The sequence below is a fragment of the Aeromicrobium sp. Root472D3 genome, assembly GCF_001426485.1.
Classification (GTDB): Bacteria; Actinomycetota; Actinomycetes; order Propionibacteriales; family Nocardioidaceae; genus Aeromicrobium.
The window spans coordinates 912790-1320004 of sequence record NZ_LMET01000001.1; the positions used below are offsets into that span (position 1 = coordinate 912790).

Annotated in this window: 402 protein-coding genes, 4 tRNA genes, 6 pseudogenes and 3 riboswitches (1 of these 415 cut by a window edge); of the genes and pseudogenes, 291 read left to right on the forward strand and 121 right to left on the reverse strand. The window is 71.4% G+C overall.

Features of this window, described 5'->3' with window-relative positions; all coding sequences use genetic code 11:
• The 4 genes from ASD10_RS04525 to ASD10_RS04540 form a co-directional block, all read left to right on the forward strand.
• Positions 1-164, forward strand: partial view of a haloacid dehalogenase type II gene (locus ASD10_RS04525; protein WP_200938122.1) — the end only. Its footprint begins 562 nt before the window's first position; 164 of the gene's 726 nt are visible here — the last part of the coding sequence; the start codon falls outside the window, past its left edge; it ends in the stop codon at positions 162-164.
• A gap of 76 nt (positions 165-240) precedes the next feature.
• On the forward strand, positions 241-3057 hold the full coding sequence (locus ASD10_RS04530; protein ID WP_369797576.1) for an FAD-binding and (Fe-S)-binding domain-containing protein: 2817 nt from the start codon (positions 241-243) through the stop codon (positions 3055-3057).
• A complete protein-coding gene (locus tag ASD10_RS04535; protein ID WP_056605280.1) occupies positions 3054-4547 on the forward strand; it encodes an NAD-dependent succinate-semialdehyde dehydrogenase in 1494 nt (497 codons plus the stop codon). Before ASD10_RS04530 ends, ASD10_RS04535 begins: the two co-directional genes overlap by 4 nt.
• A complete protein-coding gene (locus ASD10_RS04540) occupies positions 4544-5800 on the forward strand; it encodes an aspartate aminotransferase family protein (protein WP_056605283.1) in 1257 nt (418 codons plus the stop codon). The genes ASD10_RS04535 and ASD10_RS04540 overlap by 4 nt, the downstream gene beginning before the upstream one ends.
• 145 nt (positions 5801-5945) lie before the next feature.
• Here the strand turns inward: ASD10_RS04540 and ASD10_RS04545 are convergent, their stop codons facing one another.
• Positions 5946-7970, reverse strand: a complete 2025-nt coding sequence (locus ASD10_RS04545) for an FAD-dependent oxidoreductase (protein ID WP_056605287.1) — start codon at positions 7968-7970, stop codon at positions 5946-5948.
• Positions 7971-8424: 454 nt separating this feature from the next.
• On the opposite strand from ASD10_RS04545, the gene ASD10_RS04550 reads away from it, so the two are divergent.
• The 7 genes and pseudogenes from ASD10_RS04550 to ASD10_RS04575 all read left to right on the forward strand — a co-directional run bounded on the left by ASD10_RS04550 (position 8425) and on the right by ASD10_RS04575 (position 14226).
• Entirely contained in the window at positions 8425-9246 is an 822-nt protein-coding gene (locus ASD10_RS04550) for a transporter substrate-binding domain-containing protein (RefSeq protein WP_162248822.1), read from the forward strand.
• Positions 9243-10205 (forward strand): amino acid ABC transporter permease, encoded by a 963-nt coding sequence (locus tag ASD10_RS04555; RefSeq protein WP_082556018.1) that lies wholly within the window; start codon positions 9243-9245, stop codon positions 10203-10205. Before ASD10_RS04550 ends, ASD10_RS04555 begins: the two co-directional genes overlap by 4 nt.
• A 41-nt stretch (positions 10206-10246) precedes the next feature.
• Positions 10247-11032 (forward strand): amino acid ABC transporter ATP-binding protein, encoded by a 786-nt coding sequence (locus tag ASD10_RS04560; protein ID WP_056605293.1) that lies wholly within the window; start codon positions 10247-10249, stop codon positions 11030-11032.
• Positions 11033-11273: 241 nt separating this feature from the next.
• Positions 11274-11891: electron transfer flavoprotein subunit beta/FixA family protein (locus tag ASD10_RS04565; protein ID WP_235501931.1), on the forward strand; the 618-nt coding region annotated here is incomplete at its 3' end.
• Between the two features lie 376 nt (positions 11892-12267).
• Positions 12268-12426: pseudogene (locus tag ASD10_RS19295) on the forward strand (electron transfer flavoprotein subunit alpha/FixB family protein); the annotation flags it as partial.
• Positions 12427-12460: 34 nt separating this feature from the next.
• The gene (locus tag ASD10_RS04570; RefSeq protein WP_369797577.1) at positions 12461-13156 is read left to right on the forward strand and encodes an electron transfer flavoprotein subunit alpha/FixB family protein; all 696 of its coding nucleotides are present in this window, start codon (positions 12461-12463) and stop codon (positions 13154-13156) included.
• 2 nt (positions 13157-13158) lie between these two features.
• On the forward strand, positions 13159-14226 hold the full coding sequence (locus ASD10_RS04575; protein ID WP_056605297.1) for a zinc-binding dehydrogenase: 1068 nt from the start codon (positions 13159-13161) through the stop codon (positions 14224-14226).
• Positions 14227-14231: 5 nt separating this feature from the next.
• On the opposite strand, the gene ASD10_RS04580 is transcribed toward ASD10_RS04575, so the two are convergent.
• Positions 14232-14975, reverse strand: coding sequence for a GntR family transcriptional regulator (locus tag ASD10_RS04580; RefSeq protein WP_056605300.1), 744 nt, complete (start codon positions 14973-14975; stop codon positions 14232-14234).
• Positions 14976-15102: 127 nt separating this feature from the next.
• Here ASD10_RS04580 and ASD10_RS04585 point away from each other — a divergent pair, with 127 nt between their 5' ends.
• The 9 genes from ASD10_RS04585 to ASD10_RS04625 all read left to right on the forward strand — a co-directional run bounded on the left by ASD10_RS04585 (position 15103) and on the right by ASD10_RS04625 (position 22588).
• A complete protein-coding gene (locus tag ASD10_RS04585) occupies positions 15103-15984 on the forward strand; it encodes a class II fructose-bisphosphate aldolase (protein WP_056605302.1) in 882 nt (293 codons plus the stop codon).
• Complete coding sequence (locus ASD10_RS04590) at positions 15981-16787, forward strand: HAD-IA family hydrolase (RefSeq protein ID WP_056605305.1); 807 nt, start codon at positions 15981-15983, stop codon at positions 16785-16787. The genes ASD10_RS04585 and ASD10_RS04590 overlap by 4 nt, the downstream gene beginning before the upstream one ends.
• 2 nt (positions 16788-16789) lie before the next feature.
• Positions 16790-17434: a dihydroxyacetone kinase subunit DhaL gene (dhaL, locus tag ASD10_RS04595; protein ID WP_056605308.1), complete on the forward strand. Its 645-nt coding sequence runs from the start codon at positions 16790-16792 to the stop codon at positions 17432-17434.
• A 40-nt stretch (positions 17435-17474) separates the two neighbouring features.
• Positions 17475-18470, forward strand: a complete 996-nt coding sequence (gene dhaK, locus ASD10_RS04600; protein WP_056605311.1) for a dihydroxyacetone kinase subunit DhaK — start codon at positions 17475-17477, stop codon at positions 18468-18470.
• 81 nt (positions 18471-18551) lie between these two features.
• Entirely contained in the window at positions 18552-18989 is a 438-nt protein-coding gene (locus ASD10_RS04605) for an RpiB/LacA/LacB family sugar-phosphate isomerase (RefSeq protein WP_056605314.1), read from the forward strand.
• Positions 18986-19843: a transketolase gene (locus ASD10_RS04610; RefSeq protein WP_056605317.1), complete on the forward strand. Its 858-nt coding sequence runs from the start codon at positions 18986-18988 to the stop codon at positions 19841-19843. Before ASD10_RS04605 ends, ASD10_RS04610 begins: the two co-directional genes overlap by 4 nt.
• Complete coding sequence (locus ASD10_RS04615) at positions 19840-20799, forward strand: transketolase family protein (RefSeq protein WP_056605319.1); 960 nt, start codon at positions 19840-19842, stop codon at positions 20797-20799. Before ASD10_RS04610 ends, ASD10_RS04615 begins: the two co-directional genes overlap by 4 nt.
• Before the next feature lie 31 nt (positions 20800-20830).
• Positions 20831-21733: a pyridoxal 5'-phosphate synthase lyase subunit PdxS gene (gene pdxS, locus ASD10_RS04620; protein ID WP_056605323.1), complete on the forward strand. Its 903-nt coding sequence runs from the start codon at positions 20831-20833 to the stop codon at positions 21731-21733.
• A 114-nt stretch (positions 21734-21847) separates the two neighbouring features.
• Entirely contained in the window at positions 21848-22588 is a 741-nt protein-coding gene (locus tag ASD10_RS04625; RefSeq protein WP_082556253.1) for an SDR family NAD(P)-dependent oxidoreductase, read from the forward strand.
• A gap of 42 nt (positions 22589-22630) precedes the next feature.
• Here the strand turns inward: ASD10_RS04625 and ASD10_RS04630 are convergent, their stop codons facing one another.
• The gene (locus ASD10_RS04630; RefSeq protein ID WP_056605329.1) at positions 22631-23560 is read right to left on the reverse strand and encodes a LysR family transcriptional regulator; all 930 of its coding nucleotides are present in this window, start codon (positions 23558-23560) and stop codon (positions 22631-22633) included.
• A 93-nt stretch (positions 23561-23653) separates the two neighbouring features.
• On the opposite strand from ASD10_RS04630, the gene ASD10_RS04635 reads away from it, so the two are divergent.
• On the forward strand, positions 23654-23959 hold the full coding sequence (locus tag ASD10_RS04635) for a hypothetical protein (protein ID WP_056605332.1): 306 nt from the start codon (positions 23654-23656) through the stop codon (positions 23957-23959).
• 159 nt (positions 23960-24118) lie between these two features.
• The gene (locus tag ASD10_RS04640) at positions 24119-24724 is read left to right on the forward strand and encodes a hypothetical protein (RefSeq protein WP_056605335.1); all 606 of its coding nucleotides are present in this window, start codon (positions 24119-24121) and stop codon (positions 24722-24724) included.
• 141 nt (positions 24725-24865) lie between these two features.
• On the opposite strand, the gene ASD10_RS04645 is transcribed toward ASD10_RS04640, so the two are convergent.
• The gene (locus tag ASD10_RS04645; RefSeq protein ID WP_157432457.1) at positions 24866-25249 is read right to left on the reverse strand and encodes a helix-turn-helix transcriptional regulator; all 384 of its coding nucleotides are present in this window, start codon (positions 25247-25249) and stop codon (positions 24866-24868) included.
• Between the two features lie 377 nt (positions 25250-25626).
• On the opposite strand from ASD10_RS04645, the gene ASD10_RS18280 reads away from it, so the two are divergent.
• Positions 25627-26469, forward strand: coding sequence for a DNA N-6-adenine-methyltransferase (locus tag ASD10_RS18280; RefSeq protein ID WP_082556019.1), 843 nt, complete (start codon positions 25627-25629; stop codon positions 26467-26469).
• A gap of 140 nt (positions 26470-26609) precedes the next feature.
• Here the strand turns inward: ASD10_RS18280 and ASD10_RS04655 are convergent, their stop codons facing one another.
• Genes ASD10_RS04655 through ASD10_RS04665 form a run of 3 tightly spaced genes read right to left on the reverse strand, consistent with a single transcriptional unit; the run spans position 26610 to position 29316 of the window.
• Positions 26610-27566 (reverse strand): enoyl-CoA hydratase/isomerase family protein, encoded by a 957-nt coding sequence (locus ASD10_RS04655; protein WP_056605341.1) that lies wholly within the window; start codon positions 27564-27566, stop codon positions 26610-26612.
• A 10-nt stretch (positions 27567-27576) separates the two neighbouring features.
• Positions 27577-28371, reverse strand: a complete 795-nt coding sequence (locus tag ASD10_RS04660) for an SDR family oxidoreductase (RefSeq protein WP_056605344.1) — start codon at positions 28369-28371, stop codon at positions 27577-27579.
• Positions 28372-28383: 12 nt separating this feature from the next.
• Positions 28384-29316, reverse strand: coding sequence for an alpha/beta hydrolase (locus tag ASD10_RS04665; protein ID WP_056605347.1), 933 nt, complete (start codon positions 29314-29316; stop codon positions 28384-28386).
• Positions 29317-29405: 89 nt separating this feature from the next.
• Between ASD10_RS04665 and ASD10_RS04670 the strand changes: the two genes are divergently transcribed.
• The 4 genes from ASD10_RS04670 to ASD10_RS04685 all read left to right on the forward strand — a co-directional run bounded on the left by ASD10_RS04670 (position 29406) and on the right by ASD10_RS04685 (position 36490).
• A complete protein-coding gene (locus tag ASD10_RS04670) occupies positions 29406-29945 on the forward strand; it encodes a TetR/AcrR family transcriptional regulator (RefSeq protein ID WP_056605351.1) in 540 nt (179 codons plus the stop codon).
• Between the two features lie 911 nt (positions 29946-30856).
• Positions 30857-31381 (forward strand): hypothetical protein, encoded by a 525-nt coding sequence (locus ASD10_RS04675; RefSeq protein WP_157432458.1) that lies wholly within the window; start codon positions 30857-30859, stop codon positions 31379-31381.
• A gap of 723 nt (positions 31382-32104) precedes the next feature.
• Positions 32105-35467 carry a glycosyl hydrolase gene (locus tag ASD10_RS04680; protein WP_056605357.1) on the forward strand — a complete coding sequence of 1121 codons (3363 nt, stop codon included), beginning with the start codon at positions 32105-32107 and terminating at the stop codon, positions 35465-35467.
• A 120-nt stretch (positions 35468-35587) separates the two neighbouring features.
• Complete coding sequence (locus tag ASD10_RS04685; protein WP_082556020.1) at positions 35588-36490, forward strand: LysR family transcriptional regulator; 903 nt, start codon at positions 35588-35590, stop codon at positions 36488-36490.
• A gap of 36 nt (positions 36491-36526) precedes the next feature.
• Here ASD10_RS04685 and ASD10_RS04690 read toward each other — a convergent pair.
• The 3 genes and pseudogenes from ASD10_RS04690 to ASD10_RS04700 all read right to left on the reverse strand — a co-directional run.
• Positions 36527-36916: pseudogene (locus tag ASD10_RS04690) on the reverse strand (substrate-binding domain-containing protein); the annotation flags it as partial.
• Positions 36917-37365: 449 nt separating this feature from the next.
• Positions 37366-38532 carry an acyl-CoA dehydrogenase family protein gene (locus ASD10_RS04695; protein ID WP_056605364.1) on the reverse strand — a complete coding sequence of 389 codons (1167 nt, stop codon included), beginning with the start codon at positions 38530-38532 and terminating at the stop codon, positions 37366-37368.
• A gap of 7 nt (positions 38533-38539) precedes the next feature.
• Positions 38540-39406 (reverse strand): 3-hydroxybutyryl-CoA dehydrogenase, encoded by an 867-nt coding sequence (locus ASD10_RS04700; protein WP_056605367.1) that lies wholly within the window; start codon positions 39404-39406, stop codon positions 38540-38542.
• A gap of 103 nt (positions 39407-39509) precedes the next feature.
• Here ASD10_RS04700 and ASD10_RS04705 point away from each other — a divergent pair, with 103 nt between their 5' ends.
• Positions 39510-40181 carry a TetR family transcriptional regulator gene (locus tag ASD10_RS04705; protein ID WP_056605370.1) on the forward strand — a complete coding sequence of 224 codons (672 nt, stop codon included), beginning with the start codon at positions 39510-39512 and terminating at the stop codon, positions 40179-40181.
• A 13-nt stretch (positions 40182-40194) separates the two neighbouring features.
• Here ASD10_RS04705 and ASD10_RS04710 read toward each other — a convergent pair whose 3' ends face one another.
• Genes ASD10_RS04710 through ASD10_RS04720 form a run of 3 tightly spaced genes read right to left on the reverse strand, consistent with a single transcriptional unit; the run spans position 40195 to position 43108 of the window.
• On the reverse strand, positions 40195-40797 hold the full coding sequence (locus tag ASD10_RS04710; protein ID WP_056605373.1) for a DedA family protein: 603 nt from the start codon (positions 40795-40797) through the stop codon (positions 40195-40197).
• Complete coding sequence (locus tag ASD10_RS04715; protein WP_056605376.1) at positions 40794-41585, reverse strand: phosphatase PAP2 family protein; 792 nt, start codon at positions 41583-41585, stop codon at positions 40794-40796. The genes ASD10_RS04710 and ASD10_RS04715 overlap by 4 nt, the downstream gene beginning before the upstream one ends.
• Before the next feature lie 14 nt (positions 41586-41599).
• The gene (locus ASD10_RS04720; RefSeq protein ID WP_082556022.1) at positions 41600-43108 is read right to left on the reverse strand and encodes an MFS transporter; all 1509 of its coding nucleotides are present in this window, start codon (positions 43106-43108) and stop codon (positions 41600-41602) included.
• Positions 43109-43243: 135 nt separating this feature from the next.
• Between ASD10_RS04720 and ASD10_RS04725 the strand changes: the two genes are divergently transcribed.
• Entirely contained in the window at positions 43244-43909 is a 666-nt protein-coding gene (locus tag ASD10_RS04725; protein WP_082556023.1) for a TetR/AcrR family transcriptional regulator, read from the forward strand.
• A gap of 31 nt (positions 43910-43940) precedes the next feature.
• Here the strand turns inward: ASD10_RS04725 and ASD10_RS04730 are convergent, their stop codons facing one another.
• Positions 43941-44837, reverse strand: coding sequence for a type IV toxin-antitoxin system AbiEi family antitoxin domain-containing protein (locus ASD10_RS04730; protein ID WP_056605381.1), 897 nt, complete (start codon positions 44835-44837; stop codon positions 43941-43943).
• Between the two features lie 142 nt (positions 44838-44979).
• On the reverse strand, positions 44980-46347 hold the full coding sequence (locus tag ASD10_RS04735; protein ID WP_056605385.1) for an FAD-dependent oxidoreductase: 1368 nt from the start codon (positions 46345-46347) through the stop codon (positions 44980-44982).
• 171 nt (positions 46348-46518) lie between these two features.
• Between ASD10_RS04735 and ASD10_RS04740 the strand changes: the two genes are divergently transcribed.
• The 10 genes from ASD10_RS04740 (at position 46519) to ASD10_RS04785 (ending at position 59691) form a co-directional block, all read left to right on the forward strand.
• Positions 46519-47919, forward strand: a complete 1401-nt coding sequence (locus ASD10_RS04740) for an NAD(P)/FAD-dependent oxidoreductase (RefSeq protein ID WP_056605388.1) — start codon at positions 46519-46521, stop codon at positions 47917-47919.
• Between the two features lie 132 nt (positions 47920-48051).
• The gene (locus ASD10_RS04745) at positions 48052-48540 is read left to right on the forward strand and encodes an FMN-binding protein (protein ID WP_056605392.1); all 489 of its coding nucleotides are present in this window, start codon (positions 48052-48054) and stop codon (positions 48538-48540) included.
• 1 nt (position 48541) lies between these two features.
• Entirely contained in the window at positions 48542-49399 is an 858-nt protein-coding gene (locus ASD10_RS04750; RefSeq protein ID WP_056605395.1) for an FAD:protein FMN transferase, read from the forward strand.
• On the forward strand, positions 49396-50970 hold the full coding sequence (locus ASD10_RS04755) for a ferredoxin--NADP reductase (RefSeq protein ID WP_056605398.1): 1575 nt from the start codon (positions 49396-49398) through the stop codon (positions 50968-50970). Before ASD10_RS04750 ends, ASD10_RS04755 begins: the two co-directional genes overlap by 4 nt.
• A 360-nt stretch (positions 50971-51330) precedes the next feature.
• Positions 51331-52479 (forward strand): ice-binding family protein, encoded by a 1149-nt coding sequence (locus ASD10_RS04760; RefSeq protein WP_056605401.1) that lies wholly within the window; start codon positions 51331-51333, stop codon positions 52477-52479.
• Between the two features lie 206 nt (positions 52480-52685).
• Positions 52686-55268 (forward strand): ATP-dependent chaperone ClpB, encoded by a 2583-nt coding sequence (gene clpB / locus ASD10_RS04765; protein ID WP_056605404.1) that lies wholly within the window; start codon positions 52686-52688, stop codon positions 55266-55268.
• 52 nt (positions 55269-55320) lie between these two features.
• A complete protein-coding gene (locus ASD10_RS04770; RefSeq protein ID WP_157432459.1) occupies positions 55321-56334 on the forward strand; it encodes a hypothetical protein in 1014 nt (337 codons plus the stop codon).
• Positions 56335-56407: 73 nt separating this feature from the next.
• Positions 56408-57844 carry an NAD(P)/FAD-dependent oxidoreductase gene (locus ASD10_RS04775; RefSeq protein ID WP_082556024.1) on the forward strand — a complete coding sequence of 479 codons (1437 nt, stop codon included), beginning with the start codon at positions 56408-56410 and terminating at the stop codon, positions 57842-57844.
• A 10-nt stretch (positions 57845-57854) separates the two neighbouring features.
• Positions 57855-58607: an enoyl-CoA hydratase/isomerase family protein gene (locus ASD10_RS04780; protein ID WP_056605411.1), complete on the forward strand. Its 753-nt coding sequence runs from the start codon at positions 57855-57857 to the stop codon at positions 58605-58607.
• A 55-nt stretch (positions 58608-58662) separates the two neighbouring features.
• Entirely contained in the window at positions 58663-59691 is a 1029-nt protein-coding gene (locus tag ASD10_RS04785) for an iron-siderophore ABC transporter substrate-binding protein (RefSeq protein ID WP_056605414.1), read from the forward strand.
• A gap of 3 nt (positions 59692-59694) precedes the next feature.
• Here ASD10_RS04785 and ASD10_RS04790 read toward each other — a convergent pair whose 3' ends face one another.
• From ASD10_RS04790 to ASD10_RS04810, 5 genes are read right to left on the reverse strand one after another with little or no spacing between them, the layout of a single operon-like run.
• Positions 59695-60438 (reverse strand): helical backbone metal receptor, encoded by a 744-nt coding sequence (locus tag ASD10_RS04790; protein ID WP_056609885.1) that lies wholly within the window; start codon positions 60436-60438, stop codon positions 59695-59697.
• On the reverse strand, positions 60435-60935 hold the full coding sequence (locus tag ASD10_RS18675; RefSeq protein WP_056605418.1) for a thioesterase family protein: 501 nt from the start codon (positions 60933-60935) through the stop codon (positions 60435-60437). Before ASD10_RS18675 ends, ASD10_RS04790 begins: the two co-directional genes overlap by 4 nt.
• Complete coding sequence (locus ASD10_RS18680) at positions 60932-61324, reverse strand: nuclear transport factor 2 family protein (RefSeq protein ID WP_056605422.1); 393 nt, start codon at positions 61322-61324, stop codon at positions 60932-60934. Before ASD10_RS18680 ends, ASD10_RS18675 begins: the two co-directional genes overlap by 4 nt.
• Before the next feature lie 53 nt (positions 61325-61377).
• Positions 61378-61767: a hypothetical protein gene (locus ASD10_RS04805; protein WP_056605425.1), complete on the reverse strand. Its 390-nt coding sequence runs from the start codon at positions 61765-61767 to the stop codon at positions 61378-61380.
• Between the two features lie 5 nt (positions 61768-61772).
• On the reverse strand, positions 61773-62270 hold the full coding sequence (locus ASD10_RS04810) for an NUDIX domain-containing protein (RefSeq protein WP_056605428.1): 498 nt from the start codon (positions 62268-62270) through the stop codon (positions 61773-61775).
• Positions 62271-62394: 124 nt separating this feature from the next.
• On the opposite strand from ASD10_RS04810, the gene ASD10_RS04815 reads away from it, so the two are divergent.
• Positions 62395-64500, forward strand: coding sequence for a PhoX family phosphatase (locus ASD10_RS04815; RefSeq protein WP_056605431.1), 2106 nt, complete (start codon positions 62395-62397; stop codon positions 64498-64500).
• A 21-nt stretch (positions 64501-64521) separates the two neighbouring features.
• Here the strand turns inward: ASD10_RS04815 and icmF are convergent, their stop codons facing one another.
• On the reverse strand, positions 64522-67758 hold the full coding sequence (gene icmF, locus ASD10_RS04820; RefSeq protein WP_056605433.1) for a fused isobutyryl-CoA mutase/GTPase IcmF: 3237 nt from the start codon (positions 67756-67758) through the stop codon (positions 64522-64524).
• Positions 67759-67865: 107 nt separating this feature from the next.
• Here icmF and ASD10_RS04825 point away from each other — a divergent pair, with 107 nt between their 5' ends.
• Positions 67866-68369 carry a MarR family winged helix-turn-helix transcriptional regulator gene (locus tag ASD10_RS04825; protein WP_056605435.1) on the forward strand — a complete coding sequence of 168 codons (504 nt, stop codon included), beginning with the start codon at positions 67866-67868 and terminating at the stop codon, positions 68367-68369.
• A gap of 55 nt (positions 68370-68424) precedes the next feature.
• On the opposite strand, the gene ASD10_RS04830 is transcribed toward ASD10_RS04825, so the two are convergent.
• From ASD10_RS04830 to ASD10_RS04840, 3 genes are all read right to left on the reverse strand, one after another.
• Positions 68425-69153: a hypothetical protein gene (locus tag ASD10_RS04830; RefSeq protein ID WP_056605438.1), complete on the reverse strand. Its 729-nt coding sequence runs from the start codon at positions 69151-69153 to the stop codon at positions 68425-68427.
• Positions 69154-69339: 186 nt separating this feature from the next.
• Positions 69340-69786, reverse strand: coding sequence for a hypothetical protein (locus ASD10_RS04835; protein ID WP_056605441.1), 447 nt, complete (start codon positions 69784-69786; stop codon positions 69340-69342).
• Between the two features lie 86 nt (positions 69787-69872).
• Complete coding sequence (locus ASD10_RS04840) at positions 69873-71777, reverse strand: acyl-CoA dehydrogenase (RefSeq protein WP_056605444.1); 1905 nt, start codon at positions 71775-71777, stop codon at positions 69873-69875.
• A gap of 72 nt (positions 71778-71849) precedes the next feature.
• Between ASD10_RS04840 and rraA the strand changes: the two genes are divergently transcribed.
• From rraA to ASD10_RS04865, 5 genes are all read left to right on the forward strand, one after another.
• Complete coding sequence (gene rraA, locus ASD10_RS04845) at positions 71850-72329, forward strand: ribonuclease E activity regulator RraA (protein ID WP_056605447.1); 480 nt, start codon at positions 71850-71852, stop codon at positions 72327-72329.
• A 200-nt stretch (positions 72330-72529) separates the two neighbouring features.
• Positions 72530-72733 (forward strand): cold-shock protein, encoded by a 204-nt coding sequence (locus ASD10_RS04850; RefSeq protein ID WP_056605450.1) that lies wholly within the window; start codon positions 72530-72532, stop codon positions 72731-72733.
• A 101-nt stretch (positions 72734-72834) separates the two neighbouring features.
• On the forward strand, positions 72835-73404 hold the full coding sequence (locus tag ASD10_RS04855) for an antibiotic biosynthesis monooxygenase (protein ID WP_157432460.1): 570 nt from the start codon (positions 72835-72837) through the stop codon (positions 73402-73404).
• Positions 73401-74915, forward strand: a complete 1515-nt coding sequence (locus ASD10_RS04860) for a cobyric acid synthase (RefSeq protein WP_056605457.1) — start codon at positions 73401-73403, stop codon at positions 74913-74915. The genes ASD10_RS04855 and ASD10_RS04860 overlap by 4 nt, the downstream gene beginning before the upstream one ends.
• Entirely contained in the window at positions 74912-75649 is a 738-nt protein-coding gene (locus tag ASD10_RS04865) for a cobalt-precorrin-6A reductase (protein WP_056605460.1), read from the forward strand. The genes ASD10_RS04860 and ASD10_RS04865 overlap by 4 nt, the downstream gene beginning before the upstream one ends.
• Here the strand turns inward: ASD10_RS04865 and ASD10_RS04870 are convergent.
• Positions 75597-76547 (reverse strand): cobalamin biosynthesis protein, encoded by a 951-nt coding sequence (locus ASD10_RS04870; protein ID WP_056605463.1) that lies wholly within the window; start codon positions 76545-76547, stop codon positions 75597-75599. The two genes, ASD10_RS04865 and ASD10_RS04870, sit on opposite strands and share 53 nt — an antisense overlap.
• A gap of 53 nt (positions 76548-76600) precedes the next feature.
• Between ASD10_RS04870 and ASD10_RS04875 the strand changes: the two genes are divergently transcribed.
• Entirely contained in the window at positions 76601-77131 is a 531-nt protein-coding gene (locus tag ASD10_RS04875) for a bifunctional adenosylcobinamide kinase/adenosylcobinamide-phosphate guanylyltransferase (protein ID WP_056605467.1), read from the forward strand.
• 89 nt (positions 77132-77220) lie between these two features.
• Here ASD10_RS04875 and ASD10_RS04880 read toward each other — a convergent pair whose 3' ends face one another.
• The 13 genes from ASD10_RS04880 to ASD10_RS04940 form a co-directional block, all read right to left on the reverse strand.
• Positions 77221-78249 (reverse strand): enoyl-CoA hydratase/isomerase family protein, encoded by a 1029-nt coding sequence (locus tag ASD10_RS04880; RefSeq protein ID WP_056605470.1) that lies wholly within the window; start codon positions 78247-78249, stop codon positions 77221-77223.
• Complete coding sequence (locus ASD10_RS04885) at positions 78246-79001, reverse strand: adenosylcobinamide-GDP ribazoletransferase (protein WP_056605473.1); 756 nt, start codon at positions 78999-79001, stop codon at positions 78246-78248. Before ASD10_RS04885 ends, ASD10_RS04880 begins: the two co-directional genes overlap by 4 nt.
• Positions 79001-80041: a nicotinate-nucleotide--dimethylbenzimidazole phosphoribosyltransferase gene (cobT, locus tag ASD10_RS04890; RefSeq protein ID WP_056605476.1), complete on the reverse strand. Its 1041-nt coding sequence runs from the start codon at positions 80039-80041 to the stop codon at positions 79001-79003. Before cobT ends, ASD10_RS04885 begins: the two co-directional genes overlap by 1 nt.
• Entirely contained in the window at positions 80038-80901 is an 864-nt protein-coding gene (locus ASD10_RS04895) for an energy-coupling factor ABC transporter ATP-binding protein (protein ID WP_056605479.1), read from the reverse strand. The genes cobT and ASD10_RS04895 overlap by 4 nt, the downstream gene beginning before the upstream one ends.
• Positions 80898-81656, reverse strand: coding sequence for a cobalt ECF transporter T component CbiQ (gene cbiQ / locus ASD10_RS04900; RefSeq protein ID WP_056605482.1), 759 nt, complete (start codon positions 81654-81656; stop codon positions 80898-80900). The genes ASD10_RS04895 and cbiQ overlap by 4 nt, the downstream gene beginning before the upstream one ends.
• On the reverse strand, positions 81653-81991 hold the full coding sequence (locus ASD10_RS04905) for an energy-coupling factor ABC transporter substrate-binding protein (protein WP_056605485.1): 339 nt from the start codon (positions 81989-81991) through the stop codon (positions 81653-81655). Before ASD10_RS04905 ends, cbiQ begins: the two co-directional genes overlap by 4 nt.
• 1 nt (position 81992) lies before the next feature.
• Positions 81993-82715: an energy-coupling factor ABC transporter permease gene (locus ASD10_RS04910; RefSeq protein ID WP_056605488.1), complete on the reverse strand. Its 723-nt coding sequence runs from the start codon at positions 82713-82715 to the stop codon at positions 81993-81995.
• A 25-nt stretch (positions 82716-82740) separates the two neighbouring features.
• A riboswitch (cobalamin riboswitch) is annotated at positions 82741-82874 on the reverse strand.
• 22 nt (positions 82875-82896) lie between these two features.
• Positions 82897-83358, reverse strand: a complete 462-nt coding sequence (locus ASD10_RS04915) for a histidine phosphatase family protein (RefSeq protein ID WP_056605491.1) — start codon at positions 83356-83358, stop codon at positions 82897-82899.
• Positions 83355-84335, reverse strand: coding sequence for a uroporphyrinogen-III C-methyltransferase (gene cobA, locus ASD10_RS04920; protein WP_056605494.1), 981 nt, complete (start codon positions 84333-84335; stop codon positions 83355-83357). Before cobA ends, ASD10_RS04915 begins: the two co-directional genes overlap by 4 nt.
• Positions 84326-86797: a cobyrinate a,c-diamide synthase gene (locus ASD10_RS04925; RefSeq protein ID WP_056605497.1), complete on the reverse strand. Its 2472-nt coding sequence runs from the start codon at positions 86795-86797 to the stop codon at positions 84326-84328. The genes cobA and ASD10_RS04925 overlap by 10 nt, the downstream gene beginning before the upstream one ends.
• Positions 86791-87405 carry a cob(I)yrinic acid a,c-diamide adenosyltransferase gene (gene cobO / locus ASD10_RS04930; RefSeq protein WP_056605500.1) on the reverse strand — a complete coding sequence of 205 codons (615 nt, stop codon included), beginning with the start codon at positions 87403-87405 and terminating at the stop codon, positions 86791-86793. The genes ASD10_RS04925 and cobO overlap by 7 nt, the downstream gene beginning before the upstream one ends.
• Complete coding sequence (locus ASD10_RS04935) at positions 87405-89474, reverse strand: VWA domain-containing protein (RefSeq protein ID WP_056605503.1); 2070 nt, start codon at positions 89472-89474, stop codon at positions 87405-87407. Before ASD10_RS04935 ends, cobO begins: the two co-directional genes overlap by 1 nt.
• A gap of 45 nt (positions 89475-89519) precedes the next feature.
• Positions 89520-89665, reverse strand: a riboswitch (cobalamin riboswitch).
• The gene (locus ASD10_RS04940) at positions 89664-90326 is read right to left on the reverse strand and encodes a DUF2975 domain-containing protein (protein ID WP_157432461.1); all 663 of its coding nucleotides are present in this window, start codon (positions 90324-90326) and stop codon (positions 89664-89666) included. Its footprint overlaps the riboswitch before it by 2 nt.
• Before the next feature lie 163 nt (positions 90327-90489).
• Between ASD10_RS04940 and cbiE the strand changes: the two genes are divergently transcribed.
• Complete coding sequence (cbiE, locus tag ASD10_RS04945) at positions 90490-91707, forward strand: precorrin-6y C5,15-methyltransferase (decarboxylating) subunit CbiE (protein ID WP_056605509.1); 1218 nt, start codon at positions 90490-90492, stop codon at positions 91705-91707.
• A complete protein-coding gene (cobM, locus tag ASD10_RS04950) occupies positions 91704-92462 on the forward strand; it encodes a precorrin-4 C(11)-methyltransferase (RefSeq protein WP_056605512.1) in 759 nt (252 codons plus the stop codon). Before cbiE ends, cobM begins: the two co-directional genes overlap by 4 nt.
• Before the next feature lie 9 nt (positions 92463-92471).
• Here the strand turns inward: cobM and ASD10_RS04955 are convergent, their stop codons facing one another.
• Positions 92472-93041, reverse strand: coding sequence for a TetR/AcrR family transcriptional regulator (locus ASD10_RS04955; RefSeq protein ID WP_056605515.1), 570 nt, complete (start codon positions 93039-93041; stop codon positions 92472-92474).
• Positions 93042-93143: 102 nt separating this feature from the next.
• Between ASD10_RS04955 and ASD10_RS04960 the strand changes: the two genes are divergently transcribed.
• On the forward strand, positions 93144-93575 hold the full coding sequence (locus tag ASD10_RS04960; protein WP_056605520.1) for an organic hydroperoxide resistance protein: 432 nt from the start codon (positions 93144-93146) through the stop codon (positions 93573-93575).
• Positions 93576-93581: 6 nt separating this feature from the next.
• Here the strand turns inward: ASD10_RS04960 and ligD are convergent, their stop codons facing one another.
• Both ligD and ASD10_RS04970 read right to left on the reverse strand, forming a co-directional pair.
• Positions 93582-94517, reverse strand: a complete 936-nt coding sequence (ligD, locus tag ASD10_RS04965) for a non-homologous end-joining DNA ligase (RefSeq protein ID WP_056605523.1) — start codon at positions 94515-94517, stop codon at positions 93582-93584.
• 9 nt (positions 94518-94526) lie between these two features.
• Entirely contained in the window at positions 94527-95141 is a 615-nt protein-coding gene (locus tag ASD10_RS04970) for a TetR/AcrR family transcriptional regulator (protein WP_056609888.1), read from the reverse strand.
• Positions 95142-95218: 77 nt separating this feature from the next.
• Here ASD10_RS04970 and ASD10_RS04975 point away from each other — a divergent pair, with 77 nt between their 5' ends.
• Positions 95219-98194, forward strand: a complete 2976-nt coding sequence (locus ASD10_RS04975; protein WP_056605526.1) for a crotonase/enoyl-CoA hydratase family protein — start codon at positions 95219-95221, stop codon at positions 98192-98194.
• A 21-nt stretch (positions 98195-98215) separates the two neighbouring features.
• On the opposite strand, the gene ASD10_RS04980 is transcribed toward ASD10_RS04975, so the two are convergent.
• Positions 98216-99031: a hypothetical protein gene (locus ASD10_RS04980; RefSeq protein ID WP_056605529.1), complete on the reverse strand. Its 816-nt coding sequence runs from the start codon at positions 99029-99031 to the stop codon at positions 98216-98218.
• A 23-nt stretch (positions 99032-99054) separates the two neighbouring features.
• Positions 99055-99897: a hypothetical protein gene (locus ASD10_RS04985; RefSeq protein ID WP_056605532.1), complete on the reverse strand. Its 843-nt coding sequence runs from the start codon at positions 99895-99897 to the stop codon at positions 99055-99057.
• A gap of 38 nt (positions 99898-99935) precedes the next feature.
• Here ASD10_RS04985 and ASD10_RS04990 point away from each other — a divergent pair, with 38 nt between their 5' ends.
• Positions 99936-100973 (forward strand): NADP-dependent oxidoreductase, encoded by a 1038-nt coding sequence (locus ASD10_RS04990; protein WP_056605535.1) that lies wholly within the window; start codon positions 99936-99938, stop codon positions 100971-100973.
• Positions 100974-101007: 34 nt separating this feature from the next.
• Here the strand turns inward: ASD10_RS04990 and ASD10_RS04995 are convergent, their stop codons facing one another.
• The 7 genes from ASD10_RS04995 to ASD10_RS05025 form a co-directional block, all read right to left on the reverse strand.
• Positions 101008-102525 (reverse strand): precorrin-2 C(20)-methyltransferase, encoded by a 1518-nt coding sequence (locus ASD10_RS04995; RefSeq protein ID WP_056605538.1) that lies wholly within the window; start codon positions 102523-102525, stop codon positions 101008-101010.
• Positions 102522-103187, reverse strand: coding sequence for a precorrin-8X methylmutase (locus ASD10_RS05000; protein WP_056605541.1), 666 nt, complete (start codon positions 103185-103187; stop codon positions 102522-102524). The genes ASD10_RS04995 and ASD10_RS05000 overlap by 4 nt, the downstream gene beginning before the upstream one ends.
• Positions 103184-104062 (reverse strand): sulfite reductase subunit beta, encoded by an 879-nt coding sequence (locus ASD10_RS05005; RefSeq protein WP_056605545.1) that lies wholly within the window; start codon positions 104060-104062, stop codon positions 103184-103186. The genes ASD10_RS05000 and ASD10_RS05005 overlap by 4 nt, the downstream gene beginning before the upstream one ends.
• A 40-nt stretch (positions 104063-104102) precedes the next feature.
• Positions 104103-104474 carry a hypothetical protein gene (locus tag ASD10_RS05010; protein WP_235501752.1) on the reverse strand — a complete coding sequence of 124 codons (372 nt, stop codon included), beginning with the start codon at positions 104472-104474 and terminating at the stop codon, positions 104103-104105.
• An 88-nt stretch (positions 104475-104562) separates the two neighbouring features.
• On the reverse strand, positions 104563-105030 hold the full coding sequence (locus ASD10_RS05015; RefSeq protein WP_056605551.1) for a universal stress protein: 468 nt from the start codon (positions 105028-105030) through the stop codon (positions 104563-104565).
• 134 nt (positions 105031-105164) lie between these two features.
• Positions 105165-105350 carry a YbdD/YjiX family protein gene (locus tag ASD10_RS05020; protein ID WP_056605553.1) on the reverse strand — a complete coding sequence of 62 codons (186 nt, stop codon included), beginning with the start codon at positions 105348-105350 and terminating at the stop codon, positions 105165-105167.
• Positions 105347-107524 carry a carbon starvation CstA family protein gene (locus ASD10_RS05025; RefSeq protein WP_056605556.1) on the reverse strand — a complete coding sequence of 726 codons (2178 nt, stop codon included), beginning with the start codon at positions 107522-107524 and terminating at the stop codon, positions 105347-105349. The genes ASD10_RS05020 and ASD10_RS05025 overlap by 4 nt, the downstream gene beginning before the upstream one ends.
• Before the next feature lie 187 nt (positions 107525-107711).
• Positions 107712-107895, forward strand: a riboswitch (cobalamin riboswitch).
• A 59-nt stretch (positions 107896-107954) separates the two neighbouring features.
• On the opposite strand from ASD10_RS05025, the gene ASD10_RS05030 reads away from it, so the two are divergent.
• From ASD10_RS05030 to ASD10_RS05050, 5 genes are all read left to right on the forward strand, one after another.
• The gene (locus ASD10_RS05030; protein ID WP_056605559.1) at positions 107955-108977 is read left to right on the forward strand and encodes an ABC transporter substrate-binding protein; all 1023 of its coding nucleotides are present in this window, start codon (positions 107955-107957) and stop codon (positions 108975-108977) included.
• Between the two features lie 168 nt (positions 108978-109145).
• Entirely contained in the window at positions 109146-112763 is a 3618-nt protein-coding gene (locus ASD10_RS05035) for a cobaltochelatase subunit CobN (protein WP_056605562.1), read from the forward strand.
• On the forward strand, positions 112763-113512 hold the full coding sequence (gene cobF, locus ASD10_RS05040) for a precorrin-6A synthase (deacetylating) (RefSeq protein ID WP_056605565.1): 750 nt from the start codon (positions 112763-112765) through the stop codon (positions 113510-113512). Before ASD10_RS05035 ends, cobF begins: the two co-directional genes overlap by 1 nt.
• Before the next feature lie 9 nt (positions 113513-113521).
• Positions 113522-114211 carry a hypothetical protein gene (locus ASD10_RS05045; RefSeq protein ID WP_157432462.1) on the forward strand — a complete coding sequence of 230 codons (690 nt, stop codon included), beginning with the start codon at positions 113522-113524 and terminating at the stop codon, positions 114209-114211.
• A gap of 138 nt (positions 114212-114349) precedes the next feature.
• Positions 114350-114556: a hypothetical protein gene (locus ASD10_RS05050; protein WP_056605570.1), complete on the forward strand. Its 207-nt coding sequence runs from the start codon at positions 114350-114352 to the stop codon at positions 114554-114556.
• 253 nt (positions 114557-114809) lie between these two features.
• Here ASD10_RS05050 and ASD10_RS05055 read toward each other — a convergent pair whose 3' ends face one another.
• Positions 114810-115091 carry a helix-turn-helix domain-containing protein gene (locus ASD10_RS05055; protein ID WP_056605573.1) on the reverse strand — a complete coding sequence of 94 codons (282 nt, stop codon included), beginning with the start codon at positions 115089-115091 and terminating at the stop codon, positions 114810-114812.
• Entirely contained in the window at positions 115088-115492 is a 405-nt protein-coding gene (locus tag ASD10_RS05060) for a VOC family protein (protein ID WP_056609895.1), read from the reverse strand. Before ASD10_RS05060 ends, ASD10_RS05055 begins: the two co-directional genes overlap by 4 nt.
• Positions 115493-115615: 123 nt before the next feature.
• On the opposite strand from ASD10_RS05060, the gene ASD10_RS05065 reads away from it, so the two are divergent.
• Positions 115616-116737 carry an HNH endonuclease signature motif containing protein gene (locus tag ASD10_RS05065; RefSeq protein ID WP_056605576.1) on the forward strand — a complete coding sequence of 374 codons (1122 nt, stop codon included), beginning with the start codon at positions 115616-115618 and terminating at the stop codon, positions 116735-116737.
• On the opposite strand, the gene ASD10_RS05070 is transcribed toward ASD10_RS05065, so the two are convergent.
• Complete coding sequence (locus tag ASD10_RS05070; RefSeq protein WP_056605579.1) at positions 116722-117201, reverse strand: SRPBCC family protein; 480 nt, start codon at positions 117199-117201, stop codon at positions 116722-116724. The two genes, ASD10_RS05065 and ASD10_RS05070, sit on opposite strands and share 16 nt — an antisense overlap.
• A gap of 177 nt (positions 117202-117378) precedes the next feature.
• Between ASD10_RS05070 and ASD10_RS05075 the strand changes: the two genes are divergently transcribed.
• The 8 genes from ASD10_RS05075 to ASD10_RS05110 all read left to right on the forward strand — a co-directional run bounded on the left by ASD10_RS05075 (position 117379) and on the right by ASD10_RS05110 (position 125824).
• Positions 117379-118515, forward strand: coding sequence for an efflux RND transporter periplasmic adaptor subunit (locus ASD10_RS05075; protein ID WP_162248823.1), 1137 nt, complete (start codon positions 117379-117381; stop codon positions 118513-118515).
• Positions 118515-119204: an ABC transporter ATP-binding protein gene (locus ASD10_RS05080; protein WP_056605585.1), complete on the forward strand. Its 690-nt coding sequence runs from the start codon at positions 118515-118517 to the stop codon at positions 119202-119204. Before ASD10_RS05075 ends, ASD10_RS05080 begins: the two co-directional genes overlap by 1 nt.
• The gene (locus ASD10_RS05085; RefSeq protein WP_056605588.1) at positions 119201-120424 is read left to right on the forward strand and encodes an ABC transporter permease; all 1224 of its coding nucleotides are present in this window, start codon (positions 119201-119203) and stop codon (positions 120422-120424) included. The genes ASD10_RS05080 and ASD10_RS05085 overlap by 4 nt, the downstream gene beginning before the upstream one ends.
• Before the next feature lie 27 nt (positions 120425-120451).
• A complete protein-coding gene (locus ASD10_RS05090) occupies positions 120452-121258 on the forward strand; it encodes a hypothetical protein (RefSeq protein WP_056605591.1) in 807 nt (268 codons plus the stop codon).
• Positions 121255-122868 carry an HlyD family efflux transporter periplasmic adaptor subunit gene (locus tag ASD10_RS05095; RefSeq protein ID WP_056605594.1) on the forward strand — a complete coding sequence of 538 codons (1614 nt, stop codon included), beginning with the start codon at positions 121255-121257 and terminating at the stop codon, positions 122866-122868. Before ASD10_RS05090 ends, ASD10_RS05095 begins: the two co-directional genes overlap by 4 nt.
• A gap of 48 nt (positions 122869-122916) precedes the next feature.
• Positions 122917-123303, forward strand: coding sequence for a MerR family transcriptional regulator (locus ASD10_RS05100; RefSeq protein WP_056605597.1), 387 nt, complete (start codon positions 122917-122919; stop codon positions 123301-123303).
• Positions 123300-124286 (forward strand): aldo/keto reductase, encoded by a 987-nt coding sequence (locus ASD10_RS05105; RefSeq protein WP_056605602.1) that lies wholly within the window; start codon positions 123300-123302, stop codon positions 124284-124286. Before ASD10_RS05100 ends, ASD10_RS05105 begins: the two co-directional genes overlap by 4 nt.
• 80 nt (positions 124287-124366) lie before the next feature.
• Positions 124367-125824, forward strand: a complete 1458-nt coding sequence (locus ASD10_RS05110; protein ID WP_056605605.1) for a diguanylate cyclase — start codon at positions 124367-124369, stop codon at positions 125822-125824.
• Here ASD10_RS05110 and ASD10_RS05115 read toward each other — a convergent pair.
• On the reverse strand, positions 125809-126441 hold the full coding sequence (locus ASD10_RS05115) for a DUF2461 domain-containing protein (RefSeq protein WP_056605608.1): 633 nt from the start codon (positions 126439-126441) through the stop codon (positions 125809-125811). The genes ASD10_RS05110 and ASD10_RS05115 overlap by 16 nt on opposite strands.
• 36 nt (positions 126442-126477) lie before the next feature.
• Positions 126478-127323 (reverse strand): helix-turn-helix transcriptional regulator, encoded by an 846-nt coding sequence (locus ASD10_RS05120; RefSeq protein ID WP_235501753.1) that lies wholly within the window; start codon positions 127321-127323, stop codon positions 126478-126480.
• A 101-nt stretch (positions 127324-127424) separates the two neighbouring features.
• Here ASD10_RS05120 and ASD10_RS05125 point away from each other — a divergent pair, with 101 nt between their 5' ends.
• The 5 genes from ASD10_RS05125 (at position 127425) to ASD10_RS05145 (ending at position 134975) form a co-directional block, all read left to right on the forward strand.
• Complete coding sequence (locus tag ASD10_RS05125) at positions 127425-128429, forward strand: aldo/keto reductase (protein WP_157432463.1); 1005 nt, start codon at positions 127425-127427, stop codon at positions 128427-128429.
• A gap of 466 nt (positions 128430-128895) precedes the next feature.
• A complete protein-coding gene (locus tag ASD10_RS05130) occupies positions 128896-129810 on the forward strand; it encodes a DUF559 domain-containing protein (RefSeq protein WP_056605614.1) in 915 nt (304 codons plus the stop codon).
• 79 nt (positions 129811-129889) lie between these two features.
• A complete protein-coding gene (locus ASD10_RS05135; RefSeq protein ID WP_304439551.1) occupies positions 129890-131329 on the forward strand; it encodes an aspartate aminotransferase family protein in 1440 nt (479 codons plus the stop codon).
• On the forward strand, positions 131329-132645 hold the full coding sequence (locus tag ASD10_RS05140; protein ID WP_056605620.1) for a lysine N(6)-hydroxylase/L-ornithine N(5)-oxygenase family protein: 1317 nt from the start codon (positions 131329-131331) through the stop codon (positions 132643-132645). Before ASD10_RS05135 ends, ASD10_RS05140 begins: the two co-directional genes overlap by 1 nt.
• Positions 132642-134975, forward strand: a complete 2334-nt coding sequence (locus ASD10_RS05145; RefSeq protein ID WP_056605624.1) for a GNAT family N-acetyltransferase — start codon at positions 132642-132644, stop codon at positions 134973-134975. Before ASD10_RS05140 ends, ASD10_RS05145 begins: the two co-directional genes overlap by 4 nt.
• Before the next feature lies 1 nt (position 134976).
• Here the strand turns inward: ASD10_RS05145 and ASD10_RS05150 are convergent, their stop codons facing one another.
• Together ASD10_RS05150 and ASD10_RS05155 are read right to left on the reverse strand one after the other, a co-directional pair.
• The gene (locus tag ASD10_RS05150) at positions 134977-135936 is read right to left on the reverse strand and encodes an NADPH:quinone oxidoreductase family protein (protein ID WP_056605627.1); all 960 of its coding nucleotides are present in this window, start codon (positions 135934-135936) and stop codon (positions 134977-134979) included.
• Between the two features lie 32 nt (positions 135937-135968).
• Entirely contained in the window at positions 135969-137423 is a 1455-nt protein-coding gene (locus ASD10_RS05155; protein ID WP_056605630.1) for an MFS transporter, read from the reverse strand.
• 99 nt (positions 137424-137522) lie between these two features.
• Between ASD10_RS05155 and ASD10_RS05160 the strand changes: the two genes are divergently transcribed.
• Positions 137523-138206 carry a TetR/AcrR family transcriptional regulator gene (locus tag ASD10_RS05160; RefSeq protein ID WP_056605633.1) on the forward strand — a complete coding sequence of 228 codons (684 nt, stop codon included), beginning with the start codon at positions 137523-137525 and terminating at the stop codon, positions 138204-138206.
• A gap of 29 nt (positions 138207-138235) precedes the next feature.
• Positions 138236-140779 (forward strand): RNA helicase, encoded by a 2544-nt coding sequence (locus tag ASD10_RS05165; RefSeq protein ID WP_056605636.1) that lies wholly within the window; start codon positions 138236-138238, stop codon positions 140777-140779.
• Between the two features lie 226 nt (positions 140780-141005).
• Here ASD10_RS05165 and ASD10_RS05170 read toward each other — a convergent pair whose 3' ends face one another.
• Positions 141006-142472: an NAD(P)/FAD-dependent oxidoreductase gene (locus ASD10_RS05170; RefSeq protein WP_082556028.1), complete on the reverse strand. Its 1467-nt coding sequence runs from the start codon at positions 142470-142472 to the stop codon at positions 141006-141008.
• 77 nt (positions 142473-142549) lie between these two features.
• Here ASD10_RS05170 and ASD10_RS05175 point away from each other — a divergent pair, with 77 nt between their 5' ends.
• On the forward strand, positions 142550-143158 hold the full coding sequence (locus tag ASD10_RS05175) for a TetR/AcrR family transcriptional regulator (protein WP_056605640.1): 609 nt from the start codon (positions 142550-142552) through the stop codon (positions 143156-143158).
• Positions 143159-143167: 9 nt separating this feature from the next.
• Here ASD10_RS05175 and ASD10_RS05180 read toward each other — a convergent pair whose 3' ends face one another.
• The 3 genes from ASD10_RS05180 to ASD10_RS05190 all read right to left on the reverse strand — a co-directional run bounded on the left by ASD10_RS05180 (position 143168) and on the right by ASD10_RS05190 (position 146274).
• Positions 143168-144337: a PQQ-dependent sugar dehydrogenase gene (locus tag ASD10_RS05180; RefSeq protein WP_056605642.1), complete on the reverse strand. Its 1170-nt coding sequence runs from the start codon at positions 144335-144337 to the stop codon at positions 143168-143170.
• A 26-nt stretch (positions 144338-144363) separates the two neighbouring features.
• Entirely contained in the window at positions 144364-145716 is a 1353-nt protein-coding gene (locus ASD10_RS05185) for an endonuclease/exonuclease/phosphatase family protein (protein WP_056605645.1), read from the reverse strand.
• A 66-nt stretch (positions 145717-145782) separates the two neighbouring features.
• Entirely contained in the window at positions 145783-146274 is a 492-nt protein-coding gene (locus ASD10_RS05190; RefSeq protein ID WP_056605648.1) for an inorganic diphosphatase, read from the reverse strand.
• A 77-nt stretch (positions 146275-146351) separates the two neighbouring features.
• Between ASD10_RS05190 and dacB the strand changes: the two genes are divergently transcribed.
• The 11 genes from dacB to ASD10_RS05245 all read left to right on the forward strand — a co-directional run bounded on the left by dacB (position 146352) and on the right by ASD10_RS05245 (position 156353).
• Complete coding sequence (gene dacB / locus ASD10_RS05195; RefSeq protein WP_082556029.1) at positions 146352-147767, forward strand: D-alanyl-D-alanine carboxypeptidase/D-alanyl-D-alanine-endopeptidase; 1416 nt, start codon at positions 146352-146354, stop codon at positions 147765-147767.
• Positions 147768-148365: 598 nt separating this feature from the next.
• On the forward strand, positions 148366-149412 hold the full coding sequence (locus ASD10_RS05200) for a zinc-dependent metalloprotease (protein WP_056605654.1): 1047 nt from the start codon (positions 148366-148368) through the stop codon (positions 149410-149412).
• Positions 149413-149419: 7 nt separating this feature from the next.
• Complete coding sequence (gene tilS / locus ASD10_RS05205; protein ID WP_056605657.1) at positions 149420-150397, forward strand: tRNA lysidine(34) synthetase TilS; 978 nt, start codon at positions 149420-149422, stop codon at positions 150395-150397.
• Positions 150398-150401: 4 nt separating this feature from the next.
• The gene (gene hpt / locus ASD10_RS05210) at positions 150402-150959 is read left to right on the forward strand and encodes a hypoxanthine phosphoribosyltransferase (RefSeq protein ID WP_056605660.1); all 558 of its coding nucleotides are present in this window, start codon (positions 150402-150404) and stop codon (positions 150957-150959) included.
• Between the two features lie 138 nt (positions 150960-151097).
• On the forward strand, positions 151098-153113 hold the full coding sequence (ftsH, locus tag ASD10_RS05215) for an ATP-dependent zinc metalloprotease FtsH (protein ID WP_056605663.1): 2016 nt from the start codon (positions 151098-151100) through the stop codon (positions 153111-153113).
• Entirely contained in the window at positions 153110-153676 is a 567-nt protein-coding gene (gene folE, locus ASD10_RS05220; protein ID WP_056605667.1) for a GTP cyclohydrolase I FolE, read from the forward strand. The genes ftsH and folE overlap by 4 nt, the downstream gene beginning before the upstream one ends.
• Before the next feature lie 34 nt (positions 153677-153710).
• Positions 153711-154514 (forward strand): dihydropteroate synthase, encoded by an 804-nt coding sequence (folP, locus tag ASD10_RS05225; protein WP_056605670.1) that lies wholly within the window; start codon positions 153711-153713, stop codon positions 154512-154514.
• Positions 154511-154939 (forward strand): nuclear transport factor 2 family protein, encoded by a 429-nt coding sequence (locus ASD10_RS05230; RefSeq protein ID WP_056605673.1) that lies wholly within the window; start codon positions 154511-154513, stop codon positions 154937-154939. The genes folP and ASD10_RS05230 overlap by 4 nt, the downstream gene beginning before the upstream one ends.
• The gene (gene folB / locus ASD10_RS05235; RefSeq protein ID WP_056605678.1) at positions 154940-155317 is read left to right on the forward strand and encodes a dihydroneopterin aldolase; all 378 of its coding nucleotides are present in this window, start codon (positions 154940-154942) and stop codon (positions 155315-155317) included. It begins immediately after the preceding gene.
• Entirely contained in the window at positions 155314-155877 is a 564-nt protein-coding gene (gene folK / locus ASD10_RS05240; protein WP_056605681.1) for a 2-amino-4-hydroxy-6-hydroxymethyldihydropteridine diphosphokinase, read from the forward strand. Before folB ends, folK begins: the two co-directional genes overlap by 4 nt.
• Positions 155874-156353, forward strand: a complete 480-nt coding sequence (locus tag ASD10_RS05245; protein ID WP_056605686.1) for a DUF3180 domain-containing protein — start codon at positions 155874-155876, stop codon at positions 156351-156353. Before folK ends, ASD10_RS05245 begins: the two co-directional genes overlap by 4 nt.
• Before the next feature lie 6 nt (positions 156354-156359).
• Here ASD10_RS05245 and ASD10_RS05250 read toward each other — a convergent pair whose 3' ends face one another.
• From ASD10_RS05250 to ASD10_RS18685, 5 genes are read right to left on the reverse strand one after another with little or no spacing between them, the layout of a single operon-like run.
• Positions 156360-157706, reverse strand: a complete 1347-nt coding sequence (locus ASD10_RS05250) for a DUF885 domain-containing protein (RefSeq protein WP_255355142.1) — start codon at positions 157704-157706, stop codon at positions 156360-156362.
• An 18-nt stretch (positions 157707-157724) separates the two neighbouring features.
• Positions 157725-158012 carry a hypothetical protein gene (locus ASD10_RS19300; RefSeq protein ID WP_235501755.1) on the reverse strand — a complete coding sequence of 96 codons (288 nt, stop codon included), beginning with the start codon at positions 158010-158012 and terminating at the stop codon, positions 157725-157727.
• 31 nt (positions 158013-158043) lie between these two features.
• A complete protein-coding gene (locus ASD10_RS05255) occupies positions 158044-159186 on the reverse strand; it encodes an NADH-quinone oxidoreductase subunit D (RefSeq protein ID WP_056605691.1) in 1143 nt (380 codons plus the stop codon).
• Positions 159183-160646, reverse strand: coding sequence for a polysaccharide pyruvyl transferase family protein (locus tag ASD10_RS05260; RefSeq protein WP_056605694.1), 1464 nt, complete (start codon positions 160644-160646; stop codon positions 159183-159185). Before ASD10_RS05260 ends, ASD10_RS05255 begins: the two co-directional genes overlap by 4 nt.
• On the reverse strand, positions 160643-161569 hold the full coding sequence (locus ASD10_RS18685) for an SAM-dependent methyltransferase (protein WP_235501756.1): 927 nt from the start codon (positions 161567-161569) through the stop codon (positions 160643-160645). Before ASD10_RS18685 ends, ASD10_RS05260 begins: the two co-directional genes overlap by 4 nt.
• 57 nt (positions 161570-161626) lie before the next feature.
• Between ASD10_RS18685 and ASD10_RS19125 the strand changes: the two genes are divergently transcribed.
• The 6 genes from ASD10_RS19125 (at position 161627) to lysS (ending at position 167725) form a co-directional block, all read left to right on the forward strand.
• On the forward strand, positions 161627-163090 hold the full coding sequence (locus ASD10_RS19125) for a glycosyltransferase family A protein (protein ID WP_056605700.1): 1464 nt from the start codon (positions 161627-161629) through the stop codon (positions 163088-163090).
• Between the two features lie 132 nt (positions 163091-163222).
• A complete protein-coding gene (locus ASD10_RS18695) occupies positions 163223-164125 on the forward strand; it encodes a Rossmann-like and DUF2520 domain-containing protein (RefSeq protein ID WP_235501757.1) in 903 nt (300 codons plus the stop codon).
• Positions 164126-164127: 2 nt separating this feature from the next.
• On the forward strand, positions 164128-164976 hold the full coding sequence (panC, locus tag ASD10_RS18700; RefSeq protein ID WP_056605703.1) for a pantoate--beta-alanine ligase: 849 nt from the start codon (positions 164128-164130) through the stop codon (positions 164974-164976).
• 8 nt (positions 164977-164984) lie between these two features.
• A complete protein-coding gene (panD, locus tag ASD10_RS05285; RefSeq protein ID WP_197984115.1) occupies positions 164985-165407 on the forward strand; it encodes an aspartate 1-decarboxylase in 423 nt (140 codons plus the stop codon).
• Complete coding sequence (locus tag ASD10_RS05290; protein WP_200938127.1) at positions 165404-166183, forward strand: type III pantothenate kinase; 780 nt, start codon at positions 165404-165406, stop codon at positions 166181-166183. Before panD ends, ASD10_RS05290 begins: the two co-directional genes overlap by 4 nt.
• Before the next feature lie 84 nt (positions 166184-166267).
• Positions 166268-167725, forward strand: coding sequence for a lysine--tRNA ligase (gene lysS / locus ASD10_RS05295; protein WP_157432630.1), 1458 nt, complete (start codon positions 166268-166270; stop codon positions 167723-167725).
• 4 nt (positions 167726-167729) lie between these two features.
• Here the strand turns inward: lysS and ptsP are convergent, their stop codons facing one another.
• Entirely contained in the window at positions 167730-169370 is a 1641-nt protein-coding gene (gene ptsP, locus ASD10_RS05300; RefSeq protein ID WP_056605711.1) for a phosphoenolpyruvate--protein phosphotransferase, read from the reverse strand.
• Positions 169371-169547: 177 nt separating this feature from the next.
• Between ptsP and ASD10_RS05305 the strand changes: the two genes are divergently transcribed.
• The 5 genes from ASD10_RS05305 (at position 169548) to ASD10_RS05325 (ending at position 176331) form a co-directional block, all read left to right on the forward strand.
• Positions 169548-170315 carry a DeoR/GlpR family DNA-binding transcription regulator gene (locus tag ASD10_RS05305; protein ID WP_056605713.1) on the forward strand — a complete coding sequence of 256 codons (768 nt, stop codon included), beginning with the start codon at positions 169548-169550 and terminating at the stop codon, positions 170313-170315.
• Positions 170312-171310 carry a 1-phosphofructokinase family hexose kinase gene (locus tag ASD10_RS05310; RefSeq protein ID WP_056605716.1) on the forward strand — a complete coding sequence of 333 codons (999 nt, stop codon included), beginning with the start codon at positions 170312-170314 and terminating at the stop codon, positions 171308-171310. The genes ASD10_RS05305 and ASD10_RS05310 overlap by 4 nt, the downstream gene beginning before the upstream one ends.
• Positions 171288-173354 (forward strand): fructose-specific PTS transporter subunit EIIC, encoded by a 2067-nt coding sequence (locus tag ASD10_RS05315; protein ID WP_056609910.1) that lies wholly within the window; start codon positions 171288-171290, stop codon positions 173352-173354. The genes ASD10_RS05310 and ASD10_RS05315 overlap by 23 nt, the downstream gene beginning before the upstream one ends.
• 49 nt (positions 173355-173403) lie before the next feature.
• Positions 173404-173664, forward strand: a complete 261-nt coding sequence (locus tag ASD10_RS05320; protein WP_056605717.1) for an HPr family phosphocarrier protein — start codon at positions 173404-173406, stop codon at positions 173662-173664.
• Positions 173665-173811: 147 nt separating this feature from the next.
• Positions 173812-176331, forward strand: coding sequence for an ATP-dependent Clp protease ATP-binding subunit (locus ASD10_RS05325; protein ID WP_056605720.1), 2520 nt, complete (start codon positions 173812-173814; stop codon positions 176329-176331).
• 57 nt (positions 176332-176388) lie between these two features.
• On the opposite strand, the gene ASD10_RS05330 is transcribed toward ASD10_RS05325, so the two are convergent.
• Positions 176389-176718 carry a multidrug efflux SMR transporter gene (locus ASD10_RS05330; protein WP_056605724.1) on the reverse strand — a complete coding sequence of 110 codons (330 nt, stop codon included), beginning with the start codon at positions 176716-176718 and terminating at the stop codon, positions 176389-176391.
• A gap of 62 nt (positions 176719-176780) precedes the next feature.
• On the opposite strand from ASD10_RS05330, the gene ASD10_RS05335 reads away from it, so the two are divergent.
• Positions 176781-177320, forward strand: coding sequence for a TetR/AcrR family transcriptional regulator (locus ASD10_RS05335; protein WP_056605725.1), 540 nt, complete (start codon positions 176781-176783; stop codon positions 177318-177320).
• On the opposite strand, the gene ASD10_RS05340 is transcribed toward ASD10_RS05335, so the two are convergent.
• A complete protein-coding gene (locus tag ASD10_RS05340; protein WP_056605727.1) occupies positions 177303-178208 on the reverse strand; it encodes an A/G-specific adenine glycosylase in 906 nt (301 codons plus the stop codon). The genes ASD10_RS05335 and ASD10_RS05340 overlap by 18 nt on opposite strands.
• A gap of 46 nt (positions 178209-178254) precedes the next feature.
• Here ASD10_RS05340 and ASD10_RS05345 point away from each other — a divergent pair, with 46 nt between their 5' ends.
• The gene (locus ASD10_RS05345; protein WP_157432464.1) at positions 178255-179028 is read left to right on the forward strand and encodes a hypothetical protein; all 774 of its coding nucleotides are present in this window, start codon (positions 178255-178257) and stop codon (positions 179026-179028) included.
• Here the strand turns inward: ASD10_RS05345 and disA are convergent, their stop codons facing one another.
• Both disA and radA read right to left on the reverse strand, forming a co-directional pair.
• The gene (gene disA / locus ASD10_RS05350; protein WP_056605732.1) at positions 179029-180129 is read right to left on the reverse strand and encodes a DNA integrity scanning diadenylate cyclase DisA; all 1101 of its coding nucleotides are present in this window, start codon (positions 180127-180129) and stop codon (positions 179029-179031) included. It abuts the gene before it with no gap.
• Between the two features lie 42 nt (positions 180130-180171).
• The gene (gene radA, locus ASD10_RS05355) at positions 180172-181563 is read right to left on the reverse strand and encodes a DNA repair protein RadA (protein ID WP_056605733.1); all 1392 of its coding nucleotides are present in this window, start codon (positions 181561-181563) and stop codon (positions 180172-180174) included.
• An 82-nt stretch (positions 181564-181645) separates the two neighbouring features.
• Here radA and ASD10_RS05360 point away from each other — a divergent pair, with 82 nt between their 5' ends.
• Positions 181646-182302 carry a hypothetical protein gene (locus ASD10_RS05360; protein WP_157432465.1) on the forward strand — a complete coding sequence of 219 codons (657 nt, stop codon included), beginning with the start codon at positions 181646-181648 and terminating at the stop codon, positions 182300-182302.
• A gap of 18 nt (positions 182303-182320) precedes the next feature.
• Here ASD10_RS05360 and ASD10_RS05365 read toward each other — a convergent pair whose 3' ends face one another.
• A complete protein-coding gene (locus ASD10_RS05365) occupies positions 182321-182959 on the reverse strand; it encodes a VOC family protein (protein WP_056605737.1) in 639 nt (212 codons plus the stop codon).
• Positions 182960-183001: 42 nt separating this feature from the next.
• A complete protein-coding gene (locus tag ASD10_RS05370; protein WP_056609911.1) occupies positions 183002-183745 on the reverse strand; it encodes a hypothetical protein in 744 nt (247 codons plus the stop codon).
• A gap of 65 nt (positions 183746-183810) precedes the next feature.
• Here ASD10_RS05370 and ASD10_RS05375 point away from each other — a divergent pair, with 65 nt between their 5' ends.
• From ASD10_RS05375 to ASD10_RS05405, 8 genes are all read left to right on the forward strand, one after another.
• On the forward strand, positions 183811-184722 hold the full coding sequence (locus ASD10_RS05375) for a Ppx/GppA phosphatase family protein (protein ID WP_056605741.1): 912 nt from the start codon (positions 183811-183813) through the stop codon (positions 184720-184722).
• A gap of 25 nt (positions 184723-184747) precedes the next feature.
• Complete coding sequence (locus ASD10_RS05380) at positions 184748-185533, forward strand: sugar phosphate isomerase/epimerase (protein WP_056605743.1); 786 nt, start codon at positions 184748-184750, stop codon at positions 185531-185533.
• A 36-nt stretch (positions 185534-185569) separates the two neighbouring features.
• A complete protein-coding gene (gene proC, locus ASD10_RS05385; protein ID WP_056605746.1) occupies positions 185570-186376 on the forward strand; it encodes a pyrroline-5-carboxylate reductase in 807 nt (268 codons plus the stop codon).
• A 10-nt stretch (positions 186377-186386) separates the two neighbouring features.
• On the forward strand, positions 186387-187583 hold the full coding sequence (locus ASD10_RS05390) for an acetoin utilization protein AcuC (RefSeq protein WP_056605748.1): 1197 nt from the start codon (positions 186387-186389) through the stop codon (positions 187581-187583).
• A 156-nt stretch (positions 187584-187739) separates the two neighbouring features.
• A complete protein-coding gene (locus ASD10_RS05395) occupies positions 187740-187925 on the forward strand; it encodes a helix-turn-helix domain-containing protein (RefSeq protein WP_157432466.1) in 186 nt (61 codons plus the stop codon).
• A 209-nt stretch (positions 187926-188134) separates the two neighbouring features.
• A complete protein-coding gene (locus ASD10_RS18300; RefSeq protein WP_019143756.1) occupies positions 188135-188236 on the forward strand; it encodes a 30S ribosomal protein bS22 in 102 nt (33 codons plus the stop codon).
• Positions 188237-188248: 12 nt separating this feature from the next.
• Positions 188249-189229 carry an NAD-dependent epimerase/dehydratase family protein gene (locus ASD10_RS05400; protein WP_056605755.1) on the forward strand — a complete coding sequence of 327 codons (981 nt, stop codon included), beginning with the start codon at positions 188249-188251 and terminating at the stop codon, positions 189227-189229.
• On the forward strand, positions 189226-190515 hold the full coding sequence (locus ASD10_RS05405; protein ID WP_235501760.1) for a lysophospholipid acyltransferase family protein: 1290 nt from the start codon (positions 189226-189228) through the stop codon (positions 190513-190515). Before ASD10_RS05400 ends, ASD10_RS05405 begins: the two co-directional genes overlap by 4 nt.
• 64 nt (positions 190516-190579) lie before the next feature.
• Here ASD10_RS05405 and ASD10_RS05410 read toward each other — a convergent pair whose 3' ends face one another.
• The 3 genes from ASD10_RS05410 to ASD10_RS05420 all read right to left on the reverse strand — a co-directional run bounded on the left by ASD10_RS05410 (position 190580) and on the right by ASD10_RS05420 (position 193401).
• Complete coding sequence (locus ASD10_RS05410; protein ID WP_056605756.1) at positions 190580-191659, reverse strand: DUF5667 domain-containing protein; 1080 nt, start codon at positions 191657-191659, stop codon at positions 190580-190582.
• 106 nt (positions 191660-191765) lie between these two features.
• Positions 191766-192467 carry a sigma-70 family RNA polymerase sigma factor gene (locus ASD10_RS05415; RefSeq protein WP_235501761.1) on the reverse strand — a complete coding sequence of 234 codons (702 nt, stop codon included), beginning with the start codon at positions 192465-192467 and terminating at the stop codon, positions 191766-191768.
• Positions 192468-192525: 58 nt separating this feature from the next.
• Positions 192526-193401 carry an HAD family phosphatase gene (locus tag ASD10_RS05420; RefSeq protein ID WP_056605760.1) on the reverse strand — a complete coding sequence of 292 codons (876 nt, stop codon included), beginning with the start codon at positions 193399-193401 and terminating at the stop codon, positions 192526-192528.
• Positions 193402-193453: 52 nt separating this feature from the next.
• On the opposite strand from ASD10_RS05420, the gene ASD10_RS05425 reads away from it, so the two are divergent.
• The 7 genes from ASD10_RS05425 to hemB all read left to right on the forward strand — a co-directional run bounded on the left by ASD10_RS05425 (position 193454) and on the right by hemB (position 200973).
• The gene (locus tag ASD10_RS05425) at positions 193454-195022 is read left to right on the forward strand and encodes a class I adenylate-forming enzyme family protein (RefSeq protein WP_056605761.1); all 1569 of its coding nucleotides are present in this window, start codon (positions 193454-193456) and stop codon (positions 195020-195022) included.
• On the forward strand, positions 195019-195285 hold the full coding sequence (locus tag ASD10_RS05430) for a glutaredoxin family protein (RefSeq protein WP_197984011.1): 267 nt from the start codon (positions 195019-195021) through the stop codon (positions 195283-195285). Before ASD10_RS05425 ends, ASD10_RS05430 begins: the two co-directional genes overlap by 4 nt.
• Positions 195286-195403: 118 nt before the next feature.
• Positions 195404-196099: a redox-sensing transcriptional repressor Rex gene (locus ASD10_RS05435; protein WP_082556033.1), complete on the forward strand. Its 696-nt coding sequence runs from the start codon at positions 195404-195406 to the stop codon at positions 196097-196099.
• Positions 196096-197388, forward strand: a complete 1293-nt coding sequence (locus ASD10_RS05440) for a glutamyl-tRNA reductase (protein WP_056605763.1) — start codon at positions 196096-196098, stop codon at positions 197386-197388. Before ASD10_RS05435 ends, ASD10_RS05440 begins: the two co-directional genes overlap by 4 nt.
• Positions 197385-198326: a hydroxymethylbilane synthase gene (gene hemC / locus ASD10_RS05445; protein WP_056605765.1), complete on the forward strand. Its 942-nt coding sequence runs from the start codon at positions 197385-197387 to the stop codon at positions 198324-198326. Before ASD10_RS05440 ends, hemC begins: the two co-directional genes overlap by 4 nt.
• Positions 198327-198361: 35 nt before the next feature.
• Positions 198362-199993: a bifunctional uroporphyrinogen-III C-methyltransferase/uroporphyrinogen-III synthase gene (locus tag ASD10_RS05450; protein WP_200938301.1), complete on the forward strand. Its 1632-nt coding sequence runs from the start codon at positions 198362-198364 to the stop codon at positions 199991-199993.
• Between the two features lie 2 nt (positions 199994-199995).
• Positions 199996-200973 (forward strand): porphobilinogen synthase, encoded by a 978-nt coding sequence (gene hemB / locus ASD10_RS05455; RefSeq protein WP_082556035.1) that lies wholly within the window; start codon positions 199996-199998, stop codon positions 200971-200973.
• A 79-nt stretch (positions 200974-201052) separates the two neighbouring features.
• On the opposite strand, the gene ASD10_RS05460 is transcribed toward hemB, so the two are convergent.
• A complete protein-coding gene (locus ASD10_RS05460; RefSeq protein ID WP_056605772.1) occupies positions 201053-202276 on the reverse strand; it encodes a lytic transglycosylase domain-containing protein in 1224 nt (407 codons plus the stop codon).
• A 184-nt stretch (positions 202277-202460) separates the two neighbouring features.
• On the opposite strand from ASD10_RS05460, the gene hemL reads away from it, so the two are divergent.
• The 8 genes from hemL (at position 202461) to ASD10_RS05500 (ending at position 210552) form a co-directional block, all read left to right on the forward strand.
• Positions 202461-203777, forward strand: a complete 1317-nt coding sequence (gene hemL, locus ASD10_RS05465; RefSeq protein ID WP_056605775.1) for a glutamate-1-semialdehyde 2,1-aminomutase — start codon at positions 202461-202463, stop codon at positions 203775-203777.
• A 67-nt stretch (positions 203778-203844) separates the two neighbouring features.
• The gene (locus tag ASD10_RS05470) at positions 203845-204495 is read left to right on the forward strand and encodes a histidine phosphatase family protein (protein WP_056605790.1); all 651 of its coding nucleotides are present in this window, start codon (positions 203845-203847) and stop codon (positions 204493-204495) included.
• A 1-nt stretch (position 204496) separates the two neighbouring features.
• On the forward strand, positions 204497-205090 hold the full coding sequence (locus ASD10_RS05475; RefSeq protein WP_056605793.1) for a TlpA disulfide reductase family protein: 594 nt from the start codon (positions 204497-204499) through the stop codon (positions 205088-205090).
• Positions 205087-205839 carry a cytochrome c biogenesis CcdA family protein gene (locus tag ASD10_RS05480; RefSeq protein ID WP_056605802.1) on the forward strand — a complete coding sequence of 251 codons (753 nt, stop codon included), beginning with the start codon at positions 205087-205089 and terminating at the stop codon, positions 205837-205839. The genes ASD10_RS05475 and ASD10_RS05480 overlap by 4 nt, the downstream gene beginning before the upstream one ends.
• Before the next feature lie 10 nt (positions 205840-205849).
• Positions 205850-207415: a cytochrome c biogenesis protein ResB gene (locus tag ASD10_RS05485; protein ID WP_056605803.1), complete on the forward strand. Its 1566-nt coding sequence runs from the start codon at positions 205850-205852 to the stop codon at positions 207413-207415.
• Positions 207412-208353, forward strand: coding sequence for a c-type cytochrome biogenesis protein CcsB (gene ccsB / locus ASD10_RS05490; protein WP_056605804.1), 942 nt, complete (start codon positions 207412-207414; stop codon positions 208351-208353). Before ASD10_RS05485 ends, ccsB begins: the two co-directional genes overlap by 4 nt.
• A 241-nt stretch (positions 208354-208594) precedes the next feature.
• Positions 208595-209497, forward strand: a complete 903-nt coding sequence (locus ASD10_RS05495) for an ABC transporter ATP-binding protein (protein WP_056605809.1) — start codon at positions 208595-208597, stop codon at positions 209495-209497.
• Complete coding sequence (locus tag ASD10_RS05500) at positions 209494-210552, forward strand: ABC transporter permease (RefSeq protein WP_056605812.1); 1059 nt, start codon at positions 209494-209496, stop codon at positions 210550-210552. The genes ASD10_RS05495 and ASD10_RS05500 overlap by 4 nt, the downstream gene beginning before the upstream one ends.
• Positions 210553-210564: 12 nt before the next feature.
• Here the strand turns inward: ASD10_RS05500 and ASD10_RS05505 are convergent, their stop codons facing one another.
• Positions 210565-210852 (reverse strand): PLD nuclease N-terminal domain-containing protein, encoded by a 288-nt coding sequence (locus tag ASD10_RS05505; RefSeq protein WP_082556037.1) that lies wholly within the window; start codon positions 210850-210852, stop codon positions 210565-210567.
• A gap of 69 nt (positions 210853-210921) precedes the next feature.
• Here ASD10_RS05505 and ASD10_RS05510 point away from each other — a divergent pair, with 69 nt between their 5' ends.
• Entirely contained in the window at positions 210922-211188 is a 267-nt protein-coding gene (locus ASD10_RS05510; RefSeq protein WP_056605816.1) for a DUF4229 domain-containing protein, read from the forward strand.
• Entirely contained in the window at positions 211169-212263 is a 1095-nt protein-coding gene (locus ASD10_RS05515) for a PLP-dependent cysteine synthase family protein (protein WP_056605817.1), read from the forward strand. Before ASD10_RS05510 ends, ASD10_RS05515 begins: the two co-directional genes overlap by 20 nt.
• On the opposite strand, the gene ASD10_RS05520 is transcribed toward ASD10_RS05515, so the two are convergent.
• A complete protein-coding gene (locus tag ASD10_RS05520) occupies positions 212253-212750 on the reverse strand; it encodes a metallophosphoesterase family protein (RefSeq protein WP_235501764.1) in 498 nt (165 codons plus the stop codon). The genes ASD10_RS05515 and ASD10_RS05520 overlap by 11 nt on opposite strands.
• A gap of 1 nt (position 212751) precedes the next feature.
• Positions 212752-213639, reverse strand: coding sequence for a 1,4-dihydroxy-2-naphthoate polyprenyltransferase (locus ASD10_RS05525; RefSeq protein WP_056605818.1), 888 nt, complete (start codon positions 213637-213639; stop codon positions 212752-212754).
• 76 nt (positions 213640-213715) lie between these two features.
• Here ASD10_RS05525 and ASD10_RS05530 point away from each other — a divergent pair, with 76 nt between their 5' ends.
• Together ASD10_RS05530 and ASD10_RS05535 are read left to right on the forward strand one after the other, a co-directional pair.
• Positions 213716-214300 carry a hypothetical protein gene (locus tag ASD10_RS05530; protein ID WP_200938129.1) on the forward strand — a complete coding sequence of 195 codons (585 nt, stop codon included), beginning with the start codon at positions 213716-213718 and terminating at the stop codon, positions 214298-214300.
• Entirely contained in the window at positions 214297-215322 is a 1026-nt protein-coding gene (locus ASD10_RS05535) for an AMP-binding protein (protein WP_235501765.1), read from the forward strand. Before ASD10_RS05530 ends, ASD10_RS05535 begins: the two co-directional genes overlap by 4 nt.
• Positions 215323-215385: 63 nt before the next feature.
• On the opposite strand, the gene ASD10_RS05540 is transcribed toward ASD10_RS05535, so the two are convergent.
• Positions 215386-216045 (reverse strand): SDR family oxidoreductase, encoded by a 660-nt coding sequence (locus ASD10_RS05540; RefSeq protein WP_056605819.1) that lies wholly within the window; start codon positions 216043-216045, stop codon positions 215386-215388.
• A gap of 37 nt (positions 216046-216082) precedes the next feature.
• Here ASD10_RS05540 and ASD10_RS05545 point away from each other — a divergent pair, with 37 nt between their 5' ends.
• The 7 genes from ASD10_RS05545 to ASD10_RS05575 all read left to right on the forward strand — a co-directional run bounded on the left by ASD10_RS05545 (position 216083) and on the right by ASD10_RS05575 (position 226231).
• Positions 216083-217027: an o-succinylbenzoate synthase gene (locus ASD10_RS05545; protein ID WP_082556039.1), complete on the forward strand. Its 945-nt coding sequence runs from the start codon at positions 216083-216085 to the stop codon at positions 217025-217027.
• Positions 217024-218580 (forward strand): 2-succinyl-5-enolpyruvyl-6-hydroxy-3-cyclohexene-1-carboxylate synthase, encoded by a 1557-nt coding sequence (menD, locus tag ASD10_RS05550; protein ID WP_056605823.1) that lies wholly within the window; start codon positions 217024-217026, stop codon positions 218578-218580. Before ASD10_RS05545 ends, menD begins: the two co-directional genes overlap by 4 nt.
• Positions 218581-218647: 67 nt before the next feature.
• On the forward strand, positions 218648-220228 hold the full coding sequence (locus ASD10_RS05555) for a GMC family oxidoreductase (protein WP_056605826.1): 1581 nt from the start codon (positions 218648-218650) through the stop codon (positions 220226-220228).
• Between the two features lie 14 nt (positions 220229-220242).
• Positions 220243-221766 carry an aldehyde dehydrogenase family protein gene (locus tag ASD10_RS05560; protein WP_056605828.1) on the forward strand — a complete coding sequence of 508 codons (1524 nt, stop codon included), beginning with the start codon at positions 220243-220245 and terminating at the stop codon, positions 221764-221766.
• A 368-nt stretch (positions 221767-222134) separates the two neighbouring features.
• Positions 222135-225017 (forward strand): helix-turn-helix transcriptional regulator, encoded by a 2883-nt coding sequence (locus ASD10_RS19540; RefSeq protein ID WP_162248824.1) that lies wholly within the window; start codon positions 222135-222137, stop codon positions 225015-225017.
• 16 nt (positions 225018-225033) lie between these two features.
• Positions 225034-225795, forward strand: coding sequence for an SGNH/GDSL hydrolase family protein (locus tag ASD10_RS05570; protein ID WP_056605832.1), 762 nt, complete (start codon positions 225034-225036; stop codon positions 225793-225795).
• Positions 225796-225805: 10 nt separating this feature from the next.
• A complete protein-coding gene (locus tag ASD10_RS05575; protein ID WP_056605834.1) occupies positions 225806-226231 on the forward strand; it encodes a hypothetical protein in 426 nt (141 codons plus the stop codon).
• Here ASD10_RS05575 and ASD10_RS05580 read toward each other — a convergent pair.
• A complete protein-coding gene (locus ASD10_RS05580; protein WP_157432467.1) occupies positions 226228-227481 on the reverse strand; it encodes an isochorismate synthase MenF in 1254 nt (417 codons plus the stop codon). The two genes, ASD10_RS05575 and ASD10_RS05580, sit on opposite strands and share 4 nt — an antisense overlap.
• 124 nt (positions 227482-227605) lie before the next feature.
• Here ASD10_RS05580 and ASD10_RS05585 point away from each other — a divergent pair, with 124 nt between their 5' ends.
• The 16 genes from ASD10_RS05585 (at position 227606) to ASD10_RS05660 (ending at position 245199) form a co-directional block, all read left to right on the forward strand.
• Positions 227606-228298, forward strand: a complete 693-nt coding sequence (locus tag ASD10_RS05585; protein WP_056605835.1) for a demethylmenaquinone methyltransferase — start codon at positions 227606-227608, stop codon at positions 228296-228298.
• A 168-nt stretch (positions 228299-228466) separates the two neighbouring features.
• Positions 228467-228826 carry an NADH-quinone oxidoreductase subunit A gene (locus ASD10_RS05590; protein ID WP_056605836.1) on the forward strand — a complete coding sequence of 120 codons (360 nt, stop codon included), beginning with the start codon at positions 228467-228469 and terminating at the stop codon, positions 228824-228826.
• Positions 228826-229380, forward strand: coding sequence for an NADH-quinone oxidoreductase subunit B family protein (locus ASD10_RS05595; RefSeq protein WP_056605838.1), 555 nt, complete (start codon positions 228826-228828; stop codon positions 229378-229380). The genes ASD10_RS05590 and ASD10_RS05595 overlap by 1 nt, the downstream gene beginning before the upstream one ends.
• A 13-nt stretch (positions 229381-229393) precedes the next feature.
• Positions 229394-230143: an NADH-quinone oxidoreductase subunit C gene (locus ASD10_RS05600; RefSeq protein WP_056605841.1), complete on the forward strand. Its 750-nt coding sequence runs from the start codon at positions 229394-229396 to the stop codon at positions 230141-230143.
• The gene (locus ASD10_RS05605; protein ID WP_056605843.1) at positions 230140-231468 is read left to right on the forward strand and encodes an NADH-quinone oxidoreductase subunit D; all 1329 of its coding nucleotides are present in this window, start codon (positions 230140-230142) and stop codon (positions 231466-231468) included. The genes ASD10_RS05600 and ASD10_RS05605 overlap by 4 nt, the downstream gene beginning before the upstream one ends.
• Positions 231469-231488: 20 nt before the next feature.
• Positions 231489-232244 (forward strand): NADH-quinone oxidoreductase subunit NuoE, encoded by a 756-nt coding sequence (gene nuoE, locus ASD10_RS05610; protein WP_056609928.1) that lies wholly within the window; start codon positions 231489-231491, stop codon positions 232242-232244.
• A complete protein-coding gene (nuoF, locus tag ASD10_RS05615) occupies positions 232237-233550 on the forward strand; it encodes an NADH-quinone oxidoreductase subunit NuoF (RefSeq protein WP_056605851.1) in 1314 nt (437 codons plus the stop codon). Before nuoE ends, nuoF begins: the two co-directional genes overlap by 8 nt.
• Positions 233551-233725: 175 nt before the next feature.
• Entirely contained in the window at positions 233726-236125 is a 2400-nt protein-coding gene (locus ASD10_RS05620) for an NADH-quinone oxidoreductase subunit G (RefSeq protein WP_056609929.1), read from the forward strand.
• 76 nt (positions 236126-236201) lie between these two features.
• Positions 236202-237461: an NADH-quinone oxidoreductase subunit NuoH gene (gene nuoH, locus ASD10_RS05625; RefSeq protein ID WP_056605852.1), complete on the forward strand. Its 1260-nt coding sequence runs from the start codon at positions 236202-236204 to the stop codon at positions 237459-237461.
• Positions 237458-238039 (forward strand): NADH-quinone oxidoreductase subunit NuoI, encoded by a 582-nt coding sequence (gene nuoI, locus ASD10_RS05630; RefSeq protein WP_056605853.1) that lies wholly within the window; start codon positions 237458-237460, stop codon positions 238037-238039. Before nuoH ends, nuoI begins: the two co-directional genes overlap by 4 nt.
• Positions 238036-238821, forward strand: coding sequence for an NADH-quinone oxidoreductase subunit J (locus ASD10_RS05635; RefSeq protein ID WP_056605856.1), 786 nt, complete (start codon positions 238036-238038; stop codon positions 238819-238821). The genes nuoI and ASD10_RS05635 overlap by 4 nt, the downstream gene beginning before the upstream one ends.
• 20 nt (positions 238822-238841) lie before the next feature.
• A complete protein-coding gene (gene nuoK / locus ASD10_RS05640; protein WP_056609932.1) occupies positions 238842-239111 on the forward strand; it encodes an NADH-quinone oxidoreductase subunit NuoK in 270 nt (89 codons plus the stop codon).
• 14 nt (positions 239112-239125) lie between these two features.
• Complete coding sequence (gene nuoL, locus ASD10_RS05645; RefSeq protein ID WP_056605858.1) at positions 239126-241003, forward strand: NADH-quinone oxidoreductase subunit L; 1878 nt, start codon at positions 239126-239128, stop codon at positions 241001-241003.
• Positions 241000-242550 (forward strand): NADH-quinone oxidoreductase subunit M, encoded by a 1551-nt coding sequence (locus ASD10_RS05650; RefSeq protein ID WP_056605861.1) that lies wholly within the window; start codon positions 241000-241002, stop codon positions 242548-242550. The genes nuoL and ASD10_RS05650 overlap by 4 nt, the downstream gene beginning before the upstream one ends.
• Complete coding sequence (gene nuoN / locus ASD10_RS05655; protein WP_056605872.1) at positions 242550-244175, forward strand: NADH-quinone oxidoreductase subunit NuoN; 1626 nt, start codon at positions 242550-242552, stop codon at positions 244173-244175. Before ASD10_RS05650 ends, nuoN begins: the two co-directional genes overlap by 1 nt.
• 34 nt (positions 244176-244209) lie before the next feature.
• Entirely contained in the window at positions 244210-245199 is a 990-nt protein-coding gene (locus ASD10_RS05660; RefSeq protein WP_056605875.1) for a polyprenyl synthetase family protein, read from the forward strand.
• A 128-nt stretch (positions 245200-245327) separates the two neighbouring features.
• Here the strand turns inward: ASD10_RS05660 and rarD are convergent, their stop codons facing one another.
• Complete coding sequence (rarD, locus tag ASD10_RS05665; protein WP_056605877.1) at positions 245328-246236, reverse strand: EamA family transporter RarD; 909 nt, start codon at positions 246234-246236, stop codon at positions 245328-245330.
• A 33-nt stretch (positions 246237-246269) separates the two neighbouring features.
• Between rarD and ASD10_RS05670 the strand changes: the two genes are divergently transcribed.
• The 13 genes and pseudogenes from ASD10_RS05670 to ASD10_RS05730 all read left to right on the forward strand — a co-directional run bounded on the left by ASD10_RS05670 (position 246270) and on the right by ASD10_RS05730 (position 256929).
• Complete coding sequence (locus tag ASD10_RS05670; protein ID WP_056605879.1) at positions 246270-246857, forward strand: bifunctional 2-polyprenyl-6-hydroxyphenol methylase/3-demethylubiquinol 3-O-methyltransferase UbiG; 588 nt, start codon at positions 246270-246272, stop codon at positions 246855-246857.
• Positions 246858-246964: 107 nt separating this feature from the next.
• Positions 246965-247798 carry an SDR family oxidoreductase gene (locus tag ASD10_RS05675; protein WP_056605882.1) on the forward strand — a complete coding sequence of 278 codons (834 nt, stop codon included), beginning with the start codon at positions 246965-246967 and terminating at the stop codon, positions 247796-247798.
• Between the two features lie 80 nt (positions 247799-247878).
• Positions 247879-248622, forward strand: coding sequence for a TIGR02206 family membrane protein (locus ASD10_RS05680; RefSeq protein ID WP_056605885.1), 744 nt, complete (start codon positions 247879-247881; stop codon positions 248620-248622).
• A gap of 10 nt (positions 248623-248632) precedes the next feature.
• Positions 248633-249013: an NADH-quinone oxidoreductase subunit A gene (locus ASD10_RS05685; RefSeq protein ID WP_056605888.1), complete on the forward strand. Its 381-nt coding sequence runs from the start codon at positions 248633-248635 to the stop codon at positions 249011-249013.
• Positions 249014-249033: 20 nt separating this feature from the next.
• A complete protein-coding gene (locus tag ASD10_RS05690) occupies positions 249034-249585 on the forward strand; it encodes an NADH-quinone oxidoreductase subunit B (protein WP_082556260.1) in 552 nt (183 codons plus the stop codon).
• Complete coding sequence (locus tag ASD10_RS05695; protein ID WP_056605896.1) at positions 249582-250115, forward strand: NADH-quinone oxidoreductase subunit C; 534 nt, start codon at positions 249582-249584, stop codon at positions 250113-250115. The genes ASD10_RS05690 and ASD10_RS05695 overlap by 4 nt, the downstream gene beginning before the upstream one ends.
• Positions 250108-251076, forward strand: coding sequence for a complex I subunit 1 family protein (locus tag ASD10_RS05700; RefSeq protein WP_056605902.1), 969 nt, complete (start codon positions 250108-250110; stop codon positions 251074-251076). The genes ASD10_RS05695 and ASD10_RS05700 overlap by 8 nt, the downstream gene beginning before the upstream one ends.
• 122 nt (positions 251077-251198) lie before the next feature.
• Positions 251199-251423, forward strand: a pseudogene (locus ASD10_RS19315) (4Fe-4S binding protein); the annotation flags it as partial.
• 167 nt (positions 251424-251590) lie between these two features.
• Positions 251591-252088 carry an NADH-quinone oxidoreductase subunit J gene (locus tag ASD10_RS05710; protein ID WP_056605907.1) on the forward strand — a complete coding sequence of 166 codons (498 nt, stop codon included), beginning with the start codon at positions 251591-251593 and terminating at the stop codon, positions 252086-252088.
• Positions 252088-252384: an NADH-quinone oxidoreductase subunit NuoK gene (gene nuoK / locus ASD10_RS05715; RefSeq protein ID WP_056605910.1), complete on the forward strand. Its 297-nt coding sequence runs from the start codon at positions 252088-252090 to the stop codon at positions 252382-252384. Before ASD10_RS05710 ends, nuoK (ASD10_RS05715) begins: the two co-directional genes overlap by 1 nt.
• Positions 252381-254111 (forward strand): NADH-quinone oxidoreductase subunit L, encoded by a 1731-nt coding sequence (locus ASD10_RS05720; RefSeq protein ID WP_082556041.1) that lies wholly within the window; start codon positions 252381-252383, stop codon positions 254109-254111. The genes nuoK (ASD10_RS05715) and ASD10_RS05720 overlap by 4 nt, the downstream gene beginning before the upstream one ends.
• Positions 254108-255535, forward strand: coding sequence for a NuoM family protein (locus ASD10_RS05725; RefSeq protein WP_056605915.1), 1428 nt, complete (start codon positions 254108-254110; stop codon positions 255533-255535). Before ASD10_RS05720 ends, ASD10_RS05725 begins: the two co-directional genes overlap by 4 nt.
• Positions 255532-256929, forward strand: coding sequence for an NADH-quinone oxidoreductase subunit N (locus ASD10_RS05730; protein WP_056605917.1), 1398 nt, complete (start codon positions 255532-255534; stop codon positions 256927-256929). Before ASD10_RS05725 ends, ASD10_RS05730 begins: the two co-directional genes overlap by 4 nt.
• A gap of 28 nt (positions 256930-256957) precedes the next feature.
• On the opposite strand, the gene ASD10_RS05735 is transcribed toward ASD10_RS05730, so the two are convergent.
• Complete coding sequence (locus tag ASD10_RS05735; protein ID WP_056605919.1) at positions 256958-257449, reverse strand: YajQ family cyclic di-GMP-binding protein; 492 nt, start codon at positions 257447-257449, stop codon at positions 256958-256960.
• Positions 257450-257540: 91 nt separating this feature from the next.
• On the opposite strand from ASD10_RS05735, the gene ASD10_RS05740 reads away from it, so the two are divergent.
• Positions 257541-257622 (forward strand) — tRNA-Tyr (locus ASD10_RS05740).
• A gap of 61 nt (positions 257623-257683) precedes the next feature.
• Here the strand turns inward: ASD10_RS05740 and ASD10_RS19130 are convergent.
• Complete coding sequence (locus ASD10_RS19130) at positions 257684-258091, reverse strand: DUF2510 domain-containing protein (protein ID WP_056605921.1); 408 nt, start codon at positions 258089-258091, stop codon at positions 257684-257686.
• Between the two features lie 160 nt (positions 258092-258251).
• Between ASD10_RS19130 and ASD10_RS05750 the strand changes: the two genes are divergently transcribed.
• The 12 genes from ASD10_RS05750 (at position 258252) to ASD10_RS05805 (ending at position 272491) form a co-directional block, all read left to right on the forward strand.
• Positions 258252-258788, forward strand: a complete 537-nt coding sequence (locus ASD10_RS05750) for an RNA polymerase sigma factor (RefSeq protein ID WP_056605924.1) — start codon at positions 258252-258254, stop codon at positions 258786-258788.
• Positions 258785-259870 (forward strand): CU044_5270 family protein, encoded by a 1086-nt coding sequence (locus tag ASD10_RS05755; protein WP_056605928.1) that lies wholly within the window; start codon positions 258785-258787, stop codon positions 259868-259870. The genes ASD10_RS05750 and ASD10_RS05755 overlap by 4 nt, the downstream gene beginning before the upstream one ends.
• Positions 259871-260039: 169 nt before the next feature.
• Positions 260040-261134, forward strand: coding sequence for a glutamate--cysteine ligase (locus ASD10_RS05760; protein ID WP_056605930.1), 1095 nt, complete (start codon positions 260040-260042; stop codon positions 261132-261134).
• Positions 261135-261353: 219 nt separating this feature from the next.
• Complete coding sequence (locus ASD10_RS05765) at positions 261354-262364, forward strand: ABC transporter substrate-binding protein (RefSeq protein ID WP_056605933.1); 1011 nt, start codon at positions 261354-261356, stop codon at positions 262362-262364.
• A 73-nt stretch (positions 262365-262437) separates the two neighbouring features.
• Positions 262438-264051, forward strand: a complete 1614-nt coding sequence (locus ASD10_RS05770) for a sugar ABC transporter ATP-binding protein (protein WP_157432469.1) — start codon at positions 262438-262440, stop codon at positions 264049-264051.
• Positions 264044-265081 carry an ABC transporter permease gene (locus ASD10_RS05775; protein WP_235501766.1) on the forward strand — a complete coding sequence of 346 codons (1038 nt, stop codon included), beginning with the start codon at positions 264044-264046 and terminating at the stop codon, positions 265079-265081. Before ASD10_RS05770 ends, ASD10_RS05775 begins: the two co-directional genes overlap by 8 nt.
• Positions 265078-266082, forward strand: coding sequence for a galactofuranose ABC transporter, permease protein YjfF (gene yjfF / locus ASD10_RS05780; protein ID WP_056605939.1), 1005 nt, complete (start codon positions 265078-265080; stop codon positions 266080-266082). The genes ASD10_RS05775 and yjfF overlap by 4 nt, the downstream gene beginning before the upstream one ends.
• Positions 266079-267116 carry a LacI family DNA-binding transcriptional regulator gene (locus ASD10_RS05785; protein ID WP_056605941.1) on the forward strand — a complete coding sequence of 346 codons (1038 nt, stop codon included), beginning with the start codon at positions 266079-266081 and terminating at the stop codon, positions 267114-267116. The genes yjfF and ASD10_RS05785 overlap by 4 nt, the downstream gene beginning before the upstream one ends.
• On the forward strand, positions 267113-268858 hold the full coding sequence (araB, locus tag ASD10_RS05790) for a ribulokinase (RefSeq protein WP_056605944.1): 1746 nt from the start codon (positions 267113-267115) through the stop codon (positions 268856-268858). Before ASD10_RS05785 ends, araB begins: the two co-directional genes overlap by 4 nt.
• On the forward strand, positions 268855-269529 hold the full coding sequence (locus ASD10_RS05795; RefSeq protein WP_056605946.1) for an L-ribulose-5-phosphate 4-epimerase: 675 nt from the start codon (positions 268855-268857) through the stop codon (positions 269527-269529). Before araB ends, ASD10_RS05795 begins: the two co-directional genes overlap by 4 nt.
• A gap of 22 nt (positions 269530-269551) precedes the next feature.
• The gene (araA, locus tag ASD10_RS05800; protein WP_056605949.1) at positions 269552-271072 is read left to right on the forward strand and encodes an L-arabinose isomerase; all 1521 of its coding nucleotides are present in this window, start codon (positions 269552-269554) and stop codon (positions 271070-271072) included.
• Positions 271073-271378: 306 nt separating this feature from the next.
• Positions 271379-272491, forward strand: a complete 1113-nt coding sequence (locus ASD10_RS05805; RefSeq protein ID WP_056605952.1) for a hypothetical protein — start codon at positions 271379-271381, stop codon at positions 272489-272491.
• A gap of 19 nt (positions 272492-272510) precedes the next feature.
• Here ASD10_RS05805 and ASD10_RS18705 read toward each other — a convergent pair whose 3' ends face one another.
• The gene (locus ASD10_RS18705) at positions 272511-272675 is read right to left on the reverse strand and encodes a hypothetical protein (protein ID WP_157432470.1); all 165 of its coding nucleotides are present in this window, start codon (positions 272673-272675) and stop codon (positions 272511-272513) included.
• Positions 272676-272759: 84 nt separating this feature from the next.
• Complete coding sequence (locus ASD10_RS05810; protein ID WP_056605955.1) at positions 272760-273185, reverse strand: Hsp20/alpha crystallin family protein; 426 nt, start codon at positions 273183-273185, stop codon at positions 272760-272762.
• Positions 273186-273347: 162 nt separating this feature from the next.
• On the opposite strand from ASD10_RS05810, the gene ASD10_RS19135 reads away from it, so the two are divergent.
• Genes ASD10_RS19135 through ASD10_RS05825 form a run of 3 tightly spaced genes read left to right on the forward strand, consistent with a single transcriptional unit; the run spans position 273348 to position 276330 of the window.
• Complete coding sequence (locus ASD10_RS19135) at positions 273348-273782, forward strand: SRPBCC family protein (protein ID WP_056605957.1); 435 nt, start codon at positions 273348-273350, stop codon at positions 273780-273782.
• On the forward strand, positions 273779-274732 hold the full coding sequence (locus tag ASD10_RS05820) for an SDR family oxidoreductase (RefSeq protein ID WP_192167605.1): 954 nt from the start codon (positions 273779-273781) through the stop codon (positions 274730-274732). Before ASD10_RS19135 ends, ASD10_RS05820 begins: the two co-directional genes overlap by 4 nt.
• Positions 274729-276330, forward strand: coding sequence for an NAD(P)/FAD-dependent oxidoreductase (locus tag ASD10_RS05825; protein ID WP_056605960.1), 1602 nt, complete (start codon positions 274729-274731; stop codon positions 276328-276330). The genes ASD10_RS05820 and ASD10_RS05825 overlap by 4 nt, the downstream gene beginning before the upstream one ends.
• Positions 276331-276395: 65 nt before the next feature.
• On the opposite strand, the gene ASD10_RS18710 is transcribed toward ASD10_RS05825, so the two are convergent.
• Complete coding sequence (locus ASD10_RS18710) at positions 276396-276533, reverse strand: hypothetical protein (RefSeq protein ID WP_157432471.1); 138 nt, start codon at positions 276531-276533, stop codon at positions 276396-276398.
• Positions 276534-276618: 85 nt separating this feature from the next.
• A complete protein-coding gene (locus ASD10_RS05830; RefSeq protein ID WP_056605963.1) occupies positions 276619-277689 on the reverse strand; it encodes a YihY/virulence factor BrkB family protein in 1071 nt (356 codons plus the stop codon).
• A gap of 340 nt (positions 277690-278029) precedes the next feature.
• Here ASD10_RS05830 and ASD10_RS05835 point away from each other — a divergent pair, with 340 nt between their 5' ends.
• The 3 genes from ASD10_RS05835 (at position 278030) to ASD10_RS05845 (ending at position 283022) form a co-directional block, all read left to right on the forward strand.
• A complete protein-coding gene (locus ASD10_RS05835) occupies positions 278030-281794 on the forward strand; it encodes a SpoIIE family protein phosphatase (protein WP_056605966.1) in 3765 nt (1254 codons plus the stop codon).
• Complete coding sequence (locus ASD10_RS05840; RefSeq protein WP_056605969.1) at positions 281791-282105, forward strand: STAS domain-containing protein; 315 nt, start codon at positions 281791-281793, stop codon at positions 282103-282105. The genes ASD10_RS05835 and ASD10_RS05840 overlap by 4 nt, the downstream gene beginning before the upstream one ends.
• Before the next feature lie 80 nt (positions 282106-282185).
• Positions 282186-283022, forward strand: a complete 837-nt coding sequence (locus ASD10_RS05845) for an SDR family oxidoreductase (RefSeq protein ID WP_056605972.1) — start codon at positions 282186-282188, stop codon at positions 283020-283022.
• A gap of 81 nt (positions 283023-283103) precedes the next feature.
• Here ASD10_RS05845 and ASD10_RS05850 read toward each other — a convergent pair whose 3' ends face one another.
• The 4 genes from ASD10_RS05850 to ASD10_RS05865 form a co-directional block, all read right to left on the reverse strand.
• Complete coding sequence (locus ASD10_RS05850; protein WP_082556264.1) at positions 283104-285395, reverse strand: catalase; 2292 nt, start codon at positions 285393-285395, stop codon at positions 283104-283106.
• Positions 285396-285483: 88 nt separating this feature from the next.
• Complete coding sequence (locus tag ASD10_RS05855) at positions 285484-286443, reverse strand: hypothetical protein (protein WP_056605975.1); 960 nt, start codon at positions 286441-286443, stop codon at positions 285484-285486.
• Between the two features lie 88 nt (positions 286444-286531).
• A complete protein-coding gene (locus tag ASD10_RS05860) occupies positions 286532-287413 on the reverse strand; it encodes an SDR family oxidoreductase (protein ID WP_056605978.1) in 882 nt (293 codons plus the stop codon).
• A 67-nt stretch (positions 287414-287480) separates the two neighbouring features.
• Entirely contained in the window at positions 287481-288245 is a 765-nt protein-coding gene (locus ASD10_RS05865; protein WP_056605981.1) for a sigma-70 family RNA polymerase sigma factor, read from the reverse strand.
• 279 nt (positions 288246-288524) lie between these two features.
• On the opposite strand from ASD10_RS05865, the gene ASD10_RS05870 reads away from it, so the two are divergent.
• From ASD10_RS05870 to ASD10_RS18715, 9 genes are read left to right on the forward strand one after another with little or no spacing between them, the layout of a single operon-like run.
• Positions 288525-289589 carry a glycosyltransferase gene (locus ASD10_RS05870; protein ID WP_056605984.1) on the forward strand — a complete coding sequence of 355 codons (1065 nt, stop codon included), beginning with the start codon at positions 288525-288527 and terminating at the stop codon, positions 289587-289589.
• Positions 289586-290605, forward strand: coding sequence for a glycosyltransferase (locus ASD10_RS05875; RefSeq protein ID WP_056605987.1), 1020 nt, complete (start codon positions 289586-289588; stop codon positions 290603-290605). The genes ASD10_RS05870 and ASD10_RS05875 overlap by 4 nt, the downstream gene beginning before the upstream one ends.
• Positions 290602-291465, forward strand: coding sequence for a glycosyltransferase family 2 protein (locus tag ASD10_RS05880; RefSeq protein ID WP_056609944.1), 864 nt, complete (start codon positions 290602-290604; stop codon positions 291463-291465). Before ASD10_RS05875 ends, ASD10_RS05880 begins: the two co-directional genes overlap by 4 nt.
• Positions 291462-292442: a hypothetical protein gene (locus ASD10_RS05885; protein WP_056605989.1), complete on the forward strand. Its 981-nt coding sequence runs from the start codon at positions 291462-291464 to the stop codon at positions 292440-292442. The genes ASD10_RS05880 and ASD10_RS05885 overlap by 4 nt, the downstream gene beginning before the upstream one ends.
• Positions 292435-293130: a PIG-L deacetylase family protein gene (locus ASD10_RS05890; protein ID WP_082556045.1), complete on the forward strand. Its 696-nt coding sequence runs from the start codon at positions 292435-292437 to the stop codon at positions 293128-293130. Before ASD10_RS05885 ends, ASD10_RS05890 begins: the two co-directional genes overlap by 8 nt.
• Positions 293127-293687 carry a class I SAM-dependent methyltransferase gene (locus tag ASD10_RS05895; protein WP_056605994.1) on the forward strand — a complete coding sequence of 187 codons (561 nt, stop codon included), beginning with the start codon at positions 293127-293129 and terminating at the stop codon, positions 293685-293687. Before ASD10_RS05890 ends, ASD10_RS05895 begins: the two co-directional genes overlap by 4 nt.
• A complete protein-coding gene (locus tag ASD10_RS05900) occupies positions 293680-294432 on the forward strand; it encodes a glycosyltransferase family 2 protein (protein WP_056605997.1) in 753 nt (250 codons plus the stop codon). Before ASD10_RS05895 ends, ASD10_RS05900 begins: the two co-directional genes overlap by 8 nt.
• 51 nt (positions 294433-294483) lie before the next feature.
• Complete coding sequence (locus tag ASD10_RS05905; RefSeq protein WP_056606000.1) at positions 294484-295662, forward strand: alcohol dehydrogenase catalytic domain-containing protein; 1179 nt, start codon at positions 294484-294486, stop codon at positions 295660-295662.
• A 50-nt stretch (positions 295663-295712) separates the two neighbouring features.
• Positions 295713-295877, forward strand: coding sequence for a hypothetical protein (locus tag ASD10_RS18715; protein WP_157432472.1), 165 nt, complete (start codon positions 295713-295715; stop codon positions 295875-295877).
• Positions 295878-296022: 145 nt separating this feature from the next.
• On the opposite strand, the gene ASD10_RS05910 is transcribed toward ASD10_RS18715, so the two are convergent.
• Both ASD10_RS05910 and ASD10_RS05915 read right to left on the reverse strand, forming a co-directional pair.
• On the reverse strand, positions 296023-296904 hold the full coding sequence (locus ASD10_RS05910) for a hypothetical protein (RefSeq protein WP_056606004.1): 882 nt from the start codon (positions 296902-296904) through the stop codon (positions 296023-296025).
• Positions 296905-296966: 62 nt separating this feature from the next.
• Positions 296967-297227 carry a hypothetical protein gene (locus tag ASD10_RS05915; RefSeq protein ID WP_056606007.1) on the reverse strand — a complete coding sequence of 87 codons (261 nt, stop codon included), beginning with the start codon at positions 297225-297227 and terminating at the stop codon, positions 296967-296969.
• A 101-nt stretch (positions 297228-297328) separates the two neighbouring features.
• On the opposite strand from ASD10_RS05915, the gene ASD10_RS05920 reads away from it, so the two are divergent.
• Positions 297329-298852 (forward strand): catalase, encoded by a 1524-nt coding sequence (locus ASD10_RS05920; RefSeq protein WP_056606010.1) that lies wholly within the window; start codon positions 297329-297331, stop codon positions 298850-298852.
• 50 nt (positions 298853-298902) lie between these two features.
• The gene (locus tag ASD10_RS05925; protein ID WP_200938133.1) at positions 298903-300132 is read left to right on the forward strand and encodes a GGDEF domain-containing protein; all 1230 of its coding nucleotides are present in this window, start codon (positions 298903-298905) and stop codon (positions 300130-300132) included.
• Between the two features lie 13 nt (positions 300133-300145).
• Here ASD10_RS05925 and ASD10_RS18720 read toward each other — a convergent pair whose 3' ends face one another.
• Positions 300146-300286, reverse strand: a complete 141-nt coding sequence (locus tag ASD10_RS18720; RefSeq protein WP_157432473.1) for a hypothetical protein — start codon at positions 300284-300286, stop codon at positions 300146-300148.
• A gap of 108 nt (positions 300287-300394) precedes the next feature.
• Here ASD10_RS18720 and ASD10_RS05930 point away from each other — a divergent pair, with 108 nt between their 5' ends.
• Positions 300395-300667, forward strand: a complete 273-nt coding sequence (locus ASD10_RS05930; RefSeq protein WP_056606018.1) for a Rho termination factor N-terminal domain-containing protein — start codon at positions 300395-300397, stop codon at positions 300665-300667.
• Positions 300668-300732: 65 nt separating this feature from the next.
• Positions 300733-301305 carry an RsmD family RNA methyltransferase gene (locus tag ASD10_RS05935; RefSeq protein ID WP_200938136.1) on the forward strand — a complete coding sequence of 191 codons (573 nt, stop codon included), beginning with the start codon at positions 300733-300735 and terminating at the stop codon, positions 301303-301305.
• A gap of 170 nt (positions 301306-301475) precedes the next feature.
• Here the strand turns inward: ASD10_RS05935 and ASD10_RS05940 are convergent, their stop codons facing one another.
• Both ASD10_RS05940 and ASD10_RS05945 read right to left on the reverse strand, forming a co-directional pair.
• Positions 301476-301691, reverse strand: coding sequence for a CDGSH iron-sulfur domain-containing protein (locus tag ASD10_RS05940; RefSeq protein ID WP_235501767.1), 216 nt, complete (start codon positions 301689-301691; stop codon positions 301476-301478).
• Positions 301688-302632, reverse strand: coding sequence for an iron-containing redox enzyme family protein (locus ASD10_RS05945; RefSeq protein WP_157432474.1), 945 nt, complete (start codon positions 302630-302632; stop codon positions 301688-301690). The genes ASD10_RS05940 and ASD10_RS05945 overlap by 4 nt, the downstream gene beginning before the upstream one ends.
• 339 nt (positions 302633-302971) lie before the next feature.
• On the opposite strand from ASD10_RS05945, the gene ASD10_RS05950 reads away from it, so the two are divergent.
• Together ASD10_RS05950 and ASD10_RS05955 are read left to right on the forward strand one after the other, a co-directional pair.
• Positions 302972-303652 carry a GAF and ANTAR domain-containing protein gene (locus ASD10_RS05950; protein WP_056606024.1) on the forward strand — a complete coding sequence of 227 codons (681 nt, stop codon included), beginning with the start codon at positions 302972-302974 and terminating at the stop codon, positions 303650-303652.
• 56 nt (positions 303653-303708) lie between these two features.
• Positions 303709-303954, forward strand: a complete 246-nt coding sequence (locus ASD10_RS05955; RefSeq protein WP_056606030.1) for a hypothetical protein — start codon at positions 303709-303711, stop codon at positions 303952-303954.
• 70 nt (positions 303955-304024) lie between these two features.
• Here ASD10_RS05955 and ASD10_RS05960 read toward each other — a convergent pair whose 3' ends face one another.
• Together ASD10_RS05960 and ASD10_RS05965 are read right to left on the reverse strand one after the other, a co-directional pair.
• Positions 304025-304213, reverse strand: a complete 189-nt coding sequence (locus tag ASD10_RS05960; RefSeq protein WP_056606034.1) for a hypothetical protein — start codon at positions 304211-304213, stop codon at positions 304025-304027.
• Positions 304214-304255: 42 nt separating this feature from the next.
• Positions 304256-306631 (reverse strand): excinuclease ABC subunit UvrA, encoded by a 2376-nt coding sequence (locus tag ASD10_RS05965; RefSeq protein ID WP_200938138.1) that lies wholly within the window; start codon positions 306629-306631, stop codon positions 304256-304258.
• A gap of 135 nt (positions 306632-306766) precedes the next feature.
• Between ASD10_RS05965 and ASD10_RS05970 the strand changes: the two genes are divergently transcribed.
• From ASD10_RS05970 to ASD10_RS05990, 5 genes are all read left to right on the forward strand, one after another.
• A complete protein-coding gene (locus ASD10_RS05970) occupies positions 306767-307777 on the forward strand; it encodes a quinone-dependent dihydroorotate dehydrogenase (RefSeq protein WP_369797578.1) in 1011 nt (336 codons plus the stop codon).
• Positions 307778-307882: 105 nt separating this feature from the next.
• Positions 307883-307955, forward strand: a tRNA-Thr gene (locus ASD10_RS05975).
• A gap of 65 nt (positions 307956-308020) precedes the next feature.
• Positions 308021-308094 (forward strand) — tRNA-Met (locus tag ASD10_RS05980).
• 84 nt (positions 308095-308178) lie between these two features.
• The gene (gene rpmG / locus ASD10_RS05985) at positions 308179-308349 is read left to right on the forward strand and encodes a 50S ribosomal protein L33 (RefSeq protein WP_056606042.1); all 171 of its coding nucleotides are present in this window, start codon (positions 308179-308181) and stop codon (positions 308347-308349) included.
• Between the two features lie 77 nt (positions 308350-308426).
• Positions 308427-309446, forward strand: a complete 1020-nt coding sequence (locus tag ASD10_RS05990) for a UDP-N-acetylmuramate dehydrogenase (protein WP_056606045.1) — start codon at positions 308427-308429, stop codon at positions 309444-309446.
• Here ASD10_RS05990 and ASD10_RS05995 read toward each other — a convergent pair.
• Together ASD10_RS05995 and ASD10_RS06000 are read right to left on the reverse strand one after the other, a co-directional pair.
• Positions 309443-309922 (reverse strand): DUF4190 domain-containing protein, encoded by a 480-nt coding sequence (locus tag ASD10_RS05995; protein WP_056606047.1) that lies wholly within the window; start codon positions 309920-309922, stop codon positions 309443-309445. The two genes, ASD10_RS05990 and ASD10_RS05995, sit on opposite strands and share 4 nt — an antisense overlap.
• Positions 309923-309974: 52 nt before the next feature.
• The gene (locus ASD10_RS06000; RefSeq protein WP_056606050.1) at positions 309975-311045 is read right to left on the reverse strand and encodes an adenosine deaminase; all 1071 of its coding nucleotides are present in this window, start codon (positions 311043-311045) and stop codon (positions 309975-309977) included.
• Positions 311046-311222: 177 nt separating this feature from the next.
• Between ASD10_RS06000 and ASD10_RS06005 the strand changes: the two genes are divergently transcribed.
• From ASD10_RS06005 to ASD10_RS06100, 20 genes are all read left to right on the forward strand, one after another.
• Positions 311223-311295: transfer RNA gene (locus ASD10_RS06005), tRNA-Trp, on the forward strand.
• A gap of 61 nt (positions 311296-311356) precedes the next feature.
• The gene (gene secE, locus ASD10_RS06010) at positions 311357-311578 is read left to right on the forward strand and encodes a preprotein translocase subunit SecE (protein WP_056606053.1); all 222 of its coding nucleotides are present in this window, start codon (positions 311357-311359) and stop codon (positions 311576-311578) included.
• An 85-nt stretch (positions 311579-311663) separates the two neighbouring features.
• Entirely contained in the window at positions 311664-312428 is a 765-nt protein-coding gene (gene nusG / locus ASD10_RS06015) for a transcription termination/antitermination protein NusG (RefSeq protein ID WP_056606056.1), read from the forward strand.
• A 73-nt stretch (positions 312429-312501) separates the two neighbouring features.
• Positions 312502-312930, forward strand: a complete 429-nt coding sequence (gene rplK, locus ASD10_RS06020; RefSeq protein WP_056606059.1) for a 50S ribosomal protein L11 — start codon at positions 312502-312504, stop codon at positions 312928-312930.
• 94 nt (positions 312931-313024) lie between these two features.
• On the forward strand, positions 313025-313738 hold the full coding sequence (gene rplA, locus ASD10_RS06025) for a 50S ribosomal protein L1 (RefSeq protein WP_056606060.1): 714 nt from the start codon (positions 313025-313027) through the stop codon (positions 313736-313738).
• A gap of 312 nt (positions 313739-314050) precedes the next feature.
• Positions 314051-314716, forward strand: a complete 666-nt coding sequence (gene rplJ / locus ASD10_RS06030) for a 50S ribosomal protein L10 (RefSeq protein ID WP_056606063.1) — start codon at positions 314051-314053, stop codon at positions 314714-314716.
• A 54-nt stretch (positions 314717-314770) separates the two neighbouring features.
• Positions 314771-315160 (forward strand): 50S ribosomal protein L7/L12, encoded by a 390-nt coding sequence (rplL, locus tag ASD10_RS06035; protein ID WP_056606066.1) that lies wholly within the window; start codon positions 314771-314773, stop codon positions 315158-315160.
• Between the two features lie 342 nt (positions 315161-315502).
• Positions 315503-316453 (forward strand): ABC transporter ATP-binding protein, encoded by a 951-nt coding sequence (locus tag ASD10_RS06040; RefSeq protein ID WP_056606069.1) that lies wholly within the window; start codon positions 315503-315505, stop codon positions 316451-316453.
• Positions 316454-316518: 65 nt separating this feature from the next.
• Positions 316519-317226: an ABC transporter permease gene (locus tag ASD10_RS06045; protein ID WP_197984055.1), complete on the forward strand. Its 708-nt coding sequence runs from the start codon at positions 316519-316521 to the stop codon at positions 317224-317226.
• A 65-nt stretch (positions 317227-317291) separates the two neighbouring features.
• A complete protein-coding gene (locus tag ASD10_RS06050) occupies positions 317292-318056 on the forward strand; it encodes an ABC transporter permease (RefSeq protein WP_197984051.1) in 765 nt (254 codons plus the stop codon).
• A 3-nt stretch (positions 318057-318059) separates the two neighbouring features.
• The gene (locus ASD10_RS06055; RefSeq protein ID WP_056606076.1) at positions 318060-319511 is read left to right on the forward strand and encodes an MCE family protein; all 1452 of its coding nucleotides are present in this window, start codon (positions 318060-318062) and stop codon (positions 319509-319511) included.
• Positions 319508-320602 (forward strand): MCE family protein, encoded by a 1095-nt coding sequence (locus tag ASD10_RS06060; protein WP_056606079.1) that lies wholly within the window; start codon positions 319508-319510, stop codon positions 320600-320602. Before ASD10_RS06055 ends, ASD10_RS06060 begins: the two co-directional genes overlap by 4 nt.
• A 23-nt stretch (positions 320603-320625) precedes the next feature.
• Positions 320626-321603, forward strand: a complete 978-nt coding sequence (locus ASD10_RS06065) for an MCE family protein (protein WP_235501768.1) — start codon at positions 320626-320628, stop codon at positions 321601-321603.
• Positions 321600-322817, forward strand: a complete 1218-nt coding sequence (locus ASD10_RS06070) for an MCE family protein (protein WP_056606083.1) — start codon at positions 321600-321602, stop codon at positions 322815-322817. The genes ASD10_RS06065 and ASD10_RS06070 overlap by 4 nt, the downstream gene beginning before the upstream one ends.
• Positions 322817-324259 carry an MCE family protein gene (locus ASD10_RS06075; protein WP_056606086.1) on the forward strand — a complete coding sequence of 481 codons (1443 nt, stop codon included), beginning with the start codon at positions 322817-322819 and terminating at the stop codon, positions 324257-324259. The genes ASD10_RS06070 and ASD10_RS06075 overlap by 1 nt, the downstream gene beginning before the upstream one ends.
• A complete protein-coding gene (locus ASD10_RS06080) occupies positions 324256-325488 on the forward strand; it encodes an MCE family protein (RefSeq protein ID WP_056606092.1) in 1233 nt (410 codons plus the stop codon). The genes ASD10_RS06075 and ASD10_RS06080 overlap by 4 nt, the downstream gene beginning before the upstream one ends.
• Positions 325458-326111 carry a hypothetical protein gene (locus tag ASD10_RS06085; protein WP_056606096.1) on the forward strand — a complete coding sequence of 218 codons (654 nt, stop codon included), beginning with the start codon at positions 325458-325460 and terminating at the stop codon, positions 326109-326111. The genes ASD10_RS06080 and ASD10_RS06085 overlap by 31 nt, the downstream gene beginning before the upstream one ends.
• Positions 326111-326989: a hypothetical protein gene (locus ASD10_RS06090; protein ID WP_056606101.1), complete on the forward strand. Its 879-nt coding sequence runs from the start codon at positions 326111-326113 to the stop codon at positions 326987-326989. The genes ASD10_RS06085 and ASD10_RS06090 overlap by 1 nt, the downstream gene beginning before the upstream one ends.
• A gap of 279 nt (positions 326990-327268) precedes the next feature.
• A complete protein-coding gene (gene rpoB, locus ASD10_RS06095) occupies positions 327269-330730 on the forward strand; it encodes a DNA-directed RNA polymerase subunit beta (protein ID WP_056606103.1) in 3462 nt (1153 codons plus the stop codon).
• A gap of 122 nt (positions 330731-330852) precedes the next feature.
• Positions 330853-334674: a DNA-directed RNA polymerase subunit beta' gene (locus ASD10_RS06100; RefSeq protein ID WP_056606107.1), complete on the forward strand. Its 3822-nt coding sequence runs from the start codon at positions 330853-330855 to the stop codon at positions 334672-334674.
• 99 nt (positions 334675-334773) lie between these two features.
• On the opposite strand, the gene ASD10_RS06105 is transcribed toward ASD10_RS06100, so the two are convergent.
• Positions 334774-335571: a cutinase family protein gene (locus tag ASD10_RS06105; RefSeq protein ID WP_056606113.1), complete on the reverse strand. Its 798-nt coding sequence runs from the start codon at positions 335569-335571 to the stop codon at positions 334774-334776.
• Complete coding sequence (locus tag ASD10_RS06110; protein WP_056606116.1) at positions 335568-336692, reverse strand: acyltransferase family protein; 1125 nt, start codon at positions 336690-336692, stop codon at positions 335568-335570. Before ASD10_RS06110 ends, ASD10_RS06105 begins: the two co-directional genes overlap by 4 nt.
• A 78-nt stretch (positions 336693-336770) precedes the next feature.
• On the opposite strand from ASD10_RS06110, the gene ASD10_RS06115 reads away from it, so the two are divergent.
• On the forward strand, positions 336771-337232 hold the full coding sequence (locus ASD10_RS06115) for an NUDIX hydrolase (protein ID WP_056606119.1): 462 nt from the start codon (positions 336771-336773) through the stop codon (positions 337230-337232).
• Here ASD10_RS06115 and ASD10_RS06120 read toward each other — a convergent pair.
• Entirely contained in the window at positions 337211-338356 is a 1146-nt protein-coding gene (locus ASD10_RS06120; RefSeq protein WP_056606121.1) for a hypothetical protein, read from the reverse strand. The genes ASD10_RS06115 and ASD10_RS06120 overlap by 22 nt on opposite strands.
• Before the next feature lie 190 nt (positions 338357-338546).
• On the opposite strand from ASD10_RS06120, the gene ASD10_RS06125 reads away from it, so the two are divergent.
• From ASD10_RS06125 to ASD10_RS06165, 9 genes are all read left to right on the forward strand, one after another.
• Positions 338547-339278: a GntR family transcriptional regulator gene (locus ASD10_RS06125; protein ID WP_056606124.1), complete on the forward strand. Its 732-nt coding sequence runs from the start codon at positions 338547-338549 to the stop codon at positions 339276-339278.
• 39 nt (positions 339279-339317) lie between these two features.
• Positions 339318-340604, forward strand: coding sequence for a hydroxyacid-oxoacid transhydrogenase (locus tag ASD10_RS06130; RefSeq protein ID WP_056606127.1), 1287 nt, complete (start codon positions 339318-339320; stop codon positions 340602-340604).
• 106 nt (positions 340605-340710) lie between these two features.
• Positions 340711-343539, forward strand: coding sequence for an FAD-binding and (Fe-S)-binding domain-containing protein (locus tag ASD10_RS06135; RefSeq protein WP_056606130.1), 2829 nt, complete (start codon positions 340711-340713; stop codon positions 343537-343539).
• Between the two features lie 4 nt (positions 343540-343543).
• Positions 343544-344281 (forward strand): maleylpyruvate isomerase family mycothiol-dependent enzyme, encoded by a 738-nt coding sequence (locus ASD10_RS06140; protein WP_056606134.1) that lies wholly within the window; start codon positions 343544-343546, stop codon positions 344279-344281.
• Positions 344282-344458: 177 nt separating this feature from the next.
• Positions 344459-344833, forward strand: coding sequence for a 30S ribosomal protein S12 (rpsL, locus tag ASD10_RS06145; RefSeq protein WP_056606137.1), 375 nt, complete (start codon positions 344459-344461; stop codon positions 344831-344833).
• Entirely contained in the window at positions 344833-345303 is a 471-nt protein-coding gene (gene rpsG / locus ASD10_RS06150; protein WP_056606140.1) for a 30S ribosomal protein S7, read from the forward strand. Before rpsL ends, rpsG begins: the two co-directional genes overlap by 1 nt.
• An 80-nt stretch (positions 345304-345383) precedes the next feature.
• Positions 345384-347495 carry an elongation factor G gene (gene fusA / locus ASD10_RS06155; protein WP_056606144.1) on the forward strand — a complete coding sequence of 704 codons (2112 nt, stop codon included), beginning with the start codon at positions 345384-345386 and terminating at the stop codon, positions 347493-347495.
• A 91-nt stretch (positions 347496-347586) separates the two neighbouring features.
• Positions 347587-348780 carry an elongation factor Tu gene (gene tuf / locus ASD10_RS06160; protein WP_056606147.1) on the forward strand — a complete coding sequence of 398 codons (1194 nt, stop codon included), beginning with the start codon at positions 347587-347589 and terminating at the stop codon, positions 348778-348780.
• A gap of 175 nt (positions 348781-348955) precedes the next feature.
• A complete protein-coding gene (locus ASD10_RS06165; protein ID WP_056606149.1) occupies positions 348956-349870 on the forward strand; it encodes a cation diffusion facilitator family transporter in 915 nt (304 codons plus the stop codon).
• Positions 349871-349939: 69 nt separating this feature from the next.
• On the opposite strand, the gene ASD10_RS06170 is transcribed toward ASD10_RS06165, so the two are convergent.
• Both ASD10_RS06170 and ASD10_RS06175 read right to left on the reverse strand, forming a co-directional pair.
• Positions 349940-350551 (reverse strand): hypothetical protein, encoded by a 612-nt coding sequence (locus ASD10_RS06170; RefSeq protein ID WP_056606151.1) that lies wholly within the window; start codon positions 350549-350551, stop codon positions 349940-349942.
• Positions 350552-350649: 98 nt separating this feature from the next.
• Entirely contained in the window at positions 350650-351894 is a 1245-nt protein-coding gene (locus ASD10_RS06175) for a YeeE/YedE family protein (protein WP_056606156.1), read from the reverse strand.
• 352 nt (positions 351895-352246) lie between these two features.
• Between ASD10_RS06175 and rpsJ the strand changes: the two genes are divergently transcribed.
• The 26 genes and pseudogenes from rpsJ to ASD10_RS06300 all read left to right on the forward strand — a co-directional run bounded on the left by rpsJ (position 352247) and on the right by ASD10_RS06300 (position 365350).
• Complete coding sequence (rpsJ, locus tag ASD10_RS06180; protein WP_012923688.1) at positions 352247-352555, forward strand: 30S ribosomal protein S10; 309 nt, start codon at positions 352247-352249, stop codon at positions 352553-352555.
• A 16-nt stretch (positions 352556-352571) separates the two neighbouring features.
• A complete protein-coding gene (gene rplC / locus ASD10_RS06185; protein ID WP_056606159.1) occupies positions 352572-353228 on the forward strand; it encodes a 50S ribosomal protein L3 in 657 nt (218 codons plus the stop codon).
• 5 nt (positions 353229-353233) lie between these two features.
• The gene (gene rplD / locus ASD10_RS06190; RefSeq protein ID WP_056606164.1) at positions 353234-354235 is read left to right on the forward strand and encodes a 50S ribosomal protein L4; all 1002 of its coding nucleotides are present in this window, start codon (positions 353234-353236) and stop codon (positions 354233-354235) included.
• Positions 354235-354540 (forward strand): 50S ribosomal protein L23, encoded by a 306-nt coding sequence (gene rplW, locus ASD10_RS06195; protein WP_056606167.1) that lies wholly within the window; start codon positions 354235-354237, stop codon positions 354538-354540. Before rplD ends, rplW begins: the two co-directional genes overlap by 1 nt.
• A 13-nt stretch (positions 354541-354553) precedes the next feature.
• The gene (gene rplB, locus ASD10_RS06200) at positions 354554-355381 is read left to right on the forward strand and encodes a 50S ribosomal protein L2 (protein WP_056606170.1); all 828 of its coding nucleotides are present in this window, start codon (positions 354554-354556) and stop codon (positions 355379-355381) included.
• 23 nt (positions 355382-355404) lie between these two features.
• A complete protein-coding gene (gene rpsS / locus ASD10_RS06205; RefSeq protein ID WP_056606173.1) occupies positions 355405-355686 on the forward strand; it encodes a 30S ribosomal protein S19 in 282 nt (93 codons plus the stop codon).
• On the forward strand, positions 355683-356141 hold the full coding sequence (rplV, locus tag ASD10_RS06210; protein WP_082556053.1) for a 50S ribosomal protein L22: 459 nt from the start codon (positions 355683-355685) through the stop codon (positions 356139-356141). The genes rpsS and rplV overlap by 4 nt, the downstream gene beginning before the upstream one ends.
• Entirely contained in the window at positions 356141-356980 is an 840-nt protein-coding gene (gene rpsC / locus ASD10_RS06215) for a 30S ribosomal protein S3 (RefSeq protein WP_056606178.1), read from the forward strand. The genes rplV and rpsC overlap by 1 nt, the downstream gene beginning before the upstream one ends.
• Positions 356980-357399, forward strand: coding sequence for a 50S ribosomal protein L16 (rplP, locus tag ASD10_RS06220; RefSeq protein ID WP_056606181.1), 420 nt, complete (start codon positions 356980-356982; stop codon positions 357397-357399). The genes rpsC and rplP overlap by 1 nt, the downstream gene beginning before the upstream one ends.
• Positions 357399-357623: a 50S ribosomal protein L29 gene (gene rpmC / locus ASD10_RS06225; RefSeq protein ID WP_056606182.1), complete on the forward strand. Its 225-nt coding sequence runs from the start codon at positions 357399-357401 to the stop codon at positions 357621-357623. The genes rplP and rpmC overlap by 1 nt, the downstream gene beginning before the upstream one ends.
• Positions 357620-357907: a 30S ribosomal protein S17 gene (rpsQ, locus tag ASD10_RS06230; protein ID WP_056606185.1), complete on the forward strand. Its 288-nt coding sequence runs from the start codon at positions 357620-357622 to the stop codon at positions 357905-357907. Before rpmC ends, rpsQ begins: the two co-directional genes overlap by 4 nt.
• Before the next feature lie 10 nt (positions 357908-357917).
• Positions 357918-358286 (forward strand): 50S ribosomal protein L14, encoded by a 369-nt coding sequence (gene rplN / locus ASD10_RS06235; protein WP_056209423.1) that lies wholly within the window; start codon positions 357918-357920, stop codon positions 358284-358286.
• A gap of 1 nt (position 358287) precedes the next feature.
• Complete coding sequence (rplX, locus tag ASD10_RS06240; RefSeq protein ID WP_056606188.1) at positions 358288-358650, forward strand: 50S ribosomal protein L24; 363 nt, start codon at positions 358288-358290, stop codon at positions 358648-358650.
• Position 358651: 1 nt separating this feature from the next.
• Positions 358652-359230 (forward strand): 50S ribosomal protein L5, encoded by a 579-nt coding sequence (gene rplE, locus ASD10_RS06245; RefSeq protein ID WP_056606190.1) that lies wholly within the window; start codon positions 358652-358654, stop codon positions 359228-359230.
• Between the two features lies 1 nt (position 359231).
• Complete coding sequence (locus ASD10_RS06250) at positions 359232-359417, forward strand: type Z 30S ribosomal protein S14 (protein WP_056209415.1); 186 nt, start codon at positions 359232-359234, stop codon at positions 359415-359417.
• A gap of 120 nt (positions 359418-359537) precedes the next feature.
• Positions 359538-359945 (forward strand): 30S ribosomal protein S8, encoded by a 408-nt coding sequence (rpsH, locus tag ASD10_RS06255; protein ID WP_056606194.1) that lies wholly within the window; start codon positions 359538-359540, stop codon positions 359943-359945.
• A gap of 14 nt (positions 359946-359959) precedes the next feature.
• Positions 359960-360502, forward strand: a complete 543-nt coding sequence (rplF, locus tag ASD10_RS06260; RefSeq protein WP_056606197.1) for a 50S ribosomal protein L6 — start codon at positions 359960-359962, stop codon at positions 360500-360502.
• A gap of 3 nt (positions 360503-360505) precedes the next feature.
• Positions 360506-360889: a 50S ribosomal protein L18 gene (rplR, locus tag ASD10_RS06265; RefSeq protein ID WP_056606200.1), complete on the forward strand. Its 384-nt coding sequence runs from the start codon at positions 360506-360508 to the stop codon at positions 360887-360889.
• Positions 360890-360938: 49 nt separating this feature from the next.
• Positions 360939-361556, forward strand: a complete 618-nt coding sequence (rpsE, locus tag ASD10_RS06270; protein WP_056606204.1) for a 30S ribosomal protein S5 — start codon at positions 360939-360941, stop codon at positions 361554-361556.
• Positions 361556-361738, forward strand: coding sequence for a 50S ribosomal protein L30 (gene rpmD, locus ASD10_RS06275; RefSeq protein WP_056606208.1), 183 nt, complete (start codon positions 361556-361558; stop codon positions 361736-361738). Before rpsE ends, rpmD begins: the two co-directional genes overlap by 1 nt.
• A gap of 2 nt (positions 361739-361740) precedes the next feature.
• A complete protein-coding gene (gene rplO, locus ASD10_RS06280; protein WP_056606211.1) occupies positions 361741-362181 on the forward strand; it encodes a 50S ribosomal protein L15 in 441 nt (146 codons plus the stop codon).
• Positions 362182-362308: 127 nt separating this feature from the next.
• On the forward strand, positions 362309-363125 hold an 817-nt coding region (locus ASD10_RS06285), incomplete at its 3' end, for a preprotein translocase subunit SecY (RefSeq protein ID WP_235501769.1).
• A gap of 1 nt (position 363126) precedes the next feature.
• A pseudogene (locus ASD10_RS19320) lies at positions 363127-363553 on the forward strand (preprotein translocase subunit SecY); the annotation flags it as partial.
• Between the two features lies 1 nt (position 363554).
• Positions 363555-364118, forward strand: coding sequence for an adenylate kinase (locus tag ASD10_RS06290; RefSeq protein WP_056606216.1), 564 nt, complete (start codon positions 363555-363557; stop codon positions 364116-364118).
• A 13-nt stretch (positions 364119-364131) separates the two neighbouring features.
• Entirely contained in the window at positions 364132-364968 is an 837-nt protein-coding gene (gene map / locus ASD10_RS06295; protein WP_192167559.1) for a type I methionyl aminopeptidase, read from the forward strand.
• Between the two features lie 4 nt (positions 364969-364972).
• Positions 364973-365350: a hypothetical protein gene (locus ASD10_RS06300; protein ID WP_056606222.1), complete on the forward strand. Its 378-nt coding sequence runs from the start codon at positions 364973-364975 to the stop codon at positions 365348-365350.
• 10 nt (positions 365351-365360) lie between these two features.
• On the opposite strand, the gene ASD10_RS06305 is transcribed toward ASD10_RS06300, so the two are convergent.
• Together ASD10_RS06305 and ddaH are read right to left on the reverse strand one after the other, a co-directional pair.
• Positions 365361-367208, reverse strand: a complete 1848-nt coding sequence (locus ASD10_RS06305) for a CHAP domain-containing protein (protein ID WP_056606225.1) — start codon at positions 367206-367208, stop codon at positions 365361-365363.
• Between the two features lie 79 nt (positions 367209-367287).
• On the reverse strand, positions 367288-368160 hold the full coding sequence (gene ddaH, locus ASD10_RS06310; RefSeq protein WP_235501770.1) for a dimethylargininase: 873 nt from the start codon (positions 368158-368160) through the stop codon (positions 367288-367290).
• Between the two features lie 156 nt (positions 368161-368316).
• Between ddaH and ASD10_RS06315 the strand changes: the two genes are divergently transcribed.
• The 10 genes from ASD10_RS06315 to ASD10_RS06360 all read left to right on the forward strand — a co-directional run bounded on the left by ASD10_RS06315 (position 368317) and on the right by ASD10_RS06360 (position 375884).
• Positions 368317-368799 carry an Lrp/AsnC family transcriptional regulator gene (locus ASD10_RS06315; RefSeq protein WP_056606232.1) on the forward strand — a complete coding sequence of 161 codons (483 nt, stop codon included), beginning with the start codon at positions 368317-368319 and terminating at the stop codon, positions 368797-368799.
• Positions 368800-369009: 210 nt separating this feature from the next.
• Positions 369010-369231, forward strand: coding sequence for a translation initiation factor IF-1 (gene infA / locus ASD10_RS06320; RefSeq protein WP_007078610.1), 222 nt, complete (start codon positions 369010-369012; stop codon positions 369229-369231).
• A gap of 51 nt (positions 369232-369282) precedes the next feature.
• Positions 369283-369396, forward strand: a complete 114-nt coding sequence (gene rpmJ / locus ASD10_RS06325) for a 50S ribosomal protein L36 (RefSeq protein ID WP_056606235.1) — start codon at positions 369283-369285, stop codon at positions 369394-369396.
• A gap of 196 nt (positions 369397-369592) precedes the next feature.
• Positions 369593-369961, forward strand: a complete 369-nt coding sequence (gene rpsM / locus ASD10_RS06330; RefSeq protein ID WP_056606237.1) for a 30S ribosomal protein S13 — start codon at positions 369593-369595, stop codon at positions 369959-369961.
• Positions 369962-369967: 6 nt separating this feature from the next.
• Complete coding sequence (rpsK, locus tag ASD10_RS06335; RefSeq protein ID WP_056606241.1) at positions 369968-370363, forward strand: 30S ribosomal protein S11; 396 nt, start codon at positions 369968-369970, stop codon at positions 370361-370363.
• A 42-nt stretch (positions 370364-370405) separates the two neighbouring features.
• Complete coding sequence (gene rpsD, locus ASD10_RS06340) at positions 370406-371014, forward strand: 30S ribosomal protein S4 (RefSeq protein WP_056606243.1); 609 nt, start codon at positions 370406-370408, stop codon at positions 371012-371014.
• 88 nt (positions 371015-371102) lie between these two features.
• Positions 371103-372113 (forward strand): DNA-directed RNA polymerase subunit alpha, encoded by a 1011-nt coding sequence (locus tag ASD10_RS06345; RefSeq protein WP_056606245.1) that lies wholly within the window; start codon positions 371103-371105, stop codon positions 372111-372113.
• 50 nt (positions 372114-372163) lie between these two features.
• Positions 372164-372736: a 50S ribosomal protein L17 gene (gene rplQ / locus ASD10_RS06350; protein WP_056606248.1), complete on the forward strand. Its 573-nt coding sequence runs from the start codon at positions 372164-372166 to the stop codon at positions 372734-372736.
• Between the two features lie 215 nt (positions 372737-372951).
• Entirely contained in the window at positions 372952-374772 is a 1821-nt protein-coding gene (locus ASD10_RS06355) for an amidase family protein (protein ID WP_056606252.1), read from the forward strand.
• Positions 374773-374825: 53 nt separating this feature from the next.
• Positions 374826-375884, forward strand: a complete 1059-nt coding sequence (locus ASD10_RS06360; RefSeq protein ID WP_056606255.1) for a cohesin domain-containing protein — start codon at positions 374826-374828, stop codon at positions 375882-375884.
• 49 nt (positions 375885-375933) lie between these two features.
• On the opposite strand, the gene ASD10_RS06365 is transcribed toward ASD10_RS06360, so the two are convergent.
• Entirely contained in the window at positions 375934-376536 is a 603-nt protein-coding gene (locus tag ASD10_RS06365) for a class I SAM-dependent methyltransferase (protein ID WP_056606258.1), read from the reverse strand.
• Positions 376537-376656: 120 nt separating this feature from the next.
• Here ASD10_RS06365 and ASD10_RS06370 point away from each other — a divergent pair, with 120 nt between their 5' ends.
• Genes ASD10_RS06370 through ASD10_RS06380 form a run of 3 tightly spaced genes read left to right on the forward strand, consistent with a single transcriptional unit; the run spans position 376657 to position 378811 of the window.
• Positions 376657-377511 (forward strand): DUF4394 domain-containing protein, encoded by an 855-nt coding sequence (locus ASD10_RS06370; protein WP_056606260.1) that lies wholly within the window; start codon positions 376657-376659, stop codon positions 377509-377511.
• 59 nt (positions 377512-377570) lie between these two features.
• Entirely contained in the window at positions 377571-378125 is a 555-nt protein-coding gene (locus ASD10_RS06375; RefSeq protein WP_235501771.1) for an RNA polymerase sigma factor, read from the forward strand.
• Entirely contained in the window at positions 378122-378811 is a 690-nt protein-coding gene (locus ASD10_RS06380; protein ID WP_056606263.1) for an anti-sigma factor, read from the forward strand. The genes ASD10_RS06375 and ASD10_RS06380 overlap by 4 nt, the downstream gene beginning before the upstream one ends.
• A 12-nt stretch (positions 378812-378823) precedes the next feature.
• On the opposite strand, the gene ASD10_RS06385 is transcribed toward ASD10_RS06380, so the two are convergent.
• Genes ASD10_RS06385 through truA form a run of 3 tightly spaced genes read right to left on the reverse strand, consistent with a single transcriptional unit; the run spans position 378824 to position 380806 of the window.
• Positions 378824-379609 (reverse strand): endo alpha-1,4 polygalactosaminidase, encoded by a 786-nt coding sequence (locus ASD10_RS06385; RefSeq protein WP_056606267.1) that lies wholly within the window; start codon positions 379607-379609, stop codon positions 378824-378826.
• Positions 379606-379959: an MmcQ/YjbR family DNA-binding protein gene (locus tag ASD10_RS06390; protein ID WP_056606271.1), complete on the reverse strand. Its 354-nt coding sequence runs from the start codon at positions 379957-379959 to the stop codon at positions 379606-379608. The genes ASD10_RS06385 and ASD10_RS06390 overlap by 4 nt, the downstream gene beginning before the upstream one ends.
• 52 nt (positions 379960-380011) lie before the next feature.
• Positions 380012-380806 carry a tRNA pseudouridine(38-40) synthase TruA gene (truA, locus tag ASD10_RS06395; RefSeq protein WP_056606274.1) on the reverse strand — a complete coding sequence of 265 codons (795 nt, stop codon included), beginning with the start codon at positions 380804-380806 and terminating at the stop codon, positions 380012-380014.
• A gap of 96 nt (positions 380807-380902) precedes the next feature.
• Here truA and ASD10_RS06400 point away from each other — a divergent pair, with 96 nt between their 5' ends.
• On the forward strand, positions 380903-382513 hold the full coding sequence (locus tag ASD10_RS06400) for a S8 family serine peptidase (protein WP_056606277.1): 1611 nt from the start codon (positions 380903-380905) through the stop codon (positions 382511-382513).
• A 60-nt stretch (positions 382514-382573) separates the two neighbouring features.
• On the opposite strand, the gene ASD10_RS06405 is transcribed toward ASD10_RS06400, so the two are convergent.
• Positions 382574-383872, reverse strand: coding sequence for a citrate synthase (locus ASD10_RS06405; RefSeq protein WP_056606278.1), 1299 nt, complete (start codon positions 383870-383872; stop codon positions 382574-382576).
• Positions 383873-384139: 267 nt separating this feature from the next.
• On the opposite strand from ASD10_RS06405, the gene rplM reads away from it, so the two are divergent.
• The 5 genes and pseudogenes from rplM to ASD10_RS06425 all read left to right on the forward strand — a co-directional run bounded on the left by rplM (position 384140) and on the right by ASD10_RS06425 (position 387493).
• On the forward strand, positions 384140-384583 hold the full coding sequence (gene rplM, locus ASD10_RS06410; RefSeq protein ID WP_056606281.1) for a 50S ribosomal protein L13: 444 nt from the start codon (positions 384140-384142) through the stop codon (positions 384581-384583).
• A gap of 19 nt (positions 384584-384602) precedes the next feature.
• Positions 384603-385106 carry a 30S ribosomal protein S9 gene (rpsI, locus tag ASD10_RS06415; protein ID WP_056606284.1) on the forward strand — a complete coding sequence of 168 codons (504 nt, stop codon included), beginning with the start codon at positions 384603-384605 and terminating at the stop codon, positions 385104-385106.
• A 6-nt stretch (positions 385107-385112) separates the two neighbouring features.
• A pseudogene (locus ASD10_RS19325) lies at positions 385113-385350 on the forward strand (phosphoglucosamine mutase); the annotation flags it as partial.
• 1 nt (position 385351) lies between these two features.
• Positions 385352-386396 (forward strand): annotated as a pseudogene (locus tag ASD10_RS06420) (phosphoglucosamine mutase); the annotation flags it as partial.
• A 131-nt stretch (positions 386397-386527) separates the two neighbouring features.
• The gene (locus ASD10_RS06425; protein WP_056606290.1) at positions 386528-387493 is read left to right on the forward strand and encodes a GNAT family N-acetyltransferase; all 966 of its coding nucleotides are present in this window, start codon (positions 386528-386530) and stop codon (positions 387491-387493) included.
• Positions 387494-387511: 18 nt separating this feature from the next.
• On the opposite strand, the gene coaA is transcribed toward ASD10_RS06425, so the two are convergent.
• A complete protein-coding gene (coaA, locus tag ASD10_RS06430) occupies positions 387512-388453 on the reverse strand; it encodes a type I pantothenate kinase (RefSeq protein ID WP_056606293.1) in 942 nt (313 codons plus the stop codon).
• A 127-nt stretch (positions 388454-388580) separates the two neighbouring features.
• Here coaA and glmS point away from each other — a divergent pair, with 127 nt between their 5' ends.
• From glmS to ASD10_RS06490, 12 genes are all read left to right on the forward strand, one after another.
• On the forward strand, positions 388581-390425 hold the full coding sequence (gene glmS / locus ASD10_RS06435; protein ID WP_082556057.1) for a glutamine--fructose-6-phosphate transaminase (isomerizing): 1845 nt from the start codon (positions 388581-388583) through the stop codon (positions 390423-390425).
• A gap of 6 nt (positions 390426-390431) precedes the next feature.
• Positions 390432-390785, forward strand: a complete 354-nt coding sequence (locus tag ASD10_RS06440; protein ID WP_056606299.1) for a holo-ACP synthase — start codon at positions 390432-390434, stop codon at positions 390783-390785.
• Positions 390779-392227 carry a bifunctional ADP-dependent NAD(P)H-hydrate dehydratase/NAD(P)H-hydrate epimerase gene (locus tag ASD10_RS06445; RefSeq protein ID WP_056606302.1) on the forward strand — a complete coding sequence of 483 codons (1449 nt, stop codon included), beginning with the start codon at positions 390779-390781 and terminating at the stop codon, positions 392225-392227. Before ASD10_RS06440 ends, ASD10_RS06445 begins: the two co-directional genes overlap by 7 nt.
• Before the next feature lies 1 nt (position 392228).
• A complete protein-coding gene (gene alr, locus ASD10_RS06450; protein WP_056606306.1) occupies positions 392229-393353 on the forward strand; it encodes an alanine racemase in 1125 nt (374 codons plus the stop codon).
• Positions 393350-394345 carry an alpha/beta fold hydrolase gene (locus ASD10_RS06455; RefSeq protein ID WP_082556058.1) on the forward strand — a complete coding sequence of 332 codons (996 nt, stop codon included), beginning with the start codon at positions 393350-393352 and terminating at the stop codon, positions 394343-394345. The genes alr and ASD10_RS06455 overlap by 4 nt, the downstream gene beginning before the upstream one ends.
• Positions 394342-395346 (forward strand): tRNA (adenosine(37)-N6)-threonylcarbamoyltransferase complex ATPase subunit type 1 TsaE, encoded by a 1005-nt coding sequence (gene tsaE / locus ASD10_RS06460; protein ID WP_056606312.1) that lies wholly within the window; start codon positions 394342-394344, stop codon positions 395344-395346. Before ASD10_RS06455 ends, tsaE begins: the two co-directional genes overlap by 4 nt.
• Positions 395347-395355: 9 nt before the next feature.
• Entirely contained in the window at positions 395356-395991 is a 636-nt protein-coding gene (gene tsaB / locus ASD10_RS06465; RefSeq protein WP_056606315.1) for a tRNA (adenosine(37)-N6)-threonylcarbamoyltransferase complex dimerization subunit type 1 TsaB, read from the forward strand.
• Positions 395988-396428 (forward strand): GNAT family N-acetyltransferase, encoded by a 441-nt coding sequence (locus ASD10_RS06470; RefSeq protein WP_056606318.1) that lies wholly within the window; start codon positions 395988-395990, stop codon positions 396426-396428. Before tsaB ends, ASD10_RS06470 begins: the two co-directional genes overlap by 4 nt.
• A gap of 10 nt (positions 396429-396438) precedes the next feature.
• Entirely contained in the window at positions 396439-396849 is a 411-nt protein-coding gene (locus ASD10_RS06475; RefSeq protein ID WP_056606321.1) for a RidA family protein, read from the forward strand.
• Positions 396846-397238: a DUF5709 domain-containing protein gene (locus ASD10_RS06480; protein WP_056606324.1), complete on the forward strand. Its 393-nt coding sequence runs from the start codon at positions 396846-396848 to the stop codon at positions 397236-397238. The genes ASD10_RS06475 and ASD10_RS06480 overlap by 4 nt, the downstream gene beginning before the upstream one ends.
• A gap of 89 nt (positions 397239-397327) precedes the next feature.
• Positions 397328-398092 (forward strand): 1-acyl-sn-glycerol-3-phosphate acyltransferase, encoded by a 765-nt coding sequence (locus ASD10_RS06485; protein WP_056606327.1) that lies wholly within the window; start codon positions 397328-397330, stop codon positions 398090-398092.
• Between the two features lie 9 nt (positions 398093-398101).
• Positions 398102-398407, forward strand: coding sequence for a DUF427 domain-containing protein (locus ASD10_RS06490; protein ID WP_056606330.1), 306 nt, complete (start codon positions 398102-398104; stop codon positions 398405-398407).
• A 12-nt stretch (positions 398408-398419) separates the two neighbouring features.
• Here ASD10_RS06490 and ASD10_RS06495 read toward each other — a convergent pair whose 3' ends face one another.
• Together ASD10_RS06495 and ASD10_RS06500 are read right to left on the reverse strand one after the other, a co-directional pair.
• The gene (locus ASD10_RS06495; RefSeq protein WP_056606333.1) at positions 398420-398923 is read right to left on the reverse strand and encodes a DinB family protein; all 504 of its coding nucleotides are present in this window, start codon (positions 398921-398923) and stop codon (positions 398420-398422) included.
• 22 nt (positions 398924-398945) lie between these two features.
• A complete protein-coding gene (locus tag ASD10_RS06500; RefSeq protein WP_056606336.1) occupies positions 398946-400289 on the reverse strand; it encodes an LLM class flavin-dependent oxidoreductase in 1344 nt (447 codons plus the stop codon).
• A gap of 152 nt (positions 400290-400441) precedes the next feature.
• On the opposite strand from ASD10_RS06500, the gene tsaD reads away from it, so the two are divergent.
• Together tsaD and ASD10_RS06510 are read left to right on the forward strand one after the other, a co-directional pair.
• Positions 400442-401488, forward strand: coding sequence for a tRNA (adenosine(37)-N6)-threonylcarbamoyltransferase complex transferase subunit TsaD (gene tsaD, locus ASD10_RS06505; RefSeq protein WP_235501772.1), 1047 nt, complete (start codon positions 400442-400444; stop codon positions 401486-401488).
• A gap of 1 nt (position 401489) precedes the next feature.
• Complete coding sequence (locus tag ASD10_RS06510) at positions 401490-403157, forward strand: glycoside hydrolase family 3 N-terminal domain-containing protein (RefSeq protein WP_056606342.1); 1668 nt, start codon at positions 401490-401492, stop codon at positions 403155-403157.
• Positions 403158-403271: 114 nt separating this feature from the next.
• Here the strand turns inward: ASD10_RS06510 and ASD10_RS06515 are convergent, their stop codons facing one another.
• From ASD10_RS06515 to ASD10_RS06530, 4 genes are all read right to left on the reverse strand, one after another.
• On the reverse strand, positions 403272-404120 hold the full coding sequence (locus ASD10_RS06515; protein WP_056606345.1) for a biotin-dependent carboxyltransferase family protein: 849 nt from the start codon (positions 404118-404120) through the stop codon (positions 403272-403274).
• Entirely contained in the window at positions 404117-404695 is a 579-nt protein-coding gene (locus ASD10_RS06520; RefSeq protein ID WP_056606348.1) for an allophanate hydrolase subunit 1, read from the reverse strand. Before ASD10_RS06520 ends, ASD10_RS06515 begins: the two co-directional genes overlap by 4 nt.
• A complete protein-coding gene (locus ASD10_RS06525; protein ID WP_056606349.1) occupies positions 404692-405402 on the reverse strand; it encodes a LamB/YcsF family protein in 711 nt (236 codons plus the stop codon). The genes ASD10_RS06520 and ASD10_RS06525 overlap by 4 nt, the downstream gene beginning before the upstream one ends.
• Positions 405403-405552: 150 nt before the next feature.
• A complete protein-coding gene (locus ASD10_RS06530; protein WP_056606350.1) occupies positions 405553-406707 on the reverse strand; it encodes a class I SAM-dependent methyltransferase in 1155 nt (384 codons plus the stop codon).
• A gap of 203 nt (positions 406708-406910) precedes the next feature.
• Here ASD10_RS06530 and groES point away from each other — a divergent pair, with 203 nt between their 5' ends.
• Positions 406911-407204 carry a co-chaperone GroES gene (gene groES / locus ASD10_RS06535; RefSeq protein ID WP_056606353.1) on the forward strand — a complete coding sequence of 98 codons (294 nt, stop codon included), beginning with the start codon at positions 406911-406913 and terminating at the stop codon, positions 407202-407204.
• The last annotated feature ends 11 nt before the right edge of the window (positions 407205-407215 follow it).

A 407215-nucleotide genomic window follows, 5' to 3' on the forward strand; every position in this document is an offset into this window, starting at 1 on the left:
ACGTCCCCGCGAAGCGTCACGGCCTGCCGTCGGTCTGGATCAACCGGCGCCACAACCGTCCCGGATGGGGCGCAACCCCCGAGCCCTCAGCTGAGTTCTCGTACGACGCCGAGTACCACTCCATGATCGACTTCGCAGAAGCGGCTCACGCCGCCAAGCACTGAGATGACGGGGACTCTTGCAGCGTCCCCGGACACAGATGTCCGGGCGCGCCTCACCGCGGCCTGCCCGGACATCCTCATCGACACCTCGGTTGCCAGCCGAGCGATGTACTCGTACGACGCCTCGAACTACCGTGTGTCACCGCTCGCGGTGGCCTTCCCGTCCAGCGTTGAGGACGTGCAGACGCTCCTGCGCGCCTGCCACGAGCTGGCGGTACCGGTGACCGTGCGCGGCGGCGGCACCAGCATGGCCGGCAACGCGATCGGCGAGGGGCTCGTCATCGACGTCTCGCGAGGGTTGCGCAACATCGTCGACATCGACCTCATCGCCAAGACAGCGGTCGTCGAGTCTGGCGTCATCCTCGACGACCTCAACCGCGAACTGGCTGCCCACGGTCTGGCGTTCGCGCCCGACCCGTCCTCGAAGTCACGCGCCACCATCGGCGGAATGCTTGGCAACGACGCGTGCGGCAACCACTCGGTCCGCTGGGGCAGAACGTCACGGCACGTCGTCGGCGTCGACGTGCTCCTCGCCGACGGCACCATGCTGCGCATCGGACAAGACGGCATCACCCCGGTCCACCGACGTGACGCAGCAGCCTACGAACGCGCTGCCGCTCTGGAGTCCGAGCTGCGAGCGATGACCCAAGACAACCTGGCGATCATGCGCACCGAGCTCGGCCGCATCGGGCGCCAGGTCTCCGGCTACCACGTCGACCAGATGCTGCCGGAGAACGGGTTCAACGTGGCGCGAGCCCTCGTCGGGACCGAAGGGACATGCGCGATCATCGTTCGCGCGACCGTCCAGCTAGTCGAACCGCCGGCGGCTACGAGCCTTCTTGTTCTCGGCTACGCGGACGTGGTCGATGCGGCTACCGACGTGCCCTTGATCCTGCCGTTCGAGCCGACCGCGACCGAGGGCATCGACGACGCGATCGTCGCGACCATGATCGCTAGGCGAGGCGCAGACTCCGTGGCAGCCCTCCCGGAAGGTCGCGCCTGGCTGTACGTCGAGCTCGACGGTGCGACGCAGCAAGAAGTCCACGTCAAGACCGAGAACCTGCTCCAGGAGCTCCGCGAGGCCGGCCGGCTGCTGGACGGGTTCGTCGTCGACGACCCCGACCAGCGAAAGTCGCTATGGCGAGTGCGCGAGGACGGTGCAGGACTGTCCACCCGACCGGACGTCAACACCCAGACGTGGGCGGGGTGGGAAGACGCCGCAGTCGATCCGCACGTCCTCGCTGACTACCTGCGCGACTTCAAGGTTCTGACAGCCGAGTACGGGCTCTCCGGCGTTCTCTACGGGCACTTCGGCGCGGGATGCGTGCACGTGCGCCTCACCTTCGACATCGCCACGGCCGAAGGGCGCGACCACATGGTCAGCTTCGTCCACGCCGCCGCCGAGCTCGTTGTCCGGCACGGCGGGTCCCTGTCGGGCGAGCACGGCGACGGACGCGCCCGCAGCGAGCTGCTCAGCACGATGTACAGCCCGCAGATGCTCCGACTTTTCAGACGCTTCCGCCAAGCGTTCGACCCGGACGGGCTTCTGAACCCAGGGATCATCGTCGACCCGCGCCCGCTCGGAGAAGACCTCCTGCCTCTCAGTACAGAAGGCTTCGTTGAAGCCGGCGGTCGTGACCTCCTCTTCACCTACCCGCACGACGGTGACTTCGGGTCAGCGGTGCAGCGGTGCGTCGGCATCGGCCGCTGTCGCAGCGACCACGGGGGGTTCATGTGCCCCTCCTACCGCGCGACGCACGACGAGAAGGACTCCACCCGCGGCAGGTCTCGCGTCCTGCAAGACATGGTCAGCGGGGCACTGGGCAAGGACGGATGGTCATCCGACGCCGTCCACGACGCCCTCGACCTGTGCCTGTCATGCAAGGCGTGCTCGTCGGACTGTCCCGTCGGCGTCGACATGGCGACCTACAAGTCGGAAGTGCTCCAGCAGAAGTACCGCCGCAAGCTCCGGCCGGTGTCGCACTACTCCCTCGGTTGGTTGCCACGATGGATCGCCATCACCGGGCGCATCTCAGGCCCGGTCAACGCCCTCCTTGCCGTGCGACCGATCCGCCTTCTGGCGATGCGACTCGGCGGGGTCACGACGGCACGTCGCCTGCCACGGTTCGCTTCAGCACGTAAGGCGCGCCTGACAGCCAGCGACGCGAACGCCGACGTCCTGCTCTTCGTCGACAGCTTCACCAAGGGGTTCCGCCCAGACCTGGTTCAGCACGCCGAGACCGTCCTTCGCGCTACGGGAACGACGGTCGGAGCCGCACCGGCAGGTTGCTGCGCCCTCACCTGGACGACCACAGGGCAGCTGACGGCAGCACGCCGGATCCTCACCGAGACCGCGCGCGTCCTCGACGAGTCTGGCGATGCGCCGATCGTGGTCCTGGAGCCCAGCTGTGCAGCCGCGCTGAAGAAGGACCTCCCCGAGCTGGTTCCGACCGACGCGGCGCGTCGTGTGTCGGCGCGCGTGATCACGTTCGCGGCGGCAGTCGACGCACGACTCGATGCCGGCTGGCAACCGCCCGTCCTGCCCGACTCGGTGCTCACGCAGACGCACTGCCACCAGCACGCCGTCTTCGGAGCCACCAGCAGCACCAAGGTCATGAACAGGCTCGGTATGAAGACCGTGGACGTCGAGGGATGCTGCGGACTGGCCGGCAACTTTGGCTTCGAGGCACAGCACTACGAGACCTCCATGGCCGTCGCAGCCCACGACCTTCAGCCCAAGATCGAGGCGCTCAACGGCGGCATCGCGGTCGCCGATGGCTTCAGCTGCCAGACCCAGATCTCACACGTGTCGGACAACGGCGTCCGAGCACATCACCTTGCCGACGTTCTCCACGCGGCACTGACTGACAATAACCCCCAGGAGGGCGCTTCATGACCATCGTCGACCACACGCACACGGGAAGGTCAGCCCTGGCCGCAGTGCCGACCGACCTGCTCATCGACGGGACCTGGCGGCCAGCGTCCGACTCCGCCCGCATGGACGTCATCAACCCGGCCACCGAGCAGGTCATCACCCAGGTCGCCGACGCCTCGCTCGTCGACGTCCAGGCAGCCGTTGCCGCGGCCGTGAAGGCGCAGGCCCCATGGGCCGCCACCGCCCCTCGAGCACGTTCGGAGATCCTCTACCGCGCGTACGAGGAGATGATGCGCCGTCAGGACGACCTGGCCCTCATCATGACGTCCGAGATGGGCAAGCCCTTCGCCGAGGCCAAGGGCGAAGTCGCCTACGCGGCCGAGTTCTTCCGCTGGTTTGCGGAAGAAGCGGTCCGCATCGACGGCGGCTTCAGCCAGCGTCCCGACGGCACGTCACGCACCATGGTCCTGCGCCAGCCCGTCGGCCCTTGTCTACTCCTGACACCATGGAACTTCCCGGCCGCCATGGGATCTCGCAAAATGGGCCCCGCAATTGCTGCCGGTTGCACCATGGTGCTCAAGCCCGCACCGCAGACCCCTTTGACGAGCTTGGCCCTTGCGCAGATCCTGCAGGACGTCGGTCTGCCCAAGGGCGTGCTGAACGTGGTGACCACATCACGGGCAGCCGAGGTCATTGAGCCGGTCCTAACTGGCGGCGACATCCGCAAGCTGTCATTCACCGGGTCCACGGCTGTCGGCAAGACCCTGCTCGCCCAGGCGGCCAAGCAGGTCGTCCGTTGCTCGATGGAGCTCGGAGGGAACGCCCCCTTCATCGTCATGGCCGACGCCGACATGGACGTGGCAGTCGAGGCGGCGATGCAGGCAAAGATGCGCAACATGGGGGAGGCCTGCACCGCAGCCAACCGGATGTTTGTCCACTCCTCCGTCGTCGACCAGTTCGCATCGCGCCTCGCAGAGCGCATGGGCGCCCTGAAGGTCGGCAACGGGATGGACGACGGCGTCCAGGTGGGACCCATGATCGACGCCGCCAGCCGCGACAAGGTGCTGCGACTGGCGGAAGACGCCATCCAGCGCGGCGCTCGCGTCGCGGGCGGAGGAAACGCTTCCGGCGGCACCGGCTTCTTCGTCGAGCCGACTGTCCTCACCGACGTGAAGCCCGGCTCCGACCTGCTGTCGGCCGAGATCTTCGGCCCCGTCGCTGCGATCCAGACCTTCGAGACCGTCGACGAAGTCCTGGCGATCGCCAACGACACCGAGTGGGGGCTGGTCGGCTACGTCATCACCCAGGACGTCGACCTCGCCTTCGAGATGAGTGAGCGGCTCGAGGTCGGCATGATCGGCCTGAACACCGGACTGGTCTCCACCCCGTCGGCACCGTTCGGCGGTATCAAGCACTCAGGACTGGGCCGCGAAGGCGGCCGCCTAGGCATCGAGGAGTTCCTCGACGTCAAGTACATCGCCATGCCCATCCGAGAGCGAGGCCGCGCATGAGCGCATCCCTGTCCCCCCTTCTTACCCCCGCCACCCCCGTGGTGGTCGACTACGGCGCCGGAAGCTACGTCTACGACGCTGACGGCCGTTCCTGGCTCGACTTCACGACCGGGATCGGTGTCACCAGCACGGGCCACTGCCACCCAGCAGTCGTCGCCGCGGCGCGCGAGCAGGTCGGGAAGCTCATCCATGGCCAGTTCACCACCGTCCGACACAACCCGATCCTGCGCCTCACAGAAATGCTCGGAGACGTGCTGCCGACCGGGTTGGACAGCGTCTTCTACGCCAACAGCGGCAGCGAAGCCGTCGAGGCAAGCCTGAGGCTCGCCAGGATGGCAACGGGCCGCAACAACATCATCGCGTTCCAAGGCGGCTTCCACGGCCGCACGTTCGCCGCGGCCACCCTGACGACAGCCGGCACCAAGTTCCGCACCGGCTTCGGGGCACTCGTGCCCGGTGTCTACTCCGCGCCCTTCCCGTACGCCCTGCGTTACGGGTGGGACGAGGAGACCGCGGTCGACTTCGCGCTGCAGGAGCTCGACTTCTTGCTGAGCACCACGTCGGCCGTGGTCGACACGGCGGCATTCATCATCGAGCCAGTCCTCGGCGACGGCGGATACCTGCCCACACCGGTGCGCTTCCTGCAGGGACTGCGCGAACGCGCGGACCAGCACGGCATCGTGCTCATCATCGACGAGGTCCAGACCGGTGTCGGCAGGACAGGAACCTTCTGGGGCCACGAGCCCTCGGGCATCCTCCCGGACATTCTCATCACTGCCAAGGGGATCGCGAGTGGCTTCCCCATTTCCGCCATCGCCGCTTCGACGTCGTTGATGTCCAAGGCGTGGCCCGGTTCGCAGGGAGGCACGTACGGCGGCAACGCAGTGTCGTGCGCTGCGGCGATCGCGACCCTCGGGGTCGTCGAGTCCGAGGGCCTGGTGCAGAACTCCGCGGCCCAGGGCGAGCGACTCATCGCCGGGCTCCGCGAGGCAGCCGCATCGGTCTCGACGATCGCCGACGTGAGGGGACGTGGCCTCATGATCGGCATCGAGTTCACGGACCCTGACGGCACCCCGAGGCCCGACCTCGCAGCCGGCTCCCAGCAGGCCGCCATCGACGAAGGTTTGCTGCTGCTCACATGTGGCACGCGCGGGAACGTCGTCCGCTTCATCCCGCCGCTCATCGTCACATCGGAGCAGGTCGACGAGGGCGTCGCCGCCTGGTCGAAGGCAGTCGCCGCAGCCGGAGCATGACGCGCTGAAGAGCTGACGACAAGGAGGGATGCGCCCCAGGGGGCGCATCCCTCCTTGTCGTCTTGTGCCAGGCGTCGTCTCCAAGCGTTCAGACAACACAGAAGGGGCCGGGCATCATGCCCGGCCCCTTCTTCGTCTCAGATGTTCACAAGTTCTGGCAGAGGCGGCGCGCGTCGTAGATGGCCGAGTGGATGCCGCGGTGCGAGATCGCGTCCCCGACTCGGTAGAGCCTGAAACGTCCCTCCCGGTCGTCGTGCGTGGGCTGCGCCTGTCCGAACCGGAAGAGGTCCAGGTCGGTCTCGCCGTTGTTGCGCGAGTGAGGCTTCAAGGCCAGATACACGTCGTCCATCGCGATGGTGCCCTGCTCGACGACCACGACATCGGCTGTGCGCTCGTCCATGGTGTCGGACAGCACGTTGCGGAGCGTGGCCTTCAGCTGTCCGTTGGCGCGCTCGACCGAGAGGACCTCGGTATCCGGCGTCGCAGTGACGCCGCCTCGGAGGAGTCGGGTCTTGTAGCCGGGGATGATCGTGTGTCCGACGTCGTGACCGATGTGCTCGTCGACCGTCACGATCTCCACGGTGTTGCCCTCGCCTTCGAGGAAGTGCTCAGCGGCGACCAGCGCCTGCTCGGCACCGTGGTCATCGACGATCAGTACCGACTTGTTCGAGGGCGCAGCCTTGCTGAGGACGTCGACGACGCTGAGGGTCAGGTCGCCGCCTCCCTGGGGCAGGTCCGTGTTGGGCATGCCGCCCGTGGCGATAATGAAGACGTCCGCGTCGAGCTTGAGGAGATCGTCCTCATCGACGTAGTGGTTTGCCAGCAGACGCGCACCGGCGTGCTTCGCCTCGCCCACGAGCCACTCGGTGATGGAGCGCTTCTCGGACTGCCGCGCCGATCGCGACAAAGGGAGGACCTGGCCGCCGAACTGGCTGGCCGCCTCGTACAAGGTGACGTCATGGCCTCGCTCGGCCGTGACCCTTGCGGCCTCCAAGCCCGCCGGGCCTCCGCCGACGACGACGACACGAAGCCGCTCGGAGGTGGGGGTGGTCAGGTGTGGGATGAAGGCCTCACGGCTGGTGGCCGGGTTGTGGATGCACAGGGTCTCGACCCCGGTCAGGCAGTGACTCGCACCGACGCAGGGACGGATACGCTCCTCTTCACCGGCTTCGAGCTTCGTGACGATGTGCGGGTCGGCGATGTGGCTGCGGGTCATGCCGATGAGATCGACGAAGCCCTCGCGCAGCGCGTATCGGGCGGTGGCCAGGTCGGCAACGCGGCCGGCATGGAAGACGGGCACGTCGACTGCCTGGCGAATGGCCAGCGCCAGGGGCAGCTTCTCACCGAGGGGAGTGCCGGCGGACGGGATCAGATCGGCGAGCTCGCGGTGCGTGAACCCGCTCCCGTAGAGAACGTTGAGGAAGTCGATCTGACCGGTTCCGGCCAGCAACCCCGCCATCTCGACGCAGTCCTCACCCTGCAGGCCGTCGGGGGAGGGTTCTTCGCCCGGGATCCGCGCGCCGACGGCCCAGTCGTCCCCGACCTCTGCGCGGATGGCCCCGACGATCTCGATGAGGAACCGCGCGCGGTTCTCCACAGATCCTCCGTACTCGTCGGTGCGCGTGTTGCCGCGCTTGGCGAAGAAGGTGTCAGGCAGGTGCCCCGAGCTCGCCATGATCTCGACGCCGTCCAGCCCGCCGTCCTTCGCGTAACGCGCGGCGCGCGCGTAGGCAGCAAGGATGCGGGTGAAGTCGAAGTCCTCCATCACCTTGGGGAAGGTGCGGTGAGCGCGCTCGCGTATGGCCGACGGCGCGACGGTGGGGAGCCAGGTCGCGTGGTCGTCCGCGCGCCGACCGAGGTGGCTGATCTGGACCATCGTCTTGGCGCCGTGCCGGTGCAGCCTCTCGGCCAGGTCGGCGTAGTTCTCCACGATGCGAGGGTTGCCGGCGTTGATGCTCTCGAAGAAGCTGTGCGCGTCCTCGGCGACGAAGCTCGACCCTCCGAACATCACCAGTCCAATGCCACCGATGGCCTTCTCCTCCTGGTAACGGAGGTAGCGATCGGTCATCAAGCCGTCACGGGTGTATCCGAGCGGGGCATGCGCCGTCGTGATCACACGGTTCTTGACCGTCAGGTTGGCGAAGCTGAAGGGTTCGAGCAGAGGGTCCACGGGGGATGCCTTTCGAGCTGGGGTGTGTGCCTAACGGCGCTGCAGGTTGCGAGATGAAGGACTTTTCGCCATTGAAGTGCACAACACTTCAACAGTCGGTAAGACGATGGTAGCTCGCCATGGAGCGTTTGTAACCTCATCGGTGAGACGTGCGCCACTAGGCCGTGCCTAAGGTGTCAGAGACGTTTCGTGCGAGAAACATTCTCGGCAACCTGTTGTCAAGGGGTTGTGATGTGAGGTAGAACTGTCCCACACTTCAACAGTACGACGATCACCTTCTCGGGGTCCCTCCACCAGAAAGAGTCCTGCCATGAACCGCACCTCTGTGCGTAGCACCCGCCTCATCGGCGCAGCTGCTGTCGCCGTACTGCTCTCTTCCGTCGCCGCCTGCGGTGGATCGTCCGACAGCTCCAGCGCCTCCGCAGCGGCCGGCGGCGGCTCGGGATCAGAGAAGGTGGACAAAATCGCAGCTCTGCTGCCCTCGTCCGTGACCAAGGACGGGTCGGTCAAGATCGCCGCCGCGGCCTACGCCCCGGCTGTCGTCGCTCCCTCCAGCGGCTCGAAGGTGCCGTCGGGCTGGGACGCCGACCTCATGACGGCTGCGGCCGACGTGCTCGGGGTCAAGGCCGACTACGTGATGATCCCGTTCGACGGCATCATCACCGGCCTGCAGGCTGAGCGCTACAACGCGGCCGTTGGCGACATCGGCATCAACGACGATCGCCTCAAGTCGGTCTCGTTCGTTCTCAACCACACCACGCGCGACCTGTTCGTGGTGCCGACCGACAGCAAGGTGCCCGACACCGTCGAGACCGCCACCGACGCGTGCGGCCTGTCCGTCGGCGTTCTGCTGGGGTCCCAGGAAGCTGGCTTCGCAACTTCGGCCAAGGCCGACTGCAAGGCGGCGGGCAAGGACCTGACCATCAAGACCTTCCAGGACCAGGCCACCGTCAACCTCGCCGTGGCGCAGGGTCGTGTCGACGCCAACCTGACGGACGAGGGAACCGCCGGCCTGCTCCTCGAGAAGTCGCCGGGCAAGTTCAAGACCGTCGAGGTCCCCTTCGTCCCCGTGCTCCCGACAGGCTTCGCCTTCCCGAACAACGACGACACCGCGAAGATCACCGAGGCGTTCGCCGCAGCCATCAACCACCTCATCGAGACCGGCGAGTACGACAAGATCACGGCCAAGTACTTCAAGGACGGCGACGAGGGCAAGGTCGACAAGGCCGAGGTCTATTCGACGACCGTCACGGGCGCGAAGACGTCGACCAAGTGAGCATCACCTCCCAGGCAGCCGCTCGTGGGACGTCGTCCCACGAGCGGCTGGCCGCCCAGGACCAGCCGCCGACGGACGTCGTCCAGCTGAAGCATCCGCTCCGCATCGCGTCGGCAGGGCTGGTCATCTTCACTGCGGTCGCAGGCGGTTACTCAGTCGTCACGAACGAGAACTTCCAGTGGGACCGTGTCGCCTTCTACGCGTTCAACCCGCAGATCCTCGCGGGACTGCGGTCGACGCTGATCCTGACGGTCGCAGCGGTGACCATGGGTCTCGTCCTCGGCATCATCCTGGCGACCTTCCGCATCTCGCAGAACCGCGTCCTGTCCGGCGTGGCCGGGTTGTACCTGTGGTTCTTCCGTGGCACGCCCCTGCTCATCCAGCTGATCTTCTGGTTCAACTTCGCCGCCCTCTATCCCCGGCTCGGTATCTCGATCCCGTTCGGCGGTCCCGAGCTGGTCGGCGCCAGCACGAACGACGTCCTGACCGTCTGGTTCGTCGCACTGCTCGGCCTGACCTTGAACGAGGCGGCCTACATGGCCGAGATCATCCGCGGCGGGCTGCTGGCGGTCCCGAAGCAGCAGACCGAGGCGGCCCAGGCGCTCGGCATGAGCCAGCTCCTCCTGTTCCGCCGCGTGGTCCTCCCGCAGGCGCTGCGCGTCATCATCCCGCCGACCGGCAACCAGGTCATCGGCATGCTGAAGTACAGCTCGCTCGTCAGCATTATCGCGCTGCCCGACCTGCTGTACTCGGCCCAGCTGATCTACTCGCAGAACTTCGAGACGATCCCGCTGCTCATCGTGGTGTCCCTCTGGTACCTGCTGTGCACCAGCATCCTGACGGTCATCCAGCGTCGGGTCGAGAAGTACTACGGCAGGGGCACGGCGAGTGCTCCCACGCCCAAAGCGGCGAAGGCGATCCGCAAGGAGAAGGCCCGACTGTCAGAGGTGCCGGCATGAGCATCGGAACCACAGAGATCGACCAGACAGGAGCCGCTCCCATGGAGTCGAGCAACAACAGTCCCCGTGAGCCCATCGTGAGGGTCGTCGACCTGACCAAGAGCTTCGGCGGGCTGGACGTCCTCAAGGGCGTCAACCTCGAGGTGGAACGCGGCGAGGTCGTCTGCATCCTCGGACGATCAGGGTCGGGAAAGAGCACGCTGCTGCGATGCGTCAACCACCTCGAGCGGCCCGACTCCGGCGCAGTCGTCGTCGACGGCTTCGTCATGGGGTACCGCGCCAAGGGCGGCAAGCTCCACGAGCTTCGGACCGGCGATGCAGCCAAGCAGCGGCAGACGGTCGGGATGGTCTTCCAGTCGTTCAACCTCTTCCCGCACATGACGGTCATGGAGAACCTGATCGAAGCGCCGCGCAAGGTGCAAGGTCGTGGCCGCGACGAGCTGGTTGGTGAGGCGCGGGCTCTGCTCAAGGACGTAGGCCTGCTGGAGAAGGAGAACGCCTACCCGGGAACGCTCTCGGGCGGTCAGCAGCAGCGTGTCGCTATCGCTCGGGCACTCATGATGCAGCCGAAGGTGATGCTGTTCGACGAGCCCACCTCCGCCCTCGACCCAGAATTGGTGGGGGAAGTGCTCGAAGCGATGAAGCGCCTCGCGGCGACAGGCATGACGATGATGGTCGTCACCCACGAAGTCGGCTTCGCGCGCAATGTGGCCGACCGCGTCATCTTCATGGCCGACGGAGTGGTCGTCGAAGACGGGCCGCCGTCGCAGGTCATCGACAACCCCCAGGCACCCGAGACCAAGACATTCCTGAGCACGCTGCTCTGACCGGGTCGCGGAACGACGTGCTGCGCCCGGACGCCCGGGCCAGCCGTCCTTCGCGACCGCCGAGCCAACGCATCTGACAGTCCGGGGATCACAGAGGTCCGGGCTGCCCATCAACTGGACTGATAGTCCGTAGGAGGGTCCTCGTGACCAAAATCGTTGTCGCTGTGAAGTATGTCCCGGACGCCACGGCCGACNGGACGGTCTGCTGTCGGAGCTCGACGAGTACGCGGTCGAGCAGGCGCTGCAGACGGTCGAGGCCGGTGACGGCGAGGTCGTCGTGCTGACCGTCGGTCCCGAGCAGGCCGCCGACGCGGTGCGCAAGGCACTGCAGATGGGTGCCGACTCGGGCATCCACGTGCAGGACGACGCGATCCACGGCTCGGACGCGTTCGCGACGTCCGAGGTCCTGGCCAAGGCCATCGAGAAGGTCGGCGACTACGACCTGCTGTTCTTCGGCATGGCGTCCACCGACGCCGGTCTGGGCGTCGTCCCGACGCTGGTCGCCGAGCGCCTCGGCCTGCCGGCCGTCACGTTCGCCTCGGAGATCACGGTCGACGGCGACACGGTCAAGATCCGCCGCGACGGCGACGTCGCGACGCAGGAGATCGAGGGCACGGGCAAGCTCGTGGTCTCGGTGACCGACCAGACCGGTGAGGCGCGCTACCCGTCCTTCAAGGGCATCATGGCCGCGAAGAAGAAGCCCGTCGAGGAGTGGTCGCTGGCCGACCTCGGTCTCGACGCGAGCAACGTCGGCCTCGACAACGCCTGGACCAAGGTCGAGTCGTACGAGCCCCGACCGCCGCGCACGGCCGGCGAGATCGTCACCGACGAGGGAGACGGCGGCACCAAGCTCGTCGAGNACATGGCGTCCGACAAGACGAGGACCATCGCGCTGAAGCACGCGGGCGAACAGCTCAGCGACCAGGCGTACGCGGCCTTGACGTACGAGGAGCTGCTCACAGCCGAAGAAGCATGCGCCCTCATGTCGGACATGTCTCCGCGACGCCTGGCACGCCTTCGCAGCGAGGGCAAGGTCGTGGCTATCCGAGTCGGAAACGGCCACCTCTACCCGCGATACCAGATCGACGTCACACGACGGACGCTCGACGCTGGTACCACCTCAACGACGGCGTCACTCCCTACCGAGTCGCTGCCGTGGGCCGCGCTCGAGCGACAGCTCGGTGGCAGCGCCCTTCGCCAACCACCTTCACGTACCGACCTGAAAGTCCTGTCACATGACTGAAGTTCTCGTTCTCATCGACGCCCCCGACGGCAAGGTCACCAAGCCCTCGCTCGAGCTGCTGACGATCGCCCGCCGCATCGGCGAGCCGTCGGCCGTCGTCTTCGGCTCCGCCGACACCGGCGTGCTGGCCGAGTACGGCGCCGAGAAGATCNACGCAGCTGGTCAAGGAGACCAGCCCCGCGGCGGTGCTGACCGGCTCGTCCACCGAGGGCAAGGAGATCAGCGCCCGCGTGGCGCTGAAGACCGAGTCCGGCTGGATCGGCGACGCGGTCGACGTCCAGGCCGACGGCGGCACCGTCACCACGACGCAGTCGGTCTTCGCCGGCAACTTCACGGTGAAGTCCAACGTGACGCAGGGTGCGCCGGTCATCTCGGTCAAGCCCAACTCCGTGGCCCCCGAGGCCGCCGCCGGTGCGGGCACGGTCGAGGCAAAGACGGCCGAGATCACCGACGCCGCCAAGGGCGCCAAGATCACCTCGTCCAAGGAGAAGGCCGCCTCGGGCCGTCCCGAGCTGACCGAGGCCGCCATCGTGGTCTCGGGTGGTCGTGGCACCGGTGGCGACTTCACCGAGGTCGAGGCGTTCGCCGACAGCCTCGGCGCCGCGGTCGGCGCGTCGCGTGCTGCGGTCGACTCGGGCTGGTACCCGCACAGCTTCCAGGTCGGCCAGACCGGCAAGACGGTCTCGCCGCAGCTGTACGTCGCCAACGGCATCTCCGGTGCGATCCAGCACCGCGCCGGCATGCAGACGTCCAAGACGATCGTCGCGGTCAACAAGGACGACGAGGCGCCGATCTTCGAGCTCGTCGACTTCGGCGTCGTGGGCGACCTCAAGACCGTCCTGCCCCAAGCGACCGACGAGGTCAAGAAGCAGAAGGCCTGACCATGAAGACAGTGCACGTGCGAGGTGACCGCCTGGTCACTGTCGAGGAACGAGATGAGCCGCAGCTCCTAACCGGTCCCGGTGCGAGCGGACTTGACGCCATCGTGAGGGTAACGGCCGCCTGCGTGTGCGGCTCCGATCTGTGGACCTACCGAGGGTTCCGCAAGCCCTCCCACGACCACGGCATGGGGCACGAGTTCGTCGGCGTCGTGGAAGAGGTCGGCGCCAACGTCCGCGCCGTCCGTCCGGGCGACTTCGTCATTTCGCCGTTCTACATCGCCGACGGCACGTGTGCCGTGTGTCGCTCTGGGTTCACCGCTCACTGCCTGAACGGCGGCACCTTCGGCGCCGAGATCCCCGGCGAGGGCCACGCCAACGGGACGCAGGCCGAGGCGGTGCGCATCCCCTTCGCCGACGGCACACTGACTATCGTGCCGAGCGGCGCTGCGAGCGACACTAACCTGGCCGGCCTGTTGGCGCTGTCGGACGTCATGGGAACCGGCCACCACGCGGCGATCTCGGCAGGTGTCCGACCTGGCTCGACCGTGGTCGTGGTCGGCGACGGCGCTGTTGGACTGTGTGCCGTCATCGCGGCCAAGCGGATGGGTGCTGAGCGCATCGTGGCGATGTCGCGTCACCCCGACCGACAAGCGCTCGCGCGCGACTTTGGCGCTACGGACGTGGTCGCTGAACGAGGTGACGAAGCCATCGAGATGGTGAAGGAGATGTTCGACGGGATCGGGCCGGAGATGGCACTCGAGTGCGTCGGTTCTGTGGAGGCGATGACGCAGTCCATCAGGTCGGTGCGTCCAGGAGGCAACGTGGGCTTCGTCGGCGTGCCAGTCACCGGTGGGGAGCTCTCCGTGCAGACGATGTTCCGCACGAACGTCGGCGTCCGTGGTGGCATGGGCACAGTCCGGGACTACATGGCAGATCTGCTGCCAGCAGTGCTCGAAGGGTCCATCCAGCCAGGACGGGTCTTTGACAAGGAGCTGCCGTTGGCTGATGCCGCCGAGGGATACGCACTCATGGACGAACGACGCGCCATCAAGGTCATGCTGCGGCCATGAGAGCCCTAGAGCTCGTAGTCGAACTGGAGGCGGACAGTGTCGCCTCGAAAGACGATGGACGAGTACTCGAACGGTCGACCGGTGGGATCGGAGATGACGTCGGTGAGCATGAGGGCAGGCGCACCACGTCTCAGCTCGAGCAGCGTGGCGTCAGTGCCCTCGACCGCGACGGCCTCCAGGTTCTCCGCCACCGAAGCCATGGGCAGCGCGTACTGGTCCTTCAGCACCACGCACAGCTGCTGTCCGACGAGATCGTGGTCGGCGAGGTCGGGAGCAAGGTTCGCCGGGACGTAGGACCGGTGGAGGCTGACGGGCGAGCCGTTCGCCGAACGAAGCCGGACGACGGCAACTACGTCCTGGCCTTCCAGGCGAAGGCCCTCGCGGACAGCGCGCGGAGCAGCAGTGGTCTCGACCGACACCAGCGTCGTCGAGATGGCGTACCCCTGAGCCTCGAGCTGTTCGCGCACACCCTTGTAAGCAGGCGACCGCGCCGTGATCTTCGGAGGCGCGACGTACGTGCCCTTGCCAGGGACCCTCACGAGCAGCCCCTCGGTTGCCATCTTGCTCAGGACGCCTCGCACCGTCATGCGGCTGAGCCCGTAGATCCGGTTCATCTCGTTCTCGGACGGCACGCGCTGGTTGGGGACCCACTCTCCGCCGGTGATCTTGGCGTACAGGATCTCCTCGAGCTGCTGGTACAGCGGAATCGCTGAGTCGCGGTCGAGAGTCTCGGTCACGGGTTCCTCCATCAGACAAGCCTAGGACATCTGTACCTCAACGTACTTGTACAAGCCTGTCTATACAGGTACGGTGAAGTGCCAGTTGTGAGCCGCGACACAATGCTCGCTACGACCAGAACCACCGAGGAGCCAACAGATGCAGGTGTCAACAGCCACCCTGACCCGGGTCGCCAGAGACCACGGATACGCCGTCCCGGCCGTCAACGTTTTCGATGAGATCGGTATGCGAGCCGTTGTCGAGGCCGCCGAACTGCGATCAGCGCCGCTCATCGTCCAGGTGTCGGTCAAGACGACACGCTCCGTCGGCACGGGCCTCCTCACCGACACGTTCCGAGCCCTGACCCGGGATGCTTCCGTTCCGTTGGCCCTTCACCTCGACCACTGCCCAGACCGCGCCGTCGTCGAGGAAGTCATCGCGGCGGGTTGGTCGTCTATCCTGTTCGACGCCTCCGACCGCGACCTTGCCACTGCGGAGCGAGAGACGACTGAGGTCGTCACGGCAGCCCACGCCGCCGGCGTCGACATCGAGTCGGAGATCGAGAACATCCTCGGCGTCGAAGACGGCGTCGGGTCCGATGAAGCGCAGCACGCCTACAGCGTCGAGCAGCTCGCAGAGGTGGCCGAACGTACAGGAGCCGACCTGCTGGCGCCGCAGCTCGGAACGAGCCACGGCATGTTCACGGCCAAGCCGACGTTGCTGCCGGAACGAGTCACGGCCCTGGCCGCTCTGACCGACAAGCCCATCGTTCTGCACGGTGGAACTGGTCTGTCCGACCAGGAGTTCCAGTCCTTCATCTCCGCCGGCGTCTCCAAGATCAACATCTCGACCGCCGTGAAGATGTCCTACATGCGGGCCGCCGCCGCGCACCTGGACGAGGCCCGTCGCACGGACCGCTGGGACCCGCCGGCGATGTTCAGGACTGTCTCGGACGCTGTCCGGTCAGAGATCGTCGCGCACATCGACGCGTTCGGCGCGGCCGGTCGCGCCGAAGCCGCGGCGAAGGCGATGCAGCCATGACCTCGGACTTCCTCATCTTCGACTGCGACGGCGTCCTCGCCGACACGGAGAGAGATGGACATCTTCCGGCCTTCAACGAGACTTTCGAGCATTTCGGAGCACCCATCCGATGGAGCCAGGACGACTACGCCGAGCTTCTGAAGATCGGCGGCGGCAAGGAGCGCCTCGCCTCCGTCCTGACCCCCGAGCTTGTGAAGGAAGCAGGGCTCCCCACCGACCCGCAGCAGCAGCGCGATGTCGTCCTGTCCTGGCACAAGTACAAGACCGCGCGCTACACCGACATGGTCCGAGCCGGCCGCCTGCCCGGACGGCCCGGAGTCGCGCGCCTCGTCGCGAAGGCGCACGACGCGGGATGGGGGCTTGCCGTCGCTTCGACGTCAGCCGAAGAGTCGGTGCGAGCTGTGCTCGAGCACGTCGTCGGCGCCGATCTTTCCAAGCAGTTCTCGGTATTCGCCGGAGACGTCGTCGCGGCCAAGAAGCCTGCACCGGACATCTATCAGCTGGCGCTGAGGAAGCTCGACGCGTCGCCGACGCAGGCTCTCGTCGTCGAGGACAGCCACGTCGGCCTGACCGCGGCTCTGGCGGCTGGACTAGTCACCGTCGTCACCCAGAGCAGCTACACCGCTGACGAGGACTTCTCGGGTGCAGCTCTTGTCGTTAGCTCTCTGGGCGACTACCCGGCAGACGCGACGGTCGTCATCGACTCGCCCCACGGCGTCGCGATCGTCGGCCACGTGGGACTCGACGACCTCATCCGCGTGAGGGCAGCCGCCTTCTCGTCCAACTCAACACCCGGTAGGTGACCATGAACTACAGCGCGAGCGCGACCGGGACGACCCGGCTCGAGAACACCGTCAAGACCATCGCAACAACCTGCGTGGCCAACGAGCAGTACTTCTGCGATCTCGACTCCGTCTTCGGTGACGGAGACTTTGGCTACTCCCTCGCTCGGGGGTTTGAGAAAGTCCTCGAGGACTGGGAAAGCTACGACCGTTCCGACCTCTCCACCTTCCTGCAGGGCGTCGCGATGACGATGAGCAGTCGCATCGGCGGCACCTCAGGGCCGATCTGGGGAACAGCTTTCCTCCGGGCCGCCACCGCCATCAAGTCCAAGCAGTCGCTGGAGGGCGCGGACGTGGTCGCCATGCTGGACGGCGCCATCGCCGGCATCAAGAAGCGCGGCGGAGCCGAGGTGGGCGACAAGACCCTGCTCGACGCCCTCGTGCCGCTCAACGACGAGATCCGCGAAGGCGTTGCGGAGAACGCGGAGCCCCGGGCGATCGCCGAGCGGGCGGCCAAGGTCGCTCGCGAGTCGGCCGAGGCAACCAGCACCCTGACGGCACGGCGAGGCCGCGCCTCGTACACCGGCGATCGAAGCATTGGTTCTCCCGACCCGGGCGCCATCGCCATGGCCGTGCTTGCCGAGCACATCGTCGACTCCTGGGCCTGACCGCCTACCCAACCGCCCCGTCAAGACCGAAGGAACCAGCATGAAGAAGTTCATCAACGACCCCCAGGCTTTCGTGCCCGAGATGCTGCAGGGACTCGCGCTCGCCAACCCGGACACCCTCACGTACGTGCCTGAGTACAACCTGATCCTGCGAGCCGACGCCCCCAACCAGGACCGCGTCTCCATCATCCAGGGATCCGGATCAGGCCACGAGCCTGCTCACGTCATGCTCGTCGGTGAAGGCATGCTCGACGGCGCCTGTCCCGGCGACGTCTTCGCAGCACCTCCGACGGAGTACGTGCTCGAAGCGGCTCGACGTCTCGCGAGTGACAAGGGCGTACTTCTCCTGGTCAACAACTACACGGGCGACAAGATGGCGTTCGAGATGGCTGAGGAGCTGGCCGACGCCGAGGGCATCAAGGTCCGCACCCTGTTCATCAACGACGACGTGGCCGTCGAGGACTCGCTTTACACGATCGGCCGACGGGGCGTGGCCGGCAACTTCTTCGTCATCAAGGCCGTCGGTGCCGCGGCAGCAGGCGGCGCAGACCTGGACGAGATCGTCCGCATCGGCGAGAAGGTCAACGCCGCCACCCGCACCATGGGTGTCGCGTTGACGGCCTGCACCCCGCCCGCGAAGGGGACGCCGCTGTTCGACATCGGCGACGACGAGATGGAGGTCGGCGTCGGCATCCACGGCGAGCCGGGCCGCCGGCGGACCAAGATGACCTCCGCGAACGAGATCGTCGATGAGCTGCTGGAGGCCATCGTCCCGGATCTCCCGTTCTCGTCCGGCGACGACGTCGCACTGATGGTCAACGGCCTCGGCGGCACGCCGATCAGCGAGCTCTACCTCCTGTACGGGATCGCCCACGCGCGCCTCGCCGAGAAGGGCATCTCCATCGGACGAAACTACGTCGGCTCGTACTGCACAGCGCTCGACATGGTCGGGACCTCCTTGACCCTCGTCAAGCTCGACGACGAGATCCGGTCCCTGCTCGAAGCGCCGGCCCACATCCCGGTTCGCATCTTCTGATCCCCTCTGCGTGACGTGTCGTCCTCCGTGCACGTCACGCAGAGGCCCCGCCTCACCAACACTGCACAGAACAGGAACGTCATGCTCATCGGACTCGGCTGCGACCCGAACGCGCAAGACCTCAAGCAGACCCTCGCCGACTACGCGGTCGAGCTCGGCCACGAGGTCAAGGACTTCGGCTCAGATGATCCGCTGTACTCCAACACGGCCGTCCGCGTCGCCGAGAGCGTCGTAAGAGGAGACATCGATCGCGCCGTCGTCCTGTGCGGGACGGGCATCGGCGTCTCCATCGCGTCGAACAAGGTCAAGGGCGCCTACTGTGCACTGGTCACTGACGCCTACCAGGCAGAGCGCGCCCAGCTCAGCAACAACGCCAACATGATCGCCCTGGGCTCCCAGGTGACGGGTGTGGAGTCCGCGAAGCGCATCCTGGCGACCTACTTGGGCGCGACGTATGTCGAGTCACCGCGCAGTGCGCCCAAGCTGGCCGAGATGTACAAGTACGAGGTCTCCACGTGAGGAGGCTGGCGCCGCAGGATCTCCGGATTGAAGCCGAGGAGGCCCGTCTACTCATCCTCAGGATGCTGAGGGGCGGACGCTCCGGTCACGTCGGCGGGGCTCTGTCGTGCGTCGACATCTTGACGACGCTCTACTTCGACGAGATGGACATCGACCCGCTCGAACCCACTCGACCGGACCGCGACCGGTTCATCCTGTCGGCCGGGCACAAGGCCCTCGCGCAGTACGCAGTGCTGGCCCGACGGGGCTACTTCCCGGAGCCGTGGGTTGACACCTACTCCGACCTCGGCAGTCGTCTCGCGGGGCACCCGGACATGCACAAGCTGCCTGGTGTCGAGGCGAACACCGGCGCCCTGGGCCACGGGCTCTCGATCGCTTGCGGCATCGCACTCGGCCTCAGGCTGCAGGAACGCCGCAGCAGGGTGTTCGTGGTGCTGGGCGATGGGGAGCTCCCGGAAGGGTCCAACTGGGAAGGCGCGGCGATGGCCGCGCACCACCAGCTCGGCAACGTGGTGGCGTTCGTCGACGTCAACGACCTGCAGATCAGCGGACGCACCGCGGACGTCATGAACATGGAGCCGATCGCCGACAAGTTCGCAGCCTTCGGGTGGAAGGTCCGCACCATCGACGGCAACGACGTCGAGCAGATCCAGGGTGTTCTCGCCGAGGTGGACCGTGACTCGAGCAGCCCCACGGCGGTCGTTGCGAAGACGACGAAGGCGAAGGGTGTCAGTATCTTGGAGGACACCGCAGCTTCTCACTACTGGAAACCTGCTGCGGCTGAGATGGCTGAGGCCGAGGCGGAGATCCGCGCGCGCATTCAGCTACTCAGCCTTCAGGCGGTCGCCCGATGACCGCCGCACCTGAGCTCGTCGACCCTCGCAAGACGTTTGGCCAGGCGGTCACCGAGTTCGCGGCAGACGACTCTCGTGTGGTCGTGCTGTCCGCCGACAGCGGAGTGTCCTCCGGTTTCGGTACGTTTCGTGACCGGTTCCCGGGGCGCTACATGGAGTTCGGCATCCAGGAGCACGGCGCCACCGGCGTCGCCTCAGGTCTGGCGACCACCGGACTTGTCCCGGTCTTCGCCGCCATCGCGGCGTTCGTGACGAACCGCAACTACGAAGCCTTCCGCAACGACGTCGCGTACATGGGCCAGAACGTCAAGATCGTCGGGCGAAACGGCGGGATGACGTACTCCGACCTCGGGCCGACCCACTACTCGCTCGAGGACTACGCCATCATCCGGATGCTCCCCGGCGTGGTGGTCCTTTCCCCGCAAGACCCCGGAGAGATCAGGGCAGCCGCCAGGGCCATGCTCACACACGAGGGCCCCGTCTACATGCGCATAGGTGGGCCCGCGATCCCGAACCTGTTTGCCGAAGGCCCCTTCGTCATCGGCAAGGGACGGGTTCACCGCTCGGGCGACTACGCCACGGTGGTCAGCACCGGGCCTGCGACGGCAAACACCATCACGGCGGTCGACGCGCTGCGAGCAGAAGGGCTGACGGTCGATCTGCTCTGCATGCCGACCGTTGAGCCGGTGGACTCCGAGCTCATCATCGAGTCTGCGACGCGCACCGGCCACGTGATCACGGTCGAGGAGCACTACGACCGGGGCGGTCTTTCCGCGGCGGTTTCAGAGTGCCTCGGGCCGCTCAGGGTGCGGCACGACGCGATTGGGTTGCCGCACCAGCACGTGATCACGGGAACTTACGAAGGGCTCCTAGCCACGTACGGACTGGATGCCCAGGGTCTCACTCGCCAGTTGCGTGACATCGTGGCGGCCGGACAGCCTGCGTCAACTAGGTAGCTATGCGCCAACATTCTGTGAGGACACCGCAGTGACCAACGAAGCAACGTCAGTCGGCACCGGTACGTCACGCGTGAAGCGCGGCATGGCCGAGATGCTCAAGGGCGGCGTGATCATGGATGTCGTGAACGCCGAGCAGGCGCGGATCGCCGAGGACGCCGGTGCGGTGGCTGTCATGGCGCTCGAGCGGGTTCCGGCCGACATCCGCTCGCAGGGCGGCGTGGCGCGCATGTCCGACCCCGACCTGATCGACGGCATCGTGGCCGAGGTCTCGATCCCGGTGATGGCCAAGGCCCGCATCGGCCACTTCGTCGAGGCGCAGGTGCTGCAGAGTCTGGGCGTCGACTACATCGACGAGTCCGAGGTGCTGACCCCGGCCGACTACGTCAACCACATCGACAAGTGGAACTTCACCGTCCCGTTCGTCTGCGGTGCCACGCACTTGGGCGAGGCGCTGCGTCGCATCACCGAGGGCGCGGCGATGATCCGCTCCAAGGGCGAGGCCGGCACGGGCGACGTGTCGAACGCGACGGGTCACATGCGTAAGATCGGTGGCGAGATCCGCCGCCTGCAGTCGCTGTCCGAGGACGAGCTGTACGTCGCGGCCAAGGAGCTGCAGGCCCCGTACGACCTGGTCAAGGAGGTCGCCGAGGCGGGCAAGTTGCCCGTGGTGCTGTTCACGGCCGGCGGCATCGCGACCCCGGCCGACGCGGCGATGATGATGCAGCTGGGCGCCGAGGGCGTGTTCGTCGGCTCGGGCATCTTCAAGTCCGGCAACCCGGCCGAGCGCGCGGCCGCGGTCGTCAAGGCCACGACGTTCTACGACGACCCCGACGTGATCGCCAAGGTCTCGCGCGGTCTGGGCGAGGCGATGGTCGGCATCAACGTCGACGACATCCCCGAGCCCCACAGGTTGGCCGAGCGCGGCTGGTGATCGGCGGACCACTCCCGACGCACCTGGACCGTGGGTAGCGTCCTGGTCAGGGTGGTAGGGACGCGCTGGCCCGTGGAGGTGGTCAAGCCCAGACGAGGGAAGTGAAGTGGAGTGGTGAGTAGACGAGCAGCAGTCGTGACTGGGTCGACTTCCGGCATCGGCGAAGCCATTGCCCGTCGCCTGGTCAGCGATGGCCTGGACGTGCTTGTCACCGGGCGCGACCAAACGCGCGGGCAAGAAGTCGTTCGTGCCCTCGGCGCTCGCAGCATGTTCGTTCCGTTCGATCTGACTGAGGACGGTGCGGCCGATGCGCTGGCAGACGCAGCGATCGACAAGTTCGGCCGCCTCGACGTCCTGGTCAACAACGCCGCACTGGACCACACGGACGACCTTCTCGCTGTTTCGGTGGCAGATGTCAGAAAGGTCTTCGAGGTCAACAGCATCTCCGCGATCGCCGTCCTCCAACAGTGCGCGCAACGGATGGACCGCGGTGGATCCGTCGTCAATGTGACATCACGTCTGGCGTCCATCGGTGTGCCGTCGATGGCCGTGTACTCGGCAACGAAGGGGGCGCTCAAGGCTTTGACGACGGCGGCGGCGGTAGAGCTCGCGCCGCGCGGCATCAGGGTCAACGCCGTCGCGCCGGGCATGACACGAACGCCGCTGTACGAGGCATGGTTGCGCGATCAACCTGACCCAGCGCACAGCGAACGCGAGGTGCTCGAAGCGATCCCCATGGCGCGTCTGGCAATGCCTTCCGACGTCGCAGCAGCCGTCAGCTTCTTGGCACCTGACGAGGCGGCCTACATCACCGGCGCCTCCATTCCCGTAGACGGCGGGTACACGGCGCAGTAAGTGGCGGCGCGGGGCAGCTCGACCGGTCAGGGGGCAGCCAGTTCAGTCGACCTGGGTACTGCGGCCCTCAAGGTCGACGGTAGCGACGGCCTCGTGGATCAGCTCTCGCGCCGCCCTGACCATCGCATCGTTGGTGCGCTTCTTGGTACTCCGCATGACGATGCGGCGAGTGCCCAACCCGTGCAGGTCAAGAACATCGACGCCCTCCGGCACGGCCTCGCCGAGGGCCAAGGCGGGCACGAGAGCCATGCCCTCTCCGGCTGCCACGAGCGCGAGCGCGGTCGTTGTCTCGTAGTACCGGTGCAAGGTTTCTGGCGCCGAGCCGCTGCCACGCCGCAGCCTGCTTGACGCGGCAGAACTTGCCGACGTCTCGTCGACCCCGAGCCAGGGCACAGCCAGGCGGTCGAGGTCGATGCCGTCGTCTCGAAGGACGGTTCCGGCCGGCACGACAAGCCGCCACGGCTCGTCCAGCAGGGGTTCCTCGATCACTCCTGGGGGAAGGTCCGGTGGGTCGCCGGAGGCGTCTAGCTCCACGACCAGGACGTCGAGCTCTCCGCGGCGCAGGAGCTTGCTGAGCTGCGGCAGGTCGTCTTCGACGAGCCCCACCCGGATGTGCGGGAACCTGGCCCTCCAGTCAGCCAGGCTCGGCACGAGAACGGAGCGCAGGAAGCTGGTGAATGCCCCGATGCGCATCGTCCCATCGGGTCCGGCGGGCCGGTCAACAGCGAGCAGTGCGGCCGCCATGACGCGTTCGATGTCCTCGGCAGCTTGGGCCATCGTGAGGCCCGCCGACGTCAGGGTCGTCCCACGCGTGGTCCTGTGAACCAGCGCTTGGCCAACCTCTAGCTCCAGCTTGGTCAGCTGCTGGGAGATGGCTGACGGCGATACCCGGAGCTCGTCGGCAGCCGCAACGACTCCGCCGTTGCGAGCGACTGCGAGCAACGCGCCAAGCCGTTTTGGGTCCACGTCCATGTGAAGCAATGCTAACCGTCATCTAAACCAGAGTGCAATTGTGCTGAAGTCGTCGGGTCGGCAGAATTGGTCGGGACACGAAGGAAGAGGGAGATGACTGCCGCACTGCTCGGCTGGCTGGGGACGGCCGGCACACTCGCCGCTTACGGTCTGCTGTGGCGTGGACGTCTGACGTCAACCTCGCGGAGGTACGCCCTCCTCAACCTCGTTGGAGGGTTGCTGGCGGGAACTGCGAGCGGGCTGTATGGCGCCTGGCCGAGTGCTGCTTCCAACTTCATCTGGGCCGCGCTGGGCCTGCACTCGATGTTGGCCCGGGGTGTCGGTGTGGGTGGCGGCGAGTTCGACAAGGCCACCGCCGACGAGGCTGTTCAACGGGGCTCTCTCGCATCCGTCGCCTAACGTCGCCGACCGGTATGCATGCCGTCGCTGTAGGTCAGTGCCCCCGGGAGTGGTCCGCGAGAACCCCGTCAGCAAGCGATCGGGTGCCGAAGAACGCTCACGTTGCGGGAGTCCCACGGCTATGGTGACCATCAGTCACCATCCGTCGCAGGAGTACCCGTGAAGCGCACCGCCACCCGCACCATCATCGGCGTCACGACCGCCATCCTCATTCTCGCGACCACCCCCGCCCACGCCGGCGCCCGCACCTTCGCCGACACGGTCGGCGACACCAGTCAGGACGGCATCGCGGACATCTCCACGGTGAAGGTCGCCAACACGAAGAAGAGCACGACCGTCACTGTCCGCATCCCTCACGAACAGCCGGAGATGCGCGCCATCGGCGCGACCCGCATCTACCTGGACACCGACCGTAAGAAGTCCGGACCCGAGTACCTGTGGTTCGTGTCCTACCCCGGCGAGGCGTACTTCGTACCAGTCAACAAGGGCACGGAGCAGCACTCCAAGGTCTGGTACAACGTCGCCAAGGCCACCAAGTGCGCTAAGACAGTCCGCGAGACGTTCTCCCCGTCCGACGGCGTCTTCGGCATCAAGATCAAGCACAAGAAGGGCTGCCTGGGCAACCCCAAGTCCGTGCGCGTCAACATCCGCACAACCGTGTTTAGCCACTTCGACGAGGACGACTACGAGCAGACGACGTACCCCTCGCCCGAGAACGACTACTACCCGAGCCACTCCGGGTACACGCGCTCCGTCAAGCGCTAACCGCTAGAGCCGCCGCAGCAGGAGCCGCCGGGTCATCCGACGAGTTCAGCGAGCGTAGAGGGACTCGCCACGCTTGCCCAACCCTGCCCCACGGCTTGCCGGCCGGCTGTCACGGTCGATGACTGCCGCTTGGAAGGGCCGCTAGGGCTGACGCACACGGTCCAGATCCATGGTCTCGTCGCACCATTCCGTCAGGGCCAAGACCGTTGCGGCGGACGGTGATCGGTCTCCTCGGGTCATCTCCAGCAGTGTGTCCGGTCGAACACCTATCTCCCGAGCCACCGACGACAGGGTCCGTCCCCGGTCGCTGACCATGAACGGCAGCTCGTACAGGGGAGGGGAGTCGATGTTGCCGATCCGTAGCTTGTGACCGAGAGCCTCCGCGAGAGCCTCTATCGTGTTCCAACGCGGCCAGCAGCTGCCAGTCAGCGCATCTGACGTCACCCCCAGCGACAAGCCAGCTGCCTTCGCAAGCTGGCGCATCGTCATGCCCTGGAAGCGGCGCTGCAGGTCCATGTTGCGCATCAAGTACCGGTAGTTCTCAACTGCCCAGTGGTCATCCTCGGCCTGGGCAGAAGGCCGCTCCTGCAGCGTCCACCGCCACGTCCCGTCGGCGTGCCTGGTCCCGCGGGGCGCAGCCCACGTGCCCGGTTCGCCACCAACATGACGGACCATTTCCACCCGCCATTTCAGTGCCAAAAAAGTTGTACCGGAAAACCGAGTGTACGTGGTTTGGTGCGCACGGTCGCCATCGCACCCCGCAGAGACACCTCAACGGGGTGCGGCGACTGCCACCCGGCAGGACGCCCCAGCACCGCCGCAGAGGAGCCACAGGCTCCCACGGCGAGAGCTGCCCTATGGCCACCGCGGCGCATGGGAGCAAGCGCCCTCAAGGACGACCCATGTCTACTCGTACCGCTCTGTACTCCTCGGCCACCGACAACTGGCCCACCCCGCAAGACTTCTACGACCGCCTCGACGCCGAGTTCAACTTCGCGCTCGACGTCTGCTCCTCCAAGGCCAACCACAAGGCGCCCGTGTTCTACGCCCTCGACCACGACAACCCCAACTTCCGCGACGGACTTGCCGGGGACTGGGCCGCCGACGCCGCAGGCCAGACCATCTGGTGCAACCCGCCCTACGGCCGAGGCATCCGAGCCTGGATGGAAGCCGCGCTCCACGCCGCTCAGACCGGCGGCGCCACGGTCGTCTGCCTGGTGCCGGTCCGAGCCGACTCGGCCTGGTGGCACGACCTCGTCCTGTCTACCGGCGCCGAAGTTCGCTACGTCCGCGGCCGCCTCAAGTTCGGAGACGCTAAGAACAGCGCTGCGTTTAGCTCGGCAGTCGTCATCTACCGGCCCACCGACGTCATCGGTGCCGCCGGCCCCGTCCACACCGTCCCGAACAAGCTCCCGGCACCGGCACCGGCGCCGGTCACCGACCTCGACGAAAACAGCTCTGCCGTCCCGAGTCCAACCGTCCTCCACGTCAGCCTCCCGGTGGCTGGCACGAGCACACCACGCCGGTGCGACGCTCCTGCCGCAGCAGGCGGGTCGTCACAGAGTCCTGCGGCGGACGGCCGCGACGTTCATGCTGCCTCGGTGCAGTTGTCAGTGGAAGCTTGGTTCCGGATCAGGGAGGCGGCCGCCATCCGTGCACGGCTGCTCGCCGGCGCCGACCCTCTGGGCGTGCGTGGCGGAAGGCGTGGCGCGACCACAGTCGAGGCTCAGCTGTCACGCACCTAGGCGCACGCCGCCCCGCAAGCTCGCCGTGACTCCGTTCTAAAGGCTGCTGGCGCCTGGGTAGCTCGTGTTCCGCTGGCGTGCCGGCGGCTGTCGGATGAGCCAGGTCGAGCGGTACGGGACGAGGTCGTGCTCGCGTGCGCTCAGTCGGAGAACTCGGTGACGGTTCCTTCGATGAGCTGGGGCAGGAGGTCGGTGACGAAGGAGTCCATGGCGTCCGGTTCAGTGCCGGCAGCTACGACGGCGGCCGCGTAGGAAGCCATCGCCCGCTGCGAGGAGGTAGTAGACGCGGACGCGAGGAAGCCGGACCGCTCGATGTGCAGGCCATGTTCTAGGGGGAGCGAACCGCCCTCGTGGACGGCTCTCTTGATGGCCTTGACTGCTGTCGGCGAGCGGCGAGCCAGACGGGCCGCCACTGCTTGGGCCTCGGCCAGCAGGTCCTGCTTGGGCAGCAGTCGGTTGACCAGGCCCATCTCGAGCGCCTGATGCGGGGTGATGGGGGCGCCTTCCAGGCACAGCTCAAGGGCGCGACCCGCGCCGACGACCCGGGTCAGCATCTGCGTCCCACCACCGCCCGGGATCAGGCCGAGCAGGACTTCGGGTTGCCCGATGCCGTGCTCGCCGTCGGCCATCAGCCGGATGTCCGCGGACAGCGAGAACTCGCACCCGCCACCTAGAGCCCGCCCGTTGATTGCGGCAACGACGACGAGGCTGGACTGTCGCATCAGGGCGCACACGGCATGGAACCGTCGCAGGTCGGCCACACCTCCTGCTCCCATGCGGGCCAGGGCAGTCGCTCCTCCGGGCAGTTGGTCGGCTACCTGGCTGGCGCGCAGGGCGGCGCTGGCTGTGCGGGGGGTGAGTGTGACGGGAGCCGCCTGGGCGCTGGCCAGGATCTCCGCGACGTCGAAGTGGCTGACGAAGACGTTCTCCATCGCACTGGTGATGACGACCGCGCCGATCTCGGGGTCGTCATCGAGGGACATGAGCAGTTCGTGGAGCTCGGTCATCAGGGCGGTGGTGAGGAAGTTGAACGGCGGGTTGTCGAACCAGATGGTCTGGACGCGTCCAGTTCGTTCGGTCTTCAGCAGGGATGTCATGGCGTGCCTCTCAGTGTGCGAGCGGATTGAGGTTCTTGCCCATCAGGTACTGGGCGCGGAACGGCACGGGACGCATCGCGTGCGACAGGACCTTGTTGATCGCGCCGGGGACGCACACCGGCTTGCCCGCGTTCACGGCTGCCCATCCGGTCTGCGCGACGTCGTTGGCGTCCTGCCACAGGGCGGCGGGCAGTTTGGAGGCGGCGTCCCGGCTACCCATGGCGTCGTGGAACTCGCTGCGGGTGAAGCCGGGGCACAGGGCGGTGACGTGTATGCCGTGGGGCTTCAGCTCCATGTCGAGTGCCTGGGACATGTTCAGGACGTAGCTCTTGATGCCGGTGTACAGCAGGCTCTCGCCGGGCGGTGCGAAGGCGGCCAGCGAGGAGACGTTCACGATCCGGCCCCACGCGCGGCTCTTCATGCCCGGGACGAAGAGGTGGGACAGCTCGGTCACGGCGGTCACCATCACCTGGATCTCACCGGCCAGCGATTCCCAGGAGGTGTCGGCGAAGGTGTCGTTGCCCGACAGGCCGGCGTTGTTGATGAGCACGTCGACAGCCAGACCACGCTCGGCCGCGAAAGCCGCGATCGCCTTCGGTGCAGCGGGGTCGCCGAGGTCTGCGGGAAAGACCTCGCAGCGGATCCCGTGGGCGGTGGTCAGCTCCTGGGCCAGCTCGTCTAACCGTTGCTTGCGTCGGGCGACCAGCACGAGGTCGAGCCCGTCGGCGGCGAGGGTTCGGGCGAACGCGGCACCGATGCCAGCGGAGGCGCCGGTGATGAGGGCGGTGCGGGTGGTGGTGCTCATGGTTCTCCTTCGTCAGGCGGGGATCGGGGCGACGTTGCGAGTGAGGAACTCGAGCTGGTCGGCGACGACGGTCTCGAACAGCGGGTCGACGTAGGGGTCGAAGTGACCGCCCTCGTAGACCTTGACCGTGGAACGGGGGATCTTCGCGGCGGCGGCCTCTGCGACCGGGCGGGGCGTGATGGTGTCGTGCGTGACGATCTGGACGAGGGCAGGGCACTGGATGCGGGCGGCCCACCGCTTTGGCGAGTAGGTGCCGATGCTCAGGGCGATGCGCGCGGCAACCGTCTGCGGGTAGTCACCGTCGGTCAGGCCGGACTCACGGATGAGGGCGAGCATGCCCGGGCGGGCGTCCGGCGACGTCATCATTCCGACGCGGCCAGGATCGTTGACGCTGTCGACCAGCATGGGAGCGCGGCCCAGCCACGATCCCACTAGGTCGACGACTCCGAGCACCGAGACCTTCAGGGCCGCCTTCAACCCGGTTGACCGGACGGCCGCGGGTCCGCTGACGTGAGGAACCTGCGCGACGATCGCGGCGAGGGGCTCACCCTGTCCCGCCAAGGAGATGACGTGGCCGCCGGCGAACGACGTCCCCCAAGCCACGACCTTGCGCGGGTCGACATCGTCCAGTGCTCGGGCGTAGGCCAGGGCGGCGCGCCAGTCCTCGTGCTGCCTGCGAATGCTCAGCACCTGGCGCGGTTCACCCTCGCTGTCACCGAAGCCGCGGTAGTCGAAGACCACCACGACGTAGCCGGCCGCCGCGAAACGTTCGGCGTAGGCGTACAGCCGCAGCGCCCGCACCGAGCCGAACCCATGCGCCATCACCACCACGGGGCATGCGCTGCCCCCGGTTGTCGGCCGGTAGACGCGAGCTGCGCAGCGTACGCCGTGGGAGGAAAATGACTCCTCAACGAACGTGTACGTGACGTCGGGTGTCGCAGTCATCTGTCGTCTCCTTCAAGGCGCGTCTACTTTCTTGAATGCTGATCAAGAAGCTACGTCCATCTTGATCGACGTGCAAGATAGAGTGACGTGTGCCTCGAAACCGCCGACCTCGCGACCGCGAGGAGAAGTCTGCGGAGATCGTCGCGGCCGCAGCGACACTGTTCACCGATGTCGGCTTCGAGAAGACGTCCCTCGTCAGCGTCGCGAAGGCTGCCGGGGTCACGACCACCACGATCTACTGGTACTTCGACAGTAAGGAAGCCCTGCTGGTCGCGGTCCTGGACCATCTCCTCGCCGAGGCGCTGGCCGGCATCGACGAGCAGGCCGAGGCGCTTTTGCTCGACCGTCTGCTCTGGGTCGTGGACAAGCTCGAGCAGCACGCGAAGCTCGTCACGACCGTCCACGCGCTGGCCACAACCTCACCGGTCGTCGAGGAATGGCACGACGGCTTCCACGCGCTGACCAACGACATCCTCGCCGACGGCCTCAGGCAGTCAGGCGTCGCGGAGTCGGCCGTCCAGCCCAAGACCCGCCTCGGGGTCTTCGCCATCGAGGGCCTGCTGATGCACCCGCTGCCCGTGGCAGAGCGTCAGGCCGTACTCCGCTTAGTAGTGGACCCGGCCAGTTGAGATGGGAAGGGCCCCGGCTGCAGACCGGGTCCCTTCGGGGTGTCGCACTCTTTGCTTCTCACGAGGTGATCCACGGCAACCGTGGCTGTGCCGTCGTGAGCAGTGGTGGCGCTCTGGCGATGACAGAGCGCCCGGGCCCCGCGCCGTCGAGCATCCCGCTTGACGAAGCTGGCGCTGGGTCTCGTGGTGGTGGCCAGGATCGGCGGGTCAGTACGGGTCGTCTCGGGGTGTGTTGGGGTTGGGGTGGCATGGCCGCAGTCGGTCGGCGGGGAACCATCTGTGGACAACGGGTGTCCCGTCCTGGGTGTCGTCAGCGAAGACGACCAGTGCTTCCCAGTGCTTGCCGGTGAGCTTCCAGTTGATGATGAAGCCTTGCCACGGGCGGGCGTACCGGTAGTCGGTCCGGCGGACTAGGACGTGCCGTGTGGGTTGGTAGGGCGGCCAGGTGTCGCGTCGCGATCGGTTCATGCCCACCCACTCAGGGTAGAACAGGCGTTCGATCAACAGGTGTGAGTAAGCCTGTGGAAAGTCAGGTCAAGAGATGTCCGGCAGGTCGGTGACGGTCCCGTCGGGGTGGTACTCGCGGAGGTGCCCGCGGTCGTCGACTGCGACGTGTCTGACGGCCTTCGGTGGTGACGTGAGGTCCCATTTGGTGGTGGTGGTGGCGGCATGGGCGAGGTGCTGGCGAGCTTCCCGACCATGCCGCCGAGCTCGGCGTCGTCCGAGGGCGAGAAGTCCGAGCTCTAACTAGCGCTTACAGTGCCGGTTTCAAGGCTGGTGGCCCCAACTACCTCCTTGGGCTCGGGTCGTGGCAGGCGTCCGCATCGGCGGTCGACGACGAAGTCGTCTTGGACAGGCCCGTGGCACAAATGCTGGGCGCGGCGCATGAGCTTCGGCTCCCTAGGGCTGACTTGGACCGGATCGAGCGGTCCTTCTGCGCGGACGAGCAGGCATGGGCGCGTGGCCTGGGGCAGGTACGCGACGTCAGCGCGCTGTTCGCTGAACGCAAGGTGTTCCGCTACCTGCCGGCAGAGGTGGACGTGCGACTGGGCTCCGGCGGCGTCGTGAGCGACCTCCTGCGAGTCGTCGGCGCCGGTCTGCGTGCTCGCGCGCAGTTCACTGTCTCTACCCAGGCACCTCTTCCACCATCGCTGGAGGGGGCGCTCGAAGCCGTCGGCGTGACTGTCCGCCACGAAAGCGACAAGGAGTGGAGCATCAGGGCCGCGAGTGGCGCTGTCGGCAGAGTTCGCCTCATCGGAGGATCAGCGGCCGAGCTGGCGCGGTCGACGAACGGTCGGGTCGAGCTGGCCGTCTTCGATCACCCGGCCACCGAGTTCGGGCGCCTAGAGCTGCTGCCGTTCTTGAAGGAGCAGTCCGTCAGCATCACGGCCCACCGCTTCGGCACCCCGGACGGTCTGACCGACGCAGTCATCTGACGGCAGACCGCAGAAGCCGACCTGTGTTCCACTCGCAACGTCAGCGGGCCGTCCTGGCCTGCTAACGGCGTGTTCGGATGTGACAAACCGAGCCGCCGGCAAGTGCCTCGGCCTCGTCCTGCCCCGAAGCAGCACGGTGTGCACCAGGCATGACCTGGTCGGACGCCCGAGGTCCAGGTATTCGATCTGCCGATGTTCGCTATCGCCAAAGGTGATCTCCTTCCGTCAAAGGGTGTTGGCGCCGCGTCCGGGCGGAACCGGGCGGATCGAAAGACCGCCTGCCTCCTGAAATAACAGCGTTATCTTGCTGCCACGCCAGTGCCGGGCTCGGTCGATGCGCCCGGCGGGGTGCGTGATCCGACGAAGGTGACGACTGTTGACGTGACTGCTGTCACAAACCTACGCTCGCACGACTATCAGCGGTTGAATCGATTCATCTCGAGCGGTTGTGTGTACCGGTCGAAGGTTCGCCGGTCATGCACTCACTCAGGAGTACACGTGCGAGAAGCAAAAAGGAGGCAGTCCAGGCCTCTACGCCTGGCAGCGGCGGCATGCGCCGCAGGCCTCGTCATCCCCCTGTTCGGCTCGGCTGCGAGCCTTCCCAGCTCGGCAGCGCCGGCAGTATCGACGGCCGAGGCCGGCTCGATCACGGCGGCGCAGTTCAAGGACCCGTCCCAGAAGTTCAAGCCTTCGATCCGTTGGTGGTGGACCGCGACGCTGTCGGTGGCAGAGACGGAGCGCGAGCTCCAGGCGATCGCAGACCAAGGCTTCGGTGCCGTCGAGATCGCGTTCACGACCGGCGGCTGGGCCAATGAGGCCCAGCGCGCGAACCTGCGAGCCGCGCTCGCCCTGGCACGAAAGCTCGGCATCGACGTCTCGATGACGATGGGCGCAGCGTGGCCCGTGCAGACGCCGAACACCAGCACCGGGACGCCCTACGTCCAGAAGGAGCTGCAGTACGGGTACACAGAGCTCAAGGGTGGGGCGCCCTTCAACGGCGCCGCTCCCAAGGCTCTGGACGATCCGACCTCGGGTCGAACCATGACTGGCGTCAAGCTCGTCGGCGCCTCGGCCGCCAAGGTGAAGACCCGCCACGACGCAGCCACCCTCCTGCCGCAGGCGGAGCGGCCCCGCTTCGGCACGCCGATCAAGAGCCCGAGCAAGTCGACCGTCCTCGAGGCGGGGTCGCTCGTGGACCTCACGTCCTCGATCGGCACCGACGGAACGATCACGTGGACGCCGCCCGACGGCGACGACTGGATGCTCTTCACGTACTGGGAGCGCGACGCGGTCAAGCCCGTCACCTCCGCCTTCGCGAAGGACGGCGCGGCCAAGGCCTCGGAGTACCTCGACGAGTATCAGGTGGGCAACGGCAAGCAGGCCGACGGTGTCGACAACTCGTCCCTGCTGGGCGACGTCGGTGACTCGATGTTCGAGGACTCCCTCGAGCTCAACGCCGACTCCCTGTTCTGGTCCGAGGACTTCCAGCGCGAGTTCGAGAAGCGCTTCGGGTACTCGATGACGACGTACCTCCCCTTCATGTTCCAGCACGGCATGAGCCGCTACTGGGTCCCGACCACGGCGCCGACGGCTGACTTCGACCTCGACGACGGCGAGGGCGAGAAGGTGCGCAACGACTACTACAAGCTGCTCACAGACCTCTACATCGAGCGCATGGGCGTCTTTGTCGACTGGGCGAAGAAGTACGACATGACGTACAAGGCGCAGGCTGCCTTCGGGCAGGACCTCGACGCGATCCGCAGCGCGCGCGAGCTGGCCGAGATGGGAGGACGCGTCGAGGGCGAGTCGTACAACTCCGGCGACCGGTTCCCGGTCAACATCAAGAACTACGGCTGGCGACAGGCACTCGACTGGCAGCGCTTCGTCTCCTCCGGTGCCCACCAGGGCGGGACGAACCGCGTGTCGACCGAGCTGGGAGCCCAGCGCGACTACACGCGCATGGTGACGATCGGCGACTACAAGGAGATGATGGACAAGGAGTGGGCAGCCGGTTTCACCATGCCCGTCGTCCACGGCTTCTCGTACCAGTCGGGCGGCTCGGCGTACCCGACCGGCACCGCGTGGCCGGGTGCCGCACGCTTCGGCGACACGACGACCGAGAGCTGGAACGACCTCACGTTCCCGCAGTGGTCCTCCTTCAAGACCCTCACGAAGTACTGGTCGCGCGGCAACATGGTGCTCGAGACCGGAACGGCCAAGGCCGACGTGGTGGTGCTGAGGAGCTCGACCGACTTCCTGACCACCGCAGCCCGGACCGCGACCGACGACGGCGCGCAGGACGCCCGCCAGTTCGACGGCATCAGGCTCGAGAAGCGCGGCTACACGCTCGAGTACATCGACCCCGAGGGTCTGGCCGAGGACGGCGCCATCAGCCAGGGTCAGCTGTTCGCCAAGGGCCCGGGGTACCGAGCACTGGTCGTCGACGAGCGGTCGGTCCCGGTCGAGACGGCGGAAGCCATCAAGAAGGCGGCCGACAGCGGCGTGAAGGTGGTCTTCGTCGGCCAGACGCCGACGACCGCCACCAGCCTGAAGTCGGGCGCCACCGGTGACCAGAAGGTCAAGGACCTCATCGCCTCGGCGCTCGCCTCACCGAGCTCCGTCAAGGTCGCGACCCAGGCGGATGTGGCCGACGCTCTCGACGAGGCCGGCATGAACCCGCGCGTGGGGTGGAAGAGTAACTCGCACGTCCTGACGCAGCTGCGCCAGATCGACGGGGTGACCTACGCGTACATGTACAACCCGACGAACGACAAGATCGACTTCTCGCCGTCCTTCGAGGGCACGGGTCTTCCGCAGAAGCTCGACCTCGCCTCGGGTGACATCGAAAACGTCGGACTGTTCAGCGCGGAGAACGGCAGGACCGTCATCCCGACGACCCTCGGCGCCAAGGAGACGGCGGTCTACGCACTCGACAGCACCAAGGTGGCGCCGCTGCACGTGGTGTCCTCCAGCAACTCCGACGACAGGTTCGAGTTCGGCGTCGGCACGATCAAGCTCAAGACGGCGCAGGCCGGCACACGCACGATCAAGCTGAGCGACGGGACCACCAAGAAGGTGGTGGCGAACCCCGTCGAGAAGACACAGGCGAACACCGGTCCGTTCGACTGGTCCATCTCGGTGGACTCCTACACGAAGGACGGGATCACTACGCTGCCGACTCAGCCGCTCACCACGTTCTTCAACCAGCTGTACGGGTGGAAGAGCATCAAGAGCCTGGCGGGAGTCTCCGGCGTCGGAACCTACAACGGAACCGTCACGGTGCCCGACGACTGGAAGGGCGACGGCAAGGGCGTGTACCTGACCCTGGGCAGGATCTCGGGTGGCACCGCCGAGCTGTTCGTCAACGACCAGCGCATCGGGCAGGCCATCAGCTCCGACGTCCGATGGGACGTGTCATCAGCGCTGAAGGGCGGGAAGAACGCGATCAAGATCGTCTTCCGGACGACGCTGCGCAACGCGGTGACGGCCGGCGGCACAGGTCAGCTGACCCAGGAGACAGGCGTCCTCGGACCCTTCACCTTCGACCCGTACGCCTCCGTGACGGTGTACGACCAGTCAGACCCTGTGGCACCGACGATCGGGCAGCAGCCCGCGAGCGTGACCGTGAAGACCGGTAAGACGACGTCCTTCACCGCCAGTGCCAACGGTTCGCCGCCGCCGACGGTCCGTTGGCAGAGTGCCCGCCCTGGCGGTGCTTGGCAGGACGTCCCGGGTGGCCAGCTGGCCAACGGCGTGTCGGTCCTGACCGTGGCCGGGGTGAAGGCGGGTGCCTCGGGCACGCAGTACCGCGCGATCTTCGAGAACATCGGAGGCTCGGTCGCGTCCGCCCCGGCGACGCTGACCGTCAGCACGACCACGAGAGTCACCGTGAAGTCGAAGAGGGCGCCGCTCAAGGCCAAGGCGTCGTCGAAGTCCAAGACCGTGGCCACGGCGAAGAAGGGCAAGTCGTGGACTGTCGTCAAGAAGGTCGATCGCAAGGGTGCCAAGAATGACTGGTACCAGATCTCGTCCGGAGGGAAGCTGAGGTGGATCAAAGGCACCTATGTGACCGTCACCACCAAGTGACGGCATAGTCGAGAGCGGTGGCTCCCGGGCGAACACGGCTCGGGGGCCACCGCCTCGCGCATCGGGCTACAGCCATCGCGACGCGTCTCGCACGTGGTCTTGAACGAGGAGAGGTGAATCATGGACCAACTGCAGTTCAGGCGACTGGACTTGAACTTGCTGTACTCGTTCGACGCCTTGCTGCGAGAGCGCAACGTCTCGAGAGCCGCCGAGGCCATTGGCGTCAGTCAGTCCGTGATGAGTGCCGCGTTGGGGCGACTGCGCCGGCACTACGGTGATGAGCTCCTTGTGCGACATCGCGGGCAGTACGACCTGACCCCCCTCGCCCGCCAGCTCCGGCCGGCGCTGGTCGACGCCGTGCAAGGTCTGGGCCGTGTCGTTAGCGCGCGTACGACCTTCGACCCGGAATCGGCGCAGGAGTTCACCGTGGTGTGCGGCGAGGTCGTGGGAGCGCTTCTTCTTCCGGGACTGCGCCGACGGATGGCGGAGGACGCACCTCTCACGACCCTGAGGATCCTCGACCCCCACGGGTCGAGGCGCGACCACCAGGCGGCAGAGAGCCTCCTGGAGTCGGTCGACGGGGTGTTTCTCCCGCACGGATGGGTGTCGGGCATGGAAAGCATCGACGTGCTGGAGGATCAGTGGGTCTTCGCGGTCGCGGCAAGCGATCCAACGGCTCGTCTTACCATCGACGACTTGGACCGTCGCCCGTGGCTCGTCGCGACGGTCGGGGACGGGGACTTGGTCCGGGGCATGCACCAGGTCCTCGCCGCTGGAGTGCGACCGAGGATCGACGTCAGGGTGGCCGGCTCCATGGCGATGCCCTTCTTCCTGCGCGGCACCGATCGGGTCGCCGTGGTGGGACGTCGTCTCATCGAGGAGTTCGGCGACGCCATGGGGGTGCGGGAGATACCCGGGCCGTTCGAGCTCGAGGCGCTCAAGACGGCGTTCTGGTGGCACCCCAGTCGACACGAGGACCCATCGCACGCCTGGTTCCGGTCGCTAGTCAGCGATCTGAGCTGAGCGGGTCGCGCTGAGGGTGAGTGAGGTGGCAGCGGTTCAGGCGACGGTAGAGCGGCGGACCACGAGCTCCGGCTCAAGGGTGACGTGGCGCACCGCCGAGCCGGGAGGGTTGGCGATGACCTCCAGCAGCATCGTCGCGGCGGTCGAGCCTATCTGATGCGCCGGCTGCCGCACGGAGGTGAGCGGGATCGCCGCCGACGACGCGAAGCCGATGTTGTCGCAGCCGACGATCGCGATGTCATCGGGCACGCGGACGCCTCGGAGGGTCAGCGCCTGCAGCACGCCGAGGGCGACGAGATCGTTGGCTGCGAATATCGCGTCGGGACGCTGCGAGCGGGGCAGCTCTTTGACGCCGGTCCTGCCGGCCTTGCCGTTCGTCGCTTTGGTCTCGATGAAGATGATCTCGCCGTTGCCGTACTCCTCTACCGCTGCGCGCGCTGAGGACGTCGACGAGACGCGCCCACGCGCGACGGAGTCGACCTGCCCGAGCTCGTGGCTACTGCTGGCGCGTGCTTGTAGGCATGACGTCGTCGACCCTTTCGCTCAGGAGGGCACTGAAGTGGTGTCGAGCGCGTGTACCGACGCTGACGGAGAGGAATCTGCTGGGGTTTGAGCACCCGACCTGGGAGTTCTCCCATGTTTACGCCTACTACTCCCTCTCGCACACCCGGTGTTGGGAGTGCTCCCTGTGCGGCTCCGCTAGCGCCCGTCGTGGGCAGCGCCAAGAGTCTCAGACGCTGTCACACCGCTGTCACACCACATGAGCCGACGCATGCCGACTAGTGCTTACTCTTGCCGATCCCTCAAACGGCATGGACCGCCTCAAGAGCGTTGGCGATAACGCTCTTGCAACCGAAATGCCTGCAATGACAGCGCTAAAGCGTCGACTGGATCCCGGCGTAGAGCTGCTTGGCCATGACGACCCGCTGCACCTGGTTGGTGCCCTCGTAGATCTGCGTGATCTTGGCGTCGCGCATCATCCGCTCGAGCGGGTAGTCGGACGTGAAGCCGTAGCCGCCGAGCAGCTGGACGGCGTCGGTCGTGACCTGCATCGCGGTGTCGGAGGCGAAGGCCTTGGCGGCGGCGCCGAAGAACGTGAGGTCCTTGTCGCCGCGCTCGGAGCGTCCGGCGGCGGCGTACGTCAGCTGGCGGGCGGCCTCGATCTTCATGCCCATGTCGGCGACCATGAACTGCAGGCCCTGGAAGTCGCTGATCGGGTGACCGAACTGCTTGCGCTCCTGGATGTAGCCGAGCGCGTAGTCGAGGGCGCCCTGTGCGACGCCGACGGCCTGGGCCGCGATCGTGACGCGCGTGTGGTCGAGGGTCTTCATCGCGATCGAGAAGCCCTCGCCGACCTCGCCGATGATGCGGTCGCCGGGGATGCGCACGTTGTCGAGGTACACCTCGCGGGTCGGGGAGCCCTTGATGCCGAGCTTCTTCTCGGGCGCGCCGAACGAGACGCCCTCGTCGGACTTCTCGACGACGAACGCCGTGATGCCCTTCGAGCGCTTCTCGGGATCGGTCTGCGCCAGGACGGTGTAGTACTCCGAGACGCCGGCGTTGGTGATCCAGCGCTTGACGCCGTTGAGCACCCAGTCGTCGCCGTCGCGGACGGCGCGCGTCTTCTGGTTGGCGGCGTCCGAGCCGGCGTCGGGCTCCGACAGGCAGTACGAGAACCCGCCCTCGCCGGCCGCGAGCTTCGACAGGTACTTGGCCTTGATCTCCTCGCCACCGCCGATCTGGACGGGCAGCGAGCCGAGCTTGTTCACCGCGGGGATCAGCGACGCGGAGACGTCGACGCGCGCGACCTCCTCGATGACCAGGACGGTCGCGAGCGCGTCGGCGCCGGCCCCGCCGTACTGCTCGGGCACGTGCGGCGCGTGGAAGTCTGACGCCAGCAGGGCGTCGGCAGCCTCCTGCGGGAACCGTGCCTGCGCGTCGACGTCGGCCGCGTAGGGCGCGATCTTGTTCTCGGCGACGGCGCGGACGGCCTCGCGGATGGCCTGGTGCTCCTCGGAGAGCACGAACATGTCTTCACTCATGGCCTGGTCACTTTCCTTCGTAGCCGTAGAAGCCCTGGCCGGACTTCTTGCCCAGCAGGCCGGCGTCGACCATGCGGTCGAGCAGCGGCGGGGGCGAGTAGAGGGGTTCCTTGAACTCGTCGTACATCGACGTGCCGATCGCCTTGATCGTGTCGAGGCCGATGAGGTCCGACAGCGCGAGCGGGCCCATGGGGTGCCCGCAGCCCAGCACCATGCCGCGGTCGATGTCGGCGGCCGAGGCGTAGCCCGCCTCGTACATGCGGATCGCGCTCAGCAGGTACGGCACGAGCAGGCTGTTGACGACGAAGCCGGCGCGGTCGGTCGCGTCGATCGGCTTCTTGCCCAGCGCGTCGGTGACCCAGCCGCGCATGCGGTCGAGCGTCTCGGGGGTCGTGGTGAGCGACGGGATCAGCTCGACGAGCTGCATGACGGGCGCGGGGTTGAAGAAGTGCACGCCCATGACGTGCCCGGCGCGGCCCGAGACGGCGCCGAGCTTGACGATCGGGATCGACGACGTGTTGGACGCCAGGATCGCGTCGTCCTTGGTCAGCACGCGACCGAGGGTGCGGAACAGCTCGAGCTTGACCTGCTCGTCCTCGCTGGCCGCCTCGACGACGAGGTCGCGGTCGGCGAGCGTCTCGAGGTCGGTCTCGAAGCGGATGCGCTCGAGGACGGCCGTCACCTCGGCCGACTCGATCTTGCCGCGCGCCTCGGCCTTGCGCAGCGAGCTCTCGACCCGCTCGGACGCGGCCTTCGCGGCGTCGGCGCTGACCTCGATGCCGATGACGTCGAGCCCGGCGCGGGCCGCGACCTCGATGATGCCCGAGCCCATCAGCCCTCCGCCGATGACTCCGACCTGCTGGATCCCGCTCATGCCGTACCTCCGTGATGCGCACGCCCGATTTACTTGGACGTAAAAAGATGTGGTACTCAGTACCGTACTGGCCAGACTGGATACCAGCAAGTAGCCTCGGCCCATGCCCACCGCCCCGGTCTCCGCGCGCGACCGGCTCGTGGCGGCGGCCTTCGACCTGTTCGACGTCCGGGGATTCGACGAGACGACGGTCGACGACATCGCCAAGGCGGCCGGTGTCGGGCGCACGACGTTCTTCCGCCACTTCGGGTCGAAGGAGTCGGTGATCTTCCCCGAGCACGACGACCTGCTCGCGCGCATCGCCGGCCGCCTCGACGCGGGCGACGCGGCGTCGAGCGACGTCGCGGTCTCGGAGGCCGCCCGCCTGGTGCTGCGCTACTACGTCGGCGAGGGCGACCGGGCCCGCATCCGGTACCGCCTGATCTCGTCGGTGCCCGTGCTCAAGGCGCGCGAGATCGCGAGCATCCGGCAGTACCAGAGCCTGTTCGCGCGGGCGCTGTCCGGCTGGGCCGAGGACGACGTCGACGCGGTGCTGCGGGCCGAGCTGCTCGCGTCGGCGATCGTGACGGCCCACAACCACGTGCTGCGGCGGTGGCTGCGCGGCGAGGTCGACGACCCCGAGGACGCGTTCGGGCACGCGATGTCCGTCGTGCTCGAGCAGGCCCGCGGGGCGGGGCAGGGCGGCGCCGGCGAGACGACGGTCGTTGTCGTGCGCGGCGGCTCGACGCCCGAGCAGGTGGCCGCCGCGGTCCAGCGCACGCTGAAGGGGCAGTGACGAGGCCTCCCGGTCAGACCTCGTGGCAGACCGCGGGCACCGGACGGACGCGGGGCGCCGCGGGACGCGCGCGGTGGCGACGGACCAGCGTCCGGGCCGCCACGGCGAGCAGCCCCACGGCGAGGACCCCGCCGATGACCCACGGGTGACCGAGGACGCCACTCGCGCCGATGCCGGCACCCGCCCCGACCCACAAAGCCGCCCAGGCCGCCCCGCCGATGACGGACGCGGCGAGGAACGAGCGGTAGCGCAGGCCCGCGGCACCGGCGACGACCGGCATGACGGTGCGCACGAACGGCAGCATCCGGCTCGCCAGCACCGCCCAGAAGCCGTGACGCTGCACGAGGTCGGCGGCGCGGTCCCAGCGGTCGACGCCGGCGCGCGCGATGAGCCGCGACTCGCGCAGGCGTCCGCCGCCGAGACGTCCGATCGTCAGCCCCAGGTGGTCGCCGGCGACGGCCCCGAGCATCACGGCCAGACCCAGCGCGAGCGTCGGGAGCAGCCCGTCGACGCTCGCCGCGAGGCCGGAGATCGCGACCTCGCCGGGCACGATCGCGCCCAGGCCGAGACCCGACTCGGCCAGGGCGAAGGCGAAGGCCAGCAGCAGGCGGGTCACGTCGACGCCCTCGTCGACTCGCGCGCTGCGATCCAGCCGGAGATCGCGACACCCGCCGCGATCACGAGGCCGCCCGCGACGGCGTCCAGCACCCAGTGGTTGCCGGTCGCCACGACGACGAGCGTCGTGCCCAGCGAGTAGAGGACCGCGAGCGACCGACCCACGACGCCCACGTGCCGCCAGACGGCCCAGGCCACCCAGACGGTCCAGCCGACGTGCAGCGACGGCATCGCCGCGAGCTCGTTGGCCATCTGCCCGAGCCCGTTGGGCAGCGACGTCTGCCCGCTCCACCAGCCGACGTCGGAGGTGCTCACGAGCGTGTCGAGGTAGGCGCCGCCGGGCATCAGGCGCGGCGGAGCGGTCGGCCACAGGACGTAGCAGACCAGCCCGATCGCCGAGCCGATCACGATCGCGTTGCGGGCGCGGGCGTACTCACCGTGGTGGCGGACGAACAGGAAGACCAGCACGGCGGGCGTGACGAGGTAGTGCAGCGAGGCGTACCAGAACGACATCGGGACGGCGACCTGCGACAGCGGCGTGAGGGCGTGGTTGAGCCACGACTCGACGTCGAGGTGCAGCAGGGTCTCGAGGTGCAGCAGGTCGGCGGCGCGCGAGCGGGCCGCCTCGAGGTCGTCGCTGGCCACGACGCGGCTCACGGCGTACGTGGTCCAGAGCGCCGCCAGCAGGACGATCTCGCGGAGGCCGGGAGCCAGCAGGCCGGGTCGGCGCGACGAGGTCGTCGTCGCGCCGACCTCGTCGCGCCGCGGGTGCCCGGTGTGGGTGGACACGGTGGGGTCTCGTCTCAGTGGGCGAGGACGGGAGCGTCCGGGTTGACCGCGACGGGGCCGGGACGGAACAGGGCCCCGCAGATCACGGCGCCGACGGCGAAGACGCCGGCGGCCCACCAGAAGACCGTCGTGTAGCCGTCGACCGCGGCGAGCTGCGTGTCGAGTGTCGAGGGCGCCCGGCCGAGCCCGCCCAGGTAGTCGCTCGTCGCCGTCGCGGCGAAAGCGCTCAGCACCGCGGTGCCGATGGATCCACCGATCTGCTGGAACGTGTTGACCGAGGCCGAGGCGACGCCCGCGTGCTCGGCGTCGACGCCGGACACGGCGGCGCTGAACGCCGGCGCGATCGACAGGCCGATGCCGAGGCCGGTGATGATCAGGCCGGGTAGGATGTGCAGCGCGTAGGAGCTGTCGACCTCGAGCTGCGCGAACAGCACCATGCCGACGGCGGCGAGCATCATGCCGACGAACACGGGGATCTTCGGGCCGATGCGCGCGACGAGACCGGCCGAGCTGGTCGCCGTGGCCATGATGCCCAGGATCATCGGGACGAACGAGAAGCCCGTCTTGAGCGGGGAGTAGCCGAGCGTCAGCGACACGTAGTACGTCAGGAACAGGAACACCGCGAACAGGCCGATGCCGACGAAGGCCACGACGAGGAACGAGGCACCGCGGGTGCGGTCCCACACGATGTGCAGCGGCAGCAGCGGATCGCTGACGCGGCTCTCGATGACGGCGAACGCGGCGAGCAGGACCAGTCCGGCGCCGATGCAGATCAGGGTCGTCGCGGCACCCCAGCCGTCCGACTCGGCGCTGGCCAGGCCGTAGACGAACGAGACCAGACCGGCCACGACGACGACGGTCCCGGGCACGTCGATGCCCTTGGCGTCCTCGGAGCGCGGCTGCTTCTTGAGCAGCAGCACCGCACCCACGACGGCGATGACCGCGAGGGGGACGTTGACGTACAGGCACCAGCGCCACGACAGGTACTCGGTGAGGGCGCCACCGAGGATCAGGCCGAGCGCGCCGCCTCCACCGGAGATCGCACCGAAGATCGCGAACGCCTTGGCCCGCTCCTTGGAGTCGGTGAAGGTGACGGTGAGCAGCGACAGGGCGGCCGGTGCGAGCAGGGCGCCGAAGACGCCCTGGGCGACGCGGGCGCCGACGAGCAGCTCGAAGTTGTGCGCCGCGCCGCCGACGGCGGACGCTGCGGCGAAGCCGATCAGGCCGGTGATGAACATCGGCCGGCGACCGATCAGGTCGCTCAGGCGGCCGCCGAGCAGCAGCAGCGATCCGAAGGCGAGGGCGTAGCCGGTGACGATCCACTGGCGGTTGTCGTTCGAGAAGCCGAGGGCCTCCTGCGCGGACGGCAGGGCGATGTTCACGATCGTCGCGTCCAGCACGACAATCAGCTGGGCCAGCGCGATGACGCCGAGGATGATCCAGCGTGTCGCGTGGTGCGGGTTGTCCGAGGGACCGGGTTCGACGGGTTCGCGCGCCCGGTCGTCGGTCAGTGTCTCTGCCATGGGATCTCCAGGTCTGTGAAGCGGAAAGAAAGTTCCGTTTCACTGTAGACCCTTAAGCGGAGAACACCTTCCGGATCTTGTGTGATGTGCCGCACTAACCGGAAACGTTTCTCCGTTCCTGTTACGGTGGGCCCCATGTCAGCCGATGTGGACGCGATCGAGGTCGAGCGGCCGCTGCGCGCCGACGCCGCACGCAACCGCGAGCTGATCCTCGAGACCGCCGCCGAGGTGTTCGCCGAGCACGGGCTCGAGGCCGGCTACGACGAGATCGCCCGCCGCGCCGGCATCGGCGTCGGCACCGTCTACCGTCGCTTCCCCCAGCGGAGCGAGCTGATCCAGGCCCTGTTCGAGTCGCGCATCGCCGAGCTGGTCGAGGTCGCCGAGCGGTCGGCGGCCCTTCCGGACGCCTGGGAGGGGCTCGTGTCGTTCCTCGAGTGGGCGATCGCCCGACAGGTGCTCGACAAGGGCCTCAAGGAGGTCATGGTGCGCACGATCTCCGGCGAGGCCCACCAGGCCATCGGTCGTGAGCGGCTCGGACCGATCCTCGAGCGCATGGTCGCCCGGGCGCAGGCCGACGGCACGTTGCGCAGCGACATCGCGACGACCGACATCGGCATGAACGTCATGGTCATCAGCTCGATGACCACCAAGGCGCAGCCCGATCTGTGGCGCCGCTACCTCGCCCTGTTCGTCGAGGGCCTCCGCGCCCGTCCCGACCAGCAGCCCCTGCCGCTCGTCGCGCCCGGCGACGACGCGATGCACGACCTCATGTGCAACCTGCAGAACCGCGACCTCGACTGACCCGTCCCGTCAGGCCCCGGGGGCGCGAGGGCTAGGACGTTGATCGACGCAGCTGGTCGACCACGGTGGAGCGGTGGCGACGGATCGCGTACGAGCTGAACACCAGCGTCCGTCGTCCGTCGATCGCGACCTCGTTGAGTCGCAGCAGGTCGCCGTCCCACTGGTCGACCTCCATGTGAGGGATGCCGTGCACCTCGACGGCGAGGTTGATCGCTTGCCACCACACGTCGAGGTAGTAGCGCCCGTCCGTCCGGCGGACGACGGCCTGCCGCTCGGGAGGCGGCAGCCCGACCTCGACGCGGATCTCGTCGAACGACCGCTCGGGCAGCGACTGGATGCCGCCGGCCGCGTCGAGGCACAACTCCACGATCAGTGACCGATGTCGGCACATGCCCCGCCGGACGAGGGCCTCGCGCAACGTCCTCGGCGCCACGATCCCCTTCTGCGCCGCCGACAGGACGATCTCGCGGGCACGCTTCTCGGTCACGTCCCACGACGCCGCGTCGATGACGCTGCGGGCAGGGCGGGTGCGCGGCGGCGTGCGCAGGGGGTGGACGTCGCGCGTGTCGAGGTACGTCGACCAGTGCAGGTCGAGATCGTCGTACGTGCACGGGTTCGCGCCCATCGGTGCCACGACCGCGGGCCTGGGAGGGGAGAAGCCCGTGAAGCCGTCGTGGGCCAGCGCCGAGAGGCCGCCGAGCACGGAGCCGGGCGGTGCGGCGAGCAGGGCGACCCAATCGCGCTGCGCGGGGGTCAGCGGCCCGGTGTGGTGGACGAACACCCCGCGAGCCGGGTGAGCCCACCGTCCCGACGTCACCAGTCGGTACAGCTGGTGACGGGTCATGAGCGTCAGCGCCTGCGAGCGCGTGACGACCCCGTGCTGCTCGGTGAGGACAGTGGCGCCTGGCGGGAACGGGGCAGGGGGCATCTCACGAGGGTGTGCTGGTCCCGCGGGCCTCCGCGACCTGCGGCGCACAGCCTGTGTGCATCGTCCGGCCCGTCGACGCCTGTGGGCGACAGAAAATCTGGGTTTGTCCGCGCCCGCGCGGACAAACCCAGATTCTTGTGTGTCAGGAGCGAGAGATGCGCACCATCTCGTCGCGGGGGACGACCTTGACGCGGGTGCGGCCGACGGCCTCGCCCAGGTCGATCTCGTGCTGGTCGAGCTTCTCCCAGCCCTCCCACGTCGTGAACTCGATGCCGCGGCCCTCGAGGTAGGTGTCGACGTCCTCGCGAGCCGGGTTGGCCGGGGCCGCGAGCCGGTCGACGTCCTCGAGCAGCAGGCGGATCGTCTCGGCGGCGTCCGACTTGGTGTGGCCGATCAGGCCGACGGGTCCGCGCTTGATCCAGCCCGTGACGTACGCGCCGGGCAGCGGCTCGCCGTCGATGTCGATCACGCGGCCGCCGTCGTTGGGCACCGTCGCGCTGTTGTTGTCGAACGGGATGCCGGCCAGGTTGTCCGACCGGTAGCCGACGGCGCGGTAGACCGCCTGCACGGGCCAGTCGACGAACTCGCCGGTGCCGCGGACGTTGCCGGTGCCGTCGAGCTCGGTGACCTCGGTGCGCAGCCCCACGACCTGTCCGTCCTCGCCGAGCACCTCGATGGGGTTCTGGCAGAAGTGGATGTGGATGCGGTGGTCGGCGCCGGTCGGCTCCTTGGCCAGGTAGTTCTGCAGCACGTCGACGACGAGCTTGACGCTCTTGGACGCGCGGATCGAGTCCATCGAGCCCTCGTCGAGCTCGAAGCCCTCGGGGTGGACGATGACGTCGACGTTGGGGGAGTGCGACAGCTCGCGCAGCTCCATCGGCGTGAACTTGACCTGCGCCGGGCCGCGGCGGGCGAACACGTGGACGTCCTTGGCCGCATTGGCCTTGAGCCCGTCGTAGACGTTCTGCGGGATCTCGGTGACCAGCTGCTCGTCGGCGGTCTTGGCGAGCATGCGGGCGACGTCGAGGCCCACGTTGCCCACGCCGAGGACGGCGACCGACTCGGCGTGCGGCTGGAAGTCCCACTCGCGGGGGGCGTCGGGGTGGCCGTCGTACCAGTAGACGAAGTCGGCCGCGCCGAACGAGCCCTTGAGGTCGATGCCGGGGATGTCGAGGTCGCGGTCGGCGCGGGCACCCGTCGCGAAGATCACCGCGTCGTAGAACTGCTGCAGGTGGTCGAGCTTGAGGTCGGCGCCGTAGTTGACGTTGCCGAAGAACCGGATGTCGTCGTTCGACAGGACGCGCTTGAGCGCCTTGACGATCTCCTTGATGCGCGGGTGGTCGGGCGCGACGCCGTACCGGATCAGGCCGAACGGCGTGGGGTCGCGGTCGAGGATGTCGATCGTGACGCCACTGACGTCGTCGCCGAACTCGGACTTCGTGAGGATGTCGGCGGCGTAGATGCCGGCGGGACCGGCGCCGACGACGGCGACTCGCAACTGCCTGCTCATGGATGCTCCTGGAAAAGGGCCGCCCCCTGGGAGGGAGCCACGCTCTTAGGCAAGCCTAAAGCACTGTCCCGCAGCGGGAAATTCGTCCAGAATGCGAACGCGATGCAGGTGACGTGGGTCACGCCGTTCGCGTGATCGGCGGGTTAAGGCCCCTCGCACTAGGTTGGTGGCATGACCTCAGCCGTCGTCGTCGGGTCCGGTCCCAACGGCCTCTCCGCCGCCGTCGTGCTCGCCCGGGCGGGCGTCGACGTGACGGTGCTCGAGGCCGAGGACGAGATCGGCGGCGGCACCCGCTCGGCCGAGCTCAACGTGCCGGGCGTGCTGCACGACATCTGCTCGGCGGCGCACCCGACGGGTGTCGCGTCGCCGTTCTTCCAGTCGCTGGGCCTGGAGCGCCACGGCCTCGAGTGGCTGTTCCCGGAGGTCGACGCCGTGCACCCGCTCGACGGGGGACGAGCGGGCGTCCTCTTCCAGGACCTCGACCGGACGGTCGAGGCGCTGGGGGTCGACGGCCCCGCGTGGCGCCGGCTCTACGAGCCGCTGGCCCGGCACTGCGACGAGCTGACGTCCGAGATCTTCGGCCCCCTCATCCACGTGCCCCGCCACCCCCTGCTGCTCGCCGGGTTCGGCCTGCGCGCCCTGCTCCCGGCCACCGTCATCGCGCGCCGGTGGGAGACCGACGAGGCCCGCGCGCTGTTCGCCGGCATGGCCGCCCACGCCGTCCAGCCGCTGCAGCGACCCACGACGGGCGGGCTCGGCCTGATGTTCGGCATGACGGGGCACGCCTACGGCTGGCCCGTCGCCAAGGGCGGGTCGCAGGCCATCTCGGCGGCACTCGCCGCCGACCTGGCCGAGCACGGCGGACGCATCGAGACCGGCCACCGCGTCACCGAGCTGCCCGAGGCCGACATCGTCATGTTCGACACGTCGCCGCACACCGTGCTGCAGGTCGCGGGCCACCGGCTCCCGTCGCGGGTGTCGAAGCCCCTGACGAAGTGGCGCACGGGCCCGGGCATCTTCAAGGTCGACTTCGCGGTCGAGGGTGGCGTGCCGTGGGCGAACGAGTGGGCCCGCAAGGCCGGCACGGTGCACGTCGGTGGGACGCTCGAGGAGGTCAACGCGGCCGAGAACCACGTGCACGCCGGACGCATGCCCGAGCGCCCGTTCGTGCTGCTGTGCCAGCAGTACCTCGCCGATCCCGGACGCTCGGCCGGCGACGTCCACCCCGTGTGGTCGTACGCGCACGTGCCGACCGGTCACACCGGCGACGTCACCGAGGCGATCGTCGCGCAGATCGAGCGGTTCGCGCCGGGCTTCCGCGACCGCGTCGTCGCGCAGACCGTGTCGGGCCCGGCCCAGCTCGAGGCCCACAACGCCAACTACCTGGGCGGCGACATCGCGGGCGGCTCGAACGATCCGTGGCAGCTCGTCATGCGGCCGCGCATGTCGCCCAACCCCTACTCGCTCGGCGTCAAGGGGCTCTACATCTGCTCGGCGTCGACGCCCCCTGGCGGCGGCGTGCACGGCATGGGCGGCTACAACGCCGCGACCCACGCCCTGCGGGAGCTGTGACGCACGTCGGCGGTTGCGCCGGTCGCACCTGTCGGGGGACTGTGAAGGTGCGCGAAGGGGAACCTAACGAGCATGCGACCCGTTTGACCTGTTGAACCTTCATCCATCACGCCGAGCCCAGGAGCCCGACCGATGAACCTCCCCGCCCACAAGAAGATGCTCTCCGCCGCCGCGGCGGCCTCCGTCCTGCTGATCACCGCCGCGTGCGGCACCAGCGAGGAGTCCGACTCCGGAGCGTCGACCCCGGCGGCCACGTCGGCCGCCCCGACGTCCGACGCGCCGACCGAGGAGTCCGAGACCCCCGACGTCGGAGCCGAGGAGGCCGGCTACGCCGACGGCACGTACGAGGCCGAGGGCAGCTACAGCAACCCGGGCGGCGAGTCGACCGTCAAGGTCGAGCTGACGCTGTCGGACGGCACGATCTCCGACGTCACCGTGACGCCCGAGGCGTCCAACGGCACGTCGAAGCAGTACCAGACCCAGTTCGCCGGCGGCATCGCCGACCAGGTCGTCGGGAAGAGCCTCGACGACCTCGACGTGTCGAAGGTGGCCGGATCCTCGCTGACCGCGACGGGCTTCAACGACGCGATCGACCAGATCAAGGCCGAAGCGAACGCCTGACGTGCACGCCTGGACGTTCGAGGCGATCGGCACCGCGTGGCAGATCGACACGCGCGAGCCGCTGGCCCCGGACGTCCGGGCGGCCGTCCTCGGGCGCATCGAGCGCTTCGACGAGGTCTGGTCGCGATTCCGTGACGACTCGCTCGTGGCCGCCGTCGCGCGCGGCGCGGGCCGGTGGCACGTGCCCGACGAGGCCGGCGCGCTGTTCGAGCTCTTCACCGAGCTCGACGACGTCACGGACGGGGCCGTGAACCCGCTGGTCGGTCAGACCTTGTCCGACCTGGGGTACGACGCGTCCTACTCGCTGACCGCGTCGGACGAGCCGGCCGGCACCCCGCCGTGGTCGAGCATCGACCTGTCGGCCGGCGTCCTGACGACGTCCGGGCCCGTGCTCATCGACGTCGGTGCCGCGGGCAAGGGTCTGCTGGTCGACCTGGTGGCCGGGATCGTCGGCCGTGAGGTCGACCAGCTCACGGTCGACGCCAGCGGCGACCTCTACCACGGCGGCACCGCCCCGCTCCGGATCGCGCTCGAGCACCCCCTCGACGCGGCCCGCGCGATCGGCGTCGCCGAGATCGGCCCCGGCGACGCCCTGTGCGCCTCGGCCACCAACCGCCGGGCCTGGGGAGACGGCCTGCACCACGTGCTCGACGCCCGCACCGGACGTCCGACGTCCGACGTCATCGCCACCTGGGTCGTCGCGCCGCGGTCGTGCATGCGGGCCGACGGCCTCGCGACCGCCCACTTCTTCGCCGATCCCGCGCTGCTGATGGAGCGCTTCGACCACCAGTTCGTCCGCATGCACGCCGACGGCCGCGTCCAGTGGTCGCCAGACCTTCCCGGAGAGATCTTCACATGACCGCACTCGCCCCCGTCCGAGACGTCCTCGACCGCCAGCTCGGCAAGGTCACGATGTACCGGCTCGTGACGATCGTCCTGTCGCTGCTGGTCGTGGTGTTCACGATCTTCACCGCGACCGGCGTCATCGAGGGCCTGTCGACCGGCGACAACCTGATGGCGCTCGCCGTCCTGCTCGTCGCCTCGTACGTCGGCAGCCGCCTGATGGGTCTGGCGTTCCGCGTGCGCCCGCACGCCGAGTCGTCGATCATCACGGCCTTGCTCCTGTACTTCCTGTTCGTGCCGATCGTCCCGGTCGACACGGGCCAGCTGGTCTGGCTGGGCATCGCCGCGGTGCTGGCCCAGGCGTCGAAGTACGTCCTGGCGTGGCGCGGCCGCCACGTCTTCAACCCCGCCGCCGCCGGTGCCTTCCTCGTCGTCGTGCTGCAGGAGGTCGTGGGGCGCGAGGCCCGCATCAACGCCCTGTGGCAGACCGCCGCGACCGAGAAGCTCTTCCCGTTCGTCGCGGTCGGCGCGCTGCTCGTGCTGTGGCGCACCCGACGCCTCGGGGTCGGGCTGCTGTTCGTGGTCGTCGCGACGGTGCTGATCATGGTGCGGCTCGTCGACCAGGCCTCGCCCGACCAGTCGTTCCTCGACGTCCTGAAGCTCACGGCGTACTCGTACCCGATCGTCTTCCTCGCGGGCTTCATGCTGAGCGAGCCGCTGACCCTCCCGCCCCGGCGGCGCCAGCAGCTCGTGGTCGCGGCCGTGACCGCGGTCGTCTTCGCGTACCCGACGTGGATCCTCCTGCTGACCGACTCCCCGCCCGACCTCGGCGTGCTCGCGATCTCGCCCGAGATCGCCCTGCTGATCGGCAACCTCGTGGCCTTCGCGTTCGCGCGCCGGTCGGGGCTCGACCTCGAGCTCGAGACGTCGCGCCGGGTCGCGGGCGACGTCCACGAGCTGACGTTCCGGTCGCGTCGCGGCCTCGCGTTCGTCCCGGGTCAGTACCTCGAGCTGTCGGTGCCGCACCGCGGCATGGACAGCCGCGGCGCACGCCGGACGTTCAGCATCAGCTCGCCGCCGCAGGACGACCGTCTGGCCCTGACGCTGCGCGTGCCCGAGAAGTCGTCGAGCTTCAAGCGCGCCCTTCTCGACCTCGAGCCGGGGTCGCGCGTCCGTGGCACGGGCATCGGTGGCGACTTCGTCCTGCCGGCCGATCCGGCCACGCCGCTGCTGCTGGTCGCCGGCGGCATCGGCATCACGCCGTTCCTCAGCCAGCTGCGCCACGAGGGCTCGCGCGACGCCGTCCTCGTGTACGGGGCGACGTCGGCCGACGAGGTGCCCTTCGTCGAGGAGCTGGCGGGCGTCCGCGTCGTGCTGGTGTGCCCGGGACGTCCCGGCGGGCTGCCCGAGGGGTGGACGCACGTCGACGCCGCGTTCCTGTCGGCCGACGTCATCGCCGAGGCCGTGCCCGACCTGCGCGAGCGGCGCGCCTACGTGTCGGGCCCGCCGGCGATGGTCAACGCGGTGCGACCGGGGCTGCGCGGACGGGTCGCCGGCCTCCGGACGGACTACTTCTCGGGTTACTGAGCGGTAGGGTCCGTGTTCGTCTCGCGGCCCGTCGTTCCGGCGTTTATGCTCGAGGAGCCCCCGTCGGGCGGCGCCGTGTGCGCTTCTGTCGGAGGCCGATAATCGGCAGACCGGACCTGGACCTCGTCCCGACCGCGCGAGATGTGACCGGCCCCCGGGAGAGCGTCGGTCACATCACCTGGCGTCCCACCATGGGGCGCGTGCTCGCAACGCATCAGCACCCTCGGACCCCTGGAACCGGTCGGCTGACCCACTGCGTCGAGGATCCATCGCCCCTTGGTGCGCCGTGCCCTGCTGAGCCGCGCCGGCGTCAGGGGGACCCATCTGCCGGCCCCGGCCGCGGCACCTGAAGGATCGACCATGATCGCCTCGCACGTCCCGGCGCTGACGCGCCCCACTCGCCACCACCTCGTCCTCGCCACCGCCGCCACGGGCCTCGCCGCGGTCATCGCCGTCACCGCCGTGTCGATGGCCGGCCCGGCCCGCGCCGCCGGCCCGCCGGACCCGGGCCTCGGCACAGCCCTCGACTACTCCGTGCTCGCCGGCGAAGGCGTGACCAACACGGGCTCGACGACGGTCGTGGGCCTGGTGGCCTCGGCCGGCATCCAGACCACCGTGGCCGACAACGGCGCCATCAGCCCGCCCGGCAACGTGCGCCGCGGGGCCAATCTGGCTGTCTCGGCCGCCAAGGCCGACCTCCTGGTCGGGTACGGGCAGGCGGCTGCGGCCCCGGTCATCCCGAACACCCCGCTGCTCGGCGAGATCGGCGGTCAGACGCTCACGGGAGGCACCTACACGCGCGCAGGATCGCTCGGTTTCACCAGCACCTTGACGCTCGACGGCGAGAACGACCCGAGCTCGGTCTTCATCATCCAGGTCGCCGCGGACTTCAACGTCGCGTCGAGCGCGCAGGTAGTGTTCACCCGCGGCGCCCAGGCCTGCCACGTGTACTGGCAGATCGGCAACGACGCGGTCATCGGCACCAACACGGACTTCCAGGGCACGATCCTCGCCGGCAACGACATCTCCGCCCAGACGGGGGCCACGTTCGCGGGGCGTCTGCTCTCGAACGTCGGTGCCATCACCCTCGACAGCAACACGTTCACGAGCCCGGTGTGCGCCGCCGCGACGACTGCGCCGCCGTCCTCGGCGACTCCTACTGCCACCACTCCCGCTCCGACCGCGACGACTCGTCCGACACCCCGTCCGACCAAGAGCACGGGCTCGGGCAAGGGCGGCTCGAACAGCGACTCCGACGGCGGCTCGTCCGACGGCACCGGCGGCGGCAGCGACAGCGACAGCGACGGCTCGGACGGTGGAGCGGGAGACAGCGACTCCGTCGGTGGCGACGACTCCGACGCGGACGCTGGCACGTCCAGCTCGACCGGCATCCCGGACGCCGGCGGACCGCCGCTGTTCCTGGCCCCCGTCGGCGCCCTCGCGGTGCTCGTCGGAGCCGGTCTGGTCATGGCGAGCCGCCGCCGTCAGCACGGCGCGCACCGCGGCTGACCCCACCCCGCGGTTCACCACGCCGGCACGGAGCACGTGATCCGGTCGGGGTAGGCCCGTTCCGGGCACGGCAGGCTTGCCGTGCCCGGAACAGCTGTGCCCTGCCGACGTGGTAGACCTGTCGGTGGGACAGAGTTGACAGGAATGGACTCAACTTCGTAGGTGTTGTACCCGGTGACACCGTTCCCCGACGTACAGGAGCACCCATGGACCTTGCGAAGTTCACGACGCGCAGCCAGCAGGCGCTGAGCAGCGCGATCTCGTCCGCCGCCGCGGCGGGCAACCCGGCCGTCGAGCCGGCCCACGTGCTGCACGCCCTGCTGACGCAGGACGGTGGCACCGCAGCGCCTCTGGTCCAGGCCGCGGGGGTGGCCCCGCAGACGATCATGGCCGGCCTCGCGACGGTCCTCGGGCAGCTGCCGAGCGCCTCGGGGGCCAGCGTCCAGAACCCCGGCCTGAGCCGCTCGAGCCACGAGGTGCTGCAGCGCGCCCAGGACCTCGCCGACCAGCTGGGCGACGACTTCGTCTCGACCGAGCATCTCACGGTCGCCGTCGCGACCGTCGCCTCGCCGGCCCGCACCCTGCTCGTCGACGCCGGCGCGACCGCCGACACCCTGCAGGCGGCCTTCGCCGCGGTGCGCGGCACCTCGCGGGTCACGAGCCCCGACGCCGAGGACACCTACCAGTCGCTCGAGAAGTACGGCGTCGACCTGACGGCCGTCGCACGCGAGGGATCGCTCGACCCCGTCATCGGCCGCGACAGCGAGATCCGCCGCGTCGTGCAGGTGCTCAGCCGCCGCACCAAGAACAACCCCGTGCTGATCGGCGAGCCCGGCGTCGGCAAGACCGCCGTCGTCGAGGGTCTCGCGCAGCGCATCGTCGCCGGAGACGTCCCCGAGTCGCTGCGCGGTCGTCGCCTCATCTCGCTCGACCTCGCGGCGATGGTCGCGGGCGCCAAGTACCGCGGCGAGTTCGAGGAGCGCCTCAAGGCCGTCCTGACCGAGATCAAGGAGTCGGACGGCCAGGTCATCACCTTCATCGACGAGCTGCACACCGTCGTCGGCGCGGGCGCCGGCGGCGACAGCGCGATGGACGCCGGCAACATGCTCAAGCCCATGCTGGCCCGTGGCGAGCTGCGCATGATCGGGGCCACGACGCTCGACGAGTACCGCGAGCGCATCGAGAAGGACCCCGCGCTCGAGCGTCGCTTCCAGCAGGTGCTGGTCGACGAGCCGACGCCCGAGGACACCATCGCGATCCTGCGCGGACTGAAGGAGCGCTACTCGGCGCACCACGGCGTCCGCATCTCCGACGCCGCCCTCGTGGCCGCGGCGACGCTGTCCGACCGCTACATCCCGGGCCGCCAGCTGCCCGACAAGGCCATCGACCTGATCGACGAGGCCGGCAGCCGCCTGCGCATGGAGATCGACTCCAGCCCCATCGAGATCGACGAGCTCCGCCGCTCGGTCGACCGGCTGCGCATGGAGGAGCTGCACCTCGACAAGGAGTCCGACGACGCGAGTCGTGAGCGGCTCGAGAAGCTGCGGGTCGAGCTGGCCGACAAGCAGGAGGCGCTGCGCGGGCTGGAGCAGCGGTGGGAGCGCGAGAAGCAGTCGCTCAACGCGGTCGGCGAGATCACCAAGCGCATCGACGAGGTACGCAGCGCCGCCGAGAAGGCGCAGCGCGAGGGCGACCTCGAGACGTCCAGCCGACTCCTCTACAGCGAGATCCCCGGCATGGAGCGCCAGCTCGCCGAGGCCCAGGCCGCCGAGGCCGACCGCGACGAGGACTCGATGGTGCACGAGGAGGTCGGCGCCGACGACATCGCCGAGGTCGTCGCGGCGTGGACGGGCATCCCGACCGGCCGTCTGCTCGAGGGCGAGACCGGCAAGCTCCTGCGCATGGAGGACGAGCTCGGCAAGCGGCTGATCGGCCAGCGCACCGCGGTGACCGCCGTGTCGGACGCCGTGCGCCGCTCGCGGGCCGGCATATCCGACCCCGACCGTCCGACGGGATCGTTCCTGTTCCTCGGGCCGACCGGCGTCGGCAAGACCGAGCTGGCCAAGACGCTCGCGGAGTTCCTGTTCGACGACGAGCGGGCGATCATCCGCATCGACATGAGCGAGTACTCCGAGAAGCACTCCGTCAGCCGCCTGGTCGGTGCCCCTCCGGGGTACGTGGGCTACGACGAGGGCGGTCAGCTCACCGAGGCGGTGCGGCGACGTCCCTACTCGGTCGTCCTGCTCGACGAGGTCGAGAAGGCGCACCCCGAGGTCTTCGACATCCTGCTGCAGGTGCTCGACGACGGACGCCTGACCGACGGCCAGGGCCGCACGGTCGACTTCCGCAACGTCATCCTGATCCTGACGTCCAACCTCGGGTCGAGGTTCCTGACCGACCCGACGCTCGACGACGCCGCCAAGCGCGAGGCCGTGATGGACGTCGTGAGGGCCTCGTTCAAGCCCGAGTTCCTGAACCGGCTCGACGAGATCGTGACGTTCGACGCGCTCGGCACCGACGAGCTGACCCACATCGTCGACCTGCAGGTCGACGCCGTGGCGAAGCGGCTGGCGACGCGGCGCATCACGCTCGACGTCACGGCGGCGGCGCGCGAGTGGCTCGCGCTGACGGGCTTCGACCCGGCCTACGGTGCCCGTCCGCTGCGCCGGCTCGTGCAGCAGGCGATCGGCGACCGTCTGGCCCGTGCCCTGCTGGGCGGCGAGGTCCGCGACGGCGACACCGTCGTGGTGGACCGCGACGGCGACGAGCTGACGGTCCGCGCCGCGTAGGCGCCGGGCGGCGGGGGGCCGGGGTGTTGTCGCCGGATGGTTCGATAGGCCCATGAGTGACGCCTCCGTGAAGCGCCCGCCCATCCTGACGGGGGCGTGTCTCTACCTCGGCCTGCTCTCCGCGGTGATGTCGATCCGTGCCGTCACGGTGGTCTCGTCGTGGAACGCCGAGAGCCGTGCGGACGACGTCTCGTTCGCCCTGCGCGTCCTGCGCGACGCCGGCGTGGGGGCCGACGGGGCCGAGACCGCGTACCGCACGTTCGTCACGGTGCTGGCGGTGCTGGGCGCGGCCGGCGCGGTCTTCGCGGTGTTCACCGCGCGGGGCGACCGCGCCAGCCGCGTCGGCATGACCGTCACGATCGGCCTCGTGGGTCTCGCGACGTTCGCGGGCGCGCTCGGCACGAGCTTCTTCCTGTCGATGCTGGGCGCGCTCGCGGTCGTCTTCACGATCCGCCTGTGGACCGGCGAGATCCGCACCTACTTCCGCACGCTCGCGGGGCACCCGCCACCGACCCCGGCCCCGACCCCGACCCCGGCCCCGGCGGTGACGGTCCCCGCGGCGCCGGTCCCCGCGGCGCCGGTCCAGCAGCAGCCCGCCTACCAGTACCCGCCGGGGTTCGGCCCCGCGCCGCGGCGCGAGCCGCTGCCGAGGCCCGTCAGCATCGCGGTCTGGACGACGATGATCGGCTCGATCGTCGCGGCCGGCCTCTCGGCCCTCATGCTGATGGCGATCCTGCTCACGGGGATCGACTACGACGCCGTGGTCGAGCAGGGCGGTCTCGGGGCCGAGATGGTCGGGTCCGAGAGCGAGTTCGACCGCGGCATGACGCTCATCACGACGCTGTCGTCGATCGCCGTCGTGCTGGGGCTGGCAGGCATCGCGGCGGCGACCCTGGCCCTCGTCAGGCGCCGGTCGGGCGGCACCCCGCTGTTCGTGATGGCGGTCGTGACGTTCATCGTCTCGTGGGTCGGCTTCCCCCTCGGACTCCCGTGGGGGGTCCTCGCGGTCGTGGCGTTCCTGCAGCTGCGCAAGCCGGAGGCGAAGGCGTGGTTCGGTCCGTCCTGACAGCGAAAGTTTGTCAGGACAATCACGGGCACCGGATGTGCATCGGCGGGGGCCCGAGGACTAGACTGGAGGCATGTCCGAGACCACCGCGTCCGTCCTGAAGCGCCCCCACGTCGTCGTCGTGGGAGGTGGGTTCGGTGGCATCGCCGCCGTCCGCAAGCTCAAGCGAGCCGACGTCGACGTGACCCTCATCGACCGTCACAACTACAACACCTTCAACCCGCTGCTCTACCAGGTCGCGACCGCCAGCCTCAACCCCGGCGACATCACCTGGTTCCTGCGCGCGATCCGCGCCAAGCAGAGCAACGTGCGCTTCCTGAAGGGCACCGTGACCTCGATGGACCACGCCAGCAAGACGCTGCACCTCGACGGCGGGCTCGACGTCAAGTACGACAGCCTCGTGATCGCGGTGGGCGTGACGGCGAACTTCTTCGGCATCCCCGGCGCGGCCGAGCACTCCATGCCGCTCTACCGCCGCTCGCAGGCCCTCGCCGTGCGCGACCGCATGTTCGCCAACCTCGAGGACGCCGCGATCAACGGCCAGGACCGCGACCTGCGCATCATCGTGGTGGGCGGCGGCGCGACGGGTGTCGAGACGGCCGGCGCCTTCGCCGAGCTGCGCAACAACGACATGCCCACGACGTACCCCGAGCTCGACACCAAGCGCATCCACATCACGCTCGTCGAGATGCTGCCGCACGTGCTCGGGCCGTTCCACCCGTCGCTGCGCGACTACGCCAAGAAGTCGCTCGAGAAGCGCGACGTCGAGCTGCGCCTCGAGACCGCCGTGAAGGAGGTCCGCCCCGACGGCGTGCTCGTCGAGCACGACGGCGAGCAGGAGTTCCTGCCGTCGTCGATGGTCGTGTGGGCCTCGGGCGTCACGGCGCACGACACCGTCAAGGAGTGGGCCGTCCCGCAGGGCCGCGGCGGCCGCATCGAGACCGACGAGCACCTGCGCGTCAAGGGCGTCGAGGACGTCTACGCGATCGGTGACGTCTCGGTCAGCCCCGAGGAGCCGCTGCCGCAGCTGGCGCAGCCGGCGATCCAGGGCGGCAAGCACGTCGCCAAGGTGATCGCCGCCGAGCTCAAGGGCAAGACGCTGCCCAAGCCGTTCAAGTACAAGGACAAGGGCACGATGGCCACGATCGGCCGCAACTCGGCGATCGCGGAGATCAAGTTCCTGCCGCGGCTCAAGGGCTTCCCGGCCTGGATCATCTGGGTCGCCCTCCACATCGCGACGCTGCTGGGCAACCGCAACCGCTTCGCGACGCTCATCAACCTGACGGCCAAGTACCTGCTCGGCGGCACGCACAACGCGATCGTGGGCGAGACGCCGCCGATCGTCGCGCTCAAGCCCGTCATGGTCGAGGCGCGCTCGCACATGAAGGCGCCGGCCAAGAAGAGCCCGGTCAAGAAGACCGCCGCCAAGAAGGCGCCCGTCGGTGCCATGTCGGCCAAGGACGCTCCCGGCCAGAAGTCGACGACCCCGCCCACCGCGCTCGACCAGTAGGCTGCGGGCCATGCCCGCCATCACCCACGACGTCGTCGACGGCGTCGGACGGATCGTCCTGGCCCGTCCCGAGCAGTCCAACTCGTTCGACCTGCCGACGGCCCGCGACATGGCGCAGGCCGTCTCGGCGGTCTCGTCCGACGACGTGCGGGCCATCGCCTTGACGGCCGAGGGCAAGCGGTTCTCGGCCGGTGGCGACGTCACGTCGTTCCTCGCGTCGGACGACCCGGCCGCGTACCTGCTCGAGCTCGCGACGGTGCTCGAGGGCGCCCTGCGCGACCTCGCCGCGCTGGCCACGCCGGTCGTCGCGGGCGTCCGCGGAGCCGTCGCCGGAGCGGGTCTGGCCGTCATGCTGAGCGCCGACGTGATCGTCGCGTCGAGGGCGACCAAGTTCGTCATGGCCTACCCCGGCATCGGCCTGACGCCCGACTGCGGCGTCTCGTACCTGCTGCCGCGCGCGGTCGGGCAGCAGCGGGCCCTCGATCTCGCCCTCACCGGACGGGTGCTGAGCGCCGACGAGGCGCTCGACTGGGGGCTCGTGACGACCGTCGTCGACGACGACGCGGTCGAGGCGCGCGTCGACGAGATCGCGACGGGGTGGGCCGCGTCGGCGCCGCACGCACTGGGCCAGGCGCGACGCCTGATCCGCAGCTCGTGGGACACGCCGGGCCCGCAGCAGGGGGCCGACGAGTCGGCCACGATCGCCGCCGCCGTCACGGGCGACGAGGCCCGTCGTCTGGTCGAGGAGTTCACCCGCCGCTGAGCGCACGGACCATGTCGCTAAGGTAAGGCAACCCTTAGCGAGAGGACGTCCCATTGTGACGACGAACCGTTGGCGCACCACCCTGACCACCGCGGTCGCCGTGATCGCCCTGACCACGCTCGCCGCCTGCGGTGGAGGCTCCGGCGACGACACGGCCGCGGCCGACCCCGACGGCCGGTTCCCCGTCACGGTCGAGCACGAGTTCGGCGAGACGACGGTCGCGGCCGAGCCGCAGCGCATCGTCGTGGCCGGTCTCACCGAGCAGGACACCGTCCTGCAGCTCGGCTTCACGCCAGTCGCGACGACCGAGTGGTACGGCCAGCAGCCCGACGCCGTCTGGCCGTGGGCGCACGACCTGCTCGGCTCCGCGAAGCCCACGGTCCTGAACAACACCGACGGCCCCCAGTACGAGGAGATCGCCAAGCTCAGGCCCGACCTGATCATCGCGGTCAACGCGGGCCTCGACCAGGAGATGTACCAACAGCTGGCGAAGATCGCCCCCACCGTCGCCCAGCCCCAGGGCGGCACCCAGTACTTCTCGCCGTGGGACGAGCAGGCCGTCCAGACGGCCAAGGCGCTCGGCAGGGAGGCCGAGGGTCGGCAGATCGTCGAGGACACCAAGGCGGCCTATGCGAAGGTCGCCGCCGAGCACCCCGAGTTCGCGGGCAGGACTGCCACGTTCGCGCAGGGGCTGGCCTACGACGGTCTGCTGTACGCCTACCAGGACGGTCTGAGCACCGAGTTCCTGACCTATCTCGGGTTCGCGATCACGCCGGGTCTGGAGAAGTACAGCAAGGGGCCGGGCATCCAGGCGGCGATCCCCGAGGAGAAGCTCGACGTCATCGACGCCGACGTCATCGTCTTCGCGACCGAGGAGGACGAGAACCTCGACAACCTCAGGGCGATGCCGACGTTCGACACCCTGAAGGCGGTGCAGCAGAACCGGGCGGTCTACACCGACGGGACGCTCGCGGGCGCGCTGTACTTCATCACGCCGCTCAGCCTGATGTACGCGCTCGACAGGATCACGCCGCACCTCGAGGCGGCCGTCAAGGGCGAGTCGCCCCAGGAGGTCGGCGGCTAGGCGTCAGCGCAGGGCCTGCTCCAGCTCGCTGCGGGCGGTCAGCATCGAGGGGCCGTACCAGGTGAGGGCGCGGCCCGACACGAGTCGCGTGGGCGTCGTGAACGCCTCGGGCCCGTCGTCGTCGGTGAAGACGTACGGCTCGTCGGGCAGCAGCACGAGATCGGCGGCCGCGTCGATCTCGGCCGCCCCCGTGTGCGGGTAGCGGTCGGGGGAGTCGTCGAAGGCGTTGACGAGCCCGAGCCGCGAGACCACGTCACCGGTGAACGTGCGCGAGCCCACGACCATCCACGGATCGCGCCAGATCGGGATCGCGACCCGGCGGCCGTCGTCCGCCGCCGGGACGGCCCACACCCGCTCGGCGTCCTCGAGCCACGTCGGCACGTCCCAGCCGAGCCCGTCGACGAACATCCGCCGCATCGACGAGAAGGCCTGGTCGACGGTCTCGATCACCGTGACCCAGACCGTGACGCCCGCGGCCCGCAGGCGCGTGACGTCGAGCTCGCGGGTCTCCTCGCGGTTGGCGACGACGACGTCGGGGGCCAGGTCGGCGATCGCGGACCGGTCGGGGTTCTTGGTGCCGCGGACGCGCGCCACGTCGAGATCGGCGGGGTGCGTGCACCAGTCGGTCGCCCCCACCAGGGCGCCCGGACGGGTCGCGGCGATCGCCTCCGTCAGCGACGGCACCAGCGACACGATCCGCCGGGCCGGACGGGCGAGGTCGACGGGGTGGCCGAGGTCGTCGTTCACCGGCGGCGCACGCCCATCGCGCCGCACACCGGGGCCGGCCACGAGAGGTCGTCCGCCTCGAGCCCTGCGTCGATCAGGGCGGCGACCTCGTCGGGGAAGTCGACGGGCCGGCGGGACGTCAAGTCCATGTGGACGATCGTCGTCTCCATCGTGCACGCCAGGCGCCGGTGGGTCTCGTCGACGATCAGGCACACGGCGTGCAGGACCTTGCCCGAGCGTCCGACGAGACGCACCCGCACCGACACGTCGTGCCCCTCGAGCACCTCGGAGTGGTACGTCAGGTGGTGCTCGGCGGTGAACGTCGACAGCCCCCGCTGCGCGATGTAGTCGTCGGGCATGCCGAGCTCGCGCTGGCAGCGCAGCCACAGGGCCGTGCCGCCGAGCTCGAGGTAGCGGCCGATGTTGACGTGCCCGTTCTCGTCGATGAACTCGGGGGGCACGACGCGCTCGAGGTGGCGCGGCAACTCGTCGACCTGCTCGTAGGTGGGCACGTTCACGACGCCGCCCTGGCGAGCTCGGCGCCCATGTGCTCCATCAGCACCTGGAGCCCCTTGACGGGGCGCACCATGACCGTGAACTCGGTGATGCGCTGGTCGTCGTCCCACTCGATCATGTCGACGCCGTGCACCTCGGTGCCGGCGATCGTCGTGGTGAACTCGAGCACCGCGGACGACGGGCGCCGCCACTCGCGGTGGTAGGTCAGCCCGGGGCCGAGCACGACGAGGGCGGCCGCCAGGTAGGCCCTGGTGCGTTGCGGGCCCACCTGCGGCGTGTGGACCGCGGGCGACCGGAACACGACCGACTCGGCGAGGAGGTCGTCGATCAGGTCGGGGTCCTGGGCACGCACGATCTCGTGCCATCGGGCGATGGGGTCGTTGTCGGGCATCGAGCACCTCTCAGGTCGGCGACCCTTGCGACCCTATCGCCGGTGCCGGCGGCTCAGGCGCGGCGATCCCCGTCGGCGTCGGGCTGGACGTCGGGGTCGATGCGGTCGGCCTCGAGGAGCCGGTCGTCCACCGCGTCGCGGGTGCGGTCGGCGTCCTCGCGGTGCTCGGCGGCCTTGCGCTCGAGCTCATCGGCGGCCAGGCGGGCCTCCTCGGCGTCGGCGGCGGCGGCGAGCGACTCGGCCTCGCGGCGCTTGATGTCGACGCTGGTCAGCCGGGCGTCCTCGCGCAGCAGCGCCGCCTTCTCGCGCTGGTGCTCGTCGTGCTCGATGCGCGCCTGCTCCTTCTTGCGTCGGGCCGTCCGCGACATCGCGACGGCGGCCGCGATCACCGCGACCACGACGAGTGCGATCAGGACCCAAACCCACCACTGGATGTCAGACATGGGCGTCACGTACCCGGTTCGGCCGGGCCGAAGCGCGCTGCGGCCCGCTCGTCGAGGCCGATCGCGACGCGCCGGCCCATGTCGGCCGACATCGCGGGCAGCGCGTCGCGCGGGAACCACCGGGCGTCGGTGTTCTCGCCGTCGGCGGGGAACGGGGTGCCGGAGACCCACCGCAGGCGGAAGACGGTGTCGACGTACTGCGTCCGGTCACCGTTGTCGTAGGTGTACATGTCGGTCACGTGGACCCACGCGAGGTGCTCGACCACGGCGTGGACGTCGGCCTCCTCGAGCACCTCGCGCACCGCCGCGTCCGAGGGCTCCTCGCCGGGGTCGACGATGCCGCACACCGGTGACCACTCGCCCGTGTCGAGGCGCTTGACGAGCAGCACCTCGGCGCCGTGCTCGCCGTCGTCGCGCATCACGACGGCGGTGACGCCGGGGAGCCAGAGGGGTGTCGTGCCGATCTTCTCGCGCAGGGCGAGGATGAACTCGGGAGTCGCCATGCGTCCACGCTAGTGGGGTCCGGGCGCGTTCACCCGAGGGTCACCTCGCGTTCGCGCGGCCCTCCTACCGTCGAGCCGACGCCGGGCCGACCGGTCCGGGTCAGCCGTCGAGGGGACCTTCCACATGAGCATCGCACCCGACCGCCCACTGCTGCCCGTCATCGGGCACGGCACCTCGTCGCCGTGCTCGTCGGGACGCGCCGCCCTGACGTGCCGCTACCGGTGCGGCGACGCCTGCGCCCACGAGGCGCCCAACGCGTCGTCGAACGAGACGTTCGCGGACGTCATGGAGTCGGCCCTCTCGCGCCGCAGCGTGCTGCGCGCCGGTGCCGTCGTCGGCGCCGCGGCGGTGGCCGGCGCGGGTCTGGCCTTCAGCCCGGCGGCCGCCGCCGGGCCGAAGGGGCGTCCGTCCGGCCCCGGTGGTCCGGCCGGCCACCACGGGGCGCGGACGCCCAAGGGGCTGCGGTTCACACCGGTCGCTCCCAACGTGCAGGACGCCGTCGTGACGCCTCCGGGCTACGACCAGCAGGTCGTCATCAGCTGGGGCGACCCGCTGTTCCGGCGCACGCCCGCGTTCGACCAGCACCAGCAGTCCGCCGAGCGGCAGAAGCGCCAGTTCGGCTTCAACAACGACTTCGTCGGCGTGCTGCCGCTGGCGGGCCGCACGCGACTCATGGTCGTCAACCACGAGTACACGAGCGAGACGCTCATGTTCCCGGGCTACGACGCCGCGAACCCGACGCGAGAGCAGGTCGAGACGGCCTGGGCGGCGCACGGCCTGAGCGTCGTCGCGGTGAGGGAGGACCGGCGCACCGGAGCGCTCGAGCCCGTCGTCGGTCACCGGCTGAACCGGCGGTTCCACACCACGAGCGAGTTCGAGCTGACGGGTCCCGTCGCGGGGCACCCGCTCGTCCGCACCTCGGCCGACCCCGCCGGCCGCACGGCGCTCGGCACCCTGAACAACTGCTCCGGCGGGCTGACGCCGTGGGGCACGTGGCTGACCGCCGAGGAGAACATCAACCAGTACTTCGCCAACGCCGCGACGGTCGCCGATCCCCTGACCGCCAAGCGGCTCGCGCGCTACGGCATCGCGGGCACCGCGACCGAGCGCAAGTGGGAGCGCTTCGACGACCGCTTCGACATCGCCAAGGAGCCCAACGAGGCCAACCGGTTCGGCTGGATCGTCGAGATCGACCCCTACGACCCCACGTCGACGCCGCGCAAGCGCACTGCGCTGGGCCGGTTCAAGCACGAGGCGGCGCAGCCGCGCATCACCGACGACGGGCACGTCGCGGTCTACATGGGCGACGACGAGCGCTTCGACTACTTCTACAAGTTCGTCTCGGCCAAGACGGTCCGCACGGGCTCGTCGGCGTCGGCACGACGCCACAACGCCGACCTGCTCGACGAGGGCACGCTGTACGTCGCGCGCTTCACGGGCGACTCGCCGGCGATCGAGATCGACGGCACCGGCCGGCTCCCGGCCGACGGTCAGTTCGACGGGTCGGGGGAGTGGATCCCGCTGGTCAGCGGCCGCCGCTCGTTCGTCCCCGGCATGACCGCCGAGGAGGTGCTGCTGTTCACCCGGCTGGCCGCCGACACCGTCGGGGCGACCAAGATGGACCGCCCCGAGGACGTCGAGCCGAGCCCGCGCACGGGTGCGGTCTACATCGCGCTGACGAACAACTCCAACCGCGGTGCCGCCGGCGCGGCGGGCCCCGACGAGGCCAACCCGCGCAAGGCCAACAAGAACGGCCACGTCATCGAGCTCGTCGAGCGGCGCGGTGACGCGGGTGCCACCCGCTTCGCGTGGAACATCCTGCTGCTGTGCGGCGACCCGGCCGACCCGAGCACGTACTTCGGCGGCTACGCGGCGCAGGACGTCTCGCCCATCTCGTGCCCCGACAACCTCGCGTTCGACCGCTACGGCAACCTCTGGATCTCGACCGACGGCAACGCGCTGGGCTCCCACGACGGGCTGTTCGGCGTCGCCGTGGAGGGCCCCGAGCGGGGCGCGACCCGTCAGTTCCTCACGGTGCCGACCGGCGCCGAGACCTGCGGCCCGGTCATCGAGCGCGATCGCGTGCTGGTGGCCGTGCAGCACCCCGGCGAGAAGGACGGCGCCACCGCGACGGCACCCGCGTCCACGTGGCCCGACGGTGCCGGCCGGGTGCCGCGTCCGTCGGTCGTCGCGGTGTGGCAGCGCAGCGGCCGCAGCATCGGCATGTGACGCCGCGCGGGCGGTACCGGCTCAGACGTTGCGCCGGTACTGCCCGCCGACCTCGAAGAACGCCTCGGTGACCTGCTGCAGCGAGCAGACGCGTGCGGCGTCCATCAGCACCGCGAACACGTTCTCGTCGTGGATCGCGGCGAGGCGCAGACGCTCGAGGGCCTCGGCGGCCTCGCGCGTGTGCGACTCCTGCCACGAGCGGACGCGCGAGAGCTGCGACTCCTTCTCCGCCTCGGTCGCCCGGGCCAGCTCGACGGTCGGCGGCTCCTCGCCCTCGACGTGCGGCTTGCGGAACGTGTTGACGCCGATGATCGGCAGCGAGCCGTCGTGCTTGCGGTGCTCGTAGAGCATCGACTCGTCCTGGATGCGTCCGCGCTGGTAGCCCGTCTCCATCGCGCCCAGCACGCCGCCGCGCTCGTTGATCGCATCGAACTCGGCCAGGACGGCCTTCTCGACCAGGTCGGTCAGCTCGTCGGTGATGAACGCGCCCTGCGTGGGGTTCTCGTTCATCGCGAGGCCCCACTCCTTGTTGATGATCATCTGGATCGCGAGGGCCCGGCGCACCGACTCCTCCGACGGGGTCGTGACGGCCTCGTCGTACGCGTTGGTGTGCAGGCTGCTGGCGTTGTCGTAGATCGCGATGAGCGCCTGCAGGGTCGTCCGGATGTCGTTGAAGTCCATCTCCTGCGCGTGCAGGGACCGCCCCGACGTCTGCACGTGGTACTTCATCTTCTGCGAGCGCTCGTTGGCGCCGTACTTCTCCTTCATCGCGACGGCCCAGATGCGGCGGGCGACGCGACCCAGCACGGAGTACTCGGGGTCCATGCCGTTGGAGAAGAAGAACGACAGGTTGGGCGCGAAGTCGTCGATGTCCATGCCGCGCGCGAGGTACGACTCGACGTACGTGAAGCCGTTCGAGAGCGTGAACGCGAGCTGGCTGATGGGGTTCGCCCCCGCCTCGGCGATGTGGTAGCCCGAGATGCTGACGGAGTAGAAGTTCCGCACGCCCTCGTCGATGAAGTACTGCTGGATGTCGCCCATCATGCGCAGGCTGAACTCGGTCGAGAACAGGCACGTGTTCTGCCCCTGGTCCTCCTTGAGGATGTCGGCCTGCACCGTGCCGCGGACGTTCTTCAGCGCGAACGAGCGCAGCTCGGCGTGCTCGGCGTCGGACGGCTCGCGCCCCTCGCGCTCGCGGAACGCGTCGACCTGCTGGTCGATCACGGTGTTCAGGAAGAACGCCAGCACGGTCGGCGCGGGCCCGTTGATCGTCATCGAGACCGACGTCGACGGCGCGACGAGGTCGAAGCCGTCGTACAGCGCCTTCATGTCGTCGAGGGTCGCGATCGAGACGCCGGACGTGCCGACCTTGCCGTAGACGTCGGGGCGCGGGTCGGGATCGCGGCCGTACAGCGTCACGGAGTCGAACGCCGTCGACAGCCGGGTCGCGTCGCCGTCGCCCGACAGCAGCTTGAACCGGCGGTTGGTGCGGAACGGATCGCCCTCGCCGGCGAACATCCGGGCGGGGTCCTCGCCGTCGCGCTTGAACGAGAAGACGCCCGCGGTGAACGGGTAGGAGCCCGGCAGGTTCTCGGTGCGCCAGAAGCGCACGAGCTCGCCGTGGTCGGTGGTGCGGGGCAGCGAGACGCGCGGGATCTTCAGGCCCGAGAGCGACTCGCGGGTCAGCTGCGTGCGGATCTCGCGGTCGCGCACCGTCACGACCATCTCGTCGCCGGAGTACGACTCGACGACCGACGGCCATGCCTCGATCTGGTCGCTGATCTCGGCCGGGACGGCCTTGCGCGCCTCGGTCAGCAGCTCGTCGACGCTCGCGGCGTCGAGGTCGGCGTCGGCCAGCTCGGCGGCCACCAGCCCGAGCCGCTGGGCCCGGCTCGCGGCACCGGCGAGCCGTTCGGTGTCGGCATGGAAGCCGCGGATCGTCTCGGTGATCTCGGCGAGGTAGCGCACGCGGTCGGACGGGACGACCTGGCGGATGCCGCTCGAGCTGCGGACGTCGACGTGCGGCAGGACCCCCTCGGCGACGGGCAGGCCCATCCCGCCCAGCGTGTCGCGCAGGTGCTGGTAGAGGGCCGTCACGCCGTCGTCGTTGAACGTCGCCGCGGACGTGCCGAAGATCGGCATGTCCTCGGGCTTCTTGCCGAACGCCTCGCGGTTGCGCACCATCTGACGTCCGACGTCGCGCAGCGCGTCCTTGGCGCCGCGGCGCTCGAACTTGTTGATCGCGACGGTGTCGGCGAAGTCGAGCATGTCGATCTTCTCGAGCTGCGAGGCGGCGCCGAACTCCGGCGTCATGACGTACATCGAGGTGTCGACGTACGGGACGATCGCGGCGTCGCCCTGCCCGATGCCGGGGGTCTCGACGATCACGAGGTCGAAGCCGGCCGCCGTGACGACCGTGATGACGTCGGCGAGCGAGTCCGGCAGCTCGTGGGAGCCGCGGGTCGCCAGCGAGCGGAAGTAGGCCCGCTCGCCGTCGAGGGAGTTCATGCGGATGCGGTCGCCGAGCAGCGCGCCACCGCCGCGACGGCGGGTGGGGTCGACCGCGACGACGGCGATGCGCAGCTTGTCCTGCTGGTCGACGCGGAACCGCCGCACGAGCTCGTCGGTCAGCGACGACTTGCCGGAGCCGCCCGTGCCGGTGATGCCGAGGACGGGGGAGGTGTGGGCCGATGCCGCCGCCCGGAGGCGCTCGAGCTGGCCGTCGGTCAGCGCGCCCTGCTCGGCGAACGTGACGGCCCGCGCGATCGCGGACCGGTCGCCGGCGACGACCGCGTCGACGTCGAGCTCGCCGAGCGCCGTCAGGTCGACGTCGCAGTCGGCGACGACCGAGTTGATCATGCCGACGAGGCCGAGACGCTGGCCGTCCTCGGGCGAGAAGATCGTGACGCCGCTCGTGCGCAGGCGGGCGATCTCCTCGGGCACGATGACGCCGCCCCCGCCGCCGACGACCTGGATGTGGCCGGCGCCCTGCTCGCGCAGCGACTCCACGAGGTACTCGAAGTACTCGACGTGGCCGCCCTGGTACGACGACACCGCGATGCCCTGCACGTCCTCCTCGATCGCGGCGTCGACGACCTCCTTGACCGAGCGGTTGTGCCCGAGGTGGATCACCTCGGCGCCCTGCGACTGGAAGATGCGCCGCATGATGTTGATCGAGGCGTCGTGCCCGTCGAACAGGGCGGACGCCGTCACGAGGCGCACGGGGTTCGTGGGGACGTGCAGGTCGTGGGTGGTCATGGCACCTCTGTCGTCGCGGTCCGGCGGGAGAACTATTGCTAGGAACTAAAATAGTCGCATGTCCAACTAAATACCAGACCTCGCGGCCCAGCCCCTACGATGAAGCCATGTCCGACGCGCACAGGCTCGAGTTCGACCCGATCGAGCGGGCGGGGGAGATCTGGTCCCGGCACATCGGCGACCCGACGTCGATGCGGCTCGCGACCTCGATCATGCGCGTCCAGCAGCTCATCAGCGCCGAGCTCGACGCCGTCCTCAAGCCGCTCGGGATCACGTTCGCCCGCTACGAGGTGCTCGTGCTGCTGTCGTTCAGCGCGACGGGCCGGCTGCCGCTCAGCAAGATCGGCGAGCGGCTCATGGTGCACCCGACGTCGGTGACCAACGCGATGGACCGGCTGGAGTCGCAGGGCCTGGTGCGTCGCGTCGCCGACGAGAAGGACCGGCGCCGCACGTTCGCCGAGCTGACCGACGAGGGGCAGCGGGTGCTGGGGCTCGCAACCGCCGCGATCACCGAGATCGACTTCGCGGTGCCGGGCCTGAGCCCCGAGCAGCAGGACCAGACGTACGAGCTGCTGCGCCACCTCCGCTCGTCCGCCGGCGACTTCGCCTGAACCGGCAGAAGGCCCCCACCCCGAGGGGTGAGGGCCTTCTGCGGTCGGACGTGGGTCAGATCCTGCCGGTCCGGATCGTCGAGAACTTCTCCTGCGTCGCCGTGCGCGTCGAGTACAGGCGGTAGCGGTACTTCTTCTTGATCGACGTCTTGTACGTGCCGTTGCCGCCGCGGCTGAGCTTGATCGTCTTGATCGTCTTCCACGTGCTGCCCTTGAGCTGCTGCAGCTTGACCCGCTTGACCGACTGGAACTGGCCGGAGGACGGGTTGATGACCTTGACCTCGCGGGCCTTGAAGGTCATCGCGCTGTTGCGACGGTTGATCTTGAGCGCGTACCCGTCGCCGCGCGTCGTCGTGACGAGCTTGCGCGCGTAGAACGTGTTGCTGACGGCCGGGGCGACCGTGCCGTCGGAGAAGTACGTCGGGCCGACCTGCACCCTGCCGGACCCCCACTGGCGCGGGATCTCGACGCCGCCGTTGCCCTGGCCGGGGTAGAGCTGCACGCGACCCTTGAACACGCCGTTGACCCGCACGTCGGTCTGCACGTTGTTGTCGGGCGCGGTGCCGGCGACGGTGCCGACGAACTGCGTCGTCGCCCGCTGGGAGATGACGCCCGAGCCGAGTCGGAGCGCCGTGATCGTGCCGGCGACGGTGATGCCGGAGGCGTCGGAGCCGAGCTCGCGGACGGACGGGACGGCGTTCGTGACGCGGCCCGACTCGGTCTCGGACTCGGCCGCCGAGACCGGGCCGGCGCCCAGGCTGAGGGCGAGCGCCGAAGCCGTCACTACGGCTCCTGCGCGGGCAAGAGTGGATGTACGCATAAAAGGTCCCCCCGGATGGTGATCGTGATGGTGTCGACAGTCTGGCACAGACGGCGTGCCCCGCGAGGCGTGTCCGCGGACGCGCGAAGGCCCCCACCCGGACGGGTGGGGGCCTTCGACGACGGGCCGTGCGGCTCGTTCAGATCAGGATCAGATCCGGACGCTGCGCGTCACGCCACCGTCGTACAGGCTGGTGGGCTTGATCAGCATGCGGTACTTGCGCTTCTTGCCGTCGGTCTTCTTGTAGTTGCCGCGACCGTTCGAGTTGAGCTTGACGTTCTTGAGGGTCTTCCACTTGCGACCCTTGAGCACCTGGATCGTGGCCTTGCGGATGCCGACCGGCTGGCCGAACTCGTTCAGGAAGCGGGCCGTCAGGCGGAACGTCAGCTTCTTGCCGACCTTCTTGACGCGGATCTTCGACTTCTGGTCGAGCGGGAAGCCGGCGGCCGTGACGGTGCCGGACGGCGACGCGGCGGCGGTCGTCGTGGTGGCGGCGGTCGAGGCGGCGGCGGGTGCGGCGGTCGCAGCCGTCGCACCTCCGGCGACGAGAGCGGTGGACGCGACGGCGATGGCCGCGGAGCGCAACAGGTTCTTCATGAGTGGGGTCCCCCTGGGTCCGAAATGGTGTCTTCGTATTGAATCAGACGCCGAGCCCTCCGCAACACGGTGTCTCGTCGGGCGGCTCAGTCGAGGAGCATCGCGGCGCCGAGGGTGTCCTCGGGCACGCCGAACCCCTCGATGAGCGTCAGCGTGTGCGGCCGCAGCTTGTCGAGGAGGTCGTTGACCAGCGACGTGACGGTCTTCGCGCGGGCGTCCGAGAGCCGGTTGTGGCCCATGAACCACGCGAGGTCCTCCTCGATCGCGGTCAGCGCGTAGAGCGAGCAGACGTCGCGCAGCAGCTCCTGGGCGTCCGGGTCGTCGCAGCGGGCGATGCCGGCCGTGAACGCCTCGAGCACGATGCGCTCAATGTGCACGCGTCCGGCGCGGATGACGTGGTCCTGCGCGGCGTTGAACACCTCGAAGGCCTTGACCTTGTCGTCACCGGCGCGGCGCAGGCGCCGGGCGGCGGTCTCGAGCACGTGCTGCTCGCGGTCCTCGAACAGGTTGAGCTGCGTGCCGCGGTCGAGCAGGTCGTGGTCGTCGTCGCCGCTGCCCGGACGCGCGTCGATCAGCCGCTGGATCAGCTGCGAGGCCGCCGTGCGCTCCTTGACGACGTCGGCGACCGTGCCGGCCGCGAACTTGACCATGCCGACGGGGTCGAGCCCGCCGACCTCCTGCGCGTACGACGTCAGCAGCTCCTTGGCGACGAGCTGGAACAGCACGTGGTTGTCGCCCTCGAACGTCGTGAAGACGTCGGTGTCGCCCTTGAGGGTGGTGAGCCGGTTCTCGGCGAGGTAGCCCGCGCCGCCGCACGCCTCGCGCGCCTCCTGGATGGCCGTGGTCGCGTGCCAGGTCTGCGCCGCCTTGAGGCCGGCGGCGCGGCTCTCGAGCTCGCGCTGCTGGTGCGGCGGGGGCGGCTCCTCCGAGCTTTGCACGCGGTCCATGCGGGCCACCAGCTGGTTCTGCGCGAACCGCATCGCGTACGACTTCGCGATCAGCGGCAGCAGGCGTCGCTGGTGCATGCGGTAGTCCATCAGCAGCACCTCGTGATCGGCGTCGGGGCCGAACTGGCGGCGCTTGAGCGCATAGCGGCCGGCGATGCTGAGGGCCACCTCGGTCGCGGCGCTGGCCGACCCGCCGACGCTGATGCGTCCGCGGATCAGGGTGCCGAGCATCGTGAAGAAGCGGGCGTTGGAGCTCTCGATCGGCGAGGAGTACGTGCCGCCGGCGTCGACCTGGCCGTACTTGTTCAGCAGGTTGTCGCGGGGGACGCGCACGTGGTCGAACACGAGGCGTCCGTTGTCGACCGCGCCGAGACCGCCCTTGTGCTTGTCGTCGGACGTCGTGACGCCCGGCAGGTCGTTGCCGTCCTCGTCGCGGATCGGCACGAGGAAGCAGTGCACGCCGTACGACTCGCCCTTCGTGACGAGCTGCGCGAACACCGCCGCGACGCGGGCGTGGGCCGCGGCGCCGCCGATGTAGTCCTTGCGCGCCGACGGGGTCGGCGAGTGGATCACGAACTCCTCGGTCGCGGGGTCGTACGTCGCGGTGGTCTCGAGGCTCTGGACGTCGCTGCCGTGGCCGGTCTCGGTCATCGCGAAGCAGCCGAGGACGTCGAGGTTGATGATGCCGGGGATGTACTCGCGGTGGTGCTTCTCGGTGCCGAGGTTCTCGACCGCGCCGCCGAACAGGCCCCACTGCACGCCGGCCTTGACCATCAGCGAGAGGTCGAACTGCGCCAGCATCTCGATGCCCGTGACCGACGCGCCCGGGTCGCCCGTGCCACCGCTCGACACCTTGAACCCCGCGGCGGGGATGCCCGTGGCGACGAGCTTCCTCATCTGCCCGAGGACGCGCTCGCGTGCCTCGTCGAGCGTCAGGTCGTGGTCGTAGGCGAGGTCGAACGTCGCCAGCTCCTTGCGGGACTGCTCGCGGACGTGGCGCCACTTGCCGTCGAGGGAGATGCGGAGTTCGTCGCTGAGCGTCATGACCCAACGGTACCGGCGCGGGGCCCGCACGGCAGGTCGATAGCGTGGACGGCACCGACCGAGAGGACCACCGTGTTCACGACCCCCGACCTGTGCGACGACCACCCCGACGAGGTCCGCGTGCTCCAGCCGCAGCTGCGGACGTTCGGCGGACGCGAGGCGTTCTGCGGCCCAGCCGTGACGGTGCGCTGCTTCGAGGACAACTCGAAGGTCAAGGACCTCGTGGGCACGCCGGGCGAGGGGCGGGTCATCGTCGTCGACGGCGACGGCTCGACCGCCAAGGCCCTGCTGGGCGACGTCCTGGCGCAGAAGGCCGCCGACAACGGCTGGTCGGGCCTGGTCGTCCACGGCGCCGTGCGCGACGCCGAGATCCTGCGCACGATCGACCTGGGCGTCCAGGCCCTGGCCGCCACGCCCCTCAAGACCGAGAAGCTCGGCGTGGGCGACGTCGACGTCGCCGTGACGGTCGGCGGCGTGACGATCGAGCCGGGCGAGTGGGTCTACGCCGACGCGAACGGCGTCGTCGTCGCGGCCGGCCCGATCCACGCCTGAGGGCGGTCACGGACCGACGCTGACGGACGGGTGTCGCTTTGTGGACCGATGACCGGTAGGGTTGAGGTCAGTTGCACGACGTTGGGCTGTACGAACGAATGATGTTCCTTCACTGGTGTTGATTTCTTCTCGGTTGGATGTGTGTCGCGACGGCCGCTCGCGAAAGGCGTGGGTGGCAATTCGCATGAAGGAGAAACATCATGGCTACTGGAACTGTCAAGTGGTTCAACGCTGACAAGGGCTTCGGATTCATCGCCCCCGACGACGGCAGCGAGGACGTGTTCGCGCACTTCTCGGCCATCGCCTCGAGCGGCTACCGCTCGCTGGACGAGAACCAGAAGGTCGAGTTCGACGTCGAGCAGGGCCAGAAGGGTCTGCAGGCGACGAACATCCGTCCCCTCTGATCTCTCTGAGATGAGCTGAGCCCGACTCAGCCCCAGATCAGCACAGCGCCCCCGGAGCCTCGGCTCCGGGGGCGCTGTCGTGCGCTCCTAGAGTGGTGGTCATGACCGGACCCGTGACCGTCTCCATCACCCGACGTGTCGATCCGTCGCAGGAGGACCAGATGCTCGCGTGGCTGCGGGCCGGCACCGAGCTGTCCGAGCGCTTCGCGGGCTTCCTCGGCTCGGGCTGGATCCGCCCGACGGAGGGCTCGTCGGAGTGGCACATGCTGTACCGCTTCGCGTCGCCCCAGGCGCTCGAGGCGTGGGAGCTGTCGGCGCAGCGCCGGTGGTGGCTCGACTCGGCCCAGGGATTCGTCGCCGAGTCGTCGCGCGAGCACCGCACCGGCATCGAGGGCTGGTTCGACGAGCCGTCCCGCGTCGACGTGCAGGACCTGCGGCCGACCGTCCCGGCGCCGCCGCGCTGGAAGCAGATGTGCTCGATCTTCCTCGTGTTCTTCCCGCTGAGCCTCGCGGCCAACGAGCTGGGCCGCATCTACCTGAGCGACTGGTGGCTGCCGGCGCGCGTGCTGCTGACGGTCTGCGTCATGACGCCGCTCATGACGTACGTCTTCCTGCCGTGGGTGACCCGGCTGCTCGCCCCGTGGCTCCACGCGACCAGGAGCACGCGATGACCGGCGCCCTGCTGGTCGCGGGCACGACGTCGGACGCCGGCAAGAGCATCCTCACGACGGGACTGTGCCGCGCGTTCGCGCGGCGCGGGCTGTCGGTCGCGCCCTACAAGGCGCAGAACATGTCGAACAACTCGATGGTGTGCCTGGGGCCCGACGGCGTCGGCGCCGAGATCGGCCGCGCGCAGTGGATCCAGGCGATGGCGGCCCGCGCGACGCCCGAGGCGGCCATGAACCCCGTGCTGCTGAAGCCCGGCGGCGACCGCGCGAGCCACGTCGTCGTGATGGGCCGGCCGGCCGGCGAGATCACGTCGGCGGAGTTCATCGGCGGGCGCACGCACCTGGCCGCCGCGGCGCACGCGGCGTACGACGACCTGGCCTCGCGCTACGACGTCGTGGTGTGCGAGGGCGCCGGCAGCCCCGCCGAGATCAACCTGCGGGCCGGTGACTACGTCAACATGGGCCTGGCCCGCCACGCCGACATCCCGACCGTCGTCGTCGGCGACATCGACCGCGGAGGCGTGTTCGCCGCGATGTTCGGCACCGTCGCGCTGCTCGAGCCGGCCGACCAGCGGCTCGTCGCGGGCTTCGTCGTCAACAAGTTCCGCGGTGACGAGGGCCTGCTCGCGCCCGGGCTGCAGCAGCTCGAGCGGCTCACCGGGCGCCGGGTCTTCGGCGTCCTGCCGTGGAGCTCCGACCTGTGGCTCGACTCCGAGGACGCGCTCGACCTCGACGGCCGCCGCGCCGACGACCGTGACGCGGCGCTGCGGGTCGCGGTCGTCCGGCTGCCGCGCATCAGCAACTTCACCGACGTCGACGCCCTGGGGCTCGAGCCCGGGGTCGACGTGACGTTCGCGAGCGATCCCCGCGACGTCACCGACGCCGACGTCGTCGTCCTGCCGGGCACGCGGGCCACGATCTCCGACCTGCGGTGGCTGCGGTCGCGCGGTCTCGACCGGGCGATCCTCGACCACGCCGCCGCCGGGCGTCCGCTGCTGGGCATCTGCGGGGGCTTCCAGATGCTGGGGCGCACCGTCAGCGACCCGCACGGCGTCGAGGGCGACGCGGGGGCCGAGGTCGAGGGGCTCGGGCTGCTCGACGTCACGACGACGTTCGACGCCGACAAGGTGCTGCGGCTGCCGGTCGGCGAGGCGCTGGGGGCACGGGCGTCGGGCTACGAGATCCACCACGGGCGCATCGCGCGGGGAGACGACGAGGAGTTCCTCGGCGGGGCCCGTGCGGGGCACGTGTTCGGCACGATGTGGCACGGCAGCCTCGAGTCGGACGGTCTGCGCCGTGCCTTCCTCGCCGAGGCGTCGGCGGTCCTCGGCCGCCCCTACGAGCCGTCCGACGTCAGCTTCGCCGAGCGCCGCGACGCCCGGCTCGACCTGCTGGGCGACCTGGTCGAGCAGAAGCTCGACGTCGAGGCGCTGCTGGGGCTCGTCGAGCACGGGCCGCCCTCGGGGCTCGCGGTGCTGCCGCCCGGCCCCGACGTCGCGGCGGTCGGCGCGTGATCGTCGTGCTCGGCGGCACGTCCGAGGCGCGCGCGCTCGCCGTCCTGCTCGACGCCGCGGGCGAGCGGTTCGTCTCGACCCTGGCCGGCCGCGTGGCCCGTCCCCGGCTTCCGGTCGGCGCGGTGCAGATCGGCGGCTTCGGCGGGGTGCGGGGGCTGAGGGCCTACCTGGGCGAGCACCGGGTCACGGCCGTGGTCGACGCGACGCACCCCTTCGCGGCCGGCATGAGCGCCAACGCCGCCGAGGCGTGCCACGCCGACGGCGTCCCCCTGCTGCGCCTCGAGCGGCCGGGCTGGGCCGACGCGCCGGGGGCCGACCGCTGGCACTGGGTCGACGGGCACGACGAGGCGGCCGCGCTGACCGCGACGCTCGGCACACGTCCGTTCCTGACGGTCGGACGTCAGTCGCTCGACCGGTTCGTCGGCCCGCTCGCCGCAGCGAACGCCGTGGTCCGGGTCGTCGACCCCCCGACGTTCGAGCTGCCCGCGCCGTGGACGTTGCTGCAGAGCCGCGGGCCCTACGACGTCGAGGGGGAGCGGGCGCTGATGGCGCCGCTCGACGTGCTCGTCACGAAGGACTCCGGCGGATCGCACACGTGGCCCAAGATGCAGGTCGCCGACGAGCTCGGCATCCCCGTGGTGGTCGTGCGACGCAAGCCCCCCGCGCCGGGGGTCGAGACCGTCAGCGACGCCGAGGCCGCCGCGGCGTGGGTCGCGCGGCGATCGACGCGCTGACGACCGCGGCGCCGATCGACACGGCGTCGGCCAGGCGCACCGACCGGTCGATGTCGGCGACCGTGACGGCCCGCCCCCGCCCCAGCGTCGGCCGGTGCTCGACCCGGGTGCCGTAGACGTTCGTGCCGCCCAGCTGCACGCCGAGCGCACCCGCGAACGCGGCCTCGACCGGGCCGGCATTGGGGCTCGGGTGGCGGCGGGCATCGCGCGTCCACGCCTCGAACGCGTCGCGGCGGGCCCCGCCCACGAGGGGTGCGAGGGTCGCGGCGAGCAGGGCCGAGAGGCGGGCCGGGGCCAGGTTGAGGACGTCGTCGAGCCGGGCCGACGCCCAGCCGAACCGCTCGTACCGCTCGCTGCGGTGGCCGACCATCGCGTCGAGCGTGTTGGCGGCGCGGTACGCGACGAGCCCGCCGATCCCGCCGAACGCACCGGCCAGCAGGGGGGCGACGACGGCGTCGGAGGTGTTCTCGGCGACCGACTCGACCGTCGCGCGCGAGATCTCGGTGGCGTCGAGCCGTGACGGGTCGCGGCCGACCAGGTGCGTCAGCTGCTCGCGGGCCGCGGGCAGGTCGTCGCGCTCGAGGTGGGCGTGCACGCGGGCGGCCTCGCGGCCCAGCGAGCGTCCGCCCACCACCGCCCACGTGGTGGCGGCGGTCAGCAGGACCCTGGCCACGGGGTGCTGCCGGGTCGCGCGGTCGGTGAGGACTCCGACGGCCCCCGTGCCGCCGACCAGCACGGCGCAGTACGCGGCGCCGGTCGCACGGTCGTCCGCCCAGGTGCGCCGCTCGAGGGCGCCGGCGACGCGCCCGAAGCCCGCGACGGGGTGCAGGCGGGCGGGGTCGCCCAGCACGCGGTCGGCGACGAATCCCGCCGCGAGGCCGATCGCGCGTGCGCGCATGGTGGGGACTCCCGGTCTTCTGAGTACAGTGATCCCGAGACTAGCGAGGTGCCATGAAGGTTCTGGTCACGGGCGGTGTGCGCTCGGGCAAGTCGTTCCACGCGGAGTCGCTGCTGGTCGCGGAGCCGCACGTCACGTACGTCGCGCCCGGGCCGGAGGCCGACGTCGACGCCGATCCGGAGTGGGCCGCGCGGGTCGCGGTGCACCGCGCCCGGCGTCCCGACCACTGGGGCACGATCGAGACGCACGACCTCGCGGCGGCGGTGCGCGGCGCCGAGGGAGCCGTGCTGATCGACTGCCTCGGCACGTGGCTGACGTCGGTCATCGACGAGCTCGACGGGTGGGACCAGCTGCGCGACGACTGGGAGCCGATCCTGCTCGACCGCCTGGCCGACACCTCGGCGGCGATCTCCGAGCACGCCGGCACGGTCGTCGCGGTGACCAACGAGGTCGGCATGAGCGTCGTGCCGGAGCACCGGTCGGGCCGCGTGTTCCGCGACCTGCTGGGCGTCGTCAACCAGCGCATCGCCCAGGAGTGCGACGACGTCCTGCTCGTCGTCGCCGGCCGCGTCCTGCGCCTCTGACGCCTGCTGCTGCGGTTTCCGTGCGACGTCGGATTCCCACGGGACGCTGCCGGATTCCCAGGTCCACCTGGGAATCGGCGAACCCGGGGTCAGGTGAGCAGGTGGGCCCAGGGGGACGGGTCGACGTCGGCGAGGGTCGCCGGGTCCCACCGCGGGGAGCGGTCCTTGTCGATGACCTGGGCCCGGATGCCCTCGGCCATGTCGGGGACGCCCAGCAGGTGGGTCGAGACCGCGAGGTCCTGGTCGAGCGCCGCGCGCAGGTCGGGCAGCGAGGCGGCCCGGCGCAGCGCGGCGAGCGTCATCGTCACGGCGGTCGGCGAGCGCGCCTCGATCTCGTCGGCGGCGGCGCGGGCCTCGTCGACGTCCGAGTTGCGCAGCCGCGCGACGATCGCCAGCACGTCGTCGCCGGCGTAGGCCTCGTCGACCCACGCCCGCCGGGCCAGCAGCGCCGACGCGGGTGGCGCGACCGACAGGCGGGCCAGGACGTCGTCCGGCGCCTCGGTCTCGAGCGCCGTCTCGAGCTCGGGCAGCCGCTCGCTCGGCACGAGGACGTCGGCCATGCCCAGCGCGATCGTGTCGGACCCGTCGGCGTTCGACGCGGTGAGCGCGAGGTGCGTGCCGAGCTCGCCCGGCGCCCGCGACAGCAGCCACGGCCCGCCGACGTCGGGAACGAAGCCGATGCGCGTTTCGGGCATGCCGACCGACGTGCGCTCGGTGACGACGCGGTGCGAGGCGTGCGCCGAGACGCCGACCCCGCCGCCCAGCACGATGCCGTCCATCAGCGCCACGACGGGCTTGGGGTACGTCGCGATCGCGTGGTCGAGCCGGTACTCCTCGCGCCAGAACTCCACCGACTCGTCGGTGCCGTCGCGCGCCGAGCGGTACATGCCCTGCAGGTCGCCGCCGGCGCACAGCCCGCGGTCACCGGCACCCGTCACGAGGACCGTCGACACCGAGTCGTCGGCCGCCCACCCGTCGAGGGCCGCCTGCGCGATCCGCACCATGGCGAGGTCGAGCGCGTTGATGGCGCGCGGACGGTTGAGCGTCACGACGCCGAGCCGGCCCCGCCGCTCGACGAGGACGGTCGGTGCGGACGTGTCGGGTGGTGCGGTGTTCACGAGGCCCCCAGGAGCAGTGTGGCGAGCGTGACCTCGATGGCCGCGCCGAAGACGTCGCCCGTCACGCCGCCGAGGCGGCGCACGCAGCGCAGGGTCAGGGCGGTGCCGACCGCGAGGCCCGCGGCCGCGACCAGCGGCCCGCGCCACCCGTCGTGGCCGGCCCAGTCGAGCACGCCGTACGTGACGACGGCGGCCGCGACCCACGTGGCGACGACCGCGACGGGCGCGACCGTGCCGACGTACGAGGCGGCGAGCCCGCCGTCGCGGGCGGCCGGGACCCCGCGCGCGCAGGTGACGGTCAGGATCGCGCGCGAGACGCACACCAGCACCGCGGCCACGACGGGTCCGCGCGGCGTCGACAGCACCGACGCGAGCGCGGCGACCTGCAGGCCCAGCACCAGCACCAGCGCCGCCGAGCCGGCCGGCCCGGACGTGCCGCCCTTCATGACGTCGAGCGAGCGCTCGCGGTCGTACGAGACGGTCAGCGCGTCGGCGACGTCCGACAGCCCGTCGAGGTGCAGGGCGCGGCTGCCCATGGCCAGGGCGCCGACCGCGACGAAGGCGACGGCCAGCGGCGCCAGGTCGAGCTCGCGCCCGGCCCAGCCGATCAGGCCGACCAGCACGCCGAGGGGCACCACGGCGAGCGGCGCCAGCAGCATCGCGCCGCCGGCCGTGCGCCGGTCGACCCGCGACGGGTGCCCGACGCGCAGCGCCGTCAGGGTGCCGACCGCCAGGCGCCAGGCGTCGAGCATCACCCGAGGTCGGACAGCAGGGCGACCCCGGACAGCAGCAGGGCGGCCGAGCGGACGACCGGCACGGCCGCGACGGCGCCGCTGCCCTCGCCCAGGCGCATGCCCAGGTCGAGCAGCGGCTCGAGGCCGAGCTTGTCGAGCGCCAGCGACTGGGCGGGCTCGGTCGAGCGGTGGCCCGCGACGAACCAGGCCGAGCCGCCGGGCGCCAGACGGTCGGCCATGACGGCGGCCGCCACCGAGATGACGCCGTCGAGCAGCACCGGGACGCCGGCCCGTGCCGCGGCGGCCATGAAGCCGGCGGACGCCGCGAGGTCGGCGCTGCCGAGTGCCGCCAGCGTCTCGACGGGGTCGGCGGCGCGCTCACCGGCCCGGTCGACGGCCTGCTGCACCACCGCGGTCTTGTGGTCGAGCGCGGCCTCGTCGATGCCGGTGCCGCGTCCGGTGACCTCGGACGCCGGCAGGCCGAACGACGCCGCGACGAGCGCGGCGGCGGGCGTCGTGTTGCCGATGCCCATGTCGCCGCTGATGAGCAGCTGCGCGCCGGCCGCGATCTCCTCGGCGGCCACGGCCTCGCCCGCGGCGATCGCGCGGGCGGTCTCGTCGGACGTCAGCGCGTCCTCGAGGTGGATCGCGCCGGAGCCGCGTCGCACCTTGTAGGCCGTGACCTCGGCGGGCACGCCGTCGAGGTCGTCGTCGACGCCGAGGTCGAGCACGCGCACCGACACGCCGTGCTGGGCCGCGAGCACCGAGACGCCGGCCCGTCCGGCGAGGAACGTGCGGACCATGGCCGGTGTGATCGCCTTCGGGAAGGCCGAGACGCCGTGGTCGGAGACGCCGTGGTCACCCGCGAAGATCACGGCGCGGACGTTCGCGAGCGGGGCGGGCGGCACCTGCCCCTGCATCGCGGCGAGGTGCACGGCGAGGTCTCCCAGGCGTCCGAGGGCCCCGGGAGGCGTCGCGAGCCCGGCGAGCCGCGCCTCGGCGTCGGCGCGGACGGTGGGGGACGGGGCGGGCACGGGCACGGGGACGGGCCGGTTCATGCGTTCTCCTTGACGAACGGTCGGTCGGTGGTGTGGTCGCGCAGGGCGCGGTGGATCTCGTCGAGCGATCTCGCCCGGGTGCCGTCGGCGACGAGGCCGTCGGCCGCCAGCCGCCGGCTGAGGTCGAGCGACCACGGCAGGCGCAGGCGGGCGGCCGCGAGCAGGGCCGCGTCGCCGAGCAGGTCGACGGGGTCGCCCTGCACGACCACGCGGTCGTGCGCCACGGCGACGGAGTCGGCCCACGACAGGGCCAGGGAGACGTCGTGCGTCGAGAGGACGACGGTCGTCTCGTGCTCCTCCAGACGGGTCAGCGCCGCCATCAGCTCCTCGACCGCGGCGGGGTCGAGACCCGCCGTGGGCTCGTCGAGCAGCAGGACGCACGGACGCATCGCGACGGCACCGGCCGTGGCGACCCGCTTGCGCTCGCCGTACGACAGCTGGTGCGTCGGTCGGCGGCGCAGGTGCTCGATGCCCAGCAGCGCCAGGGCCTCGTCGACCCGCGCGCGCACCTCGGCGGCGTCGAGGCCGAGGTTGACCGGCCCGAACGACACGTCCTGGAACACGTCGGCGGAGAACAGCTGGTCGTCCGGGTCCTGCAGGACGAGCTGCACCTCCTGGCGGTGGCGACGCAGGCCCTTGCGGTCGTGACGGATCGGCACGTCGTCGAGCAGGACGTGGCCGGACGTCGGCACCAGGCTGCCGGCCAGGCACCGCAGGAGCGTGGTCTTGCCCGACCCGTTGGCGCCGAGCACCGCCAGCCGGGTGGCGGGGGCGACCTCGATGCTCGCGCCCTCGAGGACGGGGGGCCCGCCGGTGTAGGTGACGGTCAGGCCGTCGGCGCGCAGGCTGCGATGGCTCATGGGAGCACCCCCGCGCTGAGCGCGGCCACCGCGACGATCGCGACCAGGGCCGAGGCGGTGGCGGCCAGGAAGGCCGTGGACCCCGGCACGGGCTCGTCGAGGGTCTGCAACGACCCCGTGAGCTCGCGGCCGGCCAGTCCCTGCTCGAGCCGGCGCGCGCGCGACCACGACCGCGTCAGCGTCGCGGCCGTCAGCATGCCGGCCGACCGCAGCGACCGGGACGGCGAGCTGTAGCCGAGGCGCGCCGCCTGCGACTCGCGGATCGTGCCGACCGACTCGAGCAGGACGAACAGCATCCGGTAGACCAGGCCCGCGACCTCGACGCACGCCGCGGGCAGGCGGAGGCGTCGCAGCCCCGCCAGCAGGTCGACCATCGGCGTGGTCATCGCGAGCAGCAGCATCGCCGAGCACCCCGCGACGGCGTGCCCGGCGACGCCCGCCGCGCGCGCGGCGCTGTCGGTCGTCACCGAGAGGAACGGCCCGCCGGACGTCGAGACGACCACCGCGACCGAGACGGAGCCGATCGCGACGAACGCCAGCGGACCCCGCACGGCCCGCGCGACGAGCGCCAAGGACGTCCCGGCCCGGCCCACCAGCAGCCCGAGGGCCACCACGGCGACGATGGCGCTGGTCGGCCACGGCGGGAGCAGCGCCGCGGCCAGCAGCAGGCCGAGGCTCAGGCACGCCTTGTCGCGCACCGCGTGGTCCCGCCAGCGGCTCGACCACGCGGCGTCGTCGATCGCGAGCCCCCTCATGCGTGGTCGGGCGCCGGTGCCGGGGTGACGGCCGGCGCCGGGTCGTGGCGCCGGCGTCCCCGCAGGGCGCCGATGCAGTAGCCGAGCACAAGGCCGCCGAGCGCGGCCTGCAGGGCGAAGAGACCGGACTCGACCTCGCCGGACGTCGGGGCGTAGATCGAGCTGAACCACGGCTCGTAGTCGGGGTTGTCGCGCTCGATCTGGGAGGTGGCGGCGCTGTCGGTCCCGACGAACCGCTCGCCGTCGGTCGTGCGGTGCGAGTCGACGACCAGGGCGACGCCGACGATGGCGACGATCCCGGCGACCAGGAGCATCGTGATGGCGGACTTGCGCACGTCAGGCCTCCGTCGTCTCGGTGGGCGTGCCGGACGGCGCCCGGTGGGGCGGGTCGGGCGTCGGATCGGGCAGGACGCCCAGGCGGATCAGCTCGGGGGCCGCGACGTCGCGCAGCACCCGGAACACCAGGACGCCGAGCAGGCCCTCGGCGATCGCCAGGGGGATCTGCGTCACCGCGAAGATCGAGAGGAACTTCGAGGCCGCGCCGACGATGCCGCTGCTGGGGTCGGGGAACGCCAGGGCGAGCTGCATCGAGGTGACGCAGTACGTCGACAGGTCGGCCAGCGCCATGGCGAAGAACACCGACAGCGAGATCCCGCCGCCGAGACGTCCGACGACGCGGTAGGCGGCGTACCCGACCCACGGGCCGACGATGGCCATCGAGAAGGCGTTGGCGCCCAGCGTCGTGATGCCGCCGTGCGCCAGCAGCAGCGCCTGGAACAGCAGCACGACCGTGCCGAGGAACGCCATGACGGGCGGGCGGAACAGCACGGCGCCGAGGCCGGTGCCGGTGGGGTGGCTGGAGCTGCCCGTGACGGACGGCAGCTTGATGGCCGACAGGACGAAGGTGAACGCCCCCGACGCACCCAGCAGCAGCTTGGTCTCGGGGTGGTCTCGCACCTGTCGGACGACGGATCGACCGCCGTGGATGACGAACGGGGCTGCCGCGACGGTCCACGCCGCAGCGTGGACCGGGGGCAGGAAGCCTTCGGCGATGTGCATCGAACTCTCCTTGGATGACGCGTCCATATGAGTGGAGGCAACGGAGAAGTCTCTGACTCCCGGGTCTGGTGACCCGGTCACAGTGGCGCGACCGTCCCGGAGTTCCACCGGGTTCCTTGCACCGTTGCCGTGAGCTGATTCAGTGTGGCACAGCCGTCGCCCGGGACGAAGGGATCCCGGGTCAGCGAGGGGGCAGCTCGACCGAGATCTCGCGTGTCGAGGGGTCGACGGACGTGACGGAGCCGTTGGCGGCGGGCTCGGGCCGACGTCCGCTCAGCAGGCCGACGGCCAGGCCGATCGTGTCGCCGTGGCTCACGGCGACCGTGTGGTCGGGGTCGCGTCGATCGAGGACGTGCTGCACCCGCGTCAGGACGTCGGGGTACGACTCGTCGAGGCCCTTCTCGAGCAGCATCGGCTCGACCTCGACCTCGAGCCCGAGGTGGGCGCCGATGATCTGCGCGGTCTCGAGCGCGCGGGTCGCCGGGGAGCTCAGCAGCCGGACGACGCCCCGGCCGGCGAGCGTCTCGGCGGCGTGCTGTGCCTGCTCGCGACCGAGATCGGTCAGCGGCGGGCTGAGCTCGTGGCCCTGCAGGCGGTCGAGGACGTTCCACGTCGACTGGCCGTGGCGCACCCACAGGATCATGCGAGGCCCTCGACGTCGGCGACGTCGCCGATCACCGCGACGGCGGGCGGTCGCACGTCGGCGGCGGCCCCGGCGATCGTGGCCACCGTGGCGCGCACGACGTGCTGGCTCGGCAGGCTCCCGTCGGCGACGACGGCGGCCGGCGTGGCGGGGTCGAGCCCGCCGTCGACGAGCGCCGCGCAGATCGCCTCGAGCGTCCGGACGCCCATCAGCACCACGATCGACGTGCCCGCGCGGGCCAGCGCCGCGTAGTCGAGCGTGCTGTCGGGGTGGCCCGGCGGGACGTGCCCCGACACGACGGTGAACCCCTGGGTCAGACCGCGGTGCGTCACGGGGATGCCGGCCAGCGCGGGGGCGGCGATCGCCGAGCTGACGCCCGGGACGACGTGGGTCGCGATGCCGGCCTCGTGGCACGCCAGCAGCTCCTCGCCGCCGCGGCCGAAGACGAAGTTGTCGCCGCCCTTGAACCGGACGACGTGCCGTCCGGCCTTGGCGTGCTCGACGAGCAGCTGGTTGATGTCGTCCTGGCTGGTCGACCGGCCGCCGGGGATCTTGGCGACGTCGACGACCTCGACGTCCGCGCGGGCCCAGCCCAGGGCGGCGAGCGGGGCGAGCCGGTCGGTCACGATGACGTCGGCCCGCTCGATCGCGGCCCGGCCGGCGACCGTGACCAGGCCGGGATCGCCCGGCCCGCCGCCGACGAGCGTGACGGAGCCGGTGTCGAGGATGCGGTCGGTCTCGGCGGCCCGGGGGTGGCCCCGCAGCACCAGGTCGAAGGCGTCGAGCTCGCCGGGCCCGGGGTCGCGCGGCGTCCACGTGACGAGCCCGCGGGCCGCGAGGTCGTCGATCGTCGCGGTGACGTCGGGGGCGATGACCGTGACGACGGCTCCGCCCTCGAGCAGGGCCGCGACGTGGGCGGCCGCGCGGATGTCGCCGCCCACCACGGCCGCGCTCAGGCCGGTGACGTTCAGGTCCACGGCCCCTCCACCCTCAGCGTCGCGAGCAGCTTGCGCGTGGTGTCGGGGCGGCGGACGGCGATGCGGACCCACGAGTCGTCCAGCCCCGGGAACGTGTCGGCCCGGCGCAGCGCGTAGCCGGCCGACCGCAGGCGCTCGTGCGAGCCGCGCGACACCTTGGCCAGCACGAAGGGAGCCGCGGGCGCGACGAACGCGATGCCCAGCTCGGTGAGCCCGTCGGTCAGCACGGCGCGGTGCTGCGCGATGCGCGTGACGCGGCGGGCCGCCTCGGCCATCGCCTGCTCGGACGCCGTCGCGACCATCGCCGCGCCGGCCTGCGACGACACCGACCACGGCGACTGGTGCGCGCGCAGCTCGGCCAGCAGGTGCGGCTGGCCGAGGACGTAGCCGGCCCGGACGCCCGGGATCGACCAGAGCTTGGTGAGGCTGCGGACGACCAGGAGGCCCGGCAGGTGCGTGCCCGCGAGGGAGTGCTGCTCGCCGGGGACGGAGTCCATGAAGGCCTCGTCGACGACCACCACGCGGTCGGGGCGCAGCAGCATCCGGATGGTCTGCGCGGGGTGCAGCACGCTGGTCGGGTTGGTGGGGTTGCCGATCACGACGAGGTCGGCGTCGCTCGGCACCAGCGTCGGGTCGAGCGCGAAGCCGTTGGACGGGTCGCACAGCACGTGGTGCGGCGTGTGACCGGCGGCCAGCAGGGCGGCGTCGGGCTCGGTGAACTGCGGGTGCACGACGACGGGGCGCTTCCACGCGCGCATGCGGGCGACCAGGCTGAACGCCTCGGCGGCACCGGCGGTGGCCAGCACCTCCTCGGTCGCGCGGCCGTGGCGGCGCGCGACGGCGTGCTCGGCGTCGCGGGCGTCCGGGTAGGCGCCGACCGTCGACAGGCTCGCGTGCAGGGCGTCGTCGAGCCACGCGGGCCGGACGTCGTCGTGCACGTTGACCGCGAAGTCGACCAGGCCGTCGCCGAGCTCGCGGTCGCCGTGGAACGCGAGACCGTCCGCGACGCGGTTCACCACGGTCTCGTGGTGAACCGCGTCCTCCCGGGGGAGGCTTGCCGCGGGCGGACGGGGTCTACCACGGTCCCGTGGTAAACCGTCGAACGCGTGGACGGCGTCGGCGAAGCGCTGGGCGATGCGCGGGTGGCCGGCCCAGTGCGTGTGCAGGTACGACGCGTGCAGGGAGTCGGAGCCGATCCCGTGCCCCTCGCCGTCCAGCAGCCACGCCGCGGTGTCCTGGTCGACGGCGTCGACGAGCTTCGTGCGGTGGAACTCGTGGCCCGTCACCCGCGTGCCGGCGACGCCCATGAGCTGATCGGTCGGCACGACCACCGAGCGGTACGACAGCGTCAGCCGGGGGCTCATGACGGCGTCGGCGTCGACCGCCCCGACCATCGGGACGCCGTCGACCGAGCGGCACAGGTACAGCAGCCCCGCGCACTCGGCGACGGTCGGCATGCCCGATGCGACGGCCGCGCGCAGCGACTCGCGCAGCGGGGCGTTGGCGGCCAGTCCGGCCGCGTGCACCTCGGGGAACCCGCCGCCCAGGTACAGGCCCGCGGTGCCCTCGGGCAGCGACTCGTCGGCCAGCGGGTCGAACGTCACGACGTCGCAGCCCGCGGCGCGCAGCAGCTCCTCGGTCTCGGCGTAGCGGAACGTGAACGCGCGGCCGCCCGCCATCGCCACGACCGGACGTCGGTCGCCGGCCGCGTGCACCTCGTGCGTCGGGTCCCACGGCTCCTCGTCGAGATCGGGCGCCGTGCGGGCCAGCGCCAGCAGGTGGTCGAGGTCGATGCGCTCGGCGATCTGGTCGGCCAGGCGGTCGAGGGCGTGGGCCGCGTCGTCCCGCTCGTCGGCGGGCACGAGGCCGAGGTGACGCGACGGCGCGACGATGCCGTCGTCGCGCTGCAGCACGCCGAGCACCGGGACGCCGGTCGACTCGAGGGCGCTCACGACCTCGTTCGCGTGGCGGGCCGAGCCGGCCTTGTTGACGATGACGCCGACGATGCGCACCGACGGGTCGAACGCGACCATGCCCTGCACGACGGCCGCGATCGAGCGCGAGGCGTGCGAGATGTCGACGACCAGGACGACCGGCGTCCTGGTGACGGTCGCGACGTGCGCCGTCGACGAGAAGCCGTTGCCGCCGATCTGCCCGTCATACAAGCCCATGACGCCCTCGACGACCGCGATGTCGGCGGGGTGGTCGCTGCCGACGCCCGCACCGTGCAGCAGCAGCGGGACGAGCCGCTGCTCGCCGACCATGTGCGGGTCGAGGTTGCGCCCGGGCTTGCCCGTGGCGAGCGCGTGGTAGCCGGGGTCGATGTAGTCGGGGCCGACCTTGTGGCACGAGACGTCGTGGCCGGCGCGGGTCAGCGCGGCCATCAGGCCCGTCGCGATCGTGGTCTTGCCGTGCCTCGAGGCGGGGGCGGCGACGACGAGGCGGGGCAGCGAGCTCACCATTCGATGCCTCGCTGACCCTTCTGGCCGTTGTCGAACGGGTGCTTGACGTGCTGCATCTCGGTCACGAGGTCGGCGATCTCGACCAGCTTGGGGTCGGCGTGCCGTCCGGTGATGACGACATACTGGCGCCCGGGGCGGTCGCGGAGCGTCTCGACGACGTCGTCGACGTCGACCCAGCCCCACTTCATGGGGTACGTGAACTCGTCGAGCACGTAGAGGTCGTGCCGCTCCTCGGCGATGCGCCGCTTGACCTCGGCCCAGCCCTCGGCGGCGTCGGCGGCGTGGTCGTCGTCGGAGCCCTCCTTGCGCGACCAGCTCCAGCCCGAGCCCATCTTGTGCCACTCGACGGGGCCGCCGACGCCGGTCGTGTCGTGCAGCTCGGCGAGGCGCTCGAGCACGGTCTGCTCGCCGATGCGCCACTTGGCCGACTTGACGAACTGGAAGACGCCGATGTCCCAGCCCTGGTTCCAGGCGCGCATCGCCATGCCGAACGCGGCGGTCGACTTGCCCTTGCCCGCGCCGGTGTGGACCATCACGAGCGGCCGGTTGCGGCGCTGCTTGGTCGTCAGGCCGTCGTCGGGGACGGTGAGGGGGACGCCTTGGGGCATCAGGCGGCTCCCGTCTCGGGCAGGCCGCCACGGACGACCTCGGTCAGGGCCGACGCGCTGACCTCGCCGAGGGGGACGTACTCGGCCATCAGGTGGTCGGCCAGCTGACGGGCCAGGCCCATGCGGAACTTCCCGGTCTCGCAGTCGATCACGAGGCTCGCCACGCCGGTGGCACCGAGGTGGGCCGCGACCTGGTGCGCGCGGTCGAGCGCGCGGTCGCCGTGGGTCGCGCGGCCGTCGGTGATGACGACGAGCAGGGGGCGGCGGCGGGGGTCGCGGACGCGCTCGAGCCGCAGGACGTCCGCGGTCTTGAGCAGGGCCTCGGCCAGCGGGGTGCGACCGCCCGCGGGCAGGTCGGAGAGCCGGGCCGCGGCGATGTCGATCGAGCCGGTCGGCGGCAGCGCGAGCTCGGCGCCGTCGGCGCGGAACGTGACGAGGCCGACCTTGTCGCGGCGCTGGTAGGCGTCCATCAGCAGCGACAGGATCGCGGTCTTGACCTGCTCCATGCGCCGGCGGGCGGCCATCGAGCCCGACGCGTCGACGCAGAACAGGATCAGGTTGGACTCGTGGCCCTCCTTGATCGCGAGGCGCAGGTCGGACGCGCGGAACGACAGGCCGGCGTCACCCGTCGCGCGTCCGCGGGCGAGCTGGTGCGGCGCCGCGGCACGGATCGTCTCGGTGAGGTGGATCGAGCCGCCCTGGCCGGCGCGGGGGGCCGCGCCGATGCGGCGTCCGGTCTCGGTGATGGCGCGGGACCGGCGTCCGGACTCGCCCGCGCCGGTGCCGCCGACCGTGAACAGCCGGGGCCGGTAGGGCTGCTGCGGCGACGCGACCGTCACCTCACCCCCACCCGCCGACGAGTCGCTCTGGCCCGCTGACGAGTCGCTCTGACCCGCTGACGAGTCGCTCTGACCCGTCGACGAGTCGCTCCCGCCCGTCGACGAGTCACCCTCGGCGCCCCCGGACTGCTCCGGAGAGTCGGTGCCGTCCGAGTCACCGCCGTCGCCCTCACCGTCGTCGTCGCCGAGCTGGTCGGGCGTCGGCGGCTCGGGCTCGGGCTCGTCGTCGCCGAGGATCTGGTCGAGCAGGTCCTCGTCGATGCCCGGGGCGTCGAACGGGTTGCGGCGACGGCGGTGCGGCAGCGCGAGGCGCGCCGCGGCGCGGATGTCGTCGCGGCCGACGCCCGTGCGCCCGTTCCACGCCGCGTGCGCCGCCGCGGCGCGGGCCGTGACGATGTCGGCACGCATGCCGTCGACCTCGAACGCGGCACACACCTCGGCGATCTTGAGCAGGGCCCAGTCGCTGAGGTCGACCTGCTCGACGAGCTTCTGCGCCGCTTGGATGCGATCGGTCAGCGAGGCCTCGTCGTCGGCGAACCGCGCCGCGAACCCCTCGGGGTCGGTCTCGTAGGCCAGGCGCCGGCGGACGACCTCGACGCGCGTGGCCGGGTCGCGCGGCGCGGCGACCTCGACCGTCAGGCCGAACCGGTCGAGCAGCTGCGGACGCAGCTCGCCCTCCTCGGGGTTCATCGTGCCGACGAGCACGAAGCGGGCGGCGTGCTCGATCGAGACGCCGTCGCGCTCGACCGTCGAGCGTCCCATCGCCGCGGCGTCGAGCAGCAGGTCGACGAGGTGGTCGTGCAGCAGGTTGACCTCGTCGACGTAGAGGATGCCGCGGTGCGCGCGGGCCAGCAGGCCGGGCTCGTACTCGGTGACGCCCTCCGAGAGCGCCTTCTCGAGGTGCAGCGAGCCCAGCACGCGGTCCTCCGTCGCACCGACCGGCAGCTCGACGAGCCGCACGGCCCGGGTCTCGACCTCGGCGTCGGGGGAGAAGGGGCCGTCGGGCGACAGCGGCCTGGCCTCGCGCGGGTCGGACGAGAAGCGGTCGCCCGCGACGACGTCGATCGGCGGGAGGATCGAGGCGAGGGCGCGCACCATCGTCGACTTGGCGGTGCCCTTCTCGCCGCGCACGAGGACGCCGCCGATCGCCGGCGAGATCGTGGAGAGGGTCAGGGCCAGCGCCATGTCGTCGGATCCGACGACGGCGCTGAAGGGGTAGTGCTGTGGCATGTGGGGCTCCCGCTCGTCTGCCGACGTCCGCCGGACGCGGTTGCGTCCGTCGGTCAGGCGCGAGGCCGGTCTTCGGACTTCCCGGCCCAGCTCCTCTCGGAGCGTCCGGGTCACCGCAGCGGGCCCTGTGCCGGATTCTCACCGGCTTCCCGATTCTCCCCTCGCGGGGCACCTCGAGCCTTCTCCTGCCTAGGGTAACGGTCGCGGTGCCGCGCCCCCAGCGTCGGCCGCGCCGCGCTCGTACGCCGTCATGCGCTGCGTCGTGCCGAACTCGCACAGGCCCGCCGCGACCGACAGCCCGACGAAGGTGCCGACGACCGGCCAGAAGGCTCCGTACTCGGGCCAGCTCTCGTTCGCGACGAGGTCGTTCGCGACGCCGGTGAGAATCCACGAGGCGGTCACGCCGGCGAGCACGAAGGCGGCCGCCCACCAGCGCAGTCGCCTGATCAGGCGGACGGCCTCGCTGCTGAAGGGGCCGTCGTCGCGGGTGCGCTCGATCACCCGGCGCAGGGCGACCAGGCCGCCGAGCACCGCCACGATGATCGGCAGCGCCCGCAGGTCGACGAGCGCCTGCACGGCGCGGGGGTGGTCGAGCTCGTCGTGCGGACGGCAGACGACCTCGCGCACCGTCGCTCGCCGGACCTGGCCGTCCGTGGCGAAGTCGTCGTCGGCGGGCGAAGCCCGGTCGACCGTGACGCACACGTGATCGTCCAGCGCGCCGTCCTCCGTCCCGCCGTCGAGGCTCGTGAGGGACAGCAGGCCGAGTGCCACGACGATCGTCGCGAGGACCAGTGCGATCGTCACGACCGTCGCCATCGCGCCCCAGTGGGTGGTGGCCCTGTTCGGCTGCATCCGAGCAGGCTAGGGCCTGGCGGTGCGCCGAGTGGTGCGAACCCGTCCCCGAGTGGTGCGCCCCGGTCGGACACGCCGTCCCGGAAAGACACGCCGTCCCGGAAAGACCAGTCCGCACCACTCGCGGGGCCGGGTCGGGGGAGGCGGGATATCGTCGACGCTCGTGAGCACACGGGTGACGGTCGTCGGCATCGGCGCGGACGGCTGGACGGGTCTGACCGAGGCGGCGCGCGAGATGGTCGACGGCGCCGCGGTCGTGCTCGGCGGCGAGCGGCACCTCGCGATGCTGCCCGACGTGCCCGAGCAGATCCGCCAGACCTGGCCGTCGCCGTTGCTCGAGCAGCTGCCGAGCCTGCTCGCGACGTTCGACGGCTACGAGGTCGTGGCCCTCGCCTCGGGCGACCCCCTCGTGTCGGGCATCGCGACGACGCTGGTCGAGATGCTCGGCAAGGACGCCGTGACGGTCGTGCCGGCGCTGTCGTCGGTCGCCCTGGCCCGCGCCCGCCTGCGCTGGTCGGCCGAGTCGACCGAGGTCGTGACGCTCGTGGGTCGCGACCCCCACCTCGTCGCCCGGTCGCTGGCCCCCGGTCTGCGCCTGCTCGTGCTGTCGTCGGACGGCTCGACGCCCGCCGAGGTCGCGGCCCTGCTGACGGCGGCCGGCTACGGCGCGAGCCCCATGACGGTGCTGTCCGACCTCGGCGCGCCCGAGGAGGCCCGCCTCGACGGGGTCGCCGCGTCGTGGCGCGACCAGGCCGTGCCCGCGCTCAACGTCGTCGCGGTCGAGCTGGCCAGCTCGGGCGCGCGCCCGCTGGGCTTCGTGGCGGGCCTGCCCGACGACGCGTTCGAGCACGACGGACAGATCACCAAGCGCGACGTCCGCGCGTCCGCCGTGGCGCGTCTGGCCCCCGTGCCCGGCCAGACGCTGTGGGACGTCGGCGCCGGTGCGGGCTCGGTCGGCATCGAGTGGCTCCGCGCCCACCCCACGTGCCGCGCCGTCGCGATCGAGGCGCGCGAGGACCGCGCCGCCCGGATCGCCCGCAACGCCTCGACGCTCGGCGTGCCGGTGCTGCAGGTCGTGACGGGTCGGGCTCCCGAGGCGCTCGCGGGCCTCGAGCGCCCCGACGCGATCTTCGTCGGCGGCGGTGCCACCGAGGAGGGGCTGGTCGACGCCTGCTGGGACGCGCTGCGGCCCGGGGGACGCCTCGTCGTCCACGGCGTGACGCTCGAGACGGAGGCGGTGCTGGCCCACCGCTACGCCGAGCTGGGTGGCGAGCTGACCCGCCTGCACGTCGAGCACGCGGCCCCCATCGGCACCTTCACGGGCTGGACGCCGTCGCGCGCCATCATGCAGTGGGCCGTCACGAAGGACGAGGAGTCGTGACCGTCCACTTCGTCGGCGCCGGGCCGGGCGCGGCCGACCTGCTCACGGTGCGGGCCGTCGCGATGCTCGCCGCGACGGACGTGTGCGTGTACGCCGGCACGTACCTCGACGAGGCCGTGCTAGGCCACTGCCGCGACGGCGTCGAGCTCGTCGACACGCAGCACCTGGACCTCGACCAGATCACGGCCCGGCTGGTCGACGCCCACGCCGCCGGTCTCGACGTCGTCCGGCTGTGCTCGGGGGACCCGTCGATCTACTCGGCGATCCACGAGATGACCCGGCGGCTCGACGCCCACGGCGTGCCGTGGGACGTCACGCCCGGTGTGCCGGCGTACGCCGCCGCGGCCGCGCTGCTGGGGGCCGAGCTGACGGTGCCCGAGGTCGTCCAGTCGGTCGTGCTGACGCGCACGCAGGCGCGCTCGACGGCGATGCCCGAGGGCGAGTCGCTGTCGCACTTCGCGGCGTCCGGGGCGACGCTCGTGCTGCACCTGGCGATCACCCGCACCCGCGTGCTCGCGGCCGAGCTCGCCGAGTCGTACGGCGACGACTGCCCGGTCGCCGTCGTGGCCGATGCGAGCCGGCCCGGCCAGGTCGTGCTGCGCGGCACGCTCGCCGACGTCGCCGACCAGGTGGAGGCGGCGGGTCTGCGCCAGGCCGCCGTGATCATGGTCGGCCGGGCCCTCGCGCCGGACGTCCGCGGATCGGAGTCGTACCTCTACGACCCCAGCCGCGACCGCTCGCAGAAGCAGGTCTGACGGCGCGCGTCAGCGGCCGATGATCGCCCGGGCCCCGCGGGTGAGGTCGGCAGCGACCTGGGTCGCGTCGTTGCCGATGTAGCCCGACACCATAGCGCCGTCGCGCAGCATCATGACCTGCTCGGCGCGGGCGGCGGCGTGCGCGACGCCGAGCTCGTCGAGCAGCTGGCGCGCCTGCTCGGTCAGCCACGCGCGGTGGCGGGTGATGATCGCGTGGCCCGGGTGGTCGACGTCGGCGATCTCGGCCGCCGCGTTGATGAAGGGGCAGCCGCGGAAGCCCGGCGTGCAGCTCGCGGTGCCCACCACCTGGGCGTACCACTCGAGGACGGCGGCCGGGTCGCCGTCGAGCTCGGCGCGCTTGGCCGTCACCGCCGCCCTCTCGTCCTCGGCCCGCACCTCGAGGTAGGCGGCGATGAGGTCGTTCTTGCTCGGGAAGTGGCGGTAGAACGTGACCTTCGAGACGTGCGCGGCGGCGATCAGCTTGTCGGCGCTGACGGCGCGGATGCCCTCGGCGTAGTAGTGCTCGACGGCCGCGTCGAGGATGCGGTCGCGGACGGGCTTCATCTCGATGACGCTCATGCTGCTCCTGGGCGGGAGGGGGTGGGAGTGGCGGCGGCGGACGGCTGGGAGCGCCGTGCCATCATGTAGACGTACTAGTCAGTCTACATCAAGGAGCCTGCCATGCCCGAGTCCATCGCCTACACCGCCGTCGCCACGTCCGACGGTGACGGCCGCAACGGTCACGTCCGCTCGAACGACGGGCTGATCGACGCGGACGTCCGCACCCCCAAGGAGATGGGCGGCGCCGGCGGCGCGACCAACCCCGAGCAGCTGTTCGCCGCGGGCTACGCCGCGTGCTTCCACTCGGCGCTGAAGGCCAGCAGCAAGGTGCACGGCGTCCAGATCGTCGACTCCGCCGTGACGGCCGAGGTCGGCATCGGCCCCGACGGCAAGGGCGGCTTCGAGCTCGCCATCACGCTGCACGTCGAGCTGGGTGGCGGTGTCTCGCAGGAGGACGCCCAGAAGGCCGTCGAGGTCGCGCACCAGGTGTGCCCGTACTCCAACGCCACGCGCGGCAACGTCGACGTGAAGCTCGAGGTCGAGGTCGCCTGACGCCCGTCACGGGGCCGGTTCGCCGGCCCCGTCGCGGTCGGCCCACTCCAGCAGCGGCCGGATGTCGAACGGCGCGTCGTCGATCGCCGCGTGCAGGTCGCCGATGCGCGCGAGCCGCTGCGGCATCGTCGCGATCGTGAAGTCGTGGGGGTCGAGGTCGTCGATCTCCTCCCACCGCACCGGCGCCGAGACGCGTCCGTCGGCGAAGCCCCGCACCGAGTACGCCGCGGCGATCGTGTGGTCGCGCGCGTTCTGGTTGTAGTCGACGAACAGCTTCGCGGGGTCACGGTCCTTGCGCCACCACGCCGTCGTGACGTCGTCGGTGCGCCGCTCGACCTCGTGCGCGAACGCGAGGGCCGCGCGGCGGACGTCGTCGAAGCCGTGCTCGGGCGGGATGCGCACGTACACGTGCAGCCCCGAGCCGCCGGACGTCTTCGGGAACCCCGTGGCCCCCAGCTCGTCGAGCACCTCGTGGACGACGTGCGCGACGCGCTGCACCGTCGCGAAGTCGCACGCGTCGCCCGGGTCGAGGTCGATGCGCCACTCGTCGGGCTGCTCGACGTGCCCGCGCCTGCTGTTCCACGGGTGGAACTCGACGGTCGACATCTGCACGGCCCAGATGATCGCCGCGACCTCGGTGACGCACACCTCGTCGACGTCGCGGTCGAACCGCGGGAAGTGGATGCTGACGGTCTCGAGCCACGGGGGAGCGCCGTTCGGCACCTTCTTCTGGTGCACCTTCTCGCCGCCGACGCCCTTGGGGAACCTGTGCAGCATGCACGGCCGCTCGTACAGCGCGTTGACGAGCGGTTCGCCGACCGCCAGGTAGTACTCGACGAGGTCGAGCTTGGTCCAGCCGTGCTCGGGGAAGTACACGCGATCGGGGTTCGACACGCGCACCGTCCGGCCACCGACCTCGATCTCGACCGCTGGTGTCGCCATGGCCCCACGCTAGACCCAGTCGGACGCCTCGGCCCGTCCGAGCAGCACGGGGATCGCGCGGCGCCAGCGGTCGAGCAGCACCTGCTGCGCCCGCCGCTCGTCGACCAGCAGGGTCGTCATGGTCGAGCCGGTCAGCAGGTCGATCGTGAACTGCACGAGCGTCGGCACGCGCGGGTCGTCGTCGTCGACGAGGGCGGAGACGGCGCGGTGCACGGCGTCGAACACCGTCCGCTCGACCGGGACGAGCGCCGCCCGCAGGTCGGCGTCGGTGCGGGCGGCGACCCACAGCTCGAGGACGGCGAGGAAGACCGGGCTCTGCAGATCGGCCCACACGAGGTCGACGGCGTCGTCCCACCGGCCGGACGTGCGCCGGCCGGCGTCGTCCTCGAGCACGTGCAGGCGCCGGGCGGCGACGTCCTCGACGACCGCGACGAGCAGGGCGGCGCGGTGCGGGAAGTGGTGCAGCAGGGTGCCGCGCGCGACGCCGGCCCGCTCCTGGATGCGCGAGATCGTCGTCGCGGCGTACCCGTCCTCGACGAGCGAGGCGACCGTCGCGTCGAGCACGCGGGCCCGGGTGGCGGCGGTGCGCTCGTGCTGCGATCGGCGCACGGTCCTGTCGGGCATGACCACACCTTGCCAGACCGCCGGGCCTCGACCAGACTGCTCACGACACAAACAGTCCGATCGTACGGAAAGTTGCCATGAGTCAGAAGAAGTCAGTCCGTCGTCGCGCCGCACGGATCGTCGGCACCGCGTCGGCCGTCGCGGGCATGGCCCGCAACCCCGACGTGCGACGGGCCGTGCTCGCTGCGCCCTTCGAGCGGTTCACCGGCCGCGACGGCCACGGCGGCGGGCCGGACGTCGCTCCGGGGGCCGCCACGATCCCGGCGCCCGACGGCATCGACGACTTCGGGCGCCGCAGCGCCGCGACCGCGTCGTCGCCGACGTCGGCCGACCGGCTCGGCGCGGCGCTGGCCGACTTCGACCGGGCGCCCGAGTGGTTCACGCTGCACTCGGCCTGGCGCGGCGACCCGCCGGGACGTCTCGCCGAGGGCGACGCCTTCGCGCAGCAGCTCCTGCTGATGGACATCCCCGCCGAGGTGCGCTGGACCGTCGTCTCGGCCGGCGCGACGGGTCTGGTGCTGCGGGGCACGGGCCCTATGGGGATCGTCCTCGGGCTGTGGGCCACCGTCGTGGCCGACGGCGCGGGGTCGCTCGTGCGCGTCGACGTCGGTGCCGACGGCCCCCCGCTGCGCGGACCCGTGGGGACGACCGTCATGCGCAGCATCGACGCGGCCCTGGGGGTCTCGGTCGACCGCATCGCCGCGATGGACGCCGGCGCGTCGGCCCGTCCGCAGTGGACCGTCCGCGACGAGCCCGTGGTGCACGCGGCGACGGGGCGCGTGCTCGACCCGCGCACGCCGGTCGTGGTCGGCGTGGGCCAGGTCGTGCAGCGGGAGCCGGACGCCGCCGCCGACCCCGTCGCCCTCGCGGCCCGGGCCCTGCGCGCCGCGGCCGCCGACTCGGGCGTGGGCGACGACCTGCTGCGCGCCGCCGACGCGGTCTACGCGATCCCGAGCGCGTCGTGGACGTACCGCGACCAGGCGGCGCTCGTCGCCGAGGCCGTCGGCGCGAGCCCGTCCGAGCGCGTCCAGTCGACGCCGTACGGAGGCGACGGGTCGCAGCTGCTGGTCAACGAGGCCGCCGCTGCCGTCGCGTCGGGGCGGTCGAGCATCGTGCTGGTCGCGGGTGCCGAGGCGGGTTCGACGCTGGCGGCGCTGCAGAAGGACGGGCGGTCGCCGTCGTGGCCCGTGCAGGAGGACGGCGCCGCCCCCGACCGGGTCGTCGGCGTCGACCGCGTCGCCAACAACGAGGTCGAGACCGCGGCCGGTCTCGGCGCACCGGTGTTCATGTACGCGCTGATCGAGTCGGCGGTGCGCCGCCGACGCGGTCACGACGTGCCGACCCACCGGCGGGCCGTCGCCGGGCTGTGGTCGCGGATGTCGGCGATCGCGGCCCGCAACCCGTACGCGTGGAGCCCGACCGAGGTCGGGGCCGACGAGCTCGCGACCGCGACGCCGGCCAACCGGGCGATCAGCGAGCCGTACAACAAGCTGCTGTGCGCCAACCTGCAGGTCGACCTGGCGTCGGGGCTCGTCGTGACGAGCGTCGCCGCGGCCCAGGCGGCCGGCGTGCCGCAGGACCGCTGGGTCTTCGTCCTGGCCGGCGCCTCGGCGCACGACGAGTGGTTCGTCTCGGAACGGGCCGATCTCTCGCGGTCGCCGGCGATCCGGGCTGCCGGCCGGGCGGTGCTCGACCACGCCGGTCTGACGATCGACGAGGTCGCGCACGTCGACCTCTACTCGTGCTTCCCGTCGGCGGTGCAGATCGCGGCCGACGCCCTCGACCTGCCCGTCGACGACCCCGACCGCCCGCTGTCGGTCACGGGCGGGCTGACGTTCGCGGGTGGTCCCGGCAACGCGTACGGCAGCCACGCGATCGCGACGATGGTGCCGATCCTGCGCGCCGACCCCACCAGCACGGGCCTGTCGACGTCGCTCGGCTGGTACGCCACGAAGCACGCGGTCGGCCTCTACTCGGCGACCCCGCCGCGGGCCGCCTACGCCCACCTGCGACCGACCGTCGACCGTCCGCCCGCCCGACGGGCGCTCCGGACGCACGAGGGCGACGTGGTGGTCGAGGCCGTCACGGTGCCCTACGACCGCTCGGGCCGACCGGAGGCCGCGGTGCTCAGCACCCTCACGCCCGACGGTGACCGGGTCCTGGTGCGCACCGACGACGCCGCGATCGTCGCGCTCGCGGTCGACGGCGACCCGATCGGCCGCACCGTGCGGCTGGCCGCGGGCGCGGCGACGCTGGTGCGACGCACGGTCGCCGCCCTGCCCAAGCCGCCGCGCGCGCCCGTGAGGGTCGAGTGCGACGGAGCCGTCGCGATCGTGACGCTCGACCGTCCGGAGGTGCGCAACGCGATCGACGTCCGCGCGGCCACGGCGCTCGAGCAGGCGATCGACGACGCCGAGGCCGACGACGGCGTGCGCGTCATCGTGCTGACGGGCGCCGGGGGCACGTTCTGCGCCGGCATGGACCTCAAGGCCGCGGCGCGCGGCGAGATCCCCGTGACCGAGCGTCGGGGGCCGCTCGGGCTCACGGGCCGTCCGCCGCTCAAGCCGCTGGTGGTCGCGGTGGAGGGGAGCGCGCTCGCGGGCGGCTGCGAGCTGGCCCTGGCCGCCGACCTGGTCGTCGCGGCCGACGACGCCGTCTTCGGCGTCCCCGAGGTGCGGCGCGGCCTGCTCGCAGCCGCGGGAGGCGTCATGCGGCTGCGCGACCGGCTGCCCCGCAACATCGCGATGGAGCTGACGCTGACGGGCGACCCCATGTCGTCGCAGCGCCTGGCCGACCTGGGCCTGGTCAACCGGGTCGTCCCCGCGGGTGGCGCGCTGACCGCGGCGCTCGAGCTGGCCCACCGCATCGCCGCGAACGCGCCGCTCAGCGTCGCGGTCGGCAAGCAGATGGTCGACGCCGCGCCGGCCTGGCACCCCGACGAGGCCTTCGAGCGGCAGAGCGTCATGGCGTCGCCGGTCATCCTGTCCGACGACGCGCGCGAGGGCGTCCTGGCCTTCGCCGAGGGCCGCGACCCGGTCTGGACGGGGCGCTGAGCCGGCGCGGACGCTGGGGGGTCAGTGGCCGGTCGGGTCCAGGCCGGCGGCGACGATCTGCTTCGACGCCGTGACGGCGAGGTGCGCGACGGACGAGAAGTGCTCGACGGCGTCCGGCGCGATGCCCGCCGCGGTCGCGCGGTCGGTGTCGGTCTCGATCTGCGTGCGGGCGATGATGCCCGCCTCGGTGATCGCGTCGTCGTCGTCGATCCAGCCCCGCGAGCGCAGGCCGTCGGCGCCGGCCGCCCACTCCTCGTCGGTCCACCCGCGCAGCTGCTGCTGGCCCGTCATCGCCATGCCCGCCGCGACGGCGAGGACGTTCGCCGTGACGCCGTCGATGCCGGCCGCCGTCAGCACCGCGAGGTGCGAGTCGCCGCGGAACTCGCGCAGCGTCGAGGCCGCGTGCCACACCGCGCCGAGGTCGTCGTCGGGCACGGGCAGCGCACGGTGGCCGGCGGCGAGCGGACGCCCCGCGAGGTCGAGCCCGGGCAGCCCGGCCTGCAGCCCGGCGGCCAGTGCCGCGACGTCGACGTCGTCGAAGCCGGGGGCGATGGTCTCGCGGGCCAGCCGCTGCCGCGCCGCCAGGATGTCGTCGCGCGACGCGAGCTCCCACGCGGCGGGCAGCGCGCGGTGCACCATGCGCGGCGCGAAGCCGTGGAACGTCGCGACGACGACCTCGGGCGGCGGCGTGCCGAGCGCGACCGCCCGCGACGCGAAGTAGCCCATCCACGTGCCCTTGAGGCCGACGGCCTCGAAGGCCGCCTTGGCATCGGGGCTGAAGTAGACGACGTGGTGGATGGTCTCGACGGCGTGCCAGAAGCTTCTGCGGAGGGTCACGGCCCCAGTGTGTCGCACCGCCGTCAGGGTCGGGGGACGCCCGTGGGGTTGGGGTAGGCCACGGCGCCGGTCCGCTCGAGGGCCCGCGCGACGTCGACGACGGCGTCCTCGACCGTGATGGCCCGTCCGGTCGCGCGGCGGTCGAGGCCCGCGGCGCACACCCGGTCGGTCGTGTCCTCGACCTGCGCGCGGGCCGAGCGTCCGGTCTCGGTCAGCGACCCCGACGCGTCGACCCAGCCGCGGGTCGCGAGCCGTCCGACCGCCTCGTCCCACTGGTCCTCGGTCCACCCGCGGATCGTCCGCTGCCCGTCGGGCACGAGCCCGGCGGCGACGGCGAGCGCGTTGGCGGAGGCGCCGTCGAGGCCCGCGGCGGTCAGCACCGCGACGTGGCAGTCGCCGCGGTACTCGCGGATCGTCGTCGCGGCGTGCCACAGGCGTCCGATGTCGTCGTCCGGCGCGGGCAGGTCGGCGTGCGCCGCGGCGAGGGGACGGCCGGCGAGGTCGAGCCCGTCGACGACCTGGCCGAGCTCGCGGGCGACCTGCGCGACGTCGGTGCCGGCGTCGTCGAGCGCGGGTGCGAGGGCGTCGCGGGCCAGGCCCAGGCGCGCCTCGAGCACGTCCTCGCGCGACGCCATGTGCCACGCGTCGGGCACCGCGCGGGCGACGAGCGAGGGCGCGAACCCGTGGAACAGCGCCGTGACGAGCCCCGCCGACGGGGTGCCGACCGCGGCCGACCGCGACGCGACGTAGCCCATCCAGTACCCCTTGAGCCCGGTCGCCTCGTAGCGGGCCTTCGCCTCGGGCGAGAAGTAGACGACGTCGTGGACGGCCTCGATCGAGCGCCAGAACGCCCTGCGCTGAGTCATGGGCCCAGTCTCGCAGGCGGTGGGTATCGTCGGAGGCGATGACTGACACGACGCACAACACCCGCATCCTGCTCGCCTCCCGCCCGCACGGCGAGCCCACCACCGACAACTTCGAGATCGAGACGGTGCCGCTGCCCGAGCCCGCCGACGGCCAGGTGCTGCTGCGCACGATCTACCTGTCGCTCGACCCCTACATGCGCGGCCGCATGAACGACGCCAAGTCGTACGCGGCCCCCGTCGAGGTCGGCGCGGTCATGGAGGGCGGCACGGTCGCCGAGGTCGTCGAGTCGCGCGACCCGTCGCTCGCGGTGGGCGACATCGTGCTGTCGTACGGCGGCTGGCAGTCGTACGACGTCCAGCCCGCCTCGCAGGTGCGCAGGCTCGACGCCTCCAGGGCGCCCGTCTCGACCGCGGTCGGCGTGCTCGGCATGCCCGGCTTCACGGCCTACGCGGGCCTGCTCGAGATCGGCCGCCCGCAGCCCGGCGAGACCGTCGTCGTGGCCGCGGCCGCCGGCCCCGTCGGCTCCGCGGTCGGGCAGATCGCCCGCATCAGGGGTGCGCGGGCCGTCGGCATCGCCGGTGGCCCCGAGAAGGTCGCGTTCCTGCGCGAGATCGGCTTCGACGAGGCCCTCGACCACCGCTCGCCGACGTTCGCGGACGATCTCGAGGCCGTCGTGCCCGACGGCATCGACGTCTACTTCGAGAACGTCGGCGGCCACGTGTGGGACGCGGTGCTGCCGCGCCTCAACACGTACGCGCGGGTGCCGGTGTGCGGCCTGGTCGCGCACTACAACGAGACCGAGCTGCCCGAGGGGCCCGACCGCTCGTCGCGCCTGATGCAGACGATCCTGACCAAGAGCATCACGGTGCGCGGCTTCATCCAGAACGAGTTCGTGAAGGCGCACTACAAGGACTTCCAGCGCGACGTCTCGGCGTGGATCGCCGACGGCTCGCTGCAGTACAAGGAGGACGTCGTCGACGGTCTCGAGAACGCCCCCGAGGCGTTCTTCGGCCTGCTGAAGGGCAAGAGCTTCGGCAAGCTGCTCGTGAAGGTCGGCGACGACCCGACCCGCTGAGCCCGCCTGCCGCTGGCCCCCTGCCCTCGGCGCGTCAGCCGGCGAAGCGGGGGGTCCAGGCCTGGCCGGCCGGGGTCACGCGCGTGCCGGTCGCGCCGATCAGCAGCAGGCACTTCATGTCGATCGTCTCGGGGTCGAGGTCGCCGAGCGTCGTGACGACGAGCGACTCCTCGTCGCGTCCGACGTCGCGGCCCACGACCACGACGGTCTCGGGCGCGCGGTGCTCGAGCAGGATGCGCCGCATGTCGGCGACCTGGGTCGTGCGCGACCGCGAGCGCGGGTTGTAGACCGCGAGCACCAGGTCGGCCTCGGCCACGGCGCGCAGCCGCTTCTCGACCAGCGACCACGGCTTGAGCCGGTCGGACAGGCTCATGACCGCGAAGTCGCCGCCGATCGGCGCCCCCGCGCGGGCCGCGACGACCTGGACGGCCGACAGGCCGGGCAGCACCCGCACCGGGACGTCGGCGTACGCGTCGTCCTCGGCGGCCTCGAACACCGCGGCGGCCATGCCGAAGATGCCGGCGTCACCGCCCGAGACGACCGCGACGCGCTCGCCGGCCAGGGCGAGGTCGAGGGCCAGGCGGGCACGGTCGACCTCGACGGTGTTGCCGGACGCATGCCGGGTGAGGCCCTCGCGCTGCGGCACGCGATCGACGTACGGCGCGTAGCCGACGACGTGCTGGACGTCCGCCAGCGCCTCGGCGACCTCGGGCGTGATCCACCGGTCGGGGCCGGGCCCCAGCCCGACGACCAGCACCTCGGCGGTCGCGGGTGCCGCGGCCGCACCGGTCGTGCGCGCGCGCCGCGGCTTGGTGTCGCCGGGGACGACGATCAGCGAGAAGTACGGCACCGAGGTCGGGTCGACGTCGGCGACCGGCATCCAGCGCTGCTCGGGCATCGAGGCCCGCTCGACGTAGAGCGCGCCCTCGAGCCGTCCGGCCTGGCGCAGCGCCGAGACGACGGCGGGGAACGTGCGGCCGAGCTTCATGATGATGGCGCCGTCGGTGTCGGCCAGACGGCGGGCCAGCTCGGGCTCGGGCAGGGTTCCGGGCAGGATCGTCAGGACGTCCGTCAGCCGCACCAGCGGCGACGCGACGGCGGCCGTCGCGGCGGCGAACGCGGGGACGCCCGGCACGACCTCGGTCTCGAAGCGGTCGGCGAGCCGGTCGTGCATGTACATGTAGGAGCCGTAGAACAGCGGGTCGCCCTCGGCCAGGATCACGACGTCGCGGCCCGCCGCGAGGTGGTCGCCCAGGCGCGTCGCGCACTCCTCGTAGAACTCGGCCATCGCGCCGGCGTACCCGCCCGGGTGGTCGGTCGTGCCGGTCGTGACGGGGTACTGCAGCACCTCCTCGACCACGCCCTCGGGGAACAGGCCGACCGCGATGCGTCGCGCGTTCGACTGCTTGCCGACGCCCTGGTGGTAGGCGATGACGTCGGCGGCACCGATCAGCCGGGCCGCCTTCAGCGTGATGAGCTCGGGGTCGCCGGGGCCCAGCCCGACGCCCCAGAGACGTCCGGCACCGGGGCTGCCGGGAAGGGGCGTGCTCACTCCTTCTCCTGGGCCAGGGCGTTGATCGCCGACGCGGCCATGGCCGAGCCCCCGCGTCGTCCGCGCACCGTCAGGAACGGGATGTCGAGGGCGGCGTCGACCTCGGTGAGCGCCGCGAGGGCGTCCTTCGACTCGGCCGCGCCGATGAACCCGACGGGGGTGCCGATGATCGCGGCGGGACGCGGCGCACCGTCGAGCAGCATCTCGAGCAGGTGGAACAGGGCCGTGGGGGCGTTGCCGAACGCGACGACGGCACCCTCGAGGTGCTCCTCCCACAGCGACACCGCGGCGGCCGAGCGCGTCGTGCTCCAGGCGGCGGCGAGGCCGGGCACCCGCTCGTCGCGCAGGAAGCACATGACCTCGTTGTCGTGCGGCAGGCGGGCGCGCGTGACGCCGGACGCGACCATCGTCGCGTCGGTGATGATCGGTGCGCCCGACTGCAGCGCGCCGCGGGCCGCCGTCACGAGGTGGTCGTGGATCACGAGGTCGGCGGTCAGGTCGACCTGGCCGCACGCGTGCACCATGCGGACCGCGACCTTCTCGGCGTCGGCGGGCAGGTGCGACAGGTCGGCCTCGGCGCGGATCGTCGCGAAGGAGTCGACGTAGATCGCGCCGCCGTCGTCGACGTAGTCGAAGTGGCGCGAGGGGCGTGTGAGGGTCACTCGATCTCCAGGTCGGGGATGATGACGCTGCGCCACGGGGTCACGATGACCTCGTCGGCCCAGTGTCCGGCCATGGCGTCGACGAGGGAGCGGTCGAGCAGGCCGTCGGGGACGTCCAGGTGGATGGCTTCGGTGCCGGCACCCTGGGCGATCATGCCGTGCGGCAGGGGGAGCGACCTGACGTGGGTGCGGACGTCGCGGGGGGCGGGGGCCGCGACGAGCTCGGCGCCCTGGCCGGGCAGCTCGTCGACGTGCCACGGCGCGCTCTCGCCGGTGCCGGCCGCGGCGAGGAACCGCAGCGCGTGCTCGACGAGGGCCGCCGGGACGTCGTCGAGGGGCAGGACGGGGCCCCACCCGTGCGATCCGATGCGCAGCTGCGCCTGGTCGGGGGCGACCGCCGTGACGCCGAGGTCGAGGGTGCGGTGGCCGACGTCGCCGCGTCCGTCGTCGAGCACGAACAGGAACCGGCCCGCGAGGCGCGCGAGCTCGGGCTCGGCGCACAGCAGCCGGTCGAGCTCGAGCGCCGTGCCCCGCAGGTCGGCCAGGCCGCCCGTGCGCCCGGTCAGCGGCGAGACCATGACGTTGCGCACGAGCTCGTGGCTCGTCGACGGCAGGAGGCCCGCCCCGGTCAGGGCCTCGACCAGCGCCGGCGGCACGCAGCCGTCGGCGTGCTCGATGCCGCGCAGCTGCAGGTTGGTGCGCTTGGTGAGCAGCACCGTGCCGTCGGCGTGCTGCTCGGCGATCTCGATCAGCCGGGCCAGGGACGCCGACGGGACGACTCCGCCGATGAGGCGCAGCCGCACGATCGCGCCGTCGGCGGCGATCCACGGGCGCAGCACGCCGGGGCAGCGGTCGACGTGGGTGCGCGAGGTCATCCGGCCATGATTTCACGCCGTCCGGACGCGGCCCGCGCGGCTACGACGACCGACCCCTGGCGCGTGCGATGCGGGCCCTGACCCGCTTGGCCTCGTACTGCTCGGAGGTCACGGCGGCCGTGAGGTCGGCGTCCTTCACCAGGACGTCCAGCCCGACGTCGACCGGCGGGTAGGCCTCGATCGGCTCACCGTGCGCCATGACGACGTGGACGGGCTCGCCGGCGTGCACGAGCCGGACGACCGAGCCCTCGACGACGGTCGCGGCCTTCGCGAAGGCCTTGCGGCGCTGCAGCTGCACCTGTGCCTTCTTCGCCGCGATCTCGGCGGCCGGGCGCCCGGCCTTGTCCCAGGCGATCTTGGCCTGCGGGCCGTACGTGACCGCCTTCTTGGCGGCGGGGCCGATCCAGCTCATGCGCGACTCCTCGGGGTGGTCTCCCATCGTCCCATCGGACGTGGGCCGGTGCTCGTCACGCCCAGGGGTCGCAGGCCGGGGCGGCCCGCTACTTCTTGCGGGTGCTCTTCTTCGTGGGCTTGGCGCCGGGGCGGACGACCAGCACGGGGCACGTCGCGGTGTTGAGCACCCGGTGGGCGACCGATCCCATCAGCACGGCGGACGCCCGCGAGCTCTGGCTCGCCACGACGATCAGGCCGGCGTCCTTGGCCTTGGCGGCCTTGACGATCTCGGCGGCCGGCGAGCCGCTGCGGATCTGCTGCGTGATCCTGGGTCCCCAGTTGGCGAGCAGCTCGGCGACCTGCGCGGTCGCGGCCTGGGCCGCGGTGCGGAACGACAGCTCCTCGATGTCCTTCTGCCCGCTGTCGCTCTCGGTGGCGAACGGGACGGCGGCCAGCGGGCTGATGACCGCCAGCACGCTGACCGACGCGACCGACTCGGGATCGGAGAACGAGCGGAGGTAGCGGGCGGCGTCGAGCGACTGCTTCGATCCGTCCGTGGCGATGACGACGTGCATGGTGGTCCCCCTAGGGCCGAACAGCGGGTCGAGCGGTGGGTCGATCAGGCGAGGTCGTCAGCCCATGGTTGCGTCGACCACGGATCGCCGCAACCCCTGTCGCGTCAGCAGCACCGATCTCGACAGCACCGATCTCAGCAGCACCGGGCCATCGGCGCGTGCTCGACCTGGTCGGCCCGGTGCCGCTCGAACGCGCGCCGGCTCGCGGGCGTCACGCCGTCGCGCTCGCACGCCGCGAGGTAGTCGTCCCAGCGCGACTCGCCGCTGAACGTCCGCAGGTACCACCGCAGGCCGCGCCACCCGCGGGCGATCGCGTTCATCGTCCGCTCCGAACCGGCCGACGCTCGTCCTCCCACGCCGCGACGGCCTTCTTCTCGTCGGCCGTCGCGAAGAAGTCGGCGGGGGCGACGATCTGCGACGGCGTGTGCGGCACCTCGGTCGTGGGCAGCGAGCCGGCGCGGATCGCGCGCACCCAGATGACGGCGGCGTTCGCGACGACGATGATGACGAGGATCGCGAACACAGACTGCAGCACGCCGTTGGTCATCGAGTTGCGGATGACCGTGCCCATCTGGTCGGCGTCGGTCGCGGGGGCCAGCAGCTCGCCGGCGTCGCGGGCCTCGCGGTAGCGCGACGCCTGCGCGAAGTAGCCGAGCGCGGGGTTGTCGGAGAAGATCTTCTGCCAGCTCGCGGTCATCGTCACGACGAGGTCCCACGCGAGCGGGATGCCCGGCACCCACGCGTACTTCAGCTTGCCGTGCTTGATCAGCAGCGTGACGCACAACGTCAGGGCGATCGCCGCGAGCAGCTGGTTCGCGATGCCGAACAGCGGGAACAGCTGGTTGATGCCACCGAGCGGGTCGGTCACGCCGATGTAGAGCATGTAGCCCCACGCGCCCACCGTGATGGCGCTGGCCGACCAGGCCGCCGGACGCCACGAGACGTCGCCGTAGCGCTTCCAGACGTTGCCGATCGTGTCCTGCAGCATGAACCGTCCGACGCGCGTGCCGGCGTCGACCGCGGTCAGGATGAACAGCGCCTCGAACATGATCGCGAAGTGGTACCAGAACGCCTGCAGGTTGCCGCCGAACGCCTCGTGGAACACCTGCGACAGGCCGAACGCCAGGGTCGGCGCGCCACCGGTGCGCGAGACCAGCGTCTGCTCCTCGATCGCGGCGGCCGCGGCGCTGAGCTGGTCGGGGGTGATCGTGTAGCCCAGGGTGCCGACGAACTGCGCCGCGCCCTCGACCGTCCCGCCGGTCATGCCGGCCGGGGCGTTCATCGAGTAGTACAGGCCCTGGTCGATCACGACGGCCGCGATGAGCGCGCTGATCGCGACGAACGACTCCATCAGCATGCCGCCGTAGCCGATCATGCGGACGTGGCTCTCCTTGCTGATCATCTTGGGTGTCGTGCCCGACGCGATCAGGGCGTGGAAGCCCGACAGGGCGCCGCACGCGATCGTGATGAACACGAACGGGAAGACCTTGCCCGCGAAGACCGGTCCGTCGCCGTCGGTCGCGAAGCTCGTGACGGCATCGGCCTGCAGCACCGGCGCGGCGACGACGAGGCCGACCGCCAGCAGCGCGATGACGCCGACCTTCATGAACGTCGAGAGGTAGTCGCGGGGCGTCAGCAGCATCCACACCGGCAGGATCGACGCGATGAAGCCGTAGACCACCAGCGCGATGACGAGGTGCTCCTTCGAGATCGTCAGGGCGCTCTCGAGGCCCAGCTGCTCGACGTAGCCGCCGCCGATGATCGCCAGCAGCAGGGCGACGACGCCGATCGCGGTCGTCTCGAGCACCCGCCCCGGGCGGATGTAGCGCAGGTAGAAGCCCATGAACAGGGCGATCGGGATCGTGAGGCCGATCGAGAACACGCCCCACGCCGACTCGGCGAGCGCGTTGACGACGACCAGCGACAGCACCGCCAGGATGATGATCATGATCGCGAACACCGCGATGAGGGCCGCGGTGCCGCCGACGACGCCGATCTCCTCGCGGACCATCTGGCCGAGGCTCTTGCCGTCGCGGCGCATCGACAGGAACAGCACGACCATGTCCTGCACGGCGCCGGCCAGGATGACGCCGACGATGATCCAGATCGTGCCGGGCAGGTAGCCCATCTGGGCCGCGAGCACGGGGCCGACGAGCGGGCCGGCGCCGGCGATCGCCGCGAAGTGGTGGCCGAACAGCACGCGGCGGTCGGTCACCTCGTAGTCGACGCCGTTCTCGAGGCGCTCGGCCGGCGTGGCGCGGGTGTCGTCGAGCTCGAGCACCTTCTTGGCGATGAACCGCGAGTAGAAGCGGTACGCGATCGCGTACGACGAGAGCGCCGCGAACAGGATCCAGAGGGCCGAGACGTCCTCGCCGCGCGACAGCGCGAGGACGGCCCAGCACGTCGCGCCGACGAGGGCGACGACGCTCCAGATCGCGATGCTGCGGACGCGGTTGCCACCGCGGTGGTCTGGCCGGGTCTGGGTGGTGGTCATGGTGGGCTCCCCGTCGGTCGTCAAGGGGCCCGGGTCGCGGGCCGTCTCTCACCAGACCACATCGGCGACCTGCGTCGCCACCCGCGCGCGACGAGCGGTCGGTCCGGGCCGACGAGCGGTCGGCCAGTCGGCGGCAGGTCGATCCAGTGCTGTGACGAGAACCATGTGGTGATCGATCGACACGCGCTGCTAGGTTCCGGGTGCCAGTCAACTCAGCGATGAGCCAGGGAACCCGGTGAGACTCCGGGACTGACGCGCAGCGGTGAGGGTGACGGGCGGAGCACGAGGCCACTGGACCGGAGACGGTCCGGGAAGGCGCGCCGTCCGGTCGATCCCGAGTCCGAAGACCTGCTGGCCGCCGACCGTCCGGTCGACGTCAACCGCCCACGGGGCCTCGCGCACGGGCCCCCGGACCCCCGAGAGGGACCCCATGTCGTCACCCCGTCCTGCCCGCCGCCTGTCCACCGTCGCGGCGGGTCTCCTCGTCCTGCTCCCGCTCGCCGCCTGCGGCTCGTCGTCGTCCGACGGCGAGGCCGGCCGCGACGCGTCCGACCCTGCCGTCAGCGTCACGAACTGCGGACGGAAGGTCGCGCTCGACCGTCCCGCGCAGCGTGCGGTGTCGGTCAACCAGCCCGCCACCGAGCTGCTGCTGACGCTCGGGCTCCGTGACCGCATCGTCGGCGCCGGGCTCGGCGACACCAACGTCCTGCCGGGCCTGAAGGACGATCTCAAGGGCCTCGACCTGTTCTCGCAGGAGTTCCCGTCGTTCGAGGACGTCCTCGCGACCGAGCCGGACCTCGTCTACGCGACGTTCGACTACACGTTCACCGACGAGGGCATCGCCGACCGCCAGCGGTTCACCGACCTCGGCATCGACGTCTACCAGTCGCCCAGCGAGTGCGCCGGCCAGGAAGCCACCCACACCGAGGCCCTGACGCTCGACGACCAGTACGCCGAGATCCGCGACGTCGCGACGCTGTTCGGGGTCGAGGGTCGAGGCGAGGCCCTGGTCGCCGACCTGGAGAAGCGTGCCGCGACCGCGACGGACGGTCTCGACGCCGGCGGGGTCTCGACCGCCTGGTGGTACTCCTCGACCAAGACGCCGTACTTCGCCGGCTGCTGCGGTGCGCCCGGCATCATGACGCGCGCCGTCGGCGCGCAGAACGCCTTCGACGACCTCGACCAGCTGTGGCCCGAGGTCAGCTGGGAGTCGGTCGTCGACCGCGACCCCGACGTCTTCGTGCTGGCCGACCTGACCCGCGGCTCGGAGGGCGACACCGCGGCCGCCAAGATCGCGTTCCTGGAGTCGAACCCGGCCACCAAGAACCTCACGGCCGTCAGGAACAAGCGCTACATCATCCTGCCCGGCACCACGATGGACCCGTCGATCCGCAACGTCGACGGCATCGAGGAGGTCGCCCAGGGGATCCGCGCGCTGGGCCTCGGCTCCTGAGCGGACGACCCTCGGCCCTCGGCCCGGTAGGCTGACGGCACTTCCACGGCGCAGGAATCCGGTGCGAGTCCGGAGCGGTTCCGCCACTGTGTGTCTTCCCAGGAAGACCCAGCCAGACACTCGACGTGGAGCAACCCACCAGACGGGGCGAGAACCCCGAGGAGGAACATGACGCGCATCGCGCTGCTGTCCACGTCCGACACCGACCTGCTGTCGGCCCGGGCGTCGGGAGCCGACTACCTGTACGCCAACCCGTCCCGGCCGAACCACACCGAGATGGCCGAGGCGCTCGAGAAGGCCGACCTGATCGTCGCCCGCATCCTCGGCTCGCCGCAGGACCTGTGCTCGGGCTTCTGGCGCATCCGCGACATCGGCAAGCCGATCGTCGTGCTCGGCGGCGAGCAGACCCCGAGCGCCGAGCTCATGGAGCAGTCGACCGTCCCGATCGGCGTCGCGGCCGATGCGCACGTCTACCTCGCCGAGGGCGGCCCGGCCAACCTCGCGCAGCTGCACGCCTTCCTGTCCGACACGGTCCTGCTGACGGGCGAGGGCTTCGAGCCGCCGGCGGTGCTCCCCGAGTGGGGAGTGGCTCCCCGACTCGGTGAAGCCGCGACGGTCCAGGACGGGTCGACAGAACGGACCTCACCCCTGCCGCGCATCGGCGTGCTGTACTACCGGGCGCACGAGGCGTCCGGCAACAGCGGCTTCGCGCACTCCCTGGCCAACTCGATCGACGCGACCGGCGAGGCCGTCGGCGTCCCGATCTTCAGCTCGTCGCTGCGCGCCGCCCCCGACGAGCTGTTCGCCGAGCTCGCGACCCTCGACGCCCTGATCGTCACGGTGCTCGCGGCCGGCGGCACCAAGCCCGGCACCGTCAGCGCCGGCGGCGACGACGAGTCGTGGGACGTCGAGCGCATGAAGGCCCTCGACATCCCGATCCTGCAGGGCCTGTGCCTGACGTCGAGCCGCGAGGACTGGGAGGCGTCCGACGACGGCGTGACGCCGCTCGACTCGGCCAACCAGATCGCGATCCCCGAGTTCGACGGTCGCATCATCACCGCCCCGTTCTCGTTCAAGGAGATCGACGAGGACGGCCTGCCCCGCTACGTCGCGCACGACGAGCGCAGCGCCCGCGTCGCCGGCATCGCGATCGCCCACGCGCGGCTGCGCCACCTGCCGGCCGCCGACAAGAAGATCGTGCTGATGCTGTCGGCGTACCCGACCAAGCACAGCCGCGTCGGCAACGCCGTCGGCCTCGACACCCCCGCCTCGACGATCCGCCTTCTGCGCGCGATGCGCGACGCGGGCTACGACCTCGGCGCCCCCGGCGAGGTCCCCGGGCTCGAGATGGACGACCTGACCGAGGCCGGCGACGCGCTGATCCACGCGCTGATCGCCGCCGGCGGCCAGGACGAGGAGTGGCTCACGCAGGTGCAGCTGACCGAGAGCCACGTGCGCATCCCCGCCGCGCAGTACGCCGAGTGGTTCGAGAACTTCCACCCCGACCTGCGCGACGCGATGCTCGAGGCGTGGGGTCCCGCGCCCGGCAAGCTGTTCGTCAACGACGAGCAGGAAATCGTGCTCGCGACGATCCGCGCCGGCAACGTCATCCTGATGATCCAGCCGCCCCGCGGCTACGGCGAGAACCCCGTCGCGATCTACCACGACCCCGACATGGCGCCTTCGCACCACTACCTCGCGGCGTACCGCTGGGTCGAGGAGTCCTTCGGTGCTCACGCCGTCGTCCACCTCGGCAAGCACGGCTCGATGGAGTGGCTGCCGGGCAAGAACGCGGCGCTTTCGGCGGCGTGCGGCACCGACGCCGCGATCGGCAACCTGCCCCTGATCTACCCGTTCCTCGTCAACGACCCGGGTGAGGGCGCGCAGGCCAAGCGCCGCGCGCACGCCACGATCGTCGACCACCTGATCCCGCCGATGGCGCGCGCCGAGAGCTACGGCGACATCGCCAAGCTCGAGCAGCTGCTCGACGAGTACGCCAACATCGCTGCGATGGACCCCGCCAAGCTGCCCGCGATCCGCTCGCAGATCTGGACGCACATGCGGGCCGCCGAGATGCACCGCGACCTCGGCCTCGACGAGATCCCCGACGAGGCCGACTTCGACGACTTCATCTTCAACGTCGACGGCTGGCTGTGTGAGATCAAGGACGCGCAGATCCGCGACGGCCTGCACGTCCTCGGGCAGGCGCCCGCGGGGGAGGCGCGGGTCAACCTCGTGCTGTCGATCCTGCGTGCCAGCCAGATCTGGGGCGGCGAGACCGGAGCCGTCCCGGGCCTGCGCTCCGCGCTCGGGCTCAAGGAGGGCGACGGCCACCTCGGTGCGATCGACGAGATCGAGGAGCAGGCCCGCGCCCTCGTGATCGGCATGGAGGAGGCCGGCTGGGACGCCTCGGTGGCCCGCACGCTGACCGACGTCCCCGACGTGGTCCGCGTGCTCGAGTTCGCGGCGACCGAGGTCGTCCCGCGTCTGGCGAAGACCACCGACGAGCTCGACCACGTGCTGCACGCCCTCGACGGCGGCTTCATCCCGGCCGGGCCGTCGGGCTCGCCCCTGCGCGGACTCGTCAACGTCCTGCCGACGGGTCGCAACTTCTACACCGTCGACCCCAAGGCCGTCCCGTCGCGCCTCGCGTGGGAGACCGGACGCTCGATGGCCGACTCGCTGATCGAGCGGCACCTGCACGACACGGGGGAGTACCCGCGATCGGTGGGCCTGTCGGTCTGGGGAACGTCGGCGATGCGGACGTCCGGCGACGACATCGCCGAGGTGCTGGCGCTGATCGGCGTCGAGCCCGAGTGGGACCCGGCCTCGCGCCGCGTCAACGGCCTGCGCATCGTCCCGCTCGACGAGCTGGGGCGCCCGCGCATCGACGTCACGGTGCGCATCTCGGGCTTCTTCCGCGACGCGTTCCCGCACGTCATCTCGATCCTCGACGACGCGATCCGCCAGGTCGCCGAGCTCGACGAGCCGGACGACCGTAATTACGTCCGGGCGCACGCGCAGCGCGACCTCGCCGAGCACGGCGACGAGCGACGCTCGACGACCCGCATCTTCGGCTCGAAGCCCGGCTCGTACGGCGCGGGCATCCTGCAGGTCATCGAGGCCGGCAACTGGAAGAACGACGACGACCTCGCCGAGGTCTACACGGCATGGGGCGGCTTCGCCTACGGCCGCGACCTCGACGGGGCCCCGGCGGCCGACGACATGCGCGCCAACTACCGGCGCATCGCGGTGGCGGCCAAGAACATCGACACCCGCGAGCACGACATCGCCGACTCCGACGACTACTTCCAGTACCACGGCGGCATGGTCGCGACGGTGCGCGCGCTGACGGGCAACGATCCCAAGGCGTACGTCGGCGACTCGACGTCGCCCGACGCCGTCCGCACCCGCACGCTGCAGGAGGAGACCACCCGGGTGTTCCGCGCCCGCGTCGTCAACCCGCGCTGGATCGGCGCGATGCAGCGCCACGGCTACAAGGGCGCCTTCGAGCTCGCGGCGACGGTCGACTACCTGTTCGGCTTCGACGCCACGACGGGCGTCGTGCACGACTGGATGTACGAGACGCTCGCGAAGGAGTACGTCCTCGACGAGACCAACCAGCAGTTCATGAAGACGTCGAACCCGTGGGCGCTGCGCGGCATCATCGAGCGGCTCAACGAGGCCGTCGACCGCGACCTGTGGGCCGAGCCCGACGCCGACGTGCTGGCCGCGATGCAGCAGGTCTACCTCGACGTCGAGGGTGACCTGGAGGACCGCGGCTGATGCGTCGGATCAGGATCATCGGCATCGGTGCCGGTCACCCCGACCAGGTGACGATCGAGGCCGTCCGGGCGCTGCGCTCGGTCGACTACTTCATCACCGCCGACAAGGCCGACAAGCCCGGGGGAGACCAGCTGCTGGCCGCCCGGCAGGCGCTGCTCGAGCGGCACCTCGACGACATCCCGCCCGTCGTCGCGGTGCGCGACCCCGAGCGCGACCGCGACCCGGACGACTACGACCAGGCCGTCGTCGACTGGCACGACGCCCGCGCCGAGGCGTACGAGCAGGCGATCCTCGAGCACGGCGACGGCGACGTCGGCTTCCTGGTGTGGGGCGATCCCGCGTTCTACGACTCGACGATCCGCATTGTCGAGAAGGTGCTGGCCCGCGGACGCGTCGAGGCCGAGTGGGACGTCATCCCGGGCATCTCGAGCCTGCAGCTGCTGGCCGCGCGGCACCGCATCGTGCTGCACGACATCGGCCAGCCGATCGTCGTCACGACGGGCCGCCGCCTGCGCGAGGCGCTCGCCTCGGGTGCCGAGAACATCCTCGTGATGCTCAACTCGACGATCGACCTCGAGGGCTTCGAGGAGTGGACGATCTGGTGGGGCGCCAACCTCGGCACCCCCGACGAGCGCCTCGTCGCCGGCCGCGTCACCGAGGTCGCCGTCGACGTCCTGACGACGCGCATCGAGGTCAAGACCACCGTCGGCTGGATCATGGACGTCTACCTGCTCCGCAAGAAGCCCTGACGGCCCACGATGTTCTTCCGTCGCAAGCGGCGCGAACAACCACCACGCGTCGTGACGTTCCGTCCGTCGCGCGCCAGCCAGCAGCAGGAGGACACGCGGCTCCGGTTCATCGCGGTCGTTCCCTCGCTGGGGCTGGTCGGCGGCATCACCGCCGGGGTGGTGTCTGCCGACGACCGCCGGTCGGCGCTGCTGGTGTACGGCGGCCTGCTCGTCGTGGCGGGCCTCATCGCCGTGCCGATCGTCGTGGTGCTGTTGGCGCGCAACAGGAGGCTGCTCGCCAACAGCTCGATCACGGTGACGCCCGAGACGGTGACGTATGTCGACCGTCGGGCCAGGCCGACCACGTTCGACCGCAGTGACCCCACGCTGACGTCGTTCCTGACGTGGGTCGAGCCGACCGCGCTCCCGTACGGGGGTGTGATCCCGCCGAAGACGCAGCAGCTGTTCATCGCCGACAGCACGCAGCAGGTCCGAGTGGCCGGGAGCGACTGGGAGACGGACGACCTCGTGTCCGTGACGGCGGCTGCGAACGGTCACGTCGCTGACGGCGTCAGCACAGCGCGCCAGGTGAACGAGGCGATACCCGGTGCCATGAGCTTCCGCGAGGTGCGTCCCTTGACGTTCGCGCTGGCGGTGGGCTTCGGCTCCGTGGCCGTCGTCGCGATGGTGATCGTCCTGGTTGCGTTCGTGCTCGGCTGACCGCGGCGCGTTCCCGGTCGCCCCCTTGGTGGGGTGAACCAAGCGCACCGCTCGCGGTGCGACGCATCGAGCCGGCGGCGGTGGCACCAGCTGTCCGGAACAGGTGTCGACGCCCGCGCCTGGCCCTAGGTTGGTCGCGTGACCAATTTTCAGGGTGTGTTCGATCAGGTGATGCTGCTCCCGAGGGTGACCAGCATCGAGGACCCGTTCAATGATCTGATGGTGCTGCTGCCGCTCTGGTTCCCAGCGGTTCTGATCGGCTTGGCGATCCAGTGGTTCGTCGTCCGGTCGGCTGTCCTCGCGGCGTTGCGGATCCATGACCGCAGCTCACCGCGCAACGACTGATCCCCGCGGCACGCGACGGAGCGTCGACCGCGGTCGAGGGTGCATGATCGATGGGTGAATCCCGACGCTTCGCACTAGTTGCGGATTGCTCGACCCACACCTGACATCGCCCGCGCACGCATGTTCTGGGTCGACGCTCTCGGCATGGCCGAGCTCTGGGCCAGGGACGCCGACGCCCACGGCCCGTTCGCCGTGGCGCGACAGCCGGGGTTCTCTCAGACATCCCAGGTGCGATGACTCGGGACGGATGCCTTCAGGGCTGCTCGGTACCCCAGCGGGCGAGGGCGGCGATGGCGTCGTGCAGGGCGAGGCCCCGGTCGGTCAGGGCGTAGGCGCGGGTGTTGTGGCGGAGGGGCAGTCGAGTCAGGACGCCGGCGGCCTCGAGCTCGCGGAGGCGGGTGGCGAGCATGTTGGTGGGCACGCCGAGATCGCGCTGCAGGTCGCCGTAGCGCTGCGGGCCCTCGAGCAGCCTCTCGACGATGAGCAGGGCCCATCGCGATCCGACGACGTCGAGCGCCGCGGCGAGACCGGTCACGCGGTCGGGTGGGTGTCCGGCTTCATCCAGAACGGCGAGTAGTGGTAGCCGTCCGGGTCGTCGAACTGGCGCTGGTACATGAAGGGGTAGTCGTCGATGTCGCCGTTGCGCCCGCCGGCGGCCACGGCTCGTTCGACGAGCTCGTCGACGGCCTCGCGGCTGCCGAGGTCGAACGAGACGGTGACCTTCGACGGGGTGTCGGGCCCGCCGATCAGGTCGTCGGTCCCTCCGACACTGGCGTACATCTCGCGGCTGCCGAGCATGACGTACTGCTCGGGCGCGATCGAGAAGCACGACACGTTGTGGTCGGACATCTCGGCGTTGAGGGTCCAGCCGAGTGCCGTGTAGAAGGCAGTGGCGCGGTCGACGCTGTCGACGGGGCACGTGATGAAGAGGCTCATGACGTCCACACTTGCAAAATGCAAGTGGTTCGTCAAGACCTCCGATGTGATGACGTAAAGAGTTGTTCACACCCTCTGATTGCAGCGCAAAAGGGTGTCGGTGGTGACCTCTAGGTTGGATGTATGGCCACCACCTCAGCAGTCTCGACCGACGTCCTGACCGACGTCGTTCGTGAGCGGGCGCGTGCCGAGGCGCGTGAGGTCGTGGCGATGCTCGACTACCGCGACGCCGAGCTGGAGCGGATCGCCGCGTCGGACGAGTCGCCCATGAGGCGGCACGTCGAGCGCGGGTCCGTCGCGCTGACGATCGGTGAGGCCTCCGGCATGAGCGAGGGTCAGGTGCAGTACCGGCTCTCGTTCGCCGGCACCGTCCGCGACCAGTCGCCCACCACGTGGGACGCGTTCCTGGACGGTCGTGTCGACCTGGCGCGGGTGCGTGAGATCGGCAGCGCGATCGACCAGCTCAAGCGGGCCGACTCGGTGCACCGTCTCGACAAGCGGGTCGTCGGCTACGCCGAGACCCACACGGTCGCCGAGCTGCGGACGTGGTTGAAGGCGTTCGTCCGCCGGGTCGAGGCTGATCTGGCCGTCGAGCGCGCCGAGGACGAGCGCACCAAGCGGTACGTGTCGGTCAAGCACGGCGACGATTCGATGGGATGGCTCAGCGCCTACCTGCCCTCGCACGAGCTCGCGGCGATCGAAGACCGCTACCGCAAGGCCGCCCGCCGCATCACCGACCCCGAGGACGAGCGCACGATCGCGCAGCGCGAGGCCGACCTGCTGGTTGCCTGGTGCACCGAGTCCGACGCGTCGACGTCGGCCATCGACGCCAACATCGCCGTCACCGTGGGCGCGGACGTGCTGGCCGGCTTCACTCCTGGTTTCGCGGAGTCAGCCGACGGGCGCTGGGGCGTCCCGGCCGCTTGGATCGCCGCCGTCGTCGGCTCCGGCAGCACCTTCTGGCACCGCATCGTGGTCGACCCCGTCGATGACGACGTCCTGGCACACGAGTACATCGGCCGATTGGCGCCCGACATCCTCAAGATCGCGTTGCAGTTCCTCCACGGAACGTGCCAAGGCCCCGGGTGCATGGTCCCGGCCAAGTTCTGCGACTACGACCACCGCATCCCGTTCCCCGAAGGCCCGACCACCGGAGACAACCTCGGGCCGTTGTGTCGAAGACACCACGGCTACAAGGGCCACGGCCTGCTGCACTGGACCACCAGGGCTCAGCCGCGCGGATAACCTCGCCTGACCGTCCGGTCGAGGATCCCGAGCGTGCCGCTGAGCGCCGTCTCCGACACGACCGGGAAGACGCCGCTCTCCCGCGCCCGCTCGGTGATGTCCGACCAGTCGTAGAACGACGTCACCCGCGTGCCGCCGTCGACCGGCTTGAGGCGGTAGCCGTAGACGTGACCCATGCCGGGCCGCACCCGGCCCAGGATCGTCCACGAGATCAGCCGGTCGGGCTCGAAGTCCTCGATCGTGACCGTGACGTCGTACTTGCCGTAGTCGGGGATGTCGTTCAGCGACTCGCGGTCCATGTGGACGACGAACGTGTCGCCCGCCGCCGTCACGCGCTCGCCATCGGCGTCCTGCAGCATGCCGGTCGCATCGATCGCGACATGGCCCTGCGGGTCGGTCAGCACCGCGAACACGTCGGCGGCGGGGGCGGGGATGAAGCGGTCGGTCTCGATGCGGTCGGCCATGACCCGATCGTGCCAGCCGGCCGAAGGGGTCGCAGCGCGAGACGGCTTGACAGGCCGATGACAGGTTCGGGCCAGCCCCGGCATGGCGGACGCCACCACGCTCTCCCTGTGTCCACCAGATCCCACGCCCCACGCCTCGCGTCCCGGCTACGACCTCGCTCTCGTCGGCAGTACCTCGTGGCGGCCGTCGCCGTCGTCCTCGTGATCGGCGCGGCCGGCTACTGGTTCCTCGGTCGCGCCGACAGCGCAGAGACCGCGACGACCGTCTCCGAGGTCACGACCGGCACGTTCAAGCAGACCGTCAGCGGCTCCGGCACCCTCGAGCCGGCCCAGCAGGCCGATCTCGAGTTCGCCGTCTCCGGCCGCGTCACCGCCGTCGAGGTCGGGGCCGGCGACACGGTCACGAAGGGTGACGTGCTGGCCAGGCTCGACACCGTCTCGCTCGAAGCCTCCCTCGCCGCGGCCGAGGCCCAGGAGGAGGCGGCGGAGACCACGGTCGCCAACGACGGCAGCGAGACCAGCACGCAGCGCGCGGCCAACGAGGCGGGTCTCGCCAGCGCTCGCGCGGACGTCGCGCAGGCCCGGGACGATCTCGACGCCGCGACGCTCACGGCGACCTTCAGCGGGACCGTCGCGAGCGTCAGCGTCGCCGTCGGTGACCAGGCGGGTGGCTCGTCCGGGGCGGTCCCGGGCGCGACCGGCACGACGACCACCACGACCTCGACCGCCGCGGTCACGCTCGTGAAGCCGAAGACCTTCGTCGTGGACGTCGACGTGTCCGCCGCGGACGTCACCGACGTCGAGGAGGGCCTGCAGGCCGAGATCACCCCCGCCGACGCGACCGAGGCGATCTTCGGGACGGTCAAGGACGTCGGCAAGGTCGCCGAGACCAGCACGTCCGGCACCGCGACCTTCCCCGTCACCGTCTCGGTGACCGGCAAGCAGGAAGGGCTGTACGCCGGCACGTCGGCGGACGTCTCGATCGTCGTCAAGCAGATCGCCGACGTGCTGACGGTCCCGAGCCAGGCGCTCACGACGACCGGCGGCAAGACGTACGTGACGAAGGTCGACGGTTCGACGACGAAGAAGACCGCCGTGACGGTCGGCGAGACCTACGGGGCGTCGACCGAGATCACCAAGGGGCTCGCGGCGGGCGACAAGGTCGAGATCGCGGCCGTCGGTCGGTCACGCGCACCCGGCGGAGCGGGCGGCACCGGTGGTGCAGGCGGCTTCCCGGGTGGGGGCTCGCCGCCCAGCGGCGGCTTCCCAAGCGGCGGACAGCCCCCGGCGGGCTTCCCGGGCGGGGGCTCGTGATGGGCGACCCGATCATCGAGCTCTCCCAGGTCTGGAAGTCGTACGAGACGGGCGCGGTCAGCGTCCACGCCCTGCGCGGCATCGACGCGCGGATCGACGAGGGCGAGTACCTGGCGGTCATCGGTCCGTCCGGCTCCGGCAAGTCGACGCTCATGAACATCCTCGGCTGCCTCGACGTGCCGACGAGCGGCGAGTACCACCTCGCCGGCCAGGACGTCTCGACGATGACCGAGGTCGAGCTCGCCGAGGTGCGCAACCGTCGCATCGGCTTCGTGTTCCAGCAGTTCAACCTGCTCGCGAGCATGACGGCGTGGCGCAACGTCGAGCTGCCGCTGGTGTACGCGGGCGTCCCCCGCGCCGAGCGCAAGGAGCGCGCCATCGCGGCGCTGACGAGGGTGGGTCTGGGCGAACGGGCCGACCACAAGCCGGGCGAGCTCTCCGGCGGCCAGCAGCAGCGTGTCGCGGTCGCCCGGGCGCTCGTGACCGAGCCGGCGATGATCCTGGCCGACGAGCCGACCGGCAACCTCGACTCCGAGTCGACGACCGACGTGCTCGAGCTGTTCGACGAGCTCTCGCAGCTGGGTCGCACGATCGTCCTGATCACGCACGAGTACGACGTCGCCGACCGGGCCGGACGTCAGCTCGTTGTGCGCGACGGGCAGATCGCCTCGCCGATCGGCGCAGCATGAACTGGCCGGAGACCTTCCGCACCGGCGCGGAGGCCGTGCGGGCGCACCGCATGCGATCGATCCTGACGATGCTCGGCATCATCATCGGCGTCTCGTCGGTGATCCTGACCGTCGGGCTGGGGCAGGGCGCGCAGGACGAGGTCAGCTCGCAGATCGACGCGCTGGGCAGCAACCTGCTGGTCGTCTCGCCCGGCAGCACGACGTCCACGACCGGCATCCGTGGCGGCTTCGGCTCCGCCTCGACCCTGACCCTGTCGGACGCCGACGCGATCGACGACGAGGACGTCGTGCCGGACGTCGCCCGGGTCGCCCCCGTCACCTCGACCTCGGCGTCGCTGGTCAACGGCACGACGAACTGGACGACGACCCTGGTCGGCTCGACCGTCGACTGGCTCGACGTCCGGTCGCGTGACCTGTCGGCGGGACGGTTCTACACCGCGGCCGAGGTCGCGTCGAGCGCGCCGGTCGTCGTGCTGGGCGCCGACACCGCCGGCGAGCTCTTCACCGGAAGCGCGGTCGGACAGACCGTGACGGTCAACGGCTCGGCGCTGACGGTCATCGGCGTGCTCGAGACGTCTGGCGCGTCGTCGTCCGACAGCAGCGAGGACGACACGGCCGTCACCCCGCTCGGGACCGCCGCCTCCGTCTCGGGGACGACCGGCACCTCCGTCTCGTCGATCTACGTCGAGGGCGCCTCCGAGGGCACCCTCGGCGCGGCGTACCAGGAGATCAACGCGCTGCTGCTCAACCTCCACGGCGTCGACGCCACGGAGGCCGACTTCACGATCACGAGCCAGGAGGCGCTGATCGACACCGCCAACTCGACGAACCGGACCCTGACGGTGCTGCTCGCGGGGGTCGCCGGCATCTCGCTGCTCGTGGGAGGCATCGGAGTCATGAACATCATGCTGGTGTCGGTGACCGAGCGGATCCGCGAGATCGGCCTGCGCAAGGCGCTGGGCGCGACCCCCGGCTCGATCGGCCGGCAGTTCCTCGTCGAGGCCTCGATGCTCGGGCTCGCCGGTGGCGTCATCGGGGTGATCATCGCGGTCGTCGGCGCCGCGGTGCTGCCGGGGCTGATCGACCAGCCGGTGTCGCTGTCGCTGCTCGCGACCGTCGGCGCCCTCCTCACGTCCCTCGCGCTCGGGGTCGGCTTCGGGGTCTATCCCGCCAGCCGCGCCGCGCGCCTCACCCCCATCCAGGCCCTCCGCAGTGAATGACCAGCCCCGAACCCCTCAGGAGTCACCATGAAGCGCATCATCAGCACGTCCGTCCTCTGCCTGGCCGTCGGCCTCGTCGCCTCCGGCTGTGGCGGATCCGACGGTGACGCCGCGGCGAGCGGCAGCCAGGCGCAGGCGCAGGGTCAGGCGCCCGGCGGTGGACGCGGGCCCGGGGGATCGGGCGAGGTCGCCGAGGTCTCGGGCTCCACGGCCCAGGTCACGGGCCAGGACGCCCAGGTCGCGGTCAGCTGGACCGACAGCACGACGTTCACGCAGCAGGTCTCGGCCTCGTCCTCCGACGTCACGGTCGGCTCGTGCGTCATGGTGACGTCGGCTGCAGACGGCGCCGGGTCCACCGATGCCGTCGCCGCGTCGACGGTCCAGATCACCGAGAAGACCGACGGCTCGTGCTCCGTGATGGGCGCTGGGGGAGGGCCCGGCGGCGGCGAGCGTCCGACGGACATGCCCTCCGAAATGCCCACCGACATGCCGACCGACGGAGCGGGCGGACGCGGCGGGCCCGGCGGTGGGTTCGCCGTCGGCGAGGTGACGGCGGTGTCCGACACCGGCTTCACGGTGTCGTCGCAGCTGCCGGGTGCCGACGGCTCCACGGCGAGCCCGACCACGGTGACGGTCACGACGTCCGGCGACACCACCTACTCGACGACCGCCGATGCGTCCGCGAAGGACGTGACGGTCGGGGTGTGCGTCACGAGCCGCGGTGAGGCCGACGACACCGGTGCCATCACGGCCGAGAGCATCGCGATCACCCAGCCGGTCGACGGCGCGTGTGCCATGGGGTTCGGCGGCGGACGTCCGGCGGACGCCTCGTGAGACGGCGCAGGCTCGCGGCAGCGGCGATCGCCGGCGTCGTCCTGGTCGGTGGCGGAAGTGTCGCGTACGCCCAGACGCAGAGCGGTGCGGGCTCGTACCGCACGGCGACCGTGACCACCGGCGACGTCGACGAGACCATGGGGCTCTCGGGCATCATCACGGCATCGGATCGCCAGGACCTGTCGTTCGGGGCCGGCGGCACCGTCGAGAAGGTCTCCGTCGAGGCCGGTGACGTCGTCCGGTCCGGCAGCACCCTCGCGACGCTCGACTCCACCGACCTCGAGACCGCGGTCACGAAGGCCGAGGCGACCCTGGCGAAGGCCAAGGCCCAGCTCGAGACCGACGAGGCGAGTCAGGCGTCGACCGTCACGGACTCCGAGACGCCGACCGCGGCGACACCCGCGAAGTCGACGCCTGCGAAGTCCACGCCCACCTCATCCACCCCGACGCGGTCGCCGGCGCTCGAGGAGGCGCTGGCCAAGCTCGCGACGCAGCAGACCGACCTCACCTCGGCCCAGTCGGCCGCGACCGAGGCGATCAGCGCCTCCAAGAGCGCGCTCGCCGCACAGATCGAGGCGTGCAAGGCCGCCGAGACCGAGGAGCCGACGCCCGCCGACGGCGAGGACGAGGGCGAGGCGACGGGTCTGTCGCGGGGGTGCTCCGACGCGCTCGACGCGGTCCAGGCCGCGCAGGACGTCGTGGCCGACCAGCAGGACACGCTGCAGACGGCGCTCGAGGCGCTGTCGACGACCCTGACCGCCGCGGTCGAGGCCGTGGGCGAGTCGTCCTCGACGCGGTCGACGCCTTCGACCCCGTCGGCGCCCGACGACGCTGACGCGACTCCTACGACTCCTACGACGCCCACGACGCCATCGACATCCGGCTCCACTCCGTCCGGCAGCGCGAGCGGGCCGACCGTCACGGCGGCGACCCTGGCGCAGGACCAGGCGTCGATCGACACGGCCGAGGCGCAGCTGACCGAGGCCGAGCGCCAGCTGAAGTCGGCCGAGCTCACCGCCCCGTTCGCGGGCGAGATCCTGTCGGTGTCGGTGGTCGAGGGCGATGTCGTCGCCGACAGCGACGTCGTCATCGTCATCAAGGGCGACGGCGCCACGACCGTCACCACGACGGTGACCCTCGACCAGATCCAGGACGTCACGGTCGGCCAGACGGCGTCGGTCACGCCTGCGGGCGCGGTCGAGGCGACGGGCGGGACGGTGTCGTCGATCGCGCTGCTGCCCGACGCGAGCTCCGGCACGTCGACCTATCCCGTCACGATCGAGCTCGCCGAACCGGTCGCGGCCCCCGAGGGCTCGACCGCCTCGATCTCGGTGGTCACCGGTCGGGCCGAGTCCGTCCTGACGGTGCCGTCGTCGGCGGTGTCGACGACGATCCGGACGACGGTCAGCGTGCTGGTCGACGGCCGGCCGGTCGTCACCCCCGTCACCGTGGGCGTCGTCGGGGCGACCCGCACGGAGATCACCGACGGGCTCACGAGGGGCCAGGAGATCGTCCTGGCCGATCTCGACGCGGACCTCCCCTCGGGTGACTCGACCACGACGAGCCTCACGGGTGGCGGCTTCCCGCGCGGCCCGGGTGGTCGCGGCTGACCCGTCTCGACTTGTGCTGGAGCGCGCTCCAGGGGTCATGCTGAAGACATGACCTTGACCGACGTGCCCGCCGAGGGCCTGACGATCAGTGCCGCCGCCGAGGCGAGCGGGCTGAGCGTCGACACGCTGCGCTACTACGAGAAGGAGGGCCTGACCCTCCACCGTCCCGGACGGTCGTCGTCGGGCCAGCGCCGGTACACCCGCGAGAACGTGGCCTGGCTCGGGACGCTCGTGATGCTGCGCCGCACCGGCATGCCGATCCGCGACATCAAGAAGTTCGTCGAGCTGTACCGCGTCGACGGGAGCGAGGCCGATCGCCTCGCGATCCTCGAGGCGCACCGCGTGCACGTGCTCGAGGAGCTGGCCGAGGTGCAGACGCACCTGACCGCCATCAACCGCAAGATCGACTACTACAAGGAGCAGGTGCTGCGATGAAGACCACCACATGGGGAAGCCAGGGCCTCGAGGCCAGCGTCGAGGGACTCGGCGCGATGGGCATGTCCGCGTTCTACGGTGCGCGTGACGACGACGAGTCGGCCGCGACGCTGCACCGCGCGCTCGACCTGGGCGTCAGCCTGATCGACACCGCCGAGATGTACGGACCGTTCATCAACGAGCAGCTCATCGGCCGGACGATCGGCAGCCGCAGCGGTGAGTACGCGCTGGCGACCAAGACCGGCGTCGAGATAACCGACGACGGCGAGCGGAAGGGCACCAACGGCTCCCCGGAGTACCTGCGCACGGCCCTCGAGCGGTCGCTGCGCCACCTGGGCCGCGACACGATCGACCTGTACTACATCCACCGCGTCGACCCGGACGTCCCGATCGAGGAGACGTTCGGCGCGATGGGCGAGTTCGTCGCGGAGGGCAAGGTCCGCTACCTCGGCATCTCCGAGGCGGCGCCCGAGACGATCCGCCGCGCGCACGCGACGCACCCGCTGACCGCGGTGCAGACCGAGTACTCGCTGTTCGAGCGCGCGCCCGAGGTCAACGGGGTGCTCGACACGACCCGTGAGCTCGGCATCGCGTTCGTCGCGTACTCGCCGCTCGGGCGGGGCCTGCTGACCGGGGCGATCGCCTCGACCGACGAGCTCGACGCGGACGACTTCCGGCGCAGCAACCCGCGCTGGTCGGACGAGAACATCGCCGCCAACCTCGCGGTCGTCGAGGCGGTGCGCTCGCTGGCCGAGGCCAAGGGCGCGACACCCGGCCAGCTGGCACTCGCCTGGGTGCTGCACCAGCAGGGCGTCGTCGCGATCCCCGGCACCAAGCGCCGCACGTACCTCGAGGAGAACGTGGCCGCCGCCGACATCGAGCTCTCGGCGTCCGATCTCGCCTCGCTCGACGAGGTCGCGCCGGTGGGCGTCGCGGCCGGTGAGCGCTACCCGGAGGCGGGCCTCAAGGCCGTCCACCTCTGACGTCCCGAAGGTCGGGATTCGCCGCGCAGCCGTGGCTCGCTCGCGATAGCGTGAGCGCTCCACGGCAGCGAGGTGTGCACATGGGCTTCGTGTCCAAGCCGGTCCTCTCCCTGAGGACCGTCGAGGGTCTGGTCGACCTGGCCCGGTCGCTCGCCTCGACGACCGATCTGCAGGCCGTCCTCGACGCCGTGTGCCGAGCCCTGGTCGACGTCGCGGACTTCGGATCGGCCGCGATCAACCTGGTCACCGACTCCGGCGACCTCAAGGTCGTGGCCGTGGCGGGCCCTCCCGAGGTGGGCGAGGCGTTGCTCGGTCTCGAGGCCCCGCGCCACCAGTGGGACGCCGAGTTCGCCGCCTCGGTGCCGCACCACGGCCTGCTGCTGAGCAAGGAGTCGGGCGAGAGCTCGGTGGCCGGGAGCTGGACGTCCGACGACACGGAGTGGTTCGACCGCACGGCCGGAGACCCCCGCGCCTGGAAGCCCGACTACGCGCTGTTCGTGCCGATGTCGGACTCGGCCGGCGAGATGATCGGGGTCGTCAGCGTCGACATGCCCCGGTCGGGTCTGGTGCCCGAGCTGGCCCAGGCCTCGACGGTCGAGATCGTGGCCAGGCAGGCCGAGACCGCCATCGCGGCCGCGCGCACGCTGGCGCGGACCGCGCTCAACGAGCGCATCTACCGCCTGGCCTTCGACACGGCCGCGACGCTGACGGCGATCGCGGAGGTCGGCGGGGCGTTCGTCGACGCCAACCGGGCCTTCCGCGAGGCGCTGCCGGACGTCACCGACGCCGCAGCGTTCGACCGTGCCGTCACGGTCCACGACGGCGGGCGCGGCATGTGCGACGCCCTCGACGGGGTGTTCGGCAGGGGTGTTCCCGCCGTGACGTTCGTGGCCGAGACGGGCCGCGGCGTCGACGCGCGGTGGTTCCGCGTCACGGTGCGCGGCATCGGTGGCGTCGCCTCGGCTCCCGAGCGGGCCGTGTGCACGATCGTCGACATCTCGTTCGAGCGCCGTGAGCAGATGAGGCACCGCCGCGACGCCGAGCACGACCCGCTGACGGGGCTGCTGAACCGCCGCGGCGCGCGAGGTGCGATGGACGCGCTGCTGGCGCGCGTCGGGCCGGACGCGGTGGTGGCGGTCCTGGCCTGCGACCTCGACGGCTTCAAGGCCGTCAACGACCGGTTCGGCCACCACGTCGGCGACGAGGTGCTGATGCAGACCGCGCAGCGCATCCGGAGCGCCCAGTCCGACGACGCCGTGGCGATCCGGCTCGGCGGCGACGAGTTCCTCGTCATCACCGAGTGCGCGAGCCACGAGGGCGCCGAGGCGGCGGCCGAGGCGCTCGTCGAGGCCATGCGCTGCGGCGTCGTCGTCGACGAGCAGGTCGTGCCGGTGACGATCAGCGTCGGCCTGGCCACCGCGCAGTCGGCGACGATCGACGGTCTCAGCGGTCTGATGGACGCCGCCGACCGGGCGCTGTACGACGCCAAGGCGGCGGGCCGGACACGGTGGGCCGTGTCGTCTCAGGCCCTGGCGTAGCGCAGCACCCACTCCACGAACGGCGTCGCCTCGCGCCAGTCGGCGCGCACCCGGTCGAGCAGCTCGGGGGTGTGGATGACCGGCTCGAAGCCGTACGCCTTGCCGAGCGTCATCGACTTGTGCCGCAGCAGCTCGATGCGCGGGTGGTCGGCGGAGTAGCCGCGGGGTGCGGTCTTGAGGCGGTCGCCGCCGAGCTCCCAACCGGCACCGGCCAGGGCGGCCAGGACCTCCTCGAGCTCGGCGCCCCGCCGCTGGTCGACGATCGCCTCGCGGACGCTCGCGAGCCGGGGGCCCGACGCCTCGTAGAACCCCACGCCGACCCGGACGCCGGGCGCCCCGACCTGCACGTAGTAGCCCGTCGAGGGCCCCTTCGCGACGAAGGCGCCCTGGTGGGTCTTGTAGGGCGTCTTGTCCTTCGAGAAGCGGACGTCGCGGTACGGGCGGAAGATCTTGGCGTCGCCGAACTCGTCGGCCAGCGCGGCCGTCAGCGCCTTCATGGGCGCGGCGACGGCGGTCGCGTGGACGTCGCGGTGCGCCTCCCAGAACGTCTTGGTGTTGTCCATCTCGAGGTCGTCGTAGAAGTCGAGCGCCGCCTCGGGGAATCCGGTGAACGTCACCGACCCACCATAGGCGCGGCGGCCGCGAGGGTGCGCTCAGACCTCCAGGGTCTGCTCGCCGAGCACCCGCAGCAGCTGGAGCTTGCCGTGGGCGTCGGTGCCGGGCGCCGCGCCGAGGATGATGAGGCGCTGGCCGTCCTCGTCGGTCGCGAGGGTCTCGCAGTCGACGGTCAGCTCGCCGATCCGCGGGTGGACGAAGCGCTTGTGCTGCAGGTGCTTGACCCCGACCTCGTGCCGCTCCCAGATCTGCGCGAACTCCGGGCTGTCGGCGACCAGCGCGTCCACGAGCGACCGGACGTCGGCGTCACCGTGCCGGCGCGACCAGGTGGCCCGCAGGTCGGCGACGCGGACGCGGCTGTGCTCGGGTCGGTCCTCGGCGACGATGCCGTCCTGCGCACCGGGCTCGGTGAACCAGGTGTAGGTCGAGCTGGCCCGCAGGCCCGTGCGCCCGGAGTGGTCGCCCTGCAGCAGCACCGACAGCCGGTTCTGCGCCAGCACCTCGTCGAGGTCGGAGCACACGAACGCGGCGCAGTCCTCCAGCTGGTCGAGCACGTGCAGCAGCACGGGCCGCACGTGGCGCGACGACCCGGTGCGGTCGGGAGCGGGGTGGCCGGCGAGCCGGTGCAGGTGGTCGGTCTCGTCGCGGCTCAGCCGCAGGGTGCGCGCCAGGGCCTGCAGCATCTGGGTGGACGGCTGCGGGCTGCGGGCCTGCTCGAGCCGGGCGTAGTAGTCGACCGACATGCCCGTGAGGTGCGCGATCTCCTCGCGGCGCAGGCCCGGCGCGCGGCGTCGGGGGCCGGCCGTCAGACCGACGTCGGACGGCTGGAGTGCGTCCCTGCGACGGGTGAGGAAGTCGGCGAGCGCGGCGCGGTCCATGGGCATGCGTCCATCATGGCTCGCGTCGCGCCCCGGAGGCAGGGACCGCGAGTCCGTGGTTGAGCGCTCCTCTCCCGTTCGTGGCCCGCGAGGCGCACCGTGGAGGCATGACCACATCGACACTGCGCACCAAGACCCTCGGAACCCTCGGCGGGACGCCGGCCATCGGCCTCGGCCTGATGGGGATGTCCGCCCTCTACGGCCCGGCCGACCGCGACGAGAGCATCGCGACGATCCACGCGGCGCTCGACGCCGGCGTCACGCTGCTCGACACCGGCGACTTCTACGCCATGGGCCACAACGAGCTGCTGCTGCGCGAGGCGCTGCAGGGACGCGACCGCGACGCCGTCACGATCAGCGTCAAGTACGGCGCGCAGCGCGGCCCGGACGGTTCGTGGCTCGGCGCCGACACCAGCCCGGCGGCGACCAAGACGTCGCTGGCCTACTCGCTGGAGCGGCTGGGCGTCGACCACGTCGACGTCTACCGTCCGGCACGCCTCGACCCCAGGGTCCCGATCGAGGAGACCGTCGGCGCCCTCTCCGAGCTGGTCGAGGCCGGGTACGTCCGTCACATCGGGCTCTCGGAGGTCGGCGCCGAGACGATCCGCCGGGCGCACGCGGTGCACCCGATCAGCGACCTGCAGATCGAGTACTCGCTGATCTCGCGGGGCGTCGAGGGTGACATCCTCGACACGTGCCGCGAGCTCGGCATCGGCATCACGGCGTACGGCGTCCTGTCGCGCGGCCTGATCAGCGGGCACTACGACGCGGCGACGAAGGGTGCCGGCGACTTCCGCTCGCACACGCCGCGGTTCCAGGGCGAGAACCTCGACCGGAACCTCGCGCTGGTCGAGGCGCTGCGGACGGTCGCGGACGCCGCGGGCATCACGGTCGCCCAGGCCGCGATCGCCTGGGTGGCGTCGCGCGGCGACGACGTCGTCCCCGTCGTCGGCGCCCGCACCCGGGAACGGCTGACCGAGAGCCTCAGCGCCGCGGACGTCTCGCTCACCGCCGAGCAGCTGGCCGACATCGAGGCGGCCATGCCGACGGACCAGGTGGCCGGCACCCGCTACGCGAGCGAGCAGATGGCGATGCTCGACAGCGAGCGCTAGGGCCCGGCCGGCGGCCGGCCGCATCCACCTCCAAGATGTGGGCACCTTCTGTCGGTTCTGCAAGGAGAAACCGACAGAAGGTGCCCACATCTCTGTCAGGTGCCCAGGTTCATCAGTTGAGCGAGAATCTCAGCCGCCTCGTGCTCGTCGTTGCCGAGGATCAGTCCGGGCATTGCCGCAACGAGTGCGTCTCGAAAGCTCTCAAAGGTCATGGGGTCTCCTGCGTGTTGTCGTTGAACCCACTGAAGGGCGAACCGCTGACACCCCGGGCGGCGGACGCGAGCGCCCACACGCGGGGTGCCGGAGCGCCGTCAAGATGTGGGCACGTCCGGTCGGTTTTGCACGGAGAACCTGACCAGACGTGCCCACATGGTGCGATGTCCACGCCGTGCGGCCGAGACGTGCGTGTCCACAGGGGTGACCTCGGGCCTGGTGGGGGCGTCTGTTGCGGCGGGAAGGTCGAGAGGTGCTCGACACCTCGCGACCCTTCACCGTCCAGCAGGCTGCGCACGCGGGGCTGTCTCCGGGTCGGCTGCGCGCGTCCCGGTACCGCCGGCTGTTCCGCGGGGTGTACGAGGAAGCCTCGCGTCCACTCGATCTGCACGTCTGGCTGACGGCGGCGCTGCTGGTGCTGCCGGCCGACGCGGTCGTCAGTCACACCACGGCGATGCGCCTGTACGGCCTGACGCTCGACGACGGTTGGCCGCTGCACGTCTCGACGTCGACCTCGACCCACAGTCGACTCGCCGGGATCGTGACCCACCGGCGACGTGGCGCCCTGCGTCCGGTCGTGCTGGACGGACTCCCCGTGACCGGGGCGGACAGGACGCTGGTCGACATCGCGACGAAGGTGCGATTGGTGCCGCTCGTCCAGGCGATCGAGCACATGATCCACCGCGGTCACACGACGCCCGAGAACCTGCTCCGGTACGCGATGGACCGCCACCTGGACGGGGTGCGTCGTGTCCGTCGGGTCATGGCGCTGGTCCGCGAGAACGTCGAGTCGCCTCTCGAGACGACGGTGCGGCTGATGATCGTCTTCGCGCGCCTGCCCGAGCCCTCGTGCAACGTCGACATCCTCGACGAGTCTGGCGCTCTTCTGGCGCGGGGCGACCTGGTCTACGCGAGGTGGAAGGTGCTGGTCGAGTACGACGGCTGGCACCACGAGCGGGACGCGCGGCAACGGCAGCGCGACCGGGAGCGACGCGAGGAGCTCGAAGCGTCGGGGTGGCGTCTGATCGTGGTCACCTCAGCCGATCTGCGGGACAAGCGTGAGGTCGTCCGCCGTGTGCATCGAGCCATCTCGGCCCGCGGCTACGACGGCCGGGACCCGCACTTCTCCGTGATGTGGGACCGGCTCTTCGCCGGGAAGCTGGTGTGAGGGATCTCGCAGGGGGTTGTCCGGAGGCCTACGGATCAGGTTAGGTAAGCCTGTCCTAACCACTTCTCGGGGAGAGCTCGTGCGTCACCATCTGTTCAACGCAGCCAACATCGGACGATATCGCGACGAGATGGCCCGCGGCGTCGCGGTCGTGGCCGATCACGTCGCCGGGGTCGACGGGCCGTGGTCGGGCGCGGACGTCCGCGCCGTCAGCGCCAAGGTCGACGACGTCGACCTCGACCGCCCCCTCGACGACATGGCCGCCGTGCTCGACGAGGTGCGGTCGGTCTACCTCGACGACGCGGTGTGGTTCCACGAGCCGCGCTACCTCGCGCACCTCAACTGCCCCGTCGTCGTCCCGGCCCTGGTCGCCGAGGTGCTCGTGTCGTCGGTCAACTCCTCGCTCGACACGTGGGACCAGAGCGGCGGCGGGACGCAGATCGAGCGCCGGCTCGTGCGGTGGACGTCCGACCGCATCGGCCTCGGTCCCGACGCCGACGGCGTCTTCACGAGCGGCGGCACGCAGTCCAACCTGCAAGCACTGCTCGTGGCCCGCGGGCAGGCGTACCTCGCCGGCGACGCCTCGCGGCTGCGCGTCTTCGCCTCGCGCGACAGCCACTTCAGCGTGCAGAAGTCGGCCGACGTCCTCGGCCTCGGGCCCGACGCCGTCGTCACGATCCCGACCGACCGCCGCCGCCGGATGGACGCCGTCGCGCTCGACCGGGCCGTGTGGGACGCCCGCGCGGCCGGCCTCGTCCCGATGGCGGTCGTCGCGACGGCCGGCACGACCGACTACGGCAGCATCGACCCGCTCGTCGACGTCGCCGACGTGTGCGCCCAGCACGGCGTCTGGATGCACGTCGACGCCGCCTACGGCGGTGGGCTCCTCGTCTCGACCCGCCGGCGCCACCTGCTCGACGGCATCGAGCGCGCCGACTCCGTCACGGTCGACTTCCACAAGACGTTCTTCCAGCCCGTCAGCTCGAGCGCCGTGCTGTTCCGCCACGGCGACTCCCTGCGGCACGTCACGTACCACGCCGACTACCTGAACCCGCGGTCGTCCGCGCAGCCCAACCAGGTCGACAAGAGCCTGCAGACGACCCGCCGCTTCGACGCCCTGAAGCTCTGGATGACCCTGCGCGCGATGGGTGCCGACGCGATCGGCGACTACGTCGACGCCGTCGTCGACCTCGCCGCCGCGGGGCACGGGCTGATGCTCGACGACCCCGATCTCGAGGTCGTGACGGCGCCGACGCTCAGCACGCTGGTGTTCCGGTTCCGTCCCCCCGGCATGTCGGACGACGACGCCGACCGGGTCAATCCCGCGATCCGCCGCGCGATCGCGGGCAGCGGCTCGGCCGTCGTGGCCGGCACGCGGTCGGACGGGCGGGCGTGGCTCAAGCTCACGATGCTGAACCCCGAGACGACGCCGGACGACCTGCGGGCCGTGCTGGCGCTCGTCACCGACATCGGGCACGAGCTGCTCGACGACCTGCGGGCCACCCAGGAGGTGCACTGATGGGCGCGACGGTCCACGACTTCGCCGCGATCGGCCTCGGCCCGTTCAACCTGGGCCTGGCGTGCCTCGCCGAGCCGGTCGACGGCCTCGACGGCGTGTTCCTGGAGGCACGCGACGAGTTCAGCTGGCACCCCGGCATGATGCTGGAGGACGCGACGCTGCAGGTGCCGTTCATGGCCGACCTCGTCACGATGGCCGACCCGACGTCGCGCTACTCGTTCCTCAACCACCTCAAGCAGACCGGTCGGCTGTACCCGTTCTACATCCGCGAGAGCTTCTACCCGTTGCGGGCCGAGTACGACGCCTACTGCCGGTGGGCCGCGGCTCAGGTCGAGGGTGTCCGCTTCGGGCGCCACGTCGACCGGGTCGAGCACGACGGCGAGACGTACGTCCTGACCGCTCGCCTGCGCGACGGCTCGACCGAGACGTACCGGGCGCGGCGGCTCGTGCTCGGCACGGGCACCCTCCCGCACGTGCCGTCGGCGGTCAGCGGGCTCGACGGCCCCGTGATCCACTCGGCCGACTACCTGGGCCACAAGGCCGAGCTGCAGGCCCGGCGCTCGATCACGGTCGTCGGCAGCGGCCAGAGCGCCGCCGAGGTGTACCTCGACCTGCTCGAGGACATCGACACCCACGGCTACGAGCTGGTGTGGGCGACGCGCTCGCCCCGGTTCTTCCCGATGGAGTACACCAAGCTGACGCTCGAGATGACGTCGCCGGAGTACACGCGGCACTTCCAGGCGCTGCCGGCGACGACCCGCGACGAGCTGCTGCGCGAGCAGCGGGCGCTCTACAAGGGCATCAGCCGCGACCTCGTCGACGCGATCTTCGACACGCTCTACCGCAAGCGGGTGCACGGCGACGTGCCGACGCGGCTGCTGACGAACACCGAGCTGACCGACGCGTCGTGGGACGAGGCGGCCGGCCGCTACGCGCTCGCGATGCGCCACACCGAGCTGGACGAGCCCCTCGACCTGCAGACCGAGGGGCTCGTCCTCGCGACGGGCTACCGCGCCCGGGTGCCGGCGTTCGTGTCGGGCATCGCCGGGCGCATCCGCTTCGACGACCGGGGACGCTACGACGTCGCCGCCGACTACACGATCGACCACGACGACGAGGAGATCTACGTGCAGAACGCCGAGGAGCACACCCACGGCCTCATCGCGCCCGACCTGGGCATGGGGGCCTACCGCAACTCGATCATCATCCGCGGCCTGACGGGGCGCGAGGTCTACCTCGTCGAGCGGCACGTCGCGTTCCAGGAGTTCGGGGTGCCGCTCGACCTCGCCCGCCGTCCGGCGGGGGTGGCCCGATGACGACCGCGGACGTCCTGCTGTCGCGCAGCACCGAGGTCGGCACCGTCACGATCGAGCCCGTCGACGTCGACCGCGACGGCGACGTGCTGCACGCCTGGGTCACGCACCCCCGGTCGGTGTTCTGGGGCATGCAGGACGCCTCGGTGCAGGACGTCTGGGACGCGTACGCCGCGATCGTCGCCGATCGGCACCACGACGCGTGGCTCGGCCGCGTCGACGGCGAGCCGGCCTTCCTCGCCGAGACGTACGACCCCGAGCACAGCGAGCTGGCCGGCCGCTACGACTGGCGGCTCGGCGACATCGGCATGCACGTGCTGGTCGCACCGACCGACCGGCCACGCAGCGGGTTCACCTCGGCGGTGTTCCGCACGGTCATGGAGCTGTGCCTCGACGACCCGCGCCGGCACCGCGTCGTCGTCGAGCCGGACGTCCGCAACGAGCCCATCGCGGCCCTCAACGCGTCCGCCGGGTTCACGGTCGTGGGGCACGTGCAGCTGTCCGACAAGGTCGCGGCCCTGAGCGTGTGCACCCGCGACGACTTCGAGCGCAGCGCCCTCGGCCGCGGGCCGCACGACGTCGCCGCGCACCTGTCGCCCGGGCCGATGGGCCGAGCGCACCGGATGCTGGTCGCCAAGGCGATCGGCGAGTTCGCGCACGAGCGGCTGCTCGACCCCCGCCCGGTCGGGCCGGACCACGAGCTGTTCTCGCCCGACGGACGCTCGCACTACCTGTTCCACGCCCACCGGTACGACCTCGACCACTGGGTCGTCGGCCCGTGGTCGATCGTCCGGACGGTCGACGGCGAGCCCGCCGACGTCGACGCCCTCGCCTTCGTCGTCGAGCACGCCGACGTGCTGGGCATCCCCGACGGGCTGCTGCCGACGTACCTCGAGGAGATCAGCAGCACGCTGGCCGGGTCGGCGTGGAAGCACGTGCACGCCACGACGTCGGCGCGCGACCTCGTCGGTGCCGACTTCCAGGCGATCGAGGCCGCGATGACCGAGGGGCACCCGGCGTTCGTCGCCAACAACGGCCGCATCGGCTTCTCGCTGGCCGAGCACGCGGCGTACGCGCCCGAGACGGGATCGCGATTCGCGGTCGTGTGGGTCGCCGCGCGGCGCAGCCTCGCCCACCTGTCGCTCGGGGAGGGCCTCGACGAGGAGTCGCTCTACACCGGCGAGCTCGACCCGTCGACCCGTCGTCGCTTCGCGGGGACGCTGCACGGACGCGGCCTCGACCCGTCCGACTACCTGCTCGTGCCGGTGCACCCGTGGCAGTGGGAGCACAAGATCGCCGTGACGTTCGCGGCCGACCTCGGCCGCGACGACCTCGTGCTGCTCGGCCGCGGCGACGACGAGTACCAGGCGCAGCAGTCGATCCGGACGTACTTCAACACGTCCCGCCGCGACCGCCACTACGTCAAGACGGCGCTGTCGATCCAGAACATGGGGTTCGTGCGGGGGCTGTCGCCGCGCTACATGCGGGCCACGCCCGCGATCAACGACTGGGTCGCCGACCTCGTGGCGTCCGACGACGAGCTCGTGGCGGGCGGCTTCGGCGTCCTGCGCGAGCGGGCCGCGATCGGCTACACCGGCGACGCCTACCACCGGCTCGGCACGCCGTCGCCGTACACGAAGATGATCGCGGCGCTGTGGCGCGAGAGCCCCGAGGCCCGGCTGGCGGACGGCGAGCGGCTCGCCACGATGGCGTCGCTGCTGCACCGCGACCGCGACGGCGCGTCGTACGCCGTCGCGCTGGTGCGGGCGTCCGGGCTCGACGCCACGACGTGGGTGCGTCGCTACCTGCGGGCGTACCTGCGACCCGTCGTGCACTGCCTGCACCGCTACGAGCTGGCGTTCATGCCGCACGGCGAGAACCTGGTCCTGGTGCTCGACGGGCACGTGCCGACGCGGGTGCTGATGAAGGACATCGGCGAGGAGGTCGCCGTCATGGGCGACCTCGAGCTGCCCGCCGAGGTCGAGCGGGTCCGCGCGGACGTCCCCGCCGAGGTCAAGCCGCTGTCGGTGCTGACCGACGTGTTCGACGGGTTCCTGCGGTTCCTCGCCGCGATCCTCGCCGAGGACGGGTTGCTGGCGCCCGACGAGTTCTGGGCCCTGGTGGCCGAGTGCATCGCCGACCACCAGGCCGATCATCCCGAGCTGGCCGAGGCGTTCGCGCGCATCGACCTGTTCGCGCCCGAGTTCGCGCACTCGTGCCTCAACCGGCTGCAGCTGCGCGACACCCGGCAGATGGTCGACCTCGCCGACCAGGCCGACTCGCTGCTGTTCGCCGGCACCCTGGTCAACCCCGTCGCGCGGTTCCGCCGCTGAGTCAGGGGGTCAGCAGCACCTTGCCCGTGGCACGACGCTCGTCGAGCGTCAGCAGGGCCTTGGAGGCTTCGGCGAGCGGGAACGTCGGCCCGACCACGGGGGAGAGGGCTCCGCTGGCCAGGTGGGGCTCCATCGCGGCCCACTCGGTCGCGATGTGGCCGGGACGCTGCAGGACGTACGCGCCCCACCCGACGCCGACGACCGACACGTTGTTGAGCAGCAGGCGATTGACCTTGACGGTCGGGATCTCGCCCGCGGTGAAGCCGATCACGAGCACCCGCCCGTCGTCCTTGAGGCTGCGCAGCGAGTCGGTGAAGCGGTCGCCGCCGACGGGGTCGACGACGACGTCGACCTTGCCGCCCGCGACGACGGAGTCCTTGAAGCCGTCGGCCAGGACGAACTCGTCGGCGCCGGCCTCGAGCGCGACGGCCCCCTTCTCGGCGGTCGACGTGACGGCGACGACGCGCCCCGCGCCGAAGGCCTTGGCGACCTGGATCGCCGCGGTGCCGATGCCGCCGGCGGCGCCGTGCACCAGCACCGACTCGCCGGGCTGCAGCTTCCCGCGCTCGACGAGGGCGAAGTAGGCCGTGCCGTAGTTGAAGATGACCGACGCGCCCTGCTCGTACGAGACGGCGTCGGGCAGCGGGAACGTCTCGGTGACCGGGGCGACGGCCAGCTCGGCGAATCCGCCCAGCAGGCACAGCGCAGCGACCCGGTCGCCCGCCTCGAGGCCCGAGCCCTCGGGTGCCGTGACGACCTCGCCGGCGATCTCGGCGCCCGGGGTGAAGGGCAGGCCGGGCTTCATCTGGTAGAGCCCGCGCGACTGCAGCACCTCGGGGAACGCGACACCCGCGGCGTGGACGCGGATCAGCACCTGGTCGGGGCCGGCCACGGGATCGGGGACGTCGCGCAGCTCGATCGCTTCGGGGCCGTCGAGGGATGTGATCTGGATCGCCTTCATGGTGCGACGATAGCGCACTCCTAAGCGCTTGCTTAGCGAACTTCGTCGGTCGCCCGCGAGTCCGTCAGCGTGAGGGCCCCGCCCGCGGCGACCAGCCCGACGACGACCGCGAGGGCCGCGTAGGCGATGCGCTCGCCGTGGAAGAACGAGGCGACCAGCTCGCCGCTCCACGTGCCCGCGGGCAGCTGCGAGGTCACCAGCACCGCGATGAGGGTCCCGATGATCGCGGTGCCGACGCTCGTGCCGACCTCCTGGGCCGTGTCGTTCAGGGCGGCCCCGACGGACGTGCGGTTGGCCGGCATCGCGCTGACGAGCGCGACGGCGCAGATCGTCATGACGGTGCGCAGGCCGATCGTCATGACGACCATCGCGACGGCGATCGCGGGGTAGCCGTGCTCGACGCCCCACGCCAGGCCGGCGAGCGCGCCGGCCAGCAGGCCCGCGCCGATCAGGCACGCGACGCGGTGCCCGAACCGTCGCGCGAACCATTCGGAGAGGGGCGTCGCGGCGATCATGGTCACGATCAGGGGGAGGTTGGCCAGTCCCGCGCGGACGGGGCTCCAGCCGTACGCGTACTGGAAGTGCAGGATCAGGCCGAACAGCACCCCCGCCATCGCGATCGACGTCCCGATCTGGGCGATCGCCGCGCCGCGCACGGTGCCGCTCGAGAACAGGCGCAGGTCGAGCATCGGCGCGGCGGTGCGCCGCTCGTGCCGGACGAACGCCACGGCCGCCGCGACCGCACCGAGGGCCGAGCCGATCGTCGCGACCGACAGCCAGCCGTGCTCGACGCCGCTGGTCAGGGTGTAGCAGGCCAGGCCGATCGCGGCGATGCTGAGCAGTGCGCCGGGCAGGTCGAGCGCGTCGTGCGTCAGGTCGTCCGGGTGGTCCTCCGGGACGCCGAGCCGGACGCCGATCCACGCGACCAGCGCGATCGGCGCGTTGACGACCAGCAGCCACTCCCACCCGACGTGGGTCAGGGCCGTGCCGCCGAGCAGGGGGCCGAGGACGAACCCCGACATGCCGACGACCATGACGATCGTGATGGCCCGCATCCGCAGGGCCTCGTCGTCGAAGAGCCGGAAGACCAGCGACATCGTGACGGGCGCCATCATCGCCGCGGCGAGGCCGAGGACGGCCCGCAGGGCGATGAGCTCTCCTGCCGTCGAGACCGCGATCGCGCACAGGCTGATCAGCCCGAAGGCCGTCAGGCCCGTCAGCAGCACGCGTCGCCGTCCGAGGCGGTCGGCCGCGGCGCCCGCGGTCAGGAGCAGCCCGCCGAACGTCAGCGAGTAGGCGCCCGTGACCCACTGCAGGGCCGTCGTCCCGCTGCCGAGGTCGCGGGCGATCGTGGGCAGCGCGATCGTCAGCAGCGTGTTGTCGACCATCTCGACGAAGAAGGCCAGGCACAGGGCCGCCAGCGGGATCGCCGCGGAGCGGATCGAGCGGTGGGACGCCGCGGGGGCGGACGAGATCGTGTCGCTCATGCGGCACCTCCTGAGTATCGAACACCGTTCGACTCTCGAACGACGTTCGAACTATAGAACACTGTTCGAGAAAGAGCAACGGCGTGATTGGATGGGGTCATGCCGACCGGTCGCCGCCCCCGCGTGACGCACTCGCTCGAGAACGTCGTCGAGGCGTCGATCGCGCTGCTCGACGAGGACGGCGAGGGCGCCCTGACCTTCCGGGCGCTCGCGGCGCGTCTCGGCGGAGGGGTCGGCAGCATCTACTGGTACGTGTCGAGCAAGGACGAGCTGCTCGACCGCGCGACCGACGAGGTCATGGGGCGCGTGCTGGCCGGGACGGACGATCTCGTCGACGACTCCGACCCGATCGGCACCCTGCGCGCCGTGTCGCTCGCGATGTTCGACGAGATGGTGCGCAGGCCGTGGCTCGGCAGCTTCCTGATGCGCAACACCGGCGTGCAGACCAACTCGATCCGCCTGTTCGAGCGCCTGGGCCAGCAGGTCATGCGCCTCGACCTCAGCCCGCAGCAGCGGTTCCACGCCGTGTCGTCGATCGTCAGCTACGTCGTCGGCGTCGCGGTCGACATGGCGCAGCCGCCGCCGAAGGAGTTCTTCGAGAGCGGTCTCGAGCCCGCCGAGTTCCTGAAGGCGTACGCCGACGGGTGGCGCGCCTACGACGCCGACGAGTTCCCGTTCCTGCACCAGATCGCCGACGAGTTCGAGCGGCACGACGACGCGGACGTCTTCCGGTCGGGCCTCGACATGCTGCTGCAGGGCCTGCGCGTGCAGGCGGGGGCCTGACGCACCGCCGCACGCGCGACAATGGTGCGATGCGCCTCATCGACCTGCTGCCGAAGACCGGGGCCGCCTACGACGAGGACGCCGTGTACGGCGCGATCACGGAGTGGGTCGAGTCCCGCGGGCTCACGATGTACCCCGCCCAGGACGAGGCGATCCTCGAGTGCGTCGCGGGCTCCAACGTCGTCCTCGCGACGCCGACCGGCTCGGGCAAGAGCCTGGTCGCGACCGGCGCGATGGCCGCTGCGCTGGCCCGCGGCGAGTGCAGCGTCTACACCGCGCCGATCAAGGCGCTGGTCAGCGAGAAGTTCTTCGACCTGTGCGAGATCTTCGGGGCCGAGAACGTCGGCATGGTCACGGGCGACGCGGCCGTCAACGCCGACGCGCCGATCATCGCGGCGACCGCCGAGATCCTCGCGAACATGGCGCTGCGCGAGGGCGCCGACGCCGACATCGGCCTGGTCGTCATGGACGAGTTCCACTTCTACGCCGACCCCGACCGCGGCTGGGCGTGGCAGGTGCCGCTGATCGAGCTGCCGCACGCCCAGTTCCTGCTGATGTCGGCGACCCTGGGCGACACGACGCGGCTCGAGGGCGACCTCTCCCGGCGCACCGGCCGTGACACCGCGGTCGTCACGTCCACCGAGAGGCCCGTCCCGCTGGTCAGCGAGTACGTCTCGACGCCCGTGCAGGAGACGCTCGAGCAGCTCATCGAGACGGGCCAGACGCCGGTGTACGTCGTCCACTTCACGCAGGTCTCGGCGCTCGAGCGGGCACAGGCGCTGACCAGCATCAAGGTCGCCACCCGCGAGGAGCGCGACACGATCGCCGACGCGCTGGGCGACTTCCGGTTCTCGTCGGCGTTCGGCAAGACCCTGTCGCGGCTGATCCGCATGGGCGTCGGCGTGCACCACGCCGGCATGCTGCCGCGCTACCGCCGTCTGGTCGAGACCCTGACGCAGCAGGGCCTGCTCAAGGTCGTGTGCGGCACCGACACGCTCGGCGTTGGCATCAACGTCCCGATCCGCACCGTCCTGTTCAGCGGGCTGTCGAAGTACGACGGCGTCCGCCAGCGCCAGCTGCAGGTGCGCGAGTTCCAGCAGATCGCCGGCCGCGCGGGACGCGCCGGCTACGACACGATCGGACACGTCGTCGTCGAGGCGCCCGAGCACGAGATCGAGAACGCCCGGCTCGTCCGCAAGGCCGGCGACGACCCCAAGAAGCTCAAGCGCATCCAGCGCAAGAAGCCCCAGGAGGGCTTCGTGTCGTGGGGGCAGGGGACGTTCGAGAAGCTGTCGACCGGCACCCCCGAGCCGCTCGTGTCGCGCATGAAGGTCAGCCACGCGATGGTGCTCGACGTCGTCTCGCGACCCGGCGACGCCCGCGCGTCCCTCGAGCGCCTGCTGCGTGAGAGCGGCGAGTCGGAGGACTCGCAGGACCGGATGCTCGCGCAGGTCGACGAGATCATCGACGCCCTGCTGGCCGGCGAGGTCGTCGAGCGGATCGACCCGCCCGACGACGAGGGACGCACGCTGCGCCTGACCGTCGACCTGCAGGCCAACTTCGCGCTCAACCAGCCGCTGTCGCCGTTCGCGGTCGCCTCGCTCGAGCTGCTCGACCGCGAGTCGCCGACGTACGCCCTCGACGTCGTCTCGGTCGTCGAGGCGACCCTCGACGACCCGCGCCCGATCATCAACGCGCAGCGGCACCGCGCCCGCGGCGAGGCGATCAACGAGATGAAGATGGACGGCATCGAGTACGACGAGCGGATGGAGCTGCTCGAGGAGATCACGCACCCCAAGCCGCTCGAGGAGCTGCTCACCGCGGCGTACGAGACGTACCGCGGCGGTCACCCGTGGGTCGCCGACCACGAGCTGCGGCCCAAGTCGGTCGTCCGCGAGATGTGGGAGCGGGCCATGACGTTCTCCGAGCTGATCGGCGACTACCAGCTCGCCCGCTCGGAGGGGCTCGTGCTGCGCTACCTGTCGGACGTCTACAAGACGCTCGGCCGCACCGTGCCGGAGAGGGCGCGCAACGAGGAGCTCGAGGACCTCACCGAGTGGCTCGGCGAGCTCGTCCGGCAGACCGACTCGTCGCTGCTCGACGAGTGGGAGGACCTCATCAACCCCGGCACCGACCCGCTCGACGTGCGTCCGCAGGCGATGGCCAGCGAGAAGCCGCGGCCCGTCACGGGCAACCCCCGCGCGTTCCGGGTGCTGGTGCGCAACGCGATGTTCCGCCGCGTCGAGCTCGCCGCCTTCGGACGCTGGGCCGAGCTCGCGGCGCTCGAGCCCGACTCCGACTGGGACGAGCAGGCGTGGATGGACGCGATGGCCGACTACCGCGAGGAGTACCCCGCGGTCACGGGCTTCGCTACCAACATCGGCACCGGGCCCGGCTCGCGGGGCCCCGAGCTGTTCATGGTGACCGAGGGGCCCGACACCTGGACCGTCCGCCAGACCTTCGACGATCCCGAGGGCGACCGCGACTGGGGCATCTCGGCGACCGTCGACCTCGCCGAGAGCGACGAGATCGGCGAGGCCGCCGTCACCGTCACCGCCGTCGGTCCGCGCTGACGCCCCCACGGTCGCTGGTGAGGCCGCTTGCGGCCGAGCGTGAGCGCAGCCCTCGGTCGCTAGTGAGGCCGCTTGCGGCCNAAGCGAAGCGACGTCGGTGGGTTCGCGGGGTCGGGCGAGCCCTGCGCCTCACCACGCTTCGCAGGCTGGCGGCTTCGCCGCGCGGCGCTCACGGTCGCTGCGCTCCCTAGCGCGCTCCGACGCTCGCTCGCTGTGCTCGCTCGGTCTACGCGGCCTGCTCCCAGGTGAAGTCGGGGTGGTTGACCTTGCGGGTCTCCCACCAGTACTGGAACGTGAACTTGGGCCAGATCGTGCGGTTCTTGCCGTGGCTGTCGAGGTACCAGCTCGTGCAGCCGCCCTGCGTCCAGATGCCCTTCTCGACCAGGCGCTGGATCTCCTCGTTGAACGCCGTCTGCGCCTGCTTGGTCGGCTCGGCCGCGGCGGCACCCAGGCCGTCCATCTCGTCGAGGAGCCGGATCACGAACTTGGTCTGCTGCTCGATCATGAACACGACCGAGTTGTGGCCGAGCGCCGTGTTGGGGCCCAGCATGAACGCGAGGTTCGGGAAGCCGTTGACCATCATGCCCATGTACGTCTCGACGCCGCCCTCGCGGAACTGCGACGCCAGGTCGACGCCGCCCCGTCCCTTGATGTCGAGGTAGTCGAAGGCGTCGATGACGTGGAAGCCCGTGCCGTAGATGACGACGTCGGCCTCGTGCAGGACGCCGTGCGCGTCGACGACGCCCTCGGGGACGATCTCGCGGACGCCGTCGGTGCTGAGCTCGACGTTGTCGCGCGTGAACGTCGGGTAGTACGTGTTCGACTGCAGCACGCGCTTGCACCCGAGCCGGTAGTCGGGGGTGAGCCGGGCGCGCAGCTCGGGGTCGGGCACCGACTTCTCAAGGTGCCGCTTGACGATCTTCTCGGCGAACGGCAGGACGTTCAGGTGCCCGTTGAACGCGATCGCGCGCGCCTCGAGGCCCCAGTAGAGCACGTCGCGGTAGGCCCGCTGGGCGCCCGGGACGGTCGCGAAGACCTTCTTGCGCCACTCGGGCGTCGGCTTGTCCTTCTTGGGCAGCACCCACGGGGGAGTGCGCTGGAAGACCGTCAGCGAGGCGACGTCCTGCGCGATGATCGGGATGAACTGGATCGCGCTGGCCCCCGTGCCGATCACGACGACCCTCTTGCCCTTCAGGTCGACCGAGTGGTCCCACTGCGCGGAGTGGAAGCGCGGGCCGGCGAACGTCTCGGCGCCGGTGATCTCGGGGACGTTCGGGATGTGCAGCCCGCCGACGCCCGCGACGACGAAGCGCGCCTCGTAGTCGTCGCCCGACGCCGTGCGGACCGTCCAGCGCTGGCGGCTCTCGTCCCACGACGCGCCGGTGACCTCGACGCCGAAGTCGATGTAGGGGCGGATGCCCTGCTCGTCGGCGACGCCGCGCATGTACTCGTGGATCTCGCGCTGACCCGAGAAGCTCTTGCTCCAGTCGGTGTTGAGCTCGTACGAGAACGAATACATGTGGCTGGGGATGTCGCACTCGCAGCCGGGGTACGTGTTGTCGCGCCACGTGCCGCCGACGTCGTCGGCCTTCTCGAGCACGACGAAGTCGTCGCGGCCGGCCGCGCGCAGCTTCATGGCCATGCCCATGCCGGAGAACCCTGTGCCGATGATGACGATGTCCTTGGTGATCACCGTTCAGATACTATCGGTATCTGATTGGTCTGCAAGAGTGTTTCGGACCACCCCGGTCCGATCGAGAAGGAGCAGCTGTGACGGTCGACGGAGCCCGCACGACGCGGGCGGAGCGCCAGGCGCAGACCCGCGAGAGCCTCATCGAGGTGGCGCGCGACATGTTCCTCGCCGACGGCTACGCCGCGACGTCGCTCGACAAGGTCGCGGTGCGTGCCGGCTTCTCGAAGGGCGCGGTGTACTCGAACTTCTCCGGCAAGGAGGAGCTGTGCATGGCGGTGCTCGACAGCATCCACGAGGAGCAGATCGCCGGCGTCGTCGAGGCGTTCACGCGCGACACCGACCTCGACGGACGCATCGAGGCCTTCGCGGCGTGGGCCCGCGAGGGGCTCGGCCAGCCCCGCTGGACCGCGCTCGAGGTCGAGTTCGGGGCGATCGCCCGCCAGAGCCCGTACGTCGCGACCGAGCTCGTCAAGCGGCACCGGGCCATCCGGTCGGCGATCGCGCAGCTCGTGCGACAGGTGACGACCGAGGCGGGGCTCGACGACGTCGTCGACGCCGACCAGGCCGCCACGACGCTGCTGAGCCTCGGCATCGGGCTGGGCACGCTGCGCTCGCTCGACCACTCGATCGACGTCAGCGTCTTCGCCGACACGATGCGCGCGCTGCTGCGCGGCTCCCGGCCCTGACCGCAGCCCTCAGCGCGCGGTGACCCGCAGCACCTTGTCGTCCGAGCCGTTCGACGTCGTCAGGTAGAGCGCCCCGTCGGGCCCCTGCACGGCGGCGCGCAGACGCCCGTACGTGCCGTCGAGCGCGGCGGGCGTCCAGGTCTCGCGCAGCGAGCCGGACCGGCTGAACCGCAGCAGGCGCAGCGACTCGTCCTTCAGCGTCGCGACCGCCAGGGAGCCCTTCCAGCCCCTCCAGCCCGCGGCGGTCACGAACGTCCCGCCGCTCGTCGCGATCGTCGTCGCGCCCGAGCGCCACCTCGCCGACCTCTGCCCGCCCCGCAGCCGGTGGTCGGTCATGGGCGAGTCGGCGCCCTCGTTGTAGGTGGCGTCACCCGCGGCCCGGGGGACCGGGTTCCAGCCGTAGTTGCCCTTCTTCGACAACCGGTTGACCTCGTCGTCGCGGTAGCTGCCCTGCTCGACCGACCAGATCGTCCCGTCGCCGCGACGCGCGAGGCCCTGCACGTTGCGGTGCCCGTACGTGAACACGCGCTGCTTCATGCGGCTCGAGCTGCGGGTGAACGGATTGGACCGCACGGCCCGGCCCGTCCGGGCGTCGACGCGCAGCACCTTGCCGCCACCGGACGTGAGCCGCTGCGGGTTGCGACCCACCGCGGCGTCGCCGGTGCCGATGTAGAGCTGCTGGCCCGACCCCGTCACGAGGGCGCACCCACCGTGCCGCCCGCTCGTCGACGGCAGCCCCGAGACGAGCGTGCGCACGTACGTCGCCGACGTCGCGGCCCGGTTGAGGCGCCACCGCACCACCCGGACGTCCTGCACGCCGCCCTTGCGGTAGCCGTGGCACGTCATGAACTCGCGCGTCGACGCGAAGTCCCGGGCCGGCTCGACGGCCATGAGCCCGGTCTCGCCGCCCGACCACATGTTGCGGGGAGCCGTGAAGATCGTCCGGGTGCGCCCCGAGGGGGTGCGCAGCGTCAGGCGCTTGCGGTCGCGCTCGGTCACGAGCATCGAGCCGTCCGGCAGGAACGCGAGGTCCCACGGGTGCTGCAGCCCGGACTGCACGACCGTGACGCGCAGCTCGGGCCGCTCCGCGGCGGTGGCGGGCGCCGCGGCGAGCAGCGGCAGGACGAGGGCGACGGTGGCGGCGACGATCGTCGCCGCGGCCAGGGGCGAGCGCTTCATGGCACCAGTGTGCGCCTGATCGTCCCTCAGGGCAGCAGGATCGTGGTGCGCACGAGGTTGTGGTCGGACGCCTGGGTGCCGACGTAGCGACGCTTCTTCGTCCGCGCCTCGACCCGCCACGACGTCGAGCTCATGCGCTTCGGGATGAAGATGCGGTCGATGTGGCCACCCCAGTAGTCGAGGGTCTCGACCTTGCGGTCCCAGCCGTTGAAGCTGCTGACGTACGGGCGCGTGTAGGTAGCGGACGCGTCGTAGGTGTCGGTCATGCCGCGGTTCGACATGACGCGGCGGGGCGGGTCGCCGCCCGGTCCGCCGCGGTAGGAGTTGAAGTCGCCCATGTAGATGACCGGCAGGCCGCCGACGGCCTCGCGGGTCGAGCGGATCAGGTGCTTGGTCTCGCGGCCGCGCAGGCGGGCGGCCGCCGTCGTCGGTCCGTGGGAGAGGTGGGCCGACACGAACGCGTACGTCTGGCCGTTGCGCTTGAGCCGCAGCGCGGCCCAGACGCCCGTCGCGCCGGACGGCGAGCTGATCCGCCCCTCCTGCTCGAGCGGCAGCAGGCGGTCGCGGCACACCGGCTCCTCGGTCAGCCAGCCGCTGCCCTGGTAGACGTACCACTGCTGCGTGGCCTCGTCGAGGTGCCGAGGGAACCGCCACCCCACGGTGCTGTCGGGGCCTCGGTACGGCTCGACCTCGCACTGCCGGGCCGGCCGGGTCGCGACCGCCAGGTCGGCGGCCGACGCACGGTAGAAGATGGCCTCGTCGACCTTGCGCTGCGGGGCGGCGTAGCGCAGGTAGCCGTGCTTCTCGAGACGCTTGGTGAGCCGGTCGGCCTTCGACGTGACCTCCTGCAGGCCCACGACGTCGGCGTCCGCGTCGACGATCCGCTGGACGATCGCGTTCTCGCGCCGCTTGGTCCACCTCTTGCAGTTGGGCGCCCACGCGCAGACGTTGAACGTCGCGACCGAGACCTTGGCGCTGTCGAGACGGACGGGTCGGCGCAGCGTGTAGCTGCACGCCGCGGCCGACCGCGGGCCGCCGCCGCCCCGGCCCGCGGCCTGCACCGTGAAGCAGTAGCGGCGGTCGGCGCGCAGGTTCTTGACCTTCAGCGACGTGCGACGCCCGTGCGACCAGTGCGTGCGGAACGTCGAGCGGGCCGCCTTCGAGGGGCTCGACGCGACGTGGACGGTGTAGCGGCGAGCGCCGGCGACCGCGGGCCACGTGACGGTCAGGGTGTGCGGCGAGGCCGCCGTGACGTACGGCACCGGCACCTTCGCGGGCCGCGCCTGGGCGGGCGAGACCAGGCCGACGGTCAGCAGCAGCGCCCCGAGGGTCGCGACGAGGAGCCTCATCGGCACGGGGGACGGCAGGCGAGCGGGCATCGGGAAATGCTAGATCGGACGCGGGCGCTCAACCGGTGTTGAGCGCCGCGTGTCCTCCCTCGATCCTCAGTAGCCGCCGTTGTCCTTGAAGCGGGCGTAGCTGGCCTGGATCTCGGCCTCGGCCTCGACGCGTCCGGTCCAGGTCGAGCCCTCGACGGACTTGCCGGGCTCGAGGTCCTTGTAGACCGTGAAGAAGTGCTCGATCTCGAGGCGGTCGAACTCCGGCACGTGGTGGATGTCGCGCAGGTGCTCCTGGCGCGGGTCCTTGGCCGGGACGCACAGGACCTTGTCGTCGCCGCCGGCCTCGTCGGTCATGCGGAACATGCCGATCGTGCGGCACGAGATGACGCAGCCCGGGAACGTCGGCTCCGACAGGAGCACGAGGGCGTCGAGGGGATCCTCGTCCAGGCCCAGGGTGTCGTCGATGAAACCGTAGTCCGCGGGATACTGGGTTGCGGTGAACAGCGTGCGATCAAGACGGATGCGGTGCGACGCGTGGTCGACCTCGTACTTGTTGCGGCTGCCCTTGGGGATCTCCACGGTGACGTCGAAAATCACGGGTGCCTCCGGCGGTTGATGATGGGGTGCGTCGCACCGGGTGATGGCGCGACGGGGGTCTCTATAGTCTGGCGCATGTGACGGGTCAGCGAGGACGCAGGGTCGTGGCCGGCGTCACGGTGCTGGCCCTGCCGGTGCTGGTCGTCGTCCTCGTGGTGGCCCTCGGCACGACCCTGTGGGGGCGCGGCGACCTCAACCGCTTCATCTGCGACGGCGACTGCGGACCGTCGAACGTCGTCCCGCCCGAGGGCCTCGCGCTGCGCGAGGAGCCCGCCTCGGCCGTGCCGGACGCCACGACCGCCGCGACCGGGCAGATCGACCCCGCCAAGCTCGCGGCCGCCGTCGACCCGGCGCTCGACGACCCCGCGCTGGGCTCCCGCGTCGGGTTCGCGGCGGTCTCGACCGACGGCACGCCGATCTACGCGGCAGGAGCCGACCGCGCGTACGCCCCGGCGTCGACGACCAAGGTGCTGACCGCGTTCGCGGCGCTCTCGACGATCGACCCGGGCACCCGGTTCGCCACGACCGTCGTCCGCTCGGGCGACGGGATCGTGCTGGTCGGCGGGGGAGACCCCTACCTGTCGACCAAGCCGGCCCGTCGCGTCGACGACCGGGTCTTCCAGGCCGACCTGACGACGTTGGCGCGTCGCACCGCAGCGGCGCTGGAGGCGTCCGGCACGACGTCGGTGACGCTGGGCTACGACGACTCGCTGTTCACGGGCCCCGACGCGAGCCCCGCGTGGGAGCCCGACTACGTGACGGCGAACATCGTCACCCGGGTCAGCGCGCTGTGGGTCGACCAGGCCGTCACGAATGGCGTGCGGGCTGCCGACCCGTCGGCCGACGCGGCCCGCACCTTCGCCGGGCTGCTGGCCGATCGGGGCGTCACGGTCACGGGAGAACCGTCCCGCACCGTCGCCGCGGCGGATGCGCAGCCCGTCGGCGAGGTGCGCAGCGCGACGATCGAGCAGATCGTCGAGACGCTCGTGCGCGTCAGCGACAACGAGGCGGCCGAGGTCGTGCTGCGTCAGCTCGCCCTCGCCTCGGGGCGTGCCGCGTCGTTCGACGGCGGCACCGAGGCGGTCGCCGCGGCGCTGACGTCGGCGGGCATCCCCACCGACGGGCTGAAGCTCGGCGACGGCAGCGGGCTGTCGCGCGACAACCGCATCAGCCCCACGACGCTCGTCCGGACGCTGCAGAGGGCGACGGGGTCGTCGCGCACGTCCGAGCTGCTGGCCGACCTGCCGGTCAGCGGGTTCACCGGCACGCTCGTCGACCGGTTCGCCGGGCTCGCGACCGCGCGGGGCTCGGTGCGGGCCAAGACCGGCACGCTGACCGGCATCCACTCCCTCGCCGGCTACGCGATCGACGCCGACGGGCGACCCGTGCTGTTCGCCGTCATGAGCGACGACTCCGACCGCGACCAGCCACTGCAGGCCCAGGCCGCCCTCGACGAGGTCACCGCCGCGATCGCCACCTGCTCCTGCGCGTAGACCGGGTGCCGCGACCGTTCGCCAGGGAGCGGAGCTGGGGGTACCTCCCGCGAGCGCAGCGAGTGGGGGCCCGTGAGGNCCTTGTGATCGGGCTTGCGTCCCGTCGCCTCGCTCCGCTCACGCTCGGCCGCAAGCGGCCTCCCTGGCGACCGAGTGGTCGTTCGCCAGGGAGCGGAGCGACCGTGAGGGCGAAGCCCGAGGCGAACCACAGCTGACAGGCTTGCGTCCCGTCGCCTCGCTCCGCTCACGCTCGGCCGCGAGCGGCCTCCCTGGCGACCGACAAGCTCCGTTCGCCAGGGAGCGGAGCGACCGTGAGGGCGAAGCCCGAGGCGGACCACAGCAATCAGGCTTGCGTCACGTCGCCTCGCTCCGCTCACGCTCGGCCGCAAGCGGCCTCCCTGGCGACCGCATGCCCTCGTTCGCCAGGGAGCGGAGCTGGGGGTACCTCCCGCGAGCGCAGCGAGTGGGGGCCCGTNTACAGCGATCGGGCTTGCGTCACGTCGCCTCGCTTCGCTCACGCTCGGCCGCAGCGGCCTCTCTGGCGACCGGGTGGTTCGGGCGGCCTCCCTGGCGACCGGGGCGGGCGTACGGTTGGCGCATGATCGACTGGAACCTCGCGCTCGCGACGGCCACGAAGCTGTCGCGCCCCGGCCCCGACCTGTCGGCCGCGGAGGCCGCCGAGGCGGTCGCCGAGCTGCGCGAGGGCGCCGCCCGCTCCGAAGGACCGGTCCGCGAGTTCAGCGACCTGCACGCCCGCTCCGCCACGGCCCCCGTGCTCGTGATCGACCGGCCGCGCTGGGTCGAGGCCAACCTGAGCACGTTCGAGCTGCTGATGAACCCCGTCGAGGCCCGGCTCGCGGCGGCCGGCAAGGGGTCGTCGCGCCTCGGGGGCTCGATCAGCCGCAAGGTCAGCGGCGCCGAGGTCGGCGCGCTGATGTCGTTCATGTCGTCGAAGGTGCTGGGCCAGTTCGACCCGTTCTGGACCGGGCCCGACGGCGAGGGCGGACGGCTGCTGCTCGTCGCCCCCAACGTCGTCGAGGTCGAGCGCAAGCTCGGCGTCGACCCCCACGACTTCCGCCTCTGGGTGTGCCTGCACGAGGAGACGCACCGCGTGCAGTTCACCGCCGTCGACTGGATGCGCGGCCACATGACGTCGCTGATCGACGAATTCATCGAGGCGACCGACCTCGACTCGTCGGCCGTGGCGTCGATGATGTCGGACGGTCTCGGCGAGGTCGTCCGCATCGTCAAGGGCGACTCCGACGCGTCGCTCAGCGAGGTGTTCCAGAACGACCGGCAGCGCGAGATCGTCGACCGGCTGACGGGCATCATGTCGTTGCTCGAGGGCCACGCCGACGTCGTGATGGACGGCGTGGGCCCCGAGGTCATCCCCAGCGTCGCCGAGATCCGGCGCAAGTTCACCGAGCGGCGGGCGGGCGCGAGCCCGCTCGACCGCATGCTGCGACGCCTGCTCGGCGTCGACGCCAAGATGCGCCAGTACCGCGACGGGGCGACGTTCGTGCGGCACGTCATCGACACCGTCGGCCTCGACGGCTTCAACCAGGTGTGGGCCGGTCCCGACCAGCTCCCCGGCAAGGCCGAGATCCTCGATCCCGCCGCGTGGATCACGCGCGTGCACGGCTAGGCCCGACGTGGGCGGTGCGCTCGATCCCGCGGTCGCGACGGGACGCAACCTCGTGCGGCGGGCGCTCGCCGACCTCCCGGCCGGCTCGCCCCTCGTCGTCGGCGTCTCCGGGGGCGCCGACTCGCTGGCCCTCGCGGCCGTCACGGAGTTCGTCGCGGGGCAGGAGTCGTTCGCGCTGACCGCCGTCGTCGTCGACCACGGGCTGCAACCGGGGTCGGACGAGGTCGCGGCCACCGCGGTGCGACGCCTGGCGTCGGTCGGGGTGCCGGCGACCGTGCGGCGCGTCGACGTCGGGCGGACGGGTGGCCCCGAGGCCGCCGCCCGCAGCGCGCGCCGCGCGGCGCTCGCCGCGGCCGCCGACGAGGCGGGCGCCGCGGCGGTCCTGCTCGCCCACACCCTCGACGACCAGGCCGAGACGGTCCTGCTGGGCCTCGGCCGCGGCTCCGGCCCGCGCTCGATCGCCGGCATGGCGCCCCGCGACGGCCTGTGGCGCCGGCCCCTGCTGACGCTGCGGCGGTCCGACACCGAGCGCATCTGCCGCGCGTCCGGCCTCGAGTGGTGGAGCGACCCCCACAACGTCGACCCCGCGTTCCGCCGCTCCCGCGTGCGGGCCGAGGTCGTGCCGGTGCTCGAGGACGTCCTCGGGGGAGGCGTCGCCGAGGCGCTGGCCCGCACCGCCGACCAGGTGCGCGCCGACGGCGCGCTGCTCGACGCGCTCGCCGCCGACGTCGCCGAGCCCCACGACGTCGCGGTGCTCGCCGCGCTGCCCGGGGCCCTGCGGTCGCGGGTGCTGCGGCGCATCGCCCTCGAGGCCGGCGCCTCGGCCGACGAGCTGTCGTCGACCCACCTCCTCGAGCTCGACCGGCTCGTCACCGACTGGCACGGGCAGCGGCGCATCGAGCTGCCCGGACGGGTGAGCGTGACCCGTGCCAGGACGTCAGGGGGGACTTCCCTGACGTTCGCAGCCACCCCTGTGGGAGGCTGATCCCGTGGACCAGACGCATGTCGAAGGTGACCTCGAGCTCGACCAGACCCTCTTCACGGAGGAGCAGATCACGACCCGCCTCTCCGAGATGGCGCGCCAGATCGAAGCCGACTACGAGGGCAAGGACCTCCTGCTCGTGGGCGTGCTGAAGGGCGCCGTGATGGTGATGGCCGATCTGGCCCGCAGCCTGCACCGCCACGTCGAGATGGACTGGATGGCGGTGTCGTCGTACGGCTCGGGCACCAAGTCGTCCGGCGTCGTGCGCATCCTCAAGGACCTGGACACCGACCTCAACGGCCGGCACGTCCTGATCGTCGAGGACATCATCGACACGGGCCTGACCCTCTCGTGGCTCATCACGAACCTGCGCTCGCGCGGGCCCGCGTCGGTCGAGATCGCGACGCTCCTGCGCAAGCCCGACGCGCAGCAGATGGAGGTCGAGGTCAAGTACGTCGGCTTCGACATCCCCAACGCCTTCGTCGTCGGCTACGGCCTCGACTTCGACGAGCGCTACCGCAACCTGCGCTGCATCGGCACCCTCTCGCCCCACGTGTATTCATAGGGCCCAGTTCGCTGTCGGCGAACTCCGCTCGGGAACGATGACGGCGGTTGAGCGCGTTCAACTGATGAGCGGCGCCCCGTGTACCGTTCGACTACCGACCAGCACCCGAGGAGGAGTGGACCCGATCCACGCCGCTACATGAACTTCAAACGCCTCTTCAAGGGCCCCTGGGTCTGGATCGCGCTGATCACGATCGTCGTGATCACGGTCGTCTCGGTCTCGTCGTCGGCCGACGGGTTCAAGCAGATCAAGACCGCCACGATGGTGACCTACCTCGACACCGGCAAGGTCCGCGACGTCAAGTTCATCGACGGTGACCAGCAGATCCAGGCGACCCTCGACGACGGCACCAAGGTCAAGGCCGAGTACCTCGGAGACCAGGGCGCGCGCCTCGTGCAGCAGGCCGAGACCGCCGTCGCCGACAAGAAGCTCAAGACCTTCGACGTCGACGTCCCCCAGCAGTCGTTCATCGGCTCCTTCCTCATCTCGTTCCTGCCGATCCTGCTGATCTTCGGCCTGCTGATCTACTTCCTCAGCCGCAGCCAGGGCGGCGGCGCCGGCGTCATGAAGTTCGCCAAGTCCAAGGCCAAGCTCATGAGCAAGGACACCCCGAAGACGACGTTCGCCGACGTCGCGGGCTGCGACGAGGCGATCGAGGAGCTCGGCGAGATCAAGGAGTTCCTGCAGGAGCCCGCCAAGTTCCAGGCCGTCGGGGCCAAGATCCCCAAGGGCGTCCTGCTGTACGGTCCGCCCGGCACCGGCAAGACGCTGCTGGCCCGCGCCGTCGCCGGCGAGGCCGGCGTCCCGTTCTACTCGATCTCGGGCTCCGACTTCGTCGAGATGTTCGTCGGCGTCGGCGCGAGCCGCGTCCGCGACCTGTTCGAGCAGGCCAAGGAGAATGCGCCGGCCATCGTCTTCATCGACGAGATCGACGCCGTGGGTCGCCACCGCGGCACCGGCATGGGCGGCGGCCACGACGAGCGCGAGCAGACGCTCAACCAGCTGCTCGTCGAGATGGACGGCTTCGACGTGCGCGGCGGCGTCATCCTGATCGCGGCCACCAACCGCCCCGACGTGCTCGACCCGGCCCTGCTGCGTCCGGGCCGCTTCGACCGCCAGATCGGCGTCGAGGCCCCCGACCTCGCCGGTCGCACGCAGATCCTGAAGGTGCACTCGCGGGGCAAGCCCATCGCGCCGGGCGTCGACCTCGAGGCGATCGGACGCCGCACCCCCGGCTTCTCCGGCGCCGACCTGGCCAACGTCCTCAACGAGGCGGCCCTGCTGACGGCCCGCAACGGTGCCAAGACGATCGACAGCGCCTCGCTCGACGAGGCCATCGACCGCGTCATCTCGGGCCCGCAGAAGCGCACCCGCCTGATGAACGAGAACGAGCGGCGCATCACGGCCTACCACGAGGGCGGGCACGCCCTGGTCGCCGCGGCGCTGCCGCAGAGCGATCCCGTGCACAAGATCACGATCCTGCCGCGCGGCCGGGCGCTGGGCTACACCATGGTGCTGCCCGACGAGGACAAGTACTCCCAGACGCGCGCCGAGCTGCTCGACAAGCTCGCCTACATGCTGGGCGGGCGCGCCGCCGAGGAGCTCGTGTTCCACGACCCCACGACGGGTGCCGGCAACGACATCGAGAAGGCCACCAACGTGGCCCGCGCGATGGTCACGCAGTACGGCATGAGCGAGCGTCTCGGCGCCGTGCGCCTGGGCGAGAACGAGGGCCAGCCGTTCCTGGGCCGCGACATCGGCCACGCGCGCAACTACTCCGAGAACGTCGCCGCGATCGTCGACGACGAGATCAACAAGCTCATCACGTTCGCGCACCAGGAGGCCTTCGACATCCTCCACGAGAACCGCGACGTGCTCGACGCCCTCGTCACCGAGCTGCTCGAGAAGGAGACGCTCGACAAGGCGCAGGTCGCCGCGATCTTCCAGCCGCTGCGTCGCCGCGAGGTCCGCCCGGCCTGGACCGGGTCGGAGTCGCGCGTGCCCGACACGCGTCCGCCCGTCGACACGATCATGGGCCAGTCGTACCGCGACAACGCCGATCGGGGCACGCCGATCGTGATCGGCCCCGACGCGGGCGTCGACGCGCCCCCGCCGGCGGGGCCCGACGTCCACGGCACGGGCGAGCCGACGTGACGGTCGACCGTCCCCGCGCCGAGGCGGCGATCCGTGAGCTGCTGTTCGCGATCGGCGAGGACCCCGACCGCGACGGGCTCAGGGACACGCCGATGCGGGTCGCGAAGTCGTACGACGAGCTGCTCGCCGGCCTCGACCAGACCGCCGCCGACGTGCTCAACATCGAGTTCGAGGTCGGCCACGAGGAGCTCGTGCTGGTCAAGGACATCGAGCTGTGGTCGATGTGCGAGCACCACCTGGTGCCGTTCTTCGGCGTCGCCCACGTCGGCTACATCCCGGCCGAGGGCGGCCGGGTCACGGGTCTGTCGAAGCTCGCCCGCCTGGTCGACGTCTACGCGCGGCGTCCGCAGGTGCAGGAGCGCCTCACGACGCAGATCGCCGAGTCGCTGGTCGAGATCCTGAAGCCCAAGGGCGTCATCGTCGTCCTCGAGGCCGAGCACCTGTGCATGGCGATGCGCGGCGTGCGCAAGGGCGGCGCCAAGACCGTCACGAGCGCGGTCCGCGGCCAGCTGCGCGATCCCGCGACCCGCGCCGAGGCCATGGGCCTCATCACGGCACGCTAGGCCGCCCGTGCCCGACCACGACCGGTGCCTCGTGATGGGGGTCGTCAACGTCACGCCCGACTCGTTCTCCGACGGGGGACGCTGGCTCGACGCCGCGACCGCGGTCCGCCACGGCGTCGAGCTCGTGGCCGACGGGGCCGACCTGGTCGACGTCGGGGGCGAGTCGACGCGTCCCGGGGCGCTGCGCATCGACGCCGACGAGGAGGCCCGCCGGGTGCTGCCGGTCATCGAGGGGCTCGTCGCCGAGGGCGTCCGCGTCTCGGTCGACACGATGCGCGCGGCGACCGCGCGCCGGGCGCTCGAGGCCGGGGCGACGATCATCAACGACGTGTCGGGCGGACGGGCCGATCCCGCCATGATGGCGCTCGCCGCCGAGGTCGGGTCGCCCGTCGTGCTGATGCACTGGCGCGAGCACTCCGCCACGATGCAGAACCACACGCACTACGACGACCTCGTGGCCGACATCCGTGCCGAGCTGGGCCAGCAGGTCGACGCGGCGCTCGCGGCCGGCGTCGACCCGTCGCGCGTCATCGTCGACCCCGGCCTGGGGTTCTCCAAGACCGGCGAGCAGAACTGGACCGTGCTGGCCCACCTCGACGCCTTCGTCGCGATGGGCTTCCCCCTGCTCGTCGCCGCGAGCCGCAAGGGCTTCCTCGGCGAGCTGCTCGCCGGGCCCGACGGACCGCGTCCGGCCGGCGAGCGCGACCACGCCACGGCCGCCGTGTCGACCCTCGCCGCCGCCGCCGGCGCGTGGTGCGTCCGCGTCCACGACGCGCGGTCGTCCGCCGACGCCGTGCGCGTCGCGTCCCGGCTCGCCGCCGAGTCGGGCCGGCGATGACCGTCCAGCCGCTCGAGGTGCACCGGCTGTTCTACGACGCCGTCGAGTCCGGCGACGTCGACCTGATGGCGTCGCTGTGGGTCGACGACCCCGACACGTCGTGCGTGCACCCGGGAGCCGTCCCGCTGAGGGGCACGGCGCAGGTGCTGCGGTCGTGGACCGTCCTGATGGCCAACGTCGGCTACATCCAGTTCTTCCTGACCGACGTCGACGTCGTGATGCTGCCGCGCGGCGCCGACGAGCCCGACACCGCCGTCATCGTGTGCACCGAGAACATCCTGTCGGGCGAGGGCATGTCGTCGCCCGACGCCTTCGCGGGAGGCCGTGCGGTGTGCACCAGTATCGTGGTCAGGACCGGAGGCGGGTGGAAGTTCTGGTCCCGCCACGCCTCGCCGATCGCCGAGCTGATGCAGGAGGACGACTGAATGGCCATTCCCGACGGTCTCGACCGCATCGACCTGATCGGCATCTCGGCGCACGGACACCACGGCGTGTTCGACGAGGAGAAGAAGAACGGGCAAACATTCGTCGTCGACGTGAGCCTGGGTCTCGACCTCGGGCCCGCGGCGCGCGAGCACGACCTGACGCGCACGGTGCACTACGGGGTGCTCGCGCAGCAGATCCACGACGCCATCGTGAGCGACCCCGTCGACCTCATCGAGACGGTCGCGCTCCGTATGGTGGACTTGTGCCTGGCCGAAGAGCCGGTCCGATGGGTTAGCGTGACGGTGCACAAGCCCGAAGCGCCCATCGCGGTGACGTTCCACGACGTCGCCGTCACGATAGAGCGGAGCAGACAGTGACCGAAGCGCCCACCCCGTACGTGCTGGACGCCGACACGATGACGGGCGGCATGCGTCCGATCCGGCAGGCCGTCCTGGCGATCGGATCGAACCTGGGCGATCGCATCGACAAGCTGCAGGGGGCCGTCTCCGCGCTGGAGGACACCCCCGAGGTCACGATCGTCGCGATCTCGTCGGTCTACGAGACCGAGCCGGTCGGCAGCCCCGACGGCTCGGGCAAGTTCCTCAACGCCGTCGTCCTGATCGACACGACCCTCACGGTCCACACGTTGCTCGACCGCGCGCTCGCGATCGAGGACGCGTTCGGCCGCGAGCGCTCCGAGCCGGGCGCGCCGCGCACGCTCGACGTCGACGTCATCGTCGTCGGCAACCGGGTCGCCGAGGACGAGCAGCTCGTGCTGCCGCACCCGCGCGCCCACGAGCGCGGCTTCGTGCTCGTGCCGTGGCTCGAGGTCGACCCCGAGGGCGAGATCCCCGGCAAGGGCTTCGTCGCCGACCTGATCGGCGACGTGGACGTCAGCGGCGTCGTCAAGCGTGAGGACCTCGAGATCATCCTGTGATCGCCAAGCCGACCCCGGCGCTGCTGGTCGCCGTCCTGCTCGCGGTCGGCGTCGTCGCCGGGCGGCTGACGCCGCCCCTCGTCGTGCGTCTGGGGGGCAACCCGCCCCGCCTGGGGTGGATCGCCCCGCTGACGCTCCTGGCCGGCGCCGTCGTGGTCGGGATGTTCGCGTGGAGCACGTGGCAGACGCTCCACCGCCGGCACGAGCGGATCGCCGTCGACCACGGCATCCGCATGCTGGCGCTGGCCAAGGCCAGCGCGATCGTCGGGGCACTCGTCGGCGGCTACTACGGCGGGTACGCCCTGGCCTTCCTCGACGCGCTCGACGCGACGCTGGGCCGTGAGCGCTTCGTGCGCGGCCTCGCGGCGGCGATCGCGAGCCTGCTGCTGATGGTGGCCGCGCTGCTGCTCGAGCGGGCGTGCCGCCTGCCCGACGACGAGGACGAGGACCCCCAGGAGGGCGTCACCGCCCCCTGACGGGCGTCAGCCGAGGAGGGTCTCGCGGAGGGTGCCGAGGCCGATGCTGCCGACCGAGAGCGCCTGGCGGTGGAACTCCTTCAGGTCGGCGCGCTCGCCCTGCGCCGCGACCCAGTCGTCGCGCAGCTGCTCCCACATGCGCTGGCCGACCTTGTACGACGGCGCCTGCCCGGCCCAGCCGAGGTAGCGGTTGACCTCGAACCGCACGAACGAGTCGTTCATGTTCACGTGCTGCGCCATGAACCCGAAGGCGTCCTCGCCGGTCCACGTGCCGCTGCCGTCGGGCCTCGGCTTCTGCAGGTGCACCCCGATGTCGAGGACGACGCGGGCCGCGCGCATGCGCTGGCCGTCGAGCATGCCGAGGCGGTCGGCGGGGTCGTCGAGGTAGCCGAGATCGGCCATCAGGCGCTCGGCGTACAGGGCCCACCCCTCGCCGTGGCCCGAGTTCCAGTTGAGCCGGCGCCAGCCGTTGAGCTCGGCGCTGTTGTACGTCGCGAGCCCGCACTGGAGGTGGTGGCCCGGGACGCCCTCGTGGTAGACGGTCGTGAGCTCGCGCCACGTGTCGAACTCCGTGATGCCGGCCGGGACGCTCCACCACATGCGGCCGGCGCGCTCGAAGTCCTCGCTCGGCGGCGTGTAGTAGATGCCGCCCTCGTCGGTCGGGGCGATCATGCACTCGAGCCGTCGCATGGGCTCGGGGATGTCGAAGTGCGTGCGGCCGAGGTCGGCGACTGCCTGGTCGCTGGTGCGCTGCATCCACGCCTGCAGCGCCTCGGTGCCGTGCAGCTTGCGGGACGGGTCGGCGTCGAGATGCGCGATCGCCTCGGCGACGCCCGCTCCGGGAAGGACCTGGTCGGCGATGCGCTCCTGCTCGGCGACCATGCGCGCCAGCTCGTCGATGCCCCACTCGTACGTCTCGTCGAGGTCGATCTCGGCCCCCACGAACGCCCGTGACGCGAGCGCGTAGTGCTCGCGGCCGACGGCGTCGGCCTCGCGGGCGTGCGGGGCGAGGTCGCGCTCGAGGAACTCCGCGAGCCGCCCGTACGCCTCGGACGCGACGCGCGCTCCCTCGTCGAGATCGGCCTGCAGGCTCGGCGGGACGTCCGCGCGGGCCGCGAGGCTCGCGAAGAAGCTGTCGCCGCCCACCTGCTTGCGTGCCTGCGTGGCGACCTCGCGCACCTGGCGGACGGCGGGGACGTTGCCCGCGGCGATGCCGATGCGCAGCGAGTCGAGGTAGCCGGCCATCGCGCCCGGCAGGTGCTGCATGCGACGGGCGACGTGCTCCCAGCCGTCCGTCGTCGACGTGTCCATCAGGTCGAAGACGTCGCGCAGCTCCTGGCCGGGGGACGCGATGACGTTGAGGTCGCGCTGCTAGAAGCCCGCCTCGATCTGCTCGAGCTCGAGCCCGAGGGTGCGGACGAGCTCGGCCTGCGTCACGACGTCCGTCGGGTCGTCGGGTCGCGCGTCGCGCACCCGCGCCAGCATCGACCGGGCGGCGTCGGCGCGTGCGGCGACCCCGTCGGGGGAGTGGTCGGTGTAGTCGGACTCCCGGCCGGGACGCCCGAGGTGGACGTGCAGCTCGGGGGTGAGCTCGAGCATCGTCTCGAGCCACTGCTCGGCGAGGTCGTCGATGGGCGTCGGTTCGCGGTGGTCGGCCATGCCCCGACCCTACGACGCCGGCCCGGCGGGGCTACTTGTCGATGTCGCCGACGACGAAGAACATCGAGCCGAGGATCGCGACGAGGTCGGCCACGACGGTGCCCGACACGATCTCGGGCAGCACCGCGACGTTGTTGAACGAGGCCGTGCGCAGCTTCAGCCGCCACGGCGTCTTCTCGCCGCGCGAGACCAGGTAGTACCCGTTGAGCCCCAGCGGGTTCTCGGTCCAGACGTACGTCGACCCCTCGGGGGCCTTGAGGATCTTGGGCAGCCGGACGTTGACGGGCCCCGGCGCGAGCCCGGCCAGCCGCGTCAGGCAGGCGTCGGCGAGGTCGAGCGACACCTTCGTCTGCTCGAGCAGCACCGAGAACCGCGCGTGGCAGTCGCCCTCGGTCATGACGGGCACCCGCAGGACGTCCTGCAGCTCGCCGTACGCGAGGTACGGCTCGTCGCGGCGCAGGTCGAGGTCGAGGCCCGACGCCCGCGCGATGGGTCCCGAGACGCCGTAGGCCTGCACGAGCTCGGGCGACAGGACGCCGACGCCGACGGTGCGGGCACGGAAGATCTCGTTGCCGAGCACGAGGTCCTCGAGCTCGGCGAGCCGTGAGCGGACCGTCGCGATCGCGGCGGACGCCCGACCCGTCCACCCCGCGGGGATGTCCTCCTTGAGGCCGCCGACGCGGTTGAACATGTAGTGCATGCGCCCGCCGGAGACCTCCTCCATGACCTCCTGGATCGTCTCGCGCTCGCGGAACGCGTAGAAGACCGGCGTGATCGCGCCCAGCTCGAGCGGGTACGACCCGAGGAACATCAGGTGGTTGAGGACGCGGTTGAGCTCGGCCAGCAGCGTGCGCAGCCACGTCGCCCGCTCGGGCACCTCCATGCCGAGCATGTCCTCGACGGCCAGCACGACCCCGAGCTCGGAGGAGAAGGCGCTGAGCCAGTCGTGGCGGTTGGCCAGGACGACGATCTGCCGGTAGTCACGCACCTCGAACAGCTTCTCGACACCGCGGTGCATGTAGCCGACGATCGGCTCGCACGCCCGCACGCGCTCGCCGTCGAGCGTCAGGCGCAGCCGCAGGACGCCGTGGGTCGCGGGGTGCTGCGGCCCGATGTTGAGCACCATGTCGGTCGTCGCGAAGCCCGTGCCGACGCTGGCGGTGACCTCGGTCATGAGCGGCGCAGCAACCGCTTGAACCAGCTGCCGATGCGGCGGGCCGAGATGTAGGGCGATCCCCGCTCGATCATCTCGAGCCGCGCGTTGATGGTCTCGATCTCGCCGGCCTGCGCCCGGACCTTCTCGTGCAGCCTCTCGTGGCGGCTGCCCGCGCCGGTCCACGCGGGGTGGGCCCACGGCTGCTCGTACGCCTGCGGGTGACGGGTGATGTCGAGGACCATGCCGTCGCGCAGCCACTGCAGGCGCGACGCGATCTCGTGCCCGTCGGCCGCGATGATGGGGTGCACCGGCGGCGGGAACGACGCCGCGGCGAGGCGCTGGTCGAAGTCGCCCGTGCCGTTGCCCGGCGTGTGGACGTGCTCGAGCCCGTTGCGGTCGAGGAACGCCGTGAAGCGGTCGAACCCGCGGGGCAGCTCGGCGTTGAACTCGGACATGTCGGTCGCGGCGTAGAGCTCCTCGGCGCTGACGTCGGCCTCGAACGACGGCATCATCGTGTACGGCATGCGGTGGTACTCGGCGAGCTCGAGCGTGCGCGAGTCGTGCGCCAGCAGGTGCGCCGGGGTGCCGCCGAGCAGCGCGGCGACGTTGCCGTGGAAGCGGGTGCCGTACGCGAAGTGCTGCGTGGCCATGAAGTCGTACCAGGGCCAGGTGTCGAGGAACAGGCGGATGCGGTCCTGCTGGTAGAGCGGGTGCTCGAGGTGCACCGGCACGAGCGGGTCGTCGACGTGCGGGAACGGCACGCCCCACAGCAGCATCCGCAGGTCGTGGGCGTCCTGGCCGACGTAGGTCAGGTGGGGGTGGCGCTCGGCCTGCGTGGTCGCGAAGGCGCCGATGCCGGCGACCTCGGGCGTCAGGTTGAGCGCGAGGGGGCTGTCGGACGTCAGGGAGTCGACGCGCTTGTCGACCCTGAAGTCGCGCCCGTGCAGGAACAGCGACGGGCACCCGATGACGTCGATCGCGTCGTCGGGGAAGCCCAGGCTCAGCAGGTACGACTTCGTGAACTCGCCGCGCACCCCGATCGACGCCGACCGGTCGAGCACGAGGCCCACGAACTTCCTGACGGTGTCGTCGACGGGCGCGAGCGCCTCGATGCCGTGACCGTGCGGCGCCTGCGCCCCGATCCCCGTCACGGTGACGGGGATCCTGACGCCCTCGAGCAGCTCGGCGAGGCGGGCGAGGCGCGGCTCGAACTCGGTGCGGAACGCATTGGCCATCGGGATCACGAAGTGGTCGAACTCGTCGTTGATGCGGGCGGCGTCGCCGGGCCGGGGCGACACCCGCTCCGAGAGCGTCGAGTTGGACACGAGCTCGGCGCCGTCGACCGAGAGCGTCCGCCACATGGAGTGCTGGAAGAGGTAGTTGCCGCTGTTGCTGTTGAAGACGTCCTGGGTCAGGGTCGACTCGGCGACGACCGGGGTGAACGGGTCCTTGCCGGAACGGATCAGCAACCGGGTCATGCGGTCAGTGTTCCATGCCGGGTGTCGGTCACGATCCACCAGAAGTCGCCGAGGCCGCCCCGGGCCGTCAGCTCGGCGGCCTCGCCGGCCCGCGAGAGCGCGCGGACGTAGGCGGAGGGGTCCGAGCGCGCGAGGTCGATGGGCGGACGGGCGCCGTCGACGCCCAGCTCGGCCAGGGCGTCGCGCTGGCGCACGAGACGTCCGCCGACCGCCGCCGCGACGGCGTCGACCGCGACGTGGGCCGTGACGTCGCGGCTGCCGTCGGGACGGACGTCGACCTCGCGCCCGCCGAGGTACGACCGCAGCGTCCCGAACGGGGGACGGTCGCCGGCCAGGTGGCCGTAGTCGATCGCGACCGCGACACCGTCGACGCGGGCGACGACGTCGGCCCACGCGGCATCGCGCGGCGCGCCGTCCTCCGACCTCTCGCCGGCGGCCCCGGGCGTCCACCACCGGCGCGTCCAGCCGGGGTCGTGGACGTCGCCGAGAGCCTCCTCGCCGGTGGCCGGGTCGACAAGCACCTCGCGGTCGACGCCGTCGTCGTCGCGCTCGACGACGGTGCACGGCAGGTTGTCGAGCCACTCGTTGGCGACCACGAGACCCGTGACCCGCTCGGGCAGCGCGGACGTCCACGCGACGTCGGCCGGCAGCGCCGGCGGGCGGGGCGCGATCTCGACGCCGACGAGGGCGACGCCCGGCAGCAGCCCGTGCAGCGCCGTCAGCAGCTCGCCGCCCCCGGCGCCGAGGTCGACGACGGTCGCCGCGCCGGTCCGGCGGGCCAGCTCGGCCACCGCGACCGCGAACGTCCCGACGTGGGCGCTGGTGCGGAAGTGGTCGGCGGGCCTCGACGTGCGGAAGAAGCCGTCGTCGCCGTACAGCGCGGCGTCCCACGCCGTCCGCCACGGAACCAGGTGCGCCGCCACGGCGCCAATCTATGGCACGGGGACGCCCGGGTGAGACCCCCTCGTTATGCTCGGCGCGTGACGAACAGCGGTCGACGTGCGCGGGCAGCCGTCGGTGCCGTCCGGCGGCGGTGGCGCAACCGCGACAGCCCCCTGCTGAGCGTCGTGGTCCCGGTCTACAACGCGGCCGACCTGGTCGAGGAGTCGCTGCAGTCGGTGCTCGACCAGCAGTACCGCAACGTCGAGATCGTGGTGGTCGACGACGGCTCGACCGACGACAGCCTCGCCGTCGTGCAGGCGTTCGCCGCGCGCAACCCGCAGGTCACGGTGCTGAGCCAGCCCAACGGCGGCGTCGGGGTCGCGCGGCGCACCGGCACCGACGCCGCGACGGGCGAGTACCTGACCTTCGTCGACTCCGACGACACCGTCACCCGCAGCGGCATCCAGGTCGCGATGGACGGTCTGCGGCGCAGCGGCTCGGACGTCGCGGTGATGCCGTACCAGCGGCGCGAGGGCGACGTCGTGCGTCCGGCCGCCCCGTGGATCCGCGCGGTGCACGCCCGTCCCGCCGAGGGCGTCACGCTGGCCGAGCGCCCCGACGTGCTGGTCAGCGCGATCCCCGGCGGCAAGATCTTCCGCCGGGCGTTCTGGGACGAGCACGGCTTCGTCTACCCGACGGTGCTGCTGGCGGGCGACCAGCGCGTCGCGGCCGAGGCCTTCCTGCGGGCCCGCACGCTCGACATCACCTCCGTCCCGGCGTACACGTGGCGCCGCATGGAGACGTCGATCTCGCAGGGGCACGTGACGGCCGCCGCCGTCCACGCCCGTCACGACGCGATGGACGCGGTGCTCGAGATCCTGGCGCCCCTGCCCGTGGCCCGCGACGAGCGCATCCTGCAGTACCTGCGCCACAACGTCCCGAACTCGCTGCTGAAGCTCGAGCGGGCCGACGACGCCTACCTCGACGCCCTGGTCGAGCGCGTGCCGCAGATCGTCGCGGCGGCCCCGCCCGACCGCTACGCGACCGAGGTGCCGGCGCAGTACCGCGTGCTGCACGCCCTGCTGGCCGCGGGCGACCGGGCGGCCGTGTGGCGCTTCGTGCGGGCCGAGGGCATGCAGCCCGAGATGCACCCGTCGGGCCCGGAGCCCGCGGGCCTCACGGTGCACCTGCCCGGCTGGGGCGTCGACGACGTCCGGCCCGAGGTGTACGTCCTGACGGCCGAGCAGACCGCGGCGCGCGCCGTCGTCCGTTCGGCCCGGCGCGACGGGCCCGACCTCGTGCTCGACGTCGCCGCGTGGTTCCCGAACCTCGAGCTCGACGACCCGTCGCTGTCGGTCAAGACCGACGGCGACCTGGTCGACGTCGTGCCCGACGGCGAGCCGCACGTCGCGACGTCGCGGCAGGGGGCGCAGCGTCGATACGCGCGCTCGGGGTGGACCGTGACGCTGCGGGGGGTGGGCCGACGCGCACCGCGCACGCTGACCGTGACGCTGCAGGACGGCGACCGCACCGGCACCGTCACGGCGCCGATCCCGCGCTGACCCCCGGCGCCACGATGTGACCCAGCGCACTCGGCGGCCCCATGGCCTTCCGGGGGGCGAGCGATATGCTGGAGACGTCAATGAGTCTGGTACCCGTCAGGGACTGGAACGCGGAGACGAGAGAAGGCCACCATGATGCGTCCCTCCATGGGCGTCGTCGGAGCCGGCAAGGTCGGTTCCGTGCTCGCCGCGCGCCTGCGCGCCGCGGGCTACCCCGTCGTCGGCGTCAGCGGACGGTCCGAGGCCTCGCGGCTGCGGATCAGCACGCTGCTGCCGGGCGTCCCGGTGCTCGAGCCCGAGGCCGTGGCCGCCGCCGCCGACGTCCTCGTGCTGTCGGTGCCCGACGACAGCCTGATCGCGGTGGCCGAGGAGCTCGCCGCCTCCGGTGCCGTCCGCCCGGGGCAGGTGGTCCTGCACACCAGCGGACGCCACGGGCTCGACGCCCTCGCGGCGCTGACCCGTCTGGGCGCCCGGCCCATCGCCTTCCACCCCGCCATGACGTTCACCGGCACGGCCGTCGACCTCGAGCGGGGCCCCGTGTTCGGCCTGACCGCCGCGGACGCCGACCGTCCGCTCGCCGAGGAGCTCGTCGCGGCGCTGCACGGCGTCCCGATGTGGGTCGCCGAGTCCGACCGCGCGCTCTACCACGCGGCCCTGGCCCACGGCGCCAACCACCTCGTCACCCTCGTCGCGCAGTCGATGGACCTGCTGCGGACGGCCGGCGCGGCCGATCCCGCCGCGGTGCTGCGCCCCCTGCTGACCGCGGCGCTCGACAACGTCCTGGCCTACGGCGACGCCGCGCTGACGGGGCCCGTCGTGCGCGGCGACGTCACGACGATCCGCGCCCACGTCGACGCCCTGGCGGCGTCCGACGTCGACGACGCGACGGTCGACGCGTACCTCGAGCTCGCCCGCGCCACGGCCCGCCGCGCCGAGGCCGACCACCGGCTCGACGCCGCCACGGCGGGCACGATCCGCCAGGTGCTCGACGAGGCCGACTGGGACACCATGGCGCACATCGCCGCCGGGTTCTGACCGTGACCTCACCCGTCGTCGCCCGCACCCGGGCCGAGCTCGCCGACTCCCGCGGAGGCTCCGCCTCGGTCGCCTTCGTGCCCACGATGGGGGCGCTGCACGACGGCCACGTGCGGCTGCTCGAGCACGCCCGGCCCCTGGGCGAGACGCTGGTCGCGTCGATCTTCGTCAACCCGACGCAGTTCGCGCCGGGCGAGGACTTCGACGCCTACCCCCGCACGTTCGAGGCCGACCTCGAGCGGTGCGCCGCCGCGGGCGTCGACGTCGTGTTCGCCCCGACCGTGGCCACGATGTACCCGTCCGGGCTCGTCGACACCGTCACGGTCGACCCCGGGCCGCTGGGCTCGGTGCTCGAGGGGGCCTCGCGGCCCACGCACTTCCGCGGCGTCCTGACCGTCGTGTCGAAGCTGTTCGGCCTGGTGCGCCCCGACGTCGCGGTGTTCGGCGAGAAGGACTACCAGCAGCTGACGCTCGTGCGGCAGATGGCGCGCGAGCTCGCGCTCGGCGTCGACGTCGTGGGCTGCCCGACGGTGCGCGAGCCGGACGGGCTCGCGATGAGCTCGCGCAACCGCTACCTCGGCGACGACGAGCGGCGCACCGCGGCCTCGATCTCGGCGGCCCTGCGCGCAGGGGTCGAGGCAGCCCCGCGCGGCCCCGACGCGGTGCTCGCGGCGGCCCACGCCGTGCTCGACGACGTCTCGGCCGACCTCGACCTCGACTACCTCGTCCTGACCGATCCCGAGCTCGGACCGGCCGTGGCCGGCTCCGACGCCCGCCTGCTCGTGGCCGCCCGCGTGGGCCGGCCACGTCTGCTCGACAACACCGCCCTGACGCTCGGAGGCCCCTCGTGATCCGCACCATGATGAAGTCCAAGATCCACCGCGCGACCGTGACGCAGGCCGACCTGCACTACGTCGGCTCCGTGACAGTCGACCTCGACCTGCTCGAGGCGGCCGACCTGCTGCCGGGCGAGCTCGTGCACATCGTCGACATCGACAACGGCAACCGGCTCGAGACCTACACGATCGCGGGGGAGCGCGGCTCGGGCGTCATCGGCATCAACGGCGCCGCGGCCCACCTCGTCCACCCCGGCGACCTCGTGATCCTGATCGCGTACGCGCAGATGCCCGACGCCGAGGCCCGGACGTTCGAGCCCCACGTCGTGTTCGTCGACCGCGACAACCGCGTCGTCGGCACCGGCGCCGACCCGGCCGAGGCGCTGCCGGGCTCGGGCCTGACGCGCGGCGACGTCGTCGACAACCCGCTCGTCGCCTCGCGATGATCCTGCTCTGCCTCGACGTCAGCAACAGCCACACGACGATCGGGGCGTTCGACGGCGACGAGCTGGTCGAGCACTGGCAGGTGTCGTCCGACGAGCGTCGCACGGCCGACGAGTGGCAGGTGCTCGTGACGGGCCTGACGGCGCGGGCCGGCATCGACGGCATCGACGCGGTCGCGATGTGCTGCACCGTCCCGACGATCCTGGTCGAGCTGCGGGCCCTGCAGGAGCGCTACTACGCCGACCTGCCGACCGCCGTCGTCGGACCGGGGGTCAGGACCGGCATCCCGATCCACACCGACAACCCGCGCGAGGTCGGCGCCGACCGCATCGTCAACGCGCTCGCCGCCGCCGAGCTCTACGGCGGCCCCGCGATCGTCGTCGACCTCAACGGGACGGCGACGATCTTCGACGTCGTCGACTCCGACGACCGCTACATCGGCGGTGCGATCGCCCCCGGCGTCGAGCTGTCGCTGGAGGCCCTGTCGCGGCGGGGCGCCCAGCTGCGCAGCGTCGAGCTCGCGGTGCCGCGCGACGTCATCGGCAAGAACACCGTCGAGGCCCTGCAGTCGGGCATCGTGTTCGGCTTCGCGGGGCTCGTGGACGGTCTGGTGTCGCGCATCATCGACTCGCTCGACGTCGACCCGGAGCACGTCACGGTGATCGCGACGGGCTCGTTCCCGGAGTCGGTCGTCGAGCACTGCGAGACCATCACGACCCGCGACCCGCACCTGACGCTGACGGGCCTGCGGCTGATCCACGAGAAGAACCACGGCTGACGCACCCGCGTCGATCCCACCGCACTAGGCTTGCTCCTCGTGAGCGAACTGACCCAGAGCCCCGAGGACGAGCTGCCCGAGCAGATGCGGGTGCGCCTCGAGAAGCGCGAGCAGGTCATCGCGCGCGGCGAGGAGCCGTACCCCGTCGTCGTCGGACGCACCCACACGCTGCGCGAGGTCGTCGAGGCGTACGACGCCGAGGCGCTGGGGCCCGACACGCTGACCGGTGACACCGTCACGGTCGCCGGACGCGTCATCTTCGTCCGCGGCACCGGCAAGCTCGTGTTCGTCGCGCTGCGCGAGGGCGACGGCACGCCGCTGCAGGCCATGATCTCGCTCGGCGGCGTCGGCGAGGAGAGCCTCGCGGCGTTCAAGGCCACCGTCGACATCGGTGACCACCTGGCCGTCACGGGCGAGGTCATCACCAGCAAGCGCGGCGAGCTGTCGGTCATGGCGACGTCGTGGCTGCTCGCGGCCAAGACCGTCCGCCCCCTGCCCAACGAGCACGCCCCGCTGTCGGACGAGGCACGCAGCCGCATGCGGTACGTCGACCTGATCGTGCGGCCCGAGGCGCGCGACAACGTCCGGGTCAAGGCCAAGGTCATGCAGTCGCTGCGCTCGACGCTCGACCGCCTCGGCTACGTCGAGGTCGAGACGCCCGTGCTGCAGCACACCAACGGTGGTGCCGCGGCGCGTCCGTTCCGCACGCACGTCAACGCCTTCGACGAGCCGGCGCTGCTGCGCATCGCGCTCGAGCTGCACCTCAAGCGCGCGCTGGTCGGCGGCATCGACAAGGTCTACGAGATGGCCAAGACGTTCCGCAACGAGGGCGTCGACAACACCCACAACGTCGAGTTCCTGATGCTCGAGGCCTACGAGGCCTACGGCTCGTACGACACGATGGCGGTGCTGACCCGCGAGCTCGTCCTCGACGCCGCCCGGTCGGTCGGCAAGACCGTCGTGCCGGGCCGCGACGGGTCCGAGATCGACCTCGAGGCCGAGTGGCGTCACGCGACCGTGCACGACCTCGTCAGCGAGGCCGTCGGCCGCACCGTCGACACCTCGACGTCCGTCGACGAGCTGGTGGCGCTCGCCGCGACCCACGACGTCGCCCTGCGCGACGGCTGGGACGCCGGCGAGATCGTGCTCGAGCTGTACGAGAAGCTCGTCGAGCACACGCTGATCCAGCCGACGTTCGTGCGCGACTACCCCGAGTCGGTGCGCCCCCTGGCCAAGAAGCACCGGACGACGCCCGGGCTGGTCGAGGCGTGGGACCTCATCATCAACGGCGTCGAGCTGGCCCCGGCGTACTCCGAGCTCAACGACCCCGTGATCCAGCGCGAGCGGCTCGAGGAGCAGGCCCGTCAGGCCGCGGCCGGCAACCCCGAGGCCAACGACGTCGACGAGGACTTCCTGCGCGCGCTCGAGTTCGGCATGCCCCCCGCGGGCGGCCTCGGCTTCGGCGTCGACCGCCTCGTGATGCTGCTGCAGGGCATCGGCATCCGCGACGCGATCCTCTTCCCGACGACGCGGGCCGAGTAGCGGCTCAGGCGAGGGCGGCGCGGACGCGGGCGCGTCCGTCGGCGGGGTCGTCCGCCGCGAGGGCTGCCTCGGCGGCCGCGCGGCACTGCTCGAGCGTGACGGTCGCGAGCATCGCGCCGACGCTGCGCACGGCGCTGGCCGCGCACGACAGCGACGTGACGCCGAGCCCCACCAGGACGCAGGCCAGCAGCGGGTCGGCCGCGGCCTCGCCGCACACGCCGACGGGCTTGCCGGCGCGCTCGCCGGCGCCCGCGACGGACGCCACGAGCGTCAGCAGGGCGGGCTGCCACGGATCGGTCAGGTGGCTCAGCGACGCCGCCATGCGATCGGCCGCGAACGTGTACTGGCTGAGGTCGTTGGTGCCGATCGACACGAAGTCGACGTGCTGCAGCAGGCGGTCGGCCAGGAGCGCCGCCGACGGCGTCTCGATCATGACGCCGGCCGTGAGCCCGCGCTCGCGGATGCGTGCCGCGACGTCGACCGCCTCGGAGACCACCGAGACCATCGGCGCCATGACCCACACGTCGGCCGACGACTGCGCGGCGGCCGCGGCGATCGCGTCGAGCTGGTGGTCGAGCAGCTCGGGGCGCTCGGTGGCGATGCGCAGCCCGCGCACGCCGAGGGCAGGGTTCGGCTCGGTGCCCATGTCGGCGAAGGCGAGCGGCTTGTCCGACCCCGCGTCGAGGGTGCGCACGACGACCTTGTGGTCGCCGGCGGCGTCGAGCACGGCCCGGTAGATCTCGGCCTGCTCGTCGACGGTCGGCTCGGACGAGCGGTCCAGGAAGCTCAGCTCGGTGCGGTACAGGCCGAAGCCCTCGACCGGCTCGGCGGCGGCGCGGACGGCACCCGCCGCGTCCTGCACGTTGGCCATGACCTGCACGGCGTGGCCGTCGAGCGTCGCGCCCGGGCCCGTCCAGGCGGCGCTCGCGGCCCGGCGCTCGGCGTCGGCGGCGGCTCGTGCGGCGGCGTCGGCCGCGTCGGGGTCGAGCACGACCTCGCCGGTCGTCCCGTCGACCAGTGCGGTGGTGGACGATCCGTCGAGCGGCAGGTCGCGGACGCCCACGACGCACGGGATGCCGAGCTGGCGCGCGATGATCGCGGTGTGGCTCGTTGCGCCCCCCAGGCGGATCGCGATCGCGGTGATGCGCGCGGGGTCGAGGCCCGCGGTGTCGGCGGGGGCGAGGTCGTCGGCGAACAGCACCGACGGGACGTCGGGGCTCGGGACACCGGGTTCGGGCAGGCCGAGCACCTCGGCGACGACCCGGTCGCGGACGTCGTACAGGTCGGTGACCCGCTCGGCCATCAGGCCGCCCGCGGACTCGAACATCGTGGCCAGCTGGGCGACGGCGGCGGTCATGGCGGTCGCGGGGCCCGACGTGTCGGCGTGCCGGCCGACGAAGGTCGCCAGGCCGCGGTCGCGCGCCATCGCCGCGGTGGCCTGCAGCACCTCGGCGGCGGCGCCGGACGCGTGCCCGGCCCGCGCGGTGAGGCGGTCGGCGACCGTCGCGCAGGCGGTCGTGACGGCGGCGACGGTGGTGTCGCGGTCGACGTGCGGCTCGTCGGCGGGGGCCTCGACGCGCTCGGCGGTCACGACGACGGGACCGGTGCCGACGCCCGGGACGACGGGTGTTCCGCTGCTGCTCATGCATCTCTCCTACGGATCGGGTTCCTGCGTCGTGCCACCTGTGAGCGGGGCTACGCGAACGTGAGGAAATGTGTCCGAACCCCTTGACTTCGAGGGACGTTACCGCGTAGAACAACAGATATCAACAAAAAACCACACAAATCCACACACATGATGACGACGAGACGAGGAGGGCGCGTGTACGCCGCAGAACGACGAGCAGCGCTGGCCCAGCGCCTCGAGCAGCACGGACGAGTCAGCGTCCTCGACGCGGCCGGCGACTTCGGCGTGTCCGGCGAGACCGTCCGGCGCGACCTCGCGGCCCTCGAGCGCCGCGGCATCGCGCGCCGCGTCCACGGTGGCGCCGTCGCGCGGACGTCGGTGCAGGCCGTCGAGCTCGACCTGCGCGAGCGCGAGGCCCGGCAGTCGCCGCAGAAGCAGCGCATCGCGTCGGCCGCCCTCGCGTTCCTGCCGCCCGTCGACGGCAGCATGATCGTCGACGCCGGCACCTCGACCGCCGCGCTGATCGACGTCCTGCCCGACGAGCACTCGCTCACCGCCGTGACGCACGGCATCGCCGCCGCGGCGCAGATGTCGCGCCTCGAGCAGGTCGACCTGCACGTCATCGGCGGGCACGTGCGCGGCGCGACGGGTGCCGCGATCGGCGCCGGCACCGTCGCGGCCTACGAGACGGTCGGGGTCGACGTCGCCTTCGTCGGTGCCAACGGGCTGTCGGTCGAGCGCGGCCTGACGACCGTCGACTTCGGCGAGGCCGCGGTCAAGCGCGCGATCGTCTCGCGTGCCGCCCGCACCGTCGTGCTGGCCGACTCCAGCAAGCTCGACACCGACTACCTCGTCACGTTCGCCGCCCTGACGTCGGTCGACGTGCTGGTCACCGACACCGATGCCCCCGCCGAGTGCGTCGCCCGCCTGCGCGACACAGGGATGGAGGTCGTGCTCGCATGATCGTCACCGTCACCGCCAACCCCGCGATCGACCGTCTGCTGACGCTGGACGAGCCGCTCGTCCGCGGCGTCGTCGGCCGCACCGGCGCCCCGGTCGACCAGCCCGGGGGCAAGGGCGTCAACGTCGCCCGCGTCGTCGCGGCCGCCGGCCACGAGGTCGCCGCGATCTTCCCCGCCCCGGCCCACGACTCGTTCGTGACGGCCGTCGAGGCCACGGGCCTGGCGCACGTCGCGGTGCCGACGCGCAGCCGCGTGCGGGTCAACCTGACCCTCGCGGAGGCCGACGGCACCACCACCAAGCTCAACGCCCCGGGCGCCGAGCTGTCGGCCGACGAGCTCGACCGCCTGACGCGATCGATCGTCGAGTCGTCCGCCGGCGTCGCGTGGGTCGTGCTGTCGGGCTCTCTGCCGCCCGGCGTGCCCGACGACTGGTACGCCGTCCTGACCCGCACGCTGCGGGCCGGGGGAGCGCGGGTCGCGGTCGACGCGTCCGGCGCCCCGCTGCTCGCGACGCTCGGCGCGGCCTCCGGCGCCCCCGACCTGGTCAAGCCCAACGCCCACGAGGTCGTCGAGCTGGTCGGCGGCGACGCCGACGCGATCGAGGCCGACCCCGCGCTGGCCGCCGAGACCGCGCAGCGCGTCCGCCGCGAGTTCGGGCCCGCCGCGGTGCTGCTGACGCTGGGCGCCTCCGGCGCCGTGCTGGCCACCGCGGACGGCTCGTGGTTCGCGGCGTCGCCCCCGATCGTCCCCGTCAGCACCGTCGGCGCGGGCGACTCCTCGCTCGCCGGCTACCTGCTGGCCGAGGTCGCCGGGCACGACGCGCCCGGCTGCCTGTCGACCGCCGTGCGCCACGGCAGCGCGGCAGCAGCCCTCGCCGGCTCGACGCCACCCGGTCCGTCCGACGTCGCGGCGCTCGCCGCGGTCTCCGTCACGCACGTGCAGCACCCGTCACACCACAACCAGAAGGATGGTCATGTCATCACTCATCACGGCTGATCTCGTCAGCCTCGACACCGCCCTGGGTGAGGATGCGGAGACCGTCATCACCGCCCTCGCCCAGAAGGTCGCCGACGCCGGTCGCGCGACCGACGCCTCGCAGCTCGTCGCCGACGCCCTCGCCCGCGAGGCCCAGTCGGCCACGGGCCTGCCCGGCGGCATCGCGATCCCGCACTGCCGCTCCGAGGCCGTCACGGAGCCGACGCTGGCCTTCGCGCGTCTCGTGCCCGGCGCCGACTTCGGTGCGACCGACGCGCCTGCCGACCTGGTCTTCCTCATCGCCGCGCCCGCCGGCGGCGGCCAGGAGCACCTGAAGCTGCTCTCGTCGCTGGCCCGCGCCCTCGTGCGTCCCGACTTCACGGCGGCGCTGCGCTCGGCCCCCGACGCCGACGCGATCGTCGCGCTGGTCGAGGACGTCGTCTCGCCGGCCCCGGTCGCCGATTCGGCGCCCGCCGCCGCCCCGGCTCCTGCCGCTCCCGCTGCCGCCGCGCCCGCCGTCACCCGCATCGTCGCCGTGACGGCGTGCCCCACGGGCATCGCGCACACCTACATGGCCGCCGACTCGCTGACGCAGGAGGCCGCGCAGACCGACGGCGTCGAGCTGCAGGTCGAGACGCAGGGCTCATCGGGCGCCAAGCCCCTGTCGCCCGAGACGATCGCCGCGGCCGACGCCGTGATCTTCGCGACCGACGTCGGCGTCAAGGACCAGGCCCGCTTCGCGGGCAAGCCGGTCGTCGTGAGCGGCGTCAAGCGCGCCATCAACGAGCCGACCGCGATGATCGCCGAGGCCGTCGCGGCGTCGACCGACCCCCGCGCCCGCCGCGTCGAGGGCGGCGTCGCCGCGTCCGCCGACGAGCGCGCCTCCGACACCGGCGGATGGGGCCTGCGCCTGCGCCAGTGGCTGCTGACGGGCGTCAGCTACATGATCCCGTTCGTCGCCGCGGGCGGTCTGCTGATCGCCCTGGGCTTCCTCCTCGCGGGCTACGACGTCGCCGGCGACCCCGCCTCGAAGATCCTGTCCGAGAACACGCTGAGCAACCTGCCCGCGGCCGGCGACCACGCCCTGTTCGGCAGCTCGCTCATGACGTACATCGGCGCCCTGCTGTTCCTGCTCGGCTCGTGGGCGTTCGGCTTCCTCGTCCCGGCGCTCGCGGGCTACATCGCCTACGCGATCGCCGACCGCCCGGGCATCGCGCCCGGCTTCGTGATGGGCTTCCTGGCCAACCAGATCGGCGCGGGCTTCCTCGGCGGCATCGTCGGCGGCATCATCGCCGGACTCATCGCGCACCAGATCGCGAAGCGTCCGGCCCCGCGCTGGCTGTCGGGACTCATGCCCGTCGTCATCATCCCGCTCGTGACGACGATCATCGCCGGCATGCTGATGCTGCTGGTGCTCGGTCGCCCGATCGCCGACATCACCGACGGCCTGACCGACTGGCTCAACGGCCTGTCGGGCGGCTCGATCGTCGTGCTGGGACTCCTGCTCGGCGCCATGATGGCCTTCGACATGGGTGGCCCCGTCAACAAGGCCGCGTACGTCTTCGCCACGACCGGCCTGACGGCCGAGGCGATCGCCGCCGGTGGCACCGAGGTCAAGATCATGGCCGCCGTGATGGTCGGCGGCATGGTGCCGCCGCTCGCGATGGCGCTGTCGACGGCCCTGCGCCCCGGGCTCTACACGTCCTCGGAGCGCGAGAACGGCAAGGCGGCCTGGCTGCTCGGCGCCGCCTTCATCACCGAGGGCGCGATCCCGTTCGCCGCCGCCGACCCGCTGCGCGTCATCCCGTCGATGATGCTCGGCTCGGGCGTGGCCGGTGCGATCTCGGCCGGTGCGGGCGTGACCCTCGCGGCACCCCACGGCGGCATCTTCGTGTTCTTCGCGGTCGACCAGGTGCTGTGGTTCCTGGTGGCGATCGCGGTCGGCACCGTCATCAGCGCCCTGTCCGTCACGGCGCTCAAGCAGCTCGGCGGACGCGGCGGGTCCGCTGCCGACGCCGACGTCGCCGCGGCCGACGAGACCGCACCCGTCCCCGCGCGCGTCTGACCGTCCGCGCCACCCTCACCCACCACCCACCCGCACCAGAGGAGCACCCATGCCCAGCAAGACCGTGACCGTCGGCTCGTCCGTCGGACTGCACGCCCGTCCCGCCGGAACCATCGCGGCGGCCGCCGCCGACATCGACGTGCCCGTGACGCTGGCCCTGGTCGGCGGCGACGCCGTCGACGCCGGCTCGGCCCTGATGATCATGACGCTGGGGGCCGGCCACGGCACCGAGGTCGTCGTCGAGTCCGACGACGCCGCCGCCGTCGAGACCATCGCCGCCCTCGTCGAGGCCGACCTCGACGCCGAGTGACCCGCGGCGGTTGAAGAGGCCGGTTACGCCGACGGCGAACGGGGGAACGTCCGGGACGGCATGACGGTTGGGTTAAGCAATGGGCATCCGGCGCGCGGATTTCCAGAGCCGACTAAACTGGTCGGATACTCCACCCCAGGGGGAAGAATGTTCGAAAGATTCACCGACCGTGCTCGTCGCGTGGTCGTGCTCGCCCAAGAAGAGGCGCGCATGCTCAGCCACAACTACATCGGCACGGAGCACATTCTCCTCGGCCTGATCCACGAGGGCGAGGGCGTCGCCGCGAAGGCGCTCGAGAGCCTCGACATCTCGCTGGAGGCCGTCCGCGGCCAGGTCGAGGACATCATCGGCCAGGGCCAGCAGGCCCCGAGCGGGCACATCCCGTTCACGCCGCGTGCCAAGAAGGTCCTCGAGCTCAGCCTCCGCGAGGCCCTGCAGCTCGGCCACAGCTACATCGGCACCGAGCACATCCTGCTCGGCCTGATCCGCGAGGGCGAGGGCGTCGCCGCACAGGTGCTCGTCAAGCTCGGCGCCGATCTGAACCGCGTCCGCCAGCAGGTCATCCAGCTGGTCAGCGGCTTCCAGGGCAAGGAGGCCGAGGCCGCCGGTGCGCCCAGCGAGAGCCAGCCCAGCTCGTCGGCCGTCCTCGACCAGTTCGGTCGCAACCTGACGCAGGCCGCCCGCGAGGGCAAGCTCGACCCGGTCATCGGCCGGGCCGACGAGGCCGAGCGCGTCATGCAGACGCTGTCGCGACGCACCAAGAACAACCCGGTGCTCGTCGGTGAGCCCGGCGTCGGCAAGACCGCCGTCGTCGAGAGCCTCGCGCAGGACATCGTCCGCGGCGACGTGCCCGAGACGCTCAAGGACAAGCAGATCTACACGCTCGACCTCGGTGCGCTCGTGGCCGGCTCGCGCTACCGCGGCGACTTCGAGGAGCGCCTCAAGAAGGTGCTCAAGGAGATCCGCACCCGCGGCGACATCATCTTGTTCATCGACGAGATCCACACCCTCGTCGGTGCGGGTGCCGCCGAGGGCGCGATCGACGCCGCGAGCATCCTCAAGCCGATGCTGGCGCGCGGCGAGCTGCAGACCGTCGGTGCGACGACGCTCGACGAGTACCGCAAGCACTTCGAGAAGGACGCGGCCCTCAACCGTCGCTTCCAGCCGATCGTCGTCGAGGAGCCCTCGGTCAGCGACACCGTCGAGATCCTCAAGGGCCTGCGTGACCGCTACGAGGCGCACCACCGCGTCTCCATCACCGACGAGGCCCTCGTGGCCGCGGCGACGATGGGCGACCGCTACGTCTCCGACCGGTTCCTGCCCGACAAGGCGATCGACCTGATCGACGAGGCCGGCGCCCGTCTGCGCATCCGCCGCATGGCGACGCCGCCCGAGCTCAAGGAGTTCGACGACCAGATCGCCGACGTCCGCCGCCGCAAGGAGGGGGCCATCGACGCGCAGGACTTCGAGGCCGCCGCCTCGCTGCGCGACGAGGAGAAGAAACTCATCACGGCCAAGGTCGACCGCGAGAAGGCCTGGAAGTCCGGCGACCTCGACACCGTCGCGGTCGTCGACGAGCAGCTCATCGCCGAGGTGCTCGCCAAGGCGACCGGCATCCCCGTCGGTCAGCTCAGCGAGGCCGAGTCGAGCCGTCTGCTCAACATGGAGGCCGAGCTGCACGAGCGGGTCATCGGCCAGGACGAGGCCATCAAGGCCCTGTCGCGGGCCATCCGCCGCACGCGCGCGGGTCTGAAGGACCCCAAGCGTCCGGGTGGATCGTTCATCTTCGCCGGGCCCTCGGGCGTCGGCAAGACGTGGCTGTCCAAGGCGCTGGCGAACTTCCTGTTCGGCGACGAGGACTCCCTGATCCAGCTCGACATGTCGGAGTACAGCGAGAAGCACACCGTCTCGCGCCTCTTCGGCTCGCCTCCCGGCTACGTCGGCTACGAGGAGGGTGGTCAGCTCACCGAGAAGGTGCGCCGCAAGCCGTTCTCCGTCGTGCTGTTCGACGAGATCGAGAAGGCACACCCCGACATCTTCAACTCGCTGCTGCAGGTGCTCGAGGAGGGTCACCTGACCGACGGTCAGGGACGCGTCGTCAACTTCAAGAACGCCGTCGTCATCATGACCACCAACCTCGGTGCGCGAGAGATCTCCAAGGGCGTCAACCTGGGCTTCAGCCAGGCCGGCGACACCGCGGGGTCGTACAACAAGATGAAGGAGCGCGTCTCGATCGAGCTCAAGCAGCACTTCCGGCCCGAGTTCCTCAACCGTGTCGACGAGATCATCGTCTTCCCGCCGTTGACGCAGGACGAGATCCTGCAGATGGTCGACATGATGATCGCGTCCCTCGAGAAGCGTCTTGCCGAGAAGGACATGAACATCGAGCTCACGATGGAGGCCAAGGACCTGCTGTCGAAGCGTGGCTTCGACCCGGTGCTGGGTGCCCGTCCGCTGCGCCGCACGGTGCAGCGCGAGATCGAGGACGTCATGGCCGAGAAGCTGCTCTACGGCGAGCTGCACCCCGGTCAGATCGTCCTGGTCGGTGTCGAGGGCGAGGGTGCCGAGGCGGTGTTCACGTTCGAGGGCCGCGGCAAGGCCGAGCTCGAGCTCGAGATGCCCGACGTGCCCCCGGCTGTCGAGGCCGGCGCCCCCAGCGGCGACTAGTCACCGCACGTCGAGCCCCCGTCGCCACCTGGCGGCGGGGGCTTCGTCGTGCCCGGGTCAGGCGTGCGAGCCCTGCAGGTTGATCAGCACGACGCCGGCGATGATCAGCGAGATCGCGACGACCTTGAGCACCGTGACCGGCTCGTCGAGGAACACGACGCCGACCACCGCGATGGCCGCGGTGCCGGCCCCCGCCCAGATCGCGTAGGTGACCGAGACCGGGATCTGCCGGACGACGAGGGTCAGCAGCCAGATCGACAGCGCGTAGCCCGCGACGACGGCGGCGGTCCAGCGGGGGTCGGTGAACCCCTCGGCCCGAGGCAGGGCGGCGGTGGCCAGCACCTCGGAGGTGATGGCGACGGCCAGGAGGGCGGCGGCGACGAGCATGGGACGTCCTGTCAGGTGTGTAGCGAGCGCTACAAGACTGTAGCAGGTGCTACGTTGAGGGCATGGGCAAGCGGGACGAGCTCGCGCAGGCGGCCACCGACCACGCGCTCGAGCACGGGCTGATCGGGCTCAGCCTGCGTCCGCTCGCCGCCGCGATCGGCACGAGCGACCGCATGCTGATCTACCACTTCGGATCGAAGGACGAGCTCGTCGACGCCGTGCTCGACGTCTCGAACGACCGGTCGATCGCGGTGATCAGGTCGTTGCCGCCGGCGGCGTCCGTGGCCCGGGCCGTCACCGGGCTGTGGGACGTGTTCACGTCCGGTCCGCTGCTGCGGTGCCAGCGCATGTACGTCGAGGCCGCCGCGCTCGGGCTGTTCGGACGAGAGCCGTACGCGACCTCGGTGCGCCGGTCCAACACAGTGTGGCTCGACGCCATCGCCGACCACCTGCGGGCCTCCGGTGCGGCCGACGGGGAGGCCCCTCGCCTGGCGGCCCTGGTCGACGCGACGTTCAACGGACTGATGCTCGACGGCCCCCTCGACGACGCCGACGTCGCGCGCGCCGTCGTGCACGACCTCGCGTCAGCGGTGGCCGGGTAGCGCGAACCCGTCGTCGTCGCCGACCGGCTCGATCAATCCGTCGGCGACGAGCCCGTCGAGGCACCGGTCACGCTGTGCCGCCTCGGGCCACGCGGCGTCGAGGGCCGCTGTGGGCACGGGACCGGTCGCGTCGCGCAGCACGGCCAGGAGCCGTCCGCGGCACTGTCGGTCGGTGCCCTCCCACGACTGGCCCCGCCGGGCCGGGCCCTCGTGCGCCGGATGCCCGAGCGCGCGCCAGCGGCACGCGTCGGCCACGGGGCAGACCCCGCACTGCGGCGACCGCGCGGTGCAGACCAGCGCGCCCAGCTCCATCGTCGCGGCCGCCCACACGTGGGCGTCGTCGGCCGGGAGGAGGGACGTGGCGAGCCGCCGTTCCGCGGCGGTGACGGCGGGCGCCGGGAACTCGACGCCCTCGACGACGCGCGCGAAGACCCGCCGGATGTTGGTGTCCATCACGACGGCCCGGCCTCCGAAGGCGAACGAGGTGATCGCGGCCGCGGTGTAGTCGCCGACGCCCGGCAGCGCCAGCAGCTCGTCGCGGGACGTCGGCACGCCGCCGCCGTGCCGTTGCGTGATCGCGGTCGCGGCGGCGTGCAGACGCAGGGCCCGTCGCGGGTAGCCCAGGCGGCCCCAGGCGCGCACCGCCTCGCCGGCCGGCTCGGCGGCGAGATCGGCGGGCGTCGGCCAGCGTCGCACCCAGGTCTCGTAGACGGGCAGCACCCGGGCGACGGGCGTCTGCTGCAGCATGAACTCCGAGACCATCACGGCCCACGGAGACACCCCGCGACGCCACGGCAGGTCGCGGGCGGCCGTGGCGAACCACGCCGTGATGCGGTCGTGCAGGAGCGCAGGGTCGACGGACCGGGGCAGGGGCGTGGGCGACGTCATGGCGCGTCGATCTTCGCACGCGCGCGTCGCCGCCTATCGTGGCACCGTGAGTCAGCGCCGGTTGCCAGCAGAGATCTACTGGCGACGGCGCCTGCTGCTCGTCGCGGTCGTCATCGCGATCGTGTGGGGCGTCCTGCAGCTCACCGGCGGGGACGACGACGGCGAGCCCGCGACGGCGTCGGGCACCCCGACGGCGCGCGCGTCGGCGACGACCACCGTGCCCACGACCCCGGCCGCGCCGGTGCAGACGGTCGACGGGCTCGTCGACGTCGCGGTGGTCTCGGCCGCGACGCCGTGCGACCCCGAGAAGGTGCGCATCACGCCCAGCGTCCGGCCCGGGCAGCTCACCAAGGGACCCGTCGACATCGGCCTGGTCGTCAGCTCGACCCAGGGGACGGCCTGCACGCTCCAGCCCGACGACGCCGAGGCGATCGCCGTGATCAGCGCCAACGGCACCCCCGTGTGGGACTCGACGGTGTGCAAGACGTCGCTGCTCAGCGCCCCGGTGCAGCTGTCGCCGCAGTGGTCGACGCTGTCGACGGTGCAGTGGACGGGCCGGGGATCGGGCTCGAACTGCACCAGCAACCAGGGCTGGGCCGCACCGGGCACCTACACGCTGCAGATCGGCACCCTCGGCGGCGAGCCGGGCGAGACGAAGTTCTCCCTCGACGCGCGTCCGGCCCCGGCCAGGACGACGGCGCCGCCCGCCGCCCCCGCGACCCCCGACCCGGCCGCGCCGACGACGCCCGCGCCGGACGCCGCGACGTCCGGGACGCCCGAGCAGCCCTCGGACGAGCCCCCGGTCACACCCGCCGACTAGCTACACGTAGCGCTCGAGGATGCTCGACTCGGCGAGCCGCGAGAGGCCCTCGCGGACCCCGCGGGCGCGCAGGTCGCCGACGCCGCCGACGTTCTGCAGGTCCTCGATGCTGGCCGCGAGGAGCTTCTGCAACGAGCCGAAGTGCTCGATGAGACCCTCGACGACCGGGATCGGCAGACGGGGGATGCGGGCGAGCAGGCGGTAGCCGCGCGGCGCCAGGGGACCGTCGAGCGTCTCCTCGGTGCCGATGCGCAGCGCGCGGGCCACGCCGCCGAGGTCGACCAGGTCGGTCGACTCGATCGCCGCGAGCTCGGCCAGGACGGCTTCGAGCGGGCGGGCGCGACGCCCCGTGGGCATGTAGTCGCGGATGATGAGCTCGCGCTCGGCGTCGACCCCGCCGATGAGCTCCTCGAGCTGCAGCGCCAGCAGACGTCCGTCGGTGCCGAGCTCGAGCACGTACGTGTCGATCTCGCCGGCGATGCGGCTGACCATCTCGAGACGCTGGGCGACCGCCGAGACGTCGCGCACCGTCACGAGGTCCTCGATCTCGAGGGCCGACAGCGCGTCGCTGACCTCGTCGAGGCGGTTGCGGTACCGCTCGAGCGTCTGCAGGGCCTGGTTGGCGCGGCCCAGGACGGCGCCGGTGTCCTCCAGCACGTGCCGCAGGTCGTCGAGGTACAGCGCGATGATGTGCATCGAGGCCGACACCGAGATGACGGGGACGTTGGTCTGGCGGGCGACGCGATCGGCGGTGCGGTGCCGGGTGCCGGTCTCCTGGGTCGGGATCGACGGATCGGGCATCAGGTGCACGCCGGCCATCACGATGCGGCTGGCGTCCTTGTCGAGCACGATCGCGCCGTCCATCTTGGCGAGCTCGCGCAGCCCCGTCGCGGTGAAGGGGACGTCGAGCCGGAAGCCGCCGGTCGAGATCGCCTCGACGCTCTTGTCGTGGCCGATCACGATGAGAGCTCCCGTGCGCCCGCGCAGGATGCGCTCGAGCCCCTCGCGCAGCGAGGTGCCCGGGGCGACCGACGACAGCGTCGCGCGCATGCGGGTGGATGCGTCGAGCGTCGCCGCGTGGCGCTCGGCGGCAGTAGCCATGACACGTCCTCCTCGATCGGCCCGGACGGGCCCGGATCGCGGTCAGTCTACGGGGCGCGGGGCCCTGGGTGACTCATCGAGACAGAGCATCGCCTCGCCGATCGTGTGGACGGCCTGGATCGACAGCTGGCCGGAGTACGCGTCGAGCCCCTCGGAGCCGGCCGGCACGACGGCGCGACGGAAGCCGATGCGCTCGGCTTCACGCAGCCGGGCGGACAGGTTGCTGACCTTGCGCACCTCGCCCGCGAGCCCGACCTCGCCGATCGCGATGAGGTCGTTGGGGGCGGCGAGGCCCGACACGGCCGACAGGGTCGCGACCGCGACGGCGAGGTCGACCGAGGGCTCGACCAGGCGGGCACCGCCCACCGAGGCGGTGTAGACGTCGAGCTGGCCGAGGTTGAGCCCGCAGTGCTTGGTCAGCACCGCCAGGATCATCGCGACCCGCGAGGAGTCGAGACCGCTGGACGTGCGGCGCGGCGACGGCGTGGACGAGGCGACGCTGAGCGCCTGCACCTCGGCGAGCAGCGGCCGACGACCCTCCATCGTGACGGTGACGCACGTGCCGGCGACGGGCTTCTCGTGGCGCGACACGAACAGTCCGGTGGGATCGGGCACCTCGACGATGCCGTCGTCGACCAGGTCGAAGCAACCGATCTCGTCGACGGGGCCGAACCGGTTCTTGACGGCGCGCAGCAGGCGCAGGCGCGAGCTGCGGTCGCCCTCGAACTGCAGCACGACGTCGACCAGGTGCTCGAGCACGCGGGGCCCGGCCACCGAGCCGTCCTTGGTGACGTGGCCGACCAGCAGCGTCGCGATGTCGTCGCGCTTGGCGCGCTGGATGACCGCCGACGCGACCTCGCGCACCTGGGTCACCCCGCCGGGCACGCCGTCGACGTCGGCCGAGCCGATCGTCTGCACGGAGTCGACGATCAGCAGCGACGGCGCGACGGTCTCGACGTGCGTCAGGACGCCGCCCAGGTCGGTCTCGGCCGCGAGGTAGAGGTTGTCGTCGACGGCGCCGGTGCGCTCGGCCCGCAGCCGCACCTGAGCGGCCGACTCCTCGCCCGAGACGTAGAGCGTGCGTCGCCCGGCGCGCGCCCACCGCGCCGCGACCTCGAGCAGGAGCGTCGACTTGCCGACACCGGGCTCGCCCGCCAGCAGCAGCACCCCGCCGGGCACGACGCCGCCGCCCAGCACGCGGTCGAGCTCGCCGATGCCGGAGCCGACCGACCGGGCCGACTCGACCTGCACCTGGCTGATCGGCACGGCCGGCGTCGTGACGGGTGCCGCCTGCGTGCGCCCGGTGCGCGCCGGCGCCGCGACGTCGACCGTGCCCCACGCCTGGCACTCGCCGCAGCGGCCGACCCACTTGCTGGTCGTCCACCCGCACTCGGCACAGACGTAGGCGGGGCGGACGGTCTTGGTGCTGGCCATGCCGTCAGCCTAGGCGGGGGGTCGGACATCGCCCGGTCGTCCGGTGGCGGCGACGAGGGGGTCCGCCCCCTAAACTCCTCCTATGTCGTCTGTCGCCATGGCCACGCGGTATCCCGCGCCGCCCGTCCTGAGGTCCGCCGACATCGCGGCGAAGACGGGGCTCGTGCTGCTCCTGGGGCTCGCGATCCTCGTGCCGGGCTTCGGCAACATGGACGGCAAGGGGCTCGTGCCGCGCGTCATCGGCTACCCCGTCGCGGCGTTCGCGATCCCGTTCATCTGGTTCACGTGGTGGCGCCAGCGGGCCTCGTTCCCGTGGGTCGCCGACTTCCTGGTGACGTTCGCGTGCTTCGCCGACATCTTCGGCAACGTCCTCAACCTGTACGACTCGGTCGACTCGTTCGACAACTGGGTGCACTTCGTCAACACGGGGCTCCTGACCGCCGCGGTGATCCTGCTGACGATGCACCGCTCGTCGAGCCTCGGGGCCGTCGTCGAGCGTGCCCTGGCCTTCGGCGTCAGCGCCGCGCTGGTGTGGGAGATCGCCGAGTACTTCGCCTTCCTGCGCTGGTCGCCCGAGCGCCTCGGCGCCTACGCCGACACGCTCAGCGACATGTCGCTCGGCGCACTGGGCTCGGTGCTCGCCGCCGTGTGGGTGCACTCGCTGTGGCGCCGGGGGCACCTCACCGAGGTCGCTCCGCAGCTCGAGCTGGCGCACCAGCAGCGGGTCGGCCTCTCGTAGCCCGACCCCCGGCGTGCGTCAGATGCGGACGTCGCCGGTCGGCGTGCGGAACGTGGCCGCCATGATGCCGGGCAGCCCGTGCGGGGCGGTCCAGTTGACGTCGATCGTCTCGAGGGCGTCGACCGCGGGCTCGCCGAGCCAGTCGGACAGCCGCTGCGGCGATCCGGCGATGTCGAGCGCGACGAGCTCGATCTCGGACTCGGCCATCTGCGACGGGTGCTCGGACGGGTCGATGTCCCACGCCGTGACGTAGGGCAGCTGCGGGTCGGCCCGCATGCTGCTGGTGCCGATCTGGCGCCACTGCAGGTTGAAGCCGTCGGGACGGCGGCGGTTGCCGGGCACCGCGTGGCGTCCGATGCGCCGCTCGACCTCGGTCATGTCGTCGACCGACACGCACCACGCCATCCAGCCGCCACCGGCGTTGGAGCGCTCGCGGACGACCTTGCCGAAGGCGGCCTTGTCGGACGCGGGGTGGTCGAGCACCTCGACGACCTCGAGGTACTGCTGGTTCCTCAGCGGCAGGATCATGTTGCGCGTGCCGAAGCGGGGGTGCGCACCACCGTCGAGGAACGTGGCACCGAGGAGCCGGCCGAGCTCGGCGGTCGTGCCGGCGAGGCCGTCGGGGCCGGCTGCGAACGAGACGTGGTCGAGGTGCATACGGCATTCTGACCCAGCCCGCACCGGGCCTGCGTCAGGGGGTCATCGGACGGGGTCGGCGGGGTGTGGTGTATTGGCGCCGCGCACCTCGTGCTGCCTGCAATACCGGGCCAGCTCGGCGTATCCGGCCTCGCCCATCAGGGCCGTCAGCTCGTCGCGGTTCGTGACGTAGACGGGCTCCGGCGCGACGTGCGCCTCGGTGTTGGACGAGCAGTACCAGTCGAGGTCGGCGCCACCCGGTCCCCAGCCCTGGCGGGTGTACTCGCCGATCTGCGTCTCGGTGTACGTGCTGCCGTCGCCGCGGTCGACGTCGCGGAACTGGCGGCGCAGCGGCAGCTGCCAGCACACGTCGGGCTTGACGGTGTGCGGCTTGAGGTCGTTGTCGAGCGCGAAGCCGTGCAGGGCGCACCCGTAGCCGCCCTCGAAGTCGCGCGAGTTGTGGAAGATGCAGGCACCCTCGAACGCGCGGGTCTTGAGGTCGCCCTCGTCGTCGGTCTCGGTCCAGCCGCCGCGTCGTCCCTCGTCGTGGTGCTGCCACTGGGCGGGCGTCAGCTGCTCCATGACGGCGCGCGTGCGCTCGACGTCGTCGTCGTCGGAGAAGTGCGCGCCGAGCGTGCAGCAGCCGGCGTCGGGGCTGGTCTCGTAGATGCCGGGGCAGCCCTGCCCGAAGATGCACGTCCAGCGCGACGTGAGCCACGTGAGGTCGCAGCGGAAGACCTCGTCGGGGTCGGTGGGACTGGTGAACTCCACGAACGTCCGGGGGAATCCGAGCTCGACCTCTGGCATCTCACGCACTTTACGCGGCCTTGCCGCGTGCGGCAGTGCATCGCGGGGGTGCGAGGATGGTGCCCATGCGCATGGGCGTCCTGGACATCGGTTCCAACACCGGCCACCTGCTGGTCGTGGACGCGTTCCGCGGTGGCCCCCCGGTCGCGGCCCACTCCTACAAGGAGCCGCTGCGGCTCGCCGAGCACCTCGACGCCGAGCAGGCCATGACGCCCGAGGGCATCAGCCGCCTGGTGAAGTACGCCGTCGAGGCGCGGTCGGAGGCCGAGGACAAGGGCTGCACCACGATCCTGGCCTTCGCGACGTCGGCGGTGCGCGACGCCGTCAACGTCGACGACGTCATCGCGGCGGTCAACCGGGCCAGCGGGCTCGACCTGCAGGTGCTGGCCGGCCCCGACGAGGCCCGGCTGACGTTCCTGGCGGTCCGTCGCTGGTTCGGCTGGTCGGCCGGACGGCTCGGCGTGTTCGACATCGGCGGCGGCTCCCTCGAGATCGCCGCGGGCGCCGACGAGACGCCCGACATCGCGCAGTCGATGGCCCTGGGCGCCGGACGCCTCACGCGCGAGTGGCTCGCCGCCGGGCGCAGCAACGCCGAGCTGCGGCTGCACGTCCGCTCGCGCATCGCCGACGAGGCCGGCGCGATCCTGCGGGGCGGGACGTTCGACCGCGCGGTCGCCACGAGCAAGACGTTCCGGTCGCTGGCGCGCATCTGCGGCGCCGCGCCGTCGTCCGACGGCCGCTACGTGCGGCGCGTGCTGCGCAAGGACGACCTCTCGCACCTGGTCGACCAGCTGCGGACGATGTCGCCCGAGGACGTCGGCCGGCTGCCGGGCGTCTCGATCGACCGGGCGCACCAGATCCAGGCCGGCGCGATCGTCGCGCAGGCCGCGATGGACCTGTTCGACCTGACCGAGCTCGAGATCTGCCCGTGGGCGCTGCGCGAGGGCGTCCTGCTCGAGCACCTCGACGCCCTCTGAGGTCGTCCGTCCTACTCTTGGGGGCGTGCCCGTCCCCATCCGCGTCTCCCTGTCGACCTCCTCGGTCTACCCGGGGTCGACGGCCAGCGGGTTCGAGGCCGCGGCACGGCTCGGCTACGACGGCGTCGAGGTCATGGTCGGCATCGACGACGTCAGCGCCGACATCACCGCGATCAAGGCCCTGAGCGCGTTCCACGAGATGCCGGTCGTCTCGGTGCACGCGCCGTGCCTGCTGGTCACGCAGCGCGTGTGGGGCTCCGACCCGTGGGAGAAACTGCACCGCAGCGCCGAGATGGCGCACGAGGTCGGCGCCTCCGTCGTCGTGGTGCACCCGCCGTTCCGCTGGCAGCGCGACTACGCCCGCACGTTCGTCGAGGGCATCGCCGACCTCGAGGCCCGGCACGGCATCACGTACGCCGTCGAGAACATGTACCCGTGGCGCACCGGCAAGCGCGAGTTCCAGGCCTACGCACCCGGGTGGGACCCGGTCGAGCACGACTACGCGCACGTGACGCTCGACCTGTCGCACAGCTCGACGGCCGGCGACGACCCCGTCGCGATGGCGCGGGCGGCCGGCGAGCGGCTCGCGCACGTGCACATCGCCGACGGCAGCGGATCGGCCAAGGACGAGCACCTGGTGCCGGGGCGCGGCACGCAGCCGTGCCGCGAGTTCCTCGAGACCGTCGCGGCCTCGGGCTTCGACGGCGAGATCGTGGTCGAGATCAACACCCGCAAGGCCAAGGACCAGGCCGAGCGCGAGGTCGACCTCCTCGAGGCGCTGGCCTTCACGCGCCTGCACGCGAGCACCTGACCCGTCCGCCCGCCGCCCGACACTAGGGTGAGGGCCATGAGTCAACGGATCGCGATCCTCGGTGCCGGCGTCATGGGCGAGACCCTCCTGTCGGCGATCCTGTCGGCCGGCCACGCGGCCGGCGACGTCGTCATCAGCGAGAAGCGCGCCGAGCGCGCCGCCGAGCTGCGCGACGCGTACGGCGTCCGGGTGACGGGCAACGCCGAGGCGGTCGCCGACGCCGACGTCGTCCTGCTCGTGGTCAAGCCGCAGGACGTCCCGGCGCTGCTCGACGAGATCGCCCCGTCGGTCCGGCCGTCCGCGACCGTCGTGTCGCTCGCGGCCGGCATCCGCATCGACGCCATGACGGCGGCGCTGCCCGACGGCGTCGCGGTCGTCCGCGCGATGCCCAACACCCCCGCGCTGGTGGGCGAGGGGATGTTCGGCGTCTCGCCCGGGGCGTCCGTCACCGACGAGCAGCTCGCGGCCGTCGTGGCGCTGCTCGAGTCGGGCGGACGGGTCGTCGTCGTCGACGAGAGCCGGCAGGACGCCGTCACGGCGGTGTCGGGCTCCGGACCGGCCTACGTCTTCTACCTCGCCGAGGCCATGATCGCCGGCGGCGTCGCCGAGGGGCTCGACGAGCCGACGGCCCGCGCCCTGGCGGCCCAGACGCTCGTGGGTGCCGCCAAGCTCCTGTCGACGTCGGACGAGACGGCCGAGGAGCTGCGCCGCCGGGTCACCTCGCCGAACGGCACGACGCACGCCGCGATCACGACGTTCGACGAGCGCGGGGTCCGCGACGGACTCGTGGCCGGCGTCGCCGCCGCGGCAGCCCGGTCCGCCGAGCTGTCGGGCCCGGCATAGGCTCATCGGTATGACCGAGGCCACAGGGCACGCGCCGGATCGGGCCTGCATCGTCTACGACGAGCAGTTCCTGCAGTACAACTTCGGCCGCACGCACCCCATGGCGCCCGTGCGCGTCGACCTCACGATGGCCCTGGCCGACGAGCTCGGCATCGTCGACGGGCTCGAGGTCGTGGGCGCGGCCCCGGCCACCGACGACGAGCTCCACCTGATTCACTCCGCGAGCTACATCGAGAAGGTCCACAAGCTCAGCGACCACCCGACGTACACCGACCTGTCGGTCGGCCTCGGCGGCGACGACAACCCGGTGTTCGCCCACATGCACGAGGCCAGCGCGCTGGTCGCCGGCGCGAGCGTCGAGGCGGCGCGGCGGGTGTGGACGGGGCAGGCGCCCCGCGCGATCAACATCAGCGGCGGCCTGCACCACGCGATGCCCACGAGCGCGAGCGGCTTCTGCATCTACAACGACGTCGCGCTCGCGATCCGCTGGCTGCTCGACAACGGCGCCGAGAAGATCGTGTACGTCGACGTCGACGCCCACCACGGCGACGGCGTGCAGACGATGTTCTGGGACGATCCGCGGGTCCTGACGATCTCGATCCACGAGGGTCCCCAGACGCTGTTCCCGGGCACGGGGTTCTCCACCGAGACCGGGGGAGAGGGAGCCGAGGGATCGGCCGTCAACATCCCCCTGCCGCCCGGCACGTCCGACGCGGGGTGGCTGCGCGCCTTCCACGCCGTCGTGCCCGCCCTGGTGCGCGAGTTCGCCCCCGACATCCTGGTCACGCAGCAGGGCTGCGACTCCCACATGGACGACCCGCTGACCAACCTGATGCTCAGCGTCGACGGGCAGCGGGCGTCCTACCTGGCGCTCAAGGCCCTCGCCGACGAGGTGTGCGGCGGCAAGTGGGTCGCGACCGGCGGTGGCGGCTACGCCGTGATGGACGTCGTGCCGCGCGCCTGGGCCCACCTCATGGCGATCGTCGCCGGCACGCCGCTCGACCCTCGGGCCGAGACGCCCGAGCGGTGGCGCGAGCGCATCGCCGAGATGCGCGGACAACCCGGACCGCTGCGCATGACCGACGGCCGGGCCGTCGGCTACCGGGCGTGGGAGCAGGGCTACGACCCCGCGAGCTGGCTCGACCGCTCGATCCACGCGACCCGCGAGGCGGTCTTCCCGCTGAACGGTCTCGACCCCCTGCCGTGAGCCCCGATCCGGCCTCTCCTGCCGGGCCTTCGGTCAATTTGGACAACTACTGTCGCGGAAGTGTCGCGAGGCACTAGTCTCGTCGAAGGCACGCGCGCTGTTTCTCTGGTGGGGAAGCCAGAGAGCGCGCGTGCCCCTCAGGAAGCAGGTGGTGACGTGGCGCCCGGACCGACGTTCTTGACCGTCGCCGAAGTGGCGAGTCAGATGCGCGTGTCGAAGATGACGGTCTACCGTCTCGTGCACTCCGGCGAGCTCGAGGCCGTCCGCGTCGGTCGATCGTTCCGCGTCCCCGAGCACGCCGTCACGGCCTTCCTCGGCAAGTCCTACTTCGAGGCCGGCTGAGCGTCGCCGACGCCCGATCCCGCCCGTCGCCGGCCGGTGGTCGGCATCGGCGGTCCCCGCACCCGCCGTGTAGGCTGATCGCTAGCCACGACCCGGGGCGCAGGCCATGCGGCCATGTCCCGCCGAGCGTGGCACCACGTCTCAGACGAACACCGTGTTGGACGAAGCATGCCGCGTGCGCGCGGCCGACAAGAATTGAGTTGTGACCCGTGGGTTCAGTCATCAAGAAGCGGCGCAAGCGGATGTCGAAGAAGAAGCACCGCAAGATGCTCAAGCGCACGCGCGTGCAGCGTCGCCGTCTGGGCAAGTAGCCCCACACCGTCATGAGCCGGGTCGTCCTTGTCACAGGCGTGGCTGGCTCGTTCGCGTCCCTGGTGGCCCGCCGGCTCGTCGAGCTCGGTGAGGCCGCCGGGATCGACAAGGTCGTCGGCATCGACACGATCCTCCCGGACGTCGACCTCGGCGGCATGAAGTTCGTGCGGGCCGACATCCGCACCCCCGTGATCGGCAAGGTCATCGCGGTCGAGGACGTCGACACCGTCGTGCACCTCGACGTCAACCCCCCGCAGCGCGGGCGGGTCGGCGGCAAGGAGCTCAACGTCATCGGGACGATGCAGCTGCTGGCCGCGTGCCAGCGGTCCGGCACGGTCGGCAAGGTCGTGCTGGGGTCGTCGGCCGCCGTCTACGGGTCGTCGCCCCGCGACCCGGCGATGTTCACCGAGTCACTCCTGGCCCGCAGCGGCGTCCGCTCGGGCTTCCCGAAGGACATCGTCGAGGTCGAGTCGTACGTCCGCGGCTTCGCCCGACGACGCCCCGACGTCATCATCACGACGATCCGGGCCGCGCAGGTCCTGCACCCCGAGGTCGACACCCCGCTGCGCAACTACTTCAGCAACCCCGTGCTGCCGTCGGTGCTGGGCTTCGACCCGCGCCTGCAGTTCCTGTCGCTCGACGACGCGCTGTCGATCCTGGGCGAGGCCGTCGAGCACGACCGCCCGGGCACGTTCAACGCCGCCGGCGACGGCGTCGTGCTGCTGAGCCAGGTGGCCCGCCGCCTCGGACGTCCGCTCGTGCCGATGCCCCGGCTCGGCTTCGCGCCGGCGGCGCGCCGCTTCGTGCGTGCGATGGGCTCCGACATCCCGCCCGACCTGCACCGTCTGCTGACCTTCGGTCGTGCCGTCGACACCTCGGCGCTGCGCGACATCTTCGGCTACGAGCTGCAGCGCACGTCCGAGGAGACCCTCGACGACTTCGGCCGGGCGCTGCGTCCCGGCATCCTGTCCGGCCTGGGGAGGCGCGCGTGAACGACGACCGCACGACGATCGGCTCGGGCGGCACGCCCGGGCGCGGCAACCGGCAGACGTCGCCGTCGACGGCCGCGCGGGCCCTGGCCGGCGGCACCGCGGCGCGCAAGCCGGCCGCGAAGGCCAAGAAGGCCCCCGCGTCGCCGGCCACGCCCACCTCCCCGGCTGCGGGTGCCAAGAAGGCCGCCGCCCCCCGCAAGACGACGGCCGGCGGCAAGGCCGCCGCCGGCGGCAGGACCGCGGCGAAGAAGACGACGGCACCCCCCACGGGCGAGCGCCCGACCAAGCCCCGTCTGCGGGCCGTGACCGACGAGGACGCCGCCGCCGCCGCGGCTGCCGCCGCCGAGGAGGCCGCGCGCCGCACCCGCACGGCCGGCGCAGCGCCGCTGTCGGCCGGCATCCCGATCGACGAGATCTTCGTGGCCGTCATCGAGGCCGCCCAGCGGGTGCTGGGCTCCGACTGGGAGGCACGCGTCGCGACGCTGCTGTCGACCGTGCGCAAGCGCCTGGGCGGCTCCTACGAGGTCGACGAGTTCGGCTTCGACCCCGAGATCGCGCAGGTGCTGACCGCCGCGATCGAGCCCATCGCCGAGAAGTGGTTCCGCCTCGAGGTGCGCGGCGTCGAGAACATCCCCGAGGACGGGGGAGCCCTGCTCGTCGCCAACCACTCCGGCACCGTCCCGCTCGACGGCCTCATCACGGGCTACGCCGTCAAGAAGTACGCCGGACGCAACCTGCGCCCGCTCGGCGCCGACCTCGTCTTCGCACTGCCCGTCGTCGGACAGGTGGCCCGCAAGGTCGGCGCCACGCTGGCCTGCCAGGAGGACGCCGAACGTCTCCTGAGCGGCGGCGAGCTGGCCGGTGTCTGGCCCGAGGGCTTCAAGGGCATCGGCAAGCCCTTCGCCGAGCGCTACAAGCTGCAGCGCTTCGGACGCGGCGGCTTCGTCTCGGCCGCGATGCGCGCACAGGTGCCGATCGTGCCGGTCTCGATCGTCGGCGCCGAGGAGATCTACCCGCTCGTCGGCAACGTGCCGTCGCTGGCCCGCCTGCTCGGCCTGCCGTACCTGCCGATCACGCCCTTCTTCCCGCTGCTGGGCCCCCTCGGCCTCGTGCCCCTGCCCAGCAAGTGGATCATCGAGTTCGGCGAGCCCGTGCGCACCGACGCCTACGAGCCGCAGGCCGCCGACGACCCCATGCTGCTGTTCAACGTCACCGACCAGGTGCGCGAGACGATCCAACAAACGCTCTACAAGCTGCTCGTCGAGCGCGGCAACGCGTTCTTCTAGGCTGCGCTCGCTCGGCCCGTGGTCGCCACGCGGGCGAACCACCGACCTGCGTGGTGCGATCCGGCTACTGCCGGGGGGTGCCGAGGAGGCCGTTGACCAGGCCCGGGACGAGCCCGACCTGGTCCTCGTCACCGAGCAGACCACCCAGCAGGGGGTCGGTCAGCGGTGCGAGCGGAGCCGCCGGCGGCGTCGTCGTCGTGGCCGACGGACGCTTGGACGGCGATGGTGCCGGCGTGCTGCTGGGACGCGCCGACGTCGGCGCGACCGGCGCCGGCGTGGCGGCCGGGCGTGGGGTCGAGGACGCGTCGTCGCGTGCGGCGGCCGGCGTGGCGGCGGGCGCCGACGGCGCCTTCTGCGACAGCGCGGCCAGCGACAGCAGGGCGTCGACGTCGGCGGGGCTGCAGCTGGCGCACAGCGTCACCGCCTCGCCGGCGAGATCGGTCACCGCAGCCGATGCCGCGGCGAACGGATCGTCGAGGCCCTCGGGCAGCTGCGACGACAGCTCGGCCAGGTCGAGGCTCGATGCGGCGGCGAAGTCGTTGACCCGCTCGACGGAGTCCTGCGCGCCGTGCGACGTGTAGTCGGTGAACAGCCTGCTCGAGCCCGCCGTGGCGGTCGTCGTGAAGTCGTCGAGCGTGTCGGCGATGTCGCTGGCCGAACCGCCCTCGGCGCTCAACGTGCGCGCCTCGGCGAGCCGCTCGGAGGCCTGCGCCAGCTGGAACGATCCGCGGGAGGCGTCGTCGCGGTGCAGCAGGAGCTCGGCCGACTCGACTGAGCGCTTGACGGGGTAGAGCATCTGGCCGGGGACCGCCGAGGCGCTGGAGGCGACGAGCCCCACGACGCCCGCGGACGTCACGAGGGCCGCCGTCACGGTGGCGACGCGGCGACGCACCGGCCGCGACTCGTCGACCCGTGCGGTGGCGGGCCTCGGCGTCGACGGCATCGGGACCAGCACGGTCTGCGCCTCGGTCATGAGCTGGGCACGCAGCGACGAGCGGAACGCGGCACCGGGCTCGACGACTGCGGCCTCGCACAGGGTCTCGGCGAAGCGGACGAGCTCGGCGATGTGCTCGTCCCTCGGCGGGCGCCCGGTGAAGGCGTCGTCGAACGACTGGGCATCGTCGTGGGAGCGACGGCCGATCATGATGGGGTCCTCACTGCTGAGCGTGGGTGGCTGCTGACATGACCAACGACGCCGGCGGGGTGAAGGTTACGTGAAGTGAGGGGGACCAACGTCCTGTCATGGTGTCTCATCGGATGTCCTCCGGGACCGACTTCGCGAGGCTCCGCACGGCCCTCAGCTGGAGCTGCTTGATGGCCCCCTCGCTGCGGCCGAGGGCCGCAGCCGTCTGGGCGATCGAGAGTCCCTGGATGAAGCGCATCAGGATGCAGTCGCGCTGCTCGGGCGGCAGTCCGCTGACGGCCTCGAACAGCATCTCGTTGGAGATGAGGGACAGGACCTCCTGCTCGGGACTCGCGGCGTGCGACGTGCCCTCGGGGATCGTCTCGGACACGATCTCGAGGCGGGAGCGGCTCGACTTGAAGTGGTCGGCGATCAGGTTGCGGGCGATCGTCGTGAGCCACGCTCCGAAGTCCTTGCCCTGCCACGTGAAGCGCTGGATCGCCCGGAGTCCCCGCACGAACGTCTCGCTCGTGAGGTCCTCGGCGAGCTGCTGCGAACCGACCCGGTAGTAGACGAACCGGAAGACGCCCGTGACGTAGTGGTCGTACAGCTGGCCGAACGCCTCGGCGTCGCCCTCCTTGGCGAGGTCGACGAGGGCGCGCAGGCGGGTGGCCTCGGGGTCGAGGTCGTCGCGCGGCGGCGGGCCGCCGGACGACGGCGCGTACGCGGGGGAGTCGGCCACGGCGAGCGCGATCTGCAGCGACCGGTCGTCAGGGATCGACAACGCGAGCGACATGACGTCGCGCAGATGACTCCACCGTGAACTCACAGGCCCTCCCCTGATCAGGGAGAGCGTAACCCGGAGTTAGGACCAAAGTCAGTGAAAATCAACGATTCTTTCTGCGCAGCGCGTGCCAGGTGCCCCCGGCCGCGACGGCCGCCACGACCCCCTTGCCCCCGACGAGGGCCAGCTTGCGGCCCGTGCGGTAGTCGCGGATGCGCCAGCCGTTGGACTTGGCGTGGGCGCGCAGCGTCGAGTCGGGGTTGACCGCGCACGGGTGGCCGACGAGCGACAGCATCGGCAGGTCGTTGCTCGAGTCGGAGTAGGCGTAGCAGTCGTCCAGCACGAGCGACTCCCGCTCGGCGATCTGGCGGATCGCGACGGCCTTGCCCTCGCCGTGCAGCATCTCGCCGACCAGCGCCCCGGTGTAGACGCCGTCGACGTGCTCGGACACCGTGCCGAGCGCGCCCGTGAGCCCGAGCCGGCGGGCGATGACCTGCGCGATCTCGACCGGCGCGGCCGTCACGAGCCACACGCGGTGGCCGCGGTCGAGGTGCCACTGGGCGATCGCGCGCGTGCCGGGCCAGATCTTGCCCGCCATGTGCTCGTCGAAGATCTCCTCGCCGATCTCCTCGAGCTCGGAGACGCTGTGACCGGCGATGAAGGCCAGCCCCGTGGCGCGGGCCCTCGCGATGTGCTCGGGGTCCTCGCTGCCGACGACGCGGAACCACGCCTGCTGCCAGGCGGCCCGGACGAGGTCGCCCGTCGTGAAGAACTCGCGCCGGTGCAGCCCGCGGGCGAGGTGGAAGATCGAGGCGCCCTGCATGATCGTGTTGTCGACGTCGAAGAACGCCGCGGCGGTGGGGTCCTGGGAGGCGGTGAGCTCGCGCTCCATCTGCGACGAGGCCGCGGCCGCCTGCCCCGCGAGCAGCGAGCGTGACTGCAGGTTGCGCTGCCGTTCGGGTGTTCCGTCCCGTCCCATGCGGCCGAGCCTAACGCCCTCTCGCCCGGTCGACCTGTGGTTGACTCGACGCGTGACGGTGAATGTCAGCGACTACCTGCATGCGGCCGCCTCGGCCGATCCGGACGGCGTCGCGCTGATCGAGCACCGCGACACCCGGCGTGAGGTGACGTGGCGCCAGTTCGACGAGGCCGTCGACGCCGTGGCGCGCGCCCTGTCGGGGCGGGGCCTGGTCGCCGGGCAGCGCGTCGCGGTCGTGATGGCCAACCGCGTCGACCTGCCGATCGCCTACTACGGCATCCTGCGCGGCGGCATGGTCGCCGTGCCGATCAACCCGCGCTCGACGACCCGCGAGATCGGCCGCATGCTGGCCGACTCGATGGCCCGCGTCGTGCTGTGCGACGAGGCCGGCGTCAGCCAGGTCCGCGAGGCCCTCACCGACGACCACCGGGTCAGCGTCGTGGTCGACGGGGCCGAGCCGCGGGACGACGAGACGTCGTTCGAGCGCTTCCTCGCCGACGCGTCCGGAGCCGCCCCGGCCGCCCCCGCCGACGCCGAGGCGCTCGCGGTCGTCCTCTACACGTCGGGCACGAGCGGCAAGCCGCGCGGCGCGATGCTGACGCACCGGGCCCTGATCGCCAACACCGAGCAGATCGCGCGGCTGACGCCGCCCGCCATGACGCCCGACGACGTGTGCCTCGGCCTGCTGCCGATGTTCCACATCTACGGGCTCAACTGCGTGCTCGGCCAGGCGGTGCGCCAAGGGGCGACGGTCGTGCTGGTCGACGGCTTCGACCCCAGCGGCCTGCTCGACCTGATCGCGGCCGAGGGCGTCACGAACCTCCCGCTCGCGCCGCCGGTCATCGCCGCGTGGGCGGGCCGCGACGACCTGCGCGCCCAGCTCGCGCACGTCACGACGATCCTGTCGGGGGCGTCGGCGCTCGACGCCGACCTGGCCGAGGCCTTCCGCGAGTCGTCGGGCCACCAGATCGAGCAGGGCTACGGGCTCACCGAGACCGCACCCGTCATCGCGACGACGCACGGCTCGCCCCGCGACACCGACAACCACATCAAGCACGGGACGGTCGGGCGCGCGCTGCCCGGCATCGAGCTGCGCATCGTCGAGGGCGGCGGCGTCGACGCGGCGCCCGGCGACCCGGCCGAGATCTGGGTCAGGGGCGACAACCTCTTCTCGGGCTACTGGCCCGACGGCGTCGACGGCCCCGACGCCGACGGGTGGTACCCGACGGGCGACGTCGGCTACCTCGACGACGACGGCGACCTGACCCTGGTCGACCGGCTGCGCGAGCTCGTGATCGTCTCGGGCTTCAACGTGTACCCGTTCGAGGTCGAGGACGTCATCGCCGAGGTCGACGGCGTCGGTCAGGTCGCCGTCGTGGGCCTGCCGGACGAGGAGACCGGCGAGGCCGTCGTGGCCTTCGTCGTCCCCGCGGGCGACGCGCCGGACGAGACGACGCTGCTCGAGGCGGTCGACGCCCACTGCCGCACGCGGCTCGCGCGGTTCAAGCAGCCGCGACGCACGATCGTCGTCACGGGGCTGCCGCACTCGGCGACCGGCAAGGTCGCCAAGGGTCGGCTGCGTGCCCTGGCCCGCAGCGAGACCCTGGGCCTCGACGCGTGATCGCGCACTCCGGCGACGCGCGGGTCGTCGTCTACACCCGCCAGGGGTGCCACCTGTGCGAGGTCGCCGAGCAGCAGGTCGCGGAGGTGTGCGCCGGCACGGGCGACGACTGGGTGCGCGTCGACATCGACGACGACCCCGACCTGCGGGCGCGCTTCACCGAGCAGGTCCCCGTCACGTTCGTCGACGGGGCCCAGCACGACTTCTGGCGCGTCGATCCCGTGCGGCTCGGCGCCGCGCTCGCGAGGCGTCGCCCGGTGTGACCTGGGCCACCGCCGCGTCCCTCGATTTGGTTCCGACGTTCACAAACTCTTAAACTGACGGGGCACCCGATGCCCGTCCCGCAAGGGATAATCCCCAGCATCGCGGCGCAGGAGCACCGTGACGATACTTCGCAGCCCTCGGCTCGCCGACGGAACTGCCCGTGGCATCCCTGATGCCACCGTGGCCCGTCTGCCTGTCTACCTGCGTGCGCTCAACGCGCTCGCCGAGCAGGGAGTGCTGTCCTGCGCCTCGGGCGAGCTGGCCGAGCAGGCCGGCGTCAACCCCGCCAAGCTGCGCAAGGACCTGTCGTACCTCGGCTCGTACGGCACCCGCGGCGTCGGCTACGACGTCGAGTACCTGCGCTACCAGATCGCCCGCGAGATGGGGCAGACGCAGGACTGGGACGTCGTCATCGTCGGCGTCGGCAACCTGGGCTCGGCGCTGTCGGCCTACCAGGGCTTCAGCACGCGCGGCATCCGCGTGGCCGCCCTCGTCGACGCCGATCCCGCGCGCGTCGGCGCCGAGGTGTCGGGCATCGTCGTGAGCCCCGTCGACCAGCTGGGCGCGATCGTCGCCGAGCGACGCATCTCGATCGGTGTCATCGCGACGCCGGGCGCGGCCGCGCAGGAGGTCGCCGACCGGCTCGTCGCGGCCGGCATCACGAGCATCCTGAACTTCGCACCCGCCCTCGTGCAGGTGCCCGAGGGGGTCGACGTCCGCAAGGTCGACCTCTCGATCGAGCTGCAGATCCTGGCGTACCACGAGCAGCGCAAGACCAGCAGGGACGCAACCGGCAAGGAAGTAGGCGTATGAGCGTGTTGGTGGTGGGCATGTCCCACAAGTCGGCCCCGATCGACGTCCTCGAGCACGCCTCGCTCGACGTCGACGCCGCGGTCAAGCTCTCGCACCTCGCGCTCGAGACGCCGTTCGTCACCGAGTCGGTCGTCATCTCGACGTGCAACCGGGTCGAGATCTACGTCGAGGCCGAGCGGTTCCACGGTGCCGTCGAGGAGGTCTCGCGCCTGCTCGCCGATCTCTCGGGCCTCGACCGCGACGAGTTCGTGCGCCACGTCTACGTCCACTTCGACGAGGCGGCCGTCGCGCACCTGTTCGGCGTCGCCTCCGGCATGGACTCGATGATCCTCGGCGAGAGCCAGATCCTCGGCCAGGTGCGCGAGGCGCTGCACTCCGCGCAGGCCGAGTCGACCGTCGGGTCGGCGCTCAACGCGCTGTTCCAGCAGGCCCTGCGCATCGGCAAGCGCGGCCACGCCGAGACGGGCATCGACCGCCTCGCGCCCTCGATCGTCACGGCCGGCCTCGACGCCGCGGGCGACGTCGTCGACGCCCCCGACACGCGCTTCCTCGTCGCGGGTGCCGGCACGATGGCGAGCCTCGCGGTCCGCACGCTGGTCGACCGCGGGGTCGACCCGCACCGCATCATGGTCTCCAACCGCACGTACCAGCGCGCCTACGCGCTGGTCGCGACGTTCGGCGTCAGCGCCGTCCGCTGGCAGGCCCTCGACGTCGAGCTGGCGGCCGCCGACGTCCTGATCAGCTGCACGGGCGCCAGCGGCGTCGTGTTCGACCGCGACCGCATCGCGAGCGCCGCCGGCGGACGTCCGATGTCGGTCATCGACCTCGCCCTGCCGCGCGACGTCGACCCGGACGTGCGCGACCTCGAGGGCATCGACCTGATCGACCTCGTCGTGCTGTCGCAGGCCGCGGCCAACGCCGAGCTCGCCGCCGACGTGCAGCAGGTGCAGTCAATCGTCGAGTCCGAGGTGCGCACGTTCCTGGCCGCCAAGGCCGCCTCGCACATCACGCCCACCGTCATCGCGCTGCGCACCATGGCGACCGACATCGTGGCGGCCGAGCAGGCACGCATCGAGTCGCGCCTGCCCAACCTGACCGACGACGAGCGGGCCGACGTCCGCAAGGCGCTGCACCGCGTCGCCGAGAAGCTCATCCACGCGCCGACCGTGCGCGTCCAGCAGCTGATCGACGGGCCCGCCGACCTCACGTACGCCGACGCGCTGGCCGACCTGTTCGCGCTCGACCAGAAGGCCGTCGACGCCGTCACGCGGGCCGGTGACACGGCATGACGTCCACGAACCGTCCGAGCCTGCGCCTCGGCACCCGCGCCAGCGCCCTCGCGCTGACCCAGTCGGGCATGATCGCCGACCGCCTGCGCGCCGAGTGCGACGTCGACGTCGAGCTCGTCACGATCTCGACCGAGGGAGACCGCAGCACCGCGCCGCTGGCCTCGATGGGCGGCCAGGGCGTGTTCGTCGCGGCGCTGCGCGAGGCGCTCGTGCGCGGCGACGTCGACTTCGCGGTCCACTCGCTCAAGGACCTGCCGACGACACCCGACCCGCGCCTCGTGCTGGCCGCGATCCCGCGTCGCGAGGACCCGCGCGACGTCCTGGTCGCCCGCGACGGGCTGACGCTCGGCGAGCTGCCCCACGGCTCGCGCGTCGGCACCGGCTCCCCGCGCCGCGAGGCCCAGCTCAACGCCCTCGGCCTCGGCGTCGACGTCGTCGCGATCCGCGGCAACGTCGGCACCCGCATCGGCCGGGTCGCCCCCGGCGACCTCGACGGCGTCCTGCTGGCCCACGCGGGCCTGCTGCGCCTCGGTCGCGCCGACGAGGCCACCGAGGTCATCGATCCCCTCCAGATGCTCCCCGCCCCCGGGCAGGGAGCCCTGGCCTGCGAGTGCCGCGTCGACGACGACGTGACCGCCCGCCTGCTCGAACGCCTCGACGACAGCGACACCCGTGCTGCCGTGACGGCCGAGCGAAGCCTCCTCGCCACCCTCGAGGCTGGTTGCAGTGCCCCGGTGGGAGCCCTGGCCGAGATCGCCGACGGCGATCACGGCGACGAGCTCTGGCTTCGTGCCGTGGTCGGAGACGTCTCCGGCTCGCCCACCATCCGACTGTCCGCGACCGGCCTGCCCTCCGAGGCCGCCGCGGTCGGTGAACGTCTTGCTGTCGAGATGCTCGCCGAAGGTGCCGACGCCCTCGTGGCCGCCGCCACCTCCTGACCCCCTGACAGACTCAGAAAAGGACCACAGTGACCATCACCACTGCGACTCGAGAAGCCGCGACACCCGACGCACCGTCCACGACGAGCGCACGCAAGGCCCCCCGCGGCCACGTGAGCTTCGTCGGCGCCGGACCGGGTGACGCGAGCCTCCTCACGGTGCGCGCGGCCGAGCTGCTCGCCCAGGCCGACGTCGTCATCACCGAGCTGCCCGAGCAGTCGGCGCTCGTGACCAACGGGGCCGAGATCGTCGACGGGGGCATCGGCGAGGACGGCGAGCCGCTGACCCACGCGGCCCGCGGACGCCTGGTCGTCAAGCACGCCAAGACCGGTGCCACGGTCGTGCGCCTCATCGCCGGCGACCCGTTCACCTACGCGACGGGACCCGAGGAGGCCGCGGCCTGCAGCAAGGCCGGCATCGGCTTCGAGATCGTCCCCGGCGTCTCGTCGATCTCGGCGGTCCCGGCGTACGCCGGTGTGCCGCTGACCAACCGCACGCACCGCGAGTACTCCGTGGTCAGCGTCGGCGACTCGTCGGTCAACTGGGCCGACCACGCGACCGAGGACACCCTCGTGCTGCTGTCGGCCGTCGCCCGCATCGGCGAGGTCGCCAGCGGACTGGTCGACGCGGGTCGCAAGCCCGACACCCCGGTCGCGATGACGCGGGTCGGCACGACGACCGAGCAGACCACGGTCGTCTCGACGCTGGCCGAGATCGCCGCCGACGCCAAGGCCGCCGGCATGACCGCGCCGGCCATCACGGTCGTCGGCGAGGTCGTCACGATGCGCGAGGCGCTGTCGTGGTTCGAGACCAAGCCGCTGTACGGCTGGCGCATCCTGGTGCCCCGCACCAAGGAGCAGTCCGCCGGCCTGGCCTCGCGCCTGCGCGGCTTCGGCGCGATCTCCGAGGAGGTCCCGACGATCTCGGTCGAGCCGCCTCGCAACCCCCAGCAGATGGACAAGGCCGTGCGCGGTCTCGTCGAGGGGCGCTACGAGTGGATCGCGTTCACGAGCGTCAACGCCGTCAAGGCCGTCCGCGAGAAGTTCGAGGAGTACGGCCTCGACGCGCGCGCGTTCTCGGGCCTGAAGATCGCCGCGGTCGGCGACAAGACCGCCGAGGCCATCGCGACGTGGGGCATCCGCGCCGACCTGATCCCGTCCGGCGAGCAGTCGGCCCGTGGCCTGCTCGACGACTGGCCGCCGTTCGACGAGCTGCTCGACCCCATCAACCGGGTGTTCCTGCCGCGCGCCGACATCGCGACCGAGACGCTCGTCGCCGGCCTGATCGACCTCGGTTGGGAGGTCGACGACGTCACGGCCTACCGGACCGTCCGGGCCGCCCCGCCGCCGGCGCCGACGCGTGAGGCGATCAAGACCGGCAAGTTCGACGCGGTCATGTTCACCTCGTCGTCCACGGTGCGCAACCTCGTCGGCATCGCCGGCAAGCCGCACACGTCGACGATCATCGCGTGCATCGGTCCCGCGACGGCCAAGACCGCCGAGGAGCACGGCCTGCGGGTCGACGTCGTCGCCGAGTCGCCGTCCGTCGAGGTGCTGGCCGATGCCCTGGCCGAGTTCGGTGCCGCGCGTCGCCTCGGCTTCGTCGAGGCCGGCGAGCCGGTCACGAAGCCGTCGCAGAAGCGGCCCTCGACCCGCCGCAAGGCGTAGGGGTGTCCTTTCCCGCCGACCGTCCTCGTCGCCTGCGCTCGTCGCCGGCGATGAGGCGGCTGGTGGCCGAGACGCACGTCCAGCCGTCGCAGCTGGTCCTGCCGATGTTCGTGGCCGAGGGGCGCACCGAGGCGCGCCCGATCGCGAGCATGCCGGGCGTCGTCCAGCACACGCGGGACACCGCGCGGCGGGCCTACGCCGAGGCCGCGGAGCTCGGCCTCGGCGGCGTCATGCTGTTCGGCCTGCCCGAGCACAAGGACGCGCAGGGGTCGGGTGCGCTCGACCCCGACGGCATCCTCAACGTCGCGCTGGCCGATGCGCGCGCCGAGGTCGGCGACGACCTGCTGGTCATGGCCGACCTGTGCCTCGACGAGTTCACCGACCACGGCCACTGCGGCGTCCTCGACGCCCGGGGACGGGTCGACAACGACGCGACGGTCGAGATCTACGCGCAGATGGGTGTCGTGCAGGCCGAGGCCGGGGCGCACGTCGTCGGCCCCAGCGGCATGATGGACGGCCAGGTCGGCGCGATCCGTGCCGCGCTCGACGACGCGGGGCACGACGAGACCGTGATCCTGGCGTATGCCGCCAAGTACTCCTCGGCGTTCTACGGCCCGTTCCGCGAGGCCGTCGACTCGTCGCTGCAGGGTGATCGCAAGACGTACCAGCAGGATCCGGCCAACGGCCGCGAGGCGATCCGCGAGACCCTGCTCGACATCGAGGAGGGCGCCGACATCGTCATGGTCAAGCCCGCGCTGTCGTACCTCGACCTGATCGCCGACGTGCGCGCCGCGGTCGACGTCCCCGTCGCTGCCTACAACATCTCGGGAGAGCTGGCGATGGTCGAGGCCGCCGCCGCGAACGGCTGGATCGACCGCGAGCGCGCGATCGACGAGATCATCGTGTCGATCCGGCGGGCCGGCGCCGACATCGTCCTGACGTACTGGGCGACCGAGCTGGCGACCCGTCTGCGGCGCTGACGCGCACGCACGTCGCTGACGGACGACGAGGGCCCCGGTTCGGCAGAACCGGGGCCCTCGTCGTGGTGGTCGGAATCCATCAGTGCGTCAGGTCGTAGACGCAGGCGTCGTACTTGTCCTTCGGGAGGCCCAGCGGGTACTGCAGGCCGCACCGGAGCGTCGCCTCGGTCATGGACAGCAGGTCGGTGACGGGCTCGACGACCGGCGCGAGCGGCGTGTCCTTGACCCCGTCCTGGACGCCTCCACCGAGGGTGCCGGGCGTCTTGGTCGGCGACGGCGACGGGGTGGACGAGCCGCCGCCGGAGCCGCCACCGTCGCCACCGGACGAGGGCGTGCTGCCGCCGCCGCCCGACCCGGTGCCGCCGGTGGGGCCGGCCGAGGGCGTCTTCGAGCCCTTCGAGGTGCCGCCGCCCGACGACTTCTTGTCGGCCGACCGCTGGGTCTTGGCCGCCTTGGCGCGCTGTGCGGGCGTCAGGGTCTGGTCGTTGGCCGACGACGTCAGGATCGGCGAGGTCGAGATGCCGTCGGGTGACTTGGTGAAGTCGCCCTGCGCGTAGGCGGCGGCGATCTTCAGCACCAGGTCGACGTACGCGTCGGAGTTGTTGTAGCGCTTGACCGCCGCGGCGGCGTCGGCGGGATCGGAGAGGTCTCCCTCGCCGGCGCACAGGTAGATGCCGGCCGAGGTGGCCGCGTCGGTGATGCTCTGCGGGTTCTTGCTGCCGTCGTTGTCGGCGTCGACGCCGACCGACTGCCACGTGCCGGGGATGAACTGCATCGGGCCGACCGCCAGGTCGAGCACCGCGTTCTTGTCGAGCGCGCCGCTGTCGGTGTCGCCGATGCGCGCCCGGCCGTCCTTGCCGTCGAGCGGCACGCCGTAGATGCCGGGCTGGGCGATGCCCTTGGTGTCGAGCGAGTTGCCGTTGGTGCGGCCGTGGTTGGACTCGACGCGGCCGATCGCGGCGACCAGCGTCCACGACAGGTTGCAGGCCTTGTCGGCCTTGCCGAGCAGCGTCTCGGCGCGGCGGTAGGCCGCCAGGGCCGAGGACGGGATGCCGTTGGTCGACAGCGTCGCGACGGTGCCCGCGGCACCCGCCTTCTGGTCGACACCGCCCGGCGCCTGCTGCACGCTGGCGGGCTGCTCGAACGCCGTGGCCGGGACGTCGGGGATCTCGGCCGCCGAGACGTCGTCGGACGCCGTGGCCAGGCCCGAGTTGCCGAGCGCGGCCCCCCACGCGCCGACCAGCACGGCCATCGGCACCAGGGCGCCGGCCTTCTGCCAGCGCGTCAGCTTACGAGCCCCCATGTCACACCCTCCCAGATCGACACCGCGTTCGTGCCAGACAGTAAACCGATGTTACCGGAGGCCGGGGCGGCCTGCCAGTCCGGTCGTGGCGCAGAACACATCGTCAACGACGCGCACCCCGCGAAGGTTACGCCGGTCCGACGCCGCCGTCGCGGCCATTTCGCCTGCGCGAGACAATGGTGGGGTGACTCCCTCTCCTGCCTCGCAGCACCTGTTCGAGCGCGCCCAAGCAGTCTCGCCGGGCGGCGTCAACTCGCCGGTCCGGGCCTTCCGCGCCGTCGGCGGCACCCCGATCTTCATGGCGTCCGGCGAGGGCGCCTGGCTCACCGACGTCGACGGTCGGCGGTACGTCGACCTGGTCGGCTCGTGGGGACCCATGCTGCTGGGCCACGCGCACCCCGAGGTCATCGCGGCGGTCGGTGCGGCCGCCGCGCGCGGGACGTCGTTCGGCACGCCGAGCGAGCCCGAGGTGCTGCTCGCCGAGGAGATCGTGGCACGGACGTCGGCCGAGATGGTGCGCATGGTCTCGTCGGGCACCGAGGCGACGATGTCGGCGATCCGTCTGGCCCGCGGGTTCACGGGTCGCGACAAGATCGTCAAGTTCGCGGGCTGCTACCACGGTCACGTCGACGCCCTGCTGGCCGAGGCCGGCTCGGGCGTCGTGACGCTCGGCCTGCCCGAGACGCCCGGCGTGCCCGCGCACGTCACGGCCGACACGATCGTGCTGCCCTACAACGACCGCTCCGCGGTCGAGGCGGCCTTCGCCGAGCACGGCGACGCCATCGCGTGCCTCATCACCGAGGCGGCGGCGGGCAACATGGGCGTCGTCCCGCCCGAGCCCGGCTTCAACGAGTTCCTGTCGCAGGTCACCGCCCGCCACGGGGCGCTGTTCATCAGCGACGAGGTCATGACCGGCTTCCGCGTGACCCGGTCGGGCCACTGGGGCCTCGACGGGCAGCGCGAGGGCTGGGCGCCCGACCTCGTGACGTACGGCAAGGTCATGGGCGGCGGCTTCCCGGCCGCCGCGTTCGGCGGTCGCCGCGACGTCATGGAGCAGCTCGCGCCGTCGGGCCCCGTCTACCAGGCGGGCACGCTGTCGGGCAACCCCATCGCCACGACCGCGGGCCTGACGACGCTGCGCCTGGCCGACGCCGACGCGTACGCGCGGCTCGACGACGCCTCACGGCAGCTGCAGCGCCTCGTCACCGACGCGCTGACGTCCGCGGGCGTCGCCCACACCCTGCAGAACGCCGGCAACATGTTCAGCGTCTTCTGGGGCGTCGACGCCCCCGTGACCGACTTCGCGGGCGCGCAGGCGCAGGAGGCCTGGCGGTACAAGCCGTTCTTCCACGCGATGCTCGACGCCGGCGTGTACCTGCCGCCGAGCGCCTTCGAGTGCTGGTTCGTCTCGGCGGCCCACGGCGAGGAGGCACTCACTAGGATCGCGGAGGCGCTGCCCGCCGCCGCGCAGGCCGCCGCCCGCGCCACCGCTGCGACCTGAGCCGGCGCCCCCCGTCGAGAAGCACCCCCGTCCGAGAAGCTCGTCCCGTCCAGCAGAAGAGGACCCCATGTCCGAACGTACGATCGTGCACCTGATGCGCCACGGCGAGGTGCACAACCCCGAGGGCGTCCTCTACGGACGACTTCCCGAGTTCGTCCTGTCCGACCTCGGCCACCAGATGGCGGCCCGGGCGGCGGAGTTCCTGTCGAAGAACGAGATCGTGCACATGGTCGCGTCGCCGCTCGAGCGCGCGCAGCAGACCGCCGCCCCGCTCTCGCAGCTGCTCGAGGTGCCGATCGTGACGGATGAGCGGGTCATCGAAGCCGACAACCTCTTCGAGGGCAAGACCGTCGGCGTCGGCAACGGCGCGTTCAGCAACCCCTCCAACTGGTGGATGCTGCGCAACCCGTTCCGGCCCTCGTGGGGCGAGCCCTACACGGAGATCGCGGCCCGCATGCAGTCGGCCGTCCAGGACGCGCGCGAGGCCGCCCGCGGCCACGAGGCCGTCATCGTCTCGCACCAGCTGCCGGTCTGGATCGCGCGCCGCGCCTTCGAGCGCAAGACGTTCGTCCACGACCCGCGCAAGCGCCAGTGCACGCTCGCGAGCCTGACGAGCCTGTACTTCGACGGCGACGAGTTCATCGGCGTCACCTACAGCGAGCCCGCCCGCGACCTGCTGCCCGAGCCGCTGCGCGGCAAGGTCGTCGGCGGAGCCTGACGTGGCGACGCGCCGGGGAGCCCGCGCCCTCGCGGCCGTCGCGACCGTCCTGGTCGTGACGACGCTGTCGGCGTGCAGCGGGGCCGGCAACCGCGGCACCACGACGGGCTTCGTGTCCGGCGACGGCTCCGAGGCGATCACGACGGTCGACGCCGCCGACCGCGAGAAGGCGCCGGTGCTCGAGGGCGAGGGGCTCGACGGGCGTCCGCTCTCGACCGCCGACTTCGCCGGCAAGACGATCGTCGTCAACCTGTGGGGCCCGTGGTGCCCGCCGTGCCGCGCCGAGGCCCCCGCGCTCGACGAGGTGGCCCAGGAGTACGCGAGCAAGGACGTCCAGTTCGTCGGCATCCTGACCCGCACCAAGGACCCGACCAGCGCGATCGCGTTCAACCGCAACAAGGGCATCACCTACCCGAGCTTCGCCGACCAGGGCGGCAAGCTCGAGCTGGGCTTCAACGACAGCCTCCCGACCCTCGCGATCCCCACCACGTGGATCATCGACTCCGAGGGACGGGTCGCGGCCCGGGTCATCGACAAGATCTCGGCGTCGACGTTGGCGAACCTGATCGACGACGTCCAGAAGAGCACCGCGTGACCGACTGGTTCAGGGAGACGGCGCTGTCGGGCAACCTGCTCCTCGCCGTCCCCGTGGCAGCGGTCGCCGGACTGCTGTCGTTCTTCTCGCCGTGCGTGCTCCCGCTGCTGCCCGGCTACCTGTCGTACATCTCGGGCGTCGCCGCGCAGGACCTCGAGACGGCCCGCCGCGGCCGCCTCCTGGCCGGCGCGGTGCTGTTCGTCGCGGGCTTCAGCGCCGTGTTCGTGCTGGGTGGCGCACTGTTCGGCTCGATCGGGCTCAGGCTCGCCGAGCACCAGGACACGCTGACGCTCGTCACGGGCGTCCTCGTGATCCTGATGGGCCTGGCCTTCATCGGCCTCGTGCCGCTGATGCAGCGTGACGTCCGGGTGCACGCGGTCCCCGCGGTCGGCCTCGCGATGGCGCCGGTGCTCGGCGTCTTCTTCGGCCTCGGGTGGACGCCGTGCATCGGCCCGACGCTCAGCGCCGTCCTGGCGCTCTCGATGGCGACCGACGACGCGTCGGCGTCGCGCGGCGCCTTCCTGACGCTGTTCTACTGCCTCGGTCTCGGCATCCCCTTCGTGCTGGCCGCGCTGGGGTTCGGCCGGTTCATGCACGCCGTCTCGTGGTTCCGCCGCCACCAGCGCGCCGTGTCGGTCGTCGGGGGAGTCCTGTTGATCGCGGTCGGCATCATGCTCGTGACGGGTCTGTGGACCGACCTCGTCAGCGACATGCAGACCTGGGTGAACGGATTCGAGGCACCGATATGAGTGAGGCCGCATGAGCGACAACGCTGTCCCGGCGCTGGGTCGCCGGGAGTTCACCCGGTGGTTCTGGCGCCAGCTGACGTCGATGCGCACGGCGCTGATGCTGCTGCTGCTCCTGGCGATCGCGGCGGTCCCCGGATCGCTGTACCCGCAGCGCGGCGTCGACGCCCGGGCCGTCGAGAACTACTTCCTCGACCACCCGCAGCTCGCGCCGTTCCTCGACAAGCTCGGCATGTTCGCGGTGTATAGCTCGCCGTGGTTCAGCGCGGTGTACCTGCTGCTGATGGTGTCGCTGGTGGGCTGCATCCTGCCGCGCTCGTTCGTGTACCTCAAGGCCGTCCGCGCGCGCCCGCCCAGGGCGCCGCGCAACTTCGCCCGCCTGCCGGCGTCGTCGACGTTCGAGACCGACCGCACGCCCGACGAGGTCGTCGCGGCGGCCCGTGAGGCGCTCGGACGGTCGCGGGTCGACGTCGTCGACCGCGACGGCGACGTGCGCGAGGTCAGCGCCGAGAAGGGCTTCCTGCGCGAGGCCGGCAACCTGGTCTTCCACGTCAGCATCGTCGTGGTGCTGATCGGCGTCGCGGTCGGGACGCTCTACGGCTACCGCGGCTCGGTCATCGTGACCGACGACGGCGGACAGTTCGCGAACTCGCTGCCGCAGTACGACGAGTTCAGCTCCGGCACGCTGTTCAGCACCGACGACCTGCCGCCGTTCGCCCTGACCCTCGACCAGGTCACGGCCCGGTTCCAGCCGTTCGGCAGCCCGCAGGCCGGGGCGCCGCGCGAGTTCCGGGCCGCGGGCACCTACACGGCCCGCCCGGGCGACGCCGACCGGCGTTTCGACATCACGGTCAACCACCCGCTGTCGGTGGGCAGCACGTCGATCTACCTGCTGGGCCAGGGCTACGCGCCGGTCTTCAAGATCACCGACGCCCAGGGCGACGTCGTGTTCGACGACGCCGTCCCGTTCCTGCCGGCCGATCCGACCTACACGTCCAACGGCATCATCAAGGTGCCCGACGCCAAGCCCGAGCAGCTCGGCTTCCAGGGCTTCTTCCTGCCGACGGCCGTCACGCAGGACGGACAGGAGCTCTCGACGTCCGCGCACCCCGCGGCGGCCAACCCGCTCGTGGGCCTGAACGTGTGGCACGGCGACCTCGGCCTGGACGACGGACGGTCGCAGTCGGTGTTCATCCTCGACAAGTCCAAGATGACGCAGTACAAGAACGGCGACGCCAACGTCCGCATCAGCCTGCAGCCCGGCATGACCGCCGACCTGCCGGACGGCGGCACGATCGAGTTCACCGAGCTGCGGCAGTTCGCGCGGTTCCAGATCAGCTCGTCGCCGCTGGTGAAGGTGCCGCTGTTCGGCATCGTGGCCGGGCTGCTCGGCCTCATGGTGTCGCTGACCGTCAAGCCCCGTCGCACGTGGATTCGCACGCGTCGGGAGGGCTCACGTACCGTGGTGGATGTCGCCGTGCTCGACCGCGTCCCCCGGGACGACCTGCCGGCCGACCTGGATGACTTCCTCGAGCGGTTCAAGGACGCGCTCGGGGAGAAGACCGAGGAGAAGGCATGACCCTGGAGACCCTGGCGCAGATCTCGAACTACGCGGTCGCCTCCGCGACGGGCATCCTGGCGCTGGCCTTCGTCGCCTACGTCGCGCAGTGGGGCTTCGCCCGCAACCTCGCGCCCGAGCGTGAGCGCGAGCTCGTCACGGCGGGTGGGTCCGAGGCGCCGTCCGGCAGCAGCGACCCCGTCGAGCGCAGCGACATGGCCGGTGGCATCGGGCTGTCGCTGACGACGCTGTCCGCGCTCGTCCTGGCCGTCGGCGTCGTGACGCGCGGGTTCGCCGCCCAGCGCGTCCCGTGGGGCAACATGTACGAGTTCGGCTGCGCCGCGACGCTCGCCGCCGTGGTCGCCTACCTCGTGCTCGTGCGCGTCTGGGAGATCGACTGGGTCGGCCCGATCATCACGGGCTTCGGCACCGTCGTGCTGGGCGCGTCCGCGATGGTCTACGTGCCGGCCGGTCCGCTCGTGCCCGCGCTGCACTCGTACTGGCTCGTGATCCACGTGCTCGGCGCGATCATCTCGGGCTCGGCGTTCCTCGTGGGCGCCGCCGCCTCCGTGCTGTACCTCGTGAAGTCGCGGGCCGAGCGCACGACCCCGGAGGACCAGCGCACCGGCTTCCTGTGGCGCATCCCGGCGTCGGCCAAGATCGACCAGGTCGCGTACCGCGTGCACGCGTTCGCGTTCCCGATCTGGACGTTCGCCGCCCTGATCGCCGGGCCGATCTGGGCGCAGTACGCGTGGGGCCGCTACTGGGGCTGGGACCCCAAGGAGGTCTGGGCGTTCATCACCTGGGTCGTCTACGCCGGCTACCTGCACGCCCGCGCGACCGCCGGGTGGAAGGGCAAGGCCGCCGCGATCCTGGCCCTCATCGGCTTCGCGACGTTCGTGTTCAACTTCGTCGGCGTCAACCTCTTCGTCGGGGGCATGCACTCCTACGCCAAGTAGGGCGCGCACCGCCGCAGTTTCCCAGGTGAACCTGGGTCTCGGCGGAGAGCCATCGCCGGAACCGGGGTGACCCCGCGAGCCGGCACGTCACCCCGGTTGCTCCCGGGGCGCGGTGTCGGTTTCCCAGGTGGACCCCGACAGCTTCCGAGGTTCACCCGGAAGACCTCGCTCGGGTCTGAAGAATCCCAGGTGAACCTGGGAAACTGCGAGCACCGGGGGAACCCGGCTAGGGTCTGGGCTCATGGGAGTCGAGATCAGGGTCGAGGGGCTCGTCATGACGTACGGCGACGTGCGGGCGGTCGACGACGTCAGCTTCACGGTCGCCCCCGGTGAGTTCTTCGGGCTGCTGGGCCCCAACGGCGCCGGCAAGACCACGACGCTCGAGATGATCGAGGGGCTGCGCAGGCCGCAGTCCGGCACCGTGCGCATCGGCGAGCACGAGCCGTGGCGCCGCGAGCCCGAGCTGCAGCGCCGGATGGGCGTCCAGCTGCAGTCGTCGTCGTTCTTCGAGCGGCTGACGGCCCGCGAGCAGCTCGACACGTTCGGCGCCCTCTACGGCGTCGCCCCGGGGCGCACCGCCGAGATGCTCGAGCAGGTCGGCCTGGTCGACAAGGCCGACGTCCGCACCGAGGACCTCTCGGGCGGGCAGAAGCAGCGCCTGTCGATCGCGTGCGCCCTGATCCACGACCCCGAGGTCGTCTTCCTGGACGAGCCGACCGCGGCCCTCGACCCGCAGGCCCGCCGCAACCTCTGGGACGTCCTGCGCTCGATCAACGACTCGGGCCGCACCGTCGTGCTGACGACGCACCACATGGACGAGGCCGAGGTGCTGTGCGACCGCGTCGCGATCATGGACGCCGGGCGCATCCTCGAGCTCGACACCCCCGCCGCGCTGGTGCGCGGCCTCGACGCCCCCGTGCGCATCAGCCTCGCCCCCGGCACCCTGCCGGTCTCCGACGCCCGCGCGCTGGCCGGCGACGACCCCGTCACCGACGACGACTCCGGTACGACGATCACGACCCGCGACCCGTCGCGCGTCCTGACGGCCCTTGCCCGGCGCGACGCGCTCGACGGCCTCAGCGTGAAGGGCGCGTCCCTCGAGGACGTGTTCCTCGAGCTCACGGGTCGCGAGTACCGTGCATGAGGGCCTTCCGCAGCCTGGCCCGGGCGATGCTCAAGGGCTTCTTCCGCGACAAGATGGCGTTCTTCTTCGCCGTGATCTTCCCGCTGATGTTCCTCGTGCTGTTCGGCGGCATCTTCACCGACCAGGGCGCGTCGAGGTCCGACGTCATCCAGATCGGCGCGGTGTCGGTGCTCGACGACGCGCCGAGGGCCGTCCGTGCGGCCCTCGACGAGAGCCTCGACGTCACGCGGTCGTCCGACGAGCAGGACGCCCTCGAGCAGGTGCGCAAGGGCGACGCCGACGCCGTCATCCGCCAGGACGGCGACCGCCTGGTCGTGCGGTACTCGCAGGCCGACCAGGTGCAGGCCGCGACGGTGCGGGGGACGTTCGAGGCGATCGTGCAGTCCGCCAACCTCGCCGAGACGGGGCAGGTGCCGCGCTTCAGCCTCACGACCGACCAGGTCGAGGACGACTCGCTGAAGTCCATCCAGTATTACACGCCCGGGCTGATGGGCTGGGCGATCGCGTCGGGCGCGACGTTCGGCGCCGCGACCAATTTGGTCGTGTGGCGCCGCAACGGGCTGCTGCGCCGTCTGCGCCTGGCCCCCATCCCGACCCGCTCGGTCGTGCTGGCCCGCGTCGCGGTGTCGATCGCGATCGCGATCGTGCAGGCGGCGATCTTCGTCGGCGTCGGCGTCGCGCTGTTCGGGCTCCGGCTGACGGGCTCGTGGCCCATGATCGTCCCGCTGCTGGTGTGCGGGACGCTGGCCTTCATGGCGATCGGCCTGCTCGCGGGGGCCGTGGCGCGCAGCGAGGAGGCCGCGGTCGGCATCGCGAACTTCGTCGTGCTGCCGATGGCGTTCCTGTCGGGGTCGTTCTTCCCGCTCGACGGCGCACCCGGCTACGTCACGGCGATCAGCAAGGTCCTGCCGCTCAAGCACCTGAACGACGGCATGCTCGACACGATGGTGCGCGGCGAGGGCCCGTCGTCGGCCGTCGTGCCGATGCTGATCCTGCTCGGGTTCGCGGTCGTCGTGACCGCGGTCGCGAGCCGGTTGTTCCGCTGGGACGACTGACGCCCCGTCCGGTCAGAGACCCCGCAGGTAGTCCGGGTCGTCGTCCGGGCCGCGGGGGCTCGGGGGAGGGGTCCAGCCGCCGCCGTTGCCGTCGCCCGCGCCGCGCTGCCGCGGGGGCGGGGCCTGGCGCCCGTGGCCCACGAAGATCCACAGCAGCGGGCCCACGAACGGCACGAGGACCAGCACGAACCACACGATCTTGGGCAGCACGCGCACCTGCCCCTTGGGCGTCGCGAGGAGGTCGAAGATCGCGTACACGACCAGCACCACAGCAACGACCACCAACAGCGCCTTACCCATGACGCCACCGTATCCGGGCGGTCACAACCGGACGGCCGGCGATGGGGTCCGACCGATTAGGGTGGCGGCATGAAGGCATTCTGGACCTACACGCTGGCGCGGTTCGCGGTCTTCGCCGCGTGCTTCGTCATCATCTGGCTGCTGGCGCAGATCTGGCTGGAGTCGACGGCCGTGACGAACATCTGGGTCCTGCTGATCTCGCTGGTCGTGTCGTCGGTCATCTCGGTGTTCCTGCTCGCCGGCCTGCGCGACAAGCTGGCCCTCAACGTCCACGAACGGGCCACCCGCATGACGGAGCGCATCGAGGAGTCTCGTCGTGCCGAAGACATCGACTGAGAGCCGCGACTGGATCGCCGAGGCGATCCGGCGCGTCGACGCCGACGCCAACCGCAGCGCCGACACGCACCTGCACGTCCTGCCGATCCCGGTGCCCGGCATCGACCTGTACCTCAAGGACGAGTCGGTCCACCCGACCGGCAGCCTCAAGCACCGCCTGGCGCGCTCGCTGTTCCTGTACGCGCTGTGCAACGGATGGATCGGTCCGGGCTCGACCGTCATCGAGGCGTCCAGCGGCTCGACCGCCGTCAGCGAGGCGTTCTTCGCGCGGCTGATCGGGCTGCCGTTCGTCGCGGTCATGCCGTCGTCGACGAGCCGCGAGAAGATCGCGCTGATCGAGTTCTACGGGGGCCGGTGCCACCTGGTCGACGACCCCGGCACGGTCTACGACGTCGCTCGCGACCTCGCCGACGAGACCGGCGGGCACTACATGGACCAGTTCACGTACGCCGAGCGGGCGACCGACTGGCGGGGCAACAACAACATCGCCGAGTCGATCTTCGACCAGCTGTCGGCCGAGCCGCACCCGTGCCCCACGTGGATCGTGGTCAGCGCCGGCACCGGCGGCACGTCCGCCACGATCGGACGGTTCGTGCGCTACCGCCGCTTCGACACCCGCGTCGCGGTGGCCGACCCCGAGAACTCCGCGTTCTACGGCGGCTGGGAGACCGACAGCTCCGACGTGACGACCGATCGGCCCTCACGCATCGAGGGCATCGGACGCATGCGGGTCGAGCCGTCGTTCGTCGGCGGCGTCATCGACGACATGGTCAAGGTGCCGGACGCCGCGTCGATCGCGACGATGCGATGGGTCTCGGCGATCCTCGGACGTCTGGTGGGCGGCTCGACCGGCACCAACGTGTGGGCGTCGCTGCAGCTGATCGGCGACATGCGCGACGAGGGGCGCGAGGGCAGCGTCGTGACGCTGCTGTGCGACGGCGGCGAGCGCTACGAGCAGACGTACTACGACGACGCGTGGCTGGCCGCGAAGGGCATCGACATCGCGCCGTACGCGGCGGCCCTCGACGAGTTCGCGTCGACGGGCGTCCTGCCCGCGGTCCCCGTCACGGCGTGACGGGCACGATCTCGGCCGAGACGAGTCGGCCGTCGTCGATCACCAGCAGGCCCATCGTGCCGCGCGGCTGACGTCGCTTGTCGGTCGGCGAGCCGGGGTTGAACAGGCGCTGGCCGTCGTCCTGGGTGTCCCACGGGATGTGGGAGTGGCCGAACACGACGAGGTCGGCGTCGGGGAAGCGGCGGCGCATGCGCCGGGCGCGCCCGTCCTTGGAGCCGCTGTCGTGGATCATCGCGACCCGCAGCCCGTCCAGCTCGACCTCGAGGGTCTCGGGCGCGCCCCATGCGACGACGTCGGGACCGTCGTTGTTGCCCGCCACGACGTGCACGGGTGCCAGGGCGGCGAGCTCGTCGAGCACCGAGGGCACGCAGACGTCGCCCGCGTGCAGGATGACGTCGACGCCCTCGAGGTGCTCGGCCACGGCCGGCGGGAGCGCCTTCCAGAACCGCGGCGCGTGCGTGTCGGAGACCACGGCGACCCGCAGCACGTCAGGCGCCGATCGCGAGGCCGATCGCGAGCCCCGCGGCGTAGACCAGCTCGGCCAGCCCGGTGTCGCGCAGGACGGGGATCAGCGCCATGCCCCTGGCGCCCGACGCGACGGTGGCGGCGCCGCGGCCCAGCAGCGGCAGGCACAGGAGCCCGAGCAGGGCCCACGGCGTCGAGAACGCGGCCCACACCAGCATCGCGAGCGCGACGAACCCGAGCAGGCCGTAGAGCCGGCGGGTGCCGGAGTCGCCCAGGACGACCGCGAGCGTCCGCTTGCCCGTGACGCTGTCGGTGGGGATGTCGCGCAGGTTGTTGGCCACGAGGATGCCGCAGGCGAGCGCGCCGACGCCGACGGCCGCCGCGACCGCGACGCCCGTCACCTCCTCGACCTGCACGTAGGCCGTGCCGAGCACCGCGACGAGCCCGAAGAACACGAACACGCTGACCTCGCCGAGTGCGCGGTACCCGTACGGCGACGGCCCGCCGGTGTACGTCCACGCGGCCCCCAGCGCGGCGACGCCCACGAGCAGGAGCCACCACGTGGTCGTCGCGGCCAGCACCAGGCCCATCGCGGCCCCCAGCCCGAGGAAGCCCAGCGCGGCGATCTTGACCGAGCGGGCGGGGACGAGCCCGGAGCCGACGAGGCGCAGCGGGCCGACGCGGTCGTCGTCGGTGCCCTTGATGCCGTCGGAGTAGTCGTTGGCGTAGTTGACGCCGATCTGCAGCGCCAGCGAGACGCCGAGCGCCAGCAGGGCCTTCCACCACACGACCGAGTCGGCGTACGCCGCGGCGCCCGTGCCGGCCAGGACGGGCGCGACGGCGGCGGGCAGCGTCCGTGGGCGCGAGCCGGCGACCCACAGCTGGACGGGGGACGGCGACGAGGTGGTCATGGGCGGCAAGTCTGCCACCCCCTCGCGTGTCAATTTCGTGTTGACGCCTCAGGTGCGTCAATCTAGGCTTGACGGCATGAGCATCGACGACGCCGAGTTCTCCGACCTGATCGCCCGCGCGGTCGCCCGGCTCGACCCGTCCCTCGAGCGACGGCTCGACACCGAGCCGTCGGCGCACCTCGACCTCGTGCTGCTGACGCGCCGTGCGCACGACGAGACCGGACGCCTGCTGCGCTCGGCCGTGACGTCGGCCCGCGCCGCCGGGTCGAGCTGGGAGGCGATCGGCTCGGCCCTCGGCATGACCCGCCAGGCCGCGCAGCAGCGGTTCGGGCACAAGCCGTCGTCCGCGCCCGATCCCGGTGACGGGCACCTGCCGGAGGCGGGGGAGCACCGGCAGCTCGTGGGCCTGACGGCGTTCAACGAGATGGACCAGCTCGACCTGTGGGGGCGGCACGGCTGGCACTCGATCGGCTTCGGCCCGCTGTTCCACGACGTCGAGAAGTCCGACACGCAGTGGGAGCACAAGCGGGCCGTCGTGGGCAGCCGCAAGATGCGCGACCTCGAGGCCAAGGGGTGGGAGCGCATCGGCTCCACGTGGTTCCCGTGGGTCTACCTGAAGCGCCCGCTGCCGCTGCCGGCCGTGCCCGGCGAGCCCACGTGACGGCGTCGCTGCGGCCCGTCGCGGGCGCGCCGCGCGACGTCCACGCGCTGGTTCGCGCGTGGGTGCGCGACGGCGGCGACCCGGTCGTCGTCCGGACGTCCGGCAGCACGGGGGAGCCGAAGGACGTCATCCTGTCGCACGCGGCCGTCACGTCGTCGGCGCGCGCGAGCCTCGAGCGGCTCGGCGGCCCCGGCGGGTGGCTGCTCGCGATGCCCGTCACGGGCGTCGGTGGGCTGCAGGTGCTGGTGCGGTCGGCGCTGGCCGGGCTCGACCCCGTCCTCGTCGACGAGCACGACGGCCTGGCGGCGGCGATCGACGCGATCCCCGGCGACCGGCGCTACGCCTCGCTCGTGCCGACGCAGGTGCACCGGCTCGTCGAGGCGGGCCAGGTCGACGCGCTGCGGTCGCTCGACGCGCTGCTGATCGGCGGTGCCGCGGCGCCTCCCGAGCTGCTCGACGCACTCGACGGCGTGCGCGTCGTGCGGACGTACGGGATGAGCGAGACCAGCGGCGGCTGCGTGTACGACGGCGTGCCGCTCGACGGGGTGCGGCTGCGGGTCGACGACACGGGGCAGGTGCACGTCGGCGGCACGGTGCTGTTCGACGGCTACGCCGACGCGGCCGCGACCGCCCGGGTGCTGCGCGACGGCTGGTTCGCGACCGCCGACCTCGGCACGATCGACGCCGCGGGCCGCCTGCGGGTGACGGGGCGCTCCGACGACGTCGTCATCAGCGGCGGCGTCAACATCGGCCTGCCGGCGGTGACGCGGGCGCTGCGCGGTCTCGACGGCGTCCGCGACGCGATCGCGCTCGGCGTGCCCGACGACGAGTGGGGCGCCCGCGTCGTGGCGTTCGTCGTGCCCGACGCGGGCGCCGACGCCCCGCCGCTGCACGTCGTGCGCGACGGCGTCGAGGCGTCCGGCCTGCCCCGCACCTGGGCCCCGCGCGAAATCGTGCCGATCGCCGCGCTGCCGCTGCTGCCGGGTGGCAAGGTCGACCGCGTCGCGCTCCGGCGGCGGTGAGCCAGCGACCCTTCGACGTCCGGGACAGGTCGCCAGCTCACCGCCTGGGGCGGGGACGGGTCGCTAGCCCACCGCTGCGGCGATCGCCTCGGGGATCGGCGTGGACCCGCCGACGACCTCCCACTGCTTGCCGTGGGTCGTGGGGTCCTCGATCACGGCCGCGATGACGGCGGCGACGTCGGCCCGCGGGATCTCGCCGCGCTCGACCGTCTCGGCCAGCGTGACCTGACCCGTCGCGTCGTCGTCGGTCAGACCGCCCGGACGGATGATCGTCCAGTCGAGGTCGCTGGCGCGCAGCACGACGTCGGCCTCGCGCTTGGCCTCGACGTACGCCTTCCACGAGTCCTCGACGTCGTCGCCCAGGGGCTCGTCGACGCTGATCGCCGAGATCTGGACGAAGCGGCGGACGCCGGCGGCGGTGGCCCCGGCGATCGACTTGAGCGAGCCACCGAGGTCGACGGTCTTCTTGCGCTCGATGCTGCCGTCGCCGCCACCTCCGGCGGCGAACACGACGGCTCCGGCGCCCGTGAAGGCCTGCGCGAAGTCGTCGTCGTCGGACTTCTCGATGTCGAGCAGCACGACCTCGGCGCCGAGGTCCTGCAGCTCGGAGGTGTGGTCGGGGTTGCGGACGAGGGCGACGGGCTGGTGGCCGGCGTCGACCAGGACGGGGATGAGGAGGCGGGCGATCTTGCCGTGGCCTCCGACGATGGCGATACGAGTCATGTCTCCAACGTAGGACGGTGGCGGTAAGTTGCCACTCGTGCAGCCCCGTACCTTCTCGATCCCGATGCCGACGACGTTCCGCGGCATCACGCGGCGCGAGGGCATGCTGATCGAGGGGCCGGCCGGATGGGCCGAGTTCAGCCCGTTCCTCGACTACGACGCCCGCGAGAGCGCGCCGTGGCTCGCGGCGGCGATCGACTCCGCCGAGCGCCCGTGGCCCGCCGCCGTCCGCGACCGCGTGGCGGTCAACTGCACCGTCCCGGCGGTCGGTCCCGAGCAGGCCGCGCGCATCGTGCGCGCCAGCGGGTGCGGCACCGCCAAGGTCAAGGTCGCCGAGCGGGGCCAGACGCTCGCCGACGACGTCGACCGGGTCGAGGCCGTGCGCGACGCCATCGGCCCCGGGGGCCGGGTGCGCGTCGACGCCAACGGCGGCTGGACGGTCGACGAGGCGGTCAGCGCGATCGCGGCCCTGGACCTCGCGAGCCGCGGGCTGGAGTACGTCGAGCAGCCGTGCGCGACGGTCGAGGAGCTCGCCGCAGTCCGTCGGCGCGTGGGGGTGTCGATCGCGGCGGACGAGTCGATCCGTCGTGCCGACGACCCGTTCCGCGTCGCCGAGCTCGAGGCCGCCGACGTCGCGGTGCTGAAGGTCGCCCCGCTCGGTGGGGTGCACGCGGCCCTGCGCATCGCCGAGCGGATCGGTCTGCCCGTCGTGGTGTCCAGCGCCGTCGACACCTCGATCGGCCTCGCGGCGGGCCTGGCGCTGGCGGCCGCCCTGCCCGAGCTGCCGTACGCGTGCGGGCTCGCCACGACGTCGCTGCTCGACGGCGACGTCGTCGCGTCCCCGCTCGTCCCGGTCGACGGATTCCTGCCGGTCGGGCGCCAGGTTCTCGACCTCGCCGCCTACGACCGGGTCGCCGCCGACGGCGAGACCGACGCCCGCTGGCAGGCCCGCCTCTCGGCCGTCCGCGCGGTGCTGGCATGAGCGCCTCGGGTGATGCGCGGCGGCTGATCCACTCGCTGGCCGCGCTCGGCGTGCGCGACGCCGTGCTGTCGCCCGGGTCGCGCTCGGGGCCGCTCGCGGTGGGCCTGCTCGCGGCCGAGCGGGCCGGGGTCCTGCGGCTGCACGTGCGCGTCGACGAGCGCGAGGCCGCGTTCCTCGCGCTGGGCCTCGCGAAGGGCTCGCACCGGCTCGTGCCGGTCGTCACGACGTCGGGCACGGCGGTCGCGAACCTGCACCCGGCGATGCTCGAGGCGCTGCACGCCGACGTCCCGGTGCTCGCCGTGACGGCCGACCGGCCCGCACGGCTGCGCGGCACGGGCGCCAACCAGACGACCGACCAGCGCGAGATCTTCCCGGGCGTGCCGTTCACCGACCGCGTCGACGAGCTGTCGGGACGCGTCCAGCACCTCAACCTCGAGCTCGACGAACCCCTCCTCGAGCCGGTCGAGTGGGGCTTCGAGCCGCACGGTCCGCCCGACCGGACGATGCGCGGTGAGGAGCACGGCGAGCCCCACGTGCTCGACATCGGCCCGCGCACCGTCGTCGTGGCCGGCGACGACGCCCGGCAGCCCGCCCGCGTCCTGGCCCGCGACGCCCGCTGGCCGCTGCTCGCCGAGCCGTCGTCGGGCTCGCGCAACGGCGAGGCCCTCGTGACGTACCGCCAGCTGCTGGTCCACTCGCCGCTGGCGAGCCGCATCGAGCGCGTCGTCAGCCTCGGCCACGCGACGCTGACGCGTCCGGTCGCCCGGCTGCTGGCGCGCACCGACGTCCCGGTCGTGCACGTCGGCACGCAGGCGACGTTCCCCGTGCCCGCCGGCCCGAACGTGACGTTCGTCGACCGGGTCGCGGCGGGCGGCGTCGACGAGTCGTCGTGGCTCGACGAGTGGCTCGCCGACGACGCGCTCGCGACCGCCGTCGTCGACGACCTGACGGTCGGCACGCCCTACGACGTCGCGCGGGCCGTCAACGCGGCCGTGCCGCCCGGCGGCCTGCTGTTCGTCGGCTCGTCGAGCCCCGTCCGCGACCTCGACCTCGTCGCGCGGCCCTACCCCGTCGGCGGCAAGCGGCTGATCATCGCCAACCGGGGGCTGGCCGGCATCGACGGCGTCCTGTCGAGCGCGATCGGCGCGGCCCTCGGGCGCCCGTCGAGCCGCGCGATCGCCTACGTCGGCGACCTCACGTTCCTGCACGGCAGCAACGGGCTGCTGATCGGTCCCGGCGAGCCGCGGCCCGACCTGACCGTCGTCGTGGCGTCCGACGACGGCGGCAGCATCTTCACGACCCTCGAGCAGGGCGCCCCCGACTTCGCGGCCTCGTTCGAGAGAGTCTTCGCGACGCCGACGGGCGCCGACATCGGCACGCTGTGCCGCGGCTACGGCGTGCCGCACCGCCTCGTCGACGTCGCCGCGCTGCCCGCCGCGCTCGCCGAGGACGTCCCCGGCATCCGCGTGCTCGAGGTGCCCGTCGACCGGACAGGTCGTCGCGAGCTCGACGCGCGGATCGGGGCGTCGATCCGGGCCGTCCTGGATCGCTGACACCTGTTGTGTCACGGACATACTCGCAGTAGGTTTGTGGCCCACGTCACCAGCTGGAAGAGGGCCCATGGCTAGTTCGACCTTCGACTACGTCGTCATCGGATCGGGCAGCGCCGGTGGGGTGATCGCCGCCCGGCTCACCGAGGACCCGCAGGTCTCGGTGCTGCTGCTCGAGGCGGGACCGCAGGACGACGACGAGATGATCCACATGCCGCTGGGCTTCTCGACGCTGTTCAAGACCAAGTGGGACTGGAACTACGAGACGACCCACCAGAAGCACCTCGCCGGTCGGCGCGCCTACTGGCCGCGCATGAAGGCGCTCGGCGGCTGCTCGTCGATGAACGCCATGATCTACATCCGCGGCAACCACGCCGACTACGACGAGTGGCGCGACGGCTACGGGGCCGACGGCTGGGGCTTCGACGACGTGCTGCCGTACTTCAAGAAGGCCGAGTCCAACACCCGGCTCGGCGACCCGTTCCACGGCACCGACGGGCCCCTGCACGTCGAGGACCGCCAGTACGACCACGAGCTCAGCACCGCGTTCGTCGAGGCGGGCGTCGCCGCCGGCCTCAAGCGCAACCCCGACTTCAACGGCGCCTCGCAGGAGGGCATCGGGCTCTACCAGGTCACGTGCAGGAAGGGGCGGCGCTGGTCGGTCGCCGACGCCTACATCCACCCCGCCGAGGACCGGCCGAACCTGACGGTGCTGACCGAGGCCTTCGTGACCCGCATCCTGCTCGAGGGCACCCGCGCGGTCGGCGTCGCCTACACGCGCGGCGGCGAGACGTTCGAGGTGCGCGCCGACGCCGAGGTCGTCCTCAGCGGCGGTGCGATCAACAGCCCGCAGCTGCTGATGCTGTCGGGCATCGGCCCGGGGGCGCACCTGCGCGAGATGGGCATCGACGTCGTCGTCGAGTCGTCCGGCGTGGGGCAGAACCTGCAGGACCACCCCGTCTCGGGCATCCTCAGCTACACCAAGGACACGACCGACGTCGCCGAGATGCTGGGGCTCGGCAACCTGCTCAAGTGGCGGGCGACGGGCAAGGGGCCGCTGGGCTCCAACGTCGCCGAGACCGGGGCGTTCTTCACCTCCCGCGACGACCTCGACGTCCCCGACATCCAGCTGCACGTCGCCCCCACGGGCTTCTACGACAACGGCATGCACGAGCCCACGCGCCGGGCCCTGACGACCGCCGTGACGCTCGTCAACGTGCAGAGCAAGGGCAGCATCACGCTGCGCTCGGCCGATCCGACGTGGCACCCCGCGATCGATCCCGGCTACTTCGACGACCGTGCCGACCTCGACGCGATGATCGGCGGCTACCGGCGCGCGCTCGCGATCCTGCGCGAGGGCCCCATCGCCCGCTACCTCGACGAGCCGTGGATGCCCGCGTCCGCCGATCCCACCGACGACGAGATCATCGACACGATCGGCGCACTGGGCCAGACGCTGTACCACCCCGTCGCGACGTGCGCGATGGGCACGGTCGAGGGCAGCGTCGTCGACCCCGAGCTCAAGGTCCACGGCGTCGACGGACTGCGCGTCGCGGACGCCTCGGTCATGCCCCGCGTCCCCCGCGGCAACACCAACGCACCCACCATCATGATCGGCGAGAAGTGCGCCGACCTGATCCGCACCGCCTAGAAGCAGGAGCCACGATGACCGCCACGCTCGACCCCACCGCCACCGCCTCCGCCGACGCCCCCGTCGACACGTTCGACTCGCTCGACCCCGCCAACGGCGACCTCGTCGGCACGCACCCCGTCACGTCCAAGGCCGACGTCGACGCCGCCGTGGCCCGGGCCCGCGAGGCCGCCGGCTGGTGGGGGGCCCTGAGCTTCGACGAGCGCGCCGAGCACCTGCTGACGTGGCGCAGCGTCATCACGCGCCGCATCGCGCAGCTCGCCAACCTGTCGCACCGCGAGACCGGCAAGCCGCACGGCGACGCGCAGCTCGAGATCATCCTCGCGATCGACCACGTCGCGTGGGCCGCGAAGAATGCCAAGAAGGTGCTCGGGCCCAGCAAGGTGAGGTCGGGCCTGCTGATGGCCAACCAGGCGTCGACCGTCGAGTACAAGCCGCTCGGCGTCGTCGGCGTCATCGGGCCGTGGAACTACCCCGTCTTCACCCCGATGGGCTCGATCGCCTACGCCCTCGCGGCCGGCAACACCGTGGTGTTCAAGCCCAGCGAGTACACGCCCGGCGTGGGCCAGTGGCTCGCCGACACGTTCACCGAGGTCGTGCACGGTCGCCCCGTGCTGCAGGTCGTCACGGGCCTCGGCGAGACCGGCAGCGCCCTGTGCACCGCCGACGTCGACAAGCTCGCCTTCACCGGGTCGGGCCCGACCGGCAAGAAGGTCATGGCGGCGTGCGCCGAGAACCTGACCCCCGTCATCATCGAGGCCGGCGGCAAGGACTCGCTGATCGTCGACGAGGACGCCGACCTCGCCAAGGCCGCCGAGGCGGCGCTGTGGGGCGGCATGTCGAACGCCGGCCAGACCTGCATCGGCACCGAGCGCGTCTACGTCCACGAGAAGGTCTTCGACTCGTTCATGACCGAGATCCTCGGCCAGGCGAAGGGGCTGCGCGCGGGCGCCGACGCCGGCGCCAAGATCGGCCCCATCACGATGCCGTCGCAGCTCAAGGTCATCCAGAGCCACATCGACGACGCGATCGCCAAGGGCGCGCACGTCGCGCTGGGTGGCTCGGACGCCGTCGGCGAGCGCTTCGTCCAGCCGACGATCCTGACCCACGTGCCCGAGGACTCGACCGAGATCACCGAGGAGACGTTCGGCCCGACCCTCGCGATCAACCCCGTCCGCAGCATGGACGAGGCCGTCGAGCTCACCAACGCGACGTCGTACGGCCTCGCGGGCGCCGTGTTCTCCAAGAAGCAGGGCATGGAGATCGCCCGGCGCATCCGCTCGGGCATGACGTCGGTCAACTCGGTCATCGCCTTCGCCGGCGTGCCCACCCTGCCGTTCGGCGGCGTCGGGCAGTCGGGCTTCGGCCGCATCCACGGGCCCGACGGCCTCAAGGAGTTCACGTACGCCAAGGCCATCACGCGGCAGAAGTTCAAGCCCGTCATGATGCTGACGTCGTTCGAGCGGGGCGCCAAGGAGGACGGCCGCGTCGCGCAGCTCATCACGCTGCTGCACGGCGGCAAGCAGACGCTCAAGTGACGCGCGGCTCCTTCGTCGCCGCACCCGGCGCTCGTCCCTCGCGCCAGCCGGGCTGACGCCCGGGCGTCTGCCTTCGCTCGCTGCGCTCGCTCGGCCTGTGGTCGGGACGATCGGCTGGGACGATCTGAGGCACCTGCGGCCCGTGTCTAGGGAGATCGTCCGATGCGGGGCGACGTCCCGCGGTGCGAGCGTGGGGGCATGACGATCGACCGCGACTCCCGCGCCACGCCCAGCCTGATCCGACGGTCCGGTCGGACCCGTTCCCGCCGTGGTCTCGTGCTGCGGCTCGCGGCCTGGGCGACGGGTCGATCGGGTCAGGTGTGACGGACGTGCCCGGAGCGTCCGAGGCGTCGGCCATGATGGTCGGCATGGCTGACACCCGGGCTCCGTCGACGCGGCTGGTGGGTCGCACGCGCGAGCTCGACCAGCTGCTGGGCCTGGCGGGCGTCACGGCTCCCGAGGCGCGCGACGTCGTGCTGCTCGGCGGCGACGCGGGCATCGGCAAGACCCGCCTGCTGCGCGAGCTCGGTGCCGCGGCCCGCGGGGCCGGCCACCGCGTCATGGCGGGCCACTGCCTCGACCTGGGCGACAGCGCGCTGCCCTACCAGCCGTTCGCCGAGGCCTTCTCGGGCCTGTCCGACGCCGAGCGCGACGTGCTCGCCGAGCGCTTCGCGGCCCTCGGTCCGCTCCTGCCGCGGCCGTCGGCGGCCCCGGGCCCCGGCGTCGAGCGCGCCGAGCTGTTCGCGTCGGTCGTCGCGGCGCTCGACTCGCTGGCCGCCGAGCGTCCCGTCCTGCTGGTCATCGAGGACGCGCACTGGGCCGACGCGTCCACGCGGCACCTGATCCGCTACGTCCTCGCCCAGGGCTTCCACGGGGCGGTCCACGTCGTCGTCAGCTATCGCGCCGACGACCTGCACCGACGCCACCCGCTGCGCGAGGCGCTGAGCGAGTGGGTGCGGCTTCCGCGGGTGCGCCGCGTCGAGCTCGAGCCGCTCGCCGACGCCGACGTCGCCGACCTGGCCCGCGTCCGCTCCACGGCCGAGCTGCCGGCCGAGGCGCTGCGCGCTGTCGTGCAACGGGCCGGCGGCAACGCCTTCTTCGTCGAGGAGCTGCTCGACGCCGGCCTCGCCGACCACCGCTCGTCGCTCCCCGAGACCCTGAGCGATCTGCTCCTCGTGCGCCTGGAGCGCCTCGACGACGGTGCTCGACGGCTCGTGCGGGCCGCGTCGGTCACCGACGGGCGCGAGGGGTTCACGGCCCTGGCGGCGGCCGCGGGGCTCAGCGACGACGAGCTCGACGACGCCCTCGTCGCGGCGGTCGACCACAAGGTCCTGCGCCGCACCGGGTCGGACGACTACGTGTTCCGCCACGCCCTGCTGGGCGAGGCGCTGCGCGACGACCTGCTGCCGGGCGAGCGACGCCGCATCCACGCCGCCTTCCTGGAGGCGCTCCCGGACGACGCCCCGCCGGCGACGGTCGCCCGCCACGCCCTGGCCGCCGGGCAGCGCGAGACGGCCTTCACGGCCACGGTGCGCGCCGCCGAGGCCGCGGGTCGCGTCGCCGGCTACGACGAGGCGGCCCAGCACTACGAGCGGGCGCTCGACCTGATCGACGCGGCCCCGGGCGACACCGACGAGATCGACCTCGTGATCGCCGCCGCCAACGCCCTCGTCACGTCCGGTCAGCTGATGCGCGCGCTGGGGCTGCTGCGCGACCACCTCGCGGGCCTGGCCACCGACGTCCACCGCGACTGCCACGGGCGCCTGCTCGTCGCGATCGGCAACACGAGCTACTTCGCCAACCTCGACGCCGACGCCGAGCAGGCGAGCGTCCGCGCGACGCAGGTCGTGCCCGACGAGCCGACGGTCCTGCGCGGCGAGGTCGCCGCCCTGCGGGCACGGGTGCTCGCCAACCGGCGGCGCGACCGCGAGGCCGCGCAGTGGGGCGAGCAGGCGCTGCGGATCGGCGAGGCGACCCGCGCCGAGGCCGTCATCTTCGACGCCAAGGCCACCGTCACCCGGCTGCTGGCCCGGTCGGGCGACGGCTCGCACGAGACGATGCAGGCGTTCCGCGAGCTCATCGACGCGTCCCGCGCCTCGGGGCACGTGCTGGGCGAGCTGCGGGGCCTCAACCAGATGGCCTTCGTCCACTTCAACGCCGGCGAGCTCGACGCCGCCGCCGAGACGTTCGACGAGGAGCGGCGCCGCGCCGCCCGCACGGGGTGGTCGTGGGGCCCGTACGGCTTCGACGGCCGGTTCTTCGGCGTGCTGGTCGCCTTCATGCGGGGGCGCTGGGACGAGGCGCTCGAGCTCGGGGCGGTCCGTGCGGGCGCCCCGCCGGAGTTCGACGCCTACCTGACGGCGGTGTCGCTGCTGGTGTCGGCCGGGCGGGGCGACACGGCCCAGATCGAGCGCACGCTGCCGCAGCGGGCGCTGTGGCGCCACGACCAGGCGTCGGCGATCCACGGCACGTCGGCCCTCGTCGAGCTGGCCGGCGCCGGTGGAGACCTGGCGGCGGCGCGGCGTCACTACGACGACCTCGTCGAGCTGCACACCCGCTCGTGGGACGAGCCCGACTTCCCGGCCCGCATCCGGCTCGTCGCGCTGCTCGTCGGGCAGTACGCCGGCGCGGTGCGCACGCTCGACCGTGCCGAGCAGCAGCTGCTCGTCGACCAGGTGCCCGAGCTGCTCGCGGACGTCGAGCGGGCCGCCCGGACGACCCAGCCGCTCGGGCCCGAGGGGCTCGCGTGGCAGGCGCGGGCGCACGCCGAGGTCGACCGCCTGCACTGGCTCGCCGGATCGGGTCCCGGCACCGCGTCGTCGGCCGACCTGGTCGCGGCCTGGCGCGCCGTGCGCGAAGGGTTCGTCGGGCTCGGCGACCCCTACGAGACGGCCCGCTCGTCGGCACGGCTCGCGGCGGTGCTGCTGGCGTCGGGCGACGACGCGGAGGGTGCCGGGCTGGTCGCCGAGGCCCGCGGCACCGCCGTCGCGCTCGGCGCGCGCCCCCTGCTGGCCGAGCTCGACCGGCTCGCGCCCCGACCCGTCCGCGCCGACGTCGACCTGACGCCGCGCGAGCGCGAGGTCCTGCAGCAGGTGGCCGCGGGTCGCAGCAACGGCGAGATCGGCACGCGGCTGTTCATCAGCACCAAGACCGTGTCGGTGCACGTCTCCAACATCCTGGCGAAGCTCGGCGCCGCGGGCCGCACCGAGGCGGCGGCGATCGCTCGCCGCAGGGGCCTGCTCGACGACTGAGGGCTACGCTGGCCGCGTGACCTACCACCGTTTCGTCGCCCTCGGCGACTCGTTCACCGAAGGCGTCGGCGACCCCGACGAGACCCGTCCCAACGGTGTGCGGGGCTGGGCCGACCGGGTCGCCGCGCAGCTCGCCGGCGACGACGTCCAGTACGCCAACCTCGCGATCCGCGGGCGCAAGCTGCTGCAGATCGTGGCCGACCAGGTCGAGCCCGCGGTCGCGATGTCGCCCGACCTCGTGACGATCTACGCCGGGGCCAACGACGTCCTGCGGCCCCGCATCGACGTCGACCGCCTGATCGAGGTGTACGACGACGCGATCGGGCGACTCGCGGCATCCGGTGCCCGCGTCGTCGTGTTCACGGCGTACGACCCGGGCGGCTCGCCGGTCTTCGGCGCGCTGCGCGGACGGTTCGCGATCTACAACGAGCTGGTGCGCGAGGTCGCCGACCGGCACGGGGCGACGCTGGTCGACTTCTGGCGCCTGCGCGACTACCGCGACGACCGCCTGTGGGACGGCGACCGCATGCACATGTCGTCGGCCGGTCACCAGCGCATGGCGATCGCGGTGCTCGACGCCCTGGGCCTCGAGCACGACCTGCAGCCGCTGCCGCTCGACGAGCGTCCGGTGCTGTCGGCGGCCGACCGCCGCGCCGCCAACCTCGACTGGGCGCGCACGCACGCCGGGCCGTGGGTCAGGCGCCGGCTCACGGGCACGTCGTCCGGCGACGGACTCGCGCCGCGCCGGCCGACGCTCTCCGCGGTCACGGCCGGCTGAGGGCGTCGCGGTGCGTCTGCCGAGGCTCGGCCCCAAGCTGGCCGGCCCGCCGACGGACCTCGACGACGACTCGATGGAGCGGCTGGACGAGTTCATCCGCATGACCAAGGACGACAAGGTCGTCAGCACCCGGCGCCTCCTGTGGCTCGCGGTCGTGTTCGCCGGCCCCCTGCAGCTCAAGCAGGAGCGGGCGCCCGCGGCGACCGGCGACTCGGTCGTGCTGGGCCCGCACACCGTCGTGATGACGCCGCAGCAGCTCGTCGGCGTCGCGAAGGTCAGCTACTACCTGACGCGGCTCGACGCGGGCGAGACGCTCAAGCCCGCCAGGGTCTTCGAGGTCGACGACGGCAACGGGTGGTGGCACCTCGACGGCCTGCACCGCCTGCTGGCCGCCCGCATCATGGGTCAGTCGCTGGAGGCACGGATCCACCGCTAGGAGGTCAGCGCCTCGCGGACGGGGATGAGCTTCGCGCTCGACTCGGCGAGCTCGTCGGCCGGGACGGAGTCGGCGACGATGCCGCACCCCGCGAACAGCCGCACCGTGCGGCCGTCGTCCTCGACCTGCGCCGAGCGCAGGCCGATGCCCCACTCGCCGTCGCCCCGGGCGTCGATCCAGCCGACGGGTCCGGCGTAGCGGCCGCGCTCGAGCCGCTCGATCTCGTCGATCAGGCGGACCGCGTCGGGCGTCGGGGTGCCGCCGACCGCCGCCGACGGGTGCAGCGACGCGGCCAGCGTCAGGGCGCTCGCCCCGTTCTTCATGACGCCCGTGACGTCGGTCGCGAGGTGCATGACGTTGGGCAGGTGCAGCACGAACGGCGTCTCGGGCACGTTCATGCTCGTGCAGTGGGGGGCGAGCGAGTCGGCGACCGAGCGCACGGCGTACTCGTGCTCCTCGAGGTCCTTGCTCGACCGCGCGAGGGAGCCCGCCAGGGCCAGGTCGTGCGTGTCGTCGCCGGTGCGGCGGATCGTGCCGGCCAGCACCCGCGACGTCACGAGGCCGCGCTCGAGACGCACCAGCATCTCGGGCGTCGACCCGAAGAAGCCGTCGACGTGGAACGTCCAGCAGCTGGGGTAGTCGGCCGCGAGGCGGGCCAGGGGAGCGCGGACGTCGAGGGGCTCGTCGAGCGTCGCGACGAGGTCGCGCGCCAGCACGACCTTGTCGAGGTCGTCGGCCTGGATGCGCTGGACCGCCTCGGCGACCAGGGCCTTCCAGGCGTCGCCGTCGACCGGGCCGTCGACGAACGTCGCGCCCGACGGCTGGCGCGGGGGCGTCGTGGGGGAGACCGCGGGGGTCGCGGCGATGCCCGTGCCGATCACCGTGACCCAGGCGACGCCGTCGCGGCGTCCCACCACGACCTCGGGCACGACCAGGACGCTGCCCTCGGCGGCGTCGGCGAACGTGAAGGAGCCGAAGGCCACGAGACCCGAGCCGGGGGTGTCGACCTCGTCGCGGACGACGGCGTGGGACGACAGCTCGCGCCACCACTCGGCGGCCTCGGCGAAGCGGTTCGCGCCGGACGTTCGCAGCTCCGTCGCGCGTCCCCAGCCGACGAGCCCGTCGCCGCCGTGCACCCACGCGAACGCGTCGTCGGGGGGCAGCAGCGAGAGCAGCTCACCGGGGTCGCCGACCGGCGCGGACCGGACCACGAGGGGACCGATCTCGGGGTCGACGGCGGGACTGCTCACATCGATTGAGTCTACGCGGGGCCCCGGGGGGATGCTCGTGATGTGTCGCGTCAGACACCCGGGACCCCGGCGTCGCGCCGCGGCCCGGACGGCGAGGGTGCTGCGGTGGTCGTAGGATCGGGCGGTGAGCAGAGCCGGCCTGGACAAGCAGCCCCACGACGTCGCGCGGATGTTCGACGGCGTCGCCGAGAAGTACGACCTGACCAACGACGTGCTGTCGATGGGCCAGGACCGTCGCTGGCGCAAGCGGGTCGTCGAGCTCGTCGCACCGATGCCGGGCGAGCTGATCCTCGACCTCGCGGCGGGCACCGGCACGTCGAGCCAGCCGTTCGCCGACGCCGGCGCCACCGTCGTGCCGTGCGACTTCTCGATCGGCATGCTCGAGGTCGGCAAGCGCGACCGTCCGGACCTGCCGTTCACGGCCGGCGACGGCATGCGGCTGCCGTTCGGCGACGACACGTTCGACGCCGTCACGATCTCGTTCGGCCTGCGCAACATCGTCGACCCCATCGCGGGCCTGCGCGAGCTGCTGCGCGTCACGCGTCCGGGCGGACGCATCGTGGTCTGCGAGTTCAGCACGCCGACGTGGGGCCCGTTCGACGCGGTCTACACGAACTACCTCATGCGGGCGCTGCCGCCCGTCGCACGCGCGGTGTCGTCCAACCCGGAGTCGTACGTCTACCTCGCCGAGTCGATCCGGGCGTGGCCCGACCAGAAGGGCCTCGCGCTGCGCATGGTCGAGGCGGGCTGGGGTCGCGTCGAGTGGCACAACCTGTCGGCCGGCATCGTCGCGCTGCACCACTCCGTCAAGCCCTGAGCGCCCTCCCCGAGGGACGGGCGGACGCGACAGCCTGACTTAGTGTGACCTAAGTTACACCTGGTCCGAGGCGGGCGTAGGGTGAGACCGTGATCACGTTGTGAAGCAATTCACAAGCGCACGATCACAGTGGTTCTTCGCTCTGTCGGTCCAGGCCCGGGAGGTCCCGTGACGGATTACACGCCGATCCTCGTGCTCGGGGGTCTCGCGGCGCTGTTCGCGATCGGCTCGGTGGCGATCGCGCCGCTGACGGGTCCCAGGCGCTACAACCGCGCCAAGCTCGACCGCTACGAGTCCGGCATTGAGCCGAGCCCCCTGCCCGAGGGCGGCGGACGCATCCCCGTCAAGTACTTCTTCACGGCCATGATGTTCATCGTCTTCGACATCGAGATCGTGTTCCTGTACCCCTTCGCCGTCGCCTTCGACCAGATGTCCTGGTTCGCGGTCTTCGCGATGATGCTGTTCCTCGTCAACGTCACGATCGCCTACGCCTACGAGTGGCGCCGCGGCGGAATGGAGTGGACCTGATGGGTCTCGAAGAGAAGCTGCCGAGCGGGGTCCTGCTCTCGACGGTCGAGGGGCTGGCCGGCTACATGCGCAAGGCCTCCTTCTGGCCCGCGACGTTCGGCCTGGCGTGCTGCGCGATCGAGATGATGACGTTCGGCGCGCCCCGGTTCGACTCGGCACGCTTCGGCATGGAGGTCTTCCGGCCCTCGCCGCGCCAGGCCGACCTCATGATCGTCGCGGGCCGCGTCAGCAACAAAATGGCGCCCGTCGTGCGGCAGATCTACGACCAGATGGCCGGTCCCAAGTACGTCCTGGCGATGGGCGTCTGCGCCAGCTCGGGCGGCATGTTCAACAACTACGCGATCGTGCAGGGCGTCGACCACGTCGTGCCGGTCGACATGTACCTGCCCGGCTGCCCGCCCCGTCCCGAGATGCTGATCGACGCGATCCTCAAGCTGCACGACCAGATCCAGCACACCAAGCTCGGCTCGAACCGCCTCGCCGAGATCAAGGAGGACGAGAGGACGGCGCTGCTGGCCACACCGACCTCCGCCATGAAGGGGCTCATGCGATGAGGGGTGGCGCACGATGACCGATCCCCGAGGCGACCGCGACGCCCGCGACGCCGGCACGCGGTCGCAGGACGTCTCGCACGAGTCGCACGACAACCTCGTGCGGGCCGACGTGACCGAGCTCGAGGTCGTCGAGGTCCGCGAAGGTGCCTTCGGCGCGCACGGCACGGGCGACACCAGCGGGTTCGGCGGCCTGACCCGTCCCGTCGTCATGCCCGGCCCGAGCCAGCGCCCCTACGGCGGCTGGTTCGACGAGGTCGCCGACCGCTTCGCCGGCGGCGCGGGCCTCGAGGGCGCGATCGAGAAGGTCGTCGTCGACCGCGGCGAGATCACCTTCTACGTCCGCCGCCAGCTGCTGCTGCCGGCCGTGACCCACCTGCGCAACGACCCCGTGCTGCGCTTCGAGTTCTGCTCCAGCATCAGCGCGGTGCACTTCCCGCACGAGACGGGGCGCGAGCTGCACGTCGTCCTGCACCTGCTGTCGATGACGCACAACCGTCGCATCCGGGTCGAGACCACGACGCCCGACGACGACCGCCACGTGCCCAGCGTCGTCCCGATCTACCCGACCGCCGACTGGCAGGAGCGGGAGGCGTGGGACATGTTCGGCATCGAGTTCGACGGCCACCCCGCGCTGACCCGCATCCTCATGCCCGACGACTGGCCCGGGCACCCCCAGCGCAAGGACTATCCGCTGGGCGGCATCCCGGTCGAGTACAAGGGCGGCACGATCCCGCCGCCGGACCAGCGCAGGAGCTACTCATGACCCAGACGACAGATCCCTACGCCGGCACGACCGACTCGACCGAGGGCCCGGTCTTCACCGTCACGGGCCAGGACTGGGACACGATCGACGTCTCCGACCTGCAGGGCGACCGCCTCGTCATCAACATGGGCCCCCAGCACCCGTCGACGCACGGCGTGCTGCGGCTCGTGCTCGAGATCGACGGCGAGACCGTCCGCGACGCGCGGGCCGGCATCGGCTACCTGCACACCGGCATCGAGAAGAACATGGAGTTCCGCACCTGGACGCAGGGCGTCACGTTCTGCACCCGGATGGACTACGTCGCGCCGTTCTCGAACGAGGCGGCCTACGTCATGGCGGTCGAGAAGCTGCTCGAGATCGAGGCCCCCGAGAAGGCCCAGGCCATGCGGGTGCTGCTGCTCGAGCTCAACCGCATCTCGTCGCACCTGGTGTGCCTGGCCACCGGTGGCATGGAGATCGGCGCCCTGACCGTCATGACGTGCGGGTTCCGCGACCGCGAGCTGATCCTCGACCTGTTCGAGATGATCACCGGCCTGCGCATGAACCACGCCTTCTTCCGTCCCGGCGGCGTGGCCCAGGACCTGCCCGACGGCGCGATCGAGAAGATCCGCTCGACCGTCGCGCTGCTCAAGAAGCGCCTGCCCGAGTACGCCGCGCTCTGCAACGCCAACCCGATCTTCAAGGGACGCCTCAAGGGCGTCGGCCACCTCGAGCTCGCGGGCTGCCTCGCGCTCGGCCTGACCGGCCCGGTGCTGCGCTCGACCGGCTACGACTGGGACCTGCGCCGCAAGCAGCCCTACTGGGGCTACGACACGTACGACTTCGACGTCGTGACCCGCGACGAGCCCGACGCCTACGGGCGCTTCCGGATCCGGCTCGACGAGATGTGGGAGTCGATCAAGATCGTCGAGCAGGCCACCGAGCGGCTCGCCGGCATGGAGGGCCTGCCGGTCATGGTCGCCGACAAGAAGATCGCGTGGCCCGCGCAGCTCAGCGTCGGGGCCGACGGCCAGGGCAACTCCGCCGAGCACATCAAGCACATCATGGGCGAGTCGATGGAAGCGCTGATCCACCACTTCAAGATCGTCACGGAGGGCTTCCGGGTGCCGGCCGGCCAGGCGTACGGCGCTGTCGAGGCGCCGCGCGGCGAGATCGGCTGCCACCTGGTCTCCGACGGCGGCACGCGCCCCTACCGCGCGCACTTCCGCGATCCGTCGTTCGTGAACCTGCAGGGCACGTCGGTCATGAGCGAGGGCGGCATGATCTCCGACGTCATCGTCGCCGTCGCCAGCATCGACCCGGTCATGGGCGGGGTTGATCGCTAGTGACGCTGTCCGACGTGACCATGGGTGAGCTGCACGAGCTCGCCGGCCGGTACCCGCACGCGCGCAGCGCGCTGCTGCCGATGCTGCACCTGATCCAGTCGGCCGAGGGCCACGTGACCAACGATGGCATCGAGGTGTGCGCCGACATCCTCGGCATCACCGCCGCTGAGGTGTCGGGCGTCGCGACGTTCTACACGATGTACAAGCGCCGGCCCATGGGCGAGCACCACGTCGGCGTCTGCACCAACACCCTGTGCGCCGTGATGGGCGGCGACCTGATCTTCGAGCGGCTCAAGAGCCACCTCGACGTCGGCAACGACGAGACGACCGACGACGGGCGCGTGACGCTCGAGCACATCGAGTGCAACGCGGCGTGCGACTTCGCCCCCGTCATGACGGTCAACTGGGAGTTCTTCGACCAGCAGACCCCCGAGTCGGCGATCGAGGTCGTCGACCGGCTGCGGGCCGGCGAGCCCGTGCAGGCGACGCGCGGCGCGACGATCACCAGCTGGCGCGAGGCCGAGCGGGTCATCGCGGGCTTCGAGGACGGCCGCGTCGACGAGGGCCCCACGGCCGCGGGGGCGTCGCTCGCCGGCTTCGAGATCGCCCGCGAGCGCGGCTGGACGGCTCCGAGCCTCGACGCCGAGGGGTCGACCGCCGGCGTCGCCGACACCAAGCAGGAGGCCGAGGAGCAGGCCGACACCACCCGCGCCGGCACGGAGACCCTCATCGAGGAGTCTCCCGCCGACACGGCAGAGGAGGGCAACGATGACTGATCTGCTGACGCCGGTCCTGACGGCCGACTGGGGCACCGACCGCGCCTGGACGCTCGAGGAGTACCGCCGCACCGGCGGCTACCGGGCGCTCGAGAAGGCCCTCGCGATGGCGCCCGCCGACGTCGTCGAGCTCGTCAAGGAGTCGGGCCTGCGCGGTCGCGGCGGCGCGGGCTTCCCCACCGGCATGAAGTGGGGCTTCATCCCGCAGGACAACCCCAAGCCCAAGTACCTCGTCGTCAACGCCGACGAGTCCGAGCCCGGCACGTGCAAGGACATCCCGTTCATGATGGCGACGCCGCACACCCTCATCGAGGGCGTCATCATCGCGGCCCACGCGATCAACGCGAAGCAGGCGTTCATCTACGTCCGCGGCGAGGTGCTGCACGTCATCCGCCGTCTCCGCGCCGCGTGCCGCGAGGCCTACGAGGCCGGTTACCTCGGTCAGGACATCCTCGGCAGCGGTGTCGGCATCGACCTCGTGATCCACGCCGGGGCCGGCGCCTACATCTGCGGCGAGGAGACGGCGCTGCTCGACTCGCTCGAGGGCCGCCGCGGGCAGCCCCGCCTGCGACCCCCGTTCCCCGCCGTCGAGGGCCTCTACGCCAGCCCCACCGTGATCAACAACGTCGAGTCGATCGCGTCGGTGCCCGCCATCGTCCGCGGCGGCCACGAGTGGTTCGCCTCGATGGGCACCGAGAAGTCGAAGGGCTTCGTCATCTACTCGCTGTCGGGGCACGTCCGCCGGCCCGGCCAGTACGAGGCCCCGCTCGGCATCACCCTGCGCCAGCTGATCGACCTGGGCGGCGGCATGCGCGAGGGCAGCGAGCTCAAGTTCTGGACCCCCGGCGGCTCGTCGACGCCGCTGCTGACGGCCGAGCACCTCGACATGCCGCTCGACTACGAGTCGGTCGGCGCGGCCGGCTCGATGCTCGGCACCCGCGCCCTGCAGATCTTCGACCAGACGACGTCGGTGGTGCGGTGCGTGCTGCGCTGGACCGAGTTCTACAAGCACGAGTCGTGCGGCAAGTGCACCCCGTGCCGCGAGGGCACGTGGTGGCTCGTGCAGACCCTGCAGCGCCTCGACGAGGGGCAGGGGCGCGAGGGCGACATCGACCTGCTCGTCGACCTGTGCGAGAACATCCTCGGACGCTCGTTCTGCGCGCTGGGCGACGGCGCCACGAGCCCCATCACGTCGGCGATCCAGCACTTCCGCGACGAGTTCGAGGCCGGCCTGCACACGCCGTCGAGCGAGCTGTTCCCGCCCGCGGCGTCGATGCTGTTCCGGCAGGAAGAGGTGACGGCATGATCACCACGGCGACGCTCGCCAGGGAGCGCAGCGACCGTGAGGGAGCGAGGGACGAGCGACCGAGGCGTGGCGGGCGTTCGGGCTCGGGTGAGTTCGCAGCCGGCGGATGGTCGCCTCGCTCCGCTCACGGTCGGCCGCAGGCGGCCTCCCCGGCGACCGAGACGGGAAGGGCATCATGACCATCGAGGCGACGCCTGACACGCAGGCTCCCGTCGAGCTCGTGACGCTGACGATCGACGACGTCGAGGTCAGCGTCCCGAAGGGCACGCTCGTGATCCGCGCCGCCGAGCTGATCGGCACCGAGATCCCGCGCTTCTGCGACCACCCGCTGCTCGACCCGGTCGGCGCGTGCCGGCAGTGCCTGGTCGACATCACCGACGCCGGCAACGGCCGCGGGTTCCCCAAGCCGCAGGCGTCCTGCACGATCGAGGTCGCGGCCGGCATGGTCGTCAAGACCCAGGTCACGTCGCCGGTCGCCGAGAAGGCGCAGCGCGGCAACCTCGAGTTCCTGCTGATCAACCACCCCCTCGACTGCCCCGTCTGCGACAAGGGCGGGGAGTGCCCGCTGCAGAACCAGGCCATGACCCACGGGCAGGGGGAGTCGCGGTTCACCGAGACCAAGCGGACGTTCCCCAAGCCGATCAAGGTGTCCGAGCAGGTGCTGCTCGACCGCGAGCGCTGCGTGCTGTGCGCCCGCTGCACCCGGTTCTCCGAGCAGATCGCCGGCGACCCGTTCATCGCCCTGGTCGAGCGGGGCGCCCGCCAGCAGGTCGGCATCTACGAGGAGGAGCCCTTCAGCTCGTACTTCTCGGGCAACACGATCCAGATCTGCCCCGTCGGCGCGCTCACGAGCGCCGACTACCGGTTCCGCTCCCGGCCGTTCGACCTCGTGTCGGCGCCGTCGATCGCCGAGCACGACGCCAGCGGCTCGGCGATCCGCGTCGACCACCGGCGCGGCAAGGTCATGCGCCGCCTCGCGGGCGACGATCCCGACGTCAACGAGGAGTGGATCACCGACAAGGACCGCTTCGCGTTCACCTACGCGACGCAGGGCGACCGGCTCACGACGCCGCTGGTGCGCAGCGCCGACACCGGTGAGCTCGAGGTCGCGTCGTGGCCCGCCGCGCTCGCCGTCGCGGGGCGCGGTCTGGCCGCCGCGGGCGGCAAGGTCGGCGTGCTGACCGGCGGTCGCCTGACGGCCGAGGACGCCTTCGCGTACAGCACCTTCGCGCGCACCGTGCTGCGCACCAACGACATCGACTTCCGCGCGCGGGCCCACTCGGCCGAGGAGGCCGCCTTCCTCGCGTCGCACGTCGCCGCCACGCACCTCGACGTCACGTTCGCCGACCTCGAGAAGGCGTCGACCGTCGTCCTGGTCGGCTTCGAGCCCGAGGACGAGAACGGCAGCATCTTCCTGCGGCTGCGCAAGGCGCACCGCTCGCACGGCCTGCGGGTCGTGGCGATCGCGAGCCACGCGACGCGGGGGCTGCGCAAGATGTCGGGCGAGCTGGTGCGCACCGCGCCCGGCGACGAGCCCGCCGCCCTCGCGGCCCTCGACCTGCCCGCCGGCGCGATCATCTTGGTCGGCGAGCGACTCGCGTCGGTCGCCGGTGGCCTCAGCGCGGCGCTGTCCGCCGCCGAGACGTCCGGGGCGCGCCTGGCCTGGGTGCCGCGGCGCGCCGGTGAGCGGGGCGCGGTCGAGGCCGGGTGCCTGCCGACCCTGCTGCCCGGCGGGCGCCCGCTGGCGGACGCCGAGGCGCGCGCCGACCTGGCCGCCGCCTGGGGCGTCCGGTCCGTCCCCGCCACGAGGGGGCGCGACACCACCGCGATGCTCGCCGCCGCGGCGTCCGGCACGCTCAGGGCGATGCTGGTCGGCGGCGTCGAGCTCGACGACCTGCCCGATCCCGCCGCGGCCCGCGCGGGTCTCGAGGCCGCGGGCTTCGTCGTGAGCCTCGAGGTGCGGCACAGCGACGTGACGGCCTTGGCCGACGTCGTGCTGCCGATCGCCCCCGTCGTGGAGAAGCCCGGCACCTTCGTCAACTGGGAGGGCCGCCTGCGGACGTTCGAGGCGGTCCTGCACCAGCCCGCCTCGCTGACCGACATCCGCGTGCTGGCGGGGATCGCCGAGGAGATGGGGCAGCCGCTGGGCTTCCGCACCGTCGCGTCGGCCCGCCGCGCCATGACCGAGCTCGGGCCGTGGGACGGCTCGCGCGCCGAACGTCCCGCCGTCGAGCCGAAGACCGGTGCACGGCCGAAGAAGGGCACCGTCGTGCTCGACACGTGGCGGCTGATGGTCGACGACGGACGCGGCCAGGACGGCCAGGCGCAGTTCAAGGCCACGGCACGTCCGGCGGTCCTGCGGGCCAGTGGTGCCACCTTGGGCGCGTTCGACGTCGACCCCGGTGGGCCGGCGACGATCTCGACCGCCGCGGGCAGCGCGACGTTCCTGACCGAGGTGGCCGATCTGCCCGACGGCGTCGTGTGGGTGCCGACCAACTCGGGCGTCAACCTGCGCGCCGCCCTCGGTGCCGGGTTCGGCGACCGGGTCACCCTCACGGCCGGGGCGCCGCTGTGATGCCTCGTCCCGGGTCGCCTCGCTTCGCTCACGGTCGGCCGCGGGCGGCCTCCCTGGCGACCGGAAGGAGTGACGCATGAGCGAGCTGTTCGGCAACGACCCGTTCTGGGTCGTCGCGCTCAAGTCGGTGCTGATCTTCGTGTTCCTCTTGGTGTACACGTTGTTCAACATCTGGTTCGAGCGACGCGTCGTGGCCAAGATGCAGCACCGCATCGGTCCCAACGTCAACGGCCCGTTCGGCCTGCTGCAGAGCCTCGCCGACGGCGTCAAGCTCGCGCTCAAGGAGGACATCGTCGTCAAGGCCGCCGACAAGGCGGTCTACATCATCGCGCCGATCCTGGCCGTCATCCCCGCGTTCCTGGCGTGGGCCGTGATCCCCTTCGGCCCCGAGGTGACGATCCCGTTCACCGACACCGTCACCCCGCTGCAGCTGACCGACCTGCCCGTCGCGGTGCTGTACGTGCTGGCCGTGACGTCGATCGGCGTCTACGGCATCGTGCTGGCCGGCTGGTCGTCCGGCTCGATCTACGCCCTGCTCGGCGGCCTGCGCTCGAGCGCCCAGGTCATCTCGTACGAGGTCGCGATGGGCCTGTCGTTCGTGTCGGTGTTCATGTACGCCGGCTCGATGTCGACGTCCGAGATCGTCGCCGCCCAGTCGGACCTGTGGTACTTCATCCCGCTGTTCCCGTCGTTCGTCATCTACTGCATCGCGATGGTCGGCGAGACGAACCGCGCGCCGTTCGACCTGCCCGAGGCCGAGGGCGAGCTCGTCGGCGGGTTCCACACCGAGTACTCGTCGCTGAAGTTCGCGCTGTTCTTCCTGGCCGAGTACATCAACATGGTCACGGTCTCGGCGCTCGCGACGACGCTGTTCCTCGGCGGCTGGCGCGCCCCGTTCGGCATCGGCCAGATCGACGACGGCTACTTCAACACGGGCTACTGGCCGATCCTGTGGTTCTTCGGCAAGACCCTGTTCTTCATCTTCGTCTTCGTGTGGCTGCGCGGCACCCTGCCGCGCATGCGGTACGACCAGTTCATGAGCTTCGGCTGGAAGATCCTGATCCCGATCTCGCTCGCGTGGATCGTGGCGGTGACGTTCATCCGCAAGCTCAGGTCCGAGGACATGCTCGACCAGGACGTCCTGGTGCCCGTCGCGATCGTGGTCGGCGTGCTGGCCGTGCTGACGTTCTTCATCCCCGAGAAGAAGCAGCCGCCCGAGCCCGCGGAGGTCGAGTTCGACGCCTTCGCGGGCGGCTACCCCGTCCCGCCGATGCCCGGCCAGCGCGCCGAGCACGAGTCCGCCGCCACCGACGACACCAAAGAGGTGAGGTCATGACGAATCCGGTCAAGGAGACCCTGTGGGACCCGATCGCCGGCTTCGGCGTGACGTTCCGCACGATGTTCCGCAAGCCCGTGACCGAGCAGTACCCGTTCACGAAGGTGCCGACGGCGCCGCGCTTCCACGGACGTCACCAGCTCAACCGCTGGCCCGACGGCCTCGAGAAGTGCATCGGCTGCGAGCTGTGCGCGTGGGCGTGCCCCGCCGACGCGATCTACGTCGAGGGCGCGTCCAACACCGACGAGCCGGACGGCTCGGGACGTCACAGCCCCGGCGAGCGGTACGGCCGCGTCTACCAGATCAACTACCTGCGCTGCATCCTGTGCGGCCTGTGCATCGAGGCGTGCCCGACCCGCGCGCTGACGATGACCAACGAGTACGAGCTGGCCAACGACAACCGGGCCGACCTCATCTGGGAGAAGGGCGACCTGCTGGCGCCGCTGCTGCCCGGCATGGTCGAGCCGCCGCACGAGATGATGATCAGCGACGACCACCACGACTACTACCGCGGCAAGCAGCTGCCCATCGTGGACGTGTCGAGCGGCCCGACCGGTGAAGCGGGGGGCGGGGAGTGACGACGTTCTGGATCCTGGCGCCGGTCATGGTGATCGCCGCGCTGGGGCTGCTGTTCGCCCGCAAGGCCGTGCACGCGGCCCTCGGCCTGGCGGTCGTGATGATCAGCCTCGCGATCCTCTACGCGGCGCAGGGCGCACCGTTCCTGTTCGCGGTGCAGATCATCGTCTACACCGGCGCGATCATGATGCTGTTCCTGTTCGTGCTGATGCTGGTGGGCGTCGACACCTCGGAGTCGCTGCGCGAGACGATCGGCGGCCAGCGGCTGGCCGCGGCGGCCGTGGGCCTGGCCTTCGGCGTCGTGATGGTGACGATCGTCGGCCAGGCCGTCGTCTCGCCGACGACGGGCTTGAAGGCCGCCAACGCCGACGGCAACGTCGAGGGCCTCGCGGCCCTCATGTTCGGTCCGTACGTCCTCGCGGTGCAGTTCACCGCGGCGCTGCTCATCACGGCGGTCCTCGGCGCGATGGTCATGGCCCACCACGAGAGCCTGCTGCCGAGGCGCTCGCAGGCCGACCTGGCCCGCCAGCGCCTGCGCGACTACGCCGAGCGGGGCGTCCACCCCGGCAACGCGCCGACGCCCGGCGTCTTCGCCCGCCACAACGCCGTCGACACGCCCGCGCTGCTGCCGGACGGCACGCCGCTGGAGGCGTCGATCTCCGAGAGCATCATCGGTCGCGGCCAGGTGCGCTCGGGCTACGACGAGGCCGTCGACGACATGGCCCGCCGGCTCGACCCGGCCTCCGACGACCGCGCCGACGACGAGGAGGGCGAGGGCAAGTGACCGAGTACATCACCCTGTCGATGATCCTGTTCACGATCGGTGCCGTCGGCGTCCTGGTCAGGCGCAACGCGATCATCGTGTTCATGTGCATCGAGCTGATGCTCAACGCCACCAACCTGGCGTTCGTCAGCTTCTCGCGCCAGCACGGCAACCTCGACGGCCAGCTCGCGGCGTTCTTCGTCATGGTCGTCGCGGCGGCCGAGGTCGTCATCGGCCTGTCCATCATCATCTCCATCTACCGCACGCGGCGGACGACCTCGGTCGACGACGCGAGCCTGCTGAAGTCCTAGGAGCGCTGGACGACGTGTTCGATCTTCAGTGGCTGCTCATCGCCATCCCCCTCGCCTCCGGCGCCCTCCTGCTGATCTGGGGCAAGGAGTCCGACCGCTTCGGCCACCTCATCGGCACGGCGGCGTCCGCGGCGTCGTTCGTGCTCGGCGTCGTGCTGTTCGCCGCCCTGCTCGGCCACGACGCCGAGGATCGGTCGCACGCCGTCTCGCTGTTCACCTGGATCGACACGGGCACCTTCCACGTCGAGATGAGCTTCGTCTACGACCAGCTCTCGGCGCTGTTCGTCCTGCTGATCACGGGCGTCGGCACCCTGATCCACGTGTACTCGATCGGCTACATGGAGCACGACGAGCGGCGACGGCGCTTCTTCGCCTTCCTGAACCTGTTCATCGCGGCGATGTTGACGCTCGTGCTGGCCGGCGACTACCTCGTGCTGTTCCTCGGCTGGGAGGGCGTCGGACTGGCGTCGTACCTGCTGATCGGCTTCTGGCAGCACAAGCCCAGCGCCGCCGCGGCGGCCAAGAAGGCGTTCGTCGTCAACCGCGTCGGCGACATCGGCATGGCGCTGGCGATCATGCTGATGTTCGCCCAGTTCGGCACCTCGGCGATCGCGGCCGTCAACGCCGCCGCCCCCGGTGCGACCGACGCCGTCACGACGTCGCTGGGCCTGCTCCTGCTGCTCGGCGCGTGCGGCAAGTCGGCGCAGGTGCCGCTGCAGAGCTGGCTGCTCGACGCGATGGAGGGCCCGACCCCCGTCTCGGCCCTGATCCACGCCGCGACGATGGTCACCGCGGGCGTCTACCTCGTGGTGCGCAGCAACGCGATCTTCGACGCGTCCGAGGTCGCCCGCACCGCGGTCATCGTGGTGGGCCTCGTGACCCTGCTGGCCGGCGCGTGGATCGGCTGCGCCAAGGACGACATCAAGAAGGCGCTGGCGGGCTCGACGATGAGCCAGATCGGCTACATGATGCTCGCGGCGGGCCTCGGCCCGGCGGGCTACCCGTTCGCGATCTTCCACCTCATCACGCACGGCTTCTTCAAGGCCAACATGTTCCTGGGCGCCGGATCGGTCATGCACGGCATGGACGACGACGTCGACATGCGCCACTACGGCGGGCTGCGCAAGGCCATGCCGGTGACGTTCGCGACGTTCGCCCTCGGCTACCTCGCGATCATCGGGTTCCCCGGCTTCTCGGGCTTCTGGTCCAAGGACAAGATCATCGAGACGGCCTTCGGCGAGAACCTGTGGGTCGGTCTCGGCGCGCTGCTGGGCGCCGGCGTCACGGCGTTCTACATGACACGCCTCATGATGATGACGTTCTTCGGCGACGCCCGCTGGAAGGACGACGTCCACCCCCACGAGTCGCCCAAGGTCATGACGGTCCCGCTCGTCGCGCTCGGTGCCCTCTCGCTGCTGGGCGGCGTGCTGCTGGTCGGGGACTGGATCGTGGAGTGGCTCGAGCCCGTCACGGGGCACGCCGAGCACCACGAGCTCGCGGTGCCGGCGATCGTGCTGACGCTGATCATCACCCTGGTGGCCGCGACCGGCGTCGCGCTGGGCTTCCTCACGTACGGTCGCCGTCCCGTGGCCGCCGAGACCCCCGCCGACGGCTCGGTGTCGTTCCTCGCCCGCGCGGGCCGCCACGAGCTGTACGGCAACGAGCTCAACGAGGCCGTCGTCGTCCGTCCGACCCGGCACCTGACCCGGTTCCTGGTCTGGTTCGACGGCAAGGGGATCGACGGCTTCGTGACGGGCCTGGCCGACCGGCTGGGCGACACCTCGCAGCTCCTCCGCAAGCCGCAGACCGGCTACGTCCGTTCCTACGCCCTCACGATGTTCGCCGGTGTCGCGATCGTCGTCCTGTGCCTCCTGGCGGTGACCCTCGCATGATCCTCTCGATCCTCGCCGCGACCCCGATCGTGGGCGCCCTCGTGCTCGCGGTCCTGCCGCGCGGTTCCGCCACGGGCGGTCAGATGCGTCCCAAGGTCGTCGCCCTCGCGGTGTCGCTCGCGACGCTGGTGCTGTCGCTGGCCGTGCTGGCGCAGTACGAGCCCGGCGACGGCGGCTACCAGATGACCGAGCAGCACACCTGGATCGCGGCCTTCGGCGCCCACTACGCCGTCGGCGTCAACGGCATCGCGATCACGCTGGTGCTGCTGACCACGATCCTCGTGCCGATCGTGGTGCTGGCCTCGTTCGACGACCGCCTGCCCGACCCGAAGGGCACGCACGCCTACTTCGCGTGGATGCTCGCGGTCGAGGGGCTGGCGCTCGGGGCGTTCATGTCGATGGACGTGTTCTTGTTCTACGTCCTGTTCGAGGCGACGCTGATCCCGCTGTACTTCCTGATCGGCAGCTTCGGGGGGCCCCGCCGCTCTTACGCGGCGGTCAAGTTCCTGATCTACAACCTCGTCGGCGGCCTGCTGATGCTGGCCGCGATCGTCGGCCTGTACGTCGTCAGCTCGCGCCAGGGCGATGCCTCGTACCTGCTGAGCGACCTGAAGAACCTCGACATGGGCCAGACCACCGAGCGGCTGCTGTTCCTGGGCTTCATGGCGGCGTTCGCGATCAAGGCGCCCCTGTGGCCGCTGCACACGTGGCTGCCCGACGCCGCGAAGGAGTCGACGCCCGGCACGTCGGTGCTGATGGTCAGCGTCGTCGACAAGATCGGCACGTTCGGCATGATCACGTGGTGCCTCAACCTGTTCCCCGAGGCGGCCGACTGGGCCAGCCCCGTCATCATCGCGCTCGCCGTCGTCAGCATCGTCTACGGCGCCCTGCTGGCGATCGGCCAGGACGACATCCGCCGGCTCATCGCGTTCACGTCGGTGTCGCACTTCGGCTTCATCATCCTCGGCATCTTCGCGTTCACGTCGACGTCGATGGCCGGCTCGACGCTCTACATGTTCAACCACGGCCTCTCGACCGCGGCGCTGTTCCTCGTCACCGGCATCATGGTGTCGCGGCGCGGGTCGGCGAGGATCTCGGACTTCGGCGGCGTGCAGCGGATCGCCCCGATCATGTCGGGCGTCCTGCTGCTGGCGGGCCTGTCGAGCCTGTCGCTGCCCGGCCTGGCCCCGTTCGTCTCGGAGTTCCTGGTGCTGGCCGGCACCTTCACGGTCTCGATCCCGGCCGCGGCCGTCGCGACGCTCGGCATCGTGCTCGCGGCGCTGTACATCCTGATCATGTACCAGCGCACCATGACGGGCCCCCTGGCGCCGGGCGCCGAGGGCGTCACCGAGCTGCGGCCGCGCGAGATCGCCGCACTGACGCCCGCGATCATGCTGATCATCGGTCTGGGCTTCTTCCCGCAACCCGTGCTGACCGCGATCAACCCCGCCGTCGACGCCGTCGTGACCCACCTCGGCAAGACCGATCCCACCCCGAGGACACCGACCCCGATCGACGTCCCGTCCGAGCAGGAAGGAGGCCACTGATGAGCATCTCGACCCTCGCGGCGGCCACCGACCTGCCGCCGATCCCCGCCGCCGACATCGAGTACTCGCTGATCGCACCCCTGCTCATCGTCGTGGGCGCGGCGATCGTCGGCGTGCTGGTCGAGGCCTTCTGGCCGCGCTCCAGCCGCTTCGCCGCCCAGGCCGTGCTGGCCTGCGGCGCGATCGTCGCCGCGCTGGCCGACACGGTCTGGGTCTACACCGACCTCGACCGCGTCGAGGCGTCCCTGACGGCGCGCGGCCAGGTCGCCGCCGAGGGCGCGCTGTCGATCGACGGCCCCGGCGTCTTCGGGTGGGGCATCCTGCTGGTCTTCGGGCTGCTGAGCATGCTGCTGTTCGCGGAGCGCCGGCTCGAGGGCGGGCTGAGCGCCTTCACGGGCCGCGCCGCCGACGCCCCCGGCTCGCCCGCCGAGGCCGACGCCGTCCAGCGCCGACTCGAGCACAGCGAGATCTTCCCGCTCGCGCTGTTCGCCCTGGTCGGCATGATGCTGTTCGCGACCGCCAACGACCTGCTGACGATGTTCGTCGCGCTCGAGGTGCTGTCGCTGCCGCTGTACATCCTGTGCGGGCTGGCCCGCCGACGCCGGCTGCTGAGCCAGGAGGCCGCGCTCAAGTACTTCCTGCTGGGCGCCTTCTCGTCGGTCTTCTTCCTGTACGGCATCGCGCTGGCCTACGGCTACTCCGGCAGCTTCGAGCTGTCGGCGATCGACACCGCGGTCACCAACCGCACCGACAGCGAGACGCTGCTGCTGGCGTCGATCGCGCTGATGGCGGTCGGCCTGCTGTTCAAGATCGGTGCCGCCCCGTTCCACACCTGGACGCCCGACGTCTACCAGGGCGCCCCGACACCCGTCACGGCGTTCATGGCGGCCGGCACCAAGGCGGCGGCCTTCCTGGCGCTGCTGCGCGTGTTCTACGTCGGCTTCGGCGGGGCGCAGTGGGACTGGCGACCGACGATCGTGGCGATCGCGATCGTCACGATGTTCCTCGGCGCGGTCGTCTCGATCTCGCAGACCGACGTCAAGCGGATGCTGGCGTACTCCTCGATCGCGCACGCGGGCTTCCTGCTGGTCGGCTTCGTCGGCGTGTACGCGGGCGTCGCGGGCTCCGACCGCGTCACGTCGGTGTCGAGCATCCTGTTCTACCTCGCGGTCTACGGGCTGTCGTCGATCGGCGCGTTCGCGATCGTGACGCTCGTGCGCGACTCCGGCGGCGAGACGACGCACCTGTCGAAGTGGGCCGGGCTGGGCCGCACGTCGCCGCTGCTGGCGGGATCGTTCGCGGTGTTCATGCTGTCGTTCGCGGGCATCCCGCTGACGGGCGGGTTCATCGGCAAGTGGGGCGTGTTCAGCGCCGCGTACTCCGGCGGGTTCTGGTGGCTCGTCGTGATCGGCGTGCTGATCAGCGCCCTCGCGGCGTACTTCTACGTGCGGGTCATCGTGCTGATGTTCTTCACCGATCCGGTCGGCGACGGCCCGACGGTCGCGGTCCCCAGCCCGCTGACTACCGTGGTCATCGTCGTGGCGGTGGTCGGCACCGTCGCACTCGGTATCATTCCGGGACCGGTGCTGGATCTCGCCCAGCACGCGGGAGCGTTCGTGCGCTGACCACGACCAAGGATCTTTCGGCTAGGAGCTCTGCGTGACCACTCTGGGTGTCTCGTTCACCGACGGAGCCCTCGAGTCGCGGGTGGCAGGCGGAGTCGACGAGGTCGAGCGTCAGCTCGTCGACGCCGTCGACAGCCCGTCCCGGCTCGTCGCCGAGGCCGCGTCGCACCTGCTCACCGCCGGCGGCAAGCGGTTCCGGCCGCTGCTGACGATGCTGGCCGCCGAGTTCGGCGACCCCGCCCGCCCCGAGGTCGCCCGCTCGGCCGTCGTCGTCGAGCTGACGCACCTCGCGACGCTGTACCACGACGACGTCATGGACGAGGCCGACATCCGCCGGGGTGCGCCCAGCGCCAACTCCCGCTGGGGCAACTCGGTCGCGATCCTCGTCGGCGACTTCCTGTTCGCGCAGGCGTCCGACCTGGTGTCCGACCTCGGGCCCGACGCCGTCCGCATCCAGGCGCGCACGTTCTCGCGGCTCGTCCAGGGCCAGATCCGCGAGACGATCGGACCCGACGACGACGAGGACGCGCTCGAGCACTACCTCGGCGTCGTCGCCGACAAGACCGGCTCGCTCATCGCGACCGCCGCCCGCTTCGGGGCCATGATGGCGGGTGCGCCCGACGAGGTGCAGCAGACGCTGACCGAGTTCGGCGAGCGCGTCGGGGCCGCCTTCCAGCTCGCCGACGACGTCATCGACGTCGCGAGCGAGACGGGGGAGTCGGGCAAGACACCCGGCACCGACCTGCGCGAGGGCGTCCCGACGCTGCCCACGCTGATCGCCCTGCGGTCGACCGACGCGGCCGACGACCGTCTGCGCACGCTGCTGTCGAAGCCGCTGACCGACGACGCCGAGCACGCCGAGGCCCTCACCCTACTGCGGGCGCACCCCGCGCTCGACGAGGCCCGCGCCTACGTGCAGGCCGAGGCCGACGCCGCCAGCGCCCTGCTCGCGACGCTGCCCGAGTCGTCCGCGCGGGCGGCCCTGCAGGAGCTCTGCGACACCGTCGCCACACGACTGGGCTAGCCCCGCCCCGGTCCGCCCCCGGGTCCGCGAGTGGTGCGGTCTGGACATCCTGGGACGGCGCGTCTGTCCACGCCGCACCGCTCGACGGCTGGGAGGCAGCACTCGGCGGCCGCCTCCGGACGGTCGGGCTAGATCGCGGAGGCCTCGGCGGTGCGCCCGAGCAGCCGGCGACGGTTGTTCACGGCATCGGCGGTGAAGATCACCAGCGCCAGCCAGACCAGGACGAACCCGGCCCAGCGGGCGGCGGTCATGTCCTCGCCGAAGATCGTCAGCCCGACGAGGAACTGGATGATGGGCCCGAGGTACTGCAGCAGGCCGATCGTCGTGAGCGACAGACGCGTCGCCGCGGCGCCGAACAGCAGCAGCGGGATCGCGGTCACGACGCCGGTGCCGATCAGCAGCGCGGCGTTGCCGGGGCCGTCGTGGCCGAACGTCAGCTGACCGCGCAGCTGCAGCGCGACCAGGAACGCCAGGGCGACGGGGAACAGGATCGCGGTCTCCATGCCGAGGCCCTCGAACGCCCCGAGGTCGGCCTTCTTCTTCAGGAAGCCGTAGATCGCGAACGAGAACGCGACCAGCAGCGCGACCCACGGCAGGCGCCCGTAGTCGACCGTCAGCACGACGACCGCGGAGGCGCCGATCGCGATCGCGACCCACTGCACGGGGCGCAGCGTCTCCTTGAGGACGAAGACGCCCAGCAGCACCGTGACCAGGGGGTTGATGAAGTAGCCGAGCGACGTCTCGATGACGTGGCCGTTCGTCACGCCGTAGATGAAACCGCCCCAGTTGATCGCGATCGTGACCGAGGCCCCCGTCAGGATCAGCATGAGGCGACGGTCGCGGGCGATCGCGGCGAACGCCCCCCAGCGTCCCATCGCGGTGATCGCGACGAGGACGAAGACCATCGACCAGACGAAGCGGTGGGCCAGGACCTCGAGCGATCCCGCGGGCTCCAGCAGCGGCCAGTAGAGCGGGAAGAAGCCCCAGCACAGGTAGGCCGCGACCCCGAGGGGCACACCGCGGCGGGAGTCGTCCACGCGGTGAGCGTACGCCTGGTGGACGATGGTGCGATGACCGACGTTCCCCGCTGGTTCAGCGAGACCAAGGACGGCCACTCGCAGTGGTACGTCGAGCGATTCCGCACGCTGCACGACGAGGGCGCCGACCTGGGTGGCGAGGCGCGCCTGATCGACGCGATCGTCCCGCCGGGCTCGCGCGTGCTCGACGCGGGCTGCGGCCCCGGACGCGTCGGCGCCGTGCTGCACGCGCGCGGCCACACCGTCGTCGGCGTCGACGCCGATCCCGTGCTGATCGAGGCGGCGCAGGACGACCACCCGGGTCCGCGCTGGCTCGTGGCCGACCTCAGCACGCTCGACCTGGACGAGGACCCGTTCGACCTCGCGGTCGTGGCGGGCAACGTCATGGTGTTCGTGGCGCCCGGCACCGAGCAGCGGGTGCTGGAGTCGCTGCGGCGCCACGTGCGTCCGGGGGGCCGCGTCGTGCTGGGGTTCGCGACCGACCGCGAGCTGTCGGTCGCCGACTTCGACGCCGCGGCCGAGGCGGCCGGGCTCGTCCACGAGCAGCGGTTCGCGACGTGGGACCTCGTCCCGTTCGCCGACGACGCCGACTTCGCGGTGACGTTCCTGCGCGTGCCGTAGGGCCGGCCCGGGACGTCATCACGGGTGCGCCGACCCGGATACCGACGTGATGACGTCCCCGGTCTCGAGTTGCGCTGGAGCGCGCTCCAGGTCGTAGCGTCGAGGGCATGACTGACACGACTGGCAAGACCTGGTTCATCACCGGCACGTCGCGAGGATTCGGCCGCGAGTGGGCCATCGCCGCCCTCGAGCGCGGTGACCGCGTGGCCGCCACGGCGCGCAACACCGACTCCCTCGACGACCTCGTCGAGAAGTACGGCGACGCGATCCTGCCGATCGCCCTCGACGTCAACGACCGCGCCGCCGACGTCGCCGCCGTCCAGCGGGCGCACGACCACTTCGGTCGCCTCGACGTCGTGGTCAACAACGCGGGCTACGGCCACTTCGGCTTCATCGAGGAGATCACCGAGGAGGAGGCCCGCGCGCAGATCGAGACCAACCTGTTCGGAGCCCTCTGGGTCACGCAGGCGGCGCTGCCGTTCCTGCGCGAGCAGGGATCGGGCCACATCATCCAGGTGTCGTCGATCGGCGGCATCTCGGCGTTCCCGCTCGTCGGCATCTACCACGCGTCGAAGTGGGGCCTGGAGGGCTTCTCGCAGGCGCTGGCCCAGGAGGTCGCCGACTTCGGCATCCACGTCACCCTGGTCGAGCCGGGCGGGTTCTCGACCGACTGGAGCGGCGACTCGGCCTCGCACTCGCAGGAGAACCCCGCCTACGCCGACTTCCGCCAGAAGACGATGGAGCAGCGCAGCTCGCGCAACGCCACCCCCGGCGACCCGCACGCGTCCGCCGCCGCGATCCTCGACGTCGTCGACGCCGCCGAGCCGCCGCTGCGGGTGTTCTTCGGCACCGCGCCGCTCGGCATCGCCAAGGCCGACTACGAGAAGCGCCTCGCGACCTGGGAGCAGTGGAACCACGTGTCGGAGAAGGCCCAGGGCTGACGCCGACGGCCGGGCGGGACGCTCACCGCCCGGCCTCCCGATCCCTGCCGCGGCGGCCCGCGATCGACTAGCCTCGCCGCATGATGCTGGCCGACGAACGGTTCGAGAGCTACGGCTCGTCGCACCTGACGGTGCTCGCGATCTTCATGATCGGGGTCGCCGTCGCGATCGTCGCCGGGCGACGGCTGGCCGGCGGCCCGCACGAGCAGGTCGTCCGCCGGACGTTCGCGATCGTCCTGCTGTGCGTCACGATCCCGCTGCAGGTGCTGCAGCTGACCCCCGACGAGTGGAACCTCCAGACGTCGCTGCCCCTCCAGCTGTGCGACCTCGCCTGGATGGTCGCGGCCCACGCCCTGTGGACCCGTCACCGCGTCACCTCGACGATCACCTACCTGTGGGGCATCACCCTCACGACGCAGGGGATGCTGACGCCGGACCTCGCCTCCGACTTCCCCGAGCCCAGGTTTTTGATGTTCTGGGGCATGCACGTGCTGATCGTGTGGGCGTCGTTCTTCCTCGTCGTCGGCCTGCGCATCGTGCCGACGTGGCGCACGTACCGCCTGACCGTCGTGGTCACCCTGGCGTGGGCCGTGTCCGCCTACGCCTTCAACGTCGTGGCCGGCACCAACTACGGCTACCTCAACCGCCTGCCCCGGAACGCCTCGCTGCTCGACCACCTCGGCCCGTGGCCGCTGTACGTCGTCCTCGAGATCGCGATCGTCGCCGCGGTGTGGGCGCTGCTGACGTGGCCGTGGGCGCGACCCTCGTCGGCCGGCGCGCGTCGCGGCGGCACGGACGCCGCCGCCGGGCGCCGGCGCGCCTAGAGTGGTGCCCATGCGCGCCCTCCTCGACGACACGTACCTGCCGGGGTACGCCACCGTCGGCGCGATCGTCGTGGTCGGACTGCTGCTCGCGACCGCGATGCTGGGCGTCAACCGGCTCCTGCGACCGCAGGTCGCGTCGCGCGACAAGCGCACGACGTACGAGTCGGGCGTCGACCCCGTCGGCGAGGGCTGGGCGCAGTCGACGGTCCGCTACTACGTGTACGCGTTCCTCTACGTGATCTTCGCGGTCGACGCCGTGTTCCTGTTCCCGTGGGCCCTCGTGCTCGAGCAGATCGGGCACGCGGCCGCCGTCGAGATGGGCGTCTTCGTGGGCGTCCTCGCGATCGGCCTGGCGTACGCGTGGCGCAAGGGCGTGCTGTCGTGGACGTGACCGGAGCCGTCGACCTGCCCATGCCGACCCTCGCGCCGCCCGACGGTGCCACGAGCCTCGGCGCCGGCTCGCAGGCCGCCCTCAAGGCCGCGCGCTACCTGCTCAACTGGGGCCGGAAGTACTCGCTGTGGGTGTTCAACTTCGGCCTGGCGTGCTGCGCGATCGAGTTCATCGCGACGTCGATGTCGCGCCACGACTTCATCCGCCTCGGCGTGATCCCGTTCGCGCCGGGCCCCCGCCAGGCCGACCTGATGGTCGTCTCGGGCACCGTCACCGACAAGATGGCGCCGGCCATCAAGCGGCTCTACGACCAGATGCCCGAGCCCAAGTACGTCATCAGCTTCGGGTCGTGCGCCAACTCCGGCGGCCCCTACTGGGACTCGTACTGCGTCACGAAGGGCGTCGACCAGATCATCCCCGTCGACGTCTACGTGCCCGGCTGCCCGCCCCGGCCCGAGGCGCTGCTCGACGGCATCGTGCAGCTGCAGCACAAGATCGCGGGGGAGAACCTCGCCGAGCGCTACGCCCGCCCCGCCACGTCGCTGCTCAGCCCGCGCATCGAGGCCCCGTGAGCCTCGCGTCGAACCCGTTCGGCCCGCCGCACCGCGTCGTCGAGGTCGGCGACTGGCACGACGCCGTCGCGGGCCTGCGGGCCGACGGGTTCACGTACTTCGACTGGCTGTCGGCCGTCGACGAGCACCCCGGGGGCTTCCGGCTCGTGCTGCACGTCGCGCGACTGGCACCGGCGCTCGAGCACCTGCTGCTGGCGACCCACCTCGACCGCGCGGCACCGTCGGTGGCGTCGGTCGCGGACGTCTTCGCGGGCGCGGCGTGGCACGAGCGCGAGACGCACGAGATGTTCGGCATCGCGTTCGTCCGGGCGGGAGAACCGCTCGAGCTCGACCCGCTGCTGCTGCCGGACGGCTTCGAGGGCCACCCGCTGCGCAAGGAGTTCGTGCTCGCGTCGCGCGTCGCCAAGGCCTGGCCGGGTGCCAAGGAGCCGGGCGAGAGCGACGCCGACTCGGCGCACTCGCCGGGCCGTCGGCGCGTCAGGCCCCCGGGCGTCCCCGACGACTGGCTGAAGGGGGCGCGCGATGAGTGAGGCGCTCGACGTGCTGCTGCGGTGCCTCGTCGTGCTGGGGGCGTTCCTGACGATGCCGCTGCTGGTGGGGCAGATGGAGCACAAGGCGATGGCGCACATGCAGGCCCGCGTCGGCCCCATGGCGGCCGGCGGCTTCCACGGCTGGGCGCAGCTCGTCGCCGACGGCGTCAAGTTCGCCCAGAAGGAGAGCATCACGCCTGCCGCGGCCGACCGCCGCGTGTTCGAGCTGGCGCCGGCCGTCGCGCTGGTGCCGTACCTCGTGGCGATGGTCGCGATCCCGCTCGGCCCGTTCTTCGGCCAGGGCGTGCTGATCGGCCAGGACCTCGACCTCGGTCTGTTCTTCGTGCTGGCCGCGATGAGCGTCGGCGTGCTCGGGACGCTGATGGGCGGCCTCGGCAGCGGCAACAAGTACTCCTACCTCGGTGGCATGCGGGTCGCGGCGCAGCTGATGTCGTACGAGCTGCCGATGGTGCTCGCCGCGGCCAGCGCCGCGATGCTCGCCGGCACCCTGTCGCTGGTCGGCATCGCGGACGCCTTCGAGCCGTGGTGGCTCGTGGTGCAGCTGCCGGGCCTCGTGGTGTTCTTCGTGGCGGGGCTGGCCGAGCTGCAGCGTCCCCCGTTCGACGCCCCGCTGGCCGACGCCGAGCTCGTCATGGGCCCGCTGACGGAGTACGGCGGCATGCGGTTCGCGATGTTCCTGCTCGCGGAGTACGCCGGCATCGTCGTGCTGGCGGCGCTGACGACGGTGCTGTTCCTCGGCGGGTGGGCCGGGCCGTGGGCCGAGCAGCTGGGCTGGGCCTGGACGCTGCTCAAGATCGTCGGCGTCTCGTTCCTCGTGATCTGGGCGCGCGTGGCCTACCCGCGGCTGCGCGAGGACCAGGTCAACGTGCTGGCGTGGAAGGTGCTCGTGCCGCTCGCGCTGGCGCAGGTCACGCTGACGACCGTGGTGGTGGTGTGGTGAAGGCATACGGCAGGGGCCTGTGGCAGGGCCTGCGCGTGACGTGGCGCAACCTGACGCGGCGCAGCGTCACGGCGCACTACCCCGACGTCGAGCCCGACCTGCCGCCGCGCAGCCGGGGCGTCATCGCGCTGCAGGAGGAGAACTGCACCTCGTGCATGCTGTGCGCCCGCGAGTGCCCGTCGTGGTGCATCACGATCGACTCGCACAAGGAGGTCATCCCCGCGGCGACCGACGGCGGGCGCGACCGCAGCCAGAACGTCCTCGACCGCTTCGACATCGACTACTCGATCTGCATGTACTGCTCGATCTGCATCGAGGTGTGCCCGTTCGACGCGCTGCACTGGTCGCCGGAGTTCGCGTACGCCGAGGGCGACCTGAAGGACCTCACGCACGACATGAACCGCCTGCGCACGTGGATGGACACCGTGCCGCCCCCGCAGGCCCTCGACCCCGGCGCCGAGCAGGGCAAGGAGCTCGACGCGTACGAGCGGACGCGGGCGACCGAGGAGGGGCTGTGAACGGCACCGAGGTCGTCTTCGTCGTGCTGTCGCTCCTCGCGGTCGGCTCGGCCGTGCTCGCGATGACGAGCCCCCAGCTCGTGCACGCGGCGCTGTGGCTCGTCGTGACGCTCGGGGCCGTCGCCGGCTGCTTCGTGCTGATGACGGCCGAGTTCGTCGCATGGGTGCAGGTGCTGGTCTACGTCGGCTCGGTCGTGGTGCTGGTGATCTTCGCGCTGATGCTGACCCGCCAGAGCGGGCGGACGACCGCGGAGGTCACGGGCAACCGGTGGACGGCCGCGGTGCTGGGCCTGGTCGCGGCGGTCGGCCTCGGGGCGACGATGGTCGCCGGCTTCGCGGGCGAGCGCATCGAGGGGCGTCGCATCGGCACGGCGGCCTCGATCGGAGAGGCGCTGTTCACCGACTGGGTGCTGCCGTTCGAGATCCTCAGCGGCGTGCTGCTGGCCGCGCTGGTCGGCGCGATCGTCCTCTCACGGTCGGGATCCGATCGCTGATGTCGCTGCTGTACCCCCTGCTGCTGTCGTCCGCCCTCTTCGGCATCGGCGTGTACGGCGTCCTGGCCCGCCGCAACGCCGTCCTGGTGCTGCTGGGGGTCGAGCTGATGCTGAACTCCGTCACCCTCAACCTCGTGGCCTTCGACGCGTGGTTCGCCGACGCGCTGCACACCGGCCAGGTGCTGACGCTGTTCACGATCGCGCTGGCCGCGGCCGAGATCGGCCTGGGCCTCGCGATCGTCCTGGCGCTGTTCCGCGCGGTGCGGACGGTCGACGTCGACGAGGTGGGGCGATGAGCCGGCGGTGGGGGTACGTGGGGTTGACGGCGGTGCTCGCGGTCGTCGTCGCGGTCTGGGCGGTCCCGGAGGTGATGCGCCACGGCTACTTCGGGCGCTACGTGGGGGCGAGCCGCCCCGGCGTCGATCCTCCGCTGCCGTCGCTGTCGCCCGACCTGTTCCTGTTCCCGCAGGCGGCGCAGATCGTGCTGCTGGCGGTCGGCGTGGGCCTGCTGGTGCAGATCTACTCGACGGCGTACCTGGGTCGTCACCCGCGCTACCGCTCGTACGCGCTGGTCATCGTGCTGTTCCTGCTCGGGATGATCGCGGTCGTCGGCACGACGAACCTGTGGGTGCTGCTGGTCGGGTGGGAGGTCATGGGCCTGTGCTCGTACCTGCTGATCGGTCACGAGTGGGAGACGGCGCCGGCCCGGACGGGTGCCGCGAAGGCCTTCCTGGTCACCCGCGTGGCCGACCTCGGCCTGGTGATGGCGATCATCGTGATCGGCGAGACGTACGGGACGTACGACATCGTCGGCGCCCAGGTGGCGCAGGCCGACGGCACGCGTCACGCGACGCTGATCGGGCTGCTCGTGCTGGTCGCCGTGATCGGCAAGTCGGCGCAGTTCCCGCTGCACACGTGGCTGCCCGACGCCATGCCCGGGCCGACGCCGATCACGGCGCTGATCCACGCCGCGACGATGGTCGCGGCGGGCGTCTACCTCGCGTCGCGGCTGTTCTTCCTCTACGCCGACTCGCAGCTCGTGCTGACGCTGATGGCGGGCGGCGCGGCGGTCACGATGCTGATGGGGGCGCTGTTCGCGCTCACCTCGTCCGACCTCAAGCGGGCGCTCGCGTGGTCGACCGTCAGCCAGCTCGCGCTGATGCTCGCCGCCGTCGCGGCCGGCGGCGCCGAGGCGGGGCTCGACCACCTGGTGTCGCACGGCGTCTTCAAGGCGCTGCTGTTCCTCGGCTGCGGCTGCGTGATGCTCGCGGTCGGGTCGAGCGCGCTGTCGGCGATGGGCGGTCTGCGGCGCTCGATGCCGGTGACGTTCTGGACCATGACGATCGGCTTCGCGGCGCTCGCGGGCCTCGTGCCGACCGCGGGATTCTTCACGAAGGACTCGGTGCTGCACGCGATCGAGGTCGCGACCGACGGAGACCACGGGCTCGCGCCGGGCGTGGCCCGGGCGCTGTTGGTCGTCGCGCTGGTGACGACGTTCGTGACGGCCGCCTACGCGACCCGGTTGTGGGTGCTGACGTTCCTCGGCCCGGTCGGCGCCGACCGCGCCGACCGCGCCGACCACGAGGTGCGCGAGCAGCCGCCCGCCATGACGGGCCCCCTGGTCGTCCTGGCCGTCGCGACGTTCGCGCTGTCGGTCGGCCAGCCGCTCCACCTCGGCACGGGCCTGCTGAGCACGGCGGTCGCCGGGGCCGGCGTGGCGACCGTGCTGCTCCTGGCGCGGCGCGGATCGGCCCTCGACCGGTCGCCGGCGCCGCTGACGTCCGAGCTGTGGCTCGACCGGCCGTTCTCGCGGTGGGTCCCGGCCGCGGCCGCACCGCTCGCCCGCGGGGTCGTCGACCTCGACCGCGACGCCGTCGACGTCTACCCGCGCGGCGGTGCGGCCCTCGTGGCCGTCGTCTCGCGGGGGCTCGGTCTGGCGCAGACGCGCAACGTCCAGCGCTACGCGACGGTGCTGGCGGTCGGCGTCGTCGTGATCGTCGTGGTCGGGGTGGTGCTGCGATGATCGTCGCCGCCCTGGCCGTCCCCTTCGTCGTGGGGCTGCTGCTCGTGCTCGGCCGCCGGTTCGTGTCCGGACGGGCGGCCGCGTGGATCGGGGTCGCCGCGACGACGGTCTCACTGGTGCTCGTGGCCGCCGTCTGGGAGGGCCGCGAGGGGGTCTCGGGCGAGGTCGACGTCGCCTGGATCGAACCGGTCGGCGCCCGCCTGCACCTCGGCCTGACGGCGGTGTCGTGGCCGTTCGCGCTGATGACGGCGTTCATCGCGGTCCTGTGCTGCCTGTGGCTCGTCGCCGACGACACCTCGCCGGCCCTGGTCGGGCTGGTGCTCGTGATCGGCGCCTCGGCCCTCGGCGTGTTCGGCTCGCTCGACGCGCTCCTGCTGTTCGTGTTCTTCGAGCTCGCGCTGGTGCCGATGTGGTTCGTCATCGCGTGGTGGTCCGACGCCGACCGCGACGTCGCGCACCGAGCGGCCACGCGGTTCCTGCTGTTCACCGTGACGGGATCGGCGCTGCTGCTGGTCGGCATCGTCGTCGCGGCCGTCGAGGGCGGGAGCCTCGAGCTGACGGCCCTGCGGCCGACCGCCGTCGCGATCGTCCTGATCACGCTGGGCTTCGCGGTCAAGACGCCCGTCGTCCCGCTGCACACGTGGCTGCCGGACGCCCACAGCTCGGCGCCCACCGTCGGGTCGGTGCTGCTGGCCTCGGTGTTCCTCAAGCTCGGCACGTACGGGCTCATCGTGTTCGTCCTGCCGTCCGACCACCTCGGCGTGGTCGCGCCGTACCTCGCGGTCGCGGGATCCGTCGGCATCGTCTGGTCGGCGCTGGCCTGCTACGCGCAGGACGACCTCAAGCGGCTGATCGCGTACTCCAGCATCGGTCACATGGGCTTCGTCGTGCTCGCGATCTCGACCCGCAGCGAGGCGGGCCTGGCCGCCGCGGTGTTCGGCTCGGTCGCGCACGGCGTCATCACGGGGCTGCTGTTCTTCGCCGCCGGCTCGATGAAGGACCGCTACGGCACGACGTCGATGGCCGGCATCGGGCGCGGCCTCTACGGCCGCGCGCCGTGGCTGGCGGCGACGTTCGTGCTGGCGGCCGTGGCGAGCCTCGGGCTGCCGGGCCTCGCGGGCTTCTGGGGCGAGGTGCTCTCGCTGCGCGCCGCCTACGACGTCGGCTCCGTGCTGACCAGGCCCGTGGCCTGGACGGCCCTGGGCCTGGCGCTGGTCGGCATCGCCCTGACGACGGCGTACGTCGTCCGGGCCGTCCGGCTGCTGGCGCAGGGCGAGCCGTCGGCGCTCGAGGCCGACCGCGACCTCGGACGTCGCGAGGTCGTCGTGATGGGCGCTCTCGTCGCGGTCGTCGTGGTGCTGGGCCTGGTGCCGCAGCTGCTGCTCGACCTCTACGGTCCCGTGTACGTCGGGGTGGCGCGATGACGATCCCCATCGACTGGACCGTCGCCGGGCCCGCCACGATCGTGCTGGTCGGCGCGCTCGTCGCGCTGATGGTCGACGCCTTCTACCCGCGCCGCACGTGGCTGGGCTCGGGCCTCCCCGCGACCGTGGCCGGGGTCGTCGCGACGGCCGAGCTGGTGCGGGGCGACGCGACGGGCACGCCGTTCGCGTTCTCGCTCGTCGTGCTGGTCGGGACGCTGTTCGTCGTCGTGGCCTCCAACGTCATGAACTTCGAGAACGCCATGCCGCCGGGGGAGTACCACTTCCTGCTGATGAGCGCGGCCGCCGGCGCGCTGCTGATGGTCGGTGCCCGCGACGTCGTGACGCTGGTCGTGGCCCTCGAGCTGCTCTCACTGCCGTCGATCGCGCTGGTGGGGCTGCGGCAGGGCGACCGCGACGCGATCAGGGCGGCGTGGACGTTCTTCCTCGTCTCGGTGGTGTCGACGGCCGTCACGCTGATGGGCGTCTCGCTGCTGTACGGCGTCACGGGGACGCTCGACTACGCACTGCTGGGCCGGGCCTTGGTCGACCCGGCGGTGCCCGACGGCGTGGTGTCGGTCGCCGTCGTGATGACGGTCGTGGGCCTGCTGTTCAAGCTCGGCGCCGTGCCGTTCCACCTCTGGGTGCCCGACGCCTACGGCGGCGCATCGGTCATGGTCGCGGGCTTCCTGTCGGCGGTCTCGAAGGCCGCGTCGCTCGGCGCGCTGCTGGTGCTGCTGTCGGTCGCGCTGCCGGCGGCGCAGGACGACTGGCAGCCGGTCGTCGCGGTCGTGGCGGCCCTGACCATGACGGTCGGCAACGTCGGCGCGCTGCGCCAGGACGATGCGATCGGCCTGCTCGCGTGGTCGTCGGTCGCGCAGGCCGGGTTCCTCGTCGCGCCCGCAGCGGTCGTCTCGTCGTCGTACGCCCTGCCGGCCGCGGCCCAGTACGTCGCGGTGTACGCGCTGGCCAACCTCGTGGCCTTCGCCGCCCTGGCGGTCGTGCTCAGGCTGCGGGGCAGCACCCGGCTCGACGACCTGCGCGGCATGGCCCGCAACGACCCGTGGATGGGTGTCCCGCTCGTCATGGCGGCCCTGACGCTGGCGGGCTTCCCCCCGGCCGTCATCGGCCTGGTGACCAAGTTCGTCGTCATCCGCCCCGTCGTCGACGGCGACCACGTGTGGCTCGCGATCATCATGGGCGTCAACGTCATGCTGGGCCTGGCGTACTACCTGCGGCTCGTCGTGACGCTGTGCGAGCGCCCGGTCGGCGAGCCGTACGTCAGCCCGTCACCGCCGATCTCGGTGCGCTTCGCGAAGTCGACGGTGCTGATCGGGGCGGCCGCCCTGGTCGTCCTCAGTGCCTGGCCCGACCTGCTGCTGTCGCACCTGCCCTGACCCCGGCGGCGCGCCGGCGGGGTGGGGCTCAGCGGTAGTTCGTGAACTGCACCGCGAAGTCGAGGTCGGCGCCCTTGAGCAGGGCGATGACCTCCTGCAGGTCGTCGCGCTTCTTGCTCGTGACGCGCAGCTCGTCGCCCTGGATCTGCACCTTGACGCCCTTGGGACCCTCGTCGCGGATCAGCTTGGAGACCTTCTTGGCCTGCTCCTGGCTGATGCCCTCGCCGAACGTGCAGTTGAGCTTGGTGTCCTTGCCCGACTGGCGGGGCTCGCCGTCCTCGAGGGCCTTGAGCGAGATGCCGCGCTTGATGAGCTTGTCCTTGAAGACGTCGAGCACCGCGAGGGCGCGCTCGTCGGCGTTGGCGGTGATCTCGATGCCCCACTCGCCGCTCCACGTGATCTCGGCGCCGGTGTTCTTGAAGTCGTAGCGTGTCTGGATCTCCTTGACCGCCTGGTTGAGCGCGTTGTCGGCCTCCTGGCGATCGATCTTGCTCACGATGTCGAAGGACGAGTCGGCCATGAAGGGTGCTCCTGAAGCGTTGCGGCGGGTCTGATTTCTCTCAGCCTAATCGGCTGCGCTAGGCTTGCTCGTCGTTGCCCCGGCAACGCCCGGCAGGTTGCCCGAGTGGCCAAAGGGATCTGACTGTAAATCAGACGGCTCAGCCTACGCAGGTTCGAACCCTGCACCTGCCACAGCACGACACGAAGCCCCTGACCCGCCACGACGCGGGTCAGGGGCTTCGTCGTGCAGCGCTCAGAGCGGGGACGGCCGATCGCTCGCGAGGGCCAGCCCGAGGCTCCTGACGTGCTCGAGGAGTCCCTCGAGCCGTGCCCGCTGCACGCCGATCTCGGCCTCGAGGTCGTCGAGGGCGATCGTGCGCCCCACGACGTCCTCGATCCCGTAGTGCTCCACGGCCCGTCGCAGGCGCCGGTTGTCGGCCGCGAGGAGGTCGTTCTCCTCGATCAGGTCGCGGGCGAGCCTCCTGGCGCCGAGCACCGGCACCGAGCGGCCGGGGGCGGCGGACGGGTCCTCGGCGGCGGGGTCCGGTGCCGAGGGCGCGTCCCGGACGTGCTCGGTCCACGTCGACCCGTCCCAGTAGCGGAGCAGTCCGCCCTCGGGTGCTCGCGGGTCGGGGTACCAGTCGGCTGCTGCGGTGTTCATGGTCGTGACGACTCCTCTGTGCGTGGGCCCCGGGGGTGCTTCGACGACCCCCGTGGTGGTTCATCGCACTCGGGGGCGCCGGATCACCGGCGACTCGCAGGTTCCTGTCGACGGCCACGACCTGCCGAGACCTGAGCTGCGCCTCACGTATCCTGCGGGCGTGAGCGACGAGGACTTCAGAGCGCTCTACGCACGGCTCCAGCAGGCGGTGTTCTCGTTCGCCGCCCGGCGGCTGTCGCCCGAGCAGGCGATGGACGTCGTCAACAGCACCTTCGAGGTCGTGCTGCGCAAGCGCGACGCCTGCCCGGAACGACCCGAGGAGTGGGCCCCGTGGGTCATGGGGATCGCGAGGAACCAGGTCCTGCAAGAAGGGCAGAGGGTCACGCGCAAGCACCACGACAACCGATTCATCGAGGACTACGCCGACCGTGAGGACCCCGTGAACCCCGACGTCGCCGAGGTGGTCGCCGACACCGAGTACGGCCGGTGGGTGTGGCGATCGCTCGAGCCGTCGGAGCAGCGGCTCATGACCGTCGCCTTCGTGCAGATGCTGTCGACCGCCGACGGGGCACGGCTCATGGGCATCTCGACCTCGGCGTACACGACGCGCGTCCTGCGCCTGCGCCGCAGGCTCGAGGCGCTCGAGGCCGAGCACCTCGGCACGCCGATCCTGTCCGAGAGGGGGGAGAGGGCATGAACGAGACACCGGTCGATCCCGAGCAGGAGCTCGCGCGCCTGCGCCGGGCCGCCGAGAAGGCGGGGCTGCACGCCGACGTCGACCCGGCCCGGCACGGCCTCGCGTTCCCCTCGGCCGACGACCTGCTGGCCCGTCACGACGGGCCGTCCGAGGTCGACGTGGCGAGGCGGCGCCGGCGCCGCCGGGTCCTGGCGGCCGTGGTCAGCTCCGTCGCCGCCGTGAGCGTGTTCGTGCTGGGCGTCTTCCAGCCGTGGCAGCCCGACGGCGCGGCCGCCTCGACCGTGCCCATCCTGAGCTACGAGTACGCCTCGGCGAAGCAGATCGCGACGGCGCCCGGCAAGGACGCCCGGGAGACCCTGCGGTCGCTCTCCGAGACGGCGGCCGAACAGGTCGAGCCGGCTCGCGGGGGGTCGGTCCAGTACACCGTCTCGGACAACTTCTTCCTGAGCGCCACGGTCGGCGGTGACGAGGAGCCCGAGGTCATACCGACCCTGCTCCAGCGGTGGCTGACGAGCGATGGCGCGCAACGCAGCGTCGAGAAGGTCGACGACCCGCTCGACGACAGTGGACGCGGGCTCAGTCGGCCCGGCGGCTGGGACTCGCTCCCGGTCCGGGGCGACGTGACGCAGCCCGCCGGCGAGATCGACGCCGCGGCGCTCGACCGGCTGCCGACCGACCGGTCGAAGCTGCGCACGGCGCTCCTGGAGCTGACCGGCTGCGCATCGCGCGACCGGCCGGACCGGCCGATGTGCCTGTACGTGCACATCCTGGAGCTGCACAACATCTACGTCGTGCCGGCCCGGGTCGACGCGGCCTTCTGGAGCCTGATGGCCGAGACGAGCGCCTACCGCCTGCTCGGCGACGTGAAGGACCGCGCCGGACGGACGGGCCTGGGCATCTCGCTGTTCCCGGAGTCGGAGCCCTCGTACCGTGTCGTGCTGATCGTCAGTCCTGAGACGGGACGGCTGCTGGGCGCCGAGGACATCCTGATCAAGGACGACGTGGCCGCCAAGATCACGGCCCCCGCCATCACGAGCTTCACGGCGTTCCTGACGGCGCGCTGGGTCCGGTCCGCGTCCTAGGGCCGGTCGGTGCGCCGACGCCCGCGGCGGGTCGCCGCATGGGACCGGCCCGCGCGGGTACGGCGGGCCCGGGCACCGGACGCGCCGGGGCCCGGGGAGGGGCGGACATGGAGCCAGTCGTGCGGCACGGGGTGGGCGACATCCGGCTCGAGCAGTCCGCGCGCCGAGGGTGACGCCTCGCAAGCTGGCCGTCGAGGAGGAGATGTTCCTGGTCGACCCCGGCACCCGCCGTCTGGTCGGGTCGTCGGACCGGGCCGTCGGAGGGGCGGACGAGGGCGACGTCGAGCAGGAGCTGTTCCTGCAGCAGGTCGAGACGCAGTCGAGCCCCCGGCTGGCGGTCGCCGACCTGCTCGACGACCTCGCCGGGGCCCGGGCCTCGGCCGCCGAGGCGGCCTCCTCGGTCGGGGCCCGCCTCGCCGCGATGCCGACGCCGGTCGTGCTCGACGCGGACGGCGACGTCACGCCCAAGGACCGCTACCGCACGATGATGGCCCGCTACGGACGGGTCGCGCGCGACGCCCTCGTGTGCGGCATGCACGTGCACGTGGACGTGTCGGACGACGAGGAAGCGGTCGCGATCGTCGACCGGCTCCGCCCGTGGCTGCCGGTCGTGCTCGCGATGTCGGCGGGGTCGCCCTTCCACCTCGGCGTCGACACGTCGTTCGCGAGCTGGCGGGCCGAGGTCTGGGAGGCCTGGCCCACCGCGGGGGCCACCGAGCCGTTCGGCGACGCCGCGGGCTACCGACGCGCCGTGGCGGGCCTGATCGCGTCCGGGGCGGCTCTCGACGACGGGATGGTCTACTTCGACGCCCGCCTGGCGCGCGACTTCCCGACCGTCGAGGTGCGCGTCGCCGACGTGTGCACCGACCTGGCCGACACGGTCGTCGTCGCCGGCGTCGTGCGCGCGCTGGTCGAGACCTGTGCGCGGCAGTGGCGCGCGGGGGAGCGGGCACCCGTGTGGCGCGTCGAGCAGCTCCGGGCGGCCCGCTGGCTGGCCCGGCGCGACGGACTCGCGGGGTCGCTGCTCGACCCCCTCACGGGCGAGGCGCACCCCGCGTCCGACGTCGTCGGATCGCTGCTGCGGACGATCGGCCCCGCGCTCGACCTCGCGGGCGACCGCCCGCTCGTCGAGGCCGGCCTGGCCCGGCTGGTGCGGGACGGCACCGGCGCCGACCGGCAGCGCGCGGTCGCGGGGGAGCGCGTCGACCTCGCGGCGGTCGTCGACGACGTCCTGCGGCGCACGTCCGTGCGTCCGACCCTCTAGGCGGCCCGCCGGCGCGGCCCTGCGGGGTGGTCTGGACGCATCGGAGATGTTAACGCTCACATTTTTTCGCCCACATGGTTGACAGGGCAATTGTGAGCGTTAACAATCGACTCCAAGGTGATGCCGGTCACAGCGATCAGCCCGCCTCGTGTGACCGGAGTCCGCCCGCCACACAGCCCCTCGCCGTCGGCCCGGGGTTCCCGAAGATGGAGGAAGACAGTGTTCAAGAAGATCCTGACGGCCACGGCGGGCGCAGCCCTCATCGGTGGCCTCGCGGCATGTGGAAGCAGCAGCTCGGACGGGGCCGGCTCGGGCGGCTCCGGTGGCTCGGGCGGTTCGGACGACATCACGATGGGCTTCTCCCAGGTCGGCGCGGAGAGCGGCTGGCGCTCGGCCAACACGACGTCGATCCGCGACAGCGCCAAGACCGCCGGCATCGACCTCAAGTTCTCCGACGCGCAGCAGAAGCAGGAGAACCAGATCAAGGCGCTGCGCTCGTACATCCAGCAGAAGGTCGACGTCATCGCGTTCAGCCCCGTCGTCGAGACCGGCTGGGACTCGGTCCTGCAGGAGGCCAAGCGCGCCAAGATCCCCGTGATCCTGACCGACCGGTCGGTCGACTCCGACGACGACAGCCTCTACGAGACGTTCCTCGGCTCCGACTTCGTCGAGGAGGGCGAGAAGGCCGGCCAGTGGCTGGTCGACAACGCCGCCGACTCCGACGTCGACGGCAACGGCTCGATCGACGTCGTCGAGCTGCAGGGCACGACCGGCGCCGCTCCCGCGATCGACCGCAAGGAGGGCTTCGCCGAGACCACCAAGGCCGATCCGACGATCAAGGTCGTCGCGTCGCAGACGGGTGACTTCACCCGTGACGGCGGCAAGAAGGTCATGGAGTCGTTCCTGAAGTCGCAGAAGGGCATCGACGTCGTGTACGCCCACAACGACGACATGGGACTCGGTGCGATCGAGGCGATCGAGGCGGCCGGCAAGGTGCCGGGCAAGGACATCAAGATCATCACGGTCGACGCCGTCAAGGACGGCATGACCGCGCTGTCCGAGGGCAAGATCAACTACATCGTCGAGTGCAACCCGCTGCTCGGTCCCCAGCTGATGGACCTCGCCAAGAAGGTCGTCGCCGGCGAGGACGTGCCCCAGCGCGTCGTCACCGAGGAGACGGCCTTCGACCAGGAGACGGCCAAGCAGGTCCTGGCCGACCGCCAGTACTGACCGCCGGTACCGACCACCACCCACCCGGGGGCTCGCGCCCGCGAGCCCCCGGGACCCGGACCACCAAGGAGACATGATGCAGACGACCGTCGAGACCGGCCCGTCGCCGACCGGCGTCGGCCAGCCGACCCCCGTCGTGCAGATGACGGGCATCTCGATCGGCTTCCCGGGCGTCAAGGCGCTCGACGGGGTCGACCTGCGGCTCCTCCCGGGCGAGATCCACGCCGTGATGGGCGAGAACGGCGCCGGCAAGTCGACGCTGATCAAGGCCCTCACCGGCGTCTACTCGATCGACGCCGGCACCATCACGGTCGACGGCACCCCCCACAGCTTCTCCGGCCCGTTCGCCTCGCAGGCCGCCGGCATCAGCACGGTGTACCAGGAGGTCAACCTCTGCACGAACCTCACGGTCGCCGAGAACATGATGCTCGGCCGCGAGCCGCACCGCCTGGGCCGCATCGACACCCGGCGCATGAACCAGCGCGCCCGCGAGGTGCTCGACCGCCTGGGCCTCGACATCGACGCGCGGTCGCAGCTCGACGAGCACCCCATCGCGATCCAGCAGCTCGTCGCGATCGCCCGCGCCGTCGACATCGACGCCCGCGTGCTGATCCTGGACGAGCCCACCTCGAGCCTCGACGCCGACGAGGTGAGCCGGCTGTTCGACGTCATGCGCACCCTGCGCGCCGACGGCGTCGCGATCCTGTTCGTCTCGCACTTCCTCGACCAGGTCTTCGAGATCTCCGACCGCATGACGGTGCTGCGCAACGGCCGCCTGGTCGCCGAGCACCTGACCGCCGACATGACGCAGCTGAGCCTCGTGCAGGAGATGATCGGCCGCGAGCTCGAGGTGCTCGACCGGATCGACCGCACCCCGGCCGATCCGGCGGCTCCCGAGCCGGCGCCGCTCATGACGGTGCTGGGCCTCGGTCGCAAGGGCAGCCTCGAGGCCACCGACCTGACGCTGCACGACGGCGAGGTCGTCGGCGTCGCGGGCCTGCTCGGCTCGGGACGCACCGAGCTGGCGCGGCTGCTCTACGGCGCCGACTCCGCCGACACCGGCGAGGTCGAGGTGCGGTCGAGGCGCGTGCGGCTGAAGGGTCCGCGCGCCGCGATCGAGCACGGGATCGCCTTCTCCAGCGAGGACCGCCGGGCCGAGGGCATCATCGGGGAGCTGTCGATCGCCGACAACATGATCCTCGCGATGCAGGCGTCGCGCGGCTGGATGCGTCCCGTGCCCCAGCGCACCAAGGACGCCCTCGTGGCCAAGTACATCGAGGCGCTCGACATCCGTCCGGCCGATCCGCAGGCCATGATGAGGAACCTCAGCGGCGGCAACCAGCAGAAGGTGCTGCTGGCGCGCTGGCTCATCACCGAGCCCGAGCTGCTGATCCTCGACGAGCCGACCCGCGGCATCGACATCGGCGCCAAGGCGCAGATCCAGCAGCTCGTGGCCGAGCTGGCCCGCGACGGCATGTCGGTCGTGTTCATCTCCGCCGAGCTCGAGGAGGTCCTGCGCCTCAGCGACCGCGTCGTCGTGATGCGCGACCGCCGCAAGATCGCCGAGCGCGACAACGTCGACCTCGACGTCGCCGACGTCCTGCAGATCATCGCGGGCGAGGCGTCCTCGCCCGGTCCGGCGGACGCCGCCGGCGCCGTCCCCCACCAGGAGGCCTCCCGTGCCTGATCTCCGCCCGCTGGTGCGCCACCAGCTGATGTGGCCCGTCCTCGCGCTGGTCGTCCTGCTGGTCGTGAACGTCGTCGCCACGCCGTCGTTCTTCTCGATCCGCATGCAGGACGGCCACCTCTACGGCAGCCTGGTCGACATCCTGCGCAACGGCGCCCCCGTGCTGCTCGTCGCGCTCGGCATGACGTTGGTCATCGCGACCCGCGGCATCGACCTCTCGGTCGGCGCGATCGCCGCGATCGCCGGTGCCGTCGCGTGCACGTCGATCGCCGGTTCCTCGCAGGAGAGCGCCACCGGCACCGCGATCGTCGCGATGTCGACCGCGCTCGCGGTGTGCGTGCTGCTGGGCCTGTGGAACGGCTTCCTGGTCTCGGTGCTCGGCATCCAGCCCATCATCGCGACGCTCGTGCTCATGACGGCCGGTCGCGGCCTGGCGATGCTCGTCACCGACGGCCAGATCACGACGGTCAACAACCCGGCCTTCCGCCGCCTGGGCGCGGGCTTCGTCGCGACCCTGCCGGTCGCGATCATCGTGGCGCTCGTGGTGCTCGGCATCACCGCCGTGCTGACCCGCCGCACGGCGCTCGGCATGCTGATCGAGGCCGTCGGCATCAACCCCGAGGCCGCGCGGCTCGCCGGCGTCCGGTCGCGCACCATCATCTGGACGGTGTACGTGTTCGCGGCGTTCTGCGCCGGCATCGCCGGGCTCATGATCGCGTCCAACACCAGCGCCGCCGACGCCAACAACGCGGGGCTGTTCATCGAGCTCGACGCGATCCTCGCCGTCGTGATCGGCGGCACCTCGCTGGCCGGCGGGCGGTTCTCGCTGACCGGCACGCTCGTGGGCGCGCTGTTCATCCAGACGCTCGCCACGACGATCCCGACGATCGGCATCCCGGCCGAGACCAACTACCTCTTCAAGGCCGTCGCGGTGATCGTGGTGTGCCTCCTCCAGTCGCCGCAGGCGCGGGCCGCCCTCGCGGTGAACCGCCGTCCCGCCGCGGCCCCCGTGAAGGCAGGTGTCGCATGAGCGCCGTGACCGTCGGGTCGACCTCGTGGGTCGACCGCGTCAAGGGGTACAGCCCGCCCCAGCGCTTCGTGCCCGTCATCGCCACGTTCGTGCTGTTCGTCAGCATGTTCGGCGTCGGGTCGATCCGCTACGAGGGGTTCGCCTCGCCCCAGGTGCTGGTCAACCTGCTGGTCGACAACGCATTCCTCATCGTCCTGGCCGTCGGCATGACGTTCGTGATCCTGACGGGCGGCATCGACCTCAGCGTCGGCTCGGTCGTCGCGCTGTCGACCATGATCGCGGCGGCGACGCTGCGGGCCGGCTGGCCTCCCGTGCTCAGCATGGTGACGGTGCTGGCCGTCGGCACGCTGCTCGGGCTGCTGATGGGTCTGGTGATCCACTACTTCCAGATCCAGCCGTTCATCGCGACGCTCGCCGGCATGTTCCTGGCCCGCGGGCTCTGCTACCTCATCAGCGTCGAGTCGATCCCGATCCGCGACGACCTGTTCGGCTCGCTGTCGAGCGCCACCATCACGCTGCCCGGCGACGTCTACCTGACGTACACCGCCGTCATCGCGCTGGTCGTGGTGGGCGTCGCGGCGTGGGTGCTGCACATGACGCGCTTCGGCCGGACCGTCTACGCCGTCGGCGGCAGCGAGGCCTCGGCCCTGCTGATGGGCCTGCGCGTCGCCCGCGTCAAGGTCGGCGTCTACGCGATCAGCGGCTTCTGCTCGGCCCTGGCCGGCCTGCTGTTCTCCCTCTACATGCTGTCGGGCTACAGCCTGCACGCCGTCGGCATGGAGCTCGACGCCATCGCGGCGGTCGTGATCGGCGGGACGCTGCTCACCGGCGGGCGCGGGCTGGTCGTCGGATCGCTGCTGGGCGTCCTGGTCCTCGGCGCGATCCAGACCTTCATCTCCTTCGACGGCACCCTGAGCTCGTGGTGGACCAAGATCTCGATCGGCGTCCTGCTGCTGGTGTTCGTCGTCATGCAACGCTTCTTCTCGAGGAGGCAGTCATGACCCTGCGCTCGAACGGCTCCCACGCCCCCGTCATGGCCGACGTCGCCCGTCTGGCCGGGGTCTCGCACCAGACGGTCTCGCGGGTCGTCAACGGCCTGCCCAACGTCCAGCCGGCGACCCGCGCGAAGGTCGAGGCGGCGATCGCCGAGCTGGGCTACCGGCCCAACACGGCGGCCCGCGCCCTGGTGACGCGTCGCTCGTCGACGATCGGCATCATCAGCACCGAGACCGGCCTGTACGGCCCCACCAGCATCCAGCGCACGATCGAGGAGGCCGCCCGCGAGGCCGGCTACTTCGCCGGGTCCGTGAGCCTCAAGGAGATCACCAGCACCGGCCTGACGGGCGCGATCGACCACCTGATGCGCCAGTCGGTCGACGGCATCGTCATGATCGCGGCGCAGCACGAGGCGCTCGACGTCATCGGCCGCCACGACCCGGGCGTCCCGCTCGTCGTCGTCGAGGGCGACCTGTCGCGGGGACCGTCGGCCGTCGGGGTCGACCAGCACCGCGGCGCGCTCGAGGCGACGCGGCACCTGATCGCCCTCGGCCACACCCGCATCGCGCACATCAGCGGACCCGGGAACTGGACCGAGGCCGAGGCCCGCCGCCAGGGCTGGCAGGACGCCCTGACGGGTGCGGGGCTCGAGCCCGGGCCCCTGCTGGTCGGCGACTGGACCGCCGAGCGCGGCTACCTGCTCGGCGCCCGCATCGCCCGGTCGCGCGACGTCACGGCGGTGTTCTCGGCCAACGACCAGATGGCGATCGGCCTGCTGCGGGCGCTGCACGAGGCCGGGGTCCGCGTGCCCGACGACGTCAGCGTCGTGGGCTTCGACGACTCGCCCGAGTCGGGCTACCTGATCCCGCCGCTCACGACGGTGCGCCAGAACTTCGCCGAGGTCGGCCGTCGTGCCATCGCGGTGCTCCACGCCGCGATCAGCGGCGAGGACGAGGACCTCGAGCGGCTCATCGAGCCCGAGCTCGTCGTGCGCACCAGCACGGGGGTCCGTCCCGCCGAGCCCAGGAGGACCCCGTGACCGCCGACCGGACGCGGGACGACGACGCCACGTACGTCGTCGGCGTCGACTACGGCACCCTGTCGGGACGTGCGCTGGTCGTGCGCGTCGGTGACGGCGTCGAGCTCGGCACCGCCGTGCACCCCTACCGGCACGCCGTCATGGACCGCGAGATCCCCGGTCACCTGACCGGCGCCGGACCCGTCGAGCTCGCCCCCGACTGGGCGCTGCAGGTGCCCGACGACTACCGCGACGTGCTGCGGGTCGCGGTGCCAGCGGCCCTGGCCGAGGCAGGCGTCGCGCCCGACCGCGTCATCGGCATCGCGACCGACTTCACGGCCTGCACCATGGTGCCGACCCTCGCCGACGGCACCCCGCTCAACGAGGTCGACGACCTCGCGGCGCGCCCGCACGCCTACGTCAAGCTCTGGAAGCACCACGCGGCGCAGGCCCAGGCCGATCGCATCACCGAGCTCGCCCGCGAGCGCGGCGAGGCCTGGCTGCCGCGGTACGGCGGGCTCGTCTCGTCGGAGTGGGAGTTCGCCAAGGGCCTGCAGCTGCTCGACGAGGACCCCGACACCTACGCCCGCACCGCCCGCTGGGTCGAGGCCGCCGACTGGATCGTCTGGCAGCTGTGCGGCACGTACGTGCGCAACGCCTGCGCCGCGGGCTACAAGGGCATCCTGCAGGACGGCTCGTACCCGTCGGCCGACTTCCTCGCCGCGCTGGACCCCGCCTTCGCGGGCTTCGTCGACGACAAGGTCGCGCAGCCGATCGGCCAGCTGGGCCAGCGAGCCGGCGGCCTGACGGCCGAGGCCGCCGCCTGGACGGGTCTGCCCGAGGGCATCGCGGTGGCCGTCGGCAACGTCGACGCGCACGTCAGCGCCCCCGCCGCGCAGGCCGTCGACCACGGCCAGATGGTCGCGATCATGGGCACCTCGACGTGCCACGTCGTCAGTGCCGGCGTGCTGCGCGAGGTGCCGGGCATGTGCGGCGTCGTCGACGGCGGCATCGTCGCCGGCAGCTGGGGCTACGAGGCTGGGCAGAGCGGGGTCGGCGACATCTTCGGCTGGTTCGTCGAGCACGGCGTGCCCCCGTACGTCCACGACGAGGCCGCGGCCCTGGGCCGGTCCGTCCACGAGCACCTCACGGCGCTGGCCGTCGAGCAGGAGGTCGGCGAGCACGGCCTCCTCGCCCTCGACTGGCACAGCGGCAACCGTTCGGTCCTGGTCGACCACGAGCTCTCGGGCCTCGTGGTCGGGCAGACGCTGGCCACCCGGCCGCAGGACGTGTACCGCGCGCTGATCGAGGCCACGGCCTTCGGCACCCGCACGATCATCGAGGCCTTCACCTCCTCCGGCGTCCCCGTCGAGGAGCTCGTGATCGCCGGCGGGCTGTCGAAGAACCCCCTGCTGATGCAGGTGTACTCCGACGTGACGCGCCTGTCGCTGTCCGTCGTCGGGTCCGAGCAGGGCGCCGCGCTGGGCTCTGCTCTCCATGCCGCCGTCGCGGCCGGTGCGTATGCGGACATACGCGCCGCCGCGAAGGCCATGGGGTCGGTGCGGCGCGGTGTGGTCACCCCGAACGAGGTCGACGCCCAGGCGTACGACCTGCTGTTCGCCGACTACACCGCGCTGCACGATCACTTCGGTCGCGGTGGCGACGACGTCATGCACCGCCTGCGCGACGCACGTCGCCGGGCCGTCCGCCGACGTCAGGAGCGCCGCGCCGGAGCCGGGGCGGCACAGGGGGAGACCTCGTGACCGTCACCGCAGACGTCACCTCGACGATCCGTGCCCTGCGGGAGCAGGTGTGCGCGCTGCACGCCGAGCTGACCCGCTACGAGCTCGTGGTCTGGACGGCCGGCAACGTGTCGGCCCGCGTGCCGGGGCACGACCTGATGGTCATCAAGCCCAGCGGCGTCTCGTACGACGACCTGACGCCCGCGTCGATGGTGCTGTGCGACCTCGACGGCGTGGTCGTCGAGGGCGATCTCGCACCCAGCTCCGACACCGCCGCGCAGGCCTACGTCTACCGCCACCTGCCCCACGTCGGCGGCGTCGTCCACACGCACTCGACGTACGCCACGGCGTGGGCGTCGCGCGGCGAGCCGATCCCGTGCGTCCTGACGATGATGGCCGACGAGTTCGGCGGGCCCGTGCCCGTCGGCCCGTTCGCGCTGATCGGCGACGACTCGATCGGCCGCGGCATCGTCGAGACGCTGCAGGGCAGCAGGTCGCCGGCGGTGCTGATGCAGAACCACGGCGTCTTCACGATCGGCAAGGACGCCCGCTCGGCCGTCAAGGCGGCCGTGATGTGCGAGGACGTCGCCCGCACCGTCCACGTCGCGCGCCAGCTCGGCGAGCCCGTCGCCATCCCCGACCGCCAGGTCTCGCACCTGTTCGACCGCTACCAGAACGTCTACGGGCAGTGATGTGCCCCGAGGGAGATCGCCCATGAGCACGCAGCAGGATCCGTCGACCACCCCGCGCACGGTCTGGTTCCTCACCGGCAGCCAGAGCCTCTACGGCGACGAGACCCTCGCCCAGGTGGCCGAGCAGTCGCGCGAGGTCGCGGCGATGGTCGACGGCGACGAGCGCATCCCCGTGCCGGTCGTGTGGAAGCCCGTCCTGACGACGGCCGACGCGATCCGGCGCGTCATGCTCGAGGCCAACGCCGACGACTCGTGCGTCGGCCTGATCGGCTGGATGCACACGTTCAGCCCGGCCAAGATGTGGATCCAGGGCCTCGACTCGATGCGCAAGCCGTTCCTGCACCTGCACACGCAGTGGCACCGCGACATCCCCTGGTCGACGATCGACATGGACTTCATGAACCTGAACCAGGCCGCGCACGGCGACCGCGAGTTCGGCTTCGTCCAGACGCGTCTGGGCGTCCCGCGCAAGACCGTCGCGGGGCACGTCAGCGACCCGGCGGTCGGTGGACGCATCGCGACGTGGGCGCGGGCGGCGACGGCGGCGCACGACATGCGCACGCTCCGGCTCGCCCGGTTCGGCGACAACATGCGCGACGTCGCGGTCACCGAGGGTGACAAGGTCGAGGCGCAGCGGCGGTTCGGCGTCTCGGTCAACACGTTCGGCGTCAACGACCTGGTCGACGTCGTCGACGACGTCGAGCCCGGCGCGGTCGACAAGGTCGTGGCCGAGTACGCCGACCTCTACGACATCGCCCCCGACCTGCAGGTGGGCGCCGACCGGCACGAGACGCTGCGCTACGCGGCGCAGCTCGAGGTCGGCCTGCGACGCTTCCTCGAGGCGGGCGGCTTCGGCGCCTTCACGACCAACTTCGAGGACCTCGGCGGCCTGCGCCAGCTGCCCGGCATCGCGGTGCAACGGCTCATGGCCGACGGGTACGGCTTCGGCGGCGAGGGCGACTGGAAGACGTCGGTGCTGGTGCGCGTCACCAAGACCATGGCCGCGGGGCTGCCCGGCGGCACGTCCTTCATGGAGGACTACACGTACCACCTCGAGCCCGGCAACCAGAAGGCCCTCGGCGCCCACATGCTCGAGGTGTGCCCGACGATCTCGGCGTCGCGGCCCAGCGCCGAGGCGCACCCCCTCAGCATGGGCGGCCGCGAGGACCCCGTGCGGCTCACGTTCGTCGCCGATCCGGCCGAGGGCATCGTGGTCGGCCTGTCCGACCTCGGCGACCGGTTCCGGCTGACGGCCAACGACGTGACCCTCGTCGAGCCCGACGAGCCGCTGCCGAAGCTGCCCGTGGCGTGCGCCGTGTGGCAGCCCCACCCGTCGCTGCCGACCTCCGCGGAGGCCTGGCTGATGGCCGGAGGCCCGCACCACACGGTGCTGACGACGGCGGTCGGCATCGAGGCCTTCGACGACCTGGCCGAGATCCTGCGCACCGAGCTCGTCCACATCGACGCCGACACCGAGCCGCGGCGGTTCCTGCAGGAGCTGCGCTGGAACCAGGCCTACCACCGGCTGGCCGACGGGCTCTGATCGCGCGATAGGGGCCGGGTCGCCCGCGGGATGCCCGACCGCGAGGTGGCGGGGCGTACCGTGGCGACAGGGCCGGTGTTGAGAACACAGCGGCGGTCCTGCGCGAAGCGGTCGACAGGGGCGCGACTAGGGCGTACCCGGCGCTCGTCCGCTCGGGGCGGGATCGAACGGATCTCGTCCCGACCGGGTCACCGGATCAGCCCGCGACGTCACCGCCGCGCGGGCCGGTTGCCGTGCGGCGTTCCGGGTACGCACCTGCGCCGGGTGCAGAAGGTCGCCTGTCGTCGATCGACCAGGAAGTCCGTCATGCCCAGCCCCACCCTCACCGCCGACCTGCCCGCACGTCGCGCAGCGACGGTCATCCGCGTCGCGTCGGTGCCCGCCTCGCACGTCTACGTCCGCCACCTCTCCGCGCCCGACGGGGTCGACGACGGCGTCGTCCGCCTGCCGGACCCGCCGACGTCGGGCCGGTCCGAGCAGTCGCAGTGGTGGCCGCCGACGATGCTCGCCGCCGCGTGGGTGCACCGGCACCACGAGTCGTTCGACGTCTTCCACGTGCACTTCGGCTTCGACGCCCGCACGCCCGCCGAGCTGGCCGACCTCGTCGACGCGCTGCGGACGCACGGCAAGCCCCTGGTGCTGACGGTGCACGACCTGCGCAACCCGCACCACGCCGACCGCCGCGAGCACGACGCCCAGCTCGACGTGCTGGTGCCGGCCGCGCAGGGACTCGTCACGCTGACCCGCGGTGCCGCCGCGGAGATCGCGGGGCGGTGGGGCCGGTGGCCGACCGTGATCGCGCACCCGCACGTCGTCGAGGTCGAGCAGATGGCGCAGCTGCAGGCGGGACGCACCTCCCGACCCGGACGGACCGCCCGGGTCGGGCTGCACCTCAAGAGCGTCCGCGCCGGCATGGACCCACGCATCGTCCTGCCGGCGCTCGTGCGGGCGGTCGAGGGCATCGAGGGTGCGGTCCTGCAGGTCAACGGGCACGCCGAGCTGCTCGAGCCGGGCGGGCGCGCGTACGACGCGGAGCTGGCCGGGCTCGTCCACGACCTCGGCGACCGCATCGACCTGCGGGTCCACGAGTACTTCACCGACGACGAGCTGTGGGCGTACCTGTCGTCGCTCGACGTCTCGGTGCTGCCCTACCGGTTCGGCACGCACTCGGGGTGGCTCGAGGCGTGCCGCGACGTCGGCACCGCGGTGGTGGCGCCGTCGTGCGGCTACTACGCCGACCAGGGGCCCGTCGAGACGTACCTCCTCGACGAGGACCTGTTCGACGAGTCGACGCTCGAGGCCGCCGTGCGTCGGGCGCTGGTGCGCGCCGAGCCCGCCGCGACGGTCGCCGACCGCGAGCGGCAGCGGCTCGAGGTCGCCGTGGCGCACCGGCGCCTGTACGAGTCGCTGCTCGCCTGACGCCGCGGGCGGTGCGACGTCAGCCCCGGTCGTCGCCCGCCCACGTCGAGGGCGGGTCGCTGGTGGGGAACGACTCCTCCGACATCTCGTCGACGAGGTCGTCGTCGGGCCAGCCGCCCTCGGGGGCGTTGGGGCCCGGCTTCCAGGGCTGGGACTCGTCCGGGTGGTCGGTGGGATCGGTCATGGGTCCTCCTCGCGCGGCGGCGCCGGGACGTCCGACGGGGTCCGACCGAGCGTATCGGCCGGACCCCGTCGGGCCCGTGCGGCGTCAGGCGCCGATCGAGGCCGGCTCGTCGGCTTCGCTCACCCGGATCTTGCGTGGCCGCGCCCGCTCGCTCAGCGGGACCACGAGCGACAGCACGCCGTGGTCGTAGGTCGCCGAGATGCGGTCGGTGTCGACACCGTCGCCCAGCGTGAACTGGCGCACGTAGCTGCCGGTGCGACGCTCCTGCGCGATCCACTGCGCGCCCTCGTGGGTGGCCGCGGTGCGCTCGGCGCGGATCGTCAGCGGGTGACCGTCGAGGTCGATGTCGATCGAGCCCGGGTCGACCCCGGGCAGATCGGCCGTCAGGACGTAACGGTCACCGTCCTTGAGCAGGTCGACGGGGACCGCCCGGGGGCCGGTGCGCAGCGGGCTGCGGCCGCCCGCGAGGCGGTCGAGCTCGGCGAAAGGATCAAAGGTCATCGCGGTCATGTCAGATCTCCTTCCTGGGGGTTGAGTCGATGTGACTCAACTACGGCACCTTTATAGACACCGGCACGCGACGTGTTCAAGCCGGATCGTCTGAGAATTCGCTGAGATCGAGACCACGTGCCCGAGGGGGTTGGGGGAGGGGGGTTCGGGTACGCGACGCGCATGAGCACCAACACCCGCACGATCCGCACGACCCCGCACCGCGTGTGGGAGATCGTGACCGACGGATGGACCTACCCGCTGTGGGTGGTCGGCGCCACGCGCGTCCGCGAGGTCGACGACGCCTTCCCGGCCGTCGACTCCCGCATCCACCACTCGGTCGGCGTGTGGCCCGCGCTGATCGACGACACGACCAGCGTCGTCGAGCTCGACCCCGAGCGCCTGATCCGCCTGCGTGCCCGCGGGTGGCCGATCGGCGAGGCCGAGGTCGAGATCGAGCTCGTGGCATCGGGTGCCCACACCGAGGTCACGATCCGCGAGGAGGCCGTCGCGGGGCCCGGCACGCTGGTCCCCGAGCCGCTCAAGGGCCTGACCCTGAAGTGGCGCAACTCCGAGACGCTGCGCCGGCTGGCCTACCTGGCCGAGAACAAGCCGTGACGCGGGCGGCGCGGGTCATCGTCGTCACCGGGGCGTCGAGCGGCATCGGCCGCGCGACGGCCCTGCAGGCCGCCGACGCCGGCGACCACGTCGTGCTCGTGGCCCGCGGCGCCTCGACCCTCGAGGTCGTGGCGCAGGAGTGCCGCGACCGCGGTGCCGGGTCGGTCATGGTCGTGCCGACCGACGTCGGCGACGACGCGGCGGTCGCGGCCTGCTTCGCGCAGGTGGTCGAGCGCCACGGCGTCCTCGACGCCGTCGTGCACTCCGCGGGTGTCGTGGCATACGGACGCACCGAGCAGATCCCCGCCGACGTCTTCGACGGCGTGCTGCGCACCAACCTGATCGGATCGGTCAACGTCTCCCGCCACGCGCTGCCGGTGCTGCGCCAGCAGCGCGCGGGGTCGCTGGTGCTGATCGGCTCGCTGATCGGGCACATCGCGGTGCCGTCGATGAGCCCGTACGTGCTGAGCAAGTGGGGCGTGCGGGCCCTGGCCCGCCAGCTGCACGTCGAGAACCGCGACCTGCGGCACGTGCACGTCTCCTACGTGTCGCCCGGCGGTGTCGACACCCCGATCTACGAGCAGGCCGCGACGTACGACGGCTTCGTCGGACGTCCGCCGCCGCCCCTGGCCGGTCCCGAGAAGGTCGCGCGAATCGCGCTGAAGCGCATCGACCGCCCCCGTGCGCGCACGCAGGTCAACCGGTCGAACGACGTCGTGCGGATGGGCTTCAGCGCGTTCCCGGGCGTGTTCGACCGCCTGATCGGACCGCTGTTCCGCGTCGGCGCGATGGAGGTGACGACGCCCGTCGCGCCGACGACCGGCAACGTCCTGTCGTCGGTCGAGGCCGGCAACAGCCTGCACGGCCAGCAGGGCAACCCGTACGTCGGGATCGTCCGCAACCTCGTCGCCCTCGCGCGCCGCCGGGGGTCGAGGGGGTCCGCCGCATGAGCGGATCGCACGGGCACGACGCCGTCGTGATCGGCGCGGGACCCAACGGCCTCGTCGCGGCCAACCACCTGGCCGACGCCGGCTGGTCGGTCCTGGTGCTCGAGGCGCAGGACGAGGTCGGCGGCGCGGTCAAGAGCGACCGCGACGTGCACCCCGACTTCGTCCACGACACGTTCAGCGCGTTCTACCCGCTGGCCGAGGCGTCGCCCACGATCCGGTCGTTCGACCTCGAGCGGCACGGCCTGACGTGGGTGCACGCCCCCGCCGTGCTGGGGCACCCCCTCCGCGACGGCAGCTGGGGCATGCTGCACCGCGACCGCGAGGTCACGGCCGGGCTGTTCGACGCGGCGCACGCCGGGGACGGTGAGGCGTGGCTCGACCTGTGCGGGCAGTGGGACCGCATCGGCGACCAGATGATCAAGGCCCTGCTGTCGCCGTTCCCGCCCGTCAGGAACGGCATCGGCGCGCTCGCGAGGCTGCGCAGCGTCGGCGGGCTCGACTTCGTCAAGACCATGCTGACGCCCGCCACCGACGTCGGCCTGTCGCGCTTCGGGGGCGTGGGGCCGCGGCTCGTCATCGCCGGCAACGCGGGCCACGCCGACATCCCCCTCAACGCTCCCGGGTCGGGGCTGATGGGCATCCTGATGTCGATGCTGGGGCAGACCGTCGGCTTCCCCGTGCCCGAGGGCGGCGCGGGCCAGCTGGCCCACGCCCTGCGACGACGGTTCGAGTCGCTCGGTGGCGAGATCCGCTACGCCGCCGAGGTCGTCCGCGTCGAGGTCACCGACCGTCGTGCCACGGCGGTGCTGACCCGCGACGGCGAGAGGTTCGCGGCCGGGCGGGCCGTCGTCGCCGACATCGTCGCGCCGCACCTGTACGGCCGGCTGCTCGCGCCGGAGGACCTGCCGGCGCGGACGCGTCAGGCCATGAGGTCGTTCGACCTCGACCCGTCGACCGTGAAGGTCGACTGGGCCGTCGACCGTCCGGTCCCGTGGGCGTCCGCGCCCCCGCACGCGCCCGGCACGTTCCACGTCGCCGACTCGGTCGAGCAGATGACCGAGGCCCACGGCCAGGTCGCCGCGCGCACGGTGCCGGCGGCGCCGTTCATGCTGGCGGGCCAGATGACGACGTCCGACCCGATGCGCTCGCCCGCCGGCACCGAGTCGCTCTGGGCGTACACCCACGTGCCGCAGCACTCGGTCGGCGACGCCGGTGACGGGAGCGTGCGCGGCGTGTGGGACCGCGACGACTGCGAGCGGTTCGCCGACCGCATGCAGGCGCGCATCGAGGCGTTGGCGCCGGGCTTCGGCTCGACCGTGGTGTCGCGCCGCGTGCTGGGCCCGCGCGAGCTCGAGCAGCGCGACGCCAACCTGATCGGCGGGGCGATCAACGGGGGGACGTCACAGCTGCACCAGGAGCTCATCTTCCGGCCGGTGCCGGGCCTGGGCCGCTCGGAGACCCCCGTGCGGGGGCTCTACCTGGGATCGGCCTCGGCCCACCCCGGCGGCGGCGTGCACGGTGCGCCGGGCATGAACGCGGCACGCGCCGCGATCGCCCACGCCCGGGTGCGTCGGGCCACCGGGGGTCTCCTGCGCTGACCGCGCACCGCCCCCGTCGAGACGAGCGCTCGGCGGGGGCGGGGCGGGGTGGCGTGACGGATGCGTCAGGCGTCGTCGTCGGTCGAGCCGCCCGGCGGCACGGGCGCCTCGGGGCCGGTCGCGGGCGCGCCCTCCTGCACGGGGTCGACGGGGTCGTTCTGGCCCTCGTCGGCCTGCGGAGTGGTGTCGGGTGTCTCGGTCATGGGTGCTCCTCGGGTGCGGGGTTCGGTCGCCACCCCGTACCCGGTGCGACGGCGACGAATCCCGGCCGTCGACCGGTCCGGCCCGTCACCCGTCGCTCCCGCGCCTGCGGTCGTCGGCCTCGACCTCGGCGTCCTGCCGGATCTCGCGGGCGTCGGCGACGTCCTCGCGGTGCTTGGCCGCGGCCTTGTCGATGGTCCGGGTGTCGCGCGGCGGCAGCTGGATCGTCTCCTCGGCGGGCTGGCCGGCCTGCAGCTCGCGTCCGCGCTCGAGCTCGGCGTCGAGCTCCGCGCCGAACAGCAGCGCCAGGTTGGTCAGCCACAGCCACAGCAGGAAGACGATGACGCCCGCGAGCGAGCCGTACGTCTTGTCGTAGCTCGAGAACATCGCCACGTACAGGCCGAACGCCGCCGACACGAGGATCCACACGACGATCGCGAAGACCGCGCCGACGCTGATCCAGCGGAACTTCGGCTGCTTGACGTTGGGGGTCGCGTAGTAGAGCACCGCCACGATCACGACCACGACGGCCAGCAGCACGGGCCACTTGGCGACGTCCCACACGAGGATCGCGGTGGACCCCAGGCCGATCTGGTCGCCGACGGCCTCGGCGACCGGCCCGGTCAGCACGAGCGAGGCCGCGGCGACGGCGACCAGCACGAGCGACACGAGCGTCACCAGCAGCTGCAGCGGGCGCAGCTTCCAGACCGGCCGGCCCTCGCCGACCTCGTACACGCGGTTCATGGCCCGTCCGAACGCGCCGACGTAGCCCGACGCCGACCACAGCGCTCCGAGCAGGCCGAGCACCAGCGCGAGGCCCGCCCCCTGCGACGTCGCGAGCCCCTCGATCGTGGGGCGCAGGCTGTCGACGGCCGACGCGGGCCCCACCTGGTCGACGATCTCGAGGAGCGCGTCGACGGTCGAGCGCCCCTGCCCGAACACGCCGAGCATCGAGACCAGCGCCACGAGGGCGGGGAACAGCGCCAGCACGGCGTAGTAGGTGAGGGCGGCCGCGAGGTCGGTGCACTGGTCCTTCGAGAACTCCCGGAGTGTCTTGCGTCCGACGTAGATCCACGACCGTCGGTGCAGGTCGGACGGCGAGTCGGGCTTGCGGTCGTCGTCGGGGTCCGCGGACGTCCGCGTGGTCGTGTCGGTCATGGTCCGCCGATACCCGGTGGGGTCACGGCGAAACAACCGCGCGGGCGACGCCACGGGGGCACGACGTGACATCGCCGATGTTTCGATCGGCCGGGGGCGGGTACGCCAAGCGTGGTCGCGAAGACCGGGTCCTCGATCCGGTCCGACGACGACCCCAGGCACACGAGGACGGCGGGCCCCGGCTCACGCAGACGGGCGCGCCCGCCATCTTCATGTGACGGATCGGCAGGTCCGTCGTGCGCTGACGTCCGTCAATCGGCATAATCGTGTCGCAGCCGTGAAGCAGTCGCGCTGGCCGCCCGGCCGTGCTGCCCCCACGCGATCGGACGGCGGGACGAGCATGCGCAGCACCTGGACCTCCAGCGAGGTGGGGCGCGACCTCTCGGCCGTCGACTGGTCGTCGACCCCGCTCGGCGATCCGGAGAGCTGGCCGGTCAGCCTCAAGGCCGCGGTGCGCATCCTGCTGTCGTCCAAGTTCGCGATGTGGATGGCGTGGGGACCGGAGCTGACATTCTTCTGCAACGACTCCTACCGCCGCGACACGCTGGGCGACAAGTACCCCTGGGCCCTCGGGCGACCGGCGTCCGAGGTGTGGTCGGAGATCTGGGACGACATCGAGCCCCGCGTGCGCACCGTCATGGAGTCGGGCGAGGCGACCTGGGACGAGTCGCTCATGCTGTTCCTCCAGCGGCGCGGATTCGTCGAGGAGACCTACCACACGTTCTCGTACAGCCCGCTCGCCGACGACGAGGGGCACGTCGAGGGCCTGCTGTGCGTCGTCAGCGAGGTGACGGAGCAGACGATCTCGACCCGGCGCATGACGACGCTGCGCGACCTCGGCGCCCGCACGACGGGTCGGCACACCGAGGCCGAGGCGGTGGCGGCCGCGTGCGAGCAGATCACGGCCGACCCGCTGTCGATCCCGTTCGGCCTGGTGTACCTCGTCGACCCCGAGCAGCAGCGGCTCGTCCGGGCCTGTGGCGCCGGGGTCGACGACGACCACCCGTTCGCGCCCTCGACGATCGGGCTCGACGGCGGATCGGCCGTCTGGCCCGTCGCCGAGCCGATGGCCGGTCGCCAGACCCTCGTCGACCTGTCGGCGCTGCCGCACGAGCCTCCCGTCGGCGACTGGGGCCGGCGTCCGACGCACGCCCTGCTCGTGCCGTTCGTCGATCCCGCGACGTCCGACGCCTACGGGTTCCTCGTCGCCGGGCTCAGCCCGTTCCGTCCCGTCGACGAGGCCTACACGGGCTTCGTCGACCTGTTCGCGGGGCAGCTGTCCGCGGCGATCAACGCGGCGCGCACGTTCGAGGGCGAGAAGCAGCGCGCCGAGACCCTGGCCCGCCTCGACCAGGCCAAGACCGACTTCTTCACCAACGTCAGCCACGAGTTCCGCACGCCGCTGACGCTGCTGCTGGGCCCGACGTCCGATGCGCTGAACGATCCCGCGCTGGCCGCCGACGACGTCCAGCGGCGGCGGTTCGACGTCATCCACCGCAGCGGCCAGCGACTGCTCGAGCTCGTCAACAGCCTGCTCGACTTCTCGCGCCTCGAGGCCGGCGGCATCACGTCGCAGTTCGAGGTCGTCGACCTGGGGCGCGTCACCGAGCCGCTGGTCATGATGTTCGAGTCGGCGGCGGCGCAGGCGGGCCTGTCGCTGACGTTCGAGGCCGACGAGATGTCGGGGCCCTGCTACGTCGACGTCGAGCACTGGGCCAAGATCGTGCTCAACCTGATGTCGAACGCCTTCAAGTTCACGTTCGACGGCGGCATCGCGGTGACGCTGCGCGAGCACGAGGGGCAGGCCCTGCTCGCGGTCCGCGACACCGGGTCGGGCATCGCCGACGACGAGCTCCCGCACCTGTTCGAGCGCTTCCACCGCGGGCGCAACGAGGTCTCGCGCACGCACGAGGGCTCGGGCATCGGGCTGGCCCTGGTCGCCGAGCTGGCACGCCTGCACGGCGGATCGGCGTCGGCGCGCAGCGAGCTCGGCGTCGGCACCGAGATGACCGTCACGATCCCGCTCGGCCGGGCGCACCTGCCGTCCGCCGAGATCAGCGAGACCCGCCAGCCGCGCACCGCTGGCGCGACGGCACCGTCCGCGCTCGTGTCGGAGGCGTCGCGCTGGCTCGAGCCGGCGACGGACGCCGCGACGCCCCCGGTCGGCCCGCCGTCCGAGGACGTCGCCCGCATCCTGGTCGTCGACGACAACGCCGACATGCGCGCGTACGTCGCCGACCTGCTGCGCGACCGCTACGAGGTCACGACCGCCTCCGACGGCGTCGACGCGCTCGACCACATGCGGCACGACGTGCCCGACCTCGTGGTCACGGACGTCATGATGCCGCGGCTCGACGGCTTCGGGCTGCTGCAGCGGATGCAGGCCGATGCCCGCACGACCAGCATCCCGGTCATCATGGTCAGCGCCCGCGCGGGCGAGGAGGGCACGGTCGAGGGCCTCGAGGCGGGGGCCGCCGACTACCTCGTCAAGCCGTTCGCGGCGCGCGAGCTGCTGGCGCGCGTCGGCGTCAACCTCGAGCTCGACCGCGTGCGGCGCATCCGCGCGACGCTCGAGCGCAGCGAGGCCCTGCTCGACCAGGCGCAACGCCTGGCCAAGGTCGGCAGCTGGGAGGTCGACTTCGCCGCCTCCACGATCTCGGGATCCGACGAGCTCCTGCGACTGCTGGGGCGCGATCGTGCCGAGTTCGAGGCGATGGGCTTCCCCGGGGCGATCGCCGACCTGGTGCACCCCGACGACGCCCCCCGGGTCTCCGCCGACCTGGCGGCCCTCGAGGTCGGTGAGATGACGGCCTACGACCAGCGCATCGTCCGGCCCGACGGCGAGGTGCGGCTCGTCGCGGTCCGCGCCGCGCTGCTCGGCGACGACGCCGGCACGCCCGTCATGCTCCAGGGCTCGATGCAGGACATCACCGAGCAGCGGGCCGCCGAGCAGGCCCTGGCCGCGGCCCGCGCCCGCGACGAGGCCGCACAGCGCGAGCACTCGATCGCCGAGGAGCTGCAGCGCAGCCTGTTGCCCGCCGAGACGTTCGACCTCGACCACCTCGACGTCGCGACGTACTACCGGGCCGGTGTCGAGGGCACCTACGTCGGCGGCGACTGGTACGACATCATCGAGCTGCGCGGCGGACGCACGGCGCTCGTGACGGGCGACGTCATGGGGCGCGGGGTCCGTGCCGCGTCCGTCATGGGTCAGCTGCGGTCGGCCGTGCGCGCCTTCGCGACCCTCGACCTGCCCCCGCACGAGATCATGCAGCACCTCGACGTCCTGGTGCAGGACCTCGTGGGCGACCAGATCGTCACGTGCGTCTACGCCGTCCACGACCCCGCCGCCGAGACGATCCGCTACGCCAACGCCGGTCACCTGCCGCCCCTGGTGGCGCACCGCGACGGCGTGGTGCAGCGCCTGACGGCGGGCGGACCGCCGCTCGGGGCCGGGTACGGCGACGTCGCGACCGAGGAGGCCGCGCTGCCGACCGGCGCCACGATCGTGTTCTACACCGACGGCCTGGTCGAGCACCGCGGCCAGGACATCGACGACGGCATCGCGGCGCTCGAGCGGCACATCGACTGGCACAGCACGACGTCGCTGCTCGGGGTGCCCGAGGGGATCGTCGAGGCGCTCCTGCCGCAGGGGCCCGACGACGACGTCGCGATCCTGATCGCGCGGGCCGTCTCGACCGACGACGCGGTGTCGATGTCGATGCACCGCGACACCGGCCGCGCGACGGTCGCCGAGGCGCGGCACTTCGTGCAGCAGCACCTGGAGCGCTGGCGGGTCCCCGACGGCGTGCAGCGCGACCTGGCGCTCGTGACGAGCGAGCTCGTGACCAATGCGATGGTGCACGGTGGCGCACCCGTCGACGTCCGGCTGCAGCTCGACGGCGACCGCGTCGTGCTCGAGGTGCAGGACGACGCGGCGAGCCACCTGCCGCGCCCGCAGGACCCGGACGACGACGACGAGCACGGGCGGGGCCTGCGCATCGTCGAGATCCTGTCCGACGAGTGGGGCATGCGGCCGACCGGCCGCGGCAAGTGCGTGTGGAGCGCCCGGACGTGGACGTCCGCGACAGGAGGAGTGTCATGACCGGCTTGACGTTCAGCAGCGACGAGGTCGACGGCCGCACGGTGCTGGCGGTCGGCGGCGAGATCGACACGCAGACGACCGACGAGCTCAGGGGGGCCGTCGACGACCTCGACGTGTCCCACCGCACGCTCGTGCTCGACCTGCACGGCGTCGAGTTCGTCGACTCCAGCGGGCTGGGGGCGCTGCTCGGCATCAAGAAGCAGCAGGATCGGGCCGGTGGGCACCTCCTGCTGACGCGCCTGTCCGACCCCGTCGCCCGCATCATCGAGATCACCCGGATGGACCGCGTCTTCGAGGTCACGGGCGGCTGAGACCGACCGTGTGGGCGCGCGGCCAGCGGGTACCGGGCGCCTGACCGCGCCCACCCGGGGACGGCACTCCAGGAGGACGCATGCCCGATTCACCCGCCCAGGACCTGCCGGGTCACGAGGACGAGCTGAGGCCCCTCGCCGACCACGGCGAGACGTCGTACCTCGGCACCGGCCGCATGCTGGGCAAGGTCGCGATCGTGACGGGCGGCGACAGCGGCATCGGCAAGGCCGTCGCGATCGCCTACGCCCGCGAGGGTGCCGACGTCGTGATCGCGCACCTCGACGAGGACGACGACGCCGACGACACCCGGCAGTGGATCGAGCGGGCCGGCCGCACCGCGGTCGTCGTCAAGGGAGACCTCGCCGACCCGGCGCACTGCCGCGACATCGTGGCGCGGACCGTCGCGGCGTTCGGGCGCGTCGACGTGCTCGTGAACAACGCCGCGGTGCAGATGTTCCGCGAGACGTTCGAGGAGATCCCCGACGAGGAGTGGGACCGGGTCATCGCGACCAACCTCAGCGCGATGTTCCACCTCGTGAAGGCGTCGCTGCCGCACATGCCGTCGGGCTCGTCGATCATCGGCACGTCGTCGATCAACTCCGACATGCCGGTGCCGCAGCTCATCCCGTACGACGTCACGAAGGCCGGCATCGCCAACATGACGGCGGGGCTCGCGCAGCTGCTGGCCGACCGCGGCATCCGCGCCAACAGCGTCGCGCCGGGGCCGATCTGGACGCCGCTGATCCCTGCGACGATGCCGCAGGACGCGGTCGAGGACTTCGGCGGGCAGGTGCCGATGGGCCGTCCGGGACAGCCGGCCGAGCTCGCACCCGTGTACGTCATGCTCGCGTCCGACGAGTCGTCCTACGTCTCCGGCGCGCGCATCGCCGTGACGGGCGGCAAGCCGATCCTCTGACCCCGGCGACGACGTCGACGAAGGGGCTCCCGCGATCGCGGGAGCCCCTCCTGTCGTGCCGTGCGGCCGGGTCAGGCCGGGTCAGGCCGGGAAGCGCTCCCACACGCGGTGGCTGCCGAGCAGCGTCACGAGGTGCGCGATCACGTCGGACGCGTCGTCGCCGACGTAGACGCCGGCGGGCGCGGCGGGCAGGCCGCTGGCCTCGAGGGCCGCGACGCTGTCGCCCCAGCCTCCGAGCGCCTTGCCGTGTCGGTACGCCTCCGACAGCAGCAGCGCGGCGCGCGGCTCGAGCGTGCCGGTGCTCGGGGCGGCCGCCTTCACGTCGGCGGACGGGTCGGCGTCGGGTGCCGCGGCGGGCGCTCCCGCCAGCACGATCGCGTCGAGCTCGATCGACCGGACCGTCAGCCACGTGCGCTGCACCGTCACCGGGTCGCCGTGACCGTCCTCGAGCACGCCGCCGTGCGAGGCGATGACCAGCGGCACCATCGATGCCGCGAACACCGCGTCGCGCACCTCGCGGACGCCGCTCAGGTCGTCCAGGCCGTCCGGGACGACGATGCCGACCATGCGTCCGTCGACGGGCCACGTGTCGCCGATCTGCGACAGGGCCGGGCTCGGCACCTCGTCGGTCAGCGGGATCGTCGGCTCCGGGGCCGGCAGGCCCAGGGTGTCGGCGACCTTCTGGCACAGGTCGGCGTCGATGTTGGCGAGCGCCAGCAGCTGCCGCTCCTTGATCGCCTGCTCGTAGCACTTGCCGAGCTCGAAGGCGTACGACTGCTTGACGTGCGCCTGCTCGACGTCGGTCAGGCTCAGGTAGAACAGCCGGGCCTGGCTGAAGTGGTCGTCGTACGACGCCGGGGCGGCCCGCACCTTGGTCGACGCCTCGACGGCCTGCGGGACGTCGATGAACGCGCTGACGTCCTCGCCGGCCAGGAACGGGCAGCCGCCGTCGATCGAGTTCGGCCTGTACGGCGCGATGCCGGTGTGGACGGCGTCCTGGTGGTAGCCGTCGCGCAGCATGTCGTTGACGGGCGCGTGCGGACGGTTGATCGGGATCTGGTCGAAGTTCGGCCCACCCAGGCGCGTGAGCTGCGTGTCGAGGTACGAGAACAGGCGGCCCTGGAACAGCGGGTCGTCCGTCGCGTCGATGCCCGGCACGAAGTGCCCGGCGTGGAACGCGACCTGCTCGGTCTCGGCGAAGTAGTTGCCCGGGTTGGCGTCGAGCGTCATGGTGCCGATGACCTGCACCGGCGCGAGCTCCTCCGGCACGAGCTTGGTCGAGTCGAGCAGGTCGATGCCCTCGAACATCTGGTCGGGGGTGTCGGGGAAGACCTGCACGCCGAGGTCCCACTCGGGGTGTGCGCCCGACTCGATCGCGTCCGCGAGGTCGCGGCGGTGGAAGTCGGGGTCGACGCCGGCGGCGAGCTGCGCCTCCTCCCACGTCAGCGAGTGCACGCCGAGGCGCGGCTTCCAGTGGAACTTGACCAGCGTGGTCTCGTCGTCGGCGTTCACGAGCCGGAAGGTGTGGACGCCGAAGCCCTCCATCATGCGGTACGAGCGCGGGATGCCGCGGTCGGACATGTTCCACAGCGCGTGGTGCTGGCCCTCGGTGTGCAGCGACACGAAGTCCCAGAACGTGTCGTGGGCGCTCTGCGCCTGCGGGACCTCGATGTCCGGGTGGGGCTTGCCGGCGTGGATGACGTCGGGGAACTTGATCGCGTCCTGGATGAAGAACACGGGGATGTTGTTGCCGACGAGGTCGAAGTTGCCCTCGGTGGTGTAGAACTTCACGGCGAAGCCGCGGGTGTCGCGGACCGTGTCGGCCGAGCCGCGCGAGCCCAGCACGGTCGAGAAGCGCGTGAAGACCGGCGTGCTGGCGCCCTCGGCGAGGAAGGCCGCACGCGTCAGCGTGGTCGCGGCGCCGTTGGACGTGAAGACGCCGTGGGCGGCGGCGCCGCGGGCGTGGACGACGCGCTCGGGGATGCGCTCGTGGTCGAAGTGCATCATCTTCTCGCGCAGGTGGTGGTCCTGCAGCAGGACGGGCCCGCGGGGCCCGGCCTTGAGCGAGTGGTCGGTGTCGCGCAGGGGCACGCCCGTGGCGGTCGTCAGGTACGCGCCCTGCTGGGCCGCGGCGAGCTCTCCGTCCTTCGACGGGGCGCCGGTCGGCGAGTGGGGGACGGGTCCGTGCTGCGCGGGCTTCGGCGGCAGCGGGTCGTGCGGCTCGGTCGGCTCGTCGATCGTGGGCGTGCCGCTGCCGGGCGTGCCCGGGATGATCGGGGCGGCACCGCCGACGGCGGACGAGATCTCGTCGACGACCTCTGCGGCGGCGTCCTTGGCCTTGCCGATGATCCCGGTGGGCTCCTGCTGGGTCATGGTGCTCCTCTCGACGTCCGCGACGTGCGGACGCCGGTGCATACCCGGGCCGTCCGGCAGCAAACCGGGGCGCAGGGGCAGGAGCAGGTCAGCCGACCGGGTCGCCGACCTCGTCGGGGCCGAGGTCGGGGCGCACGCGGACGAGCTCGAACACGGGCCAGCGCAGGGCGTCGCGCTCGGGCTGCGCGGACGTCTCGACGACGAGGGTCGGCTGCACGGGGTGCACCTCGCGGCCCGTCTCGGTCGCGGCCGCCACGACGCGCGGGTCGAGCTCCTGGTCGCGCGGCGCGATCAGCTCGGCGACGTCCTGTTGCTGCTTGGCGCTGATGGGGTGCGTCCAGCCGATGATGTCGTAGCCGGCGGCCCCCGGGGTGCCGAGCACGAGCCGCTCGGGCTGCTCGAGCGATCCGACGACGGCGCACACGACCGCCTCCGACGTGTCCTGGAAGCGCAGCTTGAGCCAGCCGCGCTGCCCCGACGTGTACGTCGTGTCGCGCCCCTTCACGACGAGGCCCTCGATGCCGATCTCGTTGCGGCTGTACTCGCGGATCCACGACGCGGCCACGGCGCGGTCCGACGTCTGCGGCACGACCTGGAACGGCATGAGGTGGTCGACCAGCACGACGTCGAGCATGCGGCGCCGCTCGGTCAGCGTCTGGCCGCGCAGGTCGTCGTCGTCCCACATCAGCAGATCGAAGGCGATGAACGACGCGGGGCTCAGGCCCAGCACCCGTGGCGGACCGGTGAGGCGGCGCTGCACCTGGATGAAGTCGTACGCGTCCTCGCCCCACACGACCATCTCGCCGTCCACCACGACGCCGTCGGGCAGCTCGATCTCGGCCGCCGCGACGATGTCGGGGAAGGCGGACGTGATGTCGTGCCCGTGCCGGGACTGGATGCGGCAGCGGCCACCCGCCATGAACAGGATCGCGCGGTAGCCGTCGAACTTGGGCTCGTACACGCAGCCGCCCGGCAGATCGGCCTCGGCCGGCAGCGACGGGACGGGTCGGGCGAGCATCGGCACCATGCCGAACTCCAGCAGCGACACGTCGCCCCCCTCGCCTGACCGGCGGTCTGCTCCACCGGCACGAACGATCGTCACACACCTCGGTGCCGGACGCTCGGCCGATCCCGGATCAGAAGACCGGCTTGCCACCTGTCACCCCGAGGACCGTGCCGGAGACGTAGCTGGCCTCGGCGGACGACGCCAGGAAGACGAAGGCCGGGGCGACCTCGGCGGGCTGGCCGGCCCGCCCGAGCGGGGTCTCTTGCCCGAAGACCTCGAGCTTCTCGACGGTCTGCGTGGCGGGCTGCAGGGGGGTCCAGATGGGTCCCGGCGCGACGGCGTTGACGCGGATGCCGCGGGGGCCGAGCTGGGCCGCGAGGTTGACGGTCAGGTTGTTGATGCCGGCCTTGGTCGCGGCGTAGTCGAGCAGCGTCGTCGACGGGTCGAACGCCTGCACCGACGAGACGTTGATGATCGACGCGCCCTCGCCCAGGTGGGGCACGGCGGCACGGGTCATCCACAGCAGCGCCTCGAGGTTCGTGGTGAGGGTGCGCGAGATGCGCTCGTCGGTCAGCTTCTCGACGTCCTCCTCGCGGGCCATCTGGAACGCGGCGTTGTTGACCAGCACGTCGAGCCCGCCGAGGGCCTCGACGGTGTCGGCGACCAGCCGGTCGCACGCCGCGCTCGAGCGCAGGTCGACCTCGAGCGCGATGCAGCGTCGGCCGGTGTCGGCGACGGACTCCACGACGGCGTCGGCGTCGGACTTCTCCTCGGGCAGGTACGTGAAGACGACGTCGGCACCCTCGCGGGCGTAGGCCAGCACGACGGCGCGGCCGATCCCGGAGTCGCCGCCCGTCACGAGCGCGCGCAGTCCCTCCAGACGTCCGTGCCCGACGTAGCTGTCGTCGCCGTGGTCGGGCAGGGGGTCCATCGCGGACGTCAGTCCGGGCGGCTCCTGCTGCTGGGCGGGGAAGCCGTCGCGGAGCTCTGGGCGGTCGGTGTCGATGCTCATGACCCGGACGTGCCCAACCCCGCCCGGGTCAAACCGGACGGGGTCGGGCCGCGCGTGTCGCGACGGGTCAGGCCGCGCCGGCGATCTGCGAACCGGTGCGGATCTTGGCCAGGATCGAGGCGAGGCGCCGCGACACCTGCATCTGGCTGACCCCGACCTCCTCGGCGATCCGCTGCTGCGTCATGTCCTCGTAGAAGCGCAGGCGCAGGAGGTGCTTCTCGTCGTCGGTGAGCGACGCGCAGCCCGGGGCCGCGGTCATGAGGTCGTCGGCCGCCCCGAAGGCGTCGCCGTCCCCCTGGACCGTCTCGACGAGCGGGCGACCGCTGACGCCCGACGGCGCGTCGAGCGACTGCGGTGCGTAGTGGCTCGACGCCGCCATCGCCTCGCCGACCTCGGACACCGGGACGCCCAGGCGGGCGGCGACGAGCTCGCGGGTCGACTCGCGTCCCTGCTCGAGGAGCTCCTGCTGTGCCTCCCGCACCCGCGGCTGCATCTCCTGCACCGAGCGGGTCGGCCGGATCATCCAGCAGTGGTCGCGGAAGTGCTTCTTGATCTCGCCGAGGATCGTGGCGACGGCGAACCCGTGGAACGTCCCGCGCGACGGCTCGAAGCGCCGGACGGCGTGGACGAGCGCCAGGTTCGCGACGGCCGTCAGGTCGTCGTGGTCGGCGCCGCGGTTGCGGTAGCGGGCGGCGAGGCGCTCGGCGAGCGGCAGGCACGACCGGACCAGCTGGTCCTCGAGCAGCTCGCGCTCGTGGACGCCGTCGGCGCGATGGATGGCATGGAGGAGGTCGGCGACGATCTGGTCGGAGACGTCGGTGGAGTGGCTCATGAAGAACTCTCTGGCGGCACGTGCGTGCGGCTGGGTCTTCAACCGGCTGATTGCCTCCAGCGTTGCACGCGCCCCCCGGTCACGCAAGGCCGGCACCGCTGATTGAAGACGGGCGGTCCGGGTACGGGTGCGCGGAGTGCTGAAGGTCGCTCACCACCTCGCTGTTCGCTCGAAGGACCCCATGCTGCACGCGGCCCACCTCGCCCGTCCGTCCTCGCTCCTGCCGCCCCCGCGGCCGTCCCGTCGCGCCCCGCGCACCGTCGTCACCGCGGCCCGCCCATGAGGGTGTGCCTCATCGCGTCGAGCCGGTTCCCGATCCGCGAGCCGTTCCACGGCGGTCTGGAGGCGCACACTGCGACGCTCGCCGAGCACCTCGGCCGGCGCGGCCACGAGGTCAGCGTGTTCGCGGCGCCCGGGTCCGACCCGCGGTTCGACGTCAGCGACCTCGCGGTGCGTCCGTTCGAGCCCAGCGCGGCAGCCCGCCAGGACGTCGGTGCGACGCCCGACGAGTGGATGCGCGAGCACCACGCCTATCTCTCGCTGATGCTGGAGCTGTCGCGCACCGGTCCGCAGCGCTTCGACGTGATCCACAACAACTCGTTGCACCACCTGCCGATCGCGATGGCCGGCATGGTCGACCTGCCGGTCGTCTCGACGCTGCACACCCCGCCCGTCCCGTGGCTGGAGTCGGCCCTGCAGGTGAGCCGTGGCGACACGCGCTTCGTCGCGGTCAGCCGGCACACCGCCGACGCGTGGCAGCACGCCGTGACGGCCGAGGTCGTCCTGAACGGGATCGACACCGACCGCTGGCGGGCCGGGCCCGGCGGCGACCGCGCCGTGTGGAGCGGGCGCATGGTGCCCGAGAAGGCGCCCCACCTGGCGGCGCTGGCCGCGCTGCGCGCCGGCATCCCGATCGACCTCGCGGGACCGTGCATGGACCAGGCGTACTTCGACCGCGAGGTCCGTCCGCTGCTCGGCCCCGGTGTCCGCCACCTCGGCCACCTGGGCTCCGACGCGCTGATCGACCTCGTGGGACGCGCGGCGGTCGCGGTCGTCTCGCCGATGTGGGACGAGCCCTACGGCCTGGTCGCCGCCGAGGCGATGGCCTGCGGGACCCCCGTCGCGGCGTTCGACCGCGGCGCGCTCGGCGAGATCGTCGTGCCCGGCACGGGGGCGCTGGCGCGTCCGGGGGACGTCGACTCGCTGGCCACCGCGATCGTCCTGGCGCGTGCTGCCGACCGCCGCGTGGTGCGGCGCCACGCCGTCGCCGACCTCGGCGTCGGACGGATGATCTCGGCCTACGAGGACGTCTACGCCCGCGCCCGTCAGGTGGTGGCCGCATGATCGGCTACTACGTGCACCACCACGGCCGCGGACACCTGCACCGCGCGCTGTCGGTCGCCGCGGCCACCGACACCGTCGTGGTCGGCATGAGCTCGCTGCCCAGGCCGCGGGAGTGGAGCGGACCGTGGCTCGAGCTGCCGCGCGACGACGAGGGCGCGACCCCGGTCGACGTGACGGCCCGCGGTCGCCTGCACTGGGTGCCGGAGCTGGACCGTGGGCTCACGGCGCGGATGGCCGAGATCTCGTCGTGGATCGCCGCCGTCGAGCCGTCGCTGATGGTCGTCGACGTCTCGGCCGAGGTCAGCCTGCTCGCCCGCCTGCACGGCACGCCCGTCGTGACGATGGTGCTGCCGGGCGACCGCCGCGACGCGGCGCACGACCTCGTCCACTCGGTCGCGCGTCGCATCGTCGGGGCGTGGCCCGCCGACGTCACGGGCATGGTCACGGGGCTCGACGCCCACCGCGACCGCCTGACGTGCGTCGGGGGCCTGTCGCGCTTCGACGGCCGTCCGGCGCCGGCGCCGCCCGCTCCCGACGGCCGGACGGTCGTGGTGCTGACGGGCCTGGGCGACGAGACGTCGTGGGACGTCGACGCGGCACGACAGCAGACGCCCTCCTGGACGTGGCACGTGCTGGGGGCCGGTGACGCCTGGGTCGACGACCCGTGGGACGTGCTGTGCGCCGCGGACGTCGTGGTGACGCACGGGGGCCAGAACGCGATCGCCGAGGTCGCGGCGGCCCGGCGACCTGCCGTCGTCGTGCCGCGCCCCCGGCCGTTCCGCGAGCAGGACGCGATGGCGGCCGTGCTCGCGACCGACGGGCGGTTCCCGGTGACGGTGTGCCCCGAGCTGCCGCAGACCGGCTGGGACGAGCTGCTGACGCGCACCGCCGCCCTCGACGGATCCGGGTGGTCGGCCTGGAACGACGGCGGGGGAGCGGGGCGTCTCGCCGAGGTCATCTGCGAGGAGCTCGAACGCGTTCCCGCGCCCGCCCGGTCGTCGGGGACGTGGTCGTGAACGTCGTCGCCGTGACGATCGTCCACGGACGGTCGCGGCACCTCGCCCGCCAGCACGAGGGCCTGCTGCGCTCGACCCGCCCGCCCGACCTGCACGTCGTCGTCGCGATGGACGACCCGTCGGTGGCGGCCGTCGACGAGGGGCCGTTCGAGCGCGTCGTCGTTCCCGTCGAGGGACGCGCCGAGGGGCTCCCGCTGGCGCACGCCCGCAACGTCGGGGCCCGGGCGGCGGTCGACGCGGGGGCGGACGTCCTGGTGTTCCTCGACGTCGACTGCATCCCCGCGCCCGAGCTCGTGGCCGCCTACGCGTCCGCCGCGGGGCACCCGACGACGTGCGACGACCTGCTGTGCGGGCCCGTCGCCTACCTGCCGCCCCTCCCGGACGGCCAGGACGACTACGACCTCGACACGCTCGACCGGCTCGCCGAGCCCCACGCGGCGCGGCCGGCCCCCGCTCCCGGGGCGATCGAGCGCGACACACGGGGGCACGACCTCTTCTGGTCGCTGTCGTTCGCGCTCCGGGCCCGGGCCTGGGACGCGATCGGCGGGTTCGACGAGCGCTACGTCGGCTACGGGGGAGAGGACACCGACTTCGCGCGTCGCGCGGCCGCCGCCGGACGAGGCGTGGCGTGGGTCGGGGCGGCGCGGGCGTTCCACCAGCACCACCCCGTGAGCTCGCCGCCGGTCGAGCACGTCTTCGACATCGTCCGCAACGCGGGCATCTTCCACGACACGTGGGGACGCTGGCCGATGGGCGGATGGCTCGACGCCTTCGAGCGGAGCGGGCTCGTCGGACGTCTCGACGACGGCACGTACGTCGTGACGGAGCGCGGTCCGCGGCAGCCCGAGGCCGTCCGGTGACGGGCCGGTCGCCGCTCACGACGGCGGACGTCCGCTCCCGCACGACGCCGTCGTGGCCGCTGCCGGGCGGCGGCGACACGGATCGGCGGTGGCGGATGCTCGCGGCGCTGGCCGCCGACGACCTGCCGCTGGCCAAGCTCGTCGAGCCGCACCACGACGCCGTCGCGATCCTGCACGAGCTGGGCGGCCGCGCCCCCGAGGCAGGCGAGCTGTGGGCCGTCTGGGCGGCCGAGCCGCCGTTCGCGGTGCTGACCGCGACGCGCGACGCCCACGACGAGGACGGCTGGCGGCTGTCGGGCTCGAAGGCGTTCTGCTCCGGCGCGGGCCTCGTGACCCATGCGCTCGTGACCGCGGAGTCGGCGGACGGCCCCCGGATGCTCGCGATCGCGCTCGACGACCCCGGTGTCACGGACGGCGAGGGGCCCGCCTGGCAGGGCGCCGGCATGCGCCGGGCCGACACGCGGACGCTCGACCTGCACGACGTGGCCGCCCGGGCCGTCGGCGGGCCGGGGGACTACGTCGGTCGTCCCGGCTTCTGGGCGGGCGCGATCGGCATCGCCGCCTGCTGGCTGGGCGGGGCGCACGGCGTCGCCCGGACGCTGGAGGACCGCGCACCGCGGCTCGACCCGCACGGCCTCGCGCACCTGGGCGCCGTGCGGGCGTCCCTCGACGTGGCCGGCCTGGCGCTCGAGGCGGCCGCGTCACGGCTCGACCGCGGGACGGACGACGAGGACGAGCTCGAGCGGCTGGCGCTGTCGGTGCGCGCGCACGTCGCGGACGTCGTCGCGTCGACGATCGCGCACGTCGGCCGGGCCCTGGGCCCCGCCCCGCTGGCCTTCGACGCGCGGCACGCCGAGCACGTCGCCGACCTGCAGGTGTTCGTCCGGCAGCACCACGCCGAGCGCGACCTGGCGCGGCTGGGCTCCCTGCCCGTCGCGGGCACGACCGAGGAGGACGGGGGAGACGACGATGACTGATCTGTGGCGAGGGCGCCTCGAGGGCATGCCGATCGACCCACCGGCCGACCCCGGCGGACGGGTCGTGGTGCTCTCGGCGCACCCCGACGACGAGGTGCTGGCCGTCGGCGGCTGGCTGTCGGAGCAGACCCACCGCGAGGTCGTGTTCGTCACGGCGACGGACGGCGAGGCGTCGCACCCCGGCAGCCCGACCATCACGCCCGACGAGCTGCGGGCCCGCCGGCCCGGCGAGCTGCTCGCGGCGCTGCGGTGCCTCGGCTTCGAGCAGCCGGACGTCCGGCGGCTCCGGCTGCCAGACGGCGGGCTCGACGCCGCCCGCGACGAGCTGCGGCGCCTGGTCGAGCCGGTGCTGCGGGACGCCTCCCTCGTGCTGGCCCCGTTCGCCCACGACGGGCACCCCGACCACGACGCCCTCGGACAGGTGGTGGCGGAGGTCTGCCCGCCGACCGCGGTGCTGTGGCAGATGCCGATCTGGACCTGGGCCTGGACCGTGCCCGCCGACCAGGAGTGGATGGCGTCGGTGCGTCGCCTCGAGTGCACGTCGCGGGGGCGCCACCGCAAGCGGCAGGCGATGGCGGCGTTCGGCACCCAGGTGCGGGCCCTGAGCCCGCACCCCGCCGACACCGCCGTCGTCGACGAGGCGCTGCAGCGGCATGCGTCCCTCGCGCCCGAGGCGGTCGTGGCATGACCGCCCCCGACTACTTCGAGCAGCTCTACGCCGACTCCGCCGACCCGTGGCAGCTCGCCGAGCGGCACTACGAGCAGCGCAAGTACGACCTGACGCTCGCGGCCCTGCCGCGCCTGCGCTACGCGCGGGCGTTCGAGCCGGGGTGCTCGATCGGGGTGCTGACCCGCCAGCTCGCGACGCGGTGCGACGAGCTCGTCGCGACCGACCCCGTCGAGAGCCCCCTCGCGCGCGCCCGCGCCACGGTCGGCGCCGATCACGTCACGTTCGCGCGAGGACGGGTGCCGGACGACTGGCCCGACGGCCCGTTCGACCTGATCGTGCTGTCGGAGCTGCTGTACTACCTGTCGGCGGCCGAGCGGCTCGAGGTGCGGGCCGCCGCGGTCGAGAGCCTCGCGCCGGACGGCCACCTGGTGCTCGTGCACTGGCGCCACCCGTTCGAGGTCGCGACCTGCACCGGCGACGTCGCGCACGCCGAGATGCGCGTCGGCGACGACCTCGTGGCCGTGGTCGAGCACGTCGAGACCGACTTCCGGCTCGAGGTGCTGGCCCATGCGTGACGTCGACGTCGACGTTGACGTCGTCGTGGTCGTGATCCCGGCGCGCGACGAGCAGGACGGCGTCGCCGCGGCGGTGGGCGCCGTGCTGACGTCGGCCGTCGCGGTCGCCGTCCTGCACCCGGTCGTGCGCGTCGAGGTCGTCGTCGTGGCCGACGGGTGCCGTGACGCGACGGCGTCCCTCGCCCGCTCCGCGGGGGCCGAGGTGGTCGAGATCGACGCCGCGAACGTCGGCGCGGCCCGCCGCGTGGGCTGCGAGTGGGCGTTCGGGCGGACGTCGGCCCCGGACCGCCTGTGGATCGCGACGACCGACGCCGACAGCGCCGTCCCGGCGGGCTGGCTGCCGGCGCAGCTCGAGGCGTCCCGGTGCGCCGACGTCTTCCTCGGCACGATCGGCCTGACGGAGGTCGATCGAGGTCTCCACCCCCGCTGGGGAGCCGACTACGCGGTGCGCGCCGACGGCGGCTCGCACGGGCACGTGCACGGCGCGAGTCTCGGCGTGCGCGGGAGCGCGTACCTCGAGGCGGGCGGCTTCCGCGACCTGCCGGCCCACGAGGACGCCGACCTGGTCGGCCGGCTCGTGGCGCAGGGGGCCGCACCCGTGTGGGACGACCGCGTGCCCGTCACGACGTCCGCCCGGCACGTGTCCCGCGTGCCCGAGGGCGTCGGGGCCGATCTGGCCGCGTCCCTCGTCACATCGGCCGATCGCGGGTCGGTGTGCATGAAACCGGCGCTGCCGGGCATGTGACGGTCCCGCGGCGCGCAGCGTGCCGCGACACCACGACGAAGGAGATCATCCGTGCGCGCACTGACCTGGCAGGGCAAGAGGAACGTCAGCGTCGAGACCGTCCCGGACCCGAAGATCGTCGAGCCGGACGGCATCATCATCCAGGTCACGACCTCGGGCCTGTGCGGGTCGGACCTGCACCTGTACGACCCGCTCGGTCCGTTCCTGCACCCCGGCGACATCCTGGGCCACGAGCCGATGGGACGTGTCGTCGAGCGCGGTTCGGCCGTGACGGACCTCGCGATCGGCGACCGCGTCGTCATCCCGTTCCAGATCGCCTGCGGCTCGTGCTTCATGTGCTCGCGCGGCCTGCAGACGCAGTGCGAGGTGACGCAGGTGCGCGAGTACGGCATGGGCGCGGCGCTCTTCGGCTACACCGACCTCTACGGCGCGGTGCCGGGCGGACAGGCCGAGCTGCTGCGCGTCCCGCACGGCAACTACGGGCCGATCAAGATCGAGAGCGACTACAGCGACGAGCGGTTCGTGTACCTGTCGGACGTCGCCCCGACGGCCTACCAGGGCGTCGAGTACTCGGGCGTCTCGGCGGGTGACACGCTGCTCGTCGTGGGCCTCGGCCCGATCGGCGAGATGGCGGCCCGCATCGCGATGCTGCGCGGCGTCCGGGTCATCGGGGTCGACCTCGTGCCCGAGCGCCTGGCGCGCTCGGCCTCGCTCGGCGTCGAGACGATCGACCTGCTGGCGGGCGACGCCGTGGCGGCGGTGCAGGAGCTGACCGGCGGCCGCGGTGCCGACGCGGCGCTCGAGGCCGTCGGCATGGAGGCGCACGGGTCCGGCGTGGCCGAGGCCGCGCAGAAGGTCGTGGGCCTGCTGCCGAAGGCCCTGTCGCGCCCGCTCATGACGAACGCCAGCACGGACCGCCTGGCGGCGCTCGACCTGGCGTTCCAGGCCGTGCGGCGCGGGGGCACGGTCTCGATCAGCGGCGTGTACGCCGGTGCGGCCGACCCGTTCTCGATGCAGCTGATCTTCGACAAGCAGCTGTCGCTGCGCATGGGCCAGGCCAACGTCAAGAACTGGATCGACGACCTCCTGCCGCTCGCGGAGGACTCGTCCGACCCGCTGGGTCTCGAGTCGTTCGCGACGCACCACCTGACGCTCGAGGAGGCCCCCGCGGCCTACGAGATGTTCCAGAAGAAGCAGGACGGGGCCATCAAGGTCCTGTTCAAGCCGTGACGGACGCCCGGCGGGCCGGTCGCCTTGGGCGATCGGCCTACCGTGGTGGGGTGCCGAAGATCGACTCCCAGACCGCCGTCCTGCTGACCCTGATCGGCTTCGTCGTGGCGCTCACCGGCCTCGCGTTCCTGCTGGTCAGCGCGTGGGTCCCGGGCGTCGTGATCATCGCGCTGGGCCTGGCCGCCGGCAGCATCGGCTACCGCGCCGTCCACTGACCCCCGTCGTCGGTTCACCACGCCGGCAGGGGATGTCGGTTCCGGGCAGGGCAGGCATGCCATGCCCGGACACGGGTTGCGGCGCCGGGATGCGGGGTGCTGCGCCCGGACTGGGTCTACCACGCCGGCGTGGTGAGCCGCGGGGTCAGGGATCGAGGGCCCGCGCCGCGCGGCGGGCGCGCTCCAGCGCCTCGCCCGCGGTGCGGCGCACCCGCTCGGCGTCCTTGAGACCGGCGGACGCCCGACGCTCCTCCGTGCCGGCGTCCCGCAGCTCGCCCTCGACCTCGACGAGTCGGCGACGCACCGCGGCGAGCTCGTCCTTGAGGTCGACCACCCGCCCTCCGGCCGCCGCCGCCCGCTCCGACGCCTCGACCGCGGCGCGCCGGGCCTCGTCGAGGTCGTGCTCGCTCGTGGCGACCTGGTCCCGCCCCGCGACCAGCGCCTCGTCGTCGACGGCACCCTCGTCGGGCACGTCCTGGACCGCCTCCGTCTGCTTCTCCTGACGCGGTCTCGGCGCCCGCCGTGCGACCGGTGGGTCCTCCTCGACGTCCACCGGGACGGCCGACGCCCCCGACACGTCCACGTCGCCGAAGCCGTTCGGTGCGAGCGGCGTCAGCAACGCACCTCCGCGCACCGTCGCGAACGCGGCGACGTCGACGAGGGCGGCCCAGAACGTCTGCTCCACGTCCCGGAGGGTCGCGGCGCTCGCGGGGGCGCCCCAGCCGTCGGCGACCTCCTCGGCGGCGGTGACGCAGCGCCGGATCGTCGTCCGTCTCTCGCGGTCGACCGCACGGACGTCGTCGGGGTCGCCGCCGACGCTCGCGGCGCGCAGACGCCTGCCGACGTCCCGCAGCTCGTCCTCCAGCCCGGGATGCTCCCGGACGACGGCGTTGACGAGCCCCACCGCGACGCCGGGCCTCCGCAGCGCGGCCACGGCACGTGCCCGGTCGGCGTCGCCCGCCTGCTTCAGCGCGGCGACCTCGGCCGTGCGCGACGCGACGAACTCCCGCGGCGGAAGCGCGTACAACCGGGCGGCGACCTGCGCGAGGACGCCGTCAGCAGGGTGCGGCTGGGACCGGGGCGTGCGGCTCAGCCCTCGGGGACGGGCTCGAGCGCGAACGCCGAGCCCGTGCTGACGGCGTCGGCGTAGTCGGCGAGCTGCTCACCGGTCAGCCGCACCCCGATCGTGGCGAACGCCTGCTCGGCCTGCTCGGCGATCGCGGCGACCGGCTGACCCGTCAGCTTGGCGCGCACCTCGGCGTCGACCTCGCTGAGGCTCGGCCCCACCGTGACCTCGGCGTGGTCGGCATCGGTACCCGCGGTCCGGACGTCGTCCGTCGTCTCGCTCATGGCGGCACGGTACCCGGGGGCCGCCGGACCAAACCGGTTCGGCCGCCGACGACGGGGTACCTCCGCCGACACCGCTCCACGTCTCGGAAGGACCGCACCCCATGACCGACCCCGCACCCCGTCCCACCACGACCGACGCGGGAGTCCCCGTCGCGAGCGACGAGTACTCCCTGTCGGTCGGCCCGGACGGTCCGCTGCTGCTGCAGGACCACTACCTGATCGAGCAGATGGCCAACTTCAACCGCGAGCGCATCCCGGAGCGCCAGCCGCACGCCAAGGGAGGCGGCGCGTTCGGCACGTTCGAGGTCACGCACGACGTGAGTGCGTTCACGCGCGCCGCCGTGTTCCAGCCCGGCACCAAGACCGAGGTGCTGTCGCGCTTCTCGACCGTCGCCGGCGAGCGCGGCAGCCCGGACACGTGGCGCGACCCCCGCGGCTTCTCGCTGAAGTTCTACACCAGCGAGGGCAACTTCGACATGGTCGGCAACAACACGCCGGTCTTCTTCATCCGCGACCCCATGAAGTTCCAGCACTTCATCCGCTCGCAGAAGCGCCGCTCCGACAACAACCTGCGCGACCACGACATGCAGTGGGACTTCTGGACCGCCGTGCCCGAGTCGGCGCACCAGGTCGCGTGGCTCATGGGCGATCGCGGCATCCCCCGCACGTGGCGGCACATGAACGGCTACTCGAGCCACACGTACTCGTGGATCAACGCCGAGGGCGAGCAGTTCTGGGTGAAGTACCACTTCAAGACCGACCAGGGCATCGAGTTCTTCACGCAGGACGAGGCCGACCAGATGGCGTCGGCCGACACCGACTACCACCAGCGCGACCTCTTCGAGCACATCCGCGACGGCGAGCACCCCAGCTGGACGCTCAAGATGCAGATCATGCCGTTCGAGGACGCCAAGACCTACCGCATCAACCCCTTCGACCTGACGAAGGTCTGGCCGCACGACGACTACCCGCTGCACGAGGTGGGCCGTCTGACGCTCGACCGCAACGTCACGGACTACCACACCGAGATCGAGCAGGCCTCGTTCGAGCCCAACAACTCGGTCGCCGGGACGGGCCTGTCGCCCGACAAGATGCTGCTGGCCCGTGGCTTCAGCTACTCCGACGCCCACCGCGCACGGCTGGGCGTCAACTACCGGCAGATCCCCGTCAACCGTCCCAAGTCGCCCGTCGACAGCTACTCCAAGGACGGCGCGATGCGGATGGACAACGTCACCGATCCGGTCTACGCACCCAACTCGTACGGCGGCCCCGCGGCCGATCCGAGCCTGACGGACGACGGCGGACGCTGGCGCTCCGACGGCGAGATGGTCCGCGCGGCCTACACGCTGCGTCCCGAGGACGACGACTGGACGCAGGCCGGCACGCTGGTCCGCGACGTCATGGACGACGCCGCACGCGACCGGCTCGTCGACAACGTCGTGGGGCACCTGCTCAACGGGGTCAGCGACGCGGTGCTGGCTCGCGCCTTCGCGTACTGGCGCCAGATCGACGACGACCTCGGCGGCCGCATCGAGCAGGGCGTCCACGACAAGCAGGACGAGCTCGACCCGAAGGCCGGCGAGCAGGGCAACGACGCGCGGTCGAGCATGCAGGACAAGGCGTGACGCGATCGGTGTCACATCGGCGCTGACACACCGGCGGCCGTGACAGAATCGTGGTCGACGGGGACGGCGCGCGACGGGGGTGGACGGCGATGGGGCTCGACACGACATCGCTCCGCGTGGCGTTCGGCGTCGTCGCCCTGACGATGCTGGTCCTGTTCTACTTCGTCTCGTACCGCACCAGCCGGTCCACGTATTGCGCGTGGTGGTGCGCCGCCCTGGGGCTGTTCGTCGCCGGGTCGGTCGCCTACCTGCTCGACGGGACGTCGCAGCAGGTGTGGGCGAACCCTCTCGGCAGCACGCTGCTCGTCGCCGGGACGAGCAGCGTGTGGGGCGGGACCCGTGCCCTGGGCGGCCGCGGGTTCCAGTGGGCACCGTTCGCGACGGGTCCCGCCGTGACGGCCGTCGCGGCGGTGCTCGACGACCCGGCCACGAACACGTGGGCCGGGGGCGCCGTGATGCTGGCCTCGATGTCGCTGACGGTCGCGCTGGCGTCGCGCGAGCTGTGGCTCGTGCGACCCAGCCCGGCCGAGCTGCTGCGGCGCGAGGCGACGTTCTCGCCGGCCGTGCGCACGCTGGCGATCATGTCCGGCGGGTTCTCGGCGTTCTACGCGATGCGGTTCGTGTCGTTCGTGTGGGTCGGGCCCGACGGCGAGGTGTTCGAGCGCTACTTCGGCTCGGAGGTCACGACGCTCGTCACGACCGTGCTGCTCGCGGCGATCTCGTTCAGCATGACGTCGCTCAGCTACGAGCGCGAGACCGAGGAGCTGCGCTCGCAGGCCACGCGTGACGGGCTCACGGGGCTGCTCAACCGCACCGAGTTCATGCGGCAGGCGTCGGCCGAGTGGCGCGCCAAGAACCGCAGCGGGGCCCAGGGCTCGCTGATCCTCGCCGACCTCGACTTCTTCAAGGCCGTCAACGACACCTACGGTCACCCGGCCGGCGACTACGCGCTGCAGGCCTTCGCCGCGACGTGCCGCGGCATCGTGCGGTCGTCCGACCTCGTGGGCCGCTACGGAGGCGAGGAGTTCATCATCTTCCTGCCCGACGTGCCGACGGCGCGCGCCGAGCAGATCGCGGGCCAGATCAGCGGACGTCTGCGCGAGACCGCCACGCCCAACGGCATGCCGTTCCCGACGGTCAGCTACGGCATCGCCGCCGCCGACGACGGCACCGACCTGGCCGACGCGATCGACCGGGCAGACCGGGCGCTCTACGAGGCCAAGGCGACGGGGCGCGACCGCGTGATCCTGAGCAGCGACGACCGTCCCGGCCCGGGCTGACCGGCCGGCGCGCTCAGGCGCGCGTCGGGTTCTCCGCGGGGTTGGGCGGGGTCACCGGGTTGCCCTCGGTGTCGGGGTCGGTGGGCAGCTGGCCCGGGTTGTCGCCGGGGCTCGACGGCTCGGGCGCGGTCGTGGTGTCGGTGCGTGACGTCATGGTGCCGTCGTGCCCACTGGGCCGACCGGTAAACCGTCCCGGGGTGCGTACGGCGGGGCGCGGTGGGTACGGGCCGTCCGGCACCCACCGACCGCCCAAGGAGTCACGATGCCCCCGAAGAAGGACCCGAGCCTCAAGAAGCCCGAGATGTACGAGGCGCTGCGCGACCAGGGCGCGTCGAAGGAGAGGGCCGCCCGCATCTCGAACGCCGCCGCGCAGAAGGGCCGCTCGGCCGGGTCCGTGGGCGCGAAGGGCGGGGCGTCCGGGTCGTACGACGACTGGACCGTCGACGACCTGCGCGCGCGGGCCAAGGAGCTCGGCCTCAGCGGCTACTCGGACAAGAAGAAGTCCGAGCTCGTGACGATGCTGCGGGAGCACTGATCACCGGCGCCGGCGCGGCCTCCGAGCTCGACTTCGGGGGGCTCACGATCGCCTTCGACGACCGCGTGCTGCGCCCCCGCCCCTGGACGCTGGCGCAGTCGCGGTGGGCCGCGGACGTCGCGGGCACGGCCCCGGAGGGTCGGGTGCTCGAGCTGTTCGCCGGCGCGGGCCACATCGGGCTCGCGGCCGTCGCCGCCTCGCGGCGCGAGCTCGTGATGGTCGACCTCAACCCGGCCGCCGTCGAGCTCGCCCGCGCCAACGTCGACCGGGCCGGACTGGCGGATCGCGTGAGCGTCCGGCACGGGCGGATCGACGAGGTGCTGGGCGACGACGAGCGGTTCGCGGTCGTCGTCGCCGATCCGCCGTGGGTCCCGTCGGCCGGCATCGGGGAGTTCCCCGACGACCCGTCGATCGCGATCGACGGCGGCGACGACGGTCTCGACCTGGCCCGCACGTGCTGCGACGTCATCGGCCGTCACCTCCTGCCGGGCGGGACCGCGATCCTGCAGGTCGGCACGTCCGACCAGGTGCGAGCGCTCGACGAGCACCTGCGGCAGGGCGGGTCCGGCCTGCGCACCGCCGAGACCCGCGTCTTCGAGCGCGGCGTGCTGGTCGAGCTCCGCCGACGAGTCACGTAGTCCCGCCGACGAGTCACGCAGTCCCGCCGACGAGTCACCTGGACCCGCTCGCGAGTCACTCCGGGTGACTCGCGGCCGGGCATGACTGACTCGTCGGCAGGCGTGGGTGACTCGTCGGCGGGCGTGGGTGACTCGTCGGCGGGCGTGGGTGACTCGTCGGCGATCGGGGGCTAGGGGCGGGACTTGTCGGGGATCAGCTTGTGCGTGCCGTCGCACCACGGCTGCATCGACGACTTGCCGCAGCGGCACACCGCGCTGACGGGACGGGTCGTGCGGTGCCGCACGCCGTCGGCGTCCTCGATCACGTGGTCGCCGCGCAGCAGCATCGGGCCGCCCGCGCAGAGGATCACGGTGGGGTGCTCGCCGCCCTGCTCGTCGTCGCTCACGCGGCCCACCCCTCGAGCATGCGCCGCGCGAAGCGGTCCTCGAGGTCCAAGCACGTGAACGCGCCGAGGAACATGTCGTCGCGCAGCGCCGGCTCCTCGTCGAGCAGCGACCCGCAGATCGTCCGGACCGCCAGCTGCTCGTGCACCGCGTCGGCCGCGACGTGCTCGTCGTAGTACTCGGCCATCGAGTCGGGCAGGCCGAGGCGCCGCAGCCCCTGCGCCATGCGGCGCGACGGGATGCTGCTGGTCGCCTCGAACGCCGCCAGGTGACCCAGCGACGCCCCGCGGAGACGACGGTTCAGGCCGAACAGCGACATCGCGTTGTTCTCCTCGAGCACCTCGAGCGGCACGTCGTCGATGTAGGCGCCGTACTCGTCGCGCAGCCCGCAGTCGTCCATCCCGCGCGCGAACAGCGTCGCGTGGAGCCGCGTCGGGTCGCCGCCGCCGTACTCGTCGAACTGCAGCTCCATCAGCGCCGCCTTGGTGCGGTCCGGCAGCCGCGGCACGAGCCACGCGGACGGGTCGGACTCCTTCAGGTGGTAGATCGAGCGCATGCGCAGCAGCTCGAGCGTCTGCTCGTGGGTCGTGTGACGTTGCACCTGCGCGGCCAGCGAGGCGCCGTCGTGCGACGCGACGTACGCGAAGAAGGCGTCGGCGAAGTCGCCCTCGGGCCAAGCGTCGGGTGCACGGTCACGCAGGGTGCGCTCGAACGTCGTCTCGAGCGAGCGGCGCAGGGCGATGAGCTCCGGCTGCCACTCGCGGTCGTCGTCGACGTCCTCGAAGCCGCGGTAGTGCAGCTCGTGCAGGGCCCACAGCGTGACGTGGAGGTCCTCGGCGTCGTCGGCGGGGGTCGACAGCAGCGGCGAGTAGTCGGGCGACGTCGACCGCATCGCCTGGAAGGCGGTCTCGCTGAGCGAGCCGCGACCCTTGGGCGTCAGCACGACGACGCTCGCGGACGGGTCGACGCGGGGACGGGCAGGAGGTGGGCCATGAGGATGCTCCTCGGGGTTCGGGCTGCTCCGGCCGTGTGCTCGACTGGGCGTCCATCAGGTACCCGGATGGGGGACCGTCAACCGGCGACGTGTCTCAGGCCGGTGCCAGTGGGTAACCAAGAGGGTGTGGTGGCCGTTGAGCACACAGCGGCGACCTGGCGGAAAGTGGGCAGAGGGCGTGCGGACTAGGGCACGGCCTCTGCCCACGTCAGCGGGAGCGCCCGGACCGGCATAGGATCGTTGCGACGTTCCGGCACGTGCCGGCGGTGCAGAAGGAGGGCGATCGACATGGACGGTCCCCGCGTCCTGGCGGACATGGCGCTCGAGCTCGAGCAGGACCGTGATCCACGGAGCATCCTCGAGCGGGTCAGCCACTACGCGCGCCTGGTGCTCGACGCCGACGACGCCGGCGTCATGCGCGTCGTGACGCGCCAGAAGGTCGAGACCCCGGCCGCGACGACCGAGCGGGTCGACCAGGCCCACCAGCTGCAGTCGCAGTTCGACGAGGGGCCGTGCCTCGACGCCATCACGGGCCGCGCGACGTACGTCGCCAACGACGTCGCGAACGACCCGCGCTGGCCCCGGTGGGGTCCGGCCGTCGTCGACATCGGCATCCTGAGCGCGATCGGCGTGCGCCTGGCCACCCGCGAGCGGGGCTACGGCTCGCTGAACGTCTACGCCGACCGCGTCCACGCGTTCACCCCGGCCGACGTCGAGCTGGCCGAGGTGCTCGCGGCGCACGCCACGACGGCGTTCGCGGCCGCCGAGCGGGCGGCGGGCCTCGAGACGGCCCTGGAGTCGCGCACCACGATCGCGCAGGCCCAGGGCATCCTGATGCAGAAGTTCGACATCGACGCCGATGCCGCCTTCGACTTCCTGCGCCGCATCTCGCAGCACGAGAACCGCCGCCTGCACGCCGTCGCCGAGGCCATCGTGGTGCAGCGCAACGCCAACGCCCGGCCCGAGTAGGGTCCTCGACCCCGTCAGGACGATTGGGACGGCGCCGCGTGGGGTAGGTGGGCGTCATGGCATCTCGAACCCGCAGGCAGAAGCGTCACGACCTCAACCGTCGGTGGTCGATCGGGCTGATCGTCTCGGTCGCCGCCGTGGTCGTCGCGATCATCGGCATCGTGCTCGTCCAGGCCGACGTGCTCCGCGACGCGTGGGTGTACGCGTTCTTCGGCCTCGGAGCGATCGGCGCGGCCAGCGCGATGCTGCAGACGATCATCCGCGGCAAGGCGGGCGACGACATCGACGAGGCGAAGCTCTAGCCCGACGCCCGAGCTCGCCCCGGCGCCCCCGTGTCGTCGAGGAGGCGCCGGGGCGAGTGGTCGGGACGGCTCAGGAGCCGCTGACGTCGTCGTTGTCGGTGTCGGTCGCGGGGCCCTCGGTCGCCGCGCCGCCCTCGGACGACCAATCGGTCGAGTCGCCGTTGTCGAGGGCCGGGTCGCTCTGGGTGTCGGGCGCGACGGCGGGCTGCCCGTCGGCGTCGACGGGGGTGGTCTGGGGGTCGTTCGCAGGTTCGGTCATGCGCCGAACGTACCCCCGTGCCGCGGGCGCGAAACCGCCCGGTCAGGCTCCGACGTACGCCGCCAGGTGACGCGCCGTCAGCGTCGACCCGTCGGCGACCAGGTCGCGCGGCGTGCCCTCGAAGACGATGCGCCCGCCGTCGTGGCCTGCTCCGGGCCCCACGTCGATGATCCAGTCGGCGTGCGCCATGACGGCCTGGTGGTGCTCGATGACGACGACCGACGTGCCGGAGTCGACGAGGCCGTCCAGCAGGCCCAGCAGCTGCTCGACGTCGGCGAGGTGCAGACCGGTCGTCGGCTCGTCGAGCACGTAGACGCCGCCGTCGTCGGCCATCCGCACCGCGAGCTTGAGCCGTTGCCGCTCGCCGCCCGACAGGGTCGTCAGCGGCTGGCCGATCGTCAGGTAGCCGAGCCCGACGCGGGCGAGCCGTTCCAGCACCCGGTGGGCGGCGGGCAGACGTCCGTCGCCGTCGGCGAAGAAGCGCTCGGCCTCGTCGACCGACATCGTCAGCACCTCGTCGATGGTCCTGCCGCCGAACCGGTACGCCAGCACCTCGGCCTGGAAGCGTCGTCCCTCGCACGCCTCGCACGGCGCGGGTGCGGCCGCGACGATGCCGAGGTCCGAGTGGACGACGCCGGCCCCGTTGCACACGGGGCACGCGCCCTCGGAGTTCGCGCTGAACAGCGCGGGCCTGACGCCGTTGGCCTTCGCGAACGCCTTGCGGATGGGGTCGAGCAGACCCGTGTACGTCGCGGGGTTGCTGCGGCGCGAGCCCTTGATCGGGGTCTGGTCGATCACGACGACGCCCTCGCGGCCCTGCAGGGAGCCGTGGACCAGGGAGCTCTTGCCCGAGCCCGCGACGCCGGTGACGACCGTCAGCACGCCGAGCGGCACGTCGACGTCGACGTCGCGCAGGTTGTGGGTCGACGCGCCCCGCACCTCGAGCGCGCCGGTGGGGGAGCGCACCTCGTCCTTCAGGGTGGCGCGGTCGTCGAGGTGGCGGCCGGTGAGGGTGTCGGCGGCGCGCAGGCCCTCGAGCGTCCCCTCGAAGACGATCTCGCCGCCGGCGGCACCGGCGCCCGGTCCCAGGTCGACGACGTGGTCGGCGATCGCGATGGCCTCGGGCTTGTGCTCGACGACGAGCACGGTGTTGCCCTTGTCGCGCAGGCGCAGCAGCAGCCGGTTCATCCGCTCGACGTCGTGCGGGTGCAGCCCGATCGTCGGCTCGTCGAAGACGTACGTGACGTCGGTCAGCGCCGAGCCGAGGTGGCGGATCATCTTGGTGCGCTGCGCCTCGCCCCCCGACAGCGTCCCCGCCGGACGGTCGAGCGACAGGTAGCCCAGCCCGATGTCGACGAACGAGCCGAGGGTCGCCGCGATGGCCTCGAGGAGCGGCTCGGCACCGGGCGCCTCGGTGTCGCGGATCCACGTCGCGAGGTCGCTGATCTGCAGCGCGCACAGGTCGGCGATGCTGCTGCCGCGGACCGTCGACGAGCGGGCGAGCGCGTTCAGCCGGGTGCCGTCGCAGTCGGGGCACGTCGTGAACGTGACGGCGCGCTCGACGAAGGCACGGACGTGCGGCTGCATCGCCTCGACGTCCTTGCTCAGGAACGACTTCTTGATCTGCGGGACGATGCCGAGGTACGTCAGGTTGATGCCGTCGACCGTGATCTTGGTGGCCTCGCGGTGGAGCAGCGCATCGAGCTCCTCGGCCGTGAACGACGCGATCGGCTTGTCGCAGTCGAACAGCCCGACGCCGCGCAGGATGCGCCCCTGCCAGCCGTCCATGCTCCAGCCGGGGATCGTCAGGGCGCCCTCGTTGATCGACCTGGTCTCGTCGTACAGCGCCGTCCGGTCGATGTCGTTGACGGTGCCCCAGCCCTCGCAGCGCGGGCACATGCCCCCGACGACCGCGAAGCTGCGGCGCTCCTTGGTCTCGCGACCGCCCTTCTCGACCGTGACGGCCCCGGCGCCGGTCATCGACGCGACGTTGAACGAGAACGCCTGGGGGCCGCCGACGTGCGGCTCGCCGAACCGGCTGAACAGGATGCGCAGCATCGCGTTGACGTCGGTCGCGGTGCCGACGGTCGAGCGGGGGTCCGAGCCCATGCGCTCCTGGTCGACGACGATCGCGGTGGTGAGGCCCGACAGCACGTCGACGTCGGGTCGCGCCGCGGAGGGCATGAAGCCCTGCACGAACGCGCTGTACGTCTCGTTGATCATGCGCTGGGACTCCGCGGCGATCGTCGCGAAGACCAGCGAGCTCTTGCCCGAGCCGGAGACCCCGGTGAAGACCGTGAGCCGCCGCTTGGGCAGCTCGACGCTGACGTCCTTGAGGTTGTTCTGCCGGGCCCCCACGACGCGGATCAGGTCGTGGCCGTCGGCGACGTGGGACGACGCTGCGGTGGGCTGGCTCACACGGCGATGCTCCCACGCCGACACCGTCCGCCGCAGCCGTCCTGACGTCCACGGCGCGGGGCGACATCCGACCGTGAGTGCTGCGGTCCGCCCCGGGCCCGGGGCGGATACGCTGCGGTCGTGGTCTATCGCACCCTGTTCGACGTCGTCTTCCGCTCGATGGACCCCGAGAAGGCGCACGAGCGCGGCTTCCTCGCGATCCGTGCGGGCCGCCCCGTCACGCGTCACGCGTTCGCGCAGACCCGTGCGCCCCGCACCGTCATGGGCATCGAGTTCCCGAACGGCTTCGGGCTGGCGGCGGGCTTCGACAAGAACGCACGGTCCGTCCCCGGCCTGCTGGCGCTGGGGTTCGGCCACGTCGAGATCGGCACCGTCACGGCCCGCGCCCAGCCCGGCAACCCACGGCCCCGGCTGTTCCGCCTGGTCGACGACCGCGCGATCGTCAACCGCATGGGCTTCAACAACGACGGCGCCGCCGAGGTGGCCGCCCGGCTGCACCGCCTGCGCCGGACGGCGGCGGGGCGCGACGCCGTCATCGGGGTCAACATCGGCAAGACCAAGCTCGTCGAGCCGGCCGACGCCGTCGCCGACTACGTCGAGAGCGCCCGGCTGCTCGCGCCCTTCGCGAGCTACCTCGTCGTCAACGTGTCGTCGCCCAACACCCCCGGCCTGCGCGACCTGCAGGCCGTCGACGAGCTGCGCCCCCTGCTCGCGGCCGTCAAGGACGTCGCCGACCGCACGCCGGGCGGCCGTGTCCCGCTCCTGGTCAAGATCGCGCCCGACCTCGCCGACGCGGACGTCGACGCGGTGGCGGACCTGGCGCTCGAGCTGGGCCTAGACGGCATCAGCGCGACCAACACGACGATCGCGCGTCCCGCGTCGCTGCTGACCGAGCGGTCCGTCGTCGACGCGGCGGGGGCGGGCGGTCTCTCGGGCCCGGTGCTGGCCGAGCGGGCCACCGAGGTGCTCGTGCGGCTGCGGCAGCGGGTCGGCGACGGCCTCGCGATCATCGCGGTCGGCGGCGTCACGACGCCCGACGACGTCCGGGCACGGCTCGCGGCCGGGGCCGACCTCGTGCAGGGCTACACGGGCTTCGTCTACGAGGGCCCGGCCTGGCCGTCGCGGCTCGCGGCGGCCACGGCGTGAGGCCGGAATTCGCCGGGTTCCCGGGCCCTGGGACGGGACGTCGACGAACCTCGACCCCCGATTTCGTGTCCGGGCCCGCGACCCTGTATGTTTGAGCGTCGGCACGCCCCTTTAGCTCAGTCGGCAGAGCGTTTCCATGGTAAGGAAAAGGTCTACGGTTCGATTCCGTAAAGGGGCTCTGGAATCGCAGCACTGCGCCCGCAGGGTCGCGAGTCCGTCGGGCAAGAGGAAACTCGCGTCCGTGGCTGGGTAGCTCAGTCGGTTAGAGCACACGACTCATAATCGTGGGGTCGCGGGTTCGAGTCCCGCCCCAGCTACCGCACGATCACACCGGCACTTCGACACCGGCACGGCAACACACCGGCACCACGTCAGCGACATCGACCAAGAAGAGGCACCCCGTGGCCAGCAAGAGCTCAGACGTTCGTCCCAAGATCACCTTGGCCTGCACCGAGTGCAAGGAACGCAACTACATCACCAAGAAGAACCGTCGCAACGATCCCGACCGCATGGATCTGATGAAGTTCTGCCCGCGTGACAAGCGCCACACGCTGCACCGCGAGACCCGCTGACCCTGGTGTCCGGTACGAAGGCCCCCGCTGCTGACGGCAGCCGGGGGCCTTCGTCATTGCCTGCTAGCGTCGCCGCCATGCGCCTCGCCGACCTGACGACCCTGCACCTGGGAGGGCCCGCGCGGGCCGTCATCGACGCCACCTCCGAGCAGCACCTCGTCGACACCGTCCGGATCGCCGACGAGGCCGGCGACGCCCTGCTGGTCGTCGGCGGCGGCAGCAACCTCGTGGTCTCCGACGACGGCGTCGACGGCACGGTCGTGCGGGTCCTGACGCGGGGCATCGCGGTCGACGGCGACGCGTGCAGCGGCGCGACGGTCACGGTCGCCGCCGGCGAGCCGTGGGACGTGTTCGTCGCCCACGCCGTCGAGCAGGGGTGGGTCGGTGTCGAGGCGCTCGCGGGCATTCCCGGCTCGACGGGCGCTACCCCCGTGCAGAACGTCGGCGCCTACGGCCAGGACGTCTCGCAGACGATCGCCTCGGTCCGCACGTACGACCGCTACGACCGCCGCATCCGGACGTTCGCGGCCGCCGACTGCGACTTCTCCTACCGCCACAGTCGCTTCAAGGCCGAGCCGCAGCGGTACGTCGTCCTGTCGGTCACGTTCCAGCTCGCGTTCGGCGACCTCGGCACGCCGGTCGTCTACGGCGAGCTGGCCCGCGCGCTCGGCATCGAGGTCGGCGACCGGGCGTCCGCCGCGGCGGTGCGCGACGCGGTGCTGGCGCTGCGCCGCGGCAAGGGCATGGTCATCGACCCCGCCGACCACGACACGTGGAGCGCCGGCTCGTTCTTCACCAACCCGCTGCTGTCGCCCGACCAGGCCGCGGCGCTGCCCGCCGACGCGCCGCGCTTCGAGCAGCCCGACGGATCGGTCAAGACCAGCGCCGCCTGGCTGATCGACCACGCGGGCTTCGTCAAGGGTCACGGCTCGGCCGGCGTGGCGCTGTCGACCAAGCACACGCTGGCGCTGACCAACCGCGGCGACGGCACCACCGCGGCGCTGCTCGACCTGGCCCGCGAGGTCCGTGACGGCGTGCAGCGCGCCTACGGCGTCACGCTCGTCAACGAGCCCGTGCTCGTGGGCTGCTCGCTCTAGCGGGTCGACAGCGACCCGAGCGCGCCGACCACCGACTCGTACGAGTCGTAGTCGTCGTCCCAGAAGCCGTCGACCGTCATCGACAGGACGACCAGGACGACGATCGCCGCGATCGCGAGCACCAGCAGCACCGTGCCGATGATGCCCAGGATCTTGCCCGCCGAGGCCTCTCCGCGTCCGTCGAGGGCACCGTTGCTGGCGTCGATCTCGCGCTCGGCCTTGGCGCCCATGTACCAGGCGAACGGCGCCATGAGCACCGGCACGGCGCAGATGAACGCTCCCGACACCGAGACGATGCCCAGCACCATCGCGGTCGTCGCGTCGTTGTGCTTGCGGCGGGCGTAGGGGTACGCGCCCGGCGGGGGAGGGAAGCCGGCGCCGGGCGTCGGGGGCGGGTAGGCCGATCCCGCGGGCGGCTGCTGCGCGTACGGCGACGGGTCGCCCGCGGCGTCACCGGGTCGGGGTGTCTCGCTCATGGCGTCAGCCTGCCACAGGGCAGGTGCGCCCGGACGGTCTCGGGCGCCGCGGTCAGCCGGGAGCGGGAAGGTCGCCGTCGCCGCCGGCGACCCACGTGTCGACGTTCGCGAGCGACGCCGCGACGAGGTCGGACGGGGCGTACGACCGACGGATCGACATGCGGGCCAGCTCGGCCAGCTCGACGTCGGAGAAGTCCTGGGCGGCGCGCAGGACGGCGTACTGCCCTCCGAGGCGCGAGCCGAACAGCAGCGGGTCGTCGGCGCCGAGGGCGACGTCGATGCCGGCCGCCGTGAGCGTGCGGACGGGCACCTCCTCGAGCGTCGCGTAGACGCCGAGCGAGACGTTGGACGTCGGGCAGACCTCGAGCGCGACGCCCGACTCGGCCAGACGCCCCAGCACCGCCTCGCTCTCGGCGGCGCGCACGCCGTGACCGAGCCGGTGGGGGTGCAGGTGGTCGAGGCACTGCGTGACGTGGGCGGGCCCGCGCAGCTCGCCGCCGTGCGGGACGAGGGCCAGCCCGGCGCGCTCGGCGATCGCGAAGGCCGGTCCGAACGCCGTCGTGTCGCCGCGCCGCTCGTCGTTCGAGAGGCCGAAGCCGATGACCCCGCGCCCCGCGTACTGCGCGGCCAGCCGCGCCAGCGTGCGGGCGTCGAGGGGGTGACGGGTGCGGTTGGCCGCGACGACCAGACCCATGCCGATGCCGGCCTTCTCGCCGGCCTCGCGGACCGCGTCGATGACCAGGTCGGTGAAGGCCGTGATGCCGCCGAACCGGGCGCCGTACCCCGAGGGGTCGACCTGGATCTCGGTCCAGACCGATCCGTCGGCGGCGTCGTCGAGGGCCGCCTCGAGCACGAGACGGCGGACGTCCTCCTCGGTCCGCAGCACGGAGCGGGCGACGTCGTACAGGCGCTGGAAGCGGAACCAGCCCTTCTCGTCCATCGTGCTGAGCTCGGGCGGCCACTCGTCGGTCAGCGAGGGCGGCAGGCGGATGCCGTCGCGCTCGGCGAGCTCGAGCAGCGTCCCGTGCCGCATCGAGCCCGTGAAGTGCAGGTGCAGGTGCGCCTTGGGCAGGGCCGCCAGGGGGCGGACGGCGTCGCGACCCGGCGTCGCGCCGTCGGTCATCGGGTGATCCTGTCCGCTCGATCCTGCATCCGGCCATCCTGCCAGTCGCCGTGCGCGCGGTCGCCGCGCCTCGGTTCGACGAGGCGACGTGCCACCGCGTACACTTGACGGACCGGTGAATATTCACTCTGAATCGTCATGCCCGCAAGTGGGTGCGGCGACGAGCGAAATTGACTGAGGGCACTAGCTCAACTGGTAGAGCATCGGTCTCCAAAACCGAAGGTTGGGGGTTCAAGTCCCTCGTGCCCTGCGAGACATCACGACACCGCGACATCACACACCGAGCATCTTGAGAAGTACGAAGGAGTCCCGTGAGCGACCGTCACGAGCTGGCCGGCACGTCCGGCAAACGCACGTCGCCGATCACGTTCTACCGACAGGTGATCGCCGAGCTCCGCAAGGTGGTCTGGCCGACGCGTCCGCAGGTCGTCAACTACTTCTGGGTCGTCCTGGTGTTCGTGCTCGTCATGATGGCGATCGTCGCCGGGCTCGACTACGGCTTCGGCCAGCTGTCGTTCAAGATCTTCGCCTAGCCGGGGCCGACGCCCCGCCCCGCCTCACGGCACCCACCCGCATCAAAGGATCACAGTGACTCAAGGTTACGAAGACAACGTCGACGTGGACTCCATCGACGCTCCCGTCGAGGAGACGTCCGGCGTCGACGCGACCGAGGCCGCCGAGCCCGTCGTCCAGGACGACGACGCGATCGAGTCCTCCACCGAGCAGGCCGACGACGAGTCCGGCGACGACGAGTCCGCCGAGGACGCGCCGGTCGACGCCCTGCAGGAGTTCAAGGACCGTCTGTACAGCCAGATCGGCGACTGGTACGTCGTCCACACGTACTCCGGCATGGAGAAGCGCGTGAAGTCGAACCTCGAGAACCGGGTCACCTCGCTCAACGCCGAGGACTTCATCTTCGAGGTCGTCGTCCCGACCGAAGAGGTCGCCGAGATCAAGAACGGCCAGCGCAAGCTGGTCAAGCGCACGGTCCTGCCCGGCTACGTCCTGGTCCGCATGGACCTCACCGACGAGTCGTGGGGCGTCGTGCGCCACACCCCGTCCGTCACGGGCTTCGTGGGCAACTCCCACCAGCCCGTGCCCCTCAGTCTTGCCGAGGTCGAGAGCATGCTCGCCCCGGCAGTGGAGGCCGAGGTCGCAACCGCGGCCGACGCCCCCGACCAGCAGCAGACGAAGGCCGCCAAGGTCGAGTTCTCCGACTTCGCCGTCGCGGACTCCGTCATGGTCGTCGATGGACCGTTCGCCACGCTGCACGCGACCATCACCGAGATCAACATCGATGCACAGAGGGTCAAGGCCCTCGTGGAGATCTTCGGTCGCGAGACCCCGGTCGAGCTCAGCTTCACCCAGATCCAGAAGGTCTGAGCCGCCCGCACGCGCCGGCTGAGCCCCGCTCGGCCACGCACCACCAGCACCACTCATCAAAAGGACCCGAGAAATGCCTCCCAAGAAGAAAGTCGCAGCCATCGTCAAGGTGCAGCTGCAGGCCGGTATGGCCAACCCGGCACCGCCCGTCGGTACCGCGCTCGGCCCGCACGGCGTCAACATCATGGAGTTCTGCAAGGCCTACAACGCGGCCACGGAAGCCATGCGCGGAAACGTCGTCCCGGTCGAGATCACGATCTACGAGGACCGCACCTTCAGCTTCGTCACCAAGACGCCGCCCGCGGCCGAGCTGATCAAGAAGGCCGCCGGTCTGAGCAAGGGCTCGGCCGTGCCGCACACCGACAAGGTCGGCAAGATCTCCAAGGACCAGATCCGCGAGATCGCCACGACCAAGCTCCCCGACCTCAACGCGACCGACATCGACGCCGCGATGAAGATCGTCGAGGGCACCGCCCGCTCGATGGGCGTCACGACGGACTGACGTCCGCCTCGCACCACACACCGCACCACTAGTGGCAGGGCCGGCTGGGCCCGTACCGACCACGACTGGTCACGACGAAGAAGGATCACCAGAGATGGCACAGCACAGCAAGGCGTACCGCGAGGTCGCCGAGAAGATCGACAAGGACAACCTCTACACCCCCCTCCAGGCCACGACGCTGGCCAAGGAGTCGGGCAGCAAGAAGTACGACTCGACGGTGGACGTCTCCATGCGTCTGGGCGTCGACCCCCGCAAGGCCGACCAGATGGTGCGCGGCACCGTCAACCTCCCGCACGGCACGGGCAAGACCGCACGGGTCCTGGTCTTCGCCACCGGCGCCAACGCCGACGCCGCTCGTGAGGCCGGAGCCGACTTCGTCGGTTCGGACGACATGGTCGAGAAGGTCAGCGGCGGGTGGCTCGACTTCGACGCCGTCGTCGCGACGCCCGACATGATGGGCAAGGTCGGTCGCCTGGGTCGCGTGCTCGGCCCCCGCAACCTGATGCCGAACCCGAAGACGGGCACCGTCACGCCCGACGTGGCCAAGGCCGTCGGCGACATCAAGGGCGGCAAGATCGAGTTCCGCGTCGATCGTCACGCCAACCTGCACTTCGTGATCGGCAAGGCCTCGTTCTCGGCCGAGCAGCTCGCCGAGAACTACGGCGCGGCCCTCGACGAGGTCCTGCGCATCAAGCCGGCCAGCTCGAAGGGTCGCTACGTCAAGAAGATCACGGTGTCGACGACCAACGGTCCCGGCGTCCCCGTCGATCCCAACCGCACCAAGAACTACGCGGCCGACGAGTCCTGACGCCCGCGAGTCACCCGGACGCCCCCGCAGCCCCCGTGGCCGCGGGGGCGTCCTGCGTCCGCAGCCGTCCCGCCGACGGGGCGATTTGGTCGGGGCGTGGGCGGTGCCCTATCCTGAAGGTGCCGAAGACCGCTGGCTGGTGACTCCACGAGTCGCTCGAAGCGCCCGGAAGGGCGGCCCGCGCAGGATCACGAACCAGATGCAGCACGTTGCGTCCCGTGGCCCTGTGCCCGGGACGTTTTTTCGTGTCGGGCCCGTGTACGCACATGGGATCGCAGTCGAGGTACGGACCCATGTGCTGGAAGGAGACCCATGGTCAACGCGGAAAAGATTGCTGCCGTTGCCGAGCTCGCGGACAACTTCCGTGAGTCGAACGGCGCAGTTCTCACCGAGTACCGCGGTCTCACCGTGAAGCAGCTGCAGGAACTGCGCCGCTCGCTCGGTGAGGACGTGAACTATGCCGTCGCCAAGAACACGCTGACCAAGATCGCCGCCAAGGACGCCGGAGTGGAGCTCGACAACGAGCTGCTCGTCGGTCCGACCGCGATCGCCTTCATCAAGGGCGATCCGGTGCTGGCAGCGAAGAGTCTGCGCGACTTCGCGAAGGCCAACACCCCCCTCGTCATCAAGGGAGGGTTCCTCGACGGGAACATCCTCTCCGCCGAGGAGATCACGAAGCTGGCCGACCTCGAGTCGCGCGAGGTCCTCCTCGCCAAGCTCGCAGGTGGCATGAAGGCCAGCCTCTCGAACGCCGCATCGCTGTTCCAGGCCCCGCTGTCGCAGGCCGCCCGTGTGCTGGGTGCCCTGCAGGCGAAGGCCGAGGGCGATCCGTCGATCCTGGCTGCAGGCGCCGAGCCCGCAGCCGAAGCCGCCGACGAGGCCCCCGCGGCCGACGAGGCGACCGATTCCCCGGCCGAGGCACCCGCCGACGCCGCACCTGTCGAAGCGTCTGCCGACGCCGAGACGACCGAGGGCTGAACGCCCGATTCACATCGGGACCCCCTCGGGGTCTCATAACGGAAGGACGCCACCATGGCGAAGCTCAGCACCGGCGATCTGCTGGATGCATTCAAGGAAATGACCCTCATCGAGCTCTCCGAGTTCGTCAAGGAGTTCGAGGAGACGTTCGACGTCACCGCGGCCGCTCCTGTCGCTGCCGCTGCGGCCCCCGCCGCGGCCGGCGCTGCCGGTGGCGACGCCGCCGCCGAGCAGGACGAGTTCGACGTCATCCTCGAGGGTGCCGGCGAGAAGAAGATCCAGGTCATCAAGGAAGTTCGCACGATCACCGGTCTCGGACTCAAGGAGGCCAAGGACCTCGTCGAGGGTGCGCCGAAGCCCGTCCTCGAGAAGGCCAACAAGGAAGCTGCCGACAAGGCCAAGGAGGCCCTCGAGGCCGCCGGCGCCAGCGTCACGGTCAAGTGACCTGCAGCTGACACACTGAGCGGGGCGTCCCTTCTTCGGAAGGGGCGCCCCGTTCGTCATGTCCGGACCAGGGCACGAGGTCCCGATGTGCGAGTTCATCCGGTGGTGGCGCGGATCGTCTCGTAGTCTGGGCGTGACTCCGGTCACGATTGTGACTCGGAGTTACCTGGGGTATGTTCCTGAGGTCCGCGATGGTTACCGGCGAGTCACCATCTGGACCGGAGGGCGTAACCCAGGTTGCGTTCTCTCGTTAGTTCTGTGTCCGCGATCACATGCAGCGCGGGCAGGGGGAAGTCCTGCCGGCATCGTCCGGCATCCGCGGTAAGCAAGGAGGGGCCGTCCGTGGGCGTTGAAGTAGTCGTCGAGGGTCTGACGAAGAAGTTCGGTAGCCAGGTCATCTGGAACGACGTCACGTTGACGCTTCCGGCTGGCGAGATCTCCGTGATGCTGGGCCCCTCGGGCACCGGCAAGTCGGTGTTCCTCAAGACCCTGATCGGTCTGCTCAAGCCCAACTCGGGCCACGTGTTCATCGAGGGCGTCGACATCGCGAACTGCAAGGAGAAGGACCTCTACGAGATCCGCAAGCTGTTCGGCGTGCTGTTCCAGGACGGCGCGATGTTCGGCTCGATGGACCTCTACGACAACGTCGCCTTCCCGCTGCGCGAGCACACCCGCAAGTCCGAGTCCGAGATCCGCTCCATCGTCATGGACAAGATGGAGCTGACCGGTCTGGTCGGCGCCGAGCGCAAGCTGCCCGGCGAGATCTCCGGCGGCATGCGCAAGCGCGCGGGTCTGGCCCGTGCGCTGGTGCTGGACCCCGAGATCCTCCTGATCGACGAGCCCGACTCGGGTCTGGACCCCGTGCGCACCTCGTACATCAACCAGCTCTTCATCGACCTGAACGCGCAGATCGACGCGACGTTCCTGATCGTGACCCACGACATCAACACGGCCCGCCGTGTGCCCGACAACATCGGCCTGCTCTACCACAAGCACCTGGCGATGTTCGGCCCCCGCGAGATGCTCCTGACGTCCGAGGAGCCCGTCGTGGCCCAGTTCCTCAACGCGCAGACCGTCGGCCCGATCGGCATGAGCGAGGAGAAGGACGCCTCCGAGCTGGCCTCCGAGGCCGGCATCGCGATGCCGGCCCTGCCGCCGGTCCCGATGCAGCTCGAGACGTCCGACGGTCGTCCGCGCCGCGGTCAGCGCGAGCCGGGAGCCTGGTGCCGCGACAACGGCGTCACCCCGCCCCCCGGGTCGTTCGCCCGTGACGCCGAGGCTGTCACCGCGTGAGCGTCAGCGTCGTCACCGGGCCCGCACGGGTCGCCGGCAACCTCTTCGCGTTCGCCCTGGACGTCATGGTCGCGCTGTTCCGCCGACCGTTCCAGCTCAAGGAGTTCCTGCTCCAGGCCTGGTTCATCGTCAAGGTCACGATCGTGCCGACGGCCTTCGTCGCAATCCCGTTCGGCGCCGTCATCGCGCTGCAGGTCGGCGGGCTGATCAAGCAGTTCGGCGCGCAGTCGTTCACCGGCTCGGCCGCCGTGCTCGCGGTCGTCCGTGAGGCCGGGCCCATCGCCTGCGCGCTGCTGATCGCCGGAGCCGCCGGATCGGCGATCGCGGCCGACTTCGGCGCACGACGCATCCGCGAGGAGCTCGACGCCATGATGGTGCTGGGCATCGACCCGATCCAGCGACTCGTCGTGCCCCGCGTGCTGGCCTGCATGCTCGTCGCGGTGTTCCTCAACGGCGTCGTCACGGTCGTCGGCGTCGCGGGCGGCTACGTGTTCAACGTCGTCCTGCAGGACGGCACACCGGGCGCCTACCTGGCCTCGTTCACGGCGCTGGCCCAGCTGCCCGACATGTACCAAGGGATGGTCAAGGCGCTGATCTTCGGCTTCCTCGCGGCGATCGTCGCGTCCTACAAGGGCATGAACGCCAAGGGCGGCCCCAAGGGCGTCGGCGACGCCGTCAACGAGGCCGTCGTCATCACGTTCACGCTGCTGTTCATCGTCAACTTCTTCATCTCGGCGATCTACATCCAGCTCGTCCCACCGAAGGGGATGTGATCGTGGCCAATCTCGCAGCGATCTACCAGAAGCCCGCCGGGGCCCTCGACGGCCTCGGGCGGCAGATGCTGTTCTACATCCGGGTCGTCAAGTCGGTCCCGCGCACGCTGACCAACTACAAGAAGGAGATCCTGCGGCTCCTCGCCGAGGTCACCCTCGGCTCGGGCTCGCTCGCGGTCATCGGCGGAACCGTCGGCGTCATCACCGCGATGTGCTTCTTCACCGGCACCGAGGTCGGCATCCAGGGCTACGCGGCGCTCGACCAGCTCGGCACGTCGGCCCTGACCGGCTTCGTGTCGGCGTACTTCAACACCCGTGAGATCGCCCCGATCGTCGCCGGCATCGCCCTGGCGGCCACGGTGGGCTGCGGCTTCACCGCCCAGCTCGGCGCGATGCGCATCAGCGAGGAGGTCGACGCCCTCGAGACGATGGCGATCCCGTCGATGCCCTTCCTGGTCACGACCCGCGTGATCGCCGGCCTGATCGCCGTCGTGCCGCTGTACATCGTGGGCCTGCTGTCGTCGTACTTCGCGACGAGGCTCACCGTGACCCGCATCAACGGCCAGAGCGCCGGCACGTACGACCACTACTTCACGACGTTCCTGCCGCCCAGCGACGTCCTGTGGTCGTTCGCCAAGGTGCTGATCTTCGCGGTCGTCGTGATCTTGATCCACTGCTACTACGGCTACTACGCCAGCGGTGGCCCCGCCGGTGTCGGCGTGGCCGTGGGCCTGGCCGTGCGCACCTCGATCGTGGCCATCAACGTGGTCGACCTGCTCGCCTCGATGGCGATCTGGGGAACCAACGTGACCGTCAGATTGGCAGGCTGACCCATGGCACGCACTCCCGTCCTCGAGCGCCCCTCGTCGCTCAAGATCCTCGGCGCCGCCTTCGTGGCGATGGTGATCTTCTTCCTGTGGGTCACGTACGCCTTCTTCACCAAGGCCTTCGTCGACTACGACAACGTGACGCTCACGACCGACACGACCGGCGTCAACCTGCCCCGCAACGCCGACGTGAAGCTGCGCGGCATGATCGTCGGCGAGGTCCGCGAGGTCGAGCCCGACGGCGACGGCGTCAAGCTGGTCCTCGGCATGAACCCGAAGCTCATCGACAGCGTCCCGAAGGGCGTCACGGCCCAGCTCGTGCCGAAGACGCTGTTCGGCGAGAAGTACGTCGCGCTGATCCCCCCGACCGGCGGCACCGACGGCGGCCAGACGCTGCAGGCCGGCGACACCATCACGAAGGCCGACGTGCCGATCGAGGTCGAGACGCTGCTCAACGACCTCTACCCGCTGCTCGAGGCCGTCGACCCCGCGAGCCTGTCGTACACGCTCAGCGCGGTCTCGTCGGCCCTCGACGGTCGTGGCACGCAGCTGGGCGAGACGCTCGTGACGGCCAACTCCTACCTCAAGAAGGTCAACCCCGACGTGCCCCAGCTCGTGACCGACCTGACCAAGCTCGGCACGGTCTCGGACGTCTACACCGCGGCGCTGCCCGATCTCGGCCGCGTGCTGCGCAACACCGTCGTCACCGGCAACACGATCGTGGCCAAGAAGGCCCAGCTGGCCGCCTTCTTCGACGAGGGCACGCACCTGGCCGACACCCTGACGACGTTCACGCAGGACAACGGCGACAACCTCAAGCGCCTGGCCAAGGAGAGCCGACCCGTGCTCGAGATGGTGGGCGACTACTCCGTCACGTTCCCGTGCTTCCTGAAGTCGATGTCGACGCTCATCCCGCGTCTCGACAGCGCGTTCCGCGGCGGCACGCTGCACATCGACGTCGAGCTGATCGAGCAGCCCAACGCCTACAGCGCCAACGAGAACGTCGACGTGTCGAAGGCCGACTTCGACCGCGCGTCGTCGGGCCCGGGCGCCCGCAACGGCAAGGACATCAACGCCGACAACGCCGCGTCCCCCTCGTGCCTGGACCTCAACGAGATCAACAAGGGCCGGGCGCAGCAGGAGAAGGTGTCGTCGCAGGCCAACCCGTTCACGGTGCCGGCCGACGTCTACAAGCTCGTCGGCGTCAAGCGGGCGCACTCCAAGTTCGGCTCGGTCGGAGCCGACGGCGACTTCGCGCAGAACCGCACGGCGGCCTCGAGCCTCGAGCTCGAGAACCTGGTCAAGCCGAGCGCCGAGGGCGTCGACTCGGCCAGCGAGCGCGACGAGCTCAACGTCTTCCTGGGCGCCTCGCTGGGCATGTCGCCGACCGACGTCCCCGACATCGGCTCGCTGATGATCAGCCCCGTCCTGCGAGGAGCGGCGGTGACCGCCCGATGAAGCAGATCGATCGCGAGTCCATGGGAGCGGCCGTCAAGCTCGGCTTCTTCTTCGCCTTCACCGGTCTGTCGACGCTCGTGCTCGCGCTGACCCTCAGCAACGGCTCGTTCGGCGACCGCAACCAGTACCGGGCGATCTTCTCCGACGTCACGGGCATGGCCAAGGGCGACGACGTCCGCATCGCCGGTGTCGCCGTCGGCTCGGTCTCCAAGATCGAGATCGTCGACCGCGACCGGGCGCGCGTCACGTTCGGCGTCGACTCCGACGTCCCGCTGACCGCCAACACCAACGCCACGATCAAGTTCCGCAACCTCGTGGGCCAGCGGTACATCGCGCTGACGCAGGGCGCCGACGGCGCCAAGACAGTGCTCAAGCCCGACAGCACGATCCCGGAGTCGCGCACCAAGGAGGCGCTCGACCTCAACGTGCTGCTCAACGGATTCAAGCCGGTGTTCCAGGCGCTGTCGCCCGACGACACCAACAAGCTGGCCTTCGAGATCGTCCAGACCCTGCAGGGCGAGGGCGGGAACGTCGAGAACCTGCTGGCCCGCACGTCGTCGCTGACCAGCACCCTGGCCGGGCGCGACCAGCTGATCGGCGACGTCATCACCAACCTCAGCACCGTGCTCGACACGGTCGGCTCGCGCGATCAGGAGCTGACCGACACGATCGACACGCTGCAGCAGTTCGTGACGGGGCTCAAGGACGACCGCAACGCGATCCTCGACTCGGTCGACTCGATCTCCGACCTCACCGACGAGACGTCCGACCTGCTCGTGCAGGGACGTCCGGCGCTGACCGAGGACATCAAGCAGCTGAACGGACTGACCAAGAACCTGTCGTCCGACCGCAACCTGTCGACGATCTCGAACGCGATCCAGATCCTGCCGATCAAGACCTCCAAGCTCGGGGTGCTGGCGTCGTCGGGCAGCGAGTTCAACTTCTACCTCTGCGAGCTCAAGGGGAGCCTGACCATCCCGCCGATCACGCTCGGTCCGACGACGATCGTCCCCGAGACCAAGCTCGACCTCACCGGCCCCGGCGTCAAGGTCGGCGGCCAACGATGCGACCAGCCGGGGTACGACCGATGAAGCCCTTCCGCGAACGCAATTCCGTGATCATCGGCCTGATCGGCCTGACGATCATCGCCGCCATGATGCTCGGCGCCTTCCGCGCCGACCGCCTGCCGATCATCGGCAGCGGCGACGTCTACCACGCCGAGTTCGCCGAGATCGGCTCGCTCAAGACCGGCAACGAGGTGCGCGTCGCCGGCGTCTCGGTCGGCAAGGTGCAGGACATCGAGCTCGACGGCAACAAGGTGCGGGTGACCTTCAAGATCGACAAGGGCACCCGGTTCGGGCCGCAGACCGGTGCCGACATCCGCATCCGCACCCTGCTGGGCGCCGAGTTCCTGGCGCTGACCCCCGAGGGCAAGGGGCAGCTGGCCAAGGGCAGCACGATCCCGCTCGCGCGCACCGTCGCGCCGTACGACGTCGTGCAGGCCTTCTCCGACCTGAGCCGCACGACCGACCAGCTCGACATCCCGCAGCTGTCCGAGGCGCTCACGACGCTCGGCGAGATCTCGGCCCAGACGCCCGAGGAGTTCCGCGGGGCCATCAAGGGCGTGTCCGACCTGTCCCGCAACCTCGCGGCGCGCGACGAGCAGATCAACACGCTGCTGGTCAACCTCAAGAAGGTCTCGAGCGTGCTGAACAGCCGCAACGACCAGCTCGTCACGCTGTTCAAGGACGCCGACACGCTGTTCCAGGCGATCAGCGCCCGGCGCGACTCGATCCACCGCCTGCTGGTGTCGACGCAGACCATCTCGGCCCAGCTGCGCGGGCTGGTCAAGGACACGAAGTCGGACCTCCTGCCCGCGCTCAAGCAGCTCGACACCGTGACCGACATGCTCCGCAAGAACGAGGCCAGCATCGACGAGGCACTGCGCGTCTACCCGGGCTTCACGACGGTGTTCGCCAACGCGCTCGGCACGGGCCCGTGGTTCGACACCTACCTCGGCGGCCTGACGTCGCTGTCGGGGCTGGGCGAACAGCTCACCGATGCACTGACGCCGAAGGTGGCCACGCCATGACGAACTCGTCCATCGCCCAGCGCTTCGCGGGCTTCTCCAAGGTCCTGGTGGCCGTCATCGTCCTGCTGCTGATCGCGGCGACCCTGCTGTTCCTCAACAACGGCGACGGCAAGCGCTACCTGACGGTCGACTTCGACCAGACCAACTCGGTCTACAAGGGCTCCGAGGTCAAGATCCTCGGCGTCAAGGTCGGCACGGTCGAGAGCCTGACGCCGCGCGGTCAGGTCGTCCGCGTCAAGATCGCCTACGACGGCCAGCAGAAGCTCCCGGCCGACGTCAAGGCCGTCGTGGTGTCGCCCTCGATCGTCGGCGACCGCTTCATCCAGCTCGCACCGGCCTACGACGGGGGAGCGACGCTCAAGGACGACGCCTTCCTGCCGGTCGAGCGCACGGCCGTGCCGGTCGAGCTCGACGCGGTCTACCAGTCGCTCGACGACCTCTCGGTCGCCCTCGGGCCCAAGGACGGCGCCGCCGAGGGTCCGCTCAGCCAGCTCGTCGACGGCACCGCGGCCCAGCTCGACGGCCAGGGCGCCCAGCTCAACGAGACGCTGAAGAACTTCGGCAAGCTCAGCACGACGCTGTCGAACAACAAGGACGAGCTGTTCGGCGGCCTGCGCGAGGTCAACGACTTCGTCACGCTGCTCAAGACCAACGACCAGTCGGTCCGGGCGTTCAACGACAGCACCGCCGAGGTCTCGACGGTGCTGGCGGGCGAACGCGACGACCTCGCCGGCACGCTCGAGGCGCTCAGCAAGGCCCTGGTCGACGTCAACGGGCTCGTCAAGGAGAACCGCAGCGCCCTGCGCGGCAACGTCGACAACATCGCCTCGCTGGCCAACGTCCTGGCCCAGCGCAAGGACGAGCTCGAGCAGGCGACGATCGCGGCGCCCACGGCCCTGTCGAACGTCGCGCTGGCGTACAACGGCACGACCGGCACGCTCGACACCCGGGCCGACATCCCCGAGCTGATCTCCGGCACGCTCGGCGACCCGGCGGGCCTGCTGTGCAACATCCTCGGCCAGGCCCCCACCGAGACCGGCTGCTCGGCGCTGACCGACCTCCTGGGCGGCCTGACCGGCGGGCTGACCGGCGGTGCGGCCACCCCGGGCGCGGCCTCGACCGACCTGCCCCGCGCCGCGGCGGCCAGCACGACCCCCGCTCCCCGGATCGAGAAGGTCAACTCCTCGGTCGCCGACATGTTGGCGGTGCAGTGATGAGACGACGGATCGTCGGCGGCGTGATGGCCCTGGCCGGAACGCTGGTCCTCAGCGGCTGCGGCTTCTCGCCGTACCAGCTGCCGCTGCCGGGCGGTGCCGACCTCGGCAACGACCCCTACTCGGTCAAGATCAAGTTCCGCGACGTCCTCGACCTCGTGCCGCAGAGCGCCGTGCGGGTCAACGACATCGCGGTCGGCAAGGTGACCGACATCGAGCTCGAGGGCTGGACGGCCCTCGTGACGGTCGAGATCAACCGTGACGCGGAGCTGCCCGACAACGCGATCGCCACGATCCGCCAGACCAGCCTGCTGGGCGAGAAGTTCGTCTCGCTGGCGCCGCCGACCAACGGTGCGGTCGGCTCGCTCGGCAACGGCGACGAGATCCCGCTCGACCGCTCGGGCCGCAACCCCGAGGTCGAGGAGGTGCTCGGTGCCGCGTCCCTGCTGTTCAACGGAGGCGGCCTCGAGAAGACCAACACGATCGTGCGCGAGCTGAACAACGCGCTGGGCGGCAACGAGCCCGAGATCCGCGAGCTCGTGTCGACGACGTCGGAGTTCATCGGCCAGCTCGACCAGAACAAGGAAGCGCTGCTGACGTCGCTGGAGAAGGTCAACCGGCTCTCGATCGCGGCCAACGACCAGACCGACGCCATCACGGGTGCGCTCGACGAGCTGCCCGAGGCGCTGCGGGTCGTCAACGACCAGCGCGACGAGCTCGTCGGCCTGCTGCAGTCGCTCGACCGTCTGGGCGACGTCGCGACGGGTGTCATCCGCGACTCCAAGGCCGACACGGTCGCCGACCTGAAGGCGCTCGTGCCGACGCTGACCAACCTGACGCGGGCCGGCGACGACCTCGCGACGTCGACGCAGGCGCTGCTGTCGTTCCCGTTCACCGACGGCTTCGTCGGCGGCAGCGTCGCCGCCGCCACCGGACGCTGCCAGGACAAGGCACCGGGGCAGGCTGAGATCAAGGAAGGCGCCTGCTTCGGCGACTTCGCGAACCTGTCGGTCAAGCTCAACCTCGGGGTCGAGCAGCTGACCAACATCCTGGGCGACTTCGACCTGACGAACGTCCTGCCGGCCGGCACCTCGCCGAGCGCGTCCGACGTCCCGGCCACGCCTGACGTCCCGCAGCTCGACCCGGGCGCCGATCCGACCGACGGTCTGCGCGACCTCGTCAACGACCTGATGCCGGGCGGCTCCGGCCTCCCGGGCCTGGGGCAGCCCTCCTCGGGCGGCGGCTCCGGATCCGGCGGCGGTGGCGGCAGCGGCCAGCCGTCGAGCGCGGCGACGACCCCGGCCCCCACGACGTCCCCGTCCTCGGGCTCGTCGTCGGGCGGCTTCCTGTGCTCGCTGTTCGGCACCTGCCGGGCACCGGCGGCCTCCGCGGCATCGGCCGACCTCGAAGCCCTCTTCATCGAACCGGCGGTGGCCCCGTGATCACCAGGCTGACCAAGATCCAGCTCATCATCTTCGCGATCGTGACCGTCATCGGCGGCACGTTCGTGGGAGGCCGCTACGCGCAGCTCGACCGACTGGTCGTCGACCGCAGCTACCCGATCTCGGCGCAGTTCAGCGACTCCGGCGGCATCTTCGCCGGCGCGCAGGTCACGTACCGCGGCATCGCGGTCGGCAAGGTCAGCCGCCTGCAGTTCGAGGCCGGCGGCGTCCGCGCCACGATGGACATCGAGAAGAGCGCCCCGCAGATCCCGGCCGACGTCGAGGCCATCGTCGCCAACAAGTCCGCGATCGGCGAGCAGTACATCGACCTGCAGCCCCGGTCGGCGACGGCGCCGTACCTCGCGGCGGGCTCGGCGATCCCGCAGGACCGCACCCGCATCCCGATCGACACCACGACCCTGCTGGTCGACGTCAACAACGTGGTCACGTCGGTCAACACCGACAACCTGCGCACCGTCGTCGACGAGCTCGGCCAGGCCTTCGACGGGGCCGGTCCCGACCTCGCGCGGATCCTCGACACCTCCTCGGAGTTCATCAAGGCCGCCGACGACAACATCGACGTGACGCGCTCGCTGATCCGCAACTCCGACAGCGTGCTCCAGACGCAGATCGACAAGAGCGACTCGATCGCGACGTTCTCCAAGAACCTGGCGCTGCTGTCGGGCACGCTGGTGGACGCCGACCCCGACCTGCGACGCCTGCTCGACAAGGGTGGCGACGCGGCGGCGACCGTCGACGCCGTCGTCGACGAGAACTCCACCGATCTCGGCAACGCCGTGCGCGACCTGGTCATCGCCAACAAGCCGCTGGCCGACAACGTGCTCGGCCTGCAGGCCGTGTTCATCCTGTACCCCTACCTGCTCGAGGGATCGTTCACGGCACTCGTGCCCGACACGGCCGGCTCGAAGGAGACGGGTGAGTACAACGCCAAGTTCGGCCTGGTGCTGACCGACACGACCCCCACCTGCTCCTACGTCAAGGACGGCGGCGACGCCTCGGGCTACCGCAAGCGTCAGCCCGAGGGACAGATCGGCGACATCCCGTTCGACGTGAACACGGACTGTAAGGTCGAGGACAACACGATCGCGCGCCAGCCGTCGAAGACCGAGCTGCGCCGCTCCGCCGCCGGGAACGTCACGCACGACGGCCCCACGGCAACCGGAAAGGACTCCTGGAAGTGGCTGTTGAGCGATCCGGTGACCCGCTGACCGGCTGGTCCGCCCGCCCCCTCGTCATCCGCATCCTCGCCGGGACGTTCGCCCTCGGCCTCGTGCTGGCGCTCGTGGGTGCGCTGGTGCTGCCGCGGATCGGCGGAGACGACGACGACCGGGCGGCCCGCAACCAGGTGGCCTCGCGGGCCAACGACTTCGCGGTCGCGTACAACACGTACGACGTCGCCGACCTGGCCGACTACCAGGCCCGCCTGAAGGGCCTGCTGACCCCGGCGTACGACAAGCAGTTCGTCGAGATCACCAACGCGGTCTTCGGAGCGCTCGAGACCAAGCAGCAGAAGAGCGGCGACGCGAAGGTCCAGGGCGTCGCGATCGACAGCATCGACCAGGACTCGGCGACGGCGATCGTCGCGGTCGACGCCTCGATCACCAACACGGACAACGCCGCGGCGGTCAAGCGCTTCTTCCGCTGGAAGGTCACGTTCACGCAGACCAAGGGGGAGTGGCTCGTGTCCAACTTCGAGAGCGTCGCCTCCGTCGACGCCCAGGCGACACCTGCCCCGACCGATCCGTCCGCGACGACGCCGGTCCCGAGCGACGCCGCGCCCACCACGCCGGCGCCCACGACACCGGCACCGACGACGGACGGAGGTCAGTGATGAGCGAGTCGAACGGACCCGTCCGGCGCCGGCGCATCGCCGGCGAGGCTCCCCCCGCGGCCCCGGCCGCCAAGACCCCGGCCAAGAGGGTCGCCCGCAAGCCGGTCGCCCCCAAGCCCGTGCCGGCAGCGGGCGCCGGTGTCACCAAGGCCCCGAGCGCGAAGAAGACCCCGAGCGCGAAGAAGACCCCCAGCGCGAAGAAGACCCCGAACGTGAAGACGGCGCCGACCACGGAGGAGACGCCGGCCACCGAGGCCGCACCCGCCGCGGCCCCGGCCGCCCGCCGCCCGACGGTCGCGCGTCCGCTCGCCCCGAAGGTGCCGACGCGATCGGCGGCGTCGGCCGAGCGGTCGACCTACGTCGAGCGCCCGGGGTCGCGGCCCGCCCGGCGCGACCTGCTGTGGCTCGTCCCGGCGACCCTGCTGGCGCTGGCCTCGCTGGTCGTGGGCGTGTTCCTGCTCGTCAACCCCCCGGGGGCGTCGGACGACCTCGACACGACGGACCGCCAGGCGTCGTCGGCGGCCGCGAGCGCGGCCGAGACGATCTTCTCGTACCGGTACGACGAGCTCGACCAGCACCTGACCGCCTCGAAGGCGCTCATGACGCCGACGTTCGCCAAGGAGTTCGACAAGATCGCTCCGGCCCTGACCGAGCTCGCGCCCCAGCGCAAGATCGTGGTCGAGGCCGCCGCGCGCGAGGCGGCCGCCCTGCCGTGCGGCGACGACTGCTCGTCGAGCAAGGCCGAGGTGCTGGTGTTCGTCGACCAGGCGCGGCTCGTGGGCGACGCGACGCAGCCCACGGTCTTCGCGAACCGCATCAAGGTGTCGATGGTCAAGGGCGACGACGGCTGGCGCGTCGCGAACATCCGCGCCCTGTGACGCCATCGGACTGACGTCGGCCTCGTGTATTCGTTGCCGTTGCAGGCCGAAACCGTCGAGTCGGAGCGAAAAGCCAAATAGCGTCACCTATTTGCGGCCCGTTGTCAAGGCCCGCCCTTGCTTCGGCGTGGCTCCCGGGTTACACTGAACTTTCGCGCTCGCCTTGTCCTGCCCTTCTCCTGATCGAGTCGGACAGGCGCCCCTTGACCGGGGTCGATTGGCGTGCGCGGAGCACGACCTCACGAGCCACCCGCCTGCGAGCCCTTGGAAGGACCCCTCTTGGCCGCCTCGCGCACCTCCGCATCTGTTCAGCCCCGCCGTATCTCGTTCGCCAAAATTGCAGAACCCCTCGAGGTCCCGGAGCTTCTCGCTCTGCAGACCGACAGCTTCGCTTGGCTGATCGGCGACGAGAAGTGGCAGGAAGGTGTCGAAGCCGCTCTTGCAGCCGGCCGCACCGACGTGTCCACCAAGTCCGGTCTGGAGGAGATCTTCGAGGAGATCTCGCCGATCGAGGACTTCTCCGAGACGATGAGCTTGTCGTTCCGCGACCACCGGTTCGAGCCCCCCAAGTATTCGGTCGACGACTGCAAGGACCGCGACGTCACGTACGCCGCGCCGCTGTTCGTCACGGCCGAGTTCATGAACAACGAGACCGGCGAGATCAAGAGCCAGACCGTCTTCATGGGCGACTTCCCGCTCATGACCGACAAGGGCACCTTCATCATCAACGGCACCGAGCGTGTCGTGGTGTCCCAGCTGGTCCGCTCGCCCGGCGTCTACTTCGAGCGCACGCCCGACAAGACGTCCGACAAGGACATCTACACCGCCAAGGTCATCCCCTCGCGTGGTGCGTGGCTCGAGTTCGAGATCGACAAGCGCGACATGGTCGGCGTCCGCCTCGACCGCAAGCGCAAGCAGAGCGTCACGGTGCTGCTCAAGGCCCTCGGCTGGTCCGAGGCGCAGATCCTCGAGGAGTTCGGCCAGTACGAGTCGATCCGCCTGACGCTCGAGAAGGACAACACCGTCGGCCAGGACGACGCGCTGCTCGACATCTACCGCAAGCTGCGTCCGGGCGAACCGCCGAGCCGCGAAGCTGCCCAGACCCTTCTGGACAACTACTACTTCAACGCCAAGCGCTACGACACGGCCAAGGTCGGTCGCTACAAGATCAACAAGAAGCTCGGCGCCGACGAGGCCTTCGACCAGCAGACGCTGACGATCGACGACATCGTGTCGACGATCAAGTACATCGTCGCGCTGCACGCGGGCGAGACCGAGCTCGAGACCGCCGCGGGCTCGACGATCGTCGAGGCCGACGACATCGACCACTTCGGCAACCGCCGCATGCGGTCGGTCGGCGAGCTGATCCAGAACCAGCTCCGCACGGGCCTGGCCCGCATGGAGCGTGTCGTCCGCGAGCGCATGACGACCCAGGACGTCGAGGCCATCACGCCGCAGACCCTGATCAACATCCGCCCGGTCGTCGCGGCGCTCAAGGAGTTCTTCGGGACGTCCCAGCTGTCGCAGTTCATGGACCAGAACAACCCGCTCGCGGGCCTGACGCACAAGCGTCGTCTGTCGGCCCTCGGACCGGGTGGTCTGTCGCGTGAGCGCGCCGGCTACGAGGTCCGCGACGTCCACCCGTCGCACTACGGCCGCATGTGCCCCATCGAGACCCCCGAGGGACCGAACATCGGTCTGATCGGCTCGCTGGCCTCGTACGGCCGCATCAACTCGTTCGGCTTCGTCGAGACCCCGTACCGCAAGGTCGTCGACGGCACCGTCACCGAGCAGATCGACTACCTGACCGCGACCGACGAGGACCGCTACATCGTCGCGCAGGCCAACTCGGTCCTGACCGAGCAGTCGACCTTCGCCGAGGACATGGTCCTGGTGCGTCAGAAGGGCGGCGAGGCCGAGCTGCGTCCCGCCGCCGACGTCGACTACATGGACGTCTCGCCGCGCCAGATGGTGTCGGTGGCCACGGCCCTGATCCCGTTCCTCGAGCACGACGACGCGAACCGCGCCCTGATGGGCTCGAACATGCAGCGTCAGGCCGTCCCGCTGATCCGCAACGACGCGCCGCTCGTCGGCACCGGCATGGAGTTCCGTGCCGCCGTCGACGCCGGTGACGTCACGGTCGCCAAGGTCGCCGGCGTGGTCAACGAGGTGTCCGCGGACGCCATCGAGATCATGCAGGACGACGGCTCGTACTTCACGTACCGCCTGGCCAAGTTCAAGCGCTCCAACCAGGGCACCTGCACCAACCAGCGTCCGCTGGTGGCACACGGTCAGCGCGTCGAGGTCGGCACGCCGCTGGCCGACGGCCCCTGCACCGACGAGGGCGAGATGGCGCTGGGCACCAACCTGCTCGTCGCCTTCATGCCCTGGCAGGGTCACAACTACGAGGACGCGATCATCCTGTCCCAGCGCGTCGTCCAGGACGACCTGCTGACCTCGATCCACATCGAGGAGCACGAGGTCGACGCCCGCGACACCAAGCTGGGCCCCGAGGAGATCACGCGCGACATCCCCAACGTCTCCGAGGAGATGCTGGCCGATCTCGACGAGCGCGGCATCATCCGCATCGGTGCCGAGGTCGGCAACGGTGACGTCCTCGTCGGCAAGGTCACGCCCAAGGGCGAGACCGAGCTGACCCCCGAGGAGCGCCTGCTCCGCGCGATCTTCGGCGAGAAGGCGCGCGAGGTGCGCGACACCTCGCTGAAGGTCCCGCACGGCGAGTCCGGCACCGTCATCGGCGTCCGGGTGTTCGACTCCGCCGAGGGCGACGAGCTCTCGCCGGGCGTCAACCAGCTGGTCCGCGTCTACGTGGCCCAGAAGCGCAAGATCTCCAACGGTGACAAGCTCGCCGGCCGTCACGGCAACAAGGGCGTCATCTCCAAGATCAACCCGGTCGAGGACATGCCGTTCCTCGAGGACGGCACGCCGGTCGACATCGTCCTGAACCCGCTCGGCATCCCCGGACGCATGAACGTGGGACAGGTCCTGGAGACGCACCTCGGCTGGGTCGCCAAGACCGGCTGGGACATCACCGACATGAAGGACGAGTGGGCCGACCGCCTGCGCGCGATCGGCGCCGACCGCGCCCCGCGCGACAGCAACGTGGCCACGCCGGTCTTCGACGGTGCGCGCGAGGACGAGATCCAGGGACTCCTGGCCTCGACCCTGCCGAACCGCGACGGTGAGCGCATGGTCAAGCGCGACGGCAAGGCGAAGCTGTTCGACGGTCGTACCGGCGAGCCCTTCCCCGACCCCGTCTCGGTCGGCTACATGTACCTGCTCAAGCTGCACCACCTGGTCGACGACAAGATCCACGCACGCTCCACGGGTCCGTACTCGATGATCACGCAGCAGCCCCTGGGTGGTAAGGCGCAGTTCGGCGGACAGCGCTTCGGTGAGATGGAGGTGTGGGCCCTCGAGGCCTACGGAGCGGCGTACGCGCTGCAGGAGCTCCTGACCATCAAGTCCGACGACATCCTCGGACGCGTCAAGGTGTACGAGGCCATCGTCAAGGGCGAGAACGTGCCGGAGCCGGGTATCCCGGAGTCCTTCAAGGTTCTCGTCAAGGAGATGCAGTCGCTGTGTCTCAACGTCGAGGTGCTCTCGAGCGACGGAACCGCTGTCGAGATGCGCGACGCGGAAGAGGATCTCTTCCGCGCCGCCGAAGAGCTCGGCATCGACCTGTCCCGGCGCGAGCCCTCCAGCGTGGAAGAAGTCTGAGTCGGTCGCCTGAGGTGGAGCCTGCTCCTCCAGCTCCACCTCAGCGCGAGGCCGGTCGGCCTCGAGAACTCAGACACTCATCCACCATCAGCAAGAACCTCTGAAAGGGAAAGAAGACCAACGTGCTCGACGTGAACTTCTTCGATCAAATCCGGATCGGTCTCGCGACCGCCGACGACATCCGCGGATGGTCGTTCGGCGAGGTCAAGAAGCCCGAGACGATCAACTACCGCACGCTCAAGCCCGAGCGCGACGGACTCTTCTGCGAGAAGATCTTCGGTCCCACGCGGGACTGGGAGTGCTACTGCGGCAAGTACAAGCGCGTGCGCTTCAAGGGCATCATCTGCGAGCGCTGCGGCGTCGAGGTCACGCGGTCCAAGGTGCGCCGTGAGCGCATGGGCCACATCGAGCTCGCCGCTCCCGTCACGCACATCTGGTACTTCAAGGGTGTCCCGAGCCGTCTGGGCTACCTGCTCGACCTGGCTCCGAAGGACCTCGAGAAGGTCATCTACTTCGCGGCCTACATGATCACCACGGTCGACGAGGACGCGCGCCACGCCGACCTGTCGAGCCTCGAGGCCAAGATCGACCTCGAGCGCAAGCAGCTCGAGAGCCGTCGTGACAACGAGGTCAACGAGCGCATGCAGAAGCTCGAGGAGGACCTCAAGGCCCTCGAGGACGAGGGCGCCAAAGCCGACGCCAAGCGCAAGGTCAAGGACTCCGCCGAGCGCGAGGCCAAGCAGCGTCGTGACCGCGCCCAGCGCGAGATCGACCGCCTCGACGAGGTCTGGAGCCGCTTCAAGAACCTCAAGGTCCAGGACCTCGAGGGCGACGAGCTGCTCTACCGCGAGATGACGTACCGCTTCGGCAAGTACTTCGAGGGCTTCATGGGCGCCAAGGCGATCCAGAAGCGTCTGCAGGACTTCGACCTCGACGCCGAGCAGGAGTCGCTCAAGGAGATCATCGCGACGGGCAAGGGCCAGAAGAAGACCCGCGCCCTCAAGCGTCTCAAGGTCGTCGAGGCCTTCCGTGGCAGCAACAACGCCCCGGCCGGCATGGTGCTGGACGCCGTCCCGGTGATCCCGCCGGAGCTGCGCCCGATGGTCCAGCTCGACGGTGGCCGTTTCGCGACGTCCGACCTCAACGACCTGTACCGCCGCGTCATCAACCGCAACAACCGGCTCAAGCGCCTGCTCGACCTCGGCGCGCCGGAGATCATCGTCAACAACGAGAAGCGGATGCTGCAGGAGGCCGTCGACTCGCTGTTCGACAACGGCCGTCGCGGTCGTCCCGTCACGGGACCGGGCAACCGCCCGCTCAAGTCGATCTCCGACATGCTCAAGGGCAAGCAGGGTCGTTTCCGTCAGAACCTGCTCGGCAAGCGCGTCGACTACTCGGGCCGCTCGGTCATCGTCGTCGGCCCGCAGCTCAAGCTGCACCAGTGCGGTCTGCCCAAGCAGATGGCGCTCGAGCTGTTCAAGCCGTTCGTCATGAAGCGTCTGGTCGACCTGAACCACGCGCAGAACATCAAGAGCGCCAAGCGCATGGTCGAGCGGGCCCGTCCGGTCGTGTGGGACGTCCTCGAAGAGGTCATCACCGAGCACCCCGTGCTGCTCAACCGCGCGCCCACGCTGCACCGTCTGGGCATCCAGGCGTTCGAGCCGCAGCTCATCGAGGGCAAGGCCATCCAGATCCACCCGCTCGTCTGCTCGGCGTTCAACGCCGACTTCGACGGTGACCAGATGGCGGTGCACCTGCCGCTGAGCGCCGAGGCCCAGGCCGAGGCACGCGTGCTGATGCTGTCGACGAACAACATCCTGAAGCCGTCGGACGGTCGTCCCGTCACGATGCCCACCCAGGACATGATCATCGGCCTGTACTTCCTGACGCTCGAGCGCTCGGGGCACATCGGCGAGGGTCGCGCGTTCAGCACGGTCCCCGAGGCGATGATGGCCTTCGAGCGTCACGAGATCTCGCTGCAGAGCCACGTCAAGATCCGCATCGAGGGCCAGATCCTCGAGACGACCCTGGGTCGTGCGATCTTCAACGAGGCGCTGCCGGACGACTACCCGTTCGTGAACGAGCAGATCGGCAAGTCGCAGCTCGGCGTCATCGTCAACGACCTGGCCGAGCGCTACAGCAAGGTCGACGTCGCCAACGCCCTCGACAACCTCAAGGACACCGGCTTCCACTGGGGCACCCGCTCCGGCGTGACGGTCTCGATCGAGGACGTCGTGACGCCCCCGCGCAAGCAGGAGATCCTGGGTGGCTACGAGACCCAGGCGGCCAAGGTGCAGACGCAGTTCGACCGCGGTCTGATCACCGAGGACGAGCGTCGACAGGAGCTCATCGAGATCTGGACCCAGGCCACGGCCGAGGTGTCCGCCGAGATGGAGAAGGGCTTCGACGAGGACAACCCGATCTGGATGATGGTCCACTCGGGCGCCCGCGGAAACATGATGCAGGTCCGTCAGATCGCCGGTATGCGTGGACTCGTGGCCAACCCGAAGGGCGAGATCATCCCTCGTCCCATCAAGGCCAACTTCCGCGAGGGCCTGTCGGTCGTCGAGTACTTCATCGCGACCCACGGCGCCCGCAAGGGACTGGCCGACACGGCCCTGCGCACCGCCGACTCGGGCTACCTGACGCGTCGACTCGTCGACGTCAGCCAGGACGTCATCATCCGCGAGGAGGACTGCGGCACCGAGCGCGGTCTCAAGCAGGTCATCGCGACCAAGCTCGACGACGGTCGTCTGACCGCCGCCGAGAACGTCGAGACGGCGGCCTACTCGCGCACCGCGGCGACCGATGTCACGAACGCCGACGGCGACGTCCTGATCCCGGCCGGCGGTGAGCTCGGCGACGTCGAGATCGCCCGCCTGATCGCCGAGGGCGTCGAGGAGATCAAGGTCCGCACGGTCCTGACGTGCGAGGCCAAGGCCGGCACGTGCGCCAAGTGCTACGGCCGCTCGCTGGCCACCGGCAAGCTCGTCGACATCGGCGAGGCCGTCGGCACCATCGCGGCCCAGTCGATCGGTGAGCCCGGCACGCAGCTGACGATGCGTACCTTCCACACCGGTGGTGTGGCCGGTGACGACATCACGCACGGTCTGCCGCGCGTCGTCGAGCTGTTCGAGGCGCGTCAGCCCAAGGGCAAGGCGCCGATCACCGAGTCGGCCGGACGGGTCGTCATCGACGACTCCGACAAGACGCGCAAGCTCGTCGTCACCCCCGACGACGGCTCGGACGTCCTGGAGTACCCCGTCACCAAGCGTGCTCGTCTCCTGATCCAGGACGGCGACCACGTCGAGGTCGGACAGATGCTGACGCACGGCACGCCCGATCCGCAGGAGGTCCTGCGCATCCTGGGTGTCCGTCGTGCGCAGGAGCACCTGGTCGACCAGGTGCAGGAGGTCTACCGCTCGCAGGGTGTGGCCATCCACGACAAGCACATCGAGATCATCGTTCGCCAGATGCTCCGTCGGGTCACGGTCATCGAGCAGGGCGACGCCCAGCTCATCCCCGGTGACCTGGTCGACCGTGCGAAGTTCGAGGAGGAGAACCGGCGCGTCGTCGCCGAGGGCGGCACCCCCGCCTCCGGTCGTCCGGTCCTGATGGGCATCACGAAGGCCTCGCTGGCCGTCGAGTCGTGGCTGTCGGCCGCCTCCTTCCAGGAGACGACCCGCGTCCTGACCGACGCCGCCATCCACGGCAAGTCGGACTCGCTGCGCGGTCTGAAGGAGAACATCATCATCGGAAAGCTCATCCCGGCGGGTACCGGTCTCGACCGCTACCGCAACATCCGGGTCGAGCCGACCGAGGCCGCACGTCAGGCCGCCTACGCCGTCACCGGCTACGGCGACTACGACTACGGCTTCGGCGAGACGGGCGCTGCGCCCGTCCAGCTCGACGACTTCGACTTCACGTCGTACGAGAACAGCTGACCGACAGCACCACGTCACGACGAAGCCCCCGGCCATCTCGGCCGGGGGCTTCGTCGTGCGCGGGCGTCGTCGCCGATCGACCGTGCGGCCGCCGACGGGTCAGACGCCCTGCGCGCGCAGCACGCGGTCGAGGCGGTCGGCGGTGACCCGGGCGGTCGACGTCTTCTCGTAGAAGTGCTGGTGGGTCGGCGACTGGCCCGAGCCGGGCGCGCCGCGGTCGTTGCAGATCGCGTCGCCGGCGACGCAGAAGCTGATGGCCGCACGCCTGAGGTCGTCCGGGATGCGCGGCCCGGCCCCCAGCCGCCCGTGGCCCGGCGTCGGCTCGGCAGCGTACGAGTACCGGGCGATGGGGTCGTCCGGGTTGTGCGACGGGTCGGCGATCATCGCGACCAGCACGACGCGCGGCACCAGGGCGGACGGCACCGACGTCGCCGCGGTGTGCACGACGTGGGCACCCTGGCTGAAGCCCACCAGGGCGAAGCGGCTGTCGGGGCAGCGGTCGGCCAGCGTGGACAGGCGCTGCAGGGCCAGTGCGCCGCCGGCGGCCGTGTTGCGCAGGAAGCCCGCCGCGGTCGGGGTCGCCGCGGAGTCGTACCGCACCGGGTCGACGTGGACCGTGGTGCCGGAGCGCGCGTGGAGCCGTCGTGCCAGCTGCTCGACGGTCACGCGCACCTCCGTGCCGACGCCGAGGTTGCGCCCGACGTCCTGCGTCGAGCCGCGGGCGCCGATCACGACGAGGTCGGCGCACGGGTCGGCGACCAGGAGGTCCGCCGCGGTGCCCGTGTCGTGCGAGGGGCCGCGTGCGTCCCGGTCGGGCGGATCGGCCGGTGCCCGGCAACCCGCGAGCACGAGGGCGGCGACCAGGGCGGAGACCGCGCGGCCCGGGCGCCGCGTCACGAGGTCGGCGCCGGCTTGGTGTCCGTCGGCGGCGAGGCGGTCGTGGGCTCGACCGACGACGCCGGCACGCGCACCGACGGCGGCTCGGCCTCGCGGAACAGCCACGTCAGCCGGGGCTCGAACAGCGGACGGAAGAGCGTCGCGACGGGCTTGGTCATCAGCAGGTTCGCCACGACGACCGCCACGACCATGCACCCGACGACCGAGGCCGCCCCGTACTGCTCGAGACGCGCCCACAGGTCGAACTGGCGGTCGAGCAGGATGATGATGAACCCGTGGAGCAGGTAGCAGTAGAACGTGCGGCCGCCGAGCACCGTCGTGATCGAGCGACCGCGGGGGATCAGCGACAGCGTCGCGAACGTCAGCACGGCGCCGACGAGCAGGAGCGAGCCGCGCGTCATCATGCCGTCCCAGGGACCGGCGAACAGCGGGTCCTCGGAGTACCGGTCCTTCCACAGCAGCCACTGGGTCGTCCACGTGCCGGCGTAGAGCTGGCACACGACGAACGACGAGACCAGCACGACGACCGAGACGATGCGGATGCGGACGTCGCCGAGGCGCATGAAGACCTCGCGGTTCATGTGCAGGCCGATGACCCAGAACGGCAGCAGCGCGAGCACTTTGGGCAGCGCCAGGACGTTGGGGATCTCGATCAGCCCCGCGAGCAGCGAGATCACGATCGACGTCGTGATGGGGTACTTGAGCGCGCGCCAGATCGGGGTCGTGATGCGCCAGATGAACAGCGCCGCCAGGAACCAGCCGAGCCACTGCGGCGACAGGATCATCAGGTTCTCCGGCGTGCCGTCGTAGTGGCGCGTGATGAGCTGCAAGCTGAGCTCGACCAGCAGGTACGGCACGATCAGGGTGCTCACGATGCGGCGGATCTGCCGGAAGTCGCCGATGTAGTGACGCGCCGTGTAGCCCGAGATGAGGATGAAGAACGGCATGTGGAACGAGTAGATCCACGTGTAGACGCCGCGCGCGGAGTCCATCACGACGAGCTCGGTGAGCGAGTGACCGATGACGACCAGCAGCATGACCCAGTACCGGGCGTTGTCGAGGTAGGCCACGCGCTCCTTCGGGGGAGCGGTGGCGACGGGCAGCGGGTCGAGGGCACTCATCGTGCACGACTCTAATAGCCTGAACCGAATTCGCCGAAGCGAGAGACGACATCGGCGACGACGCCCCAGGAGGCCCCCGTGACCGACGCGACCCGCACGCAGCGCCTGGGTGCCTACGCCGTGGTCATCGTGGGCGAGCGCATCCTGCTGACCCGCATCTCGCCGGTCGGCTACCCCGCCGGGTCGTGGACGCTGCCGGGCGGTGGGGTCGACCACGGCGAGTCGCCCCACGACGCGGTCGTGCGCGAGCTGCACGAGGAGACGGGCCTGCAGGCCATCTCGTCACGGCTCGTGGACGTGCACGACGTCCACGTCGTCGCGGAGGGACGCGACGACCGGTGGGAGGACTACCACGGCGTCCACCTGCTCTACGCCGTCGAGGTCGACCCGACGGTCGAGCCGCACGTCGTCGACGTCGGCGGCACGACCGACGTCGCGCGCTGGGTCGCGGTGGCCGACGTGGGGGCGGCCGTGTCGCCCGTCCTGCCGATGGTCGAGCACGCGCTCGCCCACGCGGATCAGTTCGTGGCCGGGGTGTAGAACAGCGCCGTGTAGTTGCCGCGCGCCGACAGGATGTAGACCGACCGGGCGATCGAGCCGTCCTTGGTGCGCACCGCGTACATCGTGCTGACCGAGTTGAGGTCCTCGACGACGTCCTTGGTGACGGTGCCCTTGCGGCTGTTGGCCACGGCGTACTGCTCGGCGATCTGGTCGGCGTCGACCGCCCGCTCGGTCGTCATGGCGACGAACGCCGGGCGGTTGCCGCTCAGCAGCAGCGTGGCCGACTCGGGCGCCGTCCAGCCGTTGACGAGCGGCGTGGAGGTGTCGGCGTCGAGGTCCATCTGGGGCCAGATCAGGCCCGAGCGGTCGGGGAGGTCGTCGATGTCGGTGACGTCCTCGAGCTTGCCCGTGTCGCGTCCGAGCTGTCCGGCCCGCGGGTCGCCGACGTACTCGGCGGTGAGCTGCATGACGGGGCGCGTCATCGACCCGGGGGAGGCCGTGCGGGTCGCGAGGTCGCCGGCGTCGACCGACATCGTGACGCGGATCTCGCGCTCGCCCTCGGTCATGCCGCGCGCGACGACCTGGCAGCCCGTGACGCGGCGGTCCTGCGACGTGCAGTATTGCGAGAGGTCGTCGAGCACGAGGTTCGCGTCGGGGATCGCGGCGTCGATCTGCGCGAGCACGCGGCGCACGACGTCGGTCGGGTCGCCGTCGATGCGCATCAGCGAGATGGAGGTGTCGGGGCGGGGCGCGTCGTCGCCGATCAGCTTGAACGAGTCGGGGCTCGGACGGGTCGTGGGCGTCGGCGTGGGGCTCGGCGACGGCGTGCCGTTGGCCTCGTCCTCGGCGACCTTCTCGGCCGCCTCGGCCGCGCGCTGGGCCTCGAGGGCCTGCAGCTCGGGGCGGTAGGCCGCGATGAGCCGCGAGCTGCGGTAGCGGAAGAGGGGGCCGAGCTGCGTCGCGCCCTGGGGCACGTAGAGGCCGTAGCCGATGGGGCTCTCGGGGCCCGACTCGTGGTCGGAGAGGTTGGGCGCGGCGGTCGTGCTCGCGGTCGCCGTCGGCGTCGTGCCGTCACCGTCGCCGTCGCTCGAGGCCGTGCTGTCGCAGGCGGCGAGAGCGATCAGCGCCACGGCGGACACCGCCAGCCGGAAGGTCCGGGCCATGTCGAGATCCTCTCGTCGATGTCCGCCCGCGGTGGTCCGCCGGAGGACGAGTCGTCGGTGCGCGATGACGTCGTCCCGCGACGTCGTCCGGCGCACCAACACCACACGATATCGTTTCGGGCCAAGGCCCACGGACGGACGGGCGCCGGGACGTCCGACGACGTCGGCGACGGGAAGGGCGGCGGTCACGATGACTCGCACCACGACGGCCGACCGCGTCTTCGCGTCGCTGCGCGAGTCGATCGTGACGGGCGAGTTCCCGGCGGGCTCGCTGCACTCGATCTACCGGCTCGCCGACCTGCTGGAGGTCTCGCGCACGCCGGTCCGCGAGGCGGTGCTGCGGCTGGCCGACATCGGGCTCGTGACGATCGAGCGCAACCGCGGGGTGCGCATCCGCGGCGTGACGGTCGACGACGTCCGCGCGGTCTTCGAGCTGCGGCTGATGCTCGAGGTGCCGGCGGCCGCGCTCGCGGCCGCGCGCGCCGACGCCCCGACGGTCGCGGCCATCTCCGCCGAGCTCGAGCACATGCGCGCTCACGCCGCCGCCGACGACGAGCCGCGCTTCACCGAGCACGACCGGGCCCTGCACCAGTCCATCGCCGGCGTGCTGGGCAACGCCCGCCTGCAGGCCGAGATCGCGACGCTCCGCGACTCGATCCAGTCGCGGGGCGCGTCGACGATCCGCCGCTCGCGCGGCATGGTCGAGCTCGCGGCGGAGCACGCCCCGATCGTCGAGGCGATCGCGCTCCGCGACCCCGAGGCGGCGGCAGCGCACATGGAGGCGCACCTGGTGCGCACCGCGACGCTGCTGATGGAGCAGGTGGGTGGGGCGACCGTCGACGGCCGGCAGTGGTCGGCGTCGTTGCGCGACCACCTGTACGTGCCGGGGCGATCCGCGACGCCCCTGCCGTCGACGCAGTAGCATGCTAGTCTCGAGGCGCGTCGGACCCCAGGAGCACACATGACCTTCCAGCCCCAGCACCCCGAATCGGTCTTCACCTACGGTGCGCCCGGCCTCAAGTTCGGGGTGGGCGCACGCCTCGAGCTCGGCCACGACCTGGCGCAGCTGGGCGCGCGCCGCGTGCTCGTCGTGACGGACCCCGGCGTCGCCGCGACCGGTGCCCCCGACGAGATCGCCGACGCGCTCCGGGCGGCGTCGATCGAGGCCGTCGTGTTCGACCGGTCACGGGTCGAGCCGACCGACGCGAGCCTCGAGGAGGCCATCGCCTTCGCCCGGTCCGAGGGGCCGTTCGACGCGATCGTCGCGGTCGGCGGCGGCAGCAGCATCGACACCGCCAAGGCCGTCAACCTGCTGACGACCAACGAGGGCGAGCTGATGGACTACGTCAACGCGCCGGTCGGGCGGGCCCGCGCGCCGAGGAACGCCCTCCTGCCGCTCGTGGCCGTCCCCACCACGACGGGCACCGGCAGCGAGAGCACCACGATCTGCGTGCTCGACGTCGTCAGCCAGCACGTCAAGACCGGCATCTCGCACGCCCGCCTGCGCCCGACCCTCGCGGTCGTCGACCCCGAGCTGACGCTGACGCAGCCCGCCGGGGTCACGGCGGCCTCGGGGCTCGACATCCTGTGCCACGCGCTCGAGAGCTACACCGCCAGGCCGTTCACGTCGTACGAGCGCAAGCAGGCCGACCAGCGCGTCCCGTACTGCGGCTCCAACCCCATCGCGGACATGTGGTCCGAGAAGGCCCTGAGCCTGATGGCCGGGTCGTTCCGCACGGCCGTCCGCGACGGCGGAGACCTCGCGGCGCGCACCGAGGTCGCGATGGCCGCGACGTTCGCGGGCCTCGGCTTCGGCAACGCCGGCGTCCACATCCCGCACGCCAACGCCTACCCGATCGCGGGTCAGGTGCGAGAGTTCCGTCCCGAGGGCTACGACGCCGACCACGCGATGGTGCCGCACGGCATGGCGGTCTCGCTGACGGCACCGGCTGCCTTCCGCTTCACGTTCGAGGCGTCGCCCGAGCGTCACGTCCGGGCCGCCGAGCTGCTCGCGCCCGACGCCGTCCGCCCCGACGACCCGGCCGAGTTCCTGCCGCAGGTGCTGGCGCAGATCATGCGCGACGTCGGCATCCCGTCGGGCATCGGCGCCGTCGGCTTCGGCGAGGACGACGTCGACGCGCTGGTCGAGGGCACCATGAAGCAGCAGCGCCTGCTGGCCACGGCGCCGCTCGAGGTCCGCGAGGACGACGTCGCGTCGATCCTCGACCAGTCGATCGAGCTCTGGTAGTAGCCATGACGCTTTCCTTCGTCGCGCTCGGGCGCGGCTTCGCCGCTGCACGGCTGTCGGCCTTCGGCCGACCGTGCTCGGGCCACTCACGGTTGGGACAGAGACGATGACGGTGACGTCGATCAGTACTGACGTGGTGGGGGAGCTGCGTCGGGTGGGGGTCGCCGACGTCGACGACTCCAGCCTCACGCGGGCGCTCTACAGCACCGACGCCTCGCTGTACCGCGTCGTCCCGCAGGTCGTGGTGCGTCCCCGCAGCGTCGAGGAGGTGCTCGCGACCGTCGAGGCCTGCCGGGTGACCGGCACCCCGCTGACGTCCCGCGGGGCCGGCACGTCGATCGCGGGCAACGCGGTGGGCAGCGGTGTCGTGATGGACCTGACGCGGCACCTCAACCGCGTGCACGAGATCGACGTCGAGGCCCGCACGGCCCGGGTCGACCCCGGTGCGGTCCACGCCGTCCTGCAGAAGGCCGCGACGCCGCTGGGGCTGCGGTTCGGCCCCGACCCGTCGACGCACACCCGCTGCACCGTCGGCGGCATGATCGGCAACAACGCGTGCGGCTCGCGCGCGCTCGCGTACGGACGCACGGCCGACAACGTCGTCGGGCTCGACGTCGTCACGATGGCGGGCGAGCAGCTGACGCTCGGCCGCGGCGCGACGACGTCCTCGCCGACGCTCGACGCCCTGCGCGACGTCGTCGGTGCGGACCTCGCGACGGTCCGCACCGAGTTCGGCCGGTTCGGCCGCCAGGTCTCCGGCTACAGCCTCGAGCACCTGCTGCCCGAGAACGGCTTCGACGTCGCGACGTTCATGGCCGGCACCGAGGGGACGCTCGCGACCATGACGTCGGCGACGGTGCGCCTCGTCGAGGACCCGCCCGTGCGGCAGATCCTCGTGCTCGGCTACGCCTCGATGGCCGAGGCGGCCGACGACGTCCCGTCGCTGCTGCCGTTCGGCCCGACGGCCTGCGAAGGCCTCGACTCGCGCATCGTCGACGTCTACCGCACCCACCGCGGCACGGTCCCCGACCTGCCCCGCGGCCAGGGCTGGCTGTTCGTCGAGATCTCCGGCGAGCACCCCGCCGAGGTCGCCGACACCGTCGTCCGCGCCGCGCGGGCCGCCTCGGCGGTCGACCACCGCGTCGTGACGGACGGTGGCGAGCAGGCCGTGCTGTGGCGCATCCGCGAGGAGGGCGCGGGTCTCGCGACCCGCACGCTGCCCGGCAAGGCCCTCTCGGGCTGGGAGGACGCCGCGGTGCCGCCCGAGAAGCTCGGCACGTACCTGCGCGAGCTCGACGCCCTGCTCCGGCAGAACGACCTCGACGGCGTCCCGTACGGGCACTTCGGCGACGGCTGCGTGCACATCCGCATCGACTTCCCGCTCGACGCCGACGGCGGCCACCAGCTGTTCCGTCGCTTCCTGGTCGACGCCGCGACGCAGGTCGCCGCGCTGGGCGGGTCGCTGTCGGGCGAGCACGGCGACGGTCGTGCGCGCTCCGAGCTGCTGCCGCTGATGTACTCCGGCGAGGCGATCGGGCTGTTCGAGCGGGTCAAGGCCGTGCTCGACCCCGACGACCTGCTCAACCCCGGGGTCCTGGTGCGTCCGGCCGCGGTCGATGCCGACCTGCGCGGCCCCGAGTCGATCCGCTCGCCCGGGCGCGAGCAGCTGTCGCGCCGACTCGGCCTGCGCCTGCTGCACGACGACGGCGACCTCGGCAAGGCCGTGCACCGCTGCACGGGCGTCGGCAAGTGCATCGCCGACAACCAGGGCTCCAACGGCGTCATGTGCCCCTCGTTCCAGGCCACGCGCGACGAGAAGGACAGCACGCGCGGCCGTGCCCGCGTGCTGCAGGAGATGATCGACGGCCGGCTCGTGACCGGGGGCTTCCGAGCCCCCGAGGTGCACGAGGCGCTCGACCTCTGCCTGTCGTGCAAGGGCTGCCTGAACGACTGCCCCACCGGCATCGACATGGCGAGCTACAAGTCCGAGGTGCTGCACCAGTCCTACAAGGGGCGCCTGCGGCCGCGCAGCCACTACGTCCTCGGCAGGCTGCCGTTCTGGGCCCGCGTGACGTCGCCGATCGCGCGCCTGGCCAACCTCGGCCTGCGCACGCCCGGCGTCCGCTCGCTCGCCCGGTGGGTCGCGGGCGTCGACCAGCGGCGCAGCCTCCCGATGTTCGCGACGAAGCGGTTCACCCGCGTGGCGCGCCCCGTGCTCGAGCAGGGACGTCCCCGCGTCGTGGTGTGGGCCGACTCGTTCACCGAGTTCTTCTCCACCGCCGGGGGAGAGGCGGCGCTGCGCGTGCTCGACGGCGCCGGCTACGACGTCGAGGTGCTCGCGCGACCCCAGTGCTGCGGCCTGACGTGGATCACGACCGGCCAGCTCGACACGGCCCGCGAGATGATCGGCCGCGCGATCGAGCAGCTGCACCCGTACGTCGCGGCGGGCGTCCCCGTCGTGGGCCTCGAGCCGTCGTGCCTCTCGGTGCTGCGGTCCGACGCCGTCGAGCTCGTCGACGACCCGCGGGCCGTCGACGTCGCGGCCGGCGTGTTCACGCTGTCCGAGCTGCTGCAGCGCACCGACGGCTGGACGCCGCCCGACCTGACGGGCACGACGCTCGTCGTCCAGCCGCACTGCCACCAGGCGTCGGTGCTGGGCTTCGAGGCCGACATGGCGATCATGACCGCGACCGGCGCGACGATCGACCGGGTGTCGGGGTGCTGCGGGCTGGCGGGCAACTTCGGCGTCGAGAAGGGGCACTACGAGGTCTCCGTCGCGGTCGCCGAGCAGCAGCTCCTGCCCGCCGTGCGCAACGCCCCCGCCGGGACGGTCGTCGTCGCCGACGGCTTCTCGTGCCGCACGCAGCTCGACGACCTGGTCTCGGTCGACGCGGTGCACCTCGCCCAGCTGCTCGACCGCCGTGCGGCACACTGAGCGCGTGACGACCGACCACCTGGCACCGCTCGAGCAGGCCGTCGGGCGTCTCGCGGCCCTCGTGCGTGACGCGTCGGGCGACGAGCCCGTCCCGGCGTGCGCGCCGTGGACCGTCCGCGACCTCGTGCTGCACGCCGGCACGGTGCACCGGTGGGCCGCCTCGATCGTCCTGAGCGGCCAGCGCCTCGCCGAGCCGTCGGCGCCGGTGGTGCCGGGCGACCTCGCCGACTGGTACGCCGCGACCGCCGCCGCGCTGGTGGCCGCCCTGCGGGCCGTCGACCCGTCCGAGCCCGTCCCCAACTTCTCGCGGGTCGACGAGACGGCGGCGTTCTGGCCGCGGCGCCAGCTGCACGAGGTGACGGTGCACACTGTCGACGTCCTGCAGGCGCTGGGCCACGACGCGTCGCGCACCGACGTGCCGGCCGCCCTGGCCGCCGACGGCGTCGACGAGGTGCTGCGCGTCTTCTTCCCCCGCATGACCGCACGGGGCGACCGTCCCGACGTGAGGTCGCGCGTGCGCCTCGTCGCGGACGACGTCGACGCGTCGTGGGTCGTCGCGCCCGCCGACGACGTGGCGGCGACCCCGGTGCTGCTGCCGTCCACGACCGCCGACGTCGACCAGACGGTGACGGGGCGGGCGTCCGACCTCTACCTCGCGCTGTGGCACCGGGTCCCGGCCGACCGCGTGCGATGCCGGGGCGACGACGCCGTGGCGCTGCTCGCCGGGCCGACCACGCCGTGAACGTGTCGTGAACGACGAGCGCGATCGGGACCTGAATTTGTTTCGAGGCGGGGGAGCCCGGTAGTATTTTCCTCTGTGCCTGAACTCATCAGGCCGGTGCACGCATCCTGCCGGATCGCACGGTGGCGAGTGCATCACGACTCATGGCTCGCGCCAGCCAGAAGAAGGAAGTTTGTAGTGCCCACGATCAACCAGCTGGTCCGCAAGGGCCGCCAGCGCAAGGTCGTCAAGACGACGACTCCCGCGCTCAAGGGTTCGCCCCAGCGACGCGGTGTCTGCACCCGCGTCTACACCACGACCCCCAAGAAGCCGAACTCCGCGCTTCGCAAGGTCGCGCGTGTCAAGCTGTCGAGCGGTACCGAGGTCACTGCCTACATTCCCGGCGAGGGCCACAACCTGCAGGAGCACTCGATCGTGCTCGTGCGCGGTGGCCGTGTGAAGGACCTTCCCGGCGTTCGCTACAAGATCATCCGTGGCGCCCTCGACACGCAGGCCGTCAAGGGTCGCAAGCAGGCCCGCAGCCTGTACGGCGCCAAGAAGGAGAAGAAGTAATGCCTCGTAAGGGACCCGCGCCCAAGCGCGTCGTCGAGACCGACCCCGTCTACGGGAGCCAGCTCGTCACCTCACTCATCAACAAGGTCCTGGTCGACGGCAAGAAGCAGGTCGCCCAGCGCATCGTGTACACCGCCCTCGAGGGCACCCGTGAGAAGTCGGGCACCGACCCGGTCATCACGCTCAAGCGCGCGCTCGACAACGTCAAGCCCGCCATCGAGGTCAAGAGCCGACGCGTCGGCGGCGCCACCTACCAGGTGCCGATCGAGGTCCGCGCGACCCGCCAGAACACCCTGGCCCTGCGCTGGCTCGTCAGCTACGCCGGCTCGCGCCGCGAGAAGACGATGGCCGAGCGCCTCATGAACGAGCTCCTCGACGCCAGCAACGGCCTCGGCGGCGCCGTCAAGAAGCGCGAGGACACGCACAAGATGGCCGAGGCCAACAAGGCGTTCGCCCACTACCGCTGGTAAGTCAGCACCACCTCCACCTCTCGTCTCGCCCATGACACCGGGCAGGCGGGGCATCCGCACCAAAGGAAGCGATCACACTCGTGGCAACCGACATCACCACCGACCTCAACAGGGTCCGCAACATCGGCATCATGGCGCACATCGATGCCGGCAAGACCACGACGACCGAGCGCATCCTGTTCTACACCGGCATCAACTACAAGATCGGTGAGGTCCACGACGGCGGCGCCACGATGGACTGGATGGAGCAGGAGCAGGAGCGCGGCATCACGATCACGTCGGCCGCGACGACCTGCTGGTGGAAGGACAACCAGATCAACATCATCGACACCCCCGGGCACGTCGACTTCACCGTCGAGGTCGAGCGCAACCTGCGCGTCCTCGACGGTGCGGTCGCCGTGTTCGACGGTGTCGCCGGCGTCGAGCCGCAGTCCGAGACGGTCTGGCGCCAGGCCGACAAGTACGGCGTCCCGCGCATGTGCTTCGTCAACAAGCTCGACCGCACCGGCGCCAGCTTCGACTACTGCGTCAAGACCATCCGTGAGCGCCTCGGCGCCACGGCCCTCGTCCTGCAGGTGCCGATCGGCGCCGAGGGCGACTTCATCGGCGTCGTCGACCTGATTGGCAACCGCGCGCTGGTCTGGCGCGGCGAGACCGCGATCGGTGAGGACTACACCGTCGAGGAGATCCCCGCCGACCTCGTCGACGAGGCCGCCGAGGCCCGTACCGAGATGATCGAGACGCTGGCCGACCAGGACGACGAGTTCGCCGAGGCCTACCTCGACGGCGCCGAGATCACCCCCGAGCTGCTGAAGCCGGCCATCCGTCGCGCGACGCTGGCCGCCAAGCTCAACCCCGTCCTGTGCGGCACGGCGTTCAAGAACAAGGGCGTCCAGCCCCTGCTCGACGCCGTCATCGACTTCCTCCCGTCGCCGATCGACGTCGGCGCCATCACGGGCCTCGACCCCCGCGACGAGAGCAAGACCGACACGCGCAAGCCCGAGGAGAGCGAGCCGTTCGCGGCCCTCGCCTTCAAGATCGCGTCCGACCCGCACCTGGGCAAGCTGACCTACCTGCGCGTCTACTCCGGTCGCCTCGAGGCCGGCTCGACCGTCATCAACGTGACGAAGGGCCGCAAGGAGCGCATCGGCAAGATCTACCAGATGCACGCCAACAAGCGCGCCGAGATCGCCTCGGTCGGCGCCGGCCAGATCGTCGCCGTGATGGGTCTGAAGGACACCACCACGGGCGAGACGCTCGCCGATCCGCAGAACCAGATCGTGCTCGAGTCGATGACGTTCCCCGCGCCGGTCATCCAGGTCGCGATCGAGCCCAAGACCAAGAGCGACCAGGAGAAGCTGGGCACCGCGATCCAGCGCCTCGCCGAGGAGGACCCGACGTTCCAGGTCCACACCGACGAGGAGACCGGCCAGACGATCATCGCCGGCATGGGCGAGCTCCACCTCGACATCCTCGTCGACCGCATGAAGCGCGAGTTCAACGTCGAGGCCAACGTCGGCAAGCCGCAGGTCGCGTACCGCGAGACCATCAAGCGCAAGGTCGAGAACGTCAGCTACACCCACAAGAAGCAGACGGGTGGCTCGGGCCAGTTCGCCAAGGTCATCATCTCGATCGAGCCCACGGGCCCCCTCGCCGGCGGCGAGGGCGGCTACGAGTTCGACAACGCCGTCTCCGGTGGCCGCGTGCCCCGCGAGTACATCCCGTCGGTCGACCAGGGTGCGCAGGACGCCATGCAGTTCGGTGTCCTCGCCGGCTACCAGATGGTCGACGTCAAGGTGACCCTGGAGGACGGCGCGTACCACGACGTCGACTCCTCGGAGCTCGCCTTCAAGCTCGCCGGTTCCATGGCGTTCAAGGAAGCGGCTCGCAAGGCCGATCCGGTGATCCTCGAGCCCGTGTTCGCGGTCGAGGTCACCACGCCCGAGGACTACATGGGCGACGTGATCGGCGACCTCAACTCTCGCCGTGGCCAGGTTCAGGCCATGGAGGAAGGGATGGGCGGCGTCAAGATCGTCAAGGCGATCGTCCCCCTCTCCGAGATGTTCGGGTATGTGGGCGACCTGAGGTCCAAGACCTCGGGCCGTGCGTCATACTCGATGCAGTTCGACTCCTACGCGGAGGTTCCCAAGAACGTCGCGGAAGAGATCATCAAAAAGGCCCGCGGCGAGTAACAGCGGTCCATCTCATAAGATGGCCTGAGGTACTCGTGCCGCGAGTATCCGACGGCGTTCAACAGCAACCAATTCGAAGAAGGAGCCCCACGTGGCTAAGGCGAAGTTCGAGCGGACCAAGCCGCACATGAACATCGGCACCATCGGTCACATCGACCACGGTAAGACGACTCTTACCGCGGCGATCACCAAGGTGCTGCACGACAAGTACCCCGACCTGAACGAGGCCTCGGCCTTCGACCAGATCGACAAGGCGCCGGAAGAGAAGCAGCGCGGCATCACGATCTCCATCTCGCACGTCGAGTACCAGACCGAGAACCGCCACTACGCGCACGTCGACTGCCCGGGTCACGCGGACTATGTCAAGAACATGATCACCGGTGCGGCTCAGATGGACGGCGCGATCCTCGTGGTCGCGGCCACCGACGGCCCCATGCCCCAGACGCGTGAGCACGTGCTGCTCGCGAAGCAGGTCGGCGTGCCCGCGATGGTCGTCGCGCTCAACAAGTGCGACATGGTCGACGACGAGGAGATCCTGGAGCTCGTCGAGCTCGAGGTCCGTGAGCTCCTGAGCGATCAGGACTTCGACGGCGACAACGTCCCCGTCGTCAAGGTGGCGGCCGTCCCGGCCCTCGCCGGCGACGCCAAGTGGGGCGAGTCGGTCCTCGAGCTCATGCAGGCCGTCGACGACTACATCCCGATGCCCCCGCGTGAGACGGACAAGCCGTTCCTCATGCCGGTCGAGGACGTCTTCACGATCACCGGTCGTGGAACCGTCATCACGGGCCGTATCGAGCGCGGCATCGTCAAGGTGACCGACACGGTCGACATCATCGGCATCCGCGACACGAAGCAGACCACGACGGTCACGGGCATCGAGATGTTCCGCAAGCTGCTCGACGAGGGTCAGGCCGGCGAGAACGTCGGACTGCTCCTGCGCGGTACCAAGCGCGAGGACGTCGAGCGCGGCATGGTCATCATCGCGCCCGGTTCCACGACTCCCCACACGGAGTTCGAGGGTCAGGTCTACATCCTGTCGAAGGAGGAGGGTGGCCGTCACACGCCGTTCTTCAACAACTACCGTCCGCAGTTCTACTTCCGCACGACGGACGTCACCGGCGTCGTCACGCTGCCCGAGGGCACCGAGATGGTCATGCCCGGCGACAACACCGAGATGAGCGTCGAGCTCATCCAGCCCATCGCCATGGAGGACGGACTCCGGTTCGCCATCCGTGAGGGTGGACGCACGGTCGGCGCTGGTCGCGTCACCAAGATCAACAAGTGATCCCGGCCGTCACCTGACGGCTGAACCCGATCACGACGAGGGCCCCGTCCCAGCTTCGGCTGGGGCGGGGCCCTTCGTCGTGTCCGGACCGTGGTGTCGGGAGTGGTTGTCATGGGCGTCCTGTGGGTGGACACCGTCGTCGCGGATGACGCGACGGGGGCCTAGCCTCATAGCCATGGGACACGACCACGCGCACGGCACCGGGGTGCAGCATCGAGGGCGCCTCGCGATCGTCCTCGCACTGTCGCTGGGTGTCCTCGTGGTCGAGGCGGTCGTCGCGGCGATCACCGGGAGCCTCGCGCTGCTGGCCGACGCGGGCCACGTGCTGGGCGACTCGTTCGGCATCGTCATGGCGCTGGCGGCGATCACGGTGGCGCAGCGCGGGGGAGGCCCGGGCTCGCGGCGCACGTTCGGGTACCAGCGCACCGAGATCCTCGCGGCAGGCCTCAACGGACTCATCCTGCTGGGCCTGGCGGTGTGGGTCACGTCCAGCGCGGTGAGCCGCTTCGGCGACGCCCCCGAGCTCGACGGTGGGCTGATCCTCGTGGCCGGTGCGACGGGCCTGGTCGTCAACGTCGTCGGTCTGGTGCTGCTGCGGGGCGGCTCGCAGGAGAGCCTCAACGTGCGGGGCGCCTACCTCGAGGTCGTGGGCGACGCGCTGGGCTCGGTCGCCGTGCTGGTGTCGGCCGTCGTCATCCTGCTCACGGGCTGGTACGCGGCCGACGCGATCGCGTCGCTGACGATCGCGGCGATGATCGTGCCGCGTGCGGTCTCGCTGCTCCGCGACGTCGTCGAGGTGCTGCTCGAGTCGACGCCCGAGCACGTCGACCTGGCCGAGCTGCGCGACCACATCGTCGGCACCGACGGGGTCAAGGACGTCCACGACCTGCACGTGTGGACCATCACCTCGGGCATGCCGGTCATGAGCGCGCACGTCGTCGTCGACGACGACGTGACCGGGATGGTCGAGGCCCACGCCGTCCTCGACCGCCTGCGCGGCTGCCTGGCCGAGCACTTCGACGTCGAGCACTCGACGTTCCAGATCGAGCCCGCCGGGCACCGCGACTCCGAGCACCACGTGCACCACTGAGACGCACGCGAGGGCCCGACCCCCCAGTGGGGGACCGGGCCCTCGCCGGGGTGCCGGGCGGTCGGACCGTCAGGACGCCGGCAGCTCGATCGTCCAGATCTTCTCGGGGATCGGGTCGCCGCCGCCGATGACGCTGGCGGCCAGCCGCTTGTACTGCAGCTGGTAGGCGTCCGCGCGGGTGTTGACCTGGAAGGCGACCCAGCCGGTCGTCCGCTCGCCGGCGCTCGCGGTCTCCCACGGGGTGAAGCCGGCCGCGGTCATGTCGTCGTCGATGATGCCCGTCGTCGAGCCGGCCAGCTCGTCGTCGGTCTGGTACAGCGTGAAGCCGCCCTGGATGCCGCCGCTGAACTTGTCGCCGGCCGCGGTGTCGAGCTCGAGGAGCACCCACTCGCCGCCGCCGTCGGGGATGTTGGTGCGCGACGGTGCCTGGAAGTCGCGGACCATGCCGGTGATCTTGACGGTGTCGCCCAGCACGTCGTCCTGGATCGTCTGGTCGACCGGCAGCTCGGCCTGCTGGGCGTCCGGGGCGTCCGTCGTCTCGGGGGCGGCGGGGGTGGTCGCGGACGTCTCGGGGGTCGTGGCGGCCTCGTCGCCGCTGCTGTCGGAGCCTCCGCACGCGGAGACCGCGAGGAGCGCGGCCGCCGTCGCGGCGACGAGGGAGCGTCGGATGGTCTTGCTCATGGTGGACAACCTCGTTCGTTGGTCGCACGAGGGCCCTTTACCCCCGCGCAGGACGCGGACAGCCTTTCAGACAGCCGTGCACCGAGGTCGGGCGGGCGTCAACAGATGCTGTCGTCCGACCGCGGCACCCCGAGCCCGAACAGGGGGCGGAGCTTGAGCCCGACCCACGTCCCGGCCAGGGCGACCGCTCCCCAGATCCAGCCCGACAGGCTGCCGGTCGAGATGCCGCCCAGGTAGGCGCCGATGTTGCAGCCCGAGGCGAGCCGGGCGCCGATGCCCAGCAGGATGCCGCCGATGAACGCGGCCGCGACCTCCTTGCCCGTGAATCGGTGACGGAACGACCAGACGCCGGCCAGGGTCGCGGCGATCGCGGCGCCCAGGATGATGCCGATGTTGGTCAGGGAGTTCTTGTCGGCCAGGACCGGGCCGGCGAGCTGCTCGGCCTGCCCCGGCTGCTGCCAGAACGACCAGAGCTCGGGGTGCAGACCGACGAGCTGCAGCACCTTGGCGCCCCACAGCCCGAAGGCGCTCGTGACGCCCCAGATGCCGCCCGACACCAGCAGGACACCAGCGGCCAGCACCGCGAGCACGACGGCGCCGGTCAGCATGGGCCACGAGCCGCGCCAGACCCGCGCGACCCCCGCGGCCGTGGGCGGACGTCCGGCCGGCGGGGGATTGCGCCGCGCCTGGTAGGCGCGGCTTCCGGCCACGATCGCCAGCAGTGCGGCGATCGTGACGGCCCATGCGCCGCCGTAGCCGACGTGGTCCTGCAGCAGCACGGGCTCGAACGTCGGCAGGTCGTCGACCAGGCCGAACTGCCATGTGTAGAGGACCGAGCCCACGATGAAGCCGAGCAGCGTCACGAGCACGCTGGACTGCCCCGACCCGACGGCGAACAGGGTGCCGGACGCGCACGCGCCACCCAGCTGCATGCCGAGGCCGAACAGGAACGAGCCCAGCAGCAGCGCGACCCCGATCTGACCGCCCGCCGGCTGCGGGGTCGATCCGAACAGGCCCGTGCCCGACGCCAGCAGCAGCATGCACAGCGTCGCCGCGGTGCCGAGCAGCAGCGCGTGCGCCCGCACGCCGGCGCCGTTGCCGACCGCGACGAGCTGGCGCCAGCCCGACGTGAAGCCGAACCGGGCGTGGAAGAGCGCGACACCGAGGCCGAGACCGAGCGCGAGCAGCACGGCGAACTTGGCGCCGTGCTGGCTGCCGACGACCGACACGAGCGCGACCGAGACGACGGCGACGCCGATCAGCGGTCCGCGCTGGACGGGGGGCGCCTCCTCCTGCGGGGGAGGCAGGGCGCACGTGGGAGCGGGTCCGAGAAGGGCTGTCATCCCTCCACGGTAGGCAGGTCGCGGACGCCCGCGTGACGCGTCCCGTCCCCTGAGACGACACCGATTTGTCTTTCACGCCACGGGTCTGTCAGAATAGTTCGGTTGCTCCGGCTCGATCGCTGGGGTGTCGTTCGTCCGGCCTCTCACGCCGATCCATGACGCGACACCGAAACTGAGATCGAGCTTGTCCCGCTGAAGCGGGTCCAACCACCTAACTCGACACGTGTGTGACGCATGCTCTTCAAACGGCCGCGACACGCCCGACCTCGGGGGTCGGCGGTGGGGAGGAGCCCTTCTCCCTCGATCCGGGGCGAGACTGCGAAGCGAACGAACGTAAAGGACAAGCGAGAGCATGGCGGGACAAAAAATCCGTATCCGGCTCAAGGCCTACGACCACGAGGTCATTGACTCGTCGGCGCGCAAGATCGTCGACACGGTGACGCGCACGGGCGCCAAGGTCGCAGGACCGGTGCCGCTGCCCACCGAGAAGAACGTGTTCTGTGTGATCCGTTCGCCGCACAAGTACAAGGACAGCCGCGAGCACTTCGAGATGCGCACGCACAAGCGTCTCATCGACATCATTGACCCGACGCCCAAGACAGTCGACTCGCTCATGCGCCTCGACCTGCCGGCCGGCGTCGACATCGAGATCAAGCTCTGAGGGGAGCCAGCGACCAATGAGCGACACCAGCACAGCCACCACGCGCGGCCTCCTCGGCCGCAAGCTCGGCATGACCCAGGTCTGGGATGCCGACAACAAGATCATTCCCGTCACGGTCATCGCCGCCGACACCAACGTCGTCACGCAGATCCGCACGCGTGAGACCGACGGCTACTCCGCCGTCCAGGTCGGCTTCGGCGAGATCGACGGCCGCAAGGTCAACAAGCCGGTCAGCGGCCACTTCGCGAAGGCCGGCGTCACGCCGCGTCGTCACGTCGTCGAGATCCGCACCGAGGCCATCTCCGACTACACGCTGGGCCAGGAGATCTCCCCGGAGATCTTCGCCGCGGGCGACGTCGTCGACGTCACCGCGACCAGCAAGGGCAAGGGCTTCGCCGGCGTCATGAAGCGTCACGGCTTCCACGGCGTGGGCGCCTCGCACGGCGCGCACCGCAACCACCGCAAGCCCGGCTCGATCGGTGGCTGCGCCACCCCGGGTCGCGTCTTCAAGGGTCTGCGCATGGCCGGTCACATGGGTGCCGAGCAGGTCACCACCCAGAACCTCAAGGTCCACGCGGTCGACACCGACAAGGGCGTCATCCTGATCAAGGGCGCGGTTCCCGGCCCCAAGGGTGCCCTCGTCGTCATCCGCTCTGCAGTGAAGGGAGCCTGACGATCATGGTCAACACCATCGACGCTCAGCTGCCCGTCGACATCTTCGACGTCCAGACGAACATCCCGCTGATCCACCAGGTCGTCGTCGCGCAGCTCGCGGCGGCTCGCCAGGGCACGCACAGCACCAAGTCGCGGGGCGAGGTGTCCGGCGGTGGCAAGAAGCCCTACCGCCAGAAGGGCACCGGCCGCGCCCGTCAGGGCTCGATCCGCGCACCCCAGTACAACGGTGGTGGCATCGTGCACGGCCCGACGCCGCGCGACTACTCGCAGCGCACCAACAAGAAGATGAAGGCCGCCGCCCTGCGCGGAGCCCTCTCGGACCGCGCTCGCACGGGTCGCCTGCACGTCGTCGAGAGCATCGTGGGCGGCGACAAGCCGTCGACGAAGCTCGCGCTGGCGACGCTGCTCGAGCTCACGCCGCGCCCCCGCGTCCTGATCGTCGTCGACCGTGACGACACCGTGACGGCGCTGAGCCTGCGCAACCACGACCACGCGAACATCCTGACGTTCGACCAGCTCAACACGTACGACGTGCTGAAGGCCGACGACCTGATCTTCACGCAGGCCGCGTTCGACGCCTTCGTGGCGGCGCGCTCGACCGAGGGCGTCGAGACGGTCTCGCTGAGCGCCCACGCGACCGAGGTGTCCAAGAACGACAAGGCTCCCGGCGCTCCCAAGAAGGCTGCCGCCAAGAAGACGCCCGCCAAGAAGGCCGCTGCGGCCACGGTCGTCGAGACCCCCGCCGCCGAGGCCGACGAGGCCCCGGCCGCCGAGGCCAAGCCGGCCAAGGCGACGGGCACCGCGACGCAGCCCTACGGTCCGGGCTCGAAGGCGCCCCTCAAGAGCGGCAACGCTCCCAAGGGCCACGAGATCAAGGGCAACGAGGACTCGATGAAGTACCACGAGCCCGACACCCAGTGGTACGACTCGACGGTCGCCGAGGTCTGGTTCGACTCCGCCGAGACGGCCGAGGCCGCCGGCTTCACGAAGGCAGGAGACGCCTGATGAGCACGATCTACAAGGACCACCGCGACGTTCTGATCGCGCCGGTCGTCAGCGAGAAGAGCTACGGCCTGCTCGACGACAACAAGTACACGTTCGTGGTGCACCCCGACGCCAACAAGACGGAGATCAAGATCGCCGTCGAGAAGATCTTCGGCGTCAAGGTCACCGCGGTCAACACGCTCAACCGCAAGGGCAAGACCCGTCGCACCAAGTCGGGTCTTGGCAAGCGCAAGGACACGAAGCGAGCAATCGTCAGTGTCGCTGCCGGTCAGAGCATCGACATCTTCTCGACGCCGAGCGCCTGAGGACTGAGGACACATGGCTATTCGCAAGTACAAGCCGACCACGCCGGGCCGCCGAGGCTCCAGCGTCGCCGACTTCGCCGAGATCACCCGCACCACGCCGGAGAAGTCCCTGGTGGAGCCGCTGCCCAAGAAGGGTGGCCGCAACAACCAGGGCCGGATCACGACGCGGCACCAGGGTGGCGGACACAAGCGCGCCTACCGCATCATCGACTTCCGTCGCTACGACAAGGACGGCGTCCCCGCGAAGGTCGCCCACATCGAGTACGACCCCAACCGCACGGCGCGCATCGCGCTCCTGCACTACGCGGACGGCGAGAAGCGCTACATCATCGCGCCCGAGGGTCTCAAGCAGGGCATGACCGTCGAGGCCGGCGTCGGCTCCGACATCAAGGTCGGCAACAACCTGCCGCTGCGCAACATCCCCGTCGGAACGCTGCTGCACAACATCGAGCTCCGCCCCGGTGGCGGCGCGAAGATGGGCCGTTCGGCCGGCGTCCGCGTCCAGCTCGTCGCGAAGGAGGGCGCCAAGGCTCAGCTGCGTCTGCCCTCCGGCGAGATGCGCTACGTCGACGTCCGCTGCCGCGCCACGATCGGCGAGGTCGGCAACGCCGAGCAGTCCAACATCAACTGGGGCAAGGCAGGCCGCAACCGCTGGAAGGGCAAGCGCCCGACCGTCCGTGGTGTCGCCATGAACCCGGTCGACCACCCGCACGGTGGTGGTGAGGGCAAGACGTCCGGTGGACGTCACCCCGTCTCCCCGTGGGGCAAGCCGGAGGGCCGCACGCGCAAGCGCAAGGCCAGCGACTCCCAGATCGTCCGCCGCCGCAAGTCCGGCCGCTGAGCCGGAACCAGGAGAGAATCGATATGCCACGCAGTTTGAAGAAGGGTCCGTTCGTTGACGGGCACCTCGAGAAGAAGGTCGACGTCCAGAACGCGGCCGACACGCACACCGTGATCAAGACCTGGTCGCGCCGCTCGATGATCCTGCCGTCCTTCATCGGACACACGATCGCCGTGCACGACGGCCGCAAGCACGTGCCCGTGTTCATCACGGACTCGATGGTGGGTCACAAGCTGGGCGAGTTCGCCCCGACCCGCACGTTCCGCGGTCACGAGAAGGACGACCGGAAGGCGAAGAGGCGATGAGTGCAGCTACCCGTGAGAACATCAGCGCGCGTCGCGAGCGCCTGCTGGGCGACGAGCCCGGCGCGTTCGCCGTGGCGCGGTTCGTGCGCGTCACCGCGCAGAAGTCGCGCCGCATCGGCGACCTGATCCGCGGCGAGTCCGTGGACAACGCCCTGGCCACCCTGCAGTTCGCGCCGCAGGCCGTCGCCGAGGTCTTCTACAAGCTCGTCGACAGCGCTGCTGCCAACGCCGAGTCGACCGAGGGCCTCGACCGCTCCTCGCTGATCATCACGACGGTCCACGTCGACGAGGGTCCGACGATGAAGCGCTGGCGTCCGCGCGCCAAGGGTGCGGCCAACCGCATCCTCAAGCGCAGCAGCCACCTGACCGTCGTCGTCCAGCCGGCCGACTTCGTCGAGGGCAAGCGCCTCGCCGCTGCCTCCAAGAACTCCAAGAAGAAGGGCGGGAACCGATAGTGGGACAGAAGATCAACCCTCACGGGTTCCGACTCGGCATCTCCACCGATCACAAGAGCCGTTGGTACGCCGACAAGCTCTACAAGAGCTACGTCGGTGAGGACGTCCAGATCCGCAAGATGCTCACCAAGGGCATGGACCGCGCGGGCATCAGCCGTGTCGAGATCGAGCGCACGCGTGAGCGTGTCCGCGTCGACATCCACACCGCTCGTCCCGGCATCGTCATCGGCCGCCGTGGCGCCGAGGCCGACCGCATCCGCGGCGACCTCGAGAAGCTCACGGGCAAGCAGGTGCAGCTGAACATCCTCGAGGTCAAGAACCCCGAGATGGACGCGCAGCTGGTGGCCCAGGGCGTCGCCGAGCAGCTCTCGGGTCGCGTGCAGTTCCGTCGCGCGATGCGCAAGGCCATGCAGTCGACGATGCGTTCGGGCGCCAAGGGCATCCGGATCCAGTGCTCGGGCCGCCTCGGTGGCGCCGAGATGTCGCGCTCGGAGTTCTACCGCGAGGGCCGCGTGCCCCTGCACACGCTCCGCGCCGACGTCGACTACGGCTTCTACGAGGCCAAGACGACCTTCGGCCGCATCGGCGTGAAGGTCTGGATCTACAAGGGCGAGGTCGCGGGCACCCGCGCCGAGCGTGAGGCCGAGGCGGCCAAGCGCGCAGCCGCGCCCGGCAGCAACCGTCGTCCCGCCCGTGGCGGAGCCGCCGGTGGCGCGCGTCGTCCCGAGCGTCCCGCTCGCGACGAGGCCGCTCCCGCCGCGACCGACGCCGCTGCTGCCGCTCCGGCCGAGGCACCCGCCGAGGCCGTCGCCGCTACTCCTGCAGGGGAGGGTTCCTGATGTTGATGCCCCGTAGGGTCAAGTACCGCAAGCAGCACCACCCCGCTCGTCGCGGCGCCGCCAAGGGTGGCACCGAGCTGGCGTTCGGCGACTTCGGCATCCAGTGCATCAGCGCTGCGTACGTGACGAACCGCCAGATCGAGTCCGCTCGTATCGCCATGACGCGTCACATGAAGCGTGGCGGCAAGGTGTGGATCAACATCTACCCCGACCGCCCGCTGACCAAGAAGCCCGCCGAGACCCGCATGGGTTCGGGCAAGGGCTCGCCCGAGTGGTGGGTCGCGAACGTCAAGCCCGGCCGCGTCATGTTCGAGCTGTCCGGCGTCGACGAGAAGACCGCCCGCGAGGCCACGCGCCTCGCGATCCACAAGCTGCCCATGAAGGCACGCTTCATCTCCCGAGAGACAGGTGACCTGTGATGGCTGCAGTGACCACCGCCGCCGAGCTGCGCGCCGTGAGCGCCGAGGACCTGGCCGAGAAGCTGGCCGAGTCCAAGGAAGAGCTGTTCAACCTGCGCTTCCAGAACGCCACGGGTCAGCTCGACAACACCGCCCGCCTGCGCGCGGTCCGCAAGGACATCGCCCGCATCTACACCGTGATGCGTGAGCGCGAGCTCGGCATCGTCGAGGGGGCAGAGGCATGAGCGACGACAAGAAGGCAGAGACAGTGACCAACGATCGCACCGCGCGCAAGACCCGTGAGGGTCTCGTCGTCAGCGACAAGATGGACAAGACCGTCGTGGTCAACGTCGAGGACCGCGTCAAGCACGCGCTCTACGGCAAGGTCCTGCGACGCAACATCAAGCTCAAGGCTCACGACGAGTCCAACGCTGCCGGCATCGGCGACCGGGTCCTGATCATGGAGACCCGTCCGCTCTCGGCGACCAAGCGTTGGCGCATCGTCGAGATCCTCGAGAAGGCCAAGTAGGAGACGACAGATGATTCAGCAGGAGTCTCGACTCAAGGTCGCCGACAACACCGGTGCGAAGGAAATCCTCTGCATCCGTGTCCTCGGTGGCTCGGGCCGTCGTTACGCGGGCATCGGCGACACGATCGTCGCCACCGTGAAGGACGCCATCCCCGGCGGAAACGTCAAGAAGGGCGATGTCGTCAAGGCTGTCGTCGTGCGCACCGTCAAGGAGCGCCGTCGTCCCGATGGTTCGTACATCAAGTTCGACGAGAACGCAGCCGTCATCCTCAAGGCGGACGGAGACCCGCGCGGCACGCGCATCTTCGGCCCCGTCGGCCGTGAGCTTCGCGACAAGAAGTTCATGCGCATCATCTCTCTCGCACCGGAGGTGCTCTGACATGGCCCGCAAAGGCACCGTCAGCATTCGCAAGGGTGACCAGGTCAAGGTCATCGCCGGCAAGGACAAGGGCGTGACCGGTTCGGTCATCGAGGTCCTCGCCGAGCACGATCGCGTCATCGTCGAGGGCGTCAACCGCGTCAAGCGCCACACCAAGCCCTCGCAGGCTGGTGGCGTCGGCTCGGGCGGCATCATCACGAGCGAGGCGCCGATCCACATCTCGAACGTCATGCTGCTCGCCGACAAGGAGCCGACCCGTGTCGGCTACCGCCGCGACGACGTCACCAAGACGCGTCCCGACGGCTCGACCTACTCGGCCCAGCGCAGCGTCCGCATCGCCAAGAAGACCGGAAAGGAGATCTGACATGGCAGACGACACCACCACCACGACCGCCACGGCCGCACCGCGTCTGAAGACGCGGTACCGCGAGGAGATCCTCCCGGCCCTGCGTGACCAGTTCGGCTACGACAACGTGATGCAGGTTCCCGGCCTCACCAAGATCGTCGTCAACATGGGCGTCGGCGAGGCCGCCCGCGACGGCAAGCTGATCGAGGGCGCGATCCGCGACCTCACCGCCATCACGGGACAGAAGCCGCAGGTCACCAAGGCCCGCAAGTCCATCGCCCAGTTCAAGCTGCGCGAGGGCATGCCGATCGGCACGCACGTCACGCTGCGCGGCGACCGCATGTGGGAGTTCCTCGACCGTCTGCTGACGCTCGCGCTGCCCCGCATCCGCGACTTCCGCGGCCTGAGCCCCAAGCAGTTCGACGGCCGCGGCAACTACACGTTCGGTCTGACCGAGCAGGTCATGTTCCACGAGATCGACCAGGACAAGATCGACCGCTCGCGCGGCATGGACATCACGGTCGTCACGACGGCGGCCAACGACGACGAGGGGCGCGCGCTGCTCAAGCTGCTCGGCTTCCCCTACAAGGAGAACTGACATGGCGAAGACTGGTCTCAAGGTCAAGGCCGCGCGCAAGCCCAAGTTCGCCGTGCGCGGCTACACCCGCTGCCAGCGGTGCGGCCGTCCCCGCTCGGTGTACAAGAAGTTCGGCCTGTGCCGCATCTGCCTGCGCGAGATGGCGCACCGCGGCGAGCTGCCGGGCATCACCAAGAGCTCCTGGTAGCACCAGGCCTCTCGGCACCACATACCCCTCACACGTCGTAGGTCCCCTCCCACTCCCGTCGAGCTCGCTCGACAGCCCGAGGACGAGACGGAAACCGCGGCGAGAAATGGAACACATGCAATGACAATGACCGATCCGATCGCAGACATGCTCACGCGTGTCCGCAACGGCAACCAGGCGTACCACGACAGCGTGGCCATGCCCTACTCCAAGCTGAAGGCCGGCGTCGCCGAGATCCTGAAGCAGGAGGGCTACATCACGTCGATCGACGTCGCCGAGCCCGCCGAGGGCGAGGTCGGCAAGACGCTGACCATCACCCTCAAGTACGGCCCGCACCGCGAGCGCTCGATCGCCGGCATCCGCCGCATCAGCAAGCCGGGCCTTCGCGTCTACGCGAAGTCGACCGGACTTCCCAAGGTGCTCGGCGGACTCGGTGTCGCCATCATCTCGACCAGCCAGGGTCTGCTCACGGACCGCCAGGCCAACCAGAAGGGCGTAGGCGGAGAAGTCCTCGCCTACGTCTGGTGAGAGGGGTCTGACACATGTCACGCATCGGCAAGATTCCCGTCACGATCCCGTCCGGCGTCGAGGTCACCATCGAGGGCCAGGACATCCGCGTCAAGGGCCCCAAGGGCGAGCTGTCGCACACCATCGCCGAGCCGATCACGGTCGCCAAGGACGAGGACGGCGCACTGTCCGTCGAGCGTCCCAACGACGAGCGCAAGAGCAAGGCCCTCCACGGCCTCTCGCGCACGCTGATCAGCAACATGGTCGTCGGCGTCACCGAGGGATACGAGAAGAAGCTCGAGATCGTCGGCGTCGGTTACCGCGTCGCGCTCAAGGGCCCGACCGAGCTCGAGTTCGCGCTCGGGTTCAGCCACCCGGTCGTCGTCAAGGCGCCCGAGGGCATCACGTTCGCCGTCGAGAAGCCCACCGCGTTCTCGGTCATCGGCATCGACAAGCAGGCCGTCGGTGAGGTCGCCGCGAACATCCGCAAGATCCGCAAGCCCGAGCCCTACAAGGGCAAGGGCGTCCGTTACGCCGGCGAGCACGTGCGTCGCAAGGTCGGAAAGGCTGGTAAGTAGTCCATGGCTATCTCGATCAGGCACAACAAGAGCGTCAAGGGTCGTACGGCATCGCGTCTGCGCCGCCAGATCCGTGGTCGCAAGAAGATCCACGGCTCGGCCGAGCGTCCGCGCCTCGTCGTCACCCGCTCCAACAAGCACCTCGTGGCCCAGGTCGTCGACGACCTCCAGGGACACACGCTGGCATCGGCGTCCACGATGGAGGCCGACCTGCGCGGGCTCGACGGTGACAAGACCGCCAAGGCCAAGCGTGTCGGCGAGCTCGTGGCCGACCGCGCCAAGGCCGCCGGTGTCGCCACCGTGGTCTTCGACCGCGCCGGCAACAAGTACGCGGGACGCGTCGCGGCTCTGGCCGACGGCGCCCGCGAGGGCGGACTGGAGTTCTGATGACGAAGGTCAACACCACTGAAATTCTCTCAATCGTGAGGAGTGCCGCATGAGCGGGCAGCAGCGCCGCGGAGGCGGAGGCGGACGGGGCCGTGACAACGGTCGCGGCGCCGAGAAGTCGCAGTACATCGAGAAGGTCGTCACGATCAACCGTGTCGCCAAGGTCGTCAAGGGTGGTCGTCGCTTCAGCTTCACCGCCCTCGTGATCGTCGGCGACGGCGACGGTCAGGTCGGCATCGGCTACGGCAAGGCCAAGGAAGTTCCCACCGCGATCTCCAAGGGTGTCGAAGAGGCCAAGAAGTCCTTCTTCCGCGTCCCCCGGATCCAGGGCACGATCCCGCACCCGGTGCAGGGCGAGAAGGCGGCCGGTGTCGTCTTCCTGCGTCCCGCATCGCCCGGTACCGGTGTCATCGCCGGTGGCCCGGTGCGCGCCGTGCTCGAGGCTGCTGGCGTCCACGACGTCCTCAGCAAGTCGCTGGGCTCGTCCAACGCGATCAACATCGTCCACGCGACCGTGGCGGCCCTGCGCCTGCTCGAGTCGCCCGAGGACGTCGCATCGCGTCGCGGCCTGACGGTCGAGCAGGTCGCCCCGGCGGCCCTGCTGCGGGCCGGCAAGGAAGGCATCGCCGAGGCCAAGGCCAAGGCTGACGCCGGAGCGGGTGTCTGATGGCGAAGATCCAGGTCACCCAGATCAAGTCGGGCATCGGCCGCAAGCCCAACCAGCGCGAGACGCTGCGTTCGTTGGGTCTCAAGCGGATCGGTGACGTCGTCGTCAAGGAAGACCGTCCGGAGATCCGCGGCATGGCTGAGTCCATCCCGCACCTCGTGGACCTCAAGGAGGTTGATTGATCATGGCGCTCAAGCTGCACCACCTGCGCCCCGCCCCCGGAGCCAAGACCGCCAAGACCCGCGTGGGTCGCGGTGAGGCCTCGAAGGGCAAGACGGCCGGACGCGGAACCAAGGGCACCAAGGCCCGCTACCAGGTTCCCGCCGGCTTCGAGGGTGGACAGGTTCCCATCCACATGCGACTGCCGAAGCTGAAGGGGTTCAAGAACCCGTTCCGCGAGGAGTACCAGGTCGTCAACCTCGACCGCATCAACGAGCTCTACCCCGATGGTGGTGACATCGACGTCGCGTCGCTGGTCGCCAACGGAGCGGTCCGCAAGGGTCGTCCGGTCAAGGTCCTCGGACAGGGCGACATCACCGTCAAGGTCCAGGTCACGGCGAACAAGTTCTCCGCCTCGGCCAAGAGCAAGATCGAAGCAGCCGGCGGTTCCACCACCGTGCTGTGATCCTGAAACGGCGGAATCCTCCCTCGGAGGGTTCCGCCGTTCTGGGTGACTGTTAGAGTCACACCGCGGGCGAGAGCCCGCTTTTGTCCGTTCTACCCACGCACGCAAGTGCACGAGGAGGATCACGGTGCTCAGCGCCTTCGTCCACGCCTTCCGGACGCCCGACCTGCGGAAGAAGATCCTCTTCGTCCTGTTCGTCATCGTCCTGTTCCGACTCGGCTCGACGATGCCCGCGCCGGGCATCAACGTCGGCAACGTCCAGGACGCCGTCCAGGCCGCCTCGACGGGTGAGAACAGCAGCCTGTTCGCGCTGATCAACGTCTTCTCCGGCGGTGCCCTGCTGCAGCTGACGGTGTTCGCGCTGGGCATCATGCCCTACATCACCGCGAGCATCATCCTGCAGCTGCTCGTCGTGGTGATCCCTCGGCTCGAGGCCCTCAAGAAGGAGGGCCAGGCCGGGCAGACCAAGATCACGCAGTACACGCGCTACCTGACGCTGGGCCTGGCGATCCTCCAGGCGACCGGCATCGTCGCGCTGGCCCGCAGCGGCAACCTGTTCGGCGGCGCCGAGCAGGGCCGCCCCCTGCTCTACAACCCCGACAGCATCCTGTCGTTCCTGCTGATCGTGCTGACGATGGTCGCCGGAACCGCCGTGATCATGTGGCTGGGCGAGCTCATCACCGACCGCGGTGTCGGCAACGGCATGTCGATCCTGATCTTCACGCAGGTCGTCGCGACGTTCCCGGGCGCCATGTGGCAGATCAAGCAGACCAAGGGCTGGACGACCTTCGTCGCGGTCATCGCGATCGGCCTGGTCATCGTCGCCGCGGTGATCTTCATCGAGCAGGCGCAGCGCCGCATCCCGGTGCAGTACGCCAAGCGCATGGTCGGGCGTCGCATGTTCGGCGGCTCCTCGACGTACATCCCGCTCAAGGTCAACCAGGNCAACTCGGGTGCGCCATGGGCCACCTGGATCAACGACAACTTCGTCAAGGGCGACCACCCGCTGTACATGGCGACGTTCTTCCTGCTGATCGTGTTCTTCACGTACTTCTACGTGTCGATCACCTTCAACCCCGAGGAGGTCGCCGACAACATGAAGAAGTACGGCGGCTTCATCCCCGGCATCCGTGCTGGTCGCCCGACCCAGGACTACCTGGGCTACGTGCTGAGCCGCATCACGGCTCCCGGTGCGCTGTACCTCGGCCTGATCGCGCTGATCCCGATGATCGCCATCGCGGCGATCGGGGCCAGTCAGAACTTCCCGTTCGGCGGCACGACGCTGTTGATCATCGTCGGCGTCGGCCTCGACACGGTCAAGCAGATCGAGAGCCAGCTGCAGCAGCGCAACTACGAAGGGTTCCTGAAGTAAAATGCGACTCCTCATCATGGGCCCGCCGGGGGCGGGCAAGGGAACACAGGCCGTCGGACTGGCCGAGCGCATCGGTGGGGCGCACATCTCGACGGGCGACATCTTCCGTGCGAACGTCCGCGACCAGACCGAGCTCGGGCAGACCGCCCAGCGCTTCATGGACGCGGGCGAGTACGTGCCCGACGAGGTCACCAACGCGATGGTCAAGGACCGTCTGGCCCAGTCCGACGCGACCGAGGCGTTCATCCTCGACGGGTACCCGCGCACGGTCGACCAGGTCTCGACGCTCGACGGCATCCTCGCCGAGCTGGGCGCACCGCTCGACGGCGTCATCGAGCTCGTCGTCGATCCCGAGGAGCTCATCCAGCGGCTGCTCAAGCGCGCCGAGACGTCCGGTCGGGTCGACGACACCGAGGACGTCGTGCGGCACCGCCAGGAGGTCTACACCGCCGAGACGGCCCCGCTGCTCGAGGTCTACGGATCGCGCGGTCTGCTGATCAAGGTCGACGGCGTCGGCGAGGTCGACGAGGTCTCGCGCCGCATCGACGCCGCCCTCCCGTCGTAGGCTCGGGCCGCTGATGTTCGACCGCGGCATCGAGATCAAGACCCCCGACCAGATCGCCACGATGCGCGAGGCCGGCCTGGTCGTGGGACGCACCCTCGAGCTGCTCCGCGCCGAGGCGCGGGCCGGCATGACGACCCGTGACCTCGACGCGATGGCGCACCAGCACATCCTCGACGCGGGCGCCACGTCGAACTTCCTGCACTACGGCGCGCACGGCCCCTCGGGCGAGGGCGGCTTCGACGGCGTCATCTGCACGTCGGTCAACGACGAGGTCGTGCACGGCGTCCCCGGCTCCCGGGTGCTGCGCGACGGCGACATCATCTCGATCGACTGCGGGGCGATCGTCGACGGCTGGCACGGCGATGCCGCGACGACCATCGCGATCGGCGAGGTGCCCGATGACGTCGCCGCCCTGATGCGCGTCACCGAGGACGCGATGTGGCGCGGCATCGCGGCGGCCGCGCTGGGTGGCCGCGTGGGCGACATCAGCCACGCGATCGAGACCGCCGTCGACGCCGCCGGAGACTACGGGATCGTCGAGGGCTACACGGGCCACGGCATCGGCTCGGCGATGCACCAGGCGCCCGACGTGCCCAACTACGGACGTCCGCGGCGCGGTCCCAAGCTCGTGAAGGGCATGGCCCTGGCCGTCGAGCCGATGGTGACCCTCGGCGGTGGTGCCACCCGCACGCTGGCCGACGACTGGACCGTCGTGACGACCGACGGCTCGCGGGCGGCGCACTTCGAGCACACCTTCACGCTGACCGACACCGGGACGTGGGTGCTGACGGCGCTCGACGGCGGCCGTGAGCGACTGGCTGCGCTGGGCGTGCCCTATGGGGGACACTGACCGGATGAGGATCCTCGCCGCACCAGCCGCCACCGTCGCGCTGCTGCTGGCGAGCGCCTGCGGATCCGACGCGGGGTCGGGGGCCACGAGCCCCGAGGACGCCGTCTCGCGCTTGATGGCGGCCCTCGAGGACGGCAGCTGCCCCGACGTGCAGGACGTCGTGGTGACGCCCGACCTGGTCGACTGCGAGCAGGTCGGGACGCTGCGCGGCAGCTATGCCGACGACGGCGTCGACCTCGACGACGTGTCGCTGTCGGCCGGCGAGGTCGTCGACGACAGCTCGTCGGTCACGGCCGACCTCGGGGCGGGCCAGGACGCCGAGACGTGGCAGGTCGAGCGCGTGGACGGCTCCTGGAAGGTGCTGTTCGACTCCGAGGAGTGACGCCGCGGCGTCAGCGCACCGTGAGGGTCTTGGTCTTCTCGGTCGAGGCGACGCGCGAGGTGCCGCCGTAGCCGAGCCGGTACGTCTGACGGCCGGTCGCCTGTCGGGTCAGCGTGAACGTCGCGCGCCCCTTGGTGACCTTGACGGCACGGGTGCGGCCGGCCGGGTCGACGACCGTGAGCGATCCCGACAGCGGCGCCGAGCCGGTCGCCCTGACCGTGACGGTGAACGCGATCCGGCCGCTGCCGCCGGCGACGGCCCTGACGGACATCGACGACGCCGTGCGGGTCCTGCGGACGGCCGGCGTCGTCGCGGTCAGGGCCGTGTACCCCGAGGCCTTGTAGGTGACGGTGGCCGACAGGCGCCGTCCGACGTCGGTCTTCGACACCTTGCGGGTGCGCCCCGTGGCGCCCGAGATGGCCCTGCCGTCGCGCAGCCACTGGTAGCGGACCGAGGCGCCGGAGGGCGACACGGTGCCCGGCGAGACGCTGAGGACCGTCCCGACGCCGGGGGAGCCGGTGATGCGGGGGCCGGACGACAGCGTGATGCGTCCGGTGGCGACCGCCGACGTCGACGACGAGGTGGCCGTCCGCGAGGCGAAGCCCGGGCGCTTGGCCGTGACCCGCACGCGGATCGTCTGGCCGCGCTGGCGGCTCGTGGGTGTGAAGGTCTGCGCCGTGGCTCCCGAGACGGCGGTGCCGCCGGCGAGCCACTGGTACGACGCGGTGACGGTGGGCGACCACGAGCCGGGCGACGCGGTGAGCGGCGAGCCGACCCGCGGGGTCCCGCTGATGCCCGGCGCGGACGATCGGGTGAGGGTGCCCGCGGCGACGGCGGCGGTGGGCCGCGAGACGGCCGTCGCCGAGGTGTAGCCGGCGCGCGTGGCCGTCACCTGGACGACCAGGGCCCGGCCGGCGTCGGCCGACCGAGCGGCGTACGTCGAGCCGGTCGCCCCGTTGACGGCGGTCGCGCCGGAGAACCACTGGTAGGTGAGCACGGCGTCCTTGCGGGACCAGGTGCCGGGCGACGCGGTCAGCGTCTGGCCGACCTTCGCGCTGCCGGTGACCGACGGCGCCACCGTCGACGTCAGGGTGCCGGGGGACACCACCGCGGGCGCCGACACCGTGCGGACGGCGGGTGAGCCCGAGCGGTAGCCCGAGACCTGGACGCTCAGGGAGCGTCCGAGCATCGACGACGTCGGGGCGAACGTCTTGGCGGTGGCCCCCGCGACGGGCGAGCCGTCGAGCAGCCACTGGTACCCGTAGCTGTCGGGGGTGGGGTTCCACGAGCCGACGGACGCGCTCACCGACCTGCCGACCGTGGGCGCGCCGTTGATCGCCGGCTGGGACGTGCTGGCGGGGGCCGGGGGCGTGAAGTGGATGATCCCGTCGGGCCAGCCCTTGCCGTCCTTGGTGATCTTGCGCCAGTCGAAGGCCCCGCTCCAGTTGGACTCCGACACCCAGATCTCGGTCGAGGAGACGACCTTCTCGATGTAGGCGACGTGGTTGCCGGTCTTGCCCCACCACGCCACGGCGCCGACCGCGGGCTTGGAGTCGGTCACCGACGCCATCGCGGTGCCCCAGTCGCGGGCGTTGCCGACGCCGGGCGCGGGGCGCTTGGTCGACATGCCGTTGGTCGTGATGAGCCGGTACGCGACGTAGTTGGTGCAGTTGGTGCCGGTGTACATGTTCCAGTAGCTCGTGTTCCTGGCCGAGGCGTAGCCCGCGTGCGAGTAGCCCTTGCCGCTGCACCCCGTGTACGTCGTGCACAGCACGGTGTACGCCGCCTGCGCCGGAGCGATCGGCACGAGCAGGGCGGCGAAAAATAGCACGACGAGTGCGATCCGGGTGTGCGACACGCCGACACTCTACGTGACGGATGGGGCGCGTGTGACTCGATGAGGCGAGATCATCGTGCGGACCCGCCCCGGACCGTCGTCAGCGGTGCATCTCCATCGTGCAGCACTTGACGCTCCCGCCGGACTTGATGAACTCGCCGAGGTCGACCGGCACGGGGGTGTAGCCCCGGTCGCGCAGGCTCGCGGCCAGCTCCGTGGCGGCCGTCGGCAGCACGACGTGGTGCCCGTCGCTGACGGCGTTGAGCCCCAGCACGAGGGCGTCGGCCTCGGAGCAGATGATCGCGTCGGGGAACAGGTCGCGCAGCGTCCGCTGGCTGTGCCGGCTGAACGCGCCGGGGAAGTACGCGATGTCCGCGGGGGCCTGGCCGTTGCCGTCGTCGAGGATCGCGATCGCGACGTCGAGGTGGTAGAACCGCGGATCGACGAGCTCGAGCGAGACGACCGGACGGTCGAGGGCGTCGGCGGCCTCGATGTGCGCCTCGAGCGACGTGCGGAAGCCCGTCCCGGCCAGGACCATCGAGCCGAGCGCCAGGAAGTCGCCCTCGCCCTCGTTGGTGCGGCCGGGCTCGGTCACGTGGTAGCCGTTGGCCGTCAGCCACGCGGCGTAGGCGCCGCCCTCGGCGGCGCGCTCGGGGTGGCGGAACTTGGCGCCGTACGCCCGTCCGCCGATGACCAGGCCACCGTTGGCGGCGAAGACCATGTCGGGCTGGCCGGGCAGCGGGTCGATCAGGTCGACGCGGTGCCCGAGGCTCAGGTACGTGTTGCGCAGGACCTCCCACTGCAGGCGTGCCCGATCGACGTCGACCGGCACGGTGACGTCCATCCACGGGTTGATCGCGTACGCGACCTCGAAGTGCGACGGCGTGCACATCAGGTAGTGGCGGGGGCGCGGTGCGCGGATCGCCTCGACGGGGAGGGGGGCTGCTGCTGATCGGGTGTCGAGAACGGTCAAGGTGAGGCCTCCGGGGGTGAGCTCAGGCAGTGACTCTGCGCAATGGACCCAGCGTAGGGGCGGCGGGCGGACGCCGACGAATCCGAAATGCCCTTCGGTGCAGCGATATCTTGCGTAGTGATGGAACCGATGAAGGATTCTTGCAAGACTGGTCTCATGGACGATCTCGACCGCCAGCTCATCGGATGCCTGCTCGAGGACGGCCGGGCCACCTACGCCGCGATCGGCGACCGCATCGGCCTGTCGTCGCCCGCGGTGAAGCGGCGCATGGACCGGCTGGTCGCCGACGGCGTGATCGCCGGGTTCACCGCGATCCTCGACCCGCACCTGGTCGGCTGGACGACCGAGGCCTACGTCGAGGTGCACTGCAAGGGCACGATCTCGCCCGACGAGCTGCGCGCGGCGTTCGGCCGCGTGCCGGAGGTGCACGCCGCGGCGACGGTCTCGGGCGCCGCCGACGCGATCCTGCACATCGTGGCCAAGGACGTGCGGGATCTCGAGCGGGCGCTCGAGCGCGTCCGGGTCGAGACCGACAACGTCGACCGCACCGAGACCGCGATCGTCCTGTCGCGCCTGATCGACCGCCACGGCCCCGGCCAGGCGGGGTTCAGACCTCCCGACGAGGTCCCAGCCGGCTGACAGCAGGACCCGGGGAGCCTGCCGGTCGCGGACGCGGGGGCCGGGGCGATTTGAGTCTGCCGCCCCCGTGGGCGTAGAATCGGGAGTCGGCCTTTTCAGGCGCGCACACCCATGTCACGACACCCGCTCCGGCGGCGTGCGGGGTGCGTCCCGGCCGGAGCCACACAGCATCACAGTGACATCACAGGCAGTGCAACCAAAGAAGAGGTCATGGCGAAAAAAGAAGGCGTCATCGAGATGGAAGGTGCCGTGGTCGAGGCTCTTCCCAACGCGATGTTCCGTGTGGAGCTGGCCAACGGTCACAAGGTCCTCGCGCACATCAGCGGCAAGATGCGTCAGCACTACATCCGCATCCTTCCCGAGGACCGGGTCGTGGTGGAGCTTTCGCCGTACGACCTCTCCCGCGGACGCATCGTCTACCGCTACAAGTAAGACCGCTCCACCTCAACATCCACGCATCGATCCCCAAGAGAGAGAATCTCGATGAAGGTCAACCCGAGCGTGAAGAAGATGTGTGACAAGTGCAAGGTGATCCGTCGCCACGGCCGCGTCATGGTGATCTGCGAGAACCCGCGCCACAAGCAGCGCCAGGGCTGAGCAGGCACATCCGCTTCACAGCAAGAGCAGCACGCAACATCTGAACGCTCCCGTCGCACCCGGTCCACCCGACCGGACCGCGGCGGGTCACCCCCGGAAGCGTAGGCCGGGGCCCGGCTCCAGGTCACCGAAGACCTGGGAGGCAGCCGGGACGCATCAGGTGACCACACCTCGCAGAACGGAAGGAATCGCCTACATGGCACGCCTCGTAGGAGTCGACCTCCCGCGCGAAAAGCGCATCGAGATCGCACTCACGTACGTCTTCGGCATCGGCCGCACCCGCGCCACCGAGACCCTCGCAGCAACCGGCATCAGCCCGGACAAGCGAGTCCACGAGCTCGACGACAACGACCTCGTAGCGCTCCGCGATCACATCGAGGCGAACTACCAGACCGAGGGCGACCTGCGTCGCACGGTCACGGCAGACATTCGCCGCAAGATGGAGATCGGCAGCTACCAGGGCCGTCGCCACCGTGCGCACCTGCCCGTTCGTGGCCAGCGCACCAAGACCAACGCGCGCACCCGCAAGGGCCCCAAGCGCACCGTCGCCGGAAAGAAGAAGTGATAGCGCATGCCTCCTAAGTCAGCTGGCAAGAAGGTCCGCCGCAAGGAAAAGAAGAACGTCGCTGCGGGCGAAGCCCACATCAAGAGCACGTTCAACAACACCCACGTCACGATCACCGATCCCACCGGTGCCGTGATCTCCTGGGCCTCCGGCGGAACCGTCGGATTCAAGGGCTCGCGCAAGTCGACTCCGTTCGCGGCCGGCATGGCCGCCGAGTCGGCCGGTCGCCAGGCGATGGAGCACGGGATGAAGAAGGTCGACGTCTTCGTGAAGGGCCCCGGTTCGGGCCGCGAGACGGCGATCCGGTCGCTGAGCGGAGTCGGCCTCGAGGTCGGCACCATCTCCGACGTGACCCCCAGCCCCCACAACGGCTGCCGTCCCCCCAAGCACCGTCGTCTCTGACGACCGCTTGCCCTGAACACACAGTCCTAGGAGTTATCACCCATGGCCCGTTACACCGGACCTCTCACCAAGAAGTCGCGCCGTCTCGGCATCGACCTCGTCGGTGGTGACGCTGCTTTCGAGAAGCGTCCTTACCCTCCCGGCCAGCACGGCCGCGCGCGCGTCAAGGAGTCGGAGTACCGCAACCAGCTGCTCGAGAAGCAGAAGGCGCGCTACACCTACGGAGTGCTCGAGAAGCAGTTCCGCAAGTACTACGAGCTCGCGTCGCGTCGTCCCGGCAAGACCGGTGACAACCTGCTCCAGATCCTGGAGTCGCGCCTCGACAACGTCGTCTACCGGGCCGGTTTCGCCCGCACGCGTCGTCACGCCCGTCAGCTCGTCAACCACGGGCACTTCATCGTCAACGGCGTCAAGACCGACATCCCGTCGTTCCAGGTGAGCAAGCACGACATCATCGACGTCAAGCCCAAGTCGCTGGAGACCACGCCGTTCATCGTCGCGCGTGAGACCCACGACAAGGACACGGTCCCCGGCTGGATCGACGTCGCCCCCGAGCGCGGACGCATCCTCGTCCACGCCCAGCCCGTTCGCGAGCAGATCACGGTTCCGATCCAGGAGCAGCTGATCGTGGAGTTCTACTCCAAGATCTGATCCCCCCAGTCGCTGGTCACCCCTGCAGGGGTGACCAGCGCGCGACCCGAGCCTTCAAATAGAGGTCGGCCCGGAAAGGAAACACCACATGCTGATCGCCCAGCGCCCCGCCCTGTCCGAAGAGGTCGTCGACGAGTTCCGTTCGCGGTTCGTCATCGAGCCCCTCGAGCCCGGCTTCGGCTACACCCTCGGCAACTCGCTGCGTCGCACGCTGCTGTCGTCGATCCCCGGTGCGGCCGTCACCTCGATCAAGATCGACGGTGTCCTGCACGAGTTCTCGACGATCCCCGGCGTGACCGAGGACGTCACCGAGATCATCCTGAACCTCAAGGAGCTCGTCGTCTCGTCCGAGAACGACGAGCCCGTCGTGATGTACCTCCGCAAGGAGGGTGAGGGCGCCGTGATGGCCTCCGACATCCAGCCCCCGGCCGGTGTCGAGGTCCACAACCCCGATCTGCACATCGCGACCCTGAACGCCAAGGGCAAGATCGAGATCGAGCTCGTCGTCGAGCGTGGCCGCGGCTACGTCTCGGCCGTGCAGAACAAGTCCGGTGACGAAGAGATCGGCCGCATGCCGGTCGACTCGATCTACTCGCCGGTCCTCAAGGTGACGTACAAGGTCGAGGCCACCCGCGTCGAGCAGCGCACCGACTTCGACAAGCTCGTCATCGACGTCGAGACCAAGAAGTCGATCCTTCCCCGCGACGCCATCGCGTCGGCCGGCTCGACCCTGGTCGAGCTGTTCGGCCTGGCCCGCGAGCTCAACGTCGAGGCCGAGGGCATCGACATCGGCCCCAGCCCCGTCGACGAGCAGCTCGCCGCCGACCTGGCCCTGCCGATCGAGGACCTCAACTTCACGGTGCGGTCGTACAACTGCCTCAAGCGCGAGGGCGTCCACACCGTGGGCGAGCTCATCACGCGCTCGGAGCAGGACCTGCTCGACATCCGCAACTTCGGTTCCAAGTCGATCGACGAGGTCAAGGCCAAGCTCAACGAGATGGGTCTCGCGCTCAAGGACAGCCCGGCCGGGTTCGACCCGACCGCGGCCATCGACGCCTACGACGACGACGCCAGCTTCGCCGAGGACGAGCAGTACTGACGTACTGCCCGACCACGGCACCTCAGCCCGATTGATTCTGGAGACACACCATGCCCACCCCCACCAAGGGACCCCGCCTCGGCGGTAGCCCGGCTCACCAGCGCCTGATCCTGGCCAACCTCGCGCAGAACCTGTTCGAGCACGGCAAGATCACGACGACCGAGGCCAAGGCCCGCCGTCTGCGCCCCTACGCGGAGTCGCTCATCACCAAGGCCAAGACCGACACGGTGGCCAACCGCCGCCAGGTCGTCAAGGTCATCCGTGACAAGAGCATCCTGCACACGCTGTTCACCGAGATCGGTCCCGCCATGGCGACCCGTCCCGGCGGCTACACGCGCATCACGAAGGTCGCGCCGCGCAAGGGCGACAACGCCCCCATGGCCGTCATCGAGATCGTGGAGGCCAAGGAGTTCGGCGCCCAGAACCAGATGCCGAAGAAGTCCGCCTCGCGCGAGGCTGCTCCGGTCGAGGCCGAGCAGACCCCCGTCGTCGCCGACGAGGACGCCCCGTCCGACGACCTCGGCACCGATCACGACGTGGTCGAGGCCTCCGAGGACGCCCCCGCGGCAGCCGAGACGGTCGAGAGCTCGACCGACGCCCCGGCCGAGGACGACGCCAAGTAGTCACCCGCCCCACCACGAACGCCCGTCACCGCGAGGTGACGGGCGTTCGTGCGTCCGGCCGGGCGCCGTGAAACTAGATCGTTACACCCGCGGTCGTCGCGCGCGGGTGCCAGGTCGTCGGACGAAACGTGCGGGCAACCTCGCGCTCGTACGGTTCCCCCTTCGGGGACGTACGAGACGACCAGAGGACCCACGTGAGACCACACACCACAGCGATGCGGCGCCGCGCCGCCCTCGTGAGCACGGCAGCGCTCGCCATGATCGGCACGGGGCTCGCCACCGGCGCGGCATCGGCCGAGGAGAAGGCCCCGTCGGCCGGCTTCTTGGCCCCGTACTACACGCAGGGAGACCTGACCGGCGACTCGCAGGTCGACCGGACCGACCTCGACCGGCTGACGGCCGCGGTCGGCACCGGCTCGGCCGATGCGGGCTGGGACGCCGTGTCGGCGGCCGACTACGACGGCGACGCGACCATCACGCTCGCGGACGTCACGCGGCTCTCGCAGCGCATCCTCTACGACGACGGCCCGTTCGAGCTCGTCGAGGCGTCAGCCGTCGACATGCAGAAGGCCATGAACGCCGGCGTCACGAGCTCGGTCGAGCTGACCCGGGACTACCTCGAACGCATCGCGACGTACGACAAGCTGCCCTTCGCGCAGTTCGCGAACCGCTACCTGAACTCGATCATCACGACCAACCCGGACGCGCTGACGGCCGCGGCGGCCAGCGACGCGGCCCGCACCGCCCGCGGCGGCCCCCGCAGCATGCTCGACGGCATCCCGATCGTGCTGAAGGACAACTACGACACCAAGGACATGCCCACGACCGCCGGATCCGGCGCGTTCGAGGCCAACCAGACCTCGGACGACGCCACGATGGTCGCCGAGCTGCGCGACGAGGGAGCCGTGATCCTGGCCAAGGCCAGCATGGACGAGTTCGCGATCAACCTGACCTCGCAGATCTCCGTCGGTGGCACCACGACCTCGGTCTACAGCCCCTACAACCTGAACCAGACGTCGGGCGGATCGAGCGGCGGCACGGGGGCGTCGATCTCGAGCAACCTCGGCGCGATCGGGTTCGGCACCGACACGGGAGGCTCCATCCGGGTCCCGTCGTCGTACAACCAGCTCGTCGGCATCCGCCCCACGGTCGGACTCACGAGCCGGTCCGGCATCGTGCCGCTCGCGCTGTCGCAGGACACCGGCGGGCCCATGGCGCGGTCCGTCACCGATGCGGCCGTCGCCCTCGACGCCGTCGCGGGCGCCGATCCGGCCGACCCGATCACGTCCGAGTCGAACGGCAGGATCCCGGCGTCCTACACGTCGTACCTCGACCCGACGGCGCTCAAGGGCAAGCGCCTGGGCTACATGCAGAGCACGATCGGGACGAACGCGACCGTCGTGCGGCTGTTCAACCAGGCCGTCGCGGACCTGCGGGCCCAGGGCGCCGAGGTCGTCGTGCTGACCGACAGCCTCTCGACCGTCGGCGGGTACGCCAGCGGCAGCACCAACGAGTTCCGGCACGACCTGCAGACCTACATCGACGACCACCTGGGCAAGGACGTGCCCTACCGCTCGCTCGACCAGATCGCGCGGTCCGGCAAGGTCGTGACGGGCCGTGGATCGGCCGACGGATCGGGCAACGGGACCTACACGGCCCGCGCCAGGGTCACCGAGGAGCAGTACCAGACGTACATCGCGACCCACCGCGCCGAGATCGCCAACGGCGAGGCGATCATGACCAAGATCCTCGACGACAACCGGATCGACGCCCTGATCTACCCGACGGGCTCGACCTACGGGACGATCGGCACGAACCTGCGGCTGAGCCCCAACAGCGGCATGCCCGCCGTGACGGTGCCGATGGGCCAGGCGGTCGCGACCGACGGCACCAACCCCATCGTCGGCGCCAACGTCAACCTCGAGTTCCTCGGACGCAACTACTCCGAGGGCCCGTTGATCGGCCTGACGTACGCCTACGAGCAGGCGACGCACCACCGCACGACGCCGGCCAGCTACCCGGGGCTGACCCGATGAGGCGCCCCGGCACGACCGCAGCGACGACCACCCGAGGAAGGCAGGACCGATCCATGAGCGCGATCACGCAGCGAGGTGCCGCGGTGGCGGCCGCCGGCACCGCCCTGGCCCTGGCGCTCGGTGCGCTGGCGGCCACGGGCGCCGCGGCCGACGACGAGCAGCCGTACGCCGTCACGGTCTCCGACGCGACCGTCACGATCGGCGACCGCGTCGAGGTCGCGGTGGCCGCCGACCGCATCGAGGACGTCTACGCGTACTCGATGGAGCTCGGCTACGACCCGGCGCTGCTCGCCTACGTGGGCGACAGTGCCGGCACGGAGATCAGCGGCGCGACGTACGAGCGGCAGACGCCCGGCGAGGTCGTCGTGACGCACACCAAGCTCGGCACCTCACCCGCGACGACGGGCGACGACGTCACCCTGGTCACCGCGACGTTCACCGCGATCGCCGACGGCACCGCGACCGTCACGGCGAGCGACCTGACGTCGGTGACGAGCTCGGCGTCGAGCACGACGACCCCGGTCGTCGGCTCGGCCCGGCTCGCGATCGCCAGGAAGGCCGCGCCCGTCGCGACGTCGGCCCCGAGCATCTCCGGGACGGCGAGGGTCGGATCGGTCCTGGCCGGCGACCCCGGTCGCTGGGACGTCGACGGCCTGCAGTTCGCCTACCAGTGGTCCGTGGCGGGTGTGCCCGTCGCGGGTGCGACGGGTCCGACGTTCAGGGTGCCGGCGTCCGCCGCGGGTGACTCGGTGACGCTCGGCGTGACGGCGTCGAGGACCGGGTACGAGACCGGCACCGCGACGGCGAGCAGCGCGGTCGTGGCGAGGGCGTCGACGCGGACGTCGCTGTCGGCGAGTCCCCGGACGCTGAAGCCCGGGCGGAAGCTGACGACGAAGGTCCGGGTCTCGGCACCGGGAGTCGTGCCGACCGGCACGCTGACGTACACGTACCGAGGCAGGACCGTCCGCCAGCGCGTCGCGCTGGTCGACGGCCGGGCGACGATCACGTTCCGTCCGGAGGTCGGGGGACGGCACACCCTGGCCGTCAGGTTCGTCCCGTCGAAGGGGTTCGGCGCCAGCACCGACTCGGTGAGGATCCGCGTCAGGCGCTAGCCGTGCCGCCGGCGCCCGTCACCGCGAGGTGGCGGGCGCCGCGGTGCGCTCAGGGGCGGCGCACCTCGAGGAGGCGGAAGCCCTTCTCGCTGCCGATGCGGGTGGTGGGCCACCCCTGCTCGCCCAGCCAGCGCTGCAGCGAGTCCGCACCGAGGTTGCGGCCCACGACGAGCCGGGCCGTGCCGTCGGGTGAGAGGCGGGGCAGCCACCGCAGCAGGAGGTCGTGCAGGGCCTGCTTGCCGATGCGGATCGGGGGGTTCGACCAGAGGTGGTCGACGACCAGGTCGTCTGGCACCTCGTCGGGCAGGACGGCCCGGACGTCGGCGCCGAGGCGCTCGGCGTTGAGCCGGGTCAGCTCGAGCGCCCGCTCGTTGACGTCGACGGCCCAGACCGTGCGGCCGGCCGGGTCGTCGGCGGGGGCGGCCGCGACCGAGCACGCGATCGGACCCCACCCGCAGCCGAGGTCCAGCACGACCCCGGACGTCGGGGGAGTGCTCGCGCCCAGCAGCACCGCGGTGGCCTTGTCGAGACCGCCGTGCGAGAACACGCCACTGGCCGTCGTGAAGGTCAGCTCGCGCCCCCAGACGACGGCCGTGACGTCCTGGCGGCGGTCGTCGCTGGAGGGGGTCCGGTCGAAGTAGTGGTCTGCCACGACGCCAGTCTCCCAGTGCTCCGACGAAGAAAGTCCGGCGGATCGTCAACGCGGACGCCTCCCGATGGGTATACCCGTGTGAGGCCGGCACCGTTGCCGTCCCGGACATCGGAGGAACACATGCGCCAGCGCACACGTCATCTCATCGCTCTCGGAGCCGTCACGGCCCTCACCGCCGGCAGCGGCCTGGCCGCCGTCGGATCGGCCCAGGCCGCGACGTCCACGATCCCCAAGTCCGCGCTCGGACTGTCGTCCAACGGCAAGAACCTGACGACGTTCAGCCTGACGACGGGCAAGCGCACCAAGGCCCTCGGCCAGGCCAAGGGCCTGGTCGGCGACGTCCGCCTGATCGGCATCGACGAGCGTCCGGCCGACCACAAGGTCTACGCCGTCGGCGACAAGGGCGGCATCTACGTCGTCAACCGTGGCAACGGAGTCGTCCGCAAGGTCTCGCAGCTCAGCGTCGCGCTCGAGGGCACGTACTTCGGCGTCGACTTCAACCCCGCCGCGGACCGCCTGCGCATCATCAGCGACACGGGCCAGAACCTGCGCCACGACGTCTCGCAGCCCGCGCCCACGACCGCGGTCGACGGTCCGCTGAACTACGACGGCACGGTCGCGACGGGCGTCACGGCGGCCGGCTACACCAACAGCGACAACGACCCCTCGTCGGGCACGACGCTGTTCAACCTCGACATGACCCGCGACCAGGTCGTGCAGCAGGTCCCGGCCAACTCCGGCAACCTGCTCGTGTCGGGCCCGTTCGGACCGCGTCAGGGACCCGTCGCGGGCTTCGACGTCGTGGGCACGAACTCGGGCACGCGCACCGCCGACAACACCGGCTTCGCGTCGATCCGCCCGACGGGCGGCGGACTCGCGACGCTGTACCGCGTCAACCTGCTGAGCGGGAAGTTCACCAAGGTGGCAAAGTTCGACAAGGACATCGCCGACCTCGCCATCCCGCAGCCCCGCTGACCGGGGACGCTGCCTGAGCGGGCGACGGCCTCGTACGTCGACGCACAGGAGCAGCGCTGGTGGCACCGTGGAGGCCCTCCCGGGCCGGTGACACGGGTGGTGGACGACTCACCCCCGACGCACTGGCCCGGGAGGGGTACGCCCTCCACGGCGCCGAGCTCTACCGCTACGCTCTCGGACGGCTGCTCGACGACGCCGCCGCGCAGGACGTCGTGCAGGAGACGATCGTCCGGGCCTGGCGGGCCGGCGACCGGTACGACCCGCAGACGTCGTCGTTGCGCACGTGGCTGTTCGCCATCGCGCGCAACGTCGTCGCCGACCACCTCTCCGCCCGGCGGCGGGCCGCCGCCCTGCCGGACCTCGTCGACCAGCCCGGGAAGGACCACATGAGCGACCACAGCGCGGCCCTCGCCGACGTCGACCTGGTCACCCGGGCGCTCGGCCTGATCAGCCACGACCACCGCACCGCGATCGTCGAGACCTACCTGCGCGACCGGTCGTACGACGACGTCGCGGCCGATCTCGGCGTCTCGGTCAGCACGCTGCGCAGCCGCGTGTTCCACGGGCTGCGTCACCTGCGTCGCGCCATGGCCCTGATGGTGATCGAGCCGTGACGGGGCTCGACGACCTCGACCACGAGCAGCTGCGCGAGGCCCTGGGTGCCTACTCGCTGGGCCAGCTCGGCGACCCGCTGAGGGGCGCGGTGCGGGCGCACCTCACCACGTGCGACACGTGCCCCGCCGAGCTCGCCGAGATCGGGCCGATCGCGCGCGTGCTGCGGTCGGTCGACCCCGATGCCGTCCGACCGGTCGACGTCGGCGTCCCGGCAGGGCTCGACGACCGCATCCGCCGGGCGCTGCCGCCCGCTCCGCTCCCGACGCGGTCGCGCGGTCGCCGCGGGTCGCTCGTGACCGCCGCGGTCGCCGTGGCGTCGGCTGCCGCCGCGGTCGTCGTCACCGCCGTCGTGGTGGGCGACGGCGACGCGCCCTCCGGCCCGACCGTGATCGCCGTGCCCGAGGTGCAGGTCGTGCAGGGCGTCAGGGCGACCGCCGGCCTGGTCGACCACACGTGGGGCCTCGAGATCAAGCTGCAGGCCACGGGGCTGCGCGCGGGGGAGCGGTTCCGGATGTGGGTCGTCGCCGACGACGGCAGCACCCGCGAGGCCGGCGAGTTCGTCGGCGTCGCCGGCACGGAGATCACGTGCGACATGAGCTCGTCGGTGCTGCTCGACGACGCCGCGGCCTTCCGCGTCGTCGACGCCTCGGGCGACGAGGTCATCTCGGCCGACATCCCGTCCTGAGCGGCGCGACCGTCAGCAGCTGCGCGAGACGTACCGACGCGAGCCGCGGGGCACCACGTCGCGGTCGCGCAGCAGGATCGAGGCACGTCCGGCCCGTGCCGCGCACGCGCGGGCGAAGGCGCGACGGCCGTTGTCGGTGTACTCGATCTCGATGAGCCGGGTGCCGTAGACGCGCGTGTAGGCGCCGCACTCGCGGTAGACCTCGCACTCCTCGGCGACCGCGAAGTCGAAGCCCAGCCCGAGGCGGCTGAGCTGGGGGGCGTTCTTCTGCGCGATCGCGACGCCCGACCGGTGGGCCTCCCGCACGAGCCGGCGCGCGAAGGCGACGGCGTGCCGCTTCGTCAGCCGGTGGCCCGACCGGGTCCACGAGTCGAGGTTGTCGGGCTCCACGGCGTCGAAGCCCTTGCGGCGGCACTGGTCGAACCAGGCGCGGTTGAGGTCTCCGAGGGCCTTGCGCCGGGCCGACGTGCGGAGGTCGAGCAGCACCTCGTCGGGCCACCCGGGATCGCGGACGAGCCGTCCCGCGCCGTCGCGCAGCAGGAGGGACGGGTGGTTCTTCCTCCACCAGCGCAGCGTGCCGGGCTGGGTCTGGAACGAGTTGACGTAGCAGATCGAGTAGCGTCCGGCGGCCGGCCGCTCGGAGCGGTCGCGGGTGACGACGCCGACGTCGGCGGCCGGCCGGTACGGCCCGCCGAGCTGGTAGTCGGCGACCGCGGCGGTGGGCGGCGGGGAGGGGGCGGGGGCGGGTGACGCGGTCAGGGCCAGCACGGCCGCGATCGCGGCGATCAGCCCGCTCATGCGTCGCGCCGGGCGCGGACGGCGGGCGGGGCGACGACGTACCAGCCGCTGTCGACCAGCTCGAACAGCTCGTCGCGGTCGACCCGGCCGAGGTCGACCAGCACGGAGCCGTGCCCGTCGTAGTGGGACGTCGTGCTGAACGCGGGGTCGTCGCCGTCGACCAGGGCCGCCTTGTCGTCGAGGGAGCACCGCAGCACCACCTCGCCCGCCCCACCGTCGGCGGGCGAGGTGCGCAGGCGGGTCAGCAGCCGTCCGTCGACCTTCAGCGCAGGAGTCCCGTACGACGTCGACGCGGCCACGTCGGGCAGCGTGCACGCGAAGTGCACGACCTCGTCCCACGTCACCGCCATGGCTCCAGTGTGTCAGGGCCGGTCCGCCGGGGTGACGGTGCGAGCCGGACGCTCACTCGTCGCGCCGCCGCCGCGACTCGACGGCCCGCGCGGCCAGCCCCGCGTCGTCGGGGTACGTGACCTCCTCGAGCACCAGGCCGTGGGCCGGCATGACCGTCACCCGGGTGTCACGGGCGGCGCGTCCCAGCACCTCGCCCGACCACGCCGGAGCGAAGCGTCCCTCGCCGACCGCGACGAGCGCCCCCATCAGCGCCCGCACCATCGAGTGGCAGAACGCGTCGGCGCGCACCGTCGTCTCGACGAGGTCGCCCGCGCGGACGGCCCGCAGCTCGAGGAGCGTGCGGATCGTGGTGGCCCCCTCGCGCCTCTTGCAGAACGCGGCGAAGTCGTGCTCGCCCAGCAGGTGCTCGGCCGCGGCGTTCATGGCGTCGACGTCGAGCGTCCGGCGCCACGCCACGACGCTGCCGCGCGCCAGGGGGTCGGGGCCCTCGGGTGCGTCGCACAGACGGTAGACGTAGCGTCGCTCGAGCGCCGCGAACCGCGCGTCGAACCCCTCGGGCGCCGGCGCCAGGGACCGCAGCGCGACGTCGCCGGGGAGCAGACGACGCAGCCGCCGCGCGAGGGCGTCGGGCTCGACGTCGTCGGGCAGGTCGACGTGCGCGACCTGCCCGCGCGCGTGGACCCCGGCGTCGGTCCGGCCCGCGCACGTCAGCTGGGGTGGCGTCGTGAGCCGCAGGATCGTGGCCAGCGCGGTCTCGACCTCGCCCTGGACGGTGCGCAGTCCCGGCTGGGTGGCCCAGCCGCGGAAGTCGGTGCCGTCGTAGGACAGGTCGAGTCGCAGGCGCACGACGTCACGCTACCGGCTGGGTCGGTGCCCCCGTTCGTCCTGCCCTCCTGCCGATCGCCGACTACCGTGGGCCCACCACCGACCTCCGGGAGTCCCATGCGCACCGCCACGTCCTGGTCCACCGCGACGGCGGTGACGCTGCTCCTCGGGCTGCTCGCCGCGCCGCCCACCCAGGCGAGCGAGCCGGAGCCGACGACCACGGCCACCGTCGCCGCCGTCGGTGCCCCCGACACCCCCACGACGCCCCGGGCGGCGGGCCTGGTCGTCACGACGACCCGCGGCAGCGCCGCCGTCGAGCAGCTCGCCACCGAGGTCGCCGACCGGGCGGCCGTCGTCGAGGACGTCGGACGCGGCCCCGGGGGCACGCGCGTGGTCGAGTTCGGCGAGCCCGTGGCCGGCGACGTCGCCGAGCGGCTCGCGACCGAGCTGGAGTCACGTCCCGGCATGGGCCCCGTCGAGCCCGACTTCGTCCGGTCGGCCGCCGACGCCCCGCCGGTGTCGGTCGACGACCCGCTGTTCCCGCAGCAGAAGAACCTGTGGGACACGGGTCGGGTCGGCGGGGGCTTCAGCACCCGCGCGCCCGCGTTCTGGCAGCGCACGAAGGGCAGCCCCGACGTCCGCGTCGCGGTGCTCGACACCGGTCGCACGACGCACCCCGACCTCACGTGGGCGGCGGGGTACGACGCCGTCTCGAACGACGCCGACCCGACCGATCCCGGCGACTACCACGGCACGCACGTCGCGGGGATCGTGGCGGCCCGGGCCGACAACGGCCGCGGGGTCGCGGGGGTCGCCCCCGGCGCGACGATCGTCCCGGTGCGGGTGCTGGACGCCGACGGGTCGGGCACCGACACGGCGATCGTCCGCGGCATCCTGTGGGCGGCCGGGTCGCCGCCGGCCGGTGCCCCCGCCAATCCGTCGCCCGTGCAGGTCGTCACGATGTCGCTGGCCGGGCCGGGACGGTGCACCTCGACGCTCTCCAACGCCATCGCGACGGCGCGCAGCCGCGGGGTCGTCGTGGTCGCCGCGGCCGGCAACGACGCACGCGACGCGGCGGGCTACGCGCCGGCCAGCTGCCCCGGCGTGATCTCCGTGGGCGCCACCGACGACGCCGGCGCCCGCGCGTCGTTCTCCAACACCGGGCCGTCCGTCGACGTCTCGGCCCCCGGCGTGGCCGTCATCTCGACGTACGCGACGGCGACCGGCGCGCCGGCGTACGCCGCCGTGTCGGGCACCAGCATGGCGGCACCCGCCGTCGCGGGCGCGGCGGCGCTGCTCTCGTCGGTCGGCCTGTCGGGCCCCCAGATCGAGTCGACGCTGCCCACCATGGTGCGTCCCTCGACGAGCGCCGCGACCGCCGGCGTCCTCGACCTCGGGTACGTCGCGGCCGCCGCGGCTCCGGCCCGCGCCGGCACCACGGTGTCGGCGAAGGTCTCGGCCCGCACCGTGCGCGCGGGCGGGAGGTCGGTCGTGCGCGTGCGGCTGCGCTCGACGACGTCCGGAGCCCGTCCGGTCGGCCGCATCCGCGTCTTCGACGGATCGAGGATCGTGCGCACGGCCTACGTCTCGCCGCGGCGCAACGGCGCCATCACGGTCAAGACGCCCCGACTGCGTCGCACGGGCGTCCACCGCCTCAGGGTCGTGTACCTCGGCACCGGGTCGTTCGAGGGCAGCAGGTCGGTCGTGCGGCGCGTGCGGGTGCGCTAGACGCCCGAGGGCCCCCACCGCACGCGGTGGGGGCCCTCGGGGTGGGACGGAGGAGAGGATCTACCTCGACCAGCGGTCCTCGGCGGCCGTGAAGTCGAGACGACGGTCCCCGGTGTAGATCTGCTTGGGGCGGGCGATCTTCTGCTCCTTGTCGTCCACGAGCTCGATCCACTGGGCCAGCCAGCCGGACGTGCGCGGGATCGCGAACAGGACCGTGAACATCTCGGGCGGGAACTGCAGCGCCTCGTAGATCAGGCCCGAGTAGAAGTCGACGTTCGGGTAGAGCTTGCGGCTGACGAAGTACTCGTCCTCCAGCGCGATGCGCTCGAGCTCCTGGGCGATCTCGAGCAGCGGGTTGACGCCCGTGACCTCGAAGACGTCGTCGACGGCCTTCTTGATGATCGTCGCGCGCGGGTCGAAGTTCTTGTAGACGCGGTGACCGAAGCCCATGAGCTTCTCGTCACCCTTCTTGACGCCCTCGATGAACGCCGGGATGTTCTCGGGCACCTTGATGCGCTTGAGCATCTTCAGGACGGCCTCGTTGGCGCCACCGTGCAGCGGGCCGTAGAGCGCGGCGATGCCGGCGCTGACGGCCGAGTAGGGGTCGACCTGGCTCGAGCCGACCGAGCGGACCGCGTTGGTCGAGCAGTTCTGCTCGTGGTCGGCGTGCAGGATGAACAGGACCTCGAGGGCCTTGGCCAGGCGCGGGTCGGGGTTGTACTTCTGCTCCGACATCTTGAACAGCATCGAGAGGAAGTTCTCGGTGTAGGTCAGGTCGTTGTCGGGGTAGACGTACGGCTTGCCCTGCGCGTGGCGGAACGACCAGGCGCCCAGCGTCGGCATCTTGGCGATCAGGCGCACGACCTGGTCGTGGCGGACCTGCGGGTCGCTGATGTTGCGGGCCTCGGGGTAGAACGTCGACAGGGCGCCGACGCTCGACAGCAGCATGCCCATGGGGTGCGCGTCGTAGCGGAAGCCCTGGAGCTGCGACTTCAGGTTCTCGTGCACGAACGTGTGGAACGTGATCTCGTGCACCCACTGGTCGTGCTGCTCGCGGGTCGGCAGCTCGCCGTGGATCAGGAGGTAGGCGACCTCGAGGTAGGTGGACTTCTCGGCCAGCTGCTCGATCGGGTAGCCGCGGTACTCCAGGATGCCCTTGTCGCCGTCGATGTAGGTCACGGCGCTGCGGGTGGAGGCGGTGTTGGTGAACCCCGGGTCGTACAGGGCCAGGCCCGGCTCGTCCTCGGTCTTGCCGATCTTGCCGAAGTCGCTGGCGCGCACCGTGCCGTCGGTGATGGGGAGCTCGTACTCCTCGCCGGTGCGGTTGTCGCGGACTGTGAGGGTGTGGTTCTCGGTCACGATGGGTCTCCTGTGACGTGAAGGAACAGCGCGGCTGTGATGTCGCCGAACTCCCCTCAACCTAGACGTGAGGGAACCCTCATCGCCACGCGGGTGGGTCCCGGACCCGTCGGGAGGCCGTCGAGGGGGGCTCGTTTTGACCTTCTCGGTCGCGGCCGGTTAACCTAGTGTGTCGTTGTGCCCAGCCACTCGTGCCAGGGCGCCGACCACCGCAGCGCTGGATGCAGCTTTCCAGCCACCACACCCCAAGAACGAGAAGGTCACGCCGTGCGCACGTTCAGCCCCAAGCCGTCTGACATCACCCGTCAGTGGCACGTCATCGACGCCGAGGACATCGTCCTGGGCCGTCTCGCCGTCCAGGCTGCGACGCTCCTGCGCGGCAAGCACAAGCCCACCTACGCGCCTCACGTGGACGGTGGCGACTTCGTCATCATCGTCAACGCCGAGAAGGTCGCGCTGTCGGGCAACAAGCGCACCGACAAGCTCGCCTACCGTCACAGCGGCTACCCGGGCGGCCTCAAGTCGATCGCCTACGGTGACCTGCTCGACAAGGACGCCCGCAAGGCGATCGAGAAGTCCGTGCGCGGCATGCTCCCCAAGAACCGTCTGGGCGACCAGCTGATCACCAAGCTCAAGGTCTACTCCGGCCCCGAGCACCCGCACACCGCCCAGAAGCCCCAGCCGTTCGAGATCACGCAGATCTCCCAGTAAAGAGTAGGTAAGCGTCATCATGGCTGAGACCGCCACCACCGAAGAGACCACCGAGTTCCAGACCAACTCCGAGGGTGTCGCGTACACCTCCGAGACGGCCGGTTCGTCCGAGACCTCCAGCAAGCCGGCGACGATCGCTCCCGGTGCTGCCACGGGTCGCCGCAAGGAGGCCATCGCCCGCGTGCGCATCGTCCCCGGCACGGGCGTCTGGACCGTCAACGGCAAGCCGCTCGAGGAGTACCTCCCGAACAAGCTGCACCAGCAGATCGCCAAGGAGGCGTTCGCCGAGACCGGTCTGCAGGACCGCTTCGACGTCATCGCCCGCGTGACCGGTGGCGGCATGACGGGTCAGGCCGGCGCGCTGCGCCTGGGCGTGGCCCGCTCGCTCAACCAGATCGACGAAGAGGCCAACCGTCCGGTCCTCAAGAAGGCCGGACTCCTGACGCGCGACTCGCGCATCAAGGAGCGCAAGAAGGCCGGTCTCAAGAAGGCACGTAAGGCACCTCAGTACAGCAAGCGCTGATCCCGCGTGGGCCGGATCTTTGGCACCGATGGCGTTCGCGGTCTCGCGAACCGTGATCTGACCGCCGAGCTCGCCGTCGACCTCGCGGTCGCCGCGGCCCACGTCCTGGGTGAGGTCGGTGCCTTCGCCGACCAGCGCCCCACAGCAGTCGTGGCCCGCGATCCCCGCGCCTCCGGAGAGTTCCTGGAGGCCGCGGTGGTCGCGGGTCTTGCGTCTGCCGGTGTCGACGTCCACCGGCTGGGGGNCTCGGCGAGCCACAACGCGATGCCCGACAACGGCATCAAGTTCCTGGCCCGCGGCGGGCTCAAGCTCGACGACGACATCGAGCGGCTCATCGAGGACCGCCTCGAGGAGCCCTGGGACCGGCCCGTCGGCGCCGACGTCGGTCGCATCGGCGACAGCCACGCCGGTGTCGCGGCCTACGTCAAGCACCTGGTCGAGTCGACCCCCGGCCGCCTCGACGGGCTCACGATCGTCCTCGACTGCGCCAACGGGGCCGCCCACCGGGTCGGACCCGAGGTCTTCGAGCAGCTCGGTGCCACGGTCGTGACGATCCACGCCGAGCCCGACGGGCTCAACATCAACGCCAACTGCGGGTCGACGCACCTCGACGACCTGCAGAAGGCCGTCGTCGAGCACGGCGCCGACGCCGGCTTCGCCTTCGACGGCGACGCCGACCGGTGCCTCGCGGTCGACCAGACGGGTGCGGTCGTCGACGGCGACCACATCCTGGCGATCCTGGCGCTGGCGGGGCGCGACGCGGGCCGCCTGGTCGACGACACGGTCGTGGCGACCGTCATGAGCAACCTCGGCTTCGTGCAGGCGCTGACGGCCGAGGGGATCACCGTCATCCAGACGGCCGTCGGCGACCGCTACGTGCTCGAGGCGATGCGCGCGGGCGGCTTCACGATGGGCGGCGAGCAGTCGGGCCACGTCATCATGGCCGACTTCGCCACGACGGGCGACGGCGTGCTGACGGCGGCCCACCTGGCCGCGCGCATGCAGCAGACCGGGTCGACGCTGTCGGCGCTCGCGTCCGTCATGCGCCGCCTGCCCCAGGTGCTCGTCAACGTCCCCGACGTCGACAAGTCGCGGGCCGACACCGACCCGGTCCTGCAGGGCGAGGTCGCGATCGCGACGTCGCGCCTCGGCGACAGCGGGCGGGTGCTGCTGCGCCAGTCGGGCACCGAGCCGCTCGTGCGCGTCATGGTCGAGGCCGCGACGCACGAGGAGGCGACGTCGGTCGCCCAGCACCTCGCCGAGGTCGTCCGCACGACCCTCGCCCGCTGACCCGGACCCCGACCCCCGCCCGGCCCGGTGCCGCGAGTGGTGCAGACCGGACGTCCTGGGACGGCGTGTCCGACCACGGCGCACCACTCGGCGACGTGTTCGCACCACTCGGCGCGTCCTAGGGTGAGCCCATGACCGATATCCACGTCGTCGACGTCGGCGATCCCGACGCCTTCGGCACGTTCCACGACGTCTACCTCCGCTCGTCCACGCGACCGTTCGACGCGCCGTGGCTCGCGGTCGAGAAGCGCGTCAACCTGACCGACGACGCGTACGGCACGAAGGTCGCCGTGGTCGGACGCGACGGGGCGGGCGTCCCGGTGGCCGCCGGGTGGGCGGTCATGCCGCTGAAGGACAACACGCAGTTCGCGTTCGTCGAGGTCTTCGTGCCGCCGGAGCACCGCCGCCGCGGTCACGGCACCGCGGTGCTCGAGCACCTGCTCGCCACCGCCCGCGCGCACGACCGCACGACCGCGTTCTCGATGCCCGCGTGGGGTGTCGACGCCGAGGGCGACGCCGGACGGTGGTTCGCCGAGGCCCGCGGCTTCCGGCTCGACGTCCTCGACGCCGTGCGCGAGCTGGCCCTCCCCGCCACGCCGCCCCCGCTGGTCGTCGCCGACGGCTACACGCTCGAGACGTGGCGCGGGCGGTGTCCCGACCGGTGGGTCGACGAGTACGCCGAGCTGCGGCGCATCCTGACGTCCGAGGCGCCGAGCGGCGAGGCGGGCCTCGAGGACGAGCACTGGGACGCCGAGCGCGTCCGCACGGACGAGGCCGACCTCGAGCGGGTGGGACGCGTGATGCAGGTCGTCGTCGCCCGGGCGCCCGACGGGCACCTGGCCGGGCACACCCAGCTGGCGTTCCCGCAGGAGGACGAGGTCTACCAGTGGGACACGCTCGTGCGCCCCGGGCACCGGGGCCACGGGCTGGGGCTCGCCCTCAAGGTGCGCGCGATGCAGGCCTCGGCCGACCTGCTCGCGGGACGCCGCCGCGTCACGACCGAGAACGCCGCGAGCAACGCGCCCATGATCGCGGTCAACGAGCGGCTGGGCTTCCGGCAGACCGCCTGGACGGGGGAGTACGTCCGCGCGATCTGACGTCGTCGAGCGCTGCGGTCAGATCTTGCGGAGCCGGACCCAGTCGACGGCGTGGTCGGGGCCCTTGCGCAGCACCAGCGAGGCGCGACCCCGGGTCGTGGCGATGTTCTCGCGCAGGTTGGGCCAGTTGATCGAGTCCCACAGCTGTCCCGCCCGCTCGATGGCCTGCTCGTCGGTGAACGAGCTGTAGCGGTGGAAGTATGACTCGGGATCGGCGAACGCGGTCTTGCGCAGCGCCAGGAACCGGTCGACGTACCAGCGGCGCAGGTCCTTGCCGGACGCGTCGACGTAGATCGAGAAGTCGAAGAAGTCGCTGACCGCGAGACCGGGGGAGCCGTCGCCGCGGGGACGGGCGGGGGCGAGCACGTTGAGGCCCTCGACGATCACGATGTCGGGCGCCTTGACCGTGACGACCTCGTCGGTCCGGTCGTACGTCAGGTGCGAGTAGACGGGCGCCGTGACGACCTCGACGCCCGACTTGACCTCCATCACGAACCTCAGCAGCGCCTTGCGGTCGTACGACTCGGGGAAGCCCTTGCGGTCGAGCAGCCCGCGCCGCTCCAGCTCGTCGTTGGGGAACAGGAAGCCGTCGGTCGTGACGAGCTCGACGACGGGGTGCTCGGGCGACTGCGCCAGCAGCTCGCGCAGCAGCCGCGCCGTCGTCGACTTGCCGACCGCGACGGACCCGGCGATGCCGATCACGAACGGGGTGCGACGCGACTGCGGTGCGTGCAGGAACTCCTCGGTGGCCTCGTAGAGCGCCCCGGCCAGGCGCACCCGCATGCTGATGAGCTGCGTCATCGGCAGGTACACCTGCCGGACCTCCTCGAGGTCGAGCTCGTCGCCGATGCCCCGGACGCGCTCCAGCTCGTCGGGCTTGAGCGGCTGCGGCGTGTCGCCCGCGAGCTCGGCCCACGCTGCCCTCTCGAGCTCGACGTACGGGGAGTGCTCGCGTGTCATGACCGCTATTCTCGCCACACGCGGGTGCAGGTGCCGCACGAGGCCCCTCGCGCCCGTACGCGTCGTCACGTCGGCGGGGTGCCGCGCATCCCCGGGGCGCGCGCCGGACGCCGGTAGGCTGGGTCCCATGTGCGGAATTGTCGGATACGTCGGTCAGCGCTCAGCCCTCGACGTCGTCATGGGCGGTCTGCGCCGCCTGGAGTACCGCGGCTACGACTCGGGCGGTGTCGCGCTCGTCGTCGACGGCACGATCCACTCGGCCAAGAAGGCCGGCAAGCTGCTGAACCTCGACGCCGAGCTGGCCGAGAACCCGCTGCCCGTCGCGCACACCGGCATCGGGCACACCCGCTGGGCGACCCACGGCGCCCCCAACGACGTCAACGCGCACCCCCACCTCGACGAGACGGGCCGCGTCGCGGTCGTCCACAACGGCATCATCGAGAACTTCGCCGTGCTGCGCACCGAGCTCGAGCGCGCCGGGCACGACCTGCTGTCCGAGACCGACACCGAGGTCGTGGCCCACCTGCTGCACGACGAGCTGGCCCGCACCCCCGACCTGTCCGACGCCGTGCGCGCGGTGTGCCGACGTCTCGAGGGTGCCTTCACCCTCGTGATCTGCGACGCCGAGCAGCCCGACGTCGTCGTCGGCGCCCGCCGCAACTCGCCCCTGGTGGTCGGGCGCGGCGACGGCGAGAACTTCCTCGGCTCCGACGTCGCGGCGTTCATCGAGCACACCCGCGACGCCGTCGAGCTGGGCCAGGACCAGGTCGTCACGATCACGCCCGACGCGATCGTCGTGACCGACTTCTTCGGCGCCCCCGCCGAGACCACCGAGTACCACGTCGACTGGGACGTGTCGGCGGCCGAGAAGGGCGGCTACGAGTGGTTCATGCTCAAGGAGATGGACGAGCAGCCGCAGGCCGTCGCCGACACCCTGCTGGGGCGGCACTCGCCGGGCGGCCAGCTGCAGCTCGACGAGATGCGCCTGAGCGACGACGAGCTCCGCGAGGTCGACCGGATCGTCATCATCGCGTGCGGCACCGCCTCGTACGCGGGTCTCGTGGCCAAGTACGCGATCGAGCACTGGACGCGCATCCCGTGCGAGGTCGAGCTCGCCTCGGAGTTCCGCTACCGCGACCCGATCCTCGACAAGAGCACGCTGGTCGTCGCGATCAGCCAGTCGGGCGAGACGATGGACACCCTGATGGCCATCCGGTACGCGCGTCAGCAGCGCGCCCGCGTCCTGTCGATCTGCAACACCAACGGCTCGACGATCCCGCGCGAGTCCGACGCCGTGATCTACACGCACGCCGGTCCGGAGGTCGCGGTCGCCTCGACCAAGGGCTTCCTGTCGCAGGTCGTGGCCTGCTACCTGCTGGCGCTGTACCTCGCGCAGGTCAAGGGCACCAAGTACGGCGACGAGATCGACGACATCCTGGCCGAGATCGCCGCGGTCCCCGCCGGCATCCAGCGGCTGCTCGACGAGGGCGACCAGGTGCGCAAGCTCGCGAGCGACCTGTCGGGGGCCCGCTCGATCCTGTTCCTCGGCCGTCACGTGGGCTACCCCGTGGCGCTCGAGGGCGCGCTGAAGCTCAAGGAGCTGGCCTACATCCACGCCGAGGGCTTCGCGGCGGGCGAGCTCAAGCACGGTCCGATCGCGCTGGTCGAGGAGGGTCTCCCGGTGTTCGTCGTGGTGCCGCCCAAGGGCCGCGACCAGCTGCAGGAGAAGACCGTCAGCAGCATCCAGGAGATCCGCGCCCGCGGCGCCCGCACGATCGTGCTGGCCGAGGACGGCGACGACGACGTCATCCCGTACGCCGACCACCTGATCCGCCTGCCGAAGGTCCCGACGCTGCTGCAGCCGCTCGTGGCCACCGTGCCGCTGCAGATCTTCGCGACCGAGTTCGCGCACCAGCTCGGCCACGACGTCGACCAGCCGCGCAACCTGGCCAAGTCGGTCACGGTCGAGTAGGACGTCGTGACGATCGTCGGAGTCGGCGTGGACGTGGTGGACCTTCCCCGGTTCGCCGCGTCGCTCGAGCGCACGCCGACGCTCCGCAGCCGTCTGTTCACGCCCGACGAGGCGGCCCTGCCGCTCGAGTCGCTCGCGGGACGCTTCGCGGCCAAGGAGGCGCTCGCCAAGGCCATGGGCGCGCCCGCTGGCCTGTCGTGGCAGGACTTCGAGATCGTCCACGACGACCGGGGGGCGCCCTCGTTCGCGCTGCACGGCGCGGCCCCCGATCGCGTGAGGGCCCTGGGCATCGAGACGATCCACGTGTCGATCTCGCACGACGTCTCGGTCGCGACGGCCTTCGTGGTGGCCGAGTGCTGACGGCGCACACGGTCGCCGACGTCCGGGCCGCCGAGGCGTCCCTGGCCGCTGGCCTGCCCGACGGCGAGCTGATGCGTCGCGCCGCGCGGGGCCTGGCCGACGCGCTCGACGCCGTGCCGGCCGGCGAGGTGCTGCTGGTGCTGGTCGGGCCGGGCGACAACGGCGGCGACGCCCTGTACGCCGCGGTGCACCTGCTCGACCGGGGCGTGCGGGTCGACGTGTGCCTGCTCGACCGCGGGCGGGTGCACGATGACGGTCTGGCGGCCGCGACGGCCGCGGGGGCGCAGGTCGTCGACGGTCCGGGCGACCAGCGGTACTGCCTCGACGCGCTGTTCGGCATCGGGGCGCGACCCGGGCTGACGGGCCGCGCGGCCGAGTGGGCCGAGTGGGTCGCCGGCGCCCGTCCGCACACCGTCGCGGTCGACGTGCCGTCCGGCGTCGACGTCGACGGCGCGACGCTGCCCGCGTCGTCCCACCACGTCATGGCCGATGCGACCGTCACGTTCGGCACCTACAAGAACGCCCTGCTCGTCAGCCCGGCCGCGGGCGCATCGGGGTGGGACGACACCGCGATCGCCCGGCTCGTCGACATCGGCCTCGGCCCGCACCTGCCGGCGCCCAGCATCGAGGCGATCGAGGCCACCGACGGCCACCTGCTGGTCGAGACGTTCGACTGGCTGCGCGCCCCCACCAGCCACAAGTACTCGCGCGGCGTCGTCGGCATCCGCGCCGGCTCGTCGCAGTACGCCGGCGCGGCGCACCTGTGCGTCGCGGGCGCCCTGACGGGCATGGCCGGCATGGTGCGCTTCGTCGGCGACGCCGAGCTGAGCCGGCGCGTCGTCGACCGCGCCCCCGAGGTCGTCGCGGGCGCCGGGCGCGTGCAGGCCTGGGTCGTCGGGCCCGGCGGTGGCGACGAGGCCGAGCAGCAGCTCGCCGACGCCCTCGACGACGGGGTCGCGGTCGTCGTCGACGCCAGCGCCCTGCAGCACCTGCCCGACACGTTCGACGTCCCCGCGCTGCTGACGCCGCACGCCGGCGAGCTCGCCGACATGCTCGGCACCCGGCGCGACGCGGTCGAGGCCGAGCCGCTGGCGCACGTCACCGAGGCCGCCGAGCGGTGGCGCACGACGGTGCTCCTGAAGGGGTCGAGGACGCTCGTCGCGACGCCCGGGCGCACGACGCGCGTCAACCTGACGGGCTCGCCGTGGCTCGGCACCGCGGGCTCGGGCGACGTCCTGGCCGGGCTGGCCGGCTCGCTGCTGGCCTCGGGCGCCGATCCGCACGACGCGGGCTCCATCGCGGCGTTCCTGCACGGCGCGGCGAGCGTCCGCGCCAACCACGGCGGGCCCGTGACCGCGACGTCGGTCGCCGCGGCGCTGCCCGGCACGCTGGCGGCGTTCCACGACGGCCGGCTCGACGACGTGCGCGACTGGAGGTCGTGACGTGTCCTCCCCACCCCAGATCGAGGCCGCCGTCGACCTCGACGCCTTCGCCGACAACATCGCCGCCCTGGCGCGGTGCGCGCCGGCCTCGGCCCTCATGACGGTCGTGAAGGCCGATGCGTACGGTCACGGCGCCATCGCGATGGCCCGTGCCGCACGCCGTGCCGGCTCGACGTGGCTGGGTGTCGCGACGGTCGACGAGGCCCTGGCCCTGCGCGCGTCGGGCGACGCCGGGCCGCTGCTGTGCTGGCTCGCGGCCCCGGGCGCTGACTTCGCCGCCGCGGCCGAGGCGGGGGTCGAGGTCACGGCGTCGTCGGTCGAGCAGCTCGACGAGATCCTCGCGGCCGCCCCGACGCGTCCGCGGGTGCAGCTCAAGGTCGACACGGGGCTGTCGCGCAACGGCGCGAGGGGCGAGCAGTGGAGCCGGCTGGCCGAGTCCGCCGCGACGGCGCAGGCCGCCGGTCGGGTCGAGGTCACGGGCGTCTGGTCGCACCTCGCGTGCGCCGACGAGCCGGGGCACCCGGCCAACGACGAGCAGGAGCGCGTGTTCCGCGAGGCCGTCGACGAGCTCGCGGCGGCCGGCGTCGAGCCGGCCCTGCGCCACCTCGCCAACTCGGCCGCGACGCTGACGCGGCCGTCGGCGCACTTCGACCTCGTGCGGGTCGGCATCGCGGCGTACGGCATCCGACCCGCCCCCGACCTCGCGTACCCGACCCGTCTGACCCCCGTCATGACGCTGCGCGCGCGGCTCGCCCAGGTCAAGCGGGTGCCGGCCGGCGCAGGCGTCTCGTACGGCCACCAGTGGGTGGCGGAGCGTGACACGACCCTCGGCCTCGTGCCGATGGGCTACGGCGACGGCATCGCGGTCGCGGCGTCGAACCGGGCCGAGCTGCAGGTCGCCGGTCAACGGGTGCCGCTGGTCGGGCGGGTCTGCATGGACCAGGTCGTCGTCGACCTCGGTGACCGGACCGCGCGGCGCGGCGACGTCGCGACGCTGTTCGGCCCGGGTCACGACGGCGAGCCGACTGCGGAAGACTGGGCCGCGGCATCGGGCACGATCGCCTACGAGGTGGTCACCCGGCTGGGTGGCCGCACGGTCCGCACCTACAGGGGAGACATGGCATGAGCAGGACGCTGAGACTGGCGGGGACGGCCGGCGCGTTCGTGGCCGCCGGGACCGTCGCGACGCTGCTCAACGGCCGGTCCCGCGGCCGGCGCCGGCGCCGGCGCGGCGAGGACGTCGAGTTCGGCTCGGTGCGCAGCGACGGCACCACGATCGTCAGCGCCGACGGGGTCCCGCTGCACGTCGAGGTCGACGAGGCCGAGCGCAAGACCCCGACGGTCGTGTTCCTGCACGGCTGGGTCGAGAACATCGACGTGTGGCACTACCAGCGGCTCGCGATGCGCGGCGCGGTGCGCATGGTGTTCGTCGACCTGCGCTCGCACGGACGCTCCGGCCGGGCGACGAGCAAGAAGTCGACGTTCGCCGAGCTCGCCGACGACGTCACGGCCGTGATCGACCAGCTCGTCCCGCGCGGGCCGATCGTCCTGGTGGGTCACTCGATGGGCGGCATGACGATCATGCAGCTTGCCGGCACCCGCCCCGAGCTGTTCGGCGGTCGGGTCAGGGGGGTCGTGCTGCTCGGCACGAGCGCCGGTCGGCTGATGCGCGGCGAGGGCAGCCCGGGCCTGCGCTACCTGATCCCGCTGCTGCGGGCGGGCGCCCCGGCGCTCGACTGGGGGCGCCGGTTCAACAGCTACTCGGTCATCCGCCGCTGGGGGCTCGGCCCGGACGCCCACGAGCGCCACGTCGACATGGCCAACGAGATGATCCTCGAGGCGCCGACCCACGTCCTGACCGACTTCTACCCCAACTTCGTGGGGCTCGACCTGACGGCCGGCCTCGCCGCGATCGGCCGGGCCCGCACCGTCGTGATGGGCGGCACGGCCGATCTGCTGACCCCCGTCAAGCACAGCCGCCGGCTCGCCGAGGCGATCCCGGGGGCCGAGCTGATCGAGCTCGACGGCGTCGGGCACATGCTGATGTTCGAGCAGCACGAGGCCGTCACCCGGGCGATCGAGGGCGTCCTGGCCGAGGTGCGGGAGGGCATGGCATGACCGGCGGCACCGCACTCAACGTCGTCGAGGCCGGCCCCGAGCACGCGGCCGTCATCGTCGACATCATCCACCGCTCGTTCGGGGCCCGCCCGGCGCTCGACCCGCCCACCACGGCCCTCGACGAGACCGTCGAGTCGGTCGCCGAGACCCTGCGCACCGCCGGCGGTCTGCTGGTCGAGCGGCGCGGCCTGCCGATGGGCGCGATGCTGTTCGACGAGTCGCGCCCGGGCCAGCTGGGCCTGCGCCGCGTGTGCGTCGACCCCGACATCCAGGCCCGCGGCGTCGCGTCGGCGATGCTCGGCGTCGCGGAGGACACCGCCGAGGAGCGCGGCAAGGACGGCATCTGGCTCGACGTGCGCGAGGAGCTGCCCGACACGGTCCAGTTCTGGTCGCGCCGACGCTACGAGCCCGTCGGGCGCGACGAGCCGTTCATCGAGTTCGGCAAGACCCTGTGGCTCGCGCGGGAGGTGCCGACGCCCGAGGAGATGCAGGGGCTCGCGGCGCGTCTCGCCCCGCTGCTGCGGGCCGGCGACCTGCTGGTGCTGTCGGGCGACCTGGGGGCCGGCAAGACCACGTTCACGCAGGGGCTCGGCGAGGCCCTGGGCGTCCGCGGCCCCGTCACGTCGCCGACGTTCGTCCTGGCGCGGACGCACCCCTCGCTCGTCGGGGGCCCCCCGCTGGTCCACGTCGACGCGTACCGGCTCGGCGGCCTCGGCGAGATCGACGACCTCGACCTCGACTCGTCCACCGACACCGCCGTGACGGTCGTCGAGTGGGGTGACGGCATGGCCGAGCAGCTCAACGACAGCTGGCTGCACCTGCGGATCGAGGTGCGGGGGCCCCGGCCGATCGACCCGCTCGGCACGCCGCACGACGGGGAGGTCGGCGACGTGCCCGACGAGGTCGATCCGCGGGTCGTGACGATCAAGCCGCACGGCCCGCGGTGGGTCGGCGTGCCGCTGCGCTCGACGCTGTTGGGGTCGACGCCGGCCGACTCGTAGGCTCTCCCTGTGCTCCTCCTCGCGTTCGACACCGCCACCCCCGTCATCACCGTCGCCGTCCACGACGGCTCGCGCGTGGTCGGCGAGGCGTCGGGCGAGGGAGCCATGGCGCACGGCGAGCTGCTGGCGCCGGCGATCCGCGACGCGATGGCGCAGGCGGGTGCGGCGATGGGCGACCTGACCGATGTCGCGGTCGGCGTCGGGCCGGGGCCGTTCACGGGCCTGCGGGTCGGCGTCGTGACGGCCCTGACGCTCGGCTCGACGCTGGGGCTCGTGACGCACGGCGTGTGCTCGCTCGACGTCGTGGCGGCCGACGTGCAGGTCGGCGGCGAGTTCCTCGTCGCGACCGACGCGCGTCGCAAGGAGGTCTACTGGGCGCGCTACGGAGGCGACCAGGTGCGCCTCGACGGCCCCCACGTCCTCAGGCCGGCCGACCTCGCGGCGCAGCACCCCGACCTGCCGGTGTTCGGCCAGGGCGCGCACCTCTACGCCGACGTGCTCAGGTCAGCGGGTGGGGCCGGCGCCCCGCGGGCGGCGGCGCTCGCCGGCCTGGTGGTCGCGGGGCGCGTCGCCGAGCTGCCGCTCGAGCCGCTCTACCTGCGTCGTCCCGACGCCGTCCCGCAGACCGTCTCGAAGCGCGCATGAGCCGTCCGGCGACCGGCGACGACGTCGCCGCGATCGCCGCCCTCGAGCTGGCCTGCTTCGGCGCCTCGGCCTGGAGCGCGACGCTGGTCTCCGACGAGGTGGGCAGCGAGCGGCACGTCGTGCTGGTCGGCCCGGGCGACGACGTCGACGCGTACGGCGCGATCTCGGTCGCGGGCGACGTCGCCGACCTCGACCGCATCGCGGTGCTGCCGGCGTCGCGCGGGCGCGGGCTGGCCCGCGGCCTGCTGACCGACCTGGTCGACCGCGCCCGCGACCTCGGGGCCGGACGCATGCTGCTCGAGGTGGCCGCCGACAACCGTCCCGCGATCGGCCTCTACGAGGCCCACGGCTTCGACACCATCAGCACCCGCCGCGGTTACTACGCCGGCGGCGTCGACGCGCTCGTGATGGAGCTCGACATCCAGGAGTGGCGATGAGGAGGCAGCCGTGAGGAAGAACATCAGCTCTCGCAGCCCCTACGAGGACGTCGTGGGCTACTCGCGGGCGGTGCGGGTCGGCGGCTCGGTCTGGGTCGCGGGCACGACCGCGACGGTCGACGGCGAGGTGGTCGGGGTCGGTGACCCGTACGAGCAGGCGAGGGTCGCGTTCGGCATCGCCCTGAACGCCGTCCGCACCGCGGGGCTCGACACCCCCGACGTCGTGCGCACCCGCATGTTCGTGACCGACATCGCGCACTTCGAGGAGGTCGGGCGAGCGCACCGCGAGCTCTTCGACGTCATCCGCCCCGTGTCCACGATGGTGCAGGTCACGGCCTTCGCGCACCCCGACCACCTCGTCGAGGTCGAGGTCGACGCTCACCGTGCGCCTCAGGGCTGGCGTGGAAGGCTGGGAGCATGACCGAGACACCTGACACCTTCCCCGAAGACGATCAAGGCCCCGACCAGGACGCGATCTTCGACGACCCGGACGCGACGCTCGACTCGGGCTACTCGCCGCCGGAGAGCTACCGCGGTGAGGGCTTCGGCACGACGGCCGAGGAGGCCCTGCAGGGCGAGTCGCTCGACGAGCGGCTGCGCCAGGAGGAGCCCGAGCCCGATCCGTACGCCGCGCCCGCCGAGAACCTCGACGACGGCGAGGTCGGCAGCGAGCGGGCCGGGCGTCTGGTCGACCCCGACGGCGGCATCGGCGAGGACGTCGACAAGGAGCTCGTGGGCGAGGACGTCGGCATCGACGGCGCCGCGGCGAGCGCCGAGGAGGCCGCGGTCCACGTCGTCCCCGAGGACTGACTCCGACGCGGGGACGGCCCCTCGTCGGCCGTCCCCGCGCACCGGCGCCGAGCCCGGCCGGGTGCACGCGTGTGCACTACCCTGACCGGATGCGCGACTTCACCTACCCGGCCACGATCGTCACCGCCAAGACGTTGTTCAAGGTTCTTGGCATGACGTTCCAGATGTCCGGCACCGAGCACGTCCCGCGCGAGGGCGGCGCGATTTTGGCGGCCAACCACATCGGCTACGTCGACTTCGTCTTCGACGGGCTCGCGGCCCAGCCCAGCGGGCGGCTCGTTCGGTTCATGGCCAAGAAGGACGCCTTCGACCACCCGGTGTCCGGGCCGATCATGCGCTCGTTCCACCACATCTCGGTCGACCGCGACAACGGCCAGCAGTCGTACGACGACGCGGTCCGCTACGCCCGCGACGGCGAGATCGTCGGCATCTTCCCCGAGGCCACGATCAGCCGGTCGTTCGAGATCAAGGAGCTCAAGACCGGCGCGGTGCGCATGGCCGCGGAGGCCGGCGTCCCGCTCATCCCGATGGTCACGTGGGGCACGCAGCTGCTGAAGACCAAGGACCACGAGTCCGACCTGCGGGGACGCGGCAAGACGATCGGCCTGCACGTGGGCGCCCCGATCGCCGTGACGGGCGACGACCCCGTCGCCGAGACCGCCGTGCTGCGCGACGCGATGTCGGCGCTGCTCGACCACGCGATCGCCGAGTACCCCCTGCGCCCCGAGGGCCAGTGGTGGGCCCCGGCGCGTCACGGCGGCACCGCGCCGACCTTGGCCGAGGCTGCGAGGATGGACGAGGAAGAGTACGCGGCCCGCGCCGCCCGACGCGCCGCCAGGAACACCGAGCAGTAGGAGCAGCGCATGAAGGCAGTCATCGGATCCACCGTCGTCGCGGAGGCGCCCACCGACGACCTCGTCAAGATCGAGGGCAACTGGTACTTCCCGCCCGCGAGCCTCACCGAGGGCGCGTACGAGAAGAGCCCCACGGCGTACCACTGCCCCTGGAAGGGCGACACGCAGTACTTCAACGTCGGCCTGGGCGACGACGTCGCTCCCGACGGCGGCTGGTCGTACCCCGAGCCCATCCCGTCGTCCTTCGACCGCGTGGGCCAGGACTACAGCAACTACGTCGCCTTCGACAAGAAGCAGGTCACGATCTCGGAGTAGCCGTCGGCGGGCTCAGTCGCCGGTCGTGCCGTCGGCCAGCTCGCGCAGGACGTCGAGGTGGCCGTTGTGCCGCGCGGTCTCCTCGACCAGGTGCAGCAGGATCCACCGCGCCGTCACGGGCTCCGGAGGCAGGTCGCCGCGACGCACCACGTCGAGGTCGATCTCGGCGAAGACCGCGCGCGTGCGGGCCGCCTCCTGCTCGTACAGCTCGATGACGTCCTCGATCGGCAGCGTCGAGCCCTCCTCCATCTCGGCGTGGGGACGCTCGGCCGACCACGGCCTGTCGTCCACGCCGCCGAGCAGGTCGGTCTGGACCCACGAGCGCTCGACCCACCGCAGGTGGTTCAGGACGTTCGCGGCGCTCATCAGCGGCGACGACGGCAGGGGAGCGGCACGGGCGAGGTCCTGGTCCAGGCCCCTCACCTTCACGACCGCGGTGTCCTGCACGTAGTGCAGCATCTGCAGCAGCACGCTGCGCTCGTCGAACGTCGCGGGGATGTCGGAGGAGCGGGTCATGACCCGACGGTAGCGGGGCGCGTCAGGCGGGCGCCCCCTGCGGCTGCGGCGCGTCGGCCAGACCGAGGTGGTCGCGCAGCGTCGTCCCGGTGTACTCCGAGCGGAACAGCCCGCGGCGACGCAGCTCGGGCACGACGTGGTCGACGAAGTCGTCGAACCCGCCGGGCGACTGACCGACCGAGAGGATGAACCCGTCGGCCTCCCCGCCGGTGAACGACTCCTCGATGCGGTCGGCGACGTCGGAGGCCGTCCCGACGAACTGGGGGAGCAGCACTCCCTGCGCGTAGAGGCCCCCGATGTCGCGCAGCGTGAGGCTGTCGCGCTCCGACAGGCGCCGTGCCACGTCGAACAGGCCCTGCGTGCCGGCGACCCGGACGTCCTCGACAGGCGCGTCGAGGTCGTACTGCGAGAAGTCGTGGTCGGTGTGCACCGAGAGCGTGTGCAGGCCCGAGATGGGGTCGGCCAGCTCGTTGTGGAAGGCCTGCTTCTCGCGGGCGATCGACTCGGTCTCGCCGACGAACGGGATGAACGACGGGAAGATCTTGACGTGGTCGGGGTCGCGGCCCGCGTCGGACGCCCGGCTCTTGACGTCGTCGTAGTACGCGCGGCGACCCTCCGGCGTCGGGTCGATCTCGAAGATCGCATCGGCCCAGCGCGCCGCGAAGTCCTTGCCCTTGCCCGACGAGCCGGCCTGGATCAGCACGGGACGTCCCTGCGGCGACGCCGGCGTCGGCAGCGGGCCCTGGGTCTTGTAGAAGATGCCGTCGTGGTTGACGGCGTGCACCTTGTCGGGGTCGGCGAACACCCCCGACTCCTTGTCGAGCACGAGGGCGTCGGGGTCCCAGCTGCCCCACAGGGCGACGGCGGCCTCGACGAACTCCTCGGCGCGGTCGTAGCGCAGGTCGTGGTCGAGCGCCTCGGCGAGCCCGAAGTTGCGGGCCTCCGCGCTGCTCAGGGACGTCACGATGTTCCAGGCCACGCGACCCCGGCTGAGGTGGTCGAGCGACGCGAAGATGCGCGCCACCTCGAACGGGTGGAAGTAGGTCGTGCTCTTGGTGACGGCGATGCCGAGGTGGCGGGTGACCGCGGCGATGCTGGTCGCGACCAGCGTCGGGTCGAGCGTCGCGGCGGCCTGGGTGCCACGCCGCAGGGCCTCGTCGGGCCCACCGCCGTAGTTGGTCGGCACGGCCAGCAGGTCGGCGAAGAACACGAAGTCGAACGTGCCGCGCTCGAGCGTCCGTCCGATGCGGTGGTAGTACTCGGCGTTCAGGAAGTCGGGGTCGGAGCCGGGGTGGCGCCAGGCGGCGTGGGAGTGCGTGACGTTCGAGGCGATCTGGAAGCCGCCGAGGTGGAGCTGGCGCGTCATGGGTCGGTCCTTCGTGTCGGGAGGGGGTGTCCCTGACGGTAGGCAGGCTCGACCCCCCGACCGACGGGTTCTCGGCCGGTGGGACGGCCGCACGCGCGGCCGCGGGTCGTGTACGCGCCGGACCCGTCGGGCCCGGCTGGCACAATGACCCGGTGAGCGAACCGCTGGTGATGGGGATCGAGTCGTCGTGCGACGAGACGGGTGTCGGCATCGTCCGCGGCACCGAGCTGCTGGCGCACGCGCTCAGCTCGAGCATGGAGCAGCACGTGCGCTTCGGCGGCGTCGTGCCCGAGGTCGCCAGCCGCGCGCACCTCGAGGCGATGGTCCCGACGCTCGAGCAGGCCTACGCCGAGTCGGGCGTCCGGGTGCAGGACGTCGACGCGATCGCCGTCACGAGCGGGCCGGGTCTGACCGGTGCGCTGCTGGTCGGCGTCGCCGCGGCCAAGGCCCTCGCGCTGGCGCACGACAAGCCGCTGTACGGCGTCAACCACCTGGCCGCGCACGTCGCGGTCGACCAGCTCGAGCACGGCCGGTTCGGCGAGCGGGTCGCGGCGCTGCTGGTCAGCGGCGGCCACACCGAGCTGCTGCTCGTCGACGACATCGTCACCGACATCACGCTGCTGGGCCAGACGATCGACGACGCCGCGGGCGAGGCCTTCGACAAGGTCGCCCGCCTGCTCGACCTGCCCTACCCGGGCGGCCCGCACATCGACCGGGTCGCGCGCGACGGCGACCCGTCGGCGATCGCGTTCCCGCGTGGCCTGACGACGGGCCGCGACGTCGAGAAGCACCGCTACGACTTCTCGTTCTCGGGCCTCAAAAGCGCCGTCAGCCGCCACGTGCAGCACGAGCAGCGCATGGGCCGGACGTTCGACGTCGCCGACGTCGCCGCGTCGTTCCAGGACGCGGTGTGCGACGTGCTGACGAAGAAGGCGATCGCCGCGTGCCGCGAGCACGACGTCGACACCCTGATCATCGGCGGTGGCGTCGCGGCGAACGCCCGCCTGCGCCACTACGCGCAGGAGCGCGCGGCGAGGGCCGGCATCGAGGTCCGCATCCCGCGGCTCGGACTGTGCACCGACAACGGCGCGATGGTCGCGGCGCTCGGCGCCGAGGTCGTCCGCCGCGGCATCGCGCCGTCGTCGCTCGACCTGCCGGCCGACTCCGGCATGCCCGTCACGCAGGTCGTGGCGGCCTGACGTGACGAGCCCCCACACGTCCCCCCGCCGTCGCCGTCGCCGCGCCCTGCCGGCGGTCGCGGCGCTGACCGCGGCGGCCGTCGTCGCCGCGGGCGCGGTGTGGTGGACCGGCCGCGACGACGACCCGCGCCCGGCGACGTCCTCCTCGTCCGCCGCCGCCCAGCGTGACGAGAAGACCGCCGTCGAGACCGGCTGGGTGCCGACGGACGCCGAGCGGGCGGAGGCCGTCGAGAAGGCCGACGCGCTGCCCCTAGAGGACCTCGCGGGCCAGCTCATCATCGCCCGCAGCTTCTCGAACGAGCAGTCGCTGGCGCTGGTGCGCGACCGACACTTCGCCGGCGTCATGGTCACGGGCCAGCAGATCCTCGACGTCACGACCGACGACCCGCTCGAGGACGTCAAGGCGTTCAACCAGCAGCTGCAGGAGGCCGGTGCCGGTCGCGGCTTCCCGGTCATGGTGCCGATCGACCAGGAGGGCGGCCTCGTCGCCCGCCTGACCGATCCGCTCACGACGTTCCCGACCTTCATGTCGGCGGGCGCCGCGATCGCGGGCCACGGTGCCGACGGTGCGGCGGCGGTGACGGCGGCGACCCGCGCGTCGGGCGCCGAGCTGCGGGCCGCGGGCTACAACACCGTGTTCGCGCCCGACGGAGACATCACGATCGGTCCGGCCGACCCGATCATCGGCAGCCGGTCGGCGGGCTCGGACCCCGACGTCGTGGCGCAGGCCGTCGTCGCCGCGGTCGACGGGTACTCCGAGGCCGGCGTCATCTCGGCGGTCAAGCACTTCCCGGGGCACAACGTGTCGACCGACAGCCACAAGGGGCTGCCGGTGCTCGACAGCGACCGGGCGCGGCTCAGGTCGCACGACCTCAAGCCGTTCGAGGCCGCAATCGCCGACGCCGCGCCGGGCATCATGACGGGGCACCTCGACGTCGCGGCGATCGACAAGGGCGTGCCCGCCTCGATGTCGCGCAAGGTCATCACGACGGGGCTGCGCGAGAACCTCGACTTCGACGGCCTCGTGATCAGCGACTCGCTGGGCATGGGCGCCGTGATGCAGCGCTACCCGGGCGGCGACTCGACCGTCGAGGCCATCAAGGCCGGCAGCGACCTGGCCCTGATGCCCGCCGACAACGAGCAGGCGTACGACGCGGTGCTGGCGGCGCTGAGGTCGGGCGAGATCCCCGAGCAGCAGGCCCGCGCCTCGGCCGCGCGCACGATCGCGTACCTGCTGCACGCCGAGGCGTCGCCCGAGCTGCCGGGCGAGCCGGGCAGCCACGGCGACGAGTCGCAGGCCCTGAGCGCGATGGCCGCGACGGTCGTGGCGCACCCGTGCCCCGTCCCGTCGATCACGTCGGTCAGCCCGTCGGGCTCGTCCGAGGCGGTCGCGGCGTTCCGGGTCGCGGCGCAGGAGGCCGGCCTGCCGATCGGCCCCGGCACGTCGGTGGCGCTGCTGGGGCCGGGCGTGTCGGCCGCCAGCGCGGACGTCGTGGTGTCGACCGACACCCCGTACGGCCTGGCGCGCAGCGCGGCACCCACCAAGGTCGCGCTCTACGGCCGCGACGTCCCGGCCATGCGGGCCCTCGTCGCCGTCCTCACGGGCGACGCCCGCGCGCAGGGACGGCTCCCCGTCGACGTGGGCCTGCCCGCCCCGGAGCGCTGCTGACCCCACCTCCGGCGAGTCCGCGAGTGGTGCGGCCCGGACATTCTGGGACGGCGTGTCCGACCACACCGCACCACTGGAGGACGCGACGGCAGCACTCGCCGCGCCGCCACCGGGTCAGGTGACGCGGGCGAACCGGACGACCCGGCCGGCGCGCACCTGCGCCAGGCGGTCGGTGTGGGCGTCGACGACGACCGCGACGACGGGGTAGCCACCCGTCACGGGGTGGTCGGGGCCGAGGACGATCGGACGTCCGTCCGCCGCGACCTGCACGCTGCCCCGCACGCACGGCTCGCTCGGCAGCTCACGCGTCACGGCACGCGGGAGCGGGTCGCCGTCGAGCCGGACGCCGATCCGGCTCGATGCTGCGGAGACCCGCCACGCCGCCGTCAGGAACGTCGAGACGGCCTCCGGGGTGAACCAGTCGTCGCGGGGTCCGAGGACGACGTCGAGGGTCACGTCGCCACCGCGGTCCAGCGGGAGGAGGTCGTCGAGGGCCGGGACGGCGCGGTGCGCGCCGGCCTCGAGCCGGTCGCCGACGGCGAGCGGGCGGGGGCCGAGCCCGGCCAGCGTGTCGGTCGAGCGCGAGCCGAGCACGCGCGGCGACGCGATCCCGCCGGCCAGCCCGACGTAGGAGCGGAGCCCGACGGTGGGAGCGCCGACCGCCAGGCGCCGACCGGCCGGCACCCGCACGGCGCGCCCGTAGGCGACCGGTCGGCCGTCCACCGTGATCGGGCCGCTCGCGCCGGCCACGACGACGGTGTGGGCCGACTCCGCGATCAGCACGAGATCGCCGAACGTCTCGACGACCGCGTCCCCGGGGGCGTTGCCCAGCAGGCGGTTGGCCCGGCGCGCCGCGGCGCGGTCGAAGGCACCCGACGGGCCCACGCCGACGCGGCCCATCGCGGGCCGGCCGAGGTCCTCGACGAGGCTGAGGGCGCCGGCGGCCTCCACGACGAGCGTCATGCGACCACGAACCGGACGCGCGCGCCGGGCCGCAGCAGCGCCGGCGGCCGGCGGTCGACGTCCCACAGGACGACGTCGGTGCGGCCGATCAGCTGCCAGCCACCGGGCGACTCGCGGGGGTAGACGCCGCTGAACTCGCCGGCCAGGCCGACCGAACCGGCCGGCACCGACGTGCGCGGCGACGGGCGTCGCGGCACGCGCAGGCGGTCGTCGCCGCCGACGAGGTACGAGAACCCGGGGGCGAAGCCGCCGAACGCGACGGTCCACGGGGAGCCGGTGTGCGCCGCGACGACCTCGTCGACGGGCAGGCCCGTGAGCGTCGCGACCTCGTCGAGGTCGGCACCGTCGTACGTCACGGGGATCTCGACGGTCGCCGGCGCGACGTCGTCGACCGTCCGGGGCGTCGAGGCACCGACGAGGTCGCGGCACCACGCGGGCTCGCCCCGCACCAGCACGGTGCGGGCGCCCAGCACGACCTCGGCCCGTCCGTCGAGCGCCGCGAACCACCCGCGGGCCTCGTCGAGCGACCCGCAGTCGAGCAGCACGGCCCGGTCGCCGCACGGCAGCACCCTCATGGGGCGGCGACGACGGCGCCGGCCTCGTCGAGGGCCCTGCGGACGGCGCGGGCGAGGTGCAGCGCGCCGGGGGAGTCGCTGTGGACGCAGAGGGAGTCGACCGTGCCGAGCAGCCGCAGCGCCTGGGCGCCGGCGTCCGCGGGGTCGTGCAGCACGGCGCCGGGCTCGCCGCGCGGCACGAGTCGTCCGTCGGTCGTGTAGGCCCGGTCGGCGAAGCCCTCGCGGACGACCGGCAGCCCGGCGTCGGCCGCGAGCGCGAGCGCCCGCGAGGCCGGGAGCCCCAGCAGCGGCAGCGGGCGGTCGAGCACGCGCAGGGCCTCGACGACCGCCCCGGCCTGTGCCTCGTGGTGGACGATCGCGTTGTAGAGGGCGCCGTGCGGCTTGACGTACGTGACCTCGCCGCCGACCGCGCGGGCCGCGTCGTCCAGCGCGTGCACCTGGCGGACGACCTCGTCCGTCAGGTCGGCGGGCTCCATGTCGACGAAGACCCGGCCGAAGCCGGCGCGATCGGGGTAGCCGACCTGCGCGCCGATCGCGACGCCCCGCTCGACCGCGGTCCCGCACGTCTGCGCCATGAGCTCGGCGTCGCCGGCGTACGCGCCGCAGCAGACGTTGGCCGACGTCACGACGTCGAGCAGCAGGACGTCCTCGCCGGTGCGCCAGCGCTGCCACGACTCGCCGAGATCGGCGTTGAGGTCGACCCGCATGCCCCCACCCTAGGGACGGGGGGACGCCGGGGGTACCGCGTGGTCGCGCGCGAGTGGTGCATTCCGTGGCGCGAGTGGTGCGGTGTGGTCGGACACGCCGTCCCAGAACGTCCAGACCGCACCACTCGCGGATCCGGGAGGGGGGTGGGGTCAGGTGCGCTCGACGAGGAAGGCGCGGCCCTGGCCCCGGACCCGGGTCATGATCACGAGGGCCTTCGTGGGGCCCTTCAGCTTGAGGCGGCGGACGAGCTCCTCGGGGACGACGTCGACGCCGCGCTTCTTGACCGTCAGCGTGCCGACCCGGCGCGCCTGGAGGGCGGCCTTCAGCGGCTTCTCGCGGAACGGCAGCTCGTCGACGACCCGGAAGCTGCGGGCCAGCGGGGTGTCGGCCGCGGCGTCGGAGCTGACGTACGCGATGTGGGGATCGGGCAGCCACCCGCCGAGCGACGCCGCGAGCTCGCCGACCGCGCCGGCACGGATGACGGCGTCATCGGGCTCGTGCAGGTAGGCGCCGACGTCGGCGACCTCCGGCGCCCCTCCCTCGACCACGAGCGTCGCACCCGACGGCAGCACCGTCGCGCGTCGCCGCGTCGTCGCGAACGGGACGCCCCACAGGCACGCCTCGACGAGGTCGCCACCGTCGCTGACCCACTCGGCCTCGACGCCGGACGGGACGGCGTCGTGCGCGAGGCCGGGCATGACCTTGGCGACGGCACGTCCGGCGAGCAGCTCGCGCACCCAGTCCCACGGCGGCTGCAGGTCGGCGGTCGAGAACGTGCGTCCACGGCCGTCGCGACGGGCCGGGTCGACGAAGGCGACCTCGTCGGACCCGATCGACACCTCCCGCGCGTCGGCGCACACGACCTCGCCGTCGAGGCCGAGCGCCCGCAGGTTGGCGGTCGCGATCGCGGCGCGGACGGGATCCTGCTCGACGCCGCGGACCGCGAGGCCCGCCCGCGCCAGCGCGATCAGGTCGCCGCCGATGCCGCAGCCGAGGTCGACGACGGACGTGGCGCCCGCCGCGGCGAGCCGGGACGCCCGGTGCGTCGCGACCGTCGTGCGGGTCGACTGCTCGAGGGCGTCGTGCGTGAAGAACAGGTGGGGTGCATCGGCGCCGAACTTGGCCGCGGCCCTGCCGCGCAGGTGGTTCTGCGTCACCGCGGCCGCGACCAGGCCGGGCTCGTGGGTCCGGCGCAGCCGCGTGCCGAGCCCGAGGTCGCTCTCGACGCCGGCGCGTGCGGCCACCTCGGCGAGCAGCCGCTGACCGTCCGGGGCCAGCAGCTGCTCGAACGTCTCCAGGTCCATGGGGAGAAGTGTGCCGTGTCGGGCGCAGGACGTTCGCCCAGCGCGAAACGGGCTGGCAGTCCCTTGGGGCGAGTGCCAGCGTCGTGCTAGGTTTCGTATTGGCACTCTCCCTTCGAGAGTGCTAAAAATCCGGTGAGAACGACCCCCGCGACGGCGTCCTCACCACCGTCCAACGTTCACCCGTTGAAAGGGGAGGTCGACACGTGTCGGTCACCATCAAGCCGCTCGAAGACCGCCTGGTCATCCAGGTCGTCGAAGCAGAGCAGACCACTGCGTCCGGACTCGTCATCCCGGACACCGCCAAGGAGAAGCCCCAGGAGGGCATCGTCGTTTCCGTGGGCCCCGGTCGGGTCGACGACAACGGCAACCGCGTCCCGCTGGACGTCGCCGAGGGCGACAAGGTCATCTTCAGCAAGTACGGCGGAACCGAGGTCAAGTACGCGGGCGAGGAGTACCTCATCCTCTCCGCGCGCGACGTCCTCGCCGTCGTTTCGTGATCTGACGCCCC

Excerpts from the sequence above, each read along its gene's own strand:
- ASD10_RS04535 (WP_056605280.1), top strand. The coding sequence starts at position 3,054 with ATGACCATCGTCGACCACACGCACACGGGAAGGTCAGCCCTGGCCGCA.
- ASD10_RS04540 (WP_056605283.1), top strand. The coding sequence starts at position 4,544 with ATGAGCGCATCCCTGTCCCCCCTTCTTACCCCCGCCACCCCCGTGGTG.
- ASD10_RS04560 (WP_056605293.1), top strand. The coding sequence starts at position 10,247 with ATGGAGTCGAGCAACAACAGTCCCCGTGAGCCCATCGTGAGGGTCGTC.
- ASD10_RS04575 (WP_056605297.1), top strand. The coding sequence starts at position 13,159 with ATGAAGACAGTGCACGTGCGAGGTGACCGCCTGGTCACTGTCGAGGAA.
- ASD10_RS04580 (WP_056605300.1), bottom strand. The coding sequence starts at position 14,975 with ATGGAGGAACCCGTGACCGAGACTCTCGACCGCGACTCAGCGATTCCG.
- ASD10_RS04585 (WP_056605302.1), top strand. The coding sequence starts at position 15,103 with ATGCAGGTGTCAACAGCCACCCTGACCCGGGTCGCCAGAGACCACGGA.
- ASD10_RS04590 (WP_056605305.1), top strand. The coding sequence starts at position 15,981 with ATGACCTCGGACTTCCTCATCTTCGACTGCGACGGCGTCCTCGCCGAC.
- dhaL (WP_056605308.1), top strand. The coding sequence starts at position 16,790 with ATGAACTACAGCGCGAGCGCGACCGGGACGACCCGGCTCGAGAACACC.
- dhaK (WP_056605311.1), top strand. The coding sequence starts at position 17,475 with ATGAAGAAGTTCATCAACGACCCCCAGGCTTTCGTGCCCGAGATGCTG.
- ASD10_RS04605 (WP_056605314.1), top strand. The coding sequence starts at position 18,552 with ATGCTCATCGGACTCGGCTGCGACCCGAACGCGCAAGACCTCAAGCAG.
- ASD10_RS04615 (WP_056605319.1), top strand. The coding sequence starts at position 19,840 with ATGACCGCCGCACCTGAGCTCGTCGACCCTCGCAAGACGTTTGGCCAG.
- ASD10_RS04630 (WP_056605329.1), bottom strand. The coding sequence starts at position 23,560 with ATGGACGTGGACCCAAAACGGCTTGGCGCGTTGCTCGCAGTCGCTCGC.
- ASD10_RS04635 (WP_056605332.1), top strand. The coding sequence starts at position 23,654 with ATGACTGCCGCACTGCTCGGCTGGCTGGGGACGGCCGGCACACTCGCC.
- ASD10_RS04645 (WP_157432457.1), bottom strand. The coding sequence starts at position 25,249 with ATGCGCAACATGGACCTGCAGCGCCGCTTCCAGGGCATGACGATGCGC.
- ASD10_RS18280 (WP_082556019.1), top strand. The coding sequence starts at position 25,627 with ATGTCTACTCGTACCGCTCTGTACTCCTCGGCCACCGACAACTGGCCC.
- ASD10_RS04655 (WP_056605341.1), bottom strand. The coding sequence starts at position 27,566 with ATGACATCCCTGCTGAAGACCGAACGAACTGGACGCGTCCAGACCATC.
- ASD10_RS04660 (WP_056605344.1), bottom strand. The coding sequence starts at position 28,371 with ATGAGCACCACCACCCGCACCGCCCTCATCACCGGCGCCTCCGCTGGC.
- ASD10_RS04665 (WP_056605347.1), bottom strand. The coding sequence starts at position 29,316 with ATGACTGCGACACCCGACGTCACGTACACGTTCGTTGAGGAGTCATTT.
- ASD10_RS04685 (WP_082556020.1), top strand. The coding sequence starts at position 35,588 with ATGGACCAACTGCAGTTCAGGCGACTGGACTTGAACTTGCTGTACTCG.
- ASD10_RS04695 (WP_056605364.1), bottom strand. The coding sequence starts at position 38,532 with ATGAGTGAAGACATGTTCGTGCTCTCCGAGGAGCACCAGGCCATCCGC.
- ASD10_RS04700 (WP_056605367.1), bottom strand. The coding sequence starts at position 39,406 with ATGAGCGGGATCCAGCAGGTCGGAGTCATCGGCGGAGGGCTGATGGGC.
- ASD10_RS04705 (WP_056605370.1), top strand. The coding sequence starts at position 39,510 with ATGCCCACCGCCCCGGTCTCCGCGCGCGACCGGCTCGTGGCGGCGGCC.
- ASD10_RS04720 (WP_082556022.1), bottom strand. The coding sequence starts at position 43,108 with ATGGCAGAGACACTGACCGACGACCGGGCGCGCGAACCCGTCGAACCC.
- ASD10_RS04725 (WP_082556023.1), top strand. The coding sequence starts at position 43,244 with ATGTCAGCCGATGTGGACGCGATCGAGGTCGAGCGGCCGCTGCGCGCC.
- ASD10_RS04730 (WP_056605381.1), bottom strand. The coding sequence starts at position 44,837 with ATGCCCCCTGCCCCGTTCCCGCCAGGCGCCACTGTCCTCACCGAGCAG.
- ASD10_RS04735 (WP_056605385.1), bottom strand. The coding sequence starts at position 46,347 with ATGAGCAGGCAGTTGCGAGTCGCCGTCGTCGGCGCCGGTCCCGCCGGC.
- ASD10_RS04740 (WP_056605388.1), top strand. The coding sequence starts at position 46,519 with ATGACCTCAGCCGTCGTCGTCGGGTCCGGTCCCAACGGCCTCTCCGCC.
- ASD10_RS04745 (WP_056605392.1), top strand. The coding sequence starts at position 48,052 with ATGAACCTCCCCGCCCACAAGAAGATGCTCTCCGCCGCCGCGGCGGCC.
- ASD10_RS04755 (WP_056605398.1), top strand. The coding sequence starts at position 49,396 with ATGACCGCACTCGCCCCCGTCCGAGACGTCCTCGACCGCCAGCTCGGC.
- ASD10_RS04760 (WP_056605401.1), top strand. The coding sequence starts at position 51,331 with ATGATCGCCTCGCACGTCCCGGCGCTGACGCGCCCCACTCGCCACCAC.
- clpB (WP_056605404.1), top strand. The coding sequence starts at position 52,686 with ATGGACCTTGCGAAGTTCACGACGCGCAGCCAGCAGGCGCTGAGCAGC.
- ASD10_RS04770 (WP_157432459.1), top strand. The coding sequence starts at position 55,321 with ATGAGTGACGCCTCCGTGAAGCGCCCGCCCATCCTGACGGGGGCGTGT.
- ASD10_RS04775 (WP_082556024.1), top strand. The coding sequence starts at position 56,408 with ATGTCCGAGACCACCGCGTCCGTCCTGAAGCGCCCCCACGTCGTCGTC.
- ASD10_RS04780 (WP_056605411.1), top strand. The coding sequence starts at position 57,855 with ATGCCCGCCATCACCCACGACGTCGTCGACGGCGTCGGACGGATCGTC.
- ASD10_RS18680 (WP_056605422.1), bottom strand. The coding sequence starts at position 61,324 with ATGCCCGACAACGACCCCATCGCCCGATGGCACGAGATCGTGCGTGCC.
- ASD10_RS04805 (WP_056605425.1), bottom strand. The coding sequence starts at position 61,767 with ATGTCTGACATCCAGTGGTGGGTTTGGGTCCTGATCGCACTCGTCGTG.
- ASD10_RS04810 (WP_056605428.1), bottom strand. The coding sequence starts at position 62,270 with ATGGCGACTCCCGAGTTCATCCTCGCCCTGCGCGAGAAGATCGGCACG.
- ASD10_RS04815 (WP_056605431.1), top strand. The coding sequence starts at position 62,395 with ATGAGCATCGCACCCGACCGCCCACTGCTGCCCGTCATCGGGCACGGC.
- icmF (WP_056605433.1), bottom strand. The coding sequence starts at position 67,758 with ATGACCACCCACGACCTGCACGTCCCCACGAACCCCGTGCGCCTCGTG.
- ASD10_RS04825 (WP_056605435.1), top strand. The coding sequence starts at position 67,866 with ATGTCCGACGCGCACAGGCTCGAGTTCGACCCGATCGAGCGGGCGGGG.
- ASD10_RS04835 (WP_056605441.1), bottom strand. The coding sequence starts at position 69,786 with ATGAAGAACCTGTTGCGCTCCGCGGCCATCGCCGTCGCGTCCACCGCT.
- ASD10_RS04840 (WP_056605444.1), bottom strand. The coding sequence starts at position 71,777 with ATGACGCTCAGCGACGAACTCCGCATCTCCCTCGACGGCAAGTGGCGC.
- ASD10_RS04850 (WP_056605450.1), top strand. The coding sequence starts at position 72,530 with ATGGCTACTGGAACTGTCAAGTGGTTCAACGCTGACAAGGGCTTCGGA.
- ASD10_RS04855 (WP_157432460.1), top strand. The coding sequence starts at position 72,835 with ATGACCGGACCCGTGACCGTCTCCATCACCCGACGTGTCGATCCGTCG.
- ASD10_RS04860 (WP_056605457.1), top strand. The coding sequence starts at position 73,401 with ATGACCGGCGCCCTGCTGGTCGCGGGCACGACGTCGGACGCCGGCAAG.
- ASD10_RS04870 (WP_056605463.1), bottom strand. The coding sequence starts at position 76,547 with ATGCGCGCACGCGCGATCGGCCTCGCGGCGGGATTCGTCGCCGACCGC.
- ASD10_RS04875 (WP_056605467.1), top strand. The coding sequence starts at position 76,601 with ATGAAGGTTCTGGTCACGGGCGGTGTGCGCTCGGGCAAGTCGTTCCAC.
- ASD10_RS04885 (WP_056605473.1), bottom strand. The coding sequence starts at position 79,001 with ATGCTCGACGCCTGGCGCCTGGCGGTCGGCACCCTGACGGCGCTGCGC.
- cobT (WP_056605476.1), bottom strand. The coding sequence starts at position 80,041 with ATGAACCGGCCCGTCCCCGTGCCCGTGCCCGCCCCGTCCCCCACCGTC.
- ASD10_RS04895 (WP_056605479.1), bottom strand. The coding sequence starts at position 80,901 with ATGAGCCATCGCAGCCTGCGCGCCGACGGCCTGACCGTCACCTACACC.
- cbiQ (WP_056605482.1), bottom strand. The coding sequence starts at position 81,656 with ATGAGGGGGCTCGCGATCGACGACGCCGCGTGGTCGAGCCGCTGGCGG.
- ASD10_RS04910 (WP_056605488.1), bottom strand. The coding sequence starts at position 82,715 with ATGCACATCGCCGAAGGCTTCCTGCCCCCGGTCCACGCTGCGGCGTGG.
- ASD10_RS04915 (WP_056605491.1), bottom strand. The coding sequence starts at position 83,358 with ATGATCCTGTGGGTGCGCCACGGCCAGTCGACGTGGAACGTCCTCGAC.
- ASD10_RS04925 (WP_056605497.1), bottom strand. The coding sequence starts at position 86,797 with ATGGTGAGCTCGCTGCCCCGCCTCGTCGTCGCCGCCCCCGCCTCGAGG.
- cobO (WP_056605500.1), bottom strand. The coding sequence starts at position 87,405 with ATGCCCCAAGGCGTCCCCCTCACCGTCCCCGACGACGGCCTGACGACC.
- ASD10_RS04935 (WP_056605503.1), bottom strand. The coding sequence starts at position 89,474 with ATGCCACAGCACTACCCCTTCAGCGCCGTCGTCGGATCCGACGACATG.
- ASD10_RS04940 (WP_157432461.1), bottom strand. The coding sequence starts at position 90,326 with ATGCAGCCGAACAGGGCCACCACCCACTGGGGCGCGATGGCGACGGTC.
- ASD10_RS04955 (WP_056605515.1), bottom strand. The coding sequence starts at position 93,041 with ATGAGCGTCATCGAGATGAAGCCCGTCCGCGACCGCATCCTCGACGCG.
- ASD10_RS04960 (WP_056605520.1), top strand. The coding sequence starts at position 93,144 with ATGCCCGAGTCCATCGCCTACACCGCCGTCGCCACGTCCGACGGTGAC.
- ligD (WP_056605523.1), bottom strand. The coding sequence starts at position 94,517 with ATGGCGACACCAGCGGTCGAGATCGAGGTCGGTGGCCGGACGGTGCGC.
- ASD10_RS04970 (WP_056609888.1), bottom strand. The coding sequence starts at position 95,141 with ATGCCCGACAGGACCGTGCGCCGATCGCAGCACGAGCGCACCGCCGCC.
- ASD10_RS04975 (WP_056605526.1), top strand. The coding sequence starts at position 95,219 with ATGAGTCAGAAGAAGTCAGTCCGTCGTCGCGCCGCACGGATCGTCGGC.
- ASD10_RS04985 (WP_056605532.1), bottom strand. The coding sequence starts at position 99,897 with ATGACTCAGCGCAGGGCGTTCTGGCGCTCGATCGAGGCCGTCCACGAC.
- ASD10_RS04990 (WP_056605535.1), top strand. The coding sequence starts at position 99,936 with ATGACTGACACGACGCACAACACCCGCATCCTGCTCGCCTCCCGCCCG.
- ASD10_RS05005 (WP_056605545.1), bottom strand. The coding sequence starts at position 104,062 with ATGACCTCGCGCACCCACGTCGACCGCTGCCCCGGCGTGCTGCGCCCG.
- ASD10_RS05010 (WP_235501752.1), bottom strand. The coding sequence starts at position 104,474 with ATGAGCTGGATCGGCCCCGCCGCCAAGAAGGCGGTCACGTACGGCCCG.
- ASD10_RS05015 (WP_056605551.1), bottom strand. The coding sequence starts at position 105,030 with ATGCACGTCGTCATCGCCACGGACGGATCGAAGCAGTCGCTCGACGCC.
- ASD10_RS05020 (WP_056605553.1), bottom strand. The coding sequence starts at position 105,350 with ATGAACGCGATCGCCCGCGGGTGGCGCGGCCTGCGGTGGTACCTGCGG.
- ASD10_RS05025 (WP_056605556.1), bottom strand. The coding sequence starts at position 107,524 with ATGACCACCACCCAGACCCGGCCAGACCACCGCGGTGGCAACCGCGTC.
- ASD10_RS05030 (WP_056605559.1), top strand. The coding sequence starts at position 107,955 with ATGTCGTCACCCCGTCCTGCCCGCCGCCTGTCCACCGTCGCGGCGGGT.
- ASD10_RS05035 (WP_056605562.1), top strand. The coding sequence starts at position 109,146 with ATGACGCGCATCGCGCTGCTGTCCACGTCCGACACCGACCTGCTGTCG.
- cobF (WP_056605565.1), top strand. The coding sequence starts at position 112,763 with ATGCGTCGGATCAGGATCATCGGCATCGGTGCCGGTCACCCCGACCAG.
- ASD10_RS05045 (WP_157432462.1), top strand. The coding sequence starts at position 113,522 with ATGTTCTTCCGTCGCAAGCGGCGCGAACAACCACCACGCGTCGTGACG.
- ASD10_RS05060 (WP_056609895.1), bottom strand. The coding sequence starts at position 115,492 with ATGAGCCTCTTCATCACGTGCCCCGTCGACAGCGTCGACCGCGCCACT.
- ASD10_RS05065 (WP_056605576.1), top strand. The coding sequence starts at position 115,616 with ATGGCCACCACCTCAGCAGTCTCGACCGACGTCCTGACCGACGTCGTT.
- ASD10_RS05070 (WP_056605579.1), bottom strand. The coding sequence starts at position 117,201 with ATGGCCGACCGCATCGAGACCGACCGCTTCATCCCCGCCCCCGCCGCC.
- ASD10_RS05080 (WP_056605585.1), top strand. The coding sequence starts at position 118,515 with ATGGGCGACCCGATCATCGAGCTCTCCCAGGTCTGGAAGTCGTACGAG.
- ASD10_RS05085 (WP_056605588.1), top strand. The coding sequence starts at position 119,201 with ATGAACTGGCCGGAGACCTTCCGCACCGGCGCGGAGGCCGTGCGGGCG.
- ASD10_RS05090 (WP_056605591.1), top strand. The coding sequence starts at position 120,452 with ATGAAGCGCATCATCAGCACGTCCGTCCTCTGCCTGGCCGTCGGCCTC.
- ASD10_RS05100 (WP_056605597.1), top strand. The coding sequence starts at position 122,917 with ATGACCTTGACCGACGTGCCCGCCGAGGGCCTGACGATCAGTGCCGCC.
- ASD10_RS05105 (WP_056605602.1), top strand. The coding sequence starts at position 123,300 with ATGAAGACCACCACATGGGGAAGCCAGGGCCTCGAGGCCAGCGTCGAG.
- ASD10_RS05110 (WP_056605605.1), top strand. The coding sequence starts at position 124,367 with ATGGGCTTCGTGTCCAAGCCGGTCCTCTCCCTGAGGACCGTCGAGGGT.
- ASD10_RS05120 (WP_235501753.1), bottom strand. The coding sequence starts at position 127,323 with ATGCCCATGGACCGCGCCGCGCTCGCCGACTTCCTCACCCGTCGCAGG.
- ASD10_RS05125 (WP_157432463.1), top strand. The coding sequence starts at position 127,425 with ATGACCACATCGACACTGCGCACCAAGACCCTCGGAACCCTCGGCGGG.
- ASD10_RS05140 (WP_056605620.1), top strand. The coding sequence starts at position 131,329 with ATGGGCGCGACGGTCCACGACTTCGCCGCGATCGGCCTCGGCCCGTTC.
- ASD10_RS05145 (WP_056605624.1), top strand. The coding sequence starts at position 132,642 with ATGACGACCGCGGACGTCCTGCTGTCGCGCAGCACCGAGGTCGGCACC.
- ASD10_RS05150 (WP_056605627.1), bottom strand. The coding sequence starts at position 135,936 with ATGAAGGCGATCCAGATCACATCCCTCGACGGCCCCGAAGCGATCGAG.
- ASD10_RS05155 (WP_056605630.1), bottom strand. The coding sequence starts at position 137,423 with ATGAGCGACACGATCTCGTCCGCCCCCGCGGCGTCCCACCGCTCGATC.
- ASD10_RS05160 (WP_056605633.1), top strand. The coding sequence starts at position 137,523 with ATGCCGACCGGTCGCCGCCCCCGCGTGACGCACTCGCTCGAGAACGTC.
- ASD10_RS05165 (WP_056605636.1), top strand. The coding sequence starts at position 138,236 with ATGCGCCTCATCGACCTGCTGCCGAAGACCGGGGCCGCCTACGACGAG.
- ASD10_RS05180 (WP_056605642.1), bottom strand. The coding sequence starts at position 144,337 with ATGAAGCGCTCGCCCCTGGCCGCGGCGACGATCGTCGCCGCCACCGTC.
- ASD10_RS05185 (WP_056605645.1), bottom strand. The coding sequence starts at position 145,716 with ATGCCCGCTCGCCTGCCGTCCCCCGTGCCGATGAGGCTCCTCGTCGCG.
- ASD10_RS05200 (WP_056605654.1), top strand. The coding sequence starts at position 148,366 with ATGATCGACTGGAACCTCGCGCTCGCGACGGCCACGAAGCTGTCGCGC.
- ftsH (WP_056605663.1), top strand. The coding sequence starts at position 151,098 with ATGAACTTCAAACGCCTCTTCAAGGGCCCCTGGGTCTGGATCGCGCTG.
- folP (WP_056605670.1), top strand. The coding sequence starts at position 153,711 with ATGGGGGTCGTCAACGTCACGCCCGACTCGTTCTCCGACGGGGGACGC.
- ASD10_RS05230 (WP_056605673.1), top strand. The coding sequence starts at position 154,511 with ATGACCGTCCAGCCGCTCGAGGTGCACCGGCTGTTCTACGACGCCGTC.
- folB (WP_056605678.1), top strand. The coding sequence starts at position 154,940 with ATGGCCATTCCCGACGGTCTCGACCGCATCGACCTGATCGGCATCTCG.
- ASD10_RS19300 (WP_235501755.1), bottom strand. The coding sequence starts at position 158,012 with ATGGCCGACCACCGCGAACCGACGCCCATCGACGACCTCGCCGAGCAG.
- ASD10_RS05255 (WP_056605691.1), bottom strand. The coding sequence starts at position 159,186 with ATGACCGAGGTCACCGCCAGCGTCGGCACGGGCTTCGCGACGACCGAC.
- ASD10_RS05260 (WP_056605694.1), bottom strand. The coding sequence starts at position 160,646 with ATGACCCGGTTGCTGATCCGTTCCGGCAAGGACCCGTTCACCCCGGTC.
- ASD10_RS18695 (WP_235501757.1), top strand. The coding sequence starts at position 163,223 with ATGATGCGTCCCTCCATGGGCGTCGTCGGAGCCGGCAAGGTCGGTTCC.
- panD (WP_197984115.1), top strand. The coding sequence starts at position 164,985 with ATGATGAAGTCCAAGATCCACCGCGCGACCGTGACGCAGGCCGACCTG.
- ASD10_RS05290 (WP_200938127.1), top strand. The coding sequence starts at position 165,404 with ATGATCCTGCTCTGCCTCGACGTCAGCAACAGCCACACGACGATCGGG.
- lysS (WP_157432630.1), top strand. The coding sequence starts at position 166,268 with ATGCGGGTGCGCCTCGAGAAGCGCGAGCAGGTCATCGCGCGCGGCGAG.
- ptsP (WP_056605711.1), bottom strand. The coding sequence starts at position 169,370 with ATGAGCAGCAGCGGAACACCCGTCGTCCCGGGCGTCGGCACCGGTCCC.
- ASD10_RS05310 (WP_056605716.1), top strand. The coding sequence starts at position 170,312 with ATGATCGTCACCGTCACCGCCAACCCCGCGATCGACCGTCTGCTGACG.
- ASD10_RS05315 (WP_056609910.1), top strand. The coding sequence starts at position 171,288 with ATGTCATCACTCATCACGGCTGATCTCGTCAGCCTCGACACCGCCCTG.
- ASD10_RS05320 (WP_056605717.1), top strand. The coding sequence starts at position 173,404 with ATGCCCAGCAAGACCGTGACCGTCGGCTCGTCCGTCGGACTGCACGCC.
- ASD10_RS05325 (WP_056605720.1), top strand. The coding sequence starts at position 173,812 with ATGTTCGAAAGATTCACCGACCGTGCTCGTCGCGTGGTCGTGCTCGCC.
- ASD10_RS05330 (WP_056605724.1), bottom strand. The coding sequence starts at position 176,718 with ATGCTCGTCGCCGCCGCCCTCCTGGCCGTCGCCATCACCTCCGAGGTG.
- ASD10_RS05335 (WP_056605725.1), top strand. The coding sequence starts at position 176,781 with ATGGGCAAGCGGGACGAGCTCGCGCAGGCGGCCACCGACCACGCGCTC.
- ASD10_RS05340 (WP_056605727.1), bottom strand. The coding sequence starts at position 178,208 with ATGACGTCGCCCACGCCCCTGCCCCGGTCCGTCGACCCTGCGCTCCTG.
- disA (WP_056605732.1), bottom strand. The coding sequence starts at position 180,129 with ATGGCTACTGCCGCCGAGCGCCACGCGGCGACGCTCGACGCATCCACC.
- radA (WP_056605733.1), bottom strand. The coding sequence starts at position 181,563 with ATGGCCAGCACCAAGACCGTCCGCCCCGCCTACGTCTGTGCCGAGTGC.
- ASD10_RS05360 (WP_157432465.1), top strand. The coding sequence starts at position 181,646 with ATGTCGTCTGTCGCCATGGCCACGCGGTATCCCGCGCCGCCCGTCCTG.
- ASD10_RS05365 (WP_056605737.1), bottom strand. The coding sequence starts at position 182,959 with ATGCACCTCGACCACGTCTCGTTCGCAGCCGGCCCCGACGGCCTCGCC.
- ASD10_RS05370 (WP_056609911.1), bottom strand. The coding sequence starts at position 183,745 with ATGCCAGAGGTCGAGCTCGGATTCCCCCGGACGTTCGTGGAGTTCACC.
- ASD10_RS05375 (WP_056605741.1), top strand. The coding sequence starts at position 183,811 with ATGCGCATGGGCGTCCTGGACATCGGTTCCAACACCGGCCACCTGCTG.
- proC (WP_056605746.1), top strand. The coding sequence starts at position 185,570 with ATGAGTCAACGGATCGCGATCCTCGGTGCCGGCGTCATGGGCGAGACC.
- ASD10_RS05390 (WP_056605748.1), top strand. The coding sequence starts at position 186,387 with ATGACCGAGGCCACAGGGCACGCGCCGGATCGGGCCTGCATCGTCTAC.
- ASD10_RS05400 (WP_056605755.1), top strand. The coding sequence starts at position 188,249 with ATGAGCCGGGTCGTCCTTGTCACAGGCGTGGCTGGCTCGTTCGCGTCC.
- ASD10_RS05410 (WP_056605756.1), bottom strand. The coding sequence starts at position 191,659 with ATGATCGGCCGTCGCTCCCACGACGATGCCCAGTCGTTCGACGACGCC.
- ASD10_RS05420 (WP_056605760.1), bottom strand. The coding sequence starts at position 193,401 with ATGGGACGGGACGGAACACCCGAACGGCAGCGCAACCTGCAGTCACGC.
- ASD10_RS05440 (WP_056605763.1), top strand. The coding sequence starts at position 196,096 with ATGAGCGTGTTGGTGGTGGGCATGTCCCACAAGTCGGCCCCGATCGAC.
- hemC (WP_056605765.1), top strand. The coding sequence starts at position 197,385 with ATGACGTCCACGAACCGTCCGAGCCTGCGCCTCGGCACCCGCGCCAGC.
- ASD10_RS05460 (WP_056605772.1), bottom strand. The coding sequence starts at position 202,276 with ATGGGGGCTCGTAAGCTGACGCGCTGGCAGAAGGCCGGCGCCCTGGTG.
- ASD10_RS05470 (WP_056605790.1), top strand. The coding sequence starts at position 203,845 with ATGTCCGAACGTACGATCGTGCACCTGATGCGCCACGGCGAGGTGCAC.
- ASD10_RS05485 (WP_056605803.1), top strand. The coding sequence starts at position 205,850 with ATGAGCGACAACGCTGTCCCGGCGCTGGGTCGCCGGGAGTTCACCCGG.
- ccsB (WP_056605804.1), top strand. The coding sequence starts at position 207,412 with ATGACCCTGGAGACCCTGGCGCAGATCTCGAACTACGCGGTCGCCTCC.
- ASD10_RS05495 (WP_056605809.1), top strand. The coding sequence starts at position 208,595 with ATGGGAGTCGAGATCAGGGTCGAGGGGCTCGTCATGACGTACGGCGAC.
- ASD10_RS05500 (WP_056605812.1), top strand. The coding sequence starts at position 209,494 with ATGAGGGCCTTCCGCAGCCTGGCCCGGGCGATGCTCAAGGGCTTCTTC.
- ASD10_RS05505 (WP_082556037.1), bottom strand. The coding sequence starts at position 210,852 with ATGGGTAAGGCGCTGTTGGTGGTCGTTGCTGTGGTGCTGGTCGTGTAC.
- ASD10_RS05510 (WP_056605816.1), top strand. The coding sequence starts at position 210,922 with ATGAAGGCATTCTGGACCTACACGCTGGCGCGGTTCGCGGTCTTCGCC.
- ASD10_RS05525 (WP_056605818.1), bottom strand. The coding sequence starts at position 213,639 with ATGACCACCTCGTCGCCGTCCCCCGTCCAGCTGTGGGTCGCCGGCTCG.
- ASD10_RS05530 (WP_200938129.1), top strand. The coding sequence starts at position 213,716 with ATGAGCATCGACGACGCCGAGTTCTCCGACCTGATCGCCCGCGCGGTC.
- ASD10_RS05540 (WP_056605819.1), bottom strand. The coding sequence starts at position 216,045 with ATGACTCGTATCGCCATCGTCGGAGGCCACGGCAAGATCGCCCGCCTC.
- menD (WP_056605823.1), top strand. The coding sequence starts at position 217,024 with ATGAGCGCCTCGGGTGATGCGCGGCGGCTGATCCACTCGCTGGCCGCG.
- ASD10_RS05555 (WP_056605826.1), top strand. The coding sequence starts at position 218,648 with ATGGCTAGTTCGACCTTCGACTACGTCGTCATCGGATCGGGCAGCGCC.
- ASD10_RS05560 (WP_056605828.1), top strand. The coding sequence starts at position 220,243 with ATGACCGCCACGCTCGACCCCACCGCCACCGCCTCCGCCGACGCCCCC.
- ASD10_RS19540 (WP_162248824.1), top strand. The coding sequence starts at position 222,135 with ATGGCTGACACCCGGGCTCCGTCGACGCGGCTGGTGGGTCGCACGCGC.
- ASD10_RS05595 (WP_056605838.1), top strand. The coding sequence starts at position 228,826 with ATGGGTCTCGAAGAGAAGCTGCCGAGCGGGGTCCTGCTCTCGACGGTC.
- ASD10_RS05600 (WP_056605841.1), top strand. The coding sequence starts at position 229,394 with ATGACCGATCCCCGAGGCGACCGCGACGCCCGCGACGCCGGCACGCGG.
- ASD10_RS05605 (WP_056605843.1), top strand. The coding sequence starts at position 230,140 with ATGACCCAGACGACAGATCCCTACGCCGGCACGACCGACTCGACCGAG.
- nuoE (WP_056609928.1), top strand. The coding sequence starts at position 231,489 with ATGGGTGAGCTGCACGAGCTCGCCGGCCGGTACCCGCACGCGCGCAGC.
- nuoF (WP_056605851.1), top strand. The coding sequence starts at position 232,237 with ATGACTGATCTGCTGACGCCGGTCCTGACGGCCGACTGGGGCACCGAC.
- ASD10_RS05620 (WP_056609929.1), top strand. The coding sequence starts at position 233,726 with ATGACCATCGAGGCGACGCCTGACACGCAGGCTCCCGTCGAGCTCGTG.
- nuoH (WP_056605852.1), top strand. The coding sequence starts at position 236,202 with ATGAGCGAGCTGTTCGGCAACGACCCGTTCTGGGTCGTCGCGCTCAAG.
- nuoI (WP_056605853.1), top strand. The coding sequence starts at position 237,458 with ATGACGAATCCGGTCAAGGAGACCCTGTGGGACCCGATCGCCGGCTTC.
- nuoK (WP_056609932.1), top strand. The coding sequence starts at position 238,842 with ATGATCCTGTTCACGATCGGTGCCGTCGGCGTCCTGGTCAGGCGCAAC.
- ASD10_RS05650 (WP_056605861.1), top strand. The coding sequence starts at position 241,000 with ATGATCCTCTCGATCCTCGCCGCGACCCCGATCGTGGGCGCCCTCGTG.
- nuoN (WP_056605872.1), top strand. The coding sequence starts at position 242,550 with ATGAGCATCTCGACCCTCGCGGCGGCCACCGACCTGCCGCCGATCCCC.
- ASD10_RS05670 (WP_056605879.1), top strand. The coding sequence starts at position 246,270 with ATGACCGACGTTCCCCGCTGGTTCAGCGAGACCAAGGACGGCCACTCG.
- ASD10_RS05675 (WP_056605882.1), top strand. The coding sequence starts at position 246,965 with ATGACTGACACGACTGGCAAGACCTGGTTCATCACCGGCACGTCGCGA.
- ASD10_RS05680 (WP_056605885.1), top strand. The coding sequence starts at position 247,879 with ATGATGCTGGCCGACGAACGGTTCGAGAGCTACGGCTCGTCGCACCTG.
- ASD10_RS05685 (WP_056605888.1), top strand. The coding sequence starts at position 248,633 with ATGCGCGCCCTCCTCGACGACACGTACCTGCCGGGGTACGCCACCGTC.
- ASD10_RS05690 (WP_082556260.1), top strand. The coding sequence starts at position 249,034 with ATGCCGACCCTCGCGCCGCCCGACGGTGCCACGAGCCTCGGCGCCGGC.
- ASD10_RS05700 (WP_056605902.1), top strand. The coding sequence starts at position 250,108 with ATGAGTGAGGCGCTCGACGTGCTGCTGCGGTGCCTCGTCGTGCTGGGG.
- nuoK (WP_056605910.1), top strand. The coding sequence starts at position 252,088 with ATGTCGCTGCTGTACCCCCTGCTGCTGTCGTCCGCCCTCTTCGGCATC.
- ASD10_RS05720 (WP_082556041.1), top strand. The coding sequence starts at position 252,381 with ATGAGCCGGCGGTGGGGGTACGTGGGGTTGACGGCGGTGCTCGCGGTC.
- ASD10_RS05725 (WP_056605915.1), top strand. The coding sequence starts at position 254,108 with ATGATCGTCGCCGCCCTGGCCGTCCCCTTCGTCGTGGGGCTGCTGCTC.
- ASD10_RS05730 (WP_056605917.1), top strand. The coding sequence starts at position 255,532 with ATGACGATCCCCATCGACTGGACCGTCGCCGGGCCCGCCACGATCGTG.
- ASD10_RS05735 (WP_056605919.1), bottom strand. The coding sequence starts at position 257,449 with ATGGCCGACTCGTCCTTCGACATCGTGAGCAAGATCGATCGCCAGGAG.
- ASD10_RS19130 (WP_056605921.1), bottom strand. The coding sequence starts at position 258,091 with ATGAACACCGCAGCAGCCGACTGGTACCCCGACCCGCGAGCACCCGAG.
- ASD10_RS05755 (WP_056605928.1), top strand. The coding sequence starts at position 258,785 with ATGAACGAGACACCGGTCGATCCCGAGCAGGAGCTCGCGCGCCTGCGC.
- ASD10_RS05770 (WP_157432469.1), top strand. The coding sequence starts at position 262,438 with ATGATGCAGACGACCGTCGAGACCGGCCCGTCGCCGACCGGCGTCGGC.
- yjfF (WP_056605939.1), top strand. The coding sequence starts at position 265,078 with ATGAGCGCCGTGACCGTCGGGTCGACCTCGTGGGTCGACCGCGTCAAG.
- ASD10_RS05785 (WP_056605941.1), top strand. The coding sequence starts at position 266,079 with ATGACCCTGCGCTCGAACGGCTCCCACGCCCCCGTCATGGCCGACGTC.
- araA (WP_056605949.1), top strand. The coding sequence starts at position 269,552 with ATGAGCACGCAGCAGGATCCGTCGACCACCCCGCGCACGGTCTGGTTC.
- ASD10_RS05805 (WP_056605952.1), top strand. The coding sequence starts at position 271,379 with ATGCCCAGCCCCACCCTCACCGCCGACCTGCCCGCACGTCGCGCAGCG.
- ASD10_RS18705 (WP_157432470.1), bottom strand. The coding sequence starts at position 272,675 with ATGACCGATCCCACCGACCACCCGGACGAGTCCCAGCCCTGGAAGCCG.
- ASD10_RS05810 (WP_056605955.1), bottom strand. The coding sequence starts at position 273,185 with ATGACCGCGATGACCTTTGATCCTTTCGCCGAGCTCGACCGCCTCGCG.
- ASD10_RS19135 (WP_056605957.1), top strand. The coding sequence starts at position 273,348 with ATGAGCACCAACACCCGCACGATCCGCACGACCCCGCACCGCGTGTGG.
- ASD10_RS05825 (WP_056605960.1), top strand. The coding sequence starts at position 274,729 with ATGAGCGGATCGCACGGGCACGACGCCGTCGTGATCGGCGCGGGACCC.
- ASD10_RS18710 (WP_157432471.1), bottom strand. The coding sequence starts at position 276,533 with ATGACCGAGACACCCGACACCACTCCGCAGGCCGACGAGGGCCAGAAC.
- ASD10_RS05830 (WP_056605963.1), bottom strand. The coding sequence starts at position 277,689 with ATGACCGACACGACCACGCGGACGTCCGCGGACCCCGACGACGACCGC.
- ASD10_RS05835 (WP_056605966.1), top strand. The coding sequence starts at position 278,030 with ATGCGCAGCACCTGGACCTCCAGCGAGGTGGGGCGCGACCTCTCGGCC.
- ASD10_RS05840 (WP_056605969.1), top strand. The coding sequence starts at position 281,791 with ATGACCGGCTTGACGTTCAGCAGCGACGAGGTCGACGGCCGCACGGTG.
- ASD10_RS05845 (WP_056605972.1), top strand. The coding sequence starts at position 282,186 with ATGCCCGATTCACCCGCCCAGGACCTGCCGGGTCACGAGGACGAGCTG.
- ASD10_RS05850 (WP_082556264.1), bottom strand. The coding sequence starts at position 285,395 with ATGACCCAGCAGGAGCCCACCGGGATCATCGGCAAGGCCAAGGACGCC.
- ASD10_RS05860 (WP_056605978.1), bottom strand. The coding sequence starts at position 287,413 with ATGAGCATCGACACCGACCGCCCAGAGCTCCGCGACGGCTTCCCCGCC.
- ASD10_RS05865 (WP_056605981.1), bottom strand. The coding sequence starts at position 288,245 with ATGAGCCACTCCACCGACGTCTCCGACCAGATCGTCGCCGACCTCCTC.
- ASD10_RS05870 (WP_056605984.1), top strand. The coding sequence starts at position 288,525 with ATGAGGGTGTGCCTCATCGCGTCGAGCCGGTTCCCGATCCGCGAGCCG.
- ASD10_RS05875 (WP_056605987.1), top strand. The coding sequence starts at position 289,586 with ATGATCGGCTACTACGTGCACCACCACGGCCGCGGACACCTGCACCGC.
- ASD10_RS05890 (WP_082556045.1), top strand. The coding sequence starts at position 292,435 with ATGACTGATCTGTGGCGAGGGCGCCTCGAGGGCATGCCGATCGACCCA.
- ASD10_RS05895 (WP_056605994.1), top strand. The coding sequence starts at position 293,127 with ATGACCGCCCCCGACTACTTCGAGCAGCTCTACGCCGACTCCGCCGAC.
- ASD10_RS05900 (WP_056605997.1), top strand. The coding sequence starts at position 293,680 with ATGCGTGACGTCGACGTCGACGTTGACGTCGTCGTGGTCGTGATCCCG.
- ASD10_RS05915 (WP_056606007.1), bottom strand. The coding sequence starts at position 297,227 with ATGAGCGAGACGACGGACGACGTCCGGACCGCGGGTACCGATGCCGAC.
- ASD10_RS05920 (WP_056606010.1), top strand. The coding sequence starts at position 297,329 with ATGACCGACCCCGCACCCCGTCCCACCACGACCGACGCGGGAGTCCCC.
- ASD10_RS18720 (WP_157432473.1), bottom strand. The coding sequence starts at position 300,286 with ATGACGTCACGCACCGACACCACGACCGCGCCCGAGCCGTCGAGCCCC.
- ASD10_RS05930 (WP_056606018.1), top strand. The coding sequence starts at position 300,395 with ATGCCCCCGAAGAAGGACCCGAGCCTCAAGAAGCCCGAGATGTACGAG.
- ASD10_RS05950 (WP_056606024.1), top strand. The coding sequence starts at position 302,972 with ATGGACGGTCCCCGCGTCCTGGCGGACATGGCGCTCGAGCTCGAGCAG.
- ASD10_RS05955 (WP_056606030.1), top strand. The coding sequence starts at position 303,709 with ATGGCATCTCGAACCCGCAGGCAGAAGCGTCACGACCTCAACCGTCGG.
- ASD10_RS05960 (WP_056606034.1), bottom strand. The coding sequence starts at position 304,213 with ATGACCGAACCTGCGAACGACCCCCAGACCACCCCCGTCGACGCCGAC.
- ASD10_RS05990 (WP_056606045.1), top strand. The coding sequence starts at position 308,427 with ATGCGCCTCGCCGACCTGACGACCCTGCACCTGGGAGGGCCCGCGCGG.
- ASD10_RS05995 (WP_056606047.1), bottom strand. The coding sequence starts at position 309,922 with ATGAGCGAGACACCCCGACCCGGTGACGCCGCGGGCGACCCGTCGCCG.
- ASD10_RS06000 (WP_056606050.1), bottom strand. The coding sequence starts at position 311,045 with ATGACCGACGGCGCGACGCCGGGTCGCGACGCCGTCCGCCCCCTGGCG.
- rplK (WP_056606059.1), top strand. The coding sequence starts at position 312,502 with ATGCCTCCCAAGAAGAAAGTCGCAGCCATCGTCAAGGTGCAGCTGCAG.
- rplA (WP_056606060.1), top strand. The coding sequence starts at position 313,025 with ATGGCACAGCACAGCAAGGCGTACCGCGAGGTCGCCGAGAAGATCGAC.
- rplJ (WP_056606063.1), top strand. The coding sequence starts at position 314,051 with ATGGTCAACGCGGAAAAGATTGCTGCCGTTGCCGAGCTCGCGGACAAC.
- rplL (WP_056606066.1), top strand. The coding sequence starts at position 314,771 with ATGGCGAAGCTCAGCACCGGCGATCTGCTGGATGCATTCAAGGAAATG.
- ASD10_RS06045 (WP_197984055.1), top strand. The coding sequence starts at position 316,519 with ATGGTCGCGCTGTTCCGCCGACCGTTCCAGCTCAAGGAGTTCCTGCTC.
- ASD10_RS06050 (WP_197984051.1), top strand. The coding sequence starts at position 317,292 with ATGCTGTTCTACATCCGGGTCGTCAAGTCGGTCCCGCGCACGCTGACC.
- ASD10_RS06055 (WP_056606076.1), top strand. The coding sequence starts at position 318,060 with ATGGCACGCACTCCCGTCCTCGAGCGCCCCTCGTCGCTCAAGATCCTC.
- ASD10_RS06060 (WP_056606079.1), top strand. The coding sequence starts at position 319,508 with ATGAAGCAGATCGATCGCGAGTCCATGGGAGCGGCCGTCAAGCTCGGC.
- ASD10_RS06070 (WP_056606083.1), top strand. The coding sequence starts at position 321,600 with ATGACGAACTCGTCCATCGCCCAGCGCTTCGCGGGCTTCTCCAAGGTC.
- ASD10_RS06075 (WP_056606086.1), top strand. The coding sequence starts at position 322,817 with ATGAGACGACGGATCGTCGGCGGCGTGATGGCCCTGGCCGGAACGCTG.
- ASD10_RS06090 (WP_056606101.1), top strand. The coding sequence starts at position 326,111 with ATGAGCGAGTCGAACGGACCCGTCCGGCGCCGGCGCATCGCCGGCGAG.
- ASD10_RS06110 (WP_056606116.1), bottom strand. The coding sequence starts at position 336,692 with ATGAGTGCCCTCGACCCGCTGCCCGTCGCCACCGCTCCCCCGAAGGAG.
- ASD10_RS06120 (WP_056606121.1), bottom strand. The coding sequence starts at position 338,356 with ATGGCCCGGACCTTCCGGCTGGCGGTGTCCGCCGTGGCGCTGATCGCT.
- ASD10_RS06125 (WP_056606124.1), top strand. The coding sequence starts at position 338,547 with ATGACTCGCACCACGACGGCCGACCGCGTCTTCGCGTCGCTGCGCGAG.
- ASD10_RS06130 (WP_056606127.1), top strand. The coding sequence starts at position 339,318 with ATGACCTTCCAGCCCCAGCACCCCGAATCGGTCTTCACCTACGGTGCG.
- ASD10_RS06135 (WP_056606130.1), top strand. The coding sequence starts at position 340,711 with ATGACGGTGACGTCGATCAGTACTGACGTGGTGGGGGAGCTGCGTCGG.
- rpsG (WP_056606140.1), top strand. The coding sequence starts at position 344,833 with ATGCCTCGTAAGGGACCCGCGCCCAAGCGCGTCGTCGAGACCGACCCC.
- ASD10_RS06165 (WP_056606149.1), top strand. The coding sequence starts at position 348,956 with ATGGGACACGACCACGCGCACGGCACCGGGGTGCAGCATCGAGGGCGC.
- ASD10_RS06170 (WP_056606151.1), bottom strand. The coding sequence starts at position 350,551 with ATGAGCAAGACCATCCGACGCTCCCTCGTCGCCGCGACGGCGGCCGCG.
- ASD10_RS06175 (WP_056606156.1), bottom strand. The coding sequence starts at position 351,894 with ATGACAGCCCTTCTCGGACCCGCTCCCACGTGCGCCCTGCCTCCCCCG.
- rpsJ (WP_012923688.1), top strand. The coding sequence starts at position 352,247 with ATGGCGGGACAAAAAATCCGTATCCGGCTCAAGGCCTACGACCACGAG.
- rplC (WP_056606159.1), top strand. The coding sequence starts at position 352,572 with ATGAGCGACACCAGCACAGCCACCACGCGCGGCCTCCTCGGCCGCAAG.
- rplD (WP_056606164.1), top strand. The coding sequence starts at position 353,234 with ATGGTCAACACCATCGACGCTCAGCTGCCCGTCGACATCTTCGACGTC.
- rplW (WP_056606167.1), top strand. The coding sequence starts at position 354,235 with ATGAGCACGATCTACAAGGACCACCGCGACGTTCTGATCGCGCCGGTC.
- rplB (WP_056606170.1), top strand. The coding sequence starts at position 354,554 with ATGGCTATTCGCAAGTACAAGCCGACCACGCCGGGCCGCCGAGGCTCC.
- rpsS (WP_056606173.1), top strand. The coding sequence starts at position 355,405 with ATGCCACGCAGTTTGAAGAAGGGTCCGTTCGTTGACGGGCACCTCGAG.
- rplV (WP_082556053.1), top strand. The coding sequence starts at position 355,683 with ATGAGTGCAGCTACCCGTGAGAACATCAGCGCGCGTCGCGAGCGCCTG.
- rplP (WP_056606181.1), top strand. The coding sequence starts at position 356,980 with ATGTTGATGCCCCGTAGGGTCAAGTACCGCAAGCAGCACCACCCCGCT.
- rpmC (WP_056606182.1), top strand. The coding sequence starts at position 357,399 with ATGGCTGCAGTGACCACCGCCGCCGAGCTGCGCGCCGTGAGCGCCGAG.
- rpsQ (WP_056606185.1), top strand. The coding sequence starts at position 357,620 with ATGAGCGACGACAAGAAGGCAGAGACAGTGACCAACGATCGCACCGCG.
- rplN (WP_056209423.1), top strand. The coding sequence starts at position 357,918 with ATGATTCAGCAGGAGTCTCGACTCAAGGTCGCCGACAACACCGGTGCG.
- rplX (WP_056606188.1), top strand. The coding sequence starts at position 358,288 with ATGGCCCGCAAAGGCACCGTCAGCATTCGCAAGGGTGACCAGGTCAAG.
- rplE (WP_056606190.1), top strand. The coding sequence starts at position 358,652 with ATGGCAGACGACACCACCACCACGACCGCCACGGCCGCACCGCGTCTG.
- ASD10_RS06250 (WP_056209415.1), top strand. The coding sequence starts at position 359,232 with ATGGCGAAGACTGGTCTCAAGGTCAAGGCCGCGCGCAAGCCCAAGTTC.
- rpsH (WP_056606194.1), top strand. The coding sequence starts at position 359,538 with ATGACAATGACCGATCCGATCGCAGACATGCTCACGCGTGTCCGCAAC.
- rplF (WP_056606197.1), top strand. The coding sequence starts at position 359,960 with ATGTCACGCATCGGCAAGATTCCCGTCACGATCCCGTCCGGCGTCGAG.
- rplR (WP_056606200.1), top strand. The coding sequence starts at position 360,506 with ATGGCTATCTCGATCAGGCACAACAAGAGCGTCAAGGGTCGTACGGCA.
- rpsE (WP_056606204.1), top strand. The coding sequence starts at position 360,939 with ATGAGCGGGCAGCAGCGCCGCGGAGGCGGAGGCGGACGGGGCCGTGAC.
- rpmD (WP_056606208.1), top strand. The coding sequence starts at position 361,556 with ATGGCGAAGATCCAGGTCACCCAGATCAAGTCGGGCATCGGCCGCAAG.
- rplO (WP_056606211.1), top strand. The coding sequence starts at position 361,741 with ATGGCGCTCAAGCTGCACCACCTGCGCCCCGCCCCCGGAGCCAAGACC.
- ASD10_RS06290 (WP_056606216.1), top strand. The coding sequence starts at position 363,555 with ATGCGACTCCTCATCATGGGCCCGCCGGGGGCGGGCAAGGGAACACAG.
- map (WP_192167559.1), top strand. The coding sequence starts at position 364,132 with ATGTTCGACCGCGGCATCGAGATCAAGACCCCCGACCAGATCGCCACG.
- ASD10_RS06300 (WP_056606222.1), top strand. The coding sequence starts at position 364,973 with ATGAGGATCCTCGCCGCACCAGCCGCCACCGTCGCGCTGCTGCTGGCG.
- ASD10_RS06315 (WP_056606232.1), top strand. The coding sequence starts at position 368,317 with ATGGACGATCTCGACCGCCAGCTCATCGGATGCCTGCTCGAGGACGGC.
- infA (WP_007078610.1), top strand. The coding sequence starts at position 369,010 with ATGGCGAAAAAAGAAGGCGTCATCGAGATGGAAGGTGCCGTGGTCGAG.
- rpmJ (WP_056606235.1), top strand. The coding sequence starts at position 369,283 with ATGAAGGTCAACCCGAGCGTGAAGAAGATGTGTGACAAGTGCAAGGTG.
- rpsM (WP_056606237.1), top strand. The coding sequence starts at position 369,593 with ATGGCACGCCTCGTAGGAGTCGACCTCCCGCGCGAAAAGCGCATCGAG.
- rpsK (WP_056606241.1), top strand. The coding sequence starts at position 369,968 with ATGCCTCCTAAGTCAGCTGGCAAGAAGGTCCGCCGCAAGGAAAAGAAG.
- rpsD (WP_056606243.1), top strand. The coding sequence starts at position 370,406 with ATGGCCCGTTACACCGGACCTCTCACCAAGAAGTCGCGCCGTCTCGGC.
- ASD10_RS06345 (WP_056606245.1), top strand. The coding sequence starts at position 371,103 with ATGCTGATCGCCCAGCGCCCCGCCCTGTCCGAAGAGGTCGTCGACGAG.
- rplQ (WP_056606248.1), top strand. The coding sequence starts at position 372,164 with ATGCCCACCCCCACCAAGGGACCCCGCCTCGGCGGTAGCCCGGCTCAC.
- ASD10_RS06355 (WP_056606252.1), top strand. The coding sequence starts at position 372,952 with ATGCGGCGCCGCGCCGCCCTCGTGAGCACGGCAGCGCTCGCCATGATC.
- ASD10_RS06360 (WP_056606255.1), top strand. The coding sequence starts at position 374,826 with ATGAGCGCGATCACGCAGCGAGGTGCCGCGGTGGCGGCCGCCGGCACC.
- ASD10_RS06370 (WP_056606260.1), top strand. The coding sequence starts at position 376,657 with ATGCGCCAGCGCACACGTCATCTCATCGCTCTCGGAGCCGTCACGGCC.
- ASD10_RS06385 (WP_056606267.1), bottom strand. The coding sequence starts at position 379,609 with ATGAGCGGGCTGATCGCCGCGATCGCGGCCGTGCTGGCCCTGACCGCG.
- ASD10_RS06390 (WP_056606271.1), bottom strand. The coding sequence starts at position 379,959 with ATGGCGGTGACGTGGGACGAGGTCGTGCACTTCGCGTGCACGCTGCCC.
- ASD10_RS06400 (WP_056606277.1), top strand. The coding sequence starts at position 380,903 with ATGCGCACCGCCACGTCCTGGTCCACCGCGACGGCGGTGACGCTGCTC.
- rpsI (WP_056606284.1), top strand. The coding sequence starts at position 384,603 with ATGGCTGAGACCGCCACCACCGAAGAGACCACCGAGTTCCAGACCAAC.
- ASD10_RS06425 (WP_056606290.1), top strand. The coding sequence starts at position 386,528 with ATGACCGATATCCACGTCGTCGACGTCGGCGATCCCGACGCCTTCGGC.
- coaA (WP_056606293.1), bottom strand. The coding sequence starts at position 388,453 with ATGACACGCGAGCACTCCCCGTACGTCGAGCTCGAGAGGGCAGCGTGG.
- glmS (WP_082556057.1), top strand. The coding sequence starts at position 388,581 with ATGTGCGGAATTGTCGGATACGTCGGTCAGCGCTCAGCCCTCGACGTC.
- ASD10_RS06455 (WP_082556058.1), top strand. The coding sequence starts at position 393,350 with ATGAGCAGGACGCTGAGACTGGCGGGGACGGCCGGCGCGTTCGTGGCC.
- tsaE (WP_056606312.1), top strand. The coding sequence starts at position 394,342 with ATGACCGGCGGCACCGCACTCAACGTCGTCGAGGCCGGCCCCGAGCAC.
- ASD10_RS06470 (WP_056606318.1), top strand. The coding sequence starts at position 395,988 with ATGAGCCGTCCGGCGACCGGCGACGACGTCGCCGCGATCGCCGCCCTC.
- ASD10_RS06480 (WP_056606324.1), top strand. The coding sequence starts at position 396,846 with ATGACCGAGACACCTGACACCTTCCCCGAAGACGATCAAGGCCCCGAC.
- ASD10_RS06485 (WP_056606327.1), top strand. The coding sequence starts at position 397,328 with ATGCGCGACTTCACCTACCCGGCCACGATCGTCACCGCCAAGACGTTG.
- ASD10_RS06490 (WP_056606330.1), top strand. The coding sequence starts at position 398,102 with ATGAAGGCAGTCATCGGATCCACCGTCGTCGCGGAGGCGCCCACCGAC.
- ASD10_RS06495 (WP_056606333.1), bottom strand. The coding sequence starts at position 398,923 with ATGACCCGCTCCTCCGACATCCCCGCGACGTTCGACGAGCGCAGCGTG.
- ASD10_RS06500 (WP_056606336.1), bottom strand. The coding sequence starts at position 400,289 with ATGACGCGCCAGCTCCACCTCGGCGGCTTCCAGATCGCCTCGAACGTC.
- ASD10_RS06515 (WP_056606345.1), bottom strand. The coding sequence starts at position 404,120 with ATGACGCTCGTCGTGGAGGCCGCCGGCGCCCTCAGCCTCGTCGAGGAC.
- ASD10_RS06520 (WP_056606348.1), bottom strand. The coding sequence starts at position 404,695 with ATGAGGGTGCTGCCGTGCGGCGACCGGGCCGTGCTGCTCGACTGCGGG.
- ASD10_RS06525 (WP_056606349.1), bottom strand. The coding sequence starts at position 405,402 with ATGCGGGTCGACCTCAACGCCGATCTCGGCGAGTCGTGGCAGCGCTGG.
- ASD10_RS06530 (WP_056606350.1), bottom strand. The coding sequence starts at position 406,707 with ATGGACCTGGAGACGTTCGAGCAGCTGCTGGCCCCGGACGGTCAGCGG.